This window comes from Agrobacterium larrymoorei, assembly GCF_005145045.1.
In the GTDB taxonomy this organism is placed as follows: Bacteria; Pseudomonadota; Alphaproteobacteria; order Rhizobiales; family Rhizobiaceae; genus Agrobacterium; species Agrobacterium larrymoorei.
Map to the genome: position 1 here is coordinate 56147 of NZ_CP039692.1, position 461373 is coordinate 517519.

Annotated in this window: 398 protein-coding genes, 9 pseudogenes and 1 riboswitch (2 of these 408 only partly in view); of the genes and pseudogenes, 175 read left to right on the forward strand and 232 right to left on the reverse strand. The window is 56.8% G+C overall.

Annotated elements, in window-relative coordinates:
* Window positions 1-491 carry the end of a sensor domain-containing phosphodiesterase gene (locus tag CFBP5473_RS14635; protein ID WP_027676572.1) on the forward strand. It extends 1699 nt beyond the left edge of the window, so 491 of the gene's 2190 nt are visible here — the last part of the coding sequence; its start codon lies off the left edge, out of view; its stop codon occupies window positions 489-491.
* Window positions 492-540: 49 nt separating this feature from the next.
* Here CFBP5473_RS14635 and CFBP5473_RS14640 read toward each other — a convergent pair whose 3' ends face one another.
* The 7 genes from CFBP5473_RS14640 to CFBP5473_RS14670 all read right to left on the reverse strand — a co-directional run bounded on the left by CFBP5473_RS14640 (window position 541) and on the right by CFBP5473_RS14670 (window position 8013).
* Window positions 541-1011: a type II toxin-antitoxin system VapC family toxin gene (locus CFBP5473_RS14640; RefSeq protein WP_051441368.1), complete on the reverse strand. Its 471-nt coding sequence runs from the start codon at window positions 1009-1011 to the stop codon at window positions 541-543.
* Window positions 1008-1262, reverse strand: coding sequence for a FitA-like ribbon-helix-helix domain-containing protein (locus tag CFBP5473_RS14645; protein ID WP_027676571.1), 255 nt, complete (start codon window positions 1260-1262; stop codon window positions 1008-1010). Before CFBP5473_RS14645 ends, CFBP5473_RS14640 begins: the two co-directional genes overlap by 4 nt.
* Window positions 1263-1446: 184 nt before the next feature.
* Window positions 1447-2421, reverse strand: a complete 975-nt coding sequence (gene nrdF / locus CFBP5473_RS14650; RefSeq protein ID WP_027676570.1) for a class 1b ribonucleoside-diphosphate reductase subunit beta — start codon at window positions 2419-2421, stop codon at window positions 1447-1449.
* 26 nt (window positions 2422-2447) lie between these two features.
* Complete coding sequence (nrdE, locus tag CFBP5473_RS14655) at window positions 2448-4601, reverse strand: class 1b ribonucleoside-diphosphate reductase subunit alpha (protein ID WP_027676569.1); 2154 nt, start codon at window positions 4599-4601, stop codon at window positions 2448-2450.
* Window positions 4571-4984, reverse strand: coding sequence for a class Ib ribonucleoside-diphosphate reductase assembly flavoprotein NrdI (nrdI, locus tag CFBP5473_RS14660; protein ID WP_027676568.1), 414 nt, complete (start codon window positions 4982-4984; stop codon window positions 4571-4573). Before nrdI ends, nrdE begins: the two co-directional genes overlap by 31 nt.
* A 9-nt stretch (window positions 4985-4993) precedes the next feature.
* Window positions 4994-5218: a glutaredoxin-like protein NrdH gene (nrdH, locus tag CFBP5473_RS14665; RefSeq protein ID WP_027676567.1), complete on the reverse strand. Its 225-nt coding sequence runs from the start codon at window positions 5216-5218 to the stop codon at window positions 4994-4996.
* A 244-nt stretch (window positions 5219-5462) separates the two neighbouring features.
* A riboswitch (cobalamin riboswitch) is annotated at window positions 5463-5682 on the reverse strand.
* A 144-nt stretch (window positions 5683-5826) separates the two neighbouring features.
* A complete protein-coding gene (locus CFBP5473_RS14670; RefSeq protein WP_234881827.1) occupies window positions 5827-8013 on the reverse strand; it encodes a TonB-dependent siderophore receptor in 2187 nt (728 codons plus the stop codon).
* A 258-nt stretch (window positions 8014-8271) separates the two neighbouring features.
* Between CFBP5473_RS14670 and CFBP5473_RS14675 the strand changes: the two genes are divergently transcribed.
* The 6 genes from CFBP5473_RS14675 to CFBP5473_RS14700 all read left to right on the forward strand — a co-directional run bounded on the left by CFBP5473_RS14675 (window position 8272) and on the right by CFBP5473_RS14700 (window position 14646).
* Window positions 8272-9087: an ABC transporter ATP-binding protein gene (locus CFBP5473_RS14675; RefSeq protein WP_037171485.1), complete on the forward strand. Its 816-nt coding sequence runs from the start codon at window positions 8272-8274 to the stop codon at window positions 9085-9087.
* Entirely contained in the window at window positions 9084-10109 is a 1026-nt protein-coding gene (locus CFBP5473_RS14680; RefSeq protein ID WP_027676564.1) for a FecCD family ABC transporter permease, read from the forward strand. The genes CFBP5473_RS14675 and CFBP5473_RS14680 overlap by 4 nt, the downstream gene beginning before the upstream one ends.
* Window positions 10106-11152 (forward strand): FecCD family ABC transporter permease, encoded by a 1047-nt coding sequence (locus CFBP5473_RS14685; protein WP_027676563.1) that lies wholly within the window; start codon window positions 10106-10108, stop codon window positions 11150-11152. The genes CFBP5473_RS14680 and CFBP5473_RS14685 overlap by 4 nt, the downstream gene beginning before the upstream one ends.
* A 170-nt stretch (window positions 11153-11322) precedes the next feature.
* Complete coding sequence (locus CFBP5473_RS14690) at window positions 11323-12108, forward strand: ABC transporter substrate-binding protein (RefSeq protein WP_234881828.1); 786 nt, start codon at window positions 11323-11325, stop codon at window positions 12106-12108.
* Window positions 12109-12169: 61 nt separating this feature from the next.
* On the forward strand, window positions 12170-13072 hold the full coding sequence (locus tag CFBP5473_RS14695) for a MurR/RpiR family transcriptional regulator (protein ID WP_234881829.1): 903 nt from the start codon (window positions 12170-12172) through the stop codon (window positions 13070-13072).
* A 131-nt stretch (window positions 13073-13203) separates the two neighbouring features.
* Complete coding sequence (locus CFBP5473_RS14700; RefSeq protein WP_051441367.1) at window positions 13204-14646, forward strand: PAS domain-containing protein; 1443 nt, start codon at window positions 13204-13206, stop codon at window positions 14644-14646.
* Window positions 14647-14671: 25 nt separating this feature from the next.
* Here the strand turns inward: CFBP5473_RS14700 and CFBP5473_RS14705 are convergent, their stop codons facing one another.
* The 7 genes from CFBP5473_RS14705 to CFBP5473_RS25595 form a co-directional block, all read right to left on the reverse strand.
* Window positions 14672-15124 carry a response regulator gene (locus CFBP5473_RS14705; RefSeq protein WP_027676560.1) on the reverse strand — a complete coding sequence of 151 codons (453 nt, stop codon included), beginning with the start codon at window positions 15122-15124 and terminating at the stop codon, window positions 14672-14674.
* Window positions 15121-16212, reverse strand: coding sequence for a histidine kinase dimerization/phosphoacceptor domain -containing protein (locus CFBP5473_RS14710; protein WP_037171484.1), 1092 nt, complete (start codon window positions 16210-16212; stop codon window positions 15121-15123). Before CFBP5473_RS14710 ends, CFBP5473_RS14705 begins: the two co-directional genes overlap by 4 nt.
* 259 nt (window positions 16213-16471) lie before the next feature.
* The gene (locus CFBP5473_RS14715) at window positions 16472-19564 is read right to left on the reverse strand and encodes a GAF domain-containing protein (protein ID WP_084631776.1); all 3093 of its coding nucleotides are present in this window, start codon (window positions 19562-19564) and stop codon (window positions 16472-16474) included.
* Between the two features lie 453 nt (window positions 19565-20017).
* Window positions 20018-21925: an AI-2E family transporter gene (locus CFBP5473_RS14720; RefSeq protein ID WP_051441371.1), complete on the reverse strand. Its 1908-nt coding sequence runs from the start codon at window positions 21923-21925 to the stop codon at window positions 20018-20020.
* A gap of 499 nt (window positions 21926-22424) precedes the next feature.
* Entirely contained in the window at window positions 22425-25133 is a 2709-nt protein-coding gene (locus tag CFBP5473_RS14725; protein WP_084631773.1) for an EAL domain-containing protein, read from the reverse strand.
* An 859-nt stretch (window positions 25134-25992) separates the two neighbouring features.
* Window positions 25993-27762, reverse strand: coding sequence for a methyl-accepting chemotaxis protein (locus CFBP5473_RS14730; protein WP_027676558.1), 1770 nt, complete (start codon window positions 27760-27762; stop codon window positions 25993-25995).
* Between the two features lie 175 nt (window positions 27763-27937).
* Window positions 27938-29764, reverse strand: a complete 1827-nt coding sequence (locus CFBP5473_RS25595) for a methyl-accepting chemotaxis protein (RefSeq protein WP_051441366.1) — start codon at window positions 29762-29764, stop codon at window positions 27938-27940.
* Between the two features lie 428 nt (window positions 29765-30192).
* Here CFBP5473_RS25595 and CFBP5473_RS14740 point away from each other — a divergent pair, with 428 nt between their 5' ends.
* On the forward strand, window positions 30193-30678 hold the full coding sequence (locus CFBP5473_RS14740; RefSeq protein ID WP_027676557.1) for a PAS domain-containing protein: 486 nt from the start codon (window positions 30193-30195) through the stop codon (window positions 30676-30678).
* 207 nt (window positions 30679-30885) lie between these two features.
* On the opposite strand, the gene CFBP5473_RS14745 is transcribed toward CFBP5473_RS14740, so the two are convergent.
* The gene (locus CFBP5473_RS14745; RefSeq protein WP_027676556.1) at window positions 30886-31263 is read right to left on the reverse strand and encodes a winged helix-turn-helix transcriptional regulator; all 378 of its coding nucleotides are present in this window, start codon (window positions 31261-31263) and stop codon (window positions 30886-30888) included.
* 98 nt (window positions 31264-31361) lie between these two features.
* On the opposite strand from CFBP5473_RS14745, the gene CFBP5473_RS14750 reads away from it, so the two are divergent.
* The 3 genes from CFBP5473_RS14750 (at window position 31362) to CFBP5473_RS14760 (ending at window position 36685) form a co-directional block, all read left to right on the forward strand.
* Window positions 31362-32423: an SDR family oxidoreductase gene (locus CFBP5473_RS14750; RefSeq protein WP_027676555.1), complete on the forward strand. Its 1062-nt coding sequence runs from the start codon at window positions 31362-31364 to the stop codon at window positions 32421-32423.
* A gap of 1489 nt (window positions 32424-33912) precedes the next feature.
* Entirely contained in the window at window positions 33913-35799 is a 1887-nt protein-coding gene (locus tag CFBP5473_RS14755) for a glycoside hydrolase family 15 protein (protein WP_106389446.1), read from the forward strand.
* On the forward strand, window positions 35792-36685 hold the full coding sequence (locus CFBP5473_RS14760) for an SDR family oxidoreductase (RefSeq protein WP_027676553.1): 894 nt from the start codon (window positions 35792-35794) through the stop codon (window positions 36683-36685). The genes CFBP5473_RS14755 and CFBP5473_RS14760 overlap by 8 nt, the downstream gene beginning before the upstream one ends.
* 35 nt (window positions 36686-36720) lie before the next feature.
* On the opposite strand, the gene CFBP5473_RS14765 is transcribed toward CFBP5473_RS14760, so the two are convergent.
* Window positions 36721-37581 carry an SMP-30/gluconolactonase/LRE family protein gene (locus tag CFBP5473_RS14765; protein WP_027676552.1) on the reverse strand — a complete coding sequence of 287 codons (861 nt, stop codon included), beginning with the start codon at window positions 37579-37581 and terminating at the stop codon, window positions 36721-36723.
* Window positions 37582-37593: 12 nt separating this feature from the next.
* Complete coding sequence (locus CFBP5473_RS14770) at window positions 37594-37845, reverse strand: hypothetical protein (protein ID WP_027676551.1); 252 nt, start codon at window positions 37843-37845, stop codon at window positions 37594-37596.
* Here CFBP5473_RS14770 and amyA point away from each other — a divergent pair.
* On the forward strand, window positions 37844-39328 hold the full coding sequence (amyA, locus tag CFBP5473_RS14775) for an alpha-amylase (protein ID WP_027676550.1): 1485 nt from the start codon (window positions 37844-37846) through the stop codon (window positions 39326-39328). The two genes, CFBP5473_RS14770 and amyA, sit on opposite strands and share 2 nt — an antisense overlap.
* A 164-nt stretch (window positions 39329-39492) precedes the next feature.
* On the opposite strand, the gene CFBP5473_RS14780 is transcribed toward amyA, so the two are convergent.
* A complete protein-coding gene (locus CFBP5473_RS14780) occupies window positions 39493-40281 on the reverse strand; it encodes a DUF4394 domain-containing protein (RefSeq protein ID WP_027676549.1) in 789 nt (262 codons plus the stop codon).
* 204 nt (window positions 40282-40485) lie between these two features.
* Here CFBP5473_RS14780 and CFBP5473_RS14785 point away from each other — a divergent pair, with 204 nt between their 5' ends.
* Together CFBP5473_RS14785 and CFBP5473_RS14790 are read left to right on the forward strand one after the other, a co-directional pair.
* Complete coding sequence (locus CFBP5473_RS14785; protein ID WP_027676548.1) at window positions 40486-41031, forward strand: sigma-70 family RNA polymerase sigma factor; 546 nt, start codon at window positions 40486-40488, stop codon at window positions 41029-41031.
* The gene (locus tag CFBP5473_RS14790; RefSeq protein ID WP_027676547.1) at window positions 41028-41732 is read left to right on the forward strand and encodes an anti-sigma factor; all 705 of its coding nucleotides are present in this window, start codon (window positions 41028-41030) and stop codon (window positions 41730-41732) included. Before CFBP5473_RS14785 ends, CFBP5473_RS14790 begins: the two co-directional genes overlap by 4 nt.
* 67 nt (window positions 41733-41799) lie before the next feature.
* On the opposite strand, the gene CFBP5473_RS14795 is transcribed toward CFBP5473_RS14790, so the two are convergent.
* The 3 genes and pseudogenes from CFBP5473_RS14795 to CFBP5473_RS14805 form a co-directional block, all read right to left on the reverse strand.
* A complete protein-coding gene (locus CFBP5473_RS14795) occupies window positions 41800-42618 on the reverse strand; it encodes an alpha/beta fold hydrolase (protein ID WP_027676546.1) in 819 nt (272 codons plus the stop codon).
* Window positions 42619-43128: 510 nt separating this feature from the next.
* Window positions 43129-44349, reverse strand: coding sequence for a M20 family metallopeptidase (locus CFBP5473_RS14800; RefSeq protein WP_027676545.1), 1221 nt, complete (start codon window positions 44347-44349; stop codon window positions 43129-43131).
* Between the two features lie 34 nt (window positions 44350-44383).
* A pseudogene (locus CFBP5473_RS14805) lies at window positions 44384-44716 on the reverse strand (ATP-binding cassette domain-containing protein); the annotation flags it as partial.
* A gap of 45 nt (window positions 44717-44761) precedes the next feature.
* Here CFBP5473_RS14805 and CFBP5473_RS14810 point away from each other — a divergent pair.
* Window positions 44762-45001 (forward strand): UTRA domain-containing protein, encoded by a 240-nt coding sequence (locus CFBP5473_RS14810; RefSeq protein ID WP_027676544.1) that lies wholly within the window; start codon window positions 44762-44764, stop codon window positions 44999-45001.
* A gap of 69 nt (window positions 45002-45070) precedes the next feature.
* Here CFBP5473_RS14810 and CFBP5473_RS14815 read toward each other — a convergent pair whose 3' ends face one another.
* Entirely contained in the window at window positions 45071-45364 is a 294-nt protein-coding gene (locus tag CFBP5473_RS14815) for a type II toxin-antitoxin system RelE/ParE family toxin (protein WP_084631769.1), read from the reverse strand.
* Window positions 45361-45669, reverse strand: coding sequence for a type II toxin-antitoxin system RelB/DinJ family antitoxin (locus CFBP5473_RS14820; RefSeq protein ID WP_027676543.1), 309 nt, complete (start codon window positions 45667-45669; stop codon window positions 45361-45363). The genes CFBP5473_RS14815 and CFBP5473_RS14820 overlap by 4 nt, the downstream gene beginning before the upstream one ends.
* 318 nt (window positions 45670-45987) lie before the next feature.
* On the opposite strand from CFBP5473_RS14820, the pseudogene CFBP5473_RS14825 reads away from it, so the two are divergent.
* A pseudogene (locus tag CFBP5473_RS14825) lies at window positions 45988-46807 on the forward strand (manganese catalase family protein).
* A gap of 336 nt (window positions 46808-47143) precedes the next feature.
* On the opposite strand, the gene CFBP5473_RS14830 reads toward CFBP5473_RS14825, so the two are convergent.
* Window positions 47144-48313 (reverse strand): zinc-dependent alcohol dehydrogenase, encoded by a 1170-nt coding sequence (locus CFBP5473_RS14830; protein ID WP_027676542.1) that lies wholly within the window; start codon window positions 48311-48313, stop codon window positions 47144-47146.
* 234 nt (window positions 48314-48547) lie between these two features.
* On the opposite strand from CFBP5473_RS14830, the gene CFBP5473_RS14835 reads away from it, so the two are divergent.
* Window positions 48548-49432, forward strand: a complete 885-nt coding sequence (locus tag CFBP5473_RS14835) for a PAS domain-containing protein (RefSeq protein ID WP_027676541.1) — start codon at window positions 48548-48550, stop codon at window positions 49430-49432.
* Window positions 49433-49616: 184 nt separating this feature from the next.
* On the opposite strand, the gene CFBP5473_RS14840 is transcribed toward CFBP5473_RS14835, so the two are convergent.
* Window positions 49617-50156 (reverse strand): nitrilase-related carbon-nitrogen hydrolase, encoded by a 540-nt coding sequence (locus CFBP5473_RS14840; protein WP_027676540.1) that lies wholly within the window; start codon window positions 50154-50156, stop codon window positions 49617-49619.
* A 138-nt stretch (window positions 50157-50294) separates the two neighbouring features.
* Between CFBP5473_RS14840 and CFBP5473_RS25360 the strand changes: the two genes are divergently transcribed.
* From CFBP5473_RS25360 to CFBP5473_RS14855, 3 genes are all read left to right on the forward strand, one after another.
* A complete protein-coding gene (locus tag CFBP5473_RS25360) occupies window positions 50295-50432 on the forward strand; it encodes a hypothetical protein (RefSeq protein WP_234881830.1) in 138 nt (45 codons plus the stop codon).
* Window positions 50433-50775: 343 nt separating this feature from the next.
* Window positions 50776-51060, forward strand: coding sequence for a SemiSWEET family sugar transporter (locus CFBP5473_RS14850; protein WP_234881870.1), 285 nt, complete (start codon window positions 50776-50778; stop codon window positions 51058-51060).
* 458 nt (window positions 51061-51518) lie between these two features.
* Window positions 51519-52001 (forward strand): cupin domain-containing protein, encoded by a 483-nt coding sequence (locus CFBP5473_RS14855; RefSeq protein ID WP_136954384.1) that lies wholly within the window; start codon window positions 51519-51521, stop codon window positions 51999-52001.
* Window positions 52002-52108: 107 nt separating this feature from the next.
* On the opposite strand, the gene CFBP5473_RS14860 is transcribed toward CFBP5473_RS14855, so the two are convergent.
* Window positions 52109-52534: a DoxX family protein gene (locus CFBP5473_RS14860; RefSeq protein WP_136954385.1), complete on the reverse strand. Its 426-nt coding sequence runs from the start codon at window positions 52532-52534 to the stop codon at window positions 52109-52111.
* Between the two features lie 94 nt (window positions 52535-52628).
* Between CFBP5473_RS14860 and CFBP5473_RS14865 the strand changes: the two genes are divergently transcribed.
* Window positions 52629-52844, forward strand: coding sequence for a winged helix-turn-helix transcriptional regulator (locus CFBP5473_RS14865; protein WP_027677056.1), 216 nt, complete (start codon window positions 52629-52631; stop codon window positions 52842-52844).
* Window positions 52845-53253: 409 nt separating this feature from the next.
* On the opposite strand, the gene CFBP5473_RS14870 is transcribed toward CFBP5473_RS14865, so the two are convergent.
* From CFBP5473_RS14870 to CFBP5473_RS14890, 5 genes are all read right to left on the reverse strand, one after another.
* Window positions 53254-54147 (reverse strand): NAD-dependent epimerase/dehydratase family protein, encoded by an 894-nt coding sequence (locus CFBP5473_RS14870; RefSeq protein WP_027677057.1) that lies wholly within the window; start codon window positions 54145-54147, stop codon window positions 53254-53256.
* A 212-nt stretch (window positions 54148-54359) separates the two neighbouring features.
* Window positions 54360-56663 (reverse strand): xanthine dehydrogenase family protein molybdopterin-binding subunit, encoded by a 2304-nt coding sequence (locus CFBP5473_RS14875; protein WP_027677058.1) that lies wholly within the window; start codon window positions 56661-56663, stop codon window positions 54360-54362.
* Window positions 56660-57649: an FAD binding domain-containing protein gene (locus CFBP5473_RS14880; RefSeq protein WP_027677059.1), complete on the reverse strand. Its 990-nt coding sequence runs from the start codon at window positions 57647-57649 to the stop codon at window positions 56660-56662. The genes CFBP5473_RS14875 and CFBP5473_RS14880 overlap by 4 nt, the downstream gene beginning before the upstream one ends.
* Entirely contained in the window at window positions 57646-58179 is a 534-nt protein-coding gene (locus CFBP5473_RS14885; RefSeq protein WP_037171793.1) for a 2Fe-2S iron-sulfur cluster-binding protein, read from the reverse strand. Before CFBP5473_RS14885 ends, CFBP5473_RS14880 begins: the two co-directional genes overlap by 4 nt.
* A gap of 124 nt (window positions 58180-58303) precedes the next feature.
* Window positions 58304-59293, reverse strand: coding sequence for an XdhC family protein (locus CFBP5473_RS14890; protein ID WP_084631828.1), 990 nt, complete (start codon window positions 59291-59293; stop codon window positions 58304-58306).
* 224 nt (window positions 59294-59517) lie between these two features.
* On the opposite strand from CFBP5473_RS14890, the gene CFBP5473_RS14895 reads away from it, so the two are divergent.
* Window positions 59518-60102, forward strand: a complete 585-nt coding sequence (locus CFBP5473_RS14895) for a TetR/AcrR family transcriptional regulator (RefSeq protein WP_027677061.1) — start codon at window positions 59518-59520, stop codon at window positions 60100-60102.
* Here CFBP5473_RS14895 and CFBP5473_RS14900 read toward each other — a convergent pair.
* Window positions 60099-60809, reverse strand: coding sequence for a GntR family transcriptional regulator (locus tag CFBP5473_RS14900; protein ID WP_027677062.1), 711 nt, complete (start codon window positions 60807-60809; stop codon window positions 60099-60101). The genes CFBP5473_RS14895 and CFBP5473_RS14900 overlap by 4 nt on opposite strands.
* Window positions 60810-61070: 261 nt before the next feature.
* Between CFBP5473_RS14900 and CFBP5473_RS14905 the strand changes: the two genes are divergently transcribed.
* The 5 genes from CFBP5473_RS14905 (at window position 61071) to CFBP5473_RS14925 (ending at window position 66030) form a co-directional block, all read left to right on the forward strand.
* A complete protein-coding gene (locus CFBP5473_RS14905; protein ID WP_027677063.1) occupies window positions 61071-62156 on the forward strand; it encodes an ABC transporter ATP-binding protein in 1086 nt (361 codons plus the stop codon).
* A 30-nt stretch (window positions 62157-62186) separates the two neighbouring features.
* The gene (locus CFBP5473_RS14910; protein ID WP_027677064.1) at window positions 62187-63476 is read left to right on the forward strand and encodes an ABC transporter substrate-binding protein; all 1290 of its coding nucleotides are present in this window, start codon (window positions 62187-62189) and stop codon (window positions 63474-63476) included.
* Between the two features lie 63 nt (window positions 63477-63539).
* A complete protein-coding gene (locus CFBP5473_RS14915; RefSeq protein WP_027677065.1) occupies window positions 63540-64451 on the forward strand; it encodes an ABC transporter permease in 912 nt (303 codons plus the stop codon).
* Window positions 64452-64454: 3 nt separating this feature from the next.
* Window positions 64455-65273 carry an ABC transporter permease gene (locus CFBP5473_RS14920; RefSeq protein WP_027677066.1) on the forward strand — a complete coding sequence of 273 codons (819 nt, stop codon included), beginning with the start codon at window positions 64455-64457 and terminating at the stop codon, window positions 65271-65273.
* 10 nt (window positions 65274-65283) lie between these two features.
* On the forward strand, window positions 65284-66030 hold the full coding sequence (locus CFBP5473_RS14925; protein ID WP_027677067.1) for an aspartate/glutamate racemase family protein: 747 nt from the start codon (window positions 65284-65286) through the stop codon (window positions 66028-66030).
* A gap of 87 nt (window positions 66031-66117) precedes the next feature.
* On the opposite strand, the gene CFBP5473_RS14930 is transcribed toward CFBP5473_RS14925, so the two are convergent.
* Window positions 66118-66651: a hypothetical protein gene (locus CFBP5473_RS14930; RefSeq protein ID WP_210163875.1), complete on the reverse strand. Its 534-nt coding sequence runs from the start codon at window positions 66649-66651 to the stop codon at window positions 66118-66120.
* Between the two features lie 132 nt (window positions 66652-66783).
* Between CFBP5473_RS14930 and CFBP5473_RS14935 the strand changes: the two genes are divergently transcribed.
* Both CFBP5473_RS14935 and CFBP5473_RS14940 read left to right on the forward strand, forming a co-directional pair.
* Entirely contained in the window at window positions 66784-67449 is a 666-nt protein-coding gene (locus tag CFBP5473_RS14935) for a response regulator transcription factor (RefSeq protein WP_027677068.1), read from the forward strand.
* Window positions 67446-68807, forward strand: a complete 1362-nt coding sequence (locus CFBP5473_RS14940) for a sensor histidine kinase (protein WP_027677069.1) — start codon at window positions 67446-67448, stop codon at window positions 68805-68807. Before CFBP5473_RS14935 ends, CFBP5473_RS14940 begins: the two co-directional genes overlap by 4 nt.
* 147 nt (window positions 68808-68954) lie before the next feature.
* Here CFBP5473_RS14940 and CFBP5473_RS14945 read toward each other — a convergent pair whose 3' ends face one another.
* Both CFBP5473_RS14945 and CFBP5473_RS14950 read right to left on the reverse strand, forming a co-directional pair.
* Window positions 68955-70802: an ABC transporter ATP-binding protein gene (locus CFBP5473_RS14945; protein ID WP_037171801.1), complete on the reverse strand. Its 1848-nt coding sequence runs from the start codon at window positions 70800-70802 to the stop codon at window positions 68955-68957.
* 62 nt (window positions 70803-70864) lie between these two features.
* Entirely contained in the window at window positions 70865-72061 is a 1197-nt protein-coding gene (locus CFBP5473_RS14950; RefSeq protein ID WP_027677071.1) for an aminotransferase class V-fold PLP-dependent enzyme, read from the reverse strand.
* A 114-nt stretch (window positions 72062-72175) separates the two neighbouring features.
* Here CFBP5473_RS14950 and CFBP5473_RS14955 point away from each other — a divergent pair, with 114 nt between their 5' ends.
* Window positions 72176-72997, forward strand: a complete 822-nt coding sequence (locus CFBP5473_RS14955; protein WP_027677072.1) for an IclR family transcriptional regulator — start codon at window positions 72176-72178, stop codon at window positions 72995-72997.
* Window positions 72998-73004: 7 nt separating this feature from the next.
* Here the strand turns inward: CFBP5473_RS14955 and CFBP5473_RS14960 are convergent, their stop codons facing one another.
* From CFBP5473_RS14960 to CFBP5473_RS15020, 13 genes are all read right to left on the reverse strand, one after another.
* Window positions 73005-73517, reverse strand: coding sequence for a RidA family protein (locus CFBP5473_RS14960; protein ID WP_027677073.1), 513 nt, complete (start codon window positions 73515-73517; stop codon window positions 73005-73007).
* 30 nt (window positions 73518-73547) lie between these two features.
* Window positions 73548-74753, reverse strand: coding sequence for an amidohydrolase/deacetylase family metallohydrolase (locus CFBP5473_RS14965; protein ID WP_027677074.1), 1206 nt, complete (start codon window positions 74751-74753; stop codon window positions 73548-73550).
* 1 nt (window position 74754) lies between these two features.
* Window positions 74755-75633 carry an ABC transporter permease gene (locus tag CFBP5473_RS14970; protein WP_027677075.1) on the reverse strand — a complete coding sequence of 293 codons (879 nt, stop codon included), beginning with the start codon at window positions 75631-75633 and terminating at the stop codon, window positions 74755-74757.
* Window positions 75634-75647: 14 nt separating this feature from the next.
* Window positions 75648-76589: an ABC transporter permease gene (locus CFBP5473_RS14975; protein WP_027677076.1), complete on the reverse strand. Its 942-nt coding sequence runs from the start codon at window positions 76587-76589 to the stop codon at window positions 75648-75650.
* A gap of 118 nt (window positions 76590-76707) precedes the next feature.
* On the reverse strand, window positions 76708-78237 hold the full coding sequence (locus CFBP5473_RS14980) for an ABC transporter substrate-binding protein (protein ID WP_027677077.1): 1530 nt from the start codon (window positions 78235-78237) through the stop codon (window positions 76708-76710).
* Between the two features lie 274 nt (window positions 78238-78511).
* A complete protein-coding gene (locus CFBP5473_RS14985) occupies window positions 78512-79444 on the reverse strand; it encodes an MBL fold metallo-hydrolase (RefSeq protein ID WP_084631830.1) in 933 nt (310 codons plus the stop codon).
* Window positions 79407-81434 carry an SUMF1/EgtB/PvdO family nonheme iron enzyme gene (locus CFBP5473_RS14990; RefSeq protein WP_136954386.1) on the reverse strand — a complete coding sequence of 676 codons (2028 nt, stop codon included), beginning with the start codon at window positions 81432-81434 and terminating at the stop codon, window positions 79407-79409. Before CFBP5473_RS14990 ends, CFBP5473_RS14985 begins: the two co-directional genes overlap by 38 nt.
* A gap of 11 nt (window positions 81435-81445) precedes the next feature.
* The gene (locus CFBP5473_RS14995) at window positions 81446-81826 is read right to left on the reverse strand and encodes a VOC family protein (protein WP_027675357.1); all 381 of its coding nucleotides are present in this window, start codon (window positions 81824-81826) and stop codon (window positions 81446-81448) included.
* Window positions 81827-81838: 12 nt separating this feature from the next.
* Complete coding sequence (locus CFBP5473_RS15000; protein WP_037170957.1) at window positions 81839-83218, reverse strand: ABC transporter substrate-binding protein; 1380 nt, start codon at window positions 83216-83218, stop codon at window positions 81839-81841.
* Window positions 83219-83226: 8 nt separating this feature from the next.
* Entirely contained in the window at window positions 83227-84066 is an 840-nt protein-coding gene (locus CFBP5473_RS15005; protein ID WP_027675355.1) for an ABC transporter permease, read from the reverse strand.
* A gap of 4 nt (window positions 84067-84070) precedes the next feature.
* Complete coding sequence (locus tag CFBP5473_RS15010) at window positions 84071-85081, reverse strand: ABC transporter permease (protein ID WP_027675354.1); 1011 nt, start codon at window positions 85079-85081, stop codon at window positions 84071-84073.
* Window positions 85082-85185: 104 nt separating this feature from the next.
* Window positions 85186-86748 carry an ABC transporter substrate-binding protein gene (locus tag CFBP5473_RS15015; RefSeq protein ID WP_027675353.1) on the reverse strand — a complete coding sequence of 521 codons (1563 nt, stop codon included), beginning with the start codon at window positions 86746-86748 and terminating at the stop codon, window positions 85186-85188.
* 235 nt (window positions 86749-86983) lie between these two features.
* The gene (locus CFBP5473_RS15020; protein WP_027675352.1) at window positions 86984-87841 is read right to left on the reverse strand and encodes a sulfurtransferase; all 858 of its coding nucleotides are present in this window, start codon (window positions 87839-87841) and stop codon (window positions 86984-86986) included.
* Between the two features lie 143 nt (window positions 87842-87984).
* Here CFBP5473_RS15020 and CFBP5473_RS15025 point away from each other — a divergent pair, with 143 nt between their 5' ends.
* Window positions 87985-89778 carry an ABC transporter ATP-binding protein gene (locus CFBP5473_RS15025; RefSeq protein WP_037170955.1) on the forward strand — a complete coding sequence of 598 codons (1794 nt, stop codon included), beginning with the start codon at window positions 87985-87987 and terminating at the stop codon, window positions 89776-89778.
* A 49-nt stretch (window positions 89779-89827) separates the two neighbouring features.
* Here CFBP5473_RS15025 and CFBP5473_RS15030 read toward each other — a convergent pair whose 3' ends face one another.
* On the reverse strand, window positions 89828-90526 hold the full coding sequence (locus CFBP5473_RS15030) for a GntR family transcriptional regulator (RefSeq protein WP_027675350.1): 699 nt from the start codon (window positions 90524-90526) through the stop codon (window positions 89828-89830).
* A 198-nt stretch (window positions 90527-90724) separates the two neighbouring features.
* On the opposite strand from CFBP5473_RS15030, the gene CFBP5473_RS15035 reads away from it, so the two are divergent.
* From CFBP5473_RS15035 to CFBP5473_RS15060, 6 genes are all read left to right on the forward strand, one after another.
* Complete coding sequence (locus CFBP5473_RS15035) at window positions 90725-91387, forward strand: aspartate/glutamate racemase family protein (protein WP_027675349.1); 663 nt, start codon at window positions 90725-90727, stop codon at window positions 91385-91387.
* Window positions 91384-92748 carry a dihydroorotase gene (locus CFBP5473_RS15040; protein WP_027675348.1) on the forward strand — a complete coding sequence of 455 codons (1365 nt, stop codon included), beginning with the start codon at window positions 91384-91386 and terminating at the stop codon, window positions 92746-92748. The genes CFBP5473_RS15035 and CFBP5473_RS15040 overlap by 4 nt, the downstream gene beginning before the upstream one ends.
* Before the next feature lie 11 nt (window positions 92749-92759).
* A complete protein-coding gene (locus tag CFBP5473_RS15045; protein WP_027675347.1) occupies window positions 92760-93686 on the forward strand; it encodes a dihydrodipicolinate synthase family protein in 927 nt (308 codons plus the stop codon).
* On the forward strand, window positions 93686-94444 hold the full coding sequence (locus CFBP5473_RS15050; RefSeq protein WP_027675346.1) for an SDR family oxidoreductase: 759 nt from the start codon (window positions 93686-93688) through the stop codon (window positions 94442-94444). The genes CFBP5473_RS15045 and CFBP5473_RS15050 overlap by 1 nt, the downstream gene beginning before the upstream one ends.
* 5 nt (window positions 94445-94449) lie before the next feature.
* Window positions 94450-95607: a MalY/PatB family protein gene (locus CFBP5473_RS15055; RefSeq protein WP_027675345.1), complete on the forward strand. Its 1158-nt coding sequence runs from the start codon at window positions 94450-94452 to the stop codon at window positions 95605-95607.
* A gap of 77 nt (window positions 95608-95684) precedes the next feature.
* Window positions 95685-96017, forward strand: coding sequence for a GCG_CRPN prefix-to-repeats domain-containing protein (locus CFBP5473_RS15060; RefSeq protein WP_084631639.1), 333 nt, complete (start codon window positions 95685-95687; stop codon window positions 96015-96017).
* A 64-nt stretch (window positions 96018-96081) separates the two neighbouring features.
* Here CFBP5473_RS15060 and CFBP5473_RS15065 read toward each other — a convergent pair whose 3' ends face one another.
* The 8 genes and pseudogenes from CFBP5473_RS15065 to CFBP5473_RS15100 all read right to left on the reverse strand — a co-directional run bounded on the left by CFBP5473_RS15065 (window position 96082) and on the right by CFBP5473_RS15100 (window position 103465).
* The gene (locus CFBP5473_RS15065) at window positions 96082-96780 is read right to left on the reverse strand and encodes a glutathione S-transferase (RefSeq protein ID WP_027675343.1); all 699 of its coding nucleotides are present in this window, start codon (window positions 96778-96780) and stop codon (window positions 96082-96084) included.
* A gap of 45 nt (window positions 96781-96825) precedes the next feature.
* A pseudogene (locus CFBP5473_RS15070) lies at window positions 96826-97250 on the reverse strand (DUF1810 domain-containing protein).
* Window positions 97251-97291: 41 nt separating this feature from the next.
* The gene (locus CFBP5473_RS15075) at window positions 97292-98365 is read right to left on the reverse strand and encodes an ABC transporter ATP-binding protein (protein WP_027675342.1); all 1074 of its coding nucleotides are present in this window, start codon (window positions 98363-98365) and stop codon (window positions 97292-97294) included.
* Complete coding sequence (locus tag CFBP5473_RS15080) at window positions 98362-99189, reverse strand: carbohydrate ABC transporter permease (protein WP_027675341.1); 828 nt, start codon at window positions 99187-99189, stop codon at window positions 98362-98364. Before CFBP5473_RS15080 ends, CFBP5473_RS15075 begins: the two co-directional genes overlap by 4 nt.
* Complete coding sequence (locus tag CFBP5473_RS15085; RefSeq protein WP_027675340.1) at window positions 99186-100088, reverse strand: carbohydrate ABC transporter permease; 903 nt, start codon at window positions 100086-100088, stop codon at window positions 99186-99188. Before CFBP5473_RS15085 ends, CFBP5473_RS15080 begins: the two co-directional genes overlap by 4 nt.
* Before the next feature lie 119 nt (window positions 100089-100207).
* Window positions 100208-101440 (reverse strand): ABC transporter substrate-binding protein, encoded by a 1233-nt coding sequence (locus CFBP5473_RS15090; protein WP_027675339.1) that lies wholly within the window; start codon window positions 101438-101440, stop codon window positions 100208-100210.
* Window positions 101441-101513: 73 nt separating this feature from the next.
* Window positions 101514-102419, reverse strand: a complete 906-nt coding sequence (locus CFBP5473_RS15095; RefSeq protein ID WP_027675338.1) for a sugar phosphate isomerase/epimerase family protein — start codon at window positions 102417-102419, stop codon at window positions 101514-101516.
* Between the two features lie 11 nt (window positions 102420-102430).
* Window positions 102431-103465, reverse strand: a complete 1035-nt coding sequence (locus tag CFBP5473_RS15100) for a Gfo/Idh/MocA family protein (protein ID WP_027675337.1) — start codon at window positions 103463-103465, stop codon at window positions 102431-102433.
* Window positions 103466-103594: 129 nt separating this feature from the next.
* Between CFBP5473_RS15100 and CFBP5473_RS15105 the strand changes: the two genes are divergently transcribed.
* Window positions 103595-104608 (forward strand): LacI family DNA-binding transcriptional regulator, encoded by a 1014-nt coding sequence (locus tag CFBP5473_RS15105; RefSeq protein WP_027675336.1) that lies wholly within the window; start codon window positions 103595-103597, stop codon window positions 104606-104608.
* Window positions 104609-104639: 31 nt separating this feature from the next.
* Here the strand turns inward: CFBP5473_RS15105 and CFBP5473_RS15110 are convergent, their stop codons facing one another.
* Window positions 104640-105719, reverse strand: coding sequence for an NAD/NADP-dependent octopine/nopaline dehydrogenase family protein (locus CFBP5473_RS15110; RefSeq protein WP_027675335.1), 1080 nt, complete (start codon window positions 105717-105719; stop codon window positions 104640-104642).
* Between the two features lie 13 nt (window positions 105720-105732).
* On the reverse strand, window positions 105733-105945 hold the full coding sequence (locus tag CFBP5473_RS15115; protein WP_136954387.1) for a hypothetical protein: 213 nt from the start codon (window positions 105943-105945) through the stop codon (window positions 105733-105735).
* Between the two features lie 171 nt (window positions 105946-106116).
* Here CFBP5473_RS15115 and CFBP5473_RS15120 point away from each other — a divergent pair, with 171 nt between their 5' ends.
* The 11 genes from CFBP5473_RS15120 to CFBP5473_RS15170 all read left to right on the forward strand — a co-directional run bounded on the left by CFBP5473_RS15120 (window position 106117) and on the right by CFBP5473_RS15170 (window position 116247).
* Complete coding sequence (locus tag CFBP5473_RS15120) at window positions 106117-107085, forward strand: LysR family transcriptional regulator (RefSeq protein ID WP_027675333.1); 969 nt, start codon at window positions 106117-106119, stop codon at window positions 107083-107085.
* A 62-nt stretch (window positions 107086-107147) separates the two neighbouring features.
* Window positions 107148-108248 carry an extracellular solute-binding protein gene (locus tag CFBP5473_RS15125; protein WP_027675332.1) on the forward strand — a complete coding sequence of 367 codons (1101 nt, stop codon included), beginning with the start codon at window positions 107148-107150 and terminating at the stop codon, window positions 108246-108248.
* A gap of 79 nt (window positions 108249-108327) precedes the next feature.
* Window positions 108328-109311, forward strand: coding sequence for an ABC transporter permease (locus CFBP5473_RS15130; protein WP_027675331.1), 984 nt, complete (start codon window positions 108328-108330; stop codon window positions 109309-109311).
* A 10-nt stretch (window positions 109312-109321) separates the two neighbouring features.
* Window positions 109322-110113 carry an ABC transporter permease gene (locus CFBP5473_RS15135; protein ID WP_027675330.1) on the forward strand — a complete coding sequence of 264 codons (792 nt, stop codon included), beginning with the start codon at window positions 109322-109324 and terminating at the stop codon, window positions 110111-110113.
* Window positions 110114-110117: 4 nt separating this feature from the next.
* Complete coding sequence (locus CFBP5473_RS15140; RefSeq protein ID WP_027675329.1) at window positions 110118-111188, forward strand: ABC transporter ATP-binding protein; 1071 nt, start codon at window positions 110118-110120, stop codon at window positions 111186-111188.
* A 54-nt stretch (window positions 111189-111242) separates the two neighbouring features.
* Window positions 111243-112709 (forward strand): NAD(P)-binding domain-containing protein, encoded by a 1467-nt coding sequence (locus CFBP5473_RS15145; protein ID WP_027675328.1) that lies wholly within the window; start codon window positions 111243-111245, stop codon window positions 112707-112709.
* Between the two features lie 68 nt (window positions 112710-112777).
* Window positions 112778-113281, forward strand: coding sequence for a CMD domain-containing protein (locus CFBP5473_RS15150; protein ID WP_027675327.1), 504 nt, complete (start codon window positions 112778-112780; stop codon window positions 113279-113281).
* A 1-nt stretch (window position 113282) separates the two neighbouring features.
* Window positions 113283-113861 carry a peroxidase-related enzyme gene (locus CFBP5473_RS15155; RefSeq protein ID WP_027675326.1) on the forward strand — a complete coding sequence of 193 codons (579 nt, stop codon included), beginning with the start codon at window positions 113283-113285 and terminating at the stop codon, window positions 113859-113861.
* Window positions 113862-115199 carry an MATE family efflux transporter gene (locus tag CFBP5473_RS15160; RefSeq protein WP_106389384.1) on the forward strand — a complete coding sequence of 446 codons (1338 nt, stop codon included), beginning with the start codon at window positions 113862-113864 and terminating at the stop codon, window positions 115197-115199.
* A 130-nt stretch (window positions 115200-115329) separates the two neighbouring features.
* The gene (locus CFBP5473_RS15165) at window positions 115330-115542 is read left to right on the forward strand and encodes a hypothetical protein (RefSeq protein ID WP_027675324.1); all 213 of its coding nucleotides are present in this window, start codon (window positions 115330-115332) and stop codon (window positions 115540-115542) included.
* Window positions 115543-115629: 87 nt separating this feature from the next.
* Complete coding sequence (locus tag CFBP5473_RS15170; RefSeq protein ID WP_027675323.1) at window positions 115630-116247, forward strand: hypothetical protein; 618 nt, start codon at window positions 115630-115632, stop codon at window positions 116245-116247.
* 2 nt (window positions 116248-116249) lie between these two features.
* On the opposite strand, the gene CFBP5473_RS15175 is transcribed toward CFBP5473_RS15170, so the two are convergent.
* The 7 genes from CFBP5473_RS15175 to CFBP5473_RS15205 all read right to left on the reverse strand — a co-directional run bounded on the left by CFBP5473_RS15175 (window position 116250) and on the right by CFBP5473_RS15205 (window position 125090).
* The gene (locus CFBP5473_RS15175; protein ID WP_027675322.1) at window positions 116250-116972 is read right to left on the reverse strand and encodes a L,D-transpeptidase; all 723 of its coding nucleotides are present in this window, start codon (window positions 116970-116972) and stop codon (window positions 116250-116252) included.
* A gap of 117 nt (window positions 116973-117089) precedes the next feature.
* Complete coding sequence (locus tag CFBP5473_RS15180; protein WP_027675321.1) at window positions 117090-117956, reverse strand: aldose epimerase family protein; 867 nt, start codon at window positions 117954-117956, stop codon at window positions 117090-117092.
* The gene (locus tag CFBP5473_RS15185) at window positions 117943-119130 is read right to left on the reverse strand and encodes a galactarate dehydratase (protein WP_027675320.1); all 1188 of its coding nucleotides are present in this window, start codon (window positions 119128-119130) and stop codon (window positions 117943-117945) included. The genes CFBP5473_RS15180 and CFBP5473_RS15185 overlap by 14 nt, the downstream gene beginning before the upstream one ends.
* Before the next feature lie 44 nt (window positions 119131-119174).
* A complete protein-coding gene (locus tag CFBP5473_RS15190; protein WP_027675319.1) occupies window positions 119175-120899 on the reverse strand; it encodes an ABC transporter ATP-binding protein in 1725 nt (574 codons plus the stop codon).
* Between the two features lie 10 nt (window positions 120900-120909).
* Window positions 120910-122034: an ABC transporter permease gene (locus CFBP5473_RS15195; RefSeq protein WP_027675318.1), complete on the reverse strand. Its 1125-nt coding sequence runs from the start codon at window positions 122032-122034 to the stop codon at window positions 120910-120912.
* 9 nt (window positions 122035-122043) lie between these two features.
* Window positions 122044-123030, reverse strand: a complete 987-nt coding sequence (locus tag CFBP5473_RS15200; RefSeq protein ID WP_027675317.1) for an ABC transporter permease — start codon at window positions 123028-123030, stop codon at window positions 122044-122046.
* A gap of 110 nt (window positions 123031-123140) precedes the next feature.
* Window positions 123141-125090: an ABC transporter substrate-binding protein gene (locus CFBP5473_RS15205; RefSeq protein ID WP_027675316.1), complete on the reverse strand. Its 1950-nt coding sequence runs from the start codon at window positions 125088-125090 to the stop codon at window positions 123141-123143.
* Between the two features lie 302 nt (window positions 125091-125392).
* Between CFBP5473_RS15205 and CFBP5473_RS15210 the strand changes: the two genes are divergently transcribed.
* Genes CFBP5473_RS15210 through CFBP5473_RS15220 form a run of 3 tightly spaced genes read left to right on the forward strand, consistent with a single transcriptional unit; the run spans window position 125393 to window position 127976 of the window.
* Window positions 125393-126118: a FadR/GntR family transcriptional regulator gene (locus CFBP5473_RS15210; protein ID WP_037170953.1), complete on the forward strand. Its 726-nt coding sequence runs from the start codon at window positions 125393-125395 to the stop codon at window positions 126116-126118.
* Between the two features lie 48 nt (window positions 126119-126166).
* Window positions 126167-127048, forward strand: a complete 882-nt coding sequence (locus tag CFBP5473_RS15215; RefSeq protein WP_027675314.1) for an SMP-30/gluconolactonase/LRE family protein — start codon at window positions 126167-126169, stop codon at window positions 127046-127048.
* A gap of 31 nt (window positions 127049-127079) precedes the next feature.
* Window positions 127080-127976 (forward strand): dihydrodipicolinate synthase family protein, encoded by an 897-nt coding sequence (locus CFBP5473_RS15220; protein WP_027675313.1) that lies wholly within the window; start codon window positions 127080-127082, stop codon window positions 127974-127976.
* A 15-nt stretch (window positions 127977-127991) separates the two neighbouring features.
* Here the strand turns inward: CFBP5473_RS15220 and recQ are convergent, their stop codons facing one another.
* From recQ to CFBP5473_RS15270, 10 genes are all read right to left on the reverse strand, one after another.
* Window positions 127992-129851 (reverse strand): DNA helicase RecQ, encoded by a 1860-nt coding sequence (gene recQ / locus CFBP5473_RS15225; protein ID WP_027675312.1) that lies wholly within the window; start codon window positions 129849-129851, stop codon window positions 127992-127994.
* An 82-nt stretch (window positions 129852-129933) separates the two neighbouring features.
* Complete coding sequence (locus tag CFBP5473_RS15230; protein WP_027675311.1) at window positions 129934-130284, reverse strand: hypothetical protein; 351 nt, start codon at window positions 130282-130284, stop codon at window positions 129934-129936.
* A gap of 120 nt (window positions 130285-130404) precedes the next feature.
* Window positions 130405-132045 carry an acyltransferase gene (locus CFBP5473_RS15235; protein WP_027675310.1) on the reverse strand — a complete coding sequence of 547 codons (1641 nt, stop codon included), beginning with the start codon at window positions 132043-132045 and terminating at the stop codon, window positions 130405-130407.
* A 4-nt stretch (window positions 132046-132049) separates the two neighbouring features.
* Window positions 132050-133909: a DUF2264 domain-containing protein gene (locus CFBP5473_RS15240; protein WP_027675309.1), complete on the reverse strand. Its 1860-nt coding sequence runs from the start codon at window positions 133907-133909 to the stop codon at window positions 132050-132052.
* Between the two features lie 65 nt (window positions 133910-133974).
* On the reverse strand, window positions 133975-135255 hold the full coding sequence (locus tag CFBP5473_RS15245; RefSeq protein ID WP_027675308.1) for an ABC transporter substrate-binding protein: 1281 nt from the start codon (window positions 135253-135255) through the stop codon (window positions 133975-133977).
* 51 nt (window positions 135256-135306) lie between these two features.
* Complete coding sequence (locus CFBP5473_RS15250; RefSeq protein ID WP_051441264.1) at window positions 135307-135966, reverse strand: DUF624 domain-containing protein; 660 nt, start codon at window positions 135964-135966, stop codon at window positions 135307-135309.
* Between the two features lie 11 nt (window positions 135967-135977).
* A complete protein-coding gene (locus CFBP5473_RS15255) occupies window positions 135978-137087 on the reverse strand; it encodes an ABC transporter ATP-binding protein (protein ID WP_027675307.1) in 1110 nt (369 codons plus the stop codon).
* A 15-nt stretch (window positions 137088-137102) separates the two neighbouring features.
* Complete coding sequence (locus tag CFBP5473_RS15260) at window positions 137103-138275, reverse strand: glycoside hydrolase family 88 protein (protein ID WP_027675306.1); 1173 nt, start codon at window positions 138273-138275, stop codon at window positions 137103-137105.
* A gap of 4 nt (window positions 138276-138279) precedes the next feature.
* Window positions 138280-139116, reverse strand: coding sequence for a carbohydrate ABC transporter permease (locus CFBP5473_RS15265; RefSeq protein WP_027675305.1), 837 nt, complete (start codon window positions 139114-139116; stop codon window positions 138280-138282).
* Between the two features lie 3 nt (window positions 139117-139119).
* Complete coding sequence (locus tag CFBP5473_RS15270; protein WP_027675304.1) at window positions 139120-140070, reverse strand: carbohydrate ABC transporter permease; 951 nt, start codon at window positions 140068-140070, stop codon at window positions 139120-139122.
* Between the two features lie 210 nt (window positions 140071-140280).
* On the opposite strand from CFBP5473_RS15270, the gene CFBP5473_RS15275 reads away from it, so the two are divergent.
* Window positions 140281-142065, forward strand: a complete 1785-nt coding sequence (locus CFBP5473_RS15275) for a heparinase II/III domain-containing protein (protein ID WP_027675303.1) — start codon at window positions 140281-140283, stop codon at window positions 142063-142065.
* Between the two features lie 11 nt (window positions 142066-142076).
* Window positions 142077-142871, forward strand: a complete 795-nt coding sequence (locus tag CFBP5473_RS15280) for a discoidin/SUN/FTP domain-containing protein (RefSeq protein ID WP_027675302.1) — start codon at window positions 142077-142079, stop codon at window positions 142869-142871.
* Window positions 142872-142883: 12 nt separating this feature from the next.
* On the opposite strand, the gene CFBP5473_RS15285 is transcribed toward CFBP5473_RS15280, so the two are convergent.
* Complete coding sequence (locus tag CFBP5473_RS15285; protein WP_027675301.1) at window positions 142884-143624, reverse strand: FadR/GntR family transcriptional regulator; 741 nt, start codon at window positions 143622-143624, stop codon at window positions 142884-142886.
* 244 nt (window positions 143625-143868) lie between these two features.
* Between CFBP5473_RS15285 and CFBP5473_RS15290 the strand changes: the two genes are divergently transcribed.
* On the forward strand, window positions 143869-144426 hold the full coding sequence (locus CFBP5473_RS15290; protein WP_027675300.1) for a DUF6030 family protein: 558 nt from the start codon (window positions 143869-143871) through the stop codon (window positions 144424-144426).
* A gap of 24 nt (window positions 144427-144450) precedes the next feature.
* Here the strand turns inward: CFBP5473_RS15290 and CFBP5473_RS15295 are convergent, their stop codons facing one another.
* The 9 genes from CFBP5473_RS15295 to CFBP5473_RS15335 all read right to left on the reverse strand — a co-directional run bounded on the left by CFBP5473_RS15295 (window position 144451) and on the right by CFBP5473_RS15335 (window position 156544).
* On the reverse strand, window positions 144451-146277 hold the full coding sequence (locus CFBP5473_RS15295; RefSeq protein WP_027675299.1) for an ABC transporter ATP-binding protein: 1827 nt from the start codon (window positions 146275-146277) through the stop codon (window positions 144451-144453).
* Between the two features lie 3 nt (window positions 146278-146280).
* Window positions 146281-148065: a gamma-glutamyltransferase family protein gene (locus CFBP5473_RS15300; protein ID WP_027675298.1), complete on the reverse strand. Its 1785-nt coding sequence runs from the start codon at window positions 148063-148065 to the stop codon at window positions 146281-146283.
* Window positions 148066-148085: 20 nt separating this feature from the next.
* Window positions 148086-148958: an ABC transporter permease gene (locus CFBP5473_RS15305; RefSeq protein WP_027675297.1), complete on the reverse strand. Its 873-nt coding sequence runs from the start codon at window positions 148956-148958 to the stop codon at window positions 148086-148088.
* Entirely contained in the window at window positions 148955-149902 is a 948-nt protein-coding gene (locus CFBP5473_RS15310; RefSeq protein WP_027675296.1) for an ABC transporter permease, read from the reverse strand. Before CFBP5473_RS15310 ends, CFBP5473_RS15305 begins: the two co-directional genes overlap by 4 nt.
* A gap of 83 nt (window positions 149903-149985) precedes the next feature.
* On the reverse strand, window positions 149986-151497 hold the full coding sequence (locus CFBP5473_RS15315; RefSeq protein ID WP_027675295.1) for an ABC transporter substrate-binding protein: 1512 nt from the start codon (window positions 151495-151497) through the stop codon (window positions 149986-149988).
* Between the two features lie 67 nt (window positions 151498-151564).
* Window positions 151565-152302 (reverse strand): FadR/GntR family transcriptional regulator, encoded by a 738-nt coding sequence (locus CFBP5473_RS15320; RefSeq protein WP_027675294.1) that lies wholly within the window; start codon window positions 152300-152302, stop codon window positions 151565-151567.
* Window positions 152303-152407: 105 nt separating this feature from the next.
* Window positions 152408-154369, reverse strand: a complete 1962-nt coding sequence (locus CFBP5473_RS15325; RefSeq protein WP_027675293.1) for a MacB family efflux pump subunit — start codon at window positions 154367-154369, stop codon at window positions 152408-152410.
* Window positions 154370-154371: 2 nt separating this feature from the next.
* Window positions 154372-155592: an efflux RND transporter periplasmic adaptor subunit gene (locus CFBP5473_RS15330; protein WP_027675292.1), complete on the reverse strand. Its 1221-nt coding sequence runs from the start codon at window positions 155590-155592 to the stop codon at window positions 154372-154374.
* A gap of 307 nt (window positions 155593-155899) precedes the next feature.
* Window positions 155900-156544 carry a hypothetical protein gene (locus CFBP5473_RS15335; protein ID WP_051441263.1) on the reverse strand — a complete coding sequence of 215 codons (645 nt, stop codon included), beginning with the start codon at window positions 156542-156544 and terminating at the stop codon, window positions 155900-155902.
* 199 nt (window positions 156545-156743) lie between these two features.
* Between CFBP5473_RS15335 and CFBP5473_RS15340 the strand changes: the two genes are divergently transcribed.
* Complete coding sequence (locus CFBP5473_RS15340; RefSeq protein ID WP_027675290.1) at window positions 156744-157475, forward strand: response regulator; 732 nt, start codon at window positions 156744-156746, stop codon at window positions 157473-157475.
* Window positions 157472-158737: an ATP-binding protein gene (locus CFBP5473_RS15345; protein WP_027675289.1), complete on the forward strand. Its 1266-nt coding sequence runs from the start codon at window positions 157472-157474 to the stop codon at window positions 158735-158737. The genes CFBP5473_RS15340 and CFBP5473_RS15345 overlap by 4 nt, the downstream gene beginning before the upstream one ends.
* Before the next feature lie 37 nt (window positions 158738-158774).
* Here CFBP5473_RS15345 and CFBP5473_RS15350 read toward each other — a convergent pair whose 3' ends face one another.
* The 6 genes from CFBP5473_RS15350 to tssH all read right to left on the reverse strand — a co-directional run bounded on the left by CFBP5473_RS15350 (window position 158775) and on the right by tssH (window position 165515).
* Window positions 158775-159617, reverse strand: coding sequence for a hypothetical protein (locus CFBP5473_RS15350; RefSeq protein ID WP_136954388.1), 843 nt, complete (start codon window positions 159615-159617; stop codon window positions 158775-158777).
* A gap of 124 nt (window positions 159618-159741) precedes the next feature.
* A complete protein-coding gene (locus CFBP5473_RS15355) occupies window positions 159742-160656 on the reverse strand; it encodes a hypothetical protein (protein WP_027675287.1) in 915 nt (304 codons plus the stop codon).
* Window positions 160657-160664: 8 nt separating this feature from the next.
* A complete protein-coding gene (locus CFBP5473_RS15360) occupies window positions 160665-161735 on the reverse strand; it encodes a hypothetical protein (protein ID WP_027675286.1) in 1071 nt (356 codons plus the stop codon).
* Window positions 161736-161797: 62 nt separating this feature from the next.
* Entirely contained in the window at window positions 161798-162208 is a 411-nt protein-coding gene (locus CFBP5473_RS15365) for a Rap1a/Tai family immunity protein (RefSeq protein ID WP_084631637.1), read from the reverse strand.
* 120 nt (window positions 162209-162328) lie between these two features.
* Window positions 162329-162805, reverse strand: coding sequence for an Hcp family type VI secretion system effector (locus CFBP5473_RS15370; protein WP_027675284.1), 477 nt, complete (start codon window positions 162803-162805; stop codon window positions 162329-162331).
* 46 nt (window positions 162806-162851) lie between these two features.
* Window positions 162852-165515: a type VI secretion system ATPase TssH gene (tssH, locus tag CFBP5473_RS15375; RefSeq protein ID WP_027675283.1), complete on the reverse strand. Its 2664-nt coding sequence runs from the start codon at window positions 165513-165515 to the stop codon at window positions 162852-162854.
* 220 nt (window positions 165516-165735) lie between these two features.
* Here tssH and tssA point away from each other — a divergent pair, with 220 nt between their 5' ends.
* From tssA to CFBP5473_RS15450, 14 genes are all read left to right on the forward strand, one after another.
* The gene (tssA, locus tag CFBP5473_RS15380) at window positions 165736-166794 is read left to right on the forward strand and encodes a type VI secretion system protein TssA (RefSeq protein ID WP_234881833.1); all 1059 of its coding nucleotides are present in this window, start codon (window positions 165736-165738) and stop codon (window positions 166792-166794) included.
* Window positions 166795-166860: 66 nt separating this feature from the next.
* On the forward strand, window positions 166861-167370 hold the full coding sequence (gene tssB, locus CFBP5473_RS15385; protein WP_027675281.1) for a type VI secretion system contractile sheath small subunit: 510 nt from the start codon (window positions 166861-166863) through the stop codon (window positions 167368-167370).
* A gap of 93 nt (window positions 167371-167463) precedes the next feature.
* Complete coding sequence (tssC, locus tag CFBP5473_RS15390) at window positions 167464-168945, forward strand: type VI secretion system contractile sheath large subunit (protein WP_027675280.1); 1482 nt, start codon at window positions 167464-167466, stop codon at window positions 168943-168945.
* A gap of 54 nt (window positions 168946-168999) precedes the next feature.
* Window positions 169000-170394 (forward strand): type VI secretion system contractile sheath large subunit, encoded by a 1395-nt coding sequence (gene tssC / locus CFBP5473_RS15395; RefSeq protein ID WP_027675279.1) that lies wholly within the window; start codon window positions 169000-169002, stop codon window positions 170392-170394.
* The gene (locus tag CFBP5473_RS15400) at window positions 170391-171218 is read left to right on the forward strand and encodes a type VI secretion system accessory protein TagJ (RefSeq protein WP_027675278.1); all 828 of its coding nucleotides are present in this window, start codon (window positions 170391-170393) and stop codon (window positions 171216-171218) included. The genes tssC (CFBP5473_RS15395) and CFBP5473_RS15400 overlap by 4 nt, the downstream gene beginning before the upstream one ends.
* A complete protein-coding gene (gene tssE / locus CFBP5473_RS15405; protein ID WP_027675277.1) occupies window positions 171211-171720 on the forward strand; it encodes a type VI secretion system baseplate subunit TssE in 510 nt (169 codons plus the stop codon). The genes CFBP5473_RS15400 and tssE overlap by 8 nt, the downstream gene beginning before the upstream one ends.
* Window positions 171713-173497, forward strand: a complete 1785-nt coding sequence (gene tssF, locus CFBP5473_RS15410; RefSeq protein ID WP_027675276.1) for a type VI secretion system baseplate subunit TssF — start codon at window positions 171713-171715, stop codon at window positions 173495-173497. Before tssE ends, tssF begins: the two co-directional genes overlap by 8 nt.
* 8 nt (window positions 173498-173505) lie before the next feature.
* Window positions 173506-174525, forward strand: a complete 1020-nt coding sequence (tssG, locus tag CFBP5473_RS15415) for a type VI secretion system baseplate subunit TssG (protein ID WP_027675275.1) — start codon at window positions 173506-173508, stop codon at window positions 174523-174525.
* The gene (locus CFBP5473_RS15420; RefSeq protein WP_027675274.1) at window positions 174522-175724 is read left to right on the forward strand and encodes a type VI secretion system-associated FHA domain protein; all 1203 of its coding nucleotides are present in this window, start codon (window positions 174522-174524) and stop codon (window positions 175722-175724) included. Before tssG ends, CFBP5473_RS15420 begins: the two co-directional genes overlap by 4 nt.
* Entirely contained in the window at window positions 175714-177054 is a 1341-nt protein-coding gene (gene tssK, locus CFBP5473_RS15425; RefSeq protein WP_027675273.1) for a type VI secretion system baseplate subunit TssK, read from the forward strand. Before CFBP5473_RS15420 ends, tssK begins: the two co-directional genes overlap by 11 nt.
* The gene (gene tssL / locus CFBP5473_RS15430) at window positions 177051-178559 is read left to right on the forward strand and encodes a type VI secretion system protein TssL, long form (RefSeq protein ID WP_027675272.1); all 1509 of its coding nucleotides are present in this window, start codon (window positions 177051-177053) and stop codon (window positions 178557-178559) included. The genes tssK and tssL overlap by 4 nt, the downstream gene beginning before the upstream one ends.
* Window positions 178556-182038 carry a type VI secretion system membrane subunit TssM gene (gene tssM, locus CFBP5473_RS15435; RefSeq protein ID WP_027675271.1) on the forward strand — a complete coding sequence of 1161 codons (3483 nt, stop codon included), beginning with the start codon at window positions 178556-178558 and terminating at the stop codon, window positions 182036-182038. The genes tssL and tssM overlap by 4 nt, the downstream gene beginning before the upstream one ends.
* An 81-nt stretch (window positions 182039-182119) precedes the next feature.
* Window positions 182120-183541 carry a type VI secretion system-associated protein TagF gene (tagF, locus tag CFBP5473_RS15445; protein WP_027675270.1) on the forward strand — a complete coding sequence of 474 codons (1422 nt, stop codon included), beginning with the start codon at window positions 182120-182122 and terminating at the stop codon, window positions 183539-183541.
* A 13-nt stretch (window positions 183542-183554) separates the two neighbouring features.
* Window positions 183555-184424, forward strand: coding sequence for a protein kinase domain-containing protein (locus tag CFBP5473_RS15450; RefSeq protein ID WP_051441266.1), 870 nt, complete (start codon window positions 183555-183557; stop codon window positions 184422-184424).
* Between the two features lie 151 nt (window positions 184425-184575).
* On the opposite strand, the gene CFBP5473_RS15455 is transcribed toward CFBP5473_RS15450, so the two are convergent.
* From CFBP5473_RS15455 to CFBP5473_RS15465, 3 genes are all read right to left on the reverse strand, one after another.
* A complete protein-coding gene (locus tag CFBP5473_RS15455; RefSeq protein WP_027675268.1) occupies window positions 184576-185712 on the reverse strand; it encodes a polysaccharide biosynthesis/export family protein in 1137 nt (378 codons plus the stop codon).
* 244 nt (window positions 185713-185956) lie between these two features.
* Window positions 185957-188290, reverse strand: a complete 2334-nt coding sequence (locus tag CFBP5473_RS15460) for a bifunctional diguanylate cyclase/phosphodiesterase (protein WP_027675267.1) — start codon at window positions 188288-188290, stop codon at window positions 185957-185959.
* Between the two features lie 150 nt (window positions 188291-188440).
* Entirely contained in the window at window positions 188441-189139 is a 699-nt protein-coding gene (locus tag CFBP5473_RS15465; protein WP_051441265.1) for a GntR family transcriptional regulator, read from the reverse strand.
* Window positions 189140-189456: 317 nt separating this feature from the next.
* Here CFBP5473_RS15465 and CFBP5473_RS15470 point away from each other — a divergent pair, with 317 nt between their 5' ends.
* The 8 genes from CFBP5473_RS15470 (at window position 189457) to CFBP5473_RS15505 (ending at window position 200715) form a co-directional block, all read left to right on the forward strand.
* Window positions 189457-190224 (forward strand): LamB/YcsF family protein, encoded by a 768-nt coding sequence (locus CFBP5473_RS15470; RefSeq protein ID WP_027675265.1) that lies wholly within the window; start codon window positions 189457-189459, stop codon window positions 190222-190224.
* Window positions 190224-191879, forward strand: coding sequence for a 5-oxoprolinase subunit B/C family protein (locus CFBP5473_RS15475; protein WP_234881835.1), 1656 nt, complete (start codon window positions 190224-190226; stop codon window positions 191877-191879). The genes CFBP5473_RS15470 and CFBP5473_RS15475 overlap by 1 nt, the downstream gene beginning before the upstream one ends.
* The gene (locus tag CFBP5473_RS15480; protein ID WP_027675263.1) at window positions 191876-193645 is read left to right on the forward strand and encodes an acetyl/propionyl/methylcrotonyl-CoA carboxylase subunit alpha; all 1770 of its coding nucleotides are present in this window, start codon (window positions 191876-191878) and stop codon (window positions 193643-193645) included. Before CFBP5473_RS15475 ends, CFBP5473_RS15480 begins: the two co-directional genes overlap by 4 nt.
* Window positions 193642-195468, forward strand: a complete 1827-nt coding sequence (locus tag CFBP5473_RS15485; RefSeq protein ID WP_027675262.1) for an ABC transporter ATP-binding protein — start codon at window positions 193642-193644, stop codon at window positions 195466-195468. Before CFBP5473_RS15480 ends, CFBP5473_RS15485 begins: the two co-directional genes overlap by 4 nt.
* A gap of 39 nt (window positions 195469-195507) precedes the next feature.
* Entirely contained in the window at window positions 195508-197043 is a 1536-nt protein-coding gene (locus tag CFBP5473_RS15490) for an ABC transporter substrate-binding protein (RefSeq protein ID WP_027675261.1), read from the forward strand.
* Between the two features lie 165 nt (window positions 197044-197208).
* On the forward strand, window positions 197209-198132 hold the full coding sequence (locus CFBP5473_RS15495) for an ABC transporter permease (protein WP_027675260.1): 924 nt from the start codon (window positions 197209-197211) through the stop codon (window positions 198130-198132).
* A gap of 5 nt (window positions 198133-198137) precedes the next feature.
* Complete coding sequence (locus CFBP5473_RS15500) at window positions 198138-198986, forward strand: ABC transporter permease (RefSeq protein ID WP_027675259.1); 849 nt, start codon at window positions 198138-198140, stop codon at window positions 198984-198986.
* A 4-nt stretch (window positions 198987-198990) separates the two neighbouring features.
* A complete protein-coding gene (locus CFBP5473_RS15505; protein ID WP_027675258.1) occupies window positions 198991-200715 on the forward strand; it encodes a M14 family metallopeptidase in 1725 nt (574 codons plus the stop codon).
* Between the two features lie 51 nt (window positions 200716-200766).
* Here CFBP5473_RS15505 and CFBP5473_RS15510 read toward each other — a convergent pair whose 3' ends face one another.
* From CFBP5473_RS15510 to CFBP5473_RS15540, 7 genes are all read right to left on the reverse strand, one after another.
* On the reverse strand, window positions 200767-201099 hold the full coding sequence (locus CFBP5473_RS15510; protein WP_027675257.1) for a hypothetical protein: 333 nt from the start codon (window positions 201097-201099) through the stop codon (window positions 200767-200769).
* A gap of 148 nt (window positions 201100-201247) precedes the next feature.
* Window positions 201248-202561 (reverse strand): HlyD family type I secretion periplasmic adaptor subunit, encoded by a 1314-nt coding sequence (locus CFBP5473_RS15515; protein WP_027675256.1) that lies wholly within the window; start codon window positions 202559-202561, stop codon window positions 201248-201250.
* Window positions 202548-204380 carry a type I secretion system permease/ATPase gene (locus CFBP5473_RS15520; RefSeq protein ID WP_027675255.1) on the reverse strand — a complete coding sequence of 611 codons (1833 nt, stop codon included), beginning with the start codon at window positions 204378-204380 and terminating at the stop codon, window positions 202548-202550. Before CFBP5473_RS15520 ends, CFBP5473_RS15515 begins: the two co-directional genes overlap by 14 nt.
* Before the next feature lie 209 nt (window positions 204381-204589).
* Entirely contained in the window at window positions 204590-206200 is a 1611-nt protein-coding gene (locus CFBP5473_RS15525; protein ID WP_027675254.1) for an ABC transporter ATP-binding protein, read from the reverse strand.
* 1 nt (window position 206201) lies between these two features.
* Window positions 206202-207332, reverse strand: coding sequence for an ABC transporter permease (locus CFBP5473_RS15530; RefSeq protein ID WP_027675253.1), 1131 nt, complete (start codon window positions 207330-207332; stop codon window positions 206202-206204).
* On the reverse strand, window positions 207325-208248 hold the full coding sequence (gene oppB / locus CFBP5473_RS15535) for an oligopeptide ABC transporter permease OppB (RefSeq protein WP_027675252.1): 924 nt from the start codon (window positions 208246-208248) through the stop codon (window positions 207325-207327). The genes CFBP5473_RS15530 and oppB overlap by 8 nt, the downstream gene beginning before the upstream one ends.
* A gap of 54 nt (window positions 208249-208302) precedes the next feature.
* The gene (locus tag CFBP5473_RS15540) at window positions 208303-209898 is read right to left on the reverse strand and encodes a peptide ABC transporter substrate-binding protein (protein WP_037170959.1); all 1596 of its coding nucleotides are present in this window, start codon (window positions 209896-209898) and stop codon (window positions 208303-208305) included.
* Window positions 209899-210259: 361 nt separating this feature from the next.
* On the opposite strand from CFBP5473_RS15540, the gene CFBP5473_RS15545 reads away from it, so the two are divergent.
* From CFBP5473_RS15545 to CFBP5473_RS15580, 8 genes are all read left to right on the forward strand, one after another.
* Window positions 210260-211024, forward strand: a complete 765-nt coding sequence (locus CFBP5473_RS15545; RefSeq protein ID WP_027675250.1) for a DeoR/GlpR family DNA-binding transcription regulator — start codon at window positions 210260-210262, stop codon at window positions 211022-211024.
* 127 nt (window positions 211025-211151) lie between these two features.
* Window positions 211152-212660, forward strand: coding sequence for a glycerol-3-phosphate dehydrogenase (glpD, locus tag CFBP5473_RS15550; RefSeq protein ID WP_037170952.1), 1509 nt, complete (start codon window positions 211152-211154; stop codon window positions 212658-212660).
* Window positions 212661-212839: 179 nt separating this feature from the next.
* Window positions 212840-213922, forward strand: a complete 1083-nt coding sequence (locus CFBP5473_RS15555; RefSeq protein WP_027675248.1) for an ABC transporter ATP-binding protein — start codon at window positions 212840-212842, stop codon at window positions 213920-213922.
* Between the two features lie 12 nt (window positions 213923-213934).
* Window positions 213935-215005, forward strand: a complete 1071-nt coding sequence (locus tag CFBP5473_RS15560) for an ABC transporter ATP-binding protein (protein ID WP_027675247.1) — start codon at window positions 213935-213937, stop codon at window positions 215003-215005.
* A 3-nt stretch (window positions 215006-215008) separates the two neighbouring features.
* A complete protein-coding gene (locus CFBP5473_RS15565; RefSeq protein WP_027675246.1) occupies window positions 215009-215875 on the forward strand; it encodes a carbohydrate ABC transporter permease in 867 nt (288 codons plus the stop codon).
* 14 nt (window positions 215876-215889) lie between these two features.
* On the forward strand, window positions 215890-216705 hold the full coding sequence (locus CFBP5473_RS15570; protein WP_027675245.1) for a carbohydrate ABC transporter permease: 816 nt from the start codon (window positions 215890-215892) through the stop codon (window positions 216703-216705).
* A 15-nt stretch (window positions 216706-216720) separates the two neighbouring features.
* The gene (locus tag CFBP5473_RS15575; protein WP_027675244.1) at window positions 216721-217002 is read left to right on the forward strand and encodes a DUF2160 domain-containing protein; all 282 of its coding nucleotides are present in this window, start codon (window positions 216721-216723) and stop codon (window positions 217000-217002) included.
* 78 nt (window positions 217003-217080) lie between these two features.
* A complete protein-coding gene (locus tag CFBP5473_RS15580) occupies window positions 217081-218802 on the forward strand; it encodes an ABC transporter substrate-binding protein (protein ID WP_027675243.1) in 1722 nt (573 codons plus the stop codon).
* Window positions 218803-218859: 57 nt separating this feature from the next.
* On the opposite strand, the gene CFBP5473_RS15585 is transcribed toward CFBP5473_RS15580, so the two are convergent.
* The 4 genes from CFBP5473_RS15585 to CFBP5473_RS15600 form a co-directional block, all read right to left on the reverse strand.
* Window positions 218860-219882 carry an LLM class flavin-dependent oxidoreductase gene (locus tag CFBP5473_RS15585; protein ID WP_027675242.1) on the reverse strand — a complete coding sequence of 341 codons (1023 nt, stop codon included), beginning with the start codon at window positions 219880-219882 and terminating at the stop codon, window positions 218860-218862.
* A gap of 90 nt (window positions 219883-219972) precedes the next feature.
* Window positions 219973-221061 (reverse strand): quaternary amine ABC transporter ATP-binding protein, encoded by a 1089-nt coding sequence (locus tag CFBP5473_RS15590; protein WP_037170950.1) that lies wholly within the window; start codon window positions 221059-221061, stop codon window positions 219973-219975.
* The gene (locus CFBP5473_RS15595; RefSeq protein ID WP_027675241.1) at window positions 221054-221941 is read right to left on the reverse strand and encodes an ABC transporter permease; all 888 of its coding nucleotides are present in this window, start codon (window positions 221939-221941) and stop codon (window positions 221054-221056) included. Before CFBP5473_RS15595 ends, CFBP5473_RS15590 begins: the two co-directional genes overlap by 8 nt.
* A gap of 111 nt (window positions 221942-222052) precedes the next feature.
* Complete coding sequence (locus tag CFBP5473_RS15600; protein ID WP_027675240.1) at window positions 222053-223054, reverse strand: ABC transporter substrate-binding protein; 1002 nt, start codon at window positions 223052-223054, stop codon at window positions 222053-222055.
* Window positions 223055-223467: 413 nt separating this feature from the next.
* On the opposite strand from CFBP5473_RS15600, the gene fba reads away from it, so the two are divergent.
* The 3 genes from fba to CFBP5473_RS15615 all read left to right on the forward strand — a co-directional run bounded on the left by fba (window position 223468) and on the right by CFBP5473_RS15615 (window position 227153).
* On the forward strand, window positions 223468-224532 hold the full coding sequence (fba, locus tag CFBP5473_RS15605; RefSeq protein WP_027675239.1) for a class II fructose-bisphosphate aldolase: 1065 nt from the start codon (window positions 223468-223470) through the stop codon (window positions 224530-224532).
* 179 nt (window positions 224533-224711) lie between these two features.
* A complete protein-coding gene (locus tag CFBP5473_RS15610; protein WP_027675238.1) occupies window positions 224712-225371 on the forward strand; it encodes a peroxiredoxin in 660 nt (219 codons plus the stop codon).
* Between the two features lie 159 nt (window positions 225372-225530).
* The gene (locus CFBP5473_RS15615; protein ID WP_027675237.1) at window positions 225531-227153 is read left to right on the forward strand and encodes an ABC-F family ATP-binding cassette domain-containing protein; all 1623 of its coding nucleotides are present in this window, start codon (window positions 225531-225533) and stop codon (window positions 227151-227153) included.
* A gap of 4 nt (window positions 227154-227157) precedes the next feature.
* Here the strand turns inward: CFBP5473_RS15615 and CFBP5473_RS15620 are convergent, their stop codons facing one another.
* From CFBP5473_RS15620 to CFBP5473_RS15645, 6 genes are all read right to left on the reverse strand, one after another.
* Entirely contained in the window at window positions 227158-228942 is a 1785-nt protein-coding gene (locus tag CFBP5473_RS15620; RefSeq protein WP_027675236.1) for a sensor domain-containing diguanylate cyclase, read from the reverse strand.
* A 167-nt stretch (window positions 228943-229109) separates the two neighbouring features.
* The gene (locus CFBP5473_RS15625; RefSeq protein WP_027675235.1) at window positions 229110-229343 is read right to left on the reverse strand and encodes a DUF2171 domain-containing protein; all 234 of its coding nucleotides are present in this window, start codon (window positions 229341-229343) and stop codon (window positions 229110-229112) included.
* Between the two features lie 75 nt (window positions 229344-229418).
* Window positions 229419-230225 (reverse strand): ABC transporter ATP-binding protein, encoded by an 807-nt coding sequence (locus tag CFBP5473_RS15630; RefSeq protein ID WP_051441262.1) that lies wholly within the window; start codon window positions 230223-230225, stop codon window positions 229419-229421.
* A 40-nt stretch (window positions 230226-230265) separates the two neighbouring features.
* Window positions 230266-232233, reverse strand: a complete 1968-nt coding sequence (gene fhuB / locus CFBP5473_RS15635) for a Fe(3+)-hydroxamate ABC transporter permease FhuB (protein ID WP_027675233.1) — start codon at window positions 232231-232233, stop codon at window positions 230266-230268.
* Window positions 232230-233123, reverse strand: coding sequence for an iron-siderophore ABC transporter substrate-binding protein (locus CFBP5473_RS15640; protein ID WP_169696894.1), 894 nt, complete (start codon window positions 233121-233123; stop codon window positions 232230-232232). The genes fhuB and CFBP5473_RS15640 overlap by 4 nt, the downstream gene beginning before the upstream one ends.
* A 130-nt stretch (window positions 233124-233253) precedes the next feature.
* On the reverse strand, window positions 233254-234747 hold the full coding sequence (locus CFBP5473_RS15645) for an LTA synthase family protein (protein WP_234881836.1): 1494 nt from the start codon (window positions 234745-234747) through the stop codon (window positions 233254-233256).
* A gap of 206 nt (window positions 234748-234953) precedes the next feature.
* Between CFBP5473_RS15645 and CFBP5473_RS15650 the strand changes: the two genes are divergently transcribed.
* Entirely contained in the window at window positions 234954-235874 is a 921-nt protein-coding gene (locus CFBP5473_RS15650) for a lysylphosphatidylglycerol synthase transmembrane domain-containing protein (RefSeq protein WP_037171197.1), read from the forward strand.
* An 8-nt stretch (window positions 235875-235882) separates the two neighbouring features.
* Here the strand turns inward: CFBP5473_RS15650 and CFBP5473_RS15655 are convergent, their stop codons facing one another.
* From CFBP5473_RS15655 to ribA, 3 genes are read right to left on the reverse strand one after another with little or no spacing between them, the layout of a single operon-like run.
* Window positions 235883-236638 (reverse strand): FkbM family methyltransferase, encoded by a 756-nt coding sequence (locus CFBP5473_RS15655; RefSeq protein WP_027676083.1) that lies wholly within the window; start codon window positions 236636-236638, stop codon window positions 235883-235885.
* A complete protein-coding gene (locus CFBP5473_RS15660; protein ID WP_051441320.1) occupies window positions 236635-237399 on the reverse strand; it encodes a CDP-alcohol phosphatidyltransferase family protein in 765 nt (254 codons plus the stop codon). The genes CFBP5473_RS15655 and CFBP5473_RS15660 overlap by 4 nt, the downstream gene beginning before the upstream one ends.
* Window positions 237400-237422: 23 nt before the next feature.
* The gene (ribA, locus tag CFBP5473_RS15665) at window positions 237423-238529 is read right to left on the reverse strand and encodes a GTP cyclohydrolase II RibA (RefSeq protein ID WP_027676084.1); all 1107 of its coding nucleotides are present in this window, start codon (window positions 238527-238529) and stop codon (window positions 237423-237425) included.
* A 193-nt stretch (window positions 238530-238722) separates the two neighbouring features.
* On the opposite strand from ribA, the gene CFBP5473_RS15670 reads away from it, so the two are divergent.
* From CFBP5473_RS15670 to CFBP5473_RS15685, 4 genes are all read left to right on the forward strand, one after another.
* The gene (locus CFBP5473_RS15670) at window positions 238723-239685 is read left to right on the forward strand and encodes a zinc-dependent alcohol dehydrogenase (protein WP_037171200.1); all 963 of its coding nucleotides are present in this window, start codon (window positions 238723-238725) and stop codon (window positions 239683-239685) included.
* Between the two features lie 70 nt (window positions 239686-239755).
* Window positions 239756-240154: a 6-pyruvoyl trahydropterin synthase family protein gene (locus tag CFBP5473_RS15675; protein WP_027676086.1), complete on the forward strand. Its 399-nt coding sequence runs from the start codon at window positions 239756-239758 to the stop codon at window positions 240152-240154.
* Window positions 240151-241197, forward strand: a complete 1047-nt coding sequence (locus tag CFBP5473_RS15680) for a glycosyltransferase family 4 protein (protein ID WP_027676087.1) — start codon at window positions 240151-240153, stop codon at window positions 241195-241197. The genes CFBP5473_RS15675 and CFBP5473_RS15680 overlap by 4 nt, the downstream gene beginning before the upstream one ends.
* On the forward strand, window positions 241194-241991 hold the full coding sequence (locus tag CFBP5473_RS15685; RefSeq protein ID WP_027676088.1) for a class I SAM-dependent methyltransferase: 798 nt from the start codon (window positions 241194-241196) through the stop codon (window positions 241989-241991). The genes CFBP5473_RS15680 and CFBP5473_RS15685 overlap by 4 nt, the downstream gene beginning before the upstream one ends.
* Here CFBP5473_RS15685 and CFBP5473_RS15690 read toward each other — a convergent pair.
* Both CFBP5473_RS15690 and CFBP5473_RS15695 read right to left on the reverse strand, forming a co-directional pair.
* Window positions 241920-242747: a RibD family protein gene (locus CFBP5473_RS15690; protein WP_084631702.1), complete on the reverse strand. Its 828-nt coding sequence runs from the start codon at window positions 242745-242747 to the stop codon at window positions 241920-241922. The two genes, CFBP5473_RS15685 and CFBP5473_RS15690, sit on opposite strands and share 72 nt — an antisense overlap.
* A 12-nt stretch (window positions 242748-242759) precedes the next feature.
* Window positions 242760-243293: a cytochrome b gene (locus CFBP5473_RS15695; RefSeq protein WP_210163863.1), complete on the reverse strand. Its 534-nt coding sequence runs from the start codon at window positions 243291-243293 to the stop codon at window positions 242760-242762.
* 106 nt (window positions 243294-243399) lie between these two features.
* Here CFBP5473_RS15695 and CFBP5473_RS15700 point away from each other — a divergent pair, with 106 nt between their 5' ends.
* On the forward strand, window positions 243400-245079 hold the full coding sequence (locus CFBP5473_RS15700) for an FAD/NAD(P)-binding protein (RefSeq protein WP_027676092.1): 1680 nt from the start codon (window positions 243400-243402) through the stop codon (window positions 245077-245079).
* On the forward strand, window positions 245072-245863 hold the full coding sequence (locus CFBP5473_RS15705) for an MOSC domain-containing protein (RefSeq protein ID WP_210239301.1): 792 nt from the start codon (window positions 245072-245074) through the stop codon (window positions 245861-245863). Before CFBP5473_RS15700 ends, CFBP5473_RS15705 begins: the two co-directional genes overlap by 8 nt.
* 6 nt (window positions 245864-245869) lie before the next feature.
* Here CFBP5473_RS15705 and CFBP5473_RS15710 read toward each other — a convergent pair whose 3' ends face one another.
* The 9 genes from CFBP5473_RS15710 to CFBP5473_RS15750 all read right to left on the reverse strand — a co-directional run bounded on the left by CFBP5473_RS15710 (window position 245870) and on the right by CFBP5473_RS15750 (window position 255900).
* On the reverse strand, window positions 245870-247117 hold the full coding sequence (locus CFBP5473_RS15710; protein WP_328703248.1) for a glucoamylase family protein: 1248 nt from the start codon (window positions 247115-247117) through the stop codon (window positions 245870-245872).
* A gap of 106 nt (window positions 247118-247223) precedes the next feature.
* On the reverse strand, window positions 247224-248285 hold the full coding sequence (locus CFBP5473_RS15715) for a lipocalin-like domain-containing protein (protein ID WP_027676094.1): 1062 nt from the start codon (window positions 248283-248285) through the stop codon (window positions 247224-247226).
* Window positions 248275-250680 carry an ABC transporter permease gene (locus tag CFBP5473_RS15720; RefSeq protein ID WP_027676095.1) on the reverse strand — a complete coding sequence of 802 codons (2406 nt, stop codon included), beginning with the start codon at window positions 250678-250680 and terminating at the stop codon, window positions 248275-248277. Before CFBP5473_RS15720 ends, CFBP5473_RS15715 begins: the two co-directional genes overlap by 11 nt.
* Entirely contained in the window at window positions 250677-251336 is a 660-nt protein-coding gene (locus CFBP5473_RS15725) for an ABC transporter ATP-binding protein (RefSeq protein ID WP_027676096.1), read from the reverse strand. The genes CFBP5473_RS15720 and CFBP5473_RS15725 overlap by 4 nt, the downstream gene beginning before the upstream one ends.
* Before the next feature lie 3 nt (window positions 251337-251339).
* Entirely contained in the window at window positions 251340-251897 is a 558-nt protein-coding gene (locus tag CFBP5473_RS15730; protein ID WP_051441322.1) for a 2'-5' RNA ligase family protein, read from the reverse strand.
* Window positions 251875-252129, reverse strand: a complete 255-nt coding sequence (locus tag CFBP5473_RS15735; RefSeq protein ID WP_027676097.1) for a DUF2188 domain-containing protein — start codon at window positions 252127-252129, stop codon at window positions 251875-251877. Before CFBP5473_RS15735 ends, CFBP5473_RS15730 begins: the two co-directional genes overlap by 23 nt.
* 77 nt (window positions 252130-252206) lie before the next feature.
* A complete protein-coding gene (locus tag CFBP5473_RS15740; RefSeq protein ID WP_037171205.1) occupies window positions 252207-253100 on the reverse strand; it encodes a DMT family transporter in 894 nt (297 codons plus the stop codon).
* A 124-nt stretch (window positions 253101-253224) separates the two neighbouring features.
* Complete coding sequence (locus CFBP5473_RS15745; protein ID WP_234881837.1) at window positions 253225-254970, reverse strand: methyl-accepting chemotaxis protein; 1746 nt, start codon at window positions 254968-254970, stop codon at window positions 253225-253227.
* Window positions 254971-255123: 153 nt separating this feature from the next.
* The gene (locus tag CFBP5473_RS15750; protein ID WP_027676100.1) at window positions 255124-255900 is read right to left on the reverse strand and encodes a helix-turn-helix transcriptional regulator; all 777 of its coding nucleotides are present in this window, start codon (window positions 255898-255900) and stop codon (window positions 255124-255126) included.
* An 812-nt stretch (window positions 255901-256712) separates the two neighbouring features.
* Here CFBP5473_RS15750 and CFBP5473_RS15755 point away from each other — a divergent pair.
* From CFBP5473_RS15755 to CFBP5473_RS15775, 5 genes are all read left to right on the forward strand, one after another.
* Window positions 256713-257699: a hypothetical protein gene (locus tag CFBP5473_RS15755; RefSeq protein WP_027676101.1), complete on the forward strand. Its 987-nt coding sequence runs from the start codon at window positions 256713-256715 to the stop codon at window positions 257697-257699.
* Window positions 257700-257854: 155 nt separating this feature from the next.
* Entirely contained in the window at window positions 257855-259870 is a 2016-nt protein-coding gene (locus CFBP5473_RS15760) for a hypothetical protein (protein WP_027676102.1), read from the forward strand.
* Window positions 259871-259895: 25 nt separating this feature from the next.
* Entirely contained in the window at window positions 259896-262061 is a 2166-nt protein-coding gene (locus tag CFBP5473_RS15765; RefSeq protein WP_027676103.1) for a type I secretion system permease/ATPase, read from the forward strand.
* Between the two features lie 5 nt (window positions 262062-262066).
* The gene (locus tag CFBP5473_RS15770) at window positions 262067-263419 is read left to right on the forward strand and encodes an HlyD family type I secretion periplasmic adaptor subunit (protein WP_037171229.1); all 1353 of its coding nucleotides are present in this window, start codon (window positions 262067-262069) and stop codon (window positions 263417-263419) included.
* A gap of 69 nt (window positions 263420-263488) precedes the next feature.
* Complete coding sequence (locus CFBP5473_RS15775) at window positions 263489-263980, forward strand: hypothetical protein (protein ID WP_027676105.1); 492 nt, start codon at window positions 263489-263491, stop codon at window positions 263978-263980.
* Here CFBP5473_RS15775 and alkB read toward each other — a convergent pair.
* Both alkB and CFBP5473_RS15785 read right to left on the reverse strand, forming a co-directional pair.
* On the reverse strand, window positions 263975-264628 hold the full coding sequence (gene alkB / locus CFBP5473_RS15780; RefSeq protein ID WP_027676106.1) for a DNA oxidative demethylase AlkB: 654 nt from the start codon (window positions 264626-264628) through the stop codon (window positions 263975-263977). The genes CFBP5473_RS15775 and alkB overlap by 6 nt on opposite strands.
* A gap of 2 nt (window positions 264629-264630) precedes the next feature.
* Entirely contained in the window at window positions 264631-265266 is a 636-nt protein-coding gene (locus CFBP5473_RS15785; protein WP_027676107.1) for a hypothetical protein, read from the reverse strand.
* Window positions 265267-265418: 152 nt separating this feature from the next.
* Between CFBP5473_RS15785 and CFBP5473_RS15790 the strand changes: the two genes are divergently transcribed.
* Window positions 265419-266138, forward strand: a complete 720-nt coding sequence (locus tag CFBP5473_RS15790; RefSeq protein WP_051441323.1) for a metallophosphoesterase — start codon at window positions 265419-265421, stop codon at window positions 266136-266138.
* A gap of 82 nt (window positions 266139-266220) precedes the next feature.
* Here CFBP5473_RS15790 and CFBP5473_RS15795 read toward each other — a convergent pair whose 3' ends face one another.
* The gene (locus CFBP5473_RS15795; RefSeq protein WP_027676108.1) at window positions 266221-268041 is read right to left on the reverse strand and encodes an IlvD/Edd family dehydratase; all 1821 of its coding nucleotides are present in this window, start codon (window positions 268039-268041) and stop codon (window positions 266221-266223) included.
* A gap of 491 nt (window positions 268042-268532) precedes the next feature.
* Here CFBP5473_RS15795 and ytfQ point away from each other — a divergent pair, with 491 nt between their 5' ends.
* The 5 genes from ytfQ (at window position 268533) to CFBP5473_RS15820 (ending at window position 274024) form a co-directional block, all read left to right on the forward strand.
* Window positions 268533-269492: a galactofuranose ABC transporter, galactofuranose-binding protein YtfQ gene (gene ytfQ / locus CFBP5473_RS15800; protein ID WP_027676109.1), complete on the forward strand. Its 960-nt coding sequence runs from the start codon at window positions 268533-268535 to the stop codon at window positions 269490-269492.
* A gap of 231 nt (window positions 269493-269723) precedes the next feature.
* Entirely contained in the window at window positions 269724-271247 is a 1524-nt protein-coding gene (locus CFBP5473_RS15805) for a sugar ABC transporter ATP-binding protein (RefSeq protein WP_027676110.1), read from the forward strand.
* On the forward strand, window positions 271247-272290 hold the full coding sequence (locus tag CFBP5473_RS15810) for an ABC transporter permease (protein ID WP_084631704.1): 1044 nt from the start codon (window positions 271247-271249) through the stop codon (window positions 272288-272290). Before CFBP5473_RS15805 ends, CFBP5473_RS15810 begins: the two co-directional genes overlap by 1 nt.
* A complete protein-coding gene (yjfF, locus tag CFBP5473_RS15815; protein ID WP_084631705.1) occupies window positions 272287-273267 on the forward strand; it encodes a galactofuranose ABC transporter, permease protein YjfF in 981 nt (326 codons plus the stop codon). Before CFBP5473_RS15810 ends, yjfF begins: the two co-directional genes overlap by 4 nt.
* A gap of 22 nt (window positions 273268-273289) precedes the next feature.
* Window positions 273290-274024, forward strand: a complete 735-nt coding sequence (locus CFBP5473_RS15820; protein WP_027676113.1) for a FadR/GntR family transcriptional regulator — start codon at window positions 273290-273292, stop codon at window positions 274022-274024.
* Between the two features lie 20 nt (window positions 274025-274044).
* On the opposite strand, the gene CFBP5473_RS15825 is transcribed toward CFBP5473_RS15820, so the two are convergent.
* The 13 genes from CFBP5473_RS15825 to pcaD form a co-directional block, all read right to left on the reverse strand.
* Window positions 274045-277308 (reverse strand): error-prone DNA polymerase, encoded by a 3264-nt coding sequence (locus tag CFBP5473_RS15825; protein WP_027676114.1) that lies wholly within the window; start codon window positions 277306-277308, stop codon window positions 274045-274047.
* The gene (locus tag CFBP5473_RS15830; protein ID WP_027676115.1) at window positions 277305-278822 is read right to left on the reverse strand and encodes a DUF6504 family protein; all 1518 of its coding nucleotides are present in this window, start codon (window positions 278820-278822) and stop codon (window positions 277305-277307) included. Before CFBP5473_RS15830 ends, CFBP5473_RS15825 begins: the two co-directional genes overlap by 4 nt.
* Window positions 278737-279498 carry an ImuA family protein gene (locus CFBP5473_RS15835; RefSeq protein WP_027676116.1) on the reverse strand — a complete coding sequence of 254 codons (762 nt, stop codon included), beginning with the start codon at window positions 279496-279498 and terminating at the stop codon, window positions 278737-278739. The genes CFBP5473_RS15830 and CFBP5473_RS15835 overlap by 86 nt, the downstream gene beginning before the upstream one ends.
* Window positions 279499-279620: 122 nt before the next feature.
* Window positions 279621-280892 carry an O-antigen ligase family protein gene (locus CFBP5473_RS15840; protein ID WP_027676117.1) on the reverse strand — a complete coding sequence of 424 codons (1272 nt, stop codon included), beginning with the start codon at window positions 280890-280892 and terminating at the stop codon, window positions 279621-279623.
* 7 nt (window positions 280893-280899) lie between these two features.
* Window positions 280900-282171 carry a polysaccharide biosynthesis/export family protein gene (locus tag CFBP5473_RS15845; protein WP_051441324.1) on the reverse strand — a complete coding sequence of 424 codons (1272 nt, stop codon included), beginning with the start codon at window positions 282169-282171 and terminating at the stop codon, window positions 280900-280902.
* Between the two features lie 123 nt (window positions 282172-282294).
* Complete coding sequence (locus tag CFBP5473_RS15850; protein WP_027676119.1) at window positions 282295-282975, reverse strand: sugar transferase; 681 nt, start codon at window positions 282973-282975, stop codon at window positions 282295-282297.
* A gap of 820 nt (window positions 282976-283795) precedes the next feature.
* Window positions 283796-284356, reverse strand: a complete 561-nt coding sequence (locus CFBP5473_RS15855; protein ID WP_027676120.1) for a DJ-1/PfpI/YhbO family deglycase/protease — start codon at window positions 284354-284356, stop codon at window positions 283796-283798.
* A gap of 45 nt (window positions 284357-284401) precedes the next feature.
* Window positions 284402-284623: a hypothetical protein gene (locus CFBP5473_RS15860; RefSeq protein ID WP_027676121.1), complete on the reverse strand. Its 222-nt coding sequence runs from the start codon at window positions 284621-284623 to the stop codon at window positions 284402-284404.
* Window positions 284624-284831: 208 nt separating this feature from the next.
* Window positions 284832-285884 carry a 3-carboxy-cis,cis-muconate cycloisomerase gene (locus tag CFBP5473_RS15870; RefSeq protein ID WP_027676122.1) on the reverse strand — a complete coding sequence of 351 codons (1053 nt, stop codon included), beginning with the start codon at window positions 285882-285884 and terminating at the stop codon, window positions 284832-284834.
* An 8-nt stretch (window positions 285885-285892) separates the two neighbouring features.
* Window positions 285893-286513, reverse strand: a complete 621-nt coding sequence (gene pcaG / locus CFBP5473_RS15875) for a protocatechuate 3,4-dioxygenase subunit alpha (RefSeq protein WP_027676123.1) — start codon at window positions 286511-286513, stop codon at window positions 285893-285895.
* A 1-nt stretch (window position 286514) separates the two neighbouring features.
* Window positions 286515-287255 carry a protocatechuate 3,4-dioxygenase subunit beta gene (gene pcaH / locus CFBP5473_RS15880; RefSeq protein ID WP_027676124.1) on the reverse strand — a complete coding sequence of 247 codons (741 nt, stop codon included), beginning with the start codon at window positions 287253-287255 and terminating at the stop codon, window positions 286515-286517.
* Window positions 287252-287671: a 4-carboxymuconolactone decarboxylase gene (gene pcaC / locus CFBP5473_RS15885; RefSeq protein ID WP_027676125.1), complete on the reverse strand. Its 420-nt coding sequence runs from the start codon at window positions 287669-287671 to the stop codon at window positions 287252-287254. Before pcaC ends, pcaH begins: the two co-directional genes overlap by 4 nt.
* Window positions 287664-288470, reverse strand: a complete 807-nt coding sequence (gene pcaD / locus CFBP5473_RS15890) for a 3-oxoadipate enol-lactonase (protein ID WP_027676126.1) — start codon at window positions 288468-288470, stop codon at window positions 287664-287666. Before pcaD ends, pcaC begins: the two co-directional genes overlap by 8 nt.
* Window positions 288471-288565: 95 nt before the next feature.
* Between pcaD and pcaQ the strand changes: the two genes are divergently transcribed.
* Entirely contained in the window at window positions 288566-289495 is a 930-nt protein-coding gene (gene pcaQ / locus CFBP5473_RS15895) for a pca operon transcription factor PcaQ (RefSeq protein ID WP_027676127.1), read from the forward strand.
* Here pcaQ and pobA read toward each other — a convergent pair.
* Entirely contained in the window at window positions 289492-290664 is a 1173-nt protein-coding gene (pobA, locus tag CFBP5473_RS15900; RefSeq protein WP_027676128.1) for a 4-hydroxybenzoate 3-monooxygenase, read from the reverse strand. The genes pcaQ and pobA overlap by 4 nt on opposite strands.
* A gap of 118 nt (window positions 290665-290782) precedes the next feature.
* Between pobA and CFBP5473_RS15905 the strand changes: the two genes are divergently transcribed.
* Window positions 290783-291694 (forward strand): helix-turn-helix domain-containing protein, encoded by a 912-nt coding sequence (locus CFBP5473_RS15905; RefSeq protein ID WP_027676129.1) that lies wholly within the window; start codon window positions 290783-290785, stop codon window positions 291692-291694.
* Here the strand turns inward: CFBP5473_RS15905 and CFBP5473_RS15910 are convergent.
* Window positions 291664-292419 carry an IclR family transcriptional regulator gene (locus CFBP5473_RS15910; RefSeq protein WP_037171212.1) on the reverse strand — a complete coding sequence of 252 codons (756 nt, stop codon included), beginning with the start codon at window positions 292417-292419 and terminating at the stop codon, window positions 291664-291666. The two genes, CFBP5473_RS15905 and CFBP5473_RS15910, sit on opposite strands and share 31 nt — an antisense overlap.
* A gap of 133 nt (window positions 292420-292552) precedes the next feature.
* Here CFBP5473_RS15910 and CFBP5473_RS15915 point away from each other — a divergent pair, with 133 nt between their 5' ends.
* The 3 genes from CFBP5473_RS15915 to pcaF are packed head-to-tail and all read left to right on the forward strand — an operon-like array spanning window position 292553 to window position 295172.
* Window positions 292553-293260, forward strand: coding sequence for a 3-oxoacid CoA-transferase subunit A (locus CFBP5473_RS15915; RefSeq protein WP_027676131.1), 708 nt, complete (start codon window positions 292553-292555; stop codon window positions 293258-293260).
* Window positions 293257-293958 carry a CoA transferase subunit B gene (locus tag CFBP5473_RS15920; protein WP_027676132.1) on the forward strand — a complete coding sequence of 234 codons (702 nt, stop codon included), beginning with the start codon at window positions 293257-293259 and terminating at the stop codon, window positions 293956-293958. The genes CFBP5473_RS15915 and CFBP5473_RS15920 overlap by 4 nt, the downstream gene beginning before the upstream one ends.
* Before the next feature lie 8 nt (window positions 293959-293966).
* Window positions 293967-295172: a 3-oxoadipyl-CoA thiolase gene (pcaF, locus tag CFBP5473_RS15925; protein ID WP_027676133.1), complete on the forward strand. Its 1206-nt coding sequence runs from the start codon at window positions 293967-293969 to the stop codon at window positions 295170-295172.
* 41 nt (window positions 295173-295213) lie between these two features.
* Here the strand turns inward: pcaF and CFBP5473_RS15930 are convergent, their stop codons facing one another.
* From CFBP5473_RS15930 to CFBP5473_RS15940, 3 genes are read right to left on the reverse strand one after another with little or no spacing between them, the layout of a single operon-like run.
* The gene (locus CFBP5473_RS15930; RefSeq protein WP_234881838.1) at window positions 295214-296119 is read right to left on the reverse strand and encodes an amino acid ABC transporter substrate-binding protein; all 906 of its coding nucleotides are present in this window, start codon (window positions 296117-296119) and stop codon (window positions 295214-295216) included.
* On the reverse strand, window positions 296116-297051 hold the full coding sequence (locus CFBP5473_RS15935) for an amino acid ABC transporter substrate-binding protein (protein ID WP_084631708.1): 936 nt from the start codon (window positions 297049-297051) through the stop codon (window positions 296116-296118). Before CFBP5473_RS15935 ends, CFBP5473_RS15930 begins: the two co-directional genes overlap by 4 nt.
* 11 nt (window positions 297052-297062) lie before the next feature.
* A complete protein-coding gene (locus tag CFBP5473_RS15940; protein WP_051441325.1) occupies window positions 297063-299273 on the reverse strand; it encodes an EAL domain-containing protein in 2211 nt (736 codons plus the stop codon).
* A gap of 348 nt (window positions 299274-299621) precedes the next feature.
* On the opposite strand from CFBP5473_RS15940, the gene CFBP5473_RS15945 reads away from it, so the two are divergent.
* The 5 genes from CFBP5473_RS15945 to CFBP5473_RS15965 are packed head-to-tail and all read left to right on the forward strand — an operon-like array spanning window position 299622 to window position 304181.
* Window positions 299622-300797, forward strand: a complete 1176-nt coding sequence (locus CFBP5473_RS15945; protein ID WP_027676138.1) for an ABC transporter substrate-binding protein — start codon at window positions 299622-299624, stop codon at window positions 300795-300797.
* A 53-nt stretch (window positions 300798-300850) separates the two neighbouring features.
* Entirely contained in the window at window positions 300851-301711 is an 861-nt protein-coding gene (locus CFBP5473_RS15950; RefSeq protein WP_027676139.1) for a branched-chain amino acid ABC transporter permease, read from the forward strand.
* Entirely contained in the window at window positions 301708-302736 is a 1029-nt protein-coding gene (locus CFBP5473_RS15955; RefSeq protein ID WP_027676140.1) for a branched-chain amino acid ABC transporter permease, read from the forward strand. The genes CFBP5473_RS15950 and CFBP5473_RS15955 overlap by 4 nt, the downstream gene beginning before the upstream one ends.
* Entirely contained in the window at window positions 302733-303479 is a 747-nt protein-coding gene (locus tag CFBP5473_RS15960; protein WP_027676141.1) for an ABC transporter ATP-binding protein, read from the forward strand. The genes CFBP5473_RS15955 and CFBP5473_RS15960 overlap by 4 nt, the downstream gene beginning before the upstream one ends.
* The gene (locus CFBP5473_RS15965) at window positions 303480-304181 is read left to right on the forward strand and encodes an ABC transporter ATP-binding protein (protein ID WP_027676142.1); all 702 of its coding nucleotides are present in this window, start codon (window positions 303480-303482) and stop codon (window positions 304179-304181) included. It abuts the gene before it with no gap.
* A 63-nt stretch (window positions 304182-304244) separates the two neighbouring features.
* On the opposite strand, the gene ligM is transcribed toward CFBP5473_RS15965, so the two are convergent.
* The 6 genes from ligM to CFBP5473_RS15995 all read right to left on the reverse strand — a co-directional run bounded on the left by ligM (window position 304245) and on the right by CFBP5473_RS15995 (window position 310251).
* The gene (gene ligM, locus CFBP5473_RS15970) at window positions 304245-305660 is read right to left on the reverse strand and encodes a vanillate/3-O-methylgallate O-demethylase (protein WP_136954390.1); all 1416 of its coding nucleotides are present in this window, start codon (window positions 305658-305660) and stop codon (window positions 304245-304247) included.
* 220 nt (window positions 305661-305880) lie between these two features.
* Complete coding sequence (locus CFBP5473_RS15975; RefSeq protein WP_027676976.1) at window positions 305881-306615, reverse strand: GntR family transcriptional regulator; 735 nt, start codon at window positions 306613-306615, stop codon at window positions 305881-305883.
* A 180-nt stretch (window positions 306616-306795) separates the two neighbouring features.
* A complete protein-coding gene (locus CFBP5473_RS15980) occupies window positions 306796-307863 on the reverse strand; it encodes a 4-oxalomesaconate tautomerase (protein ID WP_234881840.1) in 1068 nt (355 codons plus the stop codon).
* Window positions 307856-308527 (reverse strand): 4-carboxy-4-hydroxy-2-oxoadipate aldolase/oxaloacetate decarboxylase, encoded by a 672-nt coding sequence (locus CFBP5473_RS15985; protein ID WP_027676978.1) that lies wholly within the window; start codon window positions 308525-308527, stop codon window positions 307856-307858. The genes CFBP5473_RS15980 and CFBP5473_RS15985 overlap by 8 nt, the downstream gene beginning before the upstream one ends.
* Window positions 308527-309255, reverse strand: coding sequence for a PIG-L deacetylase family protein (locus CFBP5473_RS15990; protein WP_027676979.1), 729 nt, complete (start codon window positions 309253-309255; stop codon window positions 308527-308529). The genes CFBP5473_RS15985 and CFBP5473_RS15990 overlap by 1 nt, the downstream gene beginning before the upstream one ends.
* 3 nt (window positions 309256-309258) lie before the next feature.
* Window positions 309259-310251 (reverse strand): VOC family protein, encoded by a 993-nt coding sequence (locus CFBP5473_RS15995; protein WP_051441411.1) that lies wholly within the window; start codon window positions 310249-310251, stop codon window positions 309259-309261.
* A 320-nt stretch (window positions 310252-310571) separates the two neighbouring features.
* Here CFBP5473_RS15995 and CFBP5473_RS16000 point away from each other — a divergent pair, with 320 nt between their 5' ends.
* Entirely contained in the window at window positions 310572-311495 is a 924-nt protein-coding gene (locus CFBP5473_RS16000) for a methylenetetrahydrofolate reductase (protein WP_027676980.1), read from the forward strand.
* Between the two features lie 11 nt (window positions 311496-311506).
* Here the strand turns inward: CFBP5473_RS16000 and CFBP5473_RS16005 are convergent, their stop codons facing one another.
* From CFBP5473_RS16005 to CFBP5473_RS16035, 7 genes are all read right to left on the reverse strand, one after another.
* A complete protein-coding gene (locus CFBP5473_RS16005) occupies window positions 311507-312217 on the reverse strand; it encodes an ABC transporter ATP-binding protein (protein ID WP_027676981.1) in 711 nt (236 codons plus the stop codon).
* Window positions 312214-313986 (reverse strand): branched-chain amino acid ABC transporter ATP-binding protein/permease, encoded by a 1773-nt coding sequence (locus tag CFBP5473_RS16010; RefSeq protein WP_051441412.1) that lies wholly within the window; start codon window positions 313984-313986, stop codon window positions 312214-312216. Before CFBP5473_RS16010 ends, CFBP5473_RS16005 begins: the two co-directional genes overlap by 4 nt.
* 5 nt (window positions 313987-313991) lie before the next feature.
* On the reverse strand, window positions 313992-315026 hold the full coding sequence (locus CFBP5473_RS16015) for a branched-chain amino acid ABC transporter permease (protein ID WP_027676983.1): 1035 nt from the start codon (window positions 315024-315026) through the stop codon (window positions 313992-313994).
* An 85-nt stretch (window positions 315027-315111) separates the two neighbouring features.
* Window positions 315112-316257 carry an ABC transporter substrate-binding protein gene (locus CFBP5473_RS16020; RefSeq protein ID WP_027676984.1) on the reverse strand — a complete coding sequence of 382 codons (1146 nt, stop codon included), beginning with the start codon at window positions 316255-316257 and terminating at the stop codon, window positions 315112-315114.
* A 31-nt stretch (window positions 316258-316288) separates the two neighbouring features.
* A complete protein-coding gene (locus tag CFBP5473_RS16025; RefSeq protein WP_051441413.1) occupies window positions 316289-317893 on the reverse strand; it encodes an acyl-CoA dehydrogenase family protein in 1605 nt (534 codons plus the stop codon).
* Between the two features lie 4 nt (window positions 317894-317897).
* Entirely contained in the window at window positions 317898-318659 is a 762-nt protein-coding gene (locus tag CFBP5473_RS16030) for an SDR family NAD(P)-dependent oxidoreductase (protein WP_027676985.1), read from the reverse strand.
* On the reverse strand, window positions 318656-320512 hold the full coding sequence (locus tag CFBP5473_RS16035) for a feruloyl-CoA synthase (protein WP_027676986.1): 1857 nt from the start codon (window positions 320510-320512) through the stop codon (window positions 318656-318658). The genes CFBP5473_RS16030 and CFBP5473_RS16035 overlap by 4 nt, the downstream gene beginning before the upstream one ends.
* A gap of 139 nt (window positions 320513-320651) precedes the next feature.
* Here CFBP5473_RS16035 and CFBP5473_RS16040 point away from each other — a divergent pair, with 139 nt between their 5' ends.
* The 3 genes from CFBP5473_RS16040 to CFBP5473_RS16050 are packed head-to-tail and all read left to right on the forward strand — an operon-like array spanning window position 320652 to window position 322822.
* Window positions 320652-321443 (forward strand): crotonase/enoyl-CoA hydratase family protein, encoded by a 792-nt coding sequence (locus CFBP5473_RS16040; protein WP_027676987.1) that lies wholly within the window; start codon window positions 320652-320654, stop codon window positions 321441-321443.
* 26 nt (window positions 321444-321469) lie between these two features.
* Window positions 321470-321922 carry a MarR family winged helix-turn-helix transcriptional regulator gene (locus CFBP5473_RS16045; protein WP_027676988.1) on the forward strand — a complete coding sequence of 151 codons (453 nt, stop codon included), beginning with the start codon at window positions 321470-321472 and terminating at the stop codon, window positions 321920-321922.
* Window positions 321923-321946: 24 nt separating this feature from the next.
* Window positions 321947-322822: an amidohydrolase family protein gene (locus tag CFBP5473_RS16050; RefSeq protein WP_027676989.1), complete on the forward strand. Its 876-nt coding sequence runs from the start codon at window positions 321947-321949 to the stop codon at window positions 322820-322822.
* Window positions 322823-322858: 36 nt separating this feature from the next.
* Here CFBP5473_RS16050 and CFBP5473_RS16055 read toward each other — a convergent pair whose 3' ends face one another.
* From CFBP5473_RS16055 to CFBP5473_RS16080, 6 genes are all read right to left on the reverse strand, one after another.
* A complete protein-coding gene (locus CFBP5473_RS16055; RefSeq protein ID WP_027676990.1) occupies window positions 322859-324751 on the reverse strand; it encodes a bifunctional sugar phosphate isomerase/epimerase/4-hydroxyphenylpyruvate dioxygenase family protein in 1893 nt (630 codons plus the stop codon).
* 99 nt (window positions 324752-324850) lie between these two features.
* Window positions 324851-325786, reverse strand: a complete 936-nt coding sequence (locus CFBP5473_RS16060; RefSeq protein WP_027676991.1) for a LysR family transcriptional regulator — start codon at window positions 325784-325786, stop codon at window positions 324851-324853.
* A gap of 86 nt (window positions 325787-325872) precedes the next feature.
* Window positions 325873-326787: an ROK family protein gene (locus CFBP5473_RS16065; protein WP_027676992.1), complete on the reverse strand. Its 915-nt coding sequence runs from the start codon at window positions 326785-326787 to the stop codon at window positions 325873-325875.
* Complete coding sequence (gene nagA / locus CFBP5473_RS16070) at window positions 326784-327965, reverse strand: N-acetylglucosamine-6-phosphate deacetylase (protein WP_027676993.1); 1182 nt, start codon at window positions 327963-327965, stop codon at window positions 326784-326786. Before nagA ends, CFBP5473_RS16065 begins: the two co-directional genes overlap by 4 nt.
* The gene (locus CFBP5473_RS16075) at window positions 327962-328984 is read right to left on the reverse strand and encodes an SIS domain-containing protein (protein WP_027676994.1); all 1023 of its coding nucleotides are present in this window, start codon (window positions 328982-328984) and stop codon (window positions 327962-327964) included. The genes nagA and CFBP5473_RS16075 overlap by 4 nt, the downstream gene beginning before the upstream one ends.
* A 23-nt stretch (window positions 328985-329007) precedes the next feature.
* Window positions 329008-329757, reverse strand: coding sequence for a GntR family transcriptional regulator (locus CFBP5473_RS16080; RefSeq protein ID WP_027676995.1), 750 nt, complete (start codon window positions 329755-329757; stop codon window positions 329008-329010).
* A gap of 472 nt (window positions 329758-330229) precedes the next feature.
* Here CFBP5473_RS16080 and CFBP5473_RS16085 point away from each other — a divergent pair, with 472 nt between their 5' ends.
* The 5 genes from CFBP5473_RS16085 to CFBP5473_RS16105 all read left to right on the forward strand — a co-directional run bounded on the left by CFBP5473_RS16085 (window position 330230) and on the right by CFBP5473_RS16105 (window position 335661).
* The gene (locus CFBP5473_RS16085) at window positions 330230-331408 is read left to right on the forward strand and encodes a Gfo/Idh/MocA family protein (RefSeq protein ID WP_027676996.1); all 1179 of its coding nucleotides are present in this window, start codon (window positions 330230-330232) and stop codon (window positions 331406-331408) included.
* A gap of 13 nt (window positions 331409-331421) precedes the next feature.
* Complete coding sequence (locus tag CFBP5473_RS16090; RefSeq protein ID WP_027676997.1) at window positions 331422-332306, forward strand: carbohydrate ABC transporter permease; 885 nt, start codon at window positions 331422-331424, stop codon at window positions 332304-332306.
* Window positions 332303-333163 (forward strand): carbohydrate ABC transporter permease, encoded by an 861-nt coding sequence (locus CFBP5473_RS16095; protein ID WP_027676998.1) that lies wholly within the window; start codon window positions 332303-332305, stop codon window positions 333161-333163. Before CFBP5473_RS16090 ends, CFBP5473_RS16095 begins: the two co-directional genes overlap by 4 nt.
* 95 nt (window positions 333164-333258) lie before the next feature.
* Window positions 333259-334422 (forward strand): ABC transporter substrate-binding protein, encoded by a 1164-nt coding sequence (locus CFBP5473_RS16100; protein ID WP_169696904.1) that lies wholly within the window; start codon window positions 333259-333261, stop codon window positions 334420-334422.
* A gap of 123 nt (window positions 334423-334545) precedes the next feature.
* A complete protein-coding gene (locus tag CFBP5473_RS16105) occupies window positions 334546-335661 on the forward strand; it encodes an ABC transporter ATP-binding protein (protein WP_027676315.1) in 1116 nt (371 codons plus the stop codon).
* Window positions 335662-335675: 14 nt separating this feature from the next.
* On the opposite strand, the gene CFBP5473_RS16110 is transcribed toward CFBP5473_RS16105, so the two are convergent.
* Both CFBP5473_RS16110 and CFBP5473_RS16115 read right to left on the reverse strand, forming a co-directional pair.
* Entirely contained in the window at window positions 335676-337151 is a 1476-nt protein-coding gene (locus CFBP5473_RS16110; RefSeq protein ID WP_027676314.1) for a M81 family metallopeptidase, read from the reverse strand.
* Between the two features lie 36 nt (window positions 337152-337187).
* Entirely contained in the window at window positions 337188-337676 is a 489-nt protein-coding gene (locus CFBP5473_RS16115) for a hypothetical protein (RefSeq protein WP_027676313.1), read from the reverse strand.
* A gap of 113 nt (window positions 337677-337789) precedes the next feature.
* On the opposite strand from CFBP5473_RS16115, the gene CFBP5473_RS16120 reads away from it, so the two are divergent.
* The 8 genes from CFBP5473_RS16120 (at window position 337790) to dinB (ending at window position 346683) form a co-directional block, all read left to right on the forward strand.
* The gene (locus tag CFBP5473_RS16120) at window positions 337790-338176 is read left to right on the forward strand and encodes a RidA family protein (RefSeq protein WP_027676312.1); all 387 of its coding nucleotides are present in this window, start codon (window positions 337790-337792) and stop codon (window positions 338174-338176) included.
* A gap of 13 nt (window positions 338177-338189) precedes the next feature.
* Window positions 338190-339056, forward strand: coding sequence for a MurR/RpiR family transcriptional regulator (locus CFBP5473_RS16125; protein WP_027676311.1), 867 nt, complete (start codon window positions 338190-338192; stop codon window positions 339054-339056).
* Window positions 339057-339060: 4 nt separating this feature from the next.
* Window positions 339061-339843 (forward strand): SDR family oxidoreductase, encoded by a 783-nt coding sequence (locus CFBP5473_RS16130; RefSeq protein WP_037171346.1) that lies wholly within the window; start codon window positions 339061-339063, stop codon window positions 339841-339843.
* 27 nt (window positions 339844-339870) lie between these two features.
* Window positions 339871-341793 (forward strand): beta-N-acetylhexosaminidase, encoded by a 1923-nt coding sequence (locus CFBP5473_RS16135; protein ID WP_027676309.1) that lies wholly within the window; start codon window positions 339871-339873, stop codon window positions 341791-341793.
* An 18-nt stretch (window positions 341794-341811) separates the two neighbouring features.
* On the forward strand, window positions 341812-343260 hold the full coding sequence (locus CFBP5473_RS16140; RefSeq protein ID WP_027676308.1) for a M81 family metallopeptidase: 1449 nt from the start codon (window positions 341812-341814) through the stop codon (window positions 343258-343260).
* Between the two features lie 98 nt (window positions 343261-343358).
* Window positions 343359-344600: an MFS transporter gene (locus tag CFBP5473_RS16145; RefSeq protein ID WP_027676307.1), complete on the forward strand. Its 1242-nt coding sequence runs from the start codon at window positions 343359-343361 to the stop codon at window positions 344598-344600.
* A complete protein-coding gene (locus tag CFBP5473_RS16150) occupies window positions 344593-345324 on the forward strand; it encodes a copper homeostasis protein CutC (protein WP_037171344.1) in 732 nt (243 codons plus the stop codon). Before CFBP5473_RS16145 ends, CFBP5473_RS16150 begins: the two co-directional genes overlap by 8 nt.
* A 255-nt stretch (window positions 345325-345579) precedes the next feature.
* The gene (gene dinB, locus CFBP5473_RS16155) at window positions 345580-346683 is read left to right on the forward strand and encodes a DNA polymerase IV (RefSeq protein WP_027676305.1); all 1104 of its coding nucleotides are present in this window, start codon (window positions 345580-345582) and stop codon (window positions 346681-346683) included.
* A 12-nt stretch (window positions 346684-346695) separates the two neighbouring features.
* On the opposite strand, the gene CFBP5473_RS16160 is transcribed toward dinB, so the two are convergent.
* Both CFBP5473_RS16160 and CFBP5473_RS16165 read right to left on the reverse strand, forming a co-directional pair.
* Window positions 346696-347382 carry an alpha/beta fold hydrolase gene (locus CFBP5473_RS16160; RefSeq protein ID WP_234881841.1) on the reverse strand — a complete coding sequence of 229 codons (687 nt, stop codon included), beginning with the start codon at window positions 347380-347382 and terminating at the stop codon, window positions 346696-346698.
* A gap of 164 nt (window positions 347383-347546) precedes the next feature.
* The gene (locus tag CFBP5473_RS16165) at window positions 347547-347837 is read right to left on the reverse strand and encodes a DUF1330 domain-containing protein (RefSeq protein ID WP_027676303.1); all 291 of its coding nucleotides are present in this window, start codon (window positions 347835-347837) and stop codon (window positions 347547-347549) included.
* Window positions 347838-347949: 112 nt separating this feature from the next.
* Here CFBP5473_RS16165 and CFBP5473_RS16170 point away from each other — a divergent pair, with 112 nt between their 5' ends.
* Complete coding sequence (locus CFBP5473_RS16170) at window positions 347950-348549, forward strand: TetR/AcrR family transcriptional regulator (protein WP_027676302.1); 600 nt, start codon at window positions 347950-347952, stop codon at window positions 348547-348549.
* A gap of 13 nt (window positions 348550-348562) precedes the next feature.
* On the opposite strand, the gene CFBP5473_RS16175 is transcribed toward CFBP5473_RS16170, so the two are convergent.
* From CFBP5473_RS16175 to CFBP5473_RS16265, 20 genes and pseudogenes are all read right to left on the reverse strand, one after another.
* The gene (locus CFBP5473_RS16175; RefSeq protein WP_027676301.1) at window positions 348563-350908 is read right to left on the reverse strand and encodes a diguanylate cyclase; all 2346 of its coding nucleotides are present in this window, start codon (window positions 350906-350908) and stop codon (window positions 348563-348565) included.
* 179 nt (window positions 350909-351087) lie between these two features.
* The gene (locus CFBP5473_RS16180) at window positions 351088-352269 is read right to left on the reverse strand and encodes a YeeE/YedE family protein (RefSeq protein WP_027676300.1); all 1182 of its coding nucleotides are present in this window, start codon (window positions 352267-352269) and stop codon (window positions 351088-351090) included.
* Window positions 352270-352340: 71 nt separating this feature from the next.
* Window positions 352341-353252, reverse strand: a complete 912-nt coding sequence (locus tag CFBP5473_RS16185) for a sulfurtransferase (protein WP_413228980.1) — start codon at window positions 353250-353252, stop codon at window positions 352341-352343.
* A gap of 367 nt (window positions 353253-353619) precedes the next feature.
* A complete protein-coding gene (locus tag CFBP5473_RS16190; protein WP_027676298.1) occupies window positions 353620-354636 on the reverse strand; it encodes an LLM class flavin-dependent oxidoreductase in 1017 nt (338 codons plus the stop codon).
* Window positions 354637-354673: 37 nt separating this feature from the next.
* Window positions 354674-355300 carry a GNAT family N-acetyltransferase gene (locus CFBP5473_RS16195; RefSeq protein WP_027676297.1) on the reverse strand — a complete coding sequence of 209 codons (627 nt, stop codon included), beginning with the start codon at window positions 355298-355300 and terminating at the stop codon, window positions 354674-354676.
* Between the two features lie 49 nt (window positions 355301-355349).
* Entirely contained in the window at window positions 355350-356243 is an 894-nt protein-coding gene (locus tag CFBP5473_RS16200; protein WP_169824030.1) for an ABC transporter substrate-binding protein, read from the reverse strand.
* A gap of 126 nt (window positions 356244-356369) precedes the next feature.
* Window positions 356370-357311: an ABC transporter substrate-binding protein gene (locus CFBP5473_RS16205; RefSeq protein ID WP_027676295.1), complete on the reverse strand. Its 942-nt coding sequence runs from the start codon at window positions 357309-357311 to the stop codon at window positions 356370-356372.
* A gap of 28 nt (window positions 357312-357339) precedes the next feature.
* Entirely contained in the window at window positions 357340-358344 is a 1005-nt protein-coding gene (locus CFBP5473_RS25705) for an amino acid ABC transporter ATP-binding protein (protein ID WP_413228981.1), read from the reverse strand.
* A pseudogene (locus CFBP5473_RS25710) lies at window positions 358327-359148 on the reverse strand (amino acid ABC transporter permease); the annotation flags it as partial. The gene CFBP5473_RS25705 and the pseudogene CFBP5473_RS25710, both read right to left, overlap by 18 nt.
* 11 nt (window positions 359149-359159) lie before the next feature.
* On the reverse strand, window positions 359160-359714 hold the full coding sequence (locus CFBP5473_RS16215; RefSeq protein WP_051441339.1) for a GNAT family N-acetyltransferase: 555 nt from the start codon (window positions 359712-359714) through the stop codon (window positions 359160-359162).
* Window positions 359715-359731: 17 nt separating this feature from the next.
* Complete coding sequence (locus CFBP5473_RS16220) at window positions 359732-360919, reverse strand: M20 aminoacylase family protein (RefSeq protein WP_027676294.1); 1188 nt, start codon at window positions 360917-360919, stop codon at window positions 359732-359734.
* 75 nt (window positions 360920-360994) lie between these two features.
* Window positions 360995-362335, reverse strand: coding sequence for an LLM class flavin-dependent oxidoreductase (locus CFBP5473_RS16225; protein ID WP_027676293.1), 1341 nt, complete (start codon window positions 362333-362335; stop codon window positions 360995-360997).
* 21 nt (window positions 362336-362356) lie between these two features.
* Window positions 362357-363358, reverse strand: coding sequence for an LLM class flavin-dependent oxidoreductase (locus CFBP5473_RS16230; RefSeq protein WP_027676292.1), 1002 nt, complete (start codon window positions 363356-363358; stop codon window positions 362357-362359).
* Window positions 363359-363659: 301 nt separating this feature from the next.
* Window positions 363660-365018 (reverse strand): polygalacturonase PglB, encoded by a 1359-nt coding sequence (gene pglB / locus CFBP5473_RS16235; protein WP_027676290.1) that lies wholly within the window; start codon window positions 365016-365018, stop codon window positions 363660-363662.
* 48 nt (window positions 365019-365066) lie between these two features.
* Complete coding sequence (locus CFBP5473_RS16240) at window positions 365067-366038, reverse strand: mannonate dehydratase (protein WP_027676289.1); 972 nt, start codon at window positions 366036-366038, stop codon at window positions 365067-365069.
* 4 nt (window positions 366039-366042) lie between these two features.
* Window positions 366043-367023 (reverse strand): SMP-30/gluconolactonase/LRE family protein, encoded by a 981-nt coding sequence (locus CFBP5473_RS16245; protein ID WP_051441338.1) that lies wholly within the window; start codon window positions 367021-367023, stop codon window positions 366043-366045.
* Between the two features lie 20 nt (window positions 367024-367043).
* A complete protein-coding gene (locus CFBP5473_RS16250; RefSeq protein WP_027676288.1) occupies window positions 367044-368129 on the reverse strand; it encodes an ABC transporter ATP-binding protein in 1086 nt (361 codons plus the stop codon).
* Window positions 368130-368157: 28 nt separating this feature from the next.
* Complete coding sequence (locus tag CFBP5473_RS16255) at window positions 368158-369000, reverse strand: carbohydrate ABC transporter permease (RefSeq protein ID WP_197736757.1); 843 nt, start codon at window positions 368998-369000, stop codon at window positions 368158-368160.
* Window positions 369001-369007: 7 nt separating this feature from the next.
* Entirely contained in the window at window positions 369008-369949 is a 942-nt protein-coding gene (locus CFBP5473_RS16260; RefSeq protein ID WP_084631730.1) for a carbohydrate ABC transporter permease, read from the reverse strand.
* 60 nt (window positions 369950-370009) lie between these two features.
* Entirely contained in the window at window positions 370010-371311 is a 1302-nt protein-coding gene (locus tag CFBP5473_RS16265) for an ABC transporter substrate-binding protein (protein ID WP_027676285.1), read from the reverse strand.
* Window positions 371312-371680: 369 nt separating this feature from the next.
* Between CFBP5473_RS16265 and CFBP5473_RS16270 the strand changes: the two genes are divergently transcribed.
* Together CFBP5473_RS16270 and CFBP5473_RS16275 are read left to right on the forward strand one after the other, a co-directional pair.
* A complete protein-coding gene (locus tag CFBP5473_RS16270) occupies window positions 371681-372595 on the forward strand; it encodes an aldose 1-epimerase (RefSeq protein WP_027676284.1) in 915 nt (304 codons plus the stop codon).
* Window positions 372596-372624: 29 nt separating this feature from the next.
* A complete protein-coding gene (locus CFBP5473_RS16275; protein ID WP_051441337.1) occupies window positions 372625-373602 on the forward strand; it encodes a LacI family DNA-binding transcriptional regulator in 978 nt (325 codons plus the stop codon).
* Window positions 373603-373912: 310 nt separating this feature from the next.
* Here CFBP5473_RS16275 and CFBP5473_RS16280 read toward each other — a convergent pair whose 3' ends face one another.
* The gene (locus CFBP5473_RS16280; protein ID WP_084631728.1) at window positions 373913-376141 is read right to left on the reverse strand and encodes a calcium-binding protein; all 2229 of its coding nucleotides are present in this window, start codon (window positions 376139-376141) and stop codon (window positions 373913-373915) included.
* 685 nt (window positions 376142-376826) lie between these two features.
* On the opposite strand from CFBP5473_RS16280, the gene CFBP5473_RS16285 reads away from it, so the two are divergent.
* Window positions 376827-377879: a hypothetical protein gene (locus tag CFBP5473_RS16285; protein ID WP_027676281.1), complete on the forward strand. Its 1053-nt coding sequence runs from the start codon at window positions 376827-376829 to the stop codon at window positions 377877-377879.
* 41 nt (window positions 377880-377920) lie between these two features.
* Window positions 377921-378151 (forward strand): annotated as a pseudogene (locus tag CFBP5473_RS25380) (5,10-methylene tetrahydromethanopterin reductase); the annotation flags it as partial.
* 43 nt (window positions 378152-378194) lie between these two features.
* Here CFBP5473_RS25380 and CFBP5473_RS16295 read toward each other — a convergent pair.
* The 7 genes from CFBP5473_RS16295 to CFBP5473_RS16325 all read right to left on the reverse strand — a co-directional run bounded on the left by CFBP5473_RS16295 (window position 378195) and on the right by CFBP5473_RS16325 (window position 384617).
* Window positions 378195-378809: an alpha/beta hydrolase gene (locus CFBP5473_RS16295; protein ID WP_027676280.1), complete on the reverse strand. Its 615-nt coding sequence runs from the start codon at window positions 378807-378809 to the stop codon at window positions 378195-378197.
* A 69-nt stretch (window positions 378810-378878) separates the two neighbouring features.
* On the reverse strand, window positions 378879-380078 hold the full coding sequence (gene ssuD, locus CFBP5473_RS16300) for an FMNH2-dependent alkanesulfonate monooxygenase (RefSeq protein ID WP_051441342.1): 1200 nt from the start codon (window positions 380076-380078) through the stop codon (window positions 378879-378881).
* A gap of 126 nt (window positions 380079-380204) precedes the next feature.
* Window positions 380205-381653 carry an FAD/NAD(P)-binding protein gene (locus CFBP5473_RS16305; protein WP_027676279.1) on the reverse strand — a complete coding sequence of 483 codons (1449 nt, stop codon included), beginning with the start codon at window positions 381651-381653 and terminating at the stop codon, window positions 380205-380207.
* A 13-nt stretch (window positions 381654-381666) separates the two neighbouring features.
* Window positions 381667-381858, reverse strand: coding sequence for a hypothetical protein (locus CFBP5473_RS16310; RefSeq protein WP_027676278.1), 192 nt, complete (start codon window positions 381856-381858; stop codon window positions 381667-381669).
* A 175-nt stretch (window positions 381859-382033) separates the two neighbouring features.
* Entirely contained in the window at window positions 382034-382801 is a 768-nt protein-coding gene (locus CFBP5473_RS16315; protein ID WP_027676277.1) for an ABC transporter ATP-binding protein, read from the reverse strand.
* Between the two features lies 1 nt (window position 382802).
* The gene (locus tag CFBP5473_RS16320) at window positions 382803-383639 is read right to left on the reverse strand and encodes an ABC transporter permease (protein WP_037171327.1); all 837 of its coding nucleotides are present in this window, start codon (window positions 383637-383639) and stop codon (window positions 382803-382805) included.
* Between the two features lie 12 nt (window positions 383640-383651).
* The gene (locus tag CFBP5473_RS16325; protein ID WP_106389435.1) at window positions 383652-384617 is read right to left on the reverse strand and encodes an aliphatic sulfonate ABC transporter substrate-binding protein; all 966 of its coding nucleotides are present in this window, start codon (window positions 384615-384617) and stop codon (window positions 383652-383654) included.
* A 366-nt stretch (window positions 384618-384983) separates the two neighbouring features.
* Here CFBP5473_RS16325 and CFBP5473_RS16330 point away from each other — a divergent pair, with 366 nt between their 5' ends.
* The 3 genes from CFBP5473_RS16330 to CFBP5473_RS16340 all read left to right on the forward strand — a co-directional run bounded on the left by CFBP5473_RS16330 (window position 384984) and on the right by CFBP5473_RS16340 (window position 387606).
* Window positions 384984-385814 carry a MetQ/NlpA family lipoprotein gene (locus tag CFBP5473_RS16330; protein ID WP_027676274.1) on the forward strand — a complete coding sequence of 277 codons (831 nt, stop codon included), beginning with the start codon at window positions 384984-384986 and terminating at the stop codon, window positions 385812-385814.
* 72 nt (window positions 385815-385886) lie between these two features.
* Entirely contained in the window at window positions 385887-386954 is a 1068-nt protein-coding gene (locus CFBP5473_RS16335; RefSeq protein ID WP_027676273.1) for a methionine ABC transporter ATP-binding protein, read from the forward strand.
* The gene (locus CFBP5473_RS16340) at window positions 386947-387606 is read left to right on the forward strand and encodes a methionine ABC transporter permease (protein WP_027676272.1); all 660 of its coding nucleotides are present in this window, start codon (window positions 386947-386949) and stop codon (window positions 387604-387606) included. The genes CFBP5473_RS16335 and CFBP5473_RS16340 overlap by 8 nt, the downstream gene beginning before the upstream one ends.
* Window positions 387607-387774: 168 nt before the next feature.
* Here CFBP5473_RS16340 and CFBP5473_RS16345 read toward each other — a convergent pair whose 3' ends face one another.
* The 12 genes from CFBP5473_RS16345 to CFBP5473_RS16400 form a co-directional block, all read right to left on the reverse strand.
* Complete coding sequence (locus CFBP5473_RS16345) at window positions 387775-388209, reverse strand: LLM class oxidoreductase (protein ID WP_027676271.1); 435 nt, start codon at window positions 388207-388209, stop codon at window positions 387775-387777.
* 181 nt (window positions 388210-388390) lie between these two features.
* Window positions 388391-389278, reverse strand: a complete 888-nt coding sequence (locus CFBP5473_RS16350) for a ribokinase (RefSeq protein ID WP_027676270.1) — start codon at window positions 389276-389278, stop codon at window positions 388391-388393.
* On the reverse strand, window positions 389275-390150 hold the full coding sequence (locus CFBP5473_RS16355; protein WP_027676269.1) for a MurR/RpiR family transcriptional regulator: 876 nt from the start codon (window positions 390148-390150) through the stop codon (window positions 389275-389277). Before CFBP5473_RS16355 ends, CFBP5473_RS16350 begins: the two co-directional genes overlap by 4 nt.
* Window positions 390147-391124 carry an ABC transporter permease gene (locus CFBP5473_RS16360; RefSeq protein WP_027676268.1) on the reverse strand — a complete coding sequence of 326 codons (978 nt, stop codon included), beginning with the start codon at window positions 391122-391124 and terminating at the stop codon, window positions 390147-390149. The genes CFBP5473_RS16355 and CFBP5473_RS16360 overlap by 4 nt, the downstream gene beginning before the upstream one ends.
* Before the next feature lie 15 nt (window positions 391125-391139).
* Window positions 391140-392666, reverse strand: a complete 1527-nt coding sequence (locus CFBP5473_RS16365) for a sugar ABC transporter ATP-binding protein (RefSeq protein WP_027676267.1) — start codon at window positions 392664-392666, stop codon at window positions 391140-391142.
* 60 nt (window positions 392667-392726) lie between these two features.
* Window positions 392727-393791, reverse strand: coding sequence for a sugar ABC transporter substrate-binding protein (locus CFBP5473_RS16370; protein WP_027676266.1), 1065 nt, complete (start codon window positions 393789-393791; stop codon window positions 392727-392729).
* A gap of 78 nt (window positions 393792-393869) precedes the next feature.
* Window positions 393870-394841, reverse strand: coding sequence for a sugar phosphate isomerase/epimerase family protein (locus tag CFBP5473_RS16375; protein WP_027676265.1), 972 nt, complete (start codon window positions 394839-394841; stop codon window positions 393870-393872).
* 231 nt (window positions 394842-395072) lie between these two features.
* Entirely contained in the window at window positions 395073-395993 is a 921-nt protein-coding gene (gene rbsK / locus CFBP5473_RS16380) for a ribokinase (protein ID WP_027676264.1), read from the reverse strand.
* A gap of 8 nt (window positions 395994-396001) precedes the next feature.
* The gene (locus CFBP5473_RS16385; RefSeq protein ID WP_027676263.1) at window positions 396002-396925 is read right to left on the reverse strand and encodes a carbohydrate ABC transporter permease; all 924 of its coding nucleotides are present in this window, start codon (window positions 396923-396925) and stop codon (window positions 396002-396004) included.
* 10 nt (window positions 396926-396935) lie between these two features.
* On the reverse strand, window positions 396936-398045 hold the full coding sequence (locus tag CFBP5473_RS16390) for a carbohydrate ABC transporter permease (RefSeq protein ID WP_027676262.1): 1110 nt from the start codon (window positions 398043-398045) through the stop codon (window positions 396936-396938).
* 100 nt (window positions 398046-398145) lie between these two features.
* Complete coding sequence (locus CFBP5473_RS16395; protein WP_027676261.1) at window positions 398146-399807, reverse strand: ABC transporter substrate-binding protein; 1662 nt, start codon at window positions 399805-399807, stop codon at window positions 398146-398148.
* A gap of 59 nt (window positions 399808-399866) precedes the next feature.
* Entirely contained in the window at window positions 399867-400928 is a 1062-nt protein-coding gene (locus CFBP5473_RS16400; RefSeq protein ID WP_027676260.1) for an ABC transporter ATP-binding protein, read from the reverse strand.
* Window positions 400929-401283: 355 nt separating this feature from the next.
* On the opposite strand from CFBP5473_RS16400, the gene CFBP5473_RS16405 reads away from it, so the two are divergent.
* Window positions 401284-401724, forward strand: a complete 441-nt coding sequence (locus CFBP5473_RS16405) for an RbsD/FucU family protein (RefSeq protein WP_027675888.1) — start codon at window positions 401284-401286, stop codon at window positions 401722-401724.
* A gap of 197 nt (window positions 401725-401921) precedes the next feature.
* On the opposite strand, the pseudogene CFBP5473_RS25385 reads toward CFBP5473_RS16405, so the two are convergent.
* From CFBP5473_RS25385 to CFBP5473_RS16420, 3 genes and pseudogenes are all read right to left on the reverse strand, one after another.
* Window positions 401922-402008: pseudogene (locus CFBP5473_RS25385) on the reverse strand (flavin reductase family protein); the annotation flags it as partial.
* A gap of 110 nt (window positions 402009-402118) precedes the next feature.
* Entirely contained in the window at window positions 402119-403924 is a 1806-nt protein-coding gene (gene atzF / locus CFBP5473_RS16415) for an allophanate hydrolase (protein ID WP_027675889.1), read from the reverse strand.
* A pseudogene (locus tag CFBP5473_RS16420) lies at window positions 403924-405747 on the reverse strand (carboxyltransferase domain-containing protein); the annotation flags it as partial. The pseudogene CFBP5473_RS16420 and the gene atzF, both read right to left, overlap by 1 nt.
* Here CFBP5473_RS16420 and CFBP5473_RS16425 point away from each other — a divergent pair.
* The 7 genes and pseudogenes from CFBP5473_RS16425 to CFBP5473_RS25715 form a co-directional block, all read left to right on the forward strand.
* A pseudogene (locus CFBP5473_RS16425) lies at window positions 405743-406642 on the forward strand (substrate-binding domain-containing protein); the annotation flags it as partial. The pseudogenes CFBP5473_RS16420 and CFBP5473_RS16425 overlap by 5 nt on opposite strands.
* 57 nt (window positions 406643-406699) lie before the next feature.
* Window positions 406700-407473 (forward strand): SDR family oxidoreductase, encoded by a 774-nt coding sequence (locus tag CFBP5473_RS16430; protein ID WP_027675890.1) that lies wholly within the window; start codon window positions 406700-406702, stop codon window positions 407471-407473.
* Window positions 407474-407504: 31 nt separating this feature from the next.
* Window positions 407505-408497: a dihydroxyacetone kinase subunit DhaK gene (locus tag CFBP5473_RS16435; RefSeq protein WP_027675891.1), complete on the forward strand. Its 993-nt coding sequence runs from the start codon at window positions 407505-407507 to the stop codon at window positions 408495-408497.
* A 12-nt stretch (window positions 408498-408509) separates the two neighbouring features.
* The gene (gene dhaL / locus CFBP5473_RS16440; RefSeq protein ID WP_027675892.1) at window positions 408510-409154 is read left to right on the forward strand and encodes a dihydroxyacetone kinase subunit DhaL; all 645 of its coding nucleotides are present in this window, start codon (window positions 408510-408512) and stop codon (window positions 409152-409154) included.
* A gap of 78 nt (window positions 409155-409232) precedes the next feature.
* The gene (locus CFBP5473_RS16445; RefSeq protein ID WP_084631686.1) at window positions 409233-411332 is read left to right on the forward strand and encodes a bifunctional sugar-binding transcriptional regulator/dihydroxyacetone kinase subunit DhaK; all 2100 of its coding nucleotides are present in this window, start codon (window positions 409233-409235) and stop codon (window positions 411330-411332) included.
* A gap of 46 nt (window positions 411333-411378) precedes the next feature.
* Entirely contained in the window at window positions 411379-412038 is a 660-nt protein-coding gene (gene dhaL / locus CFBP5473_RS16450) for a dihydroxyacetone kinase subunit DhaL (protein ID WP_027675893.1), read from the forward strand.
* Window positions 412035-412307 (forward strand): transposase, encoded by a 273-nt coding sequence (locus CFBP5473_RS25715; RefSeq protein WP_051441302.1) that lies wholly within the window; start codon window positions 412035-412037, stop codon window positions 412305-412307. The genes dhaL (CFBP5473_RS16450) and CFBP5473_RS25715 overlap by 4 nt, the downstream gene beginning before the upstream one ends.
* A 115-nt stretch (window positions 412308-412422) precedes the next feature.
* Here CFBP5473_RS25715 and CFBP5473_RS16460 read toward each other — a convergent pair.
* Window positions 412423-412728, reverse strand: a pseudogene (locus CFBP5473_RS16460) (ABC transporter substrate-binding protein); the annotation flags it as partial.
* 106 nt (window positions 412729-412834) lie between these two features.
* Entirely contained in the window at window positions 412835-414439 is a 1605-nt protein-coding gene (locus CFBP5473_RS16465) for an ABC transporter substrate-binding protein (protein WP_027675895.1), read from the reverse strand.
* A gap of 257 nt (window positions 414440-414696) precedes the next feature.
* Between CFBP5473_RS16465 and CFBP5473_RS16470 the strand changes: the two genes are divergently transcribed.
* The 7 genes from CFBP5473_RS16470 (at window position 414697) to CFBP5473_RS16500 (ending at window position 421991) form a co-directional block, all read left to right on the forward strand.
* On the forward strand, window positions 414697-415686 hold the full coding sequence (locus CFBP5473_RS16470; protein ID WP_027675896.1) for an ABC transporter permease: 990 nt from the start codon (window positions 414697-414699) through the stop codon (window positions 415684-415686).
* The gene (locus tag CFBP5473_RS16475) at window positions 415683-416696 is read left to right on the forward strand and encodes an ABC transporter permease (RefSeq protein ID WP_027675897.1); all 1014 of its coding nucleotides are present in this window, start codon (window positions 415683-415685) and stop codon (window positions 416694-416696) included. Before CFBP5473_RS16470 ends, CFBP5473_RS16475 begins: the two co-directional genes overlap by 4 nt.
* Window positions 416693-417691, forward strand: coding sequence for an ABC transporter ATP-binding protein (locus CFBP5473_RS16480; protein ID WP_027675898.1), 999 nt, complete (start codon window positions 416693-416695; stop codon window positions 417689-417691). The genes CFBP5473_RS16475 and CFBP5473_RS16480 overlap by 4 nt, the downstream gene beginning before the upstream one ends.
* Window positions 417669-418604, forward strand: coding sequence for an ABC transporter ATP-binding protein (locus tag CFBP5473_RS16485; RefSeq protein ID WP_027675899.1), 936 nt, complete (start codon window positions 417669-417671; stop codon window positions 418602-418604). The genes CFBP5473_RS16480 and CFBP5473_RS16485 overlap by 23 nt, the downstream gene beginning before the upstream one ends.
* Before the next feature lie 20 nt (window positions 418605-418624).
* Window positions 418625-419680, forward strand: coding sequence for an aldo/keto reductase (locus tag CFBP5473_RS16490; protein WP_027675900.1), 1056 nt, complete (start codon window positions 418625-418627; stop codon window positions 419678-419680).
* 72 nt (window positions 419681-419752) lie between these two features.
* The gene (locus CFBP5473_RS16495; RefSeq protein WP_027675901.1) at window positions 419753-420994 is read left to right on the forward strand and encodes an acyl-CoA dehydrogenase family protein; all 1242 of its coding nucleotides are present in this window, start codon (window positions 419753-419755) and stop codon (window positions 420992-420994) included.
* Between the two features lie 19 nt (window positions 420995-421013).
* Window positions 421014-421991 carry a LysR substrate-binding domain-containing protein gene (locus tag CFBP5473_RS16500; RefSeq protein ID WP_027675902.1) on the forward strand — a complete coding sequence of 326 codons (978 nt, stop codon included), beginning with the start codon at window positions 421014-421016 and terminating at the stop codon, window positions 421989-421991.
* An 8-nt stretch (window positions 421992-421999) separates the two neighbouring features.
* On the opposite strand, the gene CFBP5473_RS16505 is transcribed toward CFBP5473_RS16500, so the two are convergent.
* From CFBP5473_RS16505 to CFBP5473_RS16545, 9 genes are all read right to left on the reverse strand, one after another.
* Window positions 422000-423352 carry an LLM class flavin-dependent oxidoreductase gene (locus CFBP5473_RS16505; RefSeq protein ID WP_027675903.1) on the reverse strand — a complete coding sequence of 451 codons (1353 nt, stop codon included), beginning with the start codon at window positions 423350-423352 and terminating at the stop codon, window positions 422000-422002.
* A 63-nt stretch (window positions 423353-423415) separates the two neighbouring features.
* Window positions 423416-425011, reverse strand: a complete 1596-nt coding sequence (locus CFBP5473_RS16510; RefSeq protein ID WP_027675904.1) for an ABC transporter substrate-binding protein — start codon at window positions 425009-425011, stop codon at window positions 423416-423418.
* A gap of 33 nt (window positions 425012-425044) precedes the next feature.
* Window positions 425045-425383, reverse strand: coding sequence for a DUF3088 domain-containing protein (locus CFBP5473_RS16515; protein ID WP_027675905.1), 339 nt, complete (start codon window positions 425381-425383; stop codon window positions 425045-425047).
* Between the two features lie 294 nt (window positions 425384-425677).
* Window positions 425678-427273, reverse strand: a complete 1596-nt coding sequence (locus CFBP5473_RS16520; protein WP_027675906.1) for an ABC transporter substrate-binding protein — start codon at window positions 427271-427273, stop codon at window positions 425678-425680.
* Between the two features lie 42 nt (window positions 427274-427315).
* The gene (locus CFBP5473_RS16525) at window positions 427316-428515 is read right to left on the reverse strand and encodes a M20 aminoacylase family protein (protein ID WP_027675907.1); all 1200 of its coding nucleotides are present in this window, start codon (window positions 428513-428515) and stop codon (window positions 427316-427318) included.
* An 80-nt stretch (window positions 428516-428595) separates the two neighbouring features.
* Window positions 428596-429768 carry an LLM class flavin-dependent oxidoreductase gene (locus CFBP5473_RS16530; protein WP_027675908.1) on the reverse strand — a complete coding sequence of 391 codons (1173 nt, stop codon included), beginning with the start codon at window positions 429766-429768 and terminating at the stop codon, window positions 428596-428598.
* A complete protein-coding gene (locus CFBP5473_RS16535) occupies window positions 429759-430655 on the reverse strand; it encodes an NAD(P)H-binding protein (RefSeq protein ID WP_027675909.1) in 897 nt (298 codons plus the stop codon). The genes CFBP5473_RS16530 and CFBP5473_RS16535 overlap by 10 nt, the downstream gene beginning before the upstream one ends.
* 11 nt (window positions 430656-430666) lie before the next feature.
* Window positions 430667-431722 carry an ABC transporter substrate-binding protein gene (locus tag CFBP5473_RS16540; protein ID WP_027675910.1) on the reverse strand — a complete coding sequence of 352 codons (1056 nt, stop codon included), beginning with the start codon at window positions 431720-431722 and terminating at the stop codon, window positions 430667-430669.
* 151 nt (window positions 431723-431873) lie between these two features.
* Complete coding sequence (locus tag CFBP5473_RS16545; RefSeq protein WP_027675911.1) at window positions 431874-432719, reverse strand: NADPH-dependent oxidoreductase; 846 nt, start codon at window positions 432717-432719, stop codon at window positions 431874-431876.
* A 398-nt stretch (window positions 432720-433117) separates the two neighbouring features.
* Between CFBP5473_RS16545 and CFBP5473_RS16550 the strand changes: the two genes are divergently transcribed.
* The 5 genes from CFBP5473_RS16550 (at window position 433118) to CFBP5473_RS16570 (ending at window position 440175) form a co-directional block, all read left to right on the forward strand.
* Window positions 433118-434722, forward strand: a complete 1605-nt coding sequence (locus tag CFBP5473_RS16550) for an ABC transporter substrate-binding protein (RefSeq protein WP_027675912.1) — start codon at window positions 433118-433120, stop codon at window positions 434720-434722.
* A gap of 21 nt (window positions 434723-434743) precedes the next feature.
* A complete protein-coding gene (locus CFBP5473_RS16555) occupies window positions 434744-435832 on the forward strand; it encodes a rhodanese-like domain-containing protein (RefSeq protein WP_027675913.1) in 1089 nt (362 codons plus the stop codon).
* 131 nt (window positions 435833-435963) lie between these two features.
* Window positions 435964-437217 carry an acyl-CoA dehydrogenase family protein gene (locus CFBP5473_RS16560; RefSeq protein WP_027675914.1) on the forward strand — a complete coding sequence of 418 codons (1254 nt, stop codon included), beginning with the start codon at window positions 435964-435966 and terminating at the stop codon, window positions 437215-437217.
* Complete coding sequence (locus CFBP5473_RS16565) at window positions 437214-438524, forward strand: NtaA/DmoA family FMN-dependent monooxygenase (protein ID WP_027675915.1); 1311 nt, start codon at window positions 437214-437216, stop codon at window positions 438522-438524. Before CFBP5473_RS16560 ends, CFBP5473_RS16565 begins: the two co-directional genes overlap by 4 nt.
* 331 nt (window positions 438525-438855) lie before the next feature.
* Window positions 438856-440175 (forward strand): LLM class flavin-dependent oxidoreductase, encoded by a 1320-nt coding sequence (locus CFBP5473_RS16570; RefSeq protein WP_027675916.1) that lies wholly within the window; start codon window positions 438856-438858, stop codon window positions 440173-440175.
* Between the two features lie 220 nt (window positions 440176-440395).
* Here the strand turns inward: CFBP5473_RS16570 and CFBP5473_RS16575 are convergent, their stop codons facing one another.
* The 4 genes from CFBP5473_RS16575 to CFBP5473_RS16590 all read right to left on the reverse strand — a co-directional run bounded on the left by CFBP5473_RS16575 (window position 440396) and on the right by CFBP5473_RS16590 (window position 444356).
* On the reverse strand, window positions 440396-441130 hold the full coding sequence (locus CFBP5473_RS16575) for an ABC transporter ATP-binding protein (protein ID WP_027675917.1): 735 nt from the start codon (window positions 441128-441130) through the stop codon (window positions 440396-440398).
* On the reverse strand, window positions 441127-441996 hold the full coding sequence (locus CFBP5473_RS16580; RefSeq protein ID WP_027675918.1) for an ABC transporter permease: 870 nt from the start codon (window positions 441994-441996) through the stop codon (window positions 441127-441129). The genes CFBP5473_RS16575 and CFBP5473_RS16580 overlap by 4 nt, the downstream gene beginning before the upstream one ends.
* Entirely contained in the window at window positions 441993-442988 is a 996-nt protein-coding gene (locus CFBP5473_RS16585; protein ID WP_027675919.1) for an aliphatic sulfonate ABC transporter substrate-binding protein, read from the reverse strand. The genes CFBP5473_RS16580 and CFBP5473_RS16585 overlap by 4 nt, the downstream gene beginning before the upstream one ends.
* Window positions 442989-443117: 129 nt before the next feature.
* Entirely contained in the window at window positions 443118-444356 is a 1239-nt protein-coding gene (locus tag CFBP5473_RS16590; protein WP_027675920.1) for a M24 family metallopeptidase, read from the reverse strand.
* Window positions 444357-444677: 321 nt separating this feature from the next.
* Here CFBP5473_RS16590 and CFBP5473_RS16595 point away from each other — a divergent pair, with 321 nt between their 5' ends.
* The 9 genes from CFBP5473_RS16595 (at window position 444678) to CFBP5473_RS16635 (ending at window position 453739) form a co-directional block, all read left to right on the forward strand.
* Window positions 444678-446099 carry an ABC transporter substrate-binding protein gene (locus CFBP5473_RS16595; RefSeq protein ID WP_234881877.1) on the forward strand — a complete coding sequence of 474 codons (1422 nt, stop codon included), beginning with the start codon at window positions 444678-444680 and terminating at the stop codon, window positions 446097-446099.
* 105 nt (window positions 446100-446204) lie between these two features.
* Entirely contained in the window at window positions 446205-447158 is a 954-nt protein-coding gene (locus CFBP5473_RS16600) for an ABC transporter permease (protein WP_219276214.1), read from the forward strand.
* Window positions 447155-448012 (forward strand): ABC transporter permease, encoded by an 858-nt coding sequence (locus CFBP5473_RS16605; RefSeq protein WP_051441304.1) that lies wholly within the window; start codon window positions 447155-447157, stop codon window positions 448010-448012. The genes CFBP5473_RS16600 and CFBP5473_RS16605 overlap by 4 nt, the downstream gene beginning before the upstream one ends.
* Window positions 448009-448815 carry an ATP-binding cassette domain-containing protein gene (locus CFBP5473_RS16610; protein ID WP_027675923.1) on the forward strand — a complete coding sequence of 269 codons (807 nt, stop codon included), beginning with the start codon at window positions 448009-448011 and terminating at the stop codon, window positions 448813-448815. Before CFBP5473_RS16605 ends, CFBP5473_RS16610 begins: the two co-directional genes overlap by 4 nt.
* Window positions 448815-449564, forward strand: coding sequence for an ABC transporter ATP-binding protein (locus CFBP5473_RS16615; protein ID WP_027675924.1), 750 nt, complete (start codon window positions 448815-448817; stop codon window positions 449562-449564). Before CFBP5473_RS16610 ends, CFBP5473_RS16615 begins: the two co-directional genes overlap by 1 nt.
* 279 nt (window positions 449565-449843) lie before the next feature.
* Window positions 449844-450806 carry an ABC transporter substrate-binding protein gene (locus CFBP5473_RS16620; RefSeq protein WP_234881844.1) on the forward strand — a complete coding sequence of 321 codons (963 nt, stop codon included), beginning with the start codon at window positions 449844-449846 and terminating at the stop codon, window positions 450804-450806.
* A 13-nt stretch (window positions 450807-450819) separates the two neighbouring features.
* Window positions 450820-451671: an ABC transporter permease gene (locus tag CFBP5473_RS16625; protein WP_027675926.1), complete on the forward strand. Its 852-nt coding sequence runs from the start codon at window positions 450820-450822 to the stop codon at window positions 451669-451671.
* The gene (locus tag CFBP5473_RS16630; RefSeq protein ID WP_027675927.1) at window positions 451668-452390 is read left to right on the forward strand and encodes an ABC transporter ATP-binding protein; all 723 of its coding nucleotides are present in this window, start codon (window positions 451668-451670) and stop codon (window positions 452388-452390) included. Before CFBP5473_RS16625 ends, CFBP5473_RS16630 begins: the two co-directional genes overlap by 4 nt.
* An 11-nt stretch (window positions 452391-452401) precedes the next feature.
* Complete coding sequence (locus tag CFBP5473_RS16635; RefSeq protein WP_027675928.1) at window positions 452402-453739, forward strand: LLM class flavin-dependent oxidoreductase; 1338 nt, start codon at window positions 452402-452404, stop codon at window positions 453737-453739.
* Between the two features lie 224 nt (window positions 453740-453963).
* On the opposite strand, the gene CFBP5473_RS16640 is transcribed toward CFBP5473_RS16635, so the two are convergent.
* Both CFBP5473_RS16640 and CFBP5473_RS16645 read right to left on the reverse strand, forming a co-directional pair.
* On the reverse strand, window positions 453964-455169 hold the full coding sequence (locus CFBP5473_RS16640) for an MFS transporter (protein WP_027675929.1): 1206 nt from the start codon (window positions 455167-455169) through the stop codon (window positions 453964-453966).
* An 11-nt stretch (window positions 455170-455180) separates the two neighbouring features.
* Window positions 455181-456215 carry an aldo/keto reductase gene (locus CFBP5473_RS16645; RefSeq protein WP_027675930.1) on the reverse strand — a complete coding sequence of 345 codons (1035 nt, stop codon included), beginning with the start codon at window positions 456213-456215 and terminating at the stop codon, window positions 455181-455183.
* 88 nt (window positions 456216-456303) lie between these two features.
* Between CFBP5473_RS16645 and CFBP5473_RS16650 the strand changes: the two genes are divergently transcribed.
* Entirely contained in the window at window positions 456304-457212 is a 909-nt protein-coding gene (locus tag CFBP5473_RS16650) for a LysR family transcriptional regulator (RefSeq protein ID WP_136954391.1), read from the forward strand.
* A gap of 401 nt (window positions 457213-457613) precedes the next feature.
* The gene (locus tag CFBP5473_RS16655; RefSeq protein ID WP_106389423.1) at window positions 457614-458351 is read left to right on the forward strand and encodes an outer membrane protein; all 738 of its coding nucleotides are present in this window, start codon (window positions 457614-457616) and stop codon (window positions 458349-458351) included.
* A gap of 745 nt (window positions 458352-459096) precedes the next feature.
* On the opposite strand, the gene CFBP5473_RS16660 is transcribed toward CFBP5473_RS16655, so the two are convergent.
* Both CFBP5473_RS16660 and CFBP5473_RS16665 read right to left on the reverse strand, forming a co-directional pair.
* The gene (locus CFBP5473_RS16660; protein ID WP_027675933.1) at window positions 459097-460179 is read right to left on the reverse strand and encodes a DNA-binding protein; all 1083 of its coding nucleotides are present in this window, start codon (window positions 460177-460179) and stop codon (window positions 459097-459099) included.
* Between the two features lie 228 nt (window positions 460180-460407).
* Window positions 460408-460887 (reverse strand): DUF3597 domain-containing protein, encoded by a 480-nt coding sequence (locus CFBP5473_RS16665; protein ID WP_027675934.1) that lies wholly within the window; start codon window positions 460885-460887, stop codon window positions 460408-460410.
* A gap of 209 nt (window positions 460888-461096) precedes the next feature.
* Here CFBP5473_RS16665 and CFBP5473_RS16670 point away from each other — a divergent pair, with 209 nt between their 5' ends.
* A protein-coding gene (locus CFBP5473_RS16670; protein ID WP_084631688.1) for a hypothetical protein crosses the window boundary here: on the forward strand, window positions 461097-461373 show its 5' portion. Its footprint extends 26 nt past the window's final position; the window shows 277 of its 303 coding nt (coding positions 1-277); the start codon lies at window positions 461097-461099; the stop codon falls past the right edge of the window.

The window sequence follows — 461373 nt, forward strand, 5'->3', positions numbered from 1 at the left end:
TCCGTACACGTGATTTTGCTAGATCAGTGGAGGTCGCGCTTGCGGACAGCGATTTATCTGCTACATCGCTCGAGTTAGAGATTACCGAAAACATAATTCTGCGAAATGAACAACGCATTGTAGAGCCCCTTCATCACCTTCGTGCACTCGGGGTTGGAGTTGCGTTTGATGATTTCGGAACAGGCTTCGCGTCGTTGAGCCTTCTAAAGGACTATCCTGTCACCCGCCTGAAGATCGATCGGTCGTTCGTCAGTGGCAGCGAGCGCAATAAGAAAGATGAGGCAATCATCGAAGCCGTCATTAAACTTGCGGCGGGATTCGACCTCAATGTAATTGCCGAAGGCATTGAAACGCGCGAGCAAGAAGAAATGATGCGGGAATATGAATGCCATGAAGGACAGGGCTACCTCTACGGACGACCAATGAAGGCGGCTGATTTTACACACAAGTACCTGACGCAGGTGACGAACCAGAAGGTCTTAGGCGTCTAGACCATTTACAAGAAAAAACTTACCTTGCTCAGAGCGTTAGGAGATTATGCTAACCCACGCTTTGATGAGGCTCGAACTCGAGACCAGTAATTTTAAAAGTCCAAGTGGCCCAAGGATTGATAACTCTCAATCCGGCTGCTTCAAATGGGCTGGCATCTCGCGTTGCGACCGCGAGATCGTGTTCCGCAGCCGTAGCGGCAGTGTATCTATCAGCCTTGCCAATCACCTTTCCGGATGCGCGACCGCTGGCCATCAGATTAGCGTAAAATTGGGAGGTTCCGACGTTAAAGGGTAGAATGCGCTTCTCAAAAATCGGTAGAACTTCATCTTCAAGGCGACCGTGTAGGATCATCTGACGCTTCCCCCGCGGCATTGAGGCGATCCCGAAACGACGTTCGGCAATCGAAATCGCGGAAATGAATAGCGTTTCGATGGCCTGTGCATCCAGCCAAGTCAGCACGGCAGCATAAGGAGCCGGCTTCAAAGGCTCAGATATCACATTGGTGTCTATTAGAATCATTCGAAAGTCATGGGTACTTCCGGGGTCAAGTCGCGCTGTTGTTGCAGCGCCTCGACATCACTCTTTGACATTTTGGCTTCATGGCCGATGGCCGCGAGAAGCGACCCGAGTTTCACGCGTCCAGATGGACGGACAGCGGCTTCGAGAATGTCACGAATTTCGGCCTCGGTACTACGTCCGTGATATGTTGCTCGCGCGCGCAACGCTCGATGAGTTTCATCAGATAGCTTTCGTATAGTCACTGCAGCCATTTATCAAATTCCATCTAAATTTTCTCTTTGAGAGCAATTCCGCAAAAATGATAGCATTTTCAAGTCTAGATATGGGAATGAAAACGAGTACCTGTTCGAACTCTTCGCTCTTAAAGGGAGTCGAACCGACGACTTCCCCTTTTACCTAGCGCTCGATCAGTCAACTATTCAGATCATAAGTAACTTAGAAATCCCAATCCTCGTCTTCGGTCGCCACCGCCTTGCCGATGACATAGGACGAACCGGAGCCGGAGAAGAAGTCATGGTTTTCGTCAGCGTTGGGTGAAAGCGCAGAGAGGATCGCCGGATTGACCTTGCAGGCTTCTGATGGGAACAGCGCTTCATAGCCGAGGTTCATCAGCGCCTTGTTAGCGTTGTAATGCAGGAATTTCTTGACGTCTTCCGTCAGGCCGACGCTGTCGTAGAGTGCTTCGGTGTATTTTGCCTCGTTATCGTAGAGTTCAAGCAGCAGATCGAAGGCGAAGTCCTTTATGTCCTGACGCTTCTGTTCCGGCAGACTTTCCACGGCACGGTGGAACTTGTAGCCGATGTAATAGCCATGCACGGCTTCGTCGCGGATGATCAGGCGGATCATGTCGGCGGTGTTGGTGAGCTTGGCGCGGCTCGACCAGTACATCGGCAGATAGAAGCCGGAATAGAACAGGAAGCTTTCCAGGAAAACGGAGGCGACCTTCTTCTTCAATGGATCGCCACTGTCGTACTCACGCATGATCAGTGCGGATTTCCGTTGCAGGAATTCGTTCTCTTCCGACCAGCGATAGGCATCGTCCACATCCGGCGTCGAGCAAAGGGTGGAAAAGATCGAGGAGTATGAACGTGCGTGCACCGCCTCCATGAAGGAGATGTTGGACAGCACCGCTTCCTCATGTGGCGTGGCGGCATCCGCCATCAGCTTCACGGAACCGACGCCGTTCTGAATCGTGTCCAGCAGCGTCAGGCCGGTGAAGACGCGGATGGTGAGCTGTTGCTCTTCCGGCTTCAGCGTAGCCCATGATGGAATGTCGTTGGAGAGCGGCACCTTTTCCGGTAGCCAGAAATTACCTGTCAGGCGGTTCCAGACTTCAAGGTCCTTGTCGTCTTCGACGCGGTTCCAGTTGATGGCGCGGATGCGGCTGGCAGGCTTGACGGCGATGTTCATGTGTTGATCTTTCGAAGCGTTCTTGTTCACAGCGCGCATGACACGCAACCCTGCACTTCCGTGCCTTCCAGCGCCATCTGACGCAGGCGGATATAGTAGATGGTCTTGATACCTTTCTTCCACGCGTAGATTTGCGCCCGGTTGATGTCGCGCGTGGTGGCCGTGTCACGGAAGAACAGCGTTAGGGACAGCCCTTGATCGACGTGCTGGGTGGCCGCAGCATAGGTATCGATGATCTTCTCAGGGCCTATCTCATAGGCATCCTGATAGTAGTCGAGATTGTCGTCACTCATGAACGCGGCGGGATAATAGACGCGACCGATCTTCCCTTCCTTGCGGATTTCGATCTTCGAGACGATGGGATGGATCGAAGAGGTCGAGTGATTGATGTAGGAGATCGAGCCCGTCGGTGGCACGGCCTGCAGGTTCTGGTTATAAAGGCCCGAGGTCATAACGGCCTGCTTCAGCGCCAGCCAATCGGCCTGCATGGGGATCGCGATGCCTGCCGTCACGAACAGTTCGCGGACGCGTTCTGTGGCCGGTAGCCATTCCTTTTCGGTGTATTTGTCGAAATACTCGCCGGAGGCATATTTCGACTTCTCGAATCCTTTGAAGCTGACGCCTCGCTCGGCGGCAATCCGGTTCGAGGCGCGGATGGCGTGGTAGGTCACCGTATAGAAATAAATGTTGGTGAAATCGATGCCTTCTTCCGAGCCATAGAAGATGCGTTCACGGGCGAGATAGCCATGCAGGTTCATCTGGCCGAGACCGATGGCGTGGCTATCGTCATTGCCTTTTTCGACCGATGGCACGGAAGAGATATGGCTCATGTCCGACACGGCCGTCAGTGCCCGGATCGAGGTCTCGATCGTCTTGCCGAAATCGGCGCTGTCCATCGTCGCGGCAATGTTCAGCGAGCCGAGATTGCAGGAGATGTCCTTGCCCATGACCTTATAGGACAGGTCGTCGTTATATTCGCTGGCATCGCTGACCTGCAGGATTTCCGAGCAGAGATTGCTCATGGAAACGCGTCCTGCAATCGGGTTCGCCCGGTTCACCGTGTCCTCGAACATGATGTAGGGATAGCCGCTCTCGAACTGTATCTCGGCGATCACCTGGAAGAAGTCGCGGGCCTTGATCTTCTTCTTCTTGATCCGGGAATCCGCGACCATCTCCCGGTACTTTTCGGTCACGGAAATCTCAGTGAACGGGACGCCATAGACGCGCTCGATGTCGTAGGGCGAGAACAGGTACATGTCCTCGTTGTTCTTCGCCAGTTCGAAGGTGATGTCGGGCACGACAACGCCAAGCGACAGCGTCTTGATCCTGATCTTCTCGTCGGCGTTCTCCCGCTTGGTATCCAGGAAGCGCATGATGTCGGGATGATGGGCGTTGAGGTAGACGGCACCTGCACCCTGACGCGCACCAAGCTGGTTGGCGTAGGAAAAGCTGTCTTCAAGCAGCTTCATCACGGGAATGATGCCGGATGACTGGTTCTCGATTTGCTTGATCGGCGCACCCGCCTCGCGGATATTCGTCAGCGAAAGCGCAACACCACCGCCACGCTTGGAAAGCTGAAGGGCGGAGTTAATGCCGCGGGCAATCGACTCCATGTTGTCTTCCATGCGCAGCAGGAAGCAAGAGACGAGCTCGCCGCGCTGCTTCTTCCCGGCATTGAGGAACGTCGGTGTCGCGGGCTGGAAACGACCGGAGATGATCTCATCCATGAGGGCCAGCGCGAGCGTTTCGCTTCCCTGGGCCAGCGTCAGGGCAACCATGCAGACACGGTCTTCGTAGCGTTCCAGATAGCGTTTGCCGTCGAAGGTCTTCAGCGTGTAGCTAGTGTAGTATTTGAAAGCGCCGAGGAAGGTCGGAAACCGGAATTTCCGGGCGTAGGCGGCGTCAAACAAATCCCGAACGAAATTGAAGGAATATTGGTCCAGAACCTCACGCTCGTAGTACCCCTCCGTGACGAGGTAGTCGAGCTTCTCGCGCAGGTTATGGAAGAACACCGTATTCTGGTTGACGTGCTGCAGAAAATACTGCTTTGCCGCCAGGCGGTCCTTGTCGAGCTGGATTTTGCCTTGCTCGTCATAGAGGTTCAGCATCGCGTTGAGGGCATGGAAATCCAGTTCGGATTCCGATGTCTTCAAAGGCTTTTCGAAAGTGGTCGCGTCCAAAATCGTTCCAATCCGTGTTTGACGTTCGCGACGTCGTCCTCAGTGCCGAGAAGTTCGAACCTGTAGAGGTAAGGCACCTGGCATTTCTGGGAGATGACGTCGCCGGCGATCCCGTAGCTCGCCCCGAAATTGCTGTTGCCCGCAGCGATCACGCCACGGATGTTTGCGCGGTTTTCCGCATCATTGAGGAAGCGGATCACCTGCTTTGGAACGGCCCCTTTTCCGCCTTCGCCGCTGTAGGTGGGAAGGATCAGAACATAGGGGGTTTCGACCTGAAGGCTTTCGGAAGAACTGAGAGGAATGCGCCGCGCACTCATCCCCAGTCGTGCCACAAAGCGATGGGTATTTTCCGACCGGCTGGAGAAATAGACGATCTGGCCCATTGCTCTGGCTCAGGCCGCAAGAGTGCTGATCATATCCGGACGAAAGCCTGCCCAATGGGTCTCGCCAGCAACCACGACAGGAACCTGACGATAGCCAAGTCCCTGAACCAGATCATACGCAGCGATGTTTTCGGAAACATCCACGACGGTGTAATTGATGCCCTGACGATCAAGAGCGCGGGTGGTGGCTGTGCACTGGACGCAGGCTGGCTTGCTGTAAACGGTAACTGTCATGATGATCCTCGTGAGATTTAGTAGGCGTGCGATATTGATCGGGCGTGATGAACGCCCGTGCGGAAATTCAGGAATGTATGGCAGCCGAAATCGGCGACGGGCGTTACCGCCCGTTATTCACGCGGATACTGACTAGAATGACGCGACATTGACTTCACCCCGAAGTGGTTGATGCGGGGATCAGGGGAAGCGGCACGCGCAGGATCATCCCGCACGCAAACGCGACCGTCGGACACCCCGCCCGTGGACGTATTCGTTTGAGGCAGGTCTCCTGGCTTGCGGGTCGCTGCATCCGTCTCGCCTTCCCAAGACCTTTCGGCATCAGTGGCAGTTTGAGAGGATGCTCGCCGCTTACAGTTGCGGGGGCAGCTCCGGCATTGGTTTGTCCAGAATGGACATCACGCACCGTATTCCCGTCTTAGCTCCCGACGCGAATCGGAAGAACCTCGAACACTAGATATAGTATGCGAAATGAAATTTCAGTCAATGGATATGATACACTGCTGACAAAATCGATGAGAATAAAGTTATGGGAACCGTATCCGCTCTCAGTGCAATCAACAGTGATATGAACCGACGGATCTGGTCTCTGACCAGTTGACGTCCTTCTAAAACTTTAGCCGCGCTGTCAACGTCGCATTGAAAGGCTCTCCGATCTGGTTTCCGAAGGCTGTGCTTCCGATCGAAGAGGTATAATAGGTTCGATCGAGAATATTTTTAAGATTGAGCTGGAGGGTAATCGGCCGTTCTAGTGCAAAGGTATAGGCGGCGAAAGCATCAACAACTGCGTAGCCTGGCAGATCGTATGAGTTGTCGTTGATCCCGGCTCTGTCGCCAACCGCGCGGATACCGGCGCCAATTTTTAGCGTATTACCAGATGAGCCAATTTCACCCATGTCATACGCCAATGACAATGAACCAGTGTGGCGAGCTACGTTGACGGGGCGTTTGCCAGCGTTCTCCCCCTCTTTGACCTCTGCATCCGTATAGGCGTAGCTTGCGATGATATCGATATCGGATGTCAGCGACCCTGCGACATCCATTTCGATACCGCGAGCGCGGACAAGCCCAGCCGTTTTGAGGACAGTCGCACTACCTTCAATTGCATTGTATGCGACGTTTTCCTTATCTGAACTGTAAAGGGCGACGTTAGCAGTCAGTCCGGCGGGAAGCTCGAATTTCGAGCCGATCTCATAGGAAATCCCCTCTTCCGGTTTCAGATTGCCATATGCGCTTGCAATGGAAGACTGTGGCCTGAATGTTTTGGCAGCGTTCAAGTAGAGCGAGACATCCGAGGTGAGCTTGTAGACGATTCCAGCATTGGGAACGAGAGCATCACCAAAGCTATCGGTGTTGTCCTTAAACGGTCGTCCTTTGCCTGCCAGCAGATCGTAATATTGATATCGCAGGCCACCGACAACGATCCATTGGTCATTGAGGTGAACGGAATCCTGCACGTAAACGGACGCCGTGGATAGTTTTTCAGTCTGGTCGCTGTCGGATGCGGAAACAGTCGTGCACTCAGGCAGGTTGCCGTAGACCGGATTATACATATTGAAATTTGTATTGTTTCCGCAACGAAGCATATCCGTGCGCAACGTATCACTGTAATCGTAGGATGCGCCTATCAGCAGATCATGCTGCATTCCACCTATCTCGACATCTCCGGTCAGATCGGCACGCAGCGCGTGGTTGTATATGGTGGAATAATTTGTCGCGTCCGCTCTTCTCGTAACCACGCCGGTGACGGCGTTATAACCTGTTACACGCGCCTGATTGTCTGAATAGACATTGCGGCTATAGCTGTAATCGATTCCGAGCTTCCAGTTATCCGAAAGCTCATGGTCGATCTCAACTTGGAAGAGGTCGGACTTTCCATCTGTGATATTATAGGGCTCGTCGAAGCGGATCTTGCGGTTCACATTCACGGCGCGGCCCGTGGTGGTGTCGAAGATCGTCCCACGGTCGAAAGGCACGCTGTAATCCTCATGCATGTAGGTCGCGGTAATCTCAGTATCTTCGCCGGTCCATTTCAGGGACGGAGAGAGCAGCCAATGCTTCGTTTCTCCGAAGTTGCGCCAGTAGTCGACATCCTTATATTCACCGATCAGGCGATAGGAGAGGTCCGTGCTTTCGATTGGGCCGGTAACATCAACGCCTGTCGTGCCGCCGCCAAAGCTTGAAAGGTTGCCATAGACTTCGCCTGAAAACGTATCTTCCGGCCTCTTCGTCACAACGTTGACCATGCCGCCGGGATCGAGAATGCCATAGAGGGTGGAGGATGGACCTTTCAGGACTTCGACGCGATCCGTCATGGCATTGAACGAACGCGGGATAGCCGTTTTCAATCCGTTAGTCAGAATAGAGCCGTCTCTGTTGTCACCGAACCCACGACGAATAACGGAGTCCTGCGTTCCGCCCAGGGTGTTGGTCTGAGTGACGCCGCTGATATTGCCCAGCGCCTCATCAAGATTGTTGGCATTCTGGTCTTCCAGAACCTCATGGGTAACGACATTGACCGCCTGGGGAATATCGATCAACGGAGTATCGGTGCGCGTGGCCGTGCTGGTGGACCTTGGCTGATAGCCATCCACAGCACCTGAACCATTGACGACGATGGGCGCGAGAACGGTGGACGTTTCCGTATTAGTGGTTTGATTTTGCTCGGACTGACGGGCGGACTTCTTGATCGCAGCACTCTCCTGCGCCATCGCCTGCGTCGCACTCAGGCTTCCTGCCACCGCAAGCGCAACCAATGCCACCTGCATCTCGCTTCTGTCGAATCCCATGCTCATTCAGTCCCCATGAATGCAAAATCAATCTCTCACGAGGGCTTCATGATTTTCATGAATGTAGTAGTCAACTTTAAAATCCAAAAGATGTCCTATTTCAGTTCGAAATAATGGGACCGAAAGACGGCCTGACAGCCCCTAAACCATGTCTAAACCCGATTTCCGGCGAGCATCTGCAGGCGAACGCCCGCTGATTATTGTTGACTACTACATTCATATAATAGAAATGACGCACATATTTTTGAGAGAAATGGCTGGCTGATGCGAACTGATAGCGAGTGCAATGCGCTACGTGTCGCGCTTGTAACTGCGGGTTACCAGCGCTCGACAGTGCTGTCGGATGTTTCAACGGTCATTCCCAAGGGCAAGTTTACTGCCTTGGCTGGCCCGAATGGATCGGGTAAATCCACCCTGCTATCCGTTCTCTCCCGTATCCTGAAGCCCTCAGGCGGCACCGTCCATCTGGATGGGCACGATATCCGCAAGCTGCCGACGAGAGAGGTGGCACGCAGGCTTTCACTTTTGCCGCAAGCGCCCATCGCACCTGAAGGTCTGAGCGTTTACGATCTCGTGTCGCGCGGGCGTTATCCGCATCGCGGCATCCTCAAATCCTGGGACAAAGCCGATGAAGAGGCGGTAAACCGAGCGCTTGAGATGACCGGTATTGCCGAGCTATCGGCGCGAACGGTGGATAGCTTATCGGGAGGCCAGCGTCAGCGCTGCTTCATCGCCCTCGCCCTTGCGCAAGACACGGCAACTATTCTGTTCGACGAGCCGACGACATTTCTCGATCTCCGCTATCAGGTCGAAGTCATAGAGCTTCTATCAAGCCTCACACGGACCGCCAACAAGACGGTCGTTGCCGTACTTCACGACCTCAACGCTGCGCTTCAATATGCGGATCGCATAGTACTCATGAAGGGCGGTGCGATCCATCACGTTGTGGAAACTATCGAGCAATGCACCGCGCAGCATATCGAAACCGTGTTCGACACGAAGGTTATCGCCGTCCGGCACCCGACAACTGGCAAGCCGATTTTTCTGCCTGATCCTCACCCCGGGGCACACGTCGCGTGAGCCTGGCCGTTACGATGAAGAGCACCAACAGCGGACTACGGGCGCTATGGCTGCCTTGCGGCCTCCTTATGATCGTGCTGCTCGGCCTCGTCCATCTCGGCGTCGGCGCGCGTCCCGTGTCCGCGCAGTTCATTATCGATACGATTTTTGCCCGCGATCATGCGAGTTTCGAACAGCAGATACTTGTGAAGCTTCGCCTGCCGCGTCTGCTTGCGGCCATCATTTGCGGCACATCGCTTGGGATTGCTGGTCGCCTGATGCAATCGATCCTGCGCAACCCCTTGGCGGAACCTCATATCCTTGGCCTCAACGCTGGAGCCAGTCTCGCCATCGTCACCATGACGGCCCTGCCCGCCAGCATGTTGGCGTTTTTAGTCAGCCGCCCGCTGGTGGCGACCACGGGAAGCGGTACACTCTTCGCAATCATTCTGTTTCTATCCTCCGCAGGCCGCACGGGCATGACCATGTCAAAGGTCACCTTTTGCGGTATCGCGCTTTCCGCCCTGGCCTCGGCTTGCGTTTCGGCAATTCTCATCCTCGATCAGGAAACGCTGGAGCAGATACGGTTCTGGCTGGCGGGGGACCTCTCGGGGATTTCGCTTGCCAGCATCAGCAATGTGATCCCGTTGCTGATGGTTGCTCTCGTTCTAACGATGTGGATCGCGCTTCGGCTCGACGTCTTGGCCTTGGGGGATGTGACGGCGGCGGGGCTCGGCGTGCCGGTAAGGCAAACGAAACTCATCGGCCTTGCCGCTACGGCCCTTTTTTGCGGCTCATCCGTTGCACTGGTAGGGCCAATCGGTTTTGTCGGCCTCATCGTTGCGGGCGTAGCCCACCGCTTGGCGAATGGGCGGCATGTGATGTCGCTTCCTCTTTCTGCGCTGTTGGGTGCCAATCTCATGATTGCCGCAGATATCGCGGCCAGAACAATCGCCGCGCCGCACGATCTGGCAACGGGGCTGATGACCGCCTTTATAGGTGCACCCGTGTTCATTATCGTCGTCGCAAGAGTTTTGCGATGACGGTGAAAAAGCTCGGCAATGGCTATTGGCTCCTGCGATTTCAGCCGCTCAGCATCAAACTCCACCCCCTGCGCATGCTTTTGGTGACATCACTGGCCCTTGCGCTACTTGCCCTGAGCTTGCTGGCGTTAGTCTCTGGCAGTGGACCTGCGGGTTGGAAGGAGCTTCTGGCATTGGCCAGCAACTCGGCAGAAGCGGCTGGCCTCTCCATCATCGGCGATCTGCGGCTGCCGCGTACGATCATGGCTTTAAGCTGCGGTGCCATGCTTGGGCTTTCAGGCGCGGCACTACAATCACTGACGCGGAACGGCCTTGCAGACCCGGGTTTGCTGGGCGTGCGAGAAGGTGCCGTACTGGTCATCGTGAGCGCCATCATCGCATTTCCGCACATGCCGGTGGCGCTTCGGCCTCTCCTTGGAATGGCAGGAGGCTTCGCGGTCGCAGTAGCAATCGCTCTAATTGCTGGATCGCTCTCACGCATGCGCTTCGTGCTGATCGGCATCGGCTTTTCCTGGTTGCTTTCCGCTGCCATCACGATGCTGATCACGGTTTCAGATATCGACCGGGTTCAGATAGCATTGACTTGGATGGCGGGGAGTCTAGCAAGCGTGACGCCCGAGATGGTACCGATTGCGCTCACAGGCTTGCTTGCCGGTTCTATGCTAATGTTTGCCACCGCCCGCTGGGCAGATGTCTCGCTTCTCGGAGACAGCGCGACTGTCGGGCTCGGCGTGCCGACGAAAGCGCTCGTCATCATCCGCCTTTGTGCACCGGTTTTGATGACGGCAACAGCAGTATCTTGCGTTGGCGGTATCGGCTTTGTTGGCCTGATCGCGCCGCATGCGGCCCGAATAACCATTGGTGGCGGACAAAAATCGCTTCTTTCGGGCAGCATGTTTATTGGCGCTGCACTTCTCGCGGTCTCAGATACCGTTGGTCGCACAGCTTTTGCGCCCTTGCAGATTCCCGCAGGCATCGTCCTGGCCATTATCGGTGTGCCCGTCCTTCTACTCCTTCTGTGGCATCGCCGCGATCAACTTTGAAAGGCATAATCATGCGGCTACTGCTTATCGCATGTGTACTCATATCTGTGTCCAGCCCGCTTGCAGCGCAAGAGATGCGCACCTTCATCGATGATGCAGGGCGAAGTGTGGAAATACCGGACAGGCCACTGCGCATAGCATCGCTTCACGATATCGATGTCACAATTCCCTTGATCGAACTCGGCATATTGCCCATCGCCAGCCATGGCCGGATGGGAGCGGACGGCAAACCCTACCTCCGTTCGAGTGCGATACTGACCGGCGTCGATTTCAACAATTCAAACATTGCGTTTCTGGGCGCGGTTGATATCGATCTCGAAGTGCTCGCCGAGCAGAAACCGGATATCATTATAACAGCCACCGGACGCCCCACCCCGATTTCGACGCTGGAGAAAATCGCACCTACCATCGTTCTCGACCCGACGAGCCTTGGAACCGCGCATGCCTATCAGAAATTGGCGGAACTGACAAAGACACAAGACAAGCTCGCCATTCTCGACCAGCGATATCGTGCCGGTATTGTGGAACTGAAGACGGCGGTCGATACCGCTAACACCACCGTTTCGGTCATCCAGCCGTTGAATGGCAAGATCAGCATCTATCACACCTACCGTGCGTTGGGTCAGGTGTTGAGAGATGCGGGCTTTCGCTTTCCAAAGATCATAGACGACATTCCCGAGGGCGGGCGCATCGAAGTCAGCGGCGAGCGGCTTCCAGATGTCGATGCCGATTTTATCTTCGATCCGTATCGCTCAGATACCGGGGCGACCTCGAAGGAGGAAATCGAGGCAATGGAAAACGTCGTACCCGATTTTTGCAACTTTCTCAAAGCTTGCACGGAGGGGCGCTACGTCATGGTGTCTCGGGAAGAAGCCATATCCAACAGCTATGCGGCGATGGCTCTAATGACTGCAGTGGTCAAGTCCGCGATAGCCCCCCGCCCAAAGGCTCGATGACGCTTTCGGCTTTGCAAAATCTGCCGCGTGTGGGCACTGTGTGACGATTGCTGATTTTGACATGAAGACCAGGGTATCGATGCGCAGTTCCGAATTAAAGAAACGACACACAGACCGCTTTGGGGAGCGCCTGAAGAAGAAGCGCGCCACACTTTCTCCGGGTCTACTAGCGGTTGCGGATTATATCGACAAGCACAGGCATGCGGTGCTGGCCAAATCCGCGCTGGAGATCGGCAGGGAACTCGGAACTTCAGACGCCACCGTCATCCGCGCCATTCAGGCATTGGGCTTCGAAGGACTGATTGATCTAAAGGACACTCTGGAAAGCCATCTTGGTGAAACCGATTCACCCTCCGAAAAAATGGCGGCGACTGCGGATGAGCTTCTGGACGACGCAAATTCAGCAATCGATTTTGTCGTGGCCGATATGGGGCACGCCATGCAGGCCCTGTCATCAGATGAAAACCGGCGGTCAATGGCAACAGCCGTCAGCCTGCTAAGCAAAGCCCGGAAAATCGGCGTTTTCGGAATCGGCGCATCGGGCATCATAGCGACCTATGCATCGCGCAATTTCATCAGATCCGGCTTTCAATCTTATGAGTTGAACCGGACGGGCATCATGCTAGCCGAACAGATCGTTCAGATGGAGGAGGGTGACGTCTTGCTTATCCTCGCCCATGGTCGCCCACACAGGGAAGTGATGACGACGATTGTCGAGGCAGAACGGCTTTCGGTTCCCATTATTGCACTGATTGGTAAAGAGGAATCGGCTTTGGCGCAACATACGAATGCAACCATCGTGTTGCCCCGCGCAAAAAAGGAAAAGGTTGCAATGCATAGCGCTTCACTCGTTTTTGTCGAGGCTTTGACATTGGCGCTGGCTGGCAAGAACCGAAACAGAACTTTGAAGACTTTGGATCGACTAGTGGAATTACGTCGGCAGATAAGGCCTAACAAACGGTGACAGCACCTGAGGTCGAACAACTTGAACCTGCGTAGTAAGTCAATCAGCGATTACCAAAATGGACAGAATGACCGAGGTTTTAATCGGATTTTGCTCAATACAAAAGAACAAAAGGTATATATGCATTATACATGACCATTCCCAAGCACCTGCGCATAGAGCGCGAGATCAGTGAGTTCAAATCTGGAGCCGATCCGTTTGCCGCTGCGATGCGCGCGACGCGAATGCCAATGGTTATCACCGATCCGCGTCAGCCGGACAATCCAATTGTCTTCGTCAACGAGGCCTTCACTCGCCTTACCGGTTACAGCCGTGCAGAAACGCTCGGCAAAAATTGCCGATTTCTACAAGGCCCTGGGACCAACGCAGATGACGTGGATCGGCTTAGAACTGCCATTCGTGAGCGGAAGTCGATTGAACTGGATCTTTTAAACTACAAGCGGAACGGCGCGATCTTCTGGAACCGTCTTCTCGTATCACCAGTCTTCGATGGAGAGGAGCTTACCTATTTCTTCGCCTCTCAGCACGATGTGACCAGAGAGCGAGCAATCAGGGCCATTGAGGATCAGGAAGATTATGAAAATGAGTTGCAGCGCCGTATCGCCGATTTGATTGCGAGCGAGGAGCGGCTGCATTTTACATTAAAAGCAGGAGGTCTTGGCACATGGACTCTAGACCTTCCTTCACAACGACTTATGTGCTCGGCGCTCTGCAAAGAGAATTTTGGACGCAGTCCGACCGAAAGATTTGACTATGATGAACTGAAGGCTGCTATTCATCCTGATGATTTCGATCACTGGCACGGAGCAGTCCAGTCTGCTTTGGCATCAGACGGAAATCTTCGCGTGGAGTATCGCGCGATCCGACCGGACGGAACATTCAGTTGGGTCGAAATACGAGCAGAAACGAAATTTAACGAAGACGGACAACCAACGTTCATGAACGGTATCTCCATGGACATCACCAGCCGTAAGGAGGTGGAGATACAGCGTGCGGTGATCGCTCAGGAAATGGGTCATCGGATAAAAAATATGATGGCGACCATTCAGTCGATCGTAAACCAGTCGATGCGCGGCGACATTGATGTCAACACGATGCGCAACAATATCACCAGCCGATTAGATGCACTCGGACGCTCTCACGATATTCTGCGTAATCGAGATTTTTCCTCGGCAAATATTAAGGATGTGGTCGAGCGCGCTGTCGAGCCGTTTAACGTAAGTGGCCGTTTTTCGATTGCCGGTCCTGACCTCATACTGTCTCATCAAGGCAGCAATACCTTGGCGCTATCGTTGCACGAACTCGCGACCAACGCGGTGAAATATGGCGCTTTGTCGAGCAACCAAGGTACTGTCGAAATTGCCTGGAAGACCGAGGGAGAGGATTTCCACTTTACATGGAGCGAACGCGGCAGTCCCGCTGTATCACATCCGACAAAAACAGGTTTCGGTACAAGGCTGATCCGAATGCTTGGTTTAGGCTTAAGCGGAGAAGCGGCGATAGAGTATCATACAGAAGGGATCTGCTTCACCGCCTCAACGAAAATTGCTTCGCTAACAGCCAGCGGCAGCTAAAGCGTGCGGAATAATTCGCAGAAACTTAATCATACCATGTGGCTGCAAACGCGGGTGAGGCCGTGAAGCTGTTGGGTTGTTGGACGGTGGGCGGAGGGTCGCAAACACCTTCTTGAAGATATTTCATTGCAGCAAGAAATCCATTTTGCGACAGCGGTTTTGGGATGACCCCGTGAGCGCCGCCAAAATCTTCCGGAATAATCTTCGGGTTTGCCGTTACAAACACTATAATCGTTTGCGGCCAGCGAACCTGTATCATCTTAGAAACGTCGAGCCCGCTCGTCTGCCGCGCAAGCTGGATGTCGACGAAAGCGATGTCTGGATTAAGGCTATTGTCCCAGGATTGGGCATCATAAAGCGACGCGGCTTCGGCGATTACTTTGTGACCAGCATCTTCCACCATCATTTCCATATCCATGGCGATTAGCGGCTCGTCCTCGACGACAACGATATTAAGTGGAGGTTTGGGTCGCTTCATGGGGCACTCACTGGGATGGCTATGGTTACGGAGAGCCCGCTCAATGAATGCTCCCAGCTGACCGTGCAGCCAAGTTGACTGCTGAGCCGGGATATTATCTTCTGGCTGAGCGGGATCATCTGGTCTTGAGGAGTCTTATCGGCCACTCGGTTCGCGATGCCGATCGCGATTAGCTGCTCACTCTTCGATATCTGTAAGCTGATCGATTTGAGGGGCACATAAGGGTCAAATAGGTGAAGAAGAATCTCGTTGATGAGAAGCCCGAAAGACGTTGCCTGTTCTGAAGGAAGCGAAACCGTTTGCACGTCGCAATGAAGGTGGACCTCTTCATATCGGCTGGCGGCGATGGCATCTTGAACTATGTTTGTGACGTATGAAGACACCTCAAAGTGCCGGACGTCTTCCGATTGGTAAAGACGCCGATGCACGGCCGCCATAGCATCGACACGCTCCATAGTGGACCGTAGTGCCTTGCGGACATTTGCATCGTCTGAATCCCTCATCTGCATGCGTAGCAGAGAACCGATGACTGAGAGATTGTTTTTTACCCGGTGATCGACTTCGTGCAGGAGCAACGCCTGCGCCTGAACCGATGCTTCCAGATCAGCAGTTCGAACTCGTACTTCGTGCTCAACCTGCTCTTTCTGATCAACGATTTTCTGTTGCGCGTCCACGCGGCGGCTGACATCCAGTTGCGACGCGAAAAAGAACTTTATGTCGCCGTTTCCGCTGCGCACCGGGCTGAGATAGAGGGCATTCCAGAACTTGCTTCCATCTTTCCGGTAATTGAGAATGTCAACCGAGACATCATCACCGATTTCCACGGCGCGCCGAACTTTGGCAACCGTTTCAGGGTCGGTATCATCGCCTTGCAAGAAGCGGCAGTTTTGTCCGATGCACTCGTCTCGATCGTAACCTGTTAGGTCTTGAAAAGCCTCGTTGACAAATACGATCGGGTTATCGATCTGGTTTGGATCTGTGATGACCATCGGCATGCGTGTGGCACGGACTGCGGCCGCAAACGGATCGCCCCTTCCATGCTCTGCATGCAGCATGTCGGTGAGTTCCCAGTCGTATCTCTGTTCCATACTCACCACAAACTGTTCGATAAGGTCAGATTAGAACGCGGTTTCCCCTTGAATGTTCCTTGGTTCAACAATCGAAGCTAGCGGCATTACGCTGCCATCCCAAAGATCGCCCATGCTCCTATTCGAACCGACAGAGAGTGGCTCGGGGATCAATAAAATACAGATAGTCGCTGATACTGCGTTTTAGCGACTTTGCGCTGCAGGATAAACAGTGCCAAATACTTGCAAACAGACAGGGGCGAAATCAACGGATCCTTGTTTAGTGCTTTCTCATAGGAGTGAGCTGCGCGAGAACCGCCGCGAGCTCGTCTTTCCGAAAAGGTTTTGTCAGTCGAGGGAGGTCTGCATCAACACCTGTGTTGTCGGAATAGCCCGACACTAGTAGGACGGGGGTACCAGGCTTGGTGGCCCTGACTTCTCGAGCCAGATCCGTTCCACTGATGCCCGGCATCAGGTGGTCGGTCACGAGTAGGTCGAACCGATGGCCCGACGTGACGAGCTGAAGTGCCTCCTCGCCCGAAGCGACTTCAATGACCTCATAGCCGAGGTCGACCAGCATATCCGACGTGACCATCCTCACAAGGTCTTCGTCATCAACTAGAAGAACGATGCCACAGGTTCTTGGTATCTCTGGAGGTCCGGCGACGGTGTTCGCTTCCGTGAAAGCTGCCGTGCTCAACGGCAGCCACAGCTCGACATTGGTTCCTATGCCTCGCTCACTCTGGATGGTGAGTGCGCCGCCTAGCTGGGACGCTAGCCCATGCACCATTGAGAGACCGAGCCCTGTGCCCTTTCCAACGCCCTTTGTCGAGAAGAATGGCTCGACTGCGCGTAAAAGCGTCGCCTCATCCATGCCTGCCCCCGTATCGGCGACGGACATGCAAATATAATTACCCGCACGCAGCTTGGAGCGATGACCAACTGAAACGGTCTCTGCTTTGGTCGAAATCCGGAGCGTTCCACCGCTCTCCGCCATCGCGTCCCGGGCATTAACCGCAAGATTAAGAAGAGCCATTTCGACTTGGTTTGGATCGGCATTCACCATCGGCAGATGTTCAGGAATTTCGACAAGAACCTTGATCTGGGGGCCAGTAGTACTCGCGATGAGGTCATCCATTCCGGCAATGAGTTTAGCCAAATCGACAGGAACCGACTGAAGCGGCTGACGCCGGGCGAAAGCGAGTAGACGCTGAACCAGAATCTTCGCGCGTTCGGCCGATTGAACTGCTCCGGCAATGAGACGTTGCTCGCGCTCGTTTCCCAGACCTCTTCGTTGAAGCATGTCCAGGCTGCCGACAATGGGCGTCAGAAGATTGTTGAAGTCATGCGCCACGCCACCGGTCAGTTGGCCCATCGCCTCCATTTTCTGCGATTGCCTGAGCGCCTCCTGCGCTGCCTCCAGCTCCGCCTGGCGTGACTTCTCATCGGTTACATCGCGTGTGATAGAATATAGCTTCCCGCCTTCGCGCACTGCGACCCAGGATAGCCAGCGCCAGCCGCCAGCCGTCGTTCGATATCGGTTCTCGAAGCGTGTTACTGGCTCACTTATGCGAACACGCTCGATGGCGTCGGCACTTGTTTGAGCGTCATCGGGATGGAGGAATTGCGTGTATGGTCGACCTTCTACCTCGCCCGGCGCCCATCCAAGAGCCGTGGTCCAAGCAGGATTTACCGTGTCGAATGTTGCGTCGTCCAAATTAATCACGGAAAGCAAATCCAGGCTATGTCTCCAGATCTGGTCGCGCTCCGCACTGGTCTCTGCCACCCGCCGCTCCAGCGTATCATTGAGCTCACGCAGTTGATCCTCGGCACGTGCACGCTCGATCGCGGCTCTAACACGCTCGCCGACCCCACGAAACAAGCCTTCTTCAGACGGAGTCCAGGCACGCGCCCTGTTGCTTTGCAAGGCCAGCAAGCTGACCCAATGCTCGTTCTCAAACAAGACGACATCAAGGTAAGCACCGACCTGCCTCGCCTTCAATCCGGCCCGCGCATCGCTATTGAATCTTGGATCTGCACCAACGTCCTCTACCTTGACGACCGGACATTCATGGTAGGCGCGTAGCAACTCCGGTCCGAACGCCGTGAGATCGTGCTCGCCCACGATCGAGTCGACACCGAGCGTGTAGTCGCGCTCGATCCTCATGATGTTACCGAAATATTCTGCGTAAAAAACCCGGCTTAGATCGAACCGCTCACCAAGTCGCTTGACCGCCACCGAAGCGATCTCATTCGGCGTCTCAAGCGACCGCATCGTGTCTGAGATCGATAGGAGAAATGCTTGCCGGGCTTCACTCTCGCGAAGAGCCGCTTCCGTACGTCTGCGCTCTGTCGCTGTTGCGAGCTGGGCGGCCAGCGCACTCAGCGCTTCAACCTCTCTTGGCGAAAAGGCTTTACCCTTACGACCAAACGAAACCGTGCCAAGCAGATCCTCGCCAGCGAACAGTGGCGCACTGAAACACGTATCGAGACCAAGTCTTCTCGCCGTTACAGCATAAGCTGAGTGGGATGTCTGGATGTCGGTCACGTGCATTGCCGTGCGATTGACCGCAACGATCCCGCATACGGTCTCGCCGAACTCGATCTGCTGCGCAGCTAGCTCCTGCTCTGGTGTAAGCCCTGCAGCTGCGACGAACTTCAACGCCCCACCAGCACAGCTATAATGAAATGCCACGTCGAGACCAAACTCATCTGCAACGAGTGACAGTAGCGAACGCACCGCTTCTCTTTGATCTTCTGCGCCGAGCAGAAGTGTTGATGCTTTGGCCACAAGTGAAAGTCGACGCGCATGCTTTTCGGCTCGTGCTCGCTCGTCCCGCGCTATGGATTCCAATCGCTTGAGCTCTAGCTGCGCCATGGTCTGCTTGGCGAGCACCTCCAATGCGCGTTTCTGTCGCTCACTGATACCAAGCGGCCGGCTGTTCCGGTCCAAGACGCAAACTGTGCCCAGCGGCAAGCCGTCGGGGGTCTCCAAGATCGCTCCAGCGTAAAAGCGCAGGCCGTCTTCGACATGGACTAGCGGATTGTCTACGAAGCGATGGTCAAGGGTGAGATCCGGCACGACGAGCACACCCGGTTGCAGGATCGCATGTTTGCAGATGGACACGTCGAGTGGCAAAGTATCGGTTCCAATGCCGACCTCTGCCTTGAACCACTGGCGATCGGCGGCGATGAAGTTGACAACGGCGATAGGAGCTTCGAGTATGTCCGCAGCCAGCTTGGCCACATCATCGAACGCGTCTTCCCGTCCACTGTCGAGTATTGCGTAGCGCTCAATCGCCGCCAGACGGTCGGCCTCATCCCAATTTGGCACGGGGGATTTAGCGTCCAGGCAAGGTGTGAGGGTATCCATGAGAGGAAGCTTTCCAATTCCGTCATTCTAAAGCCCGCGCCCAATCGATGAAGCACACGGCAGAACGCTGTTTGTCGTCAGTGACCGATGAGCGTGTTTGTAGCGTATTCTTAGACGCTAAGCTAAGCGAATACCATAGGTGTATCAGCGGCAATCAAGAAGTCCTCCACCAACAAATACACAGGACTCGAAAGAGTGCTTTGCTTGCCCTTCGGAAGAAGCGAATAGCGCGAGGTAATAGTCGACGGCTGCAGGCACAGACATCAGGCGCTGCCTAGGTAGGTGGCCCTCTGGGCGGAGCGAAATCAGTATATGACAACGTTCGTCGCAAAGCTTCAAGAAACTCTCACCTCCGGCACGACGTCTGAAACGCTCAAGCAAGCCTGAACATGACGTTTTTCTACGTGGTTACTTCGTCGCAAATTTTTGTGATAACTCGAAAGCCGCAAGGGATTACGCGACCATCGGATTGAGTTTGCCCTCTCGAGCCCGCCCGATCCGTTTCGGAACCCTAATCGCAACCGCGTCTCCGTCTGAAAGAGCTCCACGGACTCCGTCCGCAATGCTTGCCGCAACGAAGTCGGCATCGATATCCTGCGCAGAGACGACGCTGTCCTTGTCACCATCAATACCTGGCATGACGACACCCACCCGCAGCGACAGCTTTTGGCGCTTGAGGCGCCGGACCACTTGGCGGGCATGGGCCTTGGACCCGCCGTTCAAAAACGCGATGACGACGGTGTCGACGTCGGTGAGCTGAAGCAGGTTGATGGTTGCGCCGCTAACCATTAAATGCTCGGCTTGAGTGACGGTCGCACCTTCGATAGCCAGAACCTGTGCAATCATCGAGGCAGCAGCGTCGTCCATCGCGCCCCTGCCACCGATGCACAGGACCGCCTTAGGTTTAACTTTCGGCATTTTGAGGCTTTCGGTCACGTCTCCGGCGACTGTCTGGTCCTCTGCCGGGGCGCCTAGTTCCGCCTCTTCATCAAGGGCAATCTCTGCCAGGTTGCCGATCAGTGTCTGGGTCGTGGATGCAAACAAAGCAATCTGCGCGTCCGTCATCACACCTCTCTGACGGTCCAACTCACCCAGCTTCAAAGCCGGGAATCCCACCTGCTCATAATAGTCGACAAGATCCTCAGCTTCGAGAAAATCTTCGGCGTTATCGGTCGCTTCGTTTGGGTCTCCGGCAAGAAGTCTTTGATAGAGCTTTTCGTGTGGTTTCAGGACCGGTTCGTTTCCAAGAAGAACGTCCAGAAAGCTGAACTGTGGGACATACCGCCCAAGCACGACGAGGCAAACGGTCAGGGGTGTGGATAACATCAAACCGACAGGTCCCCAAAGCCACGACCAAAAGATCGCTGAAACGATGATCGCAAGTGGAGAGAGGCCCGTATGGCTACCGTAAAGCCAAGGCTCAACGACGTTGTTGCTGACCAGTTCCGTAACTATGAAGAGCGCTGCCACCCACGCCACCAACGACCATCCGGGCGCAATCGCTAGCGCCAGGAATAGAGGCAGGATCATGCCTATCACCGGACCGATGTATGGGACAAACCGCAGAACGAGCGTTAGCAGACCCCAAAGGATGGCGTTCGGAATACCCAGTAGCCACAGGCCGATCGCGATCGGAAGGGCATACAGTGTGTTTACGACAAGCTGCATCAGCAGATACTTGCCAACTCGTTTTCCGGCATCCTGGAGCGCCGCCGTCGTTCGGTGCAGATCGCCCAGCCCCACAAGACGGATGAACCGGTCGCGTAACTCTTCGCGCTCAAGCAGCATGAAGATTACCAGAACGATGACAAGACCAGCCGTCGCAAATGGGCTTATCAGCGGTAGGATGAAATTACCGAGCGTTTGGACCGGGTTAGACCGCGTGACGATTTCGACGGGCATCGGGTCACGTCTGGAGGATTGCAAGGCTGCGTCTTCTTTGCTCTCTTCGGCAGTGTCCTGCATCTCCGAGCCGATACGCTCGACGACCTTGCTAATATGCTCAAGCACGCCGTTACCGGAGCCGGTCTGGCTCATCGCCTGCACCTTCACGACGATGTTGCGCTGATATGTCGGGACGTTGTCCGCCAAATTGGCAACCTGTCCGGCAACGATGAAGCCGAAGGCTGCAATGACCAAAAATGCGCTCGCAACCGCCATAAGAACGGCTGCGATCTTTGGCACGCGGCGCTTGCGCAAAAAGCTAACGATCGGGGCAAGCGTGAAAGTCAGCAACAATGCGAGCGCGAGCGGAATGAACACTTCTTGCCCGACATACAGAATGACCGCGACGCCGATGAGAATGATGATGGTCCGACCCGAGAGGGTGTATGCCGTGAGCGCGCCCGATCTATTCGGAATTGCTGCTCCTGCGAGTGCATTTTTCTCAATATCGCTCACGGGATCCCCCAAATTGAGTGACTTGCCGCAAATTCCGGCGCGGAGGTAAATGCATCAGGGATAAAACTGATCGCGCTCCCACTAAAAAATTTTGCGTCGGAATAAAAACCGAGGCGTCACACTGTGTTTGAGTTGAAAAGCGCTCGATCTGTGCTGTAGGAAATTGGCTCGCTGCGGATTTATCTTCCGTCCCGTATCGTGCGACGGGTCGTGAGCGTTGCGACTAAACACTCCAATATTCATCGGCTAACTGGATGGCTGGCCGCCTCTCCAGCTTGGCAGTTGGAGTGAGCCGATGGCTCAGAAACGGGCCTCTGGGTAAGGTGCGAGTGACAGTGGGATCAAATTTCTCAGCTCCTCAACCACACGAGTATAAGCCTGCCTTCTTGACCTAATCGGATTTGGACCGCTTACCTTGACGTTTTAACTCATTGAAATATCATATTTTCGTCCTTCATCGTCAGGTGGCAGCAGATATAATCTTTTCGTTGCCTCTAAAATTTTGATCGATATCGCCCAAATAGACGACCGCGATCCTCTGGGATGTGGACTTCGCGATATACATGTAGTCGTCGGCTCGCTGGAGTACTGAATGCGCATTATCCGTTTCACAAAGGATTGTCACGCCCACCGCTGCTCCAGAAGTCACAGTCTGACCGCTTATCGATATTGACTTGAAGACGTTTTGCATATGCTGGTAAAGCATCTGCTGCAAACCGATCGCACCAAACTTGTCTGTTTCTATTAACAATGCGAACTCGTCCCCACCAACACGAGCGACAAATTGCGTCGCAAACTCTGATCGCAGTCTCGATGAAATAACCCTAAGGACTTCGTCACCCACAAGATGTCCAAGCGTGTCATTGATTGCCTTGAACCCGTTCAGATCCATGTAGGCGAGTGCCAACACGTCGTGTGGGCCTCGTGCCTGGGCGATCCGTTGCAGCAGTACCTCATCGAAATAGGCACGGTTCGGCAGACCGGAAAGTGCATCCGTTCTCGCTGAAACCTTTAGAGCATTTTCGGCCTCGCGTTGTTGTCGCACGCGCTCTGAAACATCCACGATGATTTCAAGGTCGAAAGACGTTCCATTGATTGTGGTTCTCTGGGCCGAAATCAAGGTTGGAACTTTGCTTCCGTCGGCGCGGACAATATCGACCTCTTCCAGTTCATAATATCCCTGATCAAGTAACAGTTGATGACGTCGATTGCGGTCTGTGTTGTCGATTGCGGAGCCTGCATCGAGCAACGTCTTACCCCTGATTTGCTCCCAGGAGCGTCCGGTCATCTTCAGATAAGCCGCGTTCACCTTGACATAACGGGACATCCTTGTGTCGCTGGTCGTAATCGACATCGCAATCGGCGCGCCTTCAAACATCCGCATCAGCATCGATACATAATGCGATCGCGACAGGCCGTCGTGCGGTTCGCTTTTCTGGTATACTTTAGCTGGCCGTTCAATCTGCTGGTCGTAGTTATTGTCTGCGCAGATGAACGTTACGTCATGCGAGCGATCCTGTGGCGAAGCGCCGACGTTCTCAAGCCTCAATAACTGATCCCGAAGACTTTGTTGGGCAGCCATTTCCGTGATTACGCCGTACCATTTTATGATTTTGCCGTCCGGACCGTGATGAGGTTTGGCGCGACTGAGCATCCAGTGGAAGCCGTCGTCGCCAAGCCTCATCCTGAACATTGTTTGGAATGGTTTTCCAGACGGTATCCATGCCAGCCACTGTTGCCGGACACGAAGACGATCTTCCGGGTGCATGCGCGCCATCCAGTCCTCGATGCGCGCGTCCACGTCAATTTTTGAACAGTCGGGGGTGGGTCCCATAAAGTTAACCACTCCAGCCGCATCGCTCGCCCAAGGAATGTTTGGGCTCAGGTCAATGCTCCACCGCTGATGATCCTCTGTCTGTGACAGAAGCGTTTCGAGAGTCTTGTAACCGGTAACGTCCACTGCGGTGACGGATATTCCGATGGCAACACCATCGTCATCGTCAACGCGTTGGTTGATGACGAAAAATACTCTATCCGATCCAATGGGTCGGTAATCTTCTATGACAACTGTATCGCCATTCAGAACCTTTACGAGATCACTTGTCACCCTATCAGCCTCGTGCGCTGGCATGAAAGAATGGACCGTGTGGCCGATCATGTCATCGGGTGACAAGGCAAACATGGCCGAAAATCGGGGATTGACGCTGGTGTGGACGAAGTTCGTGTCCAGAAGACAGAGACCGATCGGTGAAGCAGTGTAAAGAGCGTCGAGTTGATGCACGCGATGAAAGAGTTGTGCAGGCGGCTTGCGCTTGGACAGATCTCCGACCAAGCGTCTCTCAATGAGTTTGCCGGTTTCCAGGGCGTTCTCAGCCTTTCCAAATAGCCAACCCTGACCAAGATCGCAGCCCATCCGGCGCAAAAGAGTTGCCTGTTCTTCTGTTTCCACGCCCTCTGCGACGACGGTCATTCCAAGGCTCTGACCAAGGCCAATAACCGATGCGATAATCTTTCTGCTACCACTATCGACTGTCATAGACCTCACAAAACTCATGTCGATCTTAAGTTTGTTGAAGGGAAAAGCGTGCAACTGGGTCAAACTTGCAAAACCAGTCCCGAAATCGTCAAGAGCAAGCCCTATGCCTGAGGCCTTGAGTGAAGCAATCGTTGCGTGGACAGACGGGTCATTCTCTAGCAGCGCGCTTTCTGTGATTTCGACGTGAACTCGATGAACCGGAAATCCACTCGAGCGGACGGTGCGCAGAATTCTCGTTGACAGTTCGTGGTCATGAAACTGCACTGGAGAGATGTTGATAGCAAGGACGAACGATCCTTGCCAGCTTAATGCAATGACACATGCTTCTCGCAATATCTTGTCTGTCAGATCGCCGATCAGTCCGCACTGTTCAGCCAATGGAATGAACTGAGTGGGAGAAATCGCGCCTGCAATGGGGTCTGTCCAACGAGCAAGAATTTCAAAAGCCACGATAGCGCCAGATTGCAGATCAACGATCGGCTGAAATGCAGGCCATATTTCACCGCGCGACAGCGCACTTTGCAGCAACTCGGCGGATAGTTTATGGGTCTGACAACAGTCATCCTTCGGCCCTCTTGAGCGTGCGACAACCGAGCCGTTGCTGCGAAGATGCTTGTTCCAAGGAAATATCATGAGAGCCACCTGTTGTCCCTCACGACTATAAGACGCACATCCTTAAGTTTAGTGTTATAACTAACGTAAAATTCTAGTTAACAACGCTGCAGTATTTTTCCCTTTTAGCTGTCAGCAGTTGAAGACTAATACGTCTCGACATGCCACTCCATGATTAGTTGATTGAACTAACAATTATCGCAAATGTGCCACACACGCCTTGGAAAAATCTTCAAAGCCGATGTTTTAAACGCAGTAACGCTAAAATCGCGACTTCGCAGATTTGATACCAAGATGAAAACCGATGTTTATCCAGCCGGGAGGTATGTGGTGTTTCCGTAGCAATCGCATAAGTTTCTATTTAATCCCTTCAAGCAAAACACAACGCCTGCCTGTGGTTCAACTATAAATTGCCGATATCGTCGTTCAACTGTTACTGAGCCGATAGATCGTGGTGAGGATCAGTCCCCTGGCGCGGCCTTATTGGTTGATTTTATGAGGAACAGACAGACCTAATGATGGACGCATCACAATCGGAGGAGGGTTCGTCAACAACGTTGAGACGTCAACGCACCGCGGAGGGGAAGACACTTCGGTAAGGGACATCAATTTCCATATAAACATAGAGCTCGCCAAAAGCTTCACCAGTGATTCTGCGCCGGGTCGGAACAGCTGGGAATTGGGGCGTGATAATCCTCAAGTTGACATTAACAAGACAGGCGCCATCGGCCAGAGCCAGTGTGTCCTGTCACAAGCATCGTATTGCCCCGGATCTCACAAAGCAATTGAGCCTGGCCAACGCGCGAGAAGACATCAAAAGCATCGCGGCCATAATCAGTCACGCAACATGGTGGCCGAACTTAAGCGGCATACTGTAAAGCTATGCGGCCGGCTGGCCTTCCTCCCTCTTCGAAACTTGAGCGACATAAAGACTATTCTTCCCGAAACCGCGACTAGCACGACCACGCAATGCGGCCTCGGATCCAGGCTCTCTTACCCACTTTCTGCGATTGAGTTTGAATCTCTTCACCAGCTTTTCAAGATCAACAGCTCCCGATGCCAGAGAACTGGCCGTTCCGCTCATCCCAGCGACCATGCTGGCGTTTTGCCTTGTCATCTTATCAAGCGATCCGACGGCTAGGTTGATCTCCTGCAAGCGTGTCTTCTGGTCGAATGCCGCCGACGCAATAGCCTCGACATTGCTGTCGATTGCCTGAACATACCCTTCGATGTTTGTTAAGGCCGCTCCGGTTTCCCCGACCAGACGAACTCCCTCCTTGACCTCTCTCGATGAATTCTGGATCAGGAATGAGATCTCTTTAGCTGCCTTGGCGGATCGCTGCGCCAGTTCGCGCACCTCTTGCGCGACAACTGCGAAACCCTTTCCAGCCTCGCCGGCGCGCGCGGCTTCAACCCCGGCATTGAGCGCGAGGAGATTTGTCTGAAACGCAATTTCATCGATCACACCAGTTATTTTTCCGATCTCGTCAGAAGCAGCTTCGATGCGACCTATAGCGTGTATCGTGTCGGTGACGACTAGGACCGACTTGCTGGCCGCAGACAGCGCCTCATCAACGAGCTCGCGGGCTGTCGTAGTTCGCTCGGTTGATTCGCTGACAGCGCTTGTGATCTGAGCAAGCGATTGATTTGTTTGATCCAGTGCAGTCGCCTGCTGCTCTGAACGCTGCGCAATGCTACCCGCATTATCGCTAAGCTCATCACACTTAATGGACAGGTTATTCGTTTGCGCGAGAACCTGCTCGAGCGTTTCCTGGAATTTTGCAAGCGTTGCGTTGAAGTCATGCCTAAGGTGATCGAACTCGGGCACAAATGGCTCGTCGATGGTAAAGCGGATATTGCAGTCTGCGAGGCGCTCGAGCCCAGCAGCGATTTGCTGCAACGCCACCACCCGACCTGTTACGTCGGTTGCGAACTTCACAACTTTGAAAACGTTGCCATCGTCGTCATAGATCGGGCTGTAGGTAGCCTGAATGTAGATTGGCTTACCGTCTTTGCGGATACGCTTGAACTCATCGTTGTAGTACTCGCCGGCCGATAGTCTCTGCCAAAAAGTGGCGTAGTCGGCAGAAGCGATATATTCGGGTTCGCAAAACATACTGTGATGCTGCCCGGCAATCTCGGTGATCTCATAACCTAGCGCGTCAAGAAAGTTTTGATTGGCGATAATGATTTGACCCGAAGGATTGAACTCAATCACAGCCTGAGCACGCGACAGCGCGTCAAGTTTCCCGTAGCTTTCAAGACTGAGCGTTTTTGTGGCGGTGATATCGGTCGCGATCTTTACAATCTTGACAACCTTTCCTCCTCTTAAAACCGGGTTATATGACGCCTCAATCCAGATGCTATCGCCAGATTTTGTGAACCTCTTATACTGACCTTTTTCAAACTTGCCTTCGGAGAGATTCTTCCAGAACATCTGGTAATCATTGGTGTGTCGGTCGGCCTCCCTGACGAAGATCCGGTGGTGCTTGCCCACGATCTCTTCCCGCTCGTATCCCAATGCCTGGCAGAAGTTCTTGTTGGCATCCAAAATCGTGCCGTCCGGCTTGAATGAAATGATTGCTTGCGACCGATGAAACGACTCAAGAACCGCTTGCGCTTCAGTGCGCATAAGCGAAAAGGCCTGCATTTTGGTACTCCGGCGAGAAAGTGAAAGATAACGGATATAAGAGAAAACCATTAATGTTCAGTTTGGTAGCGTAAGAGCTTTGTCGTAATTTCTCTGCCGGACTTAATTCGAGCAGTGACTTTAGCAAAAAGAAATATTGCCGCGCGTGTCGCGCGGCTCATATTCACCTTGCAACTCAAGCAGCCTTCCTACCGGGGATGTGTCGTGCGCCGGCTGTACCGAGATCAAATTGAGACAGCAGTTGATTGAGTGCTGCCGCCTCACGAGCCAGGCTGTGACTTGCTGCAGTCGATTGCTCGACCATAGCAGCGTTTTGTTGCGTTCCCTGATCCATTACGTTCACGGCGGTGTTGATCTCTTGTAGCCCTGTCGATTGCTCGCGGGAGGATTCGACGATTGCGCTGACGTGCCTGCTGATCTCTCGAACTTCCGTCACAATTGTATCCAGCGAGTTGCCCGTCTGCTTAACAATGTCAACGCCTGCCTGAACTTGTGAACCAGAAGCGGCAATCAAAGACTTGATCTCTTTTGCCGCAGTAGCCGAGCGCTGAGCGAGCTCGCGCACTTCCTGCGCGACGACTGCGAACCCTTTCCCAGCTTCGCCGGCTCTTGCTGCTTCAACGCCAGCATTCAGGGCCAGAAGGTTTGTCTGGAAAGCGATCTCATCAATTACCGAGATGATGTTCCCCATTTCGCCAGAGGATTTTTCGATTGCCTGCATTGCATGAATAGCATCCTGCATAAGCTCTCCAGAATGCTCGACGCCCATTCGCGCATTTTCGACAAGCTTGCCAGCATCGTCTGCACGCCTGGCAGAATCCTTAACAGTCGTTGTGATCTGTTCAAGGGCGGCAGCCGTTTCCTCTACAGACGCGGCTTGCTGTTCTGTTCGTCTCGACAGGTCGTCGGCAGCCGAACGAATTTCATTGGCGCCAGCGTCGATGCCAGCCGCATTCTGGCCAACCGATTTCAAGACTGATTGTAGCTTTTCGACAGAGCTGTTGAAGTTCGCACGAAGATCGTCAAGCGTGCCTTTGAAGGGGATGAGGATACGGTGAGAAACGCGCCCATTCGATAAAGCTTCCAGTCCCTCGCGCAAAGCGTCAACGGCAAATTTTATATTGGCAGCCTCTTCGGCCTTTAGTCGCTCGCGCTCGAGCCTGTCGCGTTCAGATAGAGATCTATCAGCTTCAGCCTGTTGCTCGAGACGTTGCTTTTCTTTCGCATTGTCACGAAACACGGACACAGCAGAGGCCATGCTGCCAAGTTCGTCGCGACGATCGCCACCTGGAACAGGTTCATCGACTTGCCCCGAAGCGAGCGACATCATGCGCAGACGCAGGCGCTCTATCGGCGAGGTGATTTCCCGTTTGGTAATAAAAACAGCCAAGCACAATGCCATGGCAAACACTGTGGCGAGCGTTGCAAGAGCATAAAGGATCGTGTTGTTCGTCTTTTCAGAGAGATGACCTGCCTTAGCTTTTATGCTATCGCTTGCGCGGTTAATCCATGTCCGCATTTCGCCGATGGTTTTCGCGGCCTGTTCATCGGCCTGCAGGAGAAGGGCTTTAGCCTCTTCGTCGCGGTTTGCTAAACCTGCAGCAACGGCTTTGTCGGTAATCTGTATAATGGATTCCGCTTGCAACTGGAGTGCTGACAGCGCCTGACTTTCCTCAGGCACTAATGTCTCAGCGCTGTCCATCAGCTCATGTAGTCTGACCTTGCTGGCAGCGTAGTCATCGGTCGCCCGTTTCATTCCCGGCATACCTGCATCATAGAGAAAAACCTGGTACGCATCGTACACAACGGCAACCAGACGCTGACTGGCAATAGCCATATTGATCTCCGCGTTGCCGTCATTGGCGATGAAGTCCGTGTATTCTGTATCGGCGGCTTTGAAGTTGTTAGATATGTAGAGCGCGCCGCCAATACCCAGCAGGCATGTTGGAAGAACGAGCGACAGGACCTTCGTCCTGATCCGGAGGTTTTGCATGAGTGACATGACACAGTTCCAGCGATTGGGTGAGGAATGCGAAGATGGGGTGAACATCATCGTCCGCGTTTCAGACCGGCCTCTGCCGTTCGCGCCTCTACCCCAAGATTATGTGTGATAATATTCGCCCAAAACATTAAGGCGCTGTTAAGATCATTCTGGGTTGCGAGACACCTATTCTAGGTTCGGATTACGCAACTCTAAATAAGGAATTTATTCTATACCGATCATGTTACTGGTTTTACTGTTTCATTAGAGCGCCCGTTGAGCGACATCGATTATATCATACTTATAAGCGCCTCTCATATGTCACTTTACTAAAATGCCAACAAGATAATATTTTAAGATGCTCGCGCTAGACGCGCTATCGATGTGATAGCCGCTGAACGGCGGGAGCGCGTTTTGTTTTTTGATTGCTTCGAAGCTAGGGGGAATACATGAAGCAGCAGAACTCAATTGAACAAATGATGATGGGTGCCGGCTTCTACTCTTGGTGTGTGCCTGAAAATACGCTGACCGCAGACAGAGCATTTGCCGACATCTACGAGATCGATGAGCGATCACTTGCGCATGGGGTACCTGTCGAACTCATCCTGTCACGTATCGTCGAGGAAGATCGGCCCCGTTTGGCGGAACGTGTACACGATGTCATTTTGGGTGGTCAGTCTCGAGTTTCGGCCTATCGTATCTTGTGTCCCAGCGGTCGCGTGAAGACGCTCCGCAGTATGGGTTCCTGCGCTAAAGACACTGAAGGCGTACCTTCAGTCTATTCCGGGATCGTTCTCCTATCCGACGCTCCCATGACCGAACCGAGATCGCAAACGCTTGAACAAAAGATTGCGGACGCAATCGCGCTCTCGCGAAATAGCGGGCAGAAGCTAGCTGAACGCTACCTTATCTCAGCGCTTCATTCCATCTCATAGTTCGAGGCGGGACATCCAACGTAAAAGCAGAACAAAGGTATTAGTCTGATGCCGTGGAACTCAGGCATCTCTCCGCTTTATAATTACGGACGAGGCGCTTCCAAACCTTTCACTGTAGCCCGCACCATGAACGTAAAAACGGTCAAGGTTTCGACCTCAATTCTGGCGGCCGGCGCTGTTCATTGCCGATTCAACCTATGAACACCCCTAGCGCCGTGAGGTCGTGCGGGCTTTGAGCGCATCCAAGGCATCGGCATTGTCCCTGCCCCAAGTATAGAGCATATCGACGGGCTCGATGAAACGCTGGCCAAGTTCCGTCAGCCGATATTCGACGGCGGGAGGTCGCGTCGAATGCACGTGTCGCGAGACGAGACCTGAATGCTCCATCTCTTTCAGGGTTTGCGTCAGCATCTTCTTGGAGATCCCGGGCAGGCTGCGTTCCAGCACGCCCGTTCTGGCGGTGCCACCGTGAATCTTGTGAAGGACGTGCAGTATCATGCTCGTCCACTTGGTCGAGAACAGTTCCAGCACCCGGCGGGGCGCGCAGTCCTCGCGCCACTCCTCTTCATTGCTGCCCGGCTTCATTGTGGTCACCTCTTTGTATCCATGTCACCAAACAGTGCCGTCTACCTATCGGCCTGCCCGATGCCTAACTGTGGCTCGATCGAAAATGGAGTGTCATCATGGTTAGAACAGCATTGGTCGTCGGCGCAAGCGGGATCGTTGGCGGCGCAACGTCAGAGCTTTTGCTGAAGGAAGGCTGGAAAGTCTATGGGTTGGCGAGGCGACCCAAGGGGCATCCGCATATTATTCCCGTCGCTGCGGATCTGCAAAATGCGAGCGAAACGGCGCGGGCGCTGAGCGATGTGCGCCCCGATGCCGTTTTCATCACCACATGGGCGAGGCAGAACAGTGAGGCGGAAAACATCCGCGTCAATTCGGCCATGGTCCGCAATTTGCTGGATGGGCTGAGACCCGTTCGATCCACGCGGCATGTGGCGCTGGTGACCGGCTTGAAGCATTATCTTGGGCCATTCGAGGCCTATGGCAAAGGCACGCTGCCTCAAACGCCGTTTCGTGAGGCACAGGATCGGCTCGATATTGAGAACTTCTATTACGCGCAGGAAGACGAGGTCTTTGCCGCTGCCGAACGCGATGGATTTACTTGGAGCATCCACCGCCCGCACACCGTGATCGGACAGGCAGTTGGCAACGCCATGAACATGGGTACGACGCTTGCCGTCTACGCCACGATCTGCCGCGAGACAGGCCGACCGTTCCGCTTCCCCGGCTCAACCGTTCAGTGGAATGGTCTCACCGACATGACGGACGCCAATCTTCTGGCGAAACACTTGCTATGGGCGACCGAGACACCGCGGGCGCACAATCAGGCGTTTAACGTTGTCAACGGCGATATCTTCCGTTGGAAATGGATGTGGGAACGAATTGCAAACTGGTTCAGCCTTGACACCGCCAGCTTCGATGGAATGGGCAGTCCTCTTTCCGAACAGATGAGCGGGGATGCTGCGATCTGGAGTAATATCGCCAAGCGTGAGAGACTGGCTGAAACTGATCTCAATCGCCTCGCCTCTCCATGGCATACGGACGCGGATCTGGGCCGTCCCATCGAGGTGGTAACCGATATGAGCAACAGCCGCCGTCTAGGGTTCAAGGAATATCAACCCACGGATGATGCATTTGTTGCGTTGTTCGAAAACCTGCGAGTAAGCAGGCTCATACCCTAAATGGGTTTCAGCATTAGGCGATAAGAAATCGAAACCGCCACAGATTAACTGGCCCGATTCACGTAATCAAACTCAAACCCCTGGAGCGACATGAGATTTCACTCATCTGACCGTCGAGAGGCTTCCAAACCTATTGCTGTGCGTCTGGCACATCAATCGATTTCGCTTTCAGGGACCGAAATCGATAGCGCTGACTGATGGTAGAAGGCGTACTGCTTCTAGTAACTTCTGATCGCTCATATGATCAAGCTCTCTGCGCTCTTCGCGATCGTCAGCGCGCTTCAGGTTCTTGGTGCTGCCCTTTGATCATAGTCGCTGCGGTCAAAAGGCCTTGGGTAATTTCGGAATCGTCACGCCATCAGTGTTCAATCGCCAAGGCGGTGGTGTGAATGTCGAATGCTGCATCTCGACCCGGCCCCTGTGATAATCCGATTTCTTCGCGAAGTTCGCGAATGATTAAGACGGCTCGCTCGAGCATGCACCTTTTTGGTAGTTCAGATATGCGACGCGATCCGGTTCGCGTCGCGCGCAAGTTCACCCACAAAATCTGTCGTAATGCTCATCTCGTCAGATTTTCGCTCTTGCTGGTGAGGTCAATCGTCTGGCGATGACGAGTAATCGTTTCCTCGACACAGTGGTTTTTGAGAAATAGAGTCATTCGACGAGCCCACGCAGGCCCATCCGTAGAGAAAGACGACAGAATTTGATCGCGGCTTGTTTCATTTCCGCAAATTCAGATGCCAAGTTGCAGCGAACCATTGACCGTCATATCTGGCAAGATACGAACGAATGAACCGGCAGCCATCGCGGAACAGCATGGTCGACGATCTACAGGCGGCTGATGAGGCGGTCGAGCACTTCTCTTGCCAATGCAAAGCAGCTTCACCAGCACCACCATGCCCGCTTCCAAGGCCTCGCAGAGGAAAGGTGGTAATGCCCGCTGGTAGGCGACCAAACTGCTATATCATAATCCAGTTCGCTCGCCTCAACCAGAAAAGGTTGGCAAGGGTAGAACGAGCGAAGAGCAAAAGTCTTATGGTGTAAAATATAAGTCTTTGTCTCCGTTGAACCTTTTGATCTTACTCCCGTTGAGTGCTTAGGTCTCGTTTGAGACCGCGCCGTTTCATCATCGGCCTTGAAGACTTGCAGCACTGCGGAGCATGGAATTGTCAAACAGGATTGTTGCCACCGGCGCGAGCGCGGGTATCGATCTCGCGATTGCCCAACAGTTCGCGAGCGCCGAATGGGCTACCGGGACAACTCGCGATCCAGACCGTCTTGAGCCAGCACGTCAGCTAGTCGAGCCCTCTGGAGCTAATCGACTTGCACCGATCGACGGTCCCAGCAAGGCTAGGGTCGCGGGATCAGCAAAAAAGTACGTTGCCCGCCGAGAGTTTCGCGTCGTTGAGGCCACTCTAGCAAGAGGTTCCCTAATTGCTGGTCTATCGGCTATAACTCGCGCGACGGCATCTGTCAGGAGACTTCCGCGATGACAGGCTTGTTATCGCAAGTAATTCCTGGCTTAAAAGCGAGTTCCAAAGCTGGGTTCAGCACGGTTGCCCGCTTTAATGGCTATTTGCCTCTTGAGGATTACGCTGCCCTTGGGGAGGGACGATCCGTTGCCTTGTCGGGCAAGGATGGATCAATTGACTGGTGGTGCGTACCGAACATGGATTCGCCTCCCCTGTTCGATCGATTGCTGGATGCCGAGGAAGGCGGATATTTTCTAATCGAGCCTGATGAACCTTACACAGTGACTCGAACGTACCGGACAGACAGCAACGTGCTTGAAACGACTTTCCGGACCGTCGGAGGCGTCGCGGTGCTGACGGAATCCATAAACAGCGGGACTGCTGGTCGATTGCCTTGGGCTGAGCTTGCGCGCCGGGTTGATGGGGTCAGCGGCTCGGTAAGATTCCAAATTGCGATGAAGCTCGGACGCCGCGGCAACACTGCGAATCCTTACCATTCGACGATCGGGAAACATATCGTATTTCACGTCGAGACCGTGCTTGGTCTTCTGTTGCATAGCGACGGTGTCGAATGCCAATGGGAAGACGAAGGCGTCAGCGGCTGCTTCGCTGTATCCCGAGGTGAGCGCAAGACGATCGCGATTGTCGCTGGCCGAGACGAACCCCTTGTCGTTCCGAAAATCGAGGACATAGACCACCGTATCGACATATCAGATGACGAGTGGCGAATCTGGGCGAAGAGCATCGATTATGACGGCCCCGACAGGACCTCTTTCGTGCGCAGCGCGCTTGCACTCAAGCTTCTTCTTTACTCGCCGTCGGGTGCGATTGCAGCCGCTGCGACCACATCGCTTCCCGAACGCATCGGCGGAGAAAAAAACTACGACTACCGATATGCCTGGATTAGAGATGCCGGTTATACGATCAAGGCATTTCTGGCAGCAGGAGCTGAGCCTGAAGCGAAAGCGGCGTTCTCTTGGCTTCTGTCACAACTGAAGCGACACGGACCGAGGGTCTGTTACACTCTCGACGGCGAACTGGTCGAAGACGTGAAGGAGATCGAAGCGCTTGGCTACCGCCAGTCATCCCCGGTCGTTGTGGGCAATCTAGCCACCAATCAACACCAACATGGTATTTACGGAGATATCTTCGAGACAGCATCTCAGTTTGTCGACAGCGGGAATATCTTGGATGCTTCGAGCGCGGAGCTCTTGGCTCATCTTGCTGATGAGTGCGCTGACAGGTGGCGGATGCGTGACGCCGGCATATGGGAGCTCGAGGAAAATCAGCATTACACCATGTCCAAAGTCAGTTGCTGGCAAGCGCTTGCTCGTGCAGTCGAGCTTGCAGATCAGGGACAACTTCCCACGACCTGCCGTGACCGTTGGGAAAGGGAGCGAGACCGGGTTAAAGACTGGATTGAGACAAACTGCTGGTCAGAAGAAAAGCTGGCTTTCGTTATGTACCCCGGCTCCCAAAAGCTGGATGCCTCCTTGGCCTTGGCGGTACGTTTCGGCTTCGACGGTTTCGAGCGGTTGAAAGCGACGATTGACGCCATCGACCGAGAACTCGGCAAGGGAAACTTCCATTACCGATACAGTGGGGCAGAGAAGGAAGAAGGATGCTTTCTTGCCTGTTCTTTCTGGATGATAGAGGCGCACGCCATTCTTGGAAATCGACAGGAGGCATTGCAAAGGTTCGATGCCCTAAACGATGCGTTGAAGGCCAGTGTCGGCATTTTCTCGGAAATGATTGATCCAGATACCGGCGGCTTCCTCGGGAACCTTCCACAAGGGTTGACCCACCTTGCCCACCTGATGACGCTCTCGGTTCTGCACGAAGAATTTGCGCCTGACACAAACTACCAAACGCAAAAAGATCACCAAGGAGAAAAAAATGACTGATCGGCTAACGATGCAAGACCCGCGCCAACAATACCCAAAGCCGCCATTCCCTGAACAGCCGCAGCCGATGCCTGGTCTTGCCGCTGACATGGATCCGAAGCCTGACCATGGTGAGACGAGCTACAGGGGTGCCGGCAAGTTGACCGGTCGCAAGGCGCTCATAACAGGTGGCGATAGCGGGATCGGCCGTGCGGCAGCTATCGCCTATGCGCGCGAAGGTGCAGACGTCGCGATCTCCTACCTGGACAGCGAGGAAAGCGACGCTAAAGAAGTTATTGCTCTAATCGAAGCGGAAGGCCGCAAAGCTGTCGCTCTTCCCGGCGACATCACTGAAGAGACATGGAGCCGCGAACTCGTTCGTAAGGCTGTCGATGCTCTCGGCGGTCTTGATATCCTGGTCATCAACGCTGGCCGCCAACAGCATCGCAAGGACATCTCGAAGGTTACTTCCGACGACTTCGATAAGACACTAAAAACCAACCTTTACGCGATGCACTGGATTTCTCAGGAGGCCGTCGAACACCTTCCCGCAGGCGCCGCAATCATCACGACTGCATCCATTCAGGCGTATGATCCATCGGCGATCTTGCTCGACTACGCAACGACGAAAGCCGGCATCGTCGCTTACACAAAAGCTCTGGCAGCACAACTGATCGAAAAAGGCATTCGTGCCAACGTCGTTGCGCCCGGTCCTTTCTGGACCGCGTTGCAGTCGTCTGGCGGCCAGCCGCAAGAGAAGGTCACCAAGTTCGGTGAGCAGACCCTGTTCGGCCGTCCAGGCCAGCCGGTCGAGATTGCCCCGCTTTATGTTCTCTTGGCCAGTCAGGAGGGCAGCTATCTGACAGGCGAAGTGTTCGGTGCAACCGGCGGCGACGGTATCGCATAAGACTCTAAGGGCGGCCAAAAGGCCGCCCTCTCACATCAAGATATCGCCGAAAGCTCCTCATTAAACATAGCGCCTGCTAACGGATATTTCTTGCGCTCATCTTCGTCCATCCCGTTATATGCGGTGGTGATGTAGAGCATGTTAGGCTCGCCCGGCGCAAATGTGCAGCTCGTAGGGTTCGGAACGGGTACAGCGACCTGAGCTATTTTTCGTCCGTCCGGTTCGAACACGTCGATGCGGGCTCCCCCGTAGATTGCGGCATAAATCCGCCCATTGTCGTCAACGCAGAGGCCGTCAGGGTTGCCACAATCAACCGTGACAAACTCGCGCTTGCCAGAAAGTTTTCCCGATTGAGTATCATAGTCATATTGCCATATCGTCGAGCGCGCGGTGTCGGCATGGTACATGATTGTCCCGTCAGGGCTCCAGGACTTACCGTTTGCGTTCTCATAGCCGCTTTCGACCAGCTTCAGGTCGTTCTCGTCGAGTACAAATAGCCCGGCAGTCTCTGAAGGGGCGTCGGACGTATCGATCGTGCCAACCCACAGACGTCCCTCTGGCGAAACCTTGCCATCGTTGAGGCGATGATCGCGGGGTAAGTCGAGCGTGGCGATCGCTGTCTCCTCGCCAAGCTGAGGGTCGAAAACGTAAACACCGTCTTCAAGGCACAACAACAACTGCCCGTCTTTCGGAACAGCGAACGTAACCTTTTTTGTGAGCGTCCAGCTCGAATGCGCTTTGGAAACGACGTCGAGAACGTGGATCGTTTTGCCCTCGATATCGACCCAGAACAGCCGGTGGGTCGCGTGATCATAATGCGCGCCTTCACCGAGCTGGTTCAGCGGAAGGTCAAGGCCCATCGGTTCCGCTAATATGCGAATAATTTGCACGGTCATGGTGGCGTTCCCTCATCCACGGTAGCGATTGGCCGAAGCGATGCGTCGAGCGTTTCTAACAGGTTCCAAGGTGAGCTTGGTTCCGCTGACGTCCCGCCACTGAGACAGGCGAACCCCAATCTCCAACTTCGCTATCACTGCCCTCAAACGCACGAGACCGGAGAAAGAGCGAGCGAAGGAAAATAAAAATATCTGGCGGTTGGTTGCTCGAAACCAATTGCGCTTCATTCCGTTAATCGCCGCCACATCAACGAGGTTCGCCATGACGCAACGCACGCTCCTGCAATTTTTCCACTGGTACACGCAAGATGGAGGTGGTTTGTGGAAGGAGATAGCGGAAAAGGCTGAGAGCCTGGCGGCCATTGGCATCACGGATGTATGGCTTCCCCCAGCTTACAAAGGTTCCTCTGGTGGATTCTCCGTTGGTTACGACACCTACGACTTGTTCGACCTCGGCGAGTTCGATCAGAAGGGTACGGTAGCGACCAAGTATGGCGACAAGACCGCACTTGAACATGCCTGTCGGGTACTGAACGAGAACAGTATCGGTGTGATACACGACGTCGTGTTCAATCATAAGATGGGCGCAGACGAGAAGGAAACCGTCCACGTACGTCGTGTGAACCCGGACGACCGCAATCGGATGGAGGACAATGCGTTCGAGGCGCTGGCCTACACCCGCTTTACCTTCCCCGGGCGTGGCGGAGCTCATTCACAGTTCGTCTGGGACCAAAAATGCTTCAGCGGTGTCGATGTCATCGAAAATCCCACGGAGACCGGCGTATTCCGACTGGTCAACGAGTATGGCGATGGCGAATGGAATGACGAGGTCGATAACGAGCTCGGCAATTTCGACTATCTGATGGGTGCCGATGTCGAGTTTCGCAACAACGCTGTCTACGAAGAACTGAAATACTGGGGTCGCTGGCTGTCAGATCAGGTACGTGTCGATGGTTTTCGCCTCGACGCAGCAAAGCACATCCCGGCCTGGTTCTTCCGCGACTGGGTTGGCCACATGCGCCAGACCGTCAGGGAAGACTTGTTCGTGGTTGCCGAATACTGGCATCCGGACATGGGAACGCTGAAGAGCTACCTGGACCTCGTCGATCACCAACTGACCGTGTTCGACGTGGCGCTGCACCACCGTTTCCACGAGGCGTCAAAGGCTGGTGGCGATTTCGATATGCGGACGATCTTCGACGGATCGCTCGTCTCCGTGCACCCCGATCATGCTGTCACGATTGTTGACAACCACGATACGCAGCCGCTTCAATCACTCGAAGCCGCCGTCGAGCCCTGGTTCAAGCCGTTGGCATATGCGCTTATCCTGCTGAGCAATCAAGGCATCCCTTGCGTTTTCTACCCTGACCTTTATGGCGCAAGCTATACGGACGACAAGGACGGCGAGCATCGCGCGGTCGAGATGCCAGCGATCGGATGCCTGCCGGCAATCATCAACGCCCGCAGACGTTTCGCACACGGCCCACAGACGGACCTGTTTGATGATCCTCATTGCATCGGCTTCATTCGTCACGGCGCAGACGGATTGCCTGGCTGCGTCGTCGTGATGTCCAACGGCGAGGCCGGGGAGAAGCTCGCAGATCTTGGAACGGATCACGCTGGCGTAACTTACGTCGATTTGCTTGGCCATTACCATGCTCAGATCGTGGTCGGCGACAATGGCAAAGCGACGTTTCCGACAAACGGCGGCAGTGTCAGTGTTTGGGTCCAAGATGGCACGCTTTAAAGTACTGCTGCCACTTAAGGGGCAGTATCTCGGCATAGTTCACTGTAATCGTTGACCCTGCAAGTAATCAGATATCTGGATTGCTCTTCCAAAAATTCGGCCTCTAAAGCGGAAACGCGGACGGCGGCAAATTGCTGCTAGATGCCTCCGTCCGTATTCCTGTATTACATGGCCGGAAGCACAGCGATATCGCGAACTTCGTTTTCCGTGCCGGTAATAGCACCGACCTCCGTTGCGGCACCCGTTTCGAGATTGACGGTGTACAGCATCTTGTTTGCAGCGAGATAGGCGGTGTTCTTGCCGCCTTCCATGCCCTGAATGTCGAAGGCATAGGTTGCGGGTTTGTCCTTGAACCCAAGCTTGCCGATTGCCTTCAGAGTACCGTCATTCGGCTTGGTCTGCTGGATCAGAGCACCTATGGTCGCGTCGATGTTGTACATCGCGGTCTTTTCCGGCTTGCCGATGGAGTTGGTATAGGCGGCAGCGACAATGTTCGGCGTTTCGCCCTTATGCATGTCGCCATCCTCGAAGGCCAGCACGCCGTCTACTGTGACTGCACCGGTATCAGGATGGACGCGGTGGTTGGTGGTGCCAGTCATGAAACGAAGACGGTCCGCCATCGGGTTGAAGTCGACGACGACCGGAGCCTCCGTCATCGTCAGCATCTTGTCCATTTTCGCGAGATCGGTGGCAGCGCCGCTTTCAAGATTGATGGTGACGATGCGATGATCCGGGGTAACGCCGATTACCGTCTTGTTGCCGGGGCGGTAATCGATGCCGACGAGCTTATCGACGCCGGTTACGTCCATGGTCTTTGTCACCGCGGGCTTTTCGGTATCGAACATGACGAGTGTCTTGTCGCCCGTCAGCCCGAGAACGGGTGCCGAAAAGGCTGTAGATGCCGTGGCGGCAAAGGCAACGGAGGCGATTAGTGCGAAACGAATGGTCTTCATGTCTTTCTCCCGTGCGTTCAATGTTCAAGAAGGCTTCAGGCACTCGGCTCTTGACCCTTCTTGATTGAAGACACCGCAGAGGATGCGTTTGGATGCAGGCTATAAAAATAATCTTGATACTGCATCCATTCGCTGGCTGGATGGGTATAGTTCCAGAAGGCTGACGATGTTCAACGTCGGCATCAGGGGAGGGTAAGGATATTGATGGGCTCTGGGCCGGATGATCTGGATAAGGCGCTTGCCGCCTGCGCCAAGGGCGACCGATTGGCACTGCGTCGTATTTTCGATCAGGAAGCCGGACGGCTGGTCGCTGTGGCGCAACGCATCGTCAGGCGTCGCGAGCTTGCCGAAGAGGTGGTGCAGGAAGCCTTTATCCGAATATGGACCCACGCTTATCAATACAGTGCCGACCGTGGCTCCGCGCGGGGATGGATTTATGCCATCGTCCGGAACAGAGCGCTCAATCTCCTGCGGGATGGCAAACGTGAACATTTAGTCGAAGAGGTCGAAACCCTTCAGGAAGCCGAGCAGGCAGACACAATCATGGCGGCGTGGCACCGGCTGGATCGACAATCCCGTTTGCACGAATGCCTCGGATCGCTCGATGAAACGAAGCGGCACGGTATCCTGATGGCCTATGTTGGAGGATATTCTCATGGGGAGATCGCCGGAAGACTGCGCATTCCGCTCGGGACCGCGAAGTCCTGGATCAGGCGCGGGCTTCTGACGCTTCGGGAGTGCATGGCATGACATATGACCGCAAGGACATAGCAACCCTCGCCGATGAATATGTGCTGGGTTTGACCGAGAGCGCCACCGCCACGGAAATCGAGGAAGCCATGGAGCGCGATCCCGAACTGAAGGCCGCGATTGCCGCAAGCCGCGAGCGTTTTCTGCCGCTGGACACCGCTGTTACACCGGCAACCGTCAACGAGGCCTTGTGGCATCGCATTGAATCGGCGCTGCCTGCGCAACATGCGAAAAGCGACACGCCTGTCCCCCCGGTCGCGAATGACAATAACAGCAAAGGCTGGAAGATCGCGGCGCTTTCATCGATTGCCGCTGCATTATTGCTTGCGATCGGTCTTGGCTACAGCCTCACTCGCACGATAGAGCCGCTTGTCGTCGCCGTTTTGATCAATGAGGCCGGAGAGGTTCAAGCTGTTGTCGAGGACTTTGGAAATGAGAAAGCGACGATACGTATGCTGGCTGACTTTGCTGTGCCGAACGATAAGGCGATAGAGGTTTGGACACTTCCATCTCGGGAAATGGGGCCTGTTTCGCTTGGATTGCTGGAGGGCGTTCACTCGGCTCGCCTTTATGGGCCCGCATTGCCAACCCCGCGTGACAATCAGCTATACGAGATCACGCTCGAACAGGCGGGGGGATCACCAACCGGTCGTCCGACAGGGCCTATACTGGCCAAAGGACTGGCGAGATTTCCGCGCTGACATATTTTGAAATGAGGTCTGATTATTGAGACAGTGGGCGCATGCTGGCATGCGCCCACCCTTCAAATCAGGCAAGAAACTCAATCAGGTCCTGGTTCAGGCGATCAGGTACGGTCGCAAAAAGGCCATGAGGTTCGCCGTCATACTCGATGAGCTTTGCTCCCGCGATACCGTTCGCAGCCGCTCGGCCTGTCGGATCGATTGGCACCGTCTTGTCGCCCGTGCCGTGGATGACAAGCGTTGGAACTGTAAACGCCGCGAAATCTGGCCGGAAGTCCGTCTTGCCGAATGCGTCAACGCAATCGATTGTAGCCTTCGGGCTTGCCATGACACCAAGAACGAATGACCAATCCAGCACGCCTTGGCTGACCGGGCTGGTCACGAAGCCGACGCCATAGAATGTCTTGGCAAAGCTTTGCAGGAAGTCGAAGCGATCCTTGCGAATATCCTTCTTCATGCCTTCGAAGACGCTGACATCAACACCATCAGGGTTGCTTTCATCCTTGAGAAGATAACCCGCAACCGACGCGACAAGAACTGCTTTCGATACCTTCGAGGCGCCATGGCGTGAGAGATAACGAGCTATCTCGCCGCCGCCCATGGAAAAGCCGACAAGCGAAACACTCTGGAGTTCAAGGCCATCAATGACGGCGGCCAGATCGTCCGCGAAGGTATCATAGTTGTAGCCGCGTGCAGGATGTCCAGACTGGCCAAAACCACGACGGTCATAGGTGATGACCCTGAAGCCTGCTTCCAGCAGAGCGACTGTCTGGTATTCGAACATATCGCCGGTCAGCGGCCAGCCGTGGATGAGGATGACCGGGCGACCCTCTCCCATATCCTTGACATGCAGTTTCGTGCCATCTTTTGCTTCGATGAATGCCATCTGGTGACTCCTTTGATGATGCCACCGGTAAAGCGTGCAACACAGATAGAGTTCCTTTAAAACTTTGCCTGTATTCCCGTCACGACGCTTGTTGGATTGCGAGCCCTCACAGCAAGACGGAGGCTGCTAAACCCGCACAGTTATCGTCAAGACCGCTCTTGCCAGGAAGCACAACTGGACACTGTAAATTGCGGCTCCAATCACGGTCTAAGCTCTTGACCAGGAATTAACCGCGGACACCTTGTTCTGGAGTTGTCAAAATAGTCTAACTTGCTGAACAGGGCTCGGGCTTTTTCCGTTGCAGGCGCCATCAACGAGTTATGTTTCTTATTACTTCGCCACCGTTCAACCGCTCAGAGCTTGCAAGCAAACATTGGCGTCGATGCCAAAATGTACGTTTCACACGATTGATTAAGGTAAGAGACGTGCCGGAATGCGTGAGCTAAGGTAATCAAAAGCTTCGCTATTCCGGCAAACATCTCTAGAAATGAGGTCAATCCACAGGGATCTCTACGCCACTTCGCAGATATCCAAAATCGTCAGAATATAGACCTTGATCATGTCGAGGAAGTCGACAATATCTACCCGCTCGTCAGGCATGGTGTTGTACCGCCCGCCCGGCCCGCAAACGATGCCCTCTATGCCGAGTTCGTGATACAGATGTCCCGCATCCGTGCCGTAAAAACGCGTCGGCGTGATTGCGCCGGTCGGCTGCTTTTCACCGCGCACGGTCTCATAGGCTGCATTGATCGATTTTACGATAGGCGATTCAGGGGAGACCTCGAATGGTGGCATCAGAGGGCGGCCTTCGATGAGCTCGGGGACGAGTTTTGCTTTCAGGCCGGGGAACCGTTCTTCCAGCGCACGCAGCTCCCGATCAAGGTCTTCGAGTACGCCTTCCTGGGTCTGGCCGGGCGCATAGCGGCACGAGCCCTTCAGACGCACGAAATCCGCGACCTGCGGTGGCCGCCATTCTTCAAGATCGCGACCGAGTGCGCCATGCACGACACCAACGTGACCACGGTTGATCGAGCGGTGAACGTCGCTCTTCGCTCCGCTGAATGTCATGCAGTAGATGCGTGGAATGATATCGCAGGCAGCAGCAATCGCATCGACGGATTCTTCTCGCTTCGAAAGATGGCGAGTATGACCGGTTAATTCGATGACGTAGCTGAGTGCGGCCGCATGCATCGTCACGGCGACGAGATCGCTAGGCTCACTGTTGATGAAATAGTCCGCCTTGACGCCGTTTTTAATCGCCGCAAGCGTCCCGATGCCACCCTGCAACTCGCCCACAACGAAGGTCAGGATCACATCGCCTTTCAGCTTGATCCCAGCCTCCAGCAACGTCTTGACGGCGCAGAAATAGGCACCGTCGCCCGCTTTCATGTTCGACACGCCGATACCGTAAATGTACTTGTCGTCGACCAGACCCGCGTAAGAGTCGACCGTCCAGCCTTCGGTGACCGGGTTGGTGTCGAGGTGGCCGTTGAAAAGCAAGCTCTTGCCACCCCCCTCGCCTTTCAGGCGACCGATGGTGTTGAAGCGGCGCCCCTCATCAAACGGCTGAAGCTCGGCTTCGACACCGATTTTCTTGAGCTCCGCGGCCATCCAGCGGGCAAGATCCTTCTCGCCCTCTGTTTCCGAGTGGCTTTTGTGTTGAACCATCTGCGAGAGGAAATCGAGGCAAGCGTTTTCGTCGATCCGTTCCACGAGGGATTTCGGGTCCATTGTCATGCTCCTTGCGATATAACCAATTGTACTGTGCGGCGGCGCGAGGCACGGCTGCTATCAGGTTGCGGGTATATTCGGCCCGCTCGGCGCTATCGATCTCGTCTGCCTTCACGACTTCGACCAGATCCCCGCGATACATGACGGCAATACGGTGAGCGATCTGGCGAATGAGGTTGAGATCGTGGGTAATAAACAGGTAAGCCGTGCCGCTTGCCCTCTGAAGTTCCAGCAACAATTTCACCACCGACGCCTGCACGGATACATCCAGAGCAGAGGTGATCTCGTCACAGATAACGAGTTTCGGCTTTGAGGCGAAAGCACGGGCGATCGCCACGCGCTGCTTTTCCCCGCCCGAGAGCTGGTGCTTCCTCGTGAACGGGTGCCCGATTTGCCGGACACGCCGGAAGACATGCCCCCACTCTTTTATTTGCATCTTCTGGAGAAGTACGGGATCAGGATCTCGGCGATCAGGGAGCAGGTAGCGGCCGACCTTGCAAACGAGGAGGATGAGAAATGGCTAAATCTCAAACGCCCAGCGGCGGTCCTGACGATTGATGAAGTGGCCTATGATCAAATTGCCGTCCCGGTTCTCTGTTCAGAGCATAGAGCAACGACGAATAATCACAGATACGTCAATGAAATTCAATGATCAGCGAGCTGCCCACCTTGAATGAAATCGAACTGCAAACACCTTGATCCGAAAGCTATTAGGCTAAGGCTAACTGATTGAAAAAGCTTCAGGCCATTCCTGAGCCCCGTGCAAAATACGCAGTACTCGAACCGTAGCTTCTGTGATCGTATATACTGCGACGTAAGGCGTTCCGCTGATTACAAGTTCACGTGTCCCAGCAATTCTTCCGGCCCTGCCACTTGCTGGAAAATCGATCAGGCGACGGACTGCAACGACGATACGTTCGTCGACCAAAATGGCAGCGGCCGCGTTCTCCAACTCGATGAAAGTAAAAATTGTGTCGCGATCCGATAAGGCAAACGCGGACCACGTTAGTCTCAAGACGTTATACCCGCCGCGTTATTGCGCGCAGAATGCCGACGCTTTTCGAAATGGGCTTCCACTTCATCGTCGGAAATATCCGGTCTTGTGTCATTTAGCGCCTCAAGCACCTTTGCACGAAACCAGGTATCGTGAGCCTCGCTGCCTGAAAGAAGTTCAAGCGGCAACATGCCCTCATTGGCGGTCCTCGTAAGCAATATGCGAACCGCGTCTGACACCGTAAGTCCCATACCTTCCAGAACGAGGGACGCCCGGTCACGAACGTCAGCATCGATACGAGTTTGAACGAGCGCATTTGCAGCCATAGCTATCTCCAGATTGATTCCTAATAGTAATGCAATTGAATTACAAAATCTAGCATTCGTCTTTGGCCAATCTACTTTTTAAGTGCGATACCAAACTGCGATTGCGCCAGTTCACGCGGCGCCCGGTCCAGAAACCCCTTGTAGATATTGTCGTAAACGGTCGCCCATATCTTGTAGGTTTTCTACTATCCTAACAAATCTGACCTTCTGCATTTATCCAGGAACCATGCCAGCACCTCCATGCTCGGGCCGCGTAACCAACGGTCAAGACAGTAGGAGAGGCCAATGTTCAGCTTCGATAAGCGTTAACAGTATCTTGTGAGCGTCACTGCACCCGATCCGATTTTTGCGCGCATGCTTCAGCAATAGGAGGCGTTGAGGGCGAGATTCGTGTTTGCATACAGTACTTTTTCCAAGCGTGGGGCGCGCGCTGCCCTACCACCAAGTATCGCGACATGCTGCTGCACACAGCAACTGAAGAAATCGGTCATATCGAGATGCTTGCGACGGCTGTTGCACTCAATCTTGACAAGGCCCCGGCTAGTCTGGCCGTGGCAGGTGCAGCCGATGGAATAGTGGGCGCAGTTATGGGCGGTGAAAAGCCACGCCATGTGGTTGAAGGCATGCTGCACAGGCACATTCTCTCGACTGGAATGGCAGCTTTTCCCGGCAATTCGGAAGGGGTGCCGTTCGATATGTCCCATATCTATGCGAGCGGAAATCTTGCTGCGTATATGTACTGCAACGTCGCGGCAGAAAGCACCGGCCGGGTGCTCGCCACCCGTCTTTACAATGCCGCACACGACGACGGCATGAAGGACATGCTTCATTTCATGATCGCTCGCGATACCATGCATCAGCAACAAAGGCTGGCAGTTATCGAAGAGTTAGGCGGACACGAAGGCGCACTCCCAATCCCGAATAGCTTTCCGCAGGAAAAAGAAGATCAGACCCACAATTACGATTTCTTCGCCGCGGCATCGGATGGCTCCGTTCCGCCTCCAGCGCGTGGAACGAAGGCCCATCAGTCGATCTGAAGGGGCAATTCACTGTCTTCGAAAACGTGCCGATGGGGGATGAGCCCGTGCTAGGACCAGCGCGCCCGGATAGCGGCGCGCAGAATGAACAAATCGGCTAGCGCTGATTAGTTGGGCCGTCCTTTGGGTCGGCCTTCTGTTTTATGGGCAACCTCAAACATACCGGGCATGAAGTTGACAATCAAAACCCTTCGGTAGAATGCGAGCTTCCTCGCTCAGCAGATGAGCCGCTTGATCTGTTGAACCAAATAGTCGTTTTGATAAATTTGGTCTTCATTACGCGGAACATCTTACTAAAATTCTGACGCATAAACCCGTTGCCAACGCAGCAGCTTGCGTTAGCCATCGAAACGTCGCTCGTCCAGACCGATGCTCTAAAGGCACCAGTGACGATTGCTAAGCATTCGTAGAGTCGGCTGATTATATGGTTAAGTCCCTCACGGCTTGAGGACAACCTTGACGCAACCGTCCTTCTTCTCAAGGAAGGTCTTGTATAGGTCTGGCCAGTCTTCGAGCTTGCCGGTGTGTGTGATGATAAAGGATGGATCAATCTCGCCGTTTTGGATGCGATCCATCAGAACCAACAAATAATGCTGAACCGGGGTCTGGGCCATTTTGAAGGTAAGTCCTCGGTTGATTGCTGATCCCATTGGGATCTTGTCGAGGAAGCCGCCGTAAACTCCGACAATCGAGACCGTACCGAAATTACGGCAACAATGAATGGCCTGGCGAAGAACGTGTGGCCTGTCCGTTCCCATGAACGTCGCCACCTTGATCCGGTCGATGCGCGCATCCCAGCTTGCGGATGGGTCGGATTCCGTCCCCACTGCATCTATACATGCGTCAGCGCCACGACCATTGGTCAATTCCATGATCTGATCGTAGATGTCGCCTTCGAGATAGTCGAGCGCGATCGCACCAGACATCTTTGCCAACGCCAGCCGCTCTGGCACACTGTCGATGGCGATGACCCGTTCTGCTCCTAATATGAAGGCCGATTTGATCGCCATCTGGCCGACGGGACCGCATCCCCAGATGGCTATCGTATCTCCCGGCTGGATGTTGCAAAAGTCTGCCGCCATGTATCCGGTTGGAAAAATGTCTGAAAGAAACAGAACCTGATCGTCGCTCAAACCGTCCGGCACTTTGATCGGACCCGCATCAGCGAAAGGCACCCGCAGATATTCCGCTTGCCCGCCGCTATAGCCGCCCAAGAGATGGGTGTACCCAAACAGCCCGGCCGGCGAATTACCCCACATTTTGGTGACTTTTTCCGGTTTCGGATTTGATCGTTCACATCCTGAAAAAAACCCACGTTTGCAGAAGAAGCATTCGCCGCATGCGATCGTGAAAGGTACGACGACACGATCGCCGACCTTCAGCTTCTTATTGTCCGTGCCAACCTCAACGACCTCCCCCATGGTTTCGTGGCCCATGATGTCGCCGTGATGCATTTCCGGCATTATGCCGTTGTAGAGATGCAAATCGGAACCGCAGATCGCGCAGGCCGTGACTTTGATGATCGCATCCCGGCCATCCTGGATTTCAGGGTCGGGAACGCTCTCGCAACGGATGTCGTGCTTGCCGTGCCAGGTCAAAGCCTTCATTTTCGTGATCCTCGCTGTAATCGATATCGATACGCGGACGAACCAAGAAGCGTCTGAGGTGTTCCAGACATGCCGTTGACTATTTTAGCGTTAGCTTGGATTTAAGTGGAGCATGTTCTCGTCAACGACGCGATTCTGCGATGCTGGGACGATATGCGCGTTGAAAGCGTTAGGTCCTCAACATGATTTAAAATTTCCCTGAGCGACCTGTTACTAAACCGGGAGACATGCGCCGTGGAGGCTTCCAAAACGATAAAATTGCTGGAGGAACGCCTTGCCCGCGCCGAGGCGCAACTGGCCGAAACGGCAAGACTTGAAGCCGTTACGCGAGAGAGCAACGCCCGGCATCGTCTCTTGATAGGTACCGTGGCTCAAGCCGTTTGGGAAACGGACGCATCGGGTGTCGTTACGACCGACAGCCCGAGTTGGCGGTCCTATACTGGCCAGACACTGGACGAGTGGCTCGGGTACGGCTGGTTGGACGCGGTCCACCCCGATGACCGGGCATTTGCAGAACGGCAATGGCGAGCGGCAATGGCAGCATGCAATTTTGTCAACGCCGAGTTTCGACTTCGCGCCCCGGACGGCGGGTGGCGCTGGACCAATGTCCGCGCAGCGCCAGTACTTGACGCGGCGGGAAGGATCGAAAAATGGGCGGGTATCAACATCGACATCGACGCCCGCAAGCGTGCCGAGGCGGCACTTTTCGAAAGCGAAGCGCAGTACCGCCTGCTATTCGATGGCATAGCAGACTGGTTTTGTGTGCTTGAGGTGTTGTTCGACGAAAACGATAGACCCTTCGACTATACGTTCCTGATGACAAACCCTTCGTTCGAAAAACAGACCGGAGTGATAGATCCGGTAGGTCGATCCATACTGTACATGGCACCGAAGCACGAGCCGCTCTGGATCGAAACCTTTGGCAGAATTGCGCGTGGAGGCAAATCCGAGCGGTTCGACCACCGGGCCGATGCGTTGGGGCGCTGGTATGAGGTTGAAGCTACGCCCGTTGGCGAGCTAGGAGCAAAGCAGGTGGCCGTGGTATTTCGAGACGTACCTCAACGTCGCAAGGCGGAAGGGCGCTACGCGACAGCGAGAAACGACAAGCGTTTCTGCTGAAGCCAGCGACGCATTGCGACCGCTCTCGGCACCCTCGGATGTTGCCGAAACCGCGTGCCGCGTTCTTGTCGAGCACGCGAGCCGCGCGCAGCTGACTGAGGTAAACGGCAAACCCGGCGCGGAAGTGGGCGAGACCCATGGTCAGCACATCCGCAACGGACAAGAGATGCCTAAACGCTTTCTCCTAAAACTGTTTGGGGAACAGCTCGTTGCAATCTTGCGCACCAGTCATTCGCTCGTTCTTTCCAATACGGCCAGTGATCCGCGACCTACCGGCGACAGTTATTTCGGCATCCCTGATGATGCGACCAGAAGCAAACCATCGTTTCTCGTAAAACTCACGGTAATTAGGCAGATGGGCCTTTGGCACGACCCCAAGGATTTTTCCGCCGTGAACCGCCAGAGCGCAGTTAAATAGCCGTCCCTCACGCGGTAGCGGGGCACGGATCAAAAGTACTGGATCAAGGTCCGCACTTGCCGTGAGAACCGCACCGATTGACGCCTCGACCGCATCGAGGAGAATATTCTGGCCGAGCAGATCGTCGATGGCATAGCCGGGGAGGCAAAGTTCAGGGAACACCATCAGGGCAACGTGATGATCGTGTCCCTGGCGTGAAAGCTCAAAAATGGCCTTGGCGTTAAATTCCGGATCAGCGACCTCGCATGCTGGTGTGCAAACGGCACATCGCACAAAGCCATGACTGTAAGGCGACCGAAATTCCATGGGCGATCATCTCCTTAAGCGCCAGTCCGGGATTGCATTGATCCAACCAGCCATATGCGAACCCACTATCGCCCGCGCGGTTCCGCGGAACCGATTACAACCCGTCAAGTTAGAGAATGATCAACCACGGGACTTGAAATGCCGCATCTTATCGAAATCCTGCTTCCGCTGACAAAAAGGCTAGTGCGCGAAAAGCTCGGTTCCATCCGCGCCGAACTGACGGATCGGTTTGGCGGTGTGACCCTTCACTCAAATGCTCCGGCAGAGAGTTTGTGAAGCGATAGCGGCGACCTCGCGAGGGATCGTTGTTGTCGAAATCATGACGGATAAGCTCGACCGTGTCTGGTGGGCGCAATTCCGTAAATGGCAGGAAAACCAGCTTTCCGAGGATGAGATCATCATACGCGTGACGGAGATAGAGTGGCTTTAGTGTGCATATCTTAGGTGGCTGAAAGCTGTTCATGCTTAATCTAGCGAATGCGCAAGTTCCTAGTGACAAGCGGTCCAAACAGCATGTTGATCCAGCGCTATCCGCTCGGTCTAAAGTAGAGGACGACGATCATTGGATACGACATTATTGGTAGGATATCTTGCCTCAATCTGCTCGGTGACGAGCTTTGTGCCGCAGGTCTGGAAGGTACTCAAAACCGGTGATACAGCTGCGATCTCCGCACGCATGTACGCACTAACGGTCGTTGGCTTCGCGCTGTGGACAACTTTCGGCATCCTGAGAACCGAGTGGCCGATCATTCTAACAAATTCGATCTGCTTCTGTCTCTCGGGTTATATCCTCATCAGGAAAATCCGCGCCATATGCAACGCTAATCTCGCTTCGAGTGCAAGATCACAGGCACCAAATGAGTTTGCGGGGAAATGTAAATCGAAGAACTCCCTTTCCGGATAGGAACGGCTGAGCCAACGGTTTACGGCAACTCGGCATCGCTGATTGCTACCTAGATCAGCGTTGCCACAGTGAGAATGACTTTGGAGTCTCCGGCAAACAAGGCGTCGACAAGGACATGGCAATAGAAAAGCTGGATCCGATCCGTGCCCGATTGGTCGATGCGGGTGGACGGGATTGGGCGGCGGCGGGCTTGCCGCCCGCTGGGCGTTGTTGCTCTCCAGATCATCCCGGATCATAAGTATGGAAATTCCAGCCTTTGGAACGCGTTGACGCATTCTAAAGCCCTCACCTTCTGACTTCAAACGCCTTTCAAGCCCGTGATGAGGCTCCCATCCAAGCTCCACAAACGGTCGGCTTCGGAACGATGGCTGCGCCCGATCGTTCTTGTTTCGGGTAAGCAAGAATGAGGACTATTGATGGGAGAGCACCAAGCCGGCCTCGTCTTGAAGGAAACGGCCATGGAAGTCGAGGCAATCGTATTCGAGCCAAGTGATTGGGTACCCAACAATCAGCGGCTTCCCGTTTTGTATTACCAGGTTCAGCTCGACGATGGCGATGACTTTGAAACGCTGTTTGCCCTGAACGCCTGGGCTGGGATCTGGACAGACGGCGTCTTCGATTACCAGCACTATCACGCCGGCGCCCATGAAGTGCTGGGCGTCAAAAGTGGAACTGCAACCTTGCTAATCGGCGGCCCGGACGGCCGAATGGTAGACGTTTCGTCAGGAGACTGCCTCCTCCTGCCGGCTGGCACAGGTCACCAGAACCTCGGAAGCTCAGAAGATTTCCAGATCGTTGGAGCTTATCCCGCGGACCAGCACGCCGATATCCAGCGATCAGCCGCCACAAAGGGAATGCTGCAGAAGATTGCGTCGCTTCCTTTACCCGAGACTGATCCGGTCCACGGCCCTTCAGGCGGGCTGCTCGAAAAATGGGGTTGAGCAAGCTTTTATCGCTGGAGCATCGACATTTCTACCTATGCATGCCGTAGCGTTTCTCAGGCAACGCTTGCGCCGCGCGAACTGCGCGATGTTCAGAGCGTGGAGCATCACCGATGCTTTTTTGTGATAGGCCAGTTGATTATTCCTCCGGCAAACAGTGCACCCCATACCAGTAAAGGCTGGAGCGGTAGGCGGATGCAATGGTATATCCACGACCAGATCGTCGGATCGGCGGTCCTCATGCTGTCGATGGCATGTTTCACGTTCGCGGGAAAGACATAGACGGCGTATGTTGCCAGCGCAAAACCTGCGAGTTTGCGGAGTCGAAAAAGCAATAGGCCGAGCGCGCCGGCAATCTCGCACAGTCCTGTCAGGGCGATGAAGAAGAAGACCTTGCGATCGCGACTGGACTGACCGTGCAGGAGATTGCAGTGGCTGAAGAAGGCAATGCCGTCCTGCCCAAGCATCACGTACAGCGCATCGGGCATGCGCTCAGCTAGTTTCGATGCCCCATCTCGCTTCGTCGCACGCAAGGAACGATCCGCAGCGCTGAGCCCGACTGGAACCTTTTGGCTCGAGTTCTTTTTAAGAGCCCTGCATCGACAAAAGACTCGGCTTGATAAGAAAATGGAGCGTGAGCGTATTATCCTCGCCGACATGCCGGAATTATCCGTCGCATTGCTTGAGTTGGCGCGCGAGCACGGGCGGATCACGGTCGCCGAGGCTGCCCGGGTCACCTATGCCAGCCGTCACACCATTAAGGATCATCTCAAGGCACTCGTGGATCAAGGACACCTCGCCCCGCACGGCGCAGGCCGCGGTGCATGGTACGGTCTCTCATGACGAACTGGATGACACGCCCACCTGAATAGGTTTGCTCTTGACCAGGAATTAACCGCGGATACCTTGTTCTGGAGTTGTCAAAATAGTCTAACTTGCTGAATAGGCCTCGGGCTTCTTCCGTTGCAGGCGCGATCAACGAGCCATGTTTTATTATTACTTCGCCACCGTTCAACCGCTCAGAGCTTGCAAGCAAACATTGGCGTCGATGCCAAAATGTACGTTTCACACGATTGATCTAATGGGAATAGGGGCGCGCGGACAGCCGGACTGGGAGTGTTGAGAAAACATTCTTTGCAGATGTTTTTCTGTCACGGGATAAATGCGGGCGTCAAAAACAAATGGCAGGTTCGGGTGACGAATCTGCCATTCGTGTCTTGCTCGGACGGAAGTTGGATAGCTGGCCCAGGCCTTATCTGGCGACGTAACGTCTCCATGGATGCTCTTCCTTGAAACCAAGAACCTCGCGCGCTTTTTTATTGGAAAGCGGAGCCTCGTTGGTTGCCATCTCTCGCAGGATCGGCGTGTCTGGGCAGTATTTGGCAAGGAATTCGGCGGTCGGCAGATCGGCTGTGATCGTATCGTTGACCGCGTTGAAAACCTGGAAGCCGAGCCCGTGCTTTTCGATGCAAAGATGGACGAGATTGCCCAGATCCCGCGCGTCCACATAGCTCCAGGCGTTGCGTTTGCGAGACATCGGGTTGTCGAGGAAGGACGGGAACTTGGAATATTCATGCGGCTCGATGACATTAGCGATGCGTAACGCGTAGATGTCGGCCTTGTAGCGCATGGCGAACGCACGTGCCGTCTTTTCATTCACCAGTTTCGACAGGCCATAGCTATCCATGGGGTCGGAATCGTAGGTCTCATCCAGTGGAAACGCGTGGAAATCCTTGTCCCCTTCTGCAAAACACACGCCATATGTCGTCTCGCTCGATGCGATGATCACCTTGCGGACACCGAGCTTCATCGCAGCCTCGATGACATTGTAGGTGCCAACGACATTCGCTTTGAAGGTTTCGTTGTCAGGCTCGATCAAAACGCGGGGAATGGCCGCGAAATGCACGAGAGCATCTGGTGCGGAAGGCGGAGCGCCATGTTCGAACCCGTCGAAGCCAAAATGCGTCGTCAGCGCATTGAAGACCTGTCCGCTATCGGTGATATCGGCAATCAGGGTGTTTACACCCGGCAGATCCAGAGGCTTCAGATCGATATTGAGAACGGAATATCCCTTCTCCAGCAACTTGGGAACCGTATGACGCCCCGCCTTGCCTGTGCCACCTGTAAAAACGATACGCTTGGCCATTTCTGCCTCCTCTTAAAGCTCTCGCACTCCAAATACCTTCATTCAGCGAATAGCTGACACGGAACGATATTATGAGTTCAGCCCTAACACATGCCGCAGTCAAACCTTAAGAAACTTAAATCGTGGGACGACGTGAAGTGTTACGCTTCGGATAAAGGAGGACCTGGCAAATGTATCGCCAGGTTTTGTTCTGCAAGAAGTTCAACCAGGTCTCAACCCAGGTATGGAATCAGCTTGTCCAGCGTGATCGGCAAATCCCGCACGCGCACGCCTGTTGCATTGTAGACAGCGTTGGCGACGGCGGCTCCAACGCCGGTGATGCCGATTTCGCCGATGCCGCGGGCGCCCATCGGGGCCCGGGGGTCGGGCTTGTTCGTGTGGAGGATTTCGATTGGCGGTACGTCCATTTGCACCGGCACGTGGTAATCTGCCAGCGATGCGTTGACGATGCGTCCTGTTCGCTCATCGAAATTGGTTTCTTCGGTCAGCGCCAAGCCAATTCCCATGATGATGCCGCCCTTGAACTGGCTGGTCGCCATTTTGCTGTTCAGGATTTGACCGGCGTCGTAGGAGCCGAGGAAGCGTGAAACGCGTGTTTCGCCGGTGAGTGCGCTGACACGCACCTCGCAGAACTGCGCGCCATAGGAATGCATGGAAAAAGCTTCCATTTCCGCTGGCGCGGGGCCTTCGGCCTCGCACACAAGTTCGTCTCGTCCCGCCCTGCGGAGAATGGATTGGTAGCTTTCGAAACGACTTTTATCGCCCATATGTGAAAGCCCGCCGTCCCTCGGTTCAACTTCGGCAAGCGACAGTCCGGCGAGAGGCGAGTCATTTCCGGCGAGCTTGATCAGTTCCTCCACGAAGACTTCAGTCGCTGCGATTACCGCACCGCCGATTGAGGCTGTTTGGGTCGAGCCTCCGGCAATGACGCCGCGTGGCAGCTTGCTGTCACCGTATTCGAAGGTCACGTGATCCAACGGCAAGCCAAGCCGCGCCGCGAGGTGCTGCACCTGAGCCGTGGCGGTGCCCATGCCCATGTCATGCACTGCGGTTGAAACCGTTACATGGCCGTCCGCCGTCAGTTTTATCCGTGCCGCGCCGCCGGGGAAGCGGTGATAGGGATAGGTGGCAGTGGCGCATCCCATGCCGATCAGCCATTCGCCTTCGCGTCTCTGGCGCGGGGTCTGGCTTCTTTTGTGCCAGCCGAACTGTTCTGCACCTTTGTCATAGGCTTCGATCAGATAACGCGAAGAGAAGGGTTTGCCGGTCGTCGGGTCCTTTTCGGGTTCGATGCGGCGGCGGAGTTCGATGGGATCCAGCCCCAATTTTTCGGCAAGTTCGTCCAGAGCGCATTCCAGCGCGAAGGTGCCGACGGACTCGCCTGGGGCGCGCATGAAGGTGTTGGCGAGCATATCCATATCGGCGACATTCTGGCCGATGTAGAAGTTTCTGGCAGCGTAAAGGTGGCGGGCTGGGAAGGTGAATTGTTCCGGACAGGCGTTATGCGATGTCATCGCTGCTGTACCGGTGTGGATCAGCGCATCGAGCGTACCGTCGGCCTTTGCGCCGAGCGCTACGCGCTGTTCGGTTACCGTGCGACCGCCGATAATTCGGAAGACGCCTTCGCGGGACAGCATGATCCGCACGGGCCGAGCGGCAAGTTTGGCAGCAGCGCAGGCAAGGATTTGATGATCCCAGAAACATTTTCCGCCAAAACCGCCGCCGACATAAGGCGACGTCACATGCACCTTGGCGACATCGATGCCGAAAATATCGGCGAGCTGCCCTGTCGTCAGATCGAGCAACTGGCTGGCGTCATGAACGCGCAATTCGTCATCGTTCCAGACGACTGTTGCCGCATGCAGCTCGATGGCGTTGTGGTTATGGCGTGGCGTGCGGTAGATGAGGTCGACCTTGACGTCCGCATTGGCGAGCGCAGCCTCGGCGTCGCCGATCTCGACATAAGGCGGCTGGCCGAGGAGATTGTCGAGTTGCCGGGGTGATTTCTTCGCTTCTTCGAAGGATGTGACTGCCGGTAGCAATTCATATTTCGCCACGACCAGCGATGCTGCATAGTCGGCCTGTTCCTGCGTTTCGCCCAACACAAGGGCTATAGGCTGACCGTTCCAGTGGATTTCGTCGTTCTGCATGACCGGAAGATTGCTGGATCCGGCTGCGGTTGGAGAAGACATCATCAAAGACGGTGCCTTCATTCGCGGCGCGTTCTTATAGGTCATGACGAGGATGACTCCGGGTGCTGCCTCTGCCTTGCTCACATCCAGTTCGGTGATGCGACCGCGCGCGACGGTGCTGAAAGCAAGTGCTGCATAGCTGATGTCATCATAGGGAAATTCCGCCGCGAAACGCGTCTTTCCCTGAACCTTCATCGGCCCTTCGATGCGGGATACGGATTGACCAAGCGATCCATGCTTGCGCAGCAAAGGATCAGTCGTGACCGCTGGCTGCCAGCGACCTTGCTTGCCTGCCTCCGGCAGGGTCTGGGTATCGGCGCTCATGCGTTTTCTCCCTTCAATTCTTCAAGAACCGCAACAATGGTCCGCTTCGCGAGCTCTATCTTGAATGCATTGTCTCGCAAGCCAACGGCATCTGCGAGCTCTGCCTCGGCGGCGGCACGGAAAGCATCCGCGCCTGCCGTCTGACCTTTCAGAAGCGCTTCAGCCTTCAGGGCTCGCCACGGCTTGTGCGCCACACCACCGAGCGCCAGCCTCACATCCCGCACATTGCCAGCGTCATCAACGTCCAGCGCAGCGGCGACGGAAATGAGTGCGAAAGCGTAACTTGCGCGATCCCTGACCTTTCGGTAGGTGGAGCGAGAAGCAAACGGCAGCGCAGGAATTTCAACTGCGGTAATGAGTTCGTCCGGATGGAGCTCAGTCTCAATTTCCGGCGTCTCTCCGGGCAGGCGGTGAAGATCGCGCAGAGGCAGGCTGCGCGTGCCCGCCGGTCCCTGAAGATGAACCATCGCATCCAGCGCGACGAGCGCAACGCACATATCGGACGGGTGTGTCGCAACGCAGCTTTGCGAAGCGCCGAGAATGGCGTGGTACCGATTGAAACCTTCCAGAGCATCACAGCCGGAATTGGGCTGACGCTTATTGCAATGCGCGGCGTTATCATAGAAGTACCGGCAGCGGGTGCGCTGAAGAATATTGCCACCCACTGTCGCCACATTTCGTATCTGCGCGCTGGCACCCGCCAGAATGGCGCGCGACAGAAGTGGAAATTGAGACCGCGCTGCGCCATGCGCGGCAAGCGCCGTGTTCTTCACACCCGCGCCGATGAGAAGACTGCCATCTGCGCGCTGCTCGATGGCGCTGGATAGATGCGTGACATCGACCAGCGTTTCCGGTCGCTCCACGGTTTCGCGCATGAGATCGACAAGATTGGTACCGCCGCCCAGATATTTCGCGGTCGGCCCAGCCTGTTTGAGCGCGATGGCGGAAGCGGCATCCGAGGCCTGATGATAGGAAAAGATATTCATGCCCGTGCCCTCTCTTCGGTCGGCACTGCCGCCTGTTGAACAAGCGTTTCGGAAATGGCTTCGACAATGCCGTTATAGGCACCGCAACGACAGAGATTGCCGCTCATGCGTTCGCGAATTTCAGTATCATCTATAGTGACGCTGCCGCTCGAAAGATCGCTAGTGACGACACTTGGAATGTTGCGCTCGATTTCGCCCGCCATTCCAATGGCGGAACAGAGCTGTCCGGGCGTGCAATAACCACACTGAAACCCCTCATGCTCGATGAAGGCTTTCTGCAAGGGGTGCAGGTTGCCATTGGCCGCAAGACCTTCGACAGTGGTGATGCTGCGTCCCTGATATTGAACGGCAAGGGCGAGACAGGAATTGATCCGCTCTCCATCCACCAACACTGTGCACGCGCCGCAAGCGCCCTGATCGCACCCCTTCTTCGTGCCGGTAGATCCCAGATAGTTACGCATGAGATCAAGCAGCGAGGTGCGGATATCCGCCTCTACCTCCACTACTGCTCCGTTGATGGTAAATTGCATTGGTCATCTCCCTATCTGAAAGTGCGTACCGGAACTTTCCGCCGCACCTGTTGAATGTGTGGTGATGGTGTGTGTGCACTCCTCCATCGAACCCTTTGGTACGACGGATAATTCTTCTCTCGAGCTAACTCTGCATCACAGAAGGCTGACGGGCAGCTGCAATGTCAGCGATGACCGAGAGCGCCAGAGACTGCGCGTCTCTTGCCCTGCCGAACAAACCTATCGGCGCCTTAATACGGGAAATGGCCTCTTCGGAGTGACCATTCCGGCGCAATCTCTCGACACGCCTTTCATGTGTGCGGGAACTGCCGAGGGCACCAATATAAAAGGGTTTCGCTGCAAGCGCGGCCTCGAGGATCGGCATTTCCAAATCCAGATCGTGCTGCAAAAGCGCTACCGCCGTATCTGCGTCGATCAACGAGAGATCGAAGCCATTGCCAGCGGTGTGATCGCAGAGAACCACGTCGAACCCTGCCGCTTCCGCAACGCTGGCGGCGGTTTCCACCTCAAGCGAGCGCCCGGAAAACACAATGCGCGCCTTGGGCCGATAGGAGGTTACGAAGACATCGCCATCCCACCCGGTTTTATTATCCGAGCAGCCAAGCCACAGCTCCTCCCGCCCGGGTGCATAGCAAAGCCTTGCGCTTTGGCGCCCATTCACCAGCATGTTGGTGGAACAGAGAGGCTCCACGTCTTTCACGAGATGAATGGCAACGGTGATGCCTCCCCCGCATGGGAGAACGATATCGAAGAAAGGTGAGCCTTCACCCAACATCACGAACCTATCGTGACCGGACTTCATGGCCTGCAGAGCTTCAGCGGCAACAGCCGCTTCCGTGCACCCCCCAGAAACATAGCCACAATAGCGCCCATCCTGAACGACCGCCATATGCGCCCCGAGCGGGCGCGATGAGCCGCCGCGGATTTCCACCAATGTACATAAGGCGACCTGAAGCCCGGCACGCATGCTCTGGACTGCGAAGTTCAGGACGTCATAGGCGCTATCGGTAGAGAAGGCTTTTCGCGGTACGGGCAAGCCAGGAATGTTGACATCTTGAGGCAACCAATGGGCTTCAGCGCCGTTATGTCGGGTGGTATTGGCCGATTGCGTCATAATTGCCTCCCGCATCGTGACGTCAACTGAGCGACAACCGATCAAGTTCAAGAGAATTCTTGACGTAATATCGGGTCGCTAACGCAATTCTTTGATTTCGGCATGACATTCGCCCCTCATCTGAAGTAAAGAAACGAATGGCGCGCTCATAAACGGAGGCGCCTCCGTTTAACTTAGTGACTTGCGATCATTCGTCAAGCAATTTCTTATGGAGTGCCCATCCCGTGCCCAAGGAGCGCCCGCAGCCACCGCTTGCACAGGCCCCGCTGCGCGCAGATGCGCGCCGAAATCGCGACAAGCTGATCGAAGTGGCGGCATTGGCATTTGCGGAACAGGGCGCGGCAGCGTCATTGGAAGAAATTGCGAGACGCGCGGGTGTCGGTATCGGCACGCTGTACCGGCATTTCCCCACGCGTGAGCATCTGGTCGAAAGCGCTTATCGGCGCGAGCTGGAACTGCTGGCGACCGCCGCCACCAACCTGATTGCGGAGAAAGACCCAGCCGCGGCGCTTGAAGAATGGATGAACCGCTTCGTGAGTTACATGGCGGCGAAACGCGGCATGTCCAGCAGCCTAAAACTGTTGTTCACGTCCAATTCCACCCTTTTTGCCGAAGGATCGAAGCTGCTGCACACCGCTTTCGGACAGTTGCTGGAAAACGGCGTCAAAGCCGGAGCAGTCAAAGGCGACATAGAGCCCGCAGATGTTTTGAACGCGCTGTTCGGTATCTATTCCATTCCCGAAGGACCGGAATGGCGCGACCGTGCCCACAGGATCGTCCGCCTCGTTATGGATGGGCTGCGGCGTTAAAGCGCCAGCGCATCCTTCAGTGCCAGCCCCTCTTTCACGCGAAGGTCGAGATCCGCTTCGATGTGATTGATATGGTGCATCATCAGGTGATTGGCCTTTTCAATATCGCGGGCTTCCAGCGCGTCCAATATGGCCGAATGATCTCCATGGCCGCAGCTTGAGATGCCGGAACGTCCATATAACGCGATGACGAGCGAGGACCGGGCGATGAGTTCGCCCATGAATTTTTCCAGGATGACGTTGCCCGCAAGCGAGGCCAGAAGCAGGTGAAAGTCTCCCGATGCCTTGATTTCCGCTCTGCGTGCAGAGGGGCCGCGTTCATGCTGATGGCGCGTTTCTTCCTTGAGGTGAGCGCGCAGGCTGGCGATACTCTCGGGCGTCAGCCGTTCAATCGCAGCAGCCACGATACCCTGTTCTATCAGGCGGCGTGAAGCGAAGACCTGCCGCGCCTCATCCGGCGATGGATTGGATACAAAAGCACCTCTGTTTCGTTCCATTTTGACGAGGCCTTCAAAGGCCAGCATCTGCAATGCAGCGCGCACCACTGTACGGCTAACATCGAACAGCGTGCCGACCTCTGCCTCGGAAAGCTTCGTGCCGGGGGTGAGACGCCTATCGGCAATCGCATCCCTCAAAGTGTCCCGGATCGCCTGTGCGCGATCCTCCTGCGCGATATCCGCATATGGCGTGAGTTGGGGAAGAGTCATTGCGTCATCCATGTTTTACGATGTTCTAACGCGAAAGAGCCGCGCTGAGAATACGCAAGGTGAATGGCGCTCCATAAATATTGGATACAATCTGACCCACGATTGGAAACAATAGCACTTTTTTTGTGCATGCAAATGCAGCAATGCATGCAACTGCCGATCAGCATAAAGAAAAGCAAATTCGATTCAATCGGTTAGCAACGGCAACATCGAACTGGCACGGCACATGCAAGTAGGTTTCCAACAAACAGGGGAACATGCATGAGCAAAGCCGCCGAAATAGACATCGCCTCCGTTACCAAGGTCTATGGAAGCACGACTGCCGTTCACGCCATCAGCCTTAAAATACCGGCTGGCAGCTATTGCTGCCTTCTCGGCCCATCCGGCTGCGGCAAGACCTCGACTTTACGCATGATAGCCGGGCACGAGACGATTTCCAGCGGCGATGTGCGGCTGGGCAATACCGTCGTTACAGATTTTCCTCCCGCGCGCCGTGGCACCGCCATGATGTTTCAATCTTACGCGCTGTTTCCCCATCTCGACCTTATCGACAATGTCGCCTTCAGCCTAAAGATGAAGGGTATCGACAAGGAAGCTCGCCGTGCAAAAGCGCTGGAAATGCTGAAGCTGATGCAGCTGGAGGCTTATGCCAACCGGCGCCCGGCGCAACTTTCCGGCGGCCAGCAGCAGCGCGTGGCGCTGGCGCGCGCCCTGATCACCGATCCCGAAGCGCTGCTTCTGGATGAGCCGCTTTCGGCGCTCGACCCATTCCTGAAAATCCGTATGCGGGCGGAACTCAAGAAGCTTCAGACATCACTCGGCATTACCTTCGTGCATGTGACCCACAGTCAGGAAGAGGCAATGGCGCTGGCCGATATCATCGTGGTGATGAATGACGGGCGCATCGAGCAGGCGGCAACGCCGCGCGAAGTCTTCGAGCGCCCGGCGACCGCTTTCGTCGCCCGTTTCATGGGTGATCACAATGTCATTTCCGGTCGTCTTAAGGATGCGGATGGCCAGATCGTGACCATGGAGATTGCCGGCGGCGGCACTTTCAAGGCCAGCGGTACGGCACCCGATGATGGCGCTGTCGATATTGCCGTGCGTACCGACCGAGTTCGGGTGGGCGAAGCTTCGCAGGCCGGGCTGGGTTTCACCGGCATCGTATCGAATGTCGAATATCGCGGTGCCAGTGTGAAGCTTGCCGTTACCGGTGCGGGCATTGACGACTTCAACGTGATTTTGAGCGACGCCGCCTTTTTCGAAAATCCGATCAAGGTTGGCGACGCAATACCGCTCTCTTGGAACGCGGACGATGCCATCGTGCTCGGCCGGGTAGAGAAATGACGACAAAAATAACCAGAGGAGAACTTTGAAATGAGCGATACTTCCAAGACGAAAAAGGGTCTGACCCGTCGCGGTCTCCTGAAGGCGGGCGCAGCCGCCACGGGTGCTGCCGTCGGCTCCGGGCTGATTACCGGCTTTCCAACAATCTGGGCGCAGAACCCGATTACGCTTCGCCAGTTCGGCACTGGCGTTTCGAACCTCAATGCGATTGCCGAAAAGTGCAAGGCGGACCTCGGCATTACGCTTGAAATGACGGCAACGGATTCGGATGCAGCCGCACAGCGCGCCGTGACCCAGCCGAACTCCTACGATATCGCCGATATCGAATACTGGATCCTCAAGAAGGTCTATCCGGCAGGCGTGATCCAGCCGATGGAAATCAAGAAGCTGAAATATTACGACAAGATCGTACCGCTGTTCAAAACCGGTAAGCTCAAGCCCGACAGCGTGATTGCGCAGGGCACGGCACCGCACACCGTCGGCTTCGTGGAAAAGTCGGGCGACAAGAAGTTCGCCAAAGGCGAGACCGATTATTTCACCATGGTTCCGACCATTTACAACGCCGACACGCTCGGCATTCGCCCGGATCTGGTGGGTCGCGATATCACCAGCTGGGCCGATCTGATGGACCCGAAGTTCAAGGGCAAGACATCCATTCTGAACATTCCATCCATCGGCATCATGGATGCGGCCATGATCATGGAAGCCATGGGCAACCTCAAATATGCCGACAAGGGCAACATGACCAAGGAAGAGATCGACAAGACGATCGACTTCCTGATCAAGGCCAAGAAGGACGGCCAGTTCCGTGCTTTCTGGAAGAGCTTCGATGAAAGCGTCAACCTCATGGCATCCGGTGAAGTCGTCATCCAGTCCATGTGGTCGCCTGCAGTCGCTGCCGTTCGCTCCAAGGGCATCGCCTGCAAGTATCAGCCGCTGAAGGAAGGTTACCGTTCATGGGGCGGTGGTCTGGGTCTTGCCAAGCACCTCAGCGGCGCAAAGCTCGACGCGGCCTATGAGTATATCAACTGGTACACATCCGGCTGGGTCGGCGCGTATCTCAACCGTCAGGGTTACTATTCCGCCGCCATGGACACGGCCAAGGAACATATGACGGCTGACGAATGGGGCTACTGGGTGGAAGGCAAGCCAGCTCAGGGCGATATCGTCGCGCCGGATGGCAAGATCATGGAAAAGGCAGGCGCGGTGCGCGACGGCGGCTCCTTCGAAGAGCGCATGGGCAAGGTCGCCTGCTGGAATTCCGTGATGGACGAGGACCGCTATATGGTTCGCCGCTGGAACGAGTTCATCGCCGCTTGATACTGCGCGACCGGCGGCCAAATGCCGCCGGTCGTTTTCTATAAATTCGGGGAAAGCCTAGACATGGCGACAGTCAGATTCATCGGCGTTAGCGATAATAAGGGTAAAACTGCACGGAGTTTCGTGCTGCCACAGAAGTTGGTTGCCTACATACAGGCAGCGCCCTTGGCGCTCATCCTTGGCTTCTTCCTGCTGCTGCCGATCCTGATGATCGCCGTCGTGAGCTTCTGGGACTATGATTTTGCTCAGATGTACCCGGACTTCGTCACCTTCAATTATACCGAAACACTCGGCTCGTGGGTGACGTGGCAGACCTATCTCAACACCTTGAAATTCGCCCTTTTCGTCTGGGCGATCACTCTGTTCTGCGGCTTCTGGGTGGCTTATTTTCTGGCCTTCCACATCCGCACCACCACCATGCAGATGGTGCTTTTCCTCGTCTGCACCGTGCCGTTCCTCACATCCAACATCATCCGCATGATTTCATGGATACCGGTGCTGGGGCGAAACGGGCTGGTGAACAGCGCGCTGGTCAATATGGGCATCGTACCTCAGCCCATCGAATGGCTGCTCTATTCCGACTTCGCCGTGGTGCTGGCCATGGTCCATCTCTACACGCTGTTCATGGTGACGCCGATCTTCAACACACTGATGCGCATCGATAAAGCGCTGGTGGAAGCCGCGCGCGATGCTGGCGCCTCCACCTGGCAAGTGCTGTGGAATGTCATCATTCCGCTGGCAAAACCGGGAATGGCCATCGGGACGATTTTCGTCGTGACGCTGGTGATGGCGGATTTCTCGACAGTACAGGTCATGTCCGGCGGCCAGAGCGCTTCTGTTGCGCTGATGATGAAAAACCAGATGTCGCTGCTGCAATATCCCGCCGCCGCCGCCAACGCCGTCATCCTGCTCGCCCTCGTTCTTCTGATGGTCGCAGGCATTCTGCGCGTCGTCGATATTCGTAAGGAGCTATGAGCCATGCATTCGGAAAAACGCGGTCGCGAATTCTACCTCCTTGCCATCTTCTTCACGCTTTTCGTTCTGTTCCTCTATGGCCCGCTCTCGGCCATCCTGATCCTGGCGTTCCAAGGCCCGAATGGCGGCCTGACCTTCCCTTTAAACGGTGTATCCCTGCACTGGTTCGCCAACCTGTTCGAACAACAAGCGGTGGGTGATTTTGGCGGATCTTTCCGCCGCTCCTTCGGCCTCGGCGCAATGGTGATGGTGGTAACGGTACTCGTTTCGCTTCTGGCAGGCCTTGCCTTCCGCCGAAGATTCGTCGGCGCGACACCGCTCTTTTACCTGTCCGTCGCAAGCCTCGTCGTGCCCTCCATCATCATTTCGCTCGGCATCGGCGTGCTGTTCCAGCAGCTTGGTCTGGAGCCTGCATGGAACACATCGGCCTTCGGCGCCCATCTCACATGGACCCTGCCCTTCGGCGTTCTCATCATGCTTGCCGTCTTCAATCGCTTTTCGCCATCCTATGAGGAGGCGGCGCGCGATCTCGGTGCGAACTCGTGGCAGACATTCAGCAATGTCGTGCTGCCAATGATCGCGCCGAGCCTGATCGGCGTCGGCCTTTTCGGCTTCACGCTTTCCTACGACGAATTTGCCCGAACGCTGATGACCGCAGGCACCTACAACACACTGCCCTTGGAAATCTACGGCATGACAACGAATGTCACGACACCCGTTCTCTACGCACTCGGTGCCGTCACGACGCTATTCTCGTTCCTCGTCATCGCCGCAACGCTCGGCATCATTCTCACCATGAACCGTCGCCGGTCGAAAGGCTGAACAGCAGATCATGCGCATTCTCGTCGTCAATCCCAATACCACCCAGTCCATGACACGAACGATCGAAACCGCAGCAAAGGCCGTCGCCTCCGCGACGACTGATGTGGTCGCTGTCACTTCATCCATGGGCCCTGTTTCGATCGAAGGCTATTATGACGAGGTTTTCGCCATTCCCGGCCTCCTGAAGGAAATTGCGGCTGGCGAGAAGGCTGGAGCGCAGGCAGCGATCATCGCCTGCTTCGATGATACGGGACTGGATGCGGCCCGCGCGCTGGCCACCATCCCCGTCATCGGCATCTGCGAGGCGGCGGTCGCCACCGCATCCTTCATCGCTCAACGCTTTACGGTCGTGACAACAATGGAGCGCTCCCGTCTCCCACTTGAGCATCTGGTTCATCGCTATGGCATGTCTTCGCGAGCCAAGGTCAGGGCAGCGGATATTCCCGTTCTTTCGCTTGAAGACCCAACTTCAGACGCCTTACCACGCCTCCATGCAGAAATTGCCGCAGCGATTACGCAAGACAGAGCCGAAGCAATCATTCTAGGCTGCGCAGGCATGGCGGATCTGGCTGCGGAGCTTTCCCATAAATTCGGCGTGCCAGTTATCGACGGCGTTTCAGCAGCGGTAAAACATGCCGAAACACTTATCACCCTTGGCCTGAAAACGGCAAAAACCGGCGCTTATGCAGCGCCGATTTCGAAGCCATACATTGGCGAAATGAGTGTTTTCTCTCCTGACCGGATTATGGCTGGGTAGAGCCTTCAAATCAGTTCGCGTCCCACTTTTAAAAACCAACGCCCGGCAAAGTGCCGGGCGTTCTCAATTTCTACAACAGGACCACAATCAAGGCAGAAGAGGCTTGAGCGGGCCACGGTCAGGACCATGATCCGGGCCATGTTCAGGACCGTGTTCAGGGCCACGCGGAGGCTTGCCTGCAGGGCCTAGCTGGTCGGTCTTGCCGTCCTCGTGAACGATGTAGCTGCCATGGAGGAAGCCATTATCGAAGCGCCCCTGGACAGTGACGATCTCATCCGGCTTGACGATCTTGCCGCCTTCGCCTTCCCGTCCCGTTTCGACAAGGGCACGCCCGCTTTCATCTTGAATAATGAACTTGTTGCCGAATATCTCTGCAACCTTGCCCTTGACGCTAATCAAGCTGTCTTCCGAAGCGGCAGAAATTGCAGTGGGTATGAGAGGCGCAAGCTCAGCCGAAGGGCGCGTGAGCTTCATCGCGCCTGCGCCACCTGCAACGCCAACGGCGAGGATCGCAAAGGCGCCAAGCGCCACGGCAGCCGCATGTCTCTTCTTCGGTTTCGGATGAACGTGGCGGGCTTCTTCTTCATGATGCATGGCTTCGGTTTCAGGTGTAATAGACATTTCAGGTCTCCTCTGTTTGTGGAATGACCCTTTCTACCAAGTGCGTGCCGCCAGCAGCCTGAACCAACTGGTTCAGCTTGAGTTAAGCGTGGGCATCATAAAAAAGTCCCGCTACCCGGAGTGAAATTCCCCATGCGCGTACTCCTTGTCGAAGACGACAGCGACCTGTCCAGCCGTATCGCCAGCAGCCTGCGAAACGAAAATTTCGTCGTTGATATTGCTCGCAATGGTGAAGACGGGCAGCACGCCGGGCTGACCGAAGCCTTCGATGTCGCCGTGCTCGATCTCGGCCTCCCGAAGATCGACGGTGTTGCGGTTCTCTCTTCATGGCGCGAAGCCGGTCGCACGTTCCCCGTGCTGGTTCTCACTGCGCGCGATGGCTGGCCAGACAAGGTGGCAAGCTTCAAGGCGGGCGCGGACGACTTTCTGGCAAAGCCGTTCAAGGTGGAGGAACTCGTGCTGCGGCTGCGAGCGCTCGTGCGACGGGCCAACAACCATGCGAGCGCTACCGTCACATGCGGTTCAATCGTGTTCAATGCACAGTTGGGAACCTTCGAGCAAGACGGCGTTCCCCTGAAGCTGACCGCGCTGGAATGGCGCGTACTATCGTGCCTCATCCTGCGAAAAGAAGTGGTGGTGGATCGAAGCGAGTTGATGGAGCGGGTCTATGATGGCGACGCCGAAGTGGATTCGAACTCGATTGAAGTCATCGTTGCGAGACTGCGCAGGAAGATTGGTGCCGCCTTCATAGAAACGGTACGAGGCCGCGGCTATATGTTGACGGCAGCCACGTCATGAAGCTCCCTCTTCGTAATCAGCCTAGGTCTATAGCCGGGCGTCTGACTGCGTTCTCCATCGCATTTGTCGCAGGTGCCATACTTATCGCATCGGTAATCCTCTGGTTTATCGTTGCGAGCGTCGTTCGCGAACAGATCGATCAGCGGCTCGACACCCAGATCGAAGGTTTGAGAAGCGGTCTAACCATTGGCGAGAATGGCGCAGCAAGGCTAAACGCCCAGCTTGACGGGCCGCCTTTCGACCGCCCGGGTTCAGGATGGTACTGGCAGGTTACATCACAGAATTCCAATCTGTCTTCACGCTCCCTCGAAACTGATCAACTCACGCCGCGCCGCCGCCCGGACTGGCGTGATATGGCCTCGAACAGGCCTCGACCGGACGAGATTGAAGATGCTCATGGCAAGGCGCTCTACGTCAGAACCTTGCAGGCCCGGATTGGCGACCAAACCGTTCAGATAACAGCCTCGGCACCTCGATCCGCCTTAACCGATCCGGCGTTTCGTTCCCTCATGTGGCTGGTGCCCGCCATGGCGCTGCTCGGCATGAGCCTTCTGATTGGAACCTATCTCCAGGTGCGCTTCGGGCTCAAGCCTCTTACCCGCCTCACTGCCAATATCAACGCCGTTTCCACCGGAAACAGATCAAGCCTGCCGGATGCAGAGGTCGAGGAACTCAAGCCCGTCTCGATTGAGATCAATCGCCTGATTGCATTGAACGTTCGGCGTCTGGAGGAGACGCGTGTGCATTTTGCCAATATGGCCCATGGCCTGAAAACCCCGGTCGCCAGCCTGACACTCGGTTTGAATGATAAAAACGACCCTGACGGCGGTCTGAGGGATTTGGTTCAACGTATCGACCGGCGCATTCGCCACCATCTTGCAGATGCCCGAAAAACCGCAGTCGCAGAGCTAACCGATCAACATATTTCAGTGCGCTCTCGCCTCGACGATCTCATTTTCGTCCTATCGAGCGTCCATCGAGACAAAGAACTGTCCATTCGCTGCAGCGTTGACAGCAACCTTGCCGTCCGCTGCGATCCAGAGGACGTGGAAGAAGTCCTCGGCAACCTTCTGGACAACGCCTTCAAATGGGCCGCGACAACCATCACCATCTCAGCGGTGAAGAAAGAGCGCCTCCTCGAAATTAGGATCACAGACGACGGGCCCGGCATATCCGAAGACAAGATCAACCAAGCCTTCCGCCCCGGTCTCAGACTGGATGAAAGCGTGACCGGAAGCGGTTTTGGCCTTGGAATCGCGAAAGAGATTACCGAGTTATACGGGGGGAGAATATCGCTCAGTAACGGTGACGAGGGATTCGCTGCCTGCGTGTTTTTGCCGATTTTTCGCGGTGCGTAATTTCAAACAACATTCAACAACTTGCCAAATAAAATGAAGCTTCATCACCATTTCTGGCCGCTTGTCGAGGCAAGCTGCTGCAAAAGTTCCGGCACCAGCGCTCTCGATTTTCGTAAAGAAGCTCGCATCCGCAACCCGTATTATTGGTTAACTCTCCGAAACAAGATGCCCGCTCTCAACCTCTCGAAAACGGGTTGGTGACACCTTGTAATCGATAGGTCGGATAGGGCTTTTCAACTCTTCGACTACCGCTGCGCCCTTGAGCCTCCGCCGCTCGGGGTCTGGCACCGGCACGGCAGACATGAGGCGTTTTGTGTAGGGGTGCTGGGGGTTGCCGAAGACGGCGGAGCGAGGCCCGATTTCTACGATTTCGCCCAGATACATGACCGCGACGCGGTGGCTCACGCGTTCCACGACAGCCATATCGTGGGAGATGAAGAGGAAGGACAGGCCGAGGCTTTGCTGGAGGTCCAGCATAAGGTTGATAACTTGCGCCTTGATCGAGACGTCCAGTGCGGAGACGCTTTCATCGGCTACGATGACCTTTGGTTTGAGTGCGAGTGCGCGGGCGATGCAGACGCGCTGTCGCTGGCCGCCGGAGAATTCGTGTGGGTATCTGGCCGCCATGTCCGGTGTCAGGCCCACCCTTATCAGCATGTCGGACACTACGTCCTTCGCTTCTTTAGCCGTTCCCATCTTATGCTCCAGGAACGGCTCGGCAATGGCGGCACCGACTGTCATACGTGGATTGAGTGACGCGAAGGGGTCCTGAAAGATCATCTGGACGGATTTGCGCATGTCGCGCATATCCCGTTTATCCAGAGCCAGAACATCCTTGCCTTCAACGACGACGGAACCACTGTTCGGTTCGATGAGCCGCATGATGGCGCGGCCTGTAGTGGACTTGCCGCAGCCGGATTCGCCGACGAGAGACAGGGTTTCGCCCGACTGAAGATCGAAGGAGACGTTTTCGACGGCGTGGACGCGGCCCGTCAGCTTGCCGAAAAGGCCGGAGTGAATGTCGAAACGCTTGGTGAGATTTCGCACTTCCAGCACCGGCCTGCCTTCGACCACCGTGTCTTTTACCTCGACGGGCGTATCGGATTGTCCGGTCTGCGCATCCACGACAGGGAAACGCAACGGACGCTGATGCGTCTGCATTGAGCCGAGAACCGGCACGGCTGAAAGAAGGGCGCGGGTATAGGGGTGCTGGCCGCGATGGAAAATATCGGCGGTCGCTCCAGTTTCGACCTGTTCGCCGCGATACATGACGACGGTGCGGTCGGCGATCTCGGCCACCACGCCCATATCGTGGGTGATGAAGAGAACGGAAGTGCCCTCCTCCTCCTGCAACATCTTGATCAGGTCGAGGATCTGGCCCTGAATGGTGACGTCCAGCGCCGTCGTCGGCTCATCTGCAATCAGAAGCGCGGGCTTCGTTGCAAGCGCCATGGCAATCATCACGCGCTGGCGCATGCCGCCGGAGAAACGATGCGGATATTCATCGAAACGGGAGGCAGCGGATGGAATGCGCACCTTATCGAGAATACGGATCGTTTCGGCTCGCGCTTCCGCTCTGCTCATCGGAGTGTGACATAGCAAGGCCTCGGAAATCTGGTCCCCGATGGTGAGCAAGGGGTTGAGGCTCGTCATCGGCTCCTGAAAGATCATCGCGACATCATTGCCGCGCACTTTTCGCATTTCATGTTCTGGCAGTGCCAGGAGATCACGACCGCCGAGCAGAACCTTGCCCTCAATGCGGCTGGTATCCGGCGGAAGTAGACGCATGATGGAGAGCGATGTGACCGACTTGCCGGAACCGCTTTCCCCGACGATTGCAACCGTTTCCCCCGGCATGACCGTGAAGGAAATGTCCTGCACGACGGGCTTCCAGACGCCGTCCACCACGAACGACGTTCTGAGCTTCTCGACGGCCAGAACCGGATCGGTCGCTGGTGCATGCGCGGTCGTGGTCAGGGCGTTGGAGATGCTCATCATCGTTCCTTCTCAATCGTCTTTGCGCAAGAAAAGCCGCCTGCGGGCGGTTCGCTCTTACCTCAATCCGGCCAGCGCAGAGCGCCGTCGAAGCGGTGGCGGCTCAAGTCCTCGAACGGTGTCGCGATCACTTCATTGGAGGCACGTGCCGCATCCAGCTCTTCCGTCATCCGTTGTGCAACGATGCTTTCCTGACCGGGGTGGAGATTGCAGGGGTCGAGGTAGAAGTAATGGTGCTCGACCTCGTGATCGCGCACGATGATGGGCGGGGAACCGGCGCGCAGGCGGGCGGCCAAATCCCAGGCGGTGATGTGCGCTTCCTGCGGAGAGACGATGACACGCATGCGATCCAGCGGATTGTTGGTCGGGTCCGGCTCGATAAGCGCCGTGATGCCGGGGCGGTTGTCCAGCGTCTCTTTCCAGAGATTGAGGTAGCTGGTTTCGCGCTCGCGGATGCCCGCATGGTCGCGCTTTTCCCACGCATCCAAAGCGGCCATAACGCCGAAGATGCTTTCCTTGCCGATCTTCATGCCTCTGCCGATGCCCATATTTTGCAGGAAAGCATTGCGGACCAGTTCCTTCTTGCCCGCTACGATGCCGGATGTCGGCCCGCCCAGGAACTTGTGGCCGGAATAGAGGGCGATATCCGCACCCTGTTCGAGGAATATATTGAGGTCATATTCGGATGCCGCATCGACGATCACCGGCACGCCCTTGGCGTGAGCGATTTCTACGAATTCCTTCAGGTTCAGCAGGCCGTAATCCACCACATGGTGCGATACGACATAGACAGCCGCCGCGGTGCGCTCATTAATGGCGTTTTCCATGTGGTAGCGATGGGTGGATGTCGCCTGCCCGATCATCACCACCTTGCCGCCTGCAAGCCGGATCGACTGATCGACGGGCGCGCCATAGCTGACGACATGGCCCATCTGCACCAGCACTTCGTTCTTCGGCGTCGTGGTTTCCGGCAGCTTTTCGATGGCTAAGAGGTCCGGTCCGGTGATTGCACCTGCAACCGCGAGGCTGATGCCGGAGGCGCAGGATGCGGTTACGAAGCCCGCCTCGCCGCCGGTCAAACGGGCAATGATGGTGCTTGCCTTGCGTTGAAGGTCGTTCATTTCCACGAACTGCGGCAGGATCGCGGTCATCGCGGCAATTGCCTCGGGAACCACGATGGACGCACCAAGGCTCGTCATCGTGCCTGAGACGTTGATGACCGGGCGGAGGCCGATCTTGGTGCGGATATCGTCTGACATTGTCGTTCTCCAGTCTGTCAGCCTGCTTGCTCGGCTGTGATTTCTGTTGCCCTGCAGGAAGCTATGCCATAATAACGCAATAGATTCTTTGATCTGCGGGAGCGTGAATTGGATATGAAGTCACCATCTGATAGTGCCCTCGAAGAGGTCTCCTCCGCCAATGATGGCGGCAAGGCGCGGCGCTCGCGGGTGAGCGGTATCGATCGCGCCATTCAGGTCATCGATTACCTCTATGAAACCGGCGCGCCTGCCGGTGCCTATGCCATTGCCAAGGCCGTCAAGGCGCCGCTTTCCACGATTTATGCAATCATTGACGATCTCGTTGACAAGAACATGCTGGCCCGCAATGCCGACGGCAGTATCTGGCTTGGCGCGAGGCTTTATCACTACGGCCTTGCTTACGCCCGCTCGCTGGATTTCATGAGCGTTGCCACCCATGAAATGCATGATCTCTGCCGTGCTGCGGGCGAAACGGTGCAGGTTTGTGGACGGGACGATGAGCATATGCTGGTGCTCGCCATGGCCGATGGCCCCAGCCATTTTCAAGTGGCATCGCGCGTTGGAACCCGCGTGCCGCTGAACTGGACGGCATCCGGTCGCCTTCTGGTGGGTCACATGCCGGAAGAGCAGCGCATCGATCTGTTCAAGCGCGGCGCGCGTATCTCTCCGACGGGACGCGCCAATATCGACGCCACGACCCTTTCGGATGCGGCGAGAAAGGCCTTCGAAGAGCGGCTTTCGATCCAGGCGGGCGAGTCCGATTATTCGGTCGCCTGCATTGCGTCTCCTATTGTCGACAGTCGCGGGGACTGCGTGGCGACGATCTCCATCGTTCTTCCCGAGCAGAAGGTTCTGGCCGACAAATCCGGCTATGCCGACCGCGTGAAGGCGTCGGCTGCAAGGATCGAACAGCTGATGGGATGGCGCAACCACTAGGCTTCTCCTATTCGTGAAGCGCGACGATGGCTTCGATTTCGACGGTGATATTGCCCGGCAGCGACCCGAAGCCGACCGCGGAGCGGGCATGCTGGCCAGCCTCGCCGAAGACGGCGTTTAACAGATCGGAACACCCGTTGATGACCTGCGGGTGGTCTTTGAAATCCGGTGATGCATTGACCATGCCGAGAAGTTTTACAACGCGCCTGACGCGGGAGAGATCGCCCAGCGCCTCGTTCATGACCGCCAGCAGGTTGACGCCGGTAAGCTTCGCATCCTCGTAAGCCTGCTCGACCGAGACTCCCGACCCGACCTTGCCGGTGTGCATGAAGCCATTCGCCTCCCGGGGGCCCTGCCCCGAGAGATAAAGCATGTTGCCTTCAATGACATGGGTCACGAAATTGGCGATAGGCGGCGGCGCGGGTGGCAGGTCTATGCCAAGCGCTGCAAGCCGGTCGCGTGGCGTATCTGCCTTCGCTTCGGCCTTGATCGGGGACTGTGTCACGCAAACTCCTGTCATCTTTTCATTCACTGCAAATCGCATCGTCTCTCAGCGATAAGAGTAACCATGGCTGTGGCGCACGAGCTTGCGGGCGCGAGGGATATAGCGGCTGGCGGCGATTGCTTCCCCGCCGATCACGGCGTAGCGCGGCTCGAAGAGTTGCTTCAGCACCGAGACATCGCCGTTGGAATCGGTCGCTTCCAGATCGGAATCGATGAGATCGAAAATGGTGAAATCGGCACGCGCGCCAACCGACAGCCGGTTCTGCATATCAAGCTTGATGACCTCAGCCGGTGCATGCGTGACCGCATTGACCACCTGGTCGAACGGCATGCCGACCGAGAGAAGCTTCGACATGGTCGTCGCCAGATCCCAGACCGGGAAGTTCATGGAATGGCCGTGCAGATCGGTGGAAATGGAGTGCGGCAGCAGGCCACGCGCAATTGCCGCTTCCGCGACCTTGAAGGAAAAGGACGCGCCACCATGACCAATATCGAGACGCACGCCTTCGGACGCGCAGCGTTCGGCAAGGTTGAACAGATCCTCGTCTTCCATGATGGAGGAGCCGGATTTGCCGTTGAAGCAGTGGGTTACGACATCGCCGGGACCAAGAATTTCCAGCACTTCATCATAAAGCGCGGGCGGCTCGCCCACGTGAACCATCATCGGAACCTTGAGGATTTTGGCGATCTTCTTGCCGAGCTTGACCGGCGTGACACCCCACGAGCCGGTGATGACGTGACTCGCACGGACCTTGATGCCGACGATATGTTCACTGTTTTCGGCATAGCATTCGAGAATGCGATCAAGGTCGATGTCCCTGATATCACGCAGTTCGGCAACGCGGTTGCAGGCAACGAGCCCGATGGAACCGAGGTTCAGAAATGCCTTGATCCGCTCTTTGGACGGCTCGATGATATATTCGCGAAAGCCATGGAAATTGGCTTCGCCTGCCGAACCCGCATCCACAAGCGTCGTTACGCCGCGCTCGGCACCGCATTCGGAGGGACGGATGGAGATATCGGTTCCGCCGTGCCAGATATGCACATGCAGGTCCACCCAACCGGGCGATATCCATGCGCCCTTGCCGTCGATGACGGTCGCCTCCCCCTGTGCTGCAAGCGCCTGACCGATAGCGGCAATCTTGCCATCGCCATTGACCATAATATCGGTGGCGGCGTCTTTGCCGCCCGCGCCGAAAGCCATGGGCTTGACGTTCTTGATGAGGAGCGGCTTTGCGTTTTCGCCGGTCATGTTACAAATCCCTTCGCAGTCTTGGATCGAGCATATCCCGCAGGCCATCGCCGACCATTTGCAGCGACAGAACGGAGAGAATGATGGCGAAGCCGGGGAAATAGGTCATCCAGTCGGCTTGTCCGATATATTGGCGACCAGCGGCAATCATGGTGCCCCAAGTCGGAATTTCAGGGCTGACGCCAAGCCCGAGGAAGGAAAGCCCCGCCTCCGCCAGCATGGCGCTGGCAAAGAGAAACGATGCCTGCACCAGAATGGGCGACAGCAGGTTGCGCAGCACATGCCGTGTCATGATGTGGAATGTGGAAATGCCAAGCGCCTGCGCTGCCTCGACATAGGGAAGCTCCCTAATGACAAGCGTGGAGGCACGCACGATGCGGGCAAGGCGCGGTGAATAGACAATCGACAAGGCAACGATAACGGTGGTGAGCGAAGGGCCGAGTGCGGCGACGAGCGCAATGGCCAGCAGAATATCCGGGAACGCCATCATCGCATCGATCAACCGCGCAATCGGCGTGTCCAGCCGCTTGAAGAAGCCAGCCAGCAGGCCGAGCGTAACGCCGATAATTGCCGAGAGCGCGACGACCGATGCGCCGACCAGCAGCGACAGGCGGCCGGCGTAAATGGTGCGCGAGAAAACGTCGCGCCCAAACTCATCCGTGCCGAACCAGAAGAGTTCGCTTGGTGGTTTCAGGCGGTTGACGATAGACAGCTTGGACGGCGAATAGGGTGCGATCCACGGAGCAAGTGCGGCCAGAACGACGAAGATGACAAGGACGATGAGGCCAGCGGCGACCGTCTTGCGCTTGAGGAGCCGACGCAGGAATTTGGAGCCTTCACTGGCGGCGGGTTTCGGTGTGGTTGTTGCGATATCCGTCATCGATCACGCTCCCCTTAGTAACGCACGCGGGGATCGATCAGCAGATAGAGCATATCGATCGCGAAATTGATGAGAACGTAGAGCGCGGCGATGACCAGCAGCGCGCCCTGAATGACGGGATAATCCCGCCGCAGCACAGCCGAAACCACGAGGCTGCCGACACCCGGGAGACCGAAGACGGTTTCCGTCACCACAGCACCGGAAATCAGCACGGCAGCGGTCAGGCCGATGACGGTCAGGATTGGGATGAGAGCGTTTTTCAACGCATGTTTCATGACCACGCGCCGCTCGACCAAACCCTTTGCGCGGGCGGTGCGGATGTAATCGTCTCCCAGCACATCCAGCATAGAGGCGCGCGTGAAGCGAAGGATTAGCGCTGAAGAGACGAGGCCAAGCGCAAAGGCGGGCAGCGTCAGGTGGTACATGCGCTCCATGAAGCTGGAGCCGGGGCCACCATAACCCGAAACGGGAAAGATGTTGAGCCGCACAGCGAAGAACTGCATGAGGATAAGTCCGAGCCAGAAACTGGGAATACTGGCTGCAAGCATGGCAACCGTCGTTGCCGCCTGATCGACGAATGAACCGCGCCGATAAGCGGCATAGATACCGATGGGAAGCGCGATGACGCTGGCAATGAGAAGCGAGAACAGCGTGAGGAAGAAGGTCGGCTCCGCCCGTTCGAACAGCGCCGTTGTCACCGGCATGTTGAGAAAGATCGACTGACCCAGATCGCCTTTGATCATCTGGCCGAGATAATAGAGATATTGCACCGCCAGCGACTGATCGAGCCCCAGACGCGTTCGAAGATCGGCAATGTCCTGCGCGGATGCATCCGGCCCCAGCATGACAGCTGCCGGATCGCCCGGCGTGACGCGCACGATGATGAAGACGATCGTCACGACGAGAAACATCACGACGATCATGCCCGCAAGGCGCTGGAGGATATATCGGATCATAGGCTTCGTTTCCCTTGCCCTTGGTCAAAGGCGGGTTTCGATCCGGGGTCGCACCTGACCGTCTGCACCTCTGGAGATGCAGAAAAGCGCCAGCGCGACACCCGATATCTTGAGGACGTTACTTCTTGATCGAAGCGTTCCAGAAGTAAGGCCATGGCGCAGCCTCGATGCCCTCAACCTTCTTCGCCTTGGCGGCGACAGCGTTGAAATCACCGATCTTCATGTAGGGAATTTCCTCATACATGGCCTTTTGCACATCGGCCCAAAGCGCAAGGCGCTTCTGTGGATCGGATTCTGCCGAGAAGGCCTCGACCGTCTGCTTGCGAAGTGGCGTGTCCCACCAGCCGGGCGATGTGGGGGCTAGCGATCCAATCAATGCCGGTTCCGGCAGGAAAGGGCTGTGCGTGATGTAGATATCCCACAAGGCCTTGTCAGCTCGGCGCTGGGTTAGTGTTGCCCAGTCCACGACCTGCATATCGACCTTGAAGCCTGCCAGTTTCAGATATTCGGCAGCGACCTGCGCCATCTTGTAATGGAATTCATACTGGCGGCTCGTCAGGATGCGGATCGGCTTGGAGCCATCATAGCCAGCAGCCTTGGCGGCTGTCGCTGCCCCCTCGGGATCGGCGACATTGTAGTTACCCTCTACGCCCGCATCCGTATTCCAGATGAAGTTCTTTGGGTAGATATCACCATCCAGAGCATAAAAATCCGTGCTGCCAAAGGCGGCGGCCAGCATGTCTTCCATGCTGAGTGCCTGGCGGATCGCCTTACGCATGGCGACGTCCTTCGCAACACCTTCCGCCGTATTGAAGACAAAGACCGGATAGCCGAATGGCTTCAGGACGACCGGTTCCGTGACCGACGACGACTTGATCTTGTCGAAGGATTCGACCGGGATGGAATCGATATAGTCATATTGGCCCGACACCGCCGCTTCCACGCGGGTATTTGCATCCGGCACCGGCACGAAACGAATTTCATCGAGATACTGGTGGCGCGCGCCACCATAACCGTCGCTTTCGCCATCGCGAGACTTATAGCCATCGAAGCGGACGAGCTGGATATATTGATCCGCCTTGCGCTCCTTCAGCATATAGGGTCCGGTGCCGATGAAGTCCTTCATCGGTTCGTCCTGCTTTTCCGCTGGCAGAATGATGGCTGCGGAATTGTTGAAGGCGAGAAGCGACACCAGCGGCGCATAGGGCTGCTTCAGGGTGATCGTCACGGTCGAAGGATCGGTCGCCTCGATCTTATCGATAAAGGACGCTGCCTGCTTGCCGCGCGAGGCAACCTTTATCCAGCGATTGAGAGAGGCCACGACATCATCCGATGCCATGTCCGAGCCATCGTGGAACTTGATGCCTGAGCGAAGTTTGATCGTGTAAACTTTACCATCGGCGCTGATCTCTGGAAGGCTCTCCGCCAGAAGCGGCGTCGTCTTCCAACCCTTATCGAAGGTGTAAAGCGTCTCGAAAATATGCTGCGTAACGATGCCCACAAGATCCGCCGTCGAAGCCATCGGATCAAGGGTCGGCGGCTCCCCAATCGTGGCGACATTGATAACGCCACCCTTATCCTGCGCGAACAGGAAGGATGGACTGGCAATAAGGGCAGTGGCAACGAGGAATGCGACCTTCAGTTTCATTTGATACTCCCAGCTTAGTTGTTCCGTTATTATGGTATATAAGCTTTTATAAAAGAATATCGGAAAGGTGCACGCTGTCAATCGCGTTATTTACGAAAGAAATGAAATACGTTTCTGGGCGCCGAAACTCTCGCGCGATCCGCAATCAATTTTCGAGTTGGGAGGTGCGTCGGCAATCATGGAAACGGACAAGTCTGCGGCACCCGCAAACTCATCCGAGAGCAGAAAAGTCAGGATCGAGCAGCCGCCTCGATTTGATCAAATGAAGTATCACTTAATCCGCGCAGTATTCTGAAAACGCCCCAATCGGTATCTTCAAATAAGACATCCCGTTATCCTCGGCCTCCGGCAGTCTTCCGCCACGGATATTGACCTGCAAGGCGTGCAATATCAGCTTGGGCATAGGAAGCGTTTTGTCTCGAGCCCTCCGAGCCGCGACGAAATCTTCAGCGCTTTTATTTGCAATGTGGTTGTTGCTCGTCTTTTGCTCGAGGACGGTGCTTTCCCACTTTGGCTCACGGCCACCGGGGCGATAATCATGTCCGGTGAAGAGACGTGTGTCATCCGGCAGGCTGAGAATCGTGTCTATGGAAGCCCAAAGCTGCTCGGCGCTTCCTCCCGGAAAATCGGCTCGCGCCGAGCCGCTGTCCGGCATGAAAAGCGTATCGTGGATAAATGCGGCATTGCCGATAACGTAGGTGATGGACGCGATTGTGTGACCCGGGGAGTAGATGACGCGGGCTTTCAGTTCACCGATCTGAAAAGTTTCACCGTCAGCGAAGAGGTGGTCCCAGTAGGAGAGGTCGCCGTTCAGGTCCGGGCGGTTATAGATCTTTGCCCATATTTCTTGAACATCCCGTATCCGCTCGCCAATCGCGGTTGGTGCGCCCGTTTTCTGCTTCAGATAATGCGCAGCGGAAAAGTGGTCCGCGTGGGGATGAGTGTCGAGTATCCAGACAAGCCTCAGACCGTGTTCAGCAATATAATCGAGAATGATGTCGGCATTATCGGTGCCAATCGAACCGGATTTCTCATCGAAATCAAGCACCGGATCGATGATCGCGCAAGCGTTTGTTAAAGGGCAATACACGACGTACTGGATGCTTCCGGTGCGCTCGTCATAAAAGCCCTGAACGACCGGTTTTGCATCTGGTGACACGCCAAGCTCCTTACGTTTTGATTTTTGCGACAACGATACGGAAGCCATTGCCGCGCCAGAAGCCATCCGGCTCCAGGCTGCCACGATAGGTGCAACAGGCTTTCAGCTTTCCGCTGGAGAAGCACCCTCCCCGCAAAACCCGCCTTATTGATGGAGCAGCATTGGCGTCTTCCCGTCCATCGTTCCGGTATGGATACTGAAAGCTCGGGCTCGCCATGTCCTCGCCCCACAGCGTGGAACACCATTCCCAAACCTGTCCAGCCATATCATAACAGCCATATGGCGAACGACCTTTGGGGAAGAGGCCAACGGTGCAACTATCATTGAAACCGGCTTCTTCGGAATTGGCGGCCTCCTCCACCCAGCTGTTGCCCCACGGGTAGACAATGGCTTCGCCAGCATCTGGCTGATCGCCGCGCGCAGCCCGTTCCCATTCCGGCTCGGTTGGGAGGCGAATGATTTCATCGGCGGAAATGCGTCCATCGGAGCGCCATTTATCGGTCAACCATGCGCAATAGGCTTGCGCATCCCGCCAGGTCAGATCTGTTGCAGGTGCGGATTGCCGCTCTGCGACGTCTCTATCCGGGCTGCACCAAAGGCGGTTCGTCGCTCTTACGAAAGCGGCGTAGGCACGGTTGGTTACGGGATAAAGGCCGATCTTGAAGCGATCAACGTCAACTTGGTGCGGAGGGGCAGAGTTTGGATGCGTGGAAGAACCGAAGGTAAATCGTCCTTCTGGTACCAAAGCCAGTGCTTCGAGGTCCCGCGGATCGCCCCAGCTCGATACGATCCGGCCTGCCACCTCGCGTTCTGAAGCGCTGAGGAGGCCGTGTTCAATGATTTCAAGCAGGCGGGGCATGACCTTTTGCCGCAAAGGAGTTTGGCCGTTCAGCAACCGCGCGGCCAGAAGCACACCGGACAGATTGCCACTGTCGATCAAAGCTTCGATCAGCCCGTTCACCTTAGAACCTACCCGAAGTCGCTCCGCCAGGCTTTTGATGGCCGGCGACCACAAATCGGTGTCCCTGATGAATTGCGCAACGGCAATCTCCGGCGCCTTTACCGCCAGATGGCGCGCTGCGAGCAGTTGGCGAGCGCGGACGACTGGAAATAAACTCGGATCGTCCATCTCTCCCGCAAGCGCATCATAAGCGAGGCCGCACAGAAAATCTGCAGTTCCTGTATCACCGGCTATTTTTTCAAGCCAACGATCTACGATGCCCTCGATAGCTGTTTCGTGACCGCCGCCATTCAGTGCCATAATGAAATGCGCCGGGTTCGATGCGCCGTCAGACAGCACACTGTCGCTCTCGTCAGGATTGGTACCCGTCAAGCGAACAACAGCATTACGGCGCTGTGTTTTTAGAAGCGGCAGCAATTCGTGGCGCGCAAATGCCGAGGGCAGCGACATGCGCTTTGCCGCTTGCATTTCGATAAGAGCCAGAATGCGCGTTTGTGGATAGGCGTTCTGAAACTCTACAGCGTCCTGAAGGAGGGTTGTTGCTTGGTCACCAGCCTGTTCAACGCCATCGAGAATCAGCAATATTGAGCCATCCGAGGGCATTGTCACGGTATCGATTGCAGCTTCGGCCAGAAGAGCCGCGAAACTCAAAGCCTTGGAAACGGAAAGGTAAACCGGGAGAACGCTTGCCACGCTCCACTCTTGCGGGTGCACCGCGCCCTGATCGTTTCGCTCGACGTCAGTTGCAGGAATGCCGCCTTTGCCAAGGGAGAATGCCAGATGTCTGGCAAATGTGCTCTTGCCGCTTCCCGTCTCGCCGATCAGCGCAAGGGTAGCGTTATCGCGAACCACTTCCAGCGCCGAGAAATAGACCGCAGGCTCCGGTTCGGCCTGGTCTTTGAGTTTGCGTAGCCCTTTGGCAGCCTTGTCCTCGAAACTGAAATTCACCAGAGGAGGAATGTAGCCCTCCTCAAGCGTCGCGACCTTACCACCAGGTAGAGATAAAAGCGGCTCGTCTCCGAAGGCTTTCGCCTTGGAATACAATTGGTCACGCAGAGCAGTGTTATTCTCTTTCATATCGCTCACGATCAGAACAGCTTTGCGACATCCGGATTATGGAAGCGCTGGATTTCGATGGCGTAGCCAGCCGGGTCTTCGAAGAAAAAATGTTCGCAGAAGCGACCGCGCAGCAGTTCCGACTGGCCCTTGACGCCTGCTTGCTGCAAGCGCTTGTGCCAGCCTTCCACATCCTGCGCGACAATCGTCAGCAGAACAGCGCTCTTTTCCTGATGTTTCAGATGGCCCCGGTTTCCGTCCACGATGCCGAAATAGCACTTGCCCGCGATGCGATAGATGCGGGCCAGACCCTGATCGAGCACCAGTTCGAAACCGAGAACCTCTTCATAAAACGGCACCACGGACATGATGTCATCGTAATAGAAGAAGGTGATCGAGTAATCTTTTTCCACGTCATGCGTCCTTTAGAAAATGTTGAGCGTGCCTTTGTGGTCGATGGAGAGACCGCGCAGGTCTTTTCGCGCGGCGAACACATCGATCGGATGGACAAGATAGAGCCAGGGTGGATTTTGATGAAGGCGCGTGAGGCAATGGGCGTAAGCCTGCTCCCGATCCGCATCCTCGACCGCGTTGTTTGCGGCGACGATCAACGCTTCCGTCTCATCGTCATCATAACCCTGCCACCAGACGGCCTTGGTGGCGCTTGAAATCTTGTCGTTGAGAATGCGGTAGGTGCTGTGCGGCGAGGAGTCGAAAATCGCCATATCGCCCATCTCTTTCCGGCCAATTTGCCGAGCATATTCAGGCCTGTCCAACTCGGTCTTGACGCTGACCTTCAAGCCTACTGCTTGAAGCGAAGCCGCGACAAAGCGGCTGATTTCCGGCGCTCGTTCCGGCATGAAGGTGGGGGTGCGAAGCTCGATTTCGGCGCTCGTATCCACGCCGTCTAGCAGGCGTCTGGCCTTGTCCGGGTCGAACGGAATCGTCGCGAGATTGGCCTTGGCGGAGCCCAGGTGAAAGGGGCTGACGATTGTCGAAGACGGGACGGCGAGGCCATGGAAAATATCATCCGCAATGGCCTGTGTATCCACCGCGTGGTTCACGGCGAGCCGTGCTGCCGGAGATTGGAAAATCCCGTTGCTGCAATTCAGATAATACATAACCGACAGTGTGTTGACGGCCTTGCCCCATTGATAATCGGGAGAAAAATCCAGTCCGCCTTCCACGCGCTCCAGATTGGACGCCGCGTCTGCGAGACCGGAGCGCAGTTGCTCATAGCGAATGTCGGCGTGTTTTTCAGCCAGCGCCACGATACAGTCAGGGCCGCTTGCGCCATTCACCTTTTCAAGAACGGCGCGCTTCTGCGGCTCATATTCCGAGACGCGGTAGCGGCCGGTACCGAGAATTGGACGGCCTTCGGCATCGATGCGGCAGATGTAGAATTCAGAGAAAATATCGAGAATATCCGCGATGGGCGTCGGGTTGGTAACGCGCACGATAGCATCGCCATCGGCAGAGATATTCGCATCTTTGAGGTAGCGGGCGTAGGACCATTTCATCCCGAAAGTATCGACCGCATCGAGAATGCCATCGATGAAGGATATGATATCGCCTGCCACACAGGGCTTGCCGTCATGAAAGACGGCACCTTCGCGGATGTGGAAGGTCCAGTTGCGCCCGTCTTCCGCATTCGTCCAATGCGAAAACAGGCCGGGCTGCACGAAACCCTTGTTCCAGCGAAGCAGCGGCTCGAACACGAGGTTCTTCAGCGTCAGCACGCTGGTATCGTCCGTTACCCGCGTCGGCGGAAGGAAGTCGATCTTTTCGAGGCTTATGGTCAACATGATCGGCCTCACTCAAGCTCGCTACGGCGGCGTGGGTTGAACCAGTCTGCGAGGCTGTCGCCGATCAGGTTAAAGGACAGAACCGCAAGCAGGATTGCCATGCCGGGTGCGAGTGCCACCCAGGCGGCGCTTCGCACATATTGAAGATTGGCGGAGACATCCGCACCCCACTCCGCCATGGGCGGCTGCGCGCCGAGGCCGAGAAAGCCGAGGCTCGCCGTCTGCAAAATGGCACTGCCGAGCGCCAGGGTAGATTGCACCAGAAGCGGTCCAAGACCATTGACGAAGACATAGCGAAACAGAATGCGATGGGATGGCAGACCCAGCGAGACTGCCGCCTCGACATAGGGCTTCACCGAAACGCTGAGCGCCTGGCTTCGCGCCACACGGGCGAACTGCGGCGCGAGCGTTATCGCAACAGCCAGCATGGCGTTCTGCAGGCTTGGCCCGAAGGCCGCAGCGAGCGCAATGGCCAGCACCAGAGCCGGAAACGCCAGAATGGCATCAACGATGCGCATGATGATGCTATCGAGCCAGCCTCCGGCAAAACCCGCCAGCATGCCGAAGAAGACGCCGATAACGAAAGCAATCACCACCACACCGACGCCGATGGTGAGCGTTGCGCGCCCTCCATACATGATACGCGTCAGCACATCGCGGCCAAACGCATCCGTGCCGAGCCAGTGAGCGAAGGTCGGGCCTTCCAGCTTGTGCAGAATATCGAGTTTGGTCGGCGTGTAAGGCGTGATCCAGGGGCCGATGGTGATGGCGAGGATCAACATCAGCAGGATCAGGAGGCCGACGACTGCCAGCGTGTTGCTTCTCAGGAACAAAAGAACGTCGCGCATGGCTTTACTTCATCTTCTTCCGCACACGTGGATCCAGAACGCCGTACAACAGATCCACAACGATGGATGTCAGCACGAAGAGCAGCGCAAAAACGAGCGTCGTTCCCTGAATGACGGGGTAATCCCGGTTCTTGATGGCTTCGAACATGTAACGTCCGATACCGGGCCACGCAAAGATCGTTTCGGTGAGGATGGCACCGCCCAGCATCTCCGCGAACTTCAGGCCTATGACGGTAATGGCTGGCAGCAGCGAGTTGCGCAGGCCATGCTTGAGAATGACATCGCTGCGCCGCAAGCCTTTGGCCTTCGCTGTGCGAATGAAATCTTCACCCATCACATCCAGCATCGTGTTGCGAACGAAGCGGCCAAGCGTGGCGGCAAGGAAGGCTGCGAGAACGGCGGTCGGCAATATCAGATGCTGGACAGCACTCCACGCCGCATCGAAGTTGCCCGTAATGATGCCGTCCAGAATGGCAAATCCGGTCACGGACTGCGCTGTGACGAAGGAACTCATCCGGCCTGAAACAGGCAGCCATCCCAGATAGGTCCCGAAGATCAATTGCAGGATGAGCGCCAGCAGAAAGGCAGGCATCGAGACGCCGACCAGCGATGCGATGCGTGTGACGTGATCGAAAATCGAGTTTGGCCGCGTGGCAGACAGCACGCCAAGAGGAATGCCGATGATGATGGCAACGATGACAGCGAGAACCGAAAGCTCGATGGTGGCGGGCAAGCGGGAGAGGATTTCATGCGCAACAGGCTGACCGGTTTTCAGCGAAAAGCCGAAATCGCCCTGAAAGAGCCCAAGGACGTAATTGACGAATTGGAGAACAACGGGCTGATCGAGATCGAGCTGGGACCGCAAAGCCGAAATCTGTTCCTGCGTCGCGCCGGGTCCGAGGAGCGTGACCGCCGGATCGCCGGGTATCATGCGAACAAGCGAGAAAACGATGACCAGCACGATACACATGACAGGTATCAGCGCGATCAATCTGCGTATGATGAAACTCGCCATATCCCTGTTTCACTCATTTCTGGAAGATATCACTGTATACGCCTGATTTCATTCAGGCGTGATGCGGAGGCAGACGCCAAAGGCGCCCACCTCCAATCTTGGGATTATTTCTTGTAAACCGACCAGTATTCGTTCAGCGGCGGCGCGCTGTTGACGACGAGACCTTCGACATTGGCACGCGCAAACACGATCAGCTTAGGGCTGAAGAGGTAGGCCGCGGGTACACGCTTGGCGATTTCCTCCTGCACCTGGAAGTAAAGCGTCTTGCGGGCTTCCATATCCGGCGTCTGCTGTGCCTTCAGGATCAAGTTATCCAGCGCCTTGTCCTGCGGCATGCGGAAAGTCATGGCCGTATCGGCAAGCGAGGACAGGTAGCCGATGGTGATATGCGCATCGGGATCGTTGTACCAGGGCTGACGTCCATCCAGCGCTACGTCGAACTGACCGGAGGTCTGAAGCGCGCGTAGCGCGGGGAATTCGGTCTGTTCGATGGTAGCGTTGATGCCGATATCCGCAAGGTTTGCCTGAACGAAGGTTGCGACTGCGCCCCAGAGCGGGCCTTGGAAGCTGTAGAGTTTGAGAGAGATCGAAGACGGATCGACTTTCGCCTCTGCAAGCAGTTTCTTGGCAAGTTCAGGATCATAAGCCGGAGCCAGTTCCTTCATTTTCGGATTGAAGGCCCAGCTGTTGGATGTCAGCGGCCCATAAACGCGCTCCGCCGTTCCACCGAAAACGCCCTGCAACAGGCCGTCATAATCAATGGCGTGGGTAATCGCCTCACGCACCTTAACATTGGCAAAAGGTCCGTCCGTCTTTTTGTTGTTGAACTCGAGCTGGCGGATGATCTGGCTCGAGCTTTCGATGACCTTGATGTCCTTATTGGACTTCAGCGCCTCGATATCTTCCGCCGCGATTGCCGATAGCTGCCCCTGCTGCTGCACGACATCAACGCCGCCGCTTTCAAGCTCCAGCCGGCGGGTGGAAGCATCCGGGATGACGCGGTAGATGATCTTGGACAGCTTAGGCGCGCCGCGGAAATAATCGGGGTTGGCTTCAAGCACGACATTCGTATCGGCCTGCGCGGCCTTGAAGACGAAGGGGCCGGTTCCGACCGGGTTCGAAGCGAACTTGTCGCCGAACTTCTGAACCGCCGTCGGACTGACAATCGCAGACTGCGGCTGCGCCAGAATAGACAGGAATGCGGGATATGGCGCAGACAGCGTGATCTTGACTTCCGTCGGTGAGACGACGGCGATGTCCTTGATCAGATCGAATGTCGCTTTCACGTAAGGGTTGGAGGCCTTGGTGCGCTCCAGCGAAAACTTGACCGCGGCAGCATCGAAGGGCGTTCCATCCTGGAACTTCACGCCTTCACGCAGCTTGAAGCTGAACTCCTTGCCGTCCGGTGAAACGGTCCAGTTATTGGCGAGCCGTCCTTCGAGCTTGGTAAAATCAGGTGCCGTCCAGGCGACCAGCGTATCGAAAACATTGAGGATGATTTCGCTGCCGACAGGCTCCGCCTTGTTGGTGCCGGGCTCCAGGCTGACCGGATCGGAAGGCACGGCCACCACCAGCGTCTTCAACTGCTCCTGCGCATTCGCACTCGCTGCGCCCGCCAAAATCGGCAAAGCCACAGCGGCTGCTGTAAATCCTTTCCAGATATTCATCTGCCTGCCCTTTCCAAGCATGGGGCCACGCCCCGTTCCCGTGATCAACGCGTTAGATCGCGCTTTATCTTTTGTAATATACTACAAAATATATCAGCGCGATCGAGGCTTGTAAAGTAATCTGCTTCGACTTTAAACAGAGGGAAATTGCGCCTAATTTCTGAGCATTAAGAAGAATATCCATCCTTCTTTTTGTGCATTTCCGCAAAAAGAGACGGATGGTCGATTTCGCCCTTCAAGCCGGATCCGCGCCGAACACGACTGGTCGTGACGGGTCAGAGACCCAGGCCGACCATGAGCCGGGATACATGGAAGCACGCACGCCAATCGCCGCCAGCGCAAGTACTGTGTGAGCGGCAGACATGCCCGCCCCACAATAAACCCCTACCTCTGAAGAGCCATCGACACCGAGCGCTCGGTACATTTCCGTAAGCGTCGCGCTGTCGGTGAAATTGCCGTAGTCGGTGACGTTATCGGGCGCTGGCGCACTGACCGCATAAGGAATATGCCCTCTTGGCGGCTGCCCTTCAACGGCTGGACCGCCGATGTAATTCGGTCGGATACGCGCATCGAGCAGAACACCGTCCGTTGCAAGCTTGAGAGAGCCATCGGCATCGAGTTCCGGCATATTGCCGGTAGAAAGCTCGATGTTACTTGGAGTGGGCGAGGCAACGACATCGTTGACGGGAAGCCCGGCAACCTGCCATGCGCGAAAGCCGCCATCCAGAACCCTGACATCCGGAAGACCTGCCCATTTCAGAACCCACCAGGCGCGCGCAGCCGTCATACTACGGTCGCCGTCATAGACGACGATAGTGCTTTCCTTGCGCAATCCCCAGCGGCGCGCCTTTTGCTCCAGCACCTTGATATCGGGCAATGGCCGCTGACCGCCCTCTACCGTCGCGGGGGACTGGAAATCACTATAGGCTTCCGTATCGATTGCGCCTTCAATGCGAAGACCACTGAAAGACGGCTCACCGGTGTAGGGATTGATGGAATGGACAGCCAGAACCGTCACATCTTCACCGGCCTCCCGGAGAGCTTGCAACTCCACGGGTGTCAGAAGAACGGATTTGCGGATATCATCAGCCATGTCGCATTCACTCCTGGAGGCACGTGACGTTTCGTGATCCTCCACTATTAGAACCCGCTTGGCAAGCGCAAATATCTTACGTAATATATCACGAAATCGGTCCATCGTGACCGGCATTGCATTTCCAGTTTGGAGCAGCCGAAGTGTCCATTCTCACCGTGGAAAACCTCACGACTTCCTTTAGACGAAACGGTGTATGGACGCCGGTCGTCAATGATGTGAGCTTCGCTGTCGATGCTGGTGAAACGGTGGCAATCGTGGGCGAGTCCGGTTCCGGCAAAAGCGTCACGGCCATGTCGATCATGCGGCTGCTGCCGGAAAAGAATTCGCGCGTGAGCGGCAGCATCAAACTCGATGGCCGCGAGCTTTTGACGCTTCCTGAAAAAGACATGCAGGATATTCGCGGCAATCAGATTGCCATGATTTTTCAGGAGCCAATGACGTCGCTCAATCCGGTCATGACCGTGGGAAGGCAGATTGCCGAAGCCATGCGGCGGCATCGGCAGATAGGCATGAGCGCAGCGAAGGCGGAGACGATCAAGCTTCTCGATCGTGTTCGTATTCCCTCATCGACCAAGCGTTTCGATGAATATCCGCACGAACTCTCCGGCGGCACGCTACAACGCGTCATGATCGCCATGGCGCTTTCCTGCCGGCCCAAACTGTTGATTGCCGACGAGCCGACAACCGCGCTCGACGTGACGGTTCAGGCCGAAATTCTGCAACTGATCAAGTCGTTGCAGGACGAAGAGAATATGGGCGTGTTGTTCATCACGCACGACATGGGCGTCGTTGCCGAAATCGCGGATCGCACGCTGGTCATGTTCCGCTCCAGAGCGCTGGAGGCAGGGCCGACCGAGGAGATTTTCGACCACCCCGCCAATGGTTACACTCGCGCGCTGCTTTCCGCCGTTCCGAAGCTGGGCTCAATGGCAGATCATGCGCAGCCCGCCACCTTCCCGCTTGTCGATGTCGAAACCGGTCAGGTGATCCCGGAAAAGCTGACCTCACCGCCGCTCGAAAAGCCTATCCTCGAGGTTCGTAATCTCGTCACGCGCTTTGCGGTCAGAACGGGAATCCTCGGGCGCGTCACGTCTCGCGTCCACGCTGTTGAGGATGTATCGTTCGACTTGAAAGCTGGCGAGACACTGGCACTGGTGGGTGAATCTGGCTGCGGCAAGTCCACCACGGGCCGCTCGGTTCTGCGACTTGTGGAGCCCGTCAGCGGCACGATCAAGGTGGACGGCGAGGACGTGAGAGCGATGCCGCGAAAGCGCCTGACGAGTGCCCGCCGACAGATGCAGATGATTTTTCAGGACCCGTTTTCAAGCCTCAATCCGCGCATGCGCATTGGTGAAGCAATTGCCGAACCGATGATAGCCCATGGTATCGCCAAGAAGCGCGCGGCGCATGAGAGGGCAATCGACCTTTTGGAAAAGGTTGGGCTGAAGCCGGATATGGCAAGCCGCTTTCCGCACGAATTCTCCGGCGGTCAACGTCAACGCATCAGCATTGCCCGCGCGCTAACTCTCAATCCTAGCCTCATCGTGGCGGATGAGGCGGTTTCGGCACTTGATGTCTCCATCAAGGCGCAGGTCGTGAACCTGATGCTGGAACTTCAGGAAAGGTTGAACATCGGCTACCTCTTCATCTCCCATGACATGGCCGTCGTGGAACGCGTCAGCCACCGGGTGGCAGTCATGTATCTGGGAGAAATCGTGGAGATCGGAACACGCGCGCAGATTTTCGGCAATCCGCAGCATGATTACACCAAGCGGCTATTGGATGCCGTGCCCGTCGCCGATCCGCATAGACGCCAGCAACGCAAGCTGCGGACCGGAACGGAAATCGGCAGCGCGGTTCACCCGGTGGATTATGTGCCGGTGAAGGCCATCTATCGCGAGGCAGCGCCGGGGCATCTGGTCAAGCAGAACTAAAGCATTGGCACAAAATCGGGATCAATTTTGTAAAGCACGATGCGAGAATTTAAAGCGTCAGCCTGACCTGGGAGTTGGAAATCAGCGCATCCAGCAGGCCTTTGCGCGTGTTTTCATTGTGGTCAAGCATGGCTTGTCGTGCGTTTTCGCCATCGCGCTTGCGCAGGAATTCGACGATGCGCAGATGGTCCGCTTCCGTTTCCGGGTTAAGATCGCGCACGCGCGTTCCCATATAGAAGAAGCGTGCGCATTCTTCGAGATGGCTGATGACCAGCGAGGCCAGACGCGAATTGCGTGATCCGCGCGCGATGGCGGCGTGGAACAACTCGTTGGATGTGACGAAGGTTTTGGTGCTGACATCCTCACCGACGACGTAATTCGCCTGCGCCAGTTGATCGAGCGCGTCCAGTTCCTCATCCGTCAGGTTCTGCGCGGCAAGAGCGGTGGCCGTGCCTTCCAGCACACCGCGTATTGCGAAGAGATCGTTGACGTCCTTCAACGTTACCGGCGAAACGCGGTAACCGCGTCTGGGGAAAGCTTCCATGAAGCCTTCGACGCACAGACGTCCCAGCGCTTCCCGCACGGGCGTCTTGCTCATCTGAAGCTGCTCGGCAAGCTCCGGCTCGGACACTTCCGCTCCCGGAGCCAGTTCACCGATGATGATGCGCTCGCGCAGTGTGACATAAGCCTGCTCGGTCAGCGATTTCGCCCGCTTGTCCTGAGGGGCAGACTTTTCAGAAATGTTCAAACATGCCTCCGTGCGCGCAAAACGCGCTTTTTTGTCTTTGTCAGCCATGACGGGCCCGCAAGTCAAAGGATTTCAATTTCAGGCCTGTTTTTCCACACGGCGCGAAACTCGCTTTGACAGTGCGAAATGTGTGATATACTACGTGGTATATCTTAAATCTGCAACACCGTCTCGGTGTGCCATGTCGCAGGTGAAGGCGTGTCAGAAATCCTCATCATCAATCCGAACAGCTCGAAGGCCGTCACGCAATCGATGGAAGCGTGTCTTGAGCCGATACGCGCCAATGCGTCTCACGGCATTCAGTGCGTCGAGCTTGCGAAATCGCCGCCCGGCATCGAAACCGACGATCATGTCACGCAGGTGATTCCGAACATTATCGAGGCGGTGTCAGCATCTCAGGCGGATGCATTCGTGCTGGCCTGCTTCTCCGATCCGGGCATTGCGCAGGTCCGCAAGCGCGTTGATCGCCCGGTCTACGGTATCGCTGAGTCGGCTTATCTGGCGGCACATGCACTGGGTGAGCGTTTCGGTATCATCTCGCTTGGCCAGTCCTCTATCGACCGGCACCTCCGTTATCTAAAGGCGCTCAGGCTGGATCAGAGACTGGCGGGCGACCGCTCCATCGACAGGACCGTCAGCCAGCTTATGGCCGGAAACGTGGTCGATATCGTATCGCAAACAGCGCGCCTGCTGCGGGATGAAGACGGTGCCGATGTCGTCATTCTCGGCTGCGCCGGTCTCGGCGGCTATCGTGACGCTCTACAGCAGAGCCTCGGAATTCCAGTCATCGACCCGGTCCAAGCCGGCGCGACACTTGCTCTCACCCACCTCGATTTGGCATATGGAAGGACAAGACGATGAGTTTCGACCTGATCGTCCGCGGTACTGCGGTACTGCCTGAAGGCCCCTTGGAAAACGCCTGGATCGGCATCAGCGATGGCAAGATCAAAGCCATCGGCAGCGGCGAGGCACCCCTATCCGCCGAGGTTTTCGATGCGGGCGATGACCTGATCATTCCCGGTGTCGTGGATGGCCAGACCCACGCCTGTTCCTACGGCGGACTGCCCGGCATTCGCTCCACGACGCGCTCGGCAATAGCGGGCGGCATCACCACCATTGTAGACATGCCCTATGACAACCCCGCCCCCCTCAACACGGTCGAACGGCTGAACGACAAGGTTGCCGCGATACGGGAACATGCGCATGCCAATGTCGCGCTGTATGGCACGATCATTCCCGAGCAGAGCACCGACGACATCAAGCCGCTGATCGAGGGAGGCGTGGTCGCCTTCAAGATTTCGACATTCGAGAGCAGCCCGACGCGTTTTCCGCGCATCGCCGCACAGCAGATCCTTGCGACATTTCAGGCGCTTTCCGACACGGTTATTCCGCTCGGCGTGCATAATGAGGATCAGGAAATCGTTCGCGCCCACATAGCTGCGGCAAAAGCTGCCGGTCGCGATGGTATCGAAGCCCATTCGGAAAGCCGTCCACCGGCTGCGGAACTGGCGGCAACGGCGCAGTTTCTTGAACTGGGTGCCGCCGCTGGCGCTCATGCCCACATCGTTCACCTGACTACCGCGCGCGGCTTCCAGCTGGTCGATAATTATCTGGCCGATGGCTTTGCCGCGACCGGCGAATTATGCGTCCACTATCTCTGGTTCGATCCCGATAAGGACGGAGCCGAGCTTGGCGCCAAAATGAAGGTCAACCCTCCCATTCGCCCGGGCCAGATCGACGCACTATGGGAAGAAATCGTCGCGGGTCGCGTCGCCTTCGTTAGTTCGGATCATTCCAGCTGGCCAATCGACAACAAGTTAACGCCGTCCATCTTTGAAGCAGGTGCAGGCGTGCCCGGCCTCGAGACGCTTCTACCTGCCTTTTATACGGCCGCCGAAGCGCGCGGATTGGATGCACCGCAGATGACGGTCGAGCAGCTTTGCGAACGCCCCGCCCGCTTCTTCGGTCTCTGGCCGGAGAAAGGCGCGATCCGCGTTGGCGGCGATGCCGATCTTGCTATTCTGTCGCGTCACCAGAACATCTGGGACTCCTCCAAGGCTCATGACGAGTTGAACTGGAGCCCGTTCGATGGCCGCGAATTCTCGGTCAAGGTCGTGCGCACCTACCTTTCCGGCCAGCTGGCCTGGGATGGTGCCGACGTTCTCAATCAGCCAGGCTCGGGCCAATATGTCCGCCGTGGCCAATCCAACTGGTTCGAATAGGATTTGCGAACATGTCTCACATCAATTCTTCGACCAAAGGCGTCTTCGTCATTGCTGTCACGCCGTTCAACGAGGACGGCTCGCTAGATAATGCCAGCGTCGACCGGATGGTGGATTTCTATTACGAAAAGGGCGCGGACGGGCTGACGATCCTCGGCATGATGGGTGAAGCACCGAAGCTCACGCAGGCGGAATCCATCGAAGTCGCACGCCAGACGATCAAGCGCTCCGGAGACAAGCCGGTTGTCGTGGGCGTATCGGCACCCGGTCTCGCCGCCATTGGCGAGTTGACGAAGGCCGTCATGGATCTGGGTGCGGCGGGCGTGATGGTTGCACCTCCGTCTTCGCTCAAAACGGATGAGCAGATCATCGGCTATTATCGCAACGTCGTGGAAACGGTCGGCACCGATGTTCCGGTGGTGCTTCAGGACTTCCCGCTTTCGACAGGCGTGCAGATTTCATCGAAAACGCTCGGGACAATCCTCGAAGCGCACCCGAGCATCGTCATGGTAAAGCACGAGGACTGGCCGGGCCTTCAGAAGATCACCGATCTTCGCCAGGCCGAAGCCAATGGACGCCGCCGTACATCGATCCTCTGCGGCAATGCCGGGGTGTTCCTGACCGAAGAACTGCAGCGCGGAGCAGACGGTGCGATGACCGGCTTCCCCTACCCGGAAATGATGGTCGGCGTCTGCCGCCTGAGCCAAGAAGGACGCTTTGACGACGCGCAGGATCTGTTCGACGCCTATCTGCCGCTGATGCGTTACGAGCAGCAGCCGGGGCTTGGGCTTGCTGTGCGCAAATACATTCTCATGAAACGCGGCGCCATCGCGAGTGCCGCGCAGCGCCGCCCCGGAACCGCACTAAGCAGGCTTGCCACGGCTGAAGTTGAAAAGCTGATGGAGCGCCAGACTAAAAAACTGGAGTTGTTGAACTGATGGATCTCGGAATTTCTGGAAAATCCGCACTCGTTCTCGGCGCAAGCCGTGGCCTGGGCGCGGCGATTGCCGCCAGCCTTACCGCTGAAGGCGTGAAAGTCTATGCTGCCGCCCGCAATGCAGGAAACATCGAAAAATCGGACAACATCATTCCGCTTACGGTGGACCTCTCGGACAAGGCATCCGTCAGTGCATTGATCGACACACTGCGCCAAAAGGGCGGCGTCGATATCCTTGTCAACAACAGCGGTGGTCCGAAGGCCGGTCCCGCCGTTGGTCAGAGCGCGGACGCTTGGGTCTCCGCGTTCGAGACGATGGCAACGTCCATTTTCACGATCACCGATGCGATGCTCGAAGGCATGATTTCGCGCAAATGGGGGCGTATCATAACTGTCGGCTCATCCGGCGTTGAACAGCCCATTCCTAATCTTGCGCTTTCCAACGGCGTGCGCGCAGCCGTCGCAGGCTGGTCGAAGACGCTTGCCGCCGAGGTCGCTCAGCATGGGATTACGGTCAACATGATCCTGCCGGGACGCATCGACACGGATCGTGTTCGCGAGCTCGATGGCATCAAGGCGAAGAACACGGGTGCCGATATCGAATCGGTGCAGGAAGCCTCCAAAAAAGACATTCCCATCGGTCGTTATGGCAAACCAGAAGAATTTGCGGCAGTCGCGACTTTTCTCGCCAGCGCGAAGGCCAGCTATGTTACGGGCTCATCCATCCGCGTGGATGGAGGGATGATCAAGGGACTTTGATTTCGATGACCGATTTCGATCTCGTGCATGACCGCATCGGCACCGGCAGTTCCAAATGGAGCAAATACCCAGCCGATGTCTTGCCCATGTGGGTGGCGGATATGGATTTTCCCGCAGCACCGGAAATCATCGAAACCATTACCCGCAGGCTTCAGCATCCTATTCTCGGATATGGCGTGGCGAAGGATGAATTGCGCCACGCGATCATCGAGGATTTGAAGACGAAATATGATTGGACTGTCGCACCGGAGGAAATCGTTTTCCTGCCCGGCGTAGAGCCGGGCTTCAACATGGCGATGAAGGCCTTTCTCCAGCCGGGTGACGGAATTACCGTGCAGACGCCGGTCTATCGCCCAATACTCAACGCTCCTGCGCATTGGGGTCTGACACGGCATGATGCAGCCCTCACGCCAGCCGAGAGCGGGTGGGAAATGGATGCTGATGCCTTCAGTCGCAAAATAGCAAACTCGAAAGCCTTTCTGCTCTGCAACCCGCAAAACCCAACTGGCAAGGTGTTTACGCGGGAAGAATTGCTTTCCATGGCAGACATCTGCCGTGAACAGGACGTATTGGTCATTTCAGACGAAATCCATTGCGAACTCCTGTTCGATGGCCGTCGTCACGTTCCCTTCGCATCTCTATCAGACGATGCCGCCAACCGAACCATCACGCTGATGGCCGCAAGCAAGACCTACAATATTGCCGGACTGAAAACTGCCTTTGCCATCATCAAAAACAAAGAGATGCGAGAGAAGTTCTCCGCCTCCCGCCTTGGCATGGTCGACAGCGTCAATATTCTCGGCCTTGAAGCGACACTTGCGGCCTACACACGCGCTGCCGGGTGGAAAGCCGAGATGCTACGATATGTCGAGGCCAACCGGAACTTTCTTTCAGATGAGATCCGCCACCGCTTTCCCTCGATCCGTATGATCAAGGCAGAAGGCACATTCCTGGCCTGGCTGGACTGCAGCGCCCTTGACCTGAAACCGAACCCACAAGCGTTTTTCCTCGAAAACGGAAAAGTCGGTTTCAGCGCCGGTTCCGAATTCGGTGCTGATTACGACAGTTTCATCCGCGTGAATTTCGGTTGCCCACGCAACCTTCTGGTGGAGGGATTGGACCGGATGGAGAAGGCGTTGAGACTGGCTCACGCCCTGCCCTGAAAACATCACGATTCATTCAGCCACGGTTCACGGGCTGAAGCGCTAACTGTCTGCGGGGCCAAAAGGAGGCAGATCAGATGCGCAAACTCGTGTTAAGCGCAGCTCTCATTATCGCAGGACTATTTGCAAGCGGCGCCAATGCCATGCCAATCGGCAATCAGTCCGCACCCGGCAACTCGCTGGTTCAAAAAGCCGACTATGCCTGCGGGCGCGGCTACCACCTTTCGCCACGTGGCTATTGCCGACCTAACGGACCGCCACGAGGCTATTATGGCGGCGGATGGGACAGGCATGACCGTTGGGAAGATCGTCGTGAGTGGCGGGACCGTCAGGCCCGCCGCGAATGGCGAGACCGCCAAGACTGGCGCGACCGTCGCGGGTGGTATTACCAGCAGGATTATCGTTGGTGACATGAAAGAAGCCCTCCCTTGCCGGAGGGCTTTTCTCTGCCCGACGCGCAAACCAATCTGGACGTCAGCTCGTGACCGAACGAAGCGATTTTTCGATCTCTCCACCGCAATAAGATTGTCCATAATCCGCAAAAGCTTGGAGACGCAGTTTATCGAGCCGTTCGTCTCGCATCATCCGCTGGGATAATCCCCATATGAACGGGCTCGTTTTCTTCAAAAGGTCAGAGATCGGTAAAAAGCGCTCGGCCATGGTGTTCCAGAGCACTGCCGTTACGATGTCGGCCACGGTTGCGTTTTCTGTACCCAGCATGAAGCCGCTCTCAGATGTCAGGCCATGTCGCCTGCCCGTATCTTCGAAGATGGTCATCCATTTTTGGAGCCGCGGGGTGAAGTCTTGCCACTTTTCCGGCGTCCACATTTCGCGCCCGCCATCCAGTGTCAGTTCATCGATGACATCATTCGCGTCGTTGACGAGTTTGAGGGACATGGCACGCGCTTCAGGGGTTTGTGGCAGAAGATCGAAACGTTCGGCGAGATAAAAAGCAATTGCAGGCATCTGGGAGATTGCGAATTGACGATCCCGATCGATGAGAACCGGTGGACCCATGAAGGCAATCGGCTGCTGATCGACATCGCGGCCCATCAACGCTCCAATCGCTTCGGCATCATGTTCCTGCCATGTGCAATTACTGTAAGCGAGGATGGCACGGATGAACTGCCCGCGAAACGGCACCAGCCAATAGTACAAATCGAATTCAGCCATTTTATTGCTCCTTACCGCTTATGACGAACCAACCGAGCGCACCTGCTAAGGTTCCGGAGAAAACCGGGCTATCGTTTCCTCATCCCGCTTGCCGTCATAGAACTGATGTAGCGCTTGTTCAAAGGACGTTCCGGCACCGCTGATTGCGGCGAATAGAGTTATGCTTGAATGGAACTTCAAATCATCCGGTGAGCCCAGAATTTCATGCGCGGTAAGGTCTGCGTGAGACAGCATGGCTGCGGTACATTCCAGCAGACGGGCTCCAAGAACGGGATGGTCAAGATAGGCTCGCGCTTCGGCACGATTTGAGATGGCATAAAAGCGTGCCGTTTCAGAGCGCCCAAGCCCGGCGATCTGCGGAAAGATGAACCACATCCAATGGGAGGATTTGCGACCGGCGCGCAGCCGTCCAAAGCCTGTTCATAGATGTGGTGCTGCGCGTCGATGAAGCGTTGAAGGTTGAACTGCACTCGATACCCTCCATCTCTCGACACGCATCCGGCTGCATCTATTATGAATCTAGCCGTTGCTCGGTTTTCGCATCGAAAATATGAACATTTTCAATCGCGAAATTAAGGCGGGCAGTGCCACCCGCCTCCAGCGGAGATCGACCGTTGAGGACGAAAACGATTTCGGGTGTCGTCTTCGTCGTCACAAAGGTTGCAGACCCCGTGGACTCCACCGAGGCAATCGGGAGATCAAAACCGGGCTCTTGCGGTTCCGCAAGCTTGAGATGCTCCGGTCGAATTCCCATAAGCACGGCATGATCCGGCGGTAAATTCACATCCAGTTCAAGGGTCTGGAGTGTTGGCAGCTCTAGGATGACGGACTTGCCATTGCTGCCAGTTCTTGCCGGGATGAAATTCATGGCGGGGGAGCCGATGAAGCCCGCAACGAAACGGTTGGCCGGTCTGTCATAGAGATCGAGCGGCCTGCCCTGCTGTTCGATCACGCCGCTGCGCATGATTACGACATGGTCGGCCATGGTCATGGCCTCGACCTGATCATGAGTGACGTAAACTGAAGTGGCGCCGAGCCGGTCATGAAGGGCTCTGATTTCCTTGCGCATGTGCACGCGCAACGCCGCATCGAGATTGGAAAGCGGCTCATCGAACAGGAATGCTTTGGGATGGCGGATGATGGCTCTGCTCATCGCAACGCGCTGACGCTGACCGCCGGATAGTTCTCTGGGATATCTGTGAAGCAGGTCTCCAAGACCTGTGATCGCGGCCACTTCCTGCGCGGCCTTCTTCGCCTCGGCCTTCTTCACACCCTTGATCTTCAGGCTATAGGTCAGGTTCTGTTCAACTGTCATATGCGGATAAAGCGCGTAGGACTGGAAGACCATGGCAAGGTCGCGCTTTCGCGGTGGCACGTTGTTCATCCGCTCGCCGGCAATCATCAGGTCGCCGCTCGATATGGTCTCAAGCCCTGCGAGCGAACGCAACAAAGTTGATTTTCCGCATCCCGATGGCCCGACCAAGGCGACGAAAGCACCTTTTGGAATTGAAAGGTCGATATTCTTGAGAGCGTGATATGCGCCATAATGCTTGTTGACGCCGGTCAGTTGGATCTGGTTGGTCATTTGAGGGCTCCCGATGTGAGGCCGGAGACGATGCGCCGTTGCAGAAGGACGAAGATCGCGAGGATGGGCGTCACATACATGGTCGCGTAGGCCATGATGTTGTTCCACTCGCTCGTGTTCGGCCCCATGAAGGTGTTGAGACCCACGCTTGCGGGCTGAAGGCTGACATCCTGGATCATGGATTTCGAATATACGAATTCACCGAATGCCTGCATGAAGATGAGGATTGCGCTGACGAGGATGCCGTTGCGCGCAAGCGGCAGGACGATATTGAAGAAAGCGCCCACGCGCGAATTGCCGTCCACCAAGGCCGCCTCCTCCAATTCCATGGGAACCGCCATGAAGGTCGCCCGCACCAGAACCACGAAGAACGGCATGCTTTTGGCGGCAATCGCCAGAATGACGGCCAGCCGTGGATAATCCAGCAAGCCGATTTGTGTGAACCCGACGAAGATGGGCGTTACCATCAAGGAGGCCGGAAGCACCTGCAGCATGAGAATGAGGAACAGGCCGAGATCGACCCAGACATTGCGGTAGCGCGCGAGAACATAGGCACAGCCTGTGCCAAGAAGGGCAATCAGCGCGACCGAGCCGAAGGCGATGACGACCGAGTTCCACAGATAGCGTCCCATGTTCCGGCTTTCCCAGACGTAGGCGAAGGTTTCCCAACGCGCTGCGGACGGCCAGAAGCTCGGCGGATTGGCGAACATTTCCGAGCCGCTTTTGATGGACGTGACATACATCCAGTAGAGCGGAAACAGATAGATGGCGGCCATGATGATGGCCATGAGCAGCATCAGGCGATTGCGGGCTGTCTCGCTCATCCACGCACCTCATGACGTGTGGAGCGCACGTAAACTGCGGCAGCGAACATGACGAAGACCGTCATGATGACCGAAATCGTTGCGCCTCTGCCGAAATCATACTGGCGGAAAGACAGGTCCCATGCCCAATATTGGGCGACGTTGGAAGAGTTGTTCGGCCCGCCATCGGTGATGGCCGCGAAGAGATCGAATTGCTGCAAGGTGAAGATCAGGCCAAGTGCGATGATCGCGCCGATGGTGGAGCGCATCATCGGCAGGGTTATCGTCCAGAAGCGTTGCCAGGCATTGGCACCATCCATGTCCGCAGCTTCGTAAAGGTCGCCGGGAATTGCTGAAAGACCGACCGACAGCAGGATCATGTTGAAGGAGGTGCCAAGCCAGATATTGGCAATGACGACCGCCCAGAGCGAGAAATTGGGGTCGGAGCGCCAGAAGATGTTGCCGCTGATCAAACCGCTCTCGCGCAGGAAGAAGTTCAAAACGCCGAAATCGCCTGACAAAATCCAATTCCAGATGGCACCGACGACAAGGCCGGGCATGACCCATGAAACGAGAAACAGACCGCGCAGCCAGCTCGCACCGGGAAAATTCGTCCAGAAAAACAGTGCGAGACCGAAGCCGATGATGAACTGTCCGGCAATGGAGCCGACAACGAAGATCAGCGTATTGGTCAGGATCGGCCATGTTTCCGGCTGTTTGAACAGCGCCACGTAATTGTCCATGCCGACAAATGGGCGGATGAAGCTGCCAAGGCTGAACATATCAACCTCCTGAAAGCTCATCAGAATATTATAGATTAACGGTAGACCGGCCAACGCGAACAGAAACGCGAAGGGCACACCGACCAGCACCATGTCAAATCCACGGCCATCCCTGACGCTGGAGAATATCCGTCTCATCATAACCTCTTGTCATCGCTCGGAACCGCTCGACACATTCCCGTGCCGAGCAGCTCCGTTCGGGAGGAAACTGGGCTTCTGCCCGCAACCGTGCTCAGACGACGCGGGCAGGAAACCGATCAACCGCCAATCGACTTGATTTTTTCCGCAGCCTGATCGAGAGCCGCTTTCGGCTCCATCTGGCCCGTGAGCGCTGCCTGAATGGCATCCTGAATGGCCTTGGAAATCTTGGGCCATTCTGGCGACGGGCCGCGCGGCTGGGCGTATTTCATCTGCTCGAGGAAGGTGGCGAGAGCCGCGTCTTTTTCGGCATTGCCGGTTGGAGGCACGGGGATATCGGAGCGCGCCGGAAGCTGGCCGAAATCCTTGTACATCGTGGAATCTTTCGAGGCGAAGAACTCCAGTGCCTTGAAGGCTTCTTCCGGGTGCTTGGTGCTGGAGAAGATTGCCCAGTTGTAGTCGCCCATGGCCGACGAGCGCTGCGCGCCTTCCTGCGGAACGGGCAGAAGTGCAGTGCCCCACTGGAACTTAGCGTCCGTCAGCATACGGTCGATTTCCCACGGACCGGAGATGGCCATGGCCGCATTGCCGGCATTGAAGGTTGCCGTCGAATCCCACTGGCTGCGGGTCAGCGTATCCGGCGAGGTCAGTTTCTCGGTCAGTAACTGCTTCCAGATCGTCAATGCTCTGACCGCGCCTTCGCCATTGATGGCGTTGTAGCTCGCGCCACCCATCTGCGCCCAGGGCAGGAACTGGAAAGTCCCTTCCTCATTCGCCTTGGCGGAGAAAGTGATCCCGTAGACGTTCTTCTTGGGGTCGGTGAGCTTGCGCGCGGTTTCTACCAGTTCATCCCAGGTCTTGGGTGGGCTTTCGGGATCAAGCCCGGCAGCCTTGAACAAGTCCTTATTGTAGTAGAGCGCAATCGTGTTTGTCGCCTTGGGCACGCCGTAATATTTGCCGTCCCATGTGGCGGATTTCAGCGGGCCCGGGAAATAGTTCTCGGCTTTGATCGTAGTCGATTTACCGATCATGTCGGTCAGATCGAGAAACGCACCGCGCGATGCGAACATGGCGTGGTTGGGGTTGTCGATAGCGATGATATCCGGTGCCTTGCCTGTAGAATAGGCACGCATCGCTTCGCTCACCACGTCATCGAACTGGATCTGGCGATACTCGATCTGGACGCCGTTATTCTGTGCGTTGAATTCCTTGATGAGATTAGGCGCTGGCTGAATATCGCGATCCAGCGACCAGAGCGTGAGCTTCACATCTTCAGCTTTTGCCTGAAAACCAACCATCGCGGCACATGTCAGCGCCAGTGTCATGGCAATCGAATGCTTTCGGATACCCATAATTCTCCTCCTTTAAGGTTATCCCTACGTTTCTCCGCCTGCCGCCTCCTCACGCGACCGGCGCCTTTCCTGCTTACGACGGGTCTACGACAAAGCTTCCGCCGCGCGCCTGTTTGAGATGGTTGAGTGCGTGGACCTGCCCCGTCATTTCCAGAGCGTCGCGATAGACCGGATCATGCCAGCCCTCGATATCGATGGAACCGGACCAGCCCGCGAGGCGCAGTTCCGAAATGATGTCTGTCCAGTTGCTGTCACCGAAACCGGGGGTGCGCATGAACACGAACGGGTGCTTGCCGAAAATCCCGTGCTCGCGGATCACATCCCAGCGGATCGTCGCATCCTTGCCGTGAACGTGGAAAATCTTGTGCGCCCACTTGCGGATTTGCGGCAGTGGATCGATCAGGTAGACCATCTGGTGGCACGGTTCCCATTCGAGGCCGATATTGTCATCCGGCGTTTCGTTGAAGATCAGCTCCCAGGCATCGGGATTATGAGCTATATTCCAGTCGCCGGTCTGCCAGTTGCCATCCATGGCGCAGTTTTCGAAGGCGATGCGGATGCCCTTGTCGGCGGCGCGCTTGGCAAGCTCGCTCCAGATTTCCTTGTAGCGTGGCAGGCTCTCCGGCAGTGGCTTGTTGCGGACACGCCCAGTGAAGCCTGCAACGCAGGTGGCGCCGAAATGATGGGCGTTGTCGATGCAATCCTTCCAGCCCTGAAGGGTCTGCAAATCGAGATCGGTGCCTTCCAGCGGATTACCGAACATTCCAATCGTGGAAATCGTGATATCCCTGTCGCCGATGGCTTCCACACAGCGCTTGCCCAACTCGGCAATATCCTGACCATTGGTCGTCTGCCAGAAGAAGGGCTCGAAACTCTCGAAACCCATATCCGCGATCTGCGCGATCCGTTCCGCCGCCTGCCCTTTCGTCGCACTGACCATGGTGCCGACACGAATGGAATTTTTGCTATCCAAGCTCATCAATCTCTTCCCTATGCTGCAAGCTCGACACTGTTTCCGGAGCGGGCGCTTTCGATCGCACCGAAAACCATGGCAAGGCTTCGAATATTGTCTTCTCCGGCTGTTTCAGGCGCACGTCCCGTGCGTATAGCCTCAAGGAAATCGGCAAGGACGCTGGCATGCCCATGCGTTTCCTCCGGCTTCAGCGGCGCAGGAACCTCGACGGGCTGGAACCCGCGGAGCAACCCGTTTTCCTGACCAGCGACAGAGGCCTTGAACGTTTCCTCACCGTCCCAGGTCAGCATTCCCTTCGTGCCGACGATGCGCCACGCGCTTTCCCAGCTGGTACGCTCCCCTTCCGCACACCATGAGCCGCGATAGGTGAAGACGACATCGCCTGAAAAGCGGAAGACTGCGTTGGCGCAAGCGCCATGCGCATACCAGGAGCCGGGCGGGTTTGTTTCTAGGCAATAGACCGACAGCGGCGTCTTGCCGGAGACATAACGTGCAGCATCGAAAGTATGGATTGCCATATCGAGCAGCAGAACATTGTCCATCTGCTCACGGAAGCCACCAAAATGCGGACCGATAAAGAAGTCGCAATGAACTGCCGTGATGTCGCCGATCACTCCGCTGTCTACCAAACGGCGCATGCGGCGGACGCCGGAAATGAAGCGTCTGTTCTGCACCACGGAATGGATTTTGCCAGCCTTCGCAGCGGCGTGGATAAGATCGGCAGCCTCTTCCATGGAGTTTGCCATGGGCTTCTCGCTTAGTACGTGGCAACCATGAGCAAGTGCGGTGGTGACAACGGAATGCCGTGCGGCTGGAATGACGACATCGAACAGGATGTCGGCCTGTGTTTCTTCAAGAACGCTGGGCAAATCCGTTCCGGTCACAGCACCGGAAAGACCGAACTCCGTGGCAAGCGCCTGAGCGACTTCAGCATTGAGGTCTACAAGACCGACAATCTGCAGCGCATCTTTCAGTTCCGGGGTGGATTGAACTGCGCGAAGCCAGCCTTTGGCCATAGCTCCGCACCCACACAAAACGACCTTGTATGTCAAGAAAACCTCCCATGCACATCTACGGAACCGCGCCTCCTGCGCAACCGTAAACGTTTACGGAAACTATGGACATATCTGATATTTTGTCAATACTGGCGTGACCCAAGAAAATGAACGATGGATATCCGCATGAAGGGCATACGCCAGTTAGCCGAGCATCTCGACATCTCTATCGGCACCGTTTCGCGCGCCCTCAACGGCAAGGCAGACGTCAATCCACAAACCCGCCAGCGTGTTCTCCAAGCGGCTGAAAAGCTTGGATATGTTGCCAACCAATCTGGGCGTTCGCTGCGCAAGGGCTCGACCGGCGTTATCGGTTTCATGATGCAGACCGGCCCGGAAATTACCGGTCAGGGCGATACGTTCTTCATGAGCGTTTTCGATGGCGTGCAGACGGTGCTGGCCCGGCACAATCTCGATCTCGTCGCGCTTCTCTGCTCCTCATCCGAGGATCCCGACGCCTATCTTCAACGCACCGTCGCGCGCGGATTTGCCGATGCGATCATTCTTTCCGCCACTCGCCGAAACGATGCCCGTTTCGAGCTTCTGGACCGGCACAAGATACCGTTCATCTCGCTTGGCCGAAGCCTGACGGATGTCGGACAACCCTGGATCGATCTTGATTTCGAAGGCATGGCCGATGCCACGATGGAGCGTTTTATCCGTGCGGGGCACACGGAGATCGGCGTGATCTGGCCGGATGGCGATCTGAACCTGGGTTACGTATTCATCGAGCGATGCCGCCATGTGTTGGGCAGGCATGGCCTGAGCCTGCGCGATGAGAACATCTTTCGCGCAAAACCGAGCGAATCCGGTGGGTATGCCGTAGCCCGGCAGATTGCCGCTGCCCCTTCCCGGCCCTCAGCCATCACCCTCGTCAACGAAACACTGGTAACGGGGCTTTACAAGGGGCTGGAAGAATCCGGCCTGCGCCCGGGAAAAGACATAGCGATTGTGGGGCGCCACAGTCCTCACACGCAATTTCTGTCTCCATCGCTGACGGGGTTCAACCTTTCTCTTCGCGATCTCGGCGTCGGGCTTGCAGAGGCATTGCTTTCGGTAATGCCTGCATTTCAGGAAAATTACTCCGTGAATTCCCGTCAGCTATGGCCAATGGATTTGATCGAGGGTGAGAGCGGCTGAGCTTCGAGCAAATCCCAGCCGCTGTCATTGTTCAGATCGAAAAACCGCTATCGCACAGCCGCTTCAGATCGTCGGAATTCAACCGCTCAAGCGCGAGATCAGGCAGTATGTCGTTGTCTTCTGCAAGATCATGGTTGACGGCAGCTGAGAACAGCTTGATGCCCGCCTCATGCAGCGGGGCTGGCTTCCCCGAAATGCGACCAAGCAATACGGTTGGAAGCAATCCGAACGGGACATCCTCATAAATATACCGGCTATCGATGGTGGATGGCCCCATGCCGCCACGCCCTTCGCGGTGCATCTGCTGGTTCATCTCCGAAACAGACCCCATGGGGACGTGGAAGGACAGCGAAAAGTGTTCCCGAACCGTCTTCACGGCAAGACCGAAGTGTTCGGCGATGGCCAGACGCTCCGCGTCCAGCGCCTCGATCAGATAGCCCACTGCGGGCGTAACGTGCTCACCCTGCCCCCAGTTTTCACCCTTTTCCATGCGCGTCAGATTGAACATCGCGATGCCGAGATGGTTCTGCGGGTTGAGGTTGGAAAGGGCGATCGCCAGCAATCCGTCACGCTCCACGAACCGGTCGCCGAACAGCGTGTCGCATAGTTTCTTGCCTGCAGCAGCCGCCGACTTCGGCAATGTGGCGAAGTCCACCTTCTGGCGGACGGTATTTACCGAAACGCTTGCGCCATCTGCCTGTTTTCGCCCGGTCAGCAAGGTCGTTCCCCACACAATAATTGGCAAGGATATGCCGCGGGCGGCAAGCCGCTCGGAAAGGTAAAGCGCACCGAAGGAACTGTGGGAACTGATTAGAACCGGCTGCCCCTCTACCAGATGCGGAAGAGCGGCATCGAATACCTCACGATGACCATTGGCGGGCAGCGCGATCAAGACGGCATCCGCACCGGAGACCGCCTCACCGCACGAGGCGCTTGTCTCTATCGTCCCGGAAAAGGAAAAAGCTCCGGTCGCGGTGAGCGGAGTGCCACTGGCGAGAACCTTGGTGCCGGCACCAGATGGCGACCACATGACAGGCGTGTGCCCAGCCTGGCCAAGAAATGCCGCCATGCCGAACGCAATCGAGCCTGCACCGAGTATAGCAATCCGCATCCAATTCTTCCTTTCACACCATTACAGTCTGCTCACGCGCTCCTTTAAAGCTCATCATGCGGCCAGGGAGAAACCGGCAAACCGCATTAAGGTGAACACTGTTGCCCAACTGCATCAGCAGCGGGAACATCAGGCCGTCTGTAAATTTCGGAGCGATGCCGACAAGATAGGCTAACCCTGCAAGTGGAACAGGCAGCGTGATCACCACACAAGCTTCGCTTTTCAACGGCGTCTAATTTGCCCCCCTCACCGCATATCTTTTGCGCATTTTGCTTCTGGGAAGGTTACATTTTTCCCGCTCTCTCCCCAGAACGAAAATTTGTCTTTTGTCACTAGCGCATATGATGCGTTTAATGCACACTGAATTTGTCACAATGCATAGGATGCATGATATCCCATGGAGATACGTGAACTTGAGGCATTTCTGGCCGTCATGTCCGCCGGTAGCATTACCGGGGCGGCTCGTCTTTTGGACCGGTCTCAGTCGCAGGTAACGCGGCTCATTCAGGATTTGGAAACGACGCTTGGTTTTCCGCTTTTCGATCGCAACGGACCCAAGATCAGCCCCAGCGAAAAAGGCATCGCTTTTCATTCCGAGGCAGAGCGTTTTCTTGGCGGCATAGAGCATCTGCGCGAGCGTGCGCGCCTGATCGCGGAAAAAGCGCCCGCACCGATTGAAATTGCTGCAACGCCAGCTTTTGCCAGCGGCATCATGCCGCTTGCCTTGGCGGAACTTCCCGAAGCGCTTCTGCCGCCGACGATTTTTTTAAGAAGCATGCCTGCGGAGGCAGCGGTTCAGGCCGTGCTGGGCAGAACGGCAGATTTCTGCATCACCTCTCTTCCAGCGGAGCAGCCGGGCCTAGAGGCGCATGGATATTTCGAAGGTCGATGCGTAGCGGCGATCTCCCCTAACGATCCGCTTGCCGCAAAAGACGTGATATCCATTGCCGATCTGGCGGATCGGACGATCATCACCATGGCAAACCCATTTCGGTTGCGCCGCCGCGTGGATCAGGCGCTGGAAGCCGCCAATGTCCGCGCAAAGAGGATCATCGCCACAAGTGCGGCGATGAACGCGGTGCAGATCGCATCGACTGGCATGGGCGTTGCCATAGTTGAGCCCATCACCGCCTATGGCCTCAAGCCAGCGCAAGTCGAAGTGCGCCCGCTGGATGTCAATATTCCGTTTCTGTGGGCGATCTTCTCGGCAGCGTCCAGACCGCTATCCGAAACGGCGCAGCAACTGATCCAGCTGACGATCCGCATTACCGCCGCGCGCATTCCGGACTTCACCGCGCATGATCCCCGCAAGACGGGACGCGTCGCCGACATGACCTATGGCGGAGGCTCCGACGAAAGCCCGTAACGATGTGACGTCGAACTTCACAAACCGAATTTCAAATTGCCAACACGAACAAGGAGAGTGCCATGACATTTTCAGTAACAACGCGCCGTTCTACTTTGAAGCTTCTGGCTGCCGGTACCGGCATGCTCGCGGCCCCCGGCCTCATCCGCTCGGCCAGCGCGCAGAGCAAGGTCGTCAACATCACGACTTACGACAAGTTCGTGCCGCAGTCCTTCATCGATCAGTTCCAGAAGGACACCGGCATCGAGGTTCGCATCCGCCTGACGGACGATCAGGGCAAGCAGTACAATCTGCTCTCGGCTGAAGGCGCTACCCCTTCCACCGATATCGTGACAGTTACGGGACACCGCCTTTCGCAGTTCATTTCCTCCAACCTGCTGTCGCCGCTGGATACGGGCAGGCTGAAGAACTGGGACAAGCTCGCATCCGCCTATAAGGGTGCCAAGCAGCTGACGATCGATGGCTCGGTCTACGGCCTGCCGCTTCTGGCCGGCTTCGAAGGCCTTGCCAGAAACACCGATTACACCAAGCCTTCCGATACATGGGGCACGATGTTCGATGACGAATATAAGGGCCTGACGTCCTACATCATCACCGACTTCCTGTCCCTGACGATGCTTTATCAGGGCAATGACGGGGACTACGTGACTTATGAAGGCAAGAAGGATGTAGCCCAGGCAGCGACAAACAAGGCGCGCGACTTCCTCATCGCCAACAAGGACAAGGTGCGTAAATATTACGATGCCGGTTCCGAGGTGCAGCAGATGTTCCTCAACGAGGACGTCTATATTGCGCAGGCATGGTCCGGCCCGACGGCAAAGCTCATCATGGAAGGCCACCCAATCGAGCTTTCGGTTCCGAAGGAAGGGACCTATGGCTTCCTGTATTCCTTCAACGTCGTGAAGAACGCACCGAATGCTGACGCGGCTTACACCTTCCTCGACGCCATCCTGTCGTCACCAGAAATCGGTGCATCGATGGTGCGTCAGTCGGGCTTCGCCTCTGCCTTCGACGGCGTCGACAAGATTTTGAACGACCGCGAACGCGCGGCGATGGCTCTGCCGCAGGATCAGGTGGAGCGGATCAAGTTCTTCAGCTCCATCAACCGCGCCATGAAGAACGAATTGATCGACCGCGCCGCAGCCGAAATCAAGGCCGCTTAACGCATCGCGACTTCGAACATGGGATCGGCGCCAAGCCGGTCCCGCACCAATAAAAGCTTGTCCAGAGCTGGGAACGAAGATGGTGGATACGACAATGACGAGGAACCGACAGACCGCCCCTCCAACGCGGCAGAATTACGCCGGATGGATTGGCACCGTCGCAGGCTCAAGCCTCTATTCGAATACGATTGGACGCCTTGCCGACAGCCGCAAGGCGCGTCTTGCGCTGCTTGCGGGCTTTCCGTTGCTGTGGCTGCTTTCCCTGCATATCGGCCCGATTTTGCAGATGGCCAATATCAGCTTCATGGCAGATTATCCGCCTCAGCCGAATGCCAGCACGACCTATACGCTGGCCAACTATCAGCTGTTTTTCTCGGATTCCATTTACGTCATGCCCTTCGTCCGCAGCCTGATTTTTGCGGCGGTGGTGACTATATCGACACTGGTGATTGTCTACCCGGTCGCCTATTACGTCGCCAAAGTGTTGCAGCCCAAACAGCGTATGCGCGCACTTTTGCTGCTGCTCATCCCGTTCTGGGCGGGTGAGCTGATCAGAACATTTTCCGTCATCATGCTGTTGGCCAATCGCGGCGCGGTGAATGTCGTACTGCGCGAACTCGGCTTCATCGACCGCCCCATACCGATGCTCTATACCTCGTTTTCGCTGAGCTTCGGTGTCATCTATCTTCTGTCGCTTTACATGCTGCTGCCGCTCTATTCGGCAATCGAAAAAATTCCGCCACAGCTTGTCCACGCTGCCGCAGATCTCGGAGCCAGCCCTTTCCAGCGCTTCAAGCGCGTGATCCTGCCGCTTTCCAAGGACGGCATCGTCTCAGGATGCAGCCTCGTCTATCTGACATCGGTCGGCGTTTTCGCGGCCCCGCTTCTGCTCGGCGGTCCAAACGCAGTGATCTTCCCGGAAGTGATCGCGACGCTGTTCCACTCCTCCAACGACAAATGGCCAGAGGGTGCCGCCTTCGCCATGCTGATGCTTGCTGTTTCGCTGACGACAGTGGGGCTTTTCATGCGGGTCGTCGGCGGTCGTTCTGTTCGGTTGATGTAGGGAGATCGACATGCGTTCCACTTTCAACGATCTTCCAAAAACAGCCCTCAGCGCCAGCTACTGGCTCTTCGTCATCTATCTGCTTCTGCCGCTCGCGCTGATGATGGCGATGAGCTTCAAGGACGCCAACTTCATTGCCTTCCCCATCTCCAGCTGGACGCTGGACTGGTATGCGAAGGTATTACAGGACAAGCAGTTCATCGATGCCTCGCTCTATTCCATCGGCATCGCGCTTGCCACCACCATCGCGGCAACGGTGGTCGGCGTCTGGATTGCGCTTCTGATCACGACCGAGGGTATCAAGGGCAAGGCTATTCTCTTTGCGCTGGCCTGTCTTCCCGCCGTCGTGCCGGGGCTGATCAACGCCATTTCGATGCGCATCTTCATCCGCGTTATCGATATCCCAACAGGCACGTTTGCGATCATTCTCTCGCACACCGTCCACGCCGTGCCCTTCGTGGTCATCATGGTGCTGACGCGCCTGCGCTCCATGCCCGCCAATCTGGTGGATGCGGCGCGCGATCTTGGGGCGGACGCCTTCATCGCGTTCCTGCGCGTGACCATCCCCTACCTTATGCCAGCGCTTGTAGGCGGCATGATTTTTTGCGTGCTGACCAGTATCGACGACTTCGTGCGCACCTTCTTCCTTGGAGGGTACAAGCCTACCTTGCCGATGCTGATATTCGCCAAGGTGCAAGGCGGCATGTCGCCGGAAATCAACGCCATGGCGACCATTGTGCTGATCGCCACCGCCGCCGTCGGCCTTTATGCCGAACATTTCACCCGCCGTTCGAGGAGCTGAGGCCATGCAGCCAGTTGTTCATTTTAAAAACGTCAACAAGTCCTACGGCCCAGCACTTGCGGTGGATGATCTCGATCTTGCCATTGAGCCGGGCCAGTTCGTCACGCTGCTCGGCCCCTCCGGCTGCGGCAAGTCCACCACACTTCGCATGTTGGGCGGCTTCGAAGCCCCATCCTCTGGCGAAATCTATCTCGACGGCAAGGCGATTTCGCACCTGCCGCCGAACAAGCGCAACGTCAATATCGTGTTTCAGGACTATGCCCTGTTCCCGCATTTGACTGTCGCGCGCAACATCGCCTTCGGGCTGGAACTGAAGGGCATGGATTCCGCCTCCATCCACAAACGGGTGATGGAGCTGCTCGGCCTCGTCAAATTGCAGGACTTTGCCGACCGCATGCCGGACCAGCTGTCCGGTGGCCAGCGCCAGCGCGTGGCCCTGATGCGGGCGCTCGCACCCGACCCAAATGTTCTCCTGCTGGACGAGCCGCTGTCTGCGCTGGACGCGAAGCTGCGCCACGAAATGCAGATCGAACTGAAAGCCATCCAGAAGACGACCGGCAAGACCTTCATCTTCGTGACCCATGATCAGGAAGAAGCGCTGACCATGTCGGACGTCGTCGTGGTGATGAACAAGGGCCGCATCGAGCAGATGGGTTCGCCTGGTGATCTCTACGCCAGACCGCGCAGCCGCTTCGTCGCAGACTTCATCGGCCAGAGCAATTTCCTTGAAACGACCGTTAAATCCGTCGAGGGCGATATAGCAACACTTGAATGGCTGGGTCTGCCAATCCACGCCGTGACAAATGGCAGCCGCCATACGCCGGGCAACAAGGCCGTGGTTGCTCTAAGGCCGGAAGCCATTTCCTGCCTTTCGCAAAAGCCAGCAGAACGATTTGCCTTGAAGGGTCGCATCGAAAACCGGGTGTTCAAGGGTGCGCATACCGTTCTCTCGGTCACGCTGGACAACGGAGCGACGCTCGTCGCGCAGATCGATCCTGTTTCACTATCGCATCTCAGTAGTGATGATGTCTGGGTGACATGGCGGGATCAGGACGCAGTCCTGTTGGTGGATTGATCATGGCGTCTCTCTTTCCAAGCGCGACCTCTTTTTCTTTCAGGAGACGACCTGATGACATTTGAACGACAGGAAAAACTCGCCGTCCTCAACGCGCGCGTCCGGCAGGATCTGGAGTATCTCAATTATCCCGCCGCCAACTGGTCGAAGCCGTTGACGACGCTGGATGGTCAGAGCGTGAGCGATGTCGTGATCATCGGCGCAGGCATGTGCGGGCTCGTTGCATGGCACTCGCTGACCCGCGCAGGTATCGCCAATATTCGTGTCGTGGACAAAGCCGAGCAAGGCAAGGAAGGCCCGTGGGTGACCTATGCCCGCATGGAAACGCTGCGGTCTCCCAAAACGCTTCTCGGCCCGGCGCTCGGCATGGCGTCGCTGACTTTCCGCGCCTGGTACACGGCACAGTTCGGTGAACAGTCCTGGAACGATCTCTTCCGCATTCCGCGCCCGATGTGGATGGATTACCTGAACTGGTATCGCGAAGTGATGGAAATCCCTGTCGAAAACGGGATCGACGTGACCCGCGTCAAACCACGGCCCGACGGACTGCTGGAACTTGAAGTGAGCGGCGGCGCCCAGCCTTCGATCATCACCCGCAAGTTGGTCATGGCAACGGGCCGTGACGGGCTGGGTGAGCCGACTATCCCCGATTTCGTCAAGGACATGAAGCGGCTAAAAAGCTGGGCGCATTCTGCGGACCTGATCGATTTCGACAAGTTGAAAGGCAAGCGTGTCGTCGTCATCGGCGTCGGCGCTTCGGCGGTCGACAATGCCGCCGAGGCACTGGAGAGCGGGGCGGAAGAGGTTCGTTTGCTTGCGCGGCGCAAGGCCATGCCGACCGTCAACAAGCTGATGGGCATCGGCTCCTATGGCGTCACGGCTGGCTTCGCCAAGATCGATCCCGCGTGGCGCTGGCGTCTGATGGATTACTCCGTCAAGCAACAGACCCCGGCACCACATAACTCGACGCTTCGCGTCAGTCGCCATGACAATGCGTATTTCCATTTCGATTGCGGCATTCGCTCCATGAGGGAAGAGAATGGCGAAGTCGTCATCACCACCCTCAACGGGCGCGTTTTCCACACGGATTTCGTCATTCTTGGGACCGGGTTCTCCATCGACCCGATGAGCCGCCCGGAGCTTTCCCCTTTCAATGACGATATTGCCTGCTGGGAAGACCTCTACACGCCGCCCAAGGGTGAGGAAAATCCGGGCCTAGGGCGCTTTCCCTGGCTTGAGGATGATTTCGCCTTCACCGAAAAGACACCGGGTGCGGCACCATGGGTGCGCAACATCCACTGCTTCAACTACGGCTCTTCCGTCAGTCTCGGCAAGGTCAGCGGCGACATACCGGCAATCAGCGAAGGCGCGCTTTGGCTCGCACGCGGCATCGCCGCGTCGCTCTTCATCAAGGATATAGACTACCATTGGGAAGCTCTGCTGGCTTACGAAAAGCCCGAGCTTGATGGCAGCGAATGGACGGATGCGGACGCTGTTCCGCCCGCTCAGAAGATGGCCTGAGGCTCGACGGTGATCCAATACTCATTTCTATCAAGCTCGCATTACGGTCTCTGCAAGGAGGAAGCACAATGACTGACACACTCACCGGCGACGTTATCGACAACGTCCTCGGCCTCAAACCCTCGGATGAATTGTTCAGGCTGCGCGAACAGCGCGCCAAGATGAAACATCTGACGCAGACGAGTTACAATGCCGCGCTTCGGCCAGCCGAGCCCCGCAATTTTTCCTATGCGCTGCGTGCAGCCATCGCCGCCCGTATGTCCGCACTTTGGAAGGCGGATGAGCTTCAGGCTCATTATGTGACCGCTCTTAAATCGGAGAATGCGTCAGATGACGTTGTGGAGGTTGCCGATCCTGCATCTGCTGCACCGGGCGATGTCAAACTTACGACAATTCTCGCCCATGTCGACCTCGTGACCCTGTCACCGAAGGAGGCGACACGGGCAAACATCGACAAGCTCTATGCCGCAGGCCTGGATGATCGCGACATCGTCACACTGGCCGGGCTGATTGCCTATGTGAATTATCAGATCCTCGTCGTGGCAGGTCTGAAGATGATGAGGGATAACTGAGATGTCTGAACCCGTTCACGAATTCACCCTCGACGCACTGGAATGGAAGCCATACGTCAAGCCAATCGATCTGGCGCAGGCAACCCCGGAACAGCTGGACGCCATGAAAGTGACGCCGTCCAACACCAAAGTTTCCGATTACGTTCTCGTTCTGGCAAACGAACCCGAAGCTCTGAACGAACGAACGCCGCTCTTCAACGACATCATGTATAGCGAAGGCGGCCTTTCCCGTGGCGGTCGCGAAATCGGCGCGCTGGCAGGCTCCTTCGTCAATAAATGCATCTATTGTGCAGCCGTTCACGCCAATCGCTACATCCAGCTGGAAAAGCGTCCGGAGGTCATCGACGAAATTTACAACAACGGCCTTGAAGCCGATCTGCCGGAGTTCGAGCAGGCACTGTTCAATTTCGGTGTCGATCTGACCGCACACCCGAACGAGGTTGGTGTTTACCAATTCTATCACCTTCGCGAAATCGGCCTCGATGATCTGCAAATACTGGACCTCATACATTCCGTTGCGATCTTCGGCTGGGCCAACCGGCTGATGCACACGCTTGGCGAACCGCATCGGAAGGCTTGAGTGGATACATCCATTACCGATGGGGCGGACAGACCGGTCCGCCCATTTACCGTTGCGCATCGCGATGTGCTGAAGATCGCGATCCCGATGATGATCGCCTATCTGTCAACCCCGCTTGTCGGGCTGGTCGCGACGGGTGTGATTGCGCATATGCGCAATGAGACACTGGTCGGCGGGGTAGCGCTTGCCTCCGTCATCTTCGACGTCATTTTCGTTACATTCAATTTCCTTCGAGGGGCCACGACAGGCTTTACCGCGCAATCCATGGGTGCGGGAGATCGCATCGGCGAGCAACGTATGCTGCTGAGCGGGCTGATGATCGCCTTCGTGGCGGGCCTGCTACTGCTGGTGTTTCAGGTTCCAATCGGCGCCCTCGGCATGGCTGCGATGGGGGCCGACGGTGCGGTTGCCGAGGCTGCTGCGACCTATTTCCACTGGCGCATCTGGTCCGCGCCCTTCGTACTTTTCAACTTCGTTGCCTTCGGCTGGCTGATCGGTCGCGGAGAGGCCTTGTGGAGCATGGCGCTCCAGACATTACTGAACGGCCTCAACGCCGGTTTGAGCTATTATTGGGTGATAAGGCTCGGCCATGGCGTCGAAGGCGTGGCGATAGCCTCGCTCGTTGCCGAAGCGGCCACCGCCATTGCGGGAGCCCTTCTCGTTCTCACGAAAACGGACAGGGCGGCATGGCGCATGCCTGACCTTTCGGCCATGAAGCGGTCTTTCGCCGTTAACGGCGATATGATGATCCGATCCTTTGCGCTGTTAATCGGACTGTCGTTCTTCACCCGCCAAAGCGGATTCCTCGGTATCGAGGTTCTCGCTGCCAACACCATCCTTTTACGCTTCTATTTCTTCGGCGTCGCATTTCTGGATGGCGTCGCGACTGCGGCTGAACAGCTTGCAGGCCGTGCCGTCGGCGCGCGCTACAGACCTGCTTTCGACCGGACGATCCGCCTGACCACCATCTGGGGTCTGGTTTTCGCCGCTGCCGTATCATGTGCCTTCCTTGCGGCTGGCGACTGGGTGATTTCGCTGACTGCGCCGACAGATGCCGTTGCCACTCTTGCCGACGAGTATCTGATCTACGTCGTCGCCCTCCCACTCATCGGCATCATCGCCTTCCAGATGGACGGCGTCTACATCGGCTCCACATGGTCGAGACAAATGCGTAATCTGATGGTGATCTCGCTGCTGCTCTACTTCGCTGCGTGGTCCGTATTGCAGCCGCTCTATGCCAATAACGGCCTCTGGATTGCGCTGCTCCTGTTCCAAGGCGCACGAAGCATTGCCTTCCGACTGATGTTACCGAGGCTCGCGGCACGTACCTTTGGATGACATAAGGTCCGCTCTTTCAATTGCCACCCGACATAACGCTTTCTCTATTTCGCCCCGTGCCCAGGGAGAATGCCATTCTTCCGACAAATGCTTTTCTCAATAAGCGAGAATGGAAACGCTTACCTCATACATGCCTGAAGATGTTTACAGCCTGCTCTTGATGGGCGCGGTGGCTTTTGTCGTTATCTGGCTTGCAGCTTTCATCATCCGCAGGCTGATCGGCTTTGCCATTTTGGCTGCGCTCGTTATCGGTGGAGCGATGGTTTGGCAGAATCCCGGTCTGTTGGCAGCAGCGCCGCATATCATCGGAAACTATGTCGGCGGGACGGAAAACGCTCGCTGAGCTGGCGTAGAAAGCATATGCTTTGACAACCGAGATATGATCTCGCGCCCGTTGATCATCTAGCTCGACAGAACCATCTATAGCCTGATGGCAAAGAAAAAGACCAACACAGTTCCTTCATTGATTGAGACATGGACGCTCTCTCCGGCAGCGACCATGGGCTCATCCCTGCGTGCCAAAGGTATATTGATGGAGCTGCGGGCAAAGCTCGCCTGGTCCGTGCGCAAGCAGCTGGACATCAAAGGCATGAGCCTGACGCTGGCGATGCAGGAAGAAGACAAGGACGAGTTTAACGCTGCTTCAGCCGCCGTCTCCAGACTGCTCGAAAACATCGAGAATCTATCGATCCTGCCGCGTGAAATCGAAGACATATTGACGATTTCGACCACCGAAAGACGGCGCTGGCTGGACGATGGACGGCTGCCAAGTGGCGGCATCCGAAGCGTGAAGCTGCGGGGACGCGCCAAAAAGATCACTTTTCACGTGTTCGAACCGAAAGTGGTCGAGGAACTGCTCAACAGCGGCGTTATCGATGAGTGGCGTGAACACGACCTTGCCGCCAAGGCCGAGAACAGGCGGAGGGCGGCGCATCAGGCGAAACTGACGCGCTCGCTGAAGAAAGCCAAGGCCAGCCGTGGTGCAGAACGCACCTCCTCTGACCTGAATGGCTGGGAAGAGTTCGACCGCGACGGGCTCCTTCGTTGACGTCAGACGGTGGACGCCGCGGACAAAGGCCCCTGATGCACGACGATACGCGCATGGTAGGGCACGCGTGAATAGAGGTCGATCACGTCCTGGTTCACCAGTCTCACACAGCCCGATGACGTGGCCTTGCCAATGGACTGCCATTCAGGCGAGCCATGCAGGCGGTAGAGCGTGTCTTTCCCGTTTTGGAAAATGTAAAGCGCGCGTGCGCCGAGCGGGTTCTTTATGCCCGGGTCCATGCCGCCATTCTCTACAGAAAAGCGAGCGAGGTGAGGCTGGCGCGCGATCATTTCGTCCGGCACCTTCCAGCGCGGCCAGGGCTGGCGCCAGTGGACCACGCCCTCGCCTTCCCACGCGAAACCATCGCGCCCAAGGCCCACGCCATAGCGCATGGCGGTGCCGCCGGGCTCGACCACGTACAGAAAGCGGTTAGGCGTATCCACGACAACGGTGCCGGGCGTCTCACCCGTTGGGTCGATCACGCGCTGCCGATAGTATTTCGGATCGATCTTCTCAAAGGGTATCGCCGGAAGAAAATGCCCACCATCCTCAAGCGCCGCATAGCGCTGCTTCAGCTCCGCCTCGTCCGGCGGCACGATTGGTCGGCGTGCGACCGCCGGTAAAGGTGCTGGCGCGGAGCTGGTCTGGCAACCGGCCAAAGCAGCGGTTGCGGAAAGTGTGCCGAACATGAAGGTGCGCCGGGAGATGCGCTGTAGACGGGTCATGGGAGAATCCAGAAATGAGGGAGCCTCGTTTTCCCCAAATCGGGCACGACTGACAAGGTAGATGAGATCACATAATCGGCATCGGCCACGCTATGGTAGCGATCCCCGCTCTAGGTACTAATCCACGATTGACATCGTGATGCGGCCAGCAAGCCGACCCCCCGGGGGAAGAATTTTCAAGCCCCTGTCTTGCCGCTCCGCTTCAGGCATGGACAGAACGCCTGCCGCCATCGAGACCGGCTCCGGGCAGAGATAATTCTCCATTCGATGGACAGCGAGATGACCGAAAACCGGGTCCGCCTCAAGCAACAGCTCACCCCCGGCAAGCGTCACGCGTGCAAGTGACCAGTCGTTGAAATGCAGGGTATATCCGGTTGCTGATGGAATGGCGGGGCTGGAACACCGCTGCGGGGGATCGACCGTCGGAACATTCAGCGGGTCCAGCGGATATGCCAGTCTTGCATCGGTTTCAGCGTGAGATGAAACCGATGCGGCAATGTAAGGATGCCAGCCAAGACCGACAGGTGCGGCGATATCCGACCGATTTGTGATCGCCAGCTCCACGGTCAGGCGGTTGGCTTCCAGCCGAAAATGTTGTTCTGCGAGAAATGAAAACGGCCACTCCTCATCAGCTTGATAATCGAGGCGCAGCGTCAGGCGATCATCTGCGTGAGCCGCAACGTTCCAGAGACGGCGATGCGCTGGCCCGTGAATGGCGTCGGGTGCCAGAGCCGGATGCGCACGCAGATGGTTTTGAACGCCGCCATGGATAAATGAGGCGTCGTAAAGGCGGTTGTGGTAAGGAAAGAGCGGATATGCACCCGCGCGCGGCCACTGATAGGGCTCGAAACGATCCTCCTGAGTGGGCACGAGAATCTGTCCCAGCCTTGCATGGCTGAGATGGGTCATGCGCCCGCCCCATGCGGGACGAAAGCGGGCCGATAATGGCCCGCTTGCAATAGAAACCTCCTCAGGCGAATGCATAGGATCCGTCGGGACGCTTCGGCACGCGCCGCTGCCAATGGACGTAGCCGTCTTCCTGCATGGCCTTTTCGTCAATCTCGACGCCCCAGCCAGGACGGTCCGGTCGCAGTTCAAGATAGCCGTCCTTCGGCAGATAAGGATCGACGACGTATCGCGTAACGTCCTCTTCCGTGACGAGATCGTTGCCGCCATAGGCATAGACCTGTCCCTTCGGCAGGCGGTATTCAAGTATGCGGAAATTCTGTTGAGCCGCAGAAAAGTGCACATTGACTGCGGTTGCCAGAGGCCCCATCGGGTTGTGCGGCGCAATGCTGACGAAGTGGGCTTCGGCCAAAGTTGCGATGCGGCGCATTTCCGATATACCGCCGACCACGCAGATATCCGGCTGGATGATGTCTGCACCTTTTACCTGAAGAAGGCGAAGGAACTCGTTGCGATTATAGAGACTTTCGCCCGTTGCAAGCGTGCAATTCAGGCCCTGTTTGAGATCGCCCCACATCTCGATATTTTCCGGGCGAAGCGGCTCTTCGTAGAAAAGCGGATCATATGGCGCAAGCGCATTGCCAAGCTGCCGCGCGGCGGCGGGCTCGAAAATCTTGGCATGGGCATCGAAGGCGATGTCGTAATCTGCACGAACGGTTTCACGCAGCGTGCGGAAATATTCGGCGGAACTGCGCACCACCTCGCCCCAGCGATGCGCATGGATATCCACACGCCATGGGCTGAGCTTGAAAGCGCTAAAGCCCCAGCCTTCGTTGAGACGGTCGAACTCGTCTCTGGCGGCTGGCGCATCCGGAGCGGTATAGACGCCCGCATAGACCTTGATGCGATCCCTCACCTCACCGCCGAGCAACTTATAGACCGGCACCCCGGCAGCCTTTGCCGCCAAATCCCACAGGCAGTGATCCAGCGCCGAGATAGCCGACAGGCCGAGTGCGCCGGGCGGGAAGCGGTTCTGCTGCAACATCAGGTTATAGAGAAACTCTACCCTCGTGGGGTCCTGTCCTGCCAAGAAGTTGTAGAGATAATCCAGAACCGGCGGCAGCGCGAGATCGGGTCCATGATTGTAGCATTCGCCCCAGCCGGTCAGCCCATCATCCGTGTCCAATGCCACGATGACGCGCGGACGGTCCTTGTCGCGGGTGACGAACACCCGCATGCGATCGATTTTCATGCCTCAGTCTTCCTCATGAATTCAAGCAGATGGAAAATGCAGCGTCATCGGGCGGCAGCGCCGTTTTTGACTGCCGCCGGTTCGACATAACGGAACCGCCTCGTCCGGTCCCGATCCCGCGGGTCCGGCCTCGGGATGGCGGAAAGCAGAGCCTGCGTGTAGGGGTGATCGGGAGCGTTGCAGACCTTTTCGGCCTCTCCCACCTCTACCAGCTTGCCGCGATACATAACGCCGACCCGGTCGCACATGTAGCGGATGACGCCGATATCGTGGCTGATGAAGATATAAGCGAGGCCCAATTCGTCCTGTAGCTTCATCAGCAGATCCAGCACCTGAAACCGGACAGAGACGTCCAGAGCCGAAGTGGCTTCATCGGCAACGATGATGCGGGGTTTCAGCGTGATTGCGCGCGCGATACCGATGCGCTGTCGCTGGCCACCGGAAAAGGCATGCGGATAGCGTTCACGCCCGTTGGGGTCCAGACCCACCTGCTCCATCAGGGAACAAACGCGGTCCTCCAACTCCTTGCCCTTGGCTACGCCATTGACGAGCAGCGGCTCCCCAATCACCTGCGCAACGGTCATGCGCGGGTTCAGCGATCCGAACGGATCCTGAAACACCATGCGCAACTCCCTGCGCGCAGCCTTCAGTTCCTTGCCTTCGATCTTAGACAGATCGACAACCGAGCCATCGGCTCTTCTATACAGCATCTCGCCTGCGGTCGGATCATAGAGCCGCATGATGGAGCGGCCCATGGTCGTTTTACCCGATCCGCTTTCGCCGACGATGCCGAGCGTTTCGCCGGGCAGAAGCTTGATGGAAACACCATCCAGCGCCTTCATCTCACCGAAATGCATGGACAGGTCTTTCACTTCCAGTATCGGTGCTGCAGTCTGATCGAGCGGCGGACGGGCAAGGCGGATCTCGGCCTTCTGCTCCAGTTTCAGGACCGAGCCGATCAGCATCCGCGTATAGGGATCCTGCGGATTGTGGAAGATTTGCTCAACCGTGCCGTATTCCTTTACCACACCATGATGCATGACCAGCACGTCATCGGCGATCTGGGCGACGACGCCCATATCATGCGTGATGAACAGTACAGCCATGCCGTGAGCCTTTTGCAGGCGGGAGATGAGGTCGAGAATTTCCGCCTGCGTGGTAACATCCAGCGCCGTCGTCGGCTCATCGGCAATGAGAAGCTGAGGCTTGCAGGCGAGCGCCATGGCGATCATGGCGCGCTGACGCATACCGCCGGAATATTGGAAGGCGTATCGGTCCAGCGCTTTTTCAGGGTTGGGGATTTCGACCTGCCGCAACAGCTCGATTGCCTCTGCCCTCGCCTGCGCCTTGCTCATTTTCAAGTGAAGCCGCAGGGCTTCCGTGATCTGGTCACCGACCGTATGAACCGGAGAAAGCGACGACATCGGCTCCTGAAAGATCATCGCGATATCGGCACCGCGAACAGCGCGAATGGCGCGCCCTCGCGGGTCCAGTTTCGCCAGATCGGTCGATGAGCCATCCGCCTTATTGAGTATGATCGAGCCGGAGGCGATATAGCCGGGGCTGTCGATGATCTGAAGGATCGAGCGCGCCGTGACCGACTTGCCGGAGCCGCTTTCACCGACCACGCAGAGCGTCTTGCCCGGCTCTATCGAAAAGGAAATATCGTTGACGGCGCGGAAGACGCCGGTGCGCAACGGAAATTCGGTCACGAGGTTGCGGACTTCAAGAAGGGGCTTTGCAGGTTTCATCGAGACGACTTCGCTCATCTAAAGGCCCTCACTTGTTATAGGGGTCGGCTGCATCGCGCAGACCATCGCCGAGAAGGTTCAGCGCCATCACCGCAACGACCACCGCAACACCCGGCAGGAAGAGCCATGGGGCTGTCGCAATCGAGCGGATGTTTTGCGCCTCACGTAGCAGCACGCCCCAGGAAATCGTCGGCGGCTGAAGTCCAAGACCGAGGAAGGACAGCGACGTTTCGGCAAGGATCATTGCAGGTACTGCCAGCGTGACGGATGCGATGATGTGGCTGGAGAAGCTGGGCAGCATGTGACGGAAAATGATGCGTCCTTCCGGTACGCCATCCAGTCTTGCTGCGGCGACGAATTCTTCCGTTCTGAGAGACAGGAAGCGTCCACGCACCACACGGGCAAGCTGCGCCCAGCCGGTAAAGGACAGGATGATGGTGATCATCATATATTGCAGCGTTGCGGGCCAGCCCTGCGGCAGCGCCGCCGCCAGGGCAAGCCAGATGGGAATGGTGGGCAAGGACAGGACGAAATCGATCACGCGCTGCATGACGAAATCGAGCCGACCACCATAATATCCCGATATGCCACCCAGCACGATGCCGAGAACGAGCGAGAAAAAGACGCCGACCAGACCGATGGACAGTGAAACCTGCGCACCCTGAACCACGCGGCTGAAGACATCTCGTCCGAGGCGATCTGCGCCGAACAGAAAGAGCGGGCGTGTCTTGTCCGTGGATGCGAGCAGGTGGACATTCGAGTTGAACAGGCCGAGCACCGAGTACTCATAACCACGACCGAACAGTTCGATCGGAATTTTCTTCTTCGTATCTTCTACGAAGATTGCGGCAAGCGTTTCCGGGTCGCGCGTCAGTTTCAGCGGATAGTAGTGCAGCCCGATGGAAAAACCATCCGTCGTATCGAAGAGATGCACACGTTGCGGCGGATGAAACGTGGAGCGGGCGTTTTGGAGAATGGGATCGTTGATGGCGAAAAAGCCGGGCACGAGCGCTACGATATACATTGCTATCGTAACGAAAAGCGCTGCCATGGCGAGGCGGTGCCGCTTGAATGCCCACCAGATGAGCTGCCACTGAGAGGCAACGGCTGCGCGATCCGGGCGCGTATCGATGATTGTTGCGATGTCGGTCATGGCGCCCTCCTATTCGAGCCGGATGCGGGGATCGACCAGCGCCAGCAGGATATCGCTGATGAGCGATCCGATAAGCGTCAGGGCGCAGATGAGGAGCACGAAGGCACCGGCGAGATACATGTCCTGCGCCATGAGCGACTGAAGAAGCAGCGGCGCGGCGGTTGGCAGATTGAGAACGATGGCGACAACCACCGAGCCCGAAATGAGGTTGGGCAGAAGCCATGCAATGGTAGAAATGAATGGGTTCAGCGCAATTCTGAGCGGATATTTCGTCAACAGACGAAACTCGGAAAGACCTTTGGCGCGCGCAGTCGTGACGTAGGGCTTTGGCAGTTCATCCAGCATATTGGCGCGCATGACGCGGATCAGGCTGGCTGTGGAGGAAACCGCAAGGATGGTGACGGGCAGCCAGATATGCGCCATCAGATCCATCATCTTGGCGATGCTCCACGGAGCTGTCTCGAACTGGGCCGAGAACAGGCCACCGACATCCGCCCCGAACTCCACCGCGGCGACATACATCAGCACCAGCGCAAGCAGAAAGGACGGGATGGAAAGCCCGAAGAAGGAGAAGGCCGTAAACATGTAGTCGCCGATGGAATATTTGCGCACGGCGGAGAAGACGCCGATAGGCAGCGCAATCGCCCATGTGGCCAGCAGACTGGCAATTGCCAACACCAGCGTCAGCGCCATGCGCTCCCAGATCAGACCCGAAACCGGCTGCTGCCACTCGAAGGACATGCCAAAATCGCCGTGGCTGATGATGCCCCATATCCATTTGAGATACTGGATGATCATAGGGTCGCCGAGACCGAAGCGCTCGCGCAATTGCGCGGCGGTGTTCTGGTCGATGACTTCGTTCGAAGCGGCAAGCGTGGCGATATAGGTCGTCACATAGTCGCCGGGCGGCAACTGAATGAGGACAAAGGCAAGGAAGCTGACGGCAAACAGCGATGGGATCATCCACAGCAGCCGTTTCACGATGAAGACCAACATGTCGTTCTCACAATCACGTTTTGCAGCATATCCGCCTGCAGAAAGCGGATATCTGCCACTCGACCCAATCGAAAAGTGTCGCCGCGCGAACGGCGACACGCATCAGTCGTTTAGCTTGTGAAGGTGAACTGCTGCGGCAGCGCGGGACCGGGGTTCGGCCAGGACCAACTGTCCGGTTCTTTTTCTGGAACGTTGTGGAGATTGTTCCTGATGATGCCGAAACCGCCAACCGCAAGGCAGACGCCAATCGTTTCGAATTCATCCGCAGCGATATCGAAAATCTGCTTCATGATTTCGCCGCGCTTGGCAATATCCGCAGTCGAGCGCGCCTCGTCGAAAAGCTTGAAACGCTTCTTCTGGCTTTCCGGTGGCTCTTCGCCCTTCTGGCCGTTGGATGTGTACCAGAGTGCCCACGGAATGGCGTAGCGCGATCCTTGCGGATGGAAGGCGAAGAAGTCGCGCGGGTCGAGCATCGGGTCCAGTCCGCCGGGTCCCGGCCAGACGGCGGCATCATGGGCGTTGTCATCACCGCGCGTGTAATACAGAGCACGCTCGATGGTGTTGACCTTGATATCGACGCCGATCTGCGCCCACTGGGCCTTTACCAGTTCAAGCGTATCCACGAGATCGGGATAGAGCGTTGGAATGACATCGATGGAGAAGAAGATGGGCTGGCCATCGGGACGCAGGCGAATGCCGTTGTCATTCTTCTTGTCGTATCCGGCCTTGTCCAGAAGCTCGTTGGCTTTATCAGGATCGAACTCGCTGAACTGTCGACCAAGTTTCTCGTGATACCATGGATGCGTTGGACGTGGACCAGCCTGATAGGCCTCGCTCTGCCCGAAATAGACGATCTCGATGATCTCTTCGCGGTTGAGCCCCAAAGACAGTGCCTGCCGGAAGGACTTGTCCGCAAACATCTTGCGCATGGCAGGATCTTTGTGGGTGATGTTGAGGTAAATCTGGCACTGCTGAGCAGCCGAGGGTATCAGCGTCATCAGCCGGTAATCGCCCTTTTCCATGTTCTTGGAGAGCGTCGGCTTGTTGGCAAGAACGCTGATATGCCGCTCCTGAATATCGATCTTGCCCGAGATTACGTTCAGCATCAGGGATTCGACATCCTGAGAAATGCCGAAATTGATCTCGTTGATGTAGGGCAACTGGTTGCCCTCGGTATCGACCTGCCAGAAATACGGGTTACGGGTCATCACGACGCGCGTCGCGCCACCGGAATATGGCTCCTTGACGACCCATGGATCCAGCGTCGGCTTGTCGACATTGGACCAGCGGGACGGGATTTCAATATCGCCGCATTTGGCGCGGAAAAGCTCGGTCCAGCTGGAAACGCCCGCTGCCTTGATCTCCGCATCCAAGGCCGCATTGTATTTCGGCAGGAACTTGCTGCAATAATGCTTGGGGAACAGCGTGGGGTGCTGGCCGAGCGGTGTCGCGAGGTTTTCGAGATACAGCGCGTTTGCAGCCGCAAATTTGAACTTCACGGTGAAATCATCGACTTTCGATACATCGACGGCCTTGCCTGCCACGGATAGCTGCGCCGGGGTGGCGCTATAAAGCTCCTTGTTCTTGATGCAGTCTTCGATGGCAAACACCACGTCGTCGGCGGTAAAAGGATGGCCATCGGACCACTTCACGCCCTGTATCAGATGGAAGGTGAACTCGGATGCGTCTGGGCTGACTTCCCACTTTTCGGCAAGGTTCGGCAGAACCTCGGTGAATTCCATGTTCCAGCGAACAAGGCTCTGATTGCCGACCATGCGCAGGATGCCGTTATGGTCCGACGAGCCGCGCAGGCCACGCCGCAGGGTGCCGCCATAGGTGCCGACTTTTTCGAACGGCGTCACCACCATCGGGTTCTTCGGCAGACGATCCGCCAGAGGCGGCAACTTCCCATCCTTGACGAGAGCGGCCAGTTCAGGCGCTTCCTTGCCAGCAGCAGCGCTGGCCGAAGTGCCGACGAGAGACAGCGCAGCGACGCCCCCCAGCCCGGCAATAAAGGTACGGCGCGTCACGCCGTGCGAGATATCATCCCCATCGCGCATCGATCGATTTCCTCCCAAAAGATCGCAGGTCGCAGCAAGGTACAAAACCTCATTGCTTCAGCCTTCTGGCCAACCCGCGTGCCAATCCTCCATCGGCAGGGTGACCATATGGGTGTTTTCAGATGATTACAAGTATTGACAGATTTTTACAGATTTTTTATTCGTGGATAGAGTTTTCGTTATCAGGCGCCTTGGTTGCGTTTGGGAGTTGATCGGCTCCCGGACCGCCTGTAGACACGCGCTTAACGGCACAGGATACGAAAAGCTGAAAAGATTCAGCGATTTGCGACGAGAGGGCGCAGATGGATAATCTGACCACATCCGCTCCCCCCAGGAGCGAGACACGGCTGAGCGACATCGTGTACGAGAAGATCGTCGGGATGATCAGCGATGGCCGCTTTCCGCTGAACGAGCGGCTGCCTTCTGAACAAAGCCTGGCGTCGATGTTCGGCGCATCACGCCCGGTCGTCCGCGAGGCGCTGGAAAGACTGCGCAATGACGACCTCATCGTGTCGCAAAAGGGTTCTGGTTCCTATGTGCGCCAGCAGCCCGATTCTTCGGTTCTGCAACAGGTTCCCGTCGGCTCGCTTGCCGACGTGCAGCGCTTTTTCGAATTCAGATCGGGCCTCGAAGCATCTGCCGCAGAACTCGCCGCACGCAACTGGCAGCCCGCGGATAGATCGCGCATCGAGCAGGCACTTGCAGCGCTGGAGCTCTGCCTGGAGCGGGGCGATCTGGGCGCGGAAGAAGACTTTGCCCTGCATGACGCAATTGCCAGAGCGAGCCATAACCAGTTTCACATAACGGTACGCACCTGGTTCAAACCCCACTTCGCTATCGGGCAATCCGTAACACGCAGTCTCAGCCTCAAACGCACGCCTCAACATGTTCGTGACGTACAGAACGAACATACCGCAATCGTTGAAGCGGTGTTCGAGCGACAGGAGCAGGCCGCTCATGACGCGATGAAGGATCACATACTGAAAGCGCGCGCCCGCATGTTCAAAGGCGTGGGAGGTAGCGGGTGACCTGAACGTCCGAGTGAATCACGCAACACGAATGATGGAGGAGAATTCGTGAGCCAGCCCCGCATAATCGAGCCTGCAATTCAGACACTGATCGACACGCCTCTGCGCGTAGGCGAATCACCCACTTGGGACGAGCGAACCGGGGACCTGTGGTTCGTGGATATTCTGGCCCCGGCAATTTTCCGCCTTTCAGCAGCCGGAAAGCTTCAGCGATTCGACATGCCGACACAGATCGGCTGTCTCGGTCTTTGCCAGAGCAACCTCATCGTCGCAGCGCTGAAAACCGGCGTTCATCTGCTGAACCCGGAAAATGGCAGGCTGGAAATTCTTTGCGACCCGGATGAGGGACGAGCGGACAGCCGGTTGAATGACGGAAAAGTTGGACCGGATGGCCACTTCTGGGTCGGGACAAGAGATGAGGCCGAAGTCCCCACCGGCAATGCTCGCCTCTATCGCGTTTCGCCGGGCGGCGATGTGGAGCGCTTCATAGACGGCAATATGCTGACATCCAACGGTCTTGCCTGGAGCCCCGATGGAACGCGGATGTACCATTCGGATAGCAGCGGGCTGCTGCTTCAGGTTTTCGATTTCGACGTTCAGACGGGCAAACTCGGCCCCGCCAGACGCCTCCATGATTTTCAGCCGGATGAAGGCAGGCCGGATGGCGCCGCGACCGATAGCGAAGGCTGTTACTGGAGTGCCGGTGTACAGGCGGGCAGGTTGAATCGCTTCACCCCCGATGGCGAACTGTTCGAAATCTACAGGATGCCGTTCAAGGGGCCGACCATGCCCTGCTTCGGCGGCCCTGACCTGAAGACGCTATACGTTACCAGCCTCGTGACGGACACGAACGGCATTACGACAGCAGGAACGCTGGTGGCTTTCGAAGCGCCCGTTGCTGGCGCACCGGTCCACAAATTCGCCCTTTGACGATAGATTTCACTCCACGGGAGACCGATTGATGACGACATTTGATATTCGCCAGACGCTGCACGGCATTTCCGGCGTACCCGTTACGGCATACGACTCCGATGGAGAGATCAATTCCGATATAACCGCCGAGGCCTATGCCCGTGTGGCCAGGGCTGGAATCCACAACATTGTCGCGGCTGGCAACACAGGCGAGTTCTATGCACTGACGCCTGCTGAAATCCTGAAAGTTTACGAGGCCGCAATCAAGGGTGTGGACGGTGTTGCCCCTGTCACCGCAGCAATCGGGCGCTCTCAGCGCGAAGCAATTGCGATGGCGCGAACCGCGAAGGAACTCGGCGCCTCGGCAGTGATGTCTCACCAGCCGGTCGATCCGTTCGCAGCCCCGCAATCGCAAATCGACTATTTCCTTGGGCTTGCGGAAGATAGCGAGCTTCCTCTCGTGGCCTATGTGAGAGCAGATGGGTTTGCGGTGGACGATATGGTCAGGCTCTCCAGCCATCCGAATGTCGCGGGCATCAAATTCGCCACCACCGATATTATGCTGCTGTCCCGCGCTATTGCCGCCTCCGATAGCAACGGGGCTCTTTACATCTGCGGCCTCGCAGAAAGCTGGGCGCCAGCCTTCGCCGCGGTGGGAGCGCGCGGTTTTACCTCCGGTCTCGTCAATGTCGCGCCGCATTTTTCCATGCAGGTTCACGAGGCTCTCTTGGCAGGCGATTTCGACGGTGCCCGCAAGATCGTGGAGAAGATCGAGTTGTTCGAGCGGCTGCGCACGCGCTACAGAAACGGCGCCAATGTGACGGTGGTGAAGGAAGCCATGGAAATCATGGGGTTGCCGGTCGGCCCGGTGCGCGCGCCCGGGCTCGTGCGACTGGATGCGCAGGATCGTGCTGCCCTGGAGGAGCTTCTTACCAGCTGGCAGTGAGTTTTCGCTCAGCGCCTAACGCGAGTGGGCGTTGATCACTTCCAGAAATGCCTCCCCGAAGCGTTCCAGCTTGGACGGTCCGACGCCGGAAATATCCAGCATCTCATCCTCGTCGGACGGTCTTTCGGTCGCAAAAGCAACGAGCGTCGTATCGGGAAAAACGACATAGGGCGGAACGCCGAGGTCCTTTGAGATTTCCATGCGGGTGGCGCGCAATGCCTTGAACAGTTCGAGATCCGCACCCTCCAGACCGGCCTTGGCATTTGCGGAACTGGCGGAAGACGAGCGTGCGGCCTTGCCTGTCGTGGGGCGATCCTTACGGAAGCGCACCTCCCTCTCCCGCTTGAAAACGGCGCGCGATTCCGGCTCGAGCTTCAGCGCCCCGAAAGCCGTGTGATCGACGCTGATCAGCCCGGCGGCCAGAAGCTGCCGGTAAACGGACTGCCATGTCTTCGGCGGCAAATCCTTGCCTGCGCCGAAGACCGGCATATGAACGTGTTCGAAGCGGATCGTCTTTTCGTTTTCGTTGCCCATGAGCACATCGACAAGATGCCCCGTGCCGAAACGCTCACCCGTCCTATAGATCGCCGCCATCGCCTTGATCGCTGCTTCGGTTCCATCCCATGTCTCGACCGGCTTCAGGCAGGTATCGCAGTTGCCGCAATTGCCACCGTGAGACTCACCGAAATGCTTGAGGATAGCCTGCCTGCGGCAACCTGCAGTCTCGCAAATTCCCAGCAAAGCGTTGAGCTTGGCACGCTCTATGCGCTTGATTTCGGGGCTCGAGTTGCCGTCATCGATCATGCGGCCCCGCTGGATCACGTCTGCCATGCCATAAGCCATCCAGACATCTGAAGGCAATCCATCGCGACCGGCGCGGCCTGTTTCCTGATAGTAGGCTTCGACCGAACCCGGCAAATCCAGATGCGCGACGTAACGCACATTCGGTTTGTCAATGCCCATTCCGAACGCGACGGTAGCGACGAGGCAGAGCTCTTCTTCTTTCAGAAACGCATCCTGATGCCGATCGCGCAGCTCCCGTTCCATTCCGGCATGATAAGGCAGCGCATTGATGCCCTGTGCATTAAGCCAGTCTGCCGTATCATCCACCTTGGCGCGGGAGAGGCAATAAACGATGCCGCTCGACCCTTTGTGCCGCGAAAGAAAGCGCAACAATTGCTGCCTCGGCTGGTCCCGCTCGACAATTTCATAGGCGATGTTGGGCCTGTCGAACGACGTCGTGAACACTTCCGCAGACTGGAGCTGCAACCGCTCGATAATATCGTCTCGGGTGTGGGGATCAGCTGTGGCCGTCAGCGCCATGCGCGGAACGCCGGGATATTCCTCCACCAATCGACCAAGCTCACGATATTCCGGGCGGAAATCATGCCCCCATTGGGACACGCAATGCGCTTCGTCTATAGCGAAGAGAGACAGCTTCGTTCTACCGATAAACTCCTTGAAACCCGGCGTGACGATACGCTCCGGCGTCACATAGAGAAGGTCCAGCTGCCCGGAATGAACCGCCTGACGCACCTCCATGAACTCTTCTCGCGACAGGGAAGAATTAAGTGCGGCAGCGCGCACACCCAGTTGCTTCAGGGCTTCCACCTGATCGCGCATCAAGGCGATCAGTGGTGATACGACGATGCCAAGCCCTTCCCGGCACAGCGCCGGAATCTGAAAGCACAGCGATTTACCCGCGCCTGTCGGAAACAGCACAACGGCGTCACCACCTGCCATCACCTGATCGACGACTTCCTGCTGCCTGCCGCGAAAGGAAGAGTATCCATAAACCTGCTTCAACAGGGAAAGCGGACTTTCACGACCTGTATCGACAAAAAGACTTTTGGTGGGGCTCTCGGACTGCGGCATGGAATCGCTCGTTACGGTAAAGGCACTCTATGCCATAGAGTGCCTTTGAGCGCGAGCCTCGAGACAAATCTACGCTATTCGCCTAAGCCTCAACCGGCTCCCGGACATCATCCAGGAGAAAATGGACGATGACATATTTCGTCTCATGCACCCTGCCGCTTGGTGCCGTAACCTGCTCCACGCCGCCATCTGCCGGATGCCACTGCTGGTAATGGGGGTTGTTGGCAACGAGTGTGATGGCAGAGCCCGCACGGCTTCCTTGCAGACGGAAGCGGGTTTCGGCGAGCGGCCAGATTTTCTCGTAATCCTGCTCGGTAAGCCGAACTTTGAGTGCCTTGCGGCTTGCCGTATTATCCCCGCCTGAAGGTGTTATCGTGACCTCGTCTGCGTTTTCGAGCAACGCTGCGAATTCGTCCGGCCAGTTTCGTCTCATGAAAAACGCTCCTCCCAAAGCCTGTCTCTATCAACGAGAACAGTTTCGCTGCCCTGAGGCGCAAGTCAACCAAAAATCTTGGGTGGTGAAACTCCGGCTCGATCTCCAGCCGTATCCGCCTTACGGCTGCTTGGGCAGCCATGCATGAGTGAAACGATGCACGCCTTTCGGCTCGAAGGAGAGCGCGTTCTCTTTACCCAAAAGCCTGGCGCACAGCCAGATAACGGAAAGCCACATCTCCGTTCCCTGCAATCCCGGTCTATCAGGCTCGCTGAACGGATAACCTTCGTTCTCTACCCACTGCCCGTCGAGCCGCCGGAGTAAATCGGCAGCAATCTTCCGAGCCTCTTCTTTTCGATGTTCCGTTTGGAGACCACATAGAAGCAGCGGATGGATCGTATCGAGAAGATTGCAGGCATTGAATGAAGTGCCGTGAAACCTCTCGTAGTCCTCGTAGTTGGTCAAAACGGAATCGATCACAGCCTCTGGGTAGGGGACCGGCAGATCGAACTGTGCGTAGGTGCCCCTTGTCAAGCGATAGAAGCCGTTAACCGGCTGAAGAAGCCCCTCTTGTGCGGTGGCATCACCCCACAATCCGGTTTGTCTATCCGCTTTCAGCGCAAGCCATCCCATCAATGTGGCGAGATTTTTTCCAAGTCCGAAGTGGCGCTGGTTAAAGTAAAGTGCGGTTCCGATGGCATCGAAAGTCGCACCACAATGCCACGCCCTTTTATCCCACGGCAATTCTTCCAGCCATGTCACCAACGCCTTAGCATCAAGAACCTCTACAAAGGCGATTGGGTGAAGCGGCGCGGCGCCAAGGCATTCGAGAGCGTAGCCGACGGAGAGGATGTTATAGAGCGCGGAAGAATCTCGCTCGGGTGGATTTCCATAGGGCCGATCCGGCTCGGAGAACAGACCCGTCGTTGGATCCTGAAAGGCCTGGAGTTGCTCTATGACCGGTTTCGTGTCGAAGACGTCGTGCTGCTGGCCGAAGGCGGAAGCAATTTCTATGGCATCGCAAAGATGCCTGATCTTGCTTTCGACCTTGCCGGAAGCATCCGACGACAGGAAGCGGCCTTCTACGCTGTAATGCTCAATCGCCTGCCGCCAGTTTGATGAGAGCTGAGCATCCAGTCGCGCCAAGAGCTGATCGACATCATCCTGTTTCGGAGAAGGCGTAGACGTTTTACGGCTACCGATAACACGCGCGGGAATCCCGCCCATGATGGCATAATCCGGCACTGCTCCTCTCACAACCGCGCCCGCCGCGATGATAGCGCCCTTGCCGATCACCGCTCCATCGAGCACCACGGCGTTCGCACCGATCCAGACATCCTCACCAATCTCGATCCCGAGACGGGTGAGAGGCTGTCGATAGATTGGAACGTCGAGGCTTTCGAAACCATGGTTGAAGCCGACGATGCTGACATGGGAGGCAATACGGGTATCATTGCCGATGCGGACTTTGCCGGAGATGCAGGCATAGGGATTGATCGAGACATTGCTGCCCAGTTCCAAATCGCCGCGGACGATGGCGTTTCCGGCAATCCAGGAATTCTCGCCCATGATCAGGCGATCAGTATGCACTTGCGCATTTTCGGCGATGTAGACGTTGCTGGCGAAGCTAGCCCCAGCATAATCCACGAGCGCTGCCAAACGGGCCTGATGATCCTCATCATCTATATCGTTCTGCGTCCGCTCCCATGTCAGGATATTCAGCCTTGCTTGCCGCTGCTTACGTCCCGCACCGAGTTCCATTGCCTCAACTCGCGCTTTTCAAATCGAATGCTTCCACACGCCGCCCTTCGGACCGGAACAAGGCTTCCAGTGCTGCAATATCAGGAGGAGCAGGTGCTGTAGCCAATGCGGCGTTCGCTGCTTCGCCATTCGGCAGCGCCATCGCTGCGGTTATCAACACCGTCTCGCCTGCGGAGATGCCTGCGCGCAACTGCGGAACCAGTGTGCGCCCGTGAATGAGGTTGGTGTTGGCGATTGCCTGATGCGCCACGCCCTGTCGGCGCATATCGTGCGACAGATCGATGATCGCGCTGATATCCTGCGCACCGAAACACACCGCACGCCCCTCGCCTGCCTCAACCATGTCGGCGTTAAAGTCAGCGCGGGAAATGGCAAATCCGCCTTCGGATGTTTCAAGCGCGCGCGGCGTGGTGATCCTGTGCAGTCTCACATGCCACGGATTTTGCGGTACGAGCCAGGTTTCGATAACGACATCGCTCCAAGGCCGCCAGCGGGAATAGAGGCAATCGCGCGCAATCAGCGCTTCTTCCATCGTTTCGCGGGTTCGAAAATGAACACCGTCATCTGAAAGGCCGAGCATGCCGTCAAAGCTTGCCGCAGCGAAGTGACGATCATCTGCTTCCATGTTGAAGGCATAGCGGGTGGAATAGACGAATTTGGAGTATTTCTCCTGTGCACCGCGCATCTTGTCATGCTGCTGGCCGGAGGAGAGAAGCACAACATTTCCGGTGGTATGAAACGCCACCATTCCCGGCTTCGGCAATGGTATCGGCTCGTCAAACTCCTGCGCAGCTTCTTCATCGACTGACCAAAAAGGATGATCCTGCGGCAGAGCCAGCGGCAGGAAGAACTTGAGCGCCCAATAGGGTGAGCAGGGCGAATTATAGCTCTCGCTCATCAACAGGTTCGGATAGCCGTAACCGATGGACAGAACACCATCGCGATCACAGATGGGGCGTTTCGACCACCATCTGATGTGACGCATGTAGTAGCCTTTGATCTCAGGCCAAGGCAGAGCCTCAAGATCGGCAAAGGCCAGACCTCCCCAGAAACCACCCGCTGCGAAACGATATGTCTGGCTGCGCCCGAAAGCGACCGAGGCGCCATCAGGACCGAACCAATGGCGGATATCGCTTGCAAAGCGTTTTGACCGCGCGAGAAAGCGCGCCTTGCGCTCCTCATCACCCTTGGCAAGCACCGTATAAATCAGGCCGTAAAAATGCATGGCGAAGGGAATGTAGTGATCGACCCGCCTCACGGGACCGTCGCGATACCAGCCATCGCCGATATCGAATGCCTCCAGCTCATCGAGATAATCCTCGGTCTTTTTTCTGTCGAACGGGATGCCGACGCGCTCCAAGCCAAGATCGATCAGCACGCGGAAAAACTTCCAGTTATTATCGACGAATTCCCGTTCGCGGGCCGCAACCAGGTACGAGGCAATATTGGATTTGTCGTGATCGTTCAGCGGCTCCCAGATATGTTGCGGCACCATGGCGAGCGCGAAGCCGATGGCTGCCAGTTCCACTAGCCTCTGATTTCTATCCGCAACATCGCCCCAATATTCCTCATGCGCGGGATTGGTGCCGTTTGCCAGACCGCGCCGGTAAAGGTCCCAATGCGGAAAATCATAACCGCCTGCGGCCAGCGGGACGATGCCCCAGAGAGGCCGCGCGAAACCTTCCAGTTCCGCTGCCGGATAATCGAATATAGCGCCGGTGGCGCTCAGCCGCACCCGCGCTCCTCCATCGGAAAAATACGGTAGCAGTGGGCTGAACAAATCCAGCACGGCCTTGGCGAGATCGTCTCTTGTCAGAAGCGGGTTGTGAAAAAGCGGATTGGCACTGGCGGTCTGGTGATGCACGGCCTTGATCTTTCGATATCTGGCAGGAAGGCCGCCGCAGCGTCTGCTGCGACGGCCAAACATATTTACTTGATGGCTTTGACGCCTTCGTCCATCTCCTTGAGACCGTCATCGATGGAGATGTTATCGGTCATCAAGGAATCGTGGACACGGTTCAGTACGACCTCGATACGGGCGGCATTCGGATTGACTGCCATTTCTAGATAAGCCTTGCCAGCCTTCAACGCTTCCTTGCTGTTTTCGTCCTGCGGGAAGCCCGGCAGCGCCGCGATCTTCTGCGCGACGTCATCCGATCTCAGTGCCGGGAACGTGCCGGTGGCGGCAACGATTGCTGCCCCTTCCGGCCCGGTGGCGAACTTGATGAAGTCCAGAGCGGCTTCCTTGTGCCCGGAATTCTTGTTGACCGAGAGGCCGGAAATCTGTGCAGCCGTCGTGCCTGCCGCTACGCCGTCCGGATGCGGGAACTTCACGATACCCCAGTTTGCGCTCTTGGATTCACCCGAGGCGACCTTGGCAATCTGCGTTCCCACGAACCACGTACCCATGGGCAGCATGCCTATGGTGCCATTGAAAAACAGCGCGGAGTAATGGGTGTTCGATGTTTTCAGCGATGCATAGGACGGAATTGCGCCGCTCTTCTGCAACGCCAGTGCGCGCTCATACCAAGGCTTCAGGAACTCATAATTCCCATCGACCAGCGTATGCTTGCCATCCTGAATACCCGGCAACTGCACCGTGGAGCGCCAGGTGTGCAGCAAGGCGCCATAGGTGCGGTTGACGCCCATTCCGCCCTTCAGCTTGCCCGCAATCTCATCGAATTGAGCCCAGGTCATGTCGTTGCTCGGATAAGGCACACCTGCCTTATCGAAAATATCCTTATTGTAATAGACGACCCAGAAATCCGAGCGGAACGGCAGCGCATAGATCTTGCCGTCAATCGTGAGTTCCTCGATCAGACCACCATAGGAAGCCGCGTCGATCTTCTGTTCGGTCATGAAGCCAGTCAGATCATCGATATTGCCCGCGCGCACGAGGTTGGCGTAACCCGGTACATCCTTGATCGTGACGATGTCGATGTCTTTCGAACCACCCGTCAGCTGGGTCGAGATCATCTGCGTGTAGTCCTGCGATCCAAGATCGACCGCTTCGAACTTCACATTCGGATGCTTGCTCTGGTAAGCCTCCATCAGCGGCTTGAAGTAGGCCCCTTTGTCGAGATCCCACAGTGCCCATTTCAGCGTTACCGGCGCATCGCTTTGCGCAAGTGCCGCTCCGGCAAAACCCGTCGCCACGGCGAGTGACGTCGTTGCCAAGGTGAAGGCGCGTCTCGTTAGTTGAAGTTTCATTTTAGGTTTCCTCCCTAATTAAATGATATCGCTTTACTTTTATGATTCTCTTTATCTTGCCGTTCGTGCCGCGAAACACAGGGCGAACATGCCGAGTGAGAAATTGATCGTGGCCGGCATGAACACCGAAACGGGGTAGAACAGGATGTGAGCCAGCCAGAGCAGAGCGACGAAAGCCAAAGCGCCCGCCATCGGCAGCGGTCTTGCCAAGGCAAGCAAGGCTGCTCGCTTCAGGCTGTTCACGACATCGGCCTTCTGTTCACCGAGAAGAACCACGGCGTAAGCAGAGACGATGAGCAGAAACAGCGTAACGACGATGCTGACGGCAAGCGGCACGCTGTAAATCAGTTGTTCACGCGCCGCCGAGGCGTAACTGATTGCGGTGTAAACCGCTGCGCCCGTCACCGAGAAGCATAGGACGCACAGGGCAGTTGCCCGGATCGCATGGGTTTTCAATGCCTCCAGAAAGTCCCGCAGCAGATAGACATTCTCATCGGCAGCGATGCTCCGCGATACCCGCGCCATGGCAACCGTCGCAGCGGGTATAGTGATGAGAGGGAGGCTGGCGATGATGAAGAGGAGATTGAGCTTCACCATCTCCCACCATTCGCGCTTGAATATATCGAAAAACAGGGCAAGACCCGTCGGCTGCGGGGCGTCCTTCGCTATTCCAGCGCCCTCCTTCACCCACATGTCCGATAGCCACTGCATCGCACCGCCCCTCAGTAGAGAATGGATCGTTCAGTTTCAGGATCGAAAAGCTGGCAGTTGGTCAGATCGGCAACGAGCTCGACCTCATCGCCGATTTTCGCGCGGAAGCGAGGCGACACCTTTGCGACCAGAGCAATGCCGCCCGCCAGCAGATTGAGATGTACCTCCGAGCCCATAGGCTCCGCCAGTTCTACAGTTGCCCGGAAGGGCGACGTATTTGCCGGATCGATATCCGCAGGCGCAAACTCGTGGAAGTTTTCAGGGCGAATACCGAGAACGACGTTCCTGTTCATATAAGGCTTCAGCCGCGATGCATCTATCGAGCCGGGCAGGACCATTTTCGCCCCTTCGAACTCGGCGACGACAGCGTCTCCATCCTCTCGAAGAACGACGGGCAGCATGTTCATCTGCGGCGCACCGATGAACCCGGCCACGAACATGTTGATCGGGCGGTCGTAGAGATTTTGCGGCGTATCGACCTGCTGAATATGGCCGTCCTTCATCACGACGATGCGGTCGGCCATCGTCATGGCTTCGATCTGGTCATGCGTGACATAGATGAAGGTCGCATCGAGGCGCTTGTGAAGCTTGCTGATTTCGGACCGCATTGTGCCGCGCAGCTTAGCATCCAGGTTGGACAATGGCTCGTCCAGCAGGAAGACTTCCGGGTTGCGCACCATAGCGCGCCCAAGGGCGACGCGCTGTCTCTGCCCACCGGAAAGCGCTTTCGGCTTGCGGTTTAAAAGATGCGTAATATCAAGTATCTGCGCCGCTTCCTTCACCTTGTTGTCGATGAAGTCGCGCGGCGCCTTTCGGAGCTCGAGACCGAAGGCCATGTTCTTGTAGACCGTCATATGCGGATAAAGCGCATAGTTCTGGAAGACCATCGCAATATCGCGATCTTTCGACGGCACGTCATTCATCATGTCGTTGCCGATGAGGAGTTCACCGCCGGAAATTTCTTCCAACCCGGCAATCATCCGCAGTGTCGTGGACTTGCCGCAGCCGGATGGCCCGACGAGGATGATGAATTCCTTGTCGGCAATTTCGAGATCGATATCGTGAACGACCTTGAGCGCGCCGAACGTCTTGTTGAGTTTTTTCAGGGAAATGCTGGCCATATGATCCTCACGCTCTCACCAGTATGAAGACCAGCGGCGGGAAAGCCGGATGAGTGCTTCCATGTAATAATAATCGCCCCAGGCCACGCATTCGTCCACGCCCTCACCCCGGCAGGTATTATGCGGCGTCTTCTTGGAGTAGGTGCCGTGGAGAAGTTGACCATTGGAAATGGCAGGGTCTTTCACCGAGTACACGTCGACAAGGCTCTTCACTATGCGCCTTGCCAGCTTCCGGTATTCTTCCGCCTTCTCCGGTGTTTCAAGGTCGGCCATTTCCAGCAGCCCGCACGCAGCGATGGCCGCGGCGGAACTGTCCCTCGGCTCGCCATCCTTGTCCGAGAAGACGAGATCCCAATAGGGAACGAGATCGGTCGGCAGGCGGTCGAGATAGAATTTGAGCAGCCGTTCGAATGCATCGCGGTAAGCCGGAAGCCGCTCGTAACGGTAGGAAAATGCCATTCCGGCAATGCCCCACGCCTGCCCCCTCGCCCAGAAGCTTTCGTCGCTGTAACCCTGCTTGGTAACGCCACGCACCGGCGCACCGCTTTCCGGGTCCATGTAGAATGTATGATAGGTCGAATCGTCCGGTCGCACGGAATTAGCGAGCGTCGTGCGGGCATGGGCCAGCGCCACTTCGCGATAGTCTTCACGGCCCGTCTGTTCGCTCGCCCAGTAAAGCAACGGCAGATTCAGCAGGCAGTCGATGATGTAGCGATATTCATTAGCGTTACCCTTACGGCCCCAGGCCTGAATGAACTGCCCGACTGGCTGGTAGCGCTCCATCAGCTGATCAGCGGCAAGCAGCGCCGCCTGTCTGCCGTCTTCATCGCCAACGAGCTTCCACGCAGCGATGCAGGATGGAGAATAGAGAAATCCCATATCGTGATGGTCGGTCTCTATGCGGTTTTCGATGCGGTGGAGAAAGCTCTGCACCTGAATTTGCGCGGCATAGCGAAATGTCTTGTCGCCCGAATGTTCATAGGCAAGCCAGATTTGGCCGGGCCAGAAACCCGCCGTCCACTGGTCATTCTCAACTGCGGGATAGACATTGTCGACGCTCGAGTGATTTTGCGCGCGATAGGTGAACGCAGGCAGATTTCGGCGCACCTGAGCAACAGCGACATCAAGTGCCTCCGTCACATCCTGATCGGTAATGGGCTCCGGCCCTGCGGTTACGACATCGAGCATGAAATCAACCTTTTATGCCGGAAGACGCAACGCCTTCCACGAAGAAGCGCTGAAGTGCCAGAAACACGATCAACACCGGTATGAGAGCCACAACGGAAGCCGCCATGATAAGCCCGTATTCCGCCGAATATTGCGAGATGAACATGCGCAGCCCGATCTGGATCGTCTTCAACTCCGTCTTGGTCAGATAGATCATCGGGCCGAGGAAGTCGTTCCAGGTCGTGACGAAGGTGAAGATCGTCAGCGTGGAAAGCGCGGGCTTGGACAGCGGCAGCATGATCTTCGCCCAGATCTGGTACTCGTTCATGCCATCGATGCGGGCTGCCTCGCATAGCTCATTGGGAATGGACATGTAGAATTGCCGCATCAAAAACACACCGAAGGCGGTAAAGGCTTGCAGCAGGATCAACGCCAGATGAGTGTTGTTGAGCCCAAACTCACGCATCAACAGAAACTGCGGCACCATGTAGACCTGCCAGGGCATGGCAATGGTGGCGATATAGCCAAGGAACAGCGTGTTCTTGTAAGGAAAATGCAGCTTGGCGAAAGCATAGGCCGCGAAGCTCGATGTCAGCAACTGAAGCACCGTTACGATGATCGTCAGCTTCGACGTGTTGTAAATGAAGAGCGCGAGGGGAATCTTCGTCCAGATTTCCGTGTAATTCTCCCATCGCGGCTGCGATGGTATCCATTCAATCGGGAATACGAATACATCGCGGCTGAGCTTCAGCGATGCCGACAGCATCCACGCGAATGGCAACAGCATGATGACCGTGATCGAGATCACCGCGACATAAACGGCAATCGTCTGGAAGGAAATTTTGCGACCCTTGACGCGCATCGCTCAATCCTCCCGCTGCCGCTTGAACTGGATGACGGTGACGGCAAGCACGAGGAAGAACAGCACCAGCGCAATCATGCTCGAATAGCCGAGATCCCAGGAAATGAAGGCCTCATTATAGATGTGATAGACGAGCACCAGCGTCGACGTTCCCGGTCCGCCCTGCGTGATCATGTAAACCTGATCGAACACCTTGAACGACTGGATGGTGAGCATGACAGTGACGAAGAAGGTCGTGGGACCCAGTTGCGGCAGCGTGACATGGATGAATTTCTGCCAGGCATTCGCGCCATCGAGACCGGCAGCCTCGTAGAGCTCGGAATTGATGCCCTGAAGGCCGGCAAGATAGATCACCATATAGTAACCCATGCTCTTCCAGACGCCGAACAGGATGACTGTCACCATCGCCCAATGCCGGTCCGCAGCCCAGCCGGGCATGTCCGCCGGGTCGAGACCCAGCGTGTAAAGAAGCATGTTCACCGGCCCCATTTCGGGATTGAAGATCATATTCCAGACAACCGCAACGGCCACGAGCGAAGCGACATAGGGGAAGAACATTGCCGTGCGAAAGAAGTTACGGCCCCAGATTTTCTGATTGAGCAAAATGGCAAGGCCAAGCGCGCAGGCAAGAGTGGCTGGCACGGACACGACCGTATAGATGATCGTGTTCCAGAACGCGGCAATGAAAGCGCGATCCTCAAACAGCCGCCAGAAATTATCCAGCCCGGCAAAGCGCATGGGGTTCGAACCATCCCAATGCATGAACGCCAAGGCGAAAGCGAAAAGGATGGGACCGAGCGTGAAGATCGCAAAGCCGAGGAAATTCGGCGCGATGAAGGAATAAGCGATCAGCGCATTTTCTATTCTGCGCCTGCGCTTTGAAACAATCCGCACCTTCTTCTTGCGAAGAGGCGACGCCTGCTCTTCGGATACGCTCGCATTCGCAATCGCCACCGACACCTCCCACGGCCATTAAACTGCGGCGCAACAAGCGTTCCGCACATCCGGCCATGACAAAGCGTCAGACCGCCTCCTGTTGTCTGGATAACACATATTTTGTATTGGTCAAACAACTTTGCATATGATCATACAAATTTGTGGTTTTGTGAAAATACGTATGATAGGGAACTAGGCACACGCTGGGACAAGGGAGAGGCGAAGGCAGTGTTTGCAGAACTAGCACAAGCGTTTCCTGCACATCTGGCCCAGTTCGGCAGAGGGATCGACGCCGAGCAATTGCGTCTTGCCGCCTCACCTCAAATACGGGTCGACATCATCAAGAAAGCCCATGAAGCGGCCTCTAAGCCCTGGTCCGTCATCCTCGCAAACCATTATCGCGACTACACCCGAACCGGCAACCGCACTCGTTTCGAGGAACTTTATTTCTCCCGGCGCTTGAAATTGAACGCGCTGGTGCTTGGCGAATGTCTGGAGGGCGATGGGCGGTTTCTCGATGAAATCATAGATGGCCTCTGGCTCATTTGCGAAGAGAGCGGATGGCAACTGCCTGCCCATAATTCCCACATTCGCGGGGGCGCCCGCGCGCCGATGCCGGATATCGACCACCCGGTCATCGATCTTTTCGCTGCGGAAACCGGCGCGAACCTGGCGCTCTGTCTCCACCTCCTCGCTCCGGAACTGGACCGTACAGCGCCGGGCACGACGGAGCGCGTGCGAGATGAGATCGGCAAACGGATCACTCGCCCATACCTCTCGGAGCATTTCTGGTGGATGGGCAGCGGCGACGAGCGGATGAACAACTGGACTGCCTGGATCACCCAGAACGTCCTCCTCTCGACCTTCCTTTTGCCGCATGACGATACGACGCAACATCAGGTCGCGCGCAAAGCCCTGAACAGTCTGGATGCCTTCCAGAAAGATTACGGCGCAGATGGTGCCTGTGAAGAAGGCGTTCTCTATTACGGCCACGCAGCGCTCTGTCTCTTCGGCGCAATGACAATCCTCGATGAGGTTACCGGCGGCAAACTCAAACCACTTTTCCACTCATCGAAAATACGGAACATGGCAGAGTTCATTCTGCACATGCATGTTTCAGACAGTCGATACTTCAACTTCGCCGACGCGCCAGCGAATTATGAGACCGCAGGAATTCGCGAATATCTGTTCGGGGCTGCCGTCGGCTCTCAGCAACTTCAGGCCTTTGCGGCAGACCGCTGGGATGCTTCGACAGATCGCTTGATTACATTGGAATGGAACCTCTGGTACCGGGTTCTTGCACTTTTGACATCTGACAAAATGACAGCAAGCACAGCTGCAGCCGCGACGAAAGACGCCCTCTACCCAAGCATCGGCCTCTTCATCGCACGGGATTCCACTTACGATCTCGCCGTGAAGGCGGGCACGAATGGCGAGAGCCATAACCATAATGATGTGGGAAGCTTCACCCTCTACAAGAACGGAAAGCCGCTCCTCATAGATGTGGGCGTGGGCAGCTACACGGCCAAGACCTTTTCCGCATCTCGCTACGATATTTGGACGATGCAGTCCGCCTACCACAATCTGCCGATCATTGGCGGCATCATGCAGTCTGCGGGAAGCGAATACTGCGCGCGTGATTTCAAGGCCGAATTCAATGAGGAACGGGCCTGCGTTTCTTTCGATATATCCGGCGCTTATCCCTCACCCGCTTCCTCCCACCGTTACCTTCGGTCCGTGCGCCTTGTCAGGCATAGCCATATCGAGGTTCAAGATACCTATGAAGGCGACGATGAAATCCAGCTTGTTTTGATGAGCCTCGAGGCACCTGTTTTTGAGGCGGGAAAGCTTCACTTGGGCGATCTTGCGCAGATCGGCATGGAGGGTTGCGGCCTGCCATCCATCGAAACGATCCCGATAGACGATGCTCGGCTTAGGCAATCCTGGCCCGAACAGATTTACCGAATTGTGCTGAAGGCGAGCGAGAAGAGCTTTCGCCTGATCATCAGATAATGAGGATGCCAATGGAACTGACGATCAAGATAATCGCCGCCGACGGATCGGTGTTGTCAGAAACCGGAGGTGGAGACGAGGTTTTTCTGGTTTACAAGCAGACCTATGTGGGCGGAGAAAGCATCGTCATCGAAACATCGGAACCGGGCTTTGTCTGGCTTACTCTGGATGCAGCCTTGCCACCGGTCATGGCCTTCACGTCCGGTGGAGCCTATGCTTTTCCGGTTCCTGCCAACAAACGGGAATCCTATCCGCCGCAGGCCTTTAACGGCAATCTTCACCGCATTTCGGTGCGCTGCGCGCAGCCTCACGAGGCCTGCTCCCGGCGCAACCTCGCCTTCAATCCGCTTGACCATCACGGCAACGAAACCCTATTTCCGCACGCTTCCGCAAACGTGGAAACGCGCGGAGAAGCCGCATTTGCCGCAAGAAACGCAATCGATGGGGAAAAGGCCAACGATAATCACGGGTTTTGGCCCTATACCAGCTGGGGCATCAACAGGGATCCCGCTGCGGCGCTGACGGTGAATTTTGGCCGCGAGGTGATTATTGACGAAATCCGGCTGTACCTGCGAGCGGATTTTCCCCACGATGCATGGTGGCGAAAAGCAGCCATCAGCTTTTCAGATGGCGAAAGGCTGTCGCTCGATCTGCGCAAGACAGGCACGGCTCAAGCCTTTCCCATCAGCGAGAAAAAGGTGGTATGGATCAGGCTGCACGATCTCGAAAAGGCGGAAGATCCCTCACCCTTCCCGGCACTGACCCAGATTGAAATCTGGGGCCGGGACCAGCGCATCGCAGGCTGATCAACGCGGCCTTCAGCTGGAGGCGATGCCGCGCAGATCTCGCATCATATCGCGGTAACGCTGCTGGCTTCCGCGCAGATGTTCCTGCATTGCAAGCTTGGCTGCCTGCTCGTTCCTGTCGGAAATCGCAACGACGATAGCTTCATGTTCACGATGAATGAGCCGCCGATAAGCCGTCTGGTCGGCCTGATCCGTGCTTGGAACGGCCTTTGATTGGGGAATGGCAGCCGGTCCGTGCAATTCGAGAAACTGAATGAAAAGCGGGTTATTGGTTGCAGCAGCGATGGCAAGATGCAGCGCCAGATCGGCGTCGCGGATCGATTGCTGCTGCTCGATGCAGCAAAACACCTTGGCGTGACAGTCCAGAATAGCTTCTTCCTGCGAGGGGGAGCGGCGTGTCGCAGCAAGCCCGGCCGCCTCGATTTCCAGAGGCGTTCGAATTTCCAGAACCTCGAGATCCGATGAAATGCGCGCCTTCTCACCCTTCATATCCGTGGAACGGGCCTCCGGCTTGCGCAAGACGAAAATGCCTGCGCCCTGCCTGACTTCGACAAGGCCGTCACAACGAAGAGCGGTTACAGCCTCGCGGACCACCGTTCGGCTCACACCATGCGCTTCCGTCAGCTCCACTTCGCTCGGCAAACGCTGACCGGGGCCATATCTGCCAGACAATATTTCTTCCCGAAGGAACCCGCTTACCTGACTGACGAGCGAAGCGCCGTTTTTAGGACGGACTTTTTCTTGAGAAGCCATACCGAGCCGGATTCCGCGATTTTGAGAAGACTACCTACGCAAAAGGTATGATGAATTTTGAGAAAATTCAACATCAATGAAATCTGTCTGATCTATTTTAGCTTTATTATTCGCAGATTACGCGTCGAGAAGAACTAAAAAACGGGCATTAATCGATATTAGCGATCTACCACACGTCCGCGAGCTATGCTCTTGCATGGCTGCGCGGGCAGGTTAAAGTCGCGCTTCATTGGATGGCTTTGAGATGCTGATTACATCGTTCTTTTCGCTTGCCCTTTTAGGGACGAGCCCAGCGCAGGCCGGGAACGGCGTTGATCATTATGTCATTCCGGTACAACTCGACGCCGCCGCCACCCCCGGCCCAAAGTTTGACGCGGCCCGGTGTCGCGGCATTGCCGACCTGTCTTCCAAAGCTCAGCCGATGTTCCAGCAGAAGGAAAATGGAGAGTGGGAGTGCAGCTACCTGCTGGATTACACGGAAACGGGCCACACGCCGTCAGTCTTCATCCAGATACGTGGCGTGGAGCCGGGGCGGTGGAGCAGCTTTCGCCTGAAACTCAATTTCGGTTCTATCCTCTCACGTCAGGCACTGGGCGGAAGAGCGGCGTCGATTGTCTATACGCTGATCGGTGACCAGACGCCGCTGCGGGAACTCGGCGTAACGCTTGCTGGCGGTCGGGATTTCGAACTTTTGTTTAATGGCATGAGCCTCAAATACAAGCAGGAACGCTTCGATAAAACGCGTTTCAACCTGTCTGGCACGAATGCGCCTAATCCAAACAAGGAAACGACAGAGCAGTAAGCTGCCCTGCCTTCCTTCTACGATTTACGCCAGCACAAGATGCCCCGATGAGACCTCGCGATATTCTCTTGCAGGTGGGACGTAACCAACAGGGCGAACCGGGCTTTTCAACTCGTCGGTACCCGCATTGCGCCTGATGCCGCGCCGTGCGGGGTCCGGAACGGGCACTGCCGCCATAAGCTTCTTCGTGTAGGGATGTTGCGGGTTGGAGAAGATATCCGCGCGCGGCCCGATCTCAACAATCTCTCCGAGATACATAACCGCGACGCGATGGCTGACGCGCTCCACCACTGCCATGTCATGGCTGATGAAGAGAAACGCGATCTTGAACTGCTCCTGCAAATCCATCAGCAGATTGCAGACCTGAGCCTTGATGGAGACATCCAGCGCGGAAACGCTTTCATCCGCCACGATGACCTTCGGATTGAGTGCGAGTGCCCGCGCTATCGCGACACGCTGGCGCTGACCGCCGGAAAATTCGTGCGGATATCGATCCATCATCGTTGGCGAAAGCCCGACACGTTCCAACAGATCCGCGGCTTTCTTCCGCGCTTCGGACGGCGAGGCGGTGCGATGCTTGATCATCGGCTCCGCCACCGCCGACCCCACGCTCATACGCGGATTGAGGCTGGAGAAAGGGTCCTGAAAGATCATCTGCACGCTGCGGCGCATGGAGCGAAGTCCCGTCGGATCGAGCCCCAGAACATCGAAGCCATCCAGCGACACCTGACCGGATTGAGGTTCTACAAGCCGCGTGATCGAACGTCCGGTCGTCGACTTTCCGCAACCGGATTCACCAACCAATGACAGCGTTTCACCCTGAAACAGATCAAAGCTGATATTTTCCACCGCATGCACGGCACCGGTGACACGACCGAAGAGGCCGGAACGGATCGCAAAGCGGGTGACGAGATTTTTGACCGAGAGAACCGGCGTTAAGCCACCTTCCACCGTATCGGCCAGTTCGGGGCTGTCGCCAACCTCACCCGTCTGCATGTCGACTTTGGGAAAAAGCAGCGGTCGCTCGTGCCCATCCATCGAACCGAGTTTTGGAACAGCCGCAAGCAGCGCCCGCGTATAGGGATGCTGACCACGATGGAAGATATCTGACGTATCGCCGGTTTCGACCTGATCGCCGCGAAACATTACGATTGTCCGGTCCGCAATTTCGGCGACCACGCCCATATCGTGGGTAATGAAGAGAACGGCCATGCCTTCCTCTTCCTGAAGTGTCTTGATCAGGTCGAGGATTTGCCCTTGAATCGTTACGTCGAGCGCTGTCGTCGGCTCATCGGCGATCAGGAGCTTTGGCCGGGAGGCGAGCGCCATGGCAATCATCACGCGCTGGCGCATGCCGCCGGAAAACTGATGCGGATATTCATCGAAACGATTGGCCGCATTGGGAATGCGCACCTTCTCCAGCAACCGAACGGTTTCCGCTCTCGCTTCCGCCTTCGTCATCCCCTTGTGGCGGATCAGAACTTCCGAAATCTGCCGCCCAACCGTGAAAACGGGGTTGAGCGATGTCATAGGCTCCTGAAAGATCATGGCGACATCATTGCCGCGAACGTGGCGCATATCCTGCTCAGAGAGCGAGAGGATGTCTTTTCCATTCAGTTCCACATGCCCCTCGATGCGGCTGACCAATGGATCGAGAAGCCGCATCAACGACAGAGAGGTAACGCTTTTGCCGGAGCCGCTTTCGCCGACAATCGCGACCGTCTCTCCAGCCTTCACCTCAAAGGAAAGATCGCGAACGACCGTCTTCCATTCATCATCGACCTTGAAGGAGGTCGTCAGATTACTGACGCGCAGGACCGTTTCAGCAGAAGAATGCCCGTTGGTCGTCATGGCTCATCTCCCCACGGCATAGGCCTGCATCAGGCGCGGCGTTGCGGCAGCGCGAAGCAGTCCATCGGCGTCTCTTCTCGCAGCGGTTAGACGCCCAACCGTCCAGGGATCGGCTGGCGTGACATCGTGTCCGCGTTTTTTGAGCTCGCCCAAGGCCGCCTCGCCGATGCTGGTTTCAATCATCACATTGCCCGGCTGGCGCGTGCGTGGATAGAAAGAGCCGGGGAAATGCGAGGTGTGGAACAGCGGCAGATCGATCGCTTCCTGAAGGTTCAGGCCAAAATGCGCATAGCGCAGGAAGAAAGATAGCTGCCATTGATCCTGCTGATCCCCACCCGGCGTACCGAAGGCCAGCGTGGGACGGCCTTCGAACAGCGCGAGCGATGGCGTCAACGTGGTACGCGGACGCTTGCCCGGCGCAAGAGAGGTTGGCAGTCCCTCCTTCAGCCAGAACATCTGCGCGCGCGAATTGAGGCAGAAGCCGAGCCCCGGAACGATGGGCGAACTCTGCAACCAGCCGCCCGATGGTGTCACGGACACCATGTTGCCCTCCCGGTCAATGACGTCGATATGGACCGTATCGCCACGCTTCTCGGTCAGGTGAGACATCGTCGGTTCATAGACCGCGCCTGTGCCCTGCATGGAATTGAGCATGGAAAGCGTCAGGTCACGCTGGTTCTCGAAGCCCGGCAAAGCGCCCGGACGAAGCTCCATGGAGGCCTTTTCGGTGATCAACTTGCGGCGTTCGTCGTTATACGCGTCCGAAAGCAGGGTCTGCATCGGCACCTGAGCAAATTCCGGATCGCCATAATAGACCTCACGGTCGGCATAGGCGAGCTTCATGGCCTCTACGACCGTGTGTACGAACTCCGGCCCCGCAGGGTCCATGCTGGCAATATCGATGCCCTTCAGCAGCGCAAGCGATTGCAGCAGAACCGGGCCCTGCCCCCATGGTCCCGTCTTGGCAATTGTCCAGCCATGATAGTCATAGGTGGTCGGCGCTTCGATGGTGGCTGTGAAACCGGCCATATCATCTGCGGTCAACACGCCTTTGTGGCGCGTGCCGCTTGCATCCATCACTTCGGCATGGGCCAGAGAATCCGCGATCTTCTCCGCTACGAAGCCTCTATAAAACGCATCGCGCGCGGCTTCGATACCTGCCTCGCGTCCGTCCTTGGCCTCGGCTTCCTTCACGATCCGCTTCCATGTTTCGGCAAGAACGGGGTTTTTGAAGTTGGAAAGGGGCTGCGGAACGGCACCGTTCGGAACCCATGTCTCGTAAGATGTCGGCCATTCAGTTTCAAAGAAATGCGCAAGGCCAGCGATGGATGCAGAAACGCGCGCCAGTAGCGGGTGGCCATTTTCGAGGTAATGGATCGCAGGCTCCAGAACGTCGCGAACGCTCATCGTGCCGTAGTCCCGCAACATCAGCATCCAGCCATCGAAGGCACCGGGGATGACGGTGGAAAGCAGACCATCTCCCGGAATGATATCGATGCCTTCGTTTCTGTAATGCTCGATTGTGGCGCCTGCCGGTGCTGGCCCCTGTGCGCAGATGACCTCTACCTTGTCCTTTTTCTTCGAGTAGATCACGGCGGGCATATCACCGCCCGGTCCGTTCAAATGCGGCTCAAGAACCTGAAGAACGAAGCCAGTCGCGACGGCGGCGTCGAAAGCGTTGCCGCCTTTTTCAAGGATGCTCATGCCAACGGAGGAAGCAATCCAGTGCGTGGAGGTCACGACACCGAACGTACCGAGGATTTCAGGGCGGGTTGTGAATGCAGTCATGTATAAAATCCTTCAATATATCAGTGTTCACGCGGATCGAGCGCATCCCGAAGGCCATCGCCCAGAAGATTGAAGCCGATCACGACGAGGAAGATTGCAGCACCCGGCCACATGGCCATCCAGGGTGCCTGTGAAAGATAGTTTTTCGCCACGTTCAGCATGGAGCCCCAGCTTGCAGCGGGTGCCTGCTGCCCCAGCCCAAGGAAGGAAAGGCTGGCCTCGGCAATGATAGCCGTCGCGACGGTGAGTGTCGCCTGCACGATGATAGGCGGCACGATATTCGGCAGAATGTAGCGCAACATGATATCGTGATGACCAAGGCCGATGGACCGCGCACCTTCGATATAATCCTCCGTCTTGACCGCCAGAACCTGAGCGCGCGTCAGGCGGATAAAGATAGGCATGGCTGAAAGCCCGATGGCGATCATCGCGTTGGTCAGGCTCGGCCCCAAAAAGGCGGCAAGTGCAATCGCCATGATCAGGAACGGCATCGCGAGAAAGGCTTCGGTTATGCGCGAGATGATCTGATCGAGCCAGCCGCCGAAATAGCCGGAGATAAGCCCAAGCGGCACGCCCGTCGCCACCGCGATGGCAACGGAGATGACGCCCGCCATCAGGGACGCCTGCGCACCCCAGATCATCCGCGAGAGAATGTCTCTGCCAATATCATCGGTGCCGAACCAATGCGCCGCCGAAGGTGCCTTGCGAATGGTGCTCCAGCTGGTCGCATAGGGATCCGCCAGCGGCAGGAGTGGCGCGAGGATTGCCAGAAGCGCGAAGAACACGATGATGATGAGGCCCGCAATCGCGCTTTTATTGCGCTTCATCTTCTTCCATGCGCGGTTTTGCGAGCGCTGGGCAACGGGCGTGGTTATCTGCAATGTCGTGCTCATATCGCAGTCCTCATGCGCGGATTGAGGAGAACGGTGACGACATCCGCAAGCAGGTTCATCAGAATAAAGCCGATTGCAGTGCACAGCACCACACCCTGTACCACAGCGTAATCACGGGTGAAAACCGCATCCACGATCAGCTTTCCGAAGCCGGGAATGGTGAAGATTTGCTCCGTCAGAACCGCACCGGCCAGCAACTCTCCAAACAGCAGGGCCGAGAGAGTGATGATGGGCAGAAGCGCATTGCGGAAGGAATGGCTGAGCACCACCTGCCAACTGGACAGGCCCTTGGCCCTTGCAGTGCGAATATAGTCCGACTTCATCACGGAAAGCATGGCGGAGCGCGTATGCCGCATTAACGTTGCCGCGAGGGCATTGCCCAGCACGAAGGACGGCATGATCATGGTCTGTATCGACCGCACCGGATCGACAAAAATCGACTCGTAGCCAGACGCTGGAAGCCAACCGAGTTGCACGGACACCAATAGAATCAGCATGATGCCGAGCCAGAAATTCGGGATGGACAGGCCTGAGAGAGCGACGATGTTCGAGACGTAATCGATCCAGGTATTCTGCTTGACCGCCGCAAGAATGCCGATGGGCACGCCGATGACCAAGGCGAAGAACATGGACATGATAGCGAGCTGGATCGTGACCGGGAGCTTTTGCCCAATGAGTTCGAGAACCGGCTGGTTGGTTCTGAGCGAAACACCGAAGTCACCCTGAACCACGGAGCCGAGCCAGTAGAAATACTGATAAACGACGGGATCGTTCATCCGGTATCTTTCGCGCAGCAGGTCGATGACCGCGGGGTCACGCTCCTCCCCCGCCATGGCGAGGATGGGATCGCCCGGCAAAAGTTTCTGCAGCGAAAAAACGAAAATCGAAATGATAAGCAGCGTCGGTATGGCAACCAGCAACCGCTTGCCGATGTAGATATGCATAGGACCGATCCTTGAAACGCAAGACGCGCCGGGGACTGGACGCAGACGCTTAACTCAAGCGCCTGCGTCGCGATATCAGTGGCTTACGAACCTTTCTTCACACCAGTCAGGCGGATCATGCCGTCTGCGGACGGGGTAAAGCCGGTCACGGCTTTAGATGTCGCGTAGAGGTAGGCCTGATGACCGAGATAGATTATCGGCAGGTCTTCATCGAGGATTTTGGTCGCCGCATCGTATTTCTGCTTGCGCACTGCGTCGTCCGTCGAAGCGCGCGCCTCGTTCAGCAGCTTGTCCACTTCGGGGTTGCAATATTTGGTGTCGTTGATGCCGCCCTTGCAGGTAACGAACTGGTGGATGTTTCCATCCGGATCGGAACGACCGGACCAGTCTGAGCGCGACAGAATGTAATTGCCCGCCGTCTGCTCCGAAAGCAGCGTGGCGAATTCCGTCGCCTTCAGCTTCACGTCAAAGCCTGCCTCCGCCACCATGGCCTGTATCACCTGCATCATCTGCGTCTGCGTGGTGTTGTTGGCATGCTGCAATTCTATTTCGTAACGTTCGTAGCCTGCTTCCTTCATCAAGGCCTTGGCTTTTTCGACGTCTCGCGCAGGAACGGGGATATCCTTGTTGTACCAGGGGCTGCTCGGTGGCCATGCCTGATTTCCGGCCATGGCCGTGCCTTCGAAGACGACCTGATTGATCGCCTCACGGTCGATGGCGAGCGAGAAGGCCTGACGCAGGCGCTTATCCTTGCCGAACGGATTGTCCGCACGCGCGCCGTTGCCGATATTGGCATACATGGCCAAGTAACCGGGGCCGACAACTTCGCCATAGGTCAGCTTCGGATCCTCCTTCACCGACGCGGCATCGGACGCGGAGATGCGCTCCGCCAGATCGAGATCGCCTGCACGCAGATTGGCCAGACGAACCGTCGTGTCGGGGATTGGCAGGAAGGTTACCTTGTCGAGGAAGATATTATCCTTGTTCCAGTAATCGGCAAACTTCTCCAGCACGATGCGGTCCTGTTGGATGCGCTCAACGAATTTGAATGGACCGGCACAAACGGGTTTGGAGCCAAAATTCGCGCCAAGTTCCTTGCCGGCCTTGGGCGAAATCATCATGCCTGCGCGGTCGGAAAGCTGAGCCAAGAGGCTTGCATCCGGGCTCTTAAGGGTGAACTTGATCTGGTACTCACCGGTCGCTTCGACCTTGGCGACGGAAGCCAACTCGCTCTTGCGGCGGGATTCCGGCATCGTCATGTTACGTTCGATCGTATAGACCGCAGCTTCAGCATTGAACGGCGTACCGTCATGGAACACGACGCCTTGGCGCAGGTCCATTGTCAGCGTTCCGCCATTGTCACCCCAAGCCCATTTGGTCGCCAGCTGAGGCACGACCGAGAGATTGTTATCCAGATCCACCAGCTTGTCGCACATGCTGGTATAGACCAGACGGCCTACAAAGGTTCTCGATTGCGCCGGATCGAGCACATCGGCATCATCCTGCAAGCCGATGCGGATATCGGCGGCGAGTGCCGAAGTCGATAGCAGTGCTGCTGCAAGCAGATAGCTGGAAAATTTCGCGATTTGTCTCATGTCGTTCTTCCTCTGGTCGGTTTTTAAGGCAGCCGGTTTTCCGGTTCTTGCCGATCTGGTTTGTCGGTCAGGCGTCTCCCTGCGATGCGTGATCGAGGTGATCCATCGATGTCTGGCGGATGAGACGCTCCTGAAGCGTCAGCAGGTGGTTGCGCATGGCTTCACCGGCCTTCGACGGATCACGCGCGGCAATCGCGTCGATGATCTCGGCGTGCTGATCGCGCGATTCCTTCAATGTATGATCCAGCCTGCGCGCACGTTCGCGAACGGCCTGCCATGCCGGATCCTGTCGGACGCGGTTTATGACGTCGAAGAGCGACAGGAAAAGCTGATTGCCAGCACTTTGGGCGATGAGACGGTGTAACGATCCGTCCCAAAGTTCCCGCCAGTCGGCATCCGTCCGCTCATAAATCTTCGCGCAGGTTTCGCGCATGCGCATAATATCCGCAGGCTTCGCACGCATGGCCGCCAGTTGCGCAAGTTGCGGCTCGATGCGCAGCCGCACTTCCATGATTTCCATGAAGTTGGTTCCGGGCACGAGGCTCGCGGCATGGTCGCCCCAGCTATCCGGTCGTTGCCCAAGAAAGGTTCCGGCTCCCTGTTTGCGCCAGATCAGCCCCTCCGCTTCCAGCACCTCAAGCGCCCGCCGTACCTCGCGCCTGCCCACGCCCAGACGATCACTCAGCGTGCGCTCTGTGGGCAATTTTCCATCGCGACCAAAGGCACTTACGCCAATAAGCTCACGCAGGCGTTCAAGTGCATAATTAGCGTTTTCCGGGCCAGAGATGTTGGAGTTACCGTTCATTGGTTCGTACCAATTTCATATTGGTTCAATGAACTCGCAACGCATCCTTTCGTCAAGCCTAAAATTTACCCATGCAGCAAATTTATGCAGACACCACTTACACTGTCAGTTCGCAAGCGCTGCGACAGGATCCAGATTGGAGGCGTTGCGGGCTGGGAGGTAACCGAAGACAACGCCGATCAGTGTGGAGCAGACGAAGGCGGCGATGATGGATGTGGGGGAATAGATCAGCGCGAAATTGCTGCTGAGCATTCCGAAGACGACGCCGAACGAGAGGCCGCACAGGATTCCCATGATGCCGCCGATGATGCAAACCAGAACCGCCTCGATCAGGAACTGCCTCAATATATCGTTGCGGCGCGCGCCGACTGCCATGCGAACCCCGATTTCCGATACCCGTTCGGATACGGAGACGAGCATGATGTTCATGACACCGATGCCGCCCACCAAAAGCGAGATGACGGCGATGGCCGAGACCAGAATCGTCATCGTCTGCGTCGTGCTGGTAATCGTCTTGCGGATGTCATCCGTGTTGAGAATGTAGAAATCCTTCACGCCGTGACGCTGGGTCAGAAACGTCGTAACCGCCTGCTCCGCCAACGCGGCATCGACATCATCGCTGACCTGCACGGTGATGCTGCGCAAAGACAGGCTACCAAGGAAGCGTGCCTGAACCGCCGTATAAGGCATATAAACCGAAAGGTTCTGGCTTGAGCCGAAGCCCCCCTGCTGCGCCTGCGTGATGCCGACGATGCGTGCTGGCACCGTCCCCACAAGCAGGACCTGGCCGATTGGATCGCCCGGAAAATCCGCAAACAAGGCTTTGCGCGTATTCTCGTCGATCACGACTTCCTGCGCCTTCTGGCTGACACTCGCTGCATCGAAGAAACGACCGCTCGAAAGCTTCGTGCCCTTGGCGACGAAGTATCGCTCGCTGACGCCATTCACCAGAGCATTGGCTTCCTTCGATCCGAAACGCACCGTGGAGGATGTGGAAACCGTTGGCGTAACCGCTGCGACATATGGCTGCTTTGCGAGCATATCCGCATCGGATACGACAAGCGTCGTGATCTTGCCGGATCGAATATCGCCAAAATCCTTGCCGGCAAAAATTTCCAGCGTGTTGGTGCCGAGGCTTGAGATATTCTGCAAAACCCGCTGCTGCGTGCCCTGCCCGAGAGCCACCACGCCGATCACCGACGCGATACCGATGATGATGCCCAGCATCGTCAACAGCGTTCGAAGCTTATGGGCACGCATGGAAAGCAGCGCCATGCGCAATGCTTCACGCAGAGAGGACAGAATGTGACCACCGCTATTGCCGGTCTGCCGTTGCTCCGAACCATCCGCTACCGGTGTAGCTTCGAGCGCCGCCGCCTTGCCGCCCTTGCGATCCGAGACGATATGGCCATCGCTGATCTCGATGATACGTTCGGCTTTCTCGGCAATCGACATATCGTGCGTTACGATGATGACGGTGCGCCCCTCTCCGTGCAACTCGCGGAGAATGCGCAGCACCTCTTCGCCGCTTGCTGTATCCAGCGCACCAGTGGGTTCGTCTGCCAGAATGATTTCGGCATCGTTCATCAGCGCACGCGCAATGGACACACGCTGCTGCTGCCCACCGGAAAGCTGGCCGGGCCGATGGTCCAGACGCTCTTTCATGCCGAGCCGCGTGAGAAGCGCGGTTGCCGTCCGGCGACGTTTCTCCTGTCCTTCTCCGGCATAGATTGCCGGGATTTCGACATTTCCAAGCGCAGTCAGTTCTCCCAGAAGATGATAGCGCTGGAAGATGAAGCCGAGATGTTCCCGGCGCATGGCCGAAAGCTGATCTGTGTCCAGATTTGCGGTTTCGCGGCCCGCAACCGTGTACCTGCCCGAACTTGGTCGATCAAGGCAGCCGAGAATATTCATCAAGGTGGATTTGCCGGAGCCGGATGGGCCAACGATTGCCACCATCTCCCCGGCTTCGATCGATAGATCGATATTCTTGAGAACACTGATCGTGCCATCGCCAGATGGATATTCCCGGCAGACGGATTGAAGAACGATAAGAGATTCCGGCATGATCAGAACCCCATGGGCGGAGGTCCGCCAGGCCCGCGTGATGCAGAACTGGAAGCGGCAGCGGTCGCTTCGCCGGTGATAACGCGTTCATTTTCCGCAAGCCCCGACCTTATTTCCGCCGTTACCTTGTCATTGAGGCCAACTTCCACCTGTTTTTGAGCAATCGAGCCATCGGCAGCCATCACACGCACGGCATACTTGCCATCGGATGAAGCGCTGCCCAGCGCCGCGGAAGGCACGGTCAGAACATCACGCGCTTCGCCGAGAACGATATGAACTTCTGCGGTCATATATGTACGGAGTTTTCCATCAGGATTGGGAACGTTGAAAACGCCATTGTAATAGATCGCTTCCGATGAGGAACTGCTGGAACTAGAAGACGTGGATGTGGAGCTGGACGAGCTAAAGCTCGAATCGCTTCTTATCGATTCCGGTGCCGGTTCAATTGCGGCGAGCGTCGCCTCATATCGGGTCTGCGGCTCTCCCAGTACAGTGAAATAGACCGGCAGACCTGCCGTGACGCGCGTAATATCGGCCTCCGATATCTCGGTCCGCACCGTCATCGTGTCCAGTTGGCCGATGATGACGATGGTTGGCGCAGACTGCGTGGCATTCACGGTCTGGCCCTCCTGGCTGACAATCGAGAGAACTGTGCCATCGATTGGCGCCGTGATCTGCGTGTAACCGAGATTTGCCTCAGCCGTTTCCACGGCGACCTCCGCCTCCTCGATCTGCGCATCCAGCGCCTTGATCTGCGCATCGGTTACAGCAAGAGCAGCCGCAGCACTTTCAAGCTCCGAACGGGATGTCGTGTTCTTCGACGCCATGTCCTGCTGTCGCGCAAGGCTTTGCTGGTTGAGCGTGCGGGTCGCCTCTTTCTCCACGCGTTGCGCTTTCACATTCGCCAGCGCCGCCTGCGCGGTGCGCAAATTGTTTCGCTGCGTAACGGAGTCGATTTCAGCTACCAACTCACCTGCCTTCACGGTCTGGCCCAGCGAAACATTGACACCGGTGATACGACCGGAAACCTGCGCTCCAACGGCAACCAGACGCGATGGCTTCAAGGTGCCGGTGGCGAGAACCGTCTGCTCCACGCTACCGCGGCGCACCTCAGCCGTCATGACGTTCGGCGTTGCCGCACGCGAATAGCCAAGAGATACCCAGCCGCAGGCCCCGGCGGCGGCGATGGCCGCAAGCGTTATGATGATCCGCTTCATATTCATCGGCTGGGTGCTCGCCTGGACATCGCGCATCTTTGCGGCGACTTTTTTCTGTCTTTGACGGCGCAGCGCAAGCGCGGCTCTTCGGACTTTTGCGTCTGCGACGCAGCGGCAGACTTGGCAGATTTCTGGTCCGCATGAGCCACCGAAAGCATGAGGCTGACGCCAAAGGCGAAGGTAAGCACAGCGTAATAATAGCGCATCTTGTTTCCTAAAAAAGTTCGGGGGATCGCGGCAGACGATCCCCCTTCGGTTGTTCCCAACCGTACCCCTCCGGTGTTTGGGGGCAGACTTCGGAGGGGATTTCGTCCTAGCCCTTCGGACCGTTATCGCCGGGCTGGAAATCGTCATCGGACGGACCGGGACCGAAGTTCGGCCCATGCGGCGGCGGTGGCCTTCTCACAAGGTTGCGATCAAGTTCAACCAGCTTGTCGAGCTGCGCTGGCGAAAGGCTTGCCTTCAGAGAGGTGAGAGCATCCTGCAAGTGCTTGGCCTTCTCGGATTTCTCCAGAATAAGGCCAGCCAGCGCCTCACCGGGCAATTGCGGCTTGGCTTCCGGTTTCTTTGCATCTTGTCCAGCGGGAGGCGGAGGGGGTGCCGAAGGCTCTCCTGTGGGCGGCGGCGGAGGCGCAGCATCCGTTGACACGAGATCAAGAAGCGCCTCGGTATATGTGCGCCATACGGCAAGCTGGTCAGGCTTCACGCCAATGTAGATTTCGGCAGCGGCAAGCTTGCCTGCCAGATCGAAAACGGCAACTTCGTGCATCTTGCCCGCACGTGGACCACCGGGAAACGGAAACGATGGATCATGGTGCGGCCCGCCCAAATCTGCGGCGCCCTGAGGTCCTCTTGGTGGCTGGAGTGCGCCATCTTGCGACTGCGCCTGAACCATAACGACGGAGCCCAGCACGGTTGCGGCTGCAAGCGCGGTGGTGATCAAAGAGCGTTTCATCATCAAATCCTTCCATATTGGAACGACCTGACGATAGAGCGCCTACGTTTCCGGCATTGGTCACAATGTTTCCGCGATGTTTCCGGCCAGCGCGATTTTGTAACCGAATGTTTCCGTGCCGGTTCCGGCAAGGTTTCGTTGCAATTTTCAGCACGCGGCGCTTTTCGTCTTCTATATAGTGGGGATCGAAAGGTTGGTATTCATGACAGCAGCTTCCGCCACACATGTCCTTATCGTGGATGACGATGCAGAAATCCGCTTGCTTCTGGCCAAATATCTGGGCGGACAGGGTTTTCGCGTTTCCACTGCCGCCGACAGAAAGGAGTTCGAGCAGAAGCTCTCCGCCTCGCAGCCGGACCTGATCGTGCTGGACGTGATGCTGCCGGATGGCTCCGGGCTGGATATTTGCCGAAGCCTTCAGGACCGAAGACCGCGAACGCCTGTCATCCTTCTCACCGCTCTCAAGGAAGACGTCGACCGCATTGTCGGCCTTGAGATGGGGGCCGACGATTACCTCGGGAAGCCCTTCAACCCACGTGAATTGACCGCCCGCATCAAGGCCGTTCTGCGCCGCGCAGCCCCCGTTGTGCAACAGCAGCAGGATAGTCTCATCTACGCCTTTGCGGGCTTCAATGCCGACCCGGAACAGCGATCCGTCATTGGCGAAGATGGCAGCCAGATCGACCTTACGGGCGCCGAATTCGATCTGCTGAAGGTCTTTCTCGACAGGCCCGGTCGCCTGCTTTCCAGAGACCAGCTGCTGGACCTGACCCAGGGCAAAGACCGCGGTCCGTTCGATCGTTCCATCGACGTGTTGATGAGCAGGCTCCGCAAGAAGCTTGGCGATGATGGCGACGCCGCCCTTTTCAAGACGGTGCGAAATGGCGGTTACCAGATGACGGTGCCGGTTCAGGCTATTCCGGTGCAACGATGAATTCACTGCGAAACCGCATCGCGGCACTGCTTGTCATCTCCATCATTGCGGTTGTCGCCCTTGCCACCTTTACGGCAATGAAGACACTTCAACCGCCTTCGCCTGCCGCAACAATTGAACCGATTGCCCGGCAATTGGCCTTTGCCGTGAAGATCGCTGAAGCTGGCAATGACGCCGCCCTCGACGGCTATTACAAGCTGAGCCAGACCCCGCCGGAAGGGGAAAACGAGGAGATGCTCTCCCATTTTCTCGAGACCGCGCTTTCCAGCAACGGAACGCCTTATGTGGCAACGGTCGTGCGGCAGCCCGGTCGCGAAGCACCCACCGCTGCTATCGCCTTGGAACGCGGCGGTTGGCTTGAAACTGAAATTCCCAATCTCGGCCCGCCTTCCGGCGGGTGGAAATCCTTCGGCATGTGGATCGCGCTCATCGTTCTCGGCAGCGCCGTCGTCTCCATCGTGGCCGCAAGAAAGATGACCCGCCCCCTTGAGATTTTGGAAAGCGTGGCAGACCGTATCGGGCCTGATGGTGCGTTACCCGCACTGCCCGACGCGGGGCCCGCCGAAATCCGCACTACCGTCCGCGCCATCAACTCCTTGAGTACTCGCTTGAAGTCCGCCATGGAAAGCCGCATGCGCCTCGTCGCGGCTGCCGGTCACGATTTGCGGACACCAATGACGAGAATGCGGCTGCGGGCGGAATTTGTCGAAAACGACGAAGAGCGCGAGAAATGGCTGAACGATTTACAGGAACTGGATGCCATAGCCGACAGCGCCATCCTGCTGGTGCGCGAAGAGGTGACGAAAACAGCAGTGGAGCAGACAGACATCGTTCAGCTTCTACGGCAGATCGTAAAAGACCTTGAGCATATCGACCATGCAGGCCCGATAAGGCTCATAGTGCCTGAAGCTCCGCTTCTCATAAACGCAGCGCCGCTCGCCCTGAAACGCGCCCTGCAAAACCTCATCCTCAACGCCGCCACGCACGGAAAATCCGCCGAAGTCACAGTCAGCCGCCAATCCCACAAAGTTCACTTGAACATCACCGACCAAGGCCCAGGCATCCCCCCAGATCTGATAACCCGCGTCTTCGAACCCTTCTTCCGCGTAGACCCCGCCCGCCGAAAATCCGTCCCCGGCGCAGGCTTGGGGCTGGCTATCGCCAAGGAGATTATTGAGCGCTTTGGAGGAAAACTCGCCATCTCCAATAGAGATGAGGGAGGATTGCAGCAGATGGTTTGTTTCGAATTGGCGAAAAGCTGAGTGCGTGACCCGAAATTTTGCTGGATCGAAGATACCGCTACTTTTTATTTCGATCACTCAAGGATGCTTCGCCGTTGAAATGCGGCTTGAAAGCCTCAAGCGCTTTGACCAACATCGTGACGCTATAGCGATCTATCTGCTCCTTGTAGCTTGCAATCAGCCTATCCCTCTCCGCCATGACGGCAGGGGACGCGTAGAAGTCTTTCAGCTGCTTTAAGTCGTCTTCGGGCAGGGTCGACAAAACCCAAGTCAGTTGTGCCTTGGCTATCCCTCTTGAGACGTCTCTATCAAACCTTATTGGATTTCCCTCTCGCTGACGAAGCTCAGGTAAAATATCTTCCGCCAATCTTTTTGCTTCATTCCCGTCGAGGTGGGCTAATTCTTCCGGTTTTTCCGTAAAATAGATCTCTAAAGCCGCATTCATTGCCGCGCCAGCAACTGAATTTTCTGCGAAAAGTTCTGGAAGTGCGAAACTATCGGCAAGCGCCTCCAGCTCTTTCACCCTCTCTTCAGAAGCGACTTTCTCAGGTGTCGAAGTTTGTGTCCCCTGATTGGCAAGCTTGGCATTACTCTCCTTCAAAAGCTTTCCAATTGCTAAAAGCGCAGGCGAATCACAGTCACGACTACCAAATTTTTCAATCAACTTCTGTGATAATGCACTATCCCCAAACACCTCAGTAACGATAGGTCGCAATATTTTGTCTACTGTCGAAACATCTTTGCTCTTTTCTTTCGAAAAGTCCTGTTCCGCGTAACCAAGAAGAGTCGGGACATTGTCTGCTATCAGCTTTACGTTCTCAACTTCCAGCAAGCAGCTTGATTGAGCCTGCGTAGGCTCCAAAAACGCTAAAACCGCGACAGTAACACCAATCGGCCACATCGCCTCAATAGACAGAGCTCTACTACGCTTTCGATAAATTTGCATTACGCCAAAATTAAAATTTAAATACTACCTCAAAAGACGGATCGATAATCTACATATAATTGAATAATAATTCACATCACTAATTCTTAACTCCTTCGGCAAAAATTAATCTGAAATACTGATCAAGCGCTATTGACGTATTCTCGCTCAGAATATCCTTATAAGTCTTTTTCAACGCTTCCGTTTTCGCAATTCCAGTTGGGCTGGAGTAAAACATTTTCAACGTGTCTAATTGGTCATCCGAAAGCGTCGCCAGTGCATAGCTTAACTCGTTGCGTGCATATTCCTCAGTGATAACTCTAGAGTATGCACTCTGATTTACTTCCCGCTCCCGAAGATTGGCCAGAAAATTCGGTAAATCTGCCAAGAATTTTTTTTGATCTTCCTCATTAAGTTCATAGATGCCGGGATCACTCGATATTTTCAAAGCAACACCGACCGCCTGCTGAAACGAGGCGGCATCTGCCGCAAGCTTTGGTGAAGCCATCAAGTTTGCAACGTCATTGACTGTCTCTCTAGTCTTCGGGTTACCGAGCCGCGCTTGAATGCTTTTCCCCGCTACCTCATCTTTATCCGTGTATATTTTGTCAATTTGAGCGTAGCTCACGATTAGAGCGGACACAGCTTTGTCTAGGGCCTTAAAATTTTGATAATCGTTATCTGGCTGCTCAATTGCGGCCACTATAGTCCGCTTCATTTGCAAAAGGTCAAATTTTTGGCTTATCGCCTTCAGCATCAAAGGCTTTGTCTTCGCCACGTCTAGCTTGGTGCCCGCGGCTTCGATAGCAACGGAATTCTCCACCATTGCATTAATGTCTGCTAGACGTTGATCCAAACGCTCGGCTCTAATCACCACAGAATCGATTGTGTTGTTCGCTTGATCAGCAGATACATGCGAAGCAGTCAGCAGGATGACGCAAACAAGGCAGGCAAATGCGCATAGTTTCAGCAAACAAATCTTTTTGACGTGCGAGGTGAAATCATTAAACAGCATGGTAAGACCTAGATTACCTTGACATCAGTTAGTTCTTTCGGCCTAGCTTCAATAGAAAGGCGGTTTATGATTTGCTCGGCTTTTAGCAATTGCGCATTCCCCGTCGGATCAAAAAAACGTTCCACGGCGGATTGCTCAGGATAGAATGACGAATTCCCAGTCAACTTACTCAAAGTGTCAATGCGTTGCCGTATTTGAGAGCCCAAATTCTCATACTTCACCCGTTGGCCAATGTTTTTTGATGTGATCGGAATCCCTCCCGATTGAGGGCCTATTTCCCTAGGATAGTCAGTTGAAGATGGAAGCTGTGCAATCGGCGTCCTACTAAATTCTACATCCTGAAGAAGCATTGTGGTACTGGACGTTACGGATGCAAACTTAACCAATTTATCCGACTCTAACACCGCGTCCATGTAAAACAGCAATTCCATCTTCTGGGACAAGCGATTTTCATCCACGCGGCGGGCTTCTGGTGGGTTGCAGAATGGGGTCTTGCCGACAAGTTCCGCAATGTGGGTTTTGTTGGCGTCGCTGATGCTCGCGTCGTCTCGCACGCCTTGTACGAAATTATGCACGCAGATGTGGTTTACGTTGATGAAATCCTCCATCCGGGTGAGGAAGTTCAGCGCGGTAGGGGCGGAAGCAATCGCATCGCTGCTGGTCAACCCTTCGACCGCCGCTGTGACATGCTTACCTGCGAGCTTCTTTACTTCGTCAAGAACACCGCCCAAGGCGAACATCAGGACTTTGCTTTCGCTTACAGCGTGAAACGCGTTAAAGGTTGTGTTCAGATTTTGGTTGCAAATGACCCGAAGTGCCGCGCGGCCAGCTAACGTCCGCAACGAAGTCGTTGCGAAGACTGCCATCATTACACTTCCAGTCAAAATGGATGCGGACATGACGAACAGTTCCGCTGCCATCTTGTCGCGCGCGGCCTGCTCCTGCATCTTCTTGTTATAATTGTCTATGGCCAGATCATAAGCACGCACATAAGGGCTTGCTACGTTCAGCTGCCACTGGGATTTGTATTTGGGCAATTCGATGAGAATATTGTTCAAACGATCGGTCGCCAAAGACACGGTCTTCTCCATTGCTTGACTGAACTTAAGGTTACTGGTCTTACTCTATCAACATTCGTTACTTAAATACGCTTGCAGGGAAGCGACTGCTCGAGGGCAGCGAGTACCAAAATGGCTGCGTTTCCGTTCAATTGCTCCACCGATAGATCACCGAGATAGGTGTACACGCGGTCCTTAATCTCGTGCGGTGCAACTTCGCCCGCTCCGCACCATTTTCCGTGACTGGTGAAATCGGCCACGCCGGCAATGTAAAAGTTCGCCTTGGTTATGGATATAAGACGTCGCGCTTCTGAATCCGGCACCTCTGGGGCGTAGTTTCCTTCAATTGCACTCTTCAGTTCTGCACCAGAGATTATCCAAGTCCGCTCAGCGGATGCGGCCTCAGTGCTTGAAAGCAATATCATTGCCCACACGAGCGAAAGTAAAAGTCCGACATCTATGCGAGCCACCTTTGACTGAAGTGCCGAAACCATCACACATGTCCGAATTGGAACTGTCGAAAACCGTTGAACTCAAATTTCAACGACATCTCGGCGTCGAAAACTACCTCGAAGAAGTCGGCGCCGCCCCAGAAGGGCGGCACCGGAACTGCTTTAAGCAGCCTTCGTGGTCGACAGATCGTAAGAAGCGATCATTGGAGACTGCGGAGAGTTATTGTCATCAAATGGCGTGTACTTCACTTCCATCTTGGTGAAGTTCAGCTTGATGGTCTCAACCGGGCGGTCACCGCTGGAATCCACCGAGTAGCTGGCGATAAGCGTGTTCGTCAGCAGGTATTCGATGTAGGTGTTGCCCGGGTTGCCGGTGGTAACGAGGTGGATCGTTGCCTGCTTGCCCTGGCGGCCGGCGCAAGCTTCGCCAAACAGCTTGGTGGAGGACGAGTCACTGACCTTCGTGAGGATGACTTCCGAAATCGTCGGCTCGGTTGCCTCACGGTTTGCAGCGGCACCTGCAGACGTATTGATGTTGCGCGTCACGTTCCAGTGGATGGCTTCGATATCCATCCACTTGCGGTGTTCCTCATGGGTTGCATCACCCTGAATACCGTCCAACTGCAGATAAATCGGCATGCTGTAAGCTCCTATTTAAAAAATGACCTCTTGCTGCGAGGCCGCGTTACCTTTCAACCTGACGCCGCACCCGCCGGGAGGCCCCTTTGGATGCGACAACTTTATCCACTCCAGCAGCCTCTGCCGGAACGAATTCGTCTAATTCCCCAGCCGCTTCGGCACGAATGCCGAACCGATTCCCATCAAAATCGACAGTGACCCTGCCCACCTTTTCGCCAGCGATGACCTTTTCGAGGAAGAAGCTGGACAGGGGTGGAAGAAGATCCTTACCGATCATGATTTCGATTGCGCGAGCGCCGATATCGCTGGAGCCCGCTTTTGCCACCAGCGCCGCGCGCGCCGCTTCCGAGAGGCTGAGTTCCGCGCCATAAGTCGCGCTCACGCGTTCGCTGATCTTGCTAATCTGTATGTCCACGATTTTTGCCAGCTGTTCAGCACCAAGTGGCATGAAGGGCAAAATGATCGTGCGACCGAGAAATGCCGGTTTGAACTGCTTCGTCAGTTCGGGCATCAAAAGCGCTTCCAGCGCTTCACCTTCCGGCATGGTGTCCGGGTCTGCCGCAAGCGCGGACAGCAATTCGGAACCTGTATTCGCGGTCAGGAAAATCGTAGTGTTCTTGAAATCGACATCGCGGCCTTCGCCATCGCGAAGCACGCCCTTGTCGAAGACCTGATAGAAAATATCCTGAACACCGGGATGCGCCTTATCGATCTCATCCAGCAGCAGCACGCCGAAAGGACGGCGGCGCACGGCTTCGGTCAGCACACCGCCCTCCCCGTAACCCACATAGCCGGGAGGAGAACCGAGCAGCAGGGAAACCTTATGCTCTTCCTTGAACTCCGACATATTGATGGTGGTGAGATGGCTGTTGCCACCATAGAGAAGATCAGCAAGCGAGAGCGCCGTTTCCGTTTTGCCCGTGCCGGACATGCCGACGAGGAAGAATACGGCCGGAGGACGTCTTGGATCGGAGAGGCCAGCGCGCGCCGCGCGCATCGCATCTGCAATTCGTCCAATCGCCAGATCCTGACCGATCACCCGCTGCTTCATCCGGTCATCGAGGGTGCGCGCGCTTTCGATTTGATCTGCAAGGAGCTTACCAAGCGGAATGCCGGTCCAGCGAGATACGACAGAGGCGATAACTTCCCGATCAACCACCGTTGGCACCAGCTTCTCAGATGCATCGGGTCGCGGCGAAGCAAGACGCAAAGGCGCGACGTTAGACGGCTGTTCTTCAGCCTCTTCGGAAGCCTGTAACTCGCTCAGCTCCGCATCATAACGAGCCTGCAATTCCTGTTCCTGCACATCAAGCGCAGCCAGCTCTTCTTCGATTGCAGCGATACGCGCATTCAACTCATCATCCGTAGGTTCGCGCTTCAGCCATTCCAGTTCAACGGAAAGCAGACGGCGTTCGCTGGTGATGTTGCGAAGCTTCTCCGGTAGCGTCTGCCGAGCAAGCGAAACCGCCGCGGCGGCTGTGTCCAAAAGACTGACCGCCTTGTCCGGAAGCTGACGCGCGGGCATATAGCGGGCCGAAAGCTGTACGGCGGCTATAATAGCGTCATCGCGAACGACAACATTGTGATGCTTGATGAAACTGTCCGCAACGCCTCTGAGCATGCGGATCGCGGTTGCCTCATCCGGCTCGCGCACGTGAACGGGCTGAAAACGACGCGTCAGAGCCGCATCCTTCTCAAAGTATTTCTTGTATTCGCTCCACGTGGTGGCAGCGACTGTTCTCACCTCGCCGCGCGCTAGCGCTGGCTTCAGGATATTCGCAGCATCACCCTGACCAGCGGCACCGCCAGCGCCAATCAGCCCATGAGCTTCATCGATGAAAAGAATGATGGGTTCTGCCGATTTCTTGACGGCATCGATGACACCGTGCAGACGACGCTCGAACTCGCCCTTCACACCCGCGCCAGCCTGAAGCAGCGAAAGATCGAGCGTGAGCAGCCGAACATTCCTCAGCTTTTCCGGCACGTTGCCCGATACGATTTCGAGAGCAAGTGCTTCGGCCACTGCGGTTTTACCCACACCGGCTTCACCGACAAGGATAGGATTGTTCTGGCGACGGCGCGTCAGAATATCCACCATCTGCCGCAACTCGTCGTCACGTCCGATAACCGGATCGATCTTTCCGGCCCGCGCATCGGCGGTCATATCCTGCGTGTAAAGGCGCAGAAAATCGTTTTGGTCTGAAGGCTGCACGCTCCCGCTATCGAGAAGTCCTGCGTCCCGCGCGTCGCCGTTCGCGGCAGTACTGCGCAAACGCTCAAGCGCGTTGCGGTCCATGTTCTTCAATGATGGGAACACTGAGCGAACCAGCGAGCGCAAGGACGCTTCCTCATCCAAAGCCAGAAGCAAATCTGCAAGCACAACGCGGTTTCGACCTGCTTCCAGTGACGCAAGCAACCAAGCCTCACGACCGGCAGACAGAACGTTTTGCGAGAGAGAAAGATCTTCCCCGTCGCCAACGATAGCCTCGCCAAGACTGCGATCGATTTCCGACTGAAATACCGCGAGTGGAATTTTCAGCTCATCGAAGACAGCAACAAATTTTCCAGAATCTACAACCGATTTCAGCCAGTGAGGCACATCCACATATCGGTGGCCCATCCGTACTGCAACCGAAGCCGCAGCTTCGAGAGCAACACGCAAGTCAGGCTCAAGCGCTTCTATGAGGCGATTGAGATCGATATGCGACATGCGAAGAGCCTCCTGCCCTGGTTCATTCCACAACGTTGCGTAGCATAACTAAGATGATGAAACTCACTTGTCCAGCCAAAAGTTGATTTTTTATTTCGCGAGCTTAGTTGACAGTCGCCACACTTTAGACACATTTAGAATAAGTCTGTTTATTGAATAACCTTACGTAACGGAAGTAACCGTCATAAAAGTATTATCTTTTTCGGAGGAAAGACTGCCTTTGGACGCGACATTTGTCAAAACAAAGATAGAATATTCGGGCGATTGCGGAGAAAATATTCGAAGCAATGCAAGAACTCGCGAACTATATTACAGAATTAAGGATGAAAGAAACCAGGCTAGAGCAGAGGAACGCACTGTATCGCCGCAGGAAGTTCTAAAGGTTTCCAACAATTGGGATAGTGTCAGCAATCTCGGATTGCAAATTATATATTCCGAGAGCAAGGACATCGAAATATTGGCGTGGCTGGCAGAGGCCAAGTTAAGGCTGGATGGCTTTCCCGGCCTGCGTGAAGTTTATGAGTTATGCGATGATATTTTTCACAACCATTGGGAAAATATTCATTCCATAGACGACGATAGTGAAGAAGATAAATTTGCACCTTTCGCGGGTCTGAACGGTATTGGCAGTGAGGGAACGCTGGTTCAGCCGCTCCGCCTCACCTCTCTGATCCCCGGACGCAAGTTCGGCGAGGACAGTCTTTGGGACTTTCAGCTGGCGCAGCGTCCAAATGAGAGCAAGCGGAAGGAAGAAATCTATCGCGCCGCCTCCGAAGCAGGAGTAGCGGCCATGTCCGCGCATCTTGCGGAGGTCAATGCATGCCTCTCGATCTTTGACCGGTTGATGGCCTTGCTGACGGAACGCTGCGGCCAGTTTGCGCCGCCCAGCTCCAACATTCGCAACGTGCTGATCGAAGCGGCAGCGGCCATTCGCGCTCTTGGCGGGCGGGAGCCGGAGGGTGTTCAGCCGAGTGAAACGCCTGCTGTTTCCACAGATGAAGGCACAGTTCAGATGGCGGCAACAACACCTTCCGTTTCCCTCAACCCAGAGGGAATAAACTCTCGTGATGAAGCGTTTGAAACTCTTCTTACGGTTGCGCGTTATTTCCGTCGTACTGAACCGCATTCACCGATTTCATTGGCTATCGAAACATTGGTTCGCAGGGGGCGCATGGATTTTTCGGAACTGCTTGCCGAGCTTCTGCCCGAAGCTCAGGCCCGCAATGCCGTACTGACAGCGGCGGGCATCAAGCCCGGCGGAGAGAACAACGGAAACTAATGAACGGAGTGCCAAGGCTGCATTCCACAACATTCAACCATGCGAAAGCGCATGAAGGAGGTTTAGATGGCAAGTGTACATGAGAAGCTGGAGCGGGTTCGCAAGCCTCGCGTTCACATCAAATACGAAGTCGAAACGGAAGGCGCGATGGTCGTCAAGGAACTGCCCTTCGTGGTTGGCGTTCTGGGCGATTTTTCCGGCAACCCCACGCAGCCGCTGAAGCCTTTCGGCGAGCGCAAGTTCGTGCAGGTGGATCGCGACAATTTCGATGAAGTCATGCGCCGCATGACGCCGGGTCTCAATATTGCCGTTCCCAACACGCTGCAAAATGACGGGACAGACATTCAGGTAAACCTGAAATTCGAGAGCATGGAAGATTTCGAGCCCGGCTCGGTCGTTCAGCAGGTGCCGGCGCTGAAGGCGCTTTTGGATGCGCGCAACGAACTGCGTGACCTTCTCTCCAAGGCAGACCGCTCGGAAGATCTGGAGCGCATGTTGGAAGACATTCTGCAAAACAAGACGGATCTCGCAAAGCTGGTTTCCGAACTGAAAGACAAGAACGGCGCTGGCGAGTAATCGCGCCGCCACCAAGAAGTTTCAAGCGCCCCGGCACCGGGGCTTTAAACGGTTCTAGCGGCAAGAAACAGCCGCATGTGGAAGGATTGAAACATGAGCGCCGAAAGCCTGCTGAAAAACGATGCACAGGCCACAACCGCCGAAGATCAGGGCCTGCTGTCCAAGGTGGTCGCTGCCACTCGCCAGACCGAACCGGACCGCGCACAAAATCTGCTGCGCACCCTGACGGATCAGGCGTTGAAGGGAACGGTCAAATACGACCGGAACCTGACGGTCACTCTAAACCGCGCCATCGCGGATCTGGACAAGACGATTTCGGAACAGCTGGCTGCCATCATGCAGTCACCCGAATTCGCCAAGCTGGAAGGCACGTGGCGCGGCTTGAACTATCTCGTCAAGAACTCCGAGACGAGCGTGAACCTCAAGATTCGCGTGATGAATGCGAGCAAGAGGGAAATCGGTCGCGATCTGGAAAAGGCCGTGGAATTCGACCAGTCCCGTCTGTTCAAGTCGATCTATGAAGATGAATTCGGCACGCCCGGCGGTGAGCCTATCGGCGCGATCATCGGCGACTATGAGTTCGACAACTCGTTTGACGACGTGCAGATGCTGCAGGGCGTTTCGGCAATCGCGGCAGCAGCCTTCGCGCCCTTCATCTCGGCAGCAAGTCCCCGCATGTTCGGCTTCGAAGATTATCGCGATCTCGCCCGTCCGCGCGATCTGGAGAAGATTTTCGACACCGTGGAATATGCAAAGTGGCGCAGCTTCCGCGAAAGCGACGATTCCCGCTTCGTCACCCTTGCGCTGCCCCGCGTGCTGGCACGCATGCCATACGGACCGAAGACAAATCCGGTGGATGAGTTCGGTTATGACGAGACAAAGGGTGCGCCGAATGGCGATCTCCAGCACGACGAATATTGCTGGATGAACGCTGCTTACGTGATGGGCACGAAGCTTACCGACGCCTTTGCGAAGAACGGCTGGTGCACGGCAATTCGCGGTGCGGAAAATGGTGGCAAGGTGGAAAACCTGCCGATGCACGTCTTCTCCAGCGATGATGGCGATCTGGATCTGAAATGCCCGACGGAAGTCGGCATTACCGACCGTCGCGATGCGGAACTTGGTAAGCTCGGCTTCCTGCCGCTTTGCCATTATAAGAACACCGACTATGCCGTGTTCTTCGGCGCGCAGACGGCACATAAGCCGAAGCTTTATGACCGTCCGGAAGCGACGGCCAATGCCGCCGTTTCGGCCCGCCTGCCTTACATCATGGCCACATCCCGTTTCGCCCACTACCTGAAGGTCATGGGCCGCGACAAGATCGGCTCCTTCATGGAAGCGTCCGATTGCGAAGTCTGGCTGAACCGCTGGATCGCCAACTACGTCAATGCCAATGACGAAGCGGGTGAAGAAAGCCGCGCCAAATATCCGCTGCGTGAGGCAAAGGTCACGGTTCAGGAAGTTCCGGGTAAGCCAGGCGCCTATAACGCCGTGGCATGGATGCGCCCATGGCTGCAGATGGAAGAACTGACGACCTCGCTTCGCATGGTCGCCCGCATTCCATCCAAGAACTAAGTCGCACGGGACGGATGCTACCATCCGTCCCGCCCCTCACCCCGGAGCAATTCCATGGCGCAAAAGTCCTTCACGGACGCCCGCAGTCTGATCGATCAGCTCATCGCATCAATCGACGATGCGCTGAACGAGCAGGTGAATGCTATTTTGCACCAGCCTGATTTTCAGGCGATGGAAGCGAGATGGCGCGGGCTTGCCATGGTTGTGCGGGAGGCTTCCCGCAGCGCGGAAGTGAAGGTGAAACTGCTCAATGCAAGCTGGCGCGATCTGGCGCGCAATTTGGAAAAAGCGACTGATTTCGACCAGAGCCAGCTCTTCGAGATCATCTACAGCCGTGAATTCGGCATGCCCGGCGGCGAGCCCATCGGGCTCATGATCGGCGACTACACGTTCTCACCAGACGACATGGATGGCGTGGATTCCATTACCGCGCTTTCGCAGATAGGCATGGTCGCCGCTGCCGCCTTCTGCCCTTTCATTGCGGCTGCATCGCCCGAGGCCGTGGGCTTGCAGGACTTCGGCGAGATGAGCCGCGTCCATGATTTTTCGTGGCTGAAGCAGGAAAAATCCCGCCTGAGGTGGAACGCGTTGCGCGCCCGTGACGACTCCCGCTTCCTGGGGCTGGTAGCGCCGCGCATCCTGCTGCGCTCGCCCTACCGTCCCTATTCCCGTCGTCGTGACGATGCGTTTCCATTTCGCGAACATGTCGCCGAGAGCGGAGAAACCCTGCTCTGGGGCAACCCCGCTTTTGCATTCGGAACGGTCGTCGTCAGAAACTTCATCGATAGCGGCTGGTTCGCCGATATTCGTGGCGTGACGCAGGATGCGGTCGATGGCGGCATGCTTTCGCCCTATCAATTGCCGCCGCTCGATCTCGGGATCGAGAGCAACGGCCTTTCCGCCCAGCCACCTGTCGAGGTGCAGTTGACGACGGGTCAGGAACAGCAGTTTTCCGATCTGGGCATCGTTCCGCTCTCAACGACCTATCTTTCCAGCATGGCGATCTTCAACGCCAATCAGTCGCTGCATGCGCCGGGGCATTATTCCAGCGAAAGCGCGCGCCAGAACGCGCGTCTGGCAGCAATGCTGCAATATGTGCTCTGCGCTTCGCGATTCTCGCACTATCTCAAGGTCATCATGCGCGATGATATCGGCCAGTTGAGCGATGCCTCTACCATCGAGCGCAAGCTGGAAAGCTGGCTGTCATCCTACACGCTCGGCAATGATGACGCTGAAACGACACTTCGCACGCGCTACCCGCTGCGTTCCGCCGGCATCAGCGTCTTTGAAATTCCCGGCAAACCGGGCAGCTTTTCCTGTACCGTCCGTCTCCAGCCTCATTTTCAGCTGGATGATGTTTCGACCAGTTTTCACCTCATCGCCGAAACGACGACGCCGTCCGCGTCACTGTCGCGTAGCTCGGCTGAGCCTCAAAGGATATCCGCATGACCCTGCGCGCCGAAATTTCCCAGCTTCTGGACGAAAACCAGATCGACACCGCGCTTAACCTCGCCAGGGATCACGTCAAATCCGCGCCCTCCGACAAGGAGGCCCGGCATCTCTATATCGATCTTTTGATCCTCTCACGGGAATATGAGAAGGCCGATGCCCAGTGCAATCTCGCCGCGACCTTCTCGCCGCAGGACAGCGTCGGCTTCTCCCTGTTGCGCCAGCAATTACGGGCCATGGCAGCACGCGATGCCTGGTTCGAGAAGGATGCAGTGCCGGAATTTCCCGGTGGCCCATCCGAGTTGGATCAACTGGCGATCAAGGCCAATATTGCTGCGCGCGAAGGCAATATCATCGACGCTGCCAATGCGCTCAGCGAACTGGATGAAAAGCGCGGCGATATCTCCATTACCTTCAACGGCAAGAGTGCAAGCGATATTCGCGATCTGGACGACCGCGTTCCACATGCGCTGGAAGTGCTTACCAATGGCGGACGGTATTTGTGGATCGATTACGGGCGGATAGAAAGCCTGACGATTGGACCGATGACCCGCCCGCGAGACCTCGCATACCGCGATGCGGAGCTTACGCTGAAGGACGGTGCCGTCGCATCGGTTCTGGTCCCAGCTATCTACCACGGCCCGGACAAAGCAGCAGTCCTGCTGCTTGGCCGTGAAACACGGTGGGATGAGGACAGCGGACCGCTCGTGACCGGCCAAGGTCAACGTTGCCTGCTGATAGGTGACGATCTTGTGCCGTTCCACGAAATCGCCAGCCTGACCGCGTCCTCCGAGACTGATGAAAGGCAGATTGCGCGTGGTTGATCCGCTAGAGCAATATCGGCCAAAGCAAAGAACCCTGTCCCGCTCCGTGCTGGACCGGCTGCTTGATGACGCACCGGATATGGATAGCGATCCGCTGCTGAGCCTGTCCGATCAGGTGCGGGAAATGCGGGAACTGATCCGTCGGGATTTGGAGGCGCTGCTTAACACACGTCGCAACCCTGCCGGTCCGCCTGCCATTCTGAAGGAGCTTACCGACGCGCTGGTCTGCTACGGCGTGGATGGCGTTCTTTCGGCAAATCTCGTGACCGACGCATCCAAGGAGAAGCTTGCGCAAAATATCGAGCGGCGCATTTCCATGTTCGAAACGCGCCTGTCCGACGTGCGGGTGACGATCCTAAAGAACCGTATCGACGGCGACCGCGCGCTGAGAATGCGCATACTCGCGACGTTCCGTCTGCATGAAGGCATGCCGCCGATCAGCTTCGAGTCCAAGATCGATCCATCCACCCAGCGCTTCCTTGTGGAGTCCGCCAATGGCTGATGGTTTCCTCGAGAAATATAATGACGAGCTTTACGCGCTGAGAAAGCGCGCTTCACGCTTCGCAGCCGCGTTCCCCAAGATCGCGGGACGCCTGCGCATGACCGGCGATGTGGCGGATGATCCGCATGTGGAGCGCCTGATCCAGAGCTTTGCCTATTCCGCCGCCCGCGTTAGACAAAAGCTGGATGACGAATTTCCGGAACTTTCCGACAGCCTGCTCGAAACGCTCTATCCGCATTATCTCGCCCCGCTGCCGTCGATGAGTGTCGCGCATTTCGAGCCGAGTCCAGCGCTCGCGACAGTTCAGACTCTTGAGCGACACAGCGAAATTCTGGCAGAGCCTATCGCTGGAGAAAGCTGCCGTTTCCGCACCACGCAGGATGTGGACGTCGTGCCTTTGGAGATTTCCGGCGCGATGCTTTCAGGCCAACCAATCGATGCACCTTTTTCATCCGCATCCGCCGGTGCCGCAAGCTGCCTGCGCCTTTCTCTGCGCAGCACATCACCCAGACCTTCGACATTCCAGGATATGGGGCTGAAAAAGCTCCAGATATTCATTTCTTCGGCATGGCAACAGGCAACGGCACTTTATGAACTGCTGGCCAATCACTGCGTCGGCATGGCGCTGGCGCAGCATTCGGAAGATCGGAATGCAGTTTTCCTGCCCGCCTCCAATCTCAAGCCATCGGGCTTTTCGCGGGATCAGGCGATGCTTCCCTACCCGGCCAACAGCTTCGATGGCTACAGGCTGCTGACCGAATTCTTCGCGCTGCCGCAAAAATTTCTCTTCCTCGATATCGAAGGGCTGGACCGCTGGGCAGGCGGCGATTGCGAGCTTTATATCTACCTGAAAGCCGCCGATACGCGGTTGGAACGGATGGTGTCGGCCAAGGATTTCGTGCTGAACGCATCGCCCGTCATCAATCTCTTCCAGCAGAGCTGCGAGCCCCTGAGCCTCGATGGTACCCGCACGGAATATCGCCTCTTGCCGGATGCGCGGCGCCAGCGCACGCGCGAGATTTATGCTGTCGAGAATGTTCAGTTGACAACGCGGGATGGCCAGATGGAGAAGACCTCTCCCTTCTTCGGTCGTACCCAGCGAAACAACGGTTCGAACGTCTTCTGGCAGACCTATCGTCGCTTCGATGAGGATGACGGTTCGTCGGACACCGACATCGCCTTCGTGGACGAAAAGCGCGGGCCACTCGGGCCGCTGGATATCGTTGCCAGCGTCGATACGCTGTGCATCAACCGTGAGCTTCCCAGCCAGTTGCCTTTCGGCGGCGGGCATCCATATCTGCAACTTTCCAAGGGCAACGAGGCCGTACAATCGATCCAGGCGCTGATGCCGCCGACACCGGGCGTGCGCATGAATGAGCGCACCGCGCGGGAATGGCGGCTGATCTCGCATCTCCTGCTCAACCATCTCTCGCTGTTCGATAATGGCGGCGCACCGCTGAAGGACATTCTGTCGCTCTACGCCTTCCGGGATTCGCCCGAAACGCGCCAATTGGTCGATGCGATTGCCAATGTGGAAGCGCGCAATTCCCACGCGCGCATCGGCTCCGCCATGGTGCCGGGAACGGATGTGACGCTGGAATTCGATCCATCGCTGATCGACAGGCCCGCGGCTTACGTCTTCGCAGGAGTGCTGAACCACTTCTTCGGTCTTTACACCTCCATCAACAGCTTCACGCGCCTGACCGTTACGATGCGTGGCCACTCCGAGCCGATTGCCCGGTGGCCCGCACGCGCGGCAGACCGCCCACTGCTTTAGGAGCGCCGATGCAGCCTCAAGCAGATACCCTCAGGCAAAAACAGGAAGCGCTTCTCAGCAGCGATCCCGGTCGCTTCGATCCGGCAACTGCATTCCGTGTAGCGCAGCACATCAGCGACGAGGAAAAGCTGACGGTCGGTTCGCATGGTGGAACCAGCCCGATTGCGGTTTCCGTCAGCGGTTTTCGCAAGAAGGGTGCGGATGCCGAATTGCGCTCGGCGCTAGCGCCAATCGTTGGCCCGCTCGGTTCTCTGCCGCCCTCCTACGGCGAAATGCTACAGCGCGAAGAGCGCAATCGCTCCAAGGCGCTGGCGAGTTTCTTCAATCTTTTCGCAGCAAGGTTCAGCGAACTTTTCGTGTCTGCCACGGAAAAATACCGGCTGGCGCGCGGGCTTCGCTGGGCGAAGAACCGCCGTGAAAACGCTTTCCGCAGGACGCTGCTGTCGCTAACCGGCTTCGGCACACGCGGCATCACGGAAAATGCTGGCGTCAGGGAAGACGTTTTGCTGCGGTTCAGCGGGCTGATTGCCAACCGCAACAGAAACTCGACGGCGCTGACATCAATGCTGTGCGAGTTCACCGGGCTACAGGTCAATGTCGAACAATTCCGGCGTCGATGGGTGCCGATCCCCACCCATGAGCAGAGCCAACTGGGCCAGCCCGGCGGCTTGCTGCTGGGGCAGAACACGACAGCGGGCAGCACTATCGAGGACTTTGCCGGTGGCTTTCGCATCGTCATCGGACCGGTTGGCTATGCGGATTATCTCGCGCTGTCGCCGGGGTCCCGGCGGTTGGCGGAAGTCTTCGCGCTGACACGCCTTTTCACCGGCAGCGCCTTCGATTTCGACGTGCAGGTTATCCTCAAGAAGGAAGACATTCCGTTCTGCCAATTGGGCCAGAGCGACACCCCTGCCCGTCTGGGCTGGAACAGCTGGGCCCGCATCGCGCCAGCCGAAAAGGACAGCACGGACGCCATCGTGACCGAGCGCGAGGGCTCGGCTCTAACAGAGTTGAGGGTTTCGGCATGAAGCTCGCCTTGAAGGAAAAACAACAGGACGGCAGATTCCAGCCATCGCGCTGGAGTTTCGAACATGGCAGGCGCGTGCTTGGCCGCTCGAATGATTGCGACTGGCAGATCGATGACGGAGAACGCCGTGTCTCGAAAATCCATTGCACGCTGAGCCGCGACCGTGAAGGCTTTTCGATTGTCGACCAAAGCGCCAACGGCACGCTGGTCGATGGCCGCGTTCTGCTGGAAGGCCAATCCGCACGGTTGAAAGACGGCTCTCGCATCGACATCGGCGGACAGACTTTTGAGGTCGCGATCAGCGGTGAGCCAGAGATGGATTTCGGTGATCCCGACCGCGCGCTTCGGGTCAGCGACGAGCAGCTGACGATTTCAGCTATTCTATCGGACATCGCACCGGGTGGTCGCTCCGCACGCGGTGTTCTCGGCAATAGCAGCGCCAATGATGACTGGCCGGATGAAACAAAGCGCGTGCAAGGCAAGAAGGCCAAATCGATTTCCAAAAATGTGGAAATCGGCTGGAGTGCGCCGCCGTCTTCAGCGGGCCTCGGCACAGTGCTGCCGGATGACTGGAACGAAGAGCCTGTCGAGAGCAGCAAGCACGAGCATACCGATGCGCTCAACACGCCGGTAAAGGTTGCCCGCCCGGCTGCCCCGGCGAAGCCCCGTGAGGATTTCGATGCCGTCTTCACCGGCCCGGAGGAGACGCTTGACGACGAGCCTTTGGAACCCGTGTCCTTCCGTCAGGATGATCGGCTGGCCGAACTCGTATCTCACCTTGAGCGGGAATGCGCGGAGTGTCTCGCGGTCCTCGACATCGAAAGCGAAGCGGGTGGTCATGCGGAGCACGCGAACACCGCCGCCCGGCTAGAGGCACTCATCCGCCAGCAGCGTCTTCTCTTCACCTCGCTGGAAAACCTGATGCGCGTTTCCACGCAGAAGCTTGAGCCGCGACTGCTTGAGGCAAAAGCTGATGTCGGGAACGATTTACGCTCGAAGATCGAGCGTAAAGACTGGCGCGGCGTGATTACCAGAACCGACTACTGGTCCTTTTACAAAAAGCAATTTGACGAAAGTGGGCGTCAACTGTCGATCCGGCAATTCCTGCAACAGGCAGCGCGTGGCGATGCCGAAGAGCAGGAAAAACCGGCGACGGATGAAGCGAATTTCAATGGGGTAAGCACAGAAAATGAGGCATGAAAATCGCGTTGCCTGGAGCGAGGGAATGTTCCTTCGCGTTCAACATTTCCAGCAAACGGACCGCTGGACGGAGCGACTGGTCCGCAATACGACGCGCAATCTCTCCCCCTATCCCTGGGGCGTGGCTGAAATCGGCATAGACCGCAGCGCGCTGGCAATCGGCCAGTTCGCGCTCTCCAATCTGCGCGGTATCCTGCCGGATGGAACGCCGTTCGAGGCACCGGAAGATTCCGATCTGCCCGCTCCCCTCGAACTGGACGAGACGGTCAAGAATGCCATCGTCTATCTGGCGTTGCCTGCCCGGCAGCCGGGCAAGGCGGACATGTCTGCGGTTCCACGGCCCGAGACGAACAGTGTGCGTTTCGTTGCTTCCAATTACGAAGCGACAGACGCCAATGTGGACACGGATTTCGTTGCACCTATCGATGTGGGCCGCCTCAGCCTTAAATTCCTGAAAACGGGCGATGATATTTCCGGCTATGATCTCATAGGCTTGGCACGCATTATTGAAGTGAGATCTGATCGTGCCGTTATTCTCGATCCCGATTTCATTCCGCCTAGCCTCAACTGCGCGGCATCGTCCCGTCTCAACGAATTGCTGACGGAGCTTCTCGGCATCGTGCGCCATCGCGCGCAGGCGATCTCCGAACGGATTGGCGACCCGACTATTCGCGGTACCGCGGAAGTGGGCGATTACTTCCTGCTGCAAATCCTCAACCGGGCCGATCCGTTGCTGGCGCATCTCTCCGCCAACGCCACGCGCATGCATCCGATCCGCTTATACGAAGACTGCATCCAGCTTGCCGGTGAACTGGCGACATTCACGACGGAAAAGAAGCGGGCGACGGATTTTCCGCCATATCGTCATGACGATCTGAAGGCGAGCTTTGCCGCTGTGTTCGATGATCTCAGAACGTCGCTGTCTGCCGTTCTAGAACAGGCCGCCGTGGCCATCGAGCTTGTCGAGCGCCGTCATGGCGTGCGTGTCGGCACCATCCACGACCGCAGCCTTCTGCGCGATGCAGGCTTCGTTCTGGCCGTCCGGGCAGACATGCCAGCGGAAGACATTCGCCGCAGGCTGCCAGCGCAGATCAAGGTCGGTCCAGTGGAGCGGATTTCGGAACTGGTCAATGTGGCGCTGCCGGGCATCCCCGTGCGCTCGCTGCCGGTTCTGCCACGCCAGCTGCCATACCGTTCCGGCACGATCTATTTCGAAATCGATACCAAAGCACCTTTGTGGAAACAACTCGAAACGTCCGGCGCCATCGCGCTGCATCTTGCAGGCGATTTCCCCGGACTTGAGATGGAAATGTGGGCGTTACGCGAATGAGCAACGAAAAGCCCTCCTCCTGGCAGGACTTGCCGACGGTGGTCGAAATCACCGAGGAAAGCCGCCAACGCAACCAGAACGCCCGTAACATGGCGGCCATTCTCGATGACATTATCGAGCCCGGCGAAGCGCCGGAACGACCGCGCGGGGAAACCGGCGCGCTGCCCATCGATGCGCTTCTCTCCAATTTCCGCTTCGGCGGAGAGGAAGTGCCAACGCTGGTTCAATCCGCCGCACCGCTGCTCAATCTGGCCCATGTGCTTCGCTTCAGCGATGCACAACCGGACCCTGAGCATCTGCGCCGGGCCTGCCTCGAGGCGATCACCCGTTATGAACGCGATCTCGCGTCTGCCCGCATAAGCCCGGAGCGCGCGAGAGCCGCCCATTATGTCGTCTGCGCCACGGTGGACGATGTAATCCTCAGCAAGCCCTGGGGCGTTCGCGCCGGTTGGGCGCGTTCCGGCCTCGTCTCCACCTTCCATAATGATGTCACGGGCGGTGACCGGGTCTTCGATATTCTCGACCATTTCCACCAGTCGCCCGGCGCGAACAAGGACCTGCTGCTGCTGATCTATCTGTGCCTGTCGCTTGCTTTCGAAGGCCGCACGCGCGTTTCTCCGAAAGGCGCACTGGAACTCGCCCGCATCCGCGACAGCCTCTACAAAACGCTGATCGGCCAGTACGGCGTGTTCGAGCGCGAGCTGTCGCCGCACTGGCAAGGCGTGGAAGCACGGCATACGCCGCTGAAAACCATGGCCGCGCTATGGACTTTGCTTTCCCTTCTCACCCTTGCTTTTGCGCTTGGCTATCTCTTCTTCACGCTCTCTCTCAACGGCGCATCGGACGCAACCTTCGAGCGGCTTGCCAAATTGCCACCGTCGCAAACACCAAGCGTCTTGATAGCCGCGCCACCTGAACCGCCCCAGCCCGTGGTCCAGGAGGAGCCGCCAAAGGTTGCCGAAGCGCCGCCTGTGGTGAAACCACCTGAGCCGACACGGCTTCAAAAGTTGATGGAGTTTCTGGAGCCCGAGGTTCAGCAGAACCTCGTGACACTGGCCGACGTCAATGGACGCCTGCGGGTGCGCATCAACAATTCCGGCCTGTTCGAAACCGGCAGCGCAGATGTGAGCCCGAAGTTCCGCGATCTGATCCAGCGCATCGGCGGCGCACTTTCTGCCGAGAAGTTCCGCGCGGTGGTGATCGGCTACACGGATAATGTTCCGATCAAGACGGTCCAGTTCCCATCCAACTGGCATCTTTCGGAGGCCCGCGCAAAGGCCGTTGGCGATATCCTCACCCAATATACCGGGCCAGAGGCGATCCTGACCGAAGGTCGGGCCGACAGCGATCCACTGGCGGATAACAGCACGCCGGAAGGCCGTGAGATGAACCGCAGAACCGAAATCATGGTGCTGACCAACCCAGATGAAAAGCTGAGCGATGCCGGAATTCTATCGCCAGCCATATCCACGACACCCGGACAGCAGCCAGGAGCCCAGCAATGAATCCGCTGAGTTATTTTTATACGATCCGGTCTTATGTCGATAGCTACGCAGGTATCATAGGTCGCCGATTTGTTTCGCTGATCTGGGCAATCGCGCTTTGCGTCGTCATCTGGTTCTACGGCTATCTCATTGCCTTCGGTGATTTCAAACCGTTCGGCACCACACAGGCTCGCCTTATCGCCATTGGCGTCATTCTGCTGGTCTGGGTCGTCTATATTGCCATCACCCTGTTCCGCGCCCGCAAGCAGGACAAGGAGCTGGTCGACAGTATCGAACAGGAAGCTCTGGCCAACCGCAATGCGGAAGTCGGAGAGATACAGACCCGCCTGAAGGAAGCGCTTGCGCTTCTTCGCCGCGTTACCAAGAAACGCTTCGGGTATATCTATGACCTGCCCTGGTATGTCATTTTCGGTGCACCGGGCTCGGGTAAGACGACTGCGCTGACCAATTCCGGTTTGCAATTTCCTCTCGGAGATGCACTGGGCGAAAGCGCCGTGAAAGGCATTGGCGGCACCCGCAATTGTAACTGGTGGTTCACGGATGAAGCCATTCTCATCGACACTGCCGGGCGCTACACCACGCAGGACGATCTCGACGGTTCCTCGAAGGCAGGCTGGGAAGGCTTCCTCAATCTCCTGCGGCGGTATCGCCGCTCGCAGCCGATCAATGGTGCGCTGGTCACGCTTTCCATCCCGGATCTACTGACCCGAGACCCGGAGGAGCAGCGGCAGGAACTGCGCTCCATCCGCCAGCGCCTGTCTGAACTGGACGAGTATCTTCACGCACGGGTACCGGTTTATCTGGTTCTGACCAAGGCTGATCTTCTCGATGGCTTCGTGGAGTTCTTCGACGGTTTCAACAAGACTGATCGGCAACAGGTGTGGGGCACCACTTTCAAGCTGGATGAAAGCTACACCTCGCCATCGCTGCCGCAGCGTTTCATGGAAGAGTTCGAGCTTCTGCAACAGCGCGTCGACGCCATGCTGATCGAGCGCTTGCAACAGGAGCAGAACGCGGAAATCCGTGGTCGCATCTTCCGCTTCCCCGCCGAAATGGCAAAGCTGAAGGACCGACTGCATGAAGCTCTGGGGGAGCTCTGCGCAAGCTCGCCGCTGATCGAAGCACCCCTTCTGCGCGGCGTTTACTTTGCTTCCGGCACCCAGCCGGAAGTGAACACAGCAACGACCCGCGCGCGTCGCAGCTACTTCCTCTCGCGATTGTTCAAGGAGGTGATCTTCCCGGAAGCGGCACTCGTCATGCGGGACAAGCGACTCTCGGGCCGCCAGCTTCTCGTTCGGCGCATCGCTTATGGCGTCTCCGCAGCCATTGTCGCCATCGTCTTTACCGGCTGGATCAGCACCTATTTTTCCAACACGCAGGCGCTGGCAGAAGCGGACCGAAAGCTCAACGCCTATGAACAGCTGGTTCAAGGCATTCCTGTCCGTGATGTTTCCGATGCGGATTTCCTGCGCATCATGCCTGCTCTCGATAATCTAAGGGACGCAAGCTCCGGCTTCTCCAAGGATCGTGTCTGGAAAGTAGGTTTCGGCCTCGATCAGAAAGACAAGATTGCGGGACGGCAACGCGATGCCTATCAACGCGCGCTGAACGCCCTGCTTCTGCCGCGTATGATCGTGCAACTGCAAAAGCAGTTGGCGGATGAAAAGGATGTGACGAGGACGTTCAACTCGCTGAAACTTTACGGCATGCTGGGCGGGCTTGGAAATCTCGACCGCGATTTCCTGACCGTGCAGGCGCAGAATATGTTCGCCTCGCTTTATCCGGGTGATGGACGAGCGGCTGCGCGTGCATCGCTTAACGGCCATGCCCGTGCTCTTGCCGATGGAATTCTGGCACCCATCGAACTCGACGCTCGCCTGATCGCGAAGGCACGCAAGACCATCAAGGAGCAGGCCATCGGCACGCGCGCCTATGATATTCTGGCCGGATTGCCGCAGGCTCGCGCTTTGCCGGAATGGACACCATCCTCCGCCTTCGGTCCTCTTGGCGAACGCGCATTCGAGCGCAAAAGCAAGACTCCTTTGGTGGATGGGATAGAAGGTCTGTTCACGGCAGATGGCTATCGGAACGTGGTCATTCCGCAGGTGTCTTACGCCTCGCGCGTGGCGCTTTCCGAGGCCTGGGTGCGTGGATCGGATGATGCCATTCGCGGCGCGACCGTTGAGCAGGTGGCGCAGGCGGCATTGCAAATCTATTTCGACCGTTTTGAAAAGCGTTGGGCCGATACGCTTTCGGATATTCGCGTGAAGCCCTCGCAGTCTCTGGGGGATGCCGTGGAAACGACGCGCATTCTCGCCAATGATCGAAATATCGTTGCAGAGGGGGCGAGATCGATCGCCGATGCGACCGATCTTCGGCCAAATGCGGGTGCAAGCCTGACCACGCTCGCTTCCACGGCGGATGGCGATACGACGTCCACAATCCTCGCTGCAACAGTCGACGCCGCGGACCCATATGCACGGCTGCGTGATATGCTGGCGGCAAAATCCACAGCCGCACCGTCGGATGGACAGACAGGAAGCAACAAGGCTGCCGGTTCTCCATCGGAGCAATTGCTCGCCAACCTGAAAACGCTGAACGAGCAATTGGCACGCTCCTCCACCACTTCGGACGAGGTGGCTAAGGTGTTCGATGTCGACAGCCAATTGACGAAAGCCAATCAGGATCTGCTTCAGCAGGCAAGGCAGCTTCCGGCACCGCTGGATGTCTGGATTGCTGGCGTTTCCGCAGATGTCGGTTCGCTGGCGGTAAAATCCGCGCGCAGCCGCATTGCCGATCTTTGGGCGGCAGACTCCGCGTCTCTCTGCTCATCCATCGTCAGTGGAAGATATCCGTTCGATCGCGCATCGCCACGCGATGTGGCAATGGCGGATTTCACCCGCCTGTTCGGACCAACCGGTGTGTTCCAGAGCTTCTTCAAGCAACGCATGGAACCCTTCGTGGACAAGACGACGGCGCCGTGGAGTTGGAAGGGCACCTTCGGATCCGCAGGCATTCCAAGCGATGCAATTGCGCAGTTCGAAAATGCCGACAAGATTTTCCGGGCGTTTTTCCCCAATGGCAGCGAGGTTCCTGCGGTCTCGATCAACGTCAAACCCGTTTCGCTCACCAATGAATCGAGCGCGGTCATGCTGGAGATCGAGGGCGAGCGTGTGGTCTATTATCACGGGCCGATCCAGGCGAAGTCCATCAATTGGCCGTCGCAGGAAAACTCAGCCAATCTTTCCCGCATCGCTTTCCAGCCCGGTGGCTGGCAGCAGGCGAAAACCGAAAATGGTGACTGGTCGCCGTTCCGGTTGTTCGACGATGCTAAAATTGAGGGGCAGACCGGAGATATTCTGCGGGCCCGCTTTGAAAATGGCGGACAGGTGGCGGAGTTCGACATTCAGTTCGGCTCTGTCCTCAATCCATTCCGGCTGGATGCGCTATCGCGCTTTTCCTGCCCGGCACAATTTTAAAGACATGGAGAACTGCATTTCCACGGAGGGGGAATTTATGACGATGACGACATCTACCCAACAAACGGCCATGCCTGGCTGATGGCTAAACAGGTCCAAAAGCTGGTCGATCCGGTTGCGGAAAGCGACCGTATCGGCTTTTTCGGCAAAATTCCAAGCCACGGAGATTTCATTTCCGAGGGGCTGGACCGTGAATTGGTGGGAACGCTGGACGAATGGCTGCGCGCGGGCCTACACGCCTGCGCCGACCAGTTCGCGGGGCGCTGGTCATCAGTGTTTTCCTCTTCCCCTCCCCGGCGCTTCATCATCGAACGCGGCGTCTGGGGCAACGCCGCCTATACGGGCGTTTTATTGCCGAGCAAGGATCGCGTGGGGCGGAAATATCCGCTGGTTGTTCTGGCTCAGCTCAACAGCTTCAGGCAGCACCCAAAAATGCTCTATCTGGATGAAACCTGGTTCATGGCCGCCGAGGCCTTGGCTGAAACATCCATGGCGGGCGATTTCGAAATGAGCCGTTTCACCTCCGCGATCAAACGGCTGCGATTGCCCAAGCCGAAAGAGGAGGAAGATAGTTACCCTCCCGAGCCTCGAATGGGTAAGCCCACCAGTCTTTGGTGGCATATCGATGCTGAAACGCGCCGTCCGAAAGGGTTCAAGTTCGAAGGCAAGCCCAACACGGGCGACTTCGTCAAACTGTTTCAAGAAGCGCAGCCGACACCGGAGCCTGCTCCGACCCAGCAGGCCGAGCAACCGCCAAGAACCAATCACGCTCCAGCCGCTGCGCCAGTAAAGCAGGCAGCTACCTCATCTGCACCACGGCAAATCCAGCAGACATCTGTCGTTTACAGCTATGCCACCCATGCCGGAACGAAACTTGCGAGCAACGCGGATTCTTTGTTCGTCTCCAAAAATCCGGCCATTTTCGCGATTGCGGACGGAATAGGAGATGGTCAGGCGGCAGTGGAGGCCGCAAGGCTGACCACGAATATGCTCGCAGATATTGCTGCGGTTGGAGAAGACGAAATCGACCCGCAGACGATCCGGGCAAAGCTTGGAACCGTCAATAGTCTTCTTCTCTCACGCCAAAGCGGAGAAGGCATTTTGCGCCATGCAGCAAGCGTAATCAGTGCCTCGATTTCCAGTCAAGCCTTGACCATTCTCTGGTCAGGTGACGCGCGAGCCTATCTTTTGAAGGACGGCACGATGCACCCGCTGACCCGGGATCACGTCATTGTCGGCATGAAAAGGCAGCTCTCCCAATGCGTCGGCCACTCGCAGCAGTTTCGGCCTGATGTCATTCGCGATGAGTGGGGCCCATCGGATCGGCTGCTTTTGTGCAGCTTTCCGCTCGTCCACCAGCTGAAAGAGCGTGTCGTTGCGGAAATCCTGTCAGAAAGTCCGGTGAGAGATTGCGCCAACGCGCTTATTCAGGAAGCTCTTATTGAAGATGTGAGGGAAAATATCAGCGCTATCGTGATCGGGAACGAGATTGTTTCAAGGTAGCGATAAGGAGCAGGTGTCTGTTGCCCAGCGTTATGCCGAGCTTTGGCACGCTATCCAGAATGACGGCGCCTTGAAGCGAAGCTTTTTTGAGCAGAAGGATTTCATCGATCAGATCCGCAATTCGCTTGATCGCAAGGCATCCGGCTTGCTGCCTGAACAGCCGGAATGGATTGCAAATAGTTTCAGCGTTGAGGGCGTGGCCTTCCAGAGCGGTGCGACGGAAATTCTCAAGCTGCGACACCGGGACCTTGCCTCGCTGCACGCATTGAAAACCATCCCCTCCGCTCAAAGAGATGATGTCGTTTTAAGCCAATCTCTGCGAAGAGAGGCAGAGATTGGCCTCCGGCTCCGCCACCCTAACCTGCTGGAAACATCATTGCTGCTGCGCCTCAATCACGGAAGGCCGGGGATTTTGATGCCCTGGCATCCGGTATCTCTCGCTTCCCTACCGGCGGAAACACGTTTCAGTCGCGACGACGCAGTCAGTCTTTTACGCTGTGTTCTCTATGCGCTTCTTGAAATGCACCAGCAAGGACTGGTGCATTGCGACGTGACGCCCGCGAATGTTTTTCTTGCTGGCGAACCGCTCAGAAAAGCCAAGCTCGGTGATTTCGGCATCACGATCCCGATTGGAGCAAGACATTGCGATTTCGGAATTCAACGTGCGGGTTCACCGGAATTCGCGGCGCCTGAACAATTGAACGGCGAGAAGGCTCATCCCGCCCAAGACATCTACGCTTTTGGCAAACTGGCCCGGAAAATCATTAGCAAGATGGATATTACTGAGGGCGCTTTGAGCGAACTGGCAGAACAATGCAGCGATGAACGCATCGAAAAACGACCTCAGGATGTTCAGGATATTCTAAAGTCGCTTGAGACTTGACAAGAGACAGAACCGAAAAGCGTTGCAGGACATTCATCGTGCAACGCTTGTTGTTTTATCAGCTACCATTTTCGAACTCGGCCACGTCCGTAAAGGGCCCTTGTGCCAGCAACGCAGCGTTAAAAATCTTCACCGCTCAGGGCCAGCCAGCTTAGTTCGAGCTACCCGGCTGCGGCGCAGCAGCCGTCGGCACGCTCTTCTGGAAGACTGTCAGCAGCTTGGCAGAATCCACCAGAGGCGCATTGCTTGCATAGAGTACATCACCCTTCTGCATCTGGAACATCTGCATCAGCGCAATGCTGGAGGCGTCACGCATATTGACGTGATAAATCACAGGGCGTGTTCTGGTGATGACTTCAGCCCGCTCTTTCGATGCGACCGGACCAACCGGTGGAACGATCACAGTTTCGGTCCGGAATACATAGACGTTGCGTGAATCCGCACGGTCATCGAGAAGACCGCCTGCGCGGCCAACGGCCTGAGCGAGCGTCAGCTTGCCGGTTTCGAACTGGAATTCGCCAGCGCTTTTGAACGCGCCGAGCGCGGTAAAGCTGGATGCGTCGCCGTCGATCATGATCTGGTCGTCAGGCGACAGGCGGACATTCTGCCGATCTTCACGCATGACGCGGTCGAGCGTAGCGCTTGCACGCTGCTGACCACGGACGATGGTTACGGTCGCAGCGCCGGGCGCAACCGTTGGGCCGCCGGCCTGATTGATCGCATCAAGAACGCGCTCCTGACGCGCGGTCAGCGGCATCTTGCCCGGCGTCTTGATCGCACCGCTGAGCATCACAACGCTCGTTGGCTTGTCGACGACTGTCACAACCGCCTGCGGGTTGACCGCAGAGCCCTTCAAGCCCGACACGACCTGATTTTGCAGTCCCTCAGGTGTGGAATCCGTAACGCGCTTCTTGCCGATAAAGGGCAGGTTCACGCTTCCATTCTGATCGACAGTGAAGCGGCCAAGATTGAGCGTCTTGCTCTGCGTGGACGAAAACAGGCCGTCTTCGCCAGTGTCGAGAACCGTGATGTCGATAACGTCCCCACGGCGCAGGCGCTGCGAATTATAGCCGGTGTTGCGCAGGGCCGTGAGGCCGGGACCGGTGGATGAGGAAAGGAAGCTCGCGGCTGAAGTCGAAGCAGGCGCGTTGGCAAGTTCGATAACCGGAATTTTCTCGTTGGTCTGAGGAAGGGTTGCCGAACGAATATTACCAGAGGTTGGACCATCGGAAGGCCGGGCACACGCGCTCAGCAATGCCAACAGGAGCACCGAAACAACCTTCTTCATCCCAAATCCCCAAGACAGAATCACCTACACGCAGGAATAGCATCAACAAATGAAGCTGCAATAACTTTGAAGCTGAAAATTGAAAAAGAAACACGCTTCTTTCCGGTTTCTGTGACCGAGACGCAACCAATGACGTTACGGAAGGTGCAGGAGACGAGTTGGCGGATGGAAAGACGACAGGACGGCGAGTTTCAGGCGATGCCTCGAGGCGTCAATATCAAGGGCGAAACGGAAACCTTCAGCGCTACCCAAAAACCATATTGCCGCGCTTCTTGGCCTTTTTCGGCAGGCTGCTGGGCTTGCCGAACAGATACCCCTGCGCCTGCGTGCAGCCCTCATCGACAACCATACGGTACTGGCTGTCCGTCTCTATACCCTCGGCAGTGACGGGCAGATCGAGGCTGCGCCCGAGGCCGATGATGGCGCGGACGATGGAGCGGGCGTTATCGTCCTGCTTCATGGCGGCGATGAAGCTACGGTCGATCTTGATCTTGTCGAAGGGGAAGCTACGCAGATTGCTGAGCGAAGAGTAACCGGTTCCGAAATCATCCATCACGATGGTAATGCCGAGCGACTTCAGCTGCCGCATGACGGCGAGCGTTGCCATCCGGTCTTTCAGAAGTGCGGATTCCGTGACTTCCAGTTCGAGCCTTGCCGGTGCGAGGCCGGTTCTCTCCAGCGTGGAGCAAATCGTATAGACGAGGTTGGAGACGGAAAACTGTACCGGGGATATGTTCACGGCAATTTTCAGATGTGGATCCCAGGTGACAGCGGCACTGCAGGCTTCGTTCAGCACCCACTCGCCCAACGATATGATGACGCCGGTCTCTTCGGCAATGGGAATGAAGACATCCGGCGGCACCGCCCCGCGCGTGGGGTGCTGCCAGCGCACCAGCGCTTCGTAGCCCGCAAGTTCTCCGGTTTCGACGGAATGAACAGGCTGATACAGCAGTTCCAGTTCGTTGCGGCTGATCGCCTGGCGAAGATCGGATTCCAGCCTGCGCCGTTCGCGTGTTTCCTGATCCATCGTCGGATCGTAGAAGGCCGCGACACCACGCCCGTTGATCTTGGCTCTGTAAAGCGCGAGATCGGCTGCGTGCATGAGCGTCTCGTTATCATCGCCATCGCGCGGGAACATGGCGATGCCGATAGTCACGCCAACGGCGGTTGGATCGCTGACAGAATCCATCTCGCGTCTGAAGGCGGACAGAATGCCTTCCGCCAGTTCGCGAACGTCAGCCTCAGTGGTGTTGTAGCTGGTCATGATCGCGAATTCATCGCCGCCCAGACGTGCCACGAGATCGCCCGGACGGACACTGTTTTGCAGAATTCTCGCGACGTCCTTCAGAACGCGGTCTCCCTCGGCGTGGCCAAAGAGGTCGTTGACCGCTTTGAACCTGTCGAGGTCGAGGGCCAAAAGAGAGAATGGCTCGCCTTCCGCAGCCTTGCCGATTTGTGTTGCGAGGCGCTCGTTGAACAGCGAGCGATTGGAAAGGCCGGTGAGAATATCATGCCGTGCGAGATATTCGATCTGACGCTGCGCGCGCCGCTTGTCCGTGAGATCGCGCACCGTGAGAACCTCGCAAGGGCGGCCGCGGTATTCAATGGTTCGCACGGCGAGTTCGAAATGCCGGGTCTTGTCGCCAAGTTTCGGCATGGCCTCGATGCCTGCCACTCTCGGCGCATCTGCGGGCAAACCATCTTCAGGCAGCAAAAGAGCATCGGGGCTGCGACCCAGCAGCGCAAGCTCCTTCTCGCAGAACAGTTCCGCAAAGCGCGTATTCACTTCCATGATCCGGCCATCCCGCACGACTGCGATGCCATCCAGCGTGGCGTTGACGAGGCCTTTCAGGTCGACAAGATGACGGTCGATCAGGGCGGCAACGGCGGTAACGGTGAGGATAAGGAAGGTGACGCCGGTAATCGCCGCGATAAGAATGAGGCGGTCCATGCCGTCCATATCCGGGCCGGGCAAACTCGGGTCGGGCGAAAGAATGGTGGAAGAGACGGCTGTGAAGTGAAGCGTCAACACACCGAGAATTGAGAGCAGCGCACCCACCGGTACGCGGACCCACGACCTGATTTTTCTGAACAGGAAGAATGAAAGCGAGAACTGGACGACGGAAACGATGGTGCCCACCACAATGGGCATGAGTTGATATTGAACCGTGGCGGCAGCCTGTAATCCCGCCATGCCCATGAAGTGCATGCAGGCAACGGTGACTGTTACCGTCAAGCCCGCCGCGATGGACGATCCGTTTTTGCGCCAGAAGAACTGAAGGCAAACCCAGAACCCGAGTACGGCGAGAATGGCCGAAATCGAGGTGTAGAACAGGTCGAAGCCAATGGGGATACTGCCCTGATAAGCCAGCATGGCGATGAAGTGCGTTGCCCAAACACTCGAGCCCGAAGCAAAGGCTGCAACAACAATCCAGTAAGGCCTGCGCTTAATGGGGCTTTCTTCCGCGCGGAGCAAAAGATGGAAGAAAGAGACCATACCCACAAGCGCGATGATTGCTGCCAGAACCACAACGCGGCGATCATGCTGTACTGCGACACACTCCAGGACGGCAAACACTGCTATGCACTCCCGACAACCATCACCTTTATTATTCTTCATTAGTACAGTTAAATTTAGAAATTACTAATTCAACTTATTGTCCGTGATTTCTTTCCCGCAACGTTTCAGAGGAACAGGGTGGGTAGGAGTTGCGTTGGCGAAAAATGGTCAGCCGGGAATGGCGCGAGAATAAGCGGCCAGAATAAAGCGTTCGGCACGATGCAGATAATCCTCAAGCGTGCGGGAAGCCTGTGCGGTATCGCCGCTTTCCAGATGCGCCAATATGGTGGCGTTCTGCTCTATGAAAGGCCCATGAAGATATTCCGGATCACGAAGAAGGCCGAAAACGAGGCGAAGCTCGATTGAAATCTGGCTGTAAAATGCCGAAAGCCGCGGACTGTCGGAAAGTTCGACGATTGCGGAGTGAAAGGCGATATCCGCACTACCGACCTTCAACCACTCCCCCTGCGCCCGGTAGGAATTGGCAGCCTGCACAGCTTCCCGCATTTTCGCGACGCTCGGATGTTTTATATGCGCATTGGCAATAGCGGGGCATTCAATCAGGCGCCGCACACGGTAGATATCGATAATCGTGCCGATGCCGGGCGTGGTGACGAAGACGCCCCGGTTTGCCTCATGGCGCAACACGCCTTCCTTGGTGAGAAGGCGGAAAACCTCCCTCAAAGTGTTCCGGGAAATCTGCAGTTCTTCGCAGAGGGCTACTTCAGAAAGATGGCTGCCGGGTGGAAGAACGCCGGAGATGACGCGTTCGCGAATGCGGCCAGCCGTAATCTCGGCAAGCGTAAGTGTGGCTTCCTGTGTGCCGACCGATGTCGCCTCTGCATTTGCCACACCACTATGCCGCATCATCCATCCCCGTTGCGGCTCATGAGAAAGCCTGTGATTCCTTCGTCGGTGACAATGCCTCGCGAGCTTTAGCTCAGGCAAGCCGCCTTCGACGTTACGGCGACTTCACGGCCACTGCTTCCATCGATCATACACATGTGAAAACTTTTTTGTAGGACGGAACAAAAATATTGCTCAACAATGTGGACGGGATTGTCATTTATTGTTAGAACGTGATCATAAAAATAATAAGGGGCACATAAAGTAACGTCCGACCGATGATCCTTATCGGTCTGATTTACCGCGCCTTCCTTATTGAGCATGGAAGGAGCAGCACATTGTCTTCTATCGACCTCAACAGCGATTTGGGCGAAAGCTTTGGTGCCTGGAAGATCGGTGATGATAAGGCAATGCTCGATATCGTCAGCAGCGCGAATGTCGCATGTGGCTTCCATGCGGGTGATCCGGCGGGCATTCTCAAAACGCTGTTTGCTGCGAAAGAGCGCAATGTCGCGGTCGGCGCTCATGTCGGATATCGCGATCTTGCTGGCTTCGGTCGTCGCAATATGGACCCATCCAGCGAAGAACTCGTCGGTGACGTCATTTACCAGATCGGCGCGCTGCAAGGTCTGGCGAAAGCCGCCGGCACCACCGTTACCTATGTTAAGCCGCACGGTGCGCTTTACAACACGATTGCCTTCGACACGCGTCAGGCAGCGGATGTCATCAGTGCAATCAGGCAGATCAATCCAGACCTCATCCTCGTGGCGCTCGCCGGTTCGCCATTGATTGCTCAGGCGCGCGCCGAAGGTCTTACCGTCGTCTCCGAAGCCTTTGCGGATCGCGCCTACACTTCGAAGGGTGAGTTGGTTTCCCGACGTGAAAAGGGCTCCGTCCTTCACGATCCTGAACAGGTGGCAGAGCGTATGCTGCAACTGGTGCGCACCGGCTCCATCACCTCCATCGATGGCGTGGGGACAAAGGTGGACGCGCAGTCCATCTGCGTGCATGGCGACAGCCCGGATGCGGTAGCGATTGCCAAGGCCGTGCGCCAGAAGCTTGAACATGCGGGACTGGCAATCCGTGCTTTCAGCGGGCGCCAGTAATGACCGCTGCCGAAACATCGATGGAGAAGAGCAGGATTGCCTTGCGCGTGCTTCCCATGCGCGACGGGCATTTGTTGTTCGAGCTTGAGAGCCTTGAGAAAACGCTGGCTCTGCATGCCGCACTGGAGGCATCGCCTATCGAGGGTGTGCGGGAAATCATTCCGGCTGCACGGACGTTGATGATCGCGTTCGATCACCTCGTCCTGCCTTCGGCAAGCTTGATCGAGCAGGTGCAGAACCGTCTCTCCAGCGAGGCTTCGTCGCAGCCCGGCCCGATTGTCGATATCCCCGTTCTTTATGATGGCGAAGACCTTAAGGACGTGGCTGCGCTTCTAAATCTGTCGGTTGATGAGATCATCGCTTGCCATACCGGTTCGGATTTGAAGGTGGCCTTCACCGGCTTTGCTCCGGGATTTGCTTATCTTTCCGGCGGCGATGAAACGCTCTCCGTTCCGCGCCGCACGTCACCGCGAACTCATGTTCCGGCAGGCTCCGTCGCAATCGCCGGTGAATTCAGCGGCGTTTACCCGAAAGCGAGCCCCGGCGGCTGGCAGCTGATTGGGCGCACGCCCATCCCGATGTTCGATCTGGCACGCGAGCCAGCCTCACTTCTTCAGCCGGGATACCGGGTCAAGTTCTGGCAGATTTCGCTTGAGGAATTTGAAGAGTTCCAGACGGCCCATAAGCCATCGCCCTCCCCGGTCTCGCTGGAAACATCCGGCCCATGCCTTGAGGTACTTACCGCACCCCTCCCGGTGCTGCTTCAGGATTTGGGCCGCAAAGGCAAAGCCAGCCTCGGCGTCAGCGTTTCCGGCGCAGCAGACCGCGCCGCGTTCAGGCAGGCAAATAGAACAGTCGGCAACCCGATCAATCTGCCTGCGCTGGAAATCTCTCCCGCAGGCGCGGTCTTTAAAGCTGTCGGTGAGAGCGTGATCGCGATTACCGGCGCACCGGTCATGGCCCGCATAGAGGCGACGAATGGCGACATGATCGAGGTCGAACTCGCAAAAGCGACGGCACTCAATGACGAAGACCGGCTGACGATAGCGCCGCCTGCGCAGGGCATGCGCAGCTATCTGGCCATTCGCGGTGGCTTTGCCGCCTCCAGCATCATCGACAGCGCCGCGCGCGACACCTTAGCCGAAATCGGCCCTGCACCTTTGAAGGCGGGCGACCGGATCAGCATCGCACCTGCCGATAATGCCTTTATCGTGCCAGCGCCAACGAAGACCGAGGATGCGCACCCCAAGGCGGGCGAGACGGTAGAACTCGACGTCGTAATGGGTCCGCGAACCGACTGGTTTACCAGCGAGGCGATCCAGTCCTTCCTGTCGCAGGACTGGTTGGTAACGCCGCAGGCGAGCCGCGTCGGCATTCGTCTCGAAGGCACGCCACTTACCCGCTCGATCACCGCAGAATTACCCAGTGAGGCAACATTGCATGGTGCCATTCAGGTCCCTGCGAGTGGCCAACCGGTTCTGTTTCTGGTCGATCACCCTCTGACAGGTGGTTATCCGGTGATCGGAAATGTTGCCGAGTACCACCTCGATCTTGCGGCACGCGTTCCGCCGGGTGCCCGCATTCGCTTCCGTGCAATAGAAGCATTTCATGAACTGCCATTGCCAAACAAACATATTGCAGAGCATCAACAATGAAAAAAGTTCTCATAGCAAATCGTGGTGAGATCGCCGTTCGCATCATCCGGGCATGCAGGGATTACGGCCTTCAATCGGTTGCCGTCTATGCCGATGCAGATGCAGACGCCCTCTTCGTATCGCTGGCCGACGAGGCCTATGCGCTGAATGGCGCAAGCCCGAAAGACAGCTATCTCGATATCGAAAAGCTCGTCGCGCTTGCAAAGCGCAGCGGCGCAGATGCCGTCCACCCCGGCTATGGCTTTCTTTCCGAGCGCGCGGAGTTCGCCGCAGCCGTTATCGCTGCCGAGCTGATCTGGATCGGTCCGGACCCGGACGTCATCGAGGCGCTTGGCGATAAGCTGCAGGCACGCCGCATCGCGCAAAGCGTCGGCGCGCCTCTGGTGGCTGGCAGCGAGGGCGCGATTGCAACATCGCGTGAGGCGCTGGTCTTTGCCCAGCAATTCGGCCTTCCGATTGCCATCAAGGCCGCCCATGGCGGCGGCGGGCGGGGTCTGAAGATCGCGCGTCAACTGGATGAGGTGGAAGAGCTGTTCGAATCCGCCACGCGTGAAGCGCTTGCGGCCTTCGGGCGTGGTGAGTGCTATGTCGAACAGTTTCTCGACCGCCCGCGCCATATCGAGGCGCAAATTCTTGCAGATAGGCATGGCAATGTCGTGGTTGTCGGAACGCGCGACTGCTCTCTCCAGCGCAGAAACCAGAAGCTGATCGAAGAGGCACCGGCACCATTTCTGGACGATGCACAACGCGAAACGATCCATCAGGCTGCGAAGAACATCTGCGCCAAGGCCGGATATGTCGGCGCGGGCACAGTTGAATTTCTTCTCAGTAACAATGGGATAATCTCTTTCCTTGAAGTGAATACGCGGCTTCAGGTGGAGCATCCGGTGACAGAGGAGACAACCGGCATCGACCTCGTTATCGAGCAGTTCCGCATCGCCGAAGGGCACGCGATTTCATTGACGGAAACGCCGGAGCCGCGCGGCCACGCGTTGGAATTTCGTATCAATATCGAAGACGCCGGACGCGGCTTCCTGCCATCCTCCGGCAAAATCGAAGCGTTTCATGCACCGTCTGGCCCCGGTGTTCGGCTCGATACGGGTGTAGAGGCCGGGTCGACGATCCCGCCCATGTTCGATTCCCTTGCCGCCAAGCTTATTGTCTGGGGCGCAACCCGTGAGCAGGCAATTGCCCGCGCACGCCGAGCGCTGTCGGAGTTCACAATCGAAGGCGTGCCTTCGGTTCTACCATTCCATAAGGCGGCGATAGCGCATCCCGATTTTGCCAGCCCCAATTTCCGCGTTCACACGCGCTGGATCGAGACAGACTTCGCACATGTGCTGGAAGCGGAAGCACGCCCCAAAGCCCTGCAAGACGCAAACATGGTGCGCGCAAAGCTGGAGATCGATGGAAAGCTGGTCGAAGTCGGTATCCCCGCGCAGTTCCTTTCGATGTTCGGAACGCCAGCGCCCGCACCGACAGCACAAGGCTCCAGCTCGTCGGCTGACCGGAACATCGTTTCGGCACCGCTCAGTGGCACGCTCGTACAGTGGAAGGTTGCCGATGGCGCGACAGTTGCAGAGAGTGAAGTTCTTGGCACCATGGAGGCCATGAAGATGGAAACGCAGATCAGCGCTCCCCTCTCCGGCCGGATTTCGTTGCTTGTGGAGGCTGGCTCCATGCAAACCGCAGGCGCGGAACTGGCAAGAATCGAGCCATCCGCTTCTCAGAACAAAGATCTTTCCAAAGCAGAGATACAGCCATGACCAACGCAACGGACATCTCTAGCCCGCTTCTTTCCGTCTCAGACCTCACGGTCGCATTCGGCGAGAACCGCGTTGTCGAGAACCTCTCCTTCAGCGTAGCACCCGGCAGAACGGTTGCTGTCGTCGGTGAATCCGGTTCGGGTAAATCGGTCACATCGCTGTCCGTCATGCGTCTGGCAGACATGATGGGCGCGAAATTCGAGACCGGCAGCGTTCTGTTCAACGGAAAAGATTTGCTGAAGGTGCCGCAGAAGGATATGCGCGCTATTCGCGGCAAGGAGATCGCCATGATCTTCCAGGAGCCGATGACCTCGCTCAACCCTGTCTTCACCATTGGTGACCAGATTTGCGAAGTGCTGCTCCTGCACGAAAAGCTGACCAAGGCTGCGGCAATGACCGAGGCCCGGCGGCTTCTGGAAATGGTACGCCTGCCGGATGCCGAAGCGCTGCTGAAGCGTTATCCGCACCAGCTTTCCGGCGGTATGCGCCAGCGCGTGATGATTGCCATGGCACTCGCCTGCCGCCCGAAGCTGCTGATCGCGGACGAGCCGACGACCGCTCTCGACGTGACCATTCAGGCGCAAATCCTCAACATCATGCGCGATCTGCAAAAGGACCTCGGCATGGGCATGGTCTTCATTACCCATGACATGGGTGTCGTTGCCGAGATGGCCGACGATGTCGTGGTGATGTGGAAAGGCAAGAAGGTCGAGGAAGGCCCGGTTCGCGAGATTTTCGCTAATCCGAAACAGCCCTATACCCGCGCGCTTCTCTCCGCCGTTCCGAAACTCGGCAGTCTTCAGGGAGAAGATTTCCCCAAGCGCATGCCGCTGACCGTTCTGCAAGACGGTGAGCCCAAGACGGTTGGCGAAGAGCGCATCCAGCAGACGGCGCGCTACGATGTACCACCGCTGCTTTCGGTACGCGATCTCTTCGTGCGCTTCGATATTCGCAAGAACCTGTTCGGCAAAGCAACACACCGTTGTAGCGCTGTGCAGAATGTCAGCTTCGATATTCATCCGGGCGAAACGCTTGCGCTGGTTGGCGAATCCGGTTCCGGCAAATCCACGATTGGCCGCACTATCCAGCAGTTGCAGAACTCGCTTTCCGGTGAGATTTCCTTCAACGGCAAGACCTATTCCAGCATGTCGGCGGCAGAGCGGTTTCGCATGCGTCAGGAAGTGCAATATATCTTCCAGGACCCGTTCGCCTCGCTCGATCCGCGAAAGACGGTCGGTTTCTCCATCGCCGAGCCGATCAACACGCACGGCCTCATCCTCGGCTCCAAAGACGTTCGCCGCCGGGTGGATGAATTGCTGGAGCGCGTCGGCCTTTCATCGGAACATGCAGATCGCTATCCGCACGAATTTTCCGGCGGTCAGCGCCAGCGTGTCTGCATTGCCCGTGCGCTGGCCTCCGATCCGAAGCTCATCATTGCGGATGAAGCGCTTTCAGCGCTCGATGTCTCCATTCAGGCGCAGATCATCAATCTGTTCATGGATTTGCAGGCCGAACGCGGTCTCGCCTATCTCTTCATCAGCCATGACATGGCCGTGGTGGAAAAGATGAGCCACCGCGTGGCTGTGCTTTATCTCGGCCAGATCATGGAGATGGGCAGCCGCCGTCAGGTGTTCGAGACGCCGATGCACGACTATACGCGCCGCCTGCTTTCCGCAGTGCCGGTCGCCGACCCGACGGTTGAGCGCAAAAGCACGCTGATCGAAGGCGAGATTCCGAACCCGGTTCGAATGGTCGGCGATGAGCCGCCGATTCTTCGCCGCGAGGAAATCAATCCGGGCCACTTCATCGCCAGAAGTGCCTGAACGAACCACCTTTCACACCATCTGAAGAGGAAACAGAAGATGAGAAAAATCAAAAGGGGAATGAGCGCCGCTCTCACCGCGCTGGCACTGTCCGGCGTTGCATTTGCAGCTTCGCCAGCACTTGCCGCTGGCAAGATGACGATTTCCAGCCCGCAGGATCCCGGCAGCTGGGATCCAATCGATACGTTTCTGGTGCAATGGGCCGCCGTCTCCACCAATATTTTCGACGGCCTGACCTATCGCGGACCGGACCTTAAGCTGGTTCCGGGTCTTGCCGAAAGCTGGGAAGAGCTGGATGAAGGCAAGCGCATTCGCTTCAAGCTTCGCCAGAACGTGAAGTTCCACAATGGCGAGCCCTTCAACGCCGAAGCCGTAAAATTCACCTTCGACCGCCTGCTGGGTGACGAAGGCGCAAAAGGTCCGCAGCGATCCAACTACACGGCCATTGCCAGCGTCGATATCGTGGACGAAAACACTGTAGACATGAAGCTGAAGTCTCCCGATCCGGTTCTTCTGACGAAGCTTGCCGGTTACGGCGCAATGATCGTTCCGCCGAAATACATCAAGGAAAAAGGCGAAGACAACTTCAACCTCAACCCTGTCGGCACTGGCGCGTTCAAGTTCGTGTCCTATGCGCCGAAGGTCAACATCAAGCTGGAAGCCAACCCGGATTACTGGGGCGGTGCGCCGAAGCTTTCCGAACTCGAATACCGCTTCATCGCGGAGCCGGCGACAGCCGTTGCCGAACTTCAGGCAGGCCGCGTCGATCTCGTCATTCCGCCGACCATTCCAATCGGCATGATCCCGGTCGTGCAGGGCGATTCCAACCTCGAAATCGTCAGCGTTCCCGGCCCGACCGTCGATGCGCTGCGCTTCAACACGCGCGATGGCATCACCAAGGATCCGAAGGTTCGCCAGGCCATCATCATGGCCGTGGATCGCGGCACCATCGTCAAGTCGATCCTGGCCGGTCAGGGGTCTGAAATCGCAAGCTTCCAGAGTGCCCTGTCCTTCGGCTACGATCCTGACCTGAAGCCCGTTGCTTATGATCCGGAAGGTGCAAAGAAGCTTCTGGCGGAAGCTGGCGTGAAGCCGGGTGCTACGCTTCAGATCGACATTCGCGGCAATGACGCGACGATGAACGAGGTGGCGCAGGTCGTTGCCAGCTACCTCCAGATGGTCGGCATCACCGCCACCATCAAGCCTTACGAAACCAACGTTCTGCTGAACGACATCATCCCGCAGGGCAAGACCGGCGCGATGTTCCAGCAGAAGTGGGGCGGCTGGACATTCGATTACGATAATACTGCCTATTCCATGTACCACTCCGGCGAGAAGTGGAACCCTTATGAAAAAGACGAGACGCTGGACAAGCTGCTGGAATCCCAGCGCCCGCTGACGGACCGTGCCGAGCGTGAAAAGATCCTCAAAGAAATCGGCAAGTACACAGCCGAGAAGGCGCTCGAGCTTCCGCTTTACAACACCAACGCGATCTACGGCATCAGCAAAAAGGTCAAGGGCTTCGTGCCTGCGCCAGACAACCGCCTGAAGCTGACAGACGTCACCGTCGAATAATCGCCAATGCTGACGCCGCGGCAATCCGCTGCGGCGTCACACCACTAGAGCGGTTCCGCATTTCTTCGAAAAGCAAACCTCTCTAGCTCTTTGTTTTTATGCAATCCCGCACGCAAAACCGCGTTACACTTTTGCTGGAATTGCTTTCGTACCAAGGACAGATACGTGGCCGGTTTCCTTATCAAGAGATTGTTGCAGGCGATTTTCGTCGTTATCGCCATCACACTTCTCGTTTCATTCGCCATCCGCCTGACGGGTGACCCCGCAGTCACCATGTTTCAGGGCGGCGGCAGCATGACGGAAGAGGATCTGGCGCGCATTCGCACGGCGCTTGGCACCGACCAGCCGTTCTTCGTCCAGTATCTCAACTTCCTTAAAGGTCTGGTGACACTGGACTTCGGCCGCAGCTTCACGGGCAGCACACCGGTATCGCGCCTGATCGCAGATGCCCTGCCCGCCACGCTGCTGCTCGCCTTCATCTCCATGGTCGTATCCATTGCGCTGTCTATCCCGCTCGGCATCAAGGCGGCGACATCGCGTGGAAAGACAGCCGACCAGATCATCCGCGTCCTCTCGTTGCTCGGACTTTCATTCCCGAATTTCTGGCTCGCCATCATGCTGGTGCTGCTGTTCTCGATCACGCTCGGCTGGTTGCCGCCAAGCGGCATGGTCGGTTACGCGAGCTATATCATGCCAGCGGTAACGATGGGCGTGATCCTGACGGCCACGAATGTCCGCCTCGTGCGCACCGCCATGCTCGATACGCTGCGGTCGCAATATATCATGGTCGCGCGCGCCAAGGGCCTGAGCGAGAACAAGGTTCTCTACAAGCATGCGCTGCGCAACTGCGCCATTCCGCTCATCACCTATTTCGGCATCCAGTTCGGCGGCCTTCTCGGCGGTATCGTCGTCATCGAGCGCGTGTTCAACTGGCCGGGCCTCGGCACCTTGGCCTTCGATGCGGTCGGCGCGCGTGACTATCCGGTCCTTCAAGGCGTCATCACCGTTCTCTCGCTGATGATCGTCGGCATCAATCTTCTGATCGACATAGCCTATGGCCTGATCGATCCCCGCATTCGCACGGAGTAATCGCCATGGCTGCCCGCACAACACGCCTTTCGCGTTTTTCCAGCTTCGAATTCATCGTCGGCGCGTCGCTGACGACGATCATCTGCCTTGCCGTGCTGTTTTCGGATATCCTCTTCCCGGGCGGTGCCGAAAAAATCGATCTGATGGCCCGGTTGGCGAAGCCCTTCACCAATACCGCCCACCCTTTCGGCACCGATCCGCTGGGCCGTGACGTGCTGGCGCGCGTCGTTGCAGGCGGCAAGATTTCACTTCTCGTCGGCTTCACATCCGTTATCGGCGGTGTCGTCTTCGGTGTGGTCGTCGGTTTGGTCGCGGGCTATTACCGCGGCTTCTGGGATATGCTGGTGATGCGCTTTGCCGATATCCAGCTTGCCATGCCGTTCATTCTGCTCGCCATCACCTTCATCGCTATTGTCGGCGGCAGCCTGACGAACACGATCATTCTGCTGATCGTTTCGCAGTGGGTGCAATATGCGCGCCTCGTGCGCGGGTCGGTCCTCAGTCTGCGAGAACGCGAATTCATCCTCTCCGCCCGCGCCATAGGCGTGAAGGATTGGCGCATCATCTTCCAGCATCTGCTGCCGAACCTTGTCGGCCCGGTCATCGTGCTGATGACGCTGAACGTCGCCAACAACATTCTTCTGGAAAGCAGCCTGACCTTCCTCGGCATGGGCGTTGACCCCACGATCCCCAGCTGGGGCGGAATGCTGGCGGATGGCCGCACCTATCTTCAAACCGCATGGTGGGTCAGCGTTTTCCCCGGCCTTGCCATTCTCCTGACCGTGCTTGGCCTCAACCTCCTCGGGGACTGGCTGCGCGACAGCCTCGACCCCACCGGAAGAACATCGAGATAAGCAAATGACCGTCATTTTCGAAAAGCGTTTCGAACGCACGCTGGACAAGCTCGTTGCCGAGGCAAAACAAGGCGAGAGCCTTCAGGCCTGGACTTTCGACGACCGCGAAAGCCGTCTGGACACCGAAAGGCAACTGGCTGAAAAAGGTGTTCAAGCCCGCATCTTCAGCGCCTACAAACCGCTTGTCCATGCCTTTATCGAGGACATTGATCTTTCGGATATCGTTGCCATCGAAATCCACTACCCGGTGCATCCAAACGCCCCGGAGAACCGTTTTCGCCTGGAAGCCTATCCGCTAGCGGCGATGGTCGGCGAGCGCAAGATCAGCTTCCTCGGGCGACGGGACGACGCGTTTCAATACGACGTTCTTTTGAAAACGCGCGCTGGCGAAGAAAACAAGATCGTCGTGCCCGTACCCAACCGTGTCCATACGGATTTTGCCGGTGAAACGAGCGTTTCCCCAACTGGATGGCTAACGCGCGGCACCGAGAGCGGCAGGATCGGGACGGATTACGAAGCACTGTTTACCGAAACGATGGATGCCATCACCACCTACCGGTGGGGTGAAACGGAGCCTTATTTCGAAGAGCTGAACATCCGCGTTACCTATCCCGCAGCCGATGAAATGCTGCATGTGGGCGATGAGCGTACCAGCCTGCGCGAAGCCCTGCACGAAGACTTCTATTTCTCGCTTCTAGAGTTCTTCCAGAAAAAGTCCGGTCGGCCACTTGGCGATCGAGGCCTGAAGCCCGGCCAGATCGTGCCTGAAATCATCCAGTCGGTTGGCGAGATTTCGGTTCGCGTGGAGCTGCGCTCGCTGTCTGCCGGGTTTACCGATGGACCGGAGCAGAGCACGGTTAGCGCCAGCCAGCCGCTGTCTCACGCTCAAATCCAGAACGAGCTCGCAAGCATCGGGGGCGAAAGCTTTCACGCGAAGACGCGTTCGGGCCGCACGGTGAACGGACGCTATCGCAGCGGTTCCGACAGCGCCGTGATGATCAGCGGCGGCCAGCACGCCAATGAGACGACCGGCGTCGCCGGTGCGTTGCGCGCAGCAAAGCTTCTTTCAGCGAGAGACGGCGCGCATTTCACCATCTCGCCACTGGAAAATCCTGACGGTTATGCGCTGCATCAGCGCCTGTGCAAGGATAATCCGCGACATATGCATCACGCCGCGCGCTATACCGCGCTGGGCGATGATCTGGAATATCGCACAGAAAAGACCGCAGGCGGCTTCATCAACGAGAAGGAAATCCGCTTTCAGGCACAGAGCCTGAGCGGTGCGCTTTTGCATGTGAACCTGCACGGTTATCCGTCTCATGAATGGACGCGCCCGCTATCGGGTTACGTGCCACGGAATTTTGCCATGTGGACGGTGCCGAAAGGGTTTTTCCTCATTGCGCGATATCACAGCAACTGGGAAAACCAAGCTGAAACGTTGCTCGACCGCGTCACGAAGCATCTCGGCGCCATTCCGGGTCTCCTGGAATATAATAACCGCCAGATCGCGCTTTATGAAATCCACGCCGGCGAAACCGGCTTTCGCATCATCAACGGATTTCCTTGCCTCGCTTCTGTGGATGATCGCCACGATGTGCCGATGACACTGATCACGGAATATCCCGATGAAACCATTTACGGCCCGGACTTTATCGCGGGACATACGGCGCAGATGGAAACGGTTCTGTCAGCCTATGATGCCTGGCAAGACATCATGAAAACCTCCTGAAAACGCAAAAAGGCCCGCCAAAGACGGGCCTTTTACTTAATTGTCTTAAACTCAGATTTCCGGGCAGCCACGCTCGTTGGCGAAGGTGATCGTATCGGAGCCACGGCGTGTGTAGCCCTGCACGACGACGCGACGTGGGGTCACGCGAACGACTTCGGGATCACGCAGGCCGGAATCGCGGGCGGCAGCACGCGCTTCGCGTTCACTGCAACCTCGCATGCGAGGCGGACCACGGCGGTCGGAGTCGCGGTCACGGATAACCGGGCGAACACCATCCGGTCCAAGCCGCAGTTCTACGTCCTGTGCCTGGGCAAAGCCCGACATGGCTACACTTGAAACCGCCATAGTAACGGCAAGTCCCGCAACTTGAATTACCTTCAGCATGATGCCTCCTGGTGCCTTCTATTGTGGCACACGTAATTGTTTCACGCCGCTATAACGCGAAGGAACGGCACCGGTTCCTTTTGATTGTGCATACTGAGCCAAGAAAATCCCCAAGCCATGGCACACATTAGACCACACTGACCAACGACTATTCTTCACGAAACGCTCTGGTAATTTGATCGGTCAGCGGCTTGAGAATATAGGAAAGCGCGGTTCTTTCGCTGGTTCGAATAAAGGCTTCGGCAGGCATGCCGGGAAGCAGGGCGAGACCACCAAGCTTTGCCCGTTCTCCTTCATTGACCACAAGGCGGACGAGATAATAGGACTGGCCGGTGCGCTGATCCACTGTCAGATCCGGCGCAATTCGCACGATATGCCCGTTGACTTCCGGCGTGACACGCTGATTGAAGGACGACATGCGCAGCAACGCTTCCTGCCCAAGCTGAAGCTGATCGATATCCTTCGGCGCGATCTGCACCTCCAGCGCAAGATCATCCCCTTCCGGCACGATCATCATGATGGGATCGGCAGGCGTCACGACGCCGCCCACCGTATGCACGGCCATCTGATGCACAACACCCGCCTGTGGAGCGACGATATCGACACGCTTCAGCTGATCCTGTGCGGCCACCTTGCGCTCCGCAAACTCCCCCATCTGGCCTTCGATTTCCCTGAGTTCCCGGCCAACTTCCGTCTTCAGTTCCTGATCGATCTGGATTATTTGCAGGCGTGTTTCGGAAATACGGCCAGCAACCTGAGCCTGATAGGCGATCTTTTCACCTCGCTCGCCACCGAATGTCGCTGCCTGCGTCTCAAGACTGTTCAACCGCTGTACGGAAACAACGCCCTGATCGCGCAACCCTTTCTGCGACCCGATTTCGGCCTGAAGCACAGAAAGCCCTTGGTCATAAGCAACCTCCTGCGCTTTCAGGCCTTCAATCTCGTGCCTGAACTGCGCAATACGCTCATTCAGCTGGGCCTTTTGTCCTTCGCGGAAGGTCTTGCGGGATTGAAACAGCCTCGTTTCACTCTGCATAGCCGCAGCAACATCAAGGTCGCCCTGCCGATCAAGAAGGCTTTGCGGAAAAGTGAGAGTCTGCTGATCGTCACGCTCTGCTTCCAGCCGCGCCCGCCGGGCAGATAACTCATCCAGCCGCCGGGAAACGATGGCGAGGTTCGCGCGGGTCTGGGTGGCATCCAGCCGCATGACAACCTGACCCGTAGCGACATGGTCCCCTTCATTCACCAGAATTTCACCGACGACGCCGCCTGTCGGGTGTTGAACCTTCTTCACATAACTATCCACCACCAGATGCCCGGAGGCGACCACGGCGCCGGAAAGTTTCGCGGTTGCGGCCCAGACACCGACGCCTCCAACAAGGAAGAAACTCACGGCAAGCGCTGCGATCAAGTGTGTTCGGATAGAGCTGGACGCCAAGAAATCAGGATCAGAATTTCGCATCCGCATCCTCCTTCACTGCTTCCATACCGCCAGAGCGCTGGCCGATATCGGCAACGACGCGCAAGGGAGCTAGCGTTTGGGCGGAAATATTGTAGGAACCAGCCTTGGCGGCGGGCGCAGCGGGTTTCAAAACCTTTGAAAGAACATCATCCCGCGGGCCAAAGGCACGCATCCTGCCCTCTTCCATCATCAGCACATAATCGGTCGCAGCAATGGCGCTTGGCCGGTGTGCAACGACGATGGCGATACCTTTTCGCTCCCGAATGGATGCAATCGCCCTGATCACGGCAGCTTCGCCATCCGCATCGAGATTGGCGTTGGGCTCATCCAGAACCACGAGAAACGGTTCTCCATAAAGCGCTCGCGCAAGCCCTATGCGCTGGCGTTGCCCGGCAGAAAGCGCCGACCCCGCCTCACCAATATCGGTCTCATATCCCTTTTCGAAACGCAGAATAAGCTCGTGCGCGCCTGCCACTTTCGCCGCAGAAATCACTGCTTCCGCATTGGCCTCATCGGAAAAACGGGAGATATTCTGCGCAATCGTCCCCTCGAAAAGTTCGACGCCTTGCGGCAGATATCCGATATGCTGGCCCAGCGCTTCGCGATCCCATTGATCGAAAGTCGCACCGTCAAGACGCACCTGCCCCGCAATCGGCAACCATGCCCCGGTCAGAATGCGTGAAAGCGTGGATTTGCCCGAACCGGATGGCCCGATGACGCCAAGCGCGGAGCCCGCTGCCAGCTGAAAATTGATGCCAGTGACGGTCGGCTTCCTTTCTCCGGGTGGAGCGACGACGACATGTTCAACCCGCAACTCCCGCTCAGGCGCGGGCAAAGGCAGTGTCTCCGGTAACGCGGGCACCTGCCCAAGCAGGGTCTTCAACCGCCCCCAGCTCTGCCGGGCGGCGATGAAAGACCTCCAGTTGGCAATAGCCAGATCCACGGGCGCAAGCGCTCGCCCCATCATGATCGAACTCGCAATCATGATGCCGCCCGTTGCCTTCTGCTCGATCACAAGCAGTGCACCAACGGCGAGAATTGCGGACTGGAGGACGATGCGGAACGTCCGTGAAACGGTGCCAAGCCCGCCCGCAACATCGCCGGCTTTTCGGTTGGCGAGAAGATACGCCTGATTGGCGCCCTGCCAACGCGACCCAAGGCGCCCGCCCATGCCCATGGCTTGAATGACCTCCGCATTGCGGCGGGAAGCTTCCAGCAGCCTGTTGCGCACCATGTTCTCAGCTGTCGCTTCACGCACCGGCTTTTGCGTGAAGATATTGGTGAAAAGTGTCAGTGACACCAACAGGATGGCACCTGCAAGAGCGGTAACGCCAATCCAGAAGTGGAAAAGGAAACAAATGCCAAGATAGAACGGCATCCATGGCAGATCGAAAAATGCGGTTGGGCCAGAGCCAGATACGAAACCACGAACATTATCGAGATCCCGCAATGGCTGAAGACCATCACCAGAAACGCGCGAGATGAGCGGTAGCCGCGTAACGGCATCGTGGACACGTTTGGAAAAGCGTAGATCGAAACGCTCTCCAATACGCATCAGGACGCGGGCGCGGATGATGTCGAGCATGCATTGAAACGCGAAGAGGCCTAGCGCCAGGACAGCAAGGCCAATCAGCGTCGGCACACTGCCGCTTGCCAGCACGCGGTCGTAAACCTGAAGCATGAACAGGGGCGACGTCAGAGCCAGCACATTCACCACCCCACTGACGAGGGCGAGGCCTAAAAACGTTGTTTTCAACGGCGAAACGACCGCCGCAGTCAGCGATTGCGTCGTCGGTCGCTCGTCTTTCCACGATGCCAAATTATCATCCTCATGCCCAAGAGGTCGTGCGCTTGAGACAGCACGTAAGCAATAATGGCGAAAGGAAATATATATGAATAGAAGCAGATTTGACCCACAGAGACTGATAGGGAATGAAGAAAATTCGAAATTAGCATTTTATATATTAAAAAAGAAAACGCCCTGCGATCCAGGGCGTTTTCAAAATTTCCAATGAACTCAATGCGCTATCAGGCAGCCACATCTGCCGTGAAAGCAGATTTTATCAGCGTCTTGGTATAGTCAGCAGCGGGATTGTTGAAGATCGCATCGGTTTCGCCTTCTTCCACGATCTTTCCATCCTTCATCACGATAACGTAATCGGAAATCGCCTTAATAACCGAAAGGTCGTGGCTGATGAAAATGTAGGAAAGGCCGTGCGCCTTCTGCAATTCACGCAAGAGATCGATCACCTGGCCCTGCACCGAACGGTCCAAGGCAGATGTCGGCTCATCCAGAATGACGACATCCGGCTTGAGGATGATGGCGCGTGCAATTGCGATACGCTGCCGCTGACCGCCCGAAAATTCGTGCGGATAGCGGTTTCGCGCAGCCGGATCGAGGCCCACTTCCTTCAGCGCTTCAATGGCGCGCTTGTCACGCTCCGCACGGCTGAGCTGTGGCTCGTGGACGAACAGACCTTCGGTGATGATCTCGCCGACCGTCTGACGCGGCGAAAGAGAGCCGTAAGGGTCCTGAAACACCAATTGCAACTGTCGCCGCAACGGGCGCATCGCCTTTCGGTCGAGCCCGGTAATTTCCTTTTTCCCGAAGAGAATACGGCCTTTGGCGGGCGTCAGACGCAGCAGCGCGCGACCGAGCGTGGATTTCCCCGAGCCGGATTCACCGACGATGCCGATGGTCTGGCCTTGGCGCAGGTTGACGCTGACGCCATCCACCGCGCGAAACTCACTGGACTTCGACAGAAAGCCGCCCGGAATTTCATAATCGACCGTCACGCTCTGGCCAGACAGCACGACAGGCGCCTCACCGCCGACCGGCGGCTTGTGACCGCTGGGTTCGGCATCCAGAAGCATCTTCGTGTAGTCGGCCTGCGGGCGCTCGAAAATGTCTTCTGTCGTTCCTGATTCTACGATCTCACCACGACGCATAACGGCAACGCGGTCTGCAAAATGACGAACCACACCAAGATCGTGCGTGATTAGAACCACAGCCATGCCGAAGCGCTGCTGCAACGACTTCAGAAGATCGAGAATCTGCGCCTGGATCGTGACATCGAGCGCCGTGGTCGGCTCATCTGCGATCAGGATATCCGGCTCGTTCGCCAGTGCCATGGCAATCATGACACGCTGGCGCTGGCCGCCGGAAAGCTCGTGCGGATAGCTGTCGATGCGACGCTCCGGGTCAGGAATACCAACAAGCTTCAGAAGTTCCAGAACACGCGCGCGCGCTTCTTTTTTGCTACCGCCGCGATGGTGGATGATCGGCTCGGCAATCTGCGCGCCGATCCTGTAGAGCGGATCGAGCGAAGTCATCGGCTCCTGAAAAATCATGGTGATTTTCGCGCCGCGAATATTGTTCAGCTCATTGACCGGCAGCCCGATCAACTCGCGTCCACGATACTTCGCCGAGCCCTGGATCACGCCGTTGGACGCAAGCAGACCCATGATGCCCATCATGGTCTGGCTTTTGCCCGAGCCGGATTCGCCCACAACGGCCAGCGTTTCACCCTGTTTGACGTCCAGATCGATACCCTTGACGGCACTGACCGTGCCGTCTGGCGTCGTGAAGTCCACCTTGAGATTGCGGACAGTGAGAATGGTTTCAGATGTCGTATTCATGTCAACGATCCTTTGGATCGAGTGCATCACGCAACCCGTCGCCCACGAAGTTCAGCGAAAACAGCGTCAGCACGAAGAAGATTGCCGGGAATATCAGCAACCATGGGGCAGACTGAATATTGTTGGCGCCTTCGGAAATCAGCGCGCCCCAGCTGGTAAGCGGCGCCTGAACACCGAGACCGAGAAAGGAAAGGAAGCTTTCCAGAAGAATGACCTTCGGCACAACAACCGTCACGAACACCACGACAGGGCCAATCGTATTGGGAATGATATGGCGGCGGATGATCTGCCAGTCACTCAAACCCAATGCCTGTGCGGCCCCCACGAATTCCCGCCGTTTCAGGGCAAGCGTCTGGCCACGCACGATGCGCGCCATATCCAGCCACTCCACTGCCCCGATAACGAGGAAGATGAGGATGAAGCTGCGACCAAAGAAGACCACGAGCACCACGACCAGAAAGACGAATGGCAGGGAGTAGAGGATTTCAACGAAGCGCATCATCACATTGTCGACGCGCCCGCCGATATAACCCGCCGTCGCGCCGTAAAGAACGCCGATGCCGAGCGAAACAAGGCTGGCTAGAACGCCGACCGCAATCGAGATTTGCCCGCCCAGCATAACGCGGGCCAGCATATCACGGCCGTTGGAATCCGTACCGAAGAAGAAGTATTCGCGATTGACATCGCCTTCCAGCTTCAGCGTGCGTCCATCATCTTCCGTTGCGACGACCTTGGTGTTTTCGAACTCGTTGGCGCGGTCGAAGTAACGGGTCGTGCGTGGATCGATCTGGCTGCTGGAAGTTACGGTTGCTGTAAAGGTCTGACCTTCGACGGCAAACTCCTTCAGCTCCACACGGGCACGGCCAGCAACGCCTTCCATGACGCCTTGCAGATTGTTCACATCCGGGCGCGGCTCGAGGCTTGGCGCCACGGATACATAGGACGAGAACACCTGATCATAGGTATGCGTGAGAAAATGCGGCCCGATGAACGAGAAAAGCGTGATCAGCACCAGCATGATGGAGCCAGCCATGGCCGCCTTGTTTCTTCTGAAACGCAAGGCGGCAAGCTGGAAAAGGCTTCGGCTTTTCACCGATTGTTGGGGGGCAATATTGCCGGAAATATCAGTCATGTCTGACCCTCGGATCGAGCAGGCCGTAGAGAATATCGACCACGAGATTGAAGACGATAACGAAGATGGCGATGAGAACGACGGTCCCCATGACTAGCGTATAGTCACGATTGATGGCGCCCAGAACGAAGTAGCGGCCCACGCCCGGAATCGTGAAGATCGTCTCGATAACCGCCGAACCCGTAAGCAGCGCTGCCGCGCAAGGCGCTAGATAGGACACGACCGGCAGCATGGCTGCACGCATGGCATGGAACACGACGACACTGCGGGCTGGAAGACCATAGGCCTTGGCCGTGCGAATGTGGTCCATGCGCAGCGCTTCGATCATAGCACCGCGCGTCAAACGCGCGATGACTGCAAGCTGCGGCAAAGCAAGGGCAATCATCGGAAGAATGAGATATCGCAGCGAGCCATCGCCCCAGCTACCGGCAGGCAGAAGGCCGAGAAGTACGGCGAAGATCAGCGTCAGAACCGGAGCAACGACGAAGTTCGGCACGGTAACGCCAACCGTCGAGATGGACATGATGGAGAAATCGAAAGCGCTGTTCTGGCGAAGCGCGGCAAAAGTTCCAGCAAGAATGCCGCCAACCAGCGCCAGAAGAAGAGCGTAGCAGCCCAGTTCCAGCGAGTAAGGCAGGCCCTTGCCGATCAACTGCGCGACGGTATTGTCTTTATAGATGTAGCTCGGGCCGAAATCGCCGGTAACGGCGTTGCCGAGATAGATGAGATACTGGCGCCAAAGAGGCTCATCCAGATGATAGGTTCTCATCAGATTTTCCATGGTCTGCGGCGGCAGGGGGCGTTCAAGGTTGAACGGACCGCCCGGCGCAAAACGCATCAGGAAAAACGAAATCGTGACGACGATAAACAACGTCGGCACGGCGCTCGCCAAACGGCGCAGAATAAATGAGATCATAGTTTTTCAGGCTCCGGCGTGGCACGGTGGTTTTGGCCACCGTGCCAGCACTGCTTATTCGGAAACGCTCAGGAAGCGGCTGAGGTGTTCGTTAGCAGCGTTGTCTTGCCAACCCTTCACGCGGTTGGAAACCAGCCAAAGGTCCGCCTGTGTCAGCAGCGGCGCAACGGGCTGCTCTTTCATGAGAATGGTTTCAGCCTCATGCAGCAGCTTGGAACGGGCTGCAGGATCTTTCTCATCGTAGGACTTCTGCATCAGCCCATCAAACTCCGCGTTGTTGAACTTGGAATAGTTGAAGGTCTTGTTGGAAGAGACCGAGAGCGCGAGGAAGTTTTCCGCATCCGCGTAGTCGGCAACCCAGCCGGCACGCGCGACATTGTATTTGCCGCCTTCTTGCAGGTAACCATAGTGCGAAGCAACGTCGAGGTTTACCAGCGAAACGTTAGCACCGAAGGTGTTCTTCCACATATCCGCGACAGCCGTTGCCACACGCTCATGGTTCGGGTTGGTGTTGTAGCGGATTTCGATGGAGAGCGGCTTGGCGCCTTCGCCATAGCCTGCTTCCTTCATCAGCTTGACGGCTTCGTCTTCACGGTCAAGCTGGGAGAGACCCGCAAAATCTGCCTTTGCAGGCTCACCGTAAGACGCCATGCCCGGAGGAACCATGGAATAAGCCGGAACCTGCGAACCGCTATAGATTTCCTTGGCAAGGAAGTCACGGTCGACAGCCATGGAAAGGGCGCGGCGAACGCGAACGTCGTTGTAAGGCGCTTCGCGGGTATCGAAGGTGTAATAATAGGTCGCAAGCGTCGGCGAAACGTGAACCTGTTCGCCATAGGACTTCTTCAGACGCTCGATCTGGTCTGCGGAGAAGTTGAAGGCGAGATCCATTTCCTTCGCTTCGAAGCGACGAACGGACGCGGCCTGATCGTCGATCGGGTAGAAGATGACCTTGTCGATCTTGGTGTTGGCTGCATCCCAGAAATTGGTGTTCTTGACCACGGTCAGGCTGTCATTGGGAACGTGAGCTTCAAGCTTGTAAGCGCCGTTCGAAACCATGACGCCCGGCTTGACGAAATCGGTACCATTCTTTTCGTAGCTGGCCTTGGAAATCGGCAGAGCCGTCTGGTGCGCAAGAAGTTCGAGGAAGAACGGAGTCGAACGCTCAAGCGTGATTTCCAGCGTCTTGTCATCCACCGCCTTCACGCCAAGCTGGTCAACGGGCACTTCACCCTTGTTGATCTTCTCGGCATTCTTGATCGGATAGAGAATGTTGGCGTATTTCGCCGCCGTCTTGGGGTCTTCAACGCGCTGATAGGAGAACACGAAGTCTCCAGCCGTTACCGGCGTACCATCAGACCACTTCGCGTCTGCGCGCAGCTTGAATGTGTAGACGGTACCGTCATCGGAAAGCGTCCAGCTTTCTGCCGTGCCAGGGATGATCTTGCCAGCTGCATCGTAAATCGTCAGACCTTCGAACAGGTCTTTCAGAATGAATGCTTCGATGTTGATCGAGGTCTGCGCCTGGTCGAGCGTTTGCGGCTCACCCGCGTTACCACGATGCAGAACGGTTTCAGCCAGTGCAGAGCTTGCGCCAATCAGAAGCGAGCCTAGCAGGAGAGCAGCGCGCGTTGTTGTTTTTATAGACATCATTTTTGTTTCCCCAAGATAGTTTGGAGACTGCAAACAAGGACAAAATCGGGAAACGCGCAACCCCAATATTTTCCAACCGGTTAAATTGTAACCTTTCCATCAGGCCTGTTGAAACCCGCAGAGCGCGCTTGATGCGCAAAAATATACGATAAAACAACCACTCTCACCCAGTCGCCGATCCGTCTGGCTGACTGACAAGTTGCCTACAATTCTCTACGGATGGCTGTGGAAAAGTATGATGATTGAGTTGTCAATGGATCGGAGCTATTAGGATACATGGCCCATAAACAGCCCTTGAGCAATTTTCGCTTTCCGCTAAAGTGAAAGAAAACGAAAATATATACTCTAGGGGCGAGACATGTTTTTCAGCGCAAGGCAGATGGAAATCATCGAACTGGCGAAGACTGAGGGACGGGTGCTGGTGGAAGAGCTGGCGTCGCGTTTCTCCGTTACGCCGCAGACCATTCGCAAGGATTTGAACGAGCTTTGCGAGAGCCGCGCCCTCAACCGCATCCATGGCGGCGCCATTTTTCCCAGCGGCACGGAAAACGTTCGCTACGAGGCCAGACGGTCGATAGCTGCGCCGGAGAAGCAGGCAATCGGCAAGGCCGCGGCGGCGCTTATCCCCAATAAGTCTTCGCTCTTCATCAACATCGGCACGACGACGGAGGCTGTTGGCGAGGCGTTGCTTGACCATAACGAGCTGATGGTCATCACGAACAATATTAATGTTGCCAACAGGTTACGAATATTTCCTTCCATCGAAGTGGTGATAGCGGGCGGCGTGGTTCGTGGCACGGATGGCGGCATCGTCGGTGAAGCGGCGGTTGATTTCATTCGGCAGTTCAAGGTCGATTACGCGGTAATCGGCGTGTCTGCCATTGATAATGACGGCGCGTTGCTGGATTACGACTTTCGTGAAGTGAAGGTCGCGCAGGCCATCATCGCGAACGCACGCCATGTCATTCTTGTTACCGACTCAAGCAAATTCGACCGCACAGCGCCGGTGCGCATCGGCCATCTTTCGCAGGTTCACACCTTCATTACCGATCATTGTCCCATCCCCGCCATCAAGGCCATTTGCCGGGAAAACGAGGTCAATCTGATTGAAACTGGGCCATAATAGGTTTTCGTGAAAATGCATTAAGCATTCGTTTGACATTCGATTTGTTTTCGCTTTAACTGCATTCAACTTTCGAATTGAACAATAAAAAAGCCGCTCAAGCAAGCTGGCATCAGGGAGTGAAAACGTGTCGGGGCAGGAAGTTCGCGATATTTTCGTGATCGGTGGTGGAATCAACGGCTGCGGCATTGCGCGCGATGCGGCGGGCCGTGGATATTCCGTGACACTGGCCGAAATGAACGATTTCGCCTCCGGCACATCTTCCGGCGCAACCAAGCTCATCCATGGTGGCCTTCGTTATCTCGAGCATTATGAATTCCGCCTTGTGCGCGAAGCGTTGATGGAACGCGAGGTCCTTTGGGCCATGGCGCCGCACATCATCTGGCCAATGCGCTTCGTCCTGCCGTTCCACAAGGGAGGCATTCGTCCAGCCTGGCTCATTCGTCTTGGCCTTTTCCTCTATGATCACCTCGGCGGTCGCAAGCTTTTGCCAGCAACGAAGTCGCTCGACATGCGTCGCGATCCCGCGGGCAAGCCGCTGAAACCGCTTTTCACTAAAGCCTTCGAATATTCCGACGGCTGGGTGGATGATGCGCGCATGGTGGTGCTCAACGCCCGAGATGCCGCAGATCGTGGCGCAGACATTATGAGCCGCGCCAAGGTAACGTCCGTTCGTCGTGAAAATGGCCTCTGGAACGTCGAAGTGAAGGATATGGCGAGTGGCGCGGTGAAAAGCGTTCAAGCCCGTATGCTGGTCAACGCTTCAGGTCCATGGGTCGATAATGTTCTTTCGAATGCCGCCGGGCGCAATCAGGTGCACAATGTGCGTCTGGTTCAGGGCAGCCACATCATCGTCAAAAAGAAGTTCAGCGATCCGCGCGCCTATTTCTTCCAGAACCCCGACAATCGCATCATCTTCGCAATTCCTTACGAGACCGATTTTACGCTGATCGGCACCACGGACCGCGATTACGAAGGCGATCCGTCACAGGTGAAGATCAGCAACGAAGAGACGGATTATCTCTGCAAGGCGGCCAGCGAATATTTCGCCGAACCGGTGACGAAGGACGATATCGTCTGGACATATTCTGCCGTTCGCCCGCTTTACGACGACGGCGCTTCGAAAGCGCAGGAAGCCACGCGCGATTACGTGCTGAAGTTGGAAAACGCTTCGGGCGAAGCGCCGCTTCTGAATGTTTTCGGCGGCAAGCTGACGACCTATCGTCGCCTCTCCGAGCATGCGCTCGAGAAGGTCGGTGAGGCCATTGGTGAAAAGGGCTCGCCCTGGACGGCCAAGAGTTCGCTTCCGGGCGGCGATTTTGCACCAACGGGATATGACGCTGAAGTCAGCAAATTGAAGGCCCGTTATGGCTTTCTTTCAGACCGACAGGCGCGCCGTTTCATACGGCTCTATGGCACCAAAGCCGCTGTGTTTTTAGGCGATGCGAAGAGCGTGGAGGCACTTGGTCTTCACTTCGGCGGTGATCTTTATGAACGCGAAGTGGAATGGCTGATCCAGCAGGAATGGGCCAGAACCAGCGACGATATTTTATGGCGAAGAACGAAGCAGGGTCTGCATTTTTCCAAGCAGGAAGCTGCCGCACTTGAAAACTACCTGGCGGCAAAAGCTGCCTGATAATAGAGCATTTCCAGCAAAAGTGCGTAGCGGTTTTGCGTCCGGAAAATGCGTTAAAACAAAGATTTAGAGCATTGAAGCGTTTCGGAGAAATGCGGAAATGCTCTAGCGCCGTTACAGGCGTCGCATACTAAAATTAATGCAGAAATCTTGCTGGTTGGAGGAGGCCGCGGGACATAATGCTTGAATTGCGCAACATCGCGAAGATGGTGGGTGGCGAATATCATATTCACCCCACCAGTCTCTTACTCAAGCGGGGCACGCTCAACGTCCTGCTTGGCCCGACATTGTCCGGCAAAACCTCTTTGATGCGGCTGATGGCTGGCTTGGACAAGCCAACCGAAGGTTCGCTCCATTTCGACGGAGCCGATGTCACGGGTAAACGCGTGCAGGACCGCAGCGTTGCGATGGTGTACCAGCAGTTCATCAACTATCCTGCACTCAGCGTTTATGAAAACATCGCCTCCCCCATGCGGATTGCGAAGAAGGATCGTGCGACAATCGACCGCGAGGTCCGCAAAGCTGCCGATCTTCTAAAGCTGACGCCTTATCTGGAGCGCACGCCGCTCAATCTATCCGGTGGTCAGCAACAGCGTACCGCGCTGGCGCGCGCCATCGTCAAGAATGCAAGCCTCGTTCTCCTGGACGAGCCGCTCGCCAACCTCGACTACAAGCTGCGTGAGGAACTGCGCGAAGAACTGCCGAAGATATTCGCTTCTTCCGGCGCGATTTTCGTTTACGCCACGACTGAGCCTTCCGAAGCGCTTCTTCTCGGCGGCAATACCGCGACCATGCATCATGGTCGCATCACGCAATATGGCCCGACCATCGATATGTACCGAAACCCGGTCGATCTCGTTTCCGCCAGAACATTTGCCGACCCGCCGCTGAATATCGTGGAATTGACGAAGAATGGCGGTTCTTTCCTGCATAATGGCGCGCAAGTTTTTGCGGTACCGCCGCATCTCGCAAGCATTGCGGACGGTCCAGTCACAGTGGCGTTTCATCCTCACCATCTCTATCCAACGCCGACCCACGGCGCTGCGGTGAAGCTCGAAGCGAAGACGCTGGTCTCGGAAATCGCAGGTTCGGAAAGCTTCATCCATCTGGATTTCGCAGGCCATCGCTGGGTCATGCTGACGCGTGGCATTCTCGATATCGAGCCGGACCGGCAGATCGATATCTATCTCGACACCCGTCACCTGATGGCCTTCGATGTGAATGGCCGTTCCCTTGCCACCCCGCAACAAGCTGCCGCGTGAGGAGACAGAGACATGGCACGTATCAGTCTCGACCACATCCGCCACGCCTATAATGCCAAAGCGAAAGCGGCCAATGATTACGCCCTGAAGGAAGTGAACCACGAGTGGAGCGATGGCGGTGCCTATGCCCTGCTCGGCCCTTCCGGCTGCGGCAAGACGACTCTGCTGAACATCATTTCCGGGCTCATAAACCCATCCGATGGACGCATTCTGTTCGATGGCAAAGACGTGACGAACCTGCCGACGGAGCAGCGCAACATTGCGCAGGTCTTCCAGTTCCCTGTAATCTACGACACGATGACGGTCTATGACAATCTGGCCTTTCCCCTGCGCAATCGCGGTGTGGCGGAAACGGAAGTCGACCGTCGCGTCAACGAAATTCTGGAGATGATCGATCTCGGATCGATGGCGAAGCGCCGGGCGCGCCGACTGACCGCCGATCAGAAGCAGAAGATTTCACTCGGTCGCGGACTGGTTCGCAACGACGTCAACGCCATCCTCTTCGATGAACCGCTGACCGTCATCGATCCGCATATGAAGTGGGTGCTGCGCTCGCAGTTGAAGCGCCTGCACCGCCAGTTCGGCTTCACCATGGTCTATGTCACGCATGACCAGACGGAAGCGCTGACTTTCGCCGACAAGGTTGTCGTCATGTATGACGGCCAGATCGTACAAATCGGCACGCCTGCGGAGCTGTTCGAACGCCCCAGCCACACCTTCGTCGGTTACTTCATCGGCTCACCGGGCATGAATGTGCTTCCGGTTTCGCTCGATGGCGCACAGGCGAAGATTGGCGATCAGAATATCGCGCTTACCTCGGCACCGGCCTTCGAATCCGGCGCGAAGACGGAACTCGGTATCAGACCCGAATTCATCTCGCTTGGGCGCGAAGGCATGCCGGTGTCCATCAACAAGGTTGAGGATATCGGGCGTCAGAAGGTCGTGCGCTCCAGCTTCGCTGGCCACCCGCTGACCATCGTTGTCCCTGAAGACGGTGAAATTCCAGCCGAGCCGCGCGTCACCTTCGATCCAAAGGCCATCGGGATTTATGCCGATAGCTGGCGCGTCGGCACAGGAGCCTGAACCATGGAAAAGACAGTCAACAACAAAGCCTGGTTCCTCGTCATTCCGGTTCTGGTGCTCGTCGCTTTTTCGGCGGTCATCCCGCTCATGACGGTCGTCAATTATTCGGTTCAGGATACGTTCGGCAATAACGAGTTTTTCTGGGCAGGCACGGACTGGTTCGTGCAGATGCTGCACTCCCCTCGCTTCTGGGATGCGCTGATGCGCAACCTGATCTTCTCGCTCGTGATCCTCGCCATCGAAATTCCGCTCGGCATTCTGATTGCGTTGAACATGCCGAAGACGGGCCTGGGTGTGCCGGTCTGCCTCGTGCTGATGGCGCTGCCGCTTCTCATTCCATGGAACGTGGTTGGCACCATCTGGCAGGTTTTCGGACGTGTCGATATCGGCTTCCTCGGCCATTACCTCTCGATGCTCGGCATAGACTACAACTACACACAGGATCCGGTGGATGCATGGGCGACCGTCATCATCATGGATGTCTGGCACTGGACAAGCCTTGTCGTGCTGCTGTGCTATGCCGGTCTGGTCTCGATCCCTGATGCCTATTATCAGGCAGCCCGTATCGATGGCGCCTCGCGCTGGTCGGTGTTCCGCTTCATCCAGTTGCCGAAGATGAAACGCGTGCTTTTGATCGCCGTGCTGCTGCGCTTCATGGACAGCTTCATGATCTATACCGAACCCTTCGTCGTCACCGGCGGCGGGCCCGGCAACTCCACGACATTCCTGTCCATCGATCTCGTGAAAATGGCAGTCGGTCAGTTCGACCTGGGACCAGCTGCGGCAATGTCGATCATCTACTTCCTGATCATCCTTGCCCTGTCGTGGATATTCTACACCGTCATGACCAACAGCGACGCAGACGCGTAAGAAAGGAGAACGTTATGAACAATTCCACCATGTCCCGCTTCTCCTTTCTGATCCCGACGATCTACATTCTCTTCCTGTTGCTGCCGATCTACTGGCTCGTGAATATGAGCTTCAAGGAGAATGCTGAAATTCTGGGTGCCTTTTCGCTGTGGCCACAGAACCCGACGCTTCGCAATTACACGATCATCTTTACCGATCCATCGTGGTATAACGGCTATATCAATTCCATCATCTATGTGGTGCTGAACACGATCATCTCGGTGGCAGCAGCGCTTCCGGCGGCCTATGCTTTCTCTCGCTATCGCTTCCTTGGCGACAAACACCTGTTCTTCTGGCTGCTGACGAACCGCATGGCCCCGCCTGCCGTCTTCGCCCTGCCCTTTTTCCAGCTCTACTCGGCATTCGGCCTGATCGACACGCATATCGCAGTCGCCATCGCCCACTGCCTGTTCAACGTGCCGCTGGCGGTATGGATTTTGGAGGGCTTCATGTCTGGCGTTCCGAAGGAAATCGATGAAACCGCCTATATCGACGGCTACTCCTTCCCGCGCTTCTTCGTGAAAATCTTCATGCCCTTGATCGCAAGCGGCATCGGTGTCGCTGCCTTCTTCTGCTTCATGTTCTCGTGGGTCGAACTGCTGCTGGCCAGAACGCTGACGACGACTGCGGCAAAGCCGATTGCGGCGACCATGACGAGAACGGTTTCCGCCTCCGGCATGGACTGGGGCGTGCTGGCGGCAGCCGGTGTGCTGACCATCATTCCCGGTGCGCTGGTCATCTATTTCGTCCGAAACTACATCGCCAAGGGCTTTGCCCTGGGCCGCGTCTAGCAAAAGGAGCAGACAATGCATTTTTCCTGGATGGCATGGACGCTGCCAACGGCGCTGTTTTTCCTGACGATCCTTGCCCTGCTGATTGGAATGGCGGTTTGGGAATATTTCTCGCCCGGCGGCAATCCGCGCATCGGCATTCTTCGGTTCGAAACGACGAGGGGAGACAGGCTCTTCGTTTCGCTGCTCGGCTCAGCCTTCATCAATCTGGCCTGGCTCGGCTTTGTCGGCCCCGGCCTATGGTGGGCGCTCGCTCTTTCGGTGGTCTATGCGATTGGGGTTTTCCGCTTCGTATAGCCGCCGACGACATACCGGGACGGAGGACGGCCCGGCTTTAAGTACCTGAAGCAATCGCAAAACCCTGGGAGGACTAAAATGCGAATGCATCTTCTGACAACGACGGCAGCGGCGCTGCTGGCAATTACCGGCGTGGCTCACGCTGGCATGAACGAGGCGAAATCCTTCCTCGACAAGGAAGTCGGCGACCTCTCTTCCCTTTCCCGTGCGGACCAGGAAAAGGAAATGCAGTGGTTCATCGATGCGGCGAAGCCTTTCGCTGGCATGGATATCAAGGTCGTTTCGGAAACGCTGACCACGCATGAATATGAATCCAAGGTGCTGGCCAAGGCATTCTCGGAAATCACCGGCATCAAGATTACTCACGACCTGATCGGCGAAGGTGACGTCGTTGAAAAGCTGCAGACGCAGATGCAGTCCGGCGAAAACATCTACGATGCCTTCGTCAACGATAGTGACTTGATCGGCACCCATTGGCGCTACCAGCAGGTGCGCAACCTCACCGACTGGATGGCGGGCGAAGGCAAGGACGTGACCAACCCCGGTCTCGACCTGAAGGACTTCATCGGCACCAAGTTCACGACAGCACCGGATGGCAAGCTTTACCAGCTTCCCGACCAGCAGTTCGCAAACCTTTACTGGTTCCGCTATGACTGGTTCAACGATGCCAAGAACAAGGCCGACTTCAAGGCCAAGTATGGCTACGACCTCGGCGTTCCGGTCAACTGGTCTGCATATGAAGACATTGCCGAATTCTTTACCGGCCGTGAAATCAACGGCAAGAAAGTCTACGGCCATATGGACTATGGCAAGAAGGACCCATCTCTCGGCTGGCGCTTCACCGATGCATGGCTTTCCATGGCCGGTAACGGCGACAAGGGCCTGCCGAACGGCTTGCCGGTCGATGAATGGGGTATCAAGGTCAACGAAAAGTCCCAGCCGGTCGGCTCCTGCGTTGCACGCGGTGGTGACACCAACGGCCCTGCTTCCGTCTACGCTATCCAGAAATATCTCGACTGGTTGAAGGCTTACGCGCCTCCAGCAGCGCAGGGCATGAACTTCTCTGAATCCGGCCCGGTTCCGGCGCAGGGTGAAGTCGCGCAGCAGATTTTCTGGTACACCGCCTTTACCGCAGATGCAGTCAAGAAGGGTCTGCCCGTCGTCAACGAGGATGGCACGCCGAAGTGGCGCATGGCTCCCTCCCCGCACGGCGTCTATTGGAAGGATGGCATGAAGCTCGGCTATCAGGACGTTGGTTCCTGGACGCTGATGAAATCCACCCCGACAGACCGCGCCAAGGCTGCATGGCTCTACGCGCAGTTCGTCACCTCCAAGACGGTGGACGTGAAGAAGGCTCATGTCGGCCTGACGCTCATTCGTGAATCGACCATCAACCACGAGAGCTTCACCAAGCGCGCCAAGGATCTCGGCGGCCTGATCGAATTCTACCGTTCGCCAGCCCGCGTTCAGTGGTCCCCGACCGGCACCAACGTTCCTGACTATCCGAAGCTCGCGCAGCTGTGGTGGCAGGCCGTCGGTGATGCATCTTCGGGTGCGAAGACCGCACAGGAAGCAATGGACTCGCTTTGCGCTGAACAGGAAAAGGTCATGCAGCGCCTGGAACGCGCAGGCGTTCAGGGCGACAAGGGCCCGAAACTGGCCGAAGAACACGATCTGGAATACTGGAACAAGGATGCCGTATCCAAGGGCCACCTTGCACCTCAGCTGAAGATCGCGGACGAGAAGGAAAAGCCGGTCACCGTCAACTACGACGAACTGGTGAAGAGCTGGCAGAAGTAATTCTGCACTTAATATCAAAAAGAGCCGGGGCGAACTTCGCCCCGGCTTTTCACGTTGTTAACGCCAGCCGAGTTCCGGCGCGACATATTTCAGGATCGCATCCAGCGCATGGACATTATACTCCACGCCAAGCTGGTTTGGGATCGTCAAGAGAAGCGTATCGGCTTCCGCAACAGCCTCATCCTTCGCCAGTTCCTTGACCAGTTCGTCCGGTTCTGCCGCATAGGAGCGCCCGAAAATCGCACGCGTATTGGCATCGATATAACCGATGCTGTCGCTTTCCTTACCGCCACGACCAAAATAGGCACGGTCCCGGTCATCGACCAGCGCGAAGATGCTGCGGCTGACGGAAACCCGTGGTTCACGCGTATGGCCCGCTTCTTTCCACGCTTCACGATAGGCTCTGATCTGCGCTGCCTGCTGGACATGGAACGGCTCGCCCGTCTCATCATCCTTCAAGGTAGAGCTTTGCAGGTTCATGCCCTGCTTTGCGGCCCAAACCGCGGTAGCGTTGGAACCTGCGCCCCACCAGATGCGATCACGAAGCCCTTCCGAATGCGGCTCCAGCCGTAGCAAACCCGGAGGATTCGGGAACATCGGCTGCGGATTGGGTTCGGCAAAGCCCTGCCCCTTCAGAACCTCGAGGAATATCTCCGCACTGCGTCTTCCCATGTCGGCATCGGATGCACCTTCGCCCGGATTGTAGCCAAAGTAGCGCCAGCCATCGATAACCTGCTCCGGCGAGCCACGGCTCAAGCCAAGCTGCAAACGTCCGTCCGAAATCAGGTCGGCAGAGCCCGCATCTTCCGCCATGTAGAGCGGATTTTCGTAACGCATATCGATGACTGCCGTACCGATCTCGATCTTGCTCGTCCGTGCACCAACGGCTGCCAGCAGCGGAAACGGCGAAGCCAGCTGACGGGCGAAATGATGGACACGGAAATAGGCGCCATCGACGCCGATTTCTTCCGCGGCGACAGACAGTTCAATCGACTGCTGCAATACGTCCTTGGCGGAGCGAGCCTGCGAATGCGGGCCGGGACTCCAGTGCCCGAAGGACAAAAAACCAATCTTCTTCATGATGTACCACCTGCTTGCGCATATGTTTCGTTGGTTCACATATAGTGCGCCATCGGCAAGATGTACGGAGAAGATTAGTGAACAGTCCGTTCAGGCCTGCGCACGCGAATTTAGCCCTTGTTGCACAATAGCTGGCTCCACTTCGCTCCCGGCATTCACCATCGCGCCTGCAAGCTGACGGAAGGTGACGACGCCAGATGGCTGTCCAGAGCCATCGATCACCACGGCCAGATCACGCCCATCGCCCGCCAGAAGCCGCATCGCATCCTCAACGCTTGTGCCTGCTGCGATGGGCTTGCCGTCCGGAACGGCCACGCCGCGGAGCGAGCTCATCACGGCGTCGACATTGATGACCCTGCCCCGGTTCACTTCCTTGACGAAGCTTTCGATGTAATCATCTGCGGGTCTGAGCACGATATCCTGGCTCGTTCCCTGCTGGATCACTTCGCCATCGCGCAGAATTGCGATCTGGTCTCCCAGCCGAAGTGCCTCATCGAGATCATGCGTGATGAAGACGATTGTCTTTTTGATCTCGCTTTGAATATCCAGAAGCACCGTCTGCATGTCCGTGCGGATCAATGGATCAAGCGCGGAATAGGCTTCATCCATGAGCAGCACCGGCGCATCGTTGGAAAGCGCCCGCGCGAGGCCGACGCGCTGCTGCATACCGCCGGACAGCTGGTTCGGATATCGCTGCTCGAAGCCTTTCAGCCCCACGCGCTCCAGCCAGCGTATGGCGATATCGACGCTCTTGGCGCGCGGCACGCCCTGCACCTCAAGCCCGTAAATCGTGTTATCGAGAACATTCCGGTGAGGCAGAAGCGCGAATTTCTGGAACACCATCGCCGTCTGGTGCCTGCGGAATTCGCGCAACTCCTTCGGCGCCATCTTCACCACATCCACCCCATCCACCAGCACCTCGCCAGCGGTTGGATCGATGAGCCGGTTGATGTGACGGATAAGAGTCGACTTGCCGGAACCAGACAAACCCATGATGACCTGAATGCAACCGGATGGAATATCGATATTGATATCCCGAAGACCCAGCACATGCCCGTGCCGCGCGTTCAATTCGCTCTTCGTCAGGCCGTTGCGCACGGCCTCGACATGCTTCTCGGGATTGGCGCCGAATATCTTGTAAAGATTGCGGATTTCGATACCGCCGAAACCGTCAGCCATGGGCGATCTCCTGATGTTTCTGGAGCCGCTTGCCATAGGCCTGGCTGATCCGGTCGAAAATGATGGCGATGCCGACGATGGCAAGGCCGTTGAAGATGCCGAGGGTGAAATACTGGTTGGCGATGGCCTTGAGCACCGGCTGGCCCAGCCCCTGCACGCCGATCATCGATGCGACCACCACCATTGCCAGCGCCATCATGATCGTCTGGTTGATACCGGCCATGATCGTCGGCAGCGCCAGTGGCAACTGCACCTTGAAAAGCTTCTGCCAGCCGGACGAGCCGAAGGCATCCGCCGCTTCCAGCACATCTTTGTCCACCAGACGGATACCGAGATCGGTCAGACGGATCATCGGCGGAATGGCGTAGATGACGACGGCGATCAGCCCCGGAACCTTGCCGATGCCAAGCAGCATCACCACGGGAATGAGATAGACGAAGCTCGGCATTGTCTGCATCACATCCAGCACAGGATTGACGAAACGCTGAAACCGGTTGGACCGCGACATGGCAATGCCGATGGGCAGACCGATGCAGATGGAAAGCACCGTGCAGACGAAGATCATCGAGATCGTTCGCATCGTATCCGTCCACATATCGAAATAGCCGATGGCCAGAAGTGTGAAGAGACAGCCCAGCACGATCTTGATGCTGCGGCTTGCGAACCACGCGATGGCCAGAATAATCAGAATGATGACCGGCCACGGCGTCTGCGTCATGAAGCGCTCCGCCGAAATCAGAAACTGCTGCAACGGAGAAAAGAAGTTTTCGATGCTGCCGCCCCATGCGCGGGTAAATTCGCGGAAGCCGTCGTCGATCATCTTCTTGAGGTTCCGAAGAGCCTCGTCATCCATATGCGGAAACGAATAAAACCAGTCCATATCATCCCCTTCACAGTGACGTCCGTCACCCATGGCGTGACATGCGGCAGGTAGATGCCGCATGTCGTTTCGCTTTGCCGACCGGCTTTCAGGCGGTCGGCGGGGAATTCATCAGAGCGACGCCTTTACCTTTTCGGCAACTTCGGGCGATACCCATTTCGTCCAGACGTCCGGGTTCTCCTTCAGGAAGTGCTTGGCGCCATCTTCGCCGGTCGCCTGATTATCGGTCATCCAGGCCATCAGCTTGTTCACCGTGGCGTTGCTCCAGGAACGCTTGTCGAGATAGTCCATGACCTCTGGACCGGCCTTTTCGGAGAAAGGCTTTGCCACCAGCGTCACGACCTTGTCCACCGGCCAGTCATTCGGCTTCGGGTCGGGGCAATCGGCCACCGTGTTGCAACGTTTCCATTCGGCAGCATCCGCCGGAACACCATGCGCCAGCTTCACCATTTCGTATTTCCCGAGAAGCGCGGTCGGAGACCAGTAATATCCGACCCACGGCTGCTTGCGCTCGTAAGCCTTGGCAATGGAGCCGTCCAGACCGGCGGAGGAGCCGCTGTCGATGAGGTTGAAGCCAGCCTTTTCCGCGCCATAAGCCTTGTAAAGCTGCGCGGTGACGACCGTGCCGCCCCAGCCCTGCGGGCCATTCACGATGGCGCCCTTGCTGGGGTCTTCAGGATCGGGAAAGAGCTTCGGGTTCTTCAGCATGTCGCCGATTGTCTTGATGTCCGGGTGCTCATCGGCGAAGTATTTGGGTATCCACCAGCCCTGAATACCGCCATCCGGCAGGGCTGTCGCGGCAACCACCAGCTTGCCCTCGTCCACACCACGCTTGACGATATCCGGCAGCGTATCCACCCAGGCTTCCGGCGCGATATCCGGCTGTCCCTTTTCAACCATCGAAGTGATGGTCGGCACCGTATCGCCAACGGTGATGTCCGCGCTGCAGCCATAGCCTGCGTTCAATATGATCTTGTCGATGTTGGAAAGCACTTCCGCGCTTTGCCAGTTCATGCTGGCGATGGTCGGGCTACCGCACTCGGCAGCGCTGGCGGCGGAGACGCCGCCCAAGAGCCCGAATAGCAGACAGGTCGATGCAAGCAGTCTATTCATATCTGTTCCCTTTATTGGCGGCAATTATGCGAAGGCCGGGAACGCCGCTTGAACCCGACCCAATTCTTGTCTTTTGCAAGTTTGGTCAGGATGATGGCTTGAAGACCGCCGACAGCCTGCGCAGAAAGCGACGGCTTTTCGCTTAACTACGACAGCTTCTAATGTTTGAATGTCTGAATAAAAGGCTGAGTCGGGCACAACAGAGCCCTCGAACACCCCCTCAAACCACGGTTTTTCGGGTGCCACACAAAAAAGATTCGATCCAAATCGTTTGAAAAATCTTTCGCGTCAAAAAACGCTTGGAGAGTTATCCCCTTCAAGACAATAGTGTTTCCCGTGATGAGAAATCGATCACCTACTCGGTTCATAGGTCATCGACAATGACGGAAAACAACTAACTAGGGAGAAATAGCTTGGCACGAATTACGCTCCGCCAATTGCTCGATCATGCTGCGGAATACGAATACGGCGTACCTGCTTTCAACATCAATAATATGGAACAGGCCCTGGCCATCATGGATGCTGCCAGCGAGACCAATTCTCCTGTCATCATGCAGGCATCGCGCGGTGCGCGTGCATATGCACACGACATCATGCTGAAGCACATGATGGATGCAGTGGTTGAAATCTACCCTGATATCCCAGTCTGCGTTCACCTCGACCACGGCAATGAGCCGGCAAACTGCATGACGGCAATTCAGGCTGGCTTCACATCGGTCATGATGGATGGCTCGCTGAAGGCCGATGGCAAGACGCCGGGCGATTGGGAATACAATGTCGGCGTGACACGTCAGGTCACCGACATGGCGCATTACGGCGGCATTTCCGTCGAAGGTGAACTCGGCGTGCTCGGCTCGCTGGAAACCGGCATGGGTGAAGCGGAAGACGGCCACGGTGCAGAAGGCGTGCTCTCGCACGACCAGCTTCTGACCGACCCGGACGAAGCCGTGAAGTTCGTCAAGGAAACGAAGGTCGATGCTCTGGCCGTTGCCATGGGTACCAGCCACGGCGCCTACAAGTTCACGCGTCGCCCGGATGGCAGCGTTCTTGCCATGAACGTCATCGAGGAAATTCACCGCAAGCTGCCGAACACGCACCTTGTGATGCATGGTTCTTCTACCGTTCCGCAGGATCTTCAGGATATCATCAACGCTTACGGCGGCGCGATGAAGCCGACGTTTGGCGTTCCGATCGAGGAAATCCAGCGCGGCATCAAGAATGGCGTTCGCAAGATCAACATCGATACCGACTGCCGCATGGCCATTACCGGCCAGATCCGCCGCGTTCTTGCAGAAGAGCCCGCGGAATTCGATCTGCGTAAGTATCTGAAGCCTGCACGCGAAGCGATGACGAAGCTCTGCAAGGAGCGCTTCGAACTGTTCGGCACCGCAGGTCAGGCCAACAAGATTAACCCGATCCCGCTGCGTGACATGGCAAAGCGCTATGCTTCGGGCTCGCTGGATCCGGTTATTTCGTAAGGCTATCAAGTTCGGTCTGCCGGAAGAAATTCCGGCAGACCTTTCTATCTGAACGAATATTGCTGTGTTCCGCAAAATTCAGAAGCATTTTTCTCCGCAGCCTCCGCGCGAGCATAAATGTTCGGCGACAAACGATAGGCTTCGCGCCACAATTACCACAGAATTTACGGGAGCACATAATGACACTGCGCATCAACCAGACCGCGCCGGATTTCACGGCGGATACCACCCAGGGCCAGATCAGTTTTCACGACTGGATCGGCGATAGCTGGGCGGTCCTTTTCTCGCATCCAAAGAACTTCACGCCGGTCTGCACCACGGAGCTTGGCGCGATGGCTGGTCTGGATGCAGAGTTCAAGAAGCGCAATGTGAAGGTCATCGGCATTTCCGTCGATCCCGTGGAAAGCCACGCACAGTGGAAGCAGGACATCAAGACCGCGACCGGTTTCGAGGTTGCCTACCCGCTGATCGGCGACAAGGAACTCAAAGTCGCAAAGCTTTACGACATGCTGCCGGACGATGCTGGTAACAGCTCCGAGGGCCGCACGCCTGCCGATAACGCGACGGTTCGCTCCGTTTACGTGATTGGCCCGGACAAGAAGATCAAGCTGATCCTCACCTATCCGATGACGACCGGCCGCAACTTCGATGAAATCCTCAGAACCATCGACTCCATTCAGCTGACGGCAAAACATCAGGTCGCCACGCCTGCGAACTGGAAACAGGGTGACGACGTGATCATCACCGCTGCCGTTTCCAACGAAGATGCGATCAAGCGCTTCGGTTCGTTCGACACTGTTCTGCCTTATCTGCGCAAGACCAAGCAGCCGCAGGCCTGACATCGCCTCCCAAGCGAGTACGAGAAGAGCGACCGTAACAGGTCGCTTTTTTCGTTTCAGATGGATGGCGATTTCCTGTTGCGCGCATTCAGCGGATGACACTGGCGCCGGGGCATGGCATAGGGGCGCAAAAGTTTTGACAGTTTGGTCCCGCTCCCCATGATCCGCATCGAAAATATCAGCAAATCCGCCAGCCACCGCATTCTCTACATCGAGGCGTCCGCTGCGCTGAACCGTGGCGAGAAGGTCGGGCTTGTGGGGCCGAATGGCGCGGGCAAGACCACGCTCTTTCGCATGATCACGGGCGAGGAGCAGCCTGACGAAGGTCAGGTCGCGGCGGAAAAGAACGTCACCATCGGCTACTTCAATCAGGATGTGGGCGAAATGGCAGGCCGCAGTGCCGTGGCGGAAGCCATGGAAGGCGCTGGTCCCGTCAGCGTCGTTGCGGCCGAGTTGCGCGAGCTTGAGGCCCGCATGGTGGATCCCGATCAACTCGACCAGATGGACGAGATCATCGAACGCTACGGCGAAGTGCAGGCACGTTACGAAGAGCTGGATGGCTATTCGCTGGAAGGCCGCGCGCGCGAAGTGCTGGCGGGCCTCAGCTTTAGCCAGGAGATGATGGACGGCGATGTCGGCAAGCTTTCCGGCGGCTGGAAGATGCGCGTGGCACTTGCCCGCATTCTTCTCATGCGCCCGGACGTTATGCTCCTCGACGAACCGAGCAACCATCTGGATATCGAAAGCCTGATCTGGCTGGAAAACTTCTTGAAGACCTATGACGGTGCGCTGCTGATGACGTCCCACGACCGGGAATTCATGAACCGCATCGTCAACAAGATCATCGAGATCGATGGCGGATCGCTGACCACCTATTCCGGCGATTATGGTTTCTACGAACAGCAACGTGCGCTGAACGAAAAGCACCAGCTGGCCCAGTTCGAGCGCCAGCAGGCGATGCTTGCCAAGGAGCTGAAGTTCATCGAGCGTTTCAAGGCCCGCGCCTCCCATGCAGCGCAGGTGCAAAGCCGCGTGAAGAAACTGGACAAGATCGAGCGCGTAGAGCCCCCGCGCCGCAGGCAGACGGTTGCCTTCGAATTTTTGCCAGCTCCTCGTTCAGGCGAAGACGTTGTCTCGCTGAAAAAGGTCAAAAAGGCTTATGGCAGCCGCACCATCTATGACGGGCTGGATTTCATGATCCGCCGCAAGGAGCGCTGGTGCCTTATGGGCGTGAACGGTGCTGGCAAATCCACCCTGTTGAAACTGGTGACCGGCACTGCGGAACCGGATGATGGCATCGTGACGATTGGCGCCAGCGTCAAGCTGGGTTACTTCGCCCAGCATTCGATGGATCTGCTGGATGGGGACGCCACCATTCTGCAATGGCTGGAACAGCACTTCCCGAAGGCAGGGCAAGCACCGCTTCGCGCGCTTTCCGGCTGCTTCGGCTTTACCGGCGACGACGTGGAAAAGAAGTGCCGCGTGCTTTCCGGTGGTGAAAAAGCGCGTCTCGTCATGGCCGCCATGCTGTTCGATCCGCCGAATTTCCTCGTCCTCGATGAGCCGACCAACCACCTCGATCTCGACACGAAGGAAATGCTGATCAAGGCGCTTTCAGAATATGAAGGCACGATGCTCTTCGTTTCGCACGACCGCCATTTCCTTGGCGCGCTGTCCAACCGCGTTCTGGAACTGACGCCGGATGGCATCCATCAATATGATGGCGGTTACACAGAATATGTGGAGCGCACCGGCTCGGAAGCTCCCGGCCTCGTAGCATAAAACGTCAAACGCGTTCCTTGACCAGCGATGAGGAGCGGACGGTTCTGTTGCGTCCGCGCTCCTTGGCAATCAGCAAAGCCGCATCTGCGCGGGTGACCAGCGTGTTGACCGTGCCTTGTTCCGGCGCGGATGCCACGCCAATCGAAATGGTAACCACGCCGAGAAAACGTCCCCTGTCGGAAAGCGGCGCCTTGGCCACTTTCTCCCGCAGGCTTTCTGCGAATGCCGTGGCCTCGTCTTCGCTCAGCCCGTCGAGAAGCACGGTGAACTCCTCGCCGCCGAAGCGATAAACCTTGCTCTGCTCGACACCCGCGCTGACGAGAATGCTTGCGACATGCTTGATAACGGCATCGCCCGCATCGTGGCCGAATTCGTCGTTGAAGCGCTTGAAGTGGTCGATATCCAGCATCAGGCAGCTTTGGTTACCCTGCGGCTCTCTTTTCCCAAGCCGGTTTATTGCCTCATCCAGGGACCGGCGGTTGAGCAGACCCGTTAGGGCGTCGCGCGTCGCAAGCCCTGTCAACCGGTCACGCAGTTGCAGATTAGCGATGGCAAGACCCAGATTTTCCGCAATCAGCTCAAGATAGACCCGGGCATTGATAACGAGATCGCAATCCTCTGCTTCCAGCGACAGCAGCCCGACAATATCGCCAAGAGCGGTGAGCGGAACGCAGAGATTGCAAAGGTCGGATGCCGAAAGATGCGGGCAGATGACATCATTATCCGCTGGATCACCCAAATGAGGACGTCCGCGCCTCAAGCCCCAGCAGTCGCTCGGCTGCAAAGAGACTTTGGCGTATTTCGGCTCCCGCCAGGTGCCGCGCACCAGAAGATTGCTGTGGGTCTCGTCTTGAATGAACAGCGCTCCCGCCATATCCGGGAAAATTTGCGGCATATAAAGCGAAACGATGCCTGCGATCTCATGTTCTGCCTGACAGGCCTGTAGCCGATGCATCATTTGCAAAATGAGGTCTTTGATCCGCTGGTCCTTGCGAAGCTCCGCATCCAGCCGCTCACGCTCAAGGCCATTGGCCCGGAACACCTCGATTGCGGCATTCATCTCACCGATTTCATCGCGCCGGTCGAGATGCGGAACCTCGACGTCGAATTCCTGTCTGGCCAGTCGGTTGATGACACCCGTCATCGTTACGATGGGATTGGCAATGCGCTTCTTGACGACGAAATAGAGAACGCTGAGAAACACGATGGCTGTCAGCGTCAGCATTACGCGTGCGAGCAGCCCGAAAATGTCGCTCTTTTCCTTGGCATCTTCCAGCACGGCGCCGGTGCGTGCCGTCAACATCTGGCTGAGCTTTTCCACATCCGCCAGCAAAGCGGTTTGCAGACGGTTATGTTCGTCACCGAAAACGATCTGCTGCGCAGCAGTCCGCTGGCCCTGCCGCATTTCGGCGATGGCGCGTTCTTCGATTTCATCCAGCGCCTCTGCCTGTCGCGCGATATCCGTCAACAGCACCTGCTCCTGCTCGGTCGCCCCGTTGGTACGTGCCTTCTCAGCAAGTGCCTCGAAGCCGCGCTCGGCATTCTCGTCGACATAAAAAGCGGCAAGCTCCGCCTCATCTCCGCGCATCACATAAAGCCGAATATCATCGCTGCGCTTTTCCGCTGCAATGTCCAATTCGTCGGCAATCTCCTGAACCGTGAGATGCTGCTCGACAGCGCGCCGTTCCAGATCGGCAAAACTAGAGGAAAGGATGAAAGAACCACCGGCAAGAAGCGTCAGCGCGACGGTTATAATATAGGCCCAGTTGGTTATCGCGCTTATTCGCATGGAAGTCTCTCTTCAGTTATCGCCAGATAACTACATCAAAGAAAATACTTCGTTACGGTTGTAGCACATAGGGCAATTTATGGGTCATTGTTTTAAGGGGTACCAGATTCCCCAAATACAAAATGCGGCTCGCTGGCCGCATTTTGTCATCTATGACTGAACTCGACTTAGTTCAGCGTTTCCCAGCCCTGGCGCACATCGGATGCGGACTTGCTGAGATGGACATGAGAATCGACGTGATCCACCCAATCCAGCGGGATGAGATGATGCTTGCCGTCATCTGCATCGTTCTTGGTGAGCTTAATGCGGCTTTCGCCTTCCAGACGATCGACCGTGCCGATATGGCTGCCATCGGCAGCTTTAACTTCCATATGCTCGCGGATACTTGTCGCAGACACCATGAGTATTTCCTCCTGTGTTGTAATTGACATGAAGGAAATGAACGGGTGCAGCTTTCGTTCCTGTATTTTTGAATGTCAGGCAGGAAGAGCGACGGGCAAGCCGGAGCCTGGATGGGTCACGATATTCATCCTCAGCCCATAAATCCGCTCAAGCGCAGCCTCCGTCATGATTTCGTCCGGCGTGCCTCTTTCGATGATGCGCCCGGTGTGCAGCGCAACGATCTCATCGCAGAAACGCGTCGCCATGTTCACATCATGCAGCACAACGATGACGCCAACGCCCTTTCGATGCGAAAGAGCACGCACCAGCGAAAGCACCTCGAGCTGGTGCGCCATATCCAGCGCGGAAATAGGCTCATCCAGCAGCAGGCATTCCGTATCCTGCGCCACCAGCATCGCCAGCCATACCCTCTGCCGCTCACCGCCGGAAAGCGTGTCGACAAGGCGCTCCGCAAGGCCGCCAATATGCGTCAGTTCAATCGCCTCCTCCACCTTTGCGTGGTCCTCTGCGCTGAACTGACCGAGCGCGCCGTGCCATGGGTATCGTCCCAGTGCCACCAGTTCCTTCACGGTCATGCCTGAGGCGGAGGGGGTATATTGCGGCAGGTAGCCAAGCCGTCTGGCAAACTCTCTCCCACCCCAACTTTTCAAGTCCTTTCCCTCGAAGGAGACGCTACCGGAACTCGGCTCCTGAAGCCGTGCCAGCACTTTGAGAAGTGTGGATTTTCCCGAGCCGTTATGGCCGATAAGGCCGATGATCTTTCCGGCTTCGAAGGAGGCAGTCAGCGGCTGCAACAACGTCTTGCCCGGCACGGAAACGGAGACATCCTGCAGGGAGAACAGAAGGTTGCTCGCCAGTTTTGTCTGTTGCAACAGCGTCATAGGCAGCCACCTTTGAAGAATACGAGAATTAAGCGCAGGCTCATGTGCGGCGTCCAATCAGCCAGACGAGATAAGGTGCACCGGCCAACGCCGCAAAAAGCCCCAGCGGCAATTCATAGGGAAATGTGACGGTTCTGGCTCCCAGATCGGAAAGCACCATGAGGAGCGCCCCGAAGAGGAATGAGGCGATGAGATGATGTCGCGCTGTGGTGAAGCCAGCACGATGCGCGATATGCGGTGCCATCAGCCCGACGAAACTCAAGGGCCCGACAAGAAGAGAAGCCGCACCAGTGGCAACACCGGCAACGACGACCATCGTGACCCGCGACACCCTAAGCGGCAGGCCGAGCGATTGGGAAACAGGCAGACCCAGCGGCAGGATCGTCAGCCACCGGGTGAAGGTGATGCCGACAAGCAGCAGAAGAATGGATAGGAGCGCAAGCAGAATTGCCGACAATGGCGTAGCGGTTGAACCGGAGCCGCTGAGCCAGGCAAGGATCTGCCATGCCCGCTGATCGCCAACCGAAAGAAGAGCAGAAAGCACCGCCGCGCCAAGTGAACTGATGGCGATGCCCGCCAGCAGCACTTTCTCGGGGCTCAGGCCACGCCGACTGGAAAAGATCAGAACAAGCGCGATAACGATCAACGAGCCGATGCCAGCGCCACCGAACAGTTCGAGATTTCCCGCCAGCGGGTAAACGGTAAGCGCCGCCGCAAAACCAAGACCCGCGCCACCGCTGATCCCCAACACCTCCGGGCTTGCCATCGGATTGCCCGTCAATCGTTGCAGGATAGCACCCGAAAGCGCAAGCAGGCCACCGGCGGCAGAAGCCGCCAGAAGGCGCGGCCAGCGGAAGGGCAGGATTTCAGACAGCTGCGATGTGCTGAGGAAACCCCAACCTTCCGGCGACCGTCCTAAAAACAGCGCAACAAAAGCGATGACCATCAGTGCAATTGTGATCACGCCGATAGCGGAATATCCGCGTCGTCGTGCAAAGCCTCGCTCGTCTGAGCCGGATATCTCCGTGGACTTGACCTTTGGCAGAAGCCACAGAAGCAGCGGTCCGCCGATCAGCGCTGTAACGGCACCGGTCGGAAATGTCTCGCTCATGCTGCTGGCAAGCAGTTGCACGGCGCCATCGCAAAACCAGAGGAGCAAGGCACCGATCAGCGGCGCGGCGAAAATGACGGAAGCGGGCCGCCGGACACCGAGGCCACGCGCCAAGGCAGGTGCTGCCAGACCGACAAAGCTGACAAGGCCGACGGCGGCGGCAACGAAGGCAGCCAGACCGACCGCAAGGGCAGCGACAGCGAGCCTCGTTGCAAAGAGTGAGGCGCCAAGGGATTTCGCGCCAGTATCGCCCAATCCGAGCACGATCAAAGGCCGGATCAACAGCGCGGTCGCGGCCAGCCCCGCCACCAGTTGCCAGCCGAGCGACCGGGCCGCCGACCAATCCTGCTGGCTGAGCGACCCGCCGTTCCATGTCACCAGCGACATCAGGTATTCGCCCTGCGATAGCGTCAGTGCGGCGGAGAGGGACGCGGCGGTAATGCCGATCAACAGGCCGGAGACGATCATCGTGACCGGCTCGAAAGAGCGCCGCCAGCCGAGCATGAACACCAATACTGCCGCAACGGCTGCCCCGCCCAGCGCGACCATCCCGCGATATCCATCCAATAGTGACGGCCAGAACAATGTTGCGGAAACGATGGCAAGCTGCGCGCCCGCCGAGATGCCAAGTGTCGACGGATCGGCAACCGGGTTTCTCAGAAGCTGCTGCAACAACGCCCCCGAAAGCCCGAGCATTGCTCCGGCCAGCAGAGCAACACACGCACGGGGAAATATGCCATAGGCAAGAATGATCTGATCCGTCGTCATCTGCGCCAGATCGAACGGGAAACCCGGCCAGACCGAAAAAGGCAGGCGGGCGGTGGCCGCATGCAGGAAAAGCGAAAATGCTGCGATGAGGGTCAGTACGGCAAAAAGCCAGAGGTTTCTTGCCGTCATAGTGCGCTTGCCTGTGCAAGAAGCGCTTGCGTCAACAGGCGGGCAAAACGCATGCCTGCGGTGATGCCACCATAGGGATTGACGTTACCGAGCATGACCACCCGCCCCTGCCGCACAGATTCAAGAGAACTCCATAGGGCACTGCCATAGAAAGAACTTCTGGCTTCTACGGGAACATCCGAAACGATGACGATGCGCGCTTCGGGCTCAGCCGCAAGGTTTTCCAACGGCACCGGCGCGGCGAAGGTGAAACGCGATACGTCCTTCCAGGCATTGGGCAGACCAAGCCGCCCGAGCACATCGCCGAACATGCTATCTGTCCCGAACGCACGGAAATGGCGGGCGTCGCCGATATTCACCACATATGTCGGGCGAGCGGCGAACGGCGCGAGCTTCTCTCGCATTTGGGCCAGATCGCTCCCCGCCTGATCGAGCACCGCAGTCGCCTCCTCGCTACGCCCCAGCTTCTCACCGAGCGCAGACACTGCAGCAAGAGCCTTTTCGAAGGGTGGCTGTCCAGGCACGTAAAACGGCAGGGAGATGAGCGGTGCGATGCCGCCCAACCGGCTTTCGTAGCGCGTATAGAATGGCGAGATCAGAATGAAATCCGGCTTGATGAGGCTCAGAAGCTCGAAATTCGGCGCACCGCGCAGCCCAAGATCAATCACCGTTTGCGGGATGCGTGGCTCTACGGCACCTTTGCGAAACTGGATAAGCTCGGTCGCGGCCACCGGCATGATACCGAGCGCGACACTTGTTTCCAGCATCGCCCAATCGATGGCCGCGAGGCGGGGAAGAGCCTGAGCCTGAAGAGGGCGAGCGAATGCGGAGGCCGCCAACAGCGCGAGCGCCTGCCGCCGTCTCAACATCACCTGCCACCCTCGTTCCATGCCTCGATCTGCCTTTTCACCCTCAAAGCGATGATGCGCTTTCGCCAACCGGGTAATAGCAGGCTAAAGTGGACTGGAAAGAAATATATTCTAAGAATCTCAAGTTTTTTTGCGAGACCGTAGCCCGGCGCTACTCTGGCTGGCCACTGAAAGCATCGATCAGAAGCTGGCGAAGTTCGTTCATCGGTCGTTCCCGCGTGGCGTTCGTCGGCGTCATGCCCGTTGTGAAACCATCTTGCTGGAAACGTTCGAGTAACTGCGCATCATCGGTGACGATATGTACGGGCACCGCTCTGGAGGCTCCCGACCCCGTTATGATGGAGGCGGGCTGGTGGTCGCCCAGAATGATATAGAACACGCCCGGCCCCTGCCGCGCCATGAACTCTCCCAGCGTTGCCAGAGTGTAATCGATGGTCTGTATGTACTGGCTGCGCACGCGGTCTGGATTGGCCCAAACGACGGACGGAGGATCGCCGCTTGTGGCCTGGTCGTTGAATGCGGAACCATCGCCGATATCGTTCCAGTCAATGAGCTTCGGCACCGGCGTCCACGGCGCGTGGCTGGAGATGAGCGCGATTTCCGCCATCACGTTCTGACCGCGCGCATGAGCTGGCTTGATCGCCAGCCTGTCGAACGCCGACAGCGTATATTGATCCGGCATGGTGACCCAATTGAATGGTTTGCCGCGATATCCCAGTCCGGATGCGGAAAGTATCTGATCGTAACCGAAATAATCGGACTCCGGCCACGCCATGGTAATGGCGGGCATGACGGCCACGCTTTGCCAGCCCGCCTGAGAAAACAGCCGGTTCAAGCTGGGCTGATGGCTGATCATCAGACGGTCATAACGTGCCTGACTATCAACCCACAGCCCGGACAGAAGCGTGCCATGCGCCAGCCAGCTTATGCCGCCGACAGTCGGAGACGTTACCCAACCGGTTGCCGCATGCAGCCCTGCCGCCTCGATCTGTCTTTGAACCGCCGAAAGGCGCGGCAGGGTGACATTGGAATAGCGGGGGTCCTCGACCGCAGATCGTCCGTAGGACTCGAAGAAGATGAGAACAATGTCCTTACCCTTTACCGCCCGGAAGAGACCCTTTCCATCCTGAGGACCGATACCGGTGCCTAGCGCCTTTTCGAAAACCTGCATATCCTCGACCGAACGGACGATGAGGCTGAGCCTCGCGGCAAGATAGGTCGGCGTTGCCAACTCCACGCGCGTTCTATCCAGCAGCAAAAGTCCTCCGGCAATAACGACGATGAAGGCAAAGACACCGATAAGCAGCCGCCGCAAATGTCCTCGCGCCTCGGCCATCCAGCGAAGAGATTTGAGGAAGATCAATGCGACAAGCAAGAGGATAAGGATGCCACATGTCAGCGCCACAAGGGCCGCGGGAGTACCGATGGTGCCGGAGATCAGGTTCCAGCCATCGGTCAGCATTTTCACATCGAGGTACGGATTGAACTGACGCTGGAATGCACTTTGCACGCCGATATCCGCGATCTTCAGGAAAAGCATCAGAAAGACCACGAAGCCGCTAAGGAAAATAACGAGGCGCCTCAGCCACCCGCGCGCCACCAGCACGAGGATTGCGATCAACGGCCACTCCAATGGAAGGCGCATAAATGCGTCCAACCCAATCGCGTCAGGATGGTCCGGCAGAGTGAAAGCAAGCAAGGCGGTGACGGAGAAAAGCACTGCACCGACCGCAGCTTTCAAGTTAATGTGTTTGGGACCTGTCCAGCTTTTTCCAATCAATCCAATCTGCTCCCATTCCCCGCACGTAAAGCGCTGTTGGAATAACAGGCAAAATACAGAGGCCGCCGCGCTTGAACAAACTGCGAATTTTCGGGTCCCTCATCGTTCTGGCGGCTCTTGGAATTATCATCCTCCTGCGGACAGACTTGAATGGGCTTCAGCAATCTTTGTCTCGCATCTCGTGGACCGCGATCATCGGTTGCCTTGCGCTGGTTCAGGTTCAGATCGTGCTGTCTGCGTTGCGGTGGCGATTTACCTCCCGGCGCCTCGACCAAGATATCGCGCCGCTCAAGGCCATCCGCGAATATTATGTCGCCAGCGTGCTGAACCAGACCCTGCCGGGCGGAATAGGTGGCGATGCGTTGAGAGCGTGGAGAATGCGCAGCGATGGCCCCGGAGGATGGAAACAACCCGCCAAGGCCGTGATTTTCGAAAGGCTCTCCGGCCAGATTGCCTTCTTTCTTCTGGCAATGATAGGCCTTTCGATCTGGCCCTTCGTTACGGACGCCAATCTCGGTCAGCATGCGAGGCATTATCTTGTGCTCGGTATCGCGCTGGTCGCAGCTCTTGCCGTGGTCCTCTTCTGGATCAGAAAATGGAAGGCCGCCGAGAGCGCACTGGGCGAAAGCCTGCTTAACGTTTTCGTCCGGCGGAAGGCATGGCTGTTTCATGCACTGACAAGTGCTGCCATCCTCTTCACCTATGTCGCGACGTTCTTCATTGCCGCGCAGGCAACCGGATCGAACCTTCCCTTCGTCGCGGGCATCACGATTATTCCGTTCTGTCTGGTTGCGATGTTGATACCCACCGGCTTTGGCGGCTGGGGCACGCGCGAGGCGGCGGCGATGGCGCTGTGGCCCATGCTCGGCGCATCCTCTGTGGAGGGACTTGCTGCAAGCATTACCTATGGCTGGCTCTCGTTGGCCGGTGCCGCACCCGGTCTTTTTCTCCTTGCGGCTACGGCCTTCAGGCAGCGTCCAAGCCGCGCATGAGACAGACATCAGGCAGGCTCTACACGCGCATAGACGTCTCCGGATGGGGCCTCCGCTGACATGCTCTGCAGCTCTGCCAGCATCTCGCTACCCGTTCTCCATTGATCGGAGGTGAAGCGGTGGGTCTCGCCTTCGACGCGGTTGAACCGGTAGTCCGCGAGCGACAGGAGCTTTTCCATCGCATCGGAAGCGACCGATGGCATTGCCGGGATGTATTCGAACGCGACGAGATTGATCGGCCTCGTCAAACCCGCTAGCACCTCCGCTTCCGCACCCTCCACATCGATCTTGCAGAAGACGGGCATGCCGTATTTCTGGATCAGATCATCCAGCGTGACCATAGGAACGCTGACCGTCCTGTCCCAATCCACGTGGGCAAAACCGGCATTCTGTTTCACCGCGTCCACGAAACTGGAAGAAACACTGGTAACGGTCGGATGGCGGCTGGAGATCAGGAGATCGACCGTTCCCTGAGAACGCCCGACAGCGACGCGCTCGAAGCCTTCGAGTTCAGCTCCCAGCCGCTTTTCTACGAAATCCGCAAAAATCGGCTGCGGTTCGATTGCCACGACCTTTGCACCGATATCCAGCAGCGTGCGGCTGCGGCTGCCCACATGCGCGCCGATATCGAAGGCAAGTTCGCCGGGCGAAATGAGGGAGCGATAAAAACGCTTCAGCGCATAACGCCGCCAGGGTTGACCATAATAGACGACCAGCGAGCGTGCGAGGCCAAGCGATGACGATAGATTATTGGCGACTGTCATCCCGCCACCCGCTTGCGCAGGAGGTAGGCAATATCGATGGCAAAAGATGTTGCCAGCAGCATCAGGGAGATCGCCGCGAGAGTGCTGGATAGCGGCACGCTCACCGCAGGAACGAGGATCAGGCAGAGGGTGGCAACCTGCACGACGCAAACGAATTTGCGCCTCAGCGACGATGGCAATTCCCCGTTAAGCACCGGAAGGAACCAGCCTGCTGCAACAAAGAGATATCGCATCAGGCCGATCAGAAGCACCCAAGCTCCTGCCTTGTCCAGCATGGCGGCTGCAACGGAAAGGATGAGAATGAGGAAGGCATCCACCTCCATATCGAAGCGGGCACCCAGTTCCGACTCCTGCCGATACCGGCGGGCGAGGTATCCGTCGATACCATCCAGCGCCAACGCAAAGAGGACGACGCCGACCAGTATCCAAAGAACCGTATCGGCATGTTGCAAACTTTCGAAACAGAGCACAGTCGCTCCGGTAAGGCTGACGAGCGAGGCCCGAAATGCCGTGACTATGTTGGCATAGCCGAAACATCGGTGGGGATAGCTCGGCAGAAGATAAACGACGAAGCCGAAAATGATGGAGAGGGAAAGCACGGCGGCAGCCACAAAATCCCATCCCATGGACATTTCCATCCGCACGACCAAGGCGACAACGATTGTGCCGATCATGAGGCAGGCAAGATGCGCCAGCGTGTTTTGGATGAGGGGCTTTCGGTCCCTCAGATTATGAGGCGCATCGCCATGTATAAGTGCCATTCAATCCTCCCTGCGGCCCAATATTACTCGGCAGCAACCAGCGCCTTCAAGTCCATCATGTGACCGGCGCGGAGGGTTTTCGTGCGAAGATAATTCTGGTTTTCAGCCGTTACCGTCCCTGTCACCGGCGCACGCGCATCTACCTCTATGCCCCCAGCCCTCAGTGCGCTGATCTTGGTCGGATTGTTGGTGTAGACGGCGACTTTCGAGATGTTCATGTGCCGCAACATCGAGACGGCGGATTCGTAGCGGCGGTGATCTTCGGCAAGCCCCAGCTCCGCATCGGCATCGATCGTATCGAGGCCGAGATGCTGATAGCCGTAAGCCCGCATCTTTGCGCCAATGCCGGTGCCACGACCCTCCTGATCGAGATAAAGCAGAACCCCGCCGCCTGCCTGTTTTAACAGAGCCAGACCGTTCCTCAACTGATCGCCGCAATCGCATTTCAGCGAACCGCAAAGATCGCCGGTGATGCAGGAGGAATGGATGCGGACCGGAACGGTGCGCGAGACATCCGGTTTGCCGACGACGATTGCCACCTGATCCTTCTGCGCAAGGCCACCCCGGAAAACGACGAATTCGGAGTCTCCCAGATCCTTCAGCGGAACGCGCGTGCGAACCACCTGTTCGAAACGCTGGCGGGCAACATCCGCCCCCTTCAGATTTTCAGCGGCCAGTTCGCAGCATCCGGCAAACCTTTCATTCGAAGCCGAGACATCCGCCATAACCATCGCCGGAAGCAGAAGCGCGATCCGCGCGAGTTCCGCAGTCTGAGATGAAAGATCATCGGCCTTCATCCAGCTGGATGGGCGCTCGGCACCCAAAACATAAGACAGGCGCGAGGCCTGCTCGAAGCTCACACCTGCGAGAGGCGTCAGTATATCACCGCTACCGACGATACCGAGCCGGGTTGCCCGAGGGGCCGTCAAAAGCAGCGAATGCTTGTTATCTACCGCCATTGCGAACTGATCGTAGATCGACGGTGCGACTGCATCGAGGGCGAGAACGGCCAACTTTCGTTCGTTGGAGGACAACAGGACGGGGCGACCAAAACGAAGCTCCGCGACGGCACGCTCTACTTCGATCGCCGGTGTGGTGAACTGGAAAGTTGGCTGGGTACCATGCGACATCTGACATACTCTCCCTGGACGTTTTTGTTTTTTACGAAGAAGATCGCGGGCGGATTTCCTTGCGGGCGTGAATTTATTTTGCTGACATCCACGGAACAAAACGCTTGGCTTGGCAATACGCTCCATTGAACACGCATTTATTGGGATCACCCTTTTGGCATCTGCTAACGGCACCGCAGCAATCTCATCACCAATGAAGTCTCAAGCACTCTGGATCGAGAGCAAAGGCCAATGCGGCATACGAGAAACGGTCCTGAAGACGATAGCTCCCAATGAAGTTCTGGTTCGCAGCCTCTACAGCGGCATCAGCCGAGGAACGGAGTCGCTGATCTTCAACGGAGCAGTGCCGCACAGCGAATTCGAGCGGATGCGGGGACCGCACATGGAAGGCGATTTTCCGTTTCCCGTAAAGTACGGCTATTCCTGCGTGGGCGTGATCGAGGCCGGTCCTGAGGAGCTTGTCGGTCAAACCGTCTTCTGCCTGCATCCCCATCAGGATTTTTTCATAACGACGGCGGATATGGTCTCACCCTTGCCGGAAGGCCTTCCGCCCGAGCGCGCCGTGCTTGCGGCCAATATGGAAACTGCCCTCAACATCGTTTGGGATGCTTTCATTCAGCCGGGTGACCGCGTTGCGGTATTCGGGGCCGGGGTCGTGGGTACGCTTATCGCCAACATTTCCACAAGGATCGCCGGAACGGAAACCATTCTAGTGGACGTGAACCCTGACCGCCGCCGCCACGCGGAGGCCATGGGCATTTCCTTCGTCCAGCCAGGCGATCTGGAAGGCGAGTTCGATGTGCTGATCAATGCATCCGCATCCGGGGCCGCCCTAGCCAACGCGGTCGAACATGCTGGGATGGAAGCGCGGATAGTGGAAGCAAGCTGGTATGGCGACAAGACCGTTACAATTCCGCTTGGCGGCGCGTTTCACTCCAAGCGGCTTTCTCTCATCAGTTCACAGGTCGGCTCTGTTCCCTCATCGCGCAAAGCCCGCTGGACGTTTTCGCGACGAATGGCAAAAGCGCTCGAGCTTTTGCGTGACGAAAGGCTGGATCATCTGATTTCCGGCGAGACGGCATTCGCTGATCTGGCCGCCGATTACCCACGTATCCTGTCATCGCAGGACACGCTCTGCCACCGCATTCAATACTAGACCTAACGCATTATCCGAACGCAAAACCGCTTCACACTTTTGCTGAAAATGCTCAAACGAAAGAGAAACCATGTTCGCAGTCGAAGTCAGAGACCACATCATGATCGCCCACAGCCTTCCGCGTCCGGTCTTCGGTCCGGCACAGGGCATGCACGGCGCAACCTTCGTTGTGGATGCAGCCTTTTTCACCAAGGATGTGGACGAGGATGGTCTGGCTGTCGATATCGGGGCTGCAACCACTGTTCTTTCGGAGGTGCTGAAGCCGTTGAACTACCAGAATCTGGATGAACTCGATGTCTTCAAAGGCAGGGTCAGCACCACGGAAGTCATCGCCAAGCATATTTTCGATGAGCTTGCAGCAGCGGTCGCGGCAAAACGCCTTGGTCCCGGCAGCCATCGCATATCCCGCCTGAAAGTCACCCTTCATGAATCTCACGCTGCTCGCGGCTGGTATGAGGCAGACCTTTGACATCACACCTCACCTTCGCCTACCCCGGCAATCTTGAACTGCGGACCGGGGGATATGGCTATGACCGGGAAATCATCAAAGGCCTGAAAGAGCTTGGCTGGAATGTCGAGCTTCTTGCCCTTGGAGACGGCTTTCCCTCTCCAAATCAGGAAGCATTGAAGGAAGCGGAGCGACGCCTTTCCGCATTGGAGGACGGCGCGCTGGTGGTAATCGACGGCCTTGCCTTCGGCATTATGGATGACTGGGCGGAGCGCGAGGCCGACCGGCTCAACATCGTCGCCCTTGTTCACCATCCGCTGGCACTCGAAACCGGGTTGAGCAAAGAGCAGCAGGCACCGCTTCGGCAGAGCGAAAGAGCCGCACTCGCCGCCACACGCCATGTGATCGTGACCTCACCCATGACGGCAGCGGAGCTTACGAAAAACTTCGCTGTACCAGCCGATAAAATTGCCGTAGCCGTTCCGGGAACGGCGAAGCCATCCTCCAAGCCCAAAGCGCAGAATGACGTACCCCAAATCCTGTCCGTCGGTTCGCTTACCCAGCGCAAAGGCTATGACGTACTGATCGCGGCACTGGCGAAGGTTGCCGATCTGGCGTGGCAAACAACGATCATAGGCAGTCCGCATCTGGACCCGACCGTGGCCGCCGCGCTTAAGGGGCAGATAGAGACGCTGGAGCTCTCGGATCGCATTATCCTCGCGGGCGAGTCCGACAATCTGGGGCCGGCCTACGCGAAAGCCGATATCTTCGCGCTCGCCAGCCGCTATGAAGGTTACGGCATGGTATTCGCTGAAGCCCTGTCTCACGGCTTGCCGATCATTGCCTGCAAGGCTGGCGCGGTGCCGGATGTCGTGCCCGCTGATGCTGGCTTTCTGCTTCCGGTGGACGACGTGAACGCAATCGCGGCGGCGCTGCGGACGTTGTTGAGCGATCCTCGGGAACGTGCGCGTCGAGCGGAGGCAGCATCACGCGCTGGCGCGCTTTTGCCCGGCTGGGCAGATACTTCGGAGATCATTTCGAAAAAACTGAAAGAATTGGCATGAGCGGTTTCGACAAGGACTGGCTTAAACTCCGCGAACCGGCAGACCGCGCAGCAAGAGCCCAGCCGATGCTCGAGCAGGTCCGTCGCTATCTCGACGCCCGCCCGCAGCCGCATGTCATCATGGATATCGGATGCGGTACAGGCTCGACCTACCGCACCCTCTCGCCGTTGCTACCCAACACAAAGTGGAGGCTTCTCGATTACGAGACAGCGCTTCTGGAGGAAGCAAAGCGTCAGATCGGCGACCACGACGATGTAGAATTTCACTGCGCCGACCTCAACAGGCTGGATGAAACGCTGTTGGAAGATGTTGACCTCGTCACCGCTTCCGCTCTGTTCGATCTCTGTTCGGCAGACTTCTGCGACAGGTTTGTCGAGCGGTTGGCGCATAAGAGCATCGGGCTTTATGCGGCTCTCAATTATGATGGTGTGATGGAGTGGACGGTGAAGCATCCGCTGGATGCTCAGGTCTCTCACGATTTCAACCGGCACCAGCGTTCAGATAAGGGTTTTGGACCAGCACTTGGCCCGGATGCGACGCAGCACCTTTCGTTACTTTGCAAAGGACTGGGATTTTCGGTGGAAACGGCAGATAGCCCCTGGCGTCTGGGTCCATCGCAGGCGCAGCTACAGAGAGAGTTCCTAACAGGGCTTCAACGACCAATTCAGGAGATCGGCAATATTGCTGCTGCCGATTTCAAGGACTGGCTCGACTTCCGTCACTCAAACACCGGCGTAGACGGCAGCGTCTGCATCGTCGGCCACACGGATTTTCTGGCGCTGCCCCTTCACTAAAGGCGCCTTCAGGCGGCAGTCGAAAAGCACATCGCTTCCCAGCCCGTAAACCTCTGCGGCGGGGCGATGCGCATTGCAAAGCTGCGCAATCGGCGGCAGGGATATGCCGCAAGGACCGGAGCCGATGATCAGGGGCGCGATGCAAACGTGGAGATGATCGACCAGACCGGCATCGATGAAGCGCGCGATGGTTTTCGCTCCACCTTCCACGAGGATCCGCTTCAATCCACGTTCGGCCAGACACTTCAAAATATCATCCGGATCGAGACCTGAAGGCCCACGTTTGAGCCTTACAACATCGGCGCGGTGGTTAGACATCGGAGCATCATGCCCCTGAATGACGATGACCGGCGCTCCGCCATCATGGAACAATCCCTCATCACCAGTCAGTTCGCCACGGCAGTCTATCACGACGCGGGTGGGGCTCGGGCCTTTCACCTCTCGAACGGAAAGACGCGGATTGTCGTTCTGCACCGTTCCGATACCTACGATCACCGCATCCACAAGAGCGCGGCAGCGATGCAAGTGCGCAAGGCCATCCGGCCCTGAAATATCGCGGGCATCGCCGCTCGGCGTGGCAACCCGCCCATCCAGAGACTGGCCCACCTGCGCAAGCACGAAACCGTCGCACGCCGAAGCAATCGGGCCATAAAGCGAAAAGGCCGGATCGGCCTCTTTTCTGCGAAGCGCGTCCTTCCCGTCGCGAATAGAGAGAAGCCGCGTCCAGAGCCTGTCAGTCATATGGAGATTGCGCATCGACGTCCCTGTTCAAAGAATACGGTAAAGCGTGGCGTCTCGGCGGATCAGGTGGTGAAAGATCACTGCCAGCATGTGTAACGCGAAAAGACCCAAAATGATCCAAGCGCTCCACCCGTGGATGGCCGATAGCGTCGGCGCGATCTCCGGCGATTTGCCAAGTGGGCTCCAGATCGGGACCAGCCCGAACCATTGCAGCGGAAACCCGTGAGCATTGGTGGCCAGAAAGCCGGAAACCGGCATGACGATCAAAAAGAGGTAGAGCAAGCCATGAACGGTGTGGGCTGCGATACGTTCTATCGCTGGTCCTTGGATGGGAGGAGCGGGTTGAAAAAGCCTCGCCCCCACCCTCAAAAGCATGACCCAGAGGACAAGAAAACCGAAGCTCTCGTGCACGAGATAGAAATCCAGTTTCACCTCGTCTTTGACGAAGCCGATCATCAGTCCGAGTGGCCATGTGATGAACACGAGAACCGAGACAATCCAGTGCAACACGCGGGCTGCGCGGCTATGTCTCGGCACGCTCTGCATCAGGTCGCGCGTCATCTTCTCCCTCCTCCACAATGTACGCCATTAGACACTGCCTATACGCATGGAACCAGCAGCTGGTTCAGATGCTTAACCACCCGGTACAGGGCGTTGGTAAGGTCGCATGAAAAACAGAGTTGGTATAATCGGTTCGGGGCCTACGGGGATCTACACCCTGAAAAATCTGGCGACATCCACCACACCGCTCGAAATTACGGTTTATGAAGCCGAGATGGAAGCGGGCAAAGGCACGCCTTATCTCCCCGGCATCAACGATCCCGTGATGCTCTCCAACATTCCCAGCATCGAAATACCTCTCATATCGCAGCCGCTTGTCGATTGGCTCAGAGATCGGCCAGACGATTATCTTGCACGCTTCGGCATTGTGCGAGCCGAAATCAACGAGCGGCAGTTTTATCCGCGCGTGGTGCTGGGTGATTATTTTCACCAGCAGTTCCAGTTCCTGCTTTCGCTTTCAGAGCGGAACGGGCACAAGGTCACGGTCAGGGCCGGGCATCGCGTGACGGATATCGCGATCCAACGAGGCGAAATACGCATCGTGGTCGAAGGCGCGGACCCGTTTGGCACAACATTCGATCATGTAGTGATGGCAACCGGCCATGACTGGCCTGACACGACCGAGACGAAACCCGGCTACTTCATTTCCCCATGGCCTGCGACCGCGCTGGAAGGTATTCATGGCGGAAAGCTCGGCATTCTCGGTACATCTCTCAGCGCCATCGATGCCTTGATGACCGTATCCACGTCCAACGGGCTGTTCATCTATGACGAGGTGGGCGCGCTGACCTACAGCCGAGCAAATGGCAGTGAGGATTTTCACGCCACCTTGATGTCTCGCAAGGGCCTGCTGCCGGAAGCGGATTTCTTCTGCCCTCTTCCTTACGAGACGCCGAGGGTCTGCACGGTTGAAGCGGTGGAGGAGCTTATTTCGCGTGGTCCCGCCGGGCTTCTGGATGCGACGTTCGAGCTGTTCAGGCGCGAACTGTCTATCGCCGATCCGGACTACGCGATGGAGATCGGGCTATCCGATCTAACCGTGGATGACTTTGCGGACGCCTATTATGCGCGGCGTTCCGGTACCGATCCTTTCGCCTGGGCTGCGCTCAACCTTGCGGAAGCGCAGCATAATATGACGGCACAGTTTACTGTACCGTGGCGCTACGCGATCATGATCACGCATGAAATCATAGCGAAAATCGTGCCGCATCTCGATCAGACGGATTTCAAGCGCTTCGGCAAATCCTTCAAAAGCATCTTCATCGATGAATATGCGACCGTTCCGCATCTCTCCATCCAGCGGCTGCTGGCGCTTCACAATGCAGGTGTGCTGGAAATCCAGAAGCTTGGAGCGGATTACGAAATATCCACCACCGAAGGAAAGCGTGGCGCGACCGTGACAATGAAGGATATTACGCTGGAGTTCGATACCTTCATAGACGCGACCGGCCAAAGTGCCCGCTCCGCTTCCGACATTCCTTTCCGCAGCCTTGTGTCGCAAGAGATCGTCAGACAGGCACCGACCCCAGCCGAAGCCAGCATCTTTTCCGGCGAGGAGCAGAAAGCCGTTGCGCATCTTGGCGGCATCGATGTCGATGAGAACTATCGAATAAGATCGGGCGGCGCGCTTCATACGAGGCTCTATTGTGCCGCGATCCCTTATCTGCTGCACAAGCACCCCTTCATCCAGGGCATCACCAGCGCTGCGGAAATCGGTGAGACGGTCGCGGCATCGATACTTGACGATATTTCGAAAACGGAGGCCTATGAGCTTCTCATTGCCTGATGATATTCCTGCCGAAACCCTGGAACGGAAGACAGGTTTTGCCGGGATGAAGAAGATCGGCCACGTAAAACAACTCTGGCGGTATCCGGTAAGCTCGCTGGGAGGCGAAGCTTGCGGATCAACATTCGTGGATGAGAACGGTTTGTCCGGCGACCGCCAGTTCGGGCTGTTCGATGCGGACGGCATATTGGCTGCACCGGAAAAAGATCCGCGCTGGCGACCCGCGCTTTTTCTCTCTAGTTGGATAGATGAGGAAGGCAAAACCTATATCCGTTTTCCAGACGGCGCAGAGTTTAGGGTCAGCGACGCAGAACTGCACGACCGGCTTTCTGCTCACTTCGGCTTTGCCGTTTCAGTCGGACAATATGCGGATGTTACTGCAAATTTGGAGCCGAGACTTCCCGTTATCAGCCGTTCTTACGCAGCAAGCCCGCTGCACCTTTTGACGACCGGCTCTCTTAAGATGCTGGAAGGTCAGTTGGCATCCAAAGAAGCCGATGCCCGCCGCTTCCGGCCCTCCCTGCTGCTTGCGACGGAGGAGGAAGACGGTTTCATAGAGGATAGCTGGATCGGTGCAATCCTGCATATCGGGAACGTCCGGGCCATCGTTATCGAGCGTACCAAACGTTGTGGCATGACCCTCATCGCCCAGCCGGATTTGCCGGAACAGCCCGACGTTCTAAGAACGATCCTGCGCAACAACCACCGCTGCCTTGGCATCTATTGCGACATCATCGATAACGGCATCGTCAAAGTCGGCTCGGATGTCTTCATCGAAGGGTAGCCAATATCAGGCTTGCCCGGACCATTTGAATTCCAGCCTTTCGAGGCCACACTTCACCTCTGCCGCACCCATGAAAAGACGCCACAGGAGGCCGGATCGGTAATTCTCCATCATCGCGACGACCGGGCCTTGATTGGTTGCCAGATGCGTTTCCGCCACCCATCCCGTTCTCGGAGAGAACGCATCGACGAAACCGTAACGGCCCAGCAGCCTGCCATTCTCATAAGCCACGAAGTACTCCATCGCCGCTTGCGCCTGATGGGGCAAAACGGGGAAGCTGGATAGCGCAGCGGTTGGTGCGATGACCCCGCCATCGACGGTGGGCGAGAAAGCGCGGTAACCTTTCGGTCCGTCGCAAGCCGTCAGTCCCCATATCGGGCTATCGGGAAATTTGGACTTGCAATAGTCGTGGTTGATGCGCGCATGAGCCTCGGCCTGCTTCTGATAGTCGCAGTAGAGATCCTTCAGGCCATAAGGTTTCAGGCCACAGAACGAATATTGTGACAGGAAAAGCGGCCCGCCGAATGGTTCGCCAAGAGGCAGAACGGTGCCGAGATAGTCCTTGCCGTTGACCATATCCCCATGTCGCGCCCAGCCATTGTGGTAACTGGCCGGCGAAATGGAATGTGCCTCGGCCCCCGCAGCCAGCACATAGGACACCAGCGCCTCGTTCCAGCCCGTGATTGGAACATTGCGCGCCCAGCGAAATTTGGGGCTCCAGTGCCAGAAAAGCGGGCCATCCGTTCCGCGCGTGAACCAGTTCCACTCCACGGTCCGAACCAGTTCATCCGCGACCTTTTGGATTGCCATTTCCTCTGGCCTGTCGTCAGCAAAATATTCTCTTACGCAGATCACGCCCTGCATCAGGAACGCGGTTTCCACCAGATCGGCCCCATCGTCCCGCTTCCCGAAGGGAATGACCTCCAGCGTAGCCGCGTGCAGGAAGTGCGGGAACGCGCCGTGAAACCGGGGAGCGGAAGAGAGCGATTGCAGCATTTTCGCAACCCGCGTTACCGCCTGCTCACGGCTGATCCAGCCTCGCTCCGCACCGACGACAATGGCCAGAAGACCGAAGCCGATGCCGGAAACGGACGCAATCTCGTTGATGACATTGCCGTCGGATCGCATTCGGTCTCGGGGCAGGCCACTGACCGGGTTGGACCCGGCCCAGAAATATTCGAATGTTGCGCTGTGGATGTCGTCTAAAAGATCGACCTGAAAGCGGGAGGTCTGCTCGATGTGTTCTTTTTGCAATCTTACTCAATCACCGCCGACAAAGCGGTCACTCCTGACTACATTCATAAAATATCGGTAGGCTCAGCTTCTTCTTCAAGGCTTAATGCGGCAGCGGCAGGTTGGTTCAGTACCCGGTCATTTCCAGATAGCCTACCCCGTTCGTACTTCCGTCAAACGAGATCGGCCCCTCCCAATAGGGCGTGGACGTGGCCATCCATGATGCGTCGTTGAGCGCCCTGGTCGTGATATCGAGCTCTTTCGAGGGAATTTTAACGCGCCAGGAAACGGGGATTTCGCGGCCATTCATCGTTGCGCGCTTCAACGGCTCCAGAACCACATCGCCCGATGCCAGAGGCATCGTCCTGCCATCCGCTGAAATCCAGTTTGCGGAGATATAGCCAGGACCCGCATCACGCAGACGAAACGCCATGACCTTTTCACCGGAAGCGAGATGCAGCGAGAACCAGTCCCAGCCGGTCTGGTCCGAGGCGAGCGGTTGTGAGGACCATTCCCGATCAAGCCATGCCTTTCCAGTGACTTTCACGGCCTTGCCGTTCAGAGTGACTTCTCCCGCCACCTCGTAAAACGGCTGGGAGTAATAATAGCTCGCCTGACCCGCTTGCGACTTGACCGAGAATCCACGATCTCCCTGAAGCACCAGCGGCGCTTTGGCTGCAAGCTGCAGTTGGTAGCCGAAGTCCTGACCGGTTGCCTTCAGGGACAAATGATCGATTGCGTCCGCAGCCTCATCACCTCTCATATGCCAGTCATCGATCCACGCTTCGAACGGCGAGGCGTTGACACCAGCCTGACCGACCCCGCCTCTGCCCAGCCGTTCCGCCACATAATGATGGTCGGCTGTCGTTACAGCCGCATGGCCTATCCAGATTTGCGGGCTGGACCAGCCTTCCACGTCCTTGGGCGCAAGCGCAGAACGGAACAGCGTCCATTGGGCACCGAGCGCACGTCCGTCTTCCGTCGTCAGATTGGCGGTGACGTACCACCATTCGATCCTGAAATCGGGATGGGGTCCATGGTCCTTGGGAAAGGAAAGTTCGGTGCCGCGTTCGGGAACTGTAAAACCTTCCGCATCCGATCCGAGGCCAGCAAAGCCCTGAGCCTGAACCAAGGCCGGAGCGAAAGTGAGGAGCATGAGGATGAGGCGGCAGATGCGACTAGCGTTCATTGGCAAACACTCTCAACAAATCGGCAGGATCGATTGTCGCCAGCCTCCGCACCGGCAGCAGAATGGAGGCGAGAGCCGCGACAAGCGCGATGCCCCCCAATTGCAGCCATTCGACGGGAAAGATCATCATCGGCAGTTTCCAGCCAAAGGCTTCCACATTGACGATGGAAAGCAGCACCCATGCAAGCGCCAGCCCCACGGGAATGGCCGCGAGGAATGTGGCGAGCCAGAGGGCGAGTGTTCTCCATACTTCGAAAAGCGCCAGCTTTCTGCGCCGCACGCCCATGGCCCAGAGGGGCGCAAGTTGCGGCAATCGGATGCCGGAAAGCGTCAGCAGGCTCGCAAACATGGCGAAACCAGCGACGGCAAGCGTCAATATGTTGAGCGCCGCAGTCACGGCAAATGTCTGCTCGAACACGGCCTGAGACTGTTTCTTGAGTGAAGCCTGATCGATGATATTGCCTTCCGGCAAGCCAAGCTCCGCAACCATTCTTTGCTTGATTTCCGGCGCAAGTGCCGGATCGACGCGCACGCCGTAGCGAAGTTTCGGCACATCCGGGTAATGTCGAGCAAGCGCGTCTACTCCAACCATCACCTGCCCGCGTGGGTTACCATAGTCGGAATAAACGCCCACCATCGTCACGTTCCAGCCGCCGGGGAGAGCAACGTCTTGCCCAACCTGCAGGTGTTTTTCACGCAAAAGCTGCTCATTGACAAGCGCACCCTGCCCCTGAGCAAGCGCGTCCCATGCGCCCGGCGCCTGTTCGAGCGGCCAGTGATCCCGATACGTGGCATGATCCGCGACACCGGAAATCTGGATTTGCTGGTCAAGCACCTCACCCTCGATACCCCAGATAGGCAAAACCGCTTCCGCATGTTGCGGCAGCCATGCTCTGAGGCGGGCGGCCTCTGGCTCATCTCGTGCCGTGACGTAAAGCTCCGCAACGAGGCGTTGGTCCAGCCAGCCGAGAAAAGTCATCCTGAAGCTGGAAACCATCGTGCCGACGCCGACATTGGCCGAAAGGGCAAGAAGCAGCGCCATAAGCGCCAGCGAAAGGCCCGGCAATTGCAGACGCGTATCGGCCCAGAACCACAGCGTCAGCGCCTTGTTCGAACGCGCTTCGGCCAACCTGATGATGACGGTCAAAAAGGCGGGAAGAATCAGCGCCGCCCCGAGGAGCAGACCCACCAACACGATGAAACCTGATACCAGCCCCGAACCCGCCACAGCCACGACCGCCGCAACAAGCAGCAGAGCCGCACCCGCCGAAGCCTGAAGCCGCAGGGAAATGGCGGAAGCGCGCGCCCATGCGCGCGGTTGCGAGGCGGAAAGGATAGGCATTGCGCGCACGCGCCAAAGGCTTTGCGCGGATGAAAGCGCCGTTCCAGCCAGCGCCATTCCCAACCCCGCAGCCCACCATTCTGGCCGCAGCGAAAGGCTACCGGGAACGCTTGCGCCGTAAAGTCCGCGAAGCGTGGCGGAAACCCCGGGTAGAAGAGATGATGCGAGGAAATAACCGATCACCACACCCAGCAACCCAGACAACAGGGCCAAAAGCATGATCTCTATGACGAGCATCGCGGTTAGCGCGCGCAGAGACACGCCTAATCCACGTATCGTGCGGAAGCTCGCGCGTCGCTGCTCGAAAGCAAGTCCTGTAGCTGAGTAGACGATAAAGAGGCCGACGATGAAGGCCAGAAAACCGAAGGCCGTGAGATTGAGATGGAAGCTGTCCGTCAGACGGGCCATGTCTGGCCTGTCTTCCGTGGTCTGCATTGTCAGTTCCGGCGCGATAGCGTCGATTGCGGGCAATCCCGGACGCTGATCAGGCGCGACCACGAGGCGGGTGAGCTTACCGCCACGGTTCAGCAAACGGTCCGCTGCGGAGATGTCGGTAAAAGCTGCGCCGTCAGGAATATCGTTGGATATTTTGAGCGGCATGTCTGTTTCACCCGCCAGCCGCTCCGCGGTCGCGCGCGACACCACGAGAACACCCTGCCCTCCCACAAACTCGACAAGTTCCGACGAACCGGAGATGGTGACGAGCCTACCTTCGCTCGGCATGCTCAAAGGATCGATGCCGATCAGCTTGATCCTGACCGTGCCGAACCTGTAGTCGCCTTCGATAACGGGTGAAACATTCCATCCGGCCCGGCGCAGCTTGGCAAAGCTTTGGAGCGGGATGGAGCCTCCGTCCTTTGCAACGAGGCGGGCAAGCCCGCTTTGCTCCAGAATGGAAGCCGAGCGTGCGTAGCTTGCCCGCGCCTCAGCATTGATGGCTTGAACGCCGGACCAGAGAGCAGTGGCCAAAGCTATGCCCAGCACCAGCGTCAAAAGCTGCAAAGGCCGATAGCGCCAATGCGATAGCAGAGCGTAAAAGGCGGTCAGCGTCATGAAGCGATCTTTCCACCACGCAGAACCACTTTTCGGTCCAGCTTGTCCGCCAGCCGAATGGAATGTGTGACGAGAAGAAGCGCCGAACCCGCGCTCTTGCTGAGTGACAGCATCAGATCGAGAACGGTATCTCCGGTTTCTTCGTCCAGATTGCCTGTCGGCTCATCCGCAAGGATCAGCGCTGGACGCGCAGCCAGAGTCCGTGCAACGGCAACCCTCTGCTGCTGGCCACCGGAGAGTTGTTCGGGATATCTCTTATCCAGCGATGAAAGGCCGAGCTGCTCTATCAACTCCCGCTCCCAATCCGCATCATGGCGTCCTGCGAGCTTTGCATGGAAAGCAATATTGGCGGCCACTGTCAGCGAGGGAACGAGGTTGAACTGCTGGAACACCAGCCCGACTTCAGTGCGCCGGTATTCGGCGCGCCCCGCCTCATCCAGAAGCGCCACATCGCGACCGCGCACGAGGATCGAACCGCTATCAGGCCGATCCAAACCTCCTACGAGGTGAAGCAACGTGCTCTTGCCGCTACCGGATTCACCCGTCAAAGCAACGCTCTGCCCTTCATCGACTGCCAAATCGATGCCGCGCAGAACGGCAATCTTGCCTTCTGCGGTCTCATAGGATTTGCTGACATTTGAAAGGGATAGAAGCATCGCTCAAGATTTCACATTCACGGTTTCAAACTTTTTCCTTAGCGGCAGGAAGGCCTTATGCTCCCAGGGGCCGCCGAGATAACTCCAAAGATCGAGACCCGAAACGGTGATGTGACGAGGCTGGAAGTCGGAGCGGAGTTCAGCATAAAGCCGATCCGCGCCCGCGCGCGAGACTTTATTCTGAACAGTGATATGGGGTTTGAATTTCTGCCTGTCCTGCGGACCGGGCCATGAGCCAAAACGTTGGAAAAGATCGGCCCTCAACTCTTGCAGTTCCGGGCTTTCGATATCGAAGGCAACGCCTGCGCCAAGGTGCCGGATGCCGCTGATCCACGCATTGAAGGACTGCCGCTGGTTCACGCTTTCCGCCGCCAAAGCCATTGCCTCTTCGAGAACGCGTCCCGGCAGGTGATGAAATATCGTGATATGTGCTTTCAGATAATTGCGTTCCGGCGGAAAATGCTCCCGCCTTAGCCGGTCGAAATAATCCATATCGTCCGGCGGCACATGCGCCGTGACGATGATGGGTGGCAGGGCGCTACGAGCGCTCTGCAGTGTCATCGACAACGTCTGTTTCAGGCCGGTCGCCGCCGCTGACATGCTGCGATTGCCAGCGTCCGTCTGCCAGCTGGTAGGAAATATCCACTTCCTCACCGCCCATCTGCTGACGCTCTGCGGCATCTCTCGCCGCTTCCAGCGCGCTGTCGTGATCAGGAAATGTTTCGGACCAGACATCGCCAACACGGTAAGCAAACCCGCCATCGTGTTCACCGACATGATATGTAACTGCCATCGATATTCTCCTTTTGAAGGCCTCTCGCAAACGTCGCGGCAGCGGAGATGTTCCCGGCGGAAAGCAGTACCGCTGGGTCAGGTGACCCGTTCCTTGGCGGTTCTCATGTTCCGACGTTCCCAACTGACTAGAACAAGGCTCGCGGCGACGATGAGGATTGCGCCGATGAAGACATTGATGGCCGGTATTTCCGTCCAGATGGCATAGCCGTAAATGAAGGCCCAGATCAGCCCGGTATATTCCACCGGTGCAAGCGAAGACGCGGGCGCGTGGCGGAAACCTTCATAGAGAAGATATTGCCCGATGGTCGAGACCAGTCCGACGGTGATCATCAAAAGCCACCCCTGCGCATCCGGGTTTTTCCAGAGCCAGGGAAAGGACAGCGCGCAGGCGATGCCGAACAGCGCGCTTGTCGCATACATCTGCGTCAGCGTCGTTTCGCTTCGGCTAACGAGCCGAATGAGTATCGTGCTCCACGCCCAACAGAAACCCGCGACGATACAGAGCGCAGCCGGCAGCCAGTTCGGTGAATGCGCGGGATTGGCGGCAACGACGACGCCAACGAAACCGACTGCGCAGGCAATCCAGCGCCCGGCACCGACCTTTTCCTTCAACACGAAAATCGACAGCACCATCACCATGATCGGCGCGGAGAAATAGAGCGTGGTCAGCTCCGCCAGACCCAAATAGCGCGCGGAACTGTAAAACAGCATCCACGCAACAAGCATCAGTGCCGCTCGGATGACCACGGTGCCTCGATATTTGCTTTTGAGAATGGAAGGGTGGCGGTAATGACGCGCCAGAATGCCGGTGATCAGAACGATGACCGCGCTTCGCACGAAGAGTATCTGCGGAACCGCGTAACTCTCCACCAGCCATTTCACCAGCGCATCCTGCAAAGCGAAACAGGAATAGCCCATGGCCGCCAGCCCGATGCCGAAAAGCGGCCTTGCTTCCAATGATCCTGTCATGCCTGTCACCACAGATGCTGTTGATGATCTGTACTAACCGAGTCCTCTGTCCCGATCCATGAAAATGCGAAAGCGCCCGATTTTGGTCGGGCGCTCGCGAGTTTTAAAGGATGTGCAACAGGCTTTAGAACAGCGCATCGGCAAAGAGGTCGTCATCATCCTCCATCTTTGCCGCCGCTGCTGGGGAAGCCGCGCTGGAGGCCGTTGCAGCAGGCAGATAGCGGACGTGGATGTCACGTTCCTGAGCCATGGTGTAGAGTTTGTAGACGCGGGTGGCGAGGCCTTCGATCCTGTCCGCGAAAGCTGAAACATCCGCGTCGAACCCTTCCGACAGTTGCGCGGCGATACCGCAGCACTCGTTGAAGGTCGAGCCAAGCTCGCTTTCGAAATCGAGCGTGACCACGGCAGCGCTGATGCGGCTGAACACGGCCTGGCCTTCTGCGGCAAGGGCTTCCATGCCCTGCTCCATCTGCGAGCGGGCACCGCGAATTGCTTCGAGCGCTTCCGTGAGCGGCGCGGTGAAATCCTGCGACAGACCCTGCCCCTGTTGAACCAGTGTATGCGTCGCGGCTTCAACGCGCTGCAAATCCTCCACGATGGCATCGGCTGGCGTTTCCAGTTTGCCAGCAAACACGCGCATTTCGCCGCTAACGACGTTGACCGAGCGACCCGCATCACCCAGCTTGGAGCAACGCAGGTTGGAGTTCAGCGCCATGTAATGAATGTCGATCTTGATCGAGCGGAGAACTTCGATGCCGCGCAGCAATTCTTGCGCACTCTGGGTGACGGAGAGAACGACTTCATCCGCATCCGCACTGCTGCCCTGCACGCGCTCGGCCAGTTTGCAAGCCTCGACAATGTCGCGTTCCATCAGCGAAAGCACGTTGCTATCGCCCTTGGAGGTACGGTCTACCAGTTCATCGCGCAGCGAAAGGATGCGGGCTGCATCGTCCGTGAAGCTTGAAATGCTGGTGAAAATCTTGCCGCAGTCGCGCTGGAAGTCCGCAGCTGTTTCGTCCATTTGCGCGCTTGCCAACTGCATGAAGGCTTCGCGCAGGATGTGATGTTCATTCGCATCCAGTGCAGCACCGTCGGAAGAGGAAACAAACTCCTCAAGCAGTTGAAGCATGCTCTGAATGTGCTCGATGCGCTGGCGGGTGATATCGCCGATCTGGAGTGAGGAGAGGACCGAACCGATCTTTCCCTGCACGCCCTGCGCGATTTTCTTCACCTGCGCGGCGATATCGGCCATTTCCTTGTGCTGCGTGGAAATGCGCGCGGAATTTTCGGTCAGGCCCTTGATGATGGGCGGAATGGTCGTGCCGAAATCCGAAAGCGTGTTCGAGGAGAAGGAGCGCGCGTTTTCAAGCTGAAGGCGCATGGCTTCGAGATTGGCGGCGAAGCGACCCACTTCATCGGCACCGGATTGAATGCGCTCGCGAATTTCGTCCGCAAAACCGGCGAATTCGGCAAGTCCCGCACCGGCAATCTTCACCGTTACGGCAAAGGTCTTGAGATAGCGGATCGTCTCGTGAATATCATCGATATGCCCACCCGTGGAGGAGCACATATTGGCCAAGGCTTCGAAGCCAGCCTGACGCTTCTGCTCGGTATCGGGCAGTTGCGCGAGATCTGCGATGGTCTTGCGCAGGCCGGCAATGGTGCCTTCTGCGGTCTTGCCATCCAGCGTGCCTGTCATTCCGTCGAGAATGCCGATCAGGTCGTTCAGGATTTCCATGACGGAAACGAGAACCGCGCCGCCATCGAGAAACCTCTTCTCGATACGGGCATGTGCCGCCGTCAATTTGGTGTTGAACTCAGACTGAAGGTCCGTCTGGTAAGTCCTGTTCACCTTGAGCATGGTATTCATCGTCGTTTCCCGATCTCGCGTCATGCAGAAAAATTACGCGAGACCCTGAAACGGCAGGTAAATGCCGCACACGCAAATCGGGAAAATCAGATTTACGGTTAATGTAAAGGTGAAGAATTTTCCGGTTTCTTGCCACGAGACAAGAAATGATGGTCAGTTACGCCATTTTCCAGCGTCATTCGTTGCATCGTCCTTGTGGAAAAAGCGCGATGCGGCTTCGGTTCTATTTCTCACATTCATCTTTTTGTAGATGTTGCGAACGTGAACCTTGACCGTATTTTCCGACAATTTCAGACGGTCGGCGATGATCTTGTTCTGTGTTCCCTTGCACAGAAGATCGAGTATCTGCACCTCGCGCGTGGTCAGTGCGGAGAATTCATCTTTCTTTGCAGCAAGCGCATCGGCGCGGTTGGCGACCACGGCGCGCGTATCATACACGGTGCGAGAGGAGACTTCCGGACCGGCTGTGAGCTTGCCCAGCAGCGCAGACGGAAAATGCTCGCCACCCTTTATGAGAAGATCGACCGCCGCCAGAAAAACATCGAGCCGCAGATTCAATGGAAGAACGCCATCGATGATGCGCGTTTCCACCAGTTGCTTGAGATAGGTCTCGATCATGTCGATCGCGTCGATGACGAGCGCTATACGGGCATTGGGATGCTTGAAGCGGAGCTCGTCCAGCAAATCCTCCAGCTGTGCGCCGGATAGCTTATAAAGAAGGACGAGTTTGACGTCCTGAATATTCCGGCTTGCGACATTGCCAGACGGACCGTCGCTGATAACGTCGCAAGCTGGAAATTTCTTTCCGAGTGCCTCCACGAGACATTCGGAAAAAAGATCGGCGTTGGCTACGACAAGGATACTGCCGCTCGTTGATAGGATTTTGTTGTTTTGCTTCGCATCGATAACCCTGGACGCAACCATGAACATATACGCCTCCCTGTAGCGTTACGCGTTGACTTCTTCTTATTGCCAGAGCTTCCACACACATCAGTCGGGCCGATTAGCAGTTCCCCGGGCAGCCATTTATTAGTTATTTATTAATGATGAAAATTAGTACGAAATTGCGACGAAAGAAATTGCCCGAAAGGGTTAGATCGCTGATTAGGGCGCCAAAATGCAAAAAATTTTTGCTTGAGAATACACTTACGTAAGCAGAGCAAAAATTAAGATAAAAAAATAAAAGCCAGCAGTTTTAAATTTTATGCTTCATAACCAAAGGCTGAAGGCTTTTCTTGAAAATAAAGAGAAATATAGCCGATGCGACCGTTTTGAGATTTTGCTGTGATCTGGCGGGTGGGTCAATATCTGTACGATTTGCACCCAGCTTTATCTGAAAGGGGCTGGGGAGTGCCTACTGCTTAATCCCTTTTAGCAGCTAGAAACGTTCGGCCAAGTCGGACACAGTCTGCCCCGTTGCCACAGAGCGCAACCGGCCAGCTACGACAGCATCACCTTGTGTTTCGATGTTGCAGGCACGACCGAGAGGGAAATGACCAAACAAATGAAGCATGTAATCCGCACCACCCCGTGGCGCGGAACCGGATATGCGCATGTCGGTAACTTGCGTCCTGTGCAGTCCCAAAAACAGCGAGCCCGAGCAAGGGCCAATGCGAACCGCAGACGACCGGTACTGCTTACGTCTGCATATGTGAACCTCGGAGTGAGCGCGAAAATAATCCCATAAAAGATGAGAGGGATTTCGAAATGCTGCTCCGAACTCTTTTTCGGAGGGAATTGAAATGGGTTACAACAGCCAGCCAGCAGGCGACGACATCACGAAAATCGGTGCACTCTCTGAAGGGTTCGCCAACACAGCGACCAATGACAGCAATGTCGATGACAGCAACGTTGGAACGAACAACGGCGGCAACCGCGACAACACCTATAATTCTCAGGATAACAGCACCAATCTCAATGCGAAGGTCGACGTCGATGTGGCTACTGACAACGGTAACAATCGCGACAACAGCTATGATTGGAACTATGACAGCAAGACAACCAATTACAGCGACAACGACAACACGACCAACACCAAGACGACCAATATCAACGATGCCGATACGTCGGTAAAGAGCGACTATGACTGGAGCTACGATAGCAAGACGTCGAGCTACAGCGATAACGACACCAAGGTCGTCAACACCACGGATTCCGACAATAAGTCGTTCAGCTATACCGACAACGACACGAACACCGACATCAAGACGACGACGGGCAGCTTCAACGACTCCTTCGCCAAGACCGATACGGATTTTGCGACGCTCGATCATGTCAAGGATTTCGGTAACCTCGGTATCGCCAGCGGCGATATCGCCTTCAATCTCGGTGACGACTTCTCCTTCTCCCTCAACGTGGACAATATTCTCAACAACTCGTTGAATGGCGACGGAGCCGACAGCGCATTCAGCGTCGTTCAGGCAAGCCATCTGGCCGATCAGGACAGCGCTTACAACATCAGCATGAACAACCAGGATGCGCACAACGATCTCAGCGCCAATGGCGGATCGGCACATGGCGCGGAAGGTATGGAAATGGACGGCAAGGGTTGGGACCTCAAGACAGGCGACGACGCTTCCGGCTCCAGTTCCGCCAACGCATCGGCAATCCTTGCGAACTCCGGCTACCATCTGGAACTGGTACAGGGTGCAAACCTTCTCACCAACTCCTTCGACGGCAGCGCGGTTGGTGGCGACTCCCACCATGTCGGCGAAGACGCAAGCTCCTGATTTCTCCCCCAAGCATGAACTGCACCGGCATCCGCCGGTGCAGTTTCCGGTTCAGGGTTAACCGGAAGACCATGATCGCAGGCTGATCCGCCTACAAGTCAAAGAACTTGGGACTGGTGGAGGCCCGCTCTTGGTCTGAAGAGGAGGGAGAGCCAATGTACACCGACAAAATCACGGACATGATCGCCCACTTCATCGGTCTCTTCGATGCAGACATGGACGAAGCACGGCTCAGAACACGCTACACGGAAGGGCGCTCGGAGGATGCCGATCACCAGTTGCCTCAGGATCGACAGGCAGCGAACGACGACCCCAATTATGACGTATCCTTGCAGGATTTCGATCCCGGCGTGAAATACCGTGCCGCTATATTTCATCTCAACCACACCCGCGCCGGGCATGCCCACACTTTTGAAGACAGTCTTCATAAGCTCCGGGAGATCGCTTCTCGGGACTTGAGCACGCCCCATTTTCGCGCGCACGGCCATGGTGGCTATGAGGAAGATCGCAGCGAGCTTATGCTTTATGCCGGTCCCGGATCCTCGATCACGCACGTCTCGCAGCTTACCCTGCTTGAAGACGACGATTACCTGAACATGACGGATGGCCCCAACCAATATCGGGACACGTCATTCGTCACGCAGCGTACTGTCGAATATTATAACGAGGCTGCACAGTTCACACCTTTCAATGCCTATCACCGCACCGATACCTATGAAGGTGTCCAGTCGATTGCGCGCGACGTGCATGACTTCGCGATGCAATCGCGTGAGCATGAGGTAACGTCACTGGGGACGGGCGCCGATCAGGATTTCGTCATTGCGGACACATCGATCAACGGCACCTATATCAACGGCGTATTGTCGGCTGAAAAACCCGACATCGATGACTTCATGCCCGATCGCGGCATCGCCAAACCATTAGGTGAGCCGGAAAAAAGCGACATTCCGCTGGAAAGCCATGGGGCTGCCCCCAACACGCTGGATGTGGCTGCCGGGGCAAACATAGTCGCCAATCTGCTGTCGGTGACTGACACTTCGGTCATCTCGCCTGTTTTGGCGGTGATGGGAAATTATCACCAGATCGATGCCATCACACAGTCGTTTGTTTACAGCGATCACGACAGCATCGATGCGGCATTCTCGGTGAAAGAGGACCACGCTGGAACCGTGGCCAATAACATCGCCAGTTTCGAACGCAGCAACTGGAGCCATAATGGGGACGCTGGTAGCAGCGACGCGACCGATAGCACAATCTTCCCAACCGCGTGGCGCGTCAGTTATGTGCAGGGCGACGTGTCTTTCGTCCACTGGATCGAGCAATATCATTTCGTTTCCGACAACGATACGATGACTGTCACCACCTCCGGTGCAGATGTCAGCGTACTAACGGGCGGCAACAGCGCAATCAATCTTGCGGGCTTTCTGGGCATCGGCATGCAGTACGATCTGGTTATCGTTGGCGGCAACGTCATCGATATGAACATGATCTCGCAAATTGCCGTCCTCTACGACAACGACACCATCCATGCCGCCACGGGAGCGCCCGATGCTTCGGTCCAATCCGGCAACAACCTCCTCTGGAACGAAGCTTCGATCCACAACATAGGCAGCAATGATCGCTTTGCTGCCATGCCGGATTACATGAACGACGCGGTAAAAGCGATCAACGAGCGAGACCCGCATATGCCGGAGGGCCTTTCTACAGACCCCAATTTCGCGGGTTATCCGGGCCTCAACGTCCTTTACATCACCGGCAACGTCTATGACGTGACCTATTTGAAGCAGGTCAGCGTCCTGGGCGATTCCGATCAGGTCACGCTGGCAGCATCGAAGGTTCTGGCGAACAATGAAGATGCCACCGTCCATATCGACACTGGCAGCAATGCGGTCGTCAACATCGCCAGCATCGTCGATTACGATAGCTTCGGCGGTTCGACTTATGTCTCCGGTAACCTCTATTCCGATTCCGTGCTGATCCAGGGCGGTATCGTGGAGCACGATACCGCCGACACGCACCCGACCGGCGACAAGCTCGCCAATGAAGTCATCGCATTTCTCGATGACGGACATCACACAGACCACAGCGCTGACTTGACCATCAATGGCGGCCATGACCTCTCCTGGTCCCAAGCCCACCCTGTCGATGTCATGCAGACCGCCGTCGCTTGAGCGACGTCTTTTCAGGGGAAACGAAATGGATCACATTTCAAAAAACAGGCTGGATCAGGGGCATCCGCTTAATCTGGAAAACAAGCCGAGTTGCCTCGATGAAAACACCCGCCTTAGCGAAGCATGCGTGGCAGCGATCAACGATGCCGTTGAAAATCTGCGTCAACTTTCGGAGACGAATGCATGGTCTTCGACGGCCACAGTTACCGAAACCCCAACGGCCAAACCCGCCGAGGGTAAAACTGTCCCGCGGGTTGAACCCGCCCTTCGCGATGCACCGACTGACAAAACGGACCTCAAGTCTCCTCCCCCTGAAATGCCCTTCGTCAAAACTATCGATAATAATGATGGTCCCATTCGTGAAAATGAGCGCAGGGCGGTTACAGGCGGAGGCGGCAACGGAAAAGAGCCCGACCTGAACGGGGGCGGAGGCGGCGGTGGAGGTGGCAACAAGAACGGCTTCCACAAGCGCAGCGAGCCCGTCAATTTCGCTGCAAGCCTTGCCAAGGGCATAGCGGCAGTACGGCGCAACATGGTCATCGTGATGCTCTTCACGGTGGCGATCAATGTTCTGCTTCTGGCTATTCCGCTCTATCTCTTCCAGATTTCAGACCGTGTTCTCACCAGCCGTTCCATGGATACGCTGGTCATGCTGACAATCGCCGTTATCGGGGCGGTGCTGCTGCAGGCCTTCATGGACTCCATCCGCCGCTTCATTCTCATGCGCACCGCCGTAGAGCTGGAAGTGCAGCTTGGCGCACCGATCCTCAGCGCGGCAGCACGCGCATCACTGCATGGCAACGGCAAGGATTATCAGATATTACAGGACCTTCAGCAGCTTCGCTCCTTTCTGACATCAGGAACGCTGATCGCCTTTCTGGACGCGCCGCTGATGCCATTGTTCGTGCTGGTGGTCTATCTGGTTCACCCGCATCTCGGCATCATCATCATGATCTGCTGTGCTGCGCTATTCTTCATTGCCTGGCTGAACCAGAAGTTCACGGCCCACCAGTTCGCCGAAGCAAGCGGCTATCTCAGCCGCGCAAACTTCCACCTCGATTCCATGTCCCGCAACTCGCAGATCATCAATGCGCTGGCCATGATCCCCGAGGCAGTGAAGATGTGGGGTCGCGAGACGGCTGGTTCGCTGAAGTCCCATGTGGCGGCGCAGGACCGGAACATCATGTTCTCCGGCGTTTCAAAAGCCTGCCGCATGATTACCCAGATCGCATTGCTGGGTTGGGGTGCCCATCTCTCGCTTTCGGGTGAGCTGACCGGTGGCATGGTCATCGCGGACTCCATCGTTTCCGGTCGCGCGCTGGCGCCCATTGAAGGCGCTATCGAGGGTTGGCATCAGTTCAACAAATCGGCCTCCTCATACGGCCGTATCAAGCAGCTGCTGGTCAATTCGCCGTTGAACTTTCCACGCCTTCGCCTGCCGAACCCGGAAGGCCGACTGGATGTGGAACGTATCCTTTTCGTCCCTCCTCCGCAGAAAAAAGTGGTTCTCAACGGCATTTCCTTTTCTCTCAGAAAGGGTGAATCGCTTGCTATCATCGGCAATTCCGGTTCCGGCAAAACGACGCTCGGCAAGATGCTGGTGGGCTCGATCCTGCCCACATCGGGGAATGTGCGGCTGGACCTGATGGACCTGCGCAACTGGGATCAGCGGCAATTCGGTGAAAGCATCGGATATTTGCCGCAGGACGTGCAGCTCTTTCCCGGCACGATCAAAGCAAATATCTGCCGCATGCGCGATGACGTGGACGACCGGCAGATTTACGAGGCAGCGGTTCTCGCCGATGTTCATGAGCTGATTGCGAGCTTCCCTCAGGGCTATGAGACGGTTGTGGCAGCGGATGGCGCACCGCTTTCCGGTGGACAGAAGCAGCGCATTGCGCTTGCCCGTGCCTTCTTCGGAGACCCGAAATTCGTCGTGCTCGACGAGCCGAACTCTAACCTCGATACGCAGGGTGAGCAGGCGCTGGCCAAGGCGCTGTTGCATGCCAAGAAACAGGGCATCACAACGGTCACAATCACGCAGCGCCCTGCACTTCTGCAATGCGTCGACAAGATCATGATCCTGAAAGACGGCACGGTTGCCATGTTCGGTGAACGCGTGGAGGTTCTTCGCGCCCTGTCCGGCAACAAGGATCAACCGAACACTCAAGCTCCGCGGATAGAAGGTTGAATGCCATGGTTTTCAAACGCAAGCAAAAGCCATCGGAACAGGGCCAGATCGAGTGGTACAGCGAGGTGCCGCGTTCCATCCGCATGTATAGCGTGACGGGTCTCGCCGTTCTCTTCGCCTCCTTCGGTGGCTTCGGTTACTGGGCAGGTACGGCACCGCTCGCCTCGGCCATCATCGCGCAGGGCAGTTTCGTGGCAACCGGCAACAACAAGATCATCCAGCACCTCGAAGGCGGCATCATCAAGGAAATGATGGTGGGCGAAGGCGATGTGGTGAAGGAGGGCGATATTCTTCTCACTCTCGATAAAACGGCGGCTCTTTCCAATGAGCGTATGCTGAAGCTGAAACGCCTCCGCCTGGAAACCATCGTTACGCGCCTTCGCGCGGAGGCACAGGGTGCCAAGGCGTTCAAGATACCGGAAATCGTCATGGTGGAAGCCAGTGATCCGGACGTCAACTCCATCATCCAGAGTCAGAATGTCGTCTTCCACAGCAAACTGAACAAGCTTGAGGAACAGCTTAATCTTACTGAGAAAAACATCAAATCCCTGGAGTTTCGCTACACCGGCTACCAAGGCCAAAAGGCCGCTTTCGAGCGTCAACAGTCACTCTTGGAGCAAGAACGCGACGCCAAGCAGAAGCTGGCGAAAGACGGCGTGATCCGCAAAACGGATATGCTGGCACTGGAGCGTGCCATTGCCGATGCAATGGGTGACATTGCCCGGCTAGATGGCGAGATGAACCAGAGCGAGGCCGAAATCGCAAAATTCAGACAGGAAGCAATTATCGCAGTGAATTCCAATAAGCAGGCTGCGTTGGATGCGCTGGAAACTGCCGAGTCCGATCTCGACAGCGTTCGCCAGCAATTGCGGGAAGCAGCCCAGGTTCTGGACCGCACGGTTATCCGCTCGCCCGTCAATGGAACGGTCATCCGGTCCTATTATCACACCGCAGGCGGCGTCATCACCACCGGCAAGCCGATCATGGAAATCCTGCCAGCGCATGTGCCGCTTATTCTTGAAGCGCAGGTTTTGAGAACCTCCATCGACCAGTTGCATGAGGGGCAGACCGCAGCAATTCGCCTTTCCGCCCTGAACCGCCGCACTACGCCCGTGCTGAACGGAAAGGTTTTCTACGTTTCCGCCGACAGCATCGAGGAAAATGCAGGGCTTCAGGTGAAGGACGTCTACATCGTTCGCGTACAGGTGCCGGATGAGGAAATCGCAAAAGTCCACGGATTCCATCCCGTCCCCGGCATGCCCGCGGATGTGCTGATCCAGACCTCCGAGCGCACGTTCTTCGAATATCTCGTGAAACCAGTCGAAGACAGCATGTCGCGCGCTTTCAAGGAGAGATAACTCTAAAGGCGCAATAGCATTTCTCCGCACCCGCGCTATCATATCTTCAGGTCGGGGATGGAGAGCGCCATGGCGGCAATGTCCGAGGTCTTGTTGCTGGTCGGTCGTCTCAACTATGTCTGGACGAACACCGAAAGCCTGCTCATTTACGTGATTGCCCATCTGTTAAAGGTCGACAAGGAGGCGGCAATCGTCGTCTTCCTCACCCTCAATACCACGCGCGCGCGCATCGACCTTGTGGAGCGTCTGGCCAAGCTGCGGCCCACGTCGGCATCCGACCGAAAAGCCATCATCAGCCTCACCTCACGGCTGACGAAAGAAGCGCGGGTGCGCAACAAATACAATCACTGCATCTATTCATTCGATGAGAACGGCGACATTTCCAGCACGCAACTGATGCGGCTGGTGGAGGACGACAAGCAGGTTCGCTACGGCAAGGTGGAACCGGTGGACGATAATGAGATAAAGTCGCTGGAAGGCTCGATTGCCGAAATCGCTGCGATCAGCAAGGATATATGGACCTTCCTCAAGGGCAGCGAGCGCGTGTCTGCCATGTTATAAAGCGGCGTGGCGGAAGGTGAGATTGTAGCGGAAGCGTCCTGCGTCCTCATGCAATCCATCCTTCAGCGTCAGGATACCGTGATAGAACAGACGCGACGGCCCGCCCCAGACGACGACATCGCCGTGCTGGAGTTGATACTTGCACACCGGATCCGTTCGGCTGAGGCCGCCGAACTGGAAGGTCGCAGGCAGCCCGAGCGACACGGAAACGATGGGATTGGAAAAGTCCTTCTCATCCTTATCCTGATGCAAAGACATTTTCGCGCCCGGCTCGTAGCGATTGATGAGGCAGGCATTGGGCGTGAAATCGGGATAGCCAGCCTCCTTCGCCGCGCTTACGGCAAGCGACAAAAAGCTTTCCGGCATCGGACTCCATGGTCTGCCTGTCTCGGGATCGCTGCGCTCATAGCGATAGCCACGGCGATCCGTCACCCAGCCATAAGTGCCGCAGTTCGTCATCGCCACGGACATGGAAAACCCTCCGGGTGTGACCATGTGACGGAACGGTGATTCCGAGGCGATACGGCCTATTTCGCCGAGCAATGTCTGTGCTTGGGGCAGCACACGACCCCGCAGCAACAACGCGCCGTCGGCCATTACTTCCAACTGGGGCCGCTTTGGCTCCAGACTTGCAAAAAGGTCATCCATCATCATGCAGCATTCCGGCTTCCAGCCTCTATGGATTGATGCAGAACCGGCGAATATCCTGCACTCAATGACTTTAATGTCGAAGGCGGGGTCAGAAGACCTTCCACGAAGGGAAGCCGGATTGCCTGCTGATAGCCGCGCGGGCTCCACTGATAAGCATTCCCTCCCGCCATCAAATAAGCTTTTCCGCCTGCCGCGATCATAGCCCCGTCCGGCAGATCCTCCAAAGGCGAAAGCAGCATGTTCACGCGCTTGCGTTTCAGCTGCAACCGCTCCCGATGCAAAACCCTGTCGATCTCTTTCGCGGATGGAGAAGAGGAGCCATTACCTTCCGCCCATGCCGCCGCAAATTTTCCTGCCTCTTCACTGCGGCAGAGAAAGCAGGGACGATGCCCGGCGGCCAAGGCCGTCGCTTCATCGAAGAAGAACAGTTCCGTCCAGCTGCGCGTTGCCATCACATCACGCCGCACGTCCTTGTAGCTACAGCTGCATATGATCCAGGATTTCGAAGTCCACCTCCTGCTGGTCAGCGTGCGTGTATCGGGATCATGGATGATGCCGCGATTTCCCGTAAACAGCCCACGCATCGGCAGATCGAGAATCTCGCCGAATGGATCGACGCGGTTTTGGAGTGGCATGTCGTTCCTCCCTCGCTTTTTTAGCAGCACACGCAGAACGACATGAGAAATAGACAGTTTTAGGGAGAAGTAATTGGGGAATGCGTAAATGTGTCGTTAAGCCTGTTGGCCCATACCCTTTACCTACCTCTCCCAAACTGCCGGAATTTGCAATGCGCCAGAAACTCTTCTCCTCCGAAAGACCGGATGTCATCTACGCCGTTGGAGACGTTCATGGCTGCCTTGACCTGCTGCTCATGCTTCAGGCCAAGATCGATGCGGATGCGGCGCGCGAAAGCGGGACGAAGTGGATCATCATGCTTGGTGACTACGTGGATCGCGGGCCAAAATCCTCGCTGGTTCTGGAAGAACTGATGCAGCCAGTTGCGGGAAATATCCAGCGCTTCTGCCTTGCGGGAAATCACGAAGAAACCATGCTGGATTTCATTCGCAATCCCAGCCGCGATCATCTCTGGCTGGAATTCGGGGGCATCGAGACGCTGAAATCCTATGGAATCGGCAATATTCCTTCCGATAGCCAGCACTTGCGCTCACTGATCGATCAGGCAATTCCTCGCCAGCACACGGACTTCATCGCCACCCTGCCCTCGCTTCTTTCAGTACCCGGACTTTGCTTTGTCCATGCAGGCATCATCAATGGTGTTCCGCTGGATCAGCAGCACGATAAGCATTTATTGTGGGTGCGCCCAAACCAGCAGGCCGTGCCGGAAGCGCCAAACCCGTTCCTGACCGTGCATGGGCACACGCCCATCCGGCAGGTCGCACTCGTAAACAATCGCCTGAACGTCGATACCGGCGCGTTCATGACCGGTCGCCTGTCCGCGGTCAAAATCAAAAATGACGGCGCGATCACCGTCATGACCTCAGACTGATAGACAAAGAAAAAGCCACCGGCTGAGCATCAACCGGTGGCTATGGATAGAACTGTGCCGGATTGTCTCCGGCACTTTTATTTTAGTGGTTGTCGCGCGGCAGACCCTTGGTCTGGGCGATGCGCTGGTACTTCACCGCAGGCTCGAGTACCGCGCCTGTTTCCATTTGGCTGACGATGCCGCGCTGGATTTCCTGCCAAGGCGTCTGGTGGTCGGGGAATTTGTATCCGCCTTCCGCATTCAGCGTCTCGTAGCGCTTTGCCAGTTCTTCCGGCGAAATCAGGATATCCGCCTTGCCCTGGCCAACGTCGATGCGCACGCGGTCGCCTGTTTGCAGAATGGCAAGACCACCGCCAGCAGCGGCTTCCGGCGAAGCGTTGAGGATCGACGGGCTGCCCGAGGTGCCGGACTGACGACCGTCGCCGATGCATGGCAGCGATGTGACGCCCTGCTTCAGCAGGTAATCCGGCGCACGCATGTTGACGACTTCCGCAGCACCCGGATAACCGATTGGGCCTGCACCGCGCATGAAGAGAACCGTGTTCGCATCGATACCGAGCGACGGATCGTCGATGCGGTGGTGGTAATCTTCCGGACCATCGAACACCACGGCCTTGCCTTCGAAGGCTTCGGGATCGTTCGGGTTGGACAGGTAACGGTCGCGGAATTCCTTGGAAATCACGCTCGTCTTCATGATGGCGGACGAGAACAGGTTGCCACGCAGCACGCGGAAACCGGCACGCTCCTTCAGCGGTTGATCGTAAGGACGGATGACCTTCTCATCTTCGATGATGGCACCACGGCAGTTATCGCCAATGGTCTTGCCATTGACCGTCATCGCGTCTTCCTTGATGAGGCCCTGGTTCATGAGCTGGTTGACGACGGCTGGAACGCCACCGGCATGGTAATAATCTTCACCGAGATATTCACCGGCAGGCTGAAGGTTCACGAGAAGCGGAACGTCTTCGCCATAAGTCTGCCAGTCATCGACCGTCAGCTCTACGTCAAGGTGGCGGGCAAGGCCGTTCAGGTGGATCGGTGCGTTGGTAGAGCCGCCGATTGCCGAGTTGACGCGGATGGCGTTGATGAAGGCATCCTTGGTCATGATGTCGGAAGGCTTCAGGTCTTCCTTGACCATCTCAACGATACGCAGACCGGTCAAATAGGACACTTCCTGACGGTCGCGGTACGGAGCCGGAATAGCGGCAGAGCCCGGAAGCTGCATGCCCAGCGCTTCGGCCAGCGAATTCATGGTCGTTGCCGTACCCATGGTGTTGCAGTAGCCGGTGGACGGTGCGGAAGACGCAACGAGCTTTACGAAGCCCTGATAATCGATCTCGCCCTTTGCCAGAAGTTCGCGGGCCTTCCAGACGATGGTGCCGGAGCCGGTACGCTCACCACGGAACCAGCCGTTCAGCATGGGGCCAACGGACAATGCGATGGCAGGAATGTTCACGGTGGCCGCCGCCATCAGACAGGCAGGCGTGGTCTTATCGCAACCGATTGTCAGAACGACGCCATCGAGCGGATAGCCGTAGAGAACTTCCACGAGGCCGAGATAGGCAAGGTTACGATCCAGACCGGCGGTCGGACGCTTGCCGGTTTCCTGGATAGGGTGAACCGGGAATTCGATGGCAATACCGCCCGCTTCGCGAATGCCTTCGCGCAGACGATTTGCCAGTTCAAGGTGATGGCGGTTGCACGGAGAAAGGTCGGAGCCCGTCTGCGCGATACCGATGATCGGGCGGTCGGACTGCAATTCAGCCTGGCTGAGGCCGAAGTTCATGTAACGCTCCAGATAGAGCGCCGTCATGTCGGCGTTTGCGGGGTTATCGAACCATGCGCGAGAACGCAGTTTCCCGCCCTTGCCTTGAGTTGTGGGTAGGTTGTTCGAGTCGGTCATTATTCTGGTCTCCAGCCGAAAGTGGCGAATGGGTACGATAATAGGAATGCGTCGAGCTTGTGGTGAACAGCGGAAAAAGGCGCTCCAAAACAGCGCGAATCGCAATCACCCGGCCAGGGACAGTGCCCTAAGTGGCTTGGCTTTTGAAAGCAGTCGCTGAGGATCGACACGAAATTTCCGCCCTGGTTCGTTCTTTTGCGCCCTGATTGCAGCGAGGAACGGTCCACACTGAGCCAACATCAGGGCTTTGATATTCATATTACTATTTCTCCTGCGAAGGAGTTGTCAAGTAAAGCAAGGGCGGGTTCCGTCGCGTCCTCGGAAAATATTTTTGAGGTAATTTATATTGTAAAATAAGGATAAATTCTCGTTTTCTCAGTTCTGAGCAGCCGTCCGGGCTTTCCATTTCGCTAAAAAGCTCTTTTCAAAGATAATACTATATGCTCATATCGATGTCGTCATAGCTGAGTTCATCTCTGGGAGGATTAAAGATGAAAAAAGCAATCGCGGCAGTTACTGTCGCCTTTTCCGTATGTCTGGCATCCGGCGTTTCCGCAAAAACATTGACCGTCGGCTTCTCGCAGATCGGCTCTGAATCCGGCTGGCGCGCGGCAGAAACCACCGTTACCAAGCAGCAGGCCGAGAAGCGTGGCGTTACGCTGAAGTTTGCCGATGCCCAGCAGAAGCAGGAAAACCAGATCAAGGCTATTCGCGGCTTTATCGCACAGGGCGTCGATGCGATCTTCATCGCGCCGGTCGTTGCAACGGGCTGGGACGCCGTTCTGAAGGAAGCCAAGGAAGAGAAAATCCCTGTGATCCTTCTCGACCGCCAGATCGAAGCACCTGACAACCTCTACCTGACCGCCGTGACATCCGATCAGGTTCACGAAGGCAAGGTCGCCGGTGACTGGCTGGTGAAGGACGTCGGTTCGAAGGACTGCAAGGTCGTTGAACTTCAGGGCACCACGGGCTCCTCGCCCGCCATCAACCGCAAGAAAGGCTTCGAGGAAGCAATCGCTTCCCACAACAACATCAAGATCGTCCGCTCGCAGACCGGTGACTTCACCCGCACAAAGGGCAAGGAAGTCATGGAAAGCTTCATCAAGGCAGAAGGCGGCGGCAAGGACATCTGCGCTGTTTACGCCCACAATGACGACATGGCTGTCGGCGCGATCCAGGCCATCAAGGAAGCTGGCCTGAAGCCCGGCACGGATATCAAGGTCGTGTCCATCGACGCGGTTCCGGATATCTTCAAGGCAATGGCGGCTGGTGAAGCCAATGCTACCGTCGAACTGACACCGGACATGGCTGGCCCGGCATTCGATGCGCTGGACGCTTACCTCAAGGACAAGAAAGAGCCGAAGAAGTGGATCCAGACGGAATCCAAGCTCTATACGGCATCTGACGATCCAATGAAGGTTTACGAAGCCAAGAAGGGCCTCGGCTACTAATAGGCGAACCAGAGCGAAGCGGCGTGTCAGCGCGCCGTTTCGCCGACTATCGACAAGGATACAATTCTCTCCTTCGTCATCCTCGGGCTTGACCCGAGGATCCATGGCTCGGTGGTGGATCCTAGGGTCAAGCCCGAGGATGACGTCGAGTTTGGAGAAGGGCTTGTATTCGCCTTCAGAAATGGCGGGTGAGTTGCTTGGACCCGGCTTTTTTTATGCGGAAACTGCAATATGTCCGAACAGCTTAACCTTCTGGAAGCGCGTGCCATTGGCAAGTCCTTCCTCGGTATCACGGCCCTCGACAATGTCGATTTTTCGCTTCGCGCGGGCGAAGTTCATGCGCTGCTTGGTGAAAACGGTGCAGGCAAATCCACTCTCATCAAGATTTTGACCGGCGTCTATAATCGCGACCGCGGCACGATCCGGCTGGAAGGCGATGAAATTTCCCCGGCGAATGTGGGCGAAGCGCAGATGCTCGGCATCGGCACCGTCTATCAGGAGGTCAATCTTCTCGAGAACCTGACTGTCGCAGAAAACCTTTTCCTCGGCCGCCAGCCGCGCCGCTTCGGCCTTATCGACAAGCGTACCATGCGTGCAGAGGCGCAGAAACTTCTAGGCCGTTACGGCCTCTCCATAGATGTGGATGCTCTGCTTTCCAGCTATTCGGTGGCGATCCGCCAGATCATTGCAATCGCCCGTGCCGTCGATCTTTCCGGCAAGGTGCTTGTTCTCGATGAGCCGACCGCGAGCCTCGATGCCCACGAAGTCGAGATGCTTTTCGCCGTGCTGAAACAGTTGCGCGCGGAAGGTCTCGGCATCGTCATCATCACCCACTTCCTCAATCAGGTTTACGACATTGCCGACCGCGTAACGGTGCTGCGCAATGGCAAGCTGGTGGGAACACGCAACATTTCCGAGCTTCCGAGAAGCGAGCTTATTTCCATGATGCTCGGTCGCGAATTGCAGAACGTGACGCATAATCGACAGGCGCCGGAAGACGCTGTCGTGGATGGCGCGCCGCCGATCCGTTTTGAAGGCTACGGCAAACGCGGAAGCGTCGAACCTTTCGATCTGGACGTGCGCCCCGGCGAGGTCGTCGGTATCGCGGGCCTACTCGGCTCCGGTCGAACCGAAACCGCCTTCCTGCTTTTCGGCATCGACAAGCCGGAAAGCGGAACGGCGACAATTGACGGCAAGCAAGTCTCCATTCTCTCGCCGGAAGCCGCAATCGATCAGGGCTTCGGCTTCTGTCCGGAAGAGCGGAAAACAGATGGCATCATCGGAGATTTCTCCGTGACCGATAATATTGCGCTTGCCCTTCAAGCGCGGCAGGGCTGGATGAGGCCGATTTCCAAGCGTCAGAAGGCAGCGCTTGCGAATGACTTCATAAAGTCGCTCGATATTCGCCCGGCAGACCCGGAGCGCCCCATCAAGTTTCTCTCCGGCGGCAACCAGCAAAAGGCAATTCTTGCGCGCTGGCTTGCCACGGAACCGCGTCTTCTCATTCTGGACGAACCGACACGCGGTATCGATATCGGCGCCCATGCGGAAATTCTGAAAATGATCGAGCGCCTTTGCCAGCAGGGCATGTCACTGGTCGTCATCTCCTCGGAACTGGAAGAGCTGACAGCCGTGGCGCATCGCGTCATCGTACTCTCCGACCGCAAACATGTAGCCGAACTCAAGGGAAATGACGTGACCGCCGAAAACATCATGCAGGCCATTGCCAATTCCGCACGGACGGAGGCCGCATGATGAAGACCGTCACACTGAGGCTGAAGCGGCTTGCACCGCAAATCATCGCGCTGTTCATCATTCTGGCTGCGATTGCCGCGATTTCGCCCGGCTTCCTCACCGTTTCCCTGCAGAACGGTCGCCTATACGGCAGCCTTATCGATATTCTGGTGCGCGCCGCACCCGTAGCGCTACTGACCATCGGCATGACGCTCGTCATCGCCACTAAAGGTATCGATCTCTCAATCGGCGCGGTCATCGCGATCTGCGGTGCGGTTGCGGCAACCCTTATCAGCAATGGCCACTCGATCCCTGTCGTGATTGCCGTTTCGCTGGCTGTCGGTATCGCCTGCGGCATATGGAACGGCATTCTGGTGGCGCTTCTCGATATCCAGCCGATCATCGCCACGCTTATTCTCATGGTTGCCGGGCGCGGTATTGCCCAGCTCATCACCGAAGGCGTGATCCTGACCTTTAACAATGACAGCTTTGCCGCACTCGGCTCAGGTTCCTTTGCAGGCATTCCGCTACCGGTCGTCATCTGGGTTTTGACTGCGCTCATCATCGGTACGCTCGTGCGCAAATCTGCGCTCGGCTTCCTCATCGAAGCCACCGGCATAAACCGCCGGGCGGCGGCGCTGGCAGGTGTGCGTGCACGCTTTCTTCTTTTCTTCGTCTACGCCGTTTCCGGTCTCTGCGCCGCCGTCGCGGGCATGATCGTTACCGCCGATATTCGCGGCGCGGATGCGAACAATGCCGGGTTATGGCTCGAACTCGACGCCATTCTGGCGGTCGTCATCGGCGGCACATCGCTCAATGGCGGGCGTTTCTCGATCACCGCATCTCTCATCGGCGCACTTATCATCCAGACCATCAATACCGGCATTCTGGTTTCTGGCTTCCCGCCGGAATTCAATCTCATCATCAAGGCAGGCATCATCATCGTCGTGCTGACCCTTCAGTCGCCCGCCCTGATGACGCTCGTCGGGTTTGCAAAATCATCCAGACGTCAGGCCGCAATTCCGCCAGCGCAGACAATCAAGAAAGAGGGAACGGCGCGATGATCCATACCCGCAACCTTCCCTTCCTCACCACGCTGGCCATCTTCATCGTCGCCTATGCGCTCTGCGTCTGGCAGTATCCGGCGATGTTTTCGACACGGGTGATCGGCAATCTGCTGACGGATAATGCCTTTCTGGGCATCGCAGCCGTCGGCATGACATTCGTCATTCTTTCAGGCGGAATAGACCTTTCAATCGGCTCCGTCATTGCCTTCACCAGCGTTTTCACGGCCGTTCTGGTCGGCTCTTATGGCGTCAATCCATTGCTGGCCTTTGCGGCAGCCCTTCTCATCGCGACGATTTTCGGTTGCCTGATGGGCGCGATGATCCACTTCCTGACCATTCCGCCTTTCGTGGTGACGCTTGCGGGCATGTTCCTTGCGCGCGGAGCGGCCTATCTCATTTCGACGGAATCCGTGCCGATCTCCCACCCGGTCATCGATGCTATACAGGGTTTTTATTTTCGCTTTCCAGGCGGCGGTCGGCTCACAGCGCTCGCCATTCTGATGCTGATCGTTTTTGGCGTCGGGATGCTTGTGGCCGCCCGCACGCGGTTTGGCGCCAATGTTTATGCGCTTGGTGGAAACCAGCAATCTGCGGAACTGATGGGCGTGCCGATTGGACCGACGACGATTGGCATTTATGCGCTCTCCGGCTTTCTGTCGGGCCTCGCCGGTATCGTTTACACGCTCTACACCTCTTCCGGTTACTCGCTTGCGACAGTCGGTGTGGAGCTGGATGCGATTGCAGCGGTGGTCATCGGCGGCACCCTGTTGACGGGTGGCACCGGCCTTGTTGCGGGCACCTTCGTCGGCATTCTCATTCAGGGTCTTATCCAGACCTACATCGTTTTCGAGGGCACGTTGTCCTCATGGTGGACGAAAATCGTTATAGGCGTACTGCTCTTCGTGTTCATCGTGTTGCAACGCACCATCATTTGGTATTCAAACAGGAGGCTTGGCGGAGCTCATCCGGCCTAGCTGGAAGTAAGGGAGGCGATTTTTGGGGCTGCTGGAAAACACGATTACCGGACGGAAACGTCGCAGCAGCCATGCTCATGTTGTGGCCGAACTGGGCAGCGCCATCGTATCGGGCAGCATACCGGAAGGCTCGCTGCTTCCCAATGATGCGGAGCTTTCTCTGCGTTTCGGCGTATCGAGAACCGTTCTGCGCGAGACGATGAAGACGCTTGCGGCAAAGCGCCTTGTCGAGCCGAAAGCCAAGGTGGGAACCCGCGTTCTCGACAAATCCAGCTGGAACTTCTTTGACCCGGACGTGCTGGGCTGGCGTTGCGATGCGGGGATCGATCCTGAATTCATCGAGCATCTGGCCGAAATTCGACTCGCGCTGGAGCCTGCCGCAGCCGCTGCTGCCGCGCGTCAGGCATCGCATGAGGATATCGTTTCTCTCTACGTGATTGCCGCCAAATTCGACAACGTCAATCACACGCCGGAAAGCATCGCGAAGGTCGATCTCGAGTTTCACCTTGCCGTTGCGCGCATCTCAGGCAACCCCTTCATGCGCTCTGCAAGCGGGCTGATCGAAGCGGCGCTCGCCATCTCCTTCAAGCTCTCCTCGCCCGCCTCCGCGCCGGAAACGATCTCGGAAATCGCCTCCAATCACCTGCGCATCGTCCACGCCATTGCCGCGCGCGATGAGGATGCGGCGGTGAAATCCATGCGCCATGTCATCGAAGTCGGCAAGGAACGCACGCGGGGCGCGGTTCGCCAGCCCTAAGCGTGATCTTACCCGACCGCTCAATGGAAGTTACGGCCCTTGATGGTGATGTGCTCTTCAGCCCCATCATCCGCAATAAGCGCATTGCGCTTCTTCAGCGTTCGATGATCCTCCGGCACCCCGCGATGAAATTCGTCACCTCGTCCATGAGGCAGCGGGAACGGCTTTTCCCGTTCACCCACGCTTTTCAGAATATCGGATAGATCGGTGATGCGGTGCGCTACCAGATGCACCACCTCTCCCTCCCGCTGGATCTTGCCATAGATGCCCACCATGCTGGCCCCCAGCAATGCGCGCCGATATTTCTCGAAGGTCTTCGACCACACAACGGCATTGGCAATGCCTGTTTCGTCCTCCATGGTCACGAAGATAACCCCCTTGGCCGAACCGGGGCGTTGACGCACTAGTACGAGGCCAGCCGCTTCAACCCATCCTCCATCCCTCGTTTTGGTTGCCTGCTCGCAGGTAACGATGCGTTTTTGCGCAAGATCATGGCGCAGGAAGGCCATGGGATGCTGGCGCAGGGTCAATCCCGTATGACCGTAATCCTGCACCACCTCGCCTCCCGCCGTCATCGGGCGCAGCATGACTTCAGGCTCGTTCAACTCCTCGATGGTCCGCTGCTGCTCACGCGCTGCCGCGGCAAAGAGCGGCAATGGCTCATCCCGCAACGCCTTGATCGCCCAAAGCGCCTGTCGTCGCGAAAGCCCCAGCGACGGCAGAAAAGCATCCGCCTCCGCCAGACAAACCAGCGCCGCCACAGGAACCCCCGCCCGCTGCCACAGGTCATCGATAGAAACGAAAGGGCTTTCCTCCCGGCAGGCTATGATATCGCCAGCCTTCTCGTTCGACAGGCCTTTGACGAGACACATGCCAAGCCGAACCGCCCCACGCTCCCTCACCACGTCCTCCAGCGTGCAATCCCAACGGCTTGAATTGACACAGACAGGCCGCACTTCGACACCATGATCCCGCGCATCGCGCACGATCTGCGCAGGCGCATAAAAACCCATAGGCTGGGAATTGAGCAGCGCCGCACAAAACACATCGGGGTGGTGGCATTTGACCCAAGCGGAGGCGTAAGCGATCAGTGCGAAAGAGGCGGCATGGCTTTCGGGGAAGCCATAGCTGCCGAAGCCTTTAATTTGCTCAAAAAGTCGCTTTGCAAACTCCTCTGGAAACCCATTTTCAATGAGACCACTGACCAACTGCTTCTCAAATCCAGCAATCGTTCCGACATTTTTAAATGTCGCCATTGCGCGTCTTAGCTGATCTGCCTCATTCGGTGTGAACCCTGCGCAATCGATGGCCAGGCGCATCGCATGCTCCTGAAAAAGCGGGACGCCAAGCGTCTTATACAGGACTTTTTCGAGCGCCGGATGCTCGTATTCGATTGTCTTGCCTTGCGCTTTTTCCGCACGCCGTTTGAGGTAGGGATGCACCATGTTTCCCTGAATAGGACCGGGTCGGACAATAGCCACCTGAATGACGAGGTCATATAATTCACGAGGCCTCAACCGCGGCAGCATGGACATCTGCGCCCGGCTTTCGATCTGGAATGTGCCAATCGTATCGGCCTTGCAGATCATGTCGTAGGTCGGAGAATCCTTCTGTGGTATCGCGGCCAGGTCTAGCCTTTTACCCTTGTGCTCCTCGATCAAATCGAATGCCCGCCGCATGCAGGACAGCATGCCAAGCGCTAAGCAATCCATTTTCATAAACTGGACTGTCTCGATGTCATCCTTGTCCCATTCGATAATCCGTCTTTCATCCATGGCGGCTGGCAGAATAGGAACAAGCTCATCCAGCCGGTCATGCGTCAGCACGAAACCACCCGGATGCTGGCTGTGATGGCGGGGCGTGCCGATGAGTTGCTTTGCCAGATCGAAAGCCAAGCGCACTCTGCGATCGTTTAGATTGATATTGAGCTCAGTTGCCTGTTTTTCGCCAACGCCTTCGGTCCACCACCAAATTTGCGAGGCCATGAGCTTGGTCAGGTCTTCCGGTAGCCCCAAAACCTTTCCAACATCGCGAATGGCGCCCTTGCCACGATAACAGCTAATGACAGAGCAAAGCGCCGCCTTGTCATATCCATAATTTTTGTAAATCCATTGGATGATTTCTTCGCGGCGCTGATGTTCGAAATCCACGTCTATATCAGGCGGCTCGTCGCGATCTTCAGAAACGAAGCGCTCGAAAAGCAGGTCGCTTTCATTGGGGTCGATGGCGGTAATGCCCAGGACATAACAGACGGCGGAATTCGCTGCCGATCCCCTGCCCTGACAGAGAATTTCCATTTCCCGAGCCTTACGCACGATCCTGTTGACGGTCAAAAAATATGGCGCGTATTCCTTCTTGGCGATAATCGCCAACTCATGTTGAAGGATATTCTTTACCTTCTCTGGCAGGCCATTGGGATATCGCACCGGCACCTCATCCCAGACGTATTTCTCCAAAGCCTCCTGCGCACTCAGGCCCGGCACTTGGCGCTCGTCAGGATACTGATATTTTAGTTCCTTCAGAGAAAATTTGCACCGTTTCATAATCTCCAGCGTTCGTCTTAACGCTTCAGGATAGGCGGAAAACAGCCGATGCATTTCCTGTGGTGGCTTAAGATACCGGTCCGCGTGGCGCTCCCGCTTGAACCCGGCATCATCGATGGTGCAATTGTGGCGGATGCAGGTGACGACATCTTGCAACATGCGTCGGTCAGGCTCATGAAACAGGACGTCATTGGTAACGACAGTCGGAACGCCTAAACGTTGCGCCATTTGCGACAACTCATGCAGACGCAAGTGATCATTGGGACGACGGCGAAGACTCATTGCCACATAAGCACGGTCTCCGAAATCCGCCTTCAATCGCCCCAACCGGATGGACAGTCCGTCATCGAGCATATCAGGCAACAGAACAACCAGAAGCCCTTCTCCGTATGCAACCAGATCGCTCCACTTGAGATCGCATTTCCCCTTCTTCAAATCCTTTTTGCCAAAGGTCAGCAACTTGCATAGGCGGCCATAAGCGGCTCTGTCTGTGGGGTAGACCAGCACGGAAATATCGTCCTGCAAGTCAAGACGGCAGCCAACGACAAGACGCATCTGATGCTTTTCGGCGGCCTGAAAGGCACGGGGTATTCCCGTCAAGCAATTTCGATCCACAATCCCAAGCGCTTCGATGCCCAGCGCCTTGGCCTGCGCAAACAGTTCCTCGCAAGAGCTTGCCCCACGCAGAAAGGAGAAATGCGATGTAACCTGAAGTTCGGCGTAGCGGACGGTTTCGCTCATCCGAACAATCCGTGCATGAACCAGTTGAGCGATCCGGTTTCGGTGTGTTCGCCATCACCGGAGCGGAATATCCAGAAGCGTTCGCCATTTTCGTTTTCCACGCGGAAATAATCGCGCACGGCGGCCAATTCGCGGTCGCGTTTCCACCACTCTCCGAAAACCCGCTCGGGCCCATCGGCTCTTTTGACGGTGTGGCGGATGCCGCGCCAAATGAAGCTTCTGGGTGGGTGGTCTGGAAGGAGTGCTACGGTCTGGATCGGCTCCGGCTTGAAGAGAAGCCGCACCGGACGCGGCCAGTGATCCGGCCATTCAAGATCATCCGGCACAGCCTCAGCCGGAATTTTCTGCACCGAACGTTCCGGCACATCGCTTTGAACGGCGGCATAACGATAAACCTTGTGGCCGCGGTTGATGATCACATCGACAGCCTCGCCGATATCGGCTTTCGCCTCCTCCAGAAGCGTGGTTCGGGCCTGCCCTGCCACAAGCGTTTCGGCATGGGTGGCCGTCAGCGTCATCTTCTCGATACCGAAGCCGGGATCGATCGTGTCGATCCGGTCGGTGAGAAGCCGCGTCAGTTGCTTGATGTCGCGCGCAGGCTTGGACGTGCCCGCCCGGATGGCCTGCAAACCGCTATCGACGCGATGAAGAACGAGATCGACGCGGCGCGCGCCAAGACCACGTTTTTCCAAATCCAGGCAAAGCTTTTCCACCAGCATCCTCGTGTATTTCGCAATGGTTTCCGCAGCCCCGATGGGTTCTGGGAAAAACCTCTTTACCTCAACAAGTTCAGCAACGCGGATAGGCTCTATCGGCTCGGACAAGGAGCCATGGGCCTGATCCAGCCTGCGGCCGATCTCAGGTCCGAAGCGAAGCGTCAAAGGTGCGCGCGGCGCAGATGCCAGTTCCCCAATGCTCTTGAAACCCAGCACCTTCAAATCGCCGACCAGACGCGCATCCAGCCGCAAAGCGGCAAGCGGCAAAGGAGCAAGAGCGGGGGCGACACTTCCCCGCGGCAGCACCGTCACCGCACCGCGCCCGAAGCGAGCCAGCGCATGGGCAGCCCCCCAGCTTTCGGCAATGGCGGCACGGGCAGTGAAGCCAAGGCCATGCAGACGGTTGACCATGCCCTTCAGCATCATCGTTTCGTTTCCGTGCAGATGGTCGGCCCCGGTCGTGTCCAGCACCAACCCATCATCCGGGTCCGGCGCGACGATGGGGGCGTAGATGCGCAGAAACCAGAAGGCCAGTTCGCGCAGGGCCTTTGCATCCTCCGCAGGCTTCAGGTCTTCAACGATGAGGTTCGGTATAAGCGCCTGCGCCTTGCTGGCAGGCATGCCAAGGCGCAGACCCGCTTTCAGCGCAGCAACATCCAGTGCCGCGATGACGCGGCGGCTGCCCTGCCGGGCGATCATGATGACGGGGCGATCAACCGACGGCGCCTGGACGCCAAGTGTCCTGCGATATCGATCCGTCTGCCATGTCGGCAGGTAAAGCGAGACGACCCTTTGCATCACAGGCTTCCACTTCCAGTTCAAATGGTTCAGCGCCACGGGCGCGCAAAAGCTCCATGTTCCAGCGAGACCGCCCCACCCCTCGCACCGGCAAGGGAGACGAAGGCCGCACGGAAATGCGCCAGCGAGTAACGGCGGCAGTCGGCTGGCCGAAATCCACAGCACCAGAGGGATGACGCCAGCGGCGAAGCGCAAGTGCGGCGACGCCCGATGTCTCCGCTGTCAATTGAAGACGGCGCGACATATTCATGGGCAGCTTCGAGACTTCTCCCACCACGGCCCCAAAGCCATTGCAGCGAAGCCCTTCCTCGAAGCAATCCAGCACGCCTTTTTCATCCCGGCATTCAACGATGATCAGCCTGTTTTGCGAAAGCCCGGCCTGCGTCAGCGCTGGCATGAAAAGATCTGGCCGGGTAACGCACCAGAGTATCTTTCCCTTTAACCGCGCCGCGATACCGGCACAGAACAGCGCGGAGGCCGCGCCATCCACGACGCCGTTTCCCCCACCGCTTACCTCATGCAAGCTGCCAAGTTTCAGCCCCCCACCAGGCAGATGGTCATCGATGGCCGGAAGACCGAAAGGCAGAGTCTCCTGCTGTCTGGCAGGACCCTGAGTGATCCTCTCCAGTCTTTCCCGCAATTCCTCCACGACAAGCTGTTCGGCGCGTTTCTGCATGACACGAAACTTTTAAGAGCATTCCACGCTAAAAATCTTATGTTCACTTTTTGTTCCAATTTTAGGAAAGAGTCAACAAGCCAAAGGCAGACTCCTGTGGAGAGTCTGAAAATTGATGCGCCTTAACGTTCAGCCAGTGGCCGCAAGGAAATGCCGGGCGAAAAAGCCCCTGCCCTGACGGGCCTGCGAACGGGAAGAGACAGCTTTCCGGCGGCGTAGAAAAGAAGGAAGGAGCCAATCTGGTACGCGAAGATGATATCGATTTCCACGAAGGAGCGCACCACGAACAGGGCGCAGAGTGCAAACAATATCAGGGCCTGCGGATCCTGATTGCGCGCCAGCACTGAGCGCAGATGTCCCAGCAGCGTGCCGTAAAGCACCATGGCGAGCAGGAAGAGGCCCACGAAGCCATTCTCCACCACCACCTCGATATAGGTGTTGTGAAAGTGGAAACCGCTGCGGCCCGTAATGAAGAAATCGTCCCACAGGCGTTCTGCATCGAAGAAGCCCGGCACCCAGAAGCCCTGATAGCCGACGCCGAAAATAGGCGCCCGCTTGGCGGCTTCGATGCCGTTCTGCCAGAGATAGGTACGGCCAGTCAGCGTCGTATCCTTGCCGAACACGCCAAGGATCGCGTCCAGCAGACCAAATTGCAGGGCGGCTACGATAAAAATGGCTCCGACACCGACGAGGGCAAAGAACAGCATTTTTCTGTTGCCCGGCGCCAGCAGCCAGAGCGGCAGGAAACCGACGACCATGGCCACGACGGCAGCCGTGGTGATGACGGATGTTGCCGATTGGGAGGCAAGCAGGCTGTAAGCCGAAATCAGGCCAGTCACGCCCGCAATGGGAAGCCAGATGCCGCGCTGGCGCAAGACCAGAACGGATGCGGCGGCAAACAGCACGCCGAGAGAGGCATAAAAGCCCAGCTGGTTCTTGGAAGAGAACGCGCCCACGAAGCTCGTCGTGCCATCCAGCGCATCGAAAAGATAAGTGCCGAACAACAGCGAATAGAGCAGAACGACGATGATGCCGAGCAGCGCGCCGCGTGTGAGCGTGGTTATGGAAATGACGCGCATGGCAATCAGCGCGCAGACGATATGCGTCATGTACTGGATAGACGCACGCATGGTAACGGACATGGCGTCCGACCAGAAGCTGGATAGCACGGCGAGTATGCCGAAAGCGAAAATCCAGAGATAGCGGACATAGTTGCCCAGCACCCGGCGGTAATCCACCAGCACCAGCGGAAACCAGACAGCGTAATAGGCAAGGACCGAGACCTGACCGAACTTCGATGAATAAGCGAAGACGAAGAACGACAGCGCAACTGCCGCCGTTCCGTAAAGCCCGTTTCTTTCAGGATCGATCAGTGCCGATTTCGCAATCCGCATGATTGCCTCACTGCATCAGCACTTCTGAGGAAACCTTCACCACGTCGCCCGGCAAGAGCGCGGTGTTCTCATCCACCTTCACTTCCTTGGACTGCCCATTGTCTTCACGCACCACAACGTAGGAAATCGAGGCGGATTTGCCGGATGGATCGAAGCGAAGCGCTTCTGCAGACTGGGCCAGTGCTTCGGACATGAGCTCGCGGCTGGTGGAAAGCTGAAGATTCAGCTTCTGCAATTCGGCCTGCGTATCCTGCAATTCCTTGGAGCGCTGGGCTTCCCAATCATTGCGCAGGTTGATCTCGTCCTGCTGTGCCTTGTTGATATCCTGCTTGGCGCGCAGCGCGTTGGTGTCGATATCCAGAAGCGTGGATTCCACCTCTGCCGCACGCTCTTCAGCAGAGATACGGCGCTGGGCCAAGGCAAGGCCCTGCTCGTTCAGACGATTGACCTTTTCACGGTCCTCGTTGGCAATTTCCAGCTGGCGCTGCTGTGTCTCGGATTTCTTCTTCAGGGACTCGACTTCCGACTCCAGAAGGTCCCGAAGGTCCTTAAGTGCTTTGAGCTGAAGCGTGTAACGCTCTGTGCGAGACTTCATCAAGGCGCTTTCGCTTTCCAGCAGTGCATCGATGTTGACGACCTTTTCCATTTCGGGCGTCTTCTTGATGTCCTCAGCACCGACCACTTCCGCCTGAAGGCGGGCCTGGCGGGCCAGCAGACGTCCGCGCTGGTCATCATAAACGGCAGCATCGCCACGCGCATTGATGAAATCCTTGGCAAAACGCTGACCGGCATCCGAACGTCGCAGGCCGCCAGCAAGGCTCACAGCCTTCAGCACGGTCATGTTCGGCGCATAAGGATATTCACCCGGCGTCTGCACATCGCCCGTCAGGAAGACAGGGCGGAACTGCGCAACCTCGACGGAGGCGGACGGCAGATTGCGAAGAGCAAACTTGCTCTGAAGCTGCGCGCCGATCTGCTCTCCCACTTCGCCCGCCGTCTTTCCGGCAACATCCAGCTGACCGATGAAGGGCAACGACAAGGTGCCGGAGGGGCCGACCGAGTAATCACCGTTGATCACATCCCAGTTGCGGATCGTGCCATCGGCGGGCTGCCATTCGGCAACGCGAATGCGCAGCTTGTCGGCAGTGCCTAGACGATACTGCGCGTCCTGCGCCAGCGCCTGAAGCGGAGCCGTAAGGGCAAGAGCCGTGGCAACAGCCAAGGCAGGAACTTTGCGCCACAAATTGTTAGGGGAAAAATCGGCGGCGATGCCAACCATATGAAACTCCGTTTTTATGGCTGTGAAAAACAGCCTGTTTGCGACCGGACTTGATCCGGTCGCAAACGCCGCTTGGGACGGCGTCAAATATTCCGCGTAGAAACGCTGAAAGCCTGTTTTGGTTCAATAGCTGCCGCGAGACATGCAGACGGCAGGCACGGTCTTCACGATGATGGAGATGTCTTTCATCATCGACCAGTTCTGAACATAGTGCGTGTCGAAATCGACGCGGGCCTTGTAGGACACGTCATTACGACCGCTGATCTGCCACAGGCCGGTCAGGCCAGGGCGAGTGCTCAGGTAATACTGAGCGGCATTTTCATAGTAGTTCAGTTCCTCATCCACAACGGGGCGAGGACCAACCACACTCATTTCACCACGAATGATATTAATGAGCTGCGGCAGTTCATCAAGGCTGAGCTTGCGAAGCACACTGCCGACAGCCGTGACACGAGGGTCACTCTTCAGCTTGCGCGTTGCACGCCATTCATCGGCAGCTTCCGGGTCGGAAGCCAGATACTGCTTAAGCACCTCATCGCCATTCATGACCATCGTACGGAATTTCAGGCAATGAAATGTACGGCCATTATAGCCAATGCGGCGATGGCCATAAAAGGCCGGTCCCTTATCAGACAATTTGACGAGGGCCATAATCATCAAAAAAATCGGGCTAAGCACGAGGAGCGCAAGCACAGCCGACGTTACGTCGAAACTGCGTTTTGCGATGCCTCCAATCGGAAAGCTCACATCAAACTCTTCAGAGCCACTAAGCGGCGAAACAGCCGATCGAGTCGCGGACTTCATAGAGAGGACTCCATTTATGTTTTGCGATAGGTCGGTACCCGTTGGGCGCGTCATTCCGGCTATCATGAGATACCAAGTCTGTGGTCGGAATTTGGTGCTTTTGAATTTTTTGTGAGGCAGCGTTATCGGGCGTCGCCTTTATCGCTCAACCCAAATTCTCACAAAAGCTTTCGATCCAATATTGGGAGGCGCATAAAAAAGAAACAAACCGACAGATAGCCATGCGCGTTTCGCATGGGTAGCCATATCAGTGTATTCGCAGATGAAGTATAGTTGGCATATTCTTATGGTGTGCTTTTAATTCATAAGATCGAGACGCAAACAGGGCGTGATATACACTATAAATAAGCGATAATTCTTTTTGTGCACCGCAACAAATTTGTGGCGGCGCACATACAAAAAGTTAAAAAGTGGAATGAAATTTGTGGAGAAAAATTAATCTTGAGCCAATAATTGAGGGGAAAGGGCAGTGAAACTGGCTCAAAGGTGGCCCAAATAAGGCAAGAATGTGGCAAATCGATCTGATTCCCGTTCTGCCGCTTCAAAGCCCGACGCTTCTGACCCTCCCCCGAAGGCCTGTATACGCTCTACAAAAAAGCATTGATGAATATCTGCAGGCAGAATTTGCCCAATTTTGTAGACTTCTGCACGATATACTTCCATCCGGCTAAGAATTAGCATTTGGTAAATAACCGCCAAAACAGCACCCGCTCGCCCGTAATAAGGCTTCCAGCCATGCACCTGTCCGGGCGAAAACGCCAAAAAAAGACCGGCACGTCATGCGACGCACCGGCCTCTGTTCGTTCAATTGTCGAGTGGATCAGGCAGCCTGACGCTCGTGGCGACCTTCTTCTACTTCCTCAACAATCTTCGCGACGAAGGCTTCCAGATCATCCGGGTTACGCGATGTAACGATGCCCTTATCGCAAACGACCTTCTCATCCTTCCAGATGCCACCGGCGTTTTTCACGTCGGTCTTGATCGAGCCGTAGGACGTTACTTCGCGACCGCGGACCGCATCGGCCTCGACCAGAAGCCATGGAGCATGACAGATTGCGGCGACGATCTTGCCGGATTTGACGAATTCCTTGACGACGCGCATTGCCTCTTCATCGGTTCTCAGCACATCCGGGTTGATCTGGCCGCCGGGAAGCACCAGCGCATCGAAATCTTCGATCCGCACATCCTTGGCCAAAAGATCGACCTTGATCGAGTCGCCCCAGTTCTTTTCGTCCCAGCTCTTGATCTCTCCATCCTTGATGGAAGCGATCTTTACGTCCGCGCCTTTACGCTTCAGCTCATCATAAGGAACACGAAGTTCGGAGCGTTCATAACCGTCTGTCGCAAGAATAACGATTTTTGCAGAGTTGATAGCCGTCATAGCTGTCTCCTTTCATGGGTGGGATTGATTGAAGATGGGAGGTAATCAGGCTTGCTGGTCGGAGTTTACGGAAGGCAGAAAGAACTCGACGTCCTCCCGTTTTTCCTTGTCCAGCGTCGCGATATGTTCCTGCCAGAAACTTTCCGCCTCTTGCGGTTCGTTGTCGTACTGGCGGACAAAAGTCTTGTTGTCATCGATCATGACCTGGCGGGTACCGCCGAGGAGCATGTATTCTTCCGCAAGCTTCCGCGTTTCGGTCTTTTCCATGTCCAAACCTCCTTGGCAGGTGTGAGGCGGAGGCGGCCGGATGGATAAGAAGCTCGTCTGCCACTTCGTTGGCCATCGGGAGAAAACGGAAAAATCCCGATGTTCTTCAGCACCATCGCGTCCGTTTGACACGGCGCGTCTCCTGCCAACCCAACGAGGTCGGATGGCAATGGTTCCTGAAAAATTAAGGGGAGATGAACGGGAACAATCAGCGCCCAAGCGCTTCAATCTGCCCCATAAGCCGTTTCGCGGTTAGAAGGGAAACACCCGTCGCCATGATCATTTGCGGCAAGATCAGCCATTCCAGCATCCATGCCGCACCTGAGCGCTCCTGCTCATGAACCATGGAATTGTGAAGGGCGGAAAGCTGGGTTGCGTTGAAGCGGGCAAGCGTGACCAGCGTTTCGGCAGCCACAGGATTTTGCTTGTGCGGCATGGCGGAAGACCCACCACCGCCGGACATGCGGATATCGTCGCCAATCTCAGCCAGCAACGCGATGTCCTGACCGAATTTGCCGAGCGTCCCCGTAATCATCGAAACCAGATTGCCAATCTCCGCCAGATAATCCCTCTGGCTTTGCCATTGCGGCGTATCGGAGAGACCTAGTTTTTCAGCGAGCTTCGCTCTGACCGAAGCACCCTTGTCACCCAGTTTTTCCAAGGTGCCAGCGGCCCCGCCGAATTGGAGTGGGAATCCATGCTGTTCCAGCTGCTCCAATCGCTGTTGATGCCGCTTGATGGGCAGAAGCCAACTGTCGATACGTTCGCCTGCCTTGATCGGGATCGCGGCTTGCATTCTGGTATAGCCCATCATCGACCTGGCAGCATCTCGTGCCTTTAACTGCTCAAGCAACTGGATGATCTGCGTGGTACGGGATTTGAGAAGCCCCATTGCACTCTTCAGCCGCAGTATGAGGCTGGTGTCGATGACATCCTGGCTCGTTGCGCCGAAGTGAACTTTCGCCGCAGCCTCTCCCGTCACCGCAGCGCGCAATTGCCGAACCAGTTCCGGCACAATCACGCCGTCTTTAGCCACACCATCCCGAAGCGCGGAATGATCAAGCACGGCATTTTCAATGCCGCTCCTGATCGCACCCGCCGCCTCCCCCGTAATCACCCCTAATGCCGCTTCCGCTTCAGCCAGAGCGATTTCAAAGCGCAGCATGGCTTCGATATCCGCTTCGGCTGAAAAAAGGGCGGCCAGCTCTTCATCGCCAAAAAGGCCGCTCAGATAGGGATGCTGAAAAGGGGTGATGCTCATGGATGCTCTCAAATATCGAAAAAGACCGTTTCGTTCTCACCTTGCAGGTGAATATCGAAACGATAATTGCTCCCCTCTTCCTTGGTCGCGATCAGTGTTGCCAGCCGAACCTTGTGTTCCACCCGCGCGAGGATGGGATCGGTTGCATTGGCATCCTGCTCTTCAGGAAAATACATGCGGGTATGGAGCCCGATATTGATGCCGCGCGCAACGATCCAGAAGGTGACGTGTGGCGCCATCAAGACACCCGCCTTGAACGGAACCTTGCCGGGCTTGATGGTGTGGAACACGAATTCGCCCGTATCCATATCTCCCGGCGAACGGCCCCAGCCGAAGAATTTGGGATCGGCATCACCTCGCGTTTCGCTCGGGCTATTATAAAGCCCCTCCGCATCCGCCTGCCAGATTTCAACGAGAGCATCCTTCAACGCGTTGCCGCCGCCGTCGTAAACCGTGCCACGAATGGTGATCTTCTCACCCTTCACGCCCTCTTCATAAAGTGCGCCGGAACCGAGATCTTCCGCAAAGACGCCGTGGATACCGACGAAATTGGGTGTGCAGCCGATGTGGACGTAAGGACCAGCGGTCTGAGACGCGCTTTCCTTCAGGTAATCGAGCGATTGGGACATATCAGTTCCCCTCCATGCGGTTCTCGAACAGGGTGGAGCGACGACCGCGCAGAACGATATCGAATTTGTAGGCGCGCATATCCATCGGAATGGTCGAGTTCATGTCGAGAGCAGCGACGAGACGCTCGATGGCACCCTTGTCTGGAATGGTTTTGACGATGGGACACATCCAGATCATCGGATCGCCCTCGAAATACATCTGCGTAATCAGCCGCTGCGAAAAGCCGTGGCCGAAAACCGAGAAATGAATATGCGCGGGCCGCCAGTCATTGACGCCATTCGGCCAGGGATAGGCGCCCGGCTGGATGGTCTTGAACCAGTAATAGCCGTTCTCATCCGTAATGGTGCGCCCCACCCCGCCGAAATTCGGATCGACTGCCGCGAGATAGGTTTCCTTCTTGTGGCGATACCGACCACCGGCATTCGCCTGCCAGAATTCCACCAGCGCCCCTTCCACTCCCTTTCCGCGCTCATCCAGCACCCGCCCGTGTACGAGGATGCGTGGGCCGATGGGCATTTCGCCGGGCCGCGCATAATTGAGGATGAGATCGTTATCGAGCGGGTTCAACATGCCGTGCCCGAAGACCGGGCCGGTAATCTCGCTCTTCGTTCCTTCCAGCGAAATCAATGCCCGCTGCGGTGAACGCAGAACCGACGTCTTGTAGCCGGGCGCAAAAGCCGGCGGATGAATGCTGCGATCTCTGGCAAAAAAGGGACCGGTTTCGGGCGGCTTGTTCGTCATTTCTTCTCCTCCTCAGGCGAATGAGCGGTGCGCATTTCTGCAAGCGCGCTTTTCGCAATCTTGAATGCGTGGTTCGCAGCAGGCACCCCGGCATAAATTGCAACATGCATCAGTGCTTCGCGAATGTCTTCCTCCGTGGCGCCCGTATTGGCCGTCGCGCGCACATGCATGGCCACCTCTTCATCATGGCCGAGTGCGGCCAGCAGCGCGATGGTGACCATGGAACGCTCCCGCTTGGTCCATTGCGAGCCAGACCAGACCGTGCCCCATGCGGATTCGGTGATGAGGCGCTGAAACGGCTGATCGAATGGCGTGGAGGCCGCCTGGGCGCGATCCACATGGGCATTGCCCAAAACCTCACGGCGCGTCCTCATGCCGGTTTCGAAGCGATCCATCTTCTGGTTTTCATCAGCCAAGGCTAGACCCCTCCGGCAAGGTTTTCAGGAAAGAGCGAACGGTTGCCGCATAGGCTTCGGGCTGCTCCAGACAGGGAATGTGGCCACAGGCTTCCACGATTGCGAACTGGCTGTTCGGGATGAGTGCCGCAAGTTCACGGACAAGATCGGGCGGTGTGGATCCATCACCATCGCCTGCGACACAAAGCGTCGGCACGGCGATTCGGCCAGCCGCTCCGGTGAAATCCGCATCTCGAATGGCTGCACAGGTTGCCGCATAGCCACGCGCATCCTGCCGCGCCAACATGGTTCGGGCACCAGCATAAAGAAGATTATCCGGTGTGCGGAAGGCCGGTGTGAACCAGCGCTCCATGACGGGCTCAATTAACGGCGCGAGACCTTCGCGCTCGATCTTGCCGATCCGCTCGTTCCACATGTCGGCTGAGCCGATCTTGTGAGCCGTGTTGCTGAGAACAAGCGCTCGAACCAAATCCCGCCGCTTCGCATAAAGGCTCTGCGCAATAAGCCCACCGACCGACAGGCCCCAGATGATGGCGTGCCGAACGGAAAGATGATCCAGCAATGCCGCCAGATCATCGGCATGGGCTTCTATAGTATGAGTGGTTCCGACCTCCGACAGCCCATGCCCGCGCTTGTCGTGAAGCACATATGCATAGTCATCACCCAGCGCCTGCATCACAAACTCCCAGATACGGAAATCCGTACCCAGTGAATTGATGAAGACAATGACGGGCTTGTCGCTGTCGAGACCGATGGCGCGGTAATGAATGGTGCAGTTGCCTACTGGCAGAAATTGCATGTGGGAATTCCTCCTGCAAATGATATTGCCCAAACGGAATGGTTAAGTAAAATAAGAAAATATGCTGATCATATAACTTATGGATTATGCTTTAGATGATCGACGCCCGGATCAAGTTTCGGCACTTTCAGACATTTCTCGAAGTCGCACGCCGGAAAAGTGTCGTTCGCGCTGCCGAGATTCTCAACGTCAGCCAGCCCGCCGTTACGAAGACCATCCGTGAGCTAGAAGAGGTGCTCGGCGTCACGCTGTTCGAGCGGGACGGTCGCGGCATCAAACTCAGCCGATATGGTGAGGTGTTCCTGAAGCACGCGGGCGCAACGATGATGGCGTTGCGGCAGGCAGTCGATTCCGTGTCGCTGGACCCGGCAAGAACCGGAACGCCGATCCGGATCGGCGCTCTGCCCACGGTCTCAGTCCGTATCATGCCGGATGCGATGTCGGCCTTTCTCGGCGAAAACACCAACAGCACCGTCAAGATCGTGACGGGCGAGAATGCTGTTCTTTTGGAGCAACTGCGCATCGGCGATCTCGATCTCGTCGTTGGGCGTCTTGCAGCACCTGACAAGATGACCGGCTTTTCCTTCGAGCATCTCTATTCGGAAAAAGTGCGCTTCGTGGTCCGCGCCGGTCATCCACTGCTCGATTTCGGCGGTTCGGCTTTCGAGCGACTGCATGAGTTTCCGGTGCTGACGCCGACTCGCAATTCGGTCATCGGGCCCGTGGTCGACCAATATCTCCTTGCCCACGGCGTACCGCCGCTGCCCGTTCGTATCGAAACCGTGTCCGATGCTTTCGGGAGAGCCTTCGTCAGAAGCAGTGATGCCATCTGGATCATTTCCGAAGGGGTGGTGGCAGCGGATATCGAGGACGGAACGCTTGCGACGCTTCCCCTCGATACGAGCGACACCAGCGGCCCGGTTGGGCTCACGATGAGAGCGGATATCCAGCCATCGCTACCGCTACTCCTCCTGATGCAGACCATTCGGGAGACCGCACAGCGGCTTTCCGCTGCACCAGTTTAATAGGGCAGACCGACATAGTTTTCCGCAAGTGACGTGGAGGCCGCGCGTGAATGCACGAGGTAGTCGAGCTCTGCCTCCTGAATGCGCTGGCCAAAATCACCCGTATCGGGAAAACGATGCATCATCGTCGTCATCCACCATGAGAAGCGCACGGCCTTCCAGACGCGCGCGAGCGCCAGCACCGAGTATTGGTCGAGTGCCGCTTCGGATCGACCATTGTAATATTCGATCAGGGCAGAGCTCAGATAATGCACATCGCTTGCAGCAAGGTTGAGACCCTTCGCGCCTGTCGGCGGCACGATATGGGCTGCGTCTCCGGCAAGGAACAGCCGCCCGAAACGCATGGGCTCGGCAACAAATGAGCGAAGAGGCGCAATCGATTTTTCGAAGGACGGGCCCGTTACCAGCGCTTCTGCATGATGCGCTGGAAGACGGCTCCTTAACTCATCCCAGAACCGCTCATCACTCCAGTTCTCCACCTTCTCATCCAGATTACACTGAACGTAATACCGGCTTCGCGTTTCGGAGCGCATCGAGCAGAGAGCAAAGCCGCGAGGATGGTTAGCGTAAATCAGTTCATGCGAGACTGGCGGGACGTCCGCAAGGACACCAAGCCAGCCGAACGGATAGACGCGCTCGAATTCCTTGATAGCGCTCTTGGGGATGGACTTGCGGCTGACACCGTGAAAGCCATCGCAGCCTGCGATGAAATCGAAATCTATTCTGCTGGTTACGCCATCTTTCTCATAAAGAACATATGGCCTTTCACGTTCAACATCATGAAGCTCGATATGCGTGACATCGTAAAGAGTAACCGCACCTGCTGCCTCCCTTGCATCCATCAGGTCATGGGTCACTTCGGTTTGCCCATACACCATCACACGTTTTCCGCCGGTCAATTCGTGCAGATCGATGCGGTGATCTCTGCCGTCGAAGGCCAGCGAAAAGCCGTCATGCGGCATTCCTTCGCGGTGCAGCCTCTGTGCCACGCCTGCCTTTTCAAGCAGATGCACCGTGCCTTCCTCAAGCACGCCAGCACGCACCCTAGCGAGAATATGCGCCTTGCTGGCCCGATCAAGGATCACGGTATCGATGCCTTGCTTTGCCAGCAACTGACCGAGCAGCAAACCGGCTGGGCCGGATCCTATGATAACGACCTGAGTGCGCATGAAGTCCTCCCTAACTTTTCTCCCGTCAGCAAAGTGAACTGCGCAAGCCGCATCCTCAATGGACATTTCCGCGTCGAGATTGCACTATCCGAACATCGGAAGAACCAAGGGTTTTCGGATGGCTCGATTGATGGAAGACCGGCTCTATGGAGAAAAGGGCGCCGAAGGAGGCAGTTTCCGCTTCCATTGCGAAACGCTATTTTCCCGCAGCAGCCTGCATAGGTTCGAGATCGGTCGACACAGGCATGAGAGTTTCCTGCAGATTCTCTACATCGCAGGCGGCACCGGCGATGCTATTCTGGGGGCGGATATCAGACCAATCGAACCGCCCGCAATCGCTATCGTCCCTCCGGGCTTCGAGCACGGCTTTCGCTTTTCCCGCGACATAAGCGGCATCGTGATGACCATTATTCCCGACGCACTTTCGCCCTCGGTGCAGGCAATGCTGCGGCAGAACCTGAAGCGGCCCGCTTTGCTTTCTCTTACCAACGCCCCGACTTTCGACGCCATCAGAGCCAGCTGTGAAATCGTGGCAGAGGAATATACAAGCAGGAAAAGCGGATGGGATGCCTTGGTGGAAGCCCACATCTGCCAGCTTATCGTTCACCTCTCTAGAACGATCTCCGCGTCTTCGGAACGAACACCGATAGATACTCAGGACGAGCGCATTCAGACGTTACTCGACCTTATCATTCGCAACATCAGGGAGCCGAAATCCGCCGATTACTACGCAGCCGAACTCGGCGTTTCGCCCACGCATCTCAACCGCATCGTGAAACGTCACTGGGGCACAAGCCTCCAGAGATTGATCGCGAGACAACAGATCGAGAACGCGAAGCACGAATTGCTGTTTACCTTTTCTTCCGTGAGAATGGTGGCAGCCAGCATGGGCTTCAACGATCCTGCCTATTTCTCCCGCTTCTTCCTCAAGGAAACCGGCATGACACCCAAGGCCTGGCGGCTTGCTGAGCAACAGAAACTGTCGCCCTCCCCTTCACATCAAGCCAGCATCTTGGAAAGCTCCGCCTGAACATTCAGGAGAGCAGGCAGATAACGCTCTGCAAGGTCTTCCATGGAGACGGCAGTTGCGGGCAGACCAACATTCAGGGCCGCCACCGTGAACCTGTGAACATTCTTTAAAGGAACGGCAATGGATCGAAGGCCCATTTCAACTTCCTGATCGATAAGCGCGTAACCGCGCTCCCGCGTTCGGAGCAGCTCTTCGTTCAGAACTTCCCTATTGGTGATCGTATACTCAGTCCTTGCTTCCAGCACCGTTTCAGAAAGGACTTGCTGCCATTGCTCTTCGCTCAGCGCCGCCAGCAACACCCGCCCCATAGATGTACAATAGGCGGGAAGCCGTGATCCCGGCATTAATGCAATGGACATGACACGGCGCTGTGAAGCGCGCGCGACATAGACAATTTCGGTTTCATCCAGAATGGAGACGGATGTGCTTTGCCCAATGTCTTCGGACAGGCGATCCAGCAGCGGCTGGACGATCCGCGGTAACGGCATGGTGGCAAGGCAACCCGTGCCGAGCCTCAGAACTTTCGGTGTGACCGTGAAGAACTTGCCGTCATAGGCGGCGTATCCCAGTTCGGAAAGAGTGAGCAGGCATCGCCTTGCTGTTGCCCTGTCGAGACCCGCAACCTCCGCTGCCTCAGAGATAGACAGCTTGGGGCGCTCGGCGCTGAAGGCCTCGATGATCCGCAGGCCCTTCGCAAGACCGCCCATCACGTCCCTTTCCTTCATCCTCGCCTCCTGATTTGTGCGATAATCGAACAAAAATCATATATCGCACAAATGACTTGCGGTCCATCCGCACCTGGCGTTACCTCATTGGGTGGCTGGCGAGACGCGCGCTGGCGCTCGACAGGAGGTGCATATGGACAAGACAGTCAAAACGGCGGCAGATGCGATTGCCGAGATAGGCGATGGCGCAACGGTCATGATCGGCGGTTTCGGAGGCTCTGGTGCACCCATCGAGCTCATTCACGCGCTGATCGACAAAGGCCCCAGAAACCTCACTGTTATCAACAATAATGCGGGCAATGGTCGTATCGGCATCGCGGCCATGATCGATGCCGGGATGGTTCGGAAAATGATCTGCTCTTTTCCCCGCTCATCCGATCCACGCGCGTTTACCGATAGATATCTCGCAGGCGAAATCGAACTTGAGCTGGTGCCGCAAGGTACGCTTGCCGAGCGCATCCGTGCAGGTGGTGCGGGCATCCCGGCCTTTTATACCCCCACCGCTTTCGGCACCGAGCTCGCGGAGGGAAAGCCCATCGCGCAATTCGATGGCCGATCCTACGTGCAGGAACGATGGCTGAAGGCGGATTTTGCCATCGTGAAAGCTCATCTTGGCGACGCGCACGGCAACCTGACCTACAACAAGGCGGGCCGCAATTTTAATCCGCTGATGTGCATGGCGGCGAAAACCACCATCGCGCAGGTCTCGCAGATCGTCCCGGTTGGCGGGATAGACCCTGAACAGGTGGTCACGCCCGGCATATTCGTGGATGCCGTTGTGGAGATATCAAACCCGCAGCAGGAAGAAGAATTGATCCGCGCAGGAGTGGCATACGCATGACCGTGGAAACCTCGCTCAACACCTTCGAAGACATCAAGCTCTCGAACGCACAGATCGCCTGGCGCGCCGCGCAGGACATTCAGGATGGCGCCTATGTCAATCTTGGCATCGGCTTTCCAGAAATGGTCGCACGGTACCAGCCGCCGGGTCGGGAAGCCATTTTTCACACGGAAAACGGTATTCTGAACTTCGGCGAAGCCCCTGCGGCGGGCGAAGAAGATTGGGACCTGATCAATGCTGGCAAGAAAGCCGTGACCCTGAAGCCGGGAGCCGCATTCTTCCACCATGCCGATAGCTTCGCCATGGTGCGTGGCGGCCATCTGGATGTGGCTATTCTTGGTGCCTATCAGGTTGCGCAGAATGGTGATCTGGCAAACTGGCGCGTGGGCTCCAAGGGCGTGCCAGCGGTTGGTGGCGCGATGGATCTGGTGCATGGAGCGAAACAGGTTTTCGTCATCACCGAACATGTCACCAAGAACGGTGAGCCGAAGCTGGTGGAGAAATGCACCTTCCCCTTGACGGGCGTCGGCTGCATCACGCGCATCTATACAAGCCACGCGGTTGTCGATGTGGTGAATGGGCAGTTTGTCCTGCGAGAAAAACTTCCGGGCATGAGCATCGACGACCTTCAATCCATGACGGGCGCCAAACTCCATCAGGACGGCCCGATTGCTGATCTCGTGGCTCCTGAACTTTGAGGAATGCTATGACCAACGTATACATTTGCGACTACATCCGCACGCCGATCGGTCGTTTTGGCGGCGCTCTATCCTCCGTTCGGGCCGATGACCTTGGGGCAATTCCGCTCAAGGCGCTCATGGAACATAACAGCGCCGTTGATTGGGAAGCGGTCGAGGACGTTATCTTCGGCTGCGCAAATCAGGCCGGTGAGGACAACAGAAATGTTGCCCGCATGTCGCTTTTGCTTGCCGGGCTTCCGGTCTCCGTCACCGGCACCACGTTCAATCGCCTGTGCGGCTCCGGCATGGATGCGGTAATCACCGCTGCGCGCGCCATCAAGGCTGGCGAAGCGGACCTTATGATTGCAGGGGGCGTGGAAAGCATGAGCCGCGCGCCATTCGTCATGCCGAAAGCGGAAACCGCCTTTTCCCGAAATGCTGAAATTTACGACACCACCATCGGCTGGCGCTTCGTGAACCCCAAGATGAAATCCCTTTACGGCGTGGATTCCATGCCGGAAACGGGTGACAATATTGCAATCGACTATAAGGTTTCGCGGGAAGATCAGGACGCATTTGCCGTGCGGAGCCAGGAAAAAGCCGCAGCAGCGCAGGCAAACGGACGGCTGGCAAAGGAGATCACGCCGGTCAGCATTTCGCAGAAAAAGGGCGATCCTGTTCTAGTCGAGAAAGACGAACATCCACGCGCAACCAGCCTGGAGGCTCTGGCCAAGCTAAAGCCGGTAAACCGCATGGAAGGCGCATCAGTCACCGCTGGCAATGCATCCGGCGTGAACGATGGTGCGGCAGCACTGATCATCGCGTCGGAAAAAGCCGTTGCGAAATACGGGTTGAAACCTCTGGCCCGCATTGTCGGCGGCGCGACGGCTGGCGTTCCGCCTCGAATTATGGGGATCGGCCCCGCCCCCGCTTCGCAAAAGCTGCTGGATCGTATCGGCTGGAAGCAGGAAGCGCTCGACGTCATCGAGCTCAATGAGGCTTTCGCATCTCAAGGGCTGGCAACGTTGCGCCAACTCGGCATCGCAGATGACGACCCTCGCGCCAACATCAATGGTGGTGCGATTGCGCTTGGCCATCCGCTCGGCATGTCCGGTGCGCGCATTGCCGGAACCGCAGCGCTTGAACTGTCGCTTTCCGGCAAGGCCAAAGCCTTGGCGACCATGTGCATCGGTGTCGGCCAGGGTATCGCCATCGCGCTCGAAAAAGCCTGACCCTCGGATATGTCGCGGCGTTCCAGGCGCCGCGACATATGTCACTGCATCAGCTTTGGGTTGCTCAATGCTTCGCGAACCACAGCGCTCATCGGAAGATTGAGATTGATGTTCAGGCCCGGTATCGGGCTTTCGAACCAGCGCCTGTAAATCTCTGGCATTTCCGGGCTCTTGTAGATTTCGGCCAATTCGTCATTCACGGCAGAAACGAATTCCGTGTCGTTGAGGCGCATCATGAAGCCGATGGGTTGAGCTTCCGTCACAAGTTCCTGTGACAGCGTGTAATCTTCCGGTTTGGCGGTCTGGGCAATCATCGTGCGCAGCAAGACTTCGTCCATGGCGAAGGCGGAAACGCGTCCATCCGATACCATATCGAAGGCGGCTTGCAGACTTTCCACCGGAACAACGGAGATATTCAGTTTCCTGGTGCGGTTGATTTCGTTGATATCGCTGACATTGACCGTTCCCAAAGCAACGCTCACCGAACGCCCTTTCAGGTCTTCGATCTTCTTCAGATCGTTCTTGCTCAGAGAAACATAGCGCGTGCCGCCATAGAAATGACTATAGGCGAAGCTCGCACTCTTGCGGCGCTCGACCGAATTCGTGCTGGCATTGCACTCGATATCCATCGAGCCATCATTCAGAAGCTGCACCCTGTTGCTGGGGGTGCGGGCTACGAATTCTATATCGATCTTCGGCAGTTTGAGCCTGCCTTTCAGCCGATCAACCATGCGTCGGCAGATATCGATGGAGTAGCCAATGACCTGCCCGTCCTCCGTACGGAAGGAAAAAGGCGCTGTCGTACCATAGCCGATCCTGATCTTGCCGGTCTGCGCTATCCGGTCCAATGTCGGAGTATTGAAAGTCTGTTCCGCAGCCTTGGCGGCAATAGACGTCATCGCCCAGACCATCACCAGGCTGCCGAGCAAAAGAACACGAGCCATCATTGCAGATACTCCTTCGGTTCTTCGAAGGCAGTTTCAAGCTCCGGTGAAAGTGGAAGATTGAAGTTGCGGCCATCCGGCGGAACGGGAGACATGAACCACTTCTGATAAATCGTCTTGATGTCGCCGCTGGTGAAGAGTTTCTTCAGCGCTTCGTTGACCAGTGTCTTGAACCTGTCATCACCCTTGAGCAGCATGATGCCATAGGGCTCCGGTGGCCCGAAGGCTTCGGACGAAATGGAGTAGTCATTTGGAGCAGCGGAAAACGCAACCTGCGCCGCCAGCAGAACGCCATCCATGACAAAGGCCGATGCGCGGTTGTTCTCCACCATGGCAAAGCCCTCCGAATTGAGCTTTGCCAGAAGAACGGAAATATTCAGCTTTTCTGCCCGATTGATATTCTGCAACTGCTCGATATTGATCGTGCCGGTGGTCGAGGCAACCGAGCGGCCAGCCAGATCCCTGATGCTGTTCAGATTGCTGGATTTCTTGGAAACATAACGCGTGGCCGTGATGAAGTGCGGATAGGTGAAAGCCACCTGTTCCCGGCGCTCCGCCGTATTGGTCGTCGCGCTGCATTCGAGATCGACCTTACCCGTCTTGACCAGAAGGAAGCGGGTTGCGGGCGTTGCCACGACATATTTCACATCGACTTTTTCGAGCTTCAGCGCATCCCGAACGTAATCGGCAATGTAACCGCAAATCTCCACGGAATAACCGCGCACCACGCCATCCGGCGTGACGTAAGAGAAAGGCGATTCATCCTCTCGATGACCTATCGTGATGGTCTTCGTCTGAGCGATTTTCTGCAATGTGGGGCTGGTGATCTCATCTGCCCGCGCAGGCGCGACCGACATTGTACCTGCGAGACCCAGGAATATGCCAAGAACATTCAGAAGCTTTGACGGCCGGAGCCGGAATTGCGCATGCTGCATTCTCAGTACTCCTAACGATGGAACCTTCTTTCAGGCACGGAACGATAGCGGCTTTCGATTTCAGTGACGGTCATCGGGCGGCCCAGATGGTAGCCTTGCAGAAGATCGCAGCCAGCGGCGCGCAGCAGGGAAAGCTGCTCCTGCGTTTCCACGCCTTCCGCGGTTGTCTTAAGGCCAAGGCCCTCGGCAATGTGAATGAGACCCTGGATGATCGCTCTGCTTTCGCTCTTGCTCATAACATCGGCCACGAAACTGCGGTCGATCTTGATCTTGCTGATCGGCAGGGTCATCAGATAGGTCAGGCTGGAATATCCCGTGCCGAAATCATCCAGCACGACGCTGACACCGAGCGCGTGGATATCTTCGAGACCGGTTGTAGCGCTCGGCCCAGTCAGAAGTACCGTCTCGGTCAGTTCGATCTCAAGTCTGGACGGCGGCAAACCGCTTTCTTCCAGCGCAGCCTGCACTTTGGCGGCTATGTCGCCCTGCTGCAACTGGACGGCGGAAACATTGACGGCGACTGCCGCTTCATTGGGAAGCCTTGCGGCATCGAGACAGGCGCGCTGCAAGACCCAATCCCCAATCGCGCAAATCTGCCCGGTCTTTTCAGCGACTGGAATGAATTCCGCCGGGGAAATCCAGCCTCGCACTGGATGCTTCCAACGAACCAGGGCTTCAAATGCAACTGGGTCGGAGCTCGAAAAGGAGAAGATCGGCTGGTAATGCAGCTCAAGCTCGTCATGCTGAAGCGCCTTATCCAACTCATGCTGGATTTCATTGTCGCGGTCGCGCGACATTTCCATGCCGTGTTCGAAGAAACGGAACCTGCCACGCCCTTCGGATTTGGCGCAATAAAGCGCGACATCGGCATCCTTGAGAAGTTCCGACACATCGTGCCCATGCGCAGGCGCAGTTACGATGCCGATACTCGTGCCGACGACGGCTTCCTTGCCGGACAGGATGAATGGGCGGGCAGCGGCTTCGATGACCGCTTTGCACAGTCGGCTTGCCTCCCGCACCGGGTCTTTCCGCACCATTTGCAGAATGGCGAATTCATCGCCACCGAGGCGCGCCACCATATCGTGCGGACCCATCAGCAGCGTCAGTCTCTCGGCAAAGGAAACGAGAAGTGCGTCGCCACTTGCATGGCCCAGACTGTCATTCACCGCTTTGAAGCGATCAAGATCCAGAAGCATGACGTTGAAGCGGCGACCATCGCTCAAATGCGCAATCTCGCCATCCAGCCGCTTGTTGAAGAAGGCACGGTTGGGCAGGCCGGTCAGCGGATCGTGATGGGCGAGATGCTCCATCTGCTTGGCGACATCGCGCACCTGCCGAAGATTTTCGCGTTCCACGACAGCTTCGCGCACCCTCTCGATGGCAACCGCGAAGCGACCGATCTCATCGTTGCGATCCTGAAACGGCGTTCTCGAAGTCGTGTCGTCATGGGCGATCTTGCTGAGCGCAGCGATAAGAGACGGCACGGGCGTAAAAACCTTACGCATCAACAGCGTCACGATAACGCTCGTCGCAAGAAGAATGGTGATAAGCAGTGCGAGTGAACTCTGAAGCAGTTTCGTCTGAGTGTCGAAAAGGTCTGCCGCTTCACCTATGGTGCTGACGATACCGCCTTGAAGCTGCCCCTGCTGGTTGACCACAGGCACGAAGGCTATGAAGTGCCTCGTATCGCCAATTTTGGCGAAGCCGACGTAAAAGCTGTCCGTTTCGGTGTCGTCGGGCAGTTTCATTATAATCTGCGAGCCCTCGCCAAAGGCATCTGCCGAACTGACGAAGGTTTCATGCGCAGGTGTTTTCTGGAAAAGCCAGACGTTATTCTTGGTCTGCGCTGCTGCAAGCCCCAGAACATCCCCCGGATTGAAGCCCGTATCCAAAATGGAGGCATCGTCGCCAAGCGGTCTTTCACTGACGATCTTGACGATCTGGCCGCTCTCATTGCTCTCGATGGCAATGAACGTGTAGATCGTGCGGATTGCGGAACTGGTGACCTGCGCGTTCAGCTCTGCCTCGCGCCGCCACTGGGCAAGCGAATCCCGCTCCACCATGACCCAGCCAACGGCAGCACCGACGATATAGGCCAGCACGATACTGGAAACGAGGAAAACCGTGATCTTCCAGAATAGCGAATGATACCAGACGATCTTCGTCCGGCCTCGCGGCATTTCTGCCCCTGCCTGATCAATGTTTTCAACTGTTGAGACCATCTGGCCCGCGCCTTCCCCTTTTATAGTGGGGAAAGCTACATTTTCAGGTTTTAATTTATGCTTTAATACTCATCCGCACCGATGATAATACAAAATCATTCCGGGAGATGGTAAACATACTATCAAGAATACTGCTGTCATTCGACAGAAGACCAGTATTCGTGCCTGCGTCCACTCCGCAAAGCAGCCATCACAAGCGCGCAAGAAATGCCCTGCATCGCTTGTTTCGACCTTTCATTTATGTATACATTGATCCCGGCATATATGTTCAGCCGAGCATCGCGAAGAGGAGACGCGAAGTTCGACAGAGGCTGAAATACGTGGCGAAAAATAAACGGGAGGATCAGCATGATAACCAGGCGAATTTTCGTTGCCGGCACCGCATTATCTGCATTGCCGTTCACCCTCATTCAAAAAGGGTCCGCGGAAGAAGCCGTAAAGATCGGCCTCATCTTGCCGATTACCGGGCCTTTCGCTTCGACAGGGCGGCAGGTTCAGGCAGGCGTTCGTGCATACATGGCGCTGAATGGCGACACGGTGGCAGGCAAGAAGATCGAACTCGTCGTGCGAGACGACGCAGGCACAGCCGACCAGACCCGCCGCATTGCTCAGGAACTTGTCGTCAATGACGGCGTGAAGATGCTAATGGGCTTTGGCCTCACCCCGCTTGCCATGGCCGTCGCGCCGGTTCTCAATCAGGCAAAAATCCCCGCTATCGTAACCTCTGCCACGACATCGGCAATCGTGAAACAATCGCCTTATTTTGCCAGAACGTCCATGGCTGGCCCCCAATCCGCCGTGCCGGTGGCCACCTGGGCATTCCAGAATGGCATCAAACGGGTCGTGACACTCGTTTCGGATTACGGCCCCGGCCACGACATCGAAAAAGGCTTTACGGATCAATATAAGAAAGAAGGCGGAGAGATCGTCGAGGCCGTTCGCGTTCCGCTGCAGAATCCTGATTTTGCGCCGTTCCTGCAACGCGTTCGCGATGCGAAGCCCGATGCCATATTCGTCTTCGTTCCTTCCGGCGTCGGGTCGCTGTTCATGAAGCAGTTCGTGGATCGCGGGCTCGCGGATGCGGGCATCAAGCTCATCGCCACCGGCGATGTGACGGATGACGACCTCCTGAACAATATCGGCGACCCGGCGGTTGGCGTCATTACCGGGCACTTCTATTCCGCTTCGCATGACAGCCCGGAAAACAAGGCATTCGTGGCGGAAGTCCGGAAAGCCAACAACAATATGCGCCCGAATTTCATGTGCGTCGGCGGCTATGATGCCATGCATCTGGCTTATGCCGCGCTTGAGAAAACACAGGGTGATACCGATGGTACGAAGCTGATCGAGGCGATGAAGGGCATGTCATGGACCAGCCCGCGCGGCCCCATCACCATCGATGCCGGTACGCGCGATATCGTTCAGGATATCTACATCCGTGAAGTGAAGAAGGTGGATGGCGAGCTCTACAATGTGGAATTTGCGAGCTATCCGAAAATCCGCGATCCGAACGCCGCACAGTAAGCAATGAACGCGCAGTGGGCCACGGCCTGCTGCGCTTAACCTTGCGAGTTCTTATGCTGACCATTCTGTTCGATGGCATTGCCTATGGCATGCTTCTTTTCATTCTTGCATGCGGCCTGTCGATCACTCTCGGCCTGATGAATTTCGTCAATCTCGCCCACGGCGCTTTCGCAATGGCGGGTGGCTACATCACCGTCATCATGATGAACTGCTACGGGCTTTCCTTCTATTTGTGCCTGCCTGCCGCATTTCTGATCTGCGCACTGATCGGTGCCCTTCTCGAGCGGACGCTCTATCGAAGGCTGTACCGATCGTCCCATCTCGATCAGGTGCTGTTTTCCATCGGGCTCGTCTTCATGTCGATTGCGGCAATCGATTACTTCATGGGCGGGCAGCAGCAGCTTATCAATCTTCCGGCAGAGTTGAGGGGGCGCTTCGATTTTCTTGGTATCGGGATTGGCCGATACAGGCTGTTCATCATCATTCTATGCGCAGTTCTCGCCATCATTCTTCAGTTCGCGCTAACAAAAACGCGCTTCGGCTCACAACTGCGCGCGGCAGTGGATGACGGGCGTGTGGCGCGTGGGCTTGGGGTCAATGTTTCCGTCATCTTCGCCCTGACCTTTGCGCTCGGCTCCGGTCTTGCCGGGCTAGGCGGCGCGCTGGGTGCGGATATGCTGGGGCTTGATCCCAGCTTTCCGCTCAAGTTCCTGATCTATTTTATGATCGTGGTCACCGTCGGCGGCACCTCGTCCATCACCGGCCCCTTCATCGCGGCACTTCTGCTGGGCATAGCCGATGTCGCGGGAAAATATTATGTGCCGCAGCTTGGCGCCTTCATCATTTATGCGGTTATGATCGCCGTGCTGATCCTCAGGCCACACGGCCTCTTCGGGCGTGAGGGTGGTCGATGAACAAGAACGAACAACCAAATTCCGTTACCGCACAAGGCCTTTTGAAACGCAACGAAGGCTGGCAGATATGGGAACTCGGCCTCTGGATCGCTGCCGTGGCTGCTATCTTCGTACTGCCATCGCATATGTTGATCCTAACCGAAATCGCTATTCTGGCGATCTTCGCGATCTCGCTCGATCTCATTCTCGGCTATGCGGGCATCGTCTCGCTGGGCCACACCGCATTCTTCGGTGTGGGTGCCTATGTCGCCGGAATATTGGCGCGGGACTATACCGGGGAGCCCGTGACAGGCCTGCTGGTTGCCGGAATTGTCAGCGGTATTTTCGGTTTTCTCTCCAGTTTTCTGGTCTTGAGAGGTTCCGACCTCACACGCCTGATGACCACCTTCGGCGTTGCCATGCTGCTCGCGGAAGTCGCCAATCAGGCAGCATGGCTGACCGGCGGCGCGGATGGCCTATCGGGTGTGATGATGTCGCCGATCCTTGGAATGTTCGAATTCGATCTATGGGGCCGCACCGGTTACATCTATGTGCTGATCGTCTTGATCGTTCTCGCCTTCATTGCAAGGCGCATCGTCAACTCTCCTTACGGGCTGTCGCTCAAAGCCATCAAACGCAACAGCCGTCGCGCTTCCATGCTCGGCATTTCACCGACGCGGCGGATCGTGGTGAACTATACGATTGCGGCGGTCTATGCCGGAATGGCTGGCGCGCTTCTGACGCAGACGACCAGCTTCGTTTCCCCGGATGTTCTGGCGTTTCATCGCTCAGCCGATGTGCTGCTGGTGCTTGTCATCGGAGGAACCGGATATCTCTATGGCGGCGTTTTCGGCGCCATCATCTTCACGCTGCTTCGAGATTGGCTCTCCGTCATCACGCCGCAATACTGGATGTTCTGGATAGGCCTGATCCTCATCGCCATCGTCATGATCGGGCGCGAGCGCATTGCCGGATGGAGACGATATCTTCCCGGCTCTCGCAAGCAGCAGAAAAGCCCGAAACTCGCCGTGGAGGAAGCGCCATGAGTTTCGCCCTCGAAACCCGCAATCTCGGCAAGCGCTTCGGCGGCTTTGTTGCCACCAACGACGTTTCCCTTCAGGTCAAACCCGGTGCCCGCCATGCGCTGATTGGCCCCAACGGCGCTGGAAAGACAACGCTGATCAATCTGCTGACCGGCGCATTGTCTATCGATAACGGCCAGATATTTCTCGAGGGAGAAGAAATCACCGGGATCGCAGCGCATAAACGCGTGGCAAAGGGGCTGGCCCGCACGTTCCAGATCAACCAGCTTTTCCAGGATTTCACGCCGCTCGATTCCATGATGCTTGCCATTGGAGAGCGGAAAGGTCACGGCAAGCTGATCTGGCGAGCCCTCTCGCGCGACCGGCAGGTGGCCGAAGAAGCGGCAGCGGTTCTGGAGCGTTTTCGCCTGGCAGATGTGATGGATCGGCCAACAAGCCTGCTGCCCTATGGCAAACAGCGCCTGCTCGAAATCGCTCTCGCCATTGCGCTCAAGCCGCGTGTTCTTCTTCTGGACGAACCGGCGGCGGGCGTGCCGGAAGAAGAACGCCATGAGGTTCTGTCAATCGTTCGCGCGTTGCCGGAAGATGTGACGGTGGTTCTGATCGAGCATGATATGGACCTCGTTTTCTCCTTCGCAGACCGCATCTCGGTTCTCGCCGCTGGCGCGATATTTGCGGAAGGGACCGTTGCTGAGATTTCCAAAGATCCGCGTGTCAAGGCGATCTATCTCGGGGAGGATGCCTGAATGACAGCCTTGTTGAAAATCGAACAGCTGGTAAGCGGCTATGGCGAGGCCCGTGTATTGGCGAGGGTCGATCTGGAACTGGAAGAGGGCCGATCCCTTGCGCTGCTCGGCAGAAACGGCGCCGGTAAAACGACGTTGCTAGACAGCATCGTCGGTGTCACCACACATCATAGCGGTCGTATCGAACTGGCCGGAAAAGACATCAGCCGCCTTCGGGCAGAACAGCGTGCAGCACTTGGCATTGGCTGGGTTCCGCAGGAGCGCAACATCTTTCCCTCGCTCACGGTGGAAGAAAACCTGACCGCGACCGCACGCCCCGGCAAATGGACGCTTGCGCGCATCTATCAATTGTTTCCACGGCTCAACGAGCGTCGCAAAAACTTCGGCAACCAGCTATCCGGTGGCGAACAGCAGATGCTGGCCGTTGCCCGCGCGCTGATGCTCAACCCGAAACTGCTTCTGCTCGATGAGCCGCTGGAGGGACTCGCCCCCATCATTGTCGATGAACTGCTTCTGGTTCTGCGCCGCATCGTAACAGAAGAAGGCATGTCGGCCATTATCGTGGAGCAGAAGGCCCGCAAGATATTGCCTTTGACCGATGATGTCATCGTGCTTGAGCGCGGTGCTGTCAGCCATCGCGGCACATCGCAGGCGCTGCTTAACGAGCCAGACAAGCTGGATGCGCATTTGAGCGTTGCTTAGAGGATTTTTAGTAACTGAAAAGCCGCCCGAACGACCTCCGGGCGGCTCTTGATTTTTCAGCCATTAGGCTTTCTTGTTGCGCCAGCTTTCGGCGTAATTTTCGCGGGCCTCGCTTGCGTAAGGTGTAGGTGAAACGCGAACGCGGATTTTGGCCTGCTTGTGTGGCTCGATGGAGGTTTTCTTCGTGCCGCCGTCCGGCTCACCCCAGACCAGGGTCAATACGTCACCAACCTGCACATCGTCATCCACGACACCCAACGAAAGCACGCAGCGTTCATTGTAGGAATAGCCGTTGAACATGGACATGCCGACGCGCTTGCCCTCTCCGTTCAGGATCAGGTCGGCGCTGGTGGAGGCATAGTTCGGCTGCGGGAAATCGATCCACTTATAGTGGTCCTCACCCGGCCTGAACGCAGACGCAATGACCTCCACGACATCCTCGGCGTTCCATTCGAAGGTAACCTTCTTGCGGTTACGCTGTCCTTTCATCTTCTCCAGCGCAGCCTTGCCGATAAAGTCGTCCTTCTTCCAGCCGATATAAAAATCATAGCCGAGTTCGAACGGATTGACGTAATAGTCTTCGATATTATCCGAAACGAAGCTGCCGCCGATGGCGCCATTCGCCTCGTAGGAATCCGCACCCAGCCATTCGCGATAGGCCTGCAACATGCCGTCGCCGGTGTAGATGGCAGGTAGCGGAGATGGAATCCAACCGGATTCCAGCGTGTTGGTGGAGTAGGCGCGGCTTCCGCAACGAACCAGATCGACCTCCGCCTCCTTTGCGGCCTCCAGAATGCAGGACAGAACGTAATTCTTGTCCTCATACGGCCCCCAGATTTCCAGACCCGGCGCACCAGACATTCCATGGCGCAGCGCCTGAACCTTTTTGGAGCCGACATTGATCTGGTCGACATGGAAGAACTTGATCTCAGGGATCGGCCCGCGATTGAGCTTTTCGAAGATCTTCGGCGCTTCCGGTCCCTGAATCTGGTAGCGATAATGCGTGCGCAGCACGCGCTCACCTTCAGGGCGGGACGGCGAGCGGGGATCGTATTTCAGGCGCACATTCCACTTGCCATAGGCCGCGCAGAACATCAGCCAGTTGGAGGTGGGCGCGCGTCCGACGAGGATGAACTTATCCTGACGCTCACGGAAGATAATGTGGTCGCCGATGATATGGCCATTCGGCGTGACCGGCACGAAGTGCTTGGCGCGGTTGAGATCGAAATTGGAGAAGGAGTTGATGCCGTGATAGGCCAGAAACTTCTCGGCATCCGGCCCTTCTACAATCAATTCGTCCATATGGTGGGACTGGTCGAACAGCACTGCAGAATGACGCCACGCTGCCTGTTCGCTACGCCAGTTGCTGAACTCAGGCGTCACGACCGGGTATACATACATACCGATCGGTGAATTTCTAAGGCGCCCAATGATATCGGGATTCTCGGCCAGAATATCGCTTAAGCTGCTGTTTGCCATGGTGTCTCCTCCCTAGATACAAACCATAATGTATACATAAAGGCTCATCACGGACGAGATTGCAAGCGTAATTTACGGCCACTTCGTCAGCAAAATATGACGCCAGCAGGAAGCGGCCGGCAGCAGTCGATACACATTTCAAGCCGTCAGCAGCACACACACCTGCGACCTGTCGAGAAGACGGCAAAGGAGGCTTCGCAATTTACACGCAGCAGGTGGTTCAGCGATGAATGATCGCCAGCCCCGGTATTTTTTTCAGCAATCCGGGGTCTTCGCCAAAGATATATTCCAGATTGCGGCGCGCAGTCCGCGCATGCTCACGCGCCAGCCATTCAGCCCGCGAGCCCTCACGCGCGCCTATTGCCTCCACAAGCGCGTGGTGCTGTGCCTGCGCGGACCGCAAGGACCGGCGGAAGGCGGCAATGTCGGCCTTATCCGGCAGAAAAGCAGAGGGCGAGGCGAATGGCAGGGAACTCGCGCGCTCCACTTCGCGCCGCACGATATCGCTGCCGGAAAGAGCAGCGAGCTGATGGTGGAAAATCTCGTTCAAGTCGGAATATTTGTCGAAATCCACATCGTCCTGCTCGATACCGAAACAGGCATCCAGTTTTTCGACGGTTTCCTTCATGGCGGCAAGCGCTTCGGGTGCAGCACCTCGCTCTGCCGCCAGACGCGCCGCCATGCCTTCCATAACACCACGAAGCTCGATGGAATCCACCACATCCGCATAGCCGAAGCGGCGAACGATGAAACCACCGCTCGGCAAGCGGTCCAGCAACCCCTCTTCGGCAAGACGAGAGAGGGCCTCACGCACGGGTGTTCTTGAAATATCCAGCTTTTCGGCAAGCGAAACTTCGAAAAGCCGCATGCCGCCCGGCAACTCTCCGCTGATGATCTTTTCCCGAAGCTCAATGACGGCCCGGCGCCCATGCGTTGCCGCATCATTTTGTTTCATTTTGTTTTGACCTGGCCCACATCACCGGCAGCCGAATGCAATAAAGCTGGCAAGCCTCAATCCCCTTATTTAACGAATGATAATGTGGAACCATGACCCGGTCAAACCATGCGGGCATGCATGTATACACAACCAGCGCCGCCTTGCGGCTGTGAGACGCCCCTATTCGACCTTCAACATTCACGCAAATATTGTACCGTAAAAAAGCTTCCGCGCCGTTCGCAAAACCGCAGCATTCGCTACCACGCCGTCACGCATGGTTACGATCACGCTCATCTCGCCCGTCGGGTGTTCGACCGAGATGAGTTTCTCGTCTCCATCCGGCACCGAGGCAAGATCAGCCGCCGGTCCCTGACCAAGCAGACATGCAGTCGCGACACTGACCGCGCCGAGGACGCCGATGGCCTCATGGCAGCGATGCGGAATAAATGTTCGGGTGGAAATGGCACCGCCGGACGCCGCTCTGGAGACCATCGTCATCTTCGGCACCGTTTTTGCGGTGACATCGCCGAGGTTCATCAAGGGACCTGCTTTCAGCCGAATAGCTTCGAGCCTGCTGCGCAGTTCAGCGCCACCCTCCAACATTTCAGGAGATTCCGTGCCTTCGACCCCAAGGTCCTGAGCCCGCATCACCACGCAGGGCATTCCATTGTCGATCAATGTGCACTCGATACCGCCGATCACATCCACCGCATTCCCCGTGGGGAGCAACGCGCCGCAACTGGATCCGGCAGTATCTGCAAAGGTAATCGGTATCGGAGCCGAGAGCCCCGGAACGCCATCGATCCGGGCATCGCCAGCATAAGTCACCAGCCCAGCCGGCGTTTCGACACGCGCGACGGCAATCTGGCCGGTGTTTTCCATGAAAATGCGAACCTGCGTCTGGCCATTCTCCGCTTTCACCAGTCCGCGCTCGATGGCGAAGGGGCCGACACCGGCAAGGATGTTGCCGCAATTTTGCCCGTCACTGACAATGGCCTGATCCACGAAGACCTGCAGAAAGAGATAATCGATATCAGCATCCGCGCGCTCCGATGGCTTGATGACTGCGACCTTGGAGGTCAGCGGATTAGCCCCGCCCATTCCATCGATCTGGCGGGCGTCTGGAGAGCCCATGGCGCGCAGCAGAAAACCGTCTCGATCTTCCGGCAAATCGCTTGCCAGAAAATACCCGCCTTTGGATGTGCCGCCACGCATCCACATGCATGGCACTCCCCGCATGGCCTGCGGCGCAGCAGGATCAGACATATTTCAGCCCTTTCTCCGCCAGACGCTTGCGCATGTCGTAAATATCGAGCCCGAGTTCACCGGCAGCGAGACGGGCGCGCTTCGCCACCTCCGCTGCCACACGCGCCTCAGCTTTATCGGCAACCTCCGCCGCCTCCTCCCGTTTCACGACACAAACCCCATCGTCATCGGCAACGATAACGTCTCCGGGGTTGATCAGCGTACCGGCGCAAATGATCGGCACATTTACCGAACCGACCGTCTCCTTCACGGTGCCTTGCGCGAAAATGGCCTTGGACCAGACTGGAAATTTCATCTCCGTCAGATCGGCAACATCCCGAACCCCGGCCTCGATGATGAGCCCCTTGCATCCTCGCGCCTGTGCGGATGTGGCCAGAAGATCGCCGAAATAACCGTCTTCGCAGGGGCTGGTCGGTGCCAGCACCATCACGTCACCTTCGCGTAGCTGTTCGATGGCAACGTGAACCATCCAGTTATCGCCGGGCGGCGAGGAAATAGTGACGGCACTCGCGGCGATGCGCGCGCCGGAATAGATCGGTCGCATATAGCTCGCAAGAAGGCCTTTGCGCCCCTGCGCCTCATGAACCGTTGCGACACCGCAGGCTGCCAGCCGCTCTATGATGTCGGTTGCAGCGCGTTCGATATTCTGAACGACGACGCCCATCACAGCTCATCCACGGTGCGAGGAAAGACCGACTGAAAACCTTCCGCGTGGGTCGCCTTGCGCCCGCCGGATTGTCCACCGGAATTGCGCATGAAGTGGTTGCCGCGGTTCTCGGCCACATTCTTGTAATAATGCCAGAGATGCTCCTGCCCTTCCATGCACTGGATCCCCGCCCACTTCTTTTCCCAGACGGACGAGATATCCAGAAACACGTCCGGTTTCCACTCCATTTGCTCCGTCTGGTGCGGCTCGAAAAGATAGAGTTGCGGTGCCCCAAGCACCTTCTCACCCGGATTATGGCCCCAGGCCTGCGCAATCATCCGCGCCTCGATGGCAATCTGGGTCGCGTACATATGGTCGGTATTGTAAGGGTCCCAGCGGGAATGGCTCAACATGAATTCCGGCTGAACCTTGCGAATGACATCGACAAGCCGGTACTTGGCATCGCGATCGACCTCCAGCGGGTAATCCCCGAGATCGAAGAACTGGATGTCGTGGACATCGAGCGCTTTGGCGGCATTCTCAGCCTCCACGCGGCGTGCAGCCTTCACCTTTTCAAGCGACATATCGGCAAGCTTCCAAAGCTTGGCGCTCTCTCCGCGCTCACCATAAGAGAGGCACAGTACCGTGACCTCATAGCCTTTGGCCGCATGAAGCGCGATTGCGCCGCCGCATCGCCAGACGAAATCCGCCGAATGAGCGGAAATGACGAGCGCTGTTTTTGCCATGGGTCAGTCCTCCTTACCGTGAACATGGGTGGCAGGCGCATTCGCCTTCTCGACCGGCGGCGTGCCATGCGTGTGGAATGTTTCGATGGTTTTCAGCCCCCAGGCCTGCCCCTTCTTCCGCTCCATCTCGGTCCAGGTAACCGTCGGCCAATCCGGTCGCAGAATGAGCCGCGCACCGGCATTGGCGAGTTCCACGCGGTTGCCCGCAGGTTCCCAGACATAGAGAAAGAAGGTTCCCTGTATGGCGTGCTTGTGCGGTCCGGTCTCGATATGCACGCCATTCTCCAGAAAGATATCTGCGGCGCGAAGAATGTCTTCACGCTGGTCCACCGCGTAGGTGACGTGGTGGAAGCGCCCCTTCGCGCCCGTGTGATCTTCAGAATAGGCGATGTCATAGGTCTTGTTGTTGACGGTAAACCAGCAGCCGCCGAGCCTGCCATTGTCCAGCTGAATTTGCTCCGTGACACGGCTGCCGAGCGCACGCGTCATGAAATCACGAATGGCGCGAACGTCGGTGGCGAGCAGGTTCAGATGGTCCAGCCGACGCGGGCTCGCGCCACGCCCATGATACCGCTGGGCGAGGTTCTTTAGCGCGGGGCGCTCTTCAGACGGCGCCTCATAAACTCTCGTATCCCAGTAAAGCTCGAAAATGTGACCGTCAGGATCAGTAAAGCGATAAGCGCGACCGTGCCCGACGTCGCCGTCCACCCAGCCAAGCCCACACCCCATCTCCTCGATCACCTTAACGCGCCGCTCCAGCGCCTGGGGAGAAGATGCGCGGTAGGCAACATGTCCTACGCCAGTGGTGTGATGGCGCGTCAGCTTCAGCGTGTGGAATTCATAATCATCGAACGCACGCAGATAGGCGCTGTCACTATCGATCAGGCTCGGCGTGAGCCCGTAGACACGGGTAAAGAAATCAAGGCTTTCCTCGAACTTGTTGGTATAAAGCTCCACATGGCCGAGATGCGCGATATCGAAACAGGGCTCCGTCATCAAGCCCACCCCGCACGTCGCAGATGGACGGTCACGAGGGCTTGCGCTCCGGCTACAAAACAATTCGAATTATATGGTCTTTTGAAACGGCAGACAGATTTATTCATGGCGACACCTCCTCCTGATGCGACCGATGAAGATGACCCGCAGAATGCAAAAATGAATATGCGGGGTCGCTGCAAGAGCTCCTCCTCCGCAGCAATGTATTCTTTATGATGGAACTAAACGCCGATTTCAACGGAAAAACTGCGATAATCGCAAATGAAACTTGATGACTTCGAATTCAATGTATACATTTCAAGCGGGAGAAGGAGAGACGTATGGCAATACTGAACTTCATTGGCCGCTCGAAAACGCAGGGTGAACTCACCATTGGCGCGAGCCCTCTCCTTGACTCGTGGTCTATCGAGGTCATGCCGCGGACGGCGGCAAAGATCGAGGATTTCAACGCGCTTCTTCCGCAAGGCACGCGGGTTTACATCGCGCACATTGCTGGCACGCCCGTTGAAGATATGGTTGCGACGGCAAAGCGCCTTCGTGAAGACGGCTTTGCCGTCATGCCCCACTTTCCTGCCCGCAGCATTCCAGACCGCCCGACACTCGAGGACTGGATCAAGCGATATCGCAACGATGCGGATGTGACTGAAGCCCTGCTGCTTGGCGGGGGTGAGGTGCGCCCGGCGGGGAGCCTGGAAAGCTCCATTCAATTGCTGGAAAGCGAGCTTTTCGACCGTAATGGCTTCACGCGCCTGCATGTCGCGGGCCACCCGGAGGGCAACAAGGATATCGACCGCGATGGCACGACGAGCAATGTCGATGGTGCGCTTAAGTGGAAGAACGACTTCGCCAACCTCACAGACGCCGATATGGCCATCGTCACGCAGTTCGGCTTCGATCCGAAAGTGATCATTGAATGGGCGGAGCGCGTGGCGCAGGCGGGCATCACCCTGCCGATCCATGTGGGAATTGCCGGACCGGCAAAACTGCAGACGCTTCTCCAGTTCGCCGTTTCCTGCGGCGTCGGGCCTTCGCTCAAAGTCCTGCAAAAGCGAGCACTGGACGTGACGCGACTGCTCTCACCCTATGAGCCGACAGACATGGTCGCAGCCCTTGGTGACTATGTTGCGAGCCATCCAAACACGTTGATTTCGCAGTTGCACCTTTTTCCGCTGGGCGGCATCAAACCTGCGGCGGAGTGGATGAACCGGAATGCAACGGTGCCGCGCAAGGCCAATATTGCCTGAGGCGCAGTCGATCACACAGTTCCCAGATAGCTTTCCATCAACGCCGGATTATCCGCCAGTTCACCTGCCTTGCCAGAAAGCTTCACCTCGCCAAGCTCCATGAGATAGCCATAGTCGGCAATTTCCAGCGCGGCGCGGGCATTCTGCTCGACCAGTAGGATCGATACACCGCTGTCGCGTAGCTCAGCCACGATCTTCAGGATGTCCATAACGATACGGGGCGCGAGGCCGAGGCTCGGCTCATCCAGAAGCAGAAGCCGCGGGCGGCTCATCAGCGCGCGTGCCAGCGCCAGCATTTGCCGCTCGCCACCGGAAAGCGTTCCGGCGGTTTGCTTGCGGCGCTCCGAAAGTCGCGGAAAACGCTCGTAAACCTCTGCGCGAGTTTCCGCACGCTCCTGCGCAGAGCGAAGAAAACCGCCGAGTTCTATATTGTCTTCCACGCTCATGGTGGAGAACAGTTCGCGCCGCTCCGGCACGAGGCAAAGCCCTGCCGCCACCCGGGCCTCCACGGATGAGGGAACCGGAGCGCCATCGTAAAAGACGCCTCCTTTCGAAGGCACGATGCCCATCGCGGCATTCAAAAGCGTCGTCTTGCCCGCGCCATTGGCACCGATGACAGTAACGATCTGCCCCTTTTCCATTTGCAAAGAAACGCCGTGCAGCACCTCGGCATGACCATAGGAAACATGAATATTCTGCATCGCCAAAAGTGGTTGGCTCATGCGACACCTCCAAGATAGGCGGCAACGACTGCGGGGTGGCTGCGCACATCCTGCGGCTTGCCATCCGCTATCAGCGTGCCGAAATCGAGAACGACCAGTTGATCGACGAGGCCCATGACGAAGCCCATATCGTGTTCCACCAGCAGCACGCTCACGCCGTCCTCCCTCAGTTTTCGCAGCAGCGCCGCAAGCTCCTGCTTCTCCCCATGGCGCAGACCGGCAGCGGGTTCATCGAGAAGAAGCATGGCGGGATCGGACGCAAGCGCGCGGGCAATTTCGAGAATGCGGATCTGCCCCAGAGCCAGATCGCCCGCCGGGCGATGAAGAAATTCCCCGAGACCGACACGCTCCACCTGAAGAGCCGCCTCCGCCAGCAGCGCCGCCTCTTCTTTGCGCTCCAGACGCAGAACACTGCGCAGCACACCGGCCTTTCCTCGCAAATGCGCGCCGAGAGCGACATTTTCCAGCACCGTCATATCCGGCAGGATTTTCGCGTGCTGGAAGCTGCGGGCAATGCCGTGCTTCGCAATCTCTCTTGGGTTGAGCCCGGCGATACGCGCTTCACGGTAACGCACTTCGCCTTTGCTCAAACTCAAAATGCCGGTGATGAGGTTGAAAGTCGTGCTTTTGCCCGCTCCGTTGGGACCGATCAGCCCCACGACTTCGCCTGCTTTGATGCGAAAGCTGACATCATTGACGGCAACCAGACCGCCGAACTGTTTGCGGGCGCTTTCCACGGAGAGAAGCAGGCTGCCACGCTGCGGCATCTCGCGGGCGGTAAGATCGACCACTGGCGCTCCGATATCGCGGGGCGCCTTGCGGAAGCCAACCAGCTTCACCACGAGCGGCCAGAGGCCTTCGCGGGCGGTTTGCAATATCCCGACCAGAAGAATGCCGAAGACGACCATTTCCATATTCGTGGTCGTGCCAATCAACCCCGGCAGAAAGCGTTGCAACACCTCCTTCAGGATCAACACCACAGCGGAGCCGAAGACCGCGCCCCAGATGTGCCCCGCCCCGCCGACCACGGCCATAAGCAGATATTCGATACCCATATTCAGGCCAAATGGCGTGGGGTTGATGGACCTTTGCATGTGAGCATAAAGCCAGCCGGACAGCGCGGCAACGACACCGGCGAAAACGAACACGATGAGCTTTGCGCGGATGATATTGACGCCGAACGCTTCCGCAGCCTGCGCTCCGCCGCGAAGCGCGCGAATTGCGCGTCCGGTTCGGGAGTCCAGCAGGTTCCTCGCCCCGAGGGCGGTGGCGATGACGAAGGCCCAGATGATGTAATAGATCGACTGGCCGCTGAAGAACGCATAGTCACCGATGGACAGCGGCGGAATGCCGGTGATGCCGTCATAGCGACCCAATATATCGAGCTTGCCGAAAAGATAATAAAGCGCCAGCCCCCAGGCAATCGTGCCAAGCGGCAGAAAGTGACCAGAAAGCCTGACGGTGATCGCGCCAAGGACGAGTGCCACGAAGGCACCGACGCACAGAGAAAGAGGCAGGGTCAGCCAGGGTGACAGCCCGTAGGAGGTCGTCAGAACCGCTGTCGTATAAGCGCCAAAGCCACAAAAGGCGGCCTGCCCGAAAGACGTCAGCCCTCCAACGCCGGTAAGCAGCACGAGGCCGATGGCCACCAGCGAGGCAAGGCCGATATTGTTCATCAGCGTGATCCAGAACGGCGGCACTGGCAGCAGTGGAACGGCGATGAGCAGAACAAGAGCGCTAACGGGAACGAGAAGGTTACGGCCAGACATAGCGATCAATCCTCTTCATGGTGACCGGCAACGAAAGACAGCCAGACCAGCACCGGCACGATCAACCCGAAGACGATGATCTCCTTATAGGCGCTGGCAAAAAAGGACGAAAAGGCCTCCACGATACCCACGCCAAGCGCGGCAATCGCGGTCAGCGGGAAGTTGCCGAGGCCACCGAGAATGGCGGCCACGAAGCCTTTGAGGCCGATCAGGAAGCCGGTGTCGTAATAGATCGTCGTGACCGGCGCGATCAGCACGCCGGAAACCGCGCCGATAATGGCTGCAAGCACAAGAGCGGTAACGCCGGTCAGCTGCGTCCTGACACCGACCAACCTTGCGCCAAGACGGTTTACGGCGGTTGCCCTCAAGGCCTTTCCAAGCAGTGTGCGCTCGAAGAAAAGATAGAGCCCGATGATGATGAGGATAGTGATACCATAAATCCAAAGGCTCTGGGTGGTAACGACCATGGGGCCGACGAGAATGCTTCCGTCCGAAAGCGGTCTGGCGCGAAGCCCTTCCGGGCCAAAGAAAACGAGGCCGAGCCCCATCATGAAGAGATGTACGCCGAGCGAAGCGATCAGCAGCGTCAGCACAGTGGCATCGGCAAGTGGGCGATAGACGACGCGGTAAATGTAATAACCCATGGGCGCGATGATGAGGATGGCAACAAGCGCGCGGACCAATGCCGGGGGCTGAAGCGGCGCAACCAGAGCGACGACACCGTAAATGATGAGCGGCAACGCGACATTGATCGCAAGCGCGCGCAACAGTTTACCCATCTCGAATGCATTCCGCATGGCCCAGAGATCGAGCAGCATTGCCGCGACACCGAAGGAAATCAGCATGGGTGCAGTGCCGGGAATCTGCCCGTTATCCAGAAGCGCCAGCGACAGGGCGCCGTAAGCTACGAACTCGCCCTGCGGGATGAAAATGATCCTGGTGACGGCAAAGACGAGCACCAGCGCGAGCCCGAGGAGGGCATAGATCGCCCCGTTCGTGATGCCGTCCTGTATGAGAAAGGTCGCAATCGTCGCGTCCAAGGCATTTCCCCAGTAGAGTGGTTCCGAAGACAGGTTTTGCTATTGGCCGGTCATCGCGTAGCCCGACGACCGGCCAAAAGCGGGATTATTTCAGCAGGTGGAATTTGCCATCCTTGGCCGTCAGCAGCACGATTGCCCGGTCATCCAGACCGTAATGATCCGTGGCGGAAAACTGGAAGACACCGTGCGTCGCAGGGAACGGGCCGCCCGTTTCGATGGCATCGCGCAGCGCATCGCGGAATTCCTGAGTGCCGGGTTTTCCTTTTTGCAGGGCAACCGGCACGGCTTTTTTCAGGATGATCATGGCGTCATAGACGTGTGATCCGAACTGCGTGCGTGTGCCCGCACCATATTTGCCTTCATAGGCCTTCACATAGGCGAGGCCTTCGGCCTTGGTTTCCGATGTATCCGGCTGATCTTCCGCCACCATGACCGGGCCGGAGGCGAAGACGGTGTTTTCGGCGCTCTTTCCGGCAATGCGCAGGAAATCGAATGTCACCGCGCCGGATGGCTGGTAAATGGGGCCGGTGAAGCCGCGCTCGCGCAGGCCGAGCTGTGGAAGTGCAGCCCCTGTTCCCGATGCGCCGATCATCACGGCGTCAGGACGAGAGGCGACGACCTTCAAAACCTGCCCGGCAACCGACGTATCAGGGCGCGCGAAGCGCTCTTCGGACACCATCTTCAAACCGTACTCGGCGCCGACCTTTTTGAACTCGTCCACCCACTGGTCACCGTAGGAATCCGAAAAACCGATATAGCCGAGCGTCTTCACCCCATCCGCCTTCATCTTGGCGAAGAGATGCCGGGCAATCAGCTGGGAATTTTGCGGCAGGACGAATGTGTAGCCTTTGGCAACCGGCGGCGGAACGGGCGAAGGCGCAAGATGCGGAACCTTGGCTTCGGCAGCGACACCCGCAACGGCAATTGCGCCCGGCACCAGCGCGGAGCCGATAATGACATCGGCCTTGTCGTCATTGGCAAAACGCCGCGCATTGGTCGTCGCCATGGAAGGGTCACCGGCGTCGTCCAGCAGAATGACCTTCAGAGGTTCGCCAGCGATTTCCTTTGGCCAGAGTTCGATGGAATTTTTCAGCGGAATGCCGAGTGCCGCCCCTGGACCCGTCGTCGGGATGGTCACGCCGATGGTAATATCGGCAAGGGCTGGCACGGATGCCAGCGCCAGCGAAAGACCGGCAATCGCCCCGCGCAAGATAAACATATGCTTTTTCATGTCGTTCCTCCCGTTAATTAGAAGTGTCACGTCAGGACGCGCGCTTCTGCTCCCATTCTGAAGATTGCTTTGAAAATGCTTGCTGTGACGCGCTATCGCAGCGAGGTAGAAGCCACTCTGCGACTGCCGCCCACGCCGCGCGCATGTAGTCGTCGGCCTTATAAAAGGCTTCATCCGGCGTCGCTTGCAGCGCCATCATCTCTTCGCTCGCCGCCAGAAAGGCTTTCAACGCTTCCGTTGACCGCGCACCGGGCAAAGCCGCAAGGTCCTGCTCAACACGCTCCCTGAAAATTGCCAGCTCTCTTCCCTCGTCGCGCCACAGGCGGCGCGTCAGGAAATCGAGTGCCTGCATTCCCGTCGTGCCTTCATAGATCGACATGATGCGGCTATCGCGCAGATACTGCTCCAGCGGCCATTCCCGCGTATAGCCAGCCCCGCCCAGCACCTGAACGGCGCGGTTGGCGGTATCGAAGGCGATTTCGGCGCCGAAATTCTTCACCAGCGGCAGCATCCATGCGGCGAAATCCGCAGCCTTCTGCCGCTCTGTTTCATCGGTGGAAAGACGTGCCATATCCATCGTCACGGCAAGCTCCAGAACGGCTGCACGCAATACTTCCGTCTGCTCCCGCAGACACTTCAATTGTCTGCGAACATCTGGATGCGTATTTATGCTGACAGCCACACGGTCCGCCGCACCGCCCTGCCGACGTTCGGCGGCATAGGCTTCGGCAATATCGGCAGCGGCTGAGGCGATGCCCAGTCCCTGACATCCGGTGGATAACCGCATGCGCTCAATCATGGTGAAAAGCTGCGGAAGCCCTCGGCCTTCCTCACCAAGCAGAATCCCTTGCGACCCATCGAAACGCAGAACGCAGGTCGGAGAACCATGCAGGCCCATCTTTTCCTCGATCCGCTCGACGGTGATCGAGTTTCGGGAATTGTTGAAACTATCTGGCACGAGAAAGAGGCTCAGCCCCTTCATGCCCGGCTCGTCACTGCTACGGGCCAGCAGGCAGTGGCCGATGCGCCGCGTAATGTCGTGATCGCCAAAGGATATCCAGCATTTCGTGCCGGTAATCTGCCATTGCCCATCAACCCTGCGGGCGCGGGTGCGAATGCGCCCGACATCCGAGCCCGCATCCGGCTCCGAAATACAGATCGTCGCCGACCATTCGCCACTTGCCAGTTTGGGCACCCACTCCTCTATGACGGCGTTGGGGGCAATCTCGCTCAGAAGCACCGCAGCCGCGCGAGAAGACCCTGCCAGCATCATCAGCGAAACGCAGGCGCGCTCGAACAAAGGCGCGCAGGCGGCCTGAAGTGTCAGGGGCAGTCCTTGCCCGCCGCAATCCTCGGGCAGATCGATGCCGAGCCAACCGGCATCCGCCAATTTTCGATAGGCTTGCGGGAAACCGGAAGGTGTTTTGACACGCCCATCTATAAGCGAACAGCCTTGCCGGTCACCCATTGCATTAAGAGGTGCCAGTTCGGTTTCCGCGAACAATGCGGCCTGCCCGATAATCGTTTCCAGCGTCGTGTCATCGAGATCGGGATAAAAGGTGCGCACGGTCTGCCAGCCGGGGGTTGCCTCCAGCAGAGCAATGGTTCTTTCTGCCTGTTTCGCATAGCCCGACATCGCGCTACCTCGGCTGCATGCGGATCGCGCCATCCAGACGGATAACCTCACCGTTCACATACTGGTTTTCGATCAGGTAGCGCACCGTATCGGCAAATTCAGCCGGAGCGCCCAGACGGGATGGATAGGGAATGGTTGCGGCGAGTGTGGTTTGCACTTCCGGCGGAAGCGTTTCGAGAAGAGGCGTCAGGAAAATGCCGGGCGCGACCGTGTTCACGCGGATGCCGAAGCGCGCAAGCTCACGCGCGGCAGGAAGCGCCATGGAAACGATGCCTCCCTTGGACGCCGAATAGGCAACCTGCCCCACCTGCCCCTCGAAAGCCGCGACCGAAGCCGTGTTGACGATAACGCCGCGCGCCTTGTCCTCCCGCTCCGGCGCATTGACCATATGCGCGGCGGCAAGGCGCATCATGTTGAATGTGCCCACCAGATTGATTCGGATAACGCTATCGAAGGTCGAAAGCGGCATCGGGCCATCCTTGCCGAGAAGCCGTGCAGCTGTGCCGATACCGGCGCAGTTGACGAGAATGCGAAGGCCATCGCCTGCACCCGCGGCCTGTGCCATGGCCTTTTCGGCATCCGCTTCGCTGGTCACATCACCGGCAATGGCAATACCGCCGATCTCGTTTGCAACTTTGGCGGCGGCATCGCCGTCGCGGTCGAAGACATGAACAATCGCGCCCTTCTCCGCCAGCAATCTTGCCACCGCCTCGCCAAGCCCGGAGCCGCCTCCGGTTACGATTGCGCTCGATCCTTCGATCTTCATGCCGCAACTTCCTTTTCCACTCGAATGACATCGGAAGAGCCAGCGTAAAGCCGCTCCACCAATTCCGGCCGTTGCGACAGCACCGCGCGCTGGTTCAGTGAGCCCTTGTCGGTGATTTCACCGCGTTCGAAACGTGGCGCTTCCTTCATGATCAGCAGGCGCATCACGCGTGTCGCCGAGCCCGTTGCCAGTCGTTGATGTTCTTTCAGCCTTTCCGCAAGCGCGGCCTGAACGACTGGATGATCCAACACGGCTTCATCGGAGAGCCCCGTGGCGGATGCGCCTATCACCTCCCGCAGCGCTGGAAGGAACGGCACGACCAGCGCTCCGAGTTCTTCCCGGTTTTCGCCGGTGATGACGGCATCTCGGATCAGCCCGCCGAAAATATCGACAAGATGCGCGCGGAGCTTGCCCACGGCGACCCATGTTCCGGTTCGCAGCTTGAAGTTTTCCGCCGTGCGCCCATCGAAATAAAAGCCCTTGCGCGGGTCTCGACCTACAGCAAACCGCACGGCATCGCCTATCTTGTAGAAACCTTCCTCATCGAAGGCCTGCTCGGTCAGCGTCTGATTTCGCCAGTAACCGGGCGTTATATTGGGGCCTTTCAGCCGAAGCTCGAACTTGTCCTCAAAGGGCACGAGCTTCAGCGTGATGCCGGGTGCCGGCACGCCGATATTGCCCGGCGCTTCCTGAGGATCAGTGCAATAGATGGAGAATGGCCCGGTCTCGGTTGAACCGAGGCCCGTTCCGAAGGGAATGCGCTCTCCGACCGTCTGTTCGGCAAGCCCATTCAACGCATCCCACGTATGCTGCGCCATGCCGGCGCCCGCATACATCAACAGCTTGAGGTTCTTGAAAAAGTTCGCCCGCAAGGCTTCATCGGCCTGCATGGCGCGCACCAGCATCTCGTATCCGGCTGGCACGTTGAAATACCAAGTCGGTGAAATCTCGCGCAGATTGGCAATTGTTTTTTCCATCAACGCGGGGGATGGCTTGCCATCATCCAGATAGAAGGTGCCGCCATTATAAATGACGAGGTTGAAGACCTTGTTGCCGCTGGCCGTGTGGTTCCATGGACCCCAATCGATTATGACCGGCGGCTCATCCCGCAAAAATGCATAGCAGTTTGCCACCATTTCCTGATTGGCGCAGAGCATTCGCTGGGTTTGAATGACCGCCTTGGGGGAGCCGGTCGTGCCGGAGGTGAAGAGAAACTTTGCAACCGTATCTGGACCGACTTTTGCAAAGGCCTGATCGACCGCTTGCGTCGCCTCGCGGTCAAGCAAATCCGTGAACGCCTGAGAATTGGGTCGATCTACGGGTACATTGCGAAGTGCAACGAGTGGAATATCAGCACCGAAAGCCTGATCCACCGCATCTCGCAGCTTCTCCCCATCCGCCACAAAGACAAGGCCGGGCGTGATCTGATGAGCAATACTGGACAGCTTGCTGAAATCAGAGGAAAGCGTCGCGTAGCTTGGAGAAATGGCGGCAGATGGAATGCCGACATGCTGTGCCGCAAGCGCAATCAACGCATGTTCGATGGAGTTATCGCCAAGAATGACGACAGGACGCTCCGGCCCAAGATCAAGGTCGAGCAGAACCTGCGCAATGCGACGGATATCCTCGAGCGCGGCCTTGTAGGTCAAGCGCCGCCAGCCATCGCCCTGGCGTTCTGCCATCCAGATCCGATCCGGAGCAACCTTTGCCCAGTGGACGAACCTGTCATTCAGTTTTGCCGGATAAGCGCCAAGCGAATCCTTGCGCCAGATCACGAATGATCCGTCTGCGCGCTCTTCCCAATCAAGCTCCGGCGTCCATAATTTGACGCGCTGAAACGCATTCTCGTTCATGACACCCTCCCAGACGTCAATCGCGTGAATCTAATAAGAGCCTTATCAGCTCCTCCCGAATTTTGTTTACAAGGAAACAATCTATCTGTAAACAATCAAATTACAGATGGCCAAAAGACTATGCGGGAGGAGCCGCGGCATGGAGCAGACCCAGGCTGAGAACTTCGTAACTTATGAGCTGAAAGGCGAGATTGCGCTGGTAGGATTGAACCGACCGGCCAAACGCAACGCAATCAGCGACGCCTTTGTGGAAGGCATTGCCGATGCCGTTGCCCGCGCCGAAAAGGAGGCGAAAGCTGCCGTCATTTTCGGCCATGGCGACCACTTCTGCGCCGGTCTCGATCTTGCAGAGCATGTGCAAAAAACGCCGATAGAAGGTGTTCGCGGCTCTCGCCGGTGGCACGCCGTTTTTGCCGGCATCGAACATGGTACAATTCCATGGATTTCAGCACTTCATGGCGCCGTCATCGGTGGTGGTCTGGAGCTTGCCTCCTCCACTCACATTCGCGTGGCGGATAAAACAGCGTTTTTCGCGCTGCCAGAAGGCCAGCGCGGCATTTTCGTGGGCGGCGGCGGCTCTGTTCGCGTGGCCCGGCTCACAGGCGTTGCCCGGATGACCGATATGATGCTGACGGGTCGCGTCGTTTCTGCGGATGAAGCGGAGCGGTGGAACATCGCCCAATATGTCGTGGATGCGGGACAGGCTGTCGAAAAGGCTTTGGAGCTTGCGCAGAAGGCAGCCAGCAATGCCCAGATTTCTAACTACGCCGTGATAAACGCCTTGCCCCGCATTCAGGATATGGCAAAGGAAGACGGTCTTTTCGTCGAATCCTTCATCTCGTCCTTCACCGCAACCAGCCCGGAAGCCGAAGAGCGGCTTCGTGCGTTTCTGGAAAAGCGGGCGGGCAAGGTCAAGGCGCCCAGCGCTTAGAGTTTTCCGGCCAGAGAGAGCAAAACATGGACACTTTGATCCGCACCGCTGACAGCGTGAACATCGACCGGCTGTGGACGGCACCCGGTTTCCTGATCCGGCTGGCGCAGCTGAAAGTGTATGAGCAGTTTTTCTCGGAGGTTGGCGAACGTGGTTTGCGACCGGGCGAGTTTTCGGTCCTCTGGGTCATCAAGAATAATCCGGCCATTCGTCAAAGTATTCTCGGCCAAAGCCTGATGATCAAGCGCGCGCATATGACCAAGCTCATTCGCGCGCTGGAGGATCACGGGCTGGTTGCCCGCCATATTCCAGATGACGACCGCCGCGCCGTGGAGCTTACCTTGACGCCGGAAGGCCAGACGCAGGTCGAAGCTGCCGCCAAGTGGTTCTTCAGCTACGAGGACAGTATCGGCAGTTCTTTGGAAACGGCGGAGCGTCAGGAGCTTATCCGGCTGCTGCAGAAATTCATCGCGGGTTGAAATCGCAAAATCAGGGAGGCGACCATGAACATCGATGAGCTCGTTGCCATCGACGTGCACACGCATGCGGAGGAACCATGCGGCTGCCAGCGGGATGACGGCTATCATGAGTTTCAGGCAGGTATGGCCCGTTATTTCAGAAACCCGGCAGGCGCGCAGGGCATGCTGCCAACGGTGCAGGAAACGGCCACCTATTATCGCGAACGCAAAATCGGCTGCGTGATCTTCCCTGTCGATGCGGAACGCGAAACCGGCTTTCGTCGCTATGACAATGAGGAAGTGGCAAAAATCGCTGCTGAAAACAGTGATATCATGATCCCCTTCGCTTCGATTGACCCGGCCAAAGGCAAAACGGGTGCGAGGGAAGCGAGACGTCTGGTGCGCGAATTCGGGGTCAAGGGGTTCAAGTTTCACCCCACCATGCAGGGCTTTTTTCCCAACGACCGGATGGCTTATCCACTTTATGAAGCCATTCAGGACGAGGGTGCGATTGCGCTCTTCCACACCGGCCAGACGGGTGTCGGCTCAGGCCTGCGCGGCGGCATGGGAATGCGGCTGAAATACTCGAACCCGATCCATCTGGATGATGTCGCGGTCGATTTTCCCGATCTCCAGATCATCATGGCACACCCTGCCTTTCCCTGGCAGGAGGAAGCGCTTTCCGTCGCCACCCACAAGCCCAATGTCTACATCGACATGTCCGGCTGGTCGCCGAAGTATTTTCCGCCGATCCTCATCCAATATGCCAACACGCTGTTGAAGCATAAGATGCTGTTCGGTTCCGACTGGCCCGCAATCACGCCAGATCGCTGGCTGAGCGACTTCGAGAAGATCGATATTCGTGACGAAGTACGGCCTCTCATCCTGAAGGAAAATGCTCGAAAGCTGTTCAAGCTCTGAGAGAAAGCGACGCCAGTGGCGTCGCTCCTCTATAGATCAGGCTTTCGGAAACCCATCCGGTCTCAGATGGCGTCGGAGCGCGGCAATGCGGAAAATCGCGTTCGGCGCTCCATATCCACGATAGCCGCGCCGCTCCACGATTTCGAAAAAGAAGCCTTCGCCGTGGGTGGAGGAATAAAGCTGGAAATACTCGCCGCCCTCATCGCGATCATAAAGGATGTTCTCGCGCTTGAGGCGTTCCGTCAGTTCAGGGTCAAGACCGAAACGGGATTCCACATCGTCATAATAATTCGACGAAATCTGAAGCGGCTGGAATCCATTCTTTCTGAGAGCCTCTGCCGTCGCGAAGATATCATCGCTGTGAAACGCGATATGCTGGATGCCGGAACCGAAATGCTCGGCCATGAAGTGACCAGCCAGGGTGCGGCGGTTTTCAGCGCCGTTCAAGGTGATGCGCATGGAGCCCGCAGCATTTTCAACCACCTGACTACGCACCACGCCACCCGGATCTATGATGTCCGTCATCGGCGTCTTATGCATCTGGAAAATCGAGGTGTAGAAAAGCAGCCATGTCAGCAGCTCGTCATAGGAAACCGTCTGAGCAACGTGGTCGAACGCCCGCAATCCGGCGTCGACAAACTTTAAGTCATCGTCCGCTACCGGAAGGAAATCGATCTCGCTGAAACGGCCAAGTTCGCTTTTGTCATCGATGAGATAGACCAATCCGCCACCGACACCGCGAATGGCTGGTATTTGCACCTCGCCCTCACCCACCGGTTCGCTGAAAACTTCCGCATTCAGCGAAGTTGCGCGTGCCAGCGCTTCCTGCGCATCGTCTACGATCAGCGCCATGGCATATGCAAACGTGCCATGCACGGCAAAAGCAGCGCTGGCGAAGCCTTCCTCCTGTCTGTTGAGGATCAGGCGAATATCCCCCTGCTGGAACAGATCGACATTCTTGGAGCGATGCCGGGCAACTTTCCTGAAACCCAGCATCTTTAGCGTGGTTTCAAGTTCGGCGGCATCCTCTTCCGCCGTGGTGAATTCGATGAAGCCGACGCCCTTTATTTCGGCCCGGTCAGGCATCGTCGGTATGGCCAGTCCCTGCGCATTCGGGCTTCTGCGAACCTGATCTCCCAGATAAATCAGCGAGCGATGACCATCCGCCGCAATCGCCCGTGCGGAGCCTCCGCGGAACTGATCGTTGAAGATTTCGAGCGAGAAATAGCCATTATAGCCGGTTTCGGCGATTGCCGTTGCGAAGGCCGTCACCGGGAGATCGCCCTCACCCGGCATGTTGCGGAAATGGCGGCTCCAATACAGAAGGTCCATGTCGATCAGCGGCGCGTCAGCCAGCTGCACGAAGAAAATCTTGTCTTTTGGAATGGATCGGATGGAATTGATGTCGATCTTGCGCGAAAGCGTATGGAAACTGTCCAGAATGAGCCCGACATTCTCATGATCCGCTCGGCGCACGATCTCCCACGCGTCGCGGTGGTCATTGATATGCCGCCCCCATGCGAGCGCCTCGTAGCCGATCTTCAGTCCGCGCTTTGCCGCTCGCTCCCCAAGTTCGCGAAAGTCTGCGGCGGCGCGATCTATGCCGCCAAGTGAAATGGGAGAGACATTAGAGCAGACCAGAACAAGGTCTGTTCCCAGCTGCTGCATGACATCGAACTTCCGCTCCGCGCGGTCGAATGTGCGGCTGCGATGCGGCTCCGGCATGCCTTCGAAATCCCTGAAGGGCTGAAACAGCGTGATTTCTAGCCCCTGATCCCGAACCATCCGCCCGACTTCGGCAGGTGAGCGATCATAGATCAGAAAGTCGTTTTCGAAGATTTCAATGCCATCGAACCCTGCCGCAGCAATGGCTTCCAGCTTCTGCTCGAACTCTCCGCTGATCGAGACAGTCGCAATGGATGTTTTCATGATCGATATTTCTCCACCCAGATCATTCGAACGATTTGAGCAAAGCCTACCCCATAGCGAGGCATATATCGCGTATCATTTTCATCGCCATCCGTAACATCATGTTACGGGTGTTCTACTCTTCCTTTGGGAGCTTTGCCGCGCGGTGCTGACATCCGCCATTTCCGTTCTCAACGCCTTGATGAAATCCTCGGCGTAAACCGAAAGCGGCAAATCCTTGCGATAGGCTATGTAGGTCTGAAACTCCGTGTCGGCATCGATCTCGATGCTCGTCAGCCCTTTGACGGCACCGTGTGCGACAGTGAATTCGTCTATCATGGCAATACCCAAACCTGCTGCAACAAGGCTGCATACCGTAGTGCCGAAGCGGGCTTTGACATTGGTGGCGTAATCAATCCCCGCACGCTCGAACATCGCCGCCATGATCGCGCCATAGGGGTCTTTGGGGTTGATGCCGATGAGGGGGTGCTCGGACATTTCCTTCGGCGTAATCTTCTGCCGATCCGCCAGCGGGCTCGTCTCCGGCACGATGCAAAGCAGGCGTCCGCTGGCCAGCAGTTCGAACTCCACCAAGGGGTGGTCGAAGCGAGAGGAAATTGCGACGAGTTCGCCTTTTCCCAGCAGCAGATAATCGATTGCCTCTTCGATCTTCACGATATTCACATCCAGGCCGAGATCGGGGTAACGTCGCCGCACTTCGGCAATGGCCCTTGGCATCATGACATTGGCGATGCTTGGCACGGAGGCAGCACAGAGTTCCTGCGCCTTGCCCCGGCCAAGATCGGCCACGGCGGATTGGAGGTCATCGATCTTGCGGTGAACGGTGTCCAGAAGGTCGAAGATGTTGCGGGCTTGCGATGTTGGAACGTAACGACCGGATCTGCGGTCGAACAGGCGCACGCCAAGCGAATCTTCGGAATATTTCATCAGGCGGCTGATGCCGGGGGCGGAGACGTTGAGAAGGCGCGCTGCACCGACAATGCTGCCGGTGACCATTATAGCCCGAATGACCTCGATCTGACGCAGTGTAAGCATGAATGGGAACCCGCCTTTCCCTGAGAAACAACGGCATCCTTGCTAACGCAACAGAAGAGAAAGCGGAAACCGTTTTCGCGCTATGCCTATTGCCGGGCTGCGAAAGCCAGCCCCAGAACGGCTGCTCCCACGAGCCCGGGCTCAATCTCACATTCAGCCTTCACCACCAGAGGCCGCTGAAACTTGCGCAGAATGCGGTTTCTGACGGCTTGGTCCAGTGCTGCAAGCAGTGGTGTCGAGTTGGAAAGCCCACCTCCCACCGGAACGATGGTGGCGCCCGTCATGTTGATGACGAGGGCCAGAGGGCCTGAAAGAATATCGACATAGATGTCGATTGTTCTGGCAGCGGCCTCATCGCCCGCCTGCCAAGCATCGAGAATTTCCTCGGCTTTCATCTCGGTACGTGCAAGATGCCGATGCAGCTTCTCCATGCCTCGGGCGCTGCCGATAGCATCGACGCAACCTTCCAATCCACAGCCGCAGGCGAAGCGAGGTAGTTCCACGGGTGGATTGCCAGCGCGCGTGGCTGCCACGGGCCCATGCCCCCATTCACCGGCAAAGCCGCCTTCGCTGTTGATCAATTTGCCATCTATGACGAGGCCACCACCGACGCCCGTGCCGAGGATTGCGCCGAAGACGACGCGATGTCCACGGCCCGCTCCTGCACCATATTCGGCAAGCGCACAGCAATCCGCATCATTGGCAATGAGAACGGAAAACCCGAGTGCGGCTTCGAGATCGGCCTTCAGCAGCCGTCCATGGGCACAGGGAATATTGGCAATCACCGCCCGTTCCGTGTCGGGATCGATGATGCCCGCGATGGAGAGCGCAACGCAATCCGGCGTCTCGCCAATCTCTTCGATAACGGATTTGAGCACGCCGACGAAGGCTTCGAAATCATGGATCGGGGTCTGCCGCCGGGCAACAGGCCGCACATCATCGACCGACCACGCGCCAGCGCCCTTGATGGCGGTTCCGCCGATGTCGAAACAGACGATCACGCCCGTACCCCCTGCCGCACATCCGCTCCGAACACACATTTGCCCGCGATGAAGGTTGCGGCAAGGGAAAGATCGTCCCTCAACAGCAGGAAATCCGCATCCAGCCCGGCGGCGAGCGTGCCCTTCGTTGCACATCCAATGGCTTCGGCGGGGTAGAGCGAGGCCATATTCAATGCCTCTTCCAATGGCAGGCCCAGATGCTCATGCACAAAGCGAACACAGGACAGCATGTCGATATCCGCACCTGCCAGAGTGCCATCGGCGAGCGTCAGGCGACCGCCCTTGCGAAAGACTTCGCGGTCATTGAGGAGGAAACTCTGCTGATCCGTTCCGATGGTGGACATGGCATCGGTGACAAGAAAAATCCGGCCCGGCCCACGTTTTGCCGTGAGCGCTACCTGCATCACGGTCGGATCGACATGGAAACCATCGGCAATCAGGCCACAGGAAAGCCGTCCATTCGCCAGCGCCACGCCGACGAGGCCGGGCTCCCGATTGGCCATCTGGCTCATGGCGTTGAAAAGATGCGTCACCATCGAAGCGCCAGCAGAGATGTAAGGGAGAATATCCTGCCCCTTGGCATCCGTGTGCCCTAGGCTCACCACATATCCCGCCTCCACCAGCCGCGTCACGTCTCCCGGTGAAACGCTCTCGGGCGCAAGCGTCATCAGCGCCTCACCGAAACTGCCTGCAGCCTCGAGCAAATAAGCGAGGTCGGCGCTTTCAAGCGGGCGAATGAGCGATGGATCATGCGTGCCTTTGCGCGCGACGGAAAGATGTGGCCCTTCCAGATGCAGGCCCAGATAACCGGGGACGCGCGCGGCACAAGCTTCGGCACCGGCGGCAATGGCCTTGATGCGCACATCATGCGTATCGGTAATCAGTGTTGGCAGCAGAGCCGTGGTGCCAAACGCGGCATGGGCGGCGCAGATGGTTCTGATGCCCTCGATATCCGGCTGGTTGTTCAGCAACACGCCGCCGCCGCCATTGACCTGAAGATCGATGAAGCCCGGAACGATCATGCATCCGCCGACATCGCGGCGCTCAATCGCATCCGGCACATCGGCCTGCTCCACAATAGCCTTGATCCGCCCGCCTTCGATGACGAGCGCGCGATTGTCCAGAAAAGCCGTGCCGTCAAAAATGCGTCCGCCGGTGAGTGCGTAAGAACCAGTCATCGTGTTTCAGTAACTTTCTTCAGTGCGGCAGGCTTGTCGGGATCGAAACCACGGGCGCGCGATAAAGCTTCGACCATGCCGTAATAGGGCACGATCAGCGCCAGCGCATCGGTAAGCGGGTGACCTGTATTCACAAATGGCAATTGAGTGGGGCCGTTGCCCTTATCGGAAGTCAGATAGACATTGGCATTTTTGGAAACGAGCCCGGAGGCCGTTTCCGCGATGGATACCTCTGCAAGATCACGGGCCGCAAAGGCAATGACCGGGAAATGCGGCGAGACCAGAGAGACCGGCCCATGCAGAACTTCGGCGGAGGAATAGGATTCGGCGTGAAGCTCGCAGGTTTCCTTGCACTTCAAGGCTGCTTCCGTTGCAATAGCCAGACTTGGACCTCTGCCCAGCATATAAAGAGATTCGGCATTTTTGAGCGGCTCGATGAGCGCGCTCCAATCCAGCGCCAGTGCTTTTTCGAGGTTTTCAGGCAGATCCGCGACTGCCTTCTTCAGTTCCGCCTTGCCGCTCCACTCCGCAAGGATAGCCAGACCGGCGACGATGGAATTGACGTAGGATTTTGTGGCCGCAACTGCAATTTCAGGCCCGGCCTGAATGTTCACGGCAATGGAGGCAATATCCGACAGCGGTGAGGGCGTGGTGTTGACCAGTGACACCGAAAGAGCCCCTCCGGCCTTCGCGCCCTCCATCATTGCCACGATATCCGGGCTCGCACCGGATTGCGAAACGGCGAAAGCTGCGGCCCGCTCCAGACGCAACGGAGCCTTGTAGATCGATGCCAGCGATGGGCCGAGGGATGCGACCGGGAGGCCAAGTTCAAGTTCGATTGCGTATTTCAGGAAGTGTGCCGCATGGTCGGAAGAGCCTCGGGCAATCGTGACGACAACGGCGGGATCGCGCTTTGCAAGGGCTGCCCCCGCCTCCGCGATATCGCTCCTGCCCCCCTCCAGAAGACGCGCGGCGGCCTGAGGGATTTCATCGATTTCGCGCCGCATCATCGTCGTCATTGAACGTGCCTCTTCATCTTTGATCAAGCGCCAATCGTCAGCTCTGCCACGAGATCGTAGGCATCGCTGCGGTAAAGCGCGCGGGAAACTTCCATGACACGACCCGTGTCGAGATAGGCGATGCGCTGCACGGAAAGCGCCGCAGACTTCGCCGCCACCTCCAGCAACTCGCTTTCCTCATCACTCAGCAGCACCGCCGAAATGCGCTGATTGGCGCGGACCGGGCGGATGCCGCGTTCGCCGAGATTGAGATAGAGCGAGCCTTCGACCTTTTCTGGCTCCGGCAGAATATCGTCCGGCAGGCTGGTTCTTTCCAGCGCAATCGGCATGCCATCCGCAGTGCGCAGACGCGCGATCCGCGCCACGCGCGCGCCACCCGCCAAACCAAGCGCCATGGTCTCTTCGGGCGTCGGGAAATTCAGCCCGCGCTCAAGCCAGCGGGAACCGGCAACCATGCCCCTGCGGCGCATGTCTTCGGTAAAGGATGTCAGCCGCGTCAGCGGCTGCTGCATCTTCGGCACCGGCTTCGTTACGAACGTGCCGGAGCCGCGCCTGCGCACCAGAAGCCCCTGCTCCACCAGATCATCGATAGCCTTGCGCACCGTCACGCGGCTGATGGCTGCGGCATCGGCAATGTCACGTTCCGCGGGCAAGGCGTCACCATGCTTCAGGCGTCCGGTCGATACCGCGTCCTCGATGAGCCGCCGCAGCTTTTGATAAAGCGGGCCGCCGTGCAATGCCTGCAATTCCCCCCACGGCAACACACCGCTCATCGCGCCACTCCAATCTGCGCTGCTGAAAAGTCTTCCACCGCCAAAGATAAGGTCATTCGGTGAGAACTCATACCAAAACAGATACCAATGCAAGACCATATTGGCAATATCATTTCAACCTCCATTCAAAATGAAAATAAAACCCATTAAAATCAAAGGGGAAACTGCGCTTACATCGGTATTTCCAAAAATTCGCAATCATCTGTAGACAGAAGGTCTTTTTTTGGTATTAGATATTAACAAATAACGACCGGCACCGGACAACCGAACAGGCTGGCGAGGGGAAATACCCAAGACTTCAAAATCTGACATGCATCGACTCGAAGCTGAAGAGCAAGAGCCGCTGAAGCTATTCGACTTCGTATGAAAATGATTTTCATACACACAGGCTGTTTCAGTTTTTTCGGTTGACCGAACCGATTATTTGCAACAGGCTACGAAAATAAATTACGAAAAGGGGAGCTGCAAAGCCATGAAAGTCGCCATAATCGGACTCGGATTCCGCCTTGGCTATCTCGGCCAGGTCTTCACGGAAATCGATCCTGATTTCGAGATCGTCGCGCATGTCGATCCTGATCCGGCAGGCTTGCAGCAGCTGGAAGCAGCAAACATCTCCGCAGGCCGCCGCCACGAAACGCCTCAGCACATGATCGAGAACGAGACCTTCGATCTGCTGATGATCGGCTCTCCCAACACCTTCCATCTTGACCATATTCGCACGGGCCTTGAGGCAGGGCTGACCGTCTTCACGGAAAAGCCGATCGTCACCACCATCGAGGAAAGCTACGAGCTTGCCCGCCTGCTGCACCAATATGGGCAGGATCGGCTGATGGTCGGCCTCGTGCTGCGCTATTCGCCGCTGTACCGCGATCTGCGGCTGGCGCAGGCGCAAGGCCTATTGGGCGACATAGCTTCCATCGAGGCATCCGAGCACATTGCCCCCTATCACGGCGCGTTCTTCATGCGCGACTGGCGGCGATATGACCGGCTTGCTGGCGGTTTCATGCTGGAAAAATGCTGCCACGATCTCGATCTCTATAATGGCGTCATGGGTGCTCGTCCGCGCTATGTTTCGAGCTTCGGCGGTCGCCGCAGCTTCGTGCCGAAGAATGCGCCGCAAAATAGCGGCATCAACGATCTGGACGTTTACTTCCGCAAGCCGAGCGGCTGGATGGGGTCGGACAAGGTCTTCGATGGCGATGGGGATATCATCGATTTCCAGACCGCCATCGTGGAATATGAAAATGGCGCATCGCTGGCATTCCATACCAATCTCAACGTGCCGGATGAGTTCCGCCGCTTCTGCGTCGTCGGCGCAAAGGGCATGGCGGAAGGCGATTTCGTTCGCGGCTTTCTCGATGTCCACCGCGCGCATGACAGCGCCAAGCTGATAGGCAACACTTATCAGGCGCCCTCCACCAGGTCCCACCATTACGGCGCGGATGAACAGATGGCTGCCGATGTCTTCGCCCATATGACAACGGGGGCAGATCTTCCCGTTTCCGCACTCGATGCAATCGAGGCCGGCATTCTGGCCATGGCGATGGATGAAGCGCGGGCAGGCCGCAAGGTGGTCGATCTGGCGCCCGTCTGGGCAAAATACGATGCGTGTCTCCACGGCACCGAAAACGCTCAAAAGCGTTCCGCCTAAGGAGACGGGGACCATGGACACCAGACGAAGCGCCGTTTTCTTTGCCTGGTTGCTGCTGGCACCGGCCCTGCTCTATGTAACGGCAATTGTCGCTTACCCGCTTGTCGATACGGTCATCCTTTCCTTCACAGATGCATCGCTGAAGAAGACGACGAACTGGGTCGGCTGGGACAATTACGACAAGATTTTCAACGCGACATTCGCCGAAGTCATCATCCGCACCTTCATCTGGACGTTCTTTTCCGTCGCGATCAAGATGATCATCGGCACGTTCGGCGCAACCATGCTGAACGCCGCAGTGCCCGGACGCGCCCTCTTCCGCATTCTCACCATGCCGCCATGGATCGTGCCGATGGCGATTGGCATCTTCATGTGGGGCTGGATGTATAATGGCCAGTTCGGCATGATTTCCGGCATGCTTCAGCGGGTCGGTCTGGTGGATGGGCCTGTGGCTTTCCTCGCACAGGGTTCGACAGCCTTCTGGGCAACCGTCATCACCGATGTCTGGATCGGCGTGCCCATGGTGACGCTTTATCTTTTGGCCGCCATGCAATCCATTCCGCAGGATCTCTATGAAGCAGCGTGGGCCGATGGCGCAGGGCGTTTCTACCGCTTCCGCCGCATCACCCTTCCGCTTCTCGTTCCCTCGATGATCACCATGTCGATGATCTCGCTGATCTCGACCTTCAATTCCTTCGACATCATCTGGATTTTGACGCGCGGTGGGCCCAATGGCGAAACCACGACGATGATCATCGATACCTACCGGACCGCCATCGGCTCTTACAAATATGGTGAGGGTGCCGCCCGCGCCGTTCTGATCTGCATCTTCCTGTCCATCTTCTGCGTGGCCTATTTCCGCGTCGTCAGCAAGCTTTCCGCCGGAGACAAGCGATGAGAAACCCTCCCACCTTGATCAACCGGTACAAGTGGTACGAAGTGGCTGCCATCTATTGCGGCATCCTGCTCTTCCTCACTTTCGTCCTGTCGCCTTTCGTGGAAGGCTTCCTGGTTTCGCTGAAACCGCTCAGCCAGCTCTTTTCCTCGCCTTACCGCTTCTGGCCGGAAAACGGCTCCTTCGAAGCGTATAGGACGATGTGGGTAAGCGTGCCGGGCTTTGCCCGTTATATCTTCAACTCGTTCCTGATTTCAGGGATCGTCACCATCGTCGTGCTCATCCTCGTCATTCCTGCGGCTTACGCTTTCGCGCGCTTCGAGTTTCGCGGCAGCGGCCCGTTGCTTGGCGCATTTCTGGCCGTCAACATGTTCTCCGGCGCGGTTCTGCTGATCCCGCTTTTCCGTTTGATGCGCTCCATCGGCGTTCTCAACACCTATCTGGCCATGATCGTGCCCGGCGTCGCCTTCCTCATTCCCTCCGCCATCTGGCTGCTGCGCACCTACATGATCCGCATTCCAAGGGAGTTGGATGAGGCCGCTTACGTGGATGGCGCGGGCTATTTCTACACGCTGCGCCGCGTCATCATCCCCATTGCCATGCCGGGCATCGTGGTTGTGGCGATCACCACCTTCATCGGCTCTTACGCGCAGCAGTTCATCTATGCGCTGACCTTCAATTCCAAGAGCGAATACATGCCCCTTCCCGTTGGCCTGTTTGCCTATTTCGGCCGGCAGGAAGTGGTGTGGAACGAGCTCATGGCTGCAAGCTTCGTTGGCATCGCGCCTGCGATGATCGTGATTTTCTTCCTGCAACGCTATCTCGTCAGCGGCCTGACCGCGGGCGCGGTGAAACAATAAAACAACCACCAGAGAATGGGAGACTGACCGTGACGACCAAATTGAAGTTTACCCTCTACGCGCTGAGCTTAGCCGCTTCCACGGCCCTTGGTGCAATGACTGCGCAGGCTGCCAGTCAGGAAATCTCCTGGATTTATTGCGGCGACAAGATCGACCCGATCCATGAGAAATACATCAAGGAATGGGAAGGCAAGAACGAGGGCTGGACGGTCAAGCCGGAAGTCGTCGGCTGGGAACAGTGCCAGGACAAGGCCACCACGTTAGCCGCTTCCGGTTCTCCTGCTGCCATGGCCTATGTCGGCTCCCGCACGCTGAAGCAGTTTTCCGAAAACGACATGATCGTTCCGGTTCCGATGACGGATGAGGAGAAGAAGTCTTATTATCCGCACATCGTCGATACGGTAACGGTCGATGGCGAGCAGTGGGGCGTTCCAATCGCCTTCTCCACCAAGGCGCTTTACTGGAACAAGGATCTGTTCAAGCAGGCCGGTCTCGACCCTGAAAAGCCGCCGAAGACCTGGGAAGAAGAAATCGCCTTCGCCAAGCAGATCAAGGAAAAGACGGGCGTTGCCGGTTATGGCCTTCCCGCCAAGACCTTCGACAACACCATGCACCAGTTCATGCACTGGGTTTATACCAACAACGGCAAGGTGGTTGATGGCGACAAGATCGTCATGGATAGCCCGGAAGTGCTTGCAGCACTGAAGGCTTACAAGGACATCACGCCTTACTCCGTTGAAGGCGCAACCGCTTACGAGCAGAACGAAATCCGTGCGATCTTCCTCGATGGCAAGGTCGGCATGATCCAGTCCGGTTCGGGTGCGGCGGCGCGTCTGAAAAACACCAAGCTGCAATGGGGCATCACCACCCTGCCTCTCGGCCCTTCCGCCAAGGGTCCGGGCACGCTGCTGATCACCGACAGCCTTGCCATCTTCAAGGGTTCGGGTGTTGAGGACAAGGCAATCGAATTCGCCAAGTTCATCACCTCGCCCGGTCCGCAGGGTGAATATGAATTGCAGGGCGATGCCGGTCTGACGCCACTGCGTCCTTCGCCTAAGGTCGATGAGTTCATCGCCAAGGATCCGTCTTGGAAGCCGTTGATCGAAGGCATCACCTATGGCGGTCCTGAGCCTCTGTTCACCGATTACAAGGGCTTCCAGAACGCGACCATCGAGATGGTCCAGTCGGTCGTTACCGGCAAGGCGGAACCTGAAGCGGCGCTGAAGAAGGCTGCGGCAGATATCGAGCAGTACAAATAAGCATCACCTTGCGAGGTCGCTTGATCGCGGCCTCGCCAGACACAGCCGCAGGCTTTAAAGGCCTGCGGTTCAATGACAGCGCTGCCGAATGCTCCTGTTGCAAACGGCCCTCTGGAGACGATTGTGGGTCAGCTTCATCTCAACAACGTGAAAAAATACTACGGCGACTTTGAGGTTCTCAAAGGTGTGCAACTCAATGTTCCGCACGGAGAATTCGTCGTATTCGTGGGCCCATCCGGCTGCGGAAAATCGACGCTGCTGCGCATGATTGCCGGTCTGGAATCGATCAGCGAAGGCGATATCGCCATCGATGGCGTCCGCGTCAACGATAAGCCACCCGTTGAGCGCGGCATTGCGATGGTGTTCCAGTCTTACGCGCTTTACCCCCACATGACGGTCTTCGAAAACATCGCTTTTCCACTGCGCGTAGAAAAGATGGCTGAAGACAAAATCCGCACGAAGGTTCAGGCCGTCGCAAAGATTCTCCAGTTGGAACATCGGCTGGAGCAAAGGCCGGGAATGCTGTCCGGTGGCCAGCGCCAGCGCGTTGCCATTGGCCGCGCCATCGTGCGTGAGCCGAAGATTTTCCTGTTCGATGAGCCCCTATCGAACCTCGACGCGGCGCTCCGCGCCGATATGCGCATCGAGCTCACCAAGCTTCACCGCCAGCTAAAAGCCACCATGATCTACGTGACGCACGATCAGGTCGAGGCCATGACTATGGCAGACAGGATCGTTGTTCTGAACGCTGGCAGCATCGCCCAGGTCGGTGCGCCGCTGGAGCTTTATCACAAGCCGGATAATCTTTTCGTGGCCGGTTTCATCGGCAATCCCAAGATGAACCTTCTGCCCGTTACCTGCACCGAGGTTTCCGAGGCGGGCGTGACGGTGTCCTATGATGGGCAGAGCATCACGGTTCCGGTTAATGCCAAACAAGGTCTTGCGGGCCAGCCGCTGACGCTTGGAATTCGACCGGAACATTTGCTTCTCGGCTCTGGCGACATGACGATCACCACTACGCCAAGCGTCATCGAGCGGCTGGGTATCAACACCATCACCTATTCCACCCTGCCCTCAGGCCAGCAATGGTGCGCGCTCCTGCCCGGCTCGGCACCGCTTGCGCCGGACCAACCCATGCCCGTCGGCATCCGCGCTGCGGATTGCCATCTCTTCGATGCCGAAGGCAACGCTCTGGAGAGACGCGTGTACTGGACGAAGCAGGAGATGCCCGCGCTCTAAGTGGGCGCGGTGCTTCAGGCTGCATGATCCCCGTGGGGATTATCCATGATCGGCCAGATATCCCGTCGCACCCGGCGGTAGGGATTGGTTGCAGGATCGTTTGGATATGGCTTGCCTGCCGAACAATACAGAATTTGCGATGCGATCTTCGAGAAGGCCGCATAGAAGTGGTTGGTCGATTTGATCAGCAGAATATGCTTCGACAGAGGATCGATGCCGAGAGCGGTGAAGAGTGACGGGTCGTAACTCTGAACCCGAACAGTTCCGAGCACGACGTCGATCCCGTTGAAATGGATGTGGGCAGCGTCACCAAACGGCGCGATGCTATCACCGAATTTCATTTCCGCCGACGGCACGAGTTTTACGACCTTCACCAGCGCATCGATTGGATCGCCGGTATTCGGCGCCGACTTGGCACCGAAGCGGAGCGGAATTTCAGCGCCCTCGCCCGCCGCCATGCAGATTTGCACGGCAATCGGATCCCATACCAGCCCGGCGGCGACATTCTTTGCGCCCTGCGCCAGAAGCTCGCGCAGCAACACGGTCGCATCGCCCGCCGTACCGCCACCGGGGTTATCCCAAATATCGGCGATGACAACAGGACCGCCCGTAATATCAGCCTGAAGAGCGCGGGACACCGCCTCCTTTTCATCGATCTGCGGCATCATGAAAGTGCCGCGTTTCTTGAAAAGTTCGAGCCCCAGCTCGCGCGCGAGCGCCTGGCCCTTTTCCGCATTGCCATCGGTTACGGCGATGGTCTTCGTTCCCATTTCCGGCACATCACCAGCCATGAAGCCGTGAATGACCGAGAGGGACAGCACGTTGGGATCGTCTCGTTCCATGGCCTGCATCCGGTCCACGATACCGCGCATAGGTTCTCGCGATGTTGGAAACACATCGATCATTCGACAATCGAAAACCGACATGACCGGCTTTACACGTCCTTCCAGCGTATCTACAGCAATCCGCCAGAGATCCTGCGCCCGTTCTACGAAATCCGTGTGGGGAAATTCCTTGAAGACCACGAAGAAATCCGCCGCATCCACGCGCTTCTGCGTGAGATGGCTATGCGGATCGAGCTCTGCGCAAAGCAGAATATCAGGCCCGATTATCTCGCGAATGCGTGTCAGCAGATCGCCTTCCGGATCGAGATAGCCATCCGCAACCATTGCGCCGTGGAGCCCCATAACCACCGCATCGACCGGCATGGCTGCGCGCAACTGGTCCAGAATCTCATCCCGCAGGCTCTCGTAGGCCTGCCGGTTGATGAGCCCTGCCGGGTCTGCCCAGGCGGCCGTGCCTTCAATCAGCGTCCAGCCCTTTGCGGCGCAGACGTCGCGCCCGACCGTAATCGGAGCCGTGCACAATGTTGGCGTACTCGGATGCTGTCCGGGCGGGGCGTAGAGCGATTCCTCGAAGGCCCGCCTGTCGATGCAGATCGGCGCGAATGTATTGGTCTCAGTTGCGAGAGCGGCGGTAAAGATGCGCACGGTAGCTGGCCTTCAATTGTTCAGGAAACTGCTGGCTCAACGCCCCATCGGGTTCGGCAGATAGCCAGTGAAGCCGGAGATTTTCCACCGGCCTTCATGCAGTCGGCAGTAATACAGTGTCTGCCATTGCATGATATCCGTGGTGCCATCGGCCTTCTTGATACCGCCATCGAATTTCTTGCGCACCAGCGCGGTTTCACCGGAGATTTCGATGTTTTCCAGCGTCGTCGTCGTGAAGATCGCGGTGCGCGGATCTTCGCCGTAGCTCCCTTCGGCAAACTCCTTCGCCTGATTCAGCCATTCGTCCCGATAAGCGGCGAGCGTCGGGAAAGCGAGTGACCATTTGTCGGGATCAGGCTCGCGATTTCCGCTGATACCCAGAAAACCTTCCTCAACGAAATCACCCTCCACCATGGACCAGTCCGCCGCCAGAAAGGCGTCGATGTCACGCGGAACCAGCATCTCCCAGATCGTATGGCGCGCCGTATCGGACGCTGGGAACGGATTGCGGAAGGGATCGCGCATGGGGGCTCCATATCTAAATTATTTTCATGATACCCAAAATTCTCTGGCAAAAATCCGTTTTATATGGTCACTTGTCAATGAAGAACGAAAATAATTTGCAAAGAGCCGATTGAATGACGATCAAGAGATATGGTGCGGAACAGTCTGGTGCGGGCGGGCAGAAGCTTCCTTTTGCACGCGCGGTCGAGGCGGATGGATGGCTTCACGTTTCGGGCCAGGTGGCCATGGAAAATGGCGAAATCATTTCCGGCGGCATTGTCGAACAGACTCACAAGACCATCGAGAACCTGCTGGCCATTCTGCACGAAGCGGGCTACGGCGTCGAGCATATCGTGCGCTGCGGTGTCTGGCTGGACGATCCGCGCGATTTCTGGACCTTCAACAAAATCTATCAGGGCTATTTCGGCGAACATCCGCCAGCCCGTGCCTGCGTTCAAGCCTCGATGATGGTGGACTGCAAGGTCGAGATAGACTGCACCGCTTATAAGCCAAAGTCCTAAAGGCGTCTGGCTGATGGACATTTTCGCCACCATTCAGGATGAAAGAGCGCAGTTTTCACCATCGGAACAGCGCATTGCCGATATTTTGTTGAATGAATTCGACTTTGCCGTCGGCGCTTCGATCATCGATCTGGCGGAAAAGGCTGACGTATCCCCACCCACCGTCACCCGTTTTTGCCGCAGGCTTGGCTGTCAGAATTTCGCGGATTTCAAGGTGAGGCTGGCAAAGACCGCCTTTGTCGGCGTGCGTTACCTCAACCCCGAGGCAAAAAGCACTGCGCCCGCCGATGTGGCGGAAGACATCATCACCAAGGCTCAAAACGCCCTTTTCATGGTTCACCGCGCGCTGGATCCGGACGCCATCGACGAGGTGGCCGAGCAGATTGCCAATGCGCAGATGGTCTATGCCTTCGGCTCCGGTGGCAACTCGTCCATGGTGGCGACGGAGTTGCAGAACCGGCTGTTCCGCCTCGGCACGCGCATCACGGCCAGCAATGATCACAACATGCAACTGATGCTGACGGCATCCGCCCAGACAGGAGATGTGATCATCGGCTCATCTTTCTCCGGTCGCAATCAGGAACTGATGCGCGCTTTCAGGCTCGCGAAAGAGGCAGGCATCCCGACGATTGCGCTCACGCAATCCAAGAGCCCTGTGGCAAAGCTTGCCGATTTCGTGATCGGCATCGATCTGCCGGAAGGCGACAATATCTACCGCCCGACCTCGACGCGCTTCGCCTATCTTGCCGTGATCGACGTGATTGCCAGTCTGGTTGCTTACCAGAACCGCAAGCTTTCCACCGTCACCCTGCGGCAGATCAAGCAGCAGCTGGTGGAGCATCGCGATGGCGGCGACGACCGCCAGATCCTCGGAGATTGATCCAATGAGCGACTATCGCAGCATCGCAGTCGTTACCGGTGCCGCAGGCGATATCGGTCGCGCGCTCGCTGTGCGTATGGCCGACAGCCACGACCTAATCGCACTTGTCGATGTGGATGAAGAGGCGCTGAACAATGCAATCGCAACGCTCGGCGGCGCGGGTCGCTTTATCGGGATCGTAACAGATGTGACCGATGCGCAGAGCGTGGCTTCCATGGCTCGGAAGCTCGAAGCAAAAGGCAGGGTCAAGACCCTCGTCAACAATGCGGGCGCTGCGCGCGCGGTCTCCCTTCACGATACGACACCGGACATCTGGAAAATGGATGCGAGCCTCAATCTGGAGGCGGCCTTCCTCACCTTCCGCGCGGTGGAGGATTCGCTGAGAGAAACGCAGGGGTCAGTGGTCAATATTGCGTCGGTAAACGGCATGGCAGTGTTCGGGCACCCGGCCTACAGCGCAGCCAAGGCCGGGCTGATCCACCTGACGAAGCTGATTGCCGTGGAATATGGAAAATTCGGCATCCGCGCCAACGCCGTGGCACCGGGTACGGTGCGCACGCAGGCCTGGGAAGCGAGGGCGAAAGCCAATCCTCAGGTGTTCGAAGAGGTCAAGCGCTGGTACGCGCTTCGCCGCATCGCGACCGCTGAAGATGTGGCCAATGCGGTCCATTTTCTCAGCAGCGATCAAGCTGCGGCCATAACGGGCGTCTGCCTCCCTGTCGATTGCGGGCTGACTGCGGTGCAAGCGGAACTCGCCCACACCTTCTCCCAATCCGATCATTATTGAGACCAGCCAGATAAAGAGGGAACGACGATGAGCAAGACCGGCTTCCGCCTTGAAAATGCATGGCACCCGATTGAGGGAGATCCATCCGGCGGCTTCATCTTCAGCCTCGTCAACCTCACGGATAAGCCGCTCAGGGATTTCAAGCTGGCCTACACCGCACTCACCCGTGTCATGGATAATCCGGCCTGCGAGAACGCCACCTTCCTTCGCCGCAATGCCAATTTCCATCAATATGCGCCGCCAGCCGGTTTTGCGCTGGAACCCGGAGCCACATGGCGCTTCACCGTGCGCGGTCTATGGCGGCCTGCAAAACACCGCACCGACGGGGCAAAATCCGCCTATCTGACCTTCGCCGATGGCAGCCATCACACAATCGATGTTGCCGACCTGATGTCGCAGGGCCGCACGAGCGAAGCACAGAAGCCGCTTCTACCGGAAGGGCGCGTAACGGAGCCGTTCGCTCTTTTGCCCTGGCCAAAGCAGGCGGATTTGCAGGCGGGCGAGACCGTGCCCGTCGTGCTTTACCCCGCCGATGGCAGTACGCTTGCCGATATCGAAGCGGTCGATAACGTTCTCCAGCTCCATCGTCGCCTGTTCTCTAACGCCCATCAGCCCTTCTCGCTCGTCGCTGTGGAGCAAGGACAGTCCGTGCGGTTCGAGCATAAATCAGCTCTGGCCGCTGAAGCCTATGAACTTCAATTCTCGAGCCAAGAAATTACTCTTGCTTATGGCGGAGCCGCAGGTCGTCAGTATGCTTTGACCGCGCTGGCACAACTTCATGATGGCGCGCGCAGAAACGCCGCAATGTTCCGCTTCCCCGCTTCGGGCACGATCAAGGACGAACCCCGCTACGGCTGGCGCGGTTGCCATCTCGATGTCTCACGTCAGTTCTATCCGACTGGCGACGTACTGCGGCTCATCGACATTCTGGCCTGGTACAAGATGAATGTGTTCCATTGGCACCTGACCGATGATGAGGCGTGGCGCATGGAAATCCGCGCCTATCCGCAACTCACCACCGTTGGCGTCAAGCGCGGCCCCGATGAACCCATGCTGCCGCAGCTTGGCAATGCTGCGGAGCCGGTGGAAGGCTTCTACACGCAGGCAGATATTGCCGAAATCGTGGCGCACGCAGCGGATCTGAACATCGAAGTCGTGCCCGAGATCGACATTCCCGGCCACAGCACCGCAATTCTCGCAGCTCTGCCGGAACTGACGGATGGACAGGAAGCACCGGATAGCTATCGGTCTGTGCAGGGTTATCCCAACAACGCGCTCAACCCGGCCATCGAAGAAACCTACACCTTCCTCGGAAGGGTGTTTGACGAGATGGTCGAGCTTTTCCCCTCCAAACTCATCCATATCGGCGGAGATGAAGTTGCCGACAACACGTGGATGGCCTCTCCGCTGGCGCGCAAGCTGATGGATGAGAAGGGGCTGGACGGCACATTCGGTCTCCAGAGCCACTTCATGAAACGCATCCAGACCATGCTTGCGGAGCGCGGGCGCAGCCTTGCAGGCTGGGATGAAGTTTCCCACGGCGGCGGTGTCGATCCTGACGGAACGCTGTTGATGGCCTGGCGCGCACCGGAAGTCGGCGTGGAACTGGCCCAGCAGGGATATGATGTGGTGATGACACCCGGACAGGCCTATTATCTGGACATGGTTCAGGACGAGGCCTGGCAGGAACCCGGCGCAAGCTGGGCCGGCACCGTTCCTCCGCACCATACCTACACCTACGAGGCCGTGGGGGAGTTTCCCGAGGAATTGAAGCCGCGCCTTCGCGGTGTGCAGGCCTGCATCTGGTCCGAGCATTTCCTGAACCGCGATTACTTCAACCGCCTCGTCTTCCCACGCCTGCCCGCCGTTGCCGAAGCGGCATGGACCCCGCGCGAAAAGAAGGACTGGCTTCGTTTCTCGGCGCTCGCGCCCCTCAGCCCGAAGCTTTGACGCGGAAAGGTACAGACCATGGCTTTTCGCATTGCTGTTGGCGGCATCCACACGGAATGCTCCACCTCTTCTCCGGTTCTGATGCGACCGGAAGACTTCCGGGTTTTGCGGGAGGGCGACCTTCTTAGCGCAGACTATTTCAGCGTCCTGCCCACAGAAGGTGTTGCGCTGCATCCCCTTCTTCACGCCCGTGCCGTTCCCGGCGGGCCTTTGGCGCGAGGCACATATGACGGCTTCAAGCGTGAATTCCTCGACCGGTTACAGGCCGCGCTCCCGCTGGATGGGCTTTACCTCGCCATGCATGGCGCGATGAATGTGGAGGGAATGGACGATGCGGAAGGCGACTGGATCGCGTCTGCACGGGCGGTGATCGGCCCCGATGTGCCGCTTGCCGTCAGCTATGATCTGCATGGCAACGTCACCCAAAAGATCGTGGATCAGATCGATATTTTCGCAGCCTATCGCACCGCGCCCCATATCGATGTGCGGGAAACGATGGTCCGCGCATGGTCGATGCTGATCGAGACTTTGAAGACTGGACTAAAGCCGGGCGTTGTATGGGCACCCGTCCCCGTTCTTCTGCCGGGCGAAAGAACGTCCACCGAGGATGAACCGGCAAAATCGCTCTATTCGGCCCTTCCCCGGCATGATGAGCTCGACGGCATATTGGACGCCAACCTGATGGTCGGCTATGTATGGGCGGACGAGCCGCGCGCAACGGCCTGCGCCGTCGTCACCGGCACCGATCCAGAGACAGCGAAACGGGCCGCAGAAGAGATTGCGCGCTCCTATTGGAATGCCCGACACGACTTCCATTTCGGTCCCGTGACCGGTGATCTGGAAGCGATGCTGGACATTACCGAACAATCCGAAACGCACCCGGTCATTCTGGCGGATTCAGGCGACAATCCGACAGGTGGCGGTGTCGGTGATCGCGCCGATGTGCTGAAGGCCCTTATCCTGCGCGGTTTCGAGGGGGCCGTGATTGGCGGCATTACCGACTTGCCTGCCGTAGACGCCTGCTTTTCTGCCGGTGTCGGCGCAACGCTGGCTTTGAAAATAGGCGGCTCGCTGGATCCTGCCAGTCCCTTCGTGGAAGTGGCCGCAGAGGTCAGGTCCCTGGACGATCCGGGGCCGAAGGAAGAGCGACAGGCGGTCGTCAGGATCGGCGGTGTAACGCTCATTCTGGCCGCTAGACGACGCCCATACCACAACATAGCCGACTTCACCCGCCACGACATCGAGCCTACCAAAGCAAGGCTGCTGGTGGTTAAGTCCGGCTATCTTTCGCCAGAGCTTCAGCCCATCGCCAACCCCAACCTCATGGCCTTGACCGATGGCGTCATCAATCAGGATATCGAAAAGCTGCCTTCGAAACGCAGACGCCAGCCGACCTTTCCTTTTGTGAGAGAATTCGACTATACGCCATCAGCCAATCTTTCCGCGCGTTGGAAAGAGCGGGATTAGGACTCTGAGACCTGTCTGGCTCCGCCATCGTGAAGCGGGGCCAACTCTACCCTCCCACCCTGCGCGATCCGCAGGCTGACATTCGCTAGTGGACAATCATGCTGTCGGCACTGCCCTTTGTGTTTCGCCATCCTCAATTGCGGCTTTCCGCAATCGGCATCTTTGTCTTCGGCTTCACCGGCGCAGCGACGGCCCCTTATCTTTCCCTGATCGGCATTCGCGAGCTTGGCTTGAGCGACGCGGCCTTTTCCGGGCTCAGCTTCATGGCCGCCCTCGTCAATGTTTCGGCCAGCATCAGCATGGGCATCCTTTCCGATCGTCTGGGCCACCACAAAATACCGATACTCGCCGCCTGCATCTCCGGCATGCTTGGATACGGCGTCGTCTATCTCTTCCCCTCGATATGGACTTTCGCGCTGGCGCTGCTGATCCCGATACCCATCTACGGCGCCTTGAATTCTCTCATCTTTGCCTATGTGCGAGCCAGTTGCGAAGGCATGGCAGCGCGGGATCTGATTGCCGTCAATTCCGCCGTTCGTGCAGCCATTTCGCTTTCTTGGGTCCTGGTGCCGGGTATCGTGGGTTATGCTTTTGCGGGTAGGGCCAGCATGTTGCCCGCCTTTCTGCTGGCAAGCCTTGCCTGCGTTTTCTGCTTCATTCTGTTTGCGAAAAACATGCGCGAGGATAGCCAGTCACGCACCGAAAGGCGCGAGCCAGCTTACGCCTTCCTCGCCTCCATCCGTCATCTCGGTTCCACCGCCATATGGCCTTATGTTCTTGCCATCGCACTCATTTCCTCCACGCTGCACATCAACGGCATCGTGCTGCCGCTGGTCGTCACCGGCAAGGCCGGAGGCCAGGCTGCCGATGTTGGCGCGATTGTGGGGATTGTCGCGCTGCTGGAGATCGTCTTCATCTTCTTCTGGGGCTGGATCGAAACCAAAACCTCGGCAGCCGTCGCCATCGCGGCGAGTGCGCTTCTCTATTGCATCTACATGGTCATGCTCGGTCTGGCGGATAATCCGACCACGGTCTATCTGCTGACCCCGCTATCGGGGCTCGGTGCCGCAGGCATCATCTCGCTTCCCATCACCTATCTGCAAAACCTGATCTCGCGTCGCGCGGGACTTGGGAGCTCGCTGATCGCAGTCAATATCTTTCTCGCCGGAGGCTTGAGCTCACTTCTCTTCTCCCTCGGCACCGCCATCAGCAATTATTCGCACACTGCGATACTGAGCGCCTTTGCCGGATTATGCGGCGTCTCGCTGCTTGGCTTTCTTCACAAGCGCCCGCCTGTTAATGACGGCAAGATGGGAAATGGAGAAGAACATCATGGTTGAGGCAACAGAACGGCTGCTCGAAATCTGCGTGGACGACGCTGCCGGGTTGGACGCAGCCATCAGGGGCGGCGCAGACCGTATCGAACTCTGTTCCGCGCTCGGCATCGGTGGCCTCACGCCGTCACACGGCCTCATGCGCCATGCAGCACAGACTAGCACCATTCCCGTTTACCCGTTGATCCGCCCACGCGCGGGCAGCTTCGATTATAGCGCCGCCGAAGTCGCCATGATGGAAGACGACATTATCCGCGCCCGCGAACTCGGCCTCCCCGGCGTCGTGATCGGCGCCACCAGTGGCGATGGGACATTGGATGAAGCGACCCTGCGGAAGCTGATCGACGCGGCAAAGGGTCTCGACATCAGCCTCCACAGGGCTTTCGACATGGTGAAAGACCCGATGAGGGCACTTGAGACAGCCATCGATCTCGGCATTTCCCGGATCCTCACCTCAGGCTGCGCGAAAAATGTCCGGCTGGGTTTCGAAACGCTCCGGGCGCTGGCAGCGCGTGCTGAAGGGCGCATCTCGATCATGCCAGGCGGTGGCGTGACAATCGATCTCGTCCCCGATCTCCTTGCCCTTCCCGGCATCCACGAAATCCACGCCTCCGGCAGTTCTTCCGTCGAGGAGCAGGCATCTCTGGTCGAATTCGGCTTTGCCACACCCCAGCGCAGGCAGACAGATCAAGACGTGGTGCATAAGCTGAAACAAGCCGTGCTTGTCTAGCTTTTAAGAAAAGGGCGCTCGACCCGACTGGGGAGCGCCCTTTTGGCCCGGACGGCACAAACGCGCGCTGGAGAGAGCGCTGCAGGTGCTATCGATGACGGGTGTGACCGAGATATGTGGCGTGCGGGTGCCTATTTCAAGATGTTGCTGATGTAATCTCGAACGTCGATATCAGGCACGCGACAAGCCATTTCATTCCGGCTGAACATCTGCTATGTTCTTCTTTTGTTTCCGCCCGGATGAACGTTTCCGCCCATGACCTCGCCGCCCGAACCATCGATACGCAAGATAATCCATGTGGATATGGACGCGTTCTATGCTTCGGTCGAGCAGCGGGACGATCCAAGCCTGCGCGGACGTCCGCTGGCCGTCGGAGGTTCGGCAGCGCGCGGCGTCGTGGCGGCGGCAAGCTATGAGGCGCGTGTCTTCGGCGTTCATTCCGCAATGCCATCGGTCACGGCCAAACGCAAATGTCCCGACCTTATTTTCGTGCCGCCGAGATTTGAGGTCTATCGGGCGGTATCGCAGCAAATCCGACAGGTTTTCGAGGACTACACGCCCATCATCGAGCCTCTATCGCTGGACGAAGCCTATCTGGATGTGACGGAAAACCTGAAGGAAATGACTGTCGCCACGGAAATCGCGCTGGAAATCCGAACGAAGATCAAAGCCGTCACCGGACTGAACGCATCCGCCGGGATTTCATATAACAAGTTCCTCGCAAAAATGGCTTCGGACCTGAACAAGCCGAACGGACAGGCCGTCATAACGCCAAAGAACGGCCCAAGCTTCGTTGAGCAGCTCGCCGTGAAGAAGTTTCATGGCGTGGGCCCGGCAACGGCAGAAAAGATGCATCGGCTCGGCATCGAAACCGGTGCGGATCTGAAAGCCCGGTCGCTGCAATATCTGGTGGAACATTTCGGCAAGTCCGGTTCCTATTTTTACAACATTGCGCGCGGCGTCGATGAGCGACGGGTTCAGCCGAACCGCATCCGCAAATCGGTCGGCGCAGAGGATACGTTTTCACAGGATATCGACGATCTCGCACGCGCTTCTGCGGAACTGGTGCCGCTGGCGGAAAAGGTGTGGAATTACTGCCAGGGCAAGGGGATCGGCGGCAAGACCTTGACCGTGAAGATCAAATATTCCGACTTCACCCAGATGACGCGCAGCAGAACAGGAAACCTGCCCTACCACAGCGTGCCCCACATGCTCGAAGCCGCCGAAGCGCTACTCGCCAGCGTCCACCCGTTCAAGCGGCCCATAAGACTGCTCGGGATTACGCTGTCATCGCTGGATAATAGCGCAGACAGCGACACCCCTGACGAGCCGCAGCTCGGCCTGAATTTCCAAAACTAAATTTCCCACTCGTCACTCATCAGAAAGCGTTTCAGCAGCGCTCGCGATAAAATCTGCGACATCCTCAGGATGCGAAATCATCGACATGTGGCTGGATTGAATTGCTCTTGTGGTCGCCCCGATATGTTTCGCGATTGCCTGCTGAACATGCACCGGCAGGGCTCCGTCTTTTTCCGTTACCAGATACCAGGATGGCTTTGCCTCCCACGCGGCTTTTGAGCCAATCTTTTCCGCGAAGGACTTGGCGGCCATGGGCTGTTGCGTGGCGGTCAGAAGGGCCACGCGTGGAGGCGAAACATCAGCGGCCATAACCTTCGAATAGGCCTCCGGGTCATCCAGCCAGACATGTCCGTTCCGGTCCGGTGCAAGCCCTTCCATCGAGGCTTTTTGCCGGATTAGCAAATCCGCGACAGACTCGCCCGCATCGGGAACGAGCGCCGACAGATATACGAGACCCCTGACATTCCCAAAGTTCCCGGCTTCCGTGATGACAGCTCCCGCCCATGAGTGACCCACAAGAAGAACACCTCCCTGCTGCCTCTGAAGAACATGGCGGGTGGCCTCGACGTCGTTTGCCAAAGACGTCAGCGGATTTTGAACCGCCGTGACATGATAACCCTTGGCTTGAAGCAGCGGGATGACGTCCTGCCAGCTCGACCCATCCGTGAAGGCACCATGTACAAGAACGATATTTCGCACGCCGCGAGGTTCCGCTGCATGGCTTTCGTCAGAAAAAACTATGCTTACGAGCAGCATGGCAAATACGATTAATCCTCTCAAAAGGTGCCTTCCGACAGATTGATGGATAGGCGCGAGAGATGTGCAGGTCGCATTCGCCATTGTGCAATGTCCTCGAATGGAGATCAGCCGGCAACGTCGTAAAGTTTGAAGCTCATATCGGCGGCCTCTTCCCGTAGTGGAATGATGGCCTGATATTCTGCTGAACCGTACCAGCGTCGTGCTGCATCGGCGCTTTCGAAACGAATGACACCGAGGCCATGCGGCGTTGCGGTGCCACCGAGCGCTTCAACGAACTTGCCACGATGAACAAATTCACCGCCAAAACTTGCAAGAGTAGAGGCCGCTGCAGCCGAATATTGAGCCAGTTTTTCAGGGGACTTCGGTCGGGCTTCTACGACAACAAGTGCTACCATTTCAGGTCTCCTATGGACACGCGTTCATTTTGAACACATATGTACATATAGGTGGGCAATAGTTTTGTCCATATATGTATAAAATAAAATTGAGGCTGTCATGGCGCGACCTATGAAGTTCGACAGAGATGAAGCGATAGATGTCGCAACCGAAGCCATTCGAAGCGAAGGCTATGAGCAGGCATCGGTGAAGGCGCTGTCAGAAAAGCTCGGCATCACACGCTCCAGCTTTTACAACACCTTCGGATCGCGAGAGGCACTATTTGAAGAAGTCATCAGGCGTTATGCTCCTACCGCGCCGGATGCGCCGCTTTACGAGGAGATCAACGGGCCGATCCTCCCGCTTTTGGAACGGGTTCTAAGGCGAATATGCCATATACGCAGCAGCGACCCTGGCGGGCACGGCTGCATCATCGTCAACTCCATTTGCGAAATGTGCCCCTCGACGGAAGATCCCGCTGTCATGCTCATGGATATGGCCGCAGGCTCCTCGAAGCGGCTTGAAGAACTGCTTGTCATCGCTCAGACCAACAAGGAAATTCCTGCCGATGCCAACCCACGAGCACTGGCGCTCGCTCTTCAGAACCTGATGATCGGCCTGAATGTTCTGTCCAAGGTCGTCCGGTCCCAGGATGACCTGTGGCTATTGACGGAAACGACACTCAAAGGGCTGGGGCTGGCCGCGCCCTCATCATCTTCCACCAAAATGTAATGGATTGGAGACCTCAGGTCAGTTCCTTTACCACCAGTTTAGAAAGGTCGGCGAGTATCTTTCGCTGGCCATCAGTCGCCTGATCGTGCGGTTTGAAATCCGCTACGCAGACCGTGCCAACCACAAGGCCGCTATCCGGATCTACGATTGGAGCACCGGCGTAAAAGCGAAGTGCCGTCGGGCCTTGCACCAGCGGATTGGACTGGAAGCGGAGATCCGCGCGCGTGTCGCTGACGAACATCGGCTCCGTTCCGGCTATCGTGTAGCCGCAAAAGGCAATGTCGCGTGCAACGGTTTCAGCCTCTATGCCGTGACGTCCGACAAGGGCCAGATCCTTATCACCGGCGAGCGTGACGAAGCCGATTGGGGTACCGAGAAGTTCAGCTGCACCGCGCGCGATGACGTTGAGGTTCTCCTTCGGCTTTTCCGCAAACCTCTGCCTATACGCCTCAACGGCCTCCAGCCGTTGTTCCTCAGCGAAAATGACGGGCAGGCCACTGGTGAACTCTGCCGCATTCGACGCCAGCACCTTGTTGCGCCCCGTGCGTTTGGCTTCATAAAGAAGTCGGTCAGCCTCGGCGATCAGCGTCTTGACGTCGTGGATACCATCGCTTCCTGCGGAACTGCAGCCTGCGCTGATTGTCACGTGGCCGAAACTGCTGGCGGAATGCTCGATCCCCAGTTCTGCGACTGCGGCCCTTATACGCTCACCCAGGGCGAAAGCCTCTGCCTCACCGGCGCCCGGCATGATGACGGCGATTTCTTCTCCGCCATAACGGGCGCAGACATCGCTGCGCCGCGCGCTGCTGCGAACCGCCTGCGCAACCCGGCGCAGACAATCATCTCCGGCCTGATGTCCATAAGTGTCGTTGAAAAGCTTGAAACGATCCACGTCGATGAGAAGCAGCGAAAGATTTTCGCCGCCCGCATCGGTATTTCCATATTCCTCGGCCAGCACCTCATCGAACTGTCGGCGGTTGGCAAGTCCCGTCAAACCATCCGTGTTGGCGCGCCTTGCAAGCTCGGCATTTGCCTCCTCCAGCTTTGCTTCGGCAACCTTACGGCGGGAAATATCGCGCAGAACGACGATCAGGCTGTCATCTTCGACAACGAAACGATAACGCCCTTCCACCCAGACGTAGTGGCCATCCCGATGCTTCAGCCTGTAGATCGCTTCCACGGGAAAGGTGGAAACGCGCGCATCCTGCGCCACCTGCTGCACGAGCGGCCAATCGCTCGGGTGAATGATGCCACGCGCATTCGTGCCGACAAGTTCCTTCGGCTCCATGCCGAACATGTCACGCGAAGCCGGTGACACGTAGCGGCGTATCAGGTCCCTATCCAGCCGCACGATGACATCCGTCGCATTGTCCGCAAGCAGCCGATATTGCGCTTCGCTTCGGCGCGTCGTTTCCTCTGCGCGGATACGCGCGTTAAAGGCACGCCTGACCGCAACCGCCAGCGCAACCGTGGATGCACTGAGCAATGCAAGAACGACGCCTATCGTAACGGCCTGCTTGCGCCACGTTGCGAAAATCTGATCGTGCGAAAGCGCCACATTGAGGATCAGCGGACGCGGGCCCACATGCATGAAATTATAAAGCCGCATCACGCCATCGATGGCAGCAACGCCGGAAAACGATCCTGACGGTTCAGCCTGAAAACGCTTGATATTTTCAGAGGCGGAAAAATCCCGGCCGATTTGATCCCCAATGTAGGGACTGCGCATGATCAGCACGCCGCTCTGAGAGAACAGGTTGATCGCGTCTCCATCCTTCAGGTTCATGCGTTTGAATAGATCCTGAAAATAGCTGAGCTTCAGCGTGGCAACGACAACACCGCCAAAACTGCCATCGGGCCTATCGATCCGCCTGCTCAAACCCAGAACATCGTCATCACCCGTCAGGCGCCGTTGGAACGGTGCGCTTATATAGAGCCCGGCATTTTCGCTCTTCAACTGCGCTTGAAAGTAGGAGCGATCCGAGAAATTATCGAGCCTTGGCGGCGCCGAGCCCGCATCCCTGACAACGTTACCCGCAGCATCCAGTACCAGAACGCTGGTGAAATAAGGCTCTTTCAGAACCTGATCGAAAAGAAGCGTCTGTTGCAGCGCAGGAGGGAGCGCGGCAAATTCGGGCTGCTCCACCTTCCTGACAATGCTTTCCAGCACGCCATCATAAGCATCCAGCCGACTGTCTATATCCTGTGAAAGCAGGGTAAGCAGGTTTTGAGCACCGGTATTGGCAATCGTCCAGCTATCTTTGCGCAACTGCACGAGCATGATCGCGGATGCACCGCAAAACCCGAGCATGAGAATTGCCACGAACAACCAATAGCGGCCGCGACTGAAAACCTGCATGTGCCCTCCGGTTTACACCTCACTTTTACCTTCCATCCGCACGAAACGGGGAAGGCTTAAGAACTGGCACATTAGCGGACGACCAATAAGGAAGTGTCAATAGTTTCTATCAAGAATTGGAGAGAACCACGGCTGCACGCGGTAGAATTGCCCGGATTTGCCTTGGGCGCGATGAGCCATTACGCCAGTCTGAAGCGACGCTTTACGTAAAGCCCGAAGGCCGCCCCTAAACCGCAGAAAATCAGGAATATCCATCCCGAAAGAGCACCTGCATGAATGCCTGAGAGCAACACACCAACGGTACAGCCGAGGGCCGTCATACCGCCCCAGCCCATCAGCACACCGCCAAGCAAGCGCGATGCAACACCGCTTCTGGATGGCCATGAGGGTCTGAACTGGCCAGCAACAAGCGCCGAAGCAAAGCTTGCGACTATCAATCCGGCAACAAAGACGCCGTTTGGAGAAAGAACCGTTGTTTTGATCGCACTGATCCAGCCGCGCACAGTATCCAGACCCGCTAGAGTTTCAGGCAGCAAAGCACCCGACGTTCCAGCCGTTCTAACGATGCTTCCAAGTTCAGCGGTCACGCCGAGTGGCATGACGCGGAAATAGGCAAAGGCACTGATCGCCGCGACAAGAATGCCGGTAATGACGGGAGGCCAACGATGGACGAAGATTGCCTTGATCGCCTGTTTTAACCTGTCTTCGCTGTTTTGGACGGGCGCGGTATCCCCGCTTTTATCCAGATGAAGAACAGTGGCAATGAGGCCGGACAGGATTGCCAGTGCGAGAAAGAGTGCTGCACCATAGCCGAGATGGTACGGCAGCCAGACAGGCACATCATCGAACACGCTGACCGTATAAAGCGTGTTCCAGCTGAGAAACGCCAGTAGGAAGCCGAAGGCCGCGCCGATGATCGCGACGCTGGATCCGAATGCTCCTTCGCCCAGCCGATAAAAGTGGCCGGAGAGGCACGACCCCGACAATGCGGTACCGATGCCGAAAACGGCAGATGCGAGGGCAAGAACGGGACCGACCGGGCCGATATGCGCATTGGGCGGCAGGCGATCCGGCTGAGGCACCGGCACCCAAGCCATCATGACGATCTGATAAAAGACGACGCCGACAAGCAGCGCGACAAGGATTGCCAGTACACCATCGGAACGCCGGTTCTCCACCAAGTCCCTGAAGTTGCAAAGAAAGCAGAAGCGTCCGCGCTGAAGCACCACGCCGAACGCAGCACCGGCCAGAAGAGAAAAGGAAAGTTGTCTTCCATTGTCCAGCGTCGCCACCCAGTGGCTGGAAGCAACGAGCAGGACGAGAATGACGGCTGACGCCAGCCGAGGATATAGGGCGTTCATCGATGACCGGATTGATGTGGACTGAATGATATTGGCGCGCTTCTCAGCGCGCCAAATTGCCTGCAGCGACTTTACTTACCGGTCCAGACAGTTCCGGTAGGATTGCTGATCGGCACGCCGACCGCATTTCCATATTCCGTCCAGGAGCCATCGTAATTGCGCACATCATAGCCAAGAATTTTCTTCAGAGCGAACCATGTATGGCTCGAGCGCTCGCCGATGCGGCAATAGGTGATGATGGGTGCGGAGCCGTCGATACCCTTTTCAGCATAGATCGCCTTGATTTCCGCCGCCGTTTTGAAAGTCCCATCCTTATTGACGATGGTTCCCCACGGCACATTCACAGCGCCGGGAATGTGGCCTGCGCGCACGGAAAGCTCCTTAACACCATCTGGCGCGAAGATTTTGCCGGAATATTCGTCCGAAGAGCGGATATCGATCAGCTTGACGTTATGCTTGCCTTCTGCGACCGCGACAACATCAACGAAGCGGGCACGAACGGCTGGATCGCGTTCGGCAATCGCGAGCGTCGTCGCCTTTGCATTCGGCACGGAAGTATCCAGCGGCAGACCTTCGGCCTCCCAGATTTTGCGACCACCATCAAGAAGCTTCACGCGGTCGCCAAGTCCGTAGGTTTCGAAAATCCAGGCACCCCAGGCAGCAAACCAGTTGTTGTTATCACCATAAAGAACAATCGTGGTGTCTTCGGCGACGCCAGCCTTTTGCAGCAGCGTCTGGAAGTTTTCCTTGGCCGCAATATCGCGCCGTTCCCGATCCACCAGATCAGTATGCCAATTGAGGTTGGCGGCACCAGGAATATGCCCGCGCTCATAAACGCCAGTATCGACACTGACCTCGAATATCTTGACCTTCGGATTCTCAAGATTGCTCTTCAGCCACTCCGCCGTAACGAGGGCATCCGATGCACTCGCCGTTGCGAAAGATGCGGCGGAAAGGAAGAATCCTGCCAGCCCTGAAGCAATAAACTTTAACTTAGACACGTCCCTACCCCTTGTTGCGTGATGACCAGCAGAAGGTGGCAAAATCGGAGAGAGAAACGAAGAAATCTTATTCTATAATTTTTATGGATTACGGATGCAAAGACCGAAAAACAATCAAAGAGAGAAATTCAGCGTAAAGAGGCTACAAAACCCCCAAATTACATCTTTTGGTATACGGCACTCATCTGAGACTTAGCACAAGCAGGCGGAAACCAGCCTTCCTTACGGCAACGTAGGGCGGCGCGGAAAGTGTTCGTCGGAATGCCTAATACGACCCCCATTCATCGGCCTATGCCGCAACGTTGGAAGGTTCAAGTTAAACTCGCTCCTTTCCACCGGGAGAAGGCCTCTACACGGCCTTCAACTGTCCGGTCGCCGGTAGGCGGATAAAGGCATTGGAGAAATCCCGGATGATCTGCAGATAATCTTCCGCCTGAAATTCATAAGGCAGTTCAAGGCGAAACTCGGAAACGAGAGGGACGACCGGATCATTGGCCAGCGCTTCGAGGATTTCGTCGGTCGTGCCGATGATATCGGGCAGGAACAATGTCCGTCTCGGTCCATGGGCCTGGCCGGTGCGTTTGTTTCGCTCTTCGACAAACTCGCGGTATCGACGGCGTGTAGCAGCGCTGGCGCTGTCGGTAGGCAGAATGACGCGGCCAAGCGCTACACGGGCGGGGCGTATGTGGGACCATGATGACCTGAAGCGGTCGATCAGCGCCGCTTGTGCTGTGTGAAAATCGTCAGTGCCCTCGCCGCTGATGATGTTTCCGGTCAGAAGATTGAAGCCTGCCTGCCCGGCCCATTTCGCCGAGCTCTGGGAACCGCCGCCATACCACAGTCTCTCCGTCAATCCTTCTGCGCGCGGGCGCAGACGAGGCTGCTGGTTTCCGGCAGCATTTCCGGCCTCCGCCTCGTTGGATAGAGGGTTTGACCGTAAGGCTTCGGCGAGTTTTTCCGCCCGCTTGTGACTGTAATCAGCGTCTTCCGCCCTGTCGGTGAACTGCGATATGAGATGCGCAAATGGCGGGGCGCCAACGGATACGCCGACGTTCAGGCGCCCGCGCGAAAGAACGTCTACGGTTGCCAGGTCTTCCGCGAGCCGGAACGGGTTTTCGTAGCCGAGCTGAATGACCGCCGTTCCCAAACCAATAGTCCTGGTGCGCTGCGAGGCAGCGGCGAGAAATGTGGCAGCGGATGAAACCCCACGCTCCAGATGCCGCTGGCGTACCAGTGCAGTATGATAGCCGAGTGCCTCTCCCTGTTCGAAAAGGCCAAGCGTCTCTTCCAGCCCCTTGGCCGGATCATCATCCATGTAATTACCCGGAACGAGGAAGGAAAAATTCTTGATATGCGAGAGCGACATGGCGTCCTCCAATTTGCCTGAATTGGGAATGAGACGGCTATGCCGCGGTCTGGGAATAGCGATTGAAGCGAGACAATATCTTTGCCTCCTGCTCCGCCTTGATCAAACGGACGCGCTCTGTCGCTTCCTCGAAGGACGTTGCTGGCAAATATGCCTTCGTTTCGACGCTATGACCACGGGCTGCGCCGATGCCTTTTTCGAAAGGCAGCGAGCGATAAAGCTGCGGATCGGCATCCAGATCGAAGAGAGGGCGATATCCGAGCGACAGATAAAGGCCAACCGCCTCCGGCTGGCGGAAGCCGGTGGTGAGATAGGCGCGGGTGTAACCAAGCTCTGCCGCGCTTTCCTCGAGAGCCACCATAATGCGCCGGGCGAGCCCTTGCCGCCTTAGCTCCGGGTGGCTCCAGACCCGCTTGATTTCCACCGTCTCATCATCATGGCTCATAAAGGCGCCACCGGCGATGGTTTCGCCATTGCGTTGAAGCAGAAGGAAATCGCCGAGCGGTGGCGCAAACAGGTCAACCGGATAACGCTCCAGTTCCGAGCGTGCACCGCCCGGCCTGTTTTCCACGCCGTAGCGCCCGTCATATTCACGGATCAGCCCTTCGACCAAAGCTTGTGCAGCGGGCGCGTTCGGAGCCGAACGAATAACGATCTCTACCATCAGACCATCCTCAATTGACAGAATTGGATTTGCCGTCGCCTCGGCGTTCTCAGCTTTTGGGCAGACCCGGCGGATTGGTGCGGGATTCCGGTAGCGCCTCTTCGGAAAGCTGCCAGCGCGCCAATATCCTTGCATAGGCACCGCTTTTGATGAGGTTATTGGTGGCAAGCGTCAGCGCGTCCGCAAGGCCGGAGCCCTTACGGGTGGTGATCGCCACATCCGAACGTTCCGGCCAGCCCGCAGCCAGCGTGCCGACCCGCTTGATATTCTTGTCTCGTGCGGCAATGAAGACCAGCTGTGCGTGTGGTTGGACGATGACGTCCGCACGGCCTGCGGCCAACGCGACAAGGCTCGTTGCCTCGTCATCGTAATATTGAAGCTCCAGCGGCTTCAGTCCGGCAGCAACATTTTGATCGTTCCATTTCAGGAGAATACGTTCCTGATTGGTGCTGGCACCCACGATGATCCGCAGACCGGCAGCGTCTTTCGGCTCATTAATGGCGGTGATGCCGCTATCCGACCTCACGAAAAAGCCGTGCAGCCCTTGCCTGTAAGTCGAGAAATCGAACTTTTCCTTGCGCAACTCCGTCACGCCGACATTGGATATAACCGCGTCGTATTTGCCGGAGGTCAGTCCCAACGGCCAATCGGCCCAGGCCACGGGCACCAGTTCCAGTTCGAGCCCGAGGCTCTCGGCTATGGCCGAAGCGTAATCCAGGTCCGCACCCACCACGGTTCTGGCGTCGGTCGCATAGGTTGCCAAAGGCGGGCCGCCGGGCGCGACGGCGACCGTAAACTTTCCCGCGGTTACGAACTTGAAATCCTTCGGTACCGCAGCGATGGCCGCATTATCACGCTCCACGTGAATACGTCCGCTTTGGGCGGGTGAAAGGTCAAACGCATCATCCGCCGAGAATGCAATACTGGCACTTGCAGATGCCATCACGATGGAGGCAAAGACTGAAAGGAAATTGACTTTGACGAACATGAGCTATTTCCGCCGTTGGATGTGAAGAAGCAGCGCAGGCGGGAGGAGCCCGCGCTGCTGGCTGAGGAGACGAGCTTCAACTCAGCTTTTTGGCAGGCCCGGCGGGTTGGTGCGGGATTCCGTGATACCCTCAGAAGCAAGGTTCCATCTGGCCAGAACCTTGCCATATGTGCCATTCTTGATCTGCGCGTTCAGCGCGGCGGTTACCGCATCGGCGAGCCCGGAACCCTTTTTCGTTGCAACGGCAATTTCCGCTGCTTCCGGCCAGCCGCCTGAAAATGTGCCAGCAAGCTTTGTTTTCTTGACGGTCGCAGCCTCATAGGCGGCTGTTGCATTCGGGCCGAGATATGCATCCGCACGACCAGATTGCAGCGCGACGTTAAGCGCGCCCTGATCGTCATAATACTGGATTTCGGTATCGGCCAAGCCCTTGGCCTTGTTCTGCTCGATCCATTTCAGCAGGATTTGCTCCTGATTGGTGGCAGCGCCAACGATCACCTTCAAACCTGCTACATCTTCGGGCTTGGAGACCTTTTCCAGCTTGCTGTTGTTGCTGGCAACATAGATACCCAGCAGGTCGTTGCGGTAGCTTGAGAAATCGAATTTCTCCTTGCGGGCCTCGGTCACGGTAACGTTGGAAATCACCGCGTCGTATTTGCCCGAAGCTAGACCAAGCGGCCAGTCCGCCCAGGCAATGGGAACGAGCTGGAGTTCAAGCCCAAGACTGTCTGCAACGATCTGCGCAAAGTCCGGCTCGACGCCGATGGCTGTCTTCGCATCGCTGGCATAATCCACCAATGGCAGTTTGAACGGCACCGTCGCGACGGTCAGCTTACCCTTGGTTATGAATTTGTAATCGGCGGGAATGAGCTTTGCTGCCGCCTCCACCTTCTCCGCCCGGGGCCGGTCCTTCTGCTCTGGGGAGATATCCGCCTCTTGTGCGTGCGCCAGCGGGGCGAGCGTGAGCGCAGCCGTCAACAGACCGCCGCCGATGACCGACAGCAATTTCGTTCTGGAATTCATAATGAGGGTTCCTTTGTTTGAGCGTTGTTCAGAGAACTTTTGCGAGGAATTCTGCAGTGCGGGGATGGTCCGGTTTGCCGAACAGCTTCTCCGGCTTCCCCGTTTCGAGGATCTTGCCCTGCTCCATGAAGATGACCGTGTCGGAGACTTCGCGGGCAAAGCCGATTTCATGTGTGACGATGATGAGCGTGACGCCGGAGCGGGCCAGTTCCTTGATGACGTCCAGAACCTCATTGACGAGTTCGGGATCGAGGGCCGAGGTCGGCTCATCGAAGAGCAGCACCTTGGGGCGCAGGGCAAGCGCACGGGCAATGGCCACGCGCTGCTGTTGGCCACCGGACAATTGCCGCGGGTAAGCGTCTGCTTTATCGGAAAGACCGACACGAGCGAGAAGCTCCCGCGCCTCCGCTTCCGCCTGTTCTTTGCCGATGCCGCGCACGGTGATCGGCGCTTCGGTAATGTTTTCGAGCGCGGTCAGGTGCGGGAAGAGATTGAAGTTCTGGAACACCATGCCAACTTCGACGCGGCGCTTCAGAATGTCGTGCTCCTTCAGCTCATAAAGCCTGTCGCCTTCCTGCCGATAGCCGATCAATTCCCCATCGATGGCAATAAAGCCGCCATCGACACGTTCCAGATGGTTGATCGAACGCAGAAGCGTGGATTTACCCGAACCGGATTGACCGAGAATTGTCGTGACGCTTGCGGCGGGCACGCTAAGAGTAATGTCATCCAGCACCTTCAGCGAGCCGAAGGATTTGGACACGCCATGGATGGTGACATTGCCGCCGCGATTGCCGAGCTGGAAACCCTTTTGACGGACCGACGGGGTGGCATGAACCGCCCGGACCGGCGCAGCCAACGGCTCTTCATTCACAGCGACAACAGCCTTGCGCGGAACGAAGGTCCGATAAAGCGTCGTGAAGAAGGAGGGTGGTGGATTGCGCAACGCGCCGCGGGAAAAATGCCGTTCGATATAGTGCTGGATGATCGACAGAACCGTGAGGATGATGAGATACCAGACGGTAGCGACCATCAGCAGCGGAATGACTTCCAGATTCCGGCGGTAGATGATCTGGATGGTGTAGAACAACTCGGGCAGCGCGAGGATGTAAACCTGAGAGGTGCCTTTGGCGAGACCGATTATGTCGTTGAACGCCGTTGGCAGAATGGAGCGCATGGCCTGCGGAAGAATGATGCGCCGTGCCTGACGACCTTTCGGTAAGCCCAGCGCAGAGGCCGCCTCCAACTGCCCCTGATCGACCGAAAGAATGCCGCCACGAATGATTTCCGAGGCGAACGCGGCCTGGTTCAGCGTCAGCCCCAGCACCGCCGCCGCAAAGGGCGTGATAAGCTGTGTCGTGTTCCAGCTGAAGAAATTGATGCCGGTGTAAGGAACGCCAACCGTTACGGTCTCGTAGAGATAGCCGAGATTATTGAGGATCAACAGCAGCACGATGAGAGGGATCGAGCGGAAAATCCAGATATAGGTCCACGATACCGCCGCAAGTAGCGGCGAACCGGAAACCCGCGCCAAGGCCAGCAGTGTGCCGAAGATGAATCCGAGCGCACCGCCCAATGCGGTCAGAAGCAGGGTTCTGCCGAGGCCGACGAGAACGGGTTCCGCGAAGAACCACTGCGCAAATACATCCCAGCCCCAACGGGGATTGCCGAAGACCGAATGCAGAACGCCAGCAATCAGCAGGATCGAAAAGATCGTGCCCGCCGTGCGCAGGGGATAACGCGCCGGAACGATCTTCAGGTGCGAATAGTCGCCCTTTACGACCTGCGTTTTCTGCTCATTGCCAAGCGCATGCGGAAAATCTGACGCTATTGTCATCGCTCTGGCCCTTATCGGCTGACGGAAAGTTGGGAATGGGTATTGTTTGCCGACGAGACGCTCTCGATTGCCGCAGATGCTGGCACAGACAGCCACTTTTCGAAGGGCAACGACTTGATCGTTTCAGGATCGACTGTCCTGTCGAACAGCGCGGTGTAACCGTTCGAAAGATAGAGCCCGACTGCTTCCGGCTGGCGGAAACCGGTCGTCAGATAGATGCGGGAGTAACCCTGCCGCGCGGCCTGACGCTCAAGCTCAATCAGAACCTTCTTCGCCAAGCCCTGTCTGCGATAGGAAGAGTGCGTCCAAACCCGTTTGAATTCAGCCGTGTCATCGTCGTAACGCATGAAAGCGCCGCCGCCGATTGCCTGACCATCTCTCAGCAACAGCACGAAGTTGCCATAGGGCGGGCTAAAGGCCTCGGGCGGGTATTTGTTCATCTCTTCCTTTGCGCCGGCGGCGCTGAAGAAAGTGCCGTAGCGGCTGTCATATTCGAACAACAATTCGTCCAGAAGCGGCTGTGCCAGCGGATCGAGGATCGAGGTATAGAGAAATCTGTCGCTCATGTGCGTGTTCGCCTCGCTCAGGAAAGATAGGCTTCCGCCAGCCGTACCCAGAAGCGGGCGGCAGGCGCGATGATGGCATCGTTGAAATCGTAATGCGGGCTGTGAAGAGGTGCGCTTTCGCCATTCCCGACAAAGAGATAGGAGCCGGGCCGCTCCTGAAGCATGAAGGCGAAGTCTTCGCTTGCCGTGCGGGGCTGGAAACTCTCTTCGATCTGTCCTGCGGGAAAGTGACGATGTGCCACGTCGCGGGCAAAAGCGGTCTGTGGTGCATGATTGATGACTGGCGGAAAGCCATGGTGGTAATCCACATCGGCCCGCGCGCCGTAGCTTTCCGCCTGCGCCTTCGCCAAGGCGATCAGCCGAGCCTCGATGGTTTCCCGGATGCTTTGCGTGAATGCGCGGGCGGTGAGTTTCAACTCCACGCTTTCCGGAATGACATTCGAAGCGGTGCCGCCATGGATGGAACCGACCGTCAGTACGGCCATGTCCCGTGGATCGACATTGCGCGAAACGATGCTCTGGAGTGAAGTGATGAAACCGGCGGATGCCAGCACCGGATCCACCGTCTGGTGCGGTTCGGCGCCGTGCCCACCCTTGCCCACGATCCGAACCGTCGCCTTGTCGACGGAAGCCATGGCCGGACCTTCCACGAAGCCGAAATGTCCGGCACTGACACCCGGCCAATTGTGCAGACCGAAAACCGCATCGACGGGAAAGCGTTCGAACAATCCATCCTTGATCATGGTCCGCGCACCTGCACCGATTTCCTCGGCAGGCTGAAAGATCAACGTAAGAGTTCCGGAGAAATTGGAATGTTCGGCAAGATACCGCGCTGCCGTCAGCAGGATCGTCGTGTGTCCATCATGCCCGCAGGCATGCATGACGCCATGGTTTTCGCTGGCATAGGCAAGGCCTGTTTCCTCGATGATCGGCAAGGCATCGATATCGGCCCTAATGCCGATGCGCTTGTCACCATTGCCGCGCTTCAGCGTGGCAACGACACCATGCCCGCCAACGCCTTCCGTCACCTCGTAGCCGTAGGATAGCAGGTAGCGCGCGACGAGGCCGGAGGTCCGCTTCTCCTTCAGCGATAATTCCGGGTGCCTATGGAGATCGCGGCGAAAGGCGATGCTCTCCTCTATGAAGGCAAGGATTCCCCGTTCGGCGTCGTCACTATGACGCGCGCCGTCGATGCGGATATTCATGGTTTTGGCCTCCTGCGCGGCGATAACGTCACCGCGCATGTTTTTAATTTCAGTCGAAGCGGGGACTATGCGTGATCAGGCAATGGCCCTGCCTGCTTCACTCTGAGCACTCGCATAGACACTTTCCTTGTAAGGCAGCCCAAGATGGTCGCGCAGCGTGCGCCCTTCCAGATCTGGCTCGAAATATCCACGCCGCTGGAGAACCGGAAGCACCAGCCGGATGAAATCATCCAGACCTTCCGCAACCACCGGGAACCCGAGAATGAAGCCATCTGCGGCATCATGCTCCACCCAGCGAATGATCTCGTCCGCCACCTTGTCCGGCGTACCGATAAAGCCTTCTCGCGGTGTGGCAGCATCCAGCGCTGCTTCGCGCAGGGTCTGGTTCTTCTCCTTCGCCCGCTGCTTGATGCGGTCGGTCGTGGAGCGGAAGCTGTTCTTGCCGATATCGCCCAGTTCAGGGAAAGGCTCGTCCAGCGGATAAACGCTGAAATCATGATGATCGAAAAAGCGACCGAGATAGGCAAGCGCATCGTCGATGGTGATGAGATTGCGGATGATGTTGTATTTCTCTTCCGCCTCCTCCTGCGTTTCGGCAACGATTGGGCCAATACCGGGGAAGATTTTCACATCTGATGCGGAGCGCCCCTGCGCCACGGCGCTCTGCTTCACTCGTTTGAGGAAGGTCTGGTTTTCTTCCAGCGAAACGGAGTTGGTGAACACGGCGTCCGCATGTTTGCCTGCAAGCCCGATACCGGCATCCGAGGAGCCGGCCTGGAAAAGCACCGGCTGCCCTTGCGCGGAGCGCTGAATGTTCAACGGCCCTTCCACGGAGAAGAACCGGCCCTTGTGGCCGAGCGTGTGCAGTTTCGTCTTGTCGAAGAACTGGCCGGTTTCGCGGTTGCGCACGAAAGCATCGTCATCCCAGCTGTCCCAAAGTCCTTTGACGACCTCGAGATATTCGTCGGCGATCTCATAGCGCAGCGCATGTTCAGGATGCGTGCGGCTGTAATTCCTGGCCGTTCCCTCAAGCGGCGTCGTCACCGCGTTCCATCCCGCCCTGCCGCCGCTGATCTGATCGAGCGAGGCGAACTGACGCGCCACCGTGAAGGGGTCGCTATAGGAAGTCGATACTGTTCCCGCCAATCCGATTCTGGACGTAACTGCAGCAAGTGCCGACAGGATGGTCAGAGGCTCGAAGCGGTTGAGGAAGTGGGGGATGGATTTTTCATTGATGTAAAGCCCATCCGCCACGAAGGCGAAGGCAAAGCCAGCCGCTTCCGCCTTGAGGATCGTCTTCTTGAAAAACTCGAGGTTGACGCTCGCATCCACCGGGCTCTTCGGGTGCCGCCACGCATTCATATGCCCGCCGGGGCCATGGAGCATTACGCCGAAATTGATTTTCTTTCTGGTCATCTATCTGGACTCCCTAATCTCTCAGGCCGCTGCGGAAAGGCGATGTGTCGCCAGCAGCTCTATTGAAGACAGCCGTTGATCTGCGCCGACATGCGGCGGCTCTATGATGAATTCTTCGATGCCGTGATCATTCGACAACCGGCGAAGCGCCGCGTGAATGTCTTGCGCCGTGCCATGCAGCACGTTCGGCTTGCGCTCCTCGATGCGGTAATCCGTGTCCCCGGCCTGCCGGGCAAATTCCTCCGCCTGCTCGCGCTTGCCGAGGTTGAAAGCCTTGCCATTGCTGAGAAACACCCGGAAAATGCGCTGCTCCGCAACCAGTGATGCAGCATGGGCGGGATCATTCGCAGCAAAGGCAGAGAGCGCCAGAACAGCCGCCTTGCCGCCACTTTCAGCGCGGAACGTATCGAGGCTGCTGCGCAACACGTCCGGATCGCCGTTTAAATGCCCGGCGAAAACGAAATTCCAGCCCTTGGAGGCAGCGAGCCGGGCGCTCTCAGGGCTGGCACCCAGCAAAAATTTCTCCGCCCTCACCGGCGGAAGAGGCGTTGCCTCAAGGCCCGCCAAGGCATGTTTTGCAGGTGCTGCACCGGAGAGAAAGACATCGAGCTCCCCAAATGCCGTCTCGAAATCGGGCTTTAGCGCCGGATCATAAGCCTGTTGCAACGCAGACGTTGCAAGGGGTAACCCGCCCGGGGTCTTCCCCACCCCCAGATCTACACGCCCCGGTGCCAGCGACGACAGAACGTTGAACACTTCCGCCACCTTGTAGGAACTATAGTGCTGCAGCATCACCCCGCCGGAGCCAACGCGAATACGAGACGTCTTGGCCAAAATCCAAGCCACCAGCGCCTCCGGCGCAGAGCTTGCGACATCCTGCGAATTATGATGCTCCGCGACCCAAAAGCGTTTGTAACCCAGTTCCTCAGCTCGCCTAGCAAGGTTCACGGTATCGCGAAAAGCGCTGGCTGCGTTTTCACCTGAAGCGACGGGACTTTTGTCCAGCAGACTGAGACTATACATGACGACCTCTTGATCCGATCGCCCAAAATCTACTTTTTCTATAGAGTAATAAAGGTTGTTCATTCCACGTTTGAGAGCGAAAGGAAAAAATCTTTGGCTCGATCACATAAGGTGCGAATGTATCTGGAGGAGAGAGCAGCAGGTCTCCATTTCATTTGCCTCCGGTCCGTAGCAGCAGAATTCAGCCCGCACCGCAAATGTAAGGCGCGCAGTGGCCGAAAACTTGCGCGCCTTTTCATAGGCATAAACAATTTGCCTTGCGGAGAAATCGGCCTGCGCGACCCGCATGCCCGTACAATTTCTAACGACGCCTATCTGCTGGAAGCTGAGCAATAGTGTCAGTGCACCAGCCAGCCGGTAAGGCTTCAGGTCGGGAAACTGTGACATTTTCGATTTCGAGACCCGAGACCCCTTTTGCGAAAACGCCAGGAAAGCCCGTCTCATACGGAATTAAGCCTAGGATTTTCCCATCCGGCCCATACCGCCATGCGTTCACGCGCCCAGCGCTCTTGTCTCCGATTGGGAAGCGGTCGAAGCGGTCGTCTATTGTTGGGCGGATGTCGTAGCTTAGGCCTGTGCCGAGGGGCCCCGGCTGTTGGTCGATGACGATGTTGCGCAATGTGATGTTGGCGATGTCACCTTCATGCTCGGCAACGAGATTGATTGCGCCTTCCATGCGCCCGGATACGTCTTCGACAAGGACATTACTCACCCGGCCGGCCGGGAATTCTTCCGGACGCCTGTCGAGGACGGTGATCGTGATTGCTTCTCCGGATCCCCAAAAGCCTGCCGGGGTTTCGTGGCAGTCTACGGAGATGCGCTTGAAACGCACGTTTTCAACGATGCCGCCATCGCGTGAGAAGATGCCAAGTCCGCGGTTCGATTTTTCGATCCGAACATCTTCAAATGCAATATTGCGGAAGGCTGAAAAGCTTTCAGTGCCGATTTTGAGCGCGCAGGAGCGGCTTTCGATAATGCAGTTTTTCACGTTTATGTTTTCACATGCGCCTGTCACGCTTCCGTCCTGACGGCGGGTGGTTTTAAGCACGATCCCGTCGTCGGCAGTGCGGAAAGTGCTGTCCACGATTTCAACATTCCGGCAGCCGTCGATGACGATCCCATCGGTGTTGGGCATGCGCCGGTTGTTATCGACCTCTACATTGCGAACGGTGATATTCTCGCAATCGGCAAAATGCATCGTCCACATTGGCGAGTCATGGATTTGCAGGCCGTCGATGACGATATCGCGGCAAGTGTCTAGAACGAGGATTCTGGGCCGGTGCCGGTTGGCAACCAGCGTGCCCATCTCTGCGTCCTCGCCCTGAATGTAAGCCGTCGACCCTTCGCAGAAGATACGGCCCTTCCCCACCAATCGAATATTTTGCGCCCCAACAGCCGTCATCATCGCGCGATCGCTCTCTTCGGCGACGATGGCAACGGTTGTTTCGGCATAGACATCATAGTCGGGAATAAAGTGCAGCTCAGCCCCGTCCTGCAATTCGAGCATAAGGTCAGAACGCAGCTTCAGGCCGCCACAGCGATGGATACCGGGTGCAAGAGTGATATGCAGCGGACCTTCATGCGCCAGAAAAAGCTGGTTCAATTCGTCGGTGATTGTGTCCGCACGCGGGGCAATCGTCTTCTTGGTTTCAAATGACATTCGTCACCTAATCAATATGCGTTGAGGCTAAAGCCGGGTGAGGTCGGGTCAGCTACGGGTTTGCAAAAGTGCAGCGATGTAGCCGTAGCAAAATGCGAAGGCGACCTGTTGCTGGTTTTCGCCAGAGAGTGTCGGCGCGTGATCCGGCATCACCATATATTGGTAATTCGTATCGCGAAGGGCATCGATCACGGCAGGCATGTCGATATCGCCCTCTTCCGGGAAGCTTTCCCGGAAGGAGTAGCGCTTGCCAAAAATGTTGCGGAAGTGAATATTCATCAACTTCCCGCGCTCACCGAACCAGCGGGTAATCGCTGGCACTTCGGCCACGTCTTCAACCATTTCCCCGAGTGTTCCGATGCAGAAGTTCAATCCGTGTACCGGGCTTTCATGCATCTGGACGAAGCGCTTCATGCCTTCTACGGAGCCGAGTACGCGGGTGACGCCCATGTAGCCGGGCGGCGTGGCTGGATCGTGCGGATGGCAGGCCAGCCGGATGTTGTTGGCCTCGGCGACAGGAACGACCCGTGCGAGAAAGTAATCGACGCGCTCCCAGATCGTATCCTCGTCAAGGCTTCCGACGCCGATGGGTGCAGCCTCGTCGGGATTTGCGAGATCAAGCCTGAACGCCTCAGACATATAGCCGCCGCGCCCCGGCTCCATCGGCGTCCGGGGAATGCCGATGTAGTTGAAATTGTAACGGACCGAGGGGATACCCACCGCCGCGCAGTTTTCGATCAATTTGCAAATTCCGTCGATCTGCTTGTCGCGGTCGGGACCTGCCAACATGATGTCTTTGCAGGGCACGTCACGGTCTACGCGAGTGGACGGCATCGGCAATTGTGTCATGTCGAGGATGAGCCCGAAGCTCTCGATTTTTTCTCTGAAGGCTTCGAGGAGCGGACGGTCCCATGTCGTCCAGTCGTCGGAGGGCGTGGCGGAGATGTTGTTGACGCCAAGCTGTTTCATGATGCGATAGTCGTCATCGTGACGGGCGGGAATCTGGGTGCCGAGATACATGTCTTTACTCCGCTGGCTTTGGATTTACGCAGATGTCGTCTGGCAGGCGCAAACCGAGTTCTGTGTTGGGAAATTCAAGCTGGGAAGCCCCTGCAAACAGAGGCGCGATCTGACCTTGATAGGGAATTTTCGCGATGTAGATATTGCCGCCGGGTCCGGTTCCGCCCGGTTTCAGCGTCGTGATGAACACTGTATCGAGGTTCGGGCCGAGGAAGCACAGATTTGTCGGATTGGGCACATCCAGTTCGATAGCGGCATCGACTTTGCCTTCTGGTGTTAGGCGTAACAACCGGCCAGTATCGGAAGCGGCGATCCAGTAGCAGTCATCGGCATCCATGGCAGCGCCATCCGGGCGTCCGCCGAGCAGGCCCGTTTGGTCGGCAAACAACCTTCCATTGGACACCTCACCGCTATCGCAGTCGAAATCATAGGCCATGACGTGTGGATTTGTACGATGCGAGTCCGAGACATACATCGTGCGACCGCTGGAACTCCAGGCCAGTCCATTCTGGGTCCGGTATCGTCCTCCACGCTCCATGACTCCGCGCGGCCCTTCGAGACTGAACATCGTTGCCCATCCATCGGGTGCTGACGTGTCGGGCGCCATGGAGCCTGACCAGTAACGTCCCTGCCGGTCGCACGCACCATCATTCATGCGCCATCCGGTGGCTAGATGCGGGCCGATGCCAAAGGATATCCGTGCGTCATCCTCTTGAATGGTGATGGTGGCAAATCCCCGGCTTGTCGACGCGACGAATTGCCCTTCGGATGTCTGGGCGATAGCGCTGATGGATAATGGAAATTCGAAGGCCTTCACCGCTCCGGAAGCAATATGGATCTGGTGAACTCGGGAACGGGCGCTATCGACCCACGTGACCGTGTCGCTCGACGGGTCCCACACCGGGGACTCGCCGAGGGTGCAGATGACCTCACCAAACCTTTCGGCTCTGTAGACCGGAAAACTGCCTGGGTGTGCGTTAGGCATCTCTGCTCCTGGTCGAACCATCAATGGACCGGAGCCAGACGAAGCTGGCTCTGGGTATCGAACAGAAGAGCCTTTTGGCTGTCCGCTTTCAAGGCAATAGTCTCACCGATCTGAAGGTTCGTTCGGGTCTTGGAGGCGGCAGAGATTTGGCCAACGGGCGTATCGCAGATGACGACAGTGTCCGATCCCGTTGTTTCCACCGCGTGAACGGTTCCGGGGATCGAGCCAATCGTCTCGGACGAGACGAACTCGAAGTGCTCAGGCCTGATGCCAATGAAAACCGCTTCCGGTGTCATGTCTGCATAGTTTCCAGACACAGGCACCTGAATTTGGCTGCCTGCAAGCGATGCGGACTTATGATCGCCCGTCAGCCGGGCGCTGACGACGTTGATTGCGGGTGTGCCGATGAAGCCTGCGACGAAGAGGCTCTTGGGAGAGTCGTAAAGTTCAAGCGGCGTGCCCGCCTGCTCTACACGACCATCACGCAAAACAACGATCTTCTGGCCCATCGTCATCGCTTCGACCTGATCATGCGTCACGTAGACAGAGGTCGTCTTCCAGCGCCGGTGAAGATCGCGAATTTCACCGCGAACCTGATTTCTCAGTTTCGCATCGAGGTTGGAAAGAGGCTCGTCAAACAGGAACACCGAAGGATTGCGGACGATTGCGCGCCCCATGGCAACGCGCTGACGCTGGCCGCCGGAAAGCTCCTTCGGTAGACGATCCAGCAGATTTTCGAGACCGAGAATCTGCGCGACCTCGTTCGTCTTCCTGACGATCTCGTCCTTCGGGCGCTTTGCGAGGCGCAGAGCGAAGCTCATATTCTCCCGCACGGTCATTTGCGGGTAAAGCGCGTAGCTCTGGAACACCATCGCGATATCGCGCTGCTTCGGCGGCAGATCGGTTACATCGCGTCCACCGATATGAACGCTGCCACCGCTTGCCGGCTCAAGTCCGGCAATGATGCGAAGAAGAGTGGATTTACCGGAACCGCTTGGCCCGATCAGGACGCAAAACTCGCCCTCCTCAATATCCACTGAGACATTCTTGATGATCTCGACGGCGCCGAACGATTTCGACACATGTTTGAGAGAAACAGCTCCCATGAAAAATCCTCCGATTGGTCTGGCGCGATTAACCCTTCACCGCGCCAGACATGACGCCGCGATTGAATTGCCGCTGAAGCAGCAGGTAAACGATGATGCTGGGTGCCATGGCGACAAGCGTTGCCGCCGTCAGAATATTCGGCGTGATCGTGTCATCGACACGCAAGGAAGCAAGCATGACCGGTAGTGTCATCAGATCCTTGTCATTCACCACGATGAGCGGTAGCAGATACTGATCCCAGATCATGATGAAGCCGAAAATGACGACCGTGCCGAGTGCGGGTCGAACAAGCGGCAGGATCACATGAAAGAAGACCTGAAGCTCATTGGCGCCGTCAATTCTTGCCGCCTCTTCAAGCTCCATGGGGATGGCGCGCATGAATTCGGTCAGCATGAAAATGGAGAATGCCCAGCCAACGACGGGCAGGATCATCGCCAGATGCGTATCGTAAATAGACGCGTTGATGATCGGCAGCTCCTTCTGCATGACGAGATAGAGCGGAATAGCGATCACTTCTTCCGGCAGCATCAGCGTGCAGAGAATGAGCAGGCTTACCACCGCCATTCCCCGGAACTTCTTGCGGGCAAGCGCATACGCCGCGAGCGAACTGACCACTACCTGAAGAACGGTACCGACAGCCACGACGATGATTGAATTCGAAAGATAGCGCCAGACCTTCATATCGAAGATCGCGATCCTGAAGTTCTCCAGGGTCGGCTGTTGCGGGATAAGCATCAACTCGCCGGGCTTCAGGCTGACGCCGCTGAATGCCGTTACCAGGGTGCCCCAGAACGGTCCAACGAAGATGACGACGATCAGGACGTAAAGGAAAATGCGGATCAATCCGGCAAGCAGGGAAGGTTTCATCATGGCTTCCTTACCTCGCGATCTTCGACTTGATTTTCATGTGGACCAGCGTGAGCGCCATTGTGAAGAGAAGCAGCAGGAAGGAAACGGCTGAGGCATAGCCATAATTCAGCTCTTCGAAGCCCACCTTGTAAATGTGCGTCATGATGGTGGAGGTGGAGCCTGCGGGCCCGCCACCGGTCGTGGAATAGACTTCCGCGAAAATTCTGAAACCCCGGATGAAGGACAGCATGATCACCACCGAGATCGATGGGATGATACCCGGCAGCGTGACGTGCCAAAGCTTGCGCAGCGGGCTTGCCCCATCGACATCGGCAGCATCGTAAAGCTCACGATTGATGGTTGCGAGGCCCGCGATGAAGATCACCATGTCATAAGGCGCACTCTTCCAGATACTCATGAGAATGAGGACAGATAGTGCCTGATTGGGATCGGTCAGGAAGCCTTGCGGTTCAATCCCGACGAATGAAAGCAGCGTGTTGACGATACCGTAAGGTGCAGAGTTGAAGATGATCCGCCATATTTCGGCGATGATGGCCACACTGGTAATTGCGGGTAGGAACACGACGGTTCTGATGAAGTGCAGATGGCGTGCGGGGCCCTCGAGCAGAAGCGCCATGGCAAAGGCAACGATCGAGGCCGAGAGGGTCGCGACAATGACATAGATCGTCGTGTGGCCGATGGCCCTGCGAAGTTCAGGGTCTTCAAACGCGCGATAGAAGTTGGCAAGACCCACCCACTTGCTCTCGTCATAGAACTGCACGTCGTAAAACGACATCATGAAGCCTGAGATCATCGGATAGAATTTGAACCATGAGAAGATGATCAGGGCTGGCGCCAGAAAGAGCCACGGCACGAGTTCGGTCATCACGCGACCTCTAAGTCGCTTGGCACGAAACGCACTCGTCGAGCTGGCGGGAACGGATTCTCCCGCCTGATCTTGGATAGACATCTTTACACCTCAGATGTGGAACGACACGTCCTCGAGACAGACTGGCGCAACAGCCGCCCGTTACTTCGCCGATGGCGACAGGACTTCCTGCGAGCGCAGCTCATCAGCCACTTGGCCGTTAAGGGTTTTCAGCTCTGCGCCCACATCCGCATCGCATTGAGAAATGATCTTGTTGAACCCCTCGCCCGTTATCATGCGAACGGCAGTCCAGTTCGGGATCGCAGGCATGTAGTGGCCGTATTTGTCGAATGTTTCCTTGAAGACCAGCCAGCGTGGATCGTTACGGATGGCGTTGACATCAACCTTGGAATTGACGGGCAAGCGCACAATCGGCGTGCGGCCCGTGCCTTGCGCCATCGCGATTTCCTGCCCCTTCGGGGAGATCAGAAATTCCAGGAATTTCACCGGACCTTCATGCTGGCCTGCGGCTTTGGTTAGATACGCGCTCGTGCCTTCCGAAAGCGAAGCTATTCCGCCGGGACCTGCGGGCATCATAACCACTTCCACCTTGTCCTTGCCGGGCTCCGCATCAAGCTGCGGGATGTGATAGGGGCCGGAGATGAAGATGCCCGTCTGACCAGACCGGAAGGTTGGCAAAGTATCGCCCGTTGTTGCATTAATCGCACCCGGTTGGCTAAGCTTGTCGCACACCATACCACGCACGTAAGTCAGTGCAGCTGCGGCTTGAGGCGTGTCGAGCGTCGGCACGAAACCGTCCGGCATCTGCTTTACGAAATCGCCACCGGCCTGCCAGATGAAGCTGCTGATGAACCAGCTTGCATAACCACGCGTGGTGGAGCCCGGTATCGCCATGCCGAACGTATCGTCTTTTCCGTTGCCGTCCGGGTCCTTCTTGGTGAAGGCTTCGGCGAGCTGGCGAACATCTTCCCAGGTCTTTGGCTGCGGTAGCCCCAACTTTTCACGCCAGTCCTTACGGATGAACATGGCGAAGGACTGAGCCGAGATCGGAACGGAGTAGAATTTTCCGTCATTTGCCTTGGAGCCATCCCAGGCAGATTGGGTGACGTCATTGCTTCCCGTGATCTTGGCGGGGTCCACCGGCTGCAGAATATTCATCTGCCGCATCTGGCCCAAAGCTGTGGTGTCATTGATGACCACGTCCGGGAGGCTGCGACCGGCAGCCGCGCGCGCCAGACGCTGCTCGAAATCGATACCGGTATTGAATGTCTCGACCTGAATTCCGGTATCGGCAGTGAACGCGTCCGTAAGCGCCTTCAGAACGCTGATGGATTCATCCGTCTGGCGCGACCAAACCTTGATCGTCTCCGCCTGCGCGCCCGTCGCCAACAAGCATAAAGCCACACCGCCTACGAGCACTCTGCGAAATTCTTTTCTCAACATAAATTCCTCCAACAACCACGCACGGCCTGCTCTACAGGCACGCTGCTCCTCACTCATAAGATAAGTTAAAACGTTTTACCAAGTTGATCAAGCCATTTATATGATATCTTGAAAACTGGATGGGGATTTTAGCCGAATGTCATCGGAATGAGTATGAAGACTTGGATTTACAAGCCTTTTCTAAATTAGATAAACTCCTTAAAATAGATTATCTGCTTGGATAGTGACAAACTCATCATATGACTTATAATTCGAAAGCCTGCGCAATTGATGGAGATATGGCAATCGAAACGTTCTCTCGACCAAGACGGCATGCCTTCCCGGAAGCAGTGACCGCAGCAACACATTCTAGTAACGAAGGGTTTGGGGATGGTCATTGAACTGCGATCCGATGAATGGCGGGTAACCCTGTCTCCCCATTATGGAGCAACCATCCTTTCGGCAGATGCGCGGCGTGATGAAGGTCGATGGGAGCCGATTTTCGCCCCGCTCGAAAAGCCGGAAGCAGGCCTTAACGGCGGCTGCTTCGTGATGGCGCCCTTCGCAAACCGCATCAAGGGAGGTCGTTTCAATTTCAATGGACGAGACATTTCATTTCCTATGAATCGGCCAGCGTCCAATGTGGCATGTCACGGTCTGGCGCGAGAGCGGGTTTGGGACGTATTGGAGCAAGATGCTACCAGCGTGACGCTGCACTGCCGGATAAATGAGGCTGATTACCCTTGGCGGTTTTCCATCACGCAGCGGATATCCATTGCCGGGTCCACTCTATCTATCGAGCTTGAGATCGAAAACGAGGGGGACGTGGAAATGCCATTCGGCATGGGTCTTCACCCTTGGTTCCCCCGCACCGCCGATACCCTGCTGAAATTACCGGCTCCCGGCCATTACGAGCAGGACGACACCGGGCTTCCGACACCGGTACTCGGCCATCACGCCGCGCCTTATCTTGATGCATCACGGCCGCTGAAGGATCTTGGCCATTTCGATGCATGCTTTGCCGGCTGGCCATCCGGCACCGCGCAGATCATTTGGCCGTCGCGACATCTTTCGCTGATGTTGACTGCGCGTGGCGCATTGGCGCGGTTCGTACATTTATATTCACCAGACAATCGCGATGTCTTTTGCGTCGAGCCAGTCAGTCATCCACCCGATGTCGTAAATCGTCCCGCGCTGGGGAACGATGCGGCAATGACGGTACTTTCATCCGGAGAAAAAATGTCGGGAGAACTACAGTTGCGCGCCTCTTCTCTTCAGAACGATCCGGGGCGGTCAGCTCTATGAGGCACCGTAAGTTACGACCCACTTTGCGCATGCTTGCTGACAAGGCCGGTGTTTCCGTCGGCGCAGCGTCGCGGGCTCTAAGAGGCGATGTCCGCATTTCCGATGCCACGCGCGCAAGGGTCAATGCATTGGCATCAGAGCTTGGATATACACCCAATCGCGCAGGTCTCGGCCTTCGCACAGGCCGAACGCACGTGATTGCCGCATTGGTTTACCGGCATGACGAGATACTCGGCTTCGGCCCCTCGTGGATATCGGGCATCTCCAAGGCGACGAAAGATACACCCTATCAGATCAACGTGCTGCCGATGTATGGTGACGAAGATAATCTGGCGCCGTTTCAGCAGATCATTCACAGCGGCGCTGCCGACGGATTGCTTTTCACCCGCACGCGCCCGGATGACAAACGGGTGAAACTGCTGATGGAGGCAGGATATCCGTTCGTCTGTCACGGCAGGACCGAAATTCCCGGGCACGCCTGGTTTGATTTCGACAATGAGGAATTCGCACGTCACGCCATCCGCGCAATGGCTCGAGCAGGCCGCCGCAAAGTCGCAGTCATCATGCCGCCGCAGCAGTTCATGTTTCAGCGTTTCATTCTGGCCGGGATAGAAGACGAGGCACAGAAGCTGGAAATCGAACTCGATCTCTGCGATGGCGTCAGCCTCGATACCCCTGCGGATGAACTCGAGGCCTATTTAAGAAACCGCTTCGCCTCATCCGGCAAATGGTGCGATGGCATCGTCTGCCCCGGAGAAACATCGGCAATCGTCGCCGCAGCAGTGGTCTCCGACCACGGAATGACCCCGCAAAGCGACATCCTGATCATAGCGAAACAGACCACCTCGCTTTTCGAAAAGCTGAGACCGCGCTTTCCCGCCGTCTGCGAAGATGTGACGGCAGCTGGCGAGATCATGACGAGGATGTTGATGCGTTTGATAGACGGGGCTTCACCAAGCGTGCAGAACCATCTTCAGGAGGCTGTTTGGAACGGCGCCGAGAGCTGAGGACCTGTCTGGACACCTGTGACTGCAGCATTGCTGGCACCCCGTCCGGCTTATGAAGGTTTTGCTACAAAACTGAAAAAACACTGACAAAAACTGTAGCCTCACTGACATGATCAATCACTAAAGAAGGCCTGGGAATACGGCAGTTGCGGACGAGCATTCGTTCTTTTTTAGAAGTCAACAAATCCTGGTGCCAATGACCTCATGGAAAGGCGCGAGCCTAAGCTGGGCCTGGCGAATTCATCACGGCACGACGGTCGACCGACAAATGGATACCGCCAGAAGATTATCCTGGCGGTATCTGTTGTTCTCAGACGAATTCGAAGTCCGATGCAACGAGGGGGCCAATTCCCGGCCAAAGGATTACACTCAGGTCATCTGCATAGATGTTCATCATGGTCCCTTTTTGACTGAAGGTCAGGTCAGAGAAGTCATCGGCAATCGCACTGTCGATCCGGATCTTGTCGCCATCAGAACGAGAAAAATCTAAGATGAGATTTCGCCCTGCGGGGTCGCTGAAGTAAAAGACGTCTGCACCTGTTCCGCCACTCAACCGATGTAACCCGTGGGTCCCAGCGATATCGATACCCGGGTCCAGAAAATCGTTACCTGCATCGCCGATGAGCTGATCGGTCCCGCCACCGCCGAAAAGATAGTCGTTACCGTCACCACCACGAAGTTCATCGTCACCGCTTTCCCCGTAAAGGAAATCATCGCCATCCTCACCCTTGAGGTTGTCGTTGCCACCTGCTCCATACAGGGTATCATTGCCCCCTCGACCATAGAGTTTATCTTGTCCCTCGCCACCGGTGATCTGGTTGGAAGCTTCGTCCCCAATCCCTGCACCGGAGAACTCGAAATCCGATGCTACAAGTGTCCCAATTCCGGGAAAGAGAGAGATACTCAACTCACCTGCCTCGATGGTGGTGATACTGCCTCCTACAGTGACGGTCAGTTCAGAAAAGTCACCGGCAATCGCACCATCGATCCGTATCTTGTCGCCTTCAGAACGAGAAAAATCCCGAATTATATGTGTCCCTGCGGGGTCGCTGAAGTAAAAGACATCTGCACCTGTTCCACCAGTCAACTGATGATAGCTGTCGGGCGCTCCGGCAGCGCCGACACCACCGTCCAGAAAATCGTTGCCCGCACCGCCATAAAGGTAATCGATGCCATCGCCACCGTAAAGATCGTCGTCGCCATCACCACCATAGAGACTATCAACTTTAGCGCTGCCGGTGATCGTTTGGCCCGTTGCACTGTGTTGAACATCATAGAAAGCAAAATTGCTGGCATCCAGCGTAGGGTTATTTTCGACATAGATATCAAAACCACCGACGCGGATTCGACCGGTTGTGACCTCGGTCTGTGAGATTTCAAGGTCAGAGAACTCGTCAGCAATTTTCGATGAGATGACAATCTTGTCGCCATCGGCGGCAGAGTAGTCCTTTATTGTAGGCGCCGCCCCCGCACCACCGAAATAAAATGTGTCCGCGCCCAGGCCCCCGGTGATTTCGTCCAAGCCTCTTCCGCCGTCGATAAAGTCGTCTCCATTGCCGCCGAAAAGCTTGTCAGTGTCATCCCCGGCAATAATGATGTCGTTGCCATCGTAGCCCATTATAAAGTCAGCTCCATCGGTGCCAACCAAATAGTCATCACCGTTGCCGCCATGTATGTACTCGTATGATACGCCACCCGCGCCATCGTCATCGCCACCCGAATCACCGCCATCGTCCGCCCAGACAAAATCTGAGGCTGTTAGTGCCTGGCTACCATTAACGATTATTTCCAGGCCACCCACAGTTACACTGCTCGATGCGCCGTTGCTGGTGATCGTCAGATCGGAAAAATTATTGGCAATCGTATTGGCGATGCGTATCTTGTCCCCATCGGCCCTCGAAAAGTCGGTAATGGTGGTCGTCGCATCTTCATCCTTGAAGTCGTAGATATCGGCGCCTGCGCCACCGATCAATGTATTCGTACCCGTTCCACCATCGAGCACATCCGCTCCACCATATCCATAAAGTGTGTCATTACCGGCGCGGCCTTCAACGACTTCGCCTAAGCCGCCACCCCAAAATGTATCGTTGCCGGCGCTGCCGAAAATGCCGGTAATGTTGTTCATTTTTTTAATCGAATCGAAATTGATCGATCCAGCGAAATTGACGTAACCGGGGCCATCATTCGCATTGTCGAGCACCTCAATGCTGCTCATCGACTTGATCTGGATCTCAGTCCACAAATAGCCAGCCGTGGATAAGATTCGTATGGTATCCTCACCCTCCCCGCCGTTGAAAGTATCCCAGCCATTATGGAGGCCCCCCGCCGGGTTCAACCCGATATCGCTTCCGTAACCACCAACTTCGAAGACATCGTTACCAATGCCACCGTTCAGAATATCGTCACCGCGGCCACCATTGATATAATCGTTGCCATCGCCGCCATTAACGGTGTCATTGCCATTGTATGCGTAGATCAAATCCGATCCGGACGTACCCGGTATTACTTCTGCAGAATTTGTTCCAGTTATCTGAGCCATCGTTCTCTCTCAAATTGTCTATGACTATCTGTTGGATATGCTGCTGTGCGGTACGCAATTTCAAATTTACTAATGCTTCATCCGTCATTTCAAACTTAGCGCCGTTTAAGCGAAGCACGACACAAGAGGCTGAATTTCAAAATGTGAAACTCTCCAGCGGGATCAATATTTACACCGCGACTTAATCGTGGAAGTTGTTTTGGTAGCCCCAACCAAAAAAAGGAAATGCCACAACCAGTAAACGAGTTGATGTCGCGAAAATTGAACAACGCCCTCTGCAGGCGATATGAATTAAATAATATAATTCAAATGTACTGAGTTAGAGGAATATTTTAGAGAGATTTAATTGTATAATTTTGAATTTCTTTATGGAACCTATATCAGACGTCGCATAAAGTCCACCCCAAGGTTGAAAAAATTAATTACACAATCATTTGATAGGATGGATTTTATCAACGGAATTCATAAATGCAGCCGCATTAAGTGACTAAGACCATGTAAAGTAATTCCTTACTGAGATTTAATAGCGTGAAATACTTTCAGAAAACATAGTAATGTGCACTCGACAACATGATGGCACAACCCGCATTAACGAACTGGTAACGATTCTAAAATACAACTTATACAAGATTACGTGAGGGTTTCGTGGAGAATCTCTCGAAACAATCTGTCTGGAGAGCATCTTATGACATCCATTTCAAATTCATTCACCAACGGCGCCGCAATGCAGCTCTTCATGAATTCGCGCAATGCTGCGAGTAACCAGGCTGCGGTGGATAGAATTATCGAACTCGTTCACGCGTCTTCCACGACAGATATCTATGCGCCATTCGACGGGGCGCAGATCGATACGCGGGATGACGATGAGAGCGATGATCCCAACCTCTCCATCGATGCCTTCAACGATGCCAGGATTTTCACCGGTGGCGGTAACGATAGTATCGGCGCATATGCACGGTCGGTCATCGATTCCGGAAGCGGAGACGATTATGTGACGACATATAGCAACGGCACCGTCGATTCAGGAGCGGGTGACGACTACGTCTACGGGTACTCCTACATGACCGTCAATGCCGGGGATGGCAATGACGAGGTTAGGACAAGCGGATATTCTTCGGTGGATGCCGGTAATGGCGATGATATCGTCGTGACATTGGGATATTCCAATGTCGATGGCGGTGCGGGCAATGATACACTGATTGCGGTCGATCGCACCGCCGATCATTCCGATCAGGCCGGGCATGCAGTTCTGAATGGTGGAGAGGGCGACGACGATATCCAGATCGGCCGCGATTCAGTGGCCAATGGCGGAACCGGCAATGACAAGATTACGCTTGTGCGCGCAGGCTCGACTGTCAAATTCGCCCGGGGCGACGGGCAGGATAAGGTTTTTGCCGCAGATGATTTTGCCATGGCGGTTTCCGGTTACAGCAAGAACGATGTCAGGGTAACAAAGCAGGACGGCAACATCGTCATTTCATTCGCTGGCTCTGAGGACAACATCACAGTCAACCTACCCGATGAAAAAGCTATTCAGCTTTCGTTTGCCGACGGAACGGAAATGACGATCAATGGCGCGGACGAAAGCATTAAGCCGACATTCAACATTAAATGGACTTCGCCTGAATGGTCATACAAAGAAGCTTATAAGGAATTTGAATATTCCACAACCGATGCACTCTATACTTCTTATGAAGAAAAGCTAGAGATCAACGCCAGGATGATGGCTTCGGTTTGAGGCGCAAATTATGACATCCATTTCAAATTCATTCACCAACGGCGGTCACGCCGGATAGTTTCGAAGATATCGTCGGCTATATCGTTCCAGAGCTTCAGAAGCGCGGCGTCTACCCAACCACCTACAAGCCCGGCACGTTACGCGAAAAGCTTTTCGGCAACGGCAACTATCTGCCTGAGACGCACCCCGCCCACCAATATAGGGATATCGAAGCAGTGAAGCGCGCCGCGGCGGCAACGAAGGTTGACTACAAGGCGGTCAACACGGCTTGAGGCTTGATTACGTTCGAGCGTTTTCTACTCGACCAATAACGCTCTAACCTACAACCAGCCTTGGAGATGCTTCCTGAATCCGGGTTGCTGGAATGCGAATAACGGCATCCCTGCCACTGTTCCCACCTGAAGACCGGAGTTGATCCAGCAGCAAGTATCCCTCCGGCCACCTTCCAAAGCCGCTGGCAATATTCAGGTGGCCGACATCTCCCAGATTGACCAGATCGCTGCCCCACAAGCGCGCAGTCTGCGTCACCTCATCGGCATCCATATAGGGATCGGTGGTGCTGCCGACGACGAGACTCGGGAAGGGAAGATGCAGCGTTGGAAAGCTGCCGAACCTGACGATACACGGATGCAGCAATTCCACTTTCTCAAGCGAGGCAGGCGCCACCATGAGCGCAGCCTTGATCTTTGCTGCAAGGGGTCGACGGGCCATATTTGCGATCAACACGCAGCCGAGACTATGCGCCACCACGTAAGCTTCTTCCACAGTGGCAAGAGCCGCTTCTAATCGAGACAGCCAGTCTGCCAGCACAGGGCACTGCCAGTCATCCTGATCGACCCGCTTTGCAGATGGATCATCCTTGAACCAATGGTCCTGCCAGTGACCGTTTGGTGAACCGTTGAGCCCCGGGACGATCAAGGTCGTACACATGCAAACTCCATCCATAAGCGCCTCCGGCACGCGCTGCGCACCGTTGACGACGGTTCTGGCGAAAAAGAATTATCCGTTGGATCCCGCTGCGACTTTCTGCGGTGCAAAGCCGGAATCGGTCTTTACGTTGCCGCCATGGCCACCGCCACCGAAGACCTGATGTTCACCAAAGGATGAACGGATCTGGCCTCTGGGACCCGGAAGGCCAATTGCAGGGAAGAGCAGTTCCGAAACGCGGTATGCCTCCTCCAGATGCGGGTAACCCGAGGCGATAACGGTATCGATTCCGAGTTCCTGATATTCACGCAGCCGCGCGGCGATGGTCTGCGGGGAGCCGACCAGCGCTGTGCCCGCGCCGGAACGCACAAGACCGATACCTGCCCACAGGTTGGGTGAAACCTCAAGCCTGTCGCGCCGCCCCTGGTGAAGGGCAACCATGCGCGCCTGGCCGACGGAGTCCGAATTCTTGGAAAAGACTTCCTGCGCAGCGGCAATAGTTTCGTCGGAGAGCTTGGAAATCAACCTGTCCGCAGCAGCCCAGGCCTCCTCATCCGTTTCGCGGACGATGAAGTGCAGCCTAATACCGAAGGTGACGTCTTTCCCCTGCGCTGCAGCAGCCTTGCGCACCTTTGCAATTTTTTCAGCGACCTGCTGCGGCGGCTCGCCCCAGGTAAGATACTTGTCCGTGATACCGGCGGAAAATTCGATTGCAGCATCTGAAGAACCGCCGAAATAGATTGGCGGGTGAGGTTGCTGCACTGGTGGCAACCCGAGGCGGGCATCGATTGCCTTGATGTAGCGGCCATCGAGATTGGCATGACCTGTGGCTATCAATGAATTGAAGACCTGAAAAAACTCGTCCGCGTGATCGTAGCGCTCATCATGGGGAAGGAATATGCCGTCCCCGGCCAGTTCCTGCGCGCTTCCGCCCACCACGATATTGAGAAGCAGGCGGCCATTGGTAACGCGGTCGAGCGTTGACGCCAGTCGCGCATAATAGGCTGGCGAAGCTGTGCCGGGGCGGATCGCGACGAGGAATTTCAATTTCTCCGTATGCGCCGCAAGATCAGCTGCAAGAATAAAGGACTCTTCGCAGGCAACACCCGTTGGGATCAAGACACCGGAATATCCAAGACGATCAACGGCCTTGGCGATTTCACGGAAATAACCGGGATCGGAAGGGCGGCTTAAATCATCGGAGCCGAGATAAGCGCCATCGCCGGAGGTTGGAATGAACCAGAGGAAGTCGAGAGGCTTATCGAGTGCCATAATCATTTCCTATATCGCGAGCCTGTTTTTCCCCCGCGATATTATTAAAGTCTACAAATTTGATAAGGAATAGCGTTCCAACGGCGCGCGCAGGAGGGAAAGAAACGTTCTTAAACCTCGGCAATGTTATTCAGCTGCTGCGGCAACCGTGTCCGTTCGTCCATCAAGCTGCCGCACCAGCAGGCGGATACGCTCAGCAACGAAAATCGCATGTTCAGTAACCTGCGGCAGGCCCATCAACTCACCGAATGTGCCGCGTGCCAAAGGCCCGGCAATGAAAAGCGACGGCGTGCTCTCCCCGGTTTTGGATATCGGATTTGATGAAGCATCCACTTCTATGCCGAGGCCGGTGGGACAGGATTGCAGCACCCCTGCCTCCTCCAACTCCACGAGAATCGGCTGGCTACGCAGAATTCCGCCATGGGCCGGGCCGGTGGTGACGACGATTGCATCCACATCGAGCGTTTCCAGTATCGCGCATCCTTTTGGGCGCAGCGCTACGCGATAACCGGTCTCACTCCGCGCGACCGAGGACAGAGAGGCAGCCAGAACACTCATCTGATCTCGCGAAATTGCTCGCTCCACCGCCGCCTCGACCTGAGGCGCGATGCGGAAACGATGTACGTCCCAGAAGGGACGTACATGCCGCGCAATACGCCTGAGCTCTGCGACCGGCAGGTTCTTCCATATGTCCTTGCCTTGCCCTCTCAGCGCATCCACGACGCTATGCCATGTCAGGCCTTGCGCATCCGCCTCTCGCAACAGGTGGCGAATATGATGAAGCAGTTTGCTTGAGGAGTTGAACGGTTGAGACGTAAAGTCACCAAATGGCTCCTGCCCTGCCGGACCGTGGCCGCGAGACCGAAGCCCCCGGCGCGAGACCGACGTGATACGGCCAAGATGACCACGCCTCGTCAGCGAAGCCACGACATCGGCAGAGGTCAAGCCGTTGCCAACGATGAGGACGCGATCATTGGCTCCTATCGCGTCGATTGCACCGCATGAGGTGACATCCTGAACGAGTTTTGAATCGTCTTTGAAAGGTTGAAGGGCCCGAGGCAAAGACGGCGGCGGATGGCTGACGGCAAGCACGACGATATCCGCAAAATGCCTTGCGCCGTCATATCCGATAATCTCGTAACGGTGCCCAACCCTGCTTATGGAAGCCGCTTTCGTTTGCCAATGTTCGATGCGGCCGTCTGCCAGAAAGGGTTTTATTCTGGCTGAAACATAGTCTCCGAAGACAGAGCGTTTCGGATAGGGCAAACCATCTTGACCCACAAGCTCAGCATCGTCATCCGCTGGAATGCTGCCAAGGTAAGCTTCGAAATCATCCGGTATATCCGGAAAAAGCGTCATTCTCCCAGCGGGTACATTGATCCGGTGTGCGGGGTCGGTAGCGCTGTAGGCAAGGCCCCGTCCCAATTCGTCTCTCGGCTCTACGACCACCACCGAAATATGTGACGGCGCTTCTTCGCCAGACAAAAGATGTACTGCGACGGCAGCACCTGTGAAGCCACCGCCAACGACCGCCACGGTCAAACGCGCCGATGACGTGGGAGCGAAAGAATTCATGACAGAGCACACATCACATGACTGGATAATAAGCCAGTCCCCAGAATGCGATATCCGCTTCACGCTCCCTGTCCCGCTCGGTGCCTTCCTCGTCATATTCGGCAGGCTTGGGTAAGGGTCCAGACGAAGCGAAATCGATCTCGTGCTTCTTGTTTTTGAACACGCTGAACGCATCGAACGAAAACAGATTAAAACCGGTTGGCATATCAAGTTCTCCTCTTGCCTGAATGCAGTGTCTCCAGAGAAGGCTATTGCGTCAATATTCTCTACAAGATTACTATTCTATCTTCACTTCGTTCCCGGCAAAGCTCTTCGCCGGAAAGCCTGTGATTTAGAAATGGCAACGAAATGACGTCAAAGCCACCTTGACCACCGTCACCTTAAGCGGCACTCACAACGGTCGGCTTGCGCGAACCGGCGCCGAGGGAGCGTTCCAACAACAGAGACAAATGACGCTTCAAGGACGTGACGGCTGCCGAATTGCGATCTCGTTTGCGAGGAAGATCGACGGTAACGGTTTCGAATATCCGGCCGGGTGATGGCTGCATGACGACGATCCTGTCGGCCAGAACGACAGCCTCTTCTATGTCGTGCGTGACGAGAAGCATGGTCGTCCGCTGCTCCAGCCAGAGGTCCGCTAGATGCTCCTGCAAATCGGTTCTCGTCATCGCGTCAAGCGCCGAGAATGGTTCGTCGAGCAGCAGCACTTCAGGCGCGACGACCAGCGCGCGCGCAAGTGCGACACGTTGCGCCTGTCCTCCTGAAAGCTCCCGAACCCACCTGTCTCCGTAGGTCGACAGGCCTATCCGGGATAAAGCCTTTGAGATGCGTTCGTCACGCTCTTGCTTCGGCAGATGCTTGAGACCGAAGCCGATATTGTCGGCAACATTCAACCACGGAAATAGTCTCGGCTCCTGAAAAACGAGAGTGACGCGCTCATCGGGCTCGATCAACGGCTTGTTCCGCAAAACGATCAGACCATCCGTTGCCCGCTCAAGGCCGGCCACGAGGCGCAACAAGGTGCTTTTGCCACAGCCAGAGCCGCCTATGATGGCCACGACCTCTCCATGGTCAACCTCGAGATTGAAGTCGCTTATCGCATTCGTGCCGTTTGGAAAGGTCTTTGCCAGTTTGTCTATGGTAAGCATCTTACCCTTTCCGACCGTGATGATCGTGCCAGCGGACGAGAGGCGCGCTTGCCAGTATCAATAAAGTGTCGGTCAATTTGCCGACGATTGCGAAAATGAGGATCGCAGCAAGAATCTGATCTGGCTTGCCGAGTTGCTGCCCATCCACCAGCAGATAGCCGAGGCCTTTCGAGGCACCCATGAATTCTGCCGCCACCACGAACATCCAACCGAGCCCGAGACCGGCACGAAGCGCCAAGACGAATTCCGGCAGAATGGACGGAAGCAGGATACGCCTTACCAGTTCGAAACCAGAGAGCCGAAAGATGCGTCCAACCTCCACGACTTTCCTATCGACACCTCGAACCGCGCCATACACGCCAAGATAAACCGGAAAAAAGACCCCGACGGCAATGAGTGCGACTTTCGAAGCCTCAAAAATGCCGAACCACAAAATGAACAGCGGCACCCAGGCAATAGACGGAATGGCCCGAAGCGCCTGAAGTGTAGGATCGAGCAACCGGCTCAGCCCGTATGAATAGCCCGTGGCAGCTCCAAGCACCGTTCCAGCGACCGCTCCCGCCAGAAAGCCGACGACGACGCGCCACAGTGTAATGCCGATGTGACCAGCGAGTTCACCTGTCGCGGCAAGCTCCAGTATGGTTTCGAAGATGCGCGACGGCGGCGGCATCAACCGGCCTTCGACAAGCCCGAACCGAACGAGACCTTCCCAGACGATGAGAAGGCCGAACGGGAACACCAGCCCAAGGAGAGGATTGTCGAAAACCGGTAGGCGCAACGACCGCACCCGGTTTTCGCTTTTCACCCTGTCTCTTTGTGAGCTATCTGCCAAAGCCATAGGGCAGCCCCCTTATTGGCCCAATGTGGCGCCGAACGCCGGATCGATCAGATCATTCGTCACCTTCTTCACGTCGACATCTGCTTTGAGAACACCTGCCTGTTGCAGCGCGATACCGGCAGCTTCGATGGTTGCGCGCTGTTCGTCCCCGATCTTCGAATAGCTAAGGTCGGTCCGCTCAAGCTGCTTTGCGATAACGTTGTCCGGCAGTTTCGTAGCACTGACCAATGCAGCCTTCAGAACATCTGGTTCGGCGACTGCTTTTTTACGCGCCTTCTTATAGGTTGCGATTACGCGCGAGACGATCTCAGGATGCTCCTTGGCAAAGGCTTCGCGAACGTTGAGAACACCCCATGTGTTGTTCTCCGGTTTGCGATAAAACAGCACGTCACTATTTTCGACCTCAGCCGAAGCCATTATAGGATCGAGACCCGCCCAAGCATCGACATCGCCGCGCTGCAAGGCAAGCTTTCCGTCAGCATGCTGCAGGAGAACCAGTGAAACATCCTTTTCTGTGAGACCCGCATCCGCAAGTGCGCGAACGAGAAAGATATGCGGGTCCGTACCGCGCGTGACAGCAATGGATTTGCCTTTTAGATCTTCGACTTTGGCGATGCCCGTGTCTTTGCGCGTTACGAGAGCCGTCCACTCCGGTCGCGAATACACATAAACGGATTTGATCGGATTGCCGTTGACCCGCCCAATCAGCGCCGCCGCGCCAGCGGTTGAGCCGAAATCGAGGGATGACGCATTGAGAAACTCCAGCGCTTTGTTGGAGCCCGCAGACTGTACCCAGGTGACCTTGATGCCATCTTTCTCGAATTCCTTCTCCAGCAAGCCGTCGCTTTTCAGAACCAGACTGACGGGATTATAGGTAGCCCAATCGATGCGGATTTCGGAAAGCTCGGCGGCGGCGGCCTGACCGAAAGCCACAGCCGATGCTGCAAGACCCAATGCCAATCCCAGTACAAACTTCATTGTCGGCTCCCTTTATGTTGATGGAAGTCAATCTATGATTTTCATCAACTTCAGGAAGACGATCCATTCTAAATTAGCCGCCTCGCTTGGAATAAATCGGTCGAACTCGCTTCTGGCATGTGCTGCGACTGGCTGTCGGGAGGTGCGCGCCATCGATGATGGCTCGACACTGGCCGTCGAGGCCACCAACGCAACAACGGCATTATCTACAAATATGGTAGATTTTCCTATCGGTGTTTACTCGATACAAATTCCTTTCCCCTCCTCTCCGAAATTTTGGATTGCCCTGCTTGGTAGCGCTCAAGCTCGTCTGACATGCTTTTACAACATGAGGCGCCCGCCTCATTGAACTCAGGGGCGATAAAAATGATCAGAATTATTGGAAACACCACATCGATTACGCGTCGCTTCAGCCTCGTTGCGGCCTTTGCGTCCGTCATTGCGGCGGCAACTGGCGTTACGGCAACCTACGCAGCGGACAAGACCATCAAGGTCGGCATCATCAGCGGCGAAGATGAGGATGTATGGCGCGAAGTAACGAAGCAGGCCGAGAAAAATGGTTTGAAGATAGAGACCGTTGTCTTCAACGACTACACGCAGCCGAATGAGGCTCTGGAGCGTGGCGAAATCAACGCTAACGCCTTCCAGCACAAGCCTTATCTCGACAACCAGATCAAGCAGCATGGCTACAAGATCGTCGCTGTCGGTTACACCGGCGTCTGGCCGATCGGGCTTTATTCCAAGACCTACAAGACGGTAGCCGAGCTTAAGGAGGGCGCTCAGATCGGCGTGCCGAACGATCCCTCGAACGAAGGTCGCGCGCTTCGCGTGCTGCAGAATGAAGGCCTGATCAAGCTCAAGGACGGCACTGGCATCCTCGCAACTCTTGCCGATGTCGTGGAAAACCCGAAGAAGCTGAAGATCAAGGAACTCGATGCCGGTATCGTCGGTCGCTCCATCGATGATCTCGATGCAGCCGTGGTCAATACCGACTGGGCGTTGAAAGCTGGCCTCGGCCCTGACAACCGGATTGCTCAGGAACCGACTGCCGATAACCCTTACCGCAACTTCATCGCGGTGAAGGAAGCCGACAAGGATCAGCCTTGGGTGAAGCAGCTTGTCGCTTCCTACCAGAACGACGCCGTGAAGGCCGTGTTCGAAAAGGTTTATCGCGGCACGGGCCTGAGCGCTTACTAAGCTCTGCATCGACATATTTTTGAGCGGCGACACGGGCTCTGCCCGTGCCGCCCTTTTGGTTTGAGAAAATAGATGAACAGTCACACCATTATTCCAGCTGCGGCTATCGTTACCGGGCAAACGGACGAGATCGTCAAGCTGAACGATGTCCGCCGCAGCTTCGGCCACGTCTCTGCGCTGGCTGGCATCTCACTGAGCGTCAAGAAAGGTGAAATTCTCGGCATAATCGGGCGAAGCGGTGCCGGAAAATCCACGCTGATCAGATGCCTGAACGGTCTGGAGCGATCGGATAGCGGTGACATCTTCATCGAAGGACAAAAGATCGATCGACTGCCGGAGCGTCAGCTGCAACCGTTGCGCCGCAAGATCGGCATGATCTTTCAACACTTCAATCTTCTCTCCGCAAAAACTGTTGAGGCGAATGTAGCACTTCCCCTGAAGATCGAGGGATTGAGCAAGAAAGAGCGCCTGCAACGCGCCCATGAAATGCTGGACCTGGTTGGCCTTGCGGATAAGGCCAAGGCCTATCCGGGGCAACTTTCCGGTGGTCAGAAGCAACGCGTCGGCATCGCGCGGGCGCTTGCGGGCAGACCAGCGCTTCTTCTCTCCGATGAGGCCACATCAGCACTCGACCCGGAGACCACCCGTTCCATTCTCGCCCTTCTCAAGGACATAAACCGGAAGCTTGGACTGACAATCGTGCTGATCACTCATGAAATGGATGTCGTGCGCGCCATAGCCGACCGTGTTGCCGTTATCGATGCGGGCCGGATCGTAGAAGAAGGTGACGTCTGGGCGGTGTTTTCGCAGCCAAAACAGGATATTACCAAAAGTCTTCTCGCGGGAAACCGTCCGCAACTGCCCACTCATCTGCAAAAGGCGCTCGGCAAAGACGGAGAAGATATTCTACTCAGTGTCGACCTTGTGGGAACTTACGCCCAACAGGCTCTTTTCAGTGACCTTTCCGAAGCCTTTTCAAAGGGCGCGAAAATAGTGGAGGGTGGCGTCGAACATATTCAGCGCCAACCGGTCGCACGCCTTTTCATAACGCTTCCAAAGACGGACACTGACTTACTGGAGGATGTGCAACGAAAGCTCACCGCTTCTGGCGCGCGCGTGGAGGTGCTCGGCAATGTCTGATATCATGATCGAACTTCTGATCCGTTCTCTCTGGGAAACGATCCTCATGACGTTCGCTGCGGGTGCGATCTCACTTGTCGCAGGCCTGCCGCTTGGGCTGGCACTGGTGGCAACGGCGAAGGGCGGCATTGCGGAGAACCTTTGGATCAACAGCATCATCGGCGCCATCGTCAACGCGTTCCGCTCCGTACCCTTCATCATCCTGCTGGTGGCGCTCATTCCGTTGACGAGACTGATCGTCGGAACCTCGCTCGGCACGTGGGCGGCTATCGTTCCGCTCGCCATTGCCGCAACGCCTTACTATGCCCGTATAGCGGAAGTGTCGTTGCGCGAGGTGGATCATGGCTTGATCGAAGCCGTGCGCGCCATGGGCGGCAATCGCTGGACGGTCATTCGCGAAGTCCTTGTACCCGAGGCGCTTCCCGGCATCGTAGCGGGCTTCACCGTAACGCTTGTAACCCTCATCGGCGCCTCCGCCATGGCCGGGGCAATCGGAGCCGGGGGCTTGGGCGATCTTGCCATCCGCTATGGATATCAACGCTTCGAGACCAACGTCATGATCGCCGTTGTCGTGGTCTTGATCGTGGTGGTTTGCGGTATCCAGTGGCTGGGCGACAGGATCGCTCAGAGGCTAGAGAAACATCGAGTATGACGATTGGGTAATGGCATGAACGACGCGAGAGCGGTCGCTGCTAGAGAGTTTGAAGTAGCTCTACAAACGGCTTGACCGACACCATCGGCGCTCAAGCTCGGTTCACGCTTCATTGGTGACGATGAAGCGTGATTGCCACGCGCACGCTATATCGACCATCCAGCACAGCTACGCGGTAAGCGATCTCGCGAACTCCGCCACGGGCGACGGTTCCGGTAGTTCGAGACTGGCCCGGAAGTCATCGCCCACATAATCCGTATCGATCAGTTCTCTTCGACGCAGTTCAGGCAGAAGACCGTTGATGAGAAGGTCTTCCTGATCGGGATTGCCGAGACCATGCAGAGACAGCACATCGAGAATGCCTGCGCGGTAACGCTCCTCGATGGCGTCGGCCAGTTGTTTCGGCGTACCGGCCACAGACCAGTGGCCCGTTTCCTGCGCCTGGATTATGAGTTCGCGCAGGGAGAGACCCTGCTTTGCATATTTGCGAAACACCTCCACGCGGCCTCGTCTGCGGTTGATGCTGGTCACCTCCGGTAACAGCGTGTCAGGCAACGGCTTGTCGAGCGGCAGGTCGGAAAGGTCGAGATCGCCGCCCAGCATATCGGCAAGTTTCAGGCGTCCCTGTTCGTAATCGATCCGCTCATGCTTCTCCTTCAGCCGCCTTGCGACATCGGCATCGGATTCGGGAACCTCAACACCCGATTATCCTGCTTTGACCTTATCAACATCTCCAAACGCTCATCACGCTGATGCTAAACCCAAGACCACTAAGAGCACATCATCAAACCCGGTCGTTTTCAGGTGTAGCGACGAGCGCTGCGGCGGCCATGTTTGCTTTTGGAAGTGCGTCATACATAGTTTCGCCTCGCGCAATCGATGCGGCGAGAACACCTATGAATTCATCGCCTGCGCCATGTGTGCTTTCTACCGTCACCTTGACGGCTTCGATGGCGGTTTCGTTTCCATCCTGACTGACATAGGAGACGCCTGCACCGCCAGCGGTTACGACCACCTCTGGATAGAGTTTCGCAAGCTTCCTTGCAGCCTCCAAGGCGCCTTCCAGTGTTTCAACGACCGGAACGCCGGCCAGCATTTCCGCCTCGATGGCGTTTACGACGAGGATGTCGATTAGCGGCTGGAGGTCGCTGGAAAGCGCTCTGGCAGGGGCGGCATTGATCAGCACACGGCCACCGGCCTGCTTCACGGCCTGTGCAGCTACGACATTGGCGGCATCGGGAATCTCGTTCTGGAGAACGAGCAGTGTTGTTTTTGACAACAGCTTTTCTGCTGCGTTCACATCGGCTTCATCAAGGGTCAGGTTGCTACCGGAGACGATAACGGCACCGTAATCGCCCTCATCATCAAAGATGGCGACGCTCATGCCGGTGGGTTGGGATGCATCGCGGCGAACAAAACTGTGATCGACACCTTTGCGTTCAAGATTGGCAAGCAGGAACCGACCGAAATCATCGTCGGCGACGGCTCCGATCATCGAGGCGGCTACGCCTGTACGGGCTGCCGAAACCGCCTGATTGCCGCCCTTGCCGCCGCTCTTGGGATGCCATGACGTTCCGGTCACCGTCTCGCCTTTCCGTGGCCGTGATGGCCCCATGACGGCAATATCGTAGTGCAGACTGCCGAAAACGGTAACGAGAGGCGAGGATGTCATGAAGGTTTATCTTTCCGCTTTGATTTGACAGCAGACATGGTCAGGTCAAGATTTCGTTCGGCCGATTGGTAGTCGCGCTGCGCGACTGCCATGAACACGGCATCGAGAATATTCAGTTGTGCGATGCGTGCCGCTGCGTTCTCGCCCATAAGGGGAGAGCCTTGCGCCGTGGAGCAGAGGACGACATCGGCGGCTTGCGCCAAGGCAGAGGAATTATAATTGGTAACCGCAATCGTCTGTGCGCCATTGCGCTTGGCGACTTGAAGACCCTCGATGATGGCCGTTGTGTTGCCCGAATGGGAAAAGCCAACGGCGATATCGCCCTCTGACAAGAGTGCTGCGGACATCAGCATCATGTGCACGTCGTCAAAAACACTCGCGCGCACGCCGATGCGCAGAAACTTATGGGCGACGTCCCGCGCGATCTGCGCAGAGCCTCCAACGCCATAGAAGTCCCGATGTTTGGCACCGTGAATAAGGTCTGCGGCCTTTTCGAATGCCACCATATCGAGAATGGAGAGCGTTTCTTCCAGAGCGTTAATCGATGTCCGGAATACCTTCTGCACGATCTCGAGTGGCGTATCATCGACCGAGAGTTCCTGATGCATTTCGGCTGTCGGCTGGCGGTTATACTGGCTGACAGCCGTGCGAAAATCACGATAACCGGCAAAACCAAGCTTCTTGGTAATCTTCACCACCATCGCTTCAGAAACACCGGCATCGTCTGCAATCTGTTTCAGTGATGTCTCATCGCTGAATTCACGCATGGCGAACACGGTATCGACAACCTTCGCTTCGAGAGGCGTCAGCAGAGGCATCATCATCCGGATGCGTGGGCCGACGGCCTTCGTGTCGAAGTTTTCGGAATTCATTCTCGTCCCCTTGTCGCGCGATCGATCTTCATTGCGACGAGGATTATAAGGCCGGTGGCGAGGAGTTGATAGAAGGCCTGAACATTCATCAACGTCAAACCGTTGCGCATCGCACCCAGAATGATCGCACCCAAAATGGTGCCGAGAATACTGCCCTTGCCGCCCATAAGCGATGCGCCGCCGATGGCTGCTGCCGCGATGGCATCCAGCTCCCACAGATTGCCGAGAATGGGTTCAGCTGCGCCGAGACGACCGATGAGGATAAGCGAGGCCAATGCCGCCAAGCCGCCGGAGATCACATAAGCCGTGATCTTGGTGCGGACAATCGGAACGCCAGCCACGTAGGCGGCCTCTTCATTCCCCCCAACCGCCATTAGATACTCGCCAATCGGCGTCTTCTTGAGCAGTATCCATGCAGCAATGGCAACGAAAGCAACGATCAGGACGGGTGTCGGAATTCCGAAGAGGTTGCCGTTGAACAGTGAACGAAACCCTGCTGGTATGCCAAGAACGGGATTGCCGCCGGTATAGATCAGCGCGATGGCGCGATAGGTGCTAAGTGTGCCGAGTGTGACGATAAAGGGTTGCAAGCCGACATAGGCAACGAGCGCGCCATTGATGAAGCCGCAAAGGACGCCAATACCAAGACCAGCAAGGATCGCCAGGGGTATCGGCGTTCCTGCAACCAGCAGGCTGGCTGTGACGACGGCGGAGATCGCAGCCGTCGGGCCAACTGACAAATCGATGCCGCCGGAGATGATGACAAGTGTCATGCCGAGCGCCAGGCAGGCATTTATGCTGGACTGCTGGAGGATGTTGACGAGGTTTCTCTCGGAAACAAAGCCCGGAACCAGTGCAGCAAACACCGCCATGATGACGATGAGCCCGATCAGTGTTCCCGCATCCCGCAGCGAAAATGAGAGGCGGCGGAAAGCCGGAGCGGAGGTAGCGCGAGCATTCGAAGTGCTGGTCATCGGTTATCCTGTAGGTTACACGGGTCGCGCAATGCGCGCGTCATCCGCATCGGCATTCGCCCCCGGAATGGCATGCGCGACAATCGCGCTTTCGCTCAGTTGATTACGTTCAATGGTTGCAGCAATCCGCCCTTCACGCATGACCAGCACGCGGTCCGCAAGGCGAATGACTTCCGGCAGTTCTGAAGAGACAACGATGATGGAATGGCCCTCGCGAGCGAGATCTTCGATCAGGTGATAAATCTCCGATTTTGCACCGACATCGATGCCGCGGGTCGGTTCATCGAACAGCAGGATTTGCGATTTGGCCGCCAGCCAGCGCGCGATGATCGCCTTCTGCTGATTGCCGCCGCTGAACAAGCGGATCGGGCGATCAAGCTGAAAGGGCCGCAGATTGACGCGCTTCAACAAATCCTTCGCAGTGGCGCGAAGCCTGGAGTTGTTGATCATACCGCCGGACGAGAAGCTGCTGAGGGAGGCAAGCGCCATATTGGTGGCGACGGGACGCAAGGGAATTATGCCTTCCCGCTTGCGCTCTTCCGGCACCAATCCAATACCTGCAGCGATGGCATCACGCGGATTAGCGAAGCTTTGCTCCTTGCCATCAATGCTGATCGACCCAGCGTTTAAGCGGTCAATTCCTGCCAGCAGGCGCAAAAGTTCTGTGCGGCCAGAGCCCACGAGCCCCGCAATGCCGAGAACTTCGCCCTTATGCAAGGTGAAAGATACATCGCGAATTCTGGTGACGGAGGAGAGATTTCTGGCTTCAAGCTTGATGGTATCAGTGACAAAGGAATTATGCTCTTCCTGCATCAGCTCACGACCGACCATCTTGGCGATCACATCTGTTTCCGAAACCTTGGCAAGATCGACAATGTCCACCAGCCTGCCGTCGCGCATGATGCTGGCGCGTTGGCAGATGCGGAACACCTCATCCATCTTATGCGATACGTAGATAATGGAAACGCCGCTTTGTGACAGGCTGGCGATGACTTCGGCCAGACGATCAAACTCGCTCGGAGTCAGGCTCGATGTCGGTTCATCCATGGCGATGACCTTCGCCTTGTCGAGAAGCGCGCGACCGATTTCGACGATCTGACGCTGCGCGACCTTCAGTGACGATATCGGTGCCGAGGGGTCGATAGTCCTGTCGATCATCGACAGTGCTTCGGCAGCGCGGGCTTCCTGCTCGCGGCGAGATACGAACATGCCGCCCATATGCGTCAGTGAATGTCCGAGAAACATGTTCTGCGCGACACTCAAATGCGGCACCTGCTGAAGTTCCTGGTGGATCATCGCGATACCGGCGGCGCGGGCATCCATCGGCTTTTTGAACATGACCGCCTCACCGTCTACAAATACGGTGCCGGATGTTGGGCGAAACACGCCCGAAAGAATGCGCAAGAGGGTGGATTTGCCGGCACCGTTTTCCCCGAGCAGTCCGTGGATTTCGCCGGGAGCTACGTCAAACGACACGTCCGTCAGCGCGTTCACGCCGGGAAAGCTCTTGGAAATCGTCTCGAATCTCAGTCGTGGCGTCATTTTTCCACCTCTTGGCTGATGGAGATGCCGGAGATAAACCGGCATCTCCATCAGCATTGATTACTGTGCAGTCTTGGCATCTTCCATCAGCACGGCGCGCACATCGACGCCCTCGCCCTGATAGCGGCTGAGATTATCGGAAGTGATCAGCGCCTGAGGGGTGGCGACCACGCGTGGCAACTTTTGACCGGCAACCAGACGCAGCGCGGCTTCCAGCGCAACTTCGCCCGTCAGAACCGGGAAGCTGTCAACCGTGCCGGTAAGTTCGCCCGCCTTGATCGACGCATAAGCATCGGAAATGCCATCGGTGCCGAAGACTGCGACCTTGCCAGCAAGACCGGCGGCCTTGACCGCTTCGACAATACCCAGCGCCATGCCGTCATTGTTGGCGTAAAAACCGATCAGGTCAGGATGCTGGTTGAGAATATTGGTGGCAGCATCGTAAGACGTCTGGCGATCCCAATTGCCGGGAACGCTGGCGACGACCTGAAATTTGTCGTTTTTAGTAATCGTGGATTTGAAACCGTCCGTGCGCTGCACCGCTGCATAAACACCGGCCTGACCTTCGACAATGGCAACCTTGCCGCCCTGTGGACGGTTTTTGATGAACCAGTTGGCAACACGGACTCCATTATCCCGCTGAACGTTACCGACATAATGTTCGGCCTGCGGGATTACGGCATCATTGACGTTGACAACTGGAACCTTGGCAGCCTTCGCCTGCTCGATGACCGGCTGAAGATTGGCGTCTGTCTGTGGCGAGACGAGCAGAACATTATATCCCTGCGTGATCATGCCTTCGGCAATGGTTAGCTGGCCTAGCTGGTCGCCTTCGCTCTGTGCGGCCTGATAGGCAACGGGAACGCCGACCTTCTTGCCGAAGGCCTCGTATCCAAGACCCAGCGAGCGCCAGTATTCATTGGTGAGAGTCTTGGATACCGCCCCTGCCTTCGTGCCCTCAGGCAATTTCGGGAAAGGCCCGAGCTTGGCTTCAAGCTGCGACCAGTCCATGCGATCCTTTTCCGTATCGGAATTGAGCGGCGCAAGTTCCTGCGCAAACGCCGCGCTGAACAGGACGCTGGCGGCAAGCCCGGCAACAAGCGTTGTCTTCATAAAGGTCTTCATCGGTTTCCTCCCAGATGGATTGTATCGGCACACCTTCGGCATGCGTTGTGACGAGGTTTTTGGATTTTCTGGCACAGATCAGCCGAGCATAAGCTCCTGAATGACGGCCTGCGCAGAAACGGCATCCTGACGTTCAACAGCGCCGGACAGGCGATTGTCCTGCTCGATGCGATCCACCACTTTCAGCATCCGCTTGACGGTCTGAATGTTGACTTCGCATTCGTGAACCGGGTCGAGACCCGTCATGTCAGGGAATGTGTCGAAATAGATCGCGCCATCGTAACCATCCTTGCGGATCTGGCGCAGAAGCTCGATCGTCTGCTGTGTGTGGACCGCGCCAACCATCAGACCGTCATCACGCTTGGCGTACCCGTCATTGAGGTGGACGCCGAGAACGCGGCTGTAACGAGCAATCAGGGCAGCGGCAAAGGCAGGCTGCTCGTCGGCATAGAGAACGTGAGCGAAATCCAGCGTCACGCCAAGGTTGGGCATGTCCACATCCTTGATGGCCAGAAGCGTCGTCGCGCAATCGGGCATCAGGCTGTAGGAACGCGGCTCGTTGGGCTTGTATTCGATGCTAACGAGGCAATCTGGATCATGCGCGCAAACTTCACGAATTCCATCAATCTCGTGTTGCCACAGCGTGTGGTAATCTGCCTGAAATGCATAATCGAAGCCATCTTGACCCAGCCATAGCGTCATGAGGTTGCTGCCAGCGGCGCGGGCGGCATCGATACCCTTCTTCGTAAGATCAATCGCCTCCCGGCGCACAGCCGCATCGGGATTGGTAAAAGCACCGATCTTAAACGCCGGATTGGTATAATAGCGCATGGCAAAGCCGTTGATTGCAAGGCCGAGATCGCCGATCTGGCGGGCAAGAACTGCCGGATCATCAGCCACATGGTCAGGATAATTCAGGTCAAGATCAGTCAGACCGTCAACCTTTGCAGCGCGCTTCGCCATCTGCAACATGGTCGGCTTGCCGGAAATATCAGGCCATTCGGCAGCAGGTTTTGAGGCAAAGGAATTCAGTCGGGTGGCGAATTTCAATTGGGTCACTGGTCTTGCTCACTTCAGTCGCTGTTGATGCAACTTCACAAATTAAAACTATTTTGTAAAGCTATATATGTTGTGCATTGCATCAATTCGTGTCGGAGCCACCGTTTTAAGACGTTATTCCGCGCTTCAAGGACGCGTGAAATCAGCCGCGAAGCTCTTTGCAGCTATGGTGGCCTGGCATGAGAAGAAAAGCCGCGAGTCGCGCAGCCAAATACGATGGCGTCAGCGCGCCATCACGGCTTCAATTTCGGCAAGCATCGGCATTGCAGGGGCTGTCCCACGCCGGGTCACGGCAATACCGGCGGTCGCGCAACCGAACCGCACCGCCTGAAGCGGCTCTGCGCCACGCGAAAGCGCAGCCGCAAACCCACCCACGAATGCATCCCCCGCGCCGGTCGTATCAATGGCCGGACCGCAGGAGACGGCAGGCACATGAACGGATTGGCTCGGCGCATGAAACAACACGCCCCGCGCGCCAAGCGTGATGATGGCCACGCCCACACCGCGAGACAGGAAAATGCCGCCAGCGCGCTTGGCATCATCAAGCGTATCGATTGGAAAACCGACAAGCGCGGCAGCTTCCGTCTCATTCGGAATAATGAAGTCACAAAGGCTGTAGACGTCCTCCGGGAAGGTCTCCGCCGGTGCGGGGTTGAAAATTGTTGTGACACTGGCGTTGCGCGCAATTTCCAAGGCATGTCGCGCGGCTTCTACCGGCTGTTCCAGCTGGGTGACGAAAACGGAGGATTGCGCAATTGTGTCGCGTGCCGCTTCCACATCGCCAACACCAATCGTTCCTGCTGCTCCCGCATAAACGATGATGGCATTGTCGCCCGTGCTGTCATTGACATAGATGAAAGCGGCACCGGTCGGCTGATCATCCATGACCGTCAACTTCGCCGTCACCCCGGCATCTTTGTAAGTCTTCAGCGCCAGATCGCCGAATGTGTCTCGGCCGATCTTGGAAATGAAAGACACATCAGCGCCTGCGCGCGCCGCGGCAACGGCCTGATTGGAGCCCTTACCGCCCGGACCGACCGAGAAACCGCTGCCGGTAATGGTTTCGCCCACAGCAGGCATGCGGGGCGCGAGATAGGCGGTATCGGCAACGAAAATACCAAGAATGGAAACCCCTGATTTCATTCCAGACCTCATTTTACGGCGCCTGCGGTGAGGCCCTTCACGATATAGCGTTCAAGGAAGATGCCGACGAGAACGAGCGGCATTATGGCCGCCGTAGCAATCGCCGCCATCGACCACCAGTTGATGCCCTGTGAACCTGTTTGGCTGGCCACCATGACCGGCAGCGTCTTCGCATTCGAACTCGTCAGCAGCGCGGCGAAGAAATACTCGTTCCAGCATAGGATGACCGAAAGGATGAAGGCCGCGACCATACCGGGCAAGGCGATGGGCAAAACGATGCGCAAAAACGCACCCCAGATCGAGCAGCCATCCACCAGTGCCGCCTGTTCGAGTTCCACAGGTATCGTATCGAACTGATCGCGCATAATCCATATGACGATGGGCAGCACCATCAGCGTATAGACGAGGATAAGGCCGACCAGCGTGTCGAGAAGCATCAGATGCTTGTAGAGAACCAGAAAAGGCATCGCCAAAACGACAGGCGGCAAGATGAGCTGCGACAGGAAGAAGAAGGAAATGTCCTTGTTCTTCATCCAGAGAAATTTGTAGGAAAAACGACTGAGGCCATAAGCCGCCAGCGAGCCGATCAGCACGGCCAGAAACGATGCACCAGCCGAGGCCACGATACTGTTGAGAAAGCGGCGAATGAATTCATCGCGAACCGTCGATTGCGCAAAGATCGTATCGGGCGAGAGACCAAGCGAGCGCCAACCTTTCCAATCCGGCGTGAAGTCAACGAAAGGAATGAGATGCCCTTGCGTTACATTGACCGCCGTCTTGAAGGACGTGGTGATGGTCCAGTATATCGGAAACAGCGACACGAAAGCCCAGAACACCAAAGCCGCATAAATCAGCAGACTGCTGGTCAAGAACTGCGGGCGGCGAGACCAGAGGTTTGGTCGTGGGGTGGATGTTTCAAGATGTGTTGCCATCTGCCTAGCCTCAATTATCGCGCTGCATCCACCGGCTCGCCCCTTTGAGGATGAGCGCGACGAAAATGATGATGATGACGAGATAGAATTCCGCAAGCATGGTGCCGTAGCCCACATTGGAGCGGTCTCGGTATTCACGGAAGATGAAGCTGGAAACGGTATCGGTCGCTCCGCCCGGTCCACCTGCAGTTACGTTGATGACGATATCGGCCAGCTTCAGCTGAAAAATGACACGCAGAATGATGACCGTTATGCTGACTGGCAGCATCAGCGGAAAGGTGATTTCCTTGAAGCTCTGCCACCCGGACGCTCCATCCACCTTCGCCGCTTCCTTGATTTCGGAGGGCAAGGCCTGAAGACCCGCAAGCAGCAGGATCATCATGAAGGGAATGGACACCCAAGCATCCATGGCCATGATCGAAGTCCGCGCCAACCATGGCGTCGAGAAGAATGCCGGATTGTCCCAGCCGAGGTGGCGCGCAAGCGTCGCCGCTGGCCCGAAACGATATTCCATCAGCGATTTGCCGATCATCCAGCTCACGGCAACGGGGCTCAACATCAGCGGCAGCAGGAACGCGACACGAAAGAACTTACGCGCCTTGATCTCCGCATTCAGCAACAATGCCAGCCCGAAGGCGATGGCATATTGCACCAGCACCGACAGAACATAATAGACCATGTTCAGCAGCGCGTTCCAGAAATAGCGATCCGCAAACAGCGTGCGCAGATTATCAAGCCCGTTGAAACGGCGGCCCGCCACAGCGCTCAGGTTCCAGTCGGTAAAAGCGATGTAGAGGCCGAAGACCGTCGGAAAAACCACCATGGCAACAGTGAAGAGAACGGCTGGCAAAACGAAAGCCGCCCGCTGCCCCGCCTCCCCACGGATCATCACCTGCGCAGCACAAAGCGCCACAGCCCATATGATGTAAGCAAACAGCAGTGGTCGCCAGCTGACGAAACCAAAGGTCGTGATGCCCGCCACGTCAGCTATCTGCGCAAGGAGGACGCCAAAGAGCAGCACCGTCGCGGCCATGAGCAACAGCTTTCCGCGCCGCGCGGAGCTCGGTGGAACGATGGTCCGCTCCACTGGGCTAATGGTTTGCGTGATCGTATGCGACATGAGCAGACCTCTGGGCTGGCGAGCCGAACGGGAGACTTGGTGACTCAGGCGGAAAAACCAACCGCCTGAGCAATTGCAAACTAAAGATCTGCACCAGGCATCATGCCCCGAGCGAGGCCTTGTAGAGTGCAATCTGCTTGTCACGCCCCAGCTGGTCCGTCAGCTTCTCCCACGCGGCAGCAATGGCATCCGCCCCCGCCTGTGCGCTGGCCTGACCGGCAAACACCTTGGCAAGCTCGTCTTCCGCGATGCTGTAATATTGGAAGATACCGGGAATACGTGGTTCGATGGCAGCGTTGGGATGGTTGTAGGAGTTGGATTGTGAGGCGAGATAGTTCGAGATGAACGCCTCGTCATAGCCCGCCGTCACCCATTCCTTGATGTCGAACTGGCTCTTGCGATAGCACTGGAAGCCGGATGGATAGGCCGCCGTCCACAGCGCAATGTCCTTGCCGCCCAGATGGGCCGCCGCGCTCCAGGCCGCCTTTTTCTTTTTCTCATCGCTGTCGACCCGCGACATGACGTAAACGCCCCATCCGAGATAGGCCATGTTCGGCGCATGGTTCGGGCCGCTCGCCAACTTCTCCCATTTGCCGGTCTTCGAATTATAGACATCGTCAGAACCTGGCAGAATATCGAAACCAATGGTGTCGCCCACGACAGAACTATCGCTGGTGCGTGCGGCAGCACCGACATCACCCCACCACGAGACCATCGAGCCGGTTCCAGCAAGAAACTGCTGGAAGGCTGTGGTGCCGGGGTCGGCGTTTAACTGATCGCCCGCTTCAGATGGCAGAGCATCGATAACGTCCTGAATGGCACGAACCCAGGCAGGGTTGTTGATGCGCGGTTTCATCGTGTCAGCGTCGAACAGCCAAGCCTTGTCATCCGGGTGCTTGGCATAGGCCGTCGCACGGCTGCCGAGGAAGTAGAAGCCGAAACCACCCCAAGCCTTTGGCGCATCGAGATAACCGATCGCATCACCGCCGGCGACGGTTTTGCCCTTGAGGAATTTGGTGACTTCCTGAACCTTCTGCCAGGTTTTCGGCACGCCCCACTCGCCCTCATGGCCCTCGTCCTTCCAGGCTTTGGCAAGGTCGGCATCGGTGAAGTAATCGGTGCGATAATTGAAGTTGTGGCAGTCGCCATCGACAGACACGCGGTAGGTTCTGCCATCCCATGTGCCCACGGGCGCTTTCAGGTAATCGACATAGTCGTCCATATCGATCTGCGCCTTGACCCAATCCGGCATCTCGGAGGCCAGCCCCTTGCCGCAAACATCACCCTCGAAGGGCGCACCCATCTCGAGTATGTCGAAATCGACTGTGCCAGTAGCGATGGCCTGTTGCAGACGCGGATTATAATCCGCCTGCGCCAGATCGATCCAGGTAATCTTGGCACCTGTATAATCTTCCCAGGGCTTCAGAAAGCCGCGAAACAGAACATTGTGAAGGTTCTGATTGTTGAGGCCCATGAAGGAAAGCTCGACACCGGCAAATTCGCCCTGTTTGACGTTTTTCTTCGTCGCCTCCAGACACATCTCGCCAACCTTCTGCCAGTCGGCATCGGTTGGAGAGCCCTTGCCGACACCCGGCACCTGCAATATCTGGCTGCGCAAGGATGCGTCCTGCGCATAAGCTGCTCCGAACGGGCCCATCATACTGCCTGCAGCTGCCACGGCACCCAGACTTGCACCCGTCTTCAAGATGGCACGGCGGCTCAAGCCGATAGCCATCATTCTCTCGAAATCACTGACTTTCATGCGGTTCTCCTCCCGTTGATTTGATATCGTCGCTTTTCTCCTCACGGCGACGACCAGATTCACTCCAGTCTCAATCCGCTTTCCCCATCGAAAAGATGGACCAGCGCAACATTCGGCGTCATTGCAATCGTGCCGCCCGCGGGCTCTTCCACGCGATCGCGAAACACTCCGATGATCTTCTGCTGGCCGAGCTTGGCAAAGACCTGGGTTTCCGAGCCTGTCGATTCCACCACCGTCACCTGCGCGCTGACAGCACCGCCAAGCGTGAAATGTTCCGGTCGGATACCATAGAAGGCAGATCTGCCATCGGAACCGGCAGGCGCGCGCGATAGCGGCAAGCGAACGCCATCATTCGTCTCGAAATAGGGTTCAGCGGCATTGCGAATATGCCCCTTGATCAGGTTCATGGATGGAGAACCGATGAAACCGGCAACGAAAGTATTTGCGGGCTTATCATAAAGCGCCAGCGGCGAGCCGATTTGTTCCACGCGCCCGTCCCGCAGCACGACAATACGGTCGGCCATCGTCATGGCTTCTACCTGGTCATGCGTCACGTAGATCATGGTCGTTGCCAAACGTCGCTGCAATTCCTTGATTTCAGCCCGCATCTGCACGCGCAGCTTTGCATCGAGGTTGGACAGCGGCTCATCGAAGAGAAAAACTTTGGGATCGCGAACAATCGCTCGTCCCATAGCCACACGCTGGCGCTGGCCGCCAGAAAGCTGGCGTGGGTAACGGGCAAGATAGGGCGTAAGATCAAGGATTTCAGCCGCTTTATGGACGCGGGCGTCGATATCCGCTCTCGTTTCTCCACGCATTTTCAGCGCGAAGCCCATATTCTCGGCCACTGTCTTGTGGGGATAAAGCGCGTAGCTTTGGAACACCATGGCAATATCGCGATCCTTCGGAGGCAGGTCGTTGACCACCTTGCCATCGATCTGGATATCCCCGAAAGTGATCGGCTCAAGCCCCGCCACCATGCGCAGCAAGGTCGATTTTCCGCAGCCGGACGGGCCCACCAAAACGACAAATTCGCCGTCGGGTATTTCAACGGAAACGCCATGGATCACCGTCAGGCTTCCGTAGGCTTTTCCGACATTGACGATGTTCATCGATGCCAAAAGCTGTTCTCCTCCCACGGCGTCGCACACTCCCGCGACACTGTGCCTCCCTGTGAACGGGCGAACACAGCCCTCCAGCCATATTCGCCACGATCATGTTATTCTCGGAAGAACACATCCGTTTCTCAAACTTCACATATATTTATTTTTTTGTAAATTAGGTCGTCGCTAAATTTTCGAGAATTTTCGAATTAACAGTATAAATGGAAATTAAGGCCCAAATTCATTGATAAATTCGGTCATGCGACCTTATTTCTCCTTTCTTCCTTGGGCGCGTTAGCGCAAACCGATTGCGGACATTACAATCATGATGTATTCCGTGAAGAGAAACTCTGCGATTCTGGGAGGAGAAGCAGTGCTCAAAGGGATTGAACCGATCATCAACGCTGAACTGCTTTATGCCCTGATGCTCATGGGCCATGGCGATCAGTTGGTTTTATGCGATATCAATCATCCCGCACAAACCATCGCGCGTCAAACAACGTATGGCCGCCTGATCGATGTTTCCGGCTGCGGCCTGGAACGTGCGGCGGAGGCCATTTTGAAGCTTTTCCCCCTGGACACATTCGTCGATGCGCCGGTGAAACGCATGCAAATCGTCGGCGATCCCAATGGACAGGTTCCGATTTTCGCAAAGATGCAGGCGGTAGTCGATAGCGCGGAAGGGCGACCGATTGAAATTGAGGCGCTGGAGCGCTTCGAATTTTATAAGGCCGCAAAGGCTTCGTTTGCCATCGTGCGCACCTCCGATCCCGGACCCTATGGTTGCTTCATCTTCAGCAAAGGCGTTGTTTGATTTCTAGCCACGGTCGCGAGAGAAGCGGCTGATCATTTATTCTTCCCTAGACAGCTGCCAGAGGCGGCAACCAGGAGCAATGGTGGCGACTACTGGGCTGCTGTGCCGATAGGCGTTAACAACGTCAAGGTTCTGAGAACCATCAGGCTCGGAGCTTCTCAATCAAACGAGGTCGGGCTGGCCCGAGACGTCACTCGGGCGCAAATCTCCATTTGATCGACGAGGGCGTTGTCGCAGATATGCACGGTAAATTCCCCGGTTTCGCGAATATTGCGTGCAATCGGCCTCACATTCTTCGAGCCCGATACATTTCTGCTCGCGATGTCAGGATTTCGATTAAAACTTTTCGCAAGGCAATCAGGTAGCACCTCATAGTGTCGTTCGTCCTCGTTCCTTAATTTTTTATCGACTGAATGTAGGCTCGCCATCCACCGAGATGGGTGATTTCCACCGCGCCTTCGGTGGCATGGGCTTCGCAGAGAAAGCCGGAAAACTGGCTGCCATCCTCCAGCGTTACCTTGCCGATGCCGAGAGGAGCGGGAATATTCGCCACGAAGCGACCGAAAGTTTCCGGGGTCACTTTCCATAGTTCGACGGCGAGACCGGGGCCGGTAAAGCCAGGCGTGCGTATCAAACCGGGTTTCGGCGGTATGGTGTTGGGCAGCACGAAAAGCCGGTAATCCACAGCCGTTCGGCATGCTTTTATCAACTTGCCGCCGGGACCGGTCAGTTCGTGGTTGAGCGGCATGCCGGAGAGATGTGCGCCGACGACGATCAGGGACACAAGGCCGTCGATTGGCTCCGCCACACAAGAGGAAAGTGGCAAAGGCACCGACTTGTCACAGCCCATCCCCACGGCAAGTGCCCGGTGCATTGCATCTGCGAAGGGCGCCAGCGCATCGTCGGAGAAGGCCGGGCCAAACAGTGTGATACCGGCTGGCAGGTGACCTTGAGGATCGAAACCTGCAGGGATCGCGATTGCCGCATAACCGAACAGGTTGGCGAAATTGGTATAGCGACCCAGGTGCCCGTTTTTTGCAATCGGGTCGGCCAACATGTCCGCGACCGTATAGGTCGTCGGCGATGTCGGTAGCATCAACACGTCGACGGTCTCCCATGTCGCCCGTGTTTTCTGGCGAAGCGCCTCCAGCCTGTAAATGCCTTCAAATGCATCGACAGCGCTATATTGTGCGGCACCGGAAATAATGGTTCGAACGGTCGGATCGAAATCCGCCGCATTGGACGTGATGAAATCCTTCACTGCCGCAAGCCGCTCCGCCACCCACGGACCGTTGTAGAGAAGCTCCGCTGCCTGCCGAAACGGGGCATAATCGAATGGCACGATTTCGGCACCCAGTGCCTTTGCGCGTTCAATCGCAGCATCATAGAGCGCTTCATAGGCGTGGTTGCCATAAAACTCTCGCTCGTCCTTCGCCAGGACACCGACCCGCAGACCTTTCGAAGGGAGGTTAGTGGGTTGTGCCGCTTTCGAGAACGGATCGACGGGATCATACCCTTCCATGACTTTGCGGATGACGACGCCATCTCCGACCGTGCCAGCGAAGACCGTCACCACATCCACGGAACGGCAAGCGGGCACCACACCGGCATTTGAAACCAGCCCTGGGGTCGGCTTTATTCCCACGAGATTGTTGAAGGCGGCAGGCACGCGGCCAGAGCCCGCCGTATCCGTGCCAAGCGCAAAGCTTGCGAGGCCCGAAGCAACGGCAACGGCTGAGCCTGACGAAGAGCCGCCGGAAATATAGGCCTTGTCGAAAACGGATCTCGGCGCGCCGTATGGGGATCGCGTACCGTTGAGACCGGTCGCGAACTGGTCGAGATTGGTCTTGCCGATCACTAGCGCCCCGGCATCTCTCAGCCGCCTCACGACCGTTGCATCTTCCTTCGGCTGATAGGCGAAGGCTGGGCAACCGGCCGTGGTCGGCAGGCCCGCGGCATCGATATTGTCCTTCACTGCGAATGGCACGCCCCAGAGCGGAAGGCTGTTCGGGTCCGGTGCACGCGCCATGAGATCGCGTGCGGCATTCCTCAACTCCTCCGCAGGCGTTTTCGAAATGAATATAGCCGGATCGTCGGATGCCGCGATCCGGCGCAGTACCTCTTCAACGAGATCAAGGGGTGAAAGCCCGCCGGCATAGGCCGCCTTTAGCGATGAAAGATCAAGAAAAAGAGGAAACATCATGCATTCTCCAGAACGACGAGGACATCGCCAGCTTTAATGTTGCGGCCCGGCCCTGCCCTGAGATCGCGAACGCGACCGGGCGCATGGGCGGTGACGGTGATTTCCATTTTCATGGATTCGATGATGGCGAGCGTATCTCCGGCGGCAACGGCCTGGCCCTCTTCCACAAGCACTTTCCAGACATTGCCGGGCACGGCGCTTTCCACCCCGAAGCACCCATCCGGGATGTCGCCGCCGGGACCGGAATCACTGCTTTCATCGACGATGAACGTGTCCAGACCCTGCTCTTTCCAGCGCTGCCGCTCTGCCTCGAAAGCGGCCTGCTGGCTGGATTTGAAGGCGCCGATACCGGCGGCGTTACGGGCCAGTTCCGCCTCATAGGCTGCGAATGAAAACTCTCCATCCTCGATACGGATCGGATAGCCACCATGGGGAAAGGCCGCCCGCGCTTCCGTCAGCTCATCGTGGCTGACAGGGAAAAAGCGCACCTGATCGAAGAAATCGAGCAGCCAGGGTTTGTCTTTGCCGAAGACCGAAGTCTGACGCCATGTATTCCACATCTGGATCGTGCGACCGAAAAGCTGGTATCCGCCGGGCCCTTCCATGCCGTAGATACACATATAGGCACCACCGATCCCGACCGCGTTTTCCGGCGTCCAGGTGCGTGCCGGATTGTACTTAGTCGTGACAAGCCTGTGACGCGGATCGAGAGGTGTGGCGACCGGTGCGCCGAGATAGACATCGCCCAACCCCATCACCAGATAGGACGCGTCGAAAATGGTCTGCTTCACAGCCTCCTCGTCGGCGAGACCGTTGATGCGGCGGATGAATTCGATATTCGACGGGCACCATGGCGCATTGGGGCGCACCAGTTCCTGATATTTGCGCATGGCAAGCTTAGCATCAGGGTCGTTCCAGGAAAGCGGAAGCCAGACCGTGCGGCTCGGAACCTTGACCGACTGCACCGAAGGCATGCTGTCTTCGATCTCCGACAACAGACCCAGCAGCCTCGTGCGGGCAAGGCTGGATCCGTCATAATGGATTTGCAGGGAGCGGATGCCCGGCGTCAGGTCGATCACGCCCGGAAGTTTCGCCTCCCTGACTGCTTCCATCAGCAAATGGGCGCGCAGTCGCAGTCCGACATCGAGCTGCATCGATCCGTATTCCACGAGAATATTGTCATCGCCCTGGCGGCGATAGACGACCGGCACGTCCCGTTCCCTGTTTTCGGCAAGGATTGGAGAACCTGCGACCTCGCCGATCCCGTTCACCACGGGGCCGGCCACAGGATCGTCCTCGCGAGTAACGGCGTGAAAACGAATTTTATCCCCCGGCCTGAACTGGCCCATCTTCCATTGCTCATCGGCAGCAATGACCGCAGGGCAAACAAAACCGCCGAGCGAAGGTCCATCCGGTCCGAGGATGATCGGCATGTCGCCGGTAAAATCAATCGCGCCTATGGCATAGGCATTGTCATGCAGGTTTGAGGGGTGCAGCCCCGCCTCTCCGCCATCCGTGCGGGCCCATTTTGGTGCAGGGCCGATCAGGCGAACACCGGTTCTGGCCGAATTGAAATGAACCTCGTATTCGCTGGAAAAAAGCGTTTCGATATCCTCTTCGAGGAAGAAATCCGGTGCGCCATGGGGGCCGTAGAGCACCCCCACCGACCAGTCACGAACGAGTTCCGCTGGCTCCTTCGCGGGCTCGATGTCGGTTTGAGGCATTTTTGCCAGACGCAATACGTGACCGGCGCGAAGAGTGCCGGTGGCATTGCCGCCAAATTGCCCCAGCCCAAATGTGGCGCGGGACCCCATCGCAACGACCTACGGCCTCAACGCCGAGTTTATGCAGCTGTGGTCCGCCGCGCTGAAACAGCACCCCGCCGTAAAGAGCGGCGAAGTCGAGCTTACAGTGTTCGACGGACGCTATGACGCGTTAGTGCAGCAGGAACAATTCAACACGATGATCACGCAGAAGTTCGACGCGATTATTTTCGTGCCAATGGACGTGGAAGCCGGTGCCGCCGCGGTGCAGGCCGCGCATGATGCAGGCATTCCCGTCGTCGGCTCGAATGCTCGCGTAAACTCCGACCTGCTGACCTCCTATGTCGGCTCGAATGACGTGCAGGCTGGCGAAATGGAAGCCAAGGCCGTTCTAGACAAGATGGGTTGCAAGGGCAACCTCGTCATTCTTGAAGGTCCTATCGGTCAGTCCGGACAGATTCAGCGCCTTGAAGGCAACCAGAAGGCATTGAAGGCCTGCCCTGACGTCAAGGTTCTGGAAACACAGACGGCAAACTGGTCGCGTGCAGAAGCGCAGACGCTAATGGAAAACTGGTTGACATCTCACCCCGGTCAGATCAACGGCGTCATCGGTCAGAACGATGAGATGGCATTGGGCGCAATCGAAGCCATCAAAGCGGCAAAGCTCAATGTTTCCGATTTTGCCATCGCTGGCGTAGATGGCGTGACCGACGCGATCAATGCCGTCAAAGCTGGCCAGATGGCGTCTATCCTGCAAGACGGCAGTGCTCAGGCACAGGGCGCGATGGATATCGCCATCAAGGCTGTAAAACCGGACTACAAGCCGGAATCCGGTATCTGGACGCAATATCCGGATATGAAGTGGAACGACGGCAAGGATAAGACCTATCTCGTTCCGTGGACGGTCGTGACGACCGAGAATGCAGACAAGCTGTTGGAATCGCGCAAGTAAAGTCGAATACCGGGGCGGCGGCGCCGCCCCTCTCTCCCATGACGAAGAGTAGAAAACATGATCGATACAGCTCCACAGATTGACCTCAATTTTCCGCTGACCGGCAAGATCGCACTTGTAACGGGCGGTGCCTCGGGTATTGGCGCGGCGATTGCCGATGCCTTTGCGAAAAAGGGTGCTACCGTTGCGGTTCTGGATATCAATATCGATGTTGCGAAACTGAAGGCTGACTCACTCGGCAATGGTTCCAAGCCATTTGCCTGTGACGTTTCGAATGTCGCCTCAGTCAACACAGCGGTAGCTGATGTACTGACCGCGTTCGGGCACATTGATATCGCAGTGAACTCCGCGGGCGTGGTTTATCTGGCACCGGCAGAAGATATTTCGCTGGATGACTGGGACAAGACGATCAACATCAATCTAAAGGGTAGCTTTCTCGTCACCCAGGCTGTTGGACGCGCTATGATCGCTGCGGGCAAAGGCGGAAAGATCATCAATATGGCTTCGCAGGCTGGCACCGTGGCAATTGAAGAACACGTCGCTTACTGCGCATCGAAATTCGGCGTTATCGGCATGTCGAAAACCTTTGCCGCCGAATGGGGCAAGCAGGGGATTTGCGTCAACACTCTTTCGCCAACCATTGTGCTGACTGAACTCGGCAAGAAAGCTTGGGCTGGAGAAAAGGGTGAGGCCGCGAAAAAGAGAATACCAAACGGGCGGTTTGCCTATCCCGAAGAGATCGCCGCCGCCGCCGTATTTCTGGCATCTGATGGCGCGAACATGATTAACGGAGCCGATTTGCTGATAGATGGCGGTTACACCATCCTTTGAACGGGCTCGCCTTGGAATTTAAGGAGATATTATGCAGCGATTTATCAATGATCCGGATCAGGTTGTAGAAGACACTGTCAAAGGCTTCGTAAAGGCACATTCGGATATTCTTCGTTTGGCAGATAACCCACGTGTGGTCGTCGCCAAAAACGCCCCGGTTGCTGGCAAGGTTGGCGTAATCACGGGCGGTGGCTCGGGTCACGAGCCCGGCTTCATGGGATATACCGGTCACAACATGTTGGACGCGGTTGCTATTGGAGAACTTTTCTCCTCTCCCACGGCCAAAAGCTTTCATGATGCGATGAAGGAAGTCGATGGCGGCGCAGGCGTTGTCTGCCTTTACGGCAATTATGCTGGCGACAATATGAACGTAAAAATGGCGATTAAACTCGCCGCCAAAGACGGCATTGAGGTTGCCACCGTTGTAGCAAATGATGACGTATGCTCCGCGCCTGCAAACGAGCGTGAAAAACGCCGCGGCGTAGCTGGCGAGATATTCATGTGGAAGATCGGCAGCGCCAAAGCTTCAGCAGGCGGAAGCCTTGAGGAGGTCAGAGCTGCTGCTCAGAAGGCCATAGATAGTTGCCGATCAATAGGCATCGGCCTTGGTCCCTGCACTCTGCCAGCAGTTGGGCATCCGAATTTTCAAATCGAGCCTGGCACCATGGAAGTCGGAATTGGCCATCACGGGGAACCTGGTGTCCGGGTCGAACCGCTTAAGACGGCTGCCGAAATCGCCAAGGACATGAGCAAGATCGTTCTGGATGACCATAATCTGCCGGCGGGAACTGAGGTTGCCGTCTTGGTATCGGGCCTTGGCGCAACGCCTCTGAATGAGCTCTATATTCTCAACGACACGATTGAATCGGAAGTCACCGGTCGCGGTCTGAGTGTCTACAAAACATATGTCGGCAACTATTTCACGTCGTTGGAAATGGTTGGGGCGACGCTGACCGTCTTTGCGCTCGATGACGAAATGAAAGCGCTTCTCGACATCGAAGCCAATTGCACCATGAAGCTCTAAGGAACGGCAACCATGCAAACATTCAAGAACGGCTCCGCCGCGCCAATCGTCCTGTCTATTGCCGAACGCATCATCGAAAATCGCGCCTACCTCAGTGAGATCGATGGCAAGATCGGCGATGGCGACCATGGGGTAAACATGGCCAAGGGTTTCAACACGGCCGCGGAACGCTTGAAGGGCGAAGACAAGACGCTAGGTGAAGCCTTCGAAGTCCTCGGCTCCGTGCTGATGACCGAAATAGGCGGCTCGATGGGCCCGCTTTACGGCGTCATGTTCACGGAGTTTTCTGAAAAGCTCGACGGTTGCCACAATATCGACGCGGCCACGTTCAGCGCCATGCTGCATGCAGGACTGGAAGGCATTCAGTCCATCGGTTCTGCAAAGGTTGGCGACAAGACGCTCATAGATGCCCTGGTGCCAGCCATCGAAGCTTTTGACACCGCTATCGCATTGGGAGAAACGTTTGAGAGCGGACTAGATAAGCTCGTTATCGCGGCTGAAAAGGGTCGGGATTCAACAATTGATCTGGTGGCCAAGATAGGACGTTCCAGCCGCCTTGGCGAACGCTCACTGGGTGTCCTCGACGCTGGCGCAACGTCCTGCGCCATCATTCTAAAGGAACTTTCTACCTCCGCGAAGACTCGCCTTAAGGGATAAATGCAATGCTTTGAGGCCGTTGCAGAACGCTGGAATTACGTCCATTGTCGTGCCTGAAAAGGGAGACATCGCGGAGAAATGACGACAAAACTATCGCAACAACGCAAGAATGGAGCGGGTAAGGCAAATCTGTCGGAAACATTTGACGCGATGCCGTTGCGTTATGGCGATGACCCCTATGTCTGGGCGTGCTGGCTTTATTACGAAGACGGCATGACGCAAGGGGAGATTGCCGATGCGATGGGCATCTCCCGTGCAACGGTGAACAGCTACCTCGCAGAGGCGCGTGAAAGAGGCATCGTCAACATTTCTATAGAGCCCGCGCGTCTCGCCTCACTAAAGGTAGCGGAGGAATTGAAGCACCATTTCGGCCTTGTCGATTGCCTCGTGGTGCCGAGCGACGACAGTTTCCGCCCCCTGATAGAGAGACTTGGTGTGGCGGGTGCCCAGGCTCTTCAACGACTGCTGAAATCCGGTGACACACTTGCCGTGTCCTGGGGGCGAACGGTACTTGCAGTCGGTGAGCAAGCGTTTTCACCCGTGCTACAGGACGTCACCGTCGTTCAGGCAACCGGCGGAACGCAGGCAAGTTTTACCTACACGCCGGAGCTTTGTGCATCTTCCATTGCCGAGGCTGTCGGCGGAAAACTGATCAACATCTCCGCACCCGCCATCGTCTCGACCGCCGAGGTTCGCGATATTCTCATGAGCGAGACGTTGATCGAAGGACAATTTCAGACATTAGCGAGGGCAACGAAAGCTCTCTTCGGCATCTCCTCACTACGCCCGAACTCGACCATCCATACCAGCGGTTTTTTTGAGTCCGTGTCCCTCAAGGACTATCTAACGAGAAACGCAGTCGGCGTCGTTGCCGGTCGTTTCATCGATGGGCACGGTCGCCCTATTTCCGGTCCACTGGATGACCGGACAATTGGCATTTCACTGGAGATGCTGAAGAATATCGATTTGCGCATTGCCGTTGCCGGTGGCTTCGACAAAGTTCCTGCAATCCTCGCCGCTCTTCGCGGTAGCTACGTCAACGTGCTTGTCACCGACGCAGCAACAGCACGCGGAATTCTCAAAGCTGATGGCGCTCCCGACATTGATCAGAAGGTGTCACATCGCGCGAAGACAGACAGTACCCTACTCCCGGCACCCGCGAACCAACGGATATACACCAAGAAATTTTTGAACAATCCCGACAGTGCCGTGGAGGAGATGCTGGATGGCATCACCAAGGCACATGCACGCTATCTCCACGCAATTGATAAATCACGGCGCGCCCTCGTCGCCTGCCATGGGCCAAGACCCGGCAAAGTCGGCCTCGTTATTGGCGGTGGCGCGGGCCATGAACCGGGTTTTTACGGCTATGTCGGCAAGGGACTAGCCGATGCAGTTGCAATCGGAAACGTCTTTTCGTCACCCCCACCCGGTCCTATTTTAAGATGCACGGAAGCAGCATCGGGTGGAGAGGGCGTGCTGTTCGTATATGGCAATTATGCGGGTGACGTCATGAATTTCGAAATGGCCGCCGAGATGGCAGAAGCCAAGGGAATTCCGGTACGGACGGTGTTGACAACAGACGATATCGCTTCGTCACCGATAGAGGACCGTGAGGGTCGCCGTGGAGTGGCCGGTAACCTGTTCATCTTCAAAATAGCGGGTGCTGCCTGCGACTTGGGTTTTCCCCTTGCGCGCTGCGAGGCAATTACCCGTAAGGCCAATGATCGCACTTACACGGTCGGAGTCGCATTGGAACCTTGCTCGATGCCCCAGACACGTCGCTATAACTTCGGCATAGGGCCTGAAGATATAGAGTTCGGAATGGGCATTCATGGCGAACCCGGTGTCGCCCGCGAGAAAATGAGCACCGCCGATACCATCGTCGACAAGGTCCTCAACCGTATTTTTTCAGAGATGAAGCCTGCGGCGGGAGGCCGAGTTGCTGTCTTGGTCAACTCCTTTGGCAGCACGCCGATGATGGAACTGTACATTCTGTTCAGGCGTGTCGAACAACGGTTGTCTGCAAAAGGCATTATCATCACTGCTAGCTGGGTTGGACACTATTGCACTTCCCTCGACATGGTCGGCGCTTCGATATCGATCTTGGATCTCGATGATGAATTAAGCTCGCTTCTGGCGCACCCGTGCGACAGTCTGCTGTTGAAGGTTACTTAAGTATCTATGATTGGCGACTACGTTCGACCGATCGACGGAGGATATGATGTCTGTGTCTACCGCTCGAGTTCTTACCCATATGTTCAGCGAAATTTCGAAAGCAATCGACGCCGAGAAAGATCGCCTGACGGCTTTGGATGGAGCGATAGGTGACGCCGATCACGGTATCACTATGTCTTTAGGATTTAATGCAGTTACGACCCAACTTTCCAGCACAGACCTGGATACGGTGACGGCCTCAGAAGTGTTTACGATTGCAGCAACCACTTTTCTCAATGCTGTTGGCGCTTCCACTGGCCCGCTTTACGCAAGTGCTTTTCTAAACGTTGCTCAAGTATTTAAAAAACACCGCACTCTATCTATCGCCTGCCAAGTAGAAATGATTGAAGCGATAGCAGCAGGCATTCGGGCACGCGGAAAAGGAGAGCTCGGTGACAAGACAATGCTCGACGCATGGATTCCTGCCGCAGAAGCCGCAAAGCAAGCACAACTCCAAGGCGCAAACGCCGCCGACTTATGGACACGCATGACAGAGGCAGCGGACCGTGGAGCATATGCAACGCGTTCAATGGTTGCCGCGCGAGGAAGAGCGTTGAGGCTTGGGGAAAGAGCGCTAGGTCATATCGATCCAGGGGCAGCCTCAGCGGTGATTATTCTACGAGCGATGATGGAAAGCCTTTCTTGGACCGCTTTCGCTAGTGAATGAACGGTATTGCTTTTACGGCATGGATTCAACAAAGTCTTATACCGACTATGCAAAGGGACGATGTCGTCATCCTCGACAATCTGGGAAGCCATAAGAGAAAGCTCGCACGCAATACAATCCGCAATGCCGCGGCTCATCTCTTCTTCTTACCGCCTTATAAACCGGACCTTAATCCCATTAAAATGGTGTTTGCAAAGCTCAAGACACTCGTCAGAAAGTCTGACGAGCGAACCGTCGAAACACATGGAGTCGTACTGGAAAGCTTCTAAAAGCTTTGAGCCCGCAGGAGTGCCCAAACTATCCCAGACACAGGGTGTGGTTGAGTGAAAATCTCACAGATTCTGGGGTCATGGCAGGGAGTGCCTGCTACTGGATGACAGCAGTACCGGTGTGCGGCAGGGTGATGATGGCCTGAAACTCATCCGTCCAGGTAATGCCGACTAGCCGGGTGTTCCGGCCTTCGGAGCGAGCTCGAATGGGCGGCACATTGCCGCCATGGCGGAAAGACCATTCCAGCGTATGGTTGAAGTGGCTTTGCCTGATGGCGCGATCCGGAGAGTCGATGATGGATTTCAAGGCAACGCCCACATCGGCAAATGTCTTTTCCAGATAGCCCAATTGAGCCGCCAGACCAACGGGCGTGGGAACGGGGCAGCGCGTGTACCAGATTTCGGAAAGTGGCGTTGTCATCACATGTCCTCGATTTCGAGTACAAAAGGGAAGCACGATAGGCGTTGGAAAATTCAGGCCAAGGCGACCCACCGCCCTGAAGACAGTGGGTCTTTTGGGAGATGGGTCAGGACGTGGCGATATGGGCAAAGGCAAGACTGCCAGCCGCCCCTTCTGCACCAACGGTGTGATCCGCCAATCGCTTGTTGGAGATGGTGATCTCAGGCGCGCTGACGATGTCAATCGCGGGGACATCCTCAACAAGGATTTGCTGGATTTCCTTCCACTGCGCAAACCGCTTTTCAGGATCGATCTCCACTGCGGCAGCTTCGAACAGCGCATCCACTTTCGGGTTGCTGTAAGCCGCGCCATTTGAGAAAGGCACACCCTTCTTGAAGTTCTTGCTCCAGTAGAGACGCTGAACGCCGACGGTCGGATCGAACAAATTGCTCATGCCTTCATAGGCAAAATCGAAATCACGGTCGGTGTAGATGCGCTTGGTATAGGTTGCAAAATCCTGCGTTCGGACGTTGACTTCCACGCCGACTTTCGCCAAGGCCTGCCGGATGTAATCCGCGCCACGCGGATAGCCTTCGCCGGGAACGTAATCCAGATTGATGCGCAAACGCACGCCGTCCGCGCCGCGCTTATAACCGGCTTCATCCAAGAGTGCTTCCGCGGCTTTCAAATCGATAGGGTAGGTTTTGAGGTCGCCAACATACCATTTGCTCAGCTTCGCGCTGATCGGACCTGGGATGGGTGCTCCATATCCATAATTGACCGTATTGAAGATGACGTTGCGGTCGATGACATGCGCGAAGGCACGTCGTACCCTCACATCCTTGAAGAACTCTTTCTCCATGTTGAACTCAACACGGCTAACGCTGTTGATATATTGATAGCCCCGCGTGTCGAAGACCAGATCCGGCAAAGCCTTGAGACGATCCAGATCGCTGTAGGGAACGGGCGTACCGGGTGCCAGATCGATCTCGCCGGACTCTATGGCAATGCTACGCGCTGCGGAGTCCGTGATGAAACGCACGATGAGCTGATCGAGATATGGACGCGGCTTATCCCAGTAATCCGGGTTGCGCACATAAACAATGTGGCTGCCGCGCACCCACTCTTTGAACTTGAAGGGTCCGGTACCGACGGGTGCATAATTGGCCGGGTTTTCCTGAACCTTCGTGCCCTCATAAAGATGCTTCGGCACGATGGGCGTCTCGCCAGCGGCAAGTGCTGTAATAAGGTATGGCGCGGGTTTGGAAAGAACCAGAACGACCGTCAGCTCGTCAGGCGTTTCGACATCTGACAGATTGAGGAAGGTGTTGCGTCCGCGTGGGTGGACTTCCTTGATGGTCTTGATCGAGAAAGCCACGTCGGCGGAGGTGAAGGGCTTGCCATCATGCCATTTCACACCGGGCCGCAGCTTGAAGGTATAACGCAAGCCATCCGGGCTGATCTGCCACTCCGTTGCCAGAAGCGGTTTTGGATTGAGATCGAAGTCATAGGTCAGCAAACCTTCCGTCACTTTGGGCGAGACGTAGAAGGAGTTGGCCGCTGTGTGCGCGATGGTGGTCAGTACCGGCGGCTCCGTGGCCAGCAGGAAGGTTGCCGTGCCACCGCGCGCGGGCTCGACAGCCCACGCCCCAACACCTGAAAGCGAAACCGCACCTAGGGCAACGGAAGCAAGCAGAAACCCGCGCCGTGTCGTTTGATGAAAATCAGTCATGTTATGTTCCTCTCTGCGCCGGCATCGACCGGCGAAACTTGTCCCGGTGGAAAAATCGTTTCTGACAAAGACGGATACGGGCATATGCGCCTAATAATTGTCTTTATAAGAAATTATCTTTCCTTAATTTGGTTTTTGCTGCCGTTTCTAAGAAAATAATTCCGATATCTCTTTGACAAATTCCATAATTTTAGTCAACTAATAGCCTATTCAAGTCGGGCAACGCTGACGGCCTGGGACAAAATGGATGGGAAGCGATGTCGAATTCGAAGCGGATTTTATCCCAGGCGCGCCGCGTCGCCTTGTCGGCCATACCCACCGTGCTTGGCATCATCATCTTGAACTTCTTCCTGCTTCAGCTCGCGCCGGGTGATGCCGCCGATGTGCTTGCCGCGGAAGCGGGCTCTGCGACTGTAGAAACGATGGCGGAGATGCGCTCTCGCTTCGGTCTTGATCTGCCGATACTGCATCAGTTGATGAACTACCTTGGCAATCTCGCACACTTCAGCCTAGGGTTTTCCCCACGATACGGAATGCCAGTCGCCGAACTGATCGGGCAAAGACTGCCCGGCACACTGGCCCTGATGGGTGCAGCGCTGGGCATCGCCATCTTCGTAGGTGTCTTCCTCGGCTCAATCATGGCGCTTTTTTCCGGCAGATTACCGGATCGGATCATCTCCATCGGATCGTTGATTTTCTATTCGGTTCCCGGCTTCTGGATTGGCCTGATGTTGATCCTGACCTTTTCCGTCAAGCTCGGCTGGCTGCCATCAGGCGGTGACAGCACCATCGGCAGCAGCTTGACCGGCCTCGATGCCTTCCTGGACCGCATCCGCTATATCATTCTGCCTGCACTTTCTCTCGCCCTCTATTTTCTGGCCATCTATGCGCGACTTACCCGTGCAGCGATGCTGGAGGTGAAGTCGCAGGACTATGTGCGCACTGCGCGCGCCAAGGGCGTCTCCCCCTTCAAATTGACCACGCGCCACATCCTTCGCAACGCGCTCATTCCCATTACCACCATGGCTGGAATGCACATTGGCGGACTTCTGGGGGGCGCGGTCGTCGTCGAGACGGTCTTCAGCTGGCCGGGATTGGGGCGCCTAGCATTCGAAGCCGTGATGGCCCGGGATTTCAGCGTGCTTCTCGGCATCCTGCTTCTGTCTTCTTTCGTCGTCATCGTCGTCAACGCAGCCGTGGACCTGCTGCAGGCATGGCTCGACCCTCGCATCGGAGAAAGCCGATGAGCTCTTCAAACACCACCGCACTTTTGCAAACCTCCGATATCGGCACGCAATCGAAAGCCGAAACATCTGGCGCCCCAGTTAAAGAGCAGAAAGGGGACCAGAAACCCTGGCCTTACCTGCATGCTCCCGATGCGCTTTCCGCCCGCACGATCTCGGTGCCCAGAAAGGGTTTGCGGCGGGAACTGAAAATCTTCCTGACAAATCCCAATGCCATTGTCGGGCTGCTTTTTCTGGCAACCGTGATCGTCACGGCGTTGCTGGCACCCATTCTATACCCCGGCGATCCGCTGGAAATGGTGGCGCGTCCGTTCCTGTGGCCCGGACAGAATGCCGCCTACCCGCTTGGTACCGATTCCATGGGACGTGACGTGATGGCGGGTATCGTGCATGGCGCACGCATTTCGCTGACTGTGGGCGTCGTGGCGACGCTGATCGGACTGACCATCGGCATCACCATCGGCGCATTTGCCGGGTATTTCGGTGGACTGGTAGACGATATTCTCGTGAAGCTCATCGAAATCTTCCAGACTCTGCCGAACTTCGTCTTGCTGGTCGTTCTCGTTGCCATTGCCCAGCCGTCCGTAACGACGGTTACATCGGCAATCGGCATCATTACATGGCCGATGGTGGCGCGGCTGACGCGCGCCGAATTCCGCGCCATTCGCGAGAAGGATTATGTTCTGGCAGCGCGCAGTCTGGGTTATGGTCATTCGCGCATCGTATTCAAGGAAATCCTGCCGAATGCTTTACCGCCCATTATCGTGACATCGTCGGTCATGGTCGCCGGTGCGATCCTGATGGAAGCGGCGCTTTCCTTCATGGGTCTCGGGGATCCCAACCGCGTGTCATGGGGTTCGATGATCGGCTCAGGGCGCGATGTCATCCGCACCGCATGGTACCTGACGGCCCTCCCCGGCCTTGCTATCGTCTTCACAGTGATTTCGCTCAACCTGATCAGTGATGGCCTCAACGACGCGCTAAATCCGCGCTTTTCGGAGGAACGCCGATGACCAAGCTGATCGACGTGCAGGATTTTTCCGTAGGTTTCGGCGACGCTCAGCCCGTCAAGGGCGTCAGCTTCTGCGTATCGGCTGGCGAGATGCTGGCAATTGTCGGCGAAAGCGGATCTGGCAAATCCCTGACTGCACTGGGTTTGATCGGGCTCTTGCCGTCACATGCCAAGGTGGGTGGCAAGATTTCGCTGGAAGGGCGCAATCTTCTGTCGCTTTCAGAACGACAATGGCGCGGTATTCGCGGCAGCGATATCGGTATGATCTTTCAGGAGCCGATGACCTCGCTCAACCCGGTTCTGACCATTGGTGAGCAGATCGTCGAGGTGCTTCGCATCCACGAAAAGATCGACAAGCGTCAGGCTCGAAAACGCGCTATCGAACTGCTGGAACTCGTCAATATTCCAGAGGCCGGACGACGCGTGGATGATTATCCGCACCAGCTTTCCGGCGGCATGCGCCAGCGCGTGATGATCGCCATCGGCGTTGCCTGCAACCCGAAGCTACTGATCGCCGACGAGGCAACGACGGCGCTCGACGTAACTATCCAGGCTCAAATTCTCCAGCTCCTCGACAATCTCCGTCGTGATCTCAACATGGCCGTCATTTTGATTACCCACGATCTCGGCATCGTGGCACAATGGGCGGATCGGGTGATGGTCATGTATGCGGGCCGGAAAGTCGAGGAAGGTTTGCCGGAACCGGTGTTTCGCAGCCCCTATCATCCCTACACGCGCGGACTTCTTGCCGCGTCGCCACGCGCGGAAGCCGGCCAGCACTACCGCGATGGACCGCTACTTGAAATTCCCGGCTCCATCGTTTCGGCTACTGGAGAAAAGGGCTGTTCGTTCAAGCCACGCTGTCCCAATGCCCGTGGTTTTTGCGGCCAATTCGTACCGCCGCTGAGGATAATTTCCGAGGGCCGACAGGCGGCTTGCCCTTTCGTCGACACAACAACTACGGAGGTCTCCCATGGCGCTTTTGTCAGTGCATAGACTTTCCACCGAATATGTGGGCGGTCGCGGCACGGTTCGTGCCGTGGATGATGTATCGCTGGAGATCGAGGCCGGTGAAACGGTGGCGCTGGTGGGGGAATCCGGTTGCGGGAAATCGTCTCTGGGCAAATCCCTGATGCGCCTCGTCGAACCATCCTCCGGCAAGGTCACGTTCAAGGGTACCGACGTGACTGCAATGTCATCATCGCAATTGCGGGGCATTCGCCGTCGCATCCAGATGATCTTTCAAGACCCTTTTGCGTCGCTCAATCCTCGCCAGACGGTCCGCACAATCCTAATCGCACCGCTGAAGGTGCATGGAATTGGGGACGGGAGGCGGCAGCGCGAGATTGTAGAAGCCATCATCGCCCAGGTTGGATTGCCGCCTGACGCCCTCGATCGTTATCCGCACGAGTTTTCCGGCGGGCAACGCCAACGTATCGGTATCGCCCGCGCATTGATTTTGGAACCGGAACTGGTCGTTTGCGATGAACCCGTCTCGGCGCTCGATCTGTCCATTCAGGCACAAATCCTCAATCTCCTTGTGGAGATGAAAAACCGCCTGTCGCTGTCCTATCTCTTCGTTTCGCATGACCTGTCCGTCGTCCGGTATTTTTCGGATCGCGTGCTGGTCATGTATCTCGGCAAGATCGTTGAGAGCGCTCCCACCGCGCAGCTTTGGGCATCGCCCAAACACCCTTACACACGGGCGCTACTGGCTGCCGTCCCGGACCCGGCGCGGCGCAAGCAGGCGGCCCCCATTTCGGGCGATCTCCCAAGCCCGCACAATCCGCCCCCGGGCTGTCGCTTTCACACACGCTGCCCGCTGGCAACAGATATCTGTCGCGAAAAAGCGCCGGAACACGAGCTTTTCGGTGAGAGCCACGCCGTGGCCTGCCACTATGCCCAATGACAATCCAAGGAGTACATAACATGGTCGATTATCGATATCTCGGACGCAGCGCCCTGAAAGTCTCTCCGCTGAGCCTCGGCACCATGATGTTCGGTGGCCCGACGCCTGATGACGTCGCCTTCCGCATCATCGACAAGGCACGCGAACAGGGCATCAACTTCATCGACACCGCCGATGTCTATCATGATGGCAAATCGGAGGAAGTCGTCGGTCGCGGCATTAAGGATCACCGTGACCATTGGGTTCTGGCGACCAAATTCGTCAACTCGCACAAGAAAGGTCCAAATCTCGGCGGCCATTCGCGCAAATGGGTCATTGAAACCGTCGAAAACTCCCTGCGCCGTCTGAACACAGACTATATCGATATTCTCTACTTCCACCGCGCGGTGTTCGATTCGCCACTGGAAGAACCGTTGCGCGCTATTGCTGACCTTATTCGGGCTGGCAAGCTGCGCTACTTCGGCGTGTCTAATTTCCGCGGCTGGCGGATCGCTGAAATCTCTCATCTAGCAGACCAGCTTGGCATTGACCGCCCTGTGGCAAGCCAGCCGCTCTACAACATCGTCAACCGTACGGCAGAGGCCGAGCAGCTTCCCGCCGCCAATCATTACGGCCTCGGTGTTGTTTCCTATTCGCCGCTGGCGCGGGGCGTGTTGACCGGCAAGTACCAGCCGGGCCAGCAACCGGGCGCGGATACCCGTGTGGGTCGTGGCGACAAGCGTGTACTGGAAACGGAATGGCGCCCAGAGTCGGTGGAAATTGCGCAGAAGGTCGCCGCTCATGCCGCGGCCAAGGGCGTCTCGGCTGCGGATTTCGCACTGGCCTGGGTTCTGAACAACAAGTTCGTGACCGCTGCAATCACCGGCCCGCGCACCGAGGAGCACTGGAACGGCTATGTCAAAGCGCTCGACGTGACTATCGACGCCGACGACGAAGCATTGATCGACAGTCTCGTGACGACAGGTCATCCCTCGACACCGGGCTTCAACGACCCAAGCCACCCGGTGGAAGGTCGTGTTCCACGCAATGTCGAACCTGCTCCACGTGCGTCGATCCAGACCCGCGCGGTTGCCTGATTATCATAGAGACAAAGCCAGCGGTGGAAAACACTGCCGCAGGCCACCCGATCCGCTCAAGGACCCAATGTGATGTCGAACGCCAACACCGCCAACGTAGAAACCAACAACCTGTCCGACGTTCCCAGCCGTGACGAAATCCTGTCGCGCGCCAAAGACATCGCAGCGTTCGCCGCAAAGGATGCTGCTCGTCGCGAACGCGAGCGGGAATTGCCTTTCGACGTTTTCGGTCGCATCAAGGAAGCCAAACTCGGCACCTTGCGCATTCCCAAATCGAAGGGCGGGCCGGGCGGCTCCATTACAGATTACATCGAAATGTTGATGATTCTTGGTGAAGCCGACAGCAATATTCCACATGCGCTGCGCAGCCATTTCAATTTCACTGAACACCTTGCGCTTGGTCCTATCGAGCTGGAAGATCGCAGGCATCTGGAGAACGTGCTGTCCGGCAAGCTATTTGCCGGTGCGAGTACGGAGCAGGGCACGAAACGTCCCGGCGAAATCACCACTCGTCTGAGCGCCGATGGTGACCGTTATCGATTGAACGGTCGTAAATGGTACGCCACGGGCACTGCCTTTGCGGATTTTGGGTCTTTCAGCGCGGTCGGCGACGACGAGCAACCCATTGGCGTTCTTATTCCGCTGGATCGCAAGGGCATTACCATATTGGACGACTGGGACAGTATGGGCCAGCGCATGACGGCCAGCGGCGGTGTACTTCTCGACAATGTCGAGGTCTTGCCGCATGAACTGACGACACGGCGGCTGACCACCCAGATCGGGCGTCATTGTTCCGCCATGCGTCAACTGCATCTGGCCGCATCTGCCACAGGCGCGGTGCAGGCGGCCGTGAGAGACGGTATCGAATACGTGCTGAAGCAGGCGCGTACCACTCTCCATAGCGCCGCCGAAACAGCCAATCAGGACCCTTTCGTACAAAAGACAATCGGAGAACTCAGCGCCGGTGCTTTCGCGGTCAAGACGCTGATCCGCGAGGCGTCACGTACGCTGGACGTAACGGCTTTGACCTTTCAGACGGGTGACGAAGCAGCGATAGAAGCCGCCCTTATCGATGGCTCACTTGCCACTGCCCGCACACAGATCATCGCCTCTCAGCTTTCCTTGAACGTGGCGACCGCCATTTACGAGTTGGGAGGCGGTTCGGCCACGTTGAGCGAACGAAATTTCGACCGGCACTGGCGCAATATTCGCACCGTCTACAACCACAATCCGCTACAGCACAAAGCGCGGGTCATCGGTGATTACTATTTGAATGGCACCACCACGCACCTTGCCGAAGGCCGGGTCTTCTGATGATGAGAGTGAGACCGTCATGAGAGCAGAGTTCCTATCTCCGCCCAAAACCTCCTCACCCCTACGATTGCCGACGCTCTCGCGCCTGCCACCGCTCACGGCCCTGCGTGCTTTCGTCGTGGCTGCGCGACACGCAAGTTTCTCTCGCGCAGCGGATGAACTGCATGTCTCCACCGCAGCCATTGGCCAGCAAGTTCGCATTCTCGAGACCCATCTCGGCCAGCCCCTCTTCAGCCGCCAGCGCGGTGAATTGGCACTAACGGATGCGGGTGCTGCCCTTTATCCCGGCATGGCGGAAGCATTTGAGACAATGGTGGGTAGTCTGTCGGACCTTTTGCGCTCCGGCTCGAGACCCAGGCTCAGCATCCTGGCATGTCCGTCATTCGCTGCCCGCTGGCTCGGGCCACGACTTGGACGCATCAGTCACGTCCTCGGCGATGTGGAACTTTCCATCGAAACACTGGATGAGGGTCCGCTAGACCGGCTCCAGCTTGATGACGCCGATTGCGCCATTGTCGCATCCAGCGAACGGATCGCGGGCTACGTCTCTGAGCCGTTGTTCGACGACGCGGTAATTGCGGTCTGCGCACCGGATTTCGCAGTGCGCCACCGGCTGACCGGCCATCCGGAACGCCTGCGCGATCTCTCGGGGGAAATCTTGCGGGGCAGTGGCAGCGATGGCGCTTTCGAGTGGGCCAACTGGCTGCGGTCCTGCGGCGTCAACATCAGGCTTGCAACTCTCGGACCGCGCTTTTCCCATCAGCCAGTGCTAATCGAGGCGGCACTTGCCGGCCACGGCATCGCGCTAGTGCGACAGTCACTGGTGTCGGAAGAGTTGAAAAACGGCAGGCTCGTCTCGCCCATCGGGTCACCACAGCCAACAGCCTGCCGCTACCATCTCCTCGCGAGCCAGGAAAGACGGCGACAGCCGGAAATCGCATCGCTCATCGCATTGCTGCGTGATGATGTGCCATCCATGAACGCTGCCGCCGCCTGAATCATCCTTCAAGCGCTTTCTCTGACAGCTGTCGGCACGGTGTAAATATTCTCGGGCCGCGGTAAGCCATAATGATCGCGCAGCGTGTCGCCCTCGTAATCGAGCCGGAACAGGCCGCGCTTTTGAAGAAGCGGCACGACTTCATTGATGAAAATATCGAAACCGCCCGTCAGCCATGGCGGCATGATGTTGAACCCATCCGCAGCACCCTCCCGGAACCAGCTTTCGATCCAGTCCGACACCTGTTCCGGCGTGCCGGCAATGACCTTGTGGCCGCGCCCGCCAGCAAGCCTGTGCAGTAGCTGCCGGATGGTCGGATTTTCCCGGTCGATGACATCGAGCACGAGTTGGTGACGGCTGCTGTTAGCCTGGGCGCGGGTTGCCTCAACGGCTTCTCGTGGCAAAGGCTTGTCGAGATCGGCGGAATCGAGATCGATGCCGGTGATGCGGTTCAGTTGCGCCAGAGAAAAGGCTGGCTGGACGAGGTCGTTGAATTCTGCCTCCAGCTTGCGAGCTTCCGTTTCCGTCGAGGCGATAAAGGGACTGATGCCAGGCAGAATTTTGACGTGAGCAGGTTTGCGACCCGCAGCGGCCACACGCCTCTTGATATCGGAATAGAAGCTTTTGGCGCTTTCGAGCGTCTGGTGAGCGGTAAAAATTGCTTCGGCATAGTGCGCGGCAAAACCGCGACCATCCTCCGAGGATCCAGCCTGCACATAGACGGGACGGCCCTGCGGCGAACGCGGCAGGTTCAGCGCGCCGCGAACCTGATAGAAATCACCCTTATGATTGGCCGGATGGATACGGTCCGTATCGGCAAACAGACCGCTCTCCTTGTCGGCAACGACGGCGTCATCTTCCCAGCTGTCCCAAAGCTTTGTAACCACATCGACAAACTCGGTCGCCTGGCGATATCGGTCGGCATGGGGCGGATGCTTTTCGAGGTTGAAGTTGGCGGCTGCCGCATCCGCCGATGTCGTGACGATGTTCCAACCGACACGACCGCCACTGATATGATCGACGGAAGCAAACAGCCTCGCCAGATTATAGGGCTCGTAATAGGTGGTGGAAGCGGTGGCAATGAAGCCAATTTTCTCCGTTACCGCCGCAAGTGCGGTGAGCATGGTTATCGGCTCCAGCCTATGGCGGGCGGCATAACGAATGTTGCTATCCAGCACCGGAGCATCGGCAAAGAAGATCGCGTCAAGTTTGGCCGCCTCGGCCCGCCGCGCAATCTCCTGATAAAGCTTGATATCCGTCACGCGATGCGGTTCTGACTGCGGATGCCGCCAGGCTGCTTCATGATGGCCGCCAGGGTAGATGAATGCGTTGAGAACGAGTTTTTCAGATTTTCTGCTCATGATCGTTCCGATCCTGTTCGTATGTCTTGAGATGATCGGCGCTTCCAAGGCGCGCCGTTCGCGTCAGGCCTCTTTTGCCAGCCAGGTGTGCGCCAGATTGCCGCTCAGACCTTCCGCGCCCACGGCATAATCCTTGACCTTGATATTGCCGACGACCGGCTGAATGGGTGAGACGAGATTGATGACGGGCAGGTCCTTGGCGATGATGACCTGGAACTCCTTGAAGAGCTTGGCGCGCTTCTCAATATCCGGTTCCACCGCCGCCGCTTCCAGCAAGCGGTCAACTTCAGGGTTCTCGTAGTGGCTGGCATTGGAGAAAGGCAGGCCGATCTTGAAGTTCTTGCTCCAGTACACCCGCTGCACACCGGCCGTCGGATCGAACGTATTGGAGAGCGATTCCACCGACAGGTCCCATGCGCGGTCGGTATAGACGACTTTCACATAGGTCCCAAAATCGAACTTCTGAATATCCGGCTCGATACCGATCTTGATCAAAGCCTGCGCGATAAAATCGGAATAGGTCTGCGGATTGAACGGGTTGGTCGTCACCCTCAGCTTGAAGCGTTTGCCATCACCCTTGCGAGGGAAGCCTGCCTCATCCAGCAGCTTTTCCGAAAGCGAGGTGTCGAACTTGGCAAAGCCGATATCCGGATTGTGAAATTTCGGCAGGCCGGGACTAATGGGCGTGGGAGACGGAACGGCATAACCGTAAAGCACGATATCGATAAGAGAGGGAACGTTGATGGCGTGGGCAATGGCCTGCCTCACCTTCAGGTTCTTGAGATATTCGTTTTCGAGATTGATTACGAGCTGGTTTTGCTGGCCTGCATAGGCATAAATCTGGTCATCTACCTTCAGCGAGGGCACGGCTTTCAAGCGTTCCAGATCAGACAGTGCTACCGGATTATGGCCGATATCGCCCTCCCCGGTTTCAAGCGCTGCCGCCCGCGCGCCCGCATCGTTGATCAGCCGAATGATGACCCGGTCGAGATGCGGGCGCGGCTGGTCCCAGTAATCGGCGTTCTTTTCCAAGAGAATGTGACTGCCCGGCGTCCACTCTTTCAGAACGAACGGTCCGCTGCCGATGATCTGGTCCGTTTTGGGATTTTCGGTCGGCTTGAACGTCTCGAAAATATGCTTCGGCACGATAGGCGATTCCGACGCCGCAAGCGCCGTAATCAGCCCCGGCGAGGGCTTGGCAAGCTTGAGTTTCGCAACGAGCGGATCGGATGTATCGACACTCTCGACCTGCGAGAATGTAGCGCGACCGCGCGGATGGGCTTCCTTCAGGCGCAGAACAGAGAAGGCCACATCTTCCGAGGTGACGGGTTTGCCATCGTGAAATTTCGCGTTCGGCTGTAGGTGGAACACATATTCGAGCCCATCGGCAGAAACCGACCACTCCTTCGCCAGACTTGGCTTGGGAGTAAGATCATAATCATAGGTCAGAAGACCGTCATAAATCTTGGAACCGATGAATTGGGGGCCACCGGCACTGGTGTTGATGGCGACGAGTTGGGTCGGTTCCGGGAAATAGACGATCTTCAGCGTGCCACCGGACACAGGCTCTTCCGCTGCCGCGAAGGAGCCTCCGGGAAGAGCGACAAATGCCCCTGCTGCAAGCGCGATTTTGTGAAACTGGCGTCTGGAAAAATTCATCTCTGTCTCCGGCGTAAAGCGAATGGACCGATATCAATGAAGCTGCGGAAAACCGTGGCGTTCGGCCAGCAGTGAAAGAATGCGTTTCGTGTCCTGAATGAAGCGCTTGTCGCTATGAACCGTCGCATCTTCGGGCGCATCGCCTGCAAAGATCAGCAGCGGCAGCGATTGGTTATGCTCTCCAACCTGCGCGATCACCGCCTCCCGCGGGCGAGTAAAGCCGACGCGGTGAATGTCGAGGCGTTCAGCCAGATCAGGAAAAGCTGCAAGCAGACCCTCTATCTGATTGCAGTGCGGGCAAACGAACGTCACCCCCGGATGTTTCGGGTCTTCAAAACCGGGAGCGATCAGAAAAAGTGTGTCCTTGGCCATTGGCATCCATCTATTGACTGTTGGTGTAAGCCGACACTGACGCTGGATGAATGATGGGTCCAGAAACGTATTTTTGCTGATCCTCGAAGAATAAATTTGCCGAAAAAAAGCAATGAAATAGCGTTCTTTGGAAGATTACGCTCCGGGCATTTCCTTTTTCCGGAAGGGGCAAAAGGACAATGGCATTCGCTGATTACGCGTCCACGCAAACGTTCGAAAAATGGACAGACTGGAGCGACGCGCAATAAAAAACCCGACGCATGCGCCGGGTCCAGAGGGCAGAAGAGACATGCGTCAGCTTTGCGGTTGCTTCCATGCGGTGGCGAGATCGCTATAGGCGACATCGATGGTCGTCACGAGAGACTGCAGATTGGCGTTTCTTAGAATGACAGTCGGCAGCGCAACGATTGAGAAATTCGGCAACTCATCGCCGGTGATCTTTTGAATTTCCTTGAACTGCGCCGCACGCTTTGTCTCATCACTCTCTATGGCAGCGGCGCGGAAAAGGTCATCCACCTTCGGATTGTTGTAATGCGCCGCGTTGACATAGGGTGCCGGGTTCTTGATGCCATCCGACCAGTAAAGCCGCTGCACACCCGCAGTCGGGTCGAACAGACGGCTGATACCGTTTACGGTCAGATCGAAGCCGCGTTCGGTGTAGACACGCTTGATGAAGGTGGCGAGATCACCGTCGAGCGTTTCAACCTTTACCCCCAGCTTGCCAAATGACGAGCGCAGATATTCAGAGGTTTTGCGAAAAACGTCCGACGGCAGAAAGGCGAGCCGCAGCGAAAAACGCGTCCCATCCGCCGCTTTCGGATAGCCAGCCTCGTCGAGTAACGCGTTGGCCTTGGCAAGATCGAAAGGATACTTGAACGGCGTTTCGTCATTATAGTCGGTAAAGACCGACGGAATGTTCGACCCGGCGGGCTTTGCCGTACCATAAAAAATGGCGTCGTTGATAAAGTCTCGGTCGATGGCGTGGGCCAGTGCGTGACGAACCTCTTTCTTGGCGAGTATGGGGTTTTCAAGATTGAACTCGAAGACGGCTGCGTTGTTCAGATAGGCATCCGTATAGACATCGACAGCCAGTTTCGGATCTTGCCGCAGGCGTTCCAGATCGCCGTAGGATACGTCGGTCGCGTAGTCTGCCTCACCCGTTTCCACTGCGATTGTCGCTGACCCAGCATCAGCAACAAAACGTGCGATGAAGCCATCGAGATGCGGCAAACCAGCCTGCCAGTAATTCGGGTTCCGCTTCAGCTTCACATAGCTGCCACGCTTCCACTCTTCGAAGATGAAAGGGCCGGTACCGATAGGCGCGTTGCCGTTCTGGCTTTCGCTGTAATTCTCCGACGGATACGCATGCGCTGGCAGGATCGGCGTTTCCCCGCCGACGAGCGCCCGCAGCAAATAAGGTGCCGGTTTGGATAGAACCACAATGGCGGTCAACGGATCGGGTGTTTCGATATCGGCAATGCTGGCAAATGTGATGCGCCCACGCGGTCCCACCTTCTTGAAGGCCAGCAGAGAGAATTTAACATCCGCCGAGGTCAGGTTTTTGCCATCGTGCCATTTTACACCTTGGCGTAGCCTGAAGGTGTAGCGCAGACCATCGCTGGACACATCCCAGCTTTCAGCCAGAACGGGATGCGGCTTGAACTCGCTGTCGAACCGCACCAGTCCTTCGAGAATTTTCGTTGAAATTGCGCGCGTGCGCGTATTGCTGTCCGACAGCGGTACAAGCGTCGTAGGCTCGCCCAACCCTGCAAACGTAACGATGCCGCCCTTGCTCGGTGTCTGTGTTTCGGCAAAGGACAGCGATGGCAGAAGTACTGCACCGCCGAACGCCGCACCCAAAAGTAATGTCTTACGCCTCGTCAGATCCATGATTGTTTCCTCGTCGTTTTGGTTACGAAATGGAGGGCTGCATCAGACCGGTTTGAGACGGCTTTCCACCAGACGCGCAAACAGTGTTGCGCCGACCGGAAGGATCGCATCATCAACGATGAAGCCGGGATTGTGGGCTGGTACGGTGCCCGAATGGCCGAGTGTGAAAAACGCACCGGGCGCATGTTTCAAAAGATCGGCAAAGTCTTCGCTGCCCATGAAGCGGCTGGGCTCCGTAGATACGCGAGCCTCACCCAAGACCTGACGTGCCACATCGGCAACGATTTCTACCGAAGCGTCGTCATTGGTTAGAACCGAGAAGATGTCGCGAATATCGACCTCTGCCGAAAGGCCGTGAGCCTGAGCTATATGGTCCGAGATCGTTTGGATGCGCGAGCGGATGATTTCGCGTACCGTATCTGAGAAGGCACGCACCGTTCCGGCAATCGACGCTGTCTCTGGAATGACATTGTAGGCCGAACCGGCCTCGATGCGCGTGATCGACAAGACCGCCGGTTCGGTGGGCGAGACATTGCGGCTGACAATCGTCTGCAAGGCGGTGATGAGTTCACCGATTGCTGGCACGGGATCGTTCGCTACATTCGGATGGGCCGCATGCGCGCCCTTGCCCTTCAGCCTGATATCGAAAAAATCGGCCCCCGCCAGGATGGTTCCCGGTGATACTTTGAGGTGATTGGGCGCGGCATGTGACGAATTGTGCAGCCCGTACAACTCATCGACCGGGAAATCCTTGAACAGCCCGTCGGCGATCATCGCGCGTGCACCGCCAAGCCCCTCTTCGGCGGGCTGGAAGATGAAGACCACCGAACCTGCAAAGTCACGGGTCTCCGCGAGATAGCGGGCCGCTCCCAGCAGTATCGTGGTGTGAACGTCATGCCCACATCCATGGAATTTACCGGGATAGATGGAAGCGTAAGGCAAGCCGGTTTCTTCCGGCATCGGCAGAGCGTCCATATCGGCGCGCAGACCGATGACGCGGTTACCCGCATGTTTGCCGCGAAGCACACCGACGAGGCCAGTCTTGCCATAACCGCGATGAACCTTGATACCCCAAGAGGCCAGCTTTTCCGCGACGATGCCGGAGGTTCGGACTTCTTCGAAACCAATTTCCGGGTGGCGGTGCAGATCGTGCCTGATATCAACCAGTTCCGGAACATAGGTCGCAATCAGGTCGATAATCTCAGGTGCTGGCGCTTTGACGGGATCTACGGCAATATTCACGGGTGGTCCTCACTGCGATTGGGAAGAAATTGCATCGCCAAAGTTCATGATGATGCAGGATCAGGGAGATCGAAGAAGCATCAGAGCCTCAGCCCTGCCTCCTTCATGAGCGGCAGGACACGGTCACCGAAATATTCCAAATCTTCTCGGAAATCGTAGAAATTAAGCTGCACACCATCGATGCCGACATCCTTCAGCGCGACGAGCTGCTCGACCACCTGTTCCGGCGAACCGATGATCTCGATGTTGCCGCCGAGATTGCGCCCCTGCTTGTGACGAGGGTCGCCGCGTCCGCGCCAGGCATGGGCATCGCTTTCATAATTGTTGGCGGCGAATGCACGCGCACCGCCCGGCTGCGGCTTGCCAGCCTCGATGGCGTCGGCATAGGCAGTGGCCTCGGCTTCCGTATCGCGGCTGACGATGATCGGATTGATGATCGTCTTCACCTGCCGGCCATAGGACTTTGCCCGGTTCTTGATGGTCGCTATGTGGTCGGGAAGCGTCTCCAGGGCGCTGTCGATATGCGCACCGCCGGGCGATGTGACGAACACCAGATCAGAATGGCGCGCCGCAAAATCGATGCCTGCCGGAGACCCGGTGGCCGTGACGAGGTTCGGTCGGCCGAAGACAGGCTTCGGTGTGATCCACCCGTTGCTGATGGCCCATGGATTGAGTTTTCCCTCATGAGAGAAATTCTCGGTTTCTCCCCAAAGCCGATGCAACACGTCGAAAAGCTCGCTTGCCATGTCATAGCGCTTGTCGTGTTCGATGCGCTGCCAGCCGAACATTTCATGCTCGATGGCGCGATGACCGGTGACGATGTTGATGCCCCATCGCCCCTTGGCGATGTGATCGAGCGTTGCGCCGTATTTGGCCAGATGCAGCGGATGGAGCGGACCATAGAGAACATGGATGGTCGAAATCAGCAAAATGCTTTTCGTCACCGCTGCCATCGCACCCAGGGCAACAAAGCTGTCGAGTGAGGAATCCCCGTCATAACCACCCTTCGGCAGCCATTGGGTACGGCTGAAAGCCAGCTCGAACCCCAATTCCTCCGCTCGCTTCACCAGTTCGACATTATAGTCAAAGGTCCAGCTGTTGCTGGTCGGCAGGCTTGAGAAATTGATGTCCTGAAGATTGAGAAACAATCCCAGCATCAAAGGCTGTCGTGCAGCACGGCTGAGTGGACTGTCCGTAAAGTCCAACGGCCCTTTAAGCTCCAGGTCTCCGGTGATCGGCGCAGTCAGTGCCATGTCTGTTCTCCCTTGGAACTGTGTGTTTGGGTTTGGATGGAACCCAGATGGCTGCGCAAAAAATCCTCCACGGTGCGTGGCGGCTTTCCGGTGATGCGCGATACCGACTGCGTTACCGGTGCAGCCAGCCCGGCACCGATCAATTCGATGAACTCGCCGATTGCACGTTGTTCGAATGCATCGAGATGTGGTGGCAAAGCAGCGGATGAAGCATCTGATATGCCAATCGGTCGCTGGAATATTCGGGCTGCGATACGTGCCACCTCAAGTGAAGTCAGTGCTTCACCACCCGTGAGAACCAATGGGACGGACGAGATCAAGTCATCGAGCAACGCCTGAATTGCGACATCGGCGATATCCTGCGCATCAATGTAGGATACGGCAGCGTTCCCGTACCTGCTTGGCAAATCCTCGCCTTTACTGGCAGCCGCGATGACAGGAGCAAGAGACACCTGCATCCAGGCATTAGGTCGCAGGATGGCATGCGCAATACCGCTGGCGGCAAGATGGGCCTCTACCGCCGCATGGGCCCCACCGGCTATTGAGCGGTCGGTATTTTGCAGGGTCCAGTCAGAGCCGGATATCTTGACGATGCGAGTGACGCCTGCGGCTTTCGCGGCATCAATGGCGGCGATTTGATGTGCAGCCAGCGTCTCGCTGATCGGCGAAAGCAGGAAAAGTTTCTGAGCGTTTCGAGCTGCTTCTTTTACAGTGGCAGGGTCAGCAAAATCTCCCCGTGCGACCTCGACCCTGTCTCCCCAAAGATCAGTCGCCTCTTGCGGGCGCCGGGTCAGCACCCGTACCGTTTTACCCGCATCAATAAGCCTTGGCACGACAAGCTTTCCCAGCTTGCCCGTCGCGCCCGTTACCAAAACGTCAACCGCCATTATCACAGCCCTCACTTGACGAGCTGACGAGGAGACGCGGCCAGCGGGCGCGGGTCGAGCCAGTCTTGAACATTAAAATCGGCGGGAATGAACTTCCATTCGAGAAGAAAGTCCTTGAAGTGGCTGATGGCATCCACTTCGGCAGGATCGAGATCAAGTACAAGTTGGCGATGCACGCCTGGGCCGTTGGCAGCCAGAACGGCATCTTCGCTCACCCCGATTTCGCGAGCGATGAAGCGAACCGCATCTTCAGGATTTTCATTTGCCCATTGGGACACCCGCTGAACGACCGACACCAATTCGGCAACCAGATCGGGGCGCTCGTCGGCAAAGGTCGCATCGACAGTCAGTGGCCTTGGCGTGCCATTATTAATACGGATTTTCGGGTCTGGATGAAATCCAGTGGAGACGACGACCTGCGCGCCGATCAGGTTGGCAACCGTTACGCCTTCAGCACCCTTGACGAAGAAGGCATCGATTTCGCCACGGTGCAGAGCCGCGATTTCTTCACCGTAAGGAAAACGACGTTTGAGGCCTTGAAGCCTTTGGTCTGTGGGATTGAGCAGAACTGGCTCAGACGCGCCGATATCCACTAGTTCCACATCGTCCGACGAAAGGCCGGAAATCGTCAGAGCCGACACGATACCTTTCAGCGATGTTGCGCACTGAAAATCGATGATTTCGTTGGGTCGTTTCGGTAAGCCTATTCGCCGACCCTTCAGATCCGCGCCTCTGGTAACGCTACTTTCCGGCAAGGCGATAACTGCCTGAAACTCATCCGTCCGCGTCAGACCGATGAGCCGCGTCTGGCGACCTTTCGAGCGCGTCCAGATCGGCGGGATATTCCCACCTTGGCGGAAGGACCAATCCAGCCGATGATCGAAATGGCTTTGGCGAATGGCCGGATCGGTCGCATCACGAATGGAAGTAACGCCGATGCCATGAGCCGCAAAGCTGCCTTCGATCCACCCGAGCTGTGCAGCAATCGATAAAGGTGTGGGAGCCGGGCAGCGGGCATACCACACGGTGTCTGGTTGCGTTACCTTTCGACGAGCTGCGTCTGCCATGGCTATCATCCTTAAATACGACCTGTATCAGACAGGCTAAAAGGATATAGATATAATCTATAGATATTATATACTATTTATCATGGTATCGGTGAGATCGCTTTTCCAAAAGCGGGTTGCACGGTGCTTGCGCACACCGTGCAGTCAACCACTACTTGATCGGGAAGCCGAGTGTCCGCAAAGTTTTCGTCAACTCTGCCCTGCCCTTCAGGGCCGCTGCATTCTCGACGCGCTTTGAAATCGGCGCCGTCCAACCCGCCTGTGGCAGCTTTTGTTTGACCTGAAATGCTTTCAGCACATCGTCATAGGCACCCAGATCCGTCTCGGGCGTTCCAGCATATGTCTCATGAAACAGGACTGACGATTGTGGCAGACGTGGCTTCACGTCGGTAATGACGTTTGGATCGGGATATCCGACGGTAAGGCCAAAGACCGCGATGGTTTCAGGCGGCAATTGCAGTTCACGGGCAACATCGTTTGGCTGGTTGCGCACACCACCCACGTAGCATGAGCCGAGACCGAGGCTGTCGATTGCCGCCACGGCATTCTGGGCAGCAAGAGCCGCATCGATGGCACCGATCAAGAAGCTTTCCAGATAATCCAGCCCCTCTCCCTCATTGCCATGTTGCTGGGCAACGGTTCTGAGGCGCTTCAGATCGATAAGCCAGACAAGGAAAAGCGGTGCAGCCAGAATATGCGCGTTGCCGCCGGTATAGCCAGCAAGCCGTGCTTTTCGGTCCTTATCCTGTACTGCAACGACGCTCCACGCTTGAAGATTGGATGAGGTCGGCGCGGACTGGGCGGCTGCCACCAGAAGTTCCAGTGTACCCTTGGGCAATGGTTTCTGCAGATAGGCGCGCGCGGTGCGGTGGTTCAGCAAAGCATCGATGGTGCTGTTCCAGAACGGCAGCGCGAAATCCTGATCCACGCCATAGCGCGCGGCAAGGCGCTGATGTGGCACCTCGCCGTCAGTGATGGAGGAAGAATGTATCGTCATGGAAAACCCCTTGGGCGATCAAAAGACATTGGAAGCGCGCCTGAAGCCAGCGACTAGGCGACGGTCTTATAATTCATATGCTTCTAAATACAGACAGCCGAGAAAAGCTTTGCCAATCGACATACTCGCGTTGGAAGAACATTTCCGGCCTTAGACCGGGAACGCTGCAGTGTTCGATTTCAACCGTTCTGTCTTCACGCACAAGCCCGCAACGCGCGACTAAGCCTGCCAAATCCCACGGCATGCTTTTACGCTCCAGCGCGAATGGTTGGAATTCTATTTCCCAAGACATGATTTCTTGCACAGTTCCGAAAAAAATTATTCTTACGGAATACCGTTTCTGCCGACATGCTGGAGCCCTTCGTCACAAAGTTTTCTCAGGAAATGGGGACAGTGCAATGGCTATAGGACGTCGTAAATTCAACCAGTTATTACTTCTGGCAACCGCAGGCACTGCACTACCAGGCTCTGTCTTTGCAGCGGATGTCACCCGGCGTCCGGTGTCCGGCGGCACGCTCAATCTTCTGTATCGGGTCGATCCGGGCAATGCGCTCTTTGCCATCAACACCTCTTCGGGAACAGGGCAGGCCATTGGCCCGAAAATCGTTGAAGGACTGCTGACTTTCGATTTCGACCTCACGCCACAACCGCTTCTGGCAACAGAGTGGTCGGTTTCTGATGACCATCTTCGCTATACGTTCAAATTGCGTCCGAATGTCAAATGGCATGACGGGAAGGCTTTCACTTCGGACGACGTTGCCTTTTCAATTTTCCGGCTCAAGGAGGCTCACCCGCGCGGTCGTATCACTTACCAGAATGTAACCGCCGTCGAGACGCCCGACCCGCTGACCGCCATTATCGTGCTGTCCAAACCGGCACCGTTCCTGATTGCTGCGCAATCAAGTTCTGAATCACCCATCGTGCCGAAACATATTTTCGAAACGCTAAAGCCCGGCGATGGACAGACACTCAAGACCGCCATCGGCACCGGCCCGTTCCGGCTAACGGAATGGACACCGGGCAGCCACCTCATCTTAGAGCGCAACCCGGATTACTGGGATCCTGGCAAACCCTATCTCGACCGCATCGTGCTACGCATCATCACCGACCCGGCTGCGCGCGCGGTGGCGCTGGAAACCGGCGAGGTTGATATCGGCGACAACCCGGTGCCGCTGGCCGATCTGGAACGACTGAAGCAAAATCCTGATCTGGTGCTGGATACGACGACCTATGCTTATGCGGGGCCGCAGCAGCAGCTGTTCTTCAATTACGACAACGAAATCTTCGCCAAGAAGGATGTACGTCTTGCCATTGCCAAGGCGATCAATCTTGAAGAAATCGTCAATGTGGCACTGTTCGGTTATGGTCAGATTTCGCCAAGCCCCGTCAGCACTGCGCTGCCCAAATGGTACGATCCTACGGTCACGGCTTATCCGCATGATCCGAAAGAAGCCGAAAAGCTTCTGGATAGAGCGGGCTATCCACGCAAGGCGGATGGCAAACGTTTCAACGTGCGACTGACCTACAACTCCTATCTGACGCCAGGTTACGCGGATGTCATTCGCAACCAGCTCGAAAAGATCGGCGTCGCGGTCGAAATCCGCAAATACGATCTGCCGACCTATCTCAAGACCGTTTATACGGACCGCGCCTTCGATCTGGTGGTTGAATCTCTCTCCAACACTTTCGACCCTTCGCTTGGCATACAGCGCGCCTATTGGAGCAAAAACTTCAAACTCGGCCTGCCCTTTTCCAACGCCGCTCACTATGCGAACCCGCTAGCCGACGCCCTGCTCGAGGCAGCTGCCATCGAGCCGGATGAGGCGAAGCGGAAAGAGATATGGAGCGAGTTCCAGCATCTCATACACGACGATGTTGCCTCGGTGGATCTCGTGGCCGCTGGCAACCAGATCGTCGCCCACAAGAAGGTGAAGAATTACGTCACAGGCGCGCAGGGGCTCAACTGGAGCTTTGGTGACCTTTGGCTCGATCCGAATTCCTGACCATTTACCAAGGAGATCAGCATGTCAGAACAATCCATCAGTAAAAACACGCTCATCAATTGGCTGGAAGACGACCAGGAGCTTGCCGTGATCGATATACGGCCCACGGATGTCGTCGGCTATGCCTCGCCACTGTTTGCGACCAACCTGCCCGCAGACAGGCTGGATACCGAGCTTGATCGCTTCGTTCCGCGCCGATCCGTCCGCACAGTGCTGGTGGATGATGGCACAGACATTGGCCATCACGCGGCTGACCGGCTGAAAGCCAAGGGGTGGAGTAACATCCATTTTCTTGACGGCGGAATACCTGCGTGGATCGAAGGCGGTTCGGAAAACCTCCCAACTTTCGACATTCCCGGCGTGCCTTTTGTTCAGAAGGTGCGCGCGGAAAAGAACACGCCCGTTATCTTCGCCCGCGAACTCAAGGCGTGGAAGGACGCTGAAGAGAACGTTGTTGTTATCGACACCCGCACCACGCCTGAATATGAGAAGGCGCATGTTCCCGGCGCTATCAACGTACCGGGCGCGGAACTGCTGCTGCGTTTTGCAGACCTTGTTCCATCCGCAGAAACAAAGATCGTCGTGTCCTGCGCAGGGCTTCCACGCGCGATCCTCGGCGCACAGACCTTGATCGATGCAGGCATAGAAAACAGCGTCAGCTACCTGCACGATGGAACGCGCGGCTGGACAGACGATGGCTTTGAACTGGAGACGGGCCGGTCAGGCATCTACCCGCCTGCAACTTCGGCAGCAAAGCGATTTGCACAGGCTCGCCTGGAAACCTTCTCGGCCAAGGATGACCTCACCTTCATCGATCATGCCACCGTCGAGAGATGGTTGGCGGATGACGCGCGAACAACCTATTTCCTCGACGTTCGCACCCCAGATGAGTTCGCGGAGTCGCATCTGCCTGGCTCGATTTCATCGGAAGGCGGCCAACTGCTTGGCGTTGCCTATCGCACGATTGCTGTGCGTGGGGCACGGGTCATTCTCGTTGATGACCTCCTGGGAGCCCGTGCACGCGTCGTTGCGCACTGGCTGAAACGCCGCGGCTTCGAAATTGCGCTTCACCTCCATGATTTCGAGCAGAGTGCTCAGGCCGCGGCCTGAGCAAAGAAATCCCTTACAGTCTGAGCAAGTTTTTCTTTCTGACGGACCAAGGATTTTTAACTCGCAGCCGGAATCCCGGCTGCTACCATCATGGACATTGCCCGGATGCCTCCGCGCAAAGGATTCAAAGAATGACCGACACCCTGCACGCCTGGGGATCTCCACCCAGCAAACGCTATGATGCAATCGCAAACCGGGTCCGTCTGACTTTCGCGCAGATTGCCACCGATACGGTGACGCGCGATCTCGACAGGCAACTTCGCTTCGACGCGTATGAAGCATTGAAAGCAGCTGGCTTCTCCAAATTGCGCCTGCCGGAACAGCACGGTGGTCTCGGTTTGACCCTGCCTGAACTTTTCGGCCTGATCATCGAATTGGCTGAAGCCGATCCCAATCTTACCAATGCCTACCGCAGCCATTTCGGCTTTACCGAAGACCTGCTCAACGCCCCCTTAAGTGCATGGCGTGACATCTGGCTTGGCCGGCTCGGAGAAGGAGACACCATCGGCAGCGGCTTTTCAGAACTCGGTGACACGCGGCTTGGGACCTATTCGACACAGCTGATCCGTGACGGAAGTGGCTGGCGCCTGAATGGCGAAAAATACTACACTACCGGCTCGCTTTACGCCGACTGGATCACGCTGGGTGCTGTGGATGGAGATGGCCAGCCAATCGGTGCGCTTGTGCCGACGCGGGCACCCGGTGTTGACATCGTCAACGATTGGGATGGTTTCGGGCAGGCACTGACGGCAAGCGGCACGGCCCGCTTTACCGATGTCGCTATCGCAGATGAGCTGATCAAACCCAGCGCGCTTCGGTTCAGTTACTCCGGCGGATTTTTCCAGCTGGTTCATCTGGCATCGCTTGCCGGCATAGGCCGCGCTGCGGCTTCTGATCTGGCGCGTCTGGTGGCGGACCGCAAGCGTGTTTACCAGCGCAGCAATGCCGGGCGCTTTGCGGACGACCCGCAAATCCTTCAGGTCGTCGGTGAGGTTCGGGGTGCAGCCTATACCGCAGGCGCGATCGTGCTGAAGGCAGCGGAGGCGTTGCAAGCGGCCTATGATGCCAATCTTTCTGGCGACGAAGAGCAGATCGCCTTCACCAACCGCAACGCCGAAATCGAGGTCAGCCAATCCGTGACGGTTGTCAGCAAACTGATACTCGAAGCCTCAACCACGCTTTTTGACGCACTTGGTGCCTCTGCCGCCAAACGCAGCCACGGGCTTGATCGCCACTGGCGCAACGCACGCACCATTACCTCCCACAATCCGCGCATCTACCACGACCGGATCGTCGGCGATTTCGCCGTCAACGGTGTCGCTCCGCCCGCCAATGGCGGTGTCGGAATAGCAGTTCAACCTGACAAAGAAAAAACACACGCATGAGCAAACCAAAACGCCGGCTGAACCTGAACGTCGGTATCAACACAACCGGTTATCTTCCCAACGCCTGGAAATATCGCACCGGCACGCGCCACGATATCAACGATATCGATTATTATCGCCGCCTCACGGAAATCGCCCATAAGGGTCGGTTCGATGCGGTGTTTCTGTCGGATCATCCAGCACTTCTGACCGATCCGCTCAGCCGGCCCTTTCACACCATCGATCCGCTCATCCTGTCCACATCCCTTGCGGCTCAAGTGCCAGACATCGGTTTCGTTGCGACAATCTCGTCAACATACAATTCCCCTTACAATCTGGCGAGGCGGACGCAATCCATCGATATCGTCTCGGGCGGCCGCCTGATCATCAACGTCGTGTCTTCCTTCAATCCGAATGTCGCGGCCAATTTCGGCAACGCGCCACTGCCGCCGCGCAGTGAGCGTTACGCGAAGGCCACGGAGTTTCTGGATGTGGCCAAAAAACTGTGGTCCAGCTGGGATGAGCGCCGAGAACAAGACGTCCCCGAGGGCCGTTTCTGGGATGCGGCGAGCGCGCAAGCGATTGAGCACGAAGGAGACTTCTTCACCGTCAAAGGCCCCCTCAATGTGCCGCGCGGACCGCAGGGTCATCCCGTCATAGCTCAGGCAGGTGCATCTGAAGGCGGCATCGATCTTGCCGCCCGCCATGGCGAAATAATCTATTGTAACATTCTATCCCGGCCCGCCGGGCAGGCTTTTGGCAAGAAAGTGCGGGACCGCGCCGTCGCCTTCGGTCGCGATCCATCCGGCATCCGCATCGTTCCGGGCCTCGTCGTCATTCTGGGCAAAACCCGTGAAGAGGCATTGAGAAAACACGAGCTCTTCAGCGGTGCCGGTTCTGAAGACGGACTTCTCGCCCGCTTCATTAAAGAAAACGGCCTTGATCCCGACCGCTTCGATCCGGATGCTGTGTTGAATGCGGAACAATTCATACCGGACCAGAACCGCCAGTGGGCAGTCGGCATGGGACTTGGCCTGTCCGATCTCCTGACCCATGAGCGGCTGACGGCACGCCAAGTCGTGCGACGCTCCGAGGGACATCACCGCCTGCTACTCGGCACCCCCGAAGAGGTGGCAGATGGCATTATCGATCTATGGCAGGACGGTACCGTAGATGGCTACACCCTTCAGCCTCCAAGAGCGCCGGATGACATTATCGAATTCGTAGATCAGGTCGTGCCGATTTTGCAGGATCGAGGCGTCTATCCACGTGAATACAGTCCCGGTACAGTAAGAGATCGCTATGGTCTGCCTTACCCTGTCGAATAAAAGCAGCACAACCGGAACGACCAAGTGCAGCGCAATGCGGATGGCCGGAAAATATCACTTATGCGTCGCCGGAAAACCTATGGCTACAAGCTACTGTAACAAGGGAGAGCAACGCAGCGTCGATAGTCAGGTGTCGGTCAGGTCGAGTAGAGGGCAGCAACCACTCGGGGGCTATACCCTTAGTTATTGGGCCTGATTACGCTGAGGACCGCACAGACCAAAAATTGATGGCGGCTTTTCCCTTGCAAGAAAGTCCGTCCGTTTCGATATGGAATGTCCGGCCATCGTCGCACTCTGTCGGCGGCCAGTTTTCGTTTAACGGGAAATTCCCATGCCCAAGTCGCTTCATCTCACCGCCTTCATGCGCCCCGTCAGCCTTCACACCGGCGCTTGGCGCTATCCGGGCGCCTATGCGGATGCCAACTTCAATTTTAGTCATCTGAAATCATTCGCCCAGAAACTGGAACAGGCAAAGTTCGACGCCTTCTTCATGGCGGATCACTTGGCCGTCCTCAACATGCCGGTCGAGGCGCTGAGACGCAGTCACACGGTGACGTCTTTCGAGCCCTTCACCCTTCTGTCAGCTCTTGCCGCAGTCACCGACAGAATCGGTCTCGCCGCGACAGCTTCCACCACTTTTGACGAGCCTTATCATGTAGCGCGCCGTTTTGCCTCCCTCGATCATATAAGCGGCGGACGGGCCGCCTGGAACATCGTCACGACGTCAAACCCTGATGCCGCCCGCAACTTCGGGCTCGACGGGCACCTTGAGCATGGCGAACGCTACAAGCGGGCGCGCGAATTCTTCGATGTGGTGACAGGGCTGTGGGACAGCTTTGCAGACGATGCATTCATTCGCGATCAGGAAAGCGGAATCTTCTTCAATCCGGACAAGATGCATGTGCTGGACCATAAGGGCGAGGATTTCAGTGTTCGCGGGCCGCTGAATATTGCCCGTCCGATCCAAGGCTGGCCAGTCATCGTGCAGGCAGGACAATCAGAACCCGGCAAGCAACTGGCAGCCGAAACTGCCGAAGTCGTTTTTGCCGCCCCGCGCGATCTTGACACGGCGAAAACGCTGTATGCCGATATCAAGGGACGCATGGCACCGGTGGGTCGCGATCCCGCACATCTGAAGATCCTGCCTGCAGCGATGATCGTGATCGGTGATACACCAGAGGATGCCAGGGCCAAGCGCGCAAAGCTGGATAGCCTCGTGCACTACGATAGCGCCATCGCCTCACTTTCCATTGCGCTTGGCCATGATGCCTCCGGCTTCGATCCTGGTGCGCCCCTGCCAGACATCCCGGAAACAAACGCCAGCAAGAGTGGAAGGGCGCAGGTGCTGCGACTGGCCGAGCAGGAAAAACTGACAGTGCGTCAACTCGCCCAGCGCTATGGCGGCTATGCTGGTCTTGCCTTTATCGGCACGCCCGAAACCATCGCAGACGATATGGAAACCTGGCTGAATGAAGAGGCCTCAGATGGCTTCACCTGCGTCTTCCCCTTCCTGCCGCAAGGGCTGGACGACGTCACGGAGAAGCTGGTTCCAGAACTGCAGCGGCGCGGTCTGTTCCGCAAGGACTATGAGGGGTCGACTTTGCGCGATCATCTTGGCCTTCCCCGCCCCGCAAACCGGTTCTTCCTTTGAAGACACAGCGGTATCCGCCTTCAAAACGAAGACCAAACACGAGCCGAGACATCATACAGACGCTGAGCGCTCTTTTTCGAGTAGCTGACGCTATGCGAACTTGGTAACAACCGTTCGTAGGCTGGGACCTTCGAAGTGGAGACGGAGCGTTAATCGGAGAGCGCAATTTGGCGCTCCTATTCCGCCTGCTCTTTGAGTTTTTATTCCGAATCCGATATCCTCAAATAACATGCGCGACCTGAAGGGCAGTCAGAACTTCACTTTTTAACTCTGCCAAGCGCAAAGCGCGGCGGTCTCTCGGGCGGGCAACATCGACGTCGATATCTTTCTGGATACCGCCATTTCTGGCGCCCATCATGTAAATCCTGTCACCGAGATAAAGCGCTTCGTCAATGTCGTGGGTGACCAGTAGAAACGATATGCCGCGCTGTTCCACGAGCTTGAGGATCAGGTCCTGCAGCTTCATGCGTGTGAACGCATCCACTGCGCTGAATGGTTCATCCAGCAGCAATATTCGGGGTTCCGTGTAAAGCGCGCGCGCAATCGCAACGCGCTGAGCCATCCCTCCGGAAAGCGCCTTCGGCAAGGTGGCCGCATGCCCATCCAAGCCCACATCTTCGATCAGCCTGTTGACCTTGGTAACATCGAAGCCGCGACCATCTGCGTAGCCGATGTTCTGAGCCACCGTCAGCCAGGGCATCAACCGCGGCTCCTGAAACACAAACGCGACGGGCGGGAACGACGATTTGCCGTGATGCCGCTCCACGTTGACCGAGACCTCCCCGGCAAAGCGCTGGTCAAGCCCGGCGGCTATGCGCAGAAGCGTACTCTTGCCGCAGCCACTGGGCCCAAGCAACACGGCTGCTTTGCCATCTTCAAGCTGAAGATGAATATCATTCAATACGACGGTATTCCCGAAGGATTTTTCGCGCACGTCTATGTCGAGAAGGCTCATGCGGCTTTCCCTCCAATCGAGGTGGAATATGTGTCCCGCCAGGACAGGCAGCGATCTTCAATAAGTTTGAAGGCGCTATCGGAAATCTTGCCAAGCACGGCCAGACAGATGATCGCGATCAGGACGAGATCTGGTCTCGACAGCTCTCGTCCGTCCGAAAGCATGTAACCGATGCCTTCCGATGCTGCCAGTAGCTCAGCCGCAACGACACTCAGCCAGGCGAGCGACAAGCCGTAACGCAGCCCCGTAAAGAGATGCGGCAGCGAGGCTGGAATGAGGATGCGCAAGACGAGCGTGGGTAGGGATTGGCCGTACATCTCCCCCACCTCGACCAATTTGCGATCAACATTTCGAATGCCGGAGAAGAGGCTTAGATACACCGGAAAGAAAGCGCTTTTGGCAATCAGCACGATCTTGGATGTTTCGCCTATCCCGAACCAGATCATCAAAAGCGGCACCCAGGCAAGGCTTGGTACGGCCCGCAACGCCTGAAAGCTAGGCTCGAGATAGCGCTCAGCCGAGTACCACAGACCAACGATCGACCCGACGATGATGGCAAGCAGCGAACCGGCCACGAAGCCGAAGAACACCCGCAAGCTGCTGGCTGCGATATTCGTCCAGAGCGGTCCCTCAGCCAGATAGAGGAATGTGCTGTAGAGATCGGATGGCGGGGGCAGCACATAAGGGCTGACCCACCCTAGACGAACAAAGATTTCCAGCATCAACAGAGCACCAACCGGTACGATGGCGCCACGCAGATCGATCGACAGCAGCTTTCGTCCAAAACCGGAAACCACGCTTGGGACGCTGGCGTCCTCCCTCCTCGAACGGCCATTATGCCGAACCTCTTCGCTGGAAAGCGTCATGCCCCCACAGCCCTTTTGGCGGGCGCCGGATCGATGAGTTGGGAGAGAACGTCATCGACATTCACGCCCGGGCGCAACACCTCCGGTCCGAGAAGCGGAGTAGCGGTTTTGATGGAGGCCAGCAGCTCCTCGCCAGGAACGGGGTCCGTCCAGCTGCGCCGCGCAATCGTGCGGCGGGTGACCTCGGCGTCGCCGCCCGCCTGCGCGGTGACGAATGAGACGAACTCATCGTTGTTTTCGCGTATCCATTTCTGCGTCTGCACCCAGACGCCGAGCAGGCGCTCGACAGCTTTCGGATGCTTTTCGAGAAATGCTTCCGAGACGCTGAACACACTGCCCTCACGCCAGCTCGGATCACTGAAGATTGCGCGATTACCAGCAATTTCGGCCTGTGCGGTCTGTGGATCGATACCGACCCAGGCATCCACCTGCCCCTGCTGAAGCGCCGTAAAGCCTTCCGGGTGCTGCAGGTTGACGACTTTGAGGTCGTTGATCGTCAGATCGCTTTTGGCCAGAGCACGAACCAGCGTAAAGTATGGCGCTGTTCCTTTCGTCACCGCAATCGTCTTGCCTTTCAAATCAGCAACAGACTTCAAAGGAGAATCTGCCTTGACCTGAATGATGGACGAGCCACCCCAACTGGCTACGTAAACAACTTTCAGTGGAACGCCATTTGCTCGCGAAAGAAATGCGGAGAGCGCAGCGGACCCGGCAAAATCGGTAGAGCCCACCTTCAGGAACTCAAGCGAATTGTTGCTTCCGCGCGATTGCACCCAGGAAATCTTCGTTCCCACATCCTTGAATGCGTCTTCCAGCCATCCCTTGTTTTTAATCAAAAGCGTGTGGGAGGAATAGTAGCCCCAGTCCAGCCGAAGCTCGGCAGGATAATCCGGCGTCTGCGAAAACGCACTCGTCGAAATAAACGGCGAAGACAGAGCGACGCCGACAGCGCCCAGTTTGAGAGCGCGACGGCGCGTGATGTTCGAGATCATTATCCACCCAATCTATTAATTCAGTGGATTAATTTATGCCGCTAGATAACGCTTCGTCGCGCAAAGCTTTCTCATATTAGAAGTGAAAAAAGAAAATTTCTTTCAGGAGGGGGTCGAAGCGGGAGCGGATCAACCCCCATCCCCGGAGAGATCACGTAGTACTCGCGGCAGTTTGTTCATGCATTCCGCTCCGCCACGCGTGACTAGAAACTGGTCCTCGATCATAAGCGCACCGAAGTTCTGACCATAAAACGGAGCCTCGAGTGCAACCACCATGTCTGCTTCGATGAGTTCTGGATTGTTAGCGGAGAAGAATGGCCACTCCTCGATACCTACATTGCCGCCGACCGAATGGCCGAAATGCCCGCGGTAATATTCGCCGAAGCCATCGCGTCTCATGGAGCGGAGCATTGCATCGTGGACAGCACCGAAAGCATTTCCTGGCTTGATCTGTTCAAGGCCTGCGTCAAAAGCTGCCTCCAATGCCTTGAAGATATCCTGCCCCAATTGCGACGTGGGGCCATATGTAAATGTGCGGGCACCGTCAGAGGAATAACCTTCAACAAGGGTCCCGACATCCGCTTTGATGAGCGCACCTGGGGTAACCCTGGCGGCACCGTCTGAAAGATTGGGGCCGACGGAAATGAAATCCCAATGCCCGCTCAGCGCAAAGCCGCCAACCTGTGCCGCATCCTGCGCACCCGCTTTCCAAGCCGTAGACAGTTCAGCCACCGGGACGTCGAGACGAACAGCCTGCATCATACTCTCAAGCCCGCCCTCCGCGGCATGTGCCGCGCGCCTCAACCTATCGATTTCCATGGGGGTCTTGATGGCTCGCAGGCGTCGCAGCACCAGCGAGCCGTCAACCCATTGAATTCCAGGAATCGATACCTTCAACGCCTCAAAATCAGCCGCTGGCATGCATTCGAGATCGACGCCGATCCTGCCCCCCATGAGACCTTTGTCCTTCAGCATATCGGACAAGAGGTCGAAACAGGCTGCGCGATCGAAGGTCTCCGGCCTCTGACCCGATACACCGGTACGTCGATAGGCCTCGTCAATTCCTGCGACCGATTCAACGCCCAAGAGATCGACCGTGTCGATCCATATGCGATGCGTCCTCAGATCGACATCTACTGCCTTATGTCGCATGACAGCCGCAGCATGGTCACTGACGATTGCCCCCAGTGGCAAATGAGCATCTGTGGGCACAAGAGCAATTGCAGCTCCCGCCCTGCCCCACATTGTCGCCACGCCCGCCGGAGCACCGATGGCGTACTGAAAGGCTTCCGGCTGAAAAAGAACCAGCGCGTCAAGTCCGGCCTCTCTCATCAGCCGCTCTGCACGCGTTCTATCGATACCACTCACGGCTACTCTCCATGCCAAACATGTCAATGGCTTAGCCGACGCTGGAAGAAAGCGCCAGCCGGAATAAATTTCCACTACTTGCTCGTTTAATCGAATGACATTTCCTAAACGTCGAGTCCCAGATCGTTGCCGATCTGGCTTCTCGCTTCAGCTCGGATATTGTGCAGACCTAAAGCAACGGCTGTAGCGGCCCGTCTATGAGGACATGAAATGAGCGGCTTGACGACCCAACCGGGGGTAACCTTGAAGACTACCCGTTCCCGAAAGTTTGCGCTGACTGCACTCGCACTGCTGATCAGCACTCTCCCTGCTGGCCCGCTCATGGCAGAGGATTTCGACGCGGATGCAACGGTCAACATCGGATCGCTATACGAGCCCCAGAACCTGGATAATACTGCCGGTGCTGGACAGGGTATCAACGAGGCATTCAACGGTAATGTCTATGAAGCCCTTTTCCGACTGACCGATGCAGGTGAGGTCGAGCCTGTTCTTGCCAAGGACTATACGGTCAGCGAAGACGGCCTTACCTATACATTCAAGCTACAGCCCGGCGTTACATTTCACTCGGGCGATCCCCTGACATCCAAGGATGTCAAATTTTCCATTGAACGCGTGACGGCGGCGGAATCCAAAAGCTCCCGAAAAAATAGTCTCAAAACCATTGCGACCATTGAAACACCTGACGATGCAACCGTTGTCGTCAAGCTCACATCCCGCTCGATCTCTCTCCCCTACAATCTGAGCTACGTCTGGATCGTCAATGACAAGGTGACAAATCTGACGGCGGCGGAAGATGGTACGGGGCCGTACAGCCTGACCGAGTGGCGTCGTGGTTCGTCGCTCGCAATTGGGCGGTTCGAGAAATATTGGGGCGCAAAGCCCAGCAATGCCGACGTCGTGTTTCACTATTTCACCGAAGCAACGGCGCTCAACAATGCACTTCTCACCGGCTCGGTAGATATCATCACCTCGGTTCAAAGCCCGGATTCACTCCGCCAGTTCTCCGATAATGCAGATTTCACCGTGGCCGAAGGCAAATCCACCACGAAGCTTCTGCTTGCATACAATGATCGCGTTGCGCCTTTTGACAACGTGAAGGTCCGCAAGGCGCTTGCTCGTGCAGTGGACGACGCAAAGCTTCTCAAAGCGGTATGGGGTGATCACGGCTCCCTGATCGGCTCCATGGTTCCCCCTACCGATCCGTGGTATGTCGATTTGACCTCAACGGATGCCTACGATCCACAAAGCGCCAAGGCGCTCGTGAAGGAAGCCGGTTATCCCGATGGCTTTACCTTCACCATCGACACGCCGAATTACGATCCACACCCGATCGCTGCACAATTTATCCAATCCGAGTTGGCTAAGATCGGCGTCAAGGTGAATATCAATATCATCACGGCCAATGAATGGTACACGAAGGTCTACAAAGCGCATGATTTCCAGGCGACCCTGCAGGAGCATGTGAACCACCGCGATGTCGTGTTTTACGGAAACCCCGACTTCTATTGGGGTTACAACAATCCCAAGGTGGTAGATCTCGTCAAGCAGGCCGAAGCCAGTGCAACGACCGATGAGCAGACGGAAAAACTGAAAGAAGCCAACGTGATCATCGCAGAGGATGCGGCCAGCAACTGGTTATACCTCTATCCACAGATCGTCGTCTCCTCAAAGTCCGTGACAGGATACCCGGTCAACGGCCTGAACTCGCAGTTCTTCGTTGCCGGAATTAAAAAGGCAGATTGAACTCGCTCGGGCTCTCCCGCGCACCGTATCTTCGTTATACAGTCCACCGCCTGACTTTCGTCGGGCGGTTTTCCTGCTTGAAGGGTCACAGAAATTCTCTCCTATCTGCTCCGCCGCACCGTGATATTGATCGGCTCTATTCTCATAGCCGCGATGGTGCTATTCATTTTTCTCCGCCTTCTGCCGGGCGATCCTGCAAACGCTCTTTTATCGGTTGGCGCCGACCCGGAGCAGATCGAGGCTGCCCGACAGCAGGTCGGTTCGAACCAGCCGCTGTCAGAGCAGTTTCTTCATTTCGTCAAAAGTATCTGCCGCTTTGATTTTGGAAACTCCTTCATCAGCCAGTCACCGGTCATGCCGGAGATTGTGCGCAGACTTTCGATAACTTTGCCTCTGACTGCCATTTCATTTTTGATTGCCGTCGCCATCGCCCTGCCGCTAGGCATTCTGTCTGCGGTCAAATCAAAACGCTGGTACGGCTCGGCGATAAGCGTTGTCTCTCAGCTTGGCATCGCCGTGCCCGTCTTCTGGATCGGCGTTCTTCTCGTCACGATTTTCGCCGTTAACCTCAGACTGCTGCCCTCTGGTGGGTTTCCTGCAAGGGGATGGCAGAGACTCGATTCCGCGTTGACCGCATTCGTTTTGCCGGTAGCAACGATTGCTATCGTTATGTCGGCATCTTTGATCCGATATGTCCGCTCGGCAGCGCAGGATGTTCTGGGAAGCGACTATCTACGCACCGCCCGCGCGCTCGGCGCTACCTTTTCCGAAGCGCTTGTCAGGCACGGAATTCGCAATGGCTCTGTTCCCGTCATATCGATTATGGGTATCGAGTTGGCGTCTACTCTGCTCGGAGCAGTCGTCGTGGAGCGCGTTTTCAATCTTCCGGGCCTTGGCTCCATGCTGCTTCTTGGCATTGAGCAGCGAGACTATCCTTCCGTGCAGGGCGTGCTGGTGATTTCGACCCTGCTGGTTCTCATCGTCGGCTTCATTGCCGATATCTCGCAAAGGCTGATCGATCCCCGACTTCGCTCCAGCATGCAAGGAAGACAGGGATGACAGACATTCAATTGGCCGATGACAGCATCATCAGTCGCCGCCGCTTTTCCCGGATATTTCTGATCGGCATCGGCATCGTTGCTCTTCACATTCTGATCGCCTTGCTGACACTCGTCTGGACACCCTACGATCCGAATGCAATGGCCGGTGGTCGGCTGGAGCCCCCTTCTATCCTTCATCTGATTGGCACTGACAGGCTGGGGCGCGATTTCCTGACGCTGATAATGATTGGGTCCCGCATTGCGCTGACTGTTGGTATCGGGGCAGTCATCATCGGCGGCGTGATCGGCATAGTATTGGGGTTGCTCTGTGGCTTCGCATCGAAAACGCTGGATGATGCGCTGGCGGCAACACTCGATATCATGATTGCTTTTCCGACCCTGCTCCTCGCCATGCTCATCGTCACCGCGTCGGATGGAGCCAGTCTGTGGACAGCAATCGTCGCAATCGGGATCGCCAATTCCGCGATTGTTGCCCGCCTGACACGTATTCTGACAAAACGCGTCCTGAACATGGACTTCATTACCGCATCGCGCGTTTCCGGCACCTCATGGGCAGGGGTTATCGTCCACCACATCCTGCCGAACATCTGGCCTACCCTGCTCGTCAATCTCGCCTTACAGTTCGGTTTGGCGATCATTACGGAAGCGTCGCTTTCCTATCTCGGTCTCGGTGCCCCGCCTCCCAATGCCTCATGGGGGCGCTTGCTTCAGGAAGCGCAGGGCACGGTCTACACCGCGCCGCTCGGTGCAGTCGCGCCGGGTATTGCTCTGGTCAGTCTGGTGATCGCCATCAATATCGTGGCAGACGAGCTGCGCGATCTGGCGGACCCCATAAGGAGGCGCCGTTCATGAACCCTATTCTCAACGTTGAAAATCTGTCGATCAATGCAGGCCCAAAGACACTCGTTTCGAATGTTTCTTTCAAGATCGACAAAGGCGAGAGACTTGGCCTTATAGGTGAATCCGGATCCGGCAAGTCTCTGACTTCACTGGCGGCAATAGGACTTTTACCGGAGGGCCTGTATGCAAGCGGCTCTATTCTTCTCGCTGGAAAACAGGTCATCGGAAGTCACGACAAGGATTTGGCGCCTCTTCGCGGAACGGCATCTGCTGTGATCTTTCAGGAGCCGCTGACAGCGCTGGACCCCTTGATGAAGCTTGGCAGACAGGTGCGGGAAGTGGTGCTCCGTCGCGCAAAACGGGATGGCCGCTCGCTGGACAGACAGACCGCCGACGGAGAAGTTCTGAGCCTGCTTCGGCAGGTTGCCCTTCCCGATCCAGATCGCATCGCGCAATCATGGCCGCATCAGATATCCGGCGGCCAGCGCCAGAGAGTTGCCATTGCAATGGCACTAGCATGCCGTCCGCAATTACTGATCGCAGATGAGCCGACCACGGCGCTCGATGTCACGACCCAAGTCGAGATTCTTGATTTGCTGCTCTCCCTCGTTAGACAACGCGGCATGTCTCTCCTTTTCGTCAGCCACGATCTCCCGGTCGTCGCAAGCGTCGTCGAAAGGGTCGTCGTTATGCGTAACGGACATGTGGCAGAGCAAGGAGCAATCAATGACGTCTTTCGCCATCCGAGAGATAGTTATACGCAAAGCCTCGTAGCAGCTGCGCGAGCCTTCGACGATGCACTGGGAATGAATTGATGAGCTTGATAGATGTCCGCAATGTTTCGTTCGGCTACAATCGGCAGCAGGCGACGCTTCAAGATGTGAGCCTGACTTTGCAGAAAGGACGAAACATCGGCATTGTTGGAGAATCGGGATCAGGAAAAACAACCCTTCTGCGGCTGATGCTCGGCCTCAACAGACCGCAGAGTGGCGAAATCCATATCGAAGGGAAACCTCTGGACACCGGAAGCCGAGAATTCATGCGTGGATTTCGGAAGAGAGTGCAGGCGGTTTTTCAGGATCCATATTCCTCTTTGGACCCTCGCCAGAAAGTCAAGGACATCGTTGCCGAACCGCTCCGATCTCTCAAAATCGCCGGTGACCGTAAGGAAGCCGTTGCGGAAGCGCTGAAGTCCGTGGGACTGACTGCGGATGATCTGATGGACCGCTACCCCCATGAGTTCTCCGGAGGGCAGCGTCAGCGGATAGCAATCGCGCGTGCGATAATCTCCCGGCCCGAGGTCATATTTGCCGACGAAGTCGTCAGCGCCCTGGACTTGTCTACCCGCATTCGGATTGTCGAACTGCTGAAGAAATTGTCCGAGACTGTGACGTTCGTCGTCGTGTCACACGACATCGGTCTGGTTGCTTCGCTTTGCCAGGACACCATCATCTTGGAAAAGGGCAGGATCGTTGAAAACGGTCCCACCCAAAGCATTCTCACCGCCCCGCGTCACGAATACACTCGCAAACTTCTTGCGAGCATTCCTCGCATGCCAGCGTAGAGGCCGTCACACGTCGCGAACCTCTGCGGCATATGATGACGGTCATCCTGGAAGAGCGTCAGGCAAACCAATCTGCGCGCTGAGAACAGATGCCGAGATTTTTCATCTACCAATCACCATTGCGCAGAGAACAGAAATACCGAATTCATGGATTACTCGCATCAAGATACCCTATGGATTTTGTAGAGTATTGTTAAACTAAGAGGAATTCCAACCTGCCAGCTGCGCGCATTATTGCGGGCTGAAAACGGAGCAAATTCCTTGTATCGTAGAATTTTCTTGCGCACGTCTGCTGCTGGTTTACTTTCGGCTCTTGTCTTGGTTGCTCCCTCAGCGGAAGCGGCCGAACCTGCAGCCAAGCTCATCGTTGCCGATCAGGCTGAACTAGTGCGCAATCTGCTGGAAGCCAGTGGAGAGCAGAAAACCCTCGGATTTGATGTTGAATACCCTAACTTTGCCGGCGGACCAGCCATCCTTGAGGCTATCAGGGCGGGCGCTCTGGACATAGCCTATGTCGGCGATACTCCACCTATTCAGGCTCGCGCATCCGGAACGCTTCTGCCGATTGTCGGAACGTTCACGCGTGAAGTCGCTCAGTATCGCCTGACGAGCCGCCCAGGTCTCAAGATCGACAAGCTGTCCGAGCTCAAGGGCAAGAAGCTCAGCTATGTCGAAGGATCGGGCCGCCAGGTATTCCTGATCGAGGCATTGAACAGGGCGGGCCTGAAACTTGCGGACGTCACGCTCGTCAATCTCCGCGTGGCTGACCTTCCTGATGCGCTGCGGTCCGGAGCAGTCGACGTCGCCGTTTTGCAGGAGCCCTTCGTCACGAGGCTCACCAAACAGGTAGGGGCAAGTCCTGTACTCGACCCTGAGGAGCGGCGGTTGTTGCCGAGCACCTCCTATTTTTATGCCCGCCCCGAAGCTCTAGCAGATCCTGCAAAGAGTGAGGCTATCAGGCAGTTTCTGGCAGCTTTCGTGAAAGCGGGAAACTGGAGCAACGAACACGACAAAGACTGGGCGAAGTTCTACTATACCGACTTCCAACGCGTTTCCCCGGATGACACCTCAGCAATCTTGGCCGGGCAGTCTCCGCTCGTCTTCCAAACTTCCGTCGAGGCGATACCCCACCATCAAAAACTGATCGACATCCTCTACCAGTCCGGATCGCTTAAGGAGCGGTTCGACGCCAAGGGATCATTTGTCGATACGTTCGATACCGTCATCAAGCAGTCTCGCTGATATCGGAGGTCGTATGACGGACATATCATCAGGCAGAATTACAAAAAGGCAAACAGTTCGGCACTTCGATCTTGCTGTCCGCAAGAGCTCGACGCAACTCGTTCCCGCCAAGCTGCCACCAGGATCGCGACTGGTTGGCCCAGTCATAGTTCTAATCGTATGGGAAGCCGCGTCCCGTCTGGGCCTGCTGTCTCCGAGCACGCTCGCCGCGCCCTCGACGGCAATCGCGACAGGCTATGACATGGTGCTGGACGGCAGCCTGCTGCCGCATCTTGCAGCGTCGGCAGCCCGCGCGTACTCCGGGCTTTTTCTGGGTGTGACCGTCGGCGTGATCCTTGCTCTTCTGTCAGGATTGACGCGAACCGGTGAGGCGCTCATCGACGGCCTCGTCCAGATCAAGCGGGCTGTACCTACACTCGCTCTTATCCCGCTGGTCATTATCTGGCTTGGCATCGGCGAGGCGATGAAAATATTCCTTATTTTTACCGCAGTCCTTATTCCGGTCTATATCAATACTCATGCGGCGCTACGTAGTATTGATATCGGCCATGTCGAACTTGCCCGCACTCTCGGGCTAACCCGCGCCGAGTTCATCCGGCATGTCGCCCTACCAGGAGCTCTACCCGGCTTCTTCGTCTCACTACGGCTCGCGGTCGCCCTCTGCTGGACGGCCTTAGTCGTTCTCGAGCTTGTCAACACGCAAACGGGTATCGGTTACCTGATGAACCGAGCTCGAGACTGGGGTCAGACGGATATTATCGTTGTGGGCATCATAATCTACGCTCTGCTCGGCCTCCTGTCAGATGCGGTCGTGCGGTATGTCGAAGACAAAGTACTTTCCTACAGACGGGCTCTTGGCTCATGAACGCACATGTTACTAACGCTGTAGTTCTTCGTGACCTTTCTCGCAGCTTCGAGGGCAAGCCTGTCCTCGACCGTATTTCGTTGGAGATCCCGGCCGGACAGTTTGTCGCCCTGCTCGGTGAGTCCGGTTCGGGGAAGACGACGCTGCTACGGGCGCTCGCAGGTCTTGACGACGACGCCGAAACCAAGGGACACTTCAGCGCGCCGGAGAGCTTCTCTGTTCTTTTCCAAGATTCCCGCCTTCTCCCGTGGAAAACGGTCATTGACAACCTGACGCTCGGTCTGCGCCGACCTGAGCCTGAAACGTCAGCGCTTTCCATGCTTGAGGATGTAGGGCTCGCTGACAAGGCCAATGTGTGGCCCTCCACACTGTCTGGCGGCCAGAAGCAGCGTGCGTCGCTGGCGAGATCCCTTCTCCGCACGCCGGACCTTTTGCTTGCCGATGAGCCTTTCGGTGCACTCGATGCGCTCACCCGCCTGAAGATGCAGGCTCTGCTGATGCGCCTCGTGGAGCGCAAACGACCGACGATTATTCTGGTTACGCACGACGTGGACGAGGCCCTGCTTCTGGCCGACCGTATCCTTGTTCTGAAGGATGGCAGCATCGCCGAAGATCATGCGATTTCGCTTCCGCATCCTCGCCACGAACACCAAGCCGAAGTCGCCTACCTCCGAAAGAAATTGCTTAAGAGCCTCGGCGTCGAAGCCGACAGCATTTGAAAGGCATCCCGATGTCGCGCAATCTACACCTGAACCTTTTCCTTATGTCCCGCGGCCACCATGAGGGCGCATGGCGGCACCCAAAAGCGAACCACAAGGCACTTACTGACCTCGCGCTCTATGTCGAGGCGGCGACGATTGCTGAAAGGGCGAAGTTCGATGCAGTGTTCCTCGCCGACACACTGGCCGCTGGCAATAGCAGCGGTCTTGCATCGTCGGGATCCCTCGAGCCAATCGTTCTTCTCTCGTTGCTTGCAGCCCATACGAAGAAGATTGGCCTCATCGGGACGGCCTCCACCACCTACAGTCTGCCCTACACGTTGTCGCGACAGTTCGCGACACTGGATCACCTATCCAACGGCCGCGCTGGATGGAATATCGTGACGTCTTGGGCTCCTGAGGCAGGGGCAAACTACGGGCTGCAGAAGAATGTCAATCACGGCGATCGCTACAAGTTGGCAGAGGAGTTCTTGGAGGCGGTCGATGCTCTTTGGAAAAGCTTCCCGGCAGATGCGGTCCTCGATGATCGCGAGGGTGGACGATATCTTGATCGTGATCGGATGACACCAGCGAACTATGCCGGCGAGCACTACCGGACAAAAGGACCGCTCAACGTTCCAGAGAGCCCTCAGTCTCGCCCTGTCTACATCCAGGCCGGACAATCCGATGCAGGCCGCGGCTTTGCTGCAAGGTGGGCCGAGGCCATCTTCACCGCCCACATGACGAAGGATTCTGCCAAGGCGTTCTACACCGATGTGAAAAGCAGGGCAGCCGCTTTCGGTCGCAGTCCGGAAGACATCGTTGTCCTACCCGGCATCAGCGCGGCCATCGGTTCCACCGCCAGAGAAGCTGAGCAAATCTGGGAGGAATTGGACGACCTCACCAGCACGGATGTCGGCTTGACGCGTCTCTCAGCACGGTTCGGTGGCCACGACTTTAGCCGCCTGCCACTTGACCGCACACTGACCGAGGACGACTTCCCCGACCCGAATGGGGTAGAAGCATCGAGGAGCCGGGTGGTCGGCTACATCGACATGGTGCTCAAAGAAAATCTAACGCTCAGGCAGTTACTTCGCAAACTCGCAGGCGCTCGCGGGCATTTTGTGGCGACGGGCACACCGGAGCAGGTCGCCGATATCATCGAAGACTGGTTCAGGACGGGCGCCGCCGACGGCTTCAACGTGATGCCGCCGATCATCAACAGTCAGCTTGCAGTCTTTGCTGACGAGGTGGTTCCAATTCTGCAAAGGCGCGGCCTGTTCCGGCATGAATATGAGGGCAGCACGCTACGCTCGCATTTTGGGCTGAGCGACGCGGCTTGGCCAAATGCGCTGGCCCGATCAGCTTGATGATGAACCAGCTGACGGCTCGGATACCCATAGATGGCAAAGTTCGTCAAACCGATGAAGTAGGTACGATTGCAGTTCTTAGGGGACCAAACTACCTGCACTAAACTTGGGAAATGGCTATCTATCGGCAAGATCAATGGAAAAATCGGATCTCACTCGTGGGTTGCCAAGTCGCACGGACCCAGTCAAATTGCGAAAATCTGTCTGGGTTCATGGAAAATCGTCTACAGATGATGAGTGTCCACTGCGACATCCGACGTTTCGCAAGACTGGCTATCGAGGTTGCTTGTTCCCCTGCGCACGGTGAGAAGCATCGCAAGCAAACCCATTGCAGCAGCCAGCGCGCCAGCCAGCGCCACGGAAGGATACCCCAGCCCCGTCGCGATCACTCCGCCGCCTAGCACAGCTCCGATCGCATTGCCCAAGTTGAACGCGCCGATGTTCATCGCGGACGCGAGGTTTGGCGCATCCGAAGCTGCGTTCATGATCCGCACCTGAAGCGGCGGCACTAGCGCAAAACTCGCGACGCCCCATAAGAAAATTAGGACAGCGGTCGGGACCTTGAAGGACATTAACAGGGCAAACATGGTGAGTATCACGGCAAGCGACGCCAGGGTAACGATCAGCGTGCGATCAACAGAGCGATCAGCATAACGCCCGCCCAGCCAGTTCCCTGCGGTCAAACCGACGCCATAAGTGACTAGCATCGCTGTGACGAAACCAAGCGAAGCTTGAGTTACGTCTTTCAGGATCGGTGTGATGTAGGTAAAAACGGTAAACATCGCGCTCGCCCCAAGAACGGTTAGACCCAAAGCGCCAAGGACTTCTCCGCGCCTCATGACGCGCATTTCCGCCATCGCATTTCCATTGGGCTCTGCCGGTAGCGCGGGCAATGTCAGTCGAAGCGCAGCCATCGTCGCTACACCCAACGCTGCGATGCCCCAAAACGAAGCGCGCCAGCCGAAATAATCGCCGGCCCAGGTCGCAATCGGAACGCCGACCACATTCGCGATTGTCAGTCCCATGAACATCGCCGCCACCGCCCCGGCGCGACGGTCCGCAGGAACGAGGCTGGTCGCCACGATCGCACCGACACCGAAGAATGCACCGTGGTTCAACGAGGTAAGGATGCGGGCTCCCAGCAGCACGCCGTAACTGTTCGAGATCGCCGCCAGTAGGTTGCCCAATGTGAAGATACCAGCAAGCAGGATAAGGAGCGTCCGCCTTGGCACGCGTGCTGTCGTCAACGTCATCAACGGTGCCCCGATCACCACACCGAGGGCATAGGCGCTGATGAGCAGCCCGGCAGTTGGTATCGACACGCCCAGATCTCCAGCTATGACGGGGAGCAGCCCCATCGGCGCGAATTCAGTTACGCCAATGCCGAAAGCGCCGACCGACAACGCCAGAAGGCCAAAATTGAATTTCATCGACCGACTCCTCAAACCAGCGCCGGATGCAGGCGGGCGAACCCTTCCTGTTGGCGGTATGGCGTGTGAGGATAGGGAGGTAACACAGTGCTCGCCGCGTCGAGCACCTTGATCTGGTCATCCGATAAGGCCCAACCAACTGCACCGAGATTGTCGCGCAACTGCGCTTCATTGCGCGCGCCGATAATGACAGAGGCGACGGTAGGTCGACGGAGCAACCAGTTGATCGCGACCTGCGGCACGCTTCGTTCGGTCTCGGCGGCGATGGTCTCCAATGCGTCGATCACGCGGTAGAGATACTCGCCGTCGACCGGCGGCGCGAACTGCTCGGTCTCATGGAGACGGCTTCCCTCGGGAATTGGCCGGTCGCGCCCGATTTTTCCCGTCAGTCGGCCCCAGCCAAGCGGGCTCCAAACGAGCGCACCAATACCCTGATCTGCTGCCAAAGGCATCAGATCCGCCTCGTAGGCACGCCCGATCAGCGAGTAATAGACCTGATGTGCGACTAGGCGCGGCCAGCCGTTGCGGTCAGCAAGCGCTTGCGCTTTCATCAGCTGCCAGCCCGGATAATTGGAAACACCGGTGTAACGAACCTTGCCTGCTGCAACAAGCATATCGAGTGTGGCCATCAACTCCTCTGTCGGAGTGGAAACATCGAAAGCGTGGAGTTGAAGCAGGTCGATGTAATCGGTGCCGAGCCGACGCAGCGCGTCTTCCACCACGCGGATGAGCCGGGCGCGCGATGCGCCCCATTCCTGTGGGCCATCCCCCATCGGCAGACCGGTCTTGGTCGAGATCAGCACCTTGTCGCGACGTCCCTTGATCGCCGCGCCAAGCACCGTTTCTGACGCACCGTTGGAATAAACGTCGGCAGTGTCGAATAGGTTGACGCCGGCCTCAAGGCAGATATCGACCATCCGCCGAGCTTCTGTCTCGTCGCTCCGGCCCCACGCACCAAAAAGCGGTCCAGTACCGCCAAAAGTCCCGGTGCCGAAGCTAAGCACCGGTATGCGCAATCCTGATGAACCCAGTTGACGATATTCCATGTCTCTTCACTCCAATTGCTATATGAGTTCATAAATAATCGGTCAAAGGATGCCGCAGTAGCCGTTACCAACGCGAAGGATTTTTGATTTGGATGCAAAGGTGATCATTGGCGGTGACAGGGCAAGGTCACTTGAGGTTTTCGCAACGGTGATGCGGGAGGGCAGTTTTTCCGCTGCCGGACGTGCCCTTGGTCTGACACCATCGGCAGTCGCGCGGTCAATCGACCGGATAGAGGCCAGGCTTGGTGTCAGGCTGCTACTGCGCTCGACCCGCGCCCTGATATTGACAGCTGAAGGCCAGGCCTATCTGCAGACCGCACGTCGCATCCTCGCCGATCTCGACGACGCCGAGCAGCAAATCGCCGATCAGGGCGCACCCCGCGGGCGGCTGAGGATCAGCGCCGCGCTGTCGCATGGGCGACTATGCGTGGTGCCGCTTCTCGATGAATTCGCTGCGCTCTACCCACATATCCTAATCGATATTGCACTGACCGACGCAGTCATTGATGTCGCGGCTGGGCAGGCGGACGTAGCGATACGATTTGGCCCACTCACCGACAGTTTGCTGACCGCACGCAAGCTTGGCGAAAATCGACGCATAATCGTGGCAGCGCCGCAGTATCTTGATCGCCACGGTATGCCGACGGCACCTGATGATCTGTACCGGCACAATTGCCTTAATTTCAACTTTCGGCGCGCTGAGCCGATCTGGCCCTTCCGCTTCGAGGGACAAGACATCACGCTATCGGTGAAAGGCAGCATCGAGGCGAACAATGGCGAGACGCTTGGTCAGCTTGCAGCCGCTGGCGTAGGGATCGCTCGGGTCGGCGCCTTCAGCGTCGCCGAGGACATTGCCACTGGGAGGCTTGTGCCGATACTAGAAGAGTTCAATCCTGGCGATGTCGAGTTGATTCACGCGGTGTTTGTCGGCGGAGCGAATACACCCGCGCGCGTACGAGTGTTTATTGACTTCATCGCATCACGCCTCAACCAATGACATCCGACTAGTTTCGACGGTATCTGTCGTCAATCCGAACAGAATACTTGGTCTGGTGCAATCTCTGCAACTCTCTTCACCACCCGCTGCCAAAAGCCGGATCACGGCATCGATCGAAATAGGGTCAAATTTTGATAAGCATTAAACCGGCAGAGGACCGACGTCTCACGATCATGACAACTTATGTTCGTCCGTCACCAGCGTCACGGACTCAGAGAGGCTCTAGCACTCGGCGACTATGCACATATCAACATGCTGAACGGATTAGCGCTTTATACAGTTTTTCAAACGCATGGTTGCACGCGCGCAACACCTGCAGATATCGTGACCGGACAAACAGCTTTGGGAGCGGGGAGGAACTCGACCGCGAAACCTAAGTGTGACCAGATCAGAATCACAATATGGTTTCTCCGAAAGGTCTTCAAATGAATCGATATCTAAAATTTTTTAGCCTTTTGGGGCTACTGGCGTCAACGACGCATGCCGCCGACATGCTCACTCCAGATGAACCCGTCGTGGCATCCAACCCCGGCGGCTTCTACCTCGGTACGCTCAGCAGCCTAACCTTCCTCGATGACACGGACTTCACGTCTGGTGCTGCGAGCATTAGCACTGATTACGACCTCGGCTTTTATAGCGCGCTACGAACCGGTTACAGCTTTGGTGGCTACGGGATCGTTTCGCCGCGTCTAGAACTAGAAATTGGCTACGGGACGGCCGACGTTAATGAACATACGGTTAGTGGGGTGAATTTCGGGAACGCCTCGTTCGGAGAAGCGCGTGCGATCCAGGGCTACGTCAACGGCTATCTCGATATCGCGACGTCAACGGCTTTAACGCCCTATCTCGGTGGCGGTGTAGGTGCGATGAATTTGGAACTTCACCGTCAAGGCGTGGCCGGCATTGCCATCGATGACGACGACACCAAATTCGCCTACCACCTCGATGCGGGTGTCGGTATAAAGCTAGATACGATTTCGTTTTTCAGAGAGAGCGCGCTCTTCAGCAACACGACATTCGACATCGGCTACCGCTACACGGCAGCCGACAACTTTAACTTTACGGCTACCGATGGCAGTAGTTCGAGCACAGACTTCAGCAGCCATGCGGTAACCGCAGGTTTCCGACGCCAGTTCTGAAACTTTTATCGAGTGTATACGGGCTGCTTGGACGCCTGCAACACCATCAACAATCGGAGATATGGGATAGCAGTCATGCTGCTTCCTATATCTTAATTATACGCTAGCACGTCGCCGAGCAGAGGCGCCTACCCCATCCGCTCGTGCGTAACGCCCTACGATCCTGCCATCGAACGGTCGCGAGGTGGCACTGTTACATTTTCGCGAGCCTATGGACAATTGGCGCCTCGTCAGTAGTGACGTCTAGCGACAGCTGCGTTCTGTCCTTGCGAGCTTCAAGCCATCACCCTCGATGACACAAGCGATACGGTAGCAATTTCAATAAAAGTGAAACAGCAGTCGGAAACCGTCTAGTGAGCTTACCTGCAAACCGGATACGAGATCGACCTGCAAAAGGCGAAGTTTCCTGGTGTGGGTGCCAAGAGAGGTCGCTAAAGCGGATTCAAAGGAGCTCTTTCCGCCTAGCGATTACACTTTCTCGCCGCCTACAAGACTCTCATACAATTGACCCAAGCCAAAAAATGGAAGCGCGTCGTTCGGTGATCAAGTTGCAGAAACACAAAGCGGCGTCATTCTTCGAAATCCATCCAACCCGCGTGCAGTGCCTAAACAAAAAAGGCCGGGGCGAAACCGCACCGACCTTCCTGTCGCTTGTCATCCTCTGCCAGTACATCCGTGGACAGTGCGCAAGCTACTTGGCTGTAGTAATGCACCAATGCGGGTTTGGTTCCGCCTTCGCGCCGTCCTATTTTCGGTAAGCAAGGCCACCCCACACGCGACCTTCGTCGCGGTGACGTCCACCATGTACACCGCCGATATATGCTGCTACTGCCGCAACAAGCGACGACGCTGCCAATAGGAACGCTGTAAGAATGCCAGTGATACGCGCCTTTTCGGCCGCGTCTGCTGCTGCATTTTTAGCATCCTGCATCGTCTTTTCGGCCTGCGCTTTCAGCTCATCGATTTTCTTTTGAGCTTCATCGACTTGCTGCTGCGCCGTAGCACGTACCGACTGAACACGTTCTACAGCCTGATTAACCCGGTTCTGCGCATCTGCCTGAGGAATACCTGTGCGTGCGGCAACTTGGTTAGCCATCCATGCCTTATCAGCATCTGAGATTTCACCTGTGGACAGCAAGTTGCTTAGTATGCCGCCAGCCTGACGCTGGAAATCACCACTATTGGGATCGGAATTGAGTGCAGGAGTGTCGGTTCGCAACAAGGTGTCTGTGAAGTATTCAATGGGATTTGCTTTTAGACCCTGCGGCAAGGATTGCTCAAGGCTAGGAGCAGCAGCTTGTCCCGCGCCCTGCGCAATACCACCGACGGCGTTACCTGCGCCAGAAACAACGCCACCGGCTAGCTGACCGGCGCCTTGCACCGCACCACCGACAGCTGAACCTGTTGCCTCAACGGCCGTTTGAGCAACGCTCCCGACGGCCTTCGCGCCACCAGAGACGACGCCGAGCGCGAGAAACGCTGAAACGACGGTTCCGATGCCCCATACAACAAGACCATTTACACCGTCTCGGGTTGTCCGTTCGTCACGTGTCGTAGTCTCCGAGGCCGGGCGCCTCATACGGCCCGCGATGTAACCGCCAAGCATGTAAGATGCGACCATCGAGATGACTACGAACAGGCCGGTTATAATAAGCCACGTAGTGCTGATCTCACCGCCGTTGTCGGCTGAAATTGCATTCAACCCTAACCCACCAGCGAACGCAGTGAACACGGCCATGGTACCAGATGCGATTGCAGTTCCGGCAAAAATGGCTGGCCAGTCAACGAAACTGCGGTTCGGGTTTTCGACCAATGTTGGCTCTACCATCAGCGTAGCCCCAGCAGTGAGAGAATGAATAGAACTACGACGACTAGTCCCACTAGATAGATGATGGAATTCATAAAGGGTCTCCCTGACGAGCCGACGTTGAGAGCAGTCGGTTCAAATGTAAAAATCCGAGCACAACCGCGCTCGGATCGATAACCATCGGTGTGGTAAAAAGTTCATTCGCAAATGCGAATAACGGAGAATTGGCGCCACCTTAACTTACAGGCGTTAGTCCAGCAGTTCGGCCGGAACCTTGCCACCATTCTCAGACAGCTTCTTGAGAAGCGCCTTGTGAAGCCACGTGTTCATCGCCGCCGAACCGTCTGCCTCGCCAGTGTATCCTAGCTCGTGCGCCAGTTCCTTACGTTCAGCCAGGCTGGCATCCATCCCGAGAGCCTTCATCAAATCCACGATTGAGTGCTTCCAGTCGAGCTTCTGGCCGCTGTTCTTCACTGCGGCGTCAAGCTGTGAGGCAACGTCAACGTTCTGGTTTGCACCTGCCGTTGTTGGCGCAGATGGAACTGGTGCAGACGCGCCGGAGGTCCCCGGTACGCCCTGCCCCGTCCCGCCAACGGGTGGCGCGGTCGTTGCGGCTGGTTCCGGAATGGAGGATGGAGCTGGAGTTGGCTCAGCAGCTGATGGCGACGCCTGTTCTGCGTGGGCTGCACCGCCAAAGATGGCGTCTTTGATCTTGCCGAATATGCTCACTAACTCTCTCCCTTTGTGTAAAGTTGCGGAAGGAGAACGAATTGCGCACTATTGCGTTCCTGAGCAGAAACTAAAAAAGCCACCTAATGCCGAGCGTACGGCTTAAACTTCATGCCGCTAGTGTCTGCTTAACTGCGCAGCCATCATGATCACGATCATGCCTTCTGGTGCTCTTGACTCACAGAGCGGATAGAACATAATAAGAACAAATGCCAGCGGCGGCCTTCCATTTGCTGACGGTGGAGACCAACAGGGAGTTAAAACGCATGCGCGTGAGACCAGACGAGTCCGATGTCGCCGACTATATCCTTGATTGCCACGACGGAGATGCCAAAGCGGCAGTTCAGGCGATGCAAGAGGAGATCGAGCACTTGCAGCATCAACTAAACATTGCGGTGGCGGCAATGGGTCATGGCTTCACACGCGGTTGGGCGCCGAGCGATGACCGTGTAATTCAGGGCTGTTCTATTTCTGACCACGTAAGCC

What these genes read in the sequence shown, in the direction of transcription:
- CFBP5473_RS14640 (WP_051441368.1), bottom strand. Translation starts at nt 1,011, where the DNA reads ATGATTCTAATAGACACCAATGTGATATCTGAGCCTTTGAAGCCGGCT.
- CFBP5473_RS14645 (WP_027676571.1), bottom strand. Translation starts at nt 1,262, where the DNA reads ATGGCTGCAGTGACTATACGAAAGCTATCTGATGAAACTCATCGAGCG.
- nrdF (WP_027676570.1), bottom strand. Translation starts at nt 2,421, where the DNA reads ATGAACATCGCCGTCAAGCCTGCCAGCCGCATCCGCGCCATCAACTGG.
- nrdI (WP_027676568.1), bottom strand. Translation starts at nt 4,984, where the DNA reads ATGGGCCAGATCGTCTATTTCTCCAGCCGGTCGGAAAATACCCATCGC.
- nrdH (WP_027676567.1), bottom strand. Translation starts at nt 5,218, where the DNA reads ATGACAGTTACCGTTTACAGCAAGCCAGCCTGCGTCCAGTGCACAGCC.
- CFBP5473_RS14670 (WP_234881827.1), bottom strand. Translation starts at nt 8,013, where the DNA reads ATGAGCATGGGATTCGACAGAAGCGAGATGCAGGTGGCATTGGTTGCG.
- CFBP5473_RS14675 (WP_037171485.1), top strand. Translation starts at nt 8,272, where the DNA reads ATGCGAACTGATAGCGAGTGCAATGCGCTACGTGTCGCGCTTGTAACT.
- CFBP5473_RS14685 (WP_027676563.1), top strand. Translation starts at nt 10,106, where the DNA reads ATGACGGTGAAAAAGCTCGGCAATGGCTATTGGCTCCTGCGATTTCAG.
- CFBP5473_RS14695 (WP_234881829.1), top strand. Translation starts at nt 12,170, where the DNA reads ATGAAGACCAGGGTATCGATGCGCAGTTCCGAATTAAAGAAACGACAC.
- CFBP5473_RS14700 (WP_051441367.1), top strand. Translation starts at nt 13,204, where the DNA reads ATGACCATTCCCAAGCACCTGCGCATAGAGCGCGAGATCAGTGAGTTC.
- CFBP5473_RS14705 (WP_027676560.1), bottom strand. Translation starts at nt 15,124, where the DNA reads ATGAAGCGACCCAAACCTCCACTTAATATCGTTGTCGTCGAGGACGAG.
- CFBP5473_RS14710 (WP_037171484.1), bottom strand. Translation starts at nt 16,212, where the DNA reads ATGGAACAGAGATACGACTGGGAACTCACCGACATGCTGCATGCAGAG.
- CFBP5473_RS14715 (WP_084631776.1), bottom strand. Translation starts at nt 19,564, where the DNA reads ATGGATACCCTCACACCTTGCCTGGACGCTAAATCCCCCGTGCCAAAT.
- CFBP5473_RS14725 (WP_084631773.1), bottom strand. Translation starts at nt 25,133, where the DNA reads ATGATATTTCCTTGGAACAAGCATCTTCGCAGCAACGGCTCGGTTGTC.
- CFBP5473_RS14730 (WP_027676558.1), bottom strand. Translation starts at nt 27,762, where the DNA reads ATGCAGGCCTTTTCGCTTATGCGCACTGAAGCGCAAGCGGTTCTTGAG.
- CFBP5473_RS25595 (WP_051441366.1), bottom strand. Translation starts at nt 29,764, where the DNA reads ATGTCACTCATGCAAAACCTCCGGATCAGGACGAAGGTCCTGTCGCTC.
- CFBP5473_RS14740 (WP_027676557.1), top strand. Translation starts at nt 30,193, where the DNA reads ATGAAGCAGCAGAACTCAATTGAACAAATGATGATGGGTGCCGGCTTC.
- CFBP5473_RS14745 (WP_027676556.1), bottom strand. Translation starts at nt 31,263, where the DNA reads ATGAAGCCGGGCAGCAATGAAGAGGAGTGGCGCGAGGACTGCGCGCCC.
- CFBP5473_RS14750 (WP_027676555.1), top strand. Translation starts at nt 31,362, where the DNA reads ATGGTTAGAACAGCATTGGTCGTCGGCGCAAGCGGGATCGTTGGCGGC.
- CFBP5473_RS14755 (WP_106389446.1), top strand. Translation starts at nt 33,913, where the DNA reads ATGACAGGCTTGTTATCGCAAGTAATTCCTGGCTTAAAAGCGAGTTCC.
- CFBP5473_RS14760 (WP_027676553.1), top strand. Translation starts at nt 35,792, where the DNA reads ATGACTGATCGGCTAACGATGCAAGACCCGCGCCAACAATACCCAAAG.
- CFBP5473_RS14765 (WP_027676552.1), bottom strand. Translation starts at nt 37,581, where the DNA reads ATGACCGTGCAAATTATTCGCATATTAGCGGAACCGATGGGCCTTGAC.
- amyA (WP_027676550.1), top strand. Translation starts at nt 37,844, where the DNA reads ATGACGCAACGCACGCTCCTGCAATTTTTCCACTGGTACACGCAAGAT.
- CFBP5473_RS14770 (WP_027676551.1), bottom strand. Translation starts at nt 37,845, where the DNA reads ATGGCGAACCTCGTTGATGTGGCGGCGATTAACGGAATGAAGCGCAAT.
- CFBP5473_RS14780 (WP_027676549.1), bottom strand. Translation starts at nt 40,281, where the DNA reads ATGAAGACCATTCGTTTCGCACTAATCGCCTCCGTTGCCTTTGCCGCC.
- CFBP5473_RS14785 (WP_027676548.1), top strand. Translation starts at nt 40,486, where the DNA reads ATGGGCTCTGGGCCGGATGATCTGGATAAGGCGCTTGCCGCCTGCGCC.
- CFBP5473_RS14790 (WP_027676547.1), top strand. Translation starts at nt 41,028, where the DNA reads ATGACATATGACCGCAAGGACATAGCAACCCTCGCCGATGAATATGTG.
- CFBP5473_RS14795 (WP_027676546.1), bottom strand. Translation starts at nt 42,618, where the DNA reads ATGGCATTCATCGAAGCAAAAGATGGCACGAAACTGCATGTCAAGGAT.
- CFBP5473_RS14800 (WP_027676545.1), bottom strand. Translation starts at nt 44,349, where the DNA reads ATGGACCCGAAATCCCTCGTGGAACGGATCGACGAAAACGCTTGCCTC.
- CFBP5473_RS14810 (WP_027676544.1), top strand. Translation starts at nt 44,762, where the DNA reads ATGCCCCCACTCTTTTATTTGCATCTTCTGGAGAAGTACGGGATCAGG.
- CFBP5473_RS14820 (WP_027676543.1), bottom strand. Translation starts at nt 45,669, where the DNA reads ATGGCTGCAAATGCGCTCGTTCAAACTCGTATCGATGCTGACGTTCGT.
- CFBP5473_RS14830 (WP_027676542.1), bottom strand. Translation starts at nt 48,313, where the DNA reads ATGAAGGCTTTGACCTGGCACGGCAAGCACGACATCCGTTGCGAGAGC.
- CFBP5473_RS14840 (WP_027676540.1), bottom strand. Translation starts at nt 50,156, where the DNA reads ATGGAATTTCGGTCGCCTTACAGTCATGGCTTTGTGCGATGTGCCGTT.
- CFBP5473_RS25360 (WP_234881830.1), top strand. Translation starts at nt 50,295, where the DNA reads ATGCCGCATCTTATCGAAATCCTGCTTCCGCTGACAAAAAGGCTAGTG.
- CFBP5473_RS14855 (WP_136954384.1), top strand. Translation starts at nt 51,519, where the DNA reads ATGGAAGTCGAGGCAATCGTATTCGAGCCAAGTGATTGGGTACCCAAC.
- CFBP5473_RS14865 (WP_027677056.1), top strand. Translation starts at nt 52,629, where the DNA reads ATGGAGCGTGAGCGTATTATCCTCGCCGACATGCCGGAATTATCCGTC.
- CFBP5473_RS14870 (WP_027677057.1), bottom strand. Translation starts at nt 54,147, where the DNA reads ATGGCCAAGCGTATCGTTTTTACAGGTGGCACAGGCAAGGCGGGGCGT.
- CFBP5473_RS14875 (WP_027677058.1), bottom strand. Translation starts at nt 56,663, where the DNA reads ATGAGCGCCGATACCCAGACCCTGCCGGAGGCAGGCAAGCAAGGTCGC.
- CFBP5473_RS14880 (WP_027677059.1), bottom strand. Translation starts at nt 57,649, where the DNA reads ATGAATATCTTTTCCTATCATCAGGCCTCGGATGCCGCTTCCGCCATC.
- CFBP5473_RS14885 (WP_037171793.1), bottom strand. Translation starts at nt 58,179, where the DNA reads ATGCAATTTACCATCAACGGAGCAGTAGTGGAGGTAGAGGCGGATATC.
- CFBP5473_RS14890 (WP_084631828.1), bottom strand. Translation starts at nt 59,293, where the DNA reads ATGACGCAATCGGCCAATACCACCCGACATAACGGCGCTGAAGCCCAT.
- CFBP5473_RS14900 (WP_027677062.1), bottom strand. Translation starts at nt 60,809, where the DNA reads ATGACTCTTCCCCAACTCACGCCATATGCGGATATCGCGCAGGAGGAT.
- CFBP5473_RS14905 (WP_027677063.1), top strand. Translation starts at nt 61,071, where the DNA reads ATGAGCAAAGCCGCCGAAATAGACATCGCCTCCGTTACCAAGGTCTAT.
- CFBP5473_RS14910 (WP_027677064.1), top strand. Translation starts at nt 62,187, where the DNA reads ATGAGCGATACTTCCAAGACGAAAAAGGGTCTGACCCGTCGCGGTCTC.
- CFBP5473_RS14915 (WP_027677065.1), top strand. Translation starts at nt 63,540, where the DNA reads ATGGCGACAGTCAGATTCATCGGCGTTAGCGATAATAAGGGTAAAACT.
- CFBP5473_RS14920 (WP_027677066.1), top strand. Translation starts at nt 64,455, where the DNA reads ATGCATTCGGAAAAACGCGGTCGCGAATTCTACCTCCTTGCCATCTTC.
- CFBP5473_RS14925 (WP_027677067.1), top strand. Translation starts at nt 65,284, where the DNA reads ATGCGCATTCTCGTCGTCAATCCCAATACCACCCAGTCCATGACACGA.
- CFBP5473_RS14930 (WP_210163875.1), bottom strand. Translation starts at nt 66,651, where the DNA reads ATGTCTATTACACCTGAAACCGAAGCCATGCATCATGAAGAAGAAGCC.
- CFBP5473_RS14935 (WP_027677068.1), top strand. Translation starts at nt 66,784, where the DNA reads ATGCGCGTACTCCTTGTCGAAGACGACAGCGACCTGTCCAGCCGTATC.
- CFBP5473_RS14940 (WP_027677069.1), top strand. Translation starts at nt 67,446, where the DNA reads ATGAAGCTCCCTCTTCGTAATCAGCCTAGGTCTATAGCCGGGCGTCTG.
- CFBP5473_RS14945 (WP_037171801.1), bottom strand. Translation starts at nt 70,802, where the DNA reads ATGAGCATCTCCAACGCCCTGACCACGACCGCGCATGCACCAGCGACC.
- CFBP5473_RS14950 (WP_027677071.1), bottom strand. Translation starts at nt 72,061, where the DNA reads ATGTCAGACGATATCCGCACCAAGATCGGCCTCCGCCCGGTCATCAAC.
- CFBP5473_RS14955 (WP_027677072.1), top strand. Translation starts at nt 72,176, where the DNA reads ATGAAGTCACCATCTGATAGTGCCCTCGAAGAGGTCTCCTCCGCCAAT.
- CFBP5473_RS14960 (WP_027677073.1), bottom strand. Translation starts at nt 73,517, where the DNA reads ATGACAGGAGTTTGCGTGACACAGTCCCCGATCAAGGCCGAAGCGAAG.
- CFBP5473_RS14965 (WP_027677074.1), bottom strand. Translation starts at nt 74,753, where the DNA reads ATGACCGGCGAAAACGCAAAGCCGCTCCTCATCAAGAACGTCAAGCCC.
- CFBP5473_RS14970 (WP_027677075.1), bottom strand. Translation starts at nt 75,633, where the DNA reads ATGACGGATATCGCAACAACCACACCGAAACCCGCCGCCAGTGAAGGC.
- CFBP5473_RS14975 (WP_027677076.1), bottom strand. Translation starts at nt 76,589, where the DNA reads ATGATCCGATATATCCTCCAGCGCCTTGCGGGCATGATCGTCGTGATG.
- CFBP5473_RS14980 (WP_027677077.1), bottom strand. Translation starts at nt 78,237, where the DNA reads ATGAAACTGAAGGTCGCATTCCTCGTTGCCACTGCCCTTATTGCCAGT.
- CFBP5473_RS14985 (WP_084631830.1), bottom strand. Translation starts at nt 79,444, where the DNA reads ATGGCTTCCGTATCGTTGTCGCAAAAATCAAAACGTAAGGAGCTTGGC.
- CFBP5473_RS14990 (WP_136954386.1), bottom strand. Translation starts at nt 81,434, where the DNA reads ATGAAAGAGAATAACACTGCTCTGCGTGACCAATTGTATTCCAAGGCG.
- CFBP5473_RS15000 (WP_037170957.1), bottom strand. Translation starts at nt 83,218, where the DNA reads ATGTTGACCATAAGCCTCGAAAAGATCGACTTCCTTCCGCCGACGCGG.
- CFBP5473_RS15005 (WP_027675355.1), bottom strand. Translation starts at nt 84,066, where the DNA reads ATGCGCGACGTTCTTTTGTTCCTGAGAAGCAACACGCTGGCAGTCGTC.
- CFBP5473_RS15010 (WP_027675354.1), bottom strand. Translation starts at nt 85,081, where the DNA reads ATGGCGAGTTTCATCATACGCAGATTGATCGCGCTGATACCTGTCATG.
- CFBP5473_RS15015 (WP_027675353.1), bottom strand. Translation starts at nt 86,748, where the DNA reads ATGAATATCTGGAAAGGATTTACAGCAGCCGCTGTGGCTTTGCCGATT.
- CFBP5473_RS15020 (WP_027675352.1), bottom strand. Translation starts at nt 87,841, where the DNA reads ATGGCTGATGATATCCGCAAATCCGTTCTTCTGACACCCGTGGAGTTG.
- CFBP5473_RS15040 (WP_027675348.1), top strand. Translation starts at nt 91,384, where the DNA reads ATGAGTTTCGACCTGATCGTCCGCGGTACTGCGGTACTGCCTGAAGGC.
- CFBP5473_RS15045 (WP_027675347.1), top strand. Translation starts at nt 92,760, where the DNA reads ATGTCTCACATCAATTCTTCGACCAAAGGCGTCTTCGTCATTGCTGTC.
- CFBP5473_RS15050 (WP_027675346.1), top strand. Translation starts at nt 93,686, where the DNA reads ATGGATCTCGGAATTTCTGGAAAATCCGCACTCGTTCTCGGCGCAAGC.
- CFBP5473_RS15055 (WP_027675345.1), top strand. Translation starts at nt 94,450, where the DNA reads ATGACCGATTTCGATCTCGTGCATGACCGCATCGGCACCGGCAGTTCC.
- CFBP5473_RS15060 (WP_084631639.1), top strand. Translation starts at nt 95,685, where the DNA reads ATGCGCAAACTCGTGTTAAGCGCAGCTCTCATTATCGCAGGACTATTT.
- CFBP5473_RS15065 (WP_027675343.1), bottom strand. Translation starts at nt 96,780, where the DNA reads ATGGCTGAATTCGATTTGTACTATTGGCTGGTGCCGTTTCGCGGGCAG.
- CFBP5473_RS15075 (WP_027675342.1), bottom strand. Translation starts at nt 98,365, where the DNA reads ATGACCAACCAGATCCAACTGACCGGCGTCAACAAGCATTATGGCGCA.
- CFBP5473_RS15080 (WP_027675341.1), bottom strand. Translation starts at nt 99,189, where the DNA reads ATGAGCGAGACAGCCCGCAATCGCCTGATGCTGCTCATGGCCATCATC.
- CFBP5473_RS15085 (WP_027675340.1), bottom strand. Translation starts at nt 100,088, where the DNA reads ATGAGACGGATATTCTCCAGCGTCAGGGATGGCCGTGGATTTGACATG.
- CFBP5473_RS15090 (WP_027675339.1), bottom strand. Translation starts at nt 101,440, where the DNA reads ATGGGTATCCGAAAGCATTCGATTGCCATGACACTGGCGCTGACATGT.
- CFBP5473_RS15095 (WP_027675338.1), bottom strand. Translation starts at nt 102,419, where the DNA reads ATGAGCTTGGATAGCAAAAATTCCATTCGTGTCGGCACCATGGTCAGT.
- CFBP5473_RS15105 (WP_027675336.1), top strand. Translation starts at nt 103,595, where the DNA reads ATGAAGGGCATACGCCAGTTAGCCGAGCATCTCGACATCTCTATCGGC.
- CFBP5473_RS15110 (WP_027675335.1), bottom strand. Translation starts at nt 105,719, where the DNA reads ATGCGGATTGCTATACTCGGTGCAGGCTCGATTGCGTTCGGCATGGCG.
- CFBP5473_RS15120 (WP_027675333.1), top strand. Translation starts at nt 106,117, where the DNA reads ATGGAGATACGTGAACTTGAGGCATTTCTGGCCGTCATGTCCGCCGGT.
- CFBP5473_RS15125 (WP_027675332.1), top strand. Translation starts at nt 107,148, where the DNA reads ATGACATTTTCAGTAACAACGCGCCGTTCTACTTTGAAGCTTCTGGCT.
- CFBP5473_RS15130 (WP_027675331.1), top strand. Translation starts at nt 108,328, where the DNA reads ATGGTGGATACGACAATGACGAGGAACCGACAGACCGCCCCTCCAACG.
- CFBP5473_RS15135 (WP_027675330.1), top strand. Translation starts at nt 109,322, where the DNA reads ATGCGTTCCACTTTCAACGATCTTCCAAAAACAGCCCTCAGCGCCAGC.
- CFBP5473_RS15140 (WP_027675329.1), top strand. Translation starts at nt 110,118, where the DNA reads ATGCAGCCAGTTGTTCATTTTAAAAACGTCAACAAGTCCTACGGCCCA.
- CFBP5473_RS15145 (WP_027675328.1), top strand. Translation starts at nt 111,243, where the DNA reads ATGACATTTGAACGACAGGAAAAACTCGCCGTCCTCAACGCGCGCGTC.
- CFBP5473_RS15150 (WP_027675327.1), top strand. Translation starts at nt 112,778, where the DNA reads ATGACTGACACACTCACCGGCGACGTTATCGACAACGTCCTCGGCCTC.
- CFBP5473_RS15155 (WP_027675326.1), top strand. Translation starts at nt 113,283, where the DNA reads ATGTCTGAACCCGTTCACGAATTCACCCTCGACGCACTGGAATGGAAG.
- CFBP5473_RS15165 (WP_027675324.1), top strand. Translation starts at nt 115,330, where the DNA reads ATGCCTGAAGATGTTTACAGCCTGCTCTTGATGGGCGCGGTGGCTTTT.
- CFBP5473_RS15170 (WP_027675323.1), top strand. Translation starts at nt 115,630, where the DNA reads ATGGCAAAGAAAAAGACCAACACAGTTCCTTCATTGATTGAGACATGG.
- CFBP5473_RS15175 (WP_027675322.1), bottom strand. Translation starts at nt 116,972, where the DNA reads ATGACCCGTCTACAGCGCATCTCCCGGCGCACCTTCATGTTCGGCACA.
- CFBP5473_RS15180 (WP_027675321.1), bottom strand. Translation starts at nt 117,956, where the DNA reads ATGCATTCGCCTGAGGAGGTTTCTATTGCAAGCGGGCCATTATCGGCC.
- CFBP5473_RS15185 (WP_027675320.1), bottom strand. Translation starts at nt 119,130, where the DNA reads ATGAAAATCGATCGCATGCGGGTGTTCGTCACCCGCGACAAGGACCGT.
- CFBP5473_RS15190 (WP_027675319.1), bottom strand. Translation starts at nt 120,899, where the DNA reads ATGAGCGAAGTCGTCTCGATGAAACCTGCAAAGCCCCTTCTTGAAGTC.
- CFBP5473_RS15195 (WP_027675318.1), bottom strand. Translation starts at nt 122,034, where the DNA reads ATGACCGACATCGCAACAATCATCGATACGCGCCCGGATCGCGCAGCC.
- CFBP5473_RS15200 (WP_027675317.1), bottom strand. Translation starts at nt 123,030, where the DNA reads ATGTTGGTCTTCATCGTGAAACGGCTGCTGTGGATGATCCCATCGCTG.
- CFBP5473_RS15205 (WP_027675316.1), bottom strand. Translation starts at nt 125,090, where the DNA reads ATGCGCGATGGGGATGATATCTCGCACGGCGTGACGCGCCGTACCTTT.
- CFBP5473_RS15210 (WP_037170953.1), top strand. Translation starts at nt 125,393, where the DNA reads ATGGATAATCTGACCACATCCGCTCCCCCCAGGAGCGAGACACGGCTG.
- CFBP5473_RS15220 (WP_027675313.1), top strand. Translation starts at nt 127,080, where the DNA reads ATGACGACATTTGATATTCGCCAGACGCTGCACGGCATTTCCGGCGTA.
- recQ (WP_027675312.1), bottom strand. Translation starts at nt 129,851, where the DNA reads ATGCCGCAGTCCGAGAGCCCCACCAAAAGTCTTTTTGTCGATACAGGT.
- CFBP5473_RS15230 (WP_027675311.1), bottom strand. Translation starts at nt 130,284, where the DNA reads ATGAGACGAAACTGGCCGGACGAATTCGCAGCGTTGCTCGAAAACGCA.
- CFBP5473_RS15235 (WP_027675310.1), bottom strand. Translation starts at nt 132,045, where the DNA reads ATGGAACTCGGTGCGGGACGTAAGCAGCGGCAAGCAAGGCTGAATATC.
- CFBP5473_RS15245 (WP_027675308.1), bottom strand. Translation starts at nt 135,255, where the DNA reads ATGAAACTTCAACTAACGAGACGCGCCTTCACCTTGGCAACGACGTCA.
- CFBP5473_RS15250 (WP_051441264.1), bottom strand. Translation starts at nt 135,966, where the DNA reads ATGCAGTGGCTATCGGACATGTGGGTGAAGGAGGGCGCTGGAATAGCG.
- CFBP5473_RS15255 (WP_027675307.1), bottom strand. Translation starts at nt 137,087, where the DNA reads ATGGCCAGCATTTCCCTGAAAAAACTCAACAAGACGTTCGGCGCGCTC.
- CFBP5473_RS15260 (WP_027675306.1), bottom strand. Translation starts at nt 138,275, where the DNA reads ATGCTCGATGTCGTAACCGCAGGGCCGGAGCCCATTACCGATCAGGAT.
- CFBP5473_RS15265 (WP_027675305.1), bottom strand. Translation starts at nt 139,116, where the DNA reads ATGCGCGTCAAGGGTCGCAAAATTTCCTTCCAGACGATTGCCGTTTAT.
- CFBP5473_RS15280 (WP_027675302.1), top strand. Translation starts at nt 142,077, where the DNA reads ATGGAACTGACGATCAAGATAATCGCCGCCGACGGATCGGTGTTGTCA.
- CFBP5473_RS15285 (WP_027675301.1), bottom strand. Translation starts at nt 143,624, where the DNA reads ATGGCTTCTCAAGAAAAAGTCCGTCCTAAAAACGGCGCTTCGCTCGTC.
- CFBP5473_RS15290 (WP_027675300.1), top strand. Translation starts at nt 143,869, where the DNA reads ATGCTGATTACATCGTTCTTTTCGCTTGCCCTTTTAGGGACGAGCCCA.
- CFBP5473_RS15295 (WP_027675299.1), bottom strand. Translation starts at nt 146,277, where the DNA reads ATGACGACCAACGGGCATTCTTCTGCTGAAACGGTCCTGCGCGTCAGT.
- CFBP5473_RS15300 (WP_027675298.1), bottom strand. Translation starts at nt 148,065, where the DNA reads ATGACTGCATTCACAACCCGCCCTGAAATCCTCGGTACGTTCGGTGTC.
- CFBP5473_RS15305 (WP_027675297.1), bottom strand. Translation starts at nt 148,958, where the DNA reads ATGAGCACGACATTGCAGATAACCACGCCCGTTGCCCAGCGCTCGCAA.
- CFBP5473_RS15310 (WP_027675296.1), bottom strand. Translation starts at nt 149,902, where the DNA reads ATGCATATCTACATCGGCAAGCGGTTGCTGGTTGCCATACCGACGCTG.
- CFBP5473_RS15315 (WP_027675295.1), bottom strand. Translation starts at nt 151,497, where the DNA reads ATGAGACAAATCGCGAAATTTTCCAGCTATCTGCTTGCAGCAGCACTG.
- CFBP5473_RS15320 (WP_027675294.1), bottom strand. Translation starts at nt 152,302, where the DNA reads ATGAACGGTAACTCCAACATCTCTGGCCCGGAAAACGCTAATTATGCA.
- CFBP5473_RS15325 (WP_027675293.1), bottom strand. Translation starts at nt 154,369, where the DNA reads ATGCCGGAATCTCTTATCGTTCTTCAATCCGTCTGCCGGGAATATCCA.
- CFBP5473_RS15330 (WP_027675292.1), bottom strand. Translation starts at nt 155,592, where the DNA reads ATGAATATGAAGCGGATCATCATAACGCTTGCGGCCATCGCCGCCGCC.
- CFBP5473_RS15335 (WP_051441263.1), bottom strand. Translation starts at nt 156,544, where the DNA reads ATGATGAAACGCTCTTTGATCACCACCGCGCTTGCAGCCGCAACCGTG.
- CFBP5473_RS15340 (WP_027675290.1), top strand. Translation starts at nt 156,744, where the DNA reads ATGACAGCAGCTTCCGCCACACATGTCCTTATCGTGGATGACGATGCA.
- CFBP5473_RS15345 (WP_027675289.1), top strand. Translation starts at nt 157,472, where the DNA reads ATGAATTCACTGCGAAACCGCATCGCGGCACTGCTTGTCATCTCCATC.
- CFBP5473_RS15350 (WP_136954388.1), bottom strand. Translation starts at nt 159,617, where the DNA reads ATGTGGCCGATTGGTGTTACTGTCGCGGTTTTAGCGTTTTTGGAGCCT.
- CFBP5473_RS15355 (WP_027675287.1), bottom strand. Translation starts at nt 160,656, where the DNA reads ATGCTGTTTAATGATTTCACCTCGCACGTCAAAAAGATTTGTTTGCTG.
- CFBP5473_RS15365 (WP_084631637.1), bottom strand. Translation starts at nt 162,208, where the DNA reads ATGGTTTCGGCACTTCAGTCAAAGGTGGCTCGCATAGATGTCGGACTT.
- CFBP5473_RS15370 (WP_027675284.1), bottom strand. Translation starts at nt 162,805, where the DNA reads ATGCCGATTTATCTGCAGTTGGACGGTATTCAGGGTGATGCAACCCAT.
- tssH (WP_027675283.1), bottom strand. Translation starts at nt 165,515, where the DNA reads ATGTCGCATATCGATCTCAATCGCCTCATAGAAGCGCTTGAGCCTGAC.
- tssB (WP_027675281.1), top strand. Translation starts at nt 166,861, where the DNA reads ATGGCAAGTGTACATGAGAAGCTGGAGCGGGTTCGCAAGCCTCGCGTT.
- tssC (WP_027675280.1), top strand. Translation starts at nt 167,464, where the DNA reads ATGAGCGCCGAAAGCCTGCTGAAAAACGATGCACAGGCCACAACCGCC.
- tssC (WP_027675279.1), top strand. Translation starts at nt 169,000, where the DNA reads ATGGCGCAAAAGTCCTTCACGGACGCCCGCAGTCTGATCGATCAGCTC.
- CFBP5473_RS15400 (WP_027675278.1), top strand. Translation starts at nt 170,391, where the DNA reads ATGACCCTGCGCGCCGAAATTTCCCAGCTTCTGGACGAAAACCAGATC.
- tssF (WP_027675276.1), top strand. Translation starts at nt 171,713, where the DNA reads ATGGCTGATGGTTTCCTCGAGAAATATAATGACGAGCTTTACGCGCTG.
- tssG (WP_027675275.1), top strand. Translation starts at nt 173,506, where the DNA reads ATGCAGCCTCAAGCAGATACCCTCAGGCAAAAACAGGAAGCGCTTCTC.
- CFBP5473_RS15420 (WP_027675274.1), top strand. Translation starts at nt 174,522, where the DNA reads ATGAAGCTCGCCTTGAAGGAAAAACAACAGGACGGCAGATTCCAGCCA.
- tssK (WP_027675273.1), top strand. Translation starts at nt 175,714, where the DNA reads ATGAGGCATGAAAATCGCGTTGCCTGGAGCGAGGGAATGTTCCTTCGC.
- tssL (WP_027675272.1), top strand. Translation starts at nt 177,051, where the DNA reads ATGAGCAACGAAAAGCCCTCCTCCTGGCAGGACTTGCCGACGGTGGTC.
- tssM (WP_027675271.1), top strand. Translation starts at nt 178,556, where the DNA reads ATGAATCCGCTGAGTTATTTTTATACGATCCGGTCTTATGTCGATAGC.
- tagF (WP_027675270.1), top strand. Translation starts at nt 182,120, where the DNA reads ATGGCTAAACAGGTCCAAAAGCTGGTCGATCCGGTTGCGGAAAGCGAC.
- CFBP5473_RS15455 (WP_027675268.1), bottom strand. Translation starts at nt 185,712, where the DNA reads ATGAAGAAGGTTGTTTCGGTGCTCCTGTTGGCATTGCTGAGCGCGTGT.
- CFBP5473_RS15465 (WP_051441265.1), bottom strand. Translation starts at nt 189,139, where the DNA reads ATGCGGCATAGTGGTGTGGCAAATGCAGAGGCGACATCGGTCGGCACA.
- CFBP5473_RS15475 (WP_234881835.1), top strand. Translation starts at nt 190,224, where the DNA reads ATGACCGCTGCCGAAACATCGATGGAGAAGAGCAGGATTGCCTTGCGC.
- CFBP5473_RS15480 (WP_027675263.1), top strand. Translation starts at nt 191,876, where the DNA reads ATGAAAAAAGTTCTCATAGCAAATCGTGGTGAGATCGCCGTTCGCATC.
- CFBP5473_RS15485 (WP_027675262.1), top strand. Translation starts at nt 193,642, where the DNA reads ATGACCAACGCAACGGACATCTCTAGCCCGCTTCTTTCCGTCTCAGAC.
- CFBP5473_RS15490 (WP_027675261.1), top strand. Translation starts at nt 195,508, where the DNA reads ATGAGAAAAATCAAAAGGGGAATGAGCGCCGCTCTCACCGCGCTGGCA.
- CFBP5473_RS15500 (WP_027675259.1), top strand. Translation starts at nt 198,138, where the DNA reads ATGGCTGCCCGCACAACACGCCTTTCGCGTTTTTCCAGCTTCGAATTC.
- CFBP5473_RS15505 (WP_027675258.1), top strand. Translation starts at nt 198,991, where the DNA reads ATGACCGTCATTTTCGAAAAGCGTTTCGAACGCACGCTGGACAAGCTC.
- CFBP5473_RS15510 (WP_027675257.1), bottom strand. Translation starts at nt 201,099, where the DNA reads ATGCTGAAGGTAATTCAAGTTGCGGGACTTGCCGTTACTATGGCGGTT.
- CFBP5473_RS15515 (WP_027675256.1), bottom strand. Translation starts at nt 202,561, where the DNA reads ATGCGAAATTCTGATCCTGATTTCTTGGCGTCCAGCTCTATCCGAACA.
- CFBP5473_RS15525 (WP_027675254.1), bottom strand. Translation starts at nt 206,200, where the DNA reads ATGAATACGACATCTGAAACCATTCTCACTGTCCGCAATCTCAAGGTG.
- CFBP5473_RS15530 (WP_027675253.1), bottom strand. Translation starts at nt 207,332, where the DNA reads ATGACTGATATTTCCGGCAATATTGCCCCCCAACAATCGGTGAAAAGC.
- oppB (WP_027675252.1), bottom strand. Translation starts at nt 208,248, where the DNA reads ATGATCTCATTTATTCTGCGCCGTTTGGCGAGCGCCGTGCCGACGTTG.
- CFBP5473_RS15540 (WP_037170959.1), bottom strand. Translation starts at nt 209,898, where the DNA reads ATGTCTATAAAAACAACAACGCGCGCTGCTCTCCTGCTAGGCTCGCTT.
- CFBP5473_RS15545 (WP_027675250.1), top strand. Translation starts at nt 210,260, where the DNA reads ATGTTTTTCAGCGCAAGGCAGATGGAAATCATCGAACTGGCGAAGACT.
- CFBP5473_RS15555 (WP_027675248.1), top strand. Translation starts at nt 212,840, where the DNA reads ATGCTTGAATTGCGCAACATCGCGAAGATGGTGGGTGGCGAATATCAT.
- CFBP5473_RS15560 (WP_027675247.1), top strand. Translation starts at nt 213,935, where the DNA reads ATGGCACGTATCAGTCTCGACCACATCCGCCACGCCTATAATGCCAAA.
- CFBP5473_RS15565 (WP_027675246.1), top strand. Translation starts at nt 215,009, where the DNA reads ATGGAAAAGACAGTCAACAACAAAGCCTGGTTCCTCGTCATTCCGGTT.
- CFBP5473_RS15570 (WP_027675245.1), top strand. Translation starts at nt 215,890, where the DNA reads ATGAACAATTCCACCATGTCCCGCTTCTCCTTTCTGATCCCGACGATC.
- CFBP5473_RS15575 (WP_027675244.1), top strand. Translation starts at nt 216,721, where the DNA reads ATGCATTTTTCCTGGATGGCATGGACGCTGCCAACGGCGCTGTTTTTC.
- CFBP5473_RS15580 (WP_027675243.1), top strand. Translation starts at nt 217,081, where the DNA reads ATGCGAATGCATCTTCTGACAACGACGGCAGCGGCGCTGCTGGCAATT.
- CFBP5473_RS15585 (WP_027675242.1), bottom strand. Translation starts at nt 219,882, where the DNA reads ATGAAGAAGATTGGTTTTTTGTCCTTCGGGCACTGGAGTCCCGGCCCG.
- CFBP5473_RS15590 (WP_037170950.1), bottom strand. Translation starts at nt 221,061, where the DNA reads ATGGCTGACGGTTTCGGCGGTATCGAAATCCGCAATCTTTACAAGATA.
- CFBP5473_RS15595 (WP_027675241.1), bottom strand. Translation starts at nt 221,941, where the DNA reads ATGGACTGGTTTTATTCGTTTCCGCATATGGATGACGAGGCTCTTCGG.
- CFBP5473_RS15600 (WP_027675240.1), bottom strand. Translation starts at nt 223,054, where the DNA reads ATGAATAGACTGCTTGCATCGACCTGTCTGCTATTCGGGCTCTTGGGC.
- CFBP5473_RS15610 (WP_027675238.1), top strand. Translation starts at nt 224,712, where the DNA reads ATGACACTGCGCATCAACCAGACCGCGCCGGATTTCACGGCGGATACC.
- CFBP5473_RS15615 (WP_027675237.1), top strand. Translation starts at nt 225,531, where the DNA reads ATGATCCGCATCGAAAATATCAGCAAATCCGCCAGCCACCGCATTCTC.
- CFBP5473_RS15620 (WP_027675236.1), bottom strand. Translation starts at nt 228,942, where the DNA reads ATGCGAATAAGCGCGATAACCAACTGGGCCTATATTATAACCGTCGCG.
- CFBP5473_RS15625 (WP_027675235.1), bottom strand. Translation starts at nt 229,343, where the DNA reads ATGGTGTCTGCGACAAGTATCCGCGAGCATATGGAAGTTAAAGCTGCC.
- CFBP5473_RS15630 (WP_051441262.1), bottom strand. Translation starts at nt 230,225, where the DNA reads ATGACGCTGTTGCAACAGACAAAACTGGCGAGCAACCTTCTGTTCTCC.
- fhuB (WP_027675233.1), bottom strand. Translation starts at nt 232,233, where the DNA reads ATGACGGCAAGAAACCTCTGGCTTTTTGCCGTACTGACCCTCATCGCA.
- CFBP5473_RS15640 (WP_169696894.1), bottom strand. Translation starts at nt 233,123, where the DNA reads ATGGAACGAGGGTGGCAGGTGATGTTGAGACGGCGGCAGGCGCTCGCG.
- CFBP5473_RS15645 (WP_234881836.1), bottom strand. Translation starts at nt 234,747, where the DNA reads ATGCGCCTTCCATTGGAGTGGCCGTTGATCGCAATCCTCGTGCTGGTG.
- CFBP5473_RS15655 (WP_027676083.1), bottom strand. Translation starts at nt 236,638, where the DNA reads ATGACAGTCGCCAATAATCTATCGTCATCGCTTGGCCTCGCACGCTCG.
- CFBP5473_RS15660 (WP_051441320.1), bottom strand. Translation starts at nt 237,399, where the DNA reads ATGGCACTTATACATGGCGATGCGCCTCATAATCTGAGGGACCGAAAG.
- ribA (WP_027676084.1), bottom strand. Translation starts at nt 238,529, where the DNA reads ATGTCGCATGGTACCCAGCCAACTTTCCAGTTCACCACACCGGCGATC.
- CFBP5473_RS15670 (WP_037171200.1), top strand. Translation starts at nt 238,723, where the DNA reads ATGAAGTCTCAAGCACTCTGGATCGAGAGCAAAGGCCAATGCGGCATA.
- CFBP5473_RS15675 (WP_027676086.1), top strand. Translation starts at nt 239,756, where the DNA reads ATGTTCGCAGTCGAAGTCAGAGACCACATCATGATCGCCCACAGCCTT.
- CFBP5473_RS15685 (WP_027676088.1), top strand. Translation starts at nt 241,194, where the DNA reads ATGAGCGGTTTCGACAAGGACTGGCTTAAACTCCGCGAACCGGCAGAC.
- CFBP5473_RS15690 (WP_084631702.1), bottom strand. Translation starts at nt 242,747, where the DNA reads ATGCGCAATCTCCATATGACTGACAGGCTCTGGACGCGGCTTCTCTCT.
- CFBP5473_RS15695 (WP_210163863.1), bottom strand. Translation starts at nt 243,293, where the DNA reads ATGACGCGCGACCTGATGCAGAGCGTGCCGAGACATAGCCGCGCAGCC.
- CFBP5473_RS15700 (WP_027676092.1), top strand. Translation starts at nt 243,400, where the DNA reads ATGAAAAACAGAGTTGGTATAATCGGTTCGGGGCCTACGGGGATCTAC.
- CFBP5473_RS15715 (WP_027676094.1), bottom strand. Translation starts at nt 248,285, where the DNA reads ATGAACGCTAGTCGCATCTGCCGCCTCATCCTCATGCTCCTCACTTTC.
- CFBP5473_RS15720 (WP_027676095.1), bottom strand. Translation starts at nt 250,680, where the DNA reads ATGACGCTGACCGCCTTTTACGCTCTGCTATCGCATTGGCGCTATCGG.
- CFBP5473_RS15725 (WP_027676096.1), bottom strand. Translation starts at nt 251,336, where the DNA reads ATGCTTCTATCCCTTTCAAATGTCAGCAAATCCTATGAGACCGCAGAA.
- CFBP5473_RS15730 (WP_051441322.1), bottom strand. Translation starts at nt 251,897, where the DNA reads ATGACACTGCAGAGCGCTCGTAGCGCCCTGCCACCCATCATCGTCACG.
- CFBP5473_RS15735 (WP_027676097.1), bottom strand. Translation starts at nt 252,129, where the DNA reads ATGGCAGTTACATATCATGTCGGTGAACACGATGGCGGGTTTGCTTAC.
- CFBP5473_RS15740 (WP_037171205.1), bottom strand. Translation starts at nt 253,100, where the DNA reads ATGACAGGATCATTGGAAGCAAGGCCGCTTTTCGGCATCGGGCTGGCG.
- CFBP5473_RS15745 (WP_234881837.1), bottom strand. Translation starts at nt 254,970, where the DNA reads ATGAATACCATGCTCAAGGTGAACAGGACTTACCAGACGGACCTTCAG.
- CFBP5473_RS15750 (WP_027676100.1), bottom strand. Translation starts at nt 255,900, where the DNA reads ATGTTCATGGTTGCGTCCAGGGTTATCGATGCGAAGCAAAACAACAAA.
- CFBP5473_RS15755 (WP_027676101.1), top strand. Translation starts at nt 256,713, where the DNA reads ATGGGTTACAACAGCCAGCCAGCAGGCGACGACATCACGAAAATCGGT.
- CFBP5473_RS15760 (WP_027676102.1), top strand. Translation starts at nt 257,855, where the DNA reads ATGTACACCGACAAAATCACGGACATGATCGCCCACTTCATCGGTCTC.
- CFBP5473_RS15765 (WP_027676103.1), top strand. Translation starts at nt 259,896, where the DNA reads ATGGATCACATTTCAAAAAACAGGCTGGATCAGGGGCATCCGCTTAAT.
- CFBP5473_RS15770 (WP_037171229.1), top strand. Translation starts at nt 262,067, where the DNA reads ATGGTTTTCAAACGCAAGCAAAAGCCATCGGAACAGGGCCAGATCGAG.
- CFBP5473_RS15775 (WP_027676105.1), top strand. Translation starts at nt 263,489, where the DNA reads ATGGCGGCAATGTCCGAGGTCTTGTTGCTGGTCGGTCGTCTCAACTAT.
- alkB (WP_027676106.1), bottom strand. Translation starts at nt 264,628, where the DNA reads ATGGATGACCTTTTTGCAAGTCTGGAGCCAAAGCGGCCCCAGTTGGAA.
- CFBP5473_RS15785 (WP_027676107.1), bottom strand. Translation starts at nt 265,266, where the DNA reads ATGCCACTCCAAAACCGCGTCGATCCATTCGGCGAGATTCTCGATCTG.
- CFBP5473_RS15790 (WP_051441323.1), top strand. Translation starts at nt 265,419, where the DNA reads ATGCGCCAGAAACTCTTCTCCTCCGAAAGACCGGATGTCATCTACGCC.
- CFBP5473_RS15795 (WP_027676108.1), bottom strand. Translation starts at nt 268,041, where the DNA reads ATGACCGACTCGAACAACCTACCCACAACTCAAGGCAAGGGCGGGAAA.
- ytfQ (WP_027676109.1), top strand. Translation starts at nt 268,533, where the DNA reads ATGAAAAAAGCAATCGCGGCAGTTACTGTCGCCTTTTCCGTATGTCTG.
- CFBP5473_RS15805 (WP_027676110.1), top strand. Translation starts at nt 269,724, where the DNA reads ATGTCCGAACAGCTTAACCTTCTGGAAGCGCGTGCCATTGGCAAGTCC.
- CFBP5473_RS15810 (WP_084631704.1), top strand. Translation starts at nt 271,247, where the DNA reads ATGAAGACCGTCACACTGAGGCTGAAGCGGCTTGCACCGCAAATCATC.
- yjfF (WP_084631705.1), top strand. Translation starts at nt 272,287, where the DNA reads ATGATCCATACCCGCAACCTTCCCTTCCTCACCACGCTGGCCATCTTC.
- CFBP5473_RS15825 (WP_027676114.1), bottom strand. Translation starts at nt 277,308, where the DNA reads ATGAGCGAAACCGTCCGCTACGCCGAACTTCAGGTTACATCGCATTTC.
- CFBP5473_RS15830 (WP_027676115.1), bottom strand. Translation starts at nt 278,822, where the DNA reads ATGCAAAGGGTCGTCTCGCTTTACCTGCCGACATGGCAGACGGATCGA.
- CFBP5473_RS15835 (WP_027676116.1), bottom strand. Translation starts at nt 279,498, where the DNA reads ATGCAGAAACGCGCCGAACAGCTTGTCGTGGAGGAATTGCGGGAAAGA.
- CFBP5473_RS15840 (WP_027676117.1), bottom strand. Translation starts at nt 280,892, where the DNA reads ATGCGGATTGCGAAATCGGCACTGATCGATCCTGAAAGAAACGGGCTT.
- CFBP5473_RS15845 (WP_051441324.1), bottom strand. Translation starts at nt 282,171, where the DNA reads ATGGTTGGCATCGCCGCCGATTTTTCCCCTAACAATTTGTGGCGCAAA.
- CFBP5473_RS15850 (WP_027676119.1), bottom strand. Translation starts at nt 282,975, where the DNA reads ATGAAGTCCGCGACTCGATCGGCTGTTTCGCCGCTTAGTGGCTCTGAA.
- CFBP5473_RS15855 (WP_027676120.1), bottom strand. Translation starts at nt 284,356, where the DNA reads ATGACGGCTATCAACTCTGCAAAAATCGTTATTCTTGCGACAGACGGT.
- CFBP5473_RS15860 (WP_027676121.1), bottom strand. Translation starts at nt 284,623, where the DNA reads ATGGAAAAGACCGAAACGCGGAAGCTTGCGGAAGAATACATGCTCCTC.
- CFBP5473_RS15870 (WP_027676122.1), bottom strand. Translation starts at nt 285,884, where the DNA reads ATGAGCATCACCCCTTTTCAGCATCCCTATCTGAGCGGCCTTTTTGGC.
- pcaG (WP_027676123.1), bottom strand. Translation starts at nt 286,513, where the DNA reads ATGTCCCAATCGCTCGATTACCTGAAGGAAAGCGCGTCTCAGACCGCT.
- pcaH (WP_027676124.1), bottom strand. Translation starts at nt 287,255, where the DNA reads ATGACGAACAAGCCGCCCGAAACCGGTCCCTTTTTTGCCAGAGATCGC.
- pcaD (WP_027676126.1), bottom strand. Translation starts at nt 288,470, where the DNA reads ATGCAATTTCTGCCAGTAGGCAACTGCACCATTCATTACCGCGCCATC.
- pcaQ (WP_027676127.1), top strand. Translation starts at nt 288,566, where the DNA reads ATGATCGACGCCCGGATCAAGTTTCGGCACTTTCAGACATTTCTCGAA.
- pobA (WP_027676128.1), bottom strand. Translation starts at nt 290,664, where the DNA reads ATGCGCACTCAGGTCGTTATCATAGGATCCGGCCCAGCCGGTTTGCTG.
- CFBP5473_RS15905 (WP_027676129.1), top strand. Translation starts at nt 290,783, where the DNA reads ATGGCTCGATTGATGGAAGACCGGCTCTATGGAGAAAAGGGCGCCGAA.
- CFBP5473_RS15910 (WP_037171212.1), bottom strand. Translation starts at nt 292,419, where the DNA reads ATGAAGGAAAGGGACGTGATGGGCGGTCTTGCGAAGGGCCTGCGGATC.
- CFBP5473_RS15915 (WP_027676131.1), top strand. Translation starts at nt 292,553, where the DNA reads ATGGACAAGACAGTCAAAACGGCGGCAGATGCGATTGCCGAGATAGGC.
- CFBP5473_RS15920 (WP_027676132.1), top strand. Translation starts at nt 293,257, where the DNA reads ATGACCGTGGAAACCTCGCTCAACACCTTCGAAGACATCAAGCTCTCG.
- pcaF (WP_027676133.1), top strand. Translation starts at nt 293,967, where the DNA reads ATGACCAACGTATACATTTGCGACTACATCCGCACGCCGATCGGTCGT.
- CFBP5473_RS15930 (WP_234881838.1), bottom strand. Translation starts at nt 296,119, where the DNA reads ATGATGGCTCGTGTTCTTTTGCTCGGCAGCCTGGTGATGGTCTGGGCG.
- CFBP5473_RS15935 (WP_084631708.1), bottom strand. Translation starts at nt 297,051, where the DNA reads ATGCAGCATGCGCAATTCCGGCTCCGGCCGTCAAAGCTTCTGAATGTT.
- CFBP5473_RS15940 (WP_051441325.1), bottom strand. Translation starts at nt 299,273, where the DNA reads ATGGTCTCAACAGTTGAAAACATTGATCAGGCAGGGGCAGAAATGCCG.
- CFBP5473_RS15945 (WP_027676138.1), top strand. Translation starts at nt 299,622, where the DNA reads ATGATAACCAGGCGAATTTTCGTTGCCGGCACCGCATTATCTGCATTG.
- CFBP5473_RS15950 (WP_027676139.1), top strand. Translation starts at nt 300,851, where the DNA reads ATGCTGACCATTCTGTTCGATGGCATTGCCTATGGCATGCTTCTTTTC.
- CFBP5473_RS15955 (WP_027676140.1), top strand. Translation starts at nt 301,708, where the DNA reads ATGAACAAGAACGAACAACCAAATTCCGTTACCGCACAAGGCCTTTTG.
- CFBP5473_RS15960 (WP_027676141.1), top strand. Translation starts at nt 302,733, where the DNA reads ATGAGTTTCGCCCTCGAAACCCGCAATCTCGGCAAGCGCTTCGGCGGC.
- CFBP5473_RS15965 (WP_027676142.1), top strand. Translation starts at nt 303,480, where the DNA reads ATGACAGCCTTGTTGAAAATCGAACAGCTGGTAAGCGGCTATGGCGAG.
- ligM (WP_136954390.1), bottom strand. Translation starts at nt 305,660, where the DNA reads ATGGCAAACAGCAGCTTAAGCGATATTCTGGCCGAGAATCCCGATATC.
- CFBP5473_RS15975 (WP_027676976.1), bottom strand. Translation starts at nt 306,615, where the DNA reads ATGAAACAAAATGATGCGGCAACGCATGGGCGCCGGGCCGTCATTGAG.
- CFBP5473_RS15980 (WP_234881840.1), bottom strand. Translation starts at nt 307,863, where the DNA reads ATGTCTGATCCTGCTGCGCCGCAGGCCATGCGGGGAGTGCCATGCATG.
- CFBP5473_RS15985 (WP_027676978.1), bottom strand. Translation starts at nt 308,527, where the DNA reads ATGGGCGTCGTCGTTCAGAATATCGAACGCGCTGCAACCGACATCATA.
- CFBP5473_RS15990 (WP_027676979.1), bottom strand. Translation starts at nt 309,255, where the DNA reads ATGGCAAAAACAGCGCTCGTCATTTCCGCTCATTCGGCGGATTTCGTC.
- CFBP5473_RS15995 (WP_051441411.1), bottom strand. Translation starts at nt 310,251, where the DNA reads ATGACGGAGCCCTGTTTCGATATCGCGCATCTCGGCCATGTGGAGCTT.
- CFBP5473_RS16000 (WP_027676980.1), top strand. Translation starts at nt 310,572, where the DNA reads ATGGCAATACTGAACTTCATTGGCCGCTCGAAAACGCAGGGTGAACTC.
- CFBP5473_RS16005 (WP_027676981.1), bottom strand. Translation starts at nt 312,217, where the DNA reads ATGAGCCAACCACTTTTGGCGATGCAGAATATTCATGTTTCCTATGGT.
- CFBP5473_RS16010 (WP_051441412.1), bottom strand. Translation starts at nt 313,986, where the DNA reads ATGTCTGGCCGTAACCTTCTCGTTCCCGTTAGCGCTCTTGTTCTGCTC.
- CFBP5473_RS16020 (WP_027676984.1), bottom strand. Translation starts at nt 316,257, where the DNA reads ATGAAAAAGCATATGTTTATCTTGCGCGGGGCGATTGCCGGTCTTTCG.
- CFBP5473_RS16025 (WP_051441413.1), bottom strand. Translation starts at nt 317,893, where the DNA reads ATGTCGGGCTATGCGAAACAGGCAGAAAGAACCATTGCTCTGCTGGAG.
- CFBP5473_RS16030 (WP_027676985.1), bottom strand. Translation starts at nt 318,659, where the DNA reads ATGAAGATCGAAGGATCGAGCGCAATCGTAACCGGAGGCGGCTCCGGG.
- CFBP5473_RS16035 (WP_027676986.1), bottom strand. Translation starts at nt 320,512, where the DNA reads ATGAACGAGAATGCGTTTCAGCGCGTCAAATTATGGACGCCGGAGCTT.
- CFBP5473_RS16040 (WP_027676987.1), top strand. Translation starts at nt 320,652, where the DNA reads ATGGAGCAGACCCAGGCTGAGAACTTCGTAACTTATGAGCTGAAAGGC.
- CFBP5473_RS16045 (WP_027676988.1), top strand. Translation starts at nt 321,470, where the DNA reads ATGGACACTTTGATCCGCACCGCTGACAGCGTGAACATCGACCGGCTG.
- CFBP5473_RS16050 (WP_027676989.1), top strand. Translation starts at nt 321,947, where the DNA reads ATGAACATCGATGAGCTCGTTGCCATCGACGTGCACACGCATGCGGAG.
- CFBP5473_RS16055 (WP_027676990.1), bottom strand. Translation starts at nt 324,751, where the DNA reads ATGAAAACATCCATTGCGACTGTCTCGATCAGCGGAGAGTTCGAGCAG.
- CFBP5473_RS16060 (WP_027676991.1), bottom strand. Translation starts at nt 325,786, where the DNA reads ATGCTTACACTGCGTCAGATCGAGGTCATTCGGGCTATAATGGTCACC.
- nagA (WP_027676993.1), bottom strand. Translation starts at nt 327,965, where the DNA reads ATGACTGGTTCTTACGCACTCACCGGCGGACGCATTTTTGACGGCACG.
- CFBP5473_RS16075 (WP_027676994.1), bottom strand. Translation starts at nt 328,984, where the DNA reads ATGACGACGATGATGCGGCGCGAAATCGATGAAATCCCTCAGGCCGCC.
- CFBP5473_RS16080 (WP_027676995.1), bottom strand. Translation starts at nt 329,757, where the DNA reads ATGAGCGGTGTGTTGCCGTGGGGGGAATTGCAGGCATTGCACGGCGGC.
- CFBP5473_RS16085 (WP_027676996.1), top strand. Translation starts at nt 330,230, where the DNA reads ATGAAAGTCGCCATAATCGGACTCGGATTCCGCCTTGGCTATCTCGGC.
- CFBP5473_RS16090 (WP_027676997.1), top strand. Translation starts at nt 331,422, where the DNA reads ATGGACACCAGACGAAGCGCCGTTTTCTTTGCCTGGTTGCTGCTGGCA.
- CFBP5473_RS16095 (WP_027676998.1), top strand. Translation starts at nt 332,303, where the DNA reads ATGAGAAACCCTCCCACCTTGATCAACCGGTACAAGTGGTACGAAGTG.
- CFBP5473_RS16100 (WP_169696904.1), top strand. Translation starts at nt 333,259, where the DNA reads ATGACTGCGCAGGCTGCCAGTCAGGAAATCTCCTGGATTTATTGCGGC.
- CFBP5473_RS16115 (WP_027676313.1), bottom strand. Translation starts at nt 337,676, where the DNA reads ATGCGCGATCCCTTCCGCAATCCGTTCCCAGCGTCCGATACGGCGCGC.
- CFBP5473_RS16120 (WP_027676312.1), top strand. Translation starts at nt 337,790, where the DNA reads ATGACGATCAAGAGATATGGTGCGGAACAGTCTGGTGCGGGCGGGCAG.
- CFBP5473_RS16125 (WP_027676311.1), top strand. Translation starts at nt 338,190, where the DNA reads ATGGACATTTTCGCCACCATTCAGGATGAAAGAGCGCAGTTTTCACCA.
- CFBP5473_RS16130 (WP_037171346.1), top strand. Translation starts at nt 339,061, where the DNA reads ATGAGCGACTATCGCAGCATCGCAGTCGTTACCGGTGCCGCAGGCGAT.
- CFBP5473_RS16135 (WP_027676309.1), top strand. Translation starts at nt 339,871, where the DNA reads ATGAGCAAGACCGGCTTCCGCCTTGAAAATGCATGGCACCCGATTGAG.
- CFBP5473_RS16140 (WP_027676308.1), top strand. Translation starts at nt 341,812, where the DNA reads ATGGCTTTTCGCATTGCTGTTGGCGGCATCCACACGGAATGCTCCACC.
- CFBP5473_RS16145 (WP_027676307.1), top strand. Translation starts at nt 343,359, where the DNA reads ATGCTGTCGGCACTGCCCTTTGTGTTTCGCCATCCTCAATTGCGGCTT.
- CFBP5473_RS16150 (WP_037171344.1), top strand. Translation starts at nt 344,593, where the DNA reads ATGGTTGAGGCAACAGAACGGCTGCTCGAAATCTGCGTGGACGACGCT.
- dinB (WP_027676305.1), top strand. Translation starts at nt 345,580, where the DNA reads ATGACCTCGCCGCCCGAACCATCGATACGCAAGATAATCCATGTGGAT.
- CFBP5473_RS16165 (WP_027676303.1), bottom strand. Translation starts at nt 347,837, where the DNA reads ATGGTAGCACTTGTTGTCGTAGAAGCCCGACCGAAGTCCCCTGAAAAA.
- CFBP5473_RS16170 (WP_027676302.1), top strand. Translation starts at nt 347,950, where the DNA reads ATGAAGTTCGACAGAGATGAAGCGATAGATGTCGCAACCGAAGCCATT.
- CFBP5473_RS16175 (WP_027676301.1), bottom strand. Translation starts at nt 350,908, where the DNA reads ATGCAGGTTTTCAGTCGCGGCCGCTATTGGTTGTTCGTGGCAATTCTC.
- CFBP5473_RS16180 (WP_027676300.1), bottom strand. Translation starts at nt 352,269, where the DNA reads ATGAACGCCCTATATCCTCGGCTGGCGTCAGCCGTCATTCTCGTCCTG.
- CFBP5473_RS16190 (WP_027676298.1), bottom strand. Translation starts at nt 354,636, where the DNA reads ATGTCGCTCTCGCATATCAAGAATTTTTCCTTCCTCGTTCCGGGTAAT.
- CFBP5473_RS16195 (WP_027676297.1), bottom strand. Translation starts at nt 355,300, where the DNA reads ATGGTAGAGATCGTTATTCGTTCGGCTCCGAACGCGCCCGCTGCACAA.
- CFBP5473_RS16200 (WP_169824030.1), bottom strand. Translation starts at nt 356,243, where the DNA reads ATGGCATCTGCAAGTGCCAGTATTGCATTCTCGGCGGATGATGCGTTT.
- CFBP5473_RS16205 (WP_027676295.1), bottom strand. Translation starts at nt 357,311, where the DNA reads ATGAATTCCAGAACGAAATTGCTGTCGGTCATCGGCGGCGGTCTGTTG.
- CFBP5473_RS25705 (WP_413228981.1), bottom strand. Translation starts at nt 358,344, where the DNA reads ATGGTCGCTACCGTCTGGTATCTCATCATCCTCACGGTTCTGTCGATC.
- CFBP5473_RS16215 (WP_051441339.1), bottom strand. Translation starts at nt 359,714, where the DNA reads ATGAGCGACAGATTTCTCTATACCTCGATCCTCGATCCGCTGGCACAG.
- CFBP5473_RS16220 (WP_027676294.1), bottom strand. Translation starts at nt 360,919, where the DNA reads ATGAATATCCGCATCGACGGCGCGCGTCATAGTGACGACGCCGAACGG.
- CFBP5473_RS16225 (WP_027676293.1), bottom strand. Translation starts at nt 362,335, where the DNA reads ATGACCAGAAAGAAAATCAATTTCGGCGTAATGCTCCATGGCCCCGGC.
- CFBP5473_RS16230 (WP_027676292.1), bottom strand. Translation starts at nt 363,358, where the DNA reads ATGTATAGTCTCAGTCTGCTGGACAAAAGTCCCGTCGCTTCAGGTGAA.
- pglB (WP_027676290.1), bottom strand. Translation starts at nt 365,018, where the DNA reads ATGTCATTTGAAACCAAGAAGACGATTGCCCCGCGTGCGGACACAATC.
- CFBP5473_RS16240 (WP_027676289.1), bottom strand. Translation starts at nt 366,038, where the DNA reads ATGTATCTCGGCACCCAGATTCCCGCCCGTCACGATGACGACTATCGC.
- CFBP5473_RS16245 (WP_051441338.1), bottom strand. Translation starts at nt 367,023, where the DNA reads ATGCCTAACGCACACCCAGGCAGTTTTCCGGTCTACAGAGCCGAAAGG.
- CFBP5473_RS16250 (WP_027676288.1), bottom strand. Translation starts at nt 368,129, where the DNA reads ATGGGAGCTGTTTCTCTCAAACATGTGTCGAAATCGTTCGGCGCCGTC.
- CFBP5473_RS16255 (WP_197736757.1), bottom strand. Translation starts at nt 369,000, where the DNA reads ATGATGAAACCTTCCCTGCTTGCCGGATTGATCCGCATTTTCCTTTAC.
- CFBP5473_RS16260 (WP_084631730.1), bottom strand. Translation starts at nt 369,949, where the DNA reads ATGTCTATCCAAGATCAGGCGGGAGAATCCGTTCCCGCCAGCTCGACG.
- CFBP5473_RS16265 (WP_027676285.1), bottom strand. Translation starts at nt 371,311, where the DNA reads ATGTTGAGAAAAGAATTTCGCAGAGTGCTCGTAGGCGGTGTGGCTTTA.
- CFBP5473_RS16270 (WP_027676284.1), top strand. Translation starts at nt 371,681, where the DNA reads ATGGTCATTGAACTGCGATCCGATGAATGGCGGGTAACCCTGTCTCCC.
- CFBP5473_RS16275 (WP_051441337.1), top strand. Translation starts at nt 372,625, where the DNA reads ATGCTTGCTGACAAGGCCGGTGTTTCCGTCGGCGCAGCGTCGCGGGCT.
- CFBP5473_RS16280 (WP_084631728.1), bottom strand. Translation starts at nt 376,141, where the DNA reads ATGGCTCAGATAACTGGAACAAATTCTGCAGAAGTAATACCGGGTACG.
- CFBP5473_RS16285 (WP_027676281.1), top strand. Translation starts at nt 376,827, where the DNA reads ATGACATCCATTTCAAATTCATTCACCAACGGCGCCGCAATGCAGCTC.
- CFBP5473_RS16295 (WP_027676280.1), bottom strand. Translation starts at nt 378,809, where the DNA reads ATGTGTACGACCTTGATCGTCCCGGGGCTCAACGGTTCACCAAACGGT.
- ssuD (WP_051441342.1), bottom strand. Translation starts at nt 380,078, where the DNA reads ATGGCACTCGATAAGCCTCTCGACTTCCTCTGGTTCATTCCAACCTCC.
- CFBP5473_RS16305 (WP_027676279.1), bottom strand. Translation starts at nt 381,653, where the DNA reads ATGAATTCTTTCGCTCCCACGTCATCGGCGCGTTTGACCGTGGCGGTC.
- CFBP5473_RS16310 (WP_027676278.1), bottom strand. Translation starts at nt 381,858, where the DNA reads ATGCCAACCGGTTTTAATCTGTTTTCGTTCGATGCGTTCAGCGTGTTC.
- CFBP5473_RS16315 (WP_027676277.1), bottom strand. Translation starts at nt 382,801, where the DNA reads ATGCTTACCATAGACAAACTGGCAAAGACCTTTCCAAACGGCACGAAT.
- CFBP5473_RS16320 (WP_037171327.1), bottom strand. Translation starts at nt 383,639, where the DNA reads ATGGCTTTGGCAGATAGCTCACAAAGAGACAGGGTGAAAAGCGAAAAC.
- CFBP5473_RS16325 (WP_106389435.1), bottom strand. Translation starts at nt 384,617, where the DNA reads ATGAAGTTTGTACTGGGATTGGCATTGGGTCTTGCAGCATCGGCTGTG.
- CFBP5473_RS16330 (WP_027676274.1), top strand. Translation starts at nt 384,984, where the DNA reads ATGATCAGAATTATTGGAAACACCACATCGATTACGCGTCGCTTCAGC.
- CFBP5473_RS16335 (WP_027676273.1), top strand. Translation starts at nt 385,887, where the DNA reads ATGAACAGTCACACCATTATTCCAGCTGCGGCTATCGTTACCGGGCAA.
- CFBP5473_RS16340 (WP_027676272.1), top strand. Translation starts at nt 386,947, where the DNA reads ATGTCTGATATCATGATCGAACTTCTGATCCGTTCTCTCTGGGAAACG.
- CFBP5473_RS16345 (WP_027676271.1), bottom strand. Translation starts at nt 388,209, where the DNA reads ATGCTGGGCGGCGATCTCGACCTTTCCGACCTGCCGCTCGACAAGCCG.
- CFBP5473_RS16350 (WP_027676270.1), bottom strand. Translation starts at nt 389,278, where the DNA reads ATGACATCCTCGCCTCTCGTTACCGTTTTCGGCAGTCTGCACTACGAT.
- CFBP5473_RS16355 (WP_027676269.1), bottom strand. Translation starts at nt 390,150, where the DNA reads ATGAATTCCGAAAACTTCGACACGAAGGCCGTCGGCCCACGCATCCGG.
- CFBP5473_RS16360 (WP_027676268.1), bottom strand. Translation starts at nt 391,124, where the DNA reads ATGACCAGCACTTCGAATGCTCGCGCTACCTCCGCTCCGGCTTTCCGC.
- CFBP5473_RS16365 (WP_027676267.1), bottom strand. Translation starts at nt 392,666, where the DNA reads ATGACGCCACGACTGAGATTCGAGACGATTTCCAAGAGCTTTCCCGGC.
- CFBP5473_RS16370 (WP_027676266.1), bottom strand. Translation starts at nt 393,791, where the DNA reads ATGAAGACCTTTATGAAGACAACGCTTGTTGCCGGGCTTGCCGCCAGC.
- rbsK (WP_027676264.1), bottom strand. Translation starts at nt 395,993, where the DNA reads ATGAAATCAGGGGTTTCCATTCTTGGTATTTTCGTTGCCGATACCGCC.
- CFBP5473_RS16385 (WP_027676263.1), bottom strand. Translation starts at nt 396,925, where the DNA reads ATGGCAACACATCTTGAAACATCCACCCCACGACCAAACCTCTGGTCT.
- CFBP5473_RS16390 (WP_027676262.1), bottom strand. Translation starts at nt 398,045, where the DNA reads ATGTCGCATACGATCACGCAAACCATTAGCCCAGTGGAGCGGACCATC.
- CFBP5473_RS16395 (WP_027676261.1), bottom strand. Translation starts at nt 399,807, where the DNA reads ATGAAAGTCAGTGATTTCGAGAGAATGATGGCTATCGGCTTGAGCCGC.
- atzF (WP_027675889.1), bottom strand. Translation starts at nt 403,924, where the DNA reads ATGTTTCCTCTTTTTCTTGATCTTTCATCGCTAAAGGCGGCCTATGCC.
- CFBP5473_RS16430 (WP_027675890.1), top strand. Translation starts at nt 406,700, where the DNA reads ATGATCGATACAGCTCCACAGATTGACCTCAATTTTCCGCTGACCGGC.
- CFBP5473_RS16435 (WP_027675891.1), top strand. Translation starts at nt 407,505, where the DNA reads ATGCAGCGATTTATCAATGATCCGGATCAGGTTGTAGAAGACACTGTC.
- dhaL (WP_027675892.1), top strand. Translation starts at nt 408,510, where the DNA reads ATGCAAACATTCAAGAACGGCTCCGCCGCGCCAATCGTCCTGTCTATT.
- CFBP5473_RS16445 (WP_084631686.1), top strand. Translation starts at nt 409,233, where the DNA reads ATGACGACAAAACTATCGCAACAACGCAAGAATGGAGCGGGTAAGGCA.
- dhaL (WP_027675893.1), top strand. Translation starts at nt 411,379, where the DNA reads ATGTCTGTGTCTACCGCTCGAGTTCTTACCCATATGTTCAGCGAAATT.
- CFBP5473_RS25715 (WP_051441302.1), top strand. Translation starts at nt 412,035, where the DNA reads ATGAACGGTATTGCTTTTACGGCATGGATTCAACAAAGTCTTATACCG.
- CFBP5473_RS16465 (WP_027675895.1), bottom strand. Translation starts at nt 414,439, where the DNA reads ATGACTGATTTTCATCAAACGACACGGCGCGGGTTTCTGCTTGCTTCC.
- CFBP5473_RS16470 (WP_027675896.1), top strand. Translation starts at nt 414,697, where the DNA reads ATGTCGAATTCGAAGCGGATTTTATCCCAGGCGCGCCGCGTCGCCTTG.
- CFBP5473_RS16475 (WP_027675897.1), top strand. Translation starts at nt 415,683, where the DNA reads ATGAGCTCTTCAAACACCACCGCACTTTTGCAAACCTCCGATATCGGC.
- CFBP5473_RS16480 (WP_027675898.1), top strand. Translation starts at nt 416,693, where the DNA reads ATGACCAAGCTGATCGACGTGCAGGATTTTTCCGTAGGTTTCGGCGAC.
- CFBP5473_RS16485 (WP_027675899.1), top strand. Translation starts at nt 417,669, where the DNA reads ATGGCGCTTTTGTCAGTGCATAGACTTTCCACCGAATATGTGGGCGGT.
- CFBP5473_RS16490 (WP_027675900.1), top strand. Translation starts at nt 418,625, where the DNA reads ATGGTCGATTATCGATATCTCGGACGCAGCGCCCTGAAAGTCTCTCCG.
- CFBP5473_RS16495 (WP_027675901.1), top strand. Translation starts at nt 419,753, where the DNA reads ATGTCGAACGCCAACACCGCCAACGTAGAAACCAACAACCTGTCCGAC.
- CFBP5473_RS16500 (WP_027675902.1), top strand. Translation starts at nt 421,014, where the DNA reads ATGAGAGCAGAGTTCCTATCTCCGCCCAAAACCTCCTCACCCCTACGA.
- CFBP5473_RS16505 (WP_027675903.1), bottom strand. Translation starts at nt 423,352, where the DNA reads ATGAGCAGAAAATCTGAAAAACTCGTTCTCAACGCATTCATCTACCCT.
- CFBP5473_RS16510 (WP_027675904.1), bottom strand. Translation starts at nt 425,011, where the DNA reads ATGAATTTTTCCAGACGCCAGTTTCACAAAATCGCGCTTGCAGCAGGG.
- CFBP5473_RS16515 (WP_027675905.1), bottom strand. Translation starts at nt 425,383, where the DNA reads ATGGCCAAGGACACACTTTTTCTGATCGCTCCCGGTTTTGAAGACCCG.
- CFBP5473_RS16520 (WP_027675906.1), bottom strand. Translation starts at nt 427,273, where the DNA reads ATGGATCTGACGAGGCGTAAGACATTACTTTTGGGTGCGGCGTTCGGC.
- CFBP5473_RS16530 (WP_027675908.1), bottom strand. Translation starts at nt 429,768, where the DNA reads ATGGCACTGACTGCGCCGATCACCGGAGACCTGGAGCTTAAAGGGCCG.
- CFBP5473_RS16535 (WP_027675909.1), bottom strand. Translation starts at nt 430,655, where the DNA reads ATGGCGGTTGACGTTTTGGTAACGGGCGCGACGGGCAAGCTGGGAAAG.
- CFBP5473_RS16540 (WP_027675910.1), bottom strand. Translation starts at nt 431,722, where the DNA reads ATGGCAGACGCAGCTCGTCGAAAGGTAACGCAACCAGACACCGTGTGG.
- CFBP5473_RS16545 (WP_027675911.1), bottom strand. Translation starts at nt 432,719, where the DNA reads ATGACGATACATTCTTCCTCCATCACTGACGGCGAGGTGCCACATCAG.
- CFBP5473_RS16550 (WP_027675912.1), top strand. Translation starts at nt 433,118, where the DNA reads ATGGCTATAGGACGTCGTAAATTCAACCAGTTATTACTTCTGGCAACC.
- CFBP5473_RS16555 (WP_027675913.1), top strand. Translation starts at nt 434,744, where the DNA reads ATGTCAGAACAATCCATCAGTAAAAACACGCTCATCAATTGGCTGGAA.
- CFBP5473_RS16560 (WP_027675914.1), top strand. Translation starts at nt 435,964, where the DNA reads ATGACCGACACCCTGCACGCCTGGGGATCTCCACCCAGCAAACGCTAT.
- CFBP5473_RS16565 (WP_027675915.1), top strand. Translation starts at nt 437,214, where the DNA reads ATGAGCAAACCAAAACGCCGGCTGAACCTGAACGTCGGTATCAACACA.
- CFBP5473_RS16570 (WP_027675916.1), top strand. Translation starts at nt 438,856, where the DNA reads ATGCCCAAGTCGCTTCATCTCACCGCCTTCATGCGCCCCGTCAGCCTT.
- CFBP5473_RS16575 (WP_027675917.1), bottom strand. Translation starts at nt 441,130, where the DNA reads ATGAGCCTTCTCGACATAGACGTGCGCGAAAAATCCTTCGGGAATACC.
- CFBP5473_RS16580 (WP_027675918.1), bottom strand. Translation starts at nt 441,996, where the DNA reads ATGACGCTTTCCAGCGAAGAGGTTCGGCATAATGGCCGTTCGAGGAGG.
- CFBP5473_RS16585 (WP_027675919.1), bottom strand. Translation starts at nt 442,988, where the DNA reads ATGATCTCGAACATCACGCGCCGTCGCGCTCTCAAACTGGGCGCTGTC.
- CFBP5473_RS16595 (WP_234881877.1), top strand. Translation starts at nt 444,678, where the DNA reads ATGGCAGAGGATTTCGACGCGGATGCAACGGTCAACATCGGATCGCTA.
- CFBP5473_RS16605 (WP_051441304.1), top strand. Translation starts at nt 447,155, where the DNA reads ATGACAGACATTCAATTGGCCGATGACAGCATCATCAGTCGCCGCCGC.
- CFBP5473_RS16610 (WP_027675923.1), top strand. Translation starts at nt 448,009, where the DNA reads ATGAACCCTATTCTCAACGTTGAAAATCTGTCGATCAATGCAGGCCCA.
- CFBP5473_RS16615 (WP_027675924.1), top strand. Translation starts at nt 448,815, where the DNA reads ATGAGCTTGATAGATGTCCGCAATGTTTCGTTCGGCTACAATCGGCAG.
- CFBP5473_RS16625 (WP_027675926.1), top strand. Translation starts at nt 450,820, where the DNA reads ATGACGGACATATCATCAGGCAGAATTACAAAAAGGCAAACAGTTCGG.
- CFBP5473_RS16630 (WP_027675927.1), top strand. Translation starts at nt 451,668, where the DNA reads ATGAACGCACATGTTACTAACGCTGTAGTTCTTCGTGACCTTTCTCGC.
- CFBP5473_RS16635 (WP_027675928.1), top strand. Translation starts at nt 452,402, where the DNA reads ATGTCGCGCAATCTACACCTGAACCTTTTCCTTATGTCCCGCGGCCAC.
- CFBP5473_RS16640 (WP_027675929.1), bottom strand. Translation starts at nt 455,169, where the DNA reads ATGAAATTCAATTTTGGCCTTCTGGCGTTGTCGGTCGGCGCTTTCGGC.
- CFBP5473_RS16645 (WP_027675930.1), bottom strand. Translation starts at nt 456,215, where the DNA reads ATGGAATATCGTCAACTGGGTTCATCAGGATTGCGCATACCGGTGCTT.
- CFBP5473_RS16655 (WP_106389423.1), top strand. Translation starts at nt 457,614, where the DNA reads ATGGTTTCTCCGAAAGGTCTTCAAATGAATCGATATCTAAAATTTTTT.
- CFBP5473_RS16660 (WP_027675933.1), bottom strand. Translation starts at nt 460,179, where the DNA reads ATGGTAGAGCCAACATTGGTCGAAAACCCGAACCGCAGTTTCGTTGAC.